The organism is Paenibacillus glucanolyticus (assembly GCF_037333485.1).
Lineage (GTDB): Bacteria > Bacillota > Bacilli > Paenibacillales > Paenibacillaceae > Paenibacillus_AQ > Paenibacillus_AQ glucanolyticus.
In genome coordinates, this window is the sequence record NZ_CP147845.1 from 1,795,950 (window position 1) to 2,257,322 (window position 461,373).

405 protein-coding genes, 2 tRNA genes, 1 other RNA gene, 5 pseudogenes and 1 riboswitch (2 of these 414 running past the window's edge) are annotated in these 461,373 nt (G+C 49.1%); of the genes and pseudogenes, 312 read left to right on the forward strand and 101 right to left on the reverse strand.

Annotated elements, in window-relative coordinates; all coding sequences use genetic code 11:
* The 11 genes from WDY75_RS08800 to WDY75_RS08850 form a co-directional block, all read left to right on the forward strand.
* A protein-coding gene (locus tag WDY75_RS08800) for an ABC transporter permease (protein WP_006211993.1) crosses the window boundary here: on the forward strand, positions 1–744 show its 3' portion. The gene continues 228 nt to the left of window position 1, outside the view; only the last 744 of its 972 coding nucleotides appear in the window; its start codon lies off the left edge, out of view; its stop codon occupies positions 742–744.
* 15 nt (positions 745–759) lie between these two features.
* The gene (locus WDY75_RS08805) at positions 760–1,695 is read left to right on the forward strand and encodes a carbohydrate ABC transporter permease (protein WP_063480341.1); all 936 of its coding nucleotides are present in this window, start codon (positions 760–762) and stop codon (positions 1,693–1,695) included.
* A gap of 61 nt (positions 1,696–1,756) precedes the next feature.
* Complete coding sequence (locus WDY75_RS08810; protein ID WP_338842111.1) at positions 1,757–3,538, forward strand: sugar-binding domain-containing protein; 1,782 nt, start codon at positions 1,757–1,759, stop codon at positions 3,536–3,538.
* 20 nt (positions 3,539–3,558) lie between these two features.
* Positions 3,559–4,557, forward strand: coding sequence for an aldose 1-epimerase (locus WDY75_RS08815; protein WP_063480339.1), 999 nt, complete (start codon positions 3,559–3,561; stop codon positions 4,555–4,557).
* Between the two features lie 72 nt (positions 4,558–4,629).
* The gene (locus WDY75_RS08820) at positions 4,630–6,372 is read left to right on the forward strand and encodes a glycoside hydrolase family 2 protein (protein WP_063480338.1); all 1,743 of its coding nucleotides are present in this window, start codon (positions 4,630–4,632) and stop codon (positions 6,370–6,372) included.
* Positions 6,373–6,462: 90 nt separating this feature from the next.
* Positions 6,463–7,860, forward strand: a complete 1,398-nt coding sequence (locus tag WDY75_RS08825) for a family 43 glycosylhydrolase (protein ID WP_063480337.1) — start codon at positions 6,463–6,465, stop codon at positions 7,858–7,860.
* Positions 7,861–8,109: 249 nt separating this feature from the next.
* Positions 8,110–9,066: an ArsR/SmtB family transcription factor gene (locus WDY75_RS08830; RefSeq protein WP_063480336.1), complete on the forward strand. Its 957-nt coding sequence runs from the start codon at positions 8,110–8,112 to the stop codon at positions 9,064–9,066.
* A gap of 271 nt (positions 9,067–9,337) precedes the next feature.
* On the forward strand, positions 9,338–10,369 hold the full coding sequence (locus WDY75_RS08835; RefSeq protein WP_063480335.1) for an ATP-binding cassette domain-containing protein: 1,032 nt from the start codon (positions 9,338–9,340) through the stop codon (positions 10,367–10,369).
* A complete protein-coding gene (gene tetB(58), locus WDY75_RS08840) occupies positions 10,366–11,181 on the forward strand; it encodes a tetracycline efflux ABC transporter Tet(58) subunit B (RefSeq protein WP_006211984.1) in 816 nt (271 codons plus the stop codon). Before WDY75_RS08835 ends, tetB(58) begins: the two co-directional genes overlap by 4 nt.
* A 447-nt stretch (positions 11,182–11,628) precedes the next feature.
* Positions 11,629–12,888, forward strand: a complete 1,260-nt coding sequence (gene tyrS, locus WDY75_RS08845; protein WP_036643250.1) for a tyrosine--tRNA ligase — start codon at positions 11,629–11,631, stop codon at positions 12,886–12,888.
* A 106-nt stretch (positions 12,889–12,994) separates the two neighbouring features.
* Positions 12,995–14,107, forward strand: coding sequence for an NAD(P)H-dependent flavin oxidoreductase (locus tag WDY75_RS08850; RefSeq protein WP_063480334.1), 1,113 nt, complete (start codon positions 12,995–12,997; stop codon positions 14,105–14,107).
* A gap of 81 nt (positions 14,108–14,188) precedes the next feature.
* On the opposite strand, the gene WDY75_RS08855 is transcribed toward WDY75_RS08850, so the two are convergent.
* On the reverse strand, positions 14,189–14,437 hold the full coding sequence (locus tag WDY75_RS08855; protein WP_063480333.1) for a hypothetical protein: 249 nt from the start codon (positions 14,435–14,437) through the stop codon (positions 14,189–14,191).
* 513 nt (positions 14,438–14,950) lie between these two features.
* On the opposite strand from WDY75_RS08855, the gene WDY75_RS08860 reads away from it, so the two are divergent.
* The 4 genes from WDY75_RS08860 to WDY75_RS08875 all read left to right on the forward strand — a co-directional run bounded on the left by WDY75_RS08860 (position 14,951) and on the right by WDY75_RS08875 (position 18,250).
* Positions 14,951–15,922, forward strand: coding sequence for a helix-turn-helix transcriptional regulator (locus WDY75_RS08860; protein WP_063480331.1), 972 nt, complete (start codon positions 14,951–14,953; stop codon positions 15,920–15,922).
* 75 nt (positions 15,923–15,997) lie between these two features.
* Positions 15,998–16,609, forward strand: coding sequence for an SRPBCC domain-containing protein (locus tag WDY75_RS08865; protein WP_063480330.1), 612 nt, complete (start codon positions 15,998–16,000; stop codon positions 16,607–16,609).
* On the forward strand, positions 16,606–16,986 hold the full coding sequence (locus WDY75_RS08870) for a VOC family protein (protein WP_063480329.1): 381 nt from the start codon (positions 16,606–16,608) through the stop codon (positions 16,984–16,986). Before WDY75_RS08865 ends, WDY75_RS08870 begins: the two co-directional genes overlap by 4 nt.
* A 907-nt stretch (positions 16,987–17,893) precedes the next feature.
* Positions 17,894–18,250, forward strand: a complete 357-nt coding sequence (locus tag WDY75_RS08875) for a hypothetical protein (protein ID WP_063480328.1) — start codon at positions 17,894–17,896, stop codon at positions 18,248–18,250.
* On the opposite strand, the gene WDY75_RS08880 is transcribed toward WDY75_RS08875, so the two are convergent.
* The 4 genes from WDY75_RS08880 to WDY75_RS08895 form a co-directional block, all read right to left on the reverse strand.
* On the reverse strand, positions 18,251–18,898 hold the full coding sequence (locus WDY75_RS08880; RefSeq protein ID WP_063480327.1) for a hypothetical protein: 648 nt from the start codon (positions 18,896–18,898) through the stop codon (positions 18,251–18,253).
* A gap of 183 nt (positions 18,899–19,081) precedes the next feature.
* On the reverse strand, positions 19,082–19,516 hold the full coding sequence (locus WDY75_RS08885; protein ID WP_063480326.1) for a flavodoxin domain-containing protein: 435 nt from the start codon (positions 19,514–19,516) through the stop codon (positions 19,082–19,084).
* Positions 19,517–19,879: 363 nt separating this feature from the next.
* Positions 19,880–21,622 (reverse strand): sigma 54-interacting transcriptional regulator, encoded by a 1,743-nt coding sequence (locus WDY75_RS08890; RefSeq protein ID WP_063480325.1) that lies wholly within the window; start codon positions 21,620–21,622, stop codon positions 19,880–19,882.
* Between the two features lie 84 nt (positions 21,623–21,706).
* The gene (locus tag WDY75_RS08895; protein WP_063480324.1) at positions 21,707–22,627 is read right to left on the reverse strand and encodes a proline dehydrogenase family protein; all 921 of its coding nucleotides are present in this window, start codon (positions 22,625–22,627) and stop codon (positions 21,707–21,709) included.
* Positions 22,628–22,802: 175 nt separating this feature from the next.
* Between WDY75_RS08895 and pruA the strand changes: the two genes are divergently transcribed.
* Both pruA and rpoN read left to right on the forward strand, forming a co-directional pair.
* Positions 22,803–24,350: an L-glutamate gamma-semialdehyde dehydrogenase gene (pruA, locus tag WDY75_RS08900; RefSeq protein WP_063480323.1), complete on the forward strand. Its 1,548-nt coding sequence runs from the start codon at positions 22,803–22,805 to the stop codon at positions 24,348–24,350.
* An 84-nt stretch (positions 24,351–24,434) separates the two neighbouring features.
* Positions 24,435–25,787, forward strand: coding sequence for an RNA polymerase factor sigma-54 (gene rpoN, locus WDY75_RS08905; protein ID WP_063480322.1), 1,353 nt, complete (start codon positions 24,435–24,437; stop codon positions 25,785–25,787).
* A gap of 215 nt (positions 25,788–26,002) precedes the next feature.
* On the opposite strand, the gene WDY75_RS08910 is transcribed toward rpoN, so the two are convergent.
* A complete protein-coding gene (locus WDY75_RS08910; RefSeq protein ID WP_063480321.1) occupies positions 26,003–27,148 on the reverse strand; it encodes a lyase family protein in 1,146 nt (381 codons plus the stop codon).
* A gap of 386 nt (positions 27,149–27,534) precedes the next feature.
* On the opposite strand from WDY75_RS08910, the gene gap reads away from it, so the two are divergent.
* The 5 genes from gap (at position 27,535) to WDY75_RS08935 (ending at position 32,369) form a co-directional block, all read left to right on the forward strand.
* Positions 27,535–28,545 carry a type I glyceraldehyde-3-phosphate dehydrogenase gene (gene gap / locus WDY75_RS08915; RefSeq protein WP_063480320.1) on the forward strand — a complete coding sequence of 337 codons (1,011 nt, stop codon included), beginning with the start codon at positions 27,535–27,537 and terminating at the stop codon, positions 28,543–28,545.
* A complete protein-coding gene (locus WDY75_RS08920; protein WP_006211966.1) occupies positions 28,542–28,721 on the forward strand; it encodes a GapA-binding peptide SR1P in 180 nt (59 codons plus the stop codon). The genes gap and WDY75_RS08920 overlap by 4 nt, the downstream gene beginning before the upstream one ends.
* 18 nt (positions 28,722–28,739) lie before the next feature.
* Positions 28,740–30,335, forward strand: a complete 1,596-nt coding sequence (pckA, locus tag WDY75_RS08925) for a phosphoenolpyruvate carboxykinase (ATP) (protein WP_082834439.1) — start codon at positions 28,740–28,742, stop codon at positions 30,333–30,335.
* A 175-nt stretch (positions 30,336–30,510) separates the two neighbouring features.
* Positions 30,511–31,230 (forward strand): SDR family oxidoreductase, encoded by a 720-nt coding sequence (locus WDY75_RS08930; RefSeq protein ID WP_006211963.1) that lies wholly within the window; start codon positions 30,511–30,513, stop codon positions 31,228–31,230.
* A gap of 284 nt (positions 31,231–31,514) precedes the next feature.
* Positions 31,515–32,369 carry an NAD-dependent epimerase/dehydratase family protein gene (locus WDY75_RS08935; RefSeq protein WP_063480319.1) on the forward strand — a complete coding sequence of 285 codons (855 nt, stop codon included), beginning with the start codon at positions 31,515–31,517 and terminating at the stop codon, positions 32,367–32,369.
* A gap of 806 nt (positions 32,370–33,175) precedes the next feature.
* Here the strand turns inward: WDY75_RS08935 and WDY75_RS08940 are convergent.
* The gene (locus tag WDY75_RS08940; RefSeq protein ID WP_063480318.1) at positions 33,176–33,826 is read right to left on the reverse strand and encodes a hypothetical protein; all 651 of its coding nucleotides are present in this window, start codon (positions 33,824–33,826) and stop codon (positions 33,176–33,178) included.
* A 716-nt stretch (positions 33,827–34,542) separates the two neighbouring features.
* On the opposite strand from WDY75_RS08940, the gene WDY75_RS08945 reads away from it, so the two are divergent.
* Positions 34,543–35,052, forward strand: coding sequence for a GNAT family N-acetyltransferase (locus tag WDY75_RS08945; protein WP_051449311.1), 510 nt, complete (start codon positions 34,543–34,545; stop codon positions 35,050–35,052).
* Between the two features lie 489 nt (positions 35,053–35,541).
* Here WDY75_RS08945 and WDY75_RS08950 read toward each other — a convergent pair whose 3' ends face one another.
* From WDY75_RS08950 to WDY75_RS08960, 3 genes are all read right to left on the reverse strand, one after another.
* Complete coding sequence (locus tag WDY75_RS08950) at positions 35,542–35,841, reverse strand: DUF559 domain-containing protein (RefSeq protein ID WP_338842112.1); 300 nt, start codon at positions 35,839–35,841, stop codon at positions 35,542–35,544.
* Positions 35,842–36,036: 195 nt separating this feature from the next.
* A complete protein-coding gene (locus tag WDY75_RS08955) occupies positions 36,037–36,702 on the reverse strand; it encodes a YczE/YyaS/YitT family protein (protein WP_063480317.1) in 666 nt (221 codons plus the stop codon).
* A gap of 163 nt (positions 36,703–36,865) precedes the next feature.
* On the reverse strand, positions 36,866–37,849 hold the full coding sequence (locus WDY75_RS08960; protein WP_006211951.1) for a glycoside hydrolase family 43 protein: 984 nt from the start codon (positions 37,847–37,849) through the stop codon (positions 36,866–36,868).
* Positions 37,850–38,129: 280 nt separating this feature from the next.
* Here WDY75_RS08960 and WDY75_RS08965 point away from each other — a divergent pair, with 280 nt between their 5' ends.
* Positions 38,130–39,476 (forward strand): PLP-dependent aminotransferase family protein, encoded by a 1,347-nt coding sequence (locus WDY75_RS08965; RefSeq protein ID WP_063480316.1) that lies wholly within the window; start codon positions 38,130–38,132, stop codon positions 39,474–39,476.
* A gap of 101 nt (positions 39,477–39,577) precedes the next feature.
* On the opposite strand, the gene WDY75_RS08970 is transcribed toward WDY75_RS08965, so the two are convergent.
* Positions 39,578–40,108: a hypothetical protein gene (locus tag WDY75_RS08970; RefSeq protein WP_063480315.1), complete on the reverse strand. Its 531-nt coding sequence runs from the start codon at positions 40,106–40,108 to the stop codon at positions 39,578–39,580.
* Positions 40,109–40,716: 608 nt separating this feature from the next.
* Positions 40,717–42,072 carry a magnesium transporter gene (gene mgtE / locus WDY75_RS08975; RefSeq protein WP_063480314.1) on the reverse strand — a complete coding sequence of 452 codons (1,356 nt, stop codon included), beginning with the start codon at positions 42,070–42,072 and terminating at the stop codon, positions 40,717–40,719.
* Positions 42,073–42,329: 257 nt separating this feature from the next.
* On the opposite strand from mgtE, the gene WDY75_RS08980 reads away from it, so the two are divergent.
* From WDY75_RS08980 to WDY75_RS09025, 10 genes are all read left to right on the forward strand, one after another.
* Positions 42,330–43,247, forward strand: coding sequence for an aldo/keto reductase (locus WDY75_RS08980; RefSeq protein WP_063480313.1), 918 nt, complete (start codon positions 42,330–42,332; stop codon positions 43,245–43,247).
* A gap of 235 nt (positions 43,248–43,482) precedes the next feature.
* Positions 43,483–45,792 (forward strand): helix-turn-helix domain-containing protein, encoded by a 2,310-nt coding sequence (locus WDY75_RS08985; RefSeq protein WP_063480312.1) that lies wholly within the window; start codon positions 43,483–43,485, stop codon positions 45,790–45,792.
* A 277-nt stretch (positions 45,793–46,069) separates the two neighbouring features.
* The gene (locus WDY75_RS08990) at positions 46,070–47,080 is read left to right on the forward strand and encodes an ABC transporter permease (protein WP_063480311.1); all 1,011 of its coding nucleotides are present in this window, start codon (positions 46,070–46,072) and stop codon (positions 47,078–47,080) included.
* The gene (locus WDY75_RS08995; protein WP_063480310.1) at positions 47,080–47,961 is read left to right on the forward strand and encodes a carbohydrate ABC transporter permease; all 882 of its coding nucleotides are present in this window, start codon (positions 47,080–47,082) and stop codon (positions 47,959–47,961) included. The genes WDY75_RS08990 and WDY75_RS08995 overlap by 1 nt, the downstream gene beginning before the upstream one ends.
* A 62-nt stretch (positions 47,962–48,023) precedes the next feature.
* Positions 48,024–49,535: an extracellular solute-binding protein gene (locus WDY75_RS09000; protein WP_063480309.1), complete on the forward strand. Its 1,512-nt coding sequence runs from the start codon at positions 48,024–48,026 to the stop codon at positions 49,533–49,535.
* A gap of 90 nt (positions 49,536–49,625) precedes the next feature.
* A complete protein-coding gene (locus WDY75_RS09005; RefSeq protein ID WP_006211943.1) occupies positions 49,626–51,302 on the forward strand; it encodes a DUF4091 domain-containing protein in 1,677 nt (558 codons plus the stop codon).
* Positions 51,303–51,511: 209 nt separating this feature from the next.
* Positions 51,512–54,373: a polysaccharide lyase family 8 super-sandwich domain-containing protein gene (locus tag WDY75_RS09010; RefSeq protein WP_063480308.1), complete on the forward strand. Its 2,862-nt coding sequence runs from the start codon at positions 51,512–51,514 to the stop codon at positions 54,371–54,373.
* A gap of 141 nt (positions 54,374–54,514) precedes the next feature.
* Positions 54,515–55,636 (forward strand): glycoside hydrolase family 88 protein, encoded by a 1,122-nt coding sequence (locus tag WDY75_RS09015; protein WP_063480307.1) that lies wholly within the window; start codon positions 54,515–54,517, stop codon positions 55,634–55,636.
* Between the two features lie 28 nt (positions 55,637–55,664).
* A complete protein-coding gene (locus WDY75_RS09020) occupies positions 55,665–56,522 on the forward strand; it encodes a DMT family transporter (protein WP_006211940.1) in 858 nt (285 codons plus the stop codon).
* A 149-nt stretch (positions 56,523–56,671) separates the two neighbouring features.
* The gene (locus WDY75_RS09025; RefSeq protein ID WP_063480306.1) at positions 56,672–58,183 is read left to right on the forward strand and encodes a CehA/McbA family metallohydrolase; all 1,512 of its coding nucleotides are present in this window, start codon (positions 56,672–56,674) and stop codon (positions 58,181–58,183) included.
* A 135-nt stretch (positions 58,184–58,318) separates the two neighbouring features.
* On the opposite strand, the gene WDY75_RS09030 is transcribed toward WDY75_RS09025, so the two are convergent.
* Positions 58,319–59,029 carry a MerR family DNA-binding transcriptional regulator gene (locus tag WDY75_RS09030; protein ID WP_063480305.1) on the reverse strand — a complete coding sequence of 237 codons (711 nt, stop codon included), beginning with the start codon at positions 59,027–59,029 and terminating at the stop codon, positions 58,319–58,321.
* Positions 59,030–59,178: 149 nt separating this feature from the next.
* Between WDY75_RS09030 and WDY75_RS09035 the strand changes: the two genes are divergently transcribed.
* The 18 genes and pseudogenes from WDY75_RS09035 to WDY75_RS09120 all read left to right on the forward strand — a co-directional run bounded on the left by WDY75_RS09035 (position 59,179) and on the right by WDY75_RS09120 (position 81,585).
* Positions 59,179–60,057, forward strand: coding sequence for an alpha/beta fold hydrolase (locus WDY75_RS09035; protein WP_063480304.1), 879 nt, complete (start codon positions 59,179–59,181; stop codon positions 60,055–60,057).
* A 143-nt stretch (positions 60,058–60,200) separates the two neighbouring features.
* Positions 60,201–61,157, forward strand: coding sequence for a 3'-5' exoribonuclease YhaM family protein (locus WDY75_RS09040; RefSeq protein WP_063480303.1), 957 nt, complete (start codon positions 60,201–60,203; stop codon positions 61,155–61,157).
* A 144-nt stretch (positions 61,158–61,301) separates the two neighbouring features.
* A complete protein-coding gene (locus WDY75_RS09045; protein WP_063480302.1) occupies positions 61,302–61,703 on the forward strand; it encodes a hypothetical protein in 402 nt (133 codons plus the stop codon).
* A gap of 548 nt (positions 61,704–62,251) precedes the next feature.
* Positions 62,252–63,322: a bifunctional 3-deoxy-7-phosphoheptulonate synthase/chorismate mutase gene (locus WDY75_RS09050; RefSeq protein ID WP_063480301.1), complete on the forward strand. Its 1,071-nt coding sequence runs from the start codon at positions 62,252–62,254 to the stop codon at positions 63,320–63,322.
* A gap of 454 nt (positions 63,323–63,776) precedes the next feature.
* Positions 63,777–64,676 carry an NAD-dependent epimerase/dehydratase family protein gene (locus WDY75_RS09055; RefSeq protein ID WP_063480300.1) on the forward strand — a complete coding sequence of 300 codons (900 nt, stop codon included), beginning with the start codon at positions 63,777–63,779 and terminating at the stop codon, positions 64,674–64,676.
* Between the two features lie 510 nt (positions 64,677–65,186).
* Complete coding sequence (locus WDY75_RS09060) at positions 65,187–65,489, forward strand: helix-turn-helix transcriptional regulator (protein WP_036643228.1); 303 nt, start codon at positions 65,187–65,189, stop codon at positions 65,487–65,489.
* A 141-nt stretch (positions 65,490–65,630) separates the two neighbouring features.
* Positions 65,631–66,815, forward strand: coding sequence for an MFS transporter (locus WDY75_RS09065; RefSeq protein ID WP_063480299.1), 1,185 nt, complete (start codon positions 65,631–65,633; stop codon positions 66,813–66,815).
* Positions 66,816–67,146: 331 nt separating this feature from the next.
* Complete coding sequence (locus tag WDY75_RS09070; RefSeq protein WP_006211929.1) at positions 67,147–68,187, forward strand: LacI family DNA-binding transcriptional regulator; 1,041 nt, start codon at positions 67,147–67,149, stop codon at positions 68,185–68,187.
* Between the two features lie 641 nt (positions 68,188–68,828).
* Entirely contained in the window at positions 68,829–69,788 is a 960-nt protein-coding gene (locus tag WDY75_RS09075) for an ABC transporter permease (RefSeq protein WP_006211928.1), read from the forward strand.
* A 20-nt stretch (positions 69,789–69,808) separates the two neighbouring features.
* Positions 69,809–70,693, forward strand: a complete 885-nt coding sequence (locus tag WDY75_RS09080) for a carbohydrate ABC transporter permease (protein ID WP_063480298.1) — start codon at positions 69,809–69,811, stop codon at positions 70,691–70,693.
* 49 nt (positions 70,694–70,742) lie between these two features.
* Complete coding sequence (locus WDY75_RS09085; protein WP_063480297.1) at positions 70,743–72,362, forward strand: extracellular solute-binding protein; 1,620 nt, start codon at positions 70,743–70,745, stop codon at positions 72,360–72,362.
* A gap of 32 nt (positions 72,363–72,394) precedes the next feature.
* Entirely contained in the window at positions 72,395–73,666 is a 1,272-nt protein-coding gene (locus WDY75_RS09090) for a Gfo/Idh/MocA family protein (protein WP_063480296.1), read from the forward strand.
* Positions 73,667–74,024: 358 nt separating this feature from the next.
* A pseudogene (locus WDY75_RS09095) lies at positions 74,025–74,929 on the forward strand (helix-turn-helix transcriptional regulator).
* Between the two features lie 32 nt (positions 74,930–74,961).
* A pseudogene (locus WDY75_RS09100) lies at positions 74,962–75,780 on the forward strand (NAD(P)H-binding protein).
* A 3-nt stretch (positions 75,781–75,783) separates the two neighbouring features.
* The gene (locus WDY75_RS09105) at positions 75,784–76,725 is read left to right on the forward strand and encodes an ATP-binding cassette domain-containing protein (protein ID WP_063480295.1); all 942 of its coding nucleotides are present in this window, start codon (positions 75,784–75,786) and stop codon (positions 76,723–76,725) included.
* Positions 76,722–77,558: an ABC transporter permease gene (locus WDY75_RS09110; protein WP_063480294.1), complete on the forward strand. Its 837-nt coding sequence runs from the start codon at positions 76,722–76,724 to the stop codon at positions 77,556–77,558. Before WDY75_RS09105 ends, WDY75_RS09110 begins: the two co-directional genes overlap by 4 nt.
* 414 nt (positions 77,559–77,972) lie before the next feature.
* Positions 77,973–79,748, forward strand: a complete 1,776-nt coding sequence (locus tag WDY75_RS09115) for an ABC transporter ATP-binding protein (protein ID WP_063480293.1) — start codon at positions 77,973–77,975, stop codon at positions 79,746–79,748.
* Entirely contained in the window at positions 79,732–81,585 is a 1,854-nt protein-coding gene (locus WDY75_RS09120; RefSeq protein WP_063480292.1) for an ABC transporter ATP-binding protein, read from the forward strand. The genes WDY75_RS09115 and WDY75_RS09120 overlap by 17 nt, the downstream gene beginning before the upstream one ends.
* A gap of 382 nt (positions 81,586–81,967) precedes the next feature.
* On the opposite strand, the gene WDY75_RS09125 is transcribed toward WDY75_RS09120, so the two are convergent.
* Positions 81,968–82,855 carry a LysR family transcriptional regulator gene (locus tag WDY75_RS09125; RefSeq protein ID WP_063480291.1) on the reverse strand — a complete coding sequence of 296 codons (888 nt, stop codon included), beginning with the start codon at positions 82,853–82,855 and terminating at the stop codon, positions 81,968–81,970.
* Between the two features lie 204 nt (positions 82,856–83,059).
* On the opposite strand from WDY75_RS09125, the gene WDY75_RS09130 reads away from it, so the two are divergent.
* Both WDY75_RS09130 and WDY75_RS09135 read left to right on the forward strand, forming a co-directional pair.
* A complete protein-coding gene (locus WDY75_RS09130; RefSeq protein ID WP_006211916.1) occupies positions 83,060–83,653 on the forward strand; it encodes an ankyrin repeat domain-containing protein in 594 nt (197 codons plus the stop codon).
* A gap of 59 nt (positions 83,654–83,712) precedes the next feature.
* Positions 83,713–84,942, forward strand: coding sequence for an amidohydrolase family protein (locus WDY75_RS09135; RefSeq protein WP_063480532.1), 1,230 nt, complete (start codon positions 83,713–83,715; stop codon positions 84,940–84,942).
* A 107-nt stretch (positions 84,943–85,049) separates the two neighbouring features.
* Here the strand turns inward: WDY75_RS09135 and WDY75_RS09140 are convergent, their stop codons facing one another.
* From WDY75_RS09140 to WDY75_RS09150, 3 genes are all read right to left on the reverse strand, one after another.
* A complete protein-coding gene (locus WDY75_RS09140) occupies positions 85,050–85,736 on the reverse strand; it encodes a G1 family glutamic endopeptidase (protein ID WP_063480290.1) in 687 nt (228 codons plus the stop codon).
* A gap of 235 nt (positions 85,737–85,971) precedes the next feature.
* Entirely contained in the window at positions 85,972–86,865 is an 894-nt protein-coding gene (locus WDY75_RS09145) for an RCC1 domain-containing protein (RefSeq protein WP_063480289.1), read from the reverse strand.
* A gap of 47 nt (positions 86,866–86,912) precedes the next feature.
* Complete coding sequence (locus WDY75_RS09150; protein WP_063480288.1) at positions 86,913–87,398, reverse strand: DUF1772 domain-containing protein; 486 nt, start codon at positions 87,396–87,398, stop codon at positions 86,913–86,915.
* Between the two features lie 413 nt (positions 87,399–87,811).
* Here WDY75_RS09150 and WDY75_RS09155 point away from each other — a divergent pair, with 413 nt between their 5' ends.
* From WDY75_RS09155 to WDY75_RS09170, 4 genes are all read left to right on the forward strand, one after another.
* A complete protein-coding gene (locus WDY75_RS09155) occupies positions 87,812–89,212 on the forward strand; it encodes an ABC transporter substrate-binding protein (protein WP_036643183.1) in 1,401 nt (466 codons plus the stop codon).
* A gap of 99 nt (positions 89,213–89,311) precedes the next feature.
* Positions 89,312–90,202, forward strand: a complete 891-nt coding sequence (locus WDY75_RS09160; RefSeq protein ID WP_006211910.1) for a carbohydrate ABC transporter permease — start codon at positions 89,312–89,314, stop codon at positions 90,200–90,202.
* A 16-nt stretch (positions 90,203–90,218) separates the two neighbouring features.
* A complete protein-coding gene (locus tag WDY75_RS09165; RefSeq protein WP_063480287.1) occupies positions 90,219–91,052 on the forward strand; it encodes a carbohydrate ABC transporter permease in 834 nt (277 codons plus the stop codon).
* Positions 91,053–91,365: 313 nt separating this feature from the next.
* On the forward strand, positions 91,366–91,725 hold the full coding sequence (locus WDY75_RS09170) for a VOC family protein (RefSeq protein WP_063480286.1): 360 nt from the start codon (positions 91,366–91,368) through the stop codon (positions 91,723–91,725).
* A gap of 186 nt (positions 91,726–91,911) precedes the next feature.
* Here the strand turns inward: WDY75_RS09170 and WDY75_RS09175 are convergent, their stop codons facing one another.
* Entirely contained in the window at positions 91,912–93,261 is a 1,350-nt protein-coding gene (locus WDY75_RS09175) for an alpha-L-fucosidase (RefSeq protein ID WP_063480285.1), read from the reverse strand.
* A 119-nt stretch (positions 93,262–93,380) separates the two neighbouring features.
* Here WDY75_RS09175 and WDY75_RS09180 point away from each other — a divergent pair, with 119 nt between their 5' ends.
* A complete protein-coding gene (locus tag WDY75_RS09180; protein WP_063480284.1) occupies positions 93,381–94,208 on the forward strand; it encodes an AraC family transcriptional regulator in 828 nt (275 codons plus the stop codon).
* A 56-nt stretch (positions 94,209–94,264) separates the two neighbouring features.
* Here WDY75_RS09180 and WDY75_RS09185 read toward each other — a convergent pair whose 3' ends face one another.
* The 3 genes from WDY75_RS09185 to WDY75_RS09195 form a co-directional block, all read right to left on the reverse strand.
* The gene (locus WDY75_RS09185; protein WP_063480283.1) at positions 94,265–94,567 is read right to left on the reverse strand and encodes a putative quinol monooxygenase; all 303 of its coding nucleotides are present in this window, start codon (positions 94,565–94,567) and stop codon (positions 94,265–94,267) included.
* Between the two features lie 5 nt (positions 94,568–94,572).
* Positions 94,573–95,565, reverse strand: a complete 993-nt coding sequence (locus tag WDY75_RS09190) for a YafY family protein (RefSeq protein ID WP_036643179.1) — start codon at positions 95,563–95,565, stop codon at positions 94,573–94,575.
* Positions 95,566–95,628: 63 nt separating this feature from the next.
* Entirely contained in the window at positions 95,629–96,126 is a 498-nt protein-coding gene (locus tag WDY75_RS09195; protein ID WP_063480282.1) for a DinB family protein, read from the reverse strand.
* Between the two features lie 389 nt (positions 96,127–96,515).
* Between WDY75_RS09195 and WDY75_RS09205 the strand changes: the two genes are divergently transcribed.
* On the forward strand, positions 96,516–96,887 hold the full coding sequence (locus tag WDY75_RS09205) for a VOC family protein (protein ID WP_006211901.1): 372 nt from the start codon (positions 96,516–96,518) through the stop codon (positions 96,885–96,887).
* A 269-nt stretch (positions 96,888–97,156) separates the two neighbouring features.
* Here WDY75_RS09205 and WDY75_RS09210 read toward each other — a convergent pair whose 3' ends face one another.
* The 3 genes from WDY75_RS09210 to WDY75_RS09220 form a co-directional block, all read right to left on the reverse strand.
* Positions 97,157–98,296, reverse strand: coding sequence for a zinc-dependent alcohol dehydrogenase (locus tag WDY75_RS09210; RefSeq protein WP_063480281.1), 1,140 nt, complete (start codon positions 98,294–98,296; stop codon positions 97,157–97,159).
* 2,946 nt (positions 98,297–101,242) lie between these two features.
* Entirely contained in the window at positions 101,243–102,604 is a 1,362-nt protein-coding gene (locus WDY75_RS09215; RefSeq protein ID WP_063480531.1) for a dipeptidase, read from the reverse strand.
* Between the two features lie 99 nt (positions 102,605–102,703).
* Positions 102,704–103,627: a LysR family transcriptional regulator gene (locus WDY75_RS09220; RefSeq protein ID WP_063480280.1), complete on the reverse strand. Its 924-nt coding sequence runs from the start codon at positions 103,625–103,627 to the stop codon at positions 102,704–102,706.
* Between the two features lie 164 nt (positions 103,628–103,791).
* On the opposite strand from WDY75_RS09220, the gene WDY75_RS09225 reads away from it, so the two are divergent.
* Genes WDY75_RS09225 through WDY75_RS09240 form a run of 4 tightly spaced genes read left to right on the forward strand, consistent with a single transcriptional unit; the run spans position 103,792 to position 108,464 of the window.
* Positions 103,792–104,913, forward strand: a complete 1,122-nt coding sequence (locus tag WDY75_RS09225) for an extracellular solute-binding protein (RefSeq protein ID WP_063480279.1) — start codon at positions 103,792–103,794, stop codon at positions 104,911–104,913.
* Positions 104,914–104,922: 9 nt separating this feature from the next.
* The gene (locus WDY75_RS09230; protein WP_063480278.1) at positions 104,923–106,635 is read left to right on the forward strand and encodes an ABC transporter permease; all 1,713 of its coding nucleotides are present in this window, start codon (positions 104,923–104,925) and stop codon (positions 106,633–106,635) included.
* Positions 106,636–106,689: 54 nt separating this feature from the next.
* A complete protein-coding gene (locus tag WDY75_RS09235; RefSeq protein ID WP_063480277.1) occupies positions 106,690–107,769 on the forward strand; it encodes an ABC transporter ATP-binding protein in 1,080 nt (359 codons plus the stop codon).
* Positions 107,766–108,464: a metallophosphoesterase gene (locus WDY75_RS09240; protein WP_006211893.1), complete on the forward strand. Its 699-nt coding sequence runs from the start codon at positions 107,766–107,768 to the stop codon at positions 108,462–108,464. Before WDY75_RS09235 ends, WDY75_RS09240 begins: the two co-directional genes overlap by 4 nt.
* Before the next feature lie 46 nt (positions 108,465–108,510).
* On the opposite strand, the gene WDY75_RS09245 is transcribed toward WDY75_RS09240, so the two are convergent.
* Both WDY75_RS09245 and WDY75_RS09250 read right to left on the reverse strand, forming a co-directional pair.
* Positions 108,511–109,395, reverse strand: coding sequence for a cupin domain-containing protein (locus WDY75_RS09245; protein WP_063480276.1), 885 nt, complete (start codon positions 109,393–109,395; stop codon positions 108,511–108,513).
* A gap of 161 nt (positions 109,396–109,556) precedes the next feature.
* Positions 109,557–110,726: an MFS transporter gene (locus tag WDY75_RS09250; RefSeq protein ID WP_063480275.1), complete on the reverse strand. Its 1,170-nt coding sequence runs from the start codon at positions 110,724–110,726 to the stop codon at positions 109,557–109,559.
* Positions 110,727–110,924: 198 nt separating this feature from the next.
* Between WDY75_RS09250 and WDY75_RS09255 the strand changes: the two genes are divergently transcribed.
* The 14 genes and pseudogenes from WDY75_RS09255 (at position 110,925) to WDY75_RS09320 (ending at position 130,264) form a co-directional block, all read left to right on the forward strand.
* Positions 110,925–111,269 (forward strand): winged helix-turn-helix transcriptional regulator, encoded by a 345-nt coding sequence (locus tag WDY75_RS09255; protein ID WP_006211889.1) that lies wholly within the window; start codon positions 110,925–110,927, stop codon positions 111,267–111,269.
* Between the two features lie 146 nt (positions 111,270–111,415).
* On the forward strand, positions 111,416–113,689 hold the full coding sequence (locus WDY75_RS09260; protein ID WP_063480274.1) for a helix-turn-helix domain-containing protein: 2,274 nt from the start codon (positions 111,416–111,418) through the stop codon (positions 113,687–113,689).
* Between the two features lie 338 nt (positions 113,690–114,027).
* On the forward strand, positions 114,028–115,644 hold the full coding sequence (locus tag WDY75_RS09265) for an ABC transporter substrate-binding protein (protein WP_063480273.1): 1,617 nt from the start codon (positions 114,028–114,030) through the stop codon (positions 115,642–115,644).
* A 10-nt stretch (positions 115,645–115,654) separates the two neighbouring features.
* Positions 115,655–116,566 (forward strand): ABC transporter permease, encoded by a 912-nt coding sequence (locus WDY75_RS09270; protein ID WP_006211888.1) that lies wholly within the window; start codon positions 115,655–115,657, stop codon positions 116,564–116,566.
* Entirely contained in the window at positions 116,566–117,495 is a 930-nt protein-coding gene (locus tag WDY75_RS09275) for a carbohydrate ABC transporter permease (protein ID WP_036641450.1), read from the forward strand. Before WDY75_RS09270 ends, WDY75_RS09275 begins: the two co-directional genes overlap by 1 nt.
* Before the next feature lie 302 nt (positions 117,496–117,797).
* Positions 117,798–118,750 (forward strand): annotated as a pseudogene (locus WDY75_RS09280) (autoinducer 2 ABC transporter substrate-binding protein).
* Entirely contained in the window at positions 118,740–120,560 is a 1,821-nt protein-coding gene (locus WDY75_RS09285; protein WP_063480272.1) for a sensor histidine kinase, read from the forward strand. Before WDY75_RS09280 ends, WDY75_RS09285 begins: the two are co-directional and overlap by 11 nt.
* 18 nt (positions 120,561–120,578) lie before the next feature.
* Positions 120,579–122,207 (forward strand): helix-turn-helix domain-containing protein, encoded by a 1,629-nt coding sequence (locus WDY75_RS09290; RefSeq protein ID WP_063480271.1) that lies wholly within the window; start codon positions 120,579–120,581, stop codon positions 122,205–122,207.
* Between the two features lie 230 nt (positions 122,208–122,437).
* Positions 122,438–123,196, forward strand: a complete 759-nt coding sequence (locus WDY75_RS09295; protein WP_063480270.1) for a DUF899 domain-containing protein — start codon at positions 122,438–122,440, stop codon at positions 123,194–123,196.
* A 318-nt stretch (positions 123,197–123,514) separates the two neighbouring features.
* Positions 123,515–125,029 (forward strand): sugar ABC transporter ATP-binding protein, encoded by a 1,515-nt coding sequence (locus tag WDY75_RS09300; RefSeq protein ID WP_063480269.1) that lies wholly within the window; start codon positions 123,515–123,517, stop codon positions 125,027–125,029.
* 17 nt (positions 125,030–125,046) lie between these two features.
* Positions 125,047–126,099, forward strand: a complete 1,053-nt coding sequence (locus tag WDY75_RS09305) for an ABC transporter permease (protein ID WP_172963920.1) — start codon at positions 125,047–125,049, stop codon at positions 126,097–126,099.
* 4 nt (positions 126,100–126,103) lie between these two features.
* Positions 126,104–127,093, forward strand: a complete 990-nt coding sequence (locus WDY75_RS09310; protein ID WP_006211879.1) for an ABC transporter permease — start codon at positions 126,104–126,106, stop codon at positions 127,091–127,093.
* An 85-nt stretch (positions 127,094–127,178) separates the two neighbouring features.
* A complete protein-coding gene (gene rhaS / locus WDY75_RS09315; RefSeq protein WP_006211878.1) occupies positions 127,179–128,228 on the forward strand; it encodes a rhamnose ABC transporter substrate-binding protein in 1,050 nt (349 codons plus the stop codon).
* Positions 128,229–129,010: 782 nt separating this feature from the next.
* A complete protein-coding gene (locus tag WDY75_RS09320) occupies positions 129,011–130,264 on the forward strand; it encodes a right-handed parallel beta-helix repeat-containing protein (protein ID WP_063480268.1) in 1,254 nt (417 codons plus the stop codon).
* A gap of 393 nt (positions 130,265–130,657) precedes the next feature.
* Here the strand turns inward: WDY75_RS09320 and WDY75_RS09325 are convergent, their stop codons facing one another.
* Positions 130,658–131,545, reverse strand: a complete 888-nt coding sequence (locus WDY75_RS09325) for a LysR family transcriptional regulator (RefSeq protein WP_063480267.1) — start codon at positions 131,543–131,545, stop codon at positions 130,658–130,660.
* Between the two features lie 132 nt (positions 131,546–131,677).
* Between WDY75_RS09325 and WDY75_RS09330 the strand changes: the two genes are divergently transcribed.
* Complete coding sequence (locus WDY75_RS09330; protein WP_156515092.1) at positions 131,678–132,352, forward strand: O-methyltransferase; 675 nt, start codon at positions 131,678–131,680, stop codon at positions 132,350–132,352.
* Positions 132,353–132,624: 272 nt separating this feature from the next.
* Here WDY75_RS09330 and WDY75_RS09335 read toward each other — a convergent pair whose 3' ends face one another.
* The 3 genes from WDY75_RS09335 to WDY75_RS09345 form a co-directional block, all read right to left on the reverse strand.
* A complete protein-coding gene (locus tag WDY75_RS09335) occupies positions 132,625–135,792 on the reverse strand; it encodes an MMPL family transporter (RefSeq protein ID WP_063480266.1) in 3,168 nt (1,055 codons plus the stop codon).
* Complete coding sequence (locus WDY75_RS09340) at positions 135,789–136,241, reverse strand: MarR family winged helix-turn-helix transcriptional regulator (RefSeq protein ID WP_036641467.1); 453 nt, start codon at positions 136,239–136,241, stop codon at positions 135,789–135,791. The genes WDY75_RS09335 and WDY75_RS09340 overlap by 4 nt, the downstream gene beginning before the upstream one ends.
* Positions 136,242–136,424: 183 nt before the next feature.
* Positions 136,425–137,618, reverse strand: a complete 1,194-nt coding sequence (locus WDY75_RS09345; protein ID WP_063480265.1) for an oxalate decarboxylase family bicupin — start codon at positions 137,616–137,618, stop codon at positions 136,425–136,427.
* 243 nt (positions 137,619–137,861) lie between these two features.
* On the opposite strand from WDY75_RS09345, the gene WDY75_RS09350 reads away from it, so the two are divergent.
* From WDY75_RS09350 to WDY75_RS09380, 7 genes are all read left to right on the forward strand, one after another.
* Positions 137,862–139,253, forward strand: coding sequence for a four-carbon acid sugar kinase family protein (locus tag WDY75_RS09350; protein WP_063480264.1), 1,392 nt, complete (start codon positions 137,862–137,864; stop codon positions 139,251–139,253).
* Positions 139,254–139,275: 22 nt separating this feature from the next.
* A complete protein-coding gene (locus tag WDY75_RS09355; protein ID WP_006211869.1) occupies positions 139,276–139,932 on the forward strand; it encodes a GntR family transcriptional regulator in 657 nt (218 codons plus the stop codon).
* A 55-nt stretch (positions 139,933–139,987) separates the two neighbouring features.
* Entirely contained in the window at positions 139,988–141,013 is a 1,026-nt protein-coding gene (locus WDY75_RS09360) for a zinc-dependent alcohol dehydrogenase (RefSeq protein WP_063480263.1), read from the forward strand.
* A gap of 76 nt (positions 141,014–141,089) precedes the next feature.
* The gene (locus tag WDY75_RS09365; protein ID WP_006211867.1) at positions 141,090–142,076 is read left to right on the forward strand and encodes a TRAP transporter substrate-binding protein; all 987 of its coding nucleotides are present in this window, start codon (positions 141,090–141,092) and stop codon (positions 142,074–142,076) included.
* Positions 142,077–142,105: 29 nt separating this feature from the next.
* The gene (locus WDY75_RS09370; protein ID WP_006211866.1) at positions 142,106–142,606 is read left to right on the forward strand and encodes a TRAP transporter small permease; all 501 of its coding nucleotides are present in this window, start codon (positions 142,106–142,108) and stop codon (positions 142,604–142,606) included.
* On the forward strand, positions 142,606–143,886 hold the full coding sequence (locus WDY75_RS09375; RefSeq protein ID WP_006211865.1) for a TRAP transporter large permease: 1,281 nt from the start codon (positions 142,606–142,608) through the stop codon (positions 143,884–143,886). Before WDY75_RS09370 ends, WDY75_RS09375 begins: the two co-directional genes overlap by 1 nt.
* A gap of 104 nt (positions 143,887–143,990) precedes the next feature.
* Positions 143,991–144,650 carry a class II aldolase/adducin family protein gene (locus tag WDY75_RS09380; RefSeq protein WP_063480262.1) on the forward strand — a complete coding sequence of 220 codons (660 nt, stop codon included), beginning with the start codon at positions 143,991–143,993 and terminating at the stop codon, positions 144,648–144,650.
* Between the two features lie 236 nt (positions 144,651–144,886).
* Here the strand turns inward: WDY75_RS09380 and WDY75_RS09385 are convergent, their stop codons facing one another.
* Entirely contained in the window at positions 144,887–145,075 is a 189-nt protein-coding gene (locus tag WDY75_RS09385; RefSeq protein ID WP_006211863.1) for an HXXEE domain-containing protein, read from the reverse strand.
* A gap of 305 nt (positions 145,076–145,380) precedes the next feature.
* On the opposite strand from WDY75_RS09385, the gene WDY75_RS09390 reads away from it, so the two are divergent.
* The 4 genes from WDY75_RS09390 to WDY75_RS09405 all read left to right on the forward strand — a co-directional run bounded on the left by WDY75_RS09390 (position 145,381) and on the right by WDY75_RS09405 (position 149,585).
* Entirely contained in the window at positions 145,381–146,307 is a 927-nt protein-coding gene (locus WDY75_RS09390) for a carbohydrate ABC transporter permease (RefSeq protein WP_063480261.1), read from the forward strand.
* Positions 146,304–147,128, forward strand: a complete 825-nt coding sequence (locus WDY75_RS09395) for a carbohydrate ABC transporter permease (RefSeq protein ID WP_006211861.1) — start codon at positions 146,304–146,306, stop codon at positions 147,126–147,128. The genes WDY75_RS09390 and WDY75_RS09395 overlap by 4 nt, the downstream gene beginning before the upstream one ends.
* Before the next feature lie 94 nt (positions 147,129–147,222).
* Positions 147,223–148,566, forward strand: a complete 1,344-nt coding sequence (locus WDY75_RS09400) for an ABC transporter substrate-binding protein (protein ID WP_063480260.1) — start codon at positions 147,223–147,225, stop codon at positions 148,564–148,566.
* A 125-nt stretch (positions 148,567–148,691) separates the two neighbouring features.
* Positions 148,692–149,585 carry a DUF4097 family beta strand repeat-containing protein gene (locus WDY75_RS09405; protein ID WP_063480259.1) on the forward strand — a complete coding sequence of 298 codons (894 nt, stop codon included), beginning with the start codon at positions 148,692–148,694 and terminating at the stop codon, positions 149,583–149,585.
* Positions 149,586–149,710: 125 nt separating this feature from the next.
* Here WDY75_RS09405 and WDY75_RS09410 read toward each other — a convergent pair whose 3' ends face one another.
* On the reverse strand, positions 149,711–150,412 hold the full coding sequence (locus tag WDY75_RS09410) for a MerR family transcriptional regulator (protein ID WP_063480258.1): 702 nt from the start codon (positions 150,410–150,412) through the stop codon (positions 149,711–149,713).
* A gap of 303 nt (positions 150,413–150,715) precedes the next feature.
* Between WDY75_RS09410 and uvrA the strand changes: the two genes are divergently transcribed.
* The 15 genes from uvrA (at position 150,716) to WDY75_RS09485 (ending at position 172,814) form a co-directional block, all read left to right on the forward strand.
* On the forward strand, positions 150,716–153,217 hold the full coding sequence (uvrA, locus tag WDY75_RS09415) for an excinuclease ABC subunit UvrA (protein WP_063480257.1): 2,502 nt from the start codon (positions 150,716–150,718) through the stop codon (positions 153,215–153,217).
* Between the two features lie 30 nt (positions 153,218–153,247).
* Positions 153,248–155,014, forward strand: coding sequence for an ABC transporter ATP-binding protein (locus tag WDY75_RS09420; RefSeq protein WP_036641494.1), 1,767 nt, complete (start codon positions 153,248–153,250; stop codon positions 155,012–155,014).
* Between the two features lie 164 nt (positions 155,015–155,178).
* Positions 155,179–155,568 (forward strand): tautomerase family protein, encoded by a 390-nt coding sequence (locus WDY75_RS09425; protein WP_036641508.1) that lies wholly within the window; start codon positions 155,179–155,181, stop codon positions 155,566–155,568.
* A 423-nt stretch (positions 155,569–155,991) separates the two neighbouring features.
* A complete protein-coding gene (locus tag WDY75_RS09430) occupies positions 155,992–156,894 on the forward strand; it encodes a LysR family transcriptional regulator (protein ID WP_063480256.1) in 903 nt (300 codons plus the stop codon).
* Between the two features lie 373 nt (positions 156,895–157,267).
* Positions 157,268–158,458, forward strand: coding sequence for a glycine C-acetyltransferase (locus tag WDY75_RS09435; RefSeq protein WP_063480255.1), 1,191 nt, complete (start codon positions 157,268–157,270; stop codon positions 158,456–158,458).
* 18 nt (positions 158,459–158,476) lie between these two features.
* Complete coding sequence (locus tag WDY75_RS09440; protein ID WP_063480254.1) at positions 158,477–159,445, forward strand: NAD-dependent epimerase/dehydratase family protein; 969 nt, start codon at positions 158,477–158,479, stop codon at positions 159,443–159,445.
* A 33-nt stretch (positions 159,446–159,478) separates the two neighbouring features.
* Positions 159,479–160,048 carry a helix-turn-helix domain-containing protein gene (locus WDY75_RS09445; protein WP_006211849.1) on the forward strand — a complete coding sequence of 190 codons (570 nt, stop codon included), beginning with the start codon at positions 159,479–159,481 and terminating at the stop codon, positions 160,046–160,048.
* 1,983 nt (positions 160,049–162,031) lie between these two features.
* On the forward strand, positions 162,032–162,679 hold the full coding sequence (locus WDY75_RS09450; protein WP_006211778.1) for a TetR/AcrR family transcriptional regulator: 648 nt from the start codon (positions 162,032–162,034) through the stop codon (positions 162,677–162,679).
* A 9-nt stretch (positions 162,680–162,688) separates the two neighbouring features.
* A complete protein-coding gene (locus WDY75_RS09455; RefSeq protein ID WP_036641513.1) occupies positions 162,689–163,207 on the forward strand; it encodes a DUF4188 domain-containing protein in 519 nt (172 codons plus the stop codon).
* 215 nt (positions 163,208–163,422) lie between these two features.
* Positions 163,423–165,681, forward strand: coding sequence for a helix-turn-helix domain-containing protein (locus WDY75_RS09460; RefSeq protein ID WP_063480253.1), 2,259 nt, complete (start codon positions 163,423–163,425; stop codon positions 165,679–165,681).
* 243 nt (positions 165,682–165,924) lie between these two features.
* Positions 165,925–166,893 (forward strand): ABC transporter permease, encoded by a 969-nt coding sequence (locus tag WDY75_RS09465; protein ID WP_006211775.1) that lies wholly within the window; start codon positions 165,925–165,927, stop codon positions 166,891–166,893.
* Positions 166,894–166,903: 10 nt separating this feature from the next.
* Entirely contained in the window at positions 166,904–167,800 is an 897-nt protein-coding gene (locus WDY75_RS09470) for a carbohydrate ABC transporter permease (protein ID WP_063480252.1), read from the forward strand.
* A 146-nt stretch (positions 167,801–167,946) separates the two neighbouring features.
* Positions 167,947–169,575: an ABC transporter substrate-binding protein gene (locus tag WDY75_RS09475; RefSeq protein WP_063480251.1), complete on the forward strand. Its 1,629-nt coding sequence runs from the start codon at positions 167,947–167,949 to the stop codon at positions 169,573–169,575.
* Between the two features lie 22 nt (positions 169,576–169,597).
* The gene (locus tag WDY75_RS09480) at positions 169,598–171,022 is read left to right on the forward strand and encodes an alpha-L-fucosidase (RefSeq protein WP_036641519.1); all 1,425 of its coding nucleotides are present in this window, start codon (positions 169,598–169,600) and stop codon (positions 171,020–171,022) included.
* Positions 171,023–171,149: 127 nt separating this feature from the next.
* Complete coding sequence (locus WDY75_RS09485; protein WP_063480250.1) at positions 171,150–172,814, forward strand: DUF4091 domain-containing protein; 1,665 nt, start codon at positions 171,150–171,152, stop codon at positions 172,812–172,814.
* A gap of 60 nt (positions 172,815–172,874) precedes the next feature.
* Here WDY75_RS09485 and WDY75_RS09490 read toward each other — a convergent pair whose 3' ends face one another.
* Positions 172,875–174,194, reverse strand: a complete 1,320-nt coding sequence (locus tag WDY75_RS09490) for an acyl-CoA thioesterase/bile acid-CoA:amino acid N-acyltransferase family protein (protein ID WP_231888227.1) — start codon at positions 174,192–174,194, stop codon at positions 172,875–172,877.
* A 197-nt stretch (positions 174,195–174,391) separates the two neighbouring features.
* On the opposite strand from WDY75_RS09490, the gene WDY75_RS09495 reads away from it, so the two are divergent.
* Genes WDY75_RS09495 through WDY75_RS09505 form a run of 3 tightly spaced genes read left to right on the forward strand, consistent with a single transcriptional unit; the run spans position 174,392 to position 178,031 of the window.
* The gene (locus WDY75_RS09495) at positions 174,392–175,849 is read left to right on the forward strand and encodes a PLP-dependent aminotransferase family protein (protein ID WP_063480248.1); all 1,458 of its coding nucleotides are present in this window, start codon (positions 174,392–174,394) and stop codon (positions 175,847–175,849) included.
* A 48-nt stretch (positions 175,850–175,897) separates the two neighbouring features.
* The gene (locus tag WDY75_RS09500; protein ID WP_063480247.1) at positions 175,898–176,896 is read left to right on the forward strand and encodes a D-alanine--D-alanine ligase; all 999 of its coding nucleotides are present in this window, start codon (positions 175,898–175,900) and stop codon (positions 176,894–176,896) included.
* Positions 176,823–178,031: an aminotransferase class I/II-fold pyridoxal phosphate-dependent enzyme gene (locus tag WDY75_RS09505; protein ID WP_063480246.1), complete on the forward strand. Its 1,209-nt coding sequence runs from the start codon at positions 176,823–176,825 to the stop codon at positions 178,029–178,031. The genes WDY75_RS09500 and WDY75_RS09505 overlap by 74 nt, the downstream gene beginning before the upstream one ends.
* Here WDY75_RS09505 and WDY75_RS09510 read toward each other — a convergent pair.
* Entirely contained in the window at positions 178,017–178,922 is a 906-nt protein-coding gene (locus WDY75_RS09510) for a helix-turn-helix transcriptional regulator (protein WP_063480245.1), read from the reverse strand. The genes WDY75_RS09505 and WDY75_RS09510 overlap by 15 nt on opposite strands.
* A 258-nt stretch (positions 178,923–179,180) precedes the next feature.
* Between WDY75_RS09510 and WDY75_RS09515 the strand changes: the two genes are divergently transcribed.
* Both WDY75_RS09515 and WDY75_RS09520 read left to right on the forward strand, forming a co-directional pair.
* The gene (locus WDY75_RS09515; protein ID WP_063480244.1) at positions 179,181–180,068 is read left to right on the forward strand and encodes a sugar phosphate isomerase/epimerase family protein; all 888 of its coding nucleotides are present in this window, start codon (positions 179,181–179,183) and stop codon (positions 180,066–180,068) included.
* Positions 180,069–180,092: 24 nt separating this feature from the next.
* Positions 180,093–181,124 (forward strand): Gfo/Idh/MocA family protein, encoded by a 1,032-nt coding sequence (locus tag WDY75_RS09520; protein WP_036641528.1) that lies wholly within the window; start codon positions 180,093–180,095, stop codon positions 181,122–181,124.
* A gap of 147 nt (positions 181,125–181,271) precedes the next feature.
* Here WDY75_RS09520 and WDY75_RS09525 read toward each other — a convergent pair whose 3' ends face one another.
* From WDY75_RS09525 to WDY75_RS09535, 3 genes are read right to left on the reverse strand one after another with little or no spacing between them, the layout of a single operon-like run.
* Positions 181,272–182,168: a sugar phosphate isomerase/epimerase family protein gene (locus tag WDY75_RS09525; RefSeq protein ID WP_006211763.1), complete on the reverse strand. Its 897-nt coding sequence runs from the start codon at positions 182,166–182,168 to the stop codon at positions 181,272–181,274.
* A gap of 38 nt (positions 182,169–182,206) precedes the next feature.
* The gene (locus WDY75_RS09530; RefSeq protein ID WP_006211762.1) at positions 182,207–183,064 is read right to left on the reverse strand and encodes a sugar phosphate isomerase/epimerase family protein; all 858 of its coding nucleotides are present in this window, start codon (positions 183,062–183,064) and stop codon (positions 182,207–182,209) included.
* On the reverse strand, positions 183,061–184,119 hold the full coding sequence (locus WDY75_RS09535) for a Gfo/Idh/MocA family protein (RefSeq protein ID WP_006211761.1): 1,059 nt from the start codon (positions 184,117–184,119) through the stop codon (positions 183,061–183,063). Before WDY75_RS09535 ends, WDY75_RS09530 begins: the two co-directional genes overlap by 4 nt.
* A 126-nt stretch (positions 184,120–184,245) precedes the next feature.
* On the opposite strand from WDY75_RS09535, the gene WDY75_RS09540 reads away from it, so the two are divergent.
* From WDY75_RS09540 to WDY75_RS09560, 5 genes are all read left to right on the forward strand, one after another.
* A complete protein-coding gene (locus WDY75_RS09540; RefSeq protein ID WP_036641530.1) occupies positions 184,246–185,103 on the forward strand; it encodes a helix-turn-helix domain-containing protein in 858 nt (285 codons plus the stop codon).
* 214 nt (positions 185,104–185,317) lie between these two features.
* Positions 185,318–187,081, forward strand: coding sequence for a glycerol-3-phosphate dehydrogenase/oxidase (locus WDY75_RS09545; protein WP_063480243.1), 1,764 nt, complete (start codon positions 185,318–185,320; stop codon positions 187,079–187,081).
* Between the two features lie 335 nt (positions 187,082–187,416).
* Positions 187,417–188,229 carry an HAD-IIA family hydrolase gene (locus WDY75_RS09550; RefSeq protein WP_063480242.1) on the forward strand — a complete coding sequence of 271 codons (813 nt, stop codon included), beginning with the start codon at positions 187,417–187,419 and terminating at the stop codon, positions 188,227–188,229.
* 66 nt (positions 188,230–188,295) lie between these two features.
* A complete protein-coding gene (locus WDY75_RS09555; protein WP_036641597.1) occupies positions 188,296–188,901 on the forward strand; it encodes a glycerol-3-phosphate responsive antiterminator in 606 nt (201 codons plus the stop codon).
* A gap of 42 nt (positions 188,902–188,943) precedes the next feature.
* Positions 188,944–189,657, forward strand: coding sequence for an MgtC/SapB family protein (locus WDY75_RS09560; RefSeq protein WP_006211755.1), 714 nt, complete (start codon positions 188,944–188,946; stop codon positions 189,655–189,657).
* 103 nt (positions 189,658–189,760) lie between these two features.
* Here the strand turns inward: WDY75_RS09560 and WDY75_RS09565 are convergent, their stop codons facing one another.
* Complete coding sequence (locus WDY75_RS09565; RefSeq protein ID WP_063480241.1) at positions 189,761–190,444, reverse strand: lysoplasmalogenase; 684 nt, start codon at positions 190,442–190,444, stop codon at positions 189,761–189,763.
* A 144-nt stretch (positions 190,445–190,588) separates the two neighbouring features.
* Between WDY75_RS09565 and WDY75_RS09570 the strand changes: the two genes are divergently transcribed.
* From WDY75_RS09570 to WDY75_RS09580, 3 genes are read left to right on the forward strand one after another with little or no spacing between them, the layout of a single operon-like run.
* Positions 190,589–192,280 (forward strand): spore germination protein, encoded by a 1,692-nt coding sequence (locus WDY75_RS09570; RefSeq protein WP_063480528.1) that lies wholly within the window; start codon positions 190,589–190,591, stop codon positions 192,278–192,280.
* A gap of 15 nt (positions 192,281–192,295) precedes the next feature.
* Positions 192,296–193,510 (forward strand): Ger(x)C family spore germination protein, encoded by a 1,215-nt coding sequence (locus WDY75_RS09575; RefSeq protein ID WP_063480240.1) that lies wholly within the window; start codon positions 192,296–192,298, stop codon positions 193,508–193,510.
* Positions 193,511–193,527: 17 nt separating this feature from the next.
* Entirely contained in the window at positions 193,528–194,640 is a 1,113-nt protein-coding gene (locus WDY75_RS09580) for a GerAB/ArcD/ProY family transporter (RefSeq protein WP_063480239.1), read from the forward strand.
* A gap of 47 nt (positions 194,641–194,687) precedes the next feature.
* On the opposite strand, the gene WDY75_RS09585 is transcribed toward WDY75_RS09580, so the two are convergent.
* Positions 194,688–194,924, reverse strand: a complete 237-nt coding sequence (locus WDY75_RS09585) for a hypothetical protein (RefSeq protein WP_063480238.1) — start codon at positions 194,922–194,924, stop codon at positions 194,688–194,690.
* Positions 194,925–195,209: 285 nt separating this feature from the next.
* Between WDY75_RS09585 and WDY75_RS09590 the strand changes: the two genes are divergently transcribed.
* Both WDY75_RS09590 and WDY75_RS09595 read left to right on the forward strand, forming a co-directional pair.
* Positions 195,210–195,293, forward strand: a tRNA-Leu gene (locus WDY75_RS09590).
* Between the two features lie 202 nt (positions 195,294–195,495).
* Positions 195,496–196,194, forward strand: a complete 699-nt coding sequence (locus WDY75_RS09595) for a YCF48-related protein (protein WP_063480237.1) — start codon at positions 195,496–195,498, stop codon at positions 196,192–196,194.
* Positions 196,195–196,338: 144 nt separating this feature from the next.
* Here WDY75_RS09595 and WDY75_RS09600 read toward each other — a convergent pair whose 3' ends face one another.
* Positions 196,339–196,530 (reverse strand): hypothetical protein, encoded by a 192-nt coding sequence (locus WDY75_RS09600; RefSeq protein ID WP_036641604.1) that lies wholly within the window; start codon positions 196,528–196,530, stop codon positions 196,339–196,341.
* Positions 196,531–196,700: 170 nt separating this feature from the next.
* Positions 196,701–197,303: a helix-turn-helix domain-containing protein gene (locus WDY75_RS09605; RefSeq protein ID WP_036641533.1), complete on the reverse strand. Its 603-nt coding sequence runs from the start codon at positions 197,301–197,303 to the stop codon at positions 196,701–196,703.
* A 285-nt stretch (positions 197,304–197,588) separates the two neighbouring features.
* A riboswitch (purine riboswitch) is annotated at positions 197,589–197,688 on the forward strand.
* 74 nt (positions 197,689–197,762) lie between these two features.
* Between WDY75_RS09605 and WDY75_RS09610 the strand changes: the two genes are divergently transcribed.
* The 5 genes from WDY75_RS09610 (at position 197,763) to WDY75_RS09630 (ending at position 201,273) form a co-directional block, all read left to right on the forward strand.
* Positions 197,763–199,199 carry an NAD(P)/FAD-dependent oxidoreductase gene (locus WDY75_RS09610; protein ID WP_063480236.1) on the forward strand — a complete coding sequence of 479 codons (1,437 nt, stop codon included), beginning with the start codon at positions 197,763–197,765 and terminating at the stop codon, positions 199,197–199,199.
* Positions 199,200–199,406: 207 nt separating this feature from the next.
* Positions 199,407–199,694, forward strand: coding sequence for a Dabb family protein (locus WDY75_RS09615; RefSeq protein ID WP_063480235.1), 288 nt, complete (start codon positions 199,407–199,409; stop codon positions 199,692–199,694).
* Positions 199,695–199,739: 45 nt separating this feature from the next.
* Positions 199,740–200,162: a DUF86 domain-containing protein gene (locus WDY75_RS09620; RefSeq protein ID WP_063480234.1), complete on the forward strand. Its 423-nt coding sequence runs from the start codon at positions 199,740–199,742 to the stop codon at positions 200,160–200,162.
* 277 nt (positions 200,163–200,439) lie between these two features.
* Entirely contained in the window at positions 200,440–200,892 is a 453-nt protein-coding gene (locus tag WDY75_RS09625; RefSeq protein WP_006211741.1) for a DUF948 domain-containing protein, read from the forward strand.
* A 15-nt stretch (positions 200,893–200,907) separates the two neighbouring features.
* Positions 200,908–201,273 carry a YtxH domain-containing protein gene (locus WDY75_RS09630; protein ID WP_006211740.1) on the forward strand — a complete coding sequence of 122 codons (366 nt, stop codon included), beginning with the start codon at positions 200,908–200,910 and terminating at the stop codon, positions 201,271–201,273.
* A gap of 123 nt (positions 201,274–201,396) precedes the next feature.
* Here the strand turns inward: WDY75_RS09630 and WDY75_RS09635 are convergent, their stop codons facing one another.
* Positions 201,397–202,524: a nitric oxide synthase oxygenase gene (locus tag WDY75_RS09635; RefSeq protein WP_051449252.1), complete on the reverse strand. Its 1,128-nt coding sequence runs from the start codon at positions 202,522–202,524 to the stop codon at positions 201,397–201,399.
* A 199-nt stretch (positions 202,525–202,723) separates the two neighbouring features.
* On the opposite strand from WDY75_RS09635, the gene racE reads away from it, so the two are divergent.
* From racE to WDY75_RS09680, 9 genes are all read left to right on the forward strand, one after another.
* Positions 202,724–203,530 (forward strand): glutamate racemase, encoded by an 807-nt coding sequence (racE, locus tag WDY75_RS09640; RefSeq protein WP_006211738.1) that lies wholly within the window; start codon positions 202,724–202,726, stop codon positions 203,528–203,530.
* 186 nt (positions 203,531–203,716) lie between these two features.
* The gene (locus WDY75_RS09645) at positions 203,717–204,919 is read left to right on the forward strand and encodes a M14 family metallopeptidase (RefSeq protein WP_006211737.1); all 1,203 of its coding nucleotides are present in this window, start codon (positions 203,717–203,719) and stop codon (positions 204,917–204,919) included.
* 201 nt (positions 204,920–205,120) lie between these two features.
* Positions 205,121–205,366: a hypothetical protein gene (locus WDY75_RS09650; RefSeq protein WP_006211736.1), complete on the forward strand. Its 246-nt coding sequence runs from the start codon at positions 205,121–205,123 to the stop codon at positions 205,364–205,366.
* Positions 205,367–205,497: 131 nt separating this feature from the next.
* On the forward strand, positions 205,498–205,800 hold the full coding sequence (locus WDY75_RS09655; RefSeq protein WP_006211735.1) for a hypothetical protein: 303 nt from the start codon (positions 205,498–205,500) through the stop codon (positions 205,798–205,800).
* Positions 205,801–205,830: 30 nt separating this feature from the next.
* Positions 205,831–206,052: a DUF1450 domain-containing protein gene (locus WDY75_RS09660; RefSeq protein ID WP_006211734.1), complete on the forward strand. Its 222-nt coding sequence runs from the start codon at positions 205,831–205,833 to the stop codon at positions 206,050–206,052.
* Between the two features lie 124 nt (positions 206,053–206,176).
* Positions 206,177–206,443 (forward strand): hypothetical protein, encoded by a 267-nt coding sequence (locus WDY75_RS09665; protein WP_006211733.1) that lies wholly within the window; start codon positions 206,177–206,179, stop codon positions 206,441–206,443.
* Positions 206,444–206,573: 130 nt separating this feature from the next.
* On the forward strand, positions 206,574–206,939 hold the full coding sequence (locus WDY75_RS09670) for a PadR family transcriptional regulator (protein WP_051449253.1): 366 nt from the start codon (positions 206,574–206,576) through the stop codon (positions 206,937–206,939).
* Positions 206,936–207,490 carry a hypothetical protein gene (locus tag WDY75_RS09675; RefSeq protein ID WP_006211731.1) on the forward strand — a complete coding sequence of 185 codons (555 nt, stop codon included), beginning with the start codon at positions 206,936–206,938 and terminating at the stop codon, positions 207,488–207,490. The genes WDY75_RS09670 and WDY75_RS09675 overlap by 4 nt, the downstream gene beginning before the upstream one ends.
* Positions 207,487–208,947: a serine hydrolase gene (locus WDY75_RS09680; RefSeq protein ID WP_051449254.1), complete on the forward strand. Its 1,461-nt coding sequence runs from the start codon at positions 207,487–207,489 to the stop codon at positions 208,945–208,947. The genes WDY75_RS09675 and WDY75_RS09680 overlap by 4 nt, the downstream gene beginning before the upstream one ends.
* A 350-nt stretch (positions 208,948–209,297) precedes the next feature.
* On the opposite strand, the gene WDY75_RS09685 is transcribed toward WDY75_RS09680, so the two are convergent.
* Together WDY75_RS09685 and WDY75_RS09690 are read right to left on the reverse strand one after the other, a co-directional pair.
* Positions 209,298–211,283, reverse strand: coding sequence for an LTA synthase family protein (locus WDY75_RS09685; protein WP_063480233.1), 1,986 nt, complete (start codon positions 211,281–211,283; stop codon positions 209,298–209,300).
* A gap of 119 nt (positions 211,284–211,402) precedes the next feature.
* Positions 211,403–212,551: a class I SAM-dependent RNA methyltransferase gene (locus WDY75_RS09690; protein WP_063480232.1), complete on the reverse strand. Its 1,149-nt coding sequence runs from the start codon at positions 212,549–212,551 to the stop codon at positions 211,403–211,405.
* Between the two features lie 162 nt (positions 212,552–212,713).
* Here WDY75_RS09690 and WDY75_RS09695 point away from each other — a divergent pair, with 162 nt between their 5' ends.
* Positions 212,714–213,346 carry an O-methyltransferase gene (locus tag WDY75_RS09695; RefSeq protein WP_063480231.1) on the forward strand — a complete coding sequence of 211 codons (633 nt, stop codon included), beginning with the start codon at positions 212,714–212,716 and terminating at the stop codon, positions 213,344–213,346.
* Between the two features lie 316 nt (positions 213,347–213,662).
* On the opposite strand, the gene WDY75_RS09700 is transcribed toward WDY75_RS09695, so the two are convergent.
* Positions 213,663–214,874: an MFS transporter gene (locus WDY75_RS09700; protein ID WP_006211725.1), complete on the reverse strand. Its 1,212-nt coding sequence runs from the start codon at positions 214,872–214,874 to the stop codon at positions 213,663–213,665.
* A 236-nt stretch (positions 214,875–215,110) separates the two neighbouring features.
* On the opposite strand from WDY75_RS09700, the gene hemE reads away from it, so the two are divergent.
* From hemE to WDY75_RS09735, 7 genes are all read left to right on the forward strand, one after another.
* Complete coding sequence (gene hemE / locus WDY75_RS09705) at positions 215,111–216,169, forward strand: uroporphyrinogen decarboxylase (protein WP_063480230.1); 1,059 nt, start codon at positions 215,111–215,113, stop codon at positions 216,167–216,169.
* Between the two features lie 35 nt (positions 216,170–216,204).
* The gene (gene hemH / locus WDY75_RS09710) at positions 216,205–217,146 is read left to right on the forward strand and encodes a ferrochelatase (RefSeq protein ID WP_063480229.1); all 942 of its coding nucleotides are present in this window, start codon (positions 216,205–216,207) and stop codon (positions 217,144–217,146) included.
* 148 nt (positions 217,147–217,294) lie between these two features.
* Complete coding sequence (locus WDY75_RS09715; RefSeq protein ID WP_006211722.1) at positions 217,295–218,611, forward strand: CapA family protein; 1,317 nt, start codon at positions 217,295–217,297, stop codon at positions 218,609–218,611.
* Positions 218,612–218,649: 38 nt separating this feature from the next.
* Entirely contained in the window at positions 218,650–219,423 is a 774-nt protein-coding gene (locus WDY75_RS09720; RefSeq protein WP_006211721.1) for a glycerophosphodiester phosphodiesterase, read from the forward strand.
* A 3-nt stretch (positions 219,424–219,426) separates the two neighbouring features.
* Positions 219,427–220,050: a fumarylacetoacetate hydrolase family protein gene (locus tag WDY75_RS09725; protein ID WP_006211720.1), complete on the forward strand. Its 624-nt coding sequence runs from the start codon at positions 219,427–219,429 to the stop codon at positions 220,048–220,050.
* A gap of 30 nt (positions 220,051–220,080) precedes the next feature.
* Positions 220,081–220,887, forward strand: coding sequence for a DUF92 domain-containing protein (locus tag WDY75_RS09730; protein WP_063480228.1), 807 nt, complete (start codon positions 220,081–220,083; stop codon positions 220,885–220,887).
* 61 nt (positions 220,888–220,948) lie between these two features.
* Positions 220,949–222,904: an ABC-F family ATP-binding cassette domain-containing protein gene (locus tag WDY75_RS09735; protein WP_063480227.1), complete on the forward strand. Its 1,956-nt coding sequence runs from the start codon at positions 220,949–220,951 to the stop codon at positions 222,902–222,904.
* 81 nt (positions 222,905–222,985) lie between these two features.
* On the opposite strand, the gene WDY75_RS09740 is transcribed toward WDY75_RS09735, so the two are convergent.
* From WDY75_RS09740 to WDY75_RS09760, 5 genes are all read right to left on the reverse strand, one after another.
* Positions 222,986–224,023 (reverse strand): M42 family metallopeptidase, encoded by a 1,038-nt coding sequence (locus WDY75_RS09740; RefSeq protein ID WP_063480226.1) that lies wholly within the window; start codon positions 224,021–224,023, stop codon positions 222,986–222,988.
* A 55-nt stretch (positions 224,024–224,078) separates the two neighbouring features.
* Positions 224,079–224,408 (reverse strand): lipopolysaccharide assembly LapA domain-containing protein, encoded by a 330-nt coding sequence (locus WDY75_RS09745; RefSeq protein WP_006211716.1) that lies wholly within the window; start codon positions 224,406–224,408, stop codon positions 224,079–224,081.
* Positions 224,409–224,514: 106 nt separating this feature from the next.
* Entirely contained in the window at positions 224,515–226,305 is a 1,791-nt protein-coding gene (gene pepF, locus WDY75_RS09750; RefSeq protein WP_063480225.1) for an oligoendopeptidase F, read from the reverse strand.
* Positions 226,306–226,507: 202 nt separating this feature from the next.
* On the reverse strand, positions 226,508–226,690 hold the full coding sequence (locus tag WDY75_RS09755; RefSeq protein ID WP_006211713.1) for a hypothetical protein: 183 nt from the start codon (positions 226,688–226,690) through the stop codon (positions 226,508–226,510).
* 1 nt (position 226,691) lies between these two features.
* Entirely contained in the window at positions 226,692–226,925 is a 234-nt protein-coding gene (locus tag WDY75_RS09760; RefSeq protein ID WP_006211712.1) for a hypothetical protein, read from the reverse strand.
* A gap of 196 nt (positions 226,926–227,121) precedes the next feature.
* On the opposite strand from WDY75_RS09760, the gene WDY75_RS09765 reads away from it, so the two are divergent.
* Positions 227,122–227,319, forward strand: coding sequence for a cold shock domain-containing protein (locus tag WDY75_RS09765; RefSeq protein ID WP_006211711.1), 198 nt, complete (start codon positions 227,122–227,124; stop codon positions 227,317–227,319).
* Between the two features lie 194 nt (positions 227,320–227,513).
* On the opposite strand, the gene WDY75_RS09770 is transcribed toward WDY75_RS09765, so the two are convergent.
* A complete protein-coding gene (locus WDY75_RS09770; RefSeq protein WP_063480224.1) occupies positions 227,514–228,704 on the reverse strand; it encodes an MFS transporter in 1,191 nt (396 codons plus the stop codon).
* 241 nt (positions 228,705–228,945) lie between these two features.
* Here WDY75_RS09770 and WDY75_RS09775 point away from each other — a divergent pair, with 241 nt between their 5' ends.
* On the forward strand, positions 228,946–230,028 hold the full coding sequence (locus WDY75_RS09775; protein ID WP_036641571.1) for a tetraprenyl-beta-curcumene synthase family protein: 1,083 nt from the start codon (positions 228,946–228,948) through the stop codon (positions 230,026–230,028).
* Between the two features lie 22 nt (positions 230,029–230,050).
* Complete coding sequence (gene pfkA / locus WDY75_RS09780; protein WP_006211708.1) at positions 230,051–231,022, forward strand: 6-phosphofructokinase; 972 nt, start codon at positions 230,051–230,053, stop codon at positions 231,020–231,022.
* Between the two features lie 81 nt (positions 231,023–231,103).
* On the opposite strand, the gene WDY75_RS09785 is transcribed toward pfkA, so the two are convergent.
* From WDY75_RS09785 to WDY75_RS09800, 4 genes are all read right to left on the reverse strand, one after another.
* Complete coding sequence (locus WDY75_RS09785; RefSeq protein WP_063480223.1) at positions 231,104–232,483, reverse strand: MATE family efflux transporter; 1,380 nt, start codon at positions 232,481–232,483, stop codon at positions 231,104–231,106.
* Between the two features lie 281 nt (positions 232,484–232,764).
* Positions 232,765–233,949: a putative glycoside hydrolase gene (locus WDY75_RS09790; protein ID WP_063480222.1), complete on the reverse strand. Its 1,185-nt coding sequence runs from the start codon at positions 233,947–233,949 to the stop codon at positions 232,765–232,767.
* Between the two features lie 319 nt (positions 233,950–234,268).
* A complete protein-coding gene (locus tag WDY75_RS09795) occupies positions 234,269–234,463 on the reverse strand; it encodes a hypothetical protein (protein WP_006211704.1) in 195 nt (64 codons plus the stop codon).
* 173 nt (positions 234,464–234,636) lie between these two features.
* Positions 234,637–235,458: a YitT family protein gene (locus WDY75_RS09800; protein ID WP_063480221.1), complete on the reverse strand. Its 822-nt coding sequence runs from the start codon at positions 235,456–235,458 to the stop codon at positions 234,637–234,639.
* Positions 235,459–235,744: 286 nt separating this feature from the next.
* On the opposite strand from WDY75_RS09800, the gene WDY75_RS09805 reads away from it, so the two are divergent.
* Positions 235,745–237,370 carry a DEAD/DEAH box helicase gene (locus tag WDY75_RS09805; RefSeq protein WP_081742797.1) on the forward strand — a complete coding sequence of 542 codons (1,626 nt, stop codon included), beginning with the start codon at positions 235,745–235,747 and terminating at the stop codon, positions 237,368–237,370.
* Positions 237,371–237,563: 193 nt separating this feature from the next.
* Here WDY75_RS09805 and WDY75_RS09810 read toward each other — a convergent pair whose 3' ends face one another.
* Complete coding sequence (locus WDY75_RS09810; RefSeq protein WP_006211701.1) at positions 237,564–237,668, reverse strand: hypothetical protein; 105 nt, start codon at positions 237,666–237,668, stop codon at positions 237,564–237,566.
* A gap of 187 nt (positions 237,669–237,855) precedes the next feature.
* Here WDY75_RS09810 and WDY75_RS09815 point away from each other — a divergent pair, with 187 nt between their 5' ends.
* From WDY75_RS09815 to WDY75_RS09825, 3 genes are all read left to right on the forward strand, one after another.
* Complete coding sequence (locus tag WDY75_RS09815) at positions 237,856–238,656, forward strand: YesL family protein (protein ID WP_036641578.1); 801 nt, start codon at positions 237,856–237,858, stop codon at positions 238,654–238,656.
* A gap of 45 nt (positions 238,657–238,701) precedes the next feature.
* A non-coding RNA gene (gene ssrS / locus WDY75_RS09820) (6S RNA) lies at positions 238,702–238,893 on the forward strand.
* 145 nt (positions 238,894–239,038) lie between these two features.
* A complete protein-coding gene (locus WDY75_RS09825) occupies positions 239,039–239,431 on the forward strand; it encodes a DUF1499 domain-containing protein (RefSeq protein WP_006211699.1) in 393 nt (130 codons plus the stop codon).
* A gap of 74 nt (positions 239,432–239,505) precedes the next feature.
* Here the strand turns inward: WDY75_RS09825 and tpx are convergent, their stop codons facing one another.
* Positions 239,506–240,024 (reverse strand): thiol peroxidase, encoded by a 519-nt coding sequence (gene tpx / locus WDY75_RS09830; protein ID WP_063480220.1) that lies wholly within the window; start codon positions 240,022–240,024, stop codon positions 239,506–239,508.
* A gap of 120 nt (positions 240,025–240,144) precedes the next feature.
* Here tpx and WDY75_RS09835 point away from each other — a divergent pair, with 120 nt between their 5' ends.
* Both WDY75_RS09835 and WDY75_RS09840 read left to right on the forward strand, forming a co-directional pair.
* A complete protein-coding gene (locus tag WDY75_RS09835; protein WP_006211696.1) occupies positions 240,145–240,759 on the forward strand; it encodes a rhomboid family intramembrane serine protease in 615 nt (204 codons plus the stop codon).
* Positions 240,760–240,850: 91 nt separating this feature from the next.
* Positions 240,851–241,786 carry a LysR family transcriptional regulator gene (locus tag WDY75_RS09840; protein ID WP_006211695.1) on the forward strand — a complete coding sequence of 312 codons (936 nt, stop codon included), beginning with the start codon at positions 240,851–240,853 and terminating at the stop codon, positions 241,784–241,786.
* 116 nt (positions 241,787–241,902) lie between these two features.
* Here the strand turns inward: WDY75_RS09840 and WDY75_RS09845 are convergent, their stop codons facing one another.
* Both WDY75_RS09845 and WDY75_RS09850 read right to left on the reverse strand, forming a co-directional pair.
* Positions 241,903–242,583: a zinc metallopeptidase gene (locus tag WDY75_RS09845; RefSeq protein WP_006211694.1), complete on the reverse strand. Its 681-nt coding sequence runs from the start codon at positions 242,581–242,583 to the stop codon at positions 241,903–241,905.
* A 42-nt stretch (positions 242,584–242,625) separates the two neighbouring features.
* Positions 242,626–243,078, reverse strand: coding sequence for a MerR family transcriptional regulator (locus WDY75_RS09850; RefSeq protein ID WP_006211693.1), 453 nt, complete (start codon positions 243,076–243,078; stop codon positions 242,626–242,628).
* A 323-nt stretch (positions 243,079–243,401) separates the two neighbouring features.
* Between WDY75_RS09850 and WDY75_RS09855 the strand changes: the two genes are divergently transcribed.
* Genes WDY75_RS09855 through WDY75_RS09865 form a run of 3 tightly spaced genes read left to right on the forward strand, consistent with a single transcriptional unit; the run spans position 243,402 to position 246,706 of the window.
* Positions 243,402–244,841, forward strand: coding sequence for an ammonium transporter (locus WDY75_RS09855; protein ID WP_063480219.1), 1,440 nt, complete (start codon positions 243,402–243,404; stop codon positions 244,839–244,841).
* Between the two features lie 48 nt (positions 244,842–244,889).
* Positions 244,890–245,969: a DUF294 nucleotidyltransferase-like domain-containing protein gene (locus WDY75_RS09860; protein ID WP_063480218.1), complete on the forward strand. Its 1,080-nt coding sequence runs from the start codon at positions 244,890–244,892 to the stop codon at positions 245,967–245,969.
* On the forward strand, positions 245,966–246,706 hold the full coding sequence (locus WDY75_RS09865) for a 3'-5' exonuclease (RefSeq protein ID WP_006211690.1): 741 nt from the start codon (positions 245,966–245,968) through the stop codon (positions 246,704–246,706). The genes WDY75_RS09860 and WDY75_RS09865 overlap by 4 nt, the downstream gene beginning before the upstream one ends.
* Before the next feature lie 14 nt (positions 246,707–246,720).
* Here the strand turns inward: WDY75_RS09865 and WDY75_RS09870 are convergent, their stop codons facing one another.
* Positions 246,721–247,254, reverse strand: coding sequence for a M67 family metallopeptidase (locus WDY75_RS09870; protein WP_063480217.1), 534 nt, complete (start codon positions 247,252–247,254; stop codon positions 246,721–246,723).
* Between the two features lie 103 nt (positions 247,255–247,357).
* Between WDY75_RS09870 and WDY75_RS09875 the strand changes: the two genes are divergently transcribed.
* Positions 247,358–247,909: a TlpA family protein disulfide reductase gene (locus WDY75_RS09875; protein ID WP_006211688.1), complete on the forward strand. Its 552-nt coding sequence runs from the start codon at positions 247,358–247,360 to the stop codon at positions 247,907–247,909.
* An 80-nt stretch (positions 247,910–247,989) separates the two neighbouring features.
* Here WDY75_RS09875 and cimA read toward each other — a convergent pair whose 3' ends face one another.
* Entirely contained in the window at positions 247,990–249,606 is a 1,617-nt protein-coding gene (gene cimA, locus WDY75_RS09880; RefSeq protein WP_063480216.1) for a citramalate synthase, read from the reverse strand.
* A 237-nt stretch (positions 249,607–249,843) separates the two neighbouring features.
* On the opposite strand from cimA, the gene WDY75_RS09885 reads away from it, so the two are divergent.
* The 4 genes from WDY75_RS09885 to WDY75_RS09900 all read left to right on the forward strand — a co-directional run bounded on the left by WDY75_RS09885 (position 249,844) and on the right by WDY75_RS09900 (position 254,045).
* On the forward strand, positions 249,844–250,686 hold the full coding sequence (locus WDY75_RS09885; RefSeq protein WP_063480215.1) for an MBL fold metallo-hydrolase: 843 nt from the start codon (positions 249,844–249,846) through the stop codon (positions 250,684–250,686).
* A gap of 35 nt (positions 250,687–250,721) precedes the next feature.
* On the forward strand, positions 250,722–252,065 hold the full coding sequence (locus WDY75_RS09890; RefSeq protein WP_082834437.1) for a DNA polymerase IV: 1,344 nt from the start codon (positions 250,722–250,724) through the stop codon (positions 252,063–252,065).
* Positions 252,066–252,238: 173 nt separating this feature from the next.
* A complete protein-coding gene (locus tag WDY75_RS09895; RefSeq protein ID WP_063480214.1) occupies positions 252,239–252,478 on the forward strand; it encodes a ferredoxin in 240 nt (79 codons plus the stop codon).
* Positions 252,479–252,647: 169 nt separating this feature from the next.
* Positions 252,648–254,045 (forward strand): L,D-transpeptidase, encoded by a 1,398-nt coding sequence (locus WDY75_RS09900; protein WP_063480213.1) that lies wholly within the window; start codon positions 252,648–252,650, stop codon positions 254,043–254,045.
* Here WDY75_RS09900 and WDY75_RS09905 read toward each other — a convergent pair.
* A complete protein-coding gene (locus tag WDY75_RS09905) occupies positions 254,042–254,179 on the reverse strand; it encodes a hypothetical protein (protein ID WP_006211682.1) in 138 nt (45 codons plus the stop codon). The genes WDY75_RS09900 and WDY75_RS09905 overlap by 4 nt on opposite strands.
* A gap of 195 nt (positions 254,180–254,374) precedes the next feature.
* Here WDY75_RS09905 and WDY75_RS09910 point away from each other — a divergent pair, with 195 nt between their 5' ends.
* The 3 genes from WDY75_RS09910 to WDY75_RS09920 are packed head-to-tail and all read left to right on the forward strand — an operon-like array spanning position 254,375 to position 256,741.
* Positions 254,375–255,469 (forward strand): quinone-dependent dihydroorotate dehydrogenase, encoded by a 1,095-nt coding sequence (locus tag WDY75_RS09910; RefSeq protein ID WP_172964037.1) that lies wholly within the window; start codon positions 254,375–254,377, stop codon positions 255,467–255,469.
* Positions 255,470–255,495: 26 nt separating this feature from the next.
* Entirely contained in the window at positions 255,496–256,308 is an 813-nt protein-coding gene (locus WDY75_RS09915; RefSeq protein ID WP_006211680.1) for a GTP pyrophosphokinase family protein, read from the forward strand.
* Positions 256,298–256,741: a DUF309 domain-containing protein gene (locus WDY75_RS09920; RefSeq protein WP_006211679.1), complete on the forward strand. Its 444-nt coding sequence runs from the start codon at positions 256,298–256,300 to the stop codon at positions 256,739–256,741. Before WDY75_RS09915 ends, WDY75_RS09920 begins: the two co-directional genes overlap by 11 nt.
* Positions 256,742–256,836: 95 nt before the next feature.
* Here the strand turns inward: WDY75_RS09920 and WDY75_RS09925 are convergent, their stop codons facing one another.
* Complete coding sequence (locus tag WDY75_RS09925; protein ID WP_006211678.1) at positions 256,837–257,292, reverse strand: PCYCGC motif-containing (lipo)protein; 456 nt, start codon at positions 257,290–257,292, stop codon at positions 256,837–256,839.
* Entirely contained in the window at positions 257,289–257,816 is a 528-nt protein-coding gene (locus WDY75_RS09930) for a thioredoxin family protein (protein WP_006211677.1), read from the reverse strand. The genes WDY75_RS09925 and WDY75_RS09930 overlap by 4 nt, the downstream gene beginning before the upstream one ends.
* Positions 257,817–257,975: 159 nt before the next feature.
* Between WDY75_RS09930 and WDY75_RS09935 the strand changes: the two genes are divergently transcribed.
* The 16 genes from WDY75_RS09935 to WDY75_RS10010 all read left to right on the forward strand — a co-directional run bounded on the left by WDY75_RS09935 (position 257,976) and on the right by WDY75_RS10010 (position 281,554).
* Positions 257,976–259,589: an RsmB/NOP family class I SAM-dependent RNA methyltransferase gene (locus WDY75_RS09935; RefSeq protein WP_063480212.1), complete on the forward strand. Its 1,614-nt coding sequence runs from the start codon at positions 257,976–257,978 to the stop codon at positions 259,587–259,589.
* Positions 259,586–260,347, forward strand: coding sequence for a pseudouridine synthase (locus tag WDY75_RS09940; RefSeq protein WP_063480211.1), 762 nt, complete (start codon positions 259,586–259,588; stop codon positions 260,345–260,347). Before WDY75_RS09935 ends, WDY75_RS09940 begins: the two co-directional genes overlap by 4 nt.
* A gap of 31 nt (positions 260,348–260,378) precedes the next feature.
* Positions 260,379–261,179 (forward strand): Cof-type HAD-IIB family hydrolase, encoded by an 801-nt coding sequence (locus tag WDY75_RS09945; RefSeq protein ID WP_006211674.1) that lies wholly within the window; start codon positions 260,379–260,381, stop codon positions 261,177–261,179.
* A gap of 247 nt (positions 261,180–261,426) precedes the next feature.
* On the forward strand, positions 261,427–262,644 hold the full coding sequence (locus WDY75_RS09950) for an AraC family transcriptional regulator (RefSeq protein WP_063480210.1): 1,218 nt from the start codon (positions 261,427–261,429) through the stop codon (positions 262,642–262,644).
* Positions 262,645–262,692: 48 nt separating this feature from the next.
* Positions 262,693–263,757 (forward strand): ABC transporter substrate-binding protein, encoded by a 1,065-nt coding sequence (locus tag WDY75_RS09955; protein WP_063480209.1) that lies wholly within the window; start codon positions 262,693–262,695, stop codon positions 263,755–263,757.
* Between the two features lie 10 nt (positions 263,758–263,767).
* Entirely contained in the window at positions 263,768–264,610 is an 843-nt protein-coding gene (locus WDY75_RS09960; protein WP_063480208.1) for an alpha/beta hydrolase, read from the forward strand.
* Between the two features lie 13 nt (positions 264,611–264,623).
* Positions 264,624–265,409: a 2,3-dihydro-2,3-dihydroxybenzoate dehydrogenase gene (locus WDY75_RS09965; protein ID WP_063480207.1), complete on the forward strand. Its 786-nt coding sequence runs from the start codon at positions 264,624–264,626 to the stop codon at positions 265,407–265,409.
* Positions 265,410–265,479: 70 nt separating this feature from the next.
* Entirely contained in the window at positions 265,480–266,724 is a 1,245-nt protein-coding gene (dhbC, locus tag WDY75_RS09970; protein ID WP_063480206.1) for an isochorismate synthase DhbC, read from the forward strand.
* A gap of 3 nt (positions 266,725–266,727) precedes the next feature.
* The gene (locus tag WDY75_RS09975) at positions 266,728–268,380 is read left to right on the forward strand and encodes a (2,3-dihydroxybenzoyl)adenylate synthase (protein WP_063480205.1); all 1,653 of its coding nucleotides are present in this window, start codon (positions 266,728–266,730) and stop codon (positions 268,378–268,380) included.
* A gap of 20 nt (positions 268,381–268,400) precedes the next feature.
* Entirely contained in the window at positions 268,401–269,378 is a 978-nt protein-coding gene (locus WDY75_RS09980; protein WP_063480204.1) for an isochorismatase family protein, read from the forward strand.
* 15 nt (positions 269,379–269,393) lie between these two features.
* Positions 269,394–276,623, forward strand: a complete 7,230-nt coding sequence (locus WDY75_RS09985) for an amino acid adenylation domain-containing protein (protein WP_063480203.1) — start codon at positions 269,394–269,396, stop codon at positions 276,621–276,623.
* Positions 276,607–276,834, forward strand: coding sequence for an MbtH family protein (locus WDY75_RS09990; protein WP_006211666.1), 228 nt, complete (start codon positions 276,607–276,609; stop codon positions 276,832–276,834). Before WDY75_RS09985 ends, WDY75_RS09990 begins: the two co-directional genes overlap by 17 nt.
* Complete coding sequence (locus WDY75_RS09995; RefSeq protein WP_006211665.1) at positions 276,831–278,282, forward strand: MDR family MFS transporter; 1,452 nt, start codon at positions 276,831–276,833, stop codon at positions 278,280–278,282. Before WDY75_RS09990 ends, WDY75_RS09995 begins: the two co-directional genes overlap by 4 nt.
* A 675-nt stretch (positions 278,283–278,957) precedes the next feature.
* Positions 278,958–279,902, forward strand: coding sequence for a ring-cleaving dioxygenase (locus WDY75_RS10000; RefSeq protein WP_063480202.1), 945 nt, complete (start codon positions 278,958–278,960; stop codon positions 279,900–279,902).
* 15 nt (positions 279,903–279,917) lie between these two features.
* A complete protein-coding gene (locus WDY75_RS10005) occupies positions 279,918–280,991 on the forward strand; it encodes an LLM class flavin-dependent oxidoreductase (protein WP_036641633.1) in 1,074 nt (357 codons plus the stop codon).
* Positions 280,988–281,554, forward strand: coding sequence for an NADPH-dependent FMN reductase (locus WDY75_RS10010; RefSeq protein WP_063480201.1), 567 nt, complete (start codon positions 280,988–280,990; stop codon positions 281,552–281,554). Before WDY75_RS10005 ends, WDY75_RS10010 begins: the two co-directional genes overlap by 4 nt.
* 169 nt (positions 281,555–281,723) lie before the next feature.
* Here WDY75_RS10010 and WDY75_RS10015 read toward each other — a convergent pair whose 3' ends face one another.
* Positions 281,724–283,109, reverse strand: a complete 1,386-nt coding sequence (locus WDY75_RS10015; protein ID WP_063480200.1) for an RsmF rRNA methyltransferase first C-terminal domain-containing protein — start codon at positions 283,107–283,109, stop codon at positions 281,724–281,726.
* A 195-nt stretch (positions 283,110–283,304) separates the two neighbouring features.
* The gene (locus WDY75_RS10020) at positions 283,305–284,468 is read right to left on the reverse strand and encodes a GGDEF domain-containing protein (protein ID WP_040680854.1); all 1,164 of its coding nucleotides are present in this window, start codon (positions 284,466–284,468) and stop codon (positions 283,305–283,307) included.
* 108 nt (positions 284,469–284,576) lie between these two features.
* Between WDY75_RS10020 and WDY75_RS10025 the strand changes: the two genes are divergently transcribed.
* Genes WDY75_RS10025 through WDY75_RS10035 form a run of 3 tightly spaced genes read left to right on the forward strand, consistent with a single transcriptional unit; the run spans position 284,577 to position 290,242 of the window.
* Complete coding sequence (locus tag WDY75_RS10025) at positions 284,577–285,713, forward strand: glycosyltransferase family 4 protein (RefSeq protein WP_040680853.1); 1,137 nt, start codon at positions 284,577–284,579, stop codon at positions 285,711–285,713.
* A gap of 9 nt (positions 285,714–285,722) precedes the next feature.
* Positions 285,723–287,030, forward strand: a complete 1,308-nt coding sequence (locus WDY75_RS10030) for a metallophosphoesterase (RefSeq protein ID WP_063480199.1) — start codon at positions 285,723–285,725, stop codon at positions 287,028–287,030.
* Complete coding sequence (locus tag WDY75_RS10035) at positions 287,027–290,242, forward strand: AAA family ATPase (RefSeq protein WP_063480198.1); 3,216 nt, start codon at positions 287,027–287,029, stop codon at positions 290,240–290,242. Before WDY75_RS10030 ends, WDY75_RS10035 begins: the two co-directional genes overlap by 4 nt.
* Before the next feature lie 73 nt (positions 290,243–290,315).
* On the opposite strand, the gene WDY75_RS10040 is transcribed toward WDY75_RS10035, so the two are convergent.
* Positions 290,316–291,362 (reverse strand): membrane protein, encoded by a 1,047-nt coding sequence (locus WDY75_RS10040; RefSeq protein ID WP_036641641.1) that lies wholly within the window; start codon positions 291,360–291,362, stop codon positions 290,316–290,318.
* Between the two features lie 254 nt (positions 291,363–291,616).
* Here WDY75_RS10040 and WDY75_RS10045 point away from each other — a divergent pair, with 254 nt between their 5' ends.
* The 4 genes from WDY75_RS10045 (at position 291,617) to WDY75_RS10060 (ending at position 293,468) form a co-directional block, all read left to right on the forward strand.
* Positions 291,617–292,186 (forward strand): xanthine phosphoribosyltransferase, encoded by a 570-nt coding sequence (locus WDY75_RS10045; protein ID WP_006211655.1) that lies wholly within the window; start codon positions 291,617–291,619, stop codon positions 292,184–292,186.
* A gap of 210 nt (positions 292,187–292,396) precedes the next feature.
* Positions 292,397–292,726, forward strand: coding sequence for a hypothetical protein (locus WDY75_RS10050; protein ID WP_006211654.1), 330 nt, complete (start codon positions 292,397–292,399; stop codon positions 292,724–292,726).
* Positions 292,727–292,851: 125 nt separating this feature from the next.
* Positions 292,852–293,070, forward strand: a complete 219-nt coding sequence (locus tag WDY75_RS10055; protein ID WP_006211653.1) for a hypothetical protein — start codon at positions 292,852–292,854, stop codon at positions 293,068–293,070.
* A gap of 68 nt (positions 293,071–293,138) precedes the next feature.
* Positions 293,139–293,468 (forward strand): carboxymuconolactone decarboxylase family protein, encoded by a 330-nt coding sequence (locus tag WDY75_RS10060; RefSeq protein ID WP_006211652.1) that lies wholly within the window; start codon positions 293,139–293,141, stop codon positions 293,466–293,468.
* A 79-nt stretch (positions 293,469–293,547) separates the two neighbouring features.
* Here the strand turns inward: WDY75_RS10060 and WDY75_RS10065 are convergent, their stop codons facing one another.
* A complete protein-coding gene (locus WDY75_RS10065) occupies positions 293,548–293,967 on the reverse strand; it encodes a hypothetical protein (protein ID WP_006211651.1) in 420 nt (139 codons plus the stop codon).
* Positions 293,968–294,144: 177 nt separating this feature from the next.
* Here WDY75_RS10065 and WDY75_RS10070 point away from each other — a divergent pair.
* The 3 genes from WDY75_RS10070 to WDY75_RS10080 all read left to right on the forward strand — a co-directional run bounded on the left by WDY75_RS10070 (position 294,145) and on the right by WDY75_RS10080 (position 295,826).
* Positions 294,145–294,228: transfer RNA gene (locus WDY75_RS10070), tRNA-Leu, on the forward strand.
* Positions 294,229–294,377: 149 nt separating this feature from the next.
* Positions 294,378–294,701: a DUF6944 family repetitive protein gene (locus tag WDY75_RS10075; RefSeq protein WP_006211650.1), complete on the forward strand. Its 324-nt coding sequence runs from the start codon at positions 294,378–294,380 to the stop codon at positions 294,699–294,701.
* 237 nt (positions 294,702–294,938) lie between these two features.
* Complete coding sequence (locus WDY75_RS10080) at positions 294,939–295,826, forward strand: divergent polysaccharide deacetylase family protein (RefSeq protein ID WP_063480197.1); 888 nt, start codon at positions 294,939–294,941, stop codon at positions 295,824–295,826.
* A gap of 172 nt (positions 295,827–295,998) precedes the next feature.
* On the opposite strand, the gene WDY75_RS10085 is transcribed toward WDY75_RS10080, so the two are convergent.
* Positions 295,999–298,227 (reverse strand): methyl-accepting chemotaxis protein, encoded by a 2,229-nt coding sequence (locus WDY75_RS10085; RefSeq protein ID WP_063480196.1) that lies wholly within the window; start codon positions 298,225–298,227, stop codon positions 295,999–296,001.
* A gap of 200 nt (positions 298,228–298,427) precedes the next feature.
* Entirely contained in the window at positions 298,428–299,231 is an 804-nt protein-coding gene (locus tag WDY75_RS10090; RefSeq protein WP_006211647.1) for an N-acetylmuramoyl-L-alanine amidase, read from the reverse strand.
* 152 nt (positions 299,232–299,383) lie between these two features.
* Between WDY75_RS10090 and WDY75_RS10095 the strand changes: the two genes are divergently transcribed.
* Entirely contained in the window at positions 299,384–299,575 is a 192-nt protein-coding gene (locus tag WDY75_RS10095; protein WP_006211646.1) for a YqzE family protein, read from the forward strand.
* A gap of 151 nt (positions 299,576–299,726) precedes the next feature.
* On the opposite strand, the gene WDY75_RS10100 is transcribed toward WDY75_RS10095, so the two are convergent.
* The 3 genes from WDY75_RS10100 to WDY75_RS10110 all read right to left on the reverse strand — a co-directional run bounded on the left by WDY75_RS10100 (position 299,727) and on the right by WDY75_RS10110 (position 303,637).
* Complete coding sequence (locus WDY75_RS10100; RefSeq protein WP_063480195.1) at positions 299,727–300,770, reverse strand: hypothetical protein; 1,044 nt, start codon at positions 300,768–300,770, stop codon at positions 299,727–299,729.
* A 145-nt stretch (positions 300,771–300,915) separates the two neighbouring features.
* Positions 300,916–301,878: a YqhG family protein gene (locus WDY75_RS10105; RefSeq protein WP_063480194.1), complete on the reverse strand. Its 963-nt coding sequence runs from the start codon at positions 301,876–301,878 to the stop codon at positions 300,916–300,918.
* A gap of 1 nt (position 301,879) precedes the next feature.
* Positions 301,880–303,637 carry a DEAD/DEAH box helicase gene (locus tag WDY75_RS10110; RefSeq protein WP_006211643.1) on the reverse strand — a complete coding sequence of 586 codons (1,758 nt, stop codon included), beginning with the start codon at positions 303,635–303,637 and terminating at the stop codon, positions 301,880–301,882.
* 51 nt (positions 303,638–303,688) lie between these two features.
* Between WDY75_RS10110 and WDY75_RS10115 the strand changes: the two genes are divergently transcribed.
* The 12 genes from WDY75_RS10115 to WDY75_RS10170 all read left to right on the forward strand — a co-directional run bounded on the left by WDY75_RS10115 (position 303,689) and on the right by WDY75_RS10170 (position 315,949).
* Complete coding sequence (locus WDY75_RS10115) at positions 303,689–303,889, forward strand: hypothetical protein (protein ID WP_063480193.1); 201 nt, start codon at positions 303,689–303,691, stop codon at positions 303,887–303,889.
* 170 nt (positions 303,890–304,059) lie between these two features.
* Positions 304,060–306,705 carry an adenosylcobalamin-dependent ribonucleoside-diphosphate reductase gene (locus WDY75_RS10120; protein ID WP_063480526.1) on the forward strand — a complete coding sequence of 882 codons (2,646 nt, stop codon included), beginning with the start codon at positions 304,060–304,062 and terminating at the stop codon, positions 306,703–306,705.
* 298 nt (positions 306,706–307,003) lie between these two features.
* Positions 307,004–307,357, forward strand: a complete 354-nt coding sequence (locus WDY75_RS10125) for a hypothetical protein (RefSeq protein WP_076150926.1) — start codon at positions 307,004–307,006, stop codon at positions 307,355–307,357.
* 309 nt (positions 307,358–307,666) lie between these two features.
* Positions 307,667–308,209: a hypothetical protein gene (locus tag WDY75_RS10130; protein WP_063480192.1), complete on the forward strand. Its 543-nt coding sequence runs from the start codon at positions 307,667–307,669 to the stop codon at positions 308,207–308,209.
* A gap of 254 nt (positions 308,210–308,463) precedes the next feature.
* Positions 308,464–308,907, forward strand: coding sequence for a hypothetical protein (locus WDY75_RS10135; RefSeq protein ID WP_063480191.1), 444 nt, complete (start codon positions 308,464–308,466; stop codon positions 308,905–308,907).
* A 472-nt stretch (positions 308,908–309,379) separates the two neighbouring features.
* Entirely contained in the window at positions 309,380–310,384 is a 1,005-nt protein-coding gene (locus WDY75_RS10140) for an aminoglycoside phosphotransferase family protein (RefSeq protein ID WP_063480190.1), read from the forward strand.
* Between the two features lie 255 nt (positions 310,385–310,639).
* Positions 310,640–311,386: a class I SAM-dependent methyltransferase gene (locus WDY75_RS10145; RefSeq protein ID WP_006211639.1), complete on the forward strand. Its 747-nt coding sequence runs from the start codon at positions 310,640–310,642 to the stop codon at positions 311,384–311,386.
* Positions 311,387–311,426: 40 nt separating this feature from the next.
* Entirely contained in the window at positions 311,427–311,852 is a 426-nt protein-coding gene (locus WDY75_RS10150; protein WP_063480188.1) for an NUDIX hydrolase, read from the forward strand.
* 516 nt (positions 311,853–312,368) lie between these two features.
* Positions 312,369–312,986, forward strand: coding sequence for an alpha/beta hydrolase (locus tag WDY75_RS10155; protein ID WP_063480187.1), 618 nt, complete (start codon positions 312,369–312,371; stop codon positions 312,984–312,986).
* Positions 312,987–313,026: 40 nt separating this feature from the next.
* A complete protein-coding gene (locus WDY75_RS10160; protein ID WP_063480186.1) occupies positions 313,027–314,118 on the forward strand; it encodes a glycoside hydrolase family 32 protein in 1,092 nt (363 codons plus the stop codon).
* 498 nt (positions 314,119–314,616) lie between these two features.
* Positions 314,617–315,459 (forward strand): alpha/beta fold hydrolase, encoded by an 843-nt coding sequence (locus WDY75_RS10165; RefSeq protein ID WP_063480185.1) that lies wholly within the window; start codon positions 314,617–314,619, stop codon positions 315,457–315,459.
* A 49-nt stretch (positions 315,460–315,508) separates the two neighbouring features.
* A complete protein-coding gene (locus WDY75_RS10170) occupies positions 315,509–315,949 on the forward strand; it encodes a hypothetical protein (RefSeq protein ID WP_036641661.1) in 441 nt (146 codons plus the stop codon).
* Positions 315,950–316,121: 172 nt separating this feature from the next.
* Here WDY75_RS10170 and WDY75_RS10175 read toward each other — a convergent pair whose 3' ends face one another.
* A complete protein-coding gene (locus tag WDY75_RS10175; RefSeq protein WP_006211632.1) occupies positions 316,122–316,940 on the reverse strand; it encodes a hypothetical protein in 819 nt (272 codons plus the stop codon).
* 404 nt (positions 316,941–317,344) lie between these two features.
* Here WDY75_RS10175 and WDY75_RS10180 point away from each other — a divergent pair, with 404 nt between their 5' ends.
* The 5 genes from WDY75_RS10180 (at position 317,345) to WDY75_RS10200 (ending at position 321,836) form a co-directional block, all read left to right on the forward strand.
* Complete coding sequence (locus WDY75_RS10180; RefSeq protein ID WP_063480184.1) at positions 317,345–317,707, forward strand: hypothetical protein; 363 nt, start codon at positions 317,345–317,347, stop codon at positions 317,705–317,707.
* Between the two features lie 722 nt (positions 317,708–318,429).
* Positions 318,430–319,611, forward strand: coding sequence for an alanyl-tRNA editing protein (locus WDY75_RS10185; RefSeq protein WP_006211628.1), 1,182 nt, complete (start codon positions 318,430–318,432; stop codon positions 319,609–319,611).
* 281 nt (positions 319,612–319,892) lie between these two features.
* Positions 319,893–320,411, forward strand: a complete 519-nt coding sequence (locus WDY75_RS10190; protein WP_006211627.1) for a DinB family protein — start codon at positions 319,893–319,895, stop codon at positions 320,409–320,411.
* 81 nt (positions 320,412–320,492) lie between these two features.
* Positions 320,493–321,245 carry a GNAT family N-acetyltransferase gene (locus WDY75_RS10195; RefSeq protein WP_063480182.1) on the forward strand — a complete coding sequence of 251 codons (753 nt, stop codon included), beginning with the start codon at positions 320,493–320,495 and terminating at the stop codon, positions 321,243–321,245.
* 129 nt (positions 321,246–321,374) lie between these two features.
* Positions 321,375–321,836 (forward strand): hypothetical protein, encoded by a 462-nt coding sequence (locus WDY75_RS10200; protein WP_006211625.1) that lies wholly within the window; start codon positions 321,375–321,377, stop codon positions 321,834–321,836.
* Between the two features lie 74 nt (positions 321,837–321,910).
* Here the strand turns inward: WDY75_RS10200 and WDY75_RS10205 are convergent, their stop codons facing one another.
* The gene (locus WDY75_RS10205; RefSeq protein ID WP_063480181.1) at positions 321,911–322,513 is read right to left on the reverse strand and encodes a TetR/AcrR family transcriptional regulator; all 603 of its coding nucleotides are present in this window, start codon (positions 322,511–322,513) and stop codon (positions 321,911–321,913) included.
* Positions 322,514–322,715: 202 nt separating this feature from the next.
* Between WDY75_RS10205 and WDY75_RS10210 the strand changes: the two genes are divergently transcribed.
* The 8 genes from WDY75_RS10210 (at position 322,716) to WDY75_RS10245 (ending at position 331,238) form a co-directional block, all read left to right on the forward strand.
* On the forward strand, positions 322,716–323,453 hold the full coding sequence (locus WDY75_RS10210; RefSeq protein WP_036641676.1) for an SDR family NAD(P)-dependent oxidoreductase: 738 nt from the start codon (positions 322,716–322,718) through the stop codon (positions 323,451–323,453).
* 55 nt (positions 323,454–323,508) lie between these two features.
* Positions 323,509–324,282, forward strand: coding sequence for an SDR family NAD(P)-dependent oxidoreductase (locus WDY75_RS10215; protein WP_036641677.1), 774 nt, complete (start codon positions 323,509–323,511; stop codon positions 324,280–324,282).
* 413 nt (positions 324,283–324,695) lie between these two features.
* The gene (locus tag WDY75_RS10220; RefSeq protein WP_063480180.1) at positions 324,696–325,343 is read left to right on the forward strand and encodes a FusB/FusC family EF-G-binding protein; all 648 of its coding nucleotides are present in this window, start codon (positions 324,696–324,698) and stop codon (positions 325,341–325,343) included.
* A 263-nt stretch (positions 325,344–325,606) separates the two neighbouring features.
* On the forward strand, positions 325,607–326,254 hold the full coding sequence (locus WDY75_RS10225) for a TetR/AcrR family transcriptional regulator (RefSeq protein ID WP_063480179.1): 648 nt from the start codon (positions 325,607–325,609) through the stop codon (positions 326,252–326,254).
* Positions 326,235–327,545, forward strand: a complete 1,311-nt coding sequence (locus tag WDY75_RS10230) for an MFS transporter (RefSeq protein WP_063480178.1) — start codon at positions 326,235–326,237, stop codon at positions 327,543–327,545. Before WDY75_RS10225 ends, WDY75_RS10230 begins: the two co-directional genes overlap by 20 nt.
* Positions 327,530–329,851 (forward strand): ABC transporter permease, encoded by a 2,322-nt coding sequence (locus WDY75_RS10235; protein ID WP_063480177.1) that lies wholly within the window; start codon positions 327,530–327,532, stop codon positions 329,849–329,851. The genes WDY75_RS10230 and WDY75_RS10235 overlap by 16 nt, the downstream gene beginning before the upstream one ends.
* A gap of 4 nt (positions 329,852–329,855) precedes the next feature.
* The gene (locus WDY75_RS10240; RefSeq protein ID WP_063480176.1) at positions 329,856–330,614 is read left to right on the forward strand and encodes an ABC transporter ATP-binding protein; all 759 of its coding nucleotides are present in this window, start codon (positions 329,856–329,858) and stop codon (positions 330,612–330,614) included.
* Positions 330,615–330,731: 117 nt separating this feature from the next.
* A complete protein-coding gene (locus WDY75_RS10245) occupies positions 330,732–331,238 on the forward strand; it encodes a DinB family protein (RefSeq protein ID WP_063480175.1) in 507 nt (168 codons plus the stop codon).
* Positions 331,239–331,314: 76 nt separating this feature from the next.
* Here WDY75_RS10245 and WDY75_RS10250 read toward each other — a convergent pair whose 3' ends face one another.
* The 4 genes from WDY75_RS10250 to WDY75_RS10265 form a co-directional block, all read right to left on the reverse strand.
* On the reverse strand, positions 331,315–332,040 hold the full coding sequence (locus tag WDY75_RS10250; protein WP_063480174.1) for a hypothetical protein: 726 nt from the start codon (positions 332,038–332,040) through the stop codon (positions 331,315–331,317).
* Entirely contained in the window at positions 332,027–332,572 is a 546-nt protein-coding gene (locus WDY75_RS10255; RefSeq protein WP_063480173.1) for an RNA polymerase sigma factor, read from the reverse strand. Before WDY75_RS10255 ends, WDY75_RS10250 begins: the two co-directional genes overlap by 14 nt.
* Positions 332,573–332,862: 290 nt before the next feature.
* Positions 332,863–333,741 carry a carbohydrate ABC transporter permease gene (locus WDY75_RS10260; RefSeq protein ID WP_006211614.1) on the reverse strand — a complete coding sequence of 293 codons (879 nt, stop codon included), beginning with the start codon at positions 333,739–333,741 and terminating at the stop codon, positions 332,863–332,865.
* Positions 333,742–333,777: 36 nt separating this feature from the next.
* Positions 333,778–334,704, reverse strand: coding sequence for an ABC transporter permease (locus tag WDY75_RS10265; protein WP_006211613.1), 927 nt, complete (start codon positions 334,702–334,704; stop codon positions 333,778–333,780).
* A gap of 478 nt (positions 334,705–335,182) precedes the next feature.
* On the opposite strand from WDY75_RS10265, the gene WDY75_RS10270 reads away from it, so the two are divergent.
* The 8 genes from WDY75_RS10270 (at position 335,183) to WDY75_RS10305 (ending at position 346,291) form a co-directional block, all read left to right on the forward strand.
* Complete coding sequence (locus WDY75_RS10270; protein ID WP_063480172.1) at positions 335,183–337,459, forward strand: helix-turn-helix domain-containing protein; 2,277 nt, start codon at positions 335,183–335,185, stop codon at positions 337,457–337,459.
* Positions 337,460–337,693: 234 nt separating this feature from the next.
* Positions 337,694–339,211: a DUF3502 domain-containing protein gene (locus WDY75_RS10275; protein ID WP_063480171.1), complete on the forward strand. Its 1,518-nt coding sequence runs from the start codon at positions 337,694–337,696 to the stop codon at positions 339,209–339,211.
* A 360-nt stretch (positions 339,212–339,571) separates the two neighbouring features.
* Entirely contained in the window at positions 339,572–340,945 is a 1,374-nt protein-coding gene (locus tag WDY75_RS10280; RefSeq protein WP_063480170.1) for an alpha-L-fucosidase, read from the forward strand.
* Between the two features lie 3 nt (positions 340,946–340,948).
* Positions 340,949–344,071, forward strand: coding sequence for a beta-galactosidase (locus tag WDY75_RS10285; RefSeq protein ID WP_063480169.1), 3,123 nt, complete (start codon positions 340,949–340,951; stop codon positions 344,069–344,071).
* A 391-nt stretch (positions 344,072–344,462) separates the two neighbouring features.
* Positions 344,463–344,930, forward strand: a complete 468-nt coding sequence (locus tag WDY75_RS10290) for a DinB family protein (protein WP_036641700.1) — start codon at positions 344,463–344,465, stop codon at positions 344,928–344,930.
* Positions 344,931–345,060: 130 nt separating this feature from the next.
* Positions 345,061–345,483 carry a VOC family protein gene (locus WDY75_RS10295; RefSeq protein ID WP_063480168.1) on the forward strand — a complete coding sequence of 141 codons (423 nt, stop codon included), beginning with the start codon at positions 345,061–345,063 and terminating at the stop codon, positions 345,481–345,483.
* Between the two features lie 53 nt (positions 345,484–345,536).
* Positions 345,537–345,893 (forward strand): PIG-L deacetylase family protein, encoded by a 357-nt coding sequence (locus WDY75_RS10300; protein ID WP_231888221.1) that lies wholly within the window; start codon positions 345,537–345,539, stop codon positions 345,891–345,893.
* Positions 345,860–346,291 (forward strand): hypothetical protein, encoded by a 432-nt coding sequence (locus tag WDY75_RS10305; RefSeq protein ID WP_231888219.1) that lies wholly within the window; start codon positions 345,860–345,862, stop codon positions 346,289–346,291. The genes WDY75_RS10300 and WDY75_RS10305 overlap by 34 nt, the downstream gene beginning before the upstream one ends.
* 103 nt (positions 346,292–346,394) lie before the next feature.
* Here the strand turns inward: WDY75_RS10305 and WDY75_RS10310 are convergent, their stop codons facing one another.
* Positions 346,395–347,201: a lipase family protein gene (locus tag WDY75_RS10310; RefSeq protein WP_063480167.1), complete on the reverse strand. Its 807-nt coding sequence runs from the start codon at positions 347,199–347,201 to the stop codon at positions 346,395–346,397.
* A gap of 247 nt (positions 347,202–347,448) precedes the next feature.
* Here WDY75_RS10310 and WDY75_RS10315 point away from each other — a divergent pair, with 247 nt between their 5' ends.
* From WDY75_RS10315 to WDY75_RS10400, 18 genes are all read left to right on the forward strand, one after another.
* Positions 347,449–348,999 (forward strand): SAM-dependent methyltransferase, encoded by a 1,551-nt coding sequence (locus WDY75_RS10315; RefSeq protein ID WP_063480166.1) that lies wholly within the window; start codon positions 347,449–347,451, stop codon positions 348,997–348,999.
* Positions 349,000–349,214: 215 nt separating this feature from the next.
* Positions 349,215–350,018: a glutamate racemase gene (gene murI / locus WDY75_RS10320; RefSeq protein WP_063480165.1), complete on the forward strand. Its 804-nt coding sequence runs from the start codon at positions 349,215–349,217 to the stop codon at positions 350,016–350,018.
* Positions 350,019–350,326: 308 nt separating this feature from the next.
* Positions 350,327–350,482, forward strand: a complete 156-nt coding sequence (locus WDY75_RS10325; protein ID WP_197477168.1) for a hypothetical protein — start codon at positions 350,327–350,329, stop codon at positions 350,480–350,482.
* A 120-nt stretch (positions 350,483–350,602) separates the two neighbouring features.
* On the forward strand, positions 350,603–351,157 hold the full coding sequence (locus WDY75_RS10330) for an NUDIX hydrolase (protein ID WP_063480164.1): 555 nt from the start codon (positions 350,603–350,605) through the stop codon (positions 351,155–351,157).
* 413 nt (positions 351,158–351,570) lie between these two features.
* Positions 351,571–352,344 carry a Nif3-like dinuclear metal center hexameric protein gene (locus WDY75_RS10335; protein WP_338842124.1) on the forward strand — a complete coding sequence of 258 codons (774 nt, stop codon included), beginning with the start codon at positions 351,571–351,573 and terminating at the stop codon, positions 352,342–352,344.
* 61 nt (positions 352,345–352,405) lie between these two features.
* Complete coding sequence (locus WDY75_RS10340) at positions 352,406–353,236, forward strand: class I SAM-dependent methyltransferase (RefSeq protein WP_006211597.1); 831 nt, start codon at positions 352,406–352,408, stop codon at positions 353,234–353,236.
* A 185-nt stretch (positions 353,237–353,421) separates the two neighbouring features.
* Positions 353,422–353,865, forward strand: coding sequence for a GNAT family N-acetyltransferase (locus WDY75_RS10345; RefSeq protein WP_063480161.1), 444 nt, complete (start codon positions 353,422–353,424; stop codon positions 353,863–353,865).
* A gap of 235 nt (positions 353,866–354,100) precedes the next feature.
* Positions 354,101–354,841, forward strand: coding sequence for an SDR family NAD(P)-dependent oxidoreductase (locus WDY75_RS10350; protein WP_082834432.1), 741 nt, complete (start codon positions 354,101–354,103; stop codon positions 354,839–354,841).
* Between the two features lie 174 nt (positions 354,842–355,015).
* The gene (locus WDY75_RS10355) at positions 355,016–355,318 is read left to right on the forward strand and encodes a DUF6886 family protein (protein WP_338842209.1); all 303 of its coding nucleotides are present in this window, start codon (positions 355,016–355,018) and stop codon (positions 355,316–355,318) included.
* A 72-nt stretch (positions 355,319–355,390) separates the two neighbouring features.
* Positions 355,391–355,816: a GNAT family N-acetyltransferase gene (locus tag WDY75_RS10360; RefSeq protein ID WP_063480158.1), complete on the forward strand. Its 426-nt coding sequence runs from the start codon at positions 355,391–355,393 to the stop codon at positions 355,814–355,816.
* A gap of 36 nt (positions 355,817–355,852) precedes the next feature.
* The gene (locus tag WDY75_RS10365; RefSeq protein WP_063480157.1) at positions 355,853–356,374 is read left to right on the forward strand and encodes a GrpB family protein; all 522 of its coding nucleotides are present in this window, start codon (positions 355,853–355,855) and stop codon (positions 356,372–356,374) included.
* 47 nt (positions 356,375–356,421) lie between these two features.
* Positions 356,422–357,312, forward strand: a complete 891-nt coding sequence (locus WDY75_RS10370; RefSeq protein WP_063480156.1) for a class I SAM-dependent methyltransferase — start codon at positions 356,422–356,424, stop codon at positions 357,310–357,312.
* A 226-nt stretch (positions 357,313–357,538) separates the two neighbouring features.
* Entirely contained in the window at positions 357,539–358,234 is a 696-nt protein-coding gene (locus WDY75_RS10375; protein ID WP_063480155.1) for a response regulator transcription factor, read from the forward strand.
* Positions 358,231–359,769 carry a sensor histidine kinase gene (locus tag WDY75_RS10380; RefSeq protein ID WP_063480154.1) on the forward strand — a complete coding sequence of 513 codons (1,539 nt, stop codon included), beginning with the start codon at positions 358,231–358,233 and terminating at the stop codon, positions 359,767–359,769. The genes WDY75_RS10375 and WDY75_RS10380 overlap by 4 nt, the downstream gene beginning before the upstream one ends.
* A 176-nt stretch (positions 359,770–359,945) precedes the next feature.
* Entirely contained in the window at positions 359,946–361,154 is a 1,209-nt protein-coding gene (locus WDY75_RS10385) for a hypothetical protein (protein ID WP_063480153.1), read from the forward strand.
* 91 nt (positions 361,155–361,245) lie between these two features.
* Positions 361,246–361,935: a stalk domain-containing protein gene (locus tag WDY75_RS10390; protein ID WP_063480152.1), complete on the forward strand. Its 690-nt coding sequence runs from the start codon at positions 361,246–361,248 to the stop codon at positions 361,933–361,935.
* A 231-nt stretch (positions 361,936–362,166) separates the two neighbouring features.
* Positions 362,167–362,400: a hypothetical protein gene (locus WDY75_RS10395; protein ID WP_006211589.1), complete on the forward strand. Its 234-nt coding sequence runs from the start codon at positions 362,167–362,169 to the stop codon at positions 362,398–362,400.
* A 214-nt stretch (positions 362,401–362,614) separates the two neighbouring features.
* Positions 362,615–363,058, forward strand: coding sequence for a GNAT family N-acetyltransferase (locus tag WDY75_RS10400; protein WP_063480151.1), 444 nt, complete (start codon positions 362,615–362,617; stop codon positions 363,056–363,058).
* A gap of 141 nt (positions 363,059–363,199) precedes the next feature.
* On the opposite strand, the gene WDY75_RS10405 is transcribed toward WDY75_RS10400, so the two are convergent.
* Positions 363,200–364,384, reverse strand: a complete 1,185-nt coding sequence (locus WDY75_RS10405) for an S-layer homology domain-containing protein (protein ID WP_063480150.1) — start codon at positions 364,382–364,384, stop codon at positions 363,200–363,202.
* A gap of 256 nt (positions 364,385–364,640) precedes the next feature.
* Between WDY75_RS10405 and WDY75_RS10410 the strand changes: the two genes are divergently transcribed.
* Both WDY75_RS10410 and WDY75_RS10415 read left to right on the forward strand, forming a co-directional pair.
* On the forward strand, positions 364,641–365,318 hold the full coding sequence (locus tag WDY75_RS10410) for a class I SAM-dependent methyltransferase (RefSeq protein ID WP_063480149.1): 678 nt from the start codon (positions 364,641–364,643) through the stop codon (positions 365,316–365,318).
* A gap of 41 nt (positions 365,319–365,359) precedes the next feature.
* On the forward strand, positions 365,360–365,833 hold the full coding sequence (locus WDY75_RS10415) for a DinB family protein (RefSeq protein WP_006211583.1): 474 nt from the start codon (positions 365,360–365,362) through the stop codon (positions 365,831–365,833).
* An 88-nt stretch (positions 365,834–365,921) separates the two neighbouring features.
* On the opposite strand, the gene WDY75_RS10420 is transcribed toward WDY75_RS10415, so the two are convergent.
* Positions 365,922–367,490, reverse strand: a complete 1,569-nt coding sequence (locus tag WDY75_RS10420) for an acetamidase/formamidase family protein (protein WP_063480148.1) — start codon at positions 367,488–367,490, stop codon at positions 365,922–365,924.
* A 215-nt stretch (positions 367,491–367,705) separates the two neighbouring features.
* Positions 367,706–369,190: an endonuclease/exonuclease/phosphatase family protein gene (locus WDY75_RS10425; RefSeq protein WP_063480147.1), complete on the reverse strand. Its 1,485-nt coding sequence runs from the start codon at positions 369,188–369,190 to the stop codon at positions 367,706–367,708.
* Between the two features lie 212 nt (positions 369,191–369,402).
* Between WDY75_RS10425 and WDY75_RS10430 the strand changes: the two genes are divergently transcribed.
* From WDY75_RS10430 to WDY75_RS10465, 8 genes and pseudogenes are all read left to right on the forward strand, one after another.
* The gene (locus WDY75_RS10430; RefSeq protein WP_063480146.1) at positions 369,403–369,765 is read left to right on the forward strand and encodes a hypothetical protein; all 363 of its coding nucleotides are present in this window, start codon (positions 369,403–369,405) and stop codon (positions 369,763–369,765) included.
* A 170-nt stretch (positions 369,766–369,935) separates the two neighbouring features.
* Positions 369,936–371,198, forward strand: a complete 1,263-nt coding sequence (locus tag WDY75_RS10435; RefSeq protein ID WP_063480145.1) for a LamG-like jellyroll fold domain-containing protein — start codon at positions 369,936–369,938, stop codon at positions 371,196–371,198.
* Between the two features lie 47 nt (positions 371,199–371,245).
* Positions 371,246–371,530: pseudogene (locus WDY75_RS10440) on the forward strand (NUDIX hydrolase); the annotation flags it as partial.
* 116 nt (positions 371,531–371,646) lie between these two features.
* Entirely contained in the window at positions 371,647–372,195 is a 549-nt protein-coding gene (locus WDY75_RS10445) for a YfiT family bacillithiol transferase (protein WP_006211576.1), read from the forward strand.
* Between the two features lie 171 nt (positions 372,196–372,366).
* The gene (locus WDY75_RS10450) at positions 372,367–372,873 is read left to right on the forward strand and encodes a hypothetical protein (protein WP_063480144.1); all 507 of its coding nucleotides are present in this window, start codon (positions 372,367–372,369) and stop codon (positions 372,871–372,873) included.
* A gap of 17 nt (positions 372,874–372,890) precedes the next feature.
* Positions 372,891–373,586 (forward strand): HAD family hydrolase, encoded by a 696-nt coding sequence (locus WDY75_RS10455; RefSeq protein ID WP_063480143.1) that lies wholly within the window; start codon positions 372,891–372,893, stop codon positions 373,584–373,586.
* A gap of 45 nt (positions 373,587–373,631) precedes the next feature.
* Entirely contained in the window at positions 373,632–374,537 is a 906-nt protein-coding gene (locus WDY75_RS10460) for an alpha/beta fold hydrolase (protein WP_063480142.1), read from the forward strand.
* A gap of 63 nt (positions 374,538–374,600) precedes the next feature.
* Positions 374,601–375,287, forward strand: a complete 687-nt coding sequence (locus WDY75_RS10465) for a class I SAM-dependent methyltransferase (protein ID WP_063480141.1) — start codon at positions 374,601–374,603, stop codon at positions 375,285–375,287.
* Positions 375,288–375,367: 80 nt separating this feature from the next.
* On the opposite strand, the gene WDY75_RS10470 is transcribed toward WDY75_RS10465, so the two are convergent.
* The 4 genes from WDY75_RS10470 to WDY75_RS10485 are packed head-to-tail and all read right to left on the reverse strand — an operon-like array spanning position 375,368 to position 379,341.
* Positions 375,368–376,183, reverse strand: coding sequence for an ABC transporter ATP-binding protein (locus tag WDY75_RS10470; protein ID WP_036641744.1), 816 nt, complete (start codon positions 376,181–376,183; stop codon positions 375,368–375,370).
* Positions 376,183–377,214, reverse strand: coding sequence for a FecCD family ABC transporter permease (locus tag WDY75_RS10475; RefSeq protein ID WP_063480140.1), 1,032 nt, complete (start codon positions 377,212–377,214; stop codon positions 376,183–376,185). The genes WDY75_RS10470 and WDY75_RS10475 overlap by 1 nt, the downstream gene beginning before the upstream one ends.
* Positions 377,211–378,251 (reverse strand): FecCD family ABC transporter permease, encoded by a 1,041-nt coding sequence (locus WDY75_RS10480; RefSeq protein WP_063480139.1) that lies wholly within the window; start codon positions 378,249–378,251, stop codon positions 377,211–377,213. Before WDY75_RS10480 ends, WDY75_RS10475 begins: the two co-directional genes overlap by 4 nt.
* Entirely contained in the window at positions 378,244–379,341 is a 1,098-nt protein-coding gene (locus tag WDY75_RS10485; RefSeq protein WP_063480138.1) for an iron-siderophore ABC transporter substrate-binding protein, read from the reverse strand. Before WDY75_RS10485 ends, WDY75_RS10480 begins: the two co-directional genes overlap by 8 nt.
* A gap of 643 nt (positions 379,342–379,984) precedes the next feature.
* Here WDY75_RS10485 and WDY75_RS10490 point away from each other — a divergent pair.
* The 6 genes and pseudogenes from WDY75_RS10490 to WDY75_RS10515 all read left to right on the forward strand — a co-directional run bounded on the left by WDY75_RS10490 (position 379,985) and on the right by WDY75_RS10515 (position 387,133).
* Positions 379,985–382,024, forward strand: coding sequence for an alpha-galactosidase (locus WDY75_RS10490; RefSeq protein WP_409348330.1), 2,040 nt, complete (start codon positions 379,985–379,987; stop codon positions 382,022–382,024).
* A gap of 22 nt (positions 382,025–382,046) precedes the next feature.
* Positions 382,047–384,662: a carbohydrate-binding protein gene (locus WDY75_RS10495; protein WP_063480136.1), complete on the forward strand. Its 2,616-nt coding sequence runs from the start codon at positions 382,047–382,049 to the stop codon at positions 384,660–384,662.
* 141 nt (positions 384,663–384,803) lie between these two features.
* The gene (locus WDY75_RS10500; RefSeq protein ID WP_231888215.1) at positions 384,804–386,447 is read left to right on the forward strand and encodes a glycosyl hydrolase family 95 catalytic domain-containing protein; all 1,644 of its coding nucleotides are present in this window, start codon (positions 384,804–384,806) and stop codon (positions 386,445–386,447) included.
* Positions 386,416–386,745, forward strand: a complete 330-nt coding sequence (locus WDY75_RS10505) for a glycosyl hydrolase family 95 catalytic domain-containing protein (protein ID WP_231888213.1) — start codon at positions 386,416–386,418, stop codon at positions 386,743–386,745. Before WDY75_RS10500 ends, WDY75_RS10505 begins: the two co-directional genes overlap by 32 nt.
* Positions 386,732–386,836: pseudogene (locus tag WDY75_RS30735) on the forward strand (hypothetical protein); the annotation flags it as partial. The gene WDY75_RS10505 and the pseudogene WDY75_RS30735, both read left to right, overlap by 14 nt.
* 90 nt (positions 386,837–386,926) lie before the next feature.
* Complete coding sequence (locus WDY75_RS10515) at positions 386,927–387,133, forward strand: glycoside hydrolase family 95-like protein (protein ID WP_338842127.1); 207 nt, start codon at positions 386,927–386,929, stop codon at positions 387,131–387,133.
* Positions 387,134–387,419: 286 nt separating this feature from the next.
* Here the strand turns inward: WDY75_RS10515 and WDY75_RS10520 are convergent, their stop codons facing one another.
* A complete protein-coding gene (locus tag WDY75_RS10520) occupies positions 387,420–387,656 on the reverse strand; it encodes a helix-turn-helix domain-containing protein (protein WP_063480135.1) in 237 nt (78 codons plus the stop codon).
* Positions 387,657–388,294: 638 nt separating this feature from the next.
* Here WDY75_RS10520 and WDY75_RS10525 point away from each other — a divergent pair.
* From WDY75_RS10525 to avs4, 3 genes are all read left to right on the forward strand, one after another.
* Positions 388,295–388,927, forward strand: coding sequence for a hypothetical protein (locus WDY75_RS10525; protein ID WP_063480134.1), 633 nt, complete (start codon positions 388,295–388,297; stop codon positions 388,925–388,927).
* Positions 388,928–389,710: 783 nt separating this feature from the next.
* Complete coding sequence (locus tag WDY75_RS10530) at positions 389,711–389,863, forward strand: hypothetical protein (RefSeq protein WP_156515088.1); 153 nt, start codon at positions 389,711–389,713, stop codon at positions 389,861–389,863.
* Positions 389,864–390,413: 550 nt separating this feature from the next.
* Entirely contained in the window at positions 390,414–395,165 is a 4,752-nt protein-coding gene (avs4, locus tag WDY75_RS10535) for an AVAST type 4 anti-phage nuclease Avs4 (protein WP_063480133.1), read from the forward strand.
* A 436-nt stretch (positions 395,166–395,601) separates the two neighbouring features.
* Here avs4 and WDY75_RS10540 read toward each other — a convergent pair whose 3' ends face one another.
* The gene (locus tag WDY75_RS10540; protein ID WP_063480132.1) at positions 395,602–396,474 is read right to left on the reverse strand and encodes a hypothetical protein; all 873 of its coding nucleotides are present in this window, start codon (positions 396,472–396,474) and stop codon (positions 395,602–395,604) included.
* A gap of 790 nt (positions 396,475–397,264) precedes the next feature.
* On the opposite strand from WDY75_RS10540, the gene WDY75_RS10545 reads away from it, so the two are divergent.
* A complete protein-coding gene (locus WDY75_RS10545) occupies positions 397,265–397,777 on the forward strand; it encodes a DUF4365 domain-containing protein (RefSeq protein WP_063480131.1) in 513 nt (170 codons plus the stop codon).
* The gene (locus WDY75_RS10550; RefSeq protein ID WP_063480130.1) at positions 397,774–398,904 is read left to right on the forward strand and encodes a hypothetical protein; all 1,131 of its coding nucleotides are present in this window, start codon (positions 397,774–397,776) and stop codon (positions 398,902–398,904) included. Before WDY75_RS10545 ends, WDY75_RS10550 begins: the two co-directional genes overlap by 4 nt.
* Before the next feature lie 383 nt (positions 398,905–399,287).
* Here the strand turns inward: WDY75_RS10550 and WDY75_RS10555 are convergent, their stop codons facing one another.
* The gene (locus WDY75_RS10555; RefSeq protein ID WP_063480129.1) at positions 399,288–400,181 is read right to left on the reverse strand and encodes a carbohydrate ABC transporter permease; all 894 of its coding nucleotides are present in this window, start codon (positions 400,179–400,181) and stop codon (positions 399,288–399,290) included.
* An 18-nt stretch (positions 400,182–400,199) separates the two neighbouring features.
* Positions 400,200–401,177: an ABC transporter permease gene (locus WDY75_RS10560; RefSeq protein WP_063480128.1), complete on the reverse strand. Its 978-nt coding sequence runs from the start codon at positions 401,175–401,177 to the stop codon at positions 400,200–400,202.
* A 173-nt stretch (positions 401,178–401,350) separates the two neighbouring features.
* On the opposite strand from WDY75_RS10560, the gene WDY75_RS10565 reads away from it, so the two are divergent.
* The 4 genes from WDY75_RS10565 to WDY75_RS10580 all read left to right on the forward strand — a co-directional run bounded on the left by WDY75_RS10565 (position 401,351) and on the right by WDY75_RS10580 (position 408,643).
* Entirely contained in the window at positions 401,351–402,892 is a 1,542-nt protein-coding gene (locus WDY75_RS10565) for a response regulator (RefSeq protein ID WP_063480127.1), read from the forward strand.
* Positions 402,870–404,708, forward strand: coding sequence for a sensor histidine kinase (locus WDY75_RS10570; RefSeq protein WP_063480126.1), 1,839 nt, complete (start codon positions 402,870–402,872; stop codon positions 404,706–404,708). Before WDY75_RS10565 ends, WDY75_RS10570 begins: the two co-directional genes overlap by 23 nt.
* A 118-nt stretch (positions 404,709–404,826) precedes the next feature.
* Complete coding sequence (locus WDY75_RS10575) at positions 404,827–406,440, forward strand: ABC transporter substrate-binding protein (protein ID WP_063480125.1); 1,614 nt, start codon at positions 404,827–404,829, stop codon at positions 406,438–406,440.
* Positions 406,441–406,531: 91 nt separating this feature from the next.
* Complete coding sequence (locus tag WDY75_RS10580; RefSeq protein ID WP_063480124.1) at positions 406,532–408,643, forward strand: alpha-galactosidase; 2,112 nt, start codon at positions 406,532–406,534, stop codon at positions 408,641–408,643.
* A gap of 96 nt (positions 408,644–408,739) precedes the next feature.
* On the opposite strand, the gene WDY75_RS10585 is transcribed toward WDY75_RS10580, so the two are convergent.
* Positions 408,740–409,225, reverse strand: coding sequence for a DUF3221 domain-containing protein (locus WDY75_RS10585; protein ID WP_063480123.1), 486 nt, complete (start codon positions 409,223–409,225; stop codon positions 408,740–408,742).
* Positions 409,226–409,293: 68 nt separating this feature from the next.
* Positions 409,294–410,187: an AraC family transcriptional regulator gene (locus tag WDY75_RS10590; protein ID WP_006211551.1), complete on the reverse strand. Its 894-nt coding sequence runs from the start codon at positions 410,185–410,187 to the stop codon at positions 409,294–409,296.
* A 165-nt stretch (positions 410,188–410,352) separates the two neighbouring features.
* Between WDY75_RS10590 and WDY75_RS10595 the strand changes: the two genes are divergently transcribed.
* Positions 410,353–413,691 (forward strand): DUF5107 domain-containing protein, encoded by a 3,339-nt coding sequence (locus WDY75_RS10595; RefSeq protein WP_063480122.1) that lies wholly within the window; start codon positions 410,353–410,355, stop codon positions 413,689–413,691.
* A 161-nt stretch (positions 413,692–413,852) separates the two neighbouring features.
* Entirely contained in the window at positions 413,853–414,791 is a 939-nt protein-coding gene (locus WDY75_RS10600) for a hypothetical protein (protein WP_063480121.1), read from the forward strand.
* Between the two features lie 51 nt (positions 414,792–414,842).
* On the opposite strand, the gene WDY75_RS10605 is transcribed toward WDY75_RS10600, so the two are convergent.
* Positions 414,843–415,592 (reverse strand): MBL fold metallo-hydrolase, encoded by a 750-nt coding sequence (locus WDY75_RS10605; RefSeq protein WP_063480120.1) that lies wholly within the window; start codon positions 415,590–415,592, stop codon positions 414,843–414,845.
* A gap of 184 nt (positions 415,593–415,776) precedes the next feature.
* Between WDY75_RS10605 and WDY75_RS10610 the strand changes: the two genes are divergently transcribed.
* The 14 genes from WDY75_RS10610 (at position 415,777) to WDY75_RS10675 (ending at position 425,371) form a co-directional block, all read left to right on the forward strand.
* Positions 415,777–416,244, forward strand: coding sequence for a hypothetical protein (locus WDY75_RS10610; protein ID WP_036641781.1), 468 nt, complete (start codon positions 415,777–415,779; stop codon positions 416,242–416,244).
* Positions 416,245–416,391: 147 nt separating this feature from the next.
* On the forward strand, positions 416,392–417,180 hold the full coding sequence (locus WDY75_RS10615) for an ABC transporter ATP-binding protein (RefSeq protein ID WP_006211546.1): 789 nt from the start codon (positions 416,392–416,394) through the stop codon (positions 417,178–417,180).
* A 49-nt stretch (positions 417,181–417,229) separates the two neighbouring features.
* Entirely contained in the window at positions 417,230–418,321 is a 1,092-nt protein-coding gene (locus WDY75_RS10620; protein WP_063480119.1) for a winged helix DNA-binding domain-containing protein, read from the forward strand.
* Between the two features lie 40 nt (positions 418,322–418,361).
* Positions 418,362–418,805, forward strand: coding sequence for a DinB family protein (locus WDY75_RS10625; RefSeq protein ID WP_006211544.1), 444 nt, complete (start codon positions 418,362–418,364; stop codon positions 418,803–418,805).
* Positions 418,806–419,189: 384 nt separating this feature from the next.
* Positions 419,190–420,104, forward strand: coding sequence for a Gfo/Idh/MocA family protein (locus WDY75_RS10630; RefSeq protein WP_063480117.1), 915 nt, complete (start codon positions 419,190–419,192; stop codon positions 420,102–420,104).
* A 132-nt stretch (positions 420,105–420,236) separates the two neighbouring features.
* Positions 420,237–420,713: an NUDIX domain-containing protein gene (locus WDY75_RS10635; protein ID WP_006211541.1), complete on the forward strand. Its 477-nt coding sequence runs from the start codon at positions 420,237–420,239 to the stop codon at positions 420,711–420,713.
* Between the two features lie 24 nt (positions 420,714–420,737).
* Positions 420,738–421,151: a VanZ family protein gene (locus WDY75_RS10640; RefSeq protein ID WP_036641793.1), complete on the forward strand. Its 414-nt coding sequence runs from the start codon at positions 420,738–420,740 to the stop codon at positions 421,149–421,151.
* Positions 421,152–421,418: 267 nt separating this feature from the next.
* Positions 421,419–421,730, forward strand: coding sequence for a hypothetical protein (locus WDY75_RS10645; protein WP_063480116.1), 312 nt, complete (start codon positions 421,419–421,421; stop codon positions 421,728–421,730).
* A gap of 37 nt (positions 421,731–421,767) precedes the next feature.
* Positions 421,768–422,172 (forward strand): RDD family protein, encoded by a 405-nt coding sequence (locus WDY75_RS10650; protein WP_006211537.1) that lies wholly within the window; start codon positions 421,768–421,770, stop codon positions 422,170–422,172.
* A gap of 22 nt (positions 422,173–422,194) precedes the next feature.
* A complete protein-coding gene (locus WDY75_RS10655; protein ID WP_063480115.1) occupies positions 422,195–422,752 on the forward strand; it encodes a hypothetical protein in 558 nt (185 codons plus the stop codon).
* A gap of 8 nt (positions 422,753–422,760) precedes the next feature.
* A complete protein-coding gene (locus tag WDY75_RS10660; RefSeq protein WP_231888208.1) occupies positions 422,761–423,420 on the forward strand; it encodes an HAD family hydrolase in 660 nt (219 codons plus the stop codon).
* Positions 423,421–423,471: 51 nt separating this feature from the next.
* On the forward strand, positions 423,472–423,753 hold the full coding sequence (locus WDY75_RS10665; RefSeq protein ID WP_036641799.1) for a hypothetical protein: 282 nt from the start codon (positions 423,472–423,474) through the stop codon (positions 423,751–423,753).
* Positions 423,754–423,816: 63 nt separating this feature from the next.
* A complete protein-coding gene (locus tag WDY75_RS10670; RefSeq protein ID WP_006211533.1) occupies positions 423,817–424,677 on the forward strand; it encodes a Cof-type HAD-IIB family hydrolase in 861 nt (286 codons plus the stop codon).
* 139 nt (positions 424,678–424,816) lie between these two features.
* Positions 424,817–425,371, forward strand: coding sequence for a GNAT family N-acetyltransferase (locus WDY75_RS10675; RefSeq protein ID WP_006211532.1), 555 nt, complete (start codon positions 424,817–424,819; stop codon positions 425,369–425,371).
* On the opposite strand, the gene WDY75_RS10680 is transcribed toward WDY75_RS10675, so the two are convergent.
* Positions 425,366–426,232: a LysR family transcriptional regulator gene (locus WDY75_RS10680; protein WP_063480114.1), complete on the reverse strand. Its 867-nt coding sequence runs from the start codon at positions 426,230–426,232 to the stop codon at positions 425,366–425,368. The genes WDY75_RS10675 and WDY75_RS10680 overlap by 6 nt on opposite strands.
* A 151-nt stretch (positions 426,233–426,383) precedes the next feature.
* Here WDY75_RS10680 and WDY75_RS10685 point away from each other — a divergent pair, with 151 nt between their 5' ends.
* The 12 genes from WDY75_RS10685 (at position 426,384) to WDY75_RS10740 (ending at position 434,986) form a co-directional block, all read left to right on the forward strand.
* Positions 426,384–426,731, forward strand: coding sequence for a DMT family transporter (locus WDY75_RS10685; RefSeq protein WP_006211530.1), 348 nt, complete (start codon positions 426,384–426,386; stop codon positions 426,729–426,731).
* Positions 426,731–427,045: a multidrug efflux SMR transporter gene (locus WDY75_RS10690; RefSeq protein WP_036641804.1), complete on the forward strand. Its 315-nt coding sequence runs from the start codon at positions 426,731–426,733 to the stop codon at positions 427,043–427,045. Before WDY75_RS10685 ends, WDY75_RS10690 begins: the two co-directional genes overlap by 1 nt.
* 141 nt (positions 427,046–427,186) lie before the next feature.
* Positions 427,187–428,881 carry a M3 family oligoendopeptidase gene (locus tag WDY75_RS10695; RefSeq protein WP_006211528.1) on the forward strand — a complete coding sequence of 565 codons (1,695 nt, stop codon included), beginning with the start codon at positions 427,187–427,189 and terminating at the stop codon, positions 428,879–428,881.
* Between the two features lie 147 nt (positions 428,882–429,028).
* The gene (locus tag WDY75_RS10700) at positions 429,029–429,910 is read left to right on the forward strand and encodes a GNAT family N-acetyltransferase (RefSeq protein WP_063480113.1); all 882 of its coding nucleotides are present in this window, start codon (positions 429,029–429,031) and stop codon (positions 429,908–429,910) included.
* A 41-nt stretch (positions 429,911–429,951) separates the two neighbouring features.
* Positions 429,952–430,500, forward strand: coding sequence for an NUDIX hydrolase (locus WDY75_RS10705; protein ID WP_063480112.1), 549 nt, complete (start codon positions 429,952–429,954; stop codon positions 430,498–430,500).
* A gap of 164 nt (positions 430,501–430,664) precedes the next feature.
* On the forward strand, positions 430,665–431,672 hold the full coding sequence (locus tag WDY75_RS10710; RefSeq protein WP_063480111.1) for a phosphotransferase enzyme family protein: 1,008 nt from the start codon (positions 430,665–430,667) through the stop codon (positions 431,670–431,672).
* Positions 431,673–431,703: 31 nt separating this feature from the next.
* A complete protein-coding gene (locus WDY75_RS10715; RefSeq protein ID WP_148246853.1) occupies positions 431,704–431,913 on the forward strand; it encodes a hypothetical protein in 210 nt (69 codons plus the stop codon).
* A gap of 11 nt (positions 431,914–431,924) precedes the next feature.
* Positions 431,925–432,617, forward strand: coding sequence for a cyanophycinase (locus WDY75_RS10720; protein WP_231888206.1), 693 nt, complete (start codon positions 431,925–431,927; stop codon positions 432,615–432,617).
* 50 nt (positions 432,618–432,667) lie between these two features.
* The gene (locus tag WDY75_RS10725; RefSeq protein ID WP_006211523.1) at positions 432,668–433,021 is read left to right on the forward strand and encodes a DUF952 domain-containing protein; all 354 of its coding nucleotides are present in this window, start codon (positions 432,668–432,670) and stop codon (positions 433,019–433,021) included.
* Between the two features lie 45 nt (positions 433,022–433,066).
* The gene (locus WDY75_RS10730) at positions 433,067–433,354 is read left to right on the forward strand and encodes an antibiotic biosynthesis monooxygenase (protein WP_036641820.1); all 288 of its coding nucleotides are present in this window, start codon (positions 433,067–433,069) and stop codon (positions 433,352–433,354) included.
* Between the two features lie 170 nt (positions 433,355–433,524).
* Positions 433,525–434,052: a DinB family protein gene (locus WDY75_RS10735; RefSeq protein ID WP_006211521.1), complete on the forward strand. Its 528-nt coding sequence runs from the start codon at positions 433,525–433,527 to the stop codon at positions 434,050–434,052.
* Positions 434,053–434,074: 22 nt separating this feature from the next.
* On the forward strand, positions 434,075–434,986 hold the full coding sequence (locus WDY75_RS10740) for a phosphotransferase family protein (protein WP_063480109.1): 912 nt from the start codon (positions 434,075–434,077) through the stop codon (positions 434,984–434,986).
* 34 nt (positions 434,987–435,020) lie between these two features.
* Here the strand turns inward: WDY75_RS10740 and WDY75_RS10745 are convergent, their stop codons facing one another.
* Positions 435,021–435,233, reverse strand: coding sequence for a hypothetical protein (locus WDY75_RS10745; protein ID WP_006211519.1), 213 nt, complete (start codon positions 435,231–435,233; stop codon positions 435,021–435,023).
* 75 nt (positions 435,234–435,308) lie between these two features.
* A complete protein-coding gene (clpP, locus tag WDY75_RS10750; protein ID WP_006211518.1) occupies positions 435,309–435,890 on the reverse strand; it encodes an ATP-dependent Clp endopeptidase proteolytic subunit ClpP in 582 nt (193 codons plus the stop codon).
* A gap of 177 nt (positions 435,891–436,067) precedes the next feature.
* Here clpP and WDY75_RS10755 point away from each other — a divergent pair, with 177 nt between their 5' ends.
* From WDY75_RS10755 to WDY75_RS10805, 11 genes are all read left to right on the forward strand, one after another.
* Positions 436,068–436,811, forward strand: a complete 744-nt coding sequence (locus WDY75_RS10755; RefSeq protein WP_036641845.1) for an RNA polymerase sigma factor — start codon at positions 436,068–436,070, stop codon at positions 436,809–436,811.
* A 326-nt stretch (positions 436,812–437,137) separates the two neighbouring features.
* The gene (locus tag WDY75_RS10760; RefSeq protein ID WP_063480108.1) at positions 437,138–437,899 is read left to right on the forward strand and encodes an IclR family transcriptional regulator; all 762 of its coding nucleotides are present in this window, start codon (positions 437,138–437,140) and stop codon (positions 437,897–437,899) included.
* A 22-nt stretch (positions 437,900–437,921) separates the two neighbouring features.
* Positions 437,922–438,908, forward strand: a complete 987-nt coding sequence (locus WDY75_RS10765) for a tripartite tricarboxylate transporter substrate binding protein (RefSeq protein WP_063480107.1) — start codon at positions 437,922–437,924, stop codon at positions 438,906–438,908.
* Between the two features lie 72 nt (positions 438,909–438,980).
* Positions 438,981–439,427, forward strand: coding sequence for a tripartite tricarboxylate transporter TctB family protein (locus WDY75_RS10770; protein ID WP_006211514.1), 447 nt, complete (start codon positions 438,981–438,983; stop codon positions 439,425–439,427).
* 15 nt (positions 439,428–439,442) lie between these two features.
* Complete coding sequence (locus tag WDY75_RS10775; RefSeq protein WP_036641832.1) at positions 439,443–440,945, forward strand: tripartite tricarboxylate transporter permease; 1,503 nt, start codon at positions 439,443–439,445, stop codon at positions 440,943–440,945.
* A gap of 149 nt (positions 440,946–441,094) precedes the next feature.
* The gene (locus WDY75_RS10780; protein ID WP_231888202.1) at positions 441,095–442,054 is read left to right on the forward strand and encodes a sugar kinase; all 960 of its coding nucleotides are present in this window, start codon (positions 441,095–441,097) and stop codon (positions 442,052–442,054) included.
* A gap of 11 nt (positions 442,055–442,065) precedes the next feature.
* Positions 442,066–442,719 (forward strand): bifunctional 4-hydroxy-2-oxoglutarate aldolase/2-dehydro-3-deoxy-phosphogluconate aldolase, encoded by a 654-nt coding sequence (locus tag WDY75_RS10785; protein WP_063480106.1) that lies wholly within the window; start codon positions 442,066–442,068, stop codon positions 442,717–442,719.
* Between the two features lie 173 nt (positions 442,720–442,892).
* A complete protein-coding gene (locus tag WDY75_RS10790; protein ID WP_063480105.1) occupies positions 442,893–443,405 on the forward strand; it encodes an 8-oxo-dGTP diphosphatase in 513 nt (170 codons plus the stop codon).
* A 147-nt stretch (positions 443,406–443,552) separates the two neighbouring features.
* Positions 443,553–443,978 carry a metallothiol transferase FosB gene (gene fosB, locus WDY75_RS10795; protein ID WP_063480104.1) on the forward strand — a complete coding sequence of 142 codons (426 nt, stop codon included), beginning with the start codon at positions 443,553–443,555 and terminating at the stop codon, positions 443,976–443,978.
* Between the two features lie 42 nt (positions 443,979–444,020).
* Positions 444,021–444,605, forward strand: a complete 585-nt coding sequence (gene pgsA / locus WDY75_RS10800) for a CDP-diacylglycerol--glycerol-3-phosphate 3-phosphatidyltransferase (protein ID WP_063480103.1) — start codon at positions 444,021–444,023, stop codon at positions 444,603–444,605.
* 136 nt (positions 444,606–444,741) lie between these two features.
* Entirely contained in the window at positions 444,742–446,877 is a 2,136-nt protein-coding gene (locus WDY75_RS10805; protein ID WP_063480102.1) for a hypothetical protein, read from the forward strand.
* 112 nt (positions 446,878–446,989) lie between these two features.
* On the opposite strand, the gene WDY75_RS10810 is transcribed toward WDY75_RS10805, so the two are convergent.
* Genes WDY75_RS10810 through WDY75_RS10825 form a run of 4 tightly spaced genes read right to left on the reverse strand, consistent with a single transcriptional unit; the run spans position 446,990 to position 452,034 of the window.
* On the reverse strand, positions 446,990–448,435 hold the full coding sequence (locus WDY75_RS10810; RefSeq protein WP_063480101.1) for a methyltransferase domain-containing protein: 1,446 nt from the start codon (positions 448,433–448,435) through the stop codon (positions 446,990–446,992).
* Positions 448,436–448,440: 5 nt separating this feature from the next.
* Positions 448,441–449,298 (reverse strand): hypothetical protein, encoded by an 858-nt coding sequence (locus tag WDY75_RS10815; protein ID WP_063480100.1) that lies wholly within the window; start codon positions 449,296–449,298, stop codon positions 448,441–448,443.
* A 28-nt stretch (positions 449,299–449,326) separates the two neighbouring features.
* On the reverse strand, positions 449,327–450,925 hold the full coding sequence (locus tag WDY75_RS10820; protein ID WP_063480099.1) for a glycosyltransferase family 2 protein: 1,599 nt from the start codon (positions 450,923–450,925) through the stop codon (positions 449,327–449,329).
* On the reverse strand, positions 450,925–452,034 hold the full coding sequence (locus WDY75_RS10825; protein WP_063480098.1) for a glycosyltransferase family 2 protein: 1,110 nt from the start codon (positions 452,032–452,034) through the stop codon (positions 450,925–450,927). Before WDY75_RS10825 ends, WDY75_RS10820 begins: the two co-directional genes overlap by 1 nt.
* A 227-nt stretch (positions 452,035–452,261) precedes the next feature.
* Here WDY75_RS10825 and WDY75_RS10830 point away from each other — a divergent pair, with 227 nt between their 5' ends.
* The 8 genes from WDY75_RS10830 to WDY75_RS10865 form a co-directional block, all read left to right on the forward strand.
* Positions 452,262–452,588 carry a hypothetical protein gene (locus tag WDY75_RS10830; RefSeq protein WP_063480097.1) on the forward strand — a complete coding sequence of 109 codons (327 nt, stop codon included), beginning with the start codon at positions 452,262–452,264 and terminating at the stop codon, positions 452,586–452,588.
* 476 nt (positions 452,589–453,064) lie between these two features.
* Positions 453,065–453,397, forward strand: coding sequence for a hypothetical protein (locus tag WDY75_RS10835; RefSeq protein WP_063480095.1), 333 nt, complete (start codon positions 453,065–453,067; stop codon positions 453,395–453,397).
* Between the two features lie 36 nt (positions 453,398–453,433).
* Complete coding sequence (locus WDY75_RS10840) at positions 453,434–456,481, forward strand: beta strand repeat-containing protein (RefSeq protein ID WP_082834429.1); 3,048 nt, start codon at positions 453,434–453,436, stop codon at positions 456,479–456,481.
* 210 nt (positions 456,482–456,691) lie between these two features.
* A complete protein-coding gene (locus WDY75_RS10845) occupies positions 456,692–457,339 on the forward strand; it encodes a TrkA C-terminal domain-containing protein (protein ID WP_006211501.1) in 648 nt (215 codons plus the stop codon).
* Positions 457,340–457,605: 266 nt separating this feature from the next.
* Positions 457,606–458,739, forward strand: coding sequence for an ABC transporter ATP-binding protein (locus WDY75_RS10850; RefSeq protein ID WP_036641876.1), 1,134 nt, complete (start codon positions 457,606–457,608; stop codon positions 458,737–458,739).
* Positions 458,736–459,392 (forward strand): ABC transporter permease, encoded by a 657-nt coding sequence (locus WDY75_RS10855; RefSeq protein ID WP_006211499.1) that lies wholly within the window; start codon positions 458,736–458,738, stop codon positions 459,390–459,392. Before WDY75_RS10850 ends, WDY75_RS10855 begins: the two co-directional genes overlap by 4 nt.
* A gap of 64 nt (positions 459,393–459,456) precedes the next feature.
* Positions 459,457–460,374 (forward strand): glycine betaine ABC transporter substrate-binding protein, encoded by a 918-nt coding sequence (locus WDY75_RS10860; RefSeq protein WP_063480094.1) that lies wholly within the window; start codon positions 459,457–459,459, stop codon positions 460,372–460,374.
* 195 nt (positions 460,375–460,569) lie between these two features.
* Positions 460,570–461,373, forward strand: the 5' portion of a protein-coding gene (locus WDY75_RS10865; RefSeq protein WP_063480093.1) for a PhzF family phenazine biosynthesis isomerase. The gene runs 90 nt beyond the window's last position; the window shows 804 of its 894 coding nt (coding positions 1–804); it begins with the start codon at positions 460,570–460,572; the stop codon falls past the right edge of the window.

Below are 461,373 nucleotides of genomic sequence, written 5' to 3' on the forward strand. Positions count from 1 at the left end.
GTCGGTTTCAAGCATTTCATCGACTTTTTCACAGGGCCTTATTTCTGGAGAGTGGTCAAGAATACGCTGCTTCTGAACGTGTGGGGCATCGCATTCGGATTCACCGCTCCAATCATACTTGCCTTGCTATTGAATGAGGTTCGTTCGTCCAAGTTCAAGCGGACCGTGCAGACCATTACGTACATGCCGCATTTTATCTCATTGGTTGTGGTGTGCGGCATCATACACATATTCACGGCGAACGAAGGGGTCGTAACCCAGCTGCTGTCGTTCATCACAGGCAAAGATTACTCGTCGCTTCTGGGATACTCCAATTTGTTCCGGCCGATCTACACCTTCTCGGGAATATGGCAGAGTATCGGATGGGACAGCATTATCTATCTGGCCGCGATGAGCGGCATTGACCCTTCGTTATATGAAGCAGCCGATATCGACGGCGTGGGTCGGGTGAAAAAAATGTGGTATATCACGCTGCCGCAAATCAGTCCGGTCATCATCATCCTGTTTATTTTTGCGATTGGCGGCTTGATGTCGTCTGGTTACGAGAAAATCATCCTGCTGTATAATCCGCTCATCTACGATACGGCGGATGTCATCGCATCGTATGTTTACCGAAGGGGCTTAAGGGAAGCGAGCCTCAGCTACTCCACGGCTGTGGGACTTGTCAGCTCCATCGTCAATTTCGGGCTGTTATGGATGACAAATACGATAGCGAAGCGTAGATCCGAATCCAGCCTATGGTAAGAAAGAGGGACGGTTATGAAAGATATCATGCAACCCAAAGCGAAACGAAGCAGAAAGCACAAGTCCATCGGGGACCGCGTGTTCGATTGGACCAACTATACGGTACTTACCGCATTGACCTTGGTGTGCTTTTATCCGATTCTGCATATCCTGTTCGCCTCCGTCAGTGATCCGGGCGCTTTAATGGCACATAAAGGGGTGCTGTTGAAGCCCTTGGGATTCACACTGGATGGCTACAAGCTGGTGTTCAAAGATAACAGTCTCTTGAACGGGTACAAGAACACGATCCTTTACGTGGGACTCGGTACGCTGGTCAATATGGTCATGACGATATTAGGTGCATACGTATTATCCAGGCGGGACTTGTATTTCAAGAATTTCATCATGATTGTCATTACCATTACGATGTTTTTCGGCGGGGGGCTGATTCCATGGTTCCTGTTGATGAAGGATATCGGCCTGTACAACAATCTGTGGGCCATGATCCTGCCAACGGCGTTAAGCACATGGAATATCATCATCCTGCGGACCGGTTTCCAGTCCATCCCGAAGGAACTGGAGGAAGCGGCAGTAATCGATGGCGCCAGCCAGTTCAGCATCCTGGTAACCGTGATTCTCCCGCTATCGAAAGCGACGCTGGCTGTCATATTCCTGTACTATCTGGTTGGCAATTGGAACTCCTGGTTTAATGCCATGGTGCTGCTGAAGGATCGGGAGCTGTTCCCGCTGCAGCTGCTCATGAAGGAAATTCTTGTTGCCAATGACGCTACGGCGACAACGATCGGCAGCGCCGGCGGTGTTGTCATCAATAGCGCTCAGAGCTCCACTGCGTTCCGGGAACTCGTGAAGTATTGCGCAATCGTGGTTTCCACGGTTCCGATCTTGCTGGTGTACCCGTTCCTGCAGAAGTATTTTGTGAAGGGCGTTTATGTAGGCTCGATCAAAGGATAGACGGTGAACTTGTACTTGGATGAATTAGATAGAGATGAATCGAACAGGAGTGAGTCACATCTTGACGACAGCAGTTAGCGAGACACAAACAGGTTTGCGCAGCGAATATCCAAGACCCCAGTTTCAACGCAAGGAATGGCTGAGCCTTAATGGAGAATGGGATTTCGGATTTGATGATCTTGGCATCGGTGAGGATGAGCAATGGTTTCTGGGGAATGCCAAACAATCTTTTACACGAAAAATAACGGTCCCGTTTACGTTTCAAAGCAAGCTGAGCGGCATCGACGATCCGGCTTTTCACGATGTCGTGTGGTACCGTAGAACGTTCGAGATTCCGCCGGATTGGCATGGTAAACGGATCGTGCTTCATTTTGGCGCCGTGGATTATGCGGCCAAAGTATGGGTGAACGGGCATATGGTGGCGGTGCATGAGGGCGGTCATACGCCGTTCCAGGCAGACATTACGGCTGCGCTGGCGGCAGGAAGCAACACCGTCATCGTTCGAGCCGAGGATTTCAGCCGGGATGTCACCTTGCCGCGCGGCAAGCAGTATTGGCTTGAGCATTCCGCAAGCATATTCTACACCCGCACGACCGGCATCTGGCAAAGTGTATGGATCGAGCCGGTATCCCCTGTACATCTGAGCAAGACGATGATGACACCTGATATTGATCGAAATGAAATCCGCATCCGGACGTTTATAGAGGGAGTTAAGTCTGTGGAGGAGATCAAGCTGCAGATTACCGTAAGGTTTCAGGGAGAGCTTGTCGCGGAGGATCAATATGCGATTCAAAATGCGGAGCAGCTTCGGACCATCGGTCTGAGCGATTTCACAGATCATGGATTGGGGCGGCTGTGGAGCCCGGAGCATCCGAACCTGTATGATATCGAGTTTCGCCTCCTTCAAGCCGAAGCCGTGGTGGATCAGGTATCGAGTTATTTTGGCATGCGCAAGGTATCCATCGAGGATGGCAAACTGTGCCTGAATAATCGCCCTTACTTTCAGAGGCTGGTGCTGGACCAGGGATATTTTCCAGAGGGCATCCTGACGGCGCCGTCGGATGAGGCGTTAAAACGCGATGTGGAACTGGCGAAGGAAATGGGCTTTAACGGCGTGCGAAAACATCAGAAGAGTGAGGACCCCCGCTTCCTGTACTGGTGTGATCGACTCGGCCTGCTGTTATGGAGTGAGGCAGCTAACGCGTATGAATACTCCGAAGCGTATGTCCGCCGGTTCACGGCGGAGTGGCAGGAGATTATGGAGCGGGATTACAATCATCCGTGCATCATCACGTGGGTTCCGCTGAACGAGAGCTGGGGCATTCCGAATGTCCAGATGGATCGGCGCCAGCAGCAGCACGGACTGGCGATGTACCATTTGACTAAATCGCTGGATGATAGCAGACCCGTCGTTTATAACGACGGATGGGAGCATATGACCACCGATCTGGTCACGATCCATGACTATGAGAGCCGTCAGGAGGTGCTGGAGGAGCGGTATGCAACAGCCGCGTCTGCGGTGCAGGCAATGCCGGCTAACCGGAGGATCTTTGTCGGCGGAGCCAGCTATCAAGGACAGCCGATATTCGTATCGGAGTTCGGCGGCATTGCCTTCAAGAAGAGTGAGTGGGATGGCTGGGGTTATTCCGGCGCAGAGAATGAAGAGGATTTCTTGGCCCGGCTGAAGGCGGTGGTTGATCCAATGTTCTCGTCACCTGTGGTTCAGGGATATTGCTACACACAGCTAACGGATGTTGAGCAGGAGATCAATGGACTGCTGACGTATGACCGCAAGCCGAAAGCACCGCTTGAGACCATCCGTAAGATTATGATGGGAACCTAATCGGGGGAGATGAAGAAGAAATGGACCGAACGAATGCCTATGAGGGTGTATACCATGACGAGAGCGCGGTTTATTTAAGGGCAGGAGCTTATGAAGCAGTCATGCTTCCGGGAATCGGGGGGAATCTGATTTCGTTCCGGGACCTGGAGAAGGGGTGCCGGTTTCTGCATGAACCGGCACCGGAGGAAATGGCGGCATTCAGGGAAAGACCGATGATTCACGGCATACCGGTGCTGTTTCCCCCGAACCGCTATGAGCAAGGCAATTTCCGGTGGAACGGCAAGATCCATCACCTTCCCGTCAACGAGGAGGCAACCGGTCATCATCTTCATGGCTTCTTGTACAATATTCCATGGGAGCTTGATGACTACGGGCACTCCAAGCAGGAGGCTTATGTGACGGTATCTGTCCATGTGGATGAACGGCATCCGGTATACGAAGCCTTTCCGTTCCCGTTTCATATTCAGCTGCGGTACAGCTTAAGCGATCAAGGGTTATCCCAGCGCGTCACGATAACCAATACGGGGACAGCATCCATGCCGTGCCTGCTTGCATTTCATACGTCCATTAATGCGCCTTTCGTGGAGGGAGGCGATGCCCGGGATTACCGGATGAAGCTGACCCTTGGTAAGCGGTGGGAGCTCGGTGAATCCATGCTGCCCACCGGCGCCCATCAGCCATTGTCCGCGAGTGAGGAAGCGATGCAAGGCGACGGCGTCTATCCGTTCTTCGAGCGTATGGACAATCACTATACCGCCGCCGCCCAGAATGGAAGGAACCGAATGGAGCTTACTGATGAGGTTGCCCAATTGACGTTGGTGTACGACGTGGGTACCTCTTACAAGCAGTGGATGATCTGGAATAATGAAGCGACGGAGGGTTTCTTCTGCCCTGAACCGCAGATTAATCTGGTCAATGCGCCCAATATGGACATGCCAGGGGAGGAAGTCGGGTGTTTCAGTCTGGATCCACATGAGATATGGGAGGAGACCAGCAGGCTGTACGTTAGGAAAAGCTGAGGCATTGCCCACCTTCAGCCCCATGGCAATAGATACTATACAGACAAATTTAACGTTAAAAGGAGTTCAACCATGACCCACACTACAGTTCCGCGTCCCGAATACCCGAGACCCCAATGGGTAAGACCCGATTGGATCAACCTGAACGGTCCATGGCAATTCGAAATCGATCATGGCCGGAGTGGAAAAGAACGCGGTTACCAAGAAATCGGACACGAGCTCTCCGGAACGATCACGGTCCCTTTTTGCCCGGAGAGCAAGCTGTCTGGCGTTGAATATAAGGATTTTATGGCTGGCGTCTGGTATAAACGGGAGTTTACCGTGCCTGAGAGCTGGAAGGGCAGAACACTGCTTCATTTCGGGGCGGTCGATTATGAAACGGAAGTATGGGTGAACGGTGTATCCATAGGTACCCATCGCGGAGGATATACCCCGTTCAGCTTTGATATCAGCCCTCAGATGACACCGGGCGCGAATGTGATTACCGTATATGCGGAGGACGATGTCCGTTCCGGACGTCAGCCGCGAGGCAAGCAGAGCGAGCGCTACGACTCCCATGGCTGTGATTACACGCGCACCACAGGCATCTGGCAGACGGTATGGCTGGAGCATGTGCCGGAAGCCTATTTGTCTGACATGAAAGTGGTGGCAGACCCTGATAATGCTTGCGTACACCTTGAAGTGACGGTGGTCGGAAAGGCATTGGGGGGCAAACTCACTGCTGCCGCTCTCTATGACGGTAAGGCTGTAGGGGATGCCAGCGCTTTGGTATCCGGACCGTCCGTCAAGCTCACCCTTCCGTTGGAGGAAGTTCACTTATGGGAGGTTGGTCAGGGCAGATTGTACGATCTGGAGTTATCCCTGCAGGAGCAAGGTAAAACAGGTGATACGGTGCAAACTTATTTCGGACTCAGAAGCGTTAGGCTGGACGGCATGGCGTTTCGGATCAACGGCAGATCCATATTTCAGCGTCTGGTGCTGGATCAGGGCTTTTACCCGGACGGCATCTATACGGCTCCAAGCGACGAGGCTCTTCGCAACGACATCGAAATATCGATGGGCCTTGGCTTTAACGGCGCGAGGCTGCATGAGAAGATATTCGAACCGCGCTTCTTGTATTGGGCCGACCGGTTAGGTTATCTGGTATGGGGAGAGCATGCAAATTGGGGACTGGACATCACAACAACCGAGGGGCTGTCCCATTTCCTGCCGGAATGGCTCGAAGGGATGGAGCGTGATTTCAATCATCCTGCCCTTATCGGCTGGTGTCCTTTTAACGAAACTTGGGATCGGGACGGTGCCAAACAAAATAACGAAGTGCTGCGCATTGTATACGAGGTATCCAAAAAAATCGATCCGACGCGTCCGGTCATTGATACGAGTGGCAACTTCCATGTCGTGACGGATATATTCGACATTCATGATTATGATCAGAACCCGCAGACATTTAAGGAGAGATATGAGCCGATGAAGGATGGCGGTGAGGTGTACAACAGCTTTCCGAACCGGCAGCAGTATGAGGGGCAGCCTTATTTCATCAGTGAATATGGCGGCATCTGGTGGAATCCGGAGCAGCAAGATGAGAAGTCCTGGGGATACGGGAATCGTCCGACATCTGAAGAAGATTTTCTTACGCGTTATGCGGGTTTGACTAATGTCTTGCTCGATCATCCGCGGATGTTCGGATTTTGTTACACCCAGCTATACGATGTCGAGCAGGAAGTGAACGGGCTGTATACCTACGACAGGAAGCCGAAATTCGATCCTGATCTGATACGAAGCATAAATTTGCGTAAGGCCGCCATTGAAGATTGAAGCCGCTGTCCCATGACTGCTCTGTACAGGCCGGAATCTTGGATGCCCAAGTGCATGTTGTTACATTATCCAAAAAGGACGTGACCGGTAATGAAGGTAGACATTCGGAATAAATGGCTGCTCGCAGTGTGCGCACTTCTTATTTTTCCTATGGGGCAGGTGACCCATGCCGTCTCAAGCCAAAACAACTTCTACAACGTTGTCATGCAGGATGGAGCGGATCCTTGGGTTTATAAACATACCGACGGTTACTACTATTTTACGAAAACGACCGGCGGTGACGTTACGATCTGGAAGTCAGCCCAGCTGACGGCGATGGATGCAGCTCCCACTACGGTTGTAAACACAGGCTGCTGCGGGATATGGGCTCCCGAGCTGCATTACATCAACGGCGCTTGGTACATCTACTACGCGAAGGACGACGGGGACAATGTCAATCACCGTATGTATGTGATGGAGAATACATCGGCAGATCCGACACAGGGAACCTGGCAGTATAAAGGTCAGATTACGGACCACACCAACAAGTGGGCCATTGACGGCACGGTGCTGCAAGCAGGCGGTCAGCTGTACTTTATCTGGTCCGGCTGGGAAGGGGACACCAATGTGCGGCAGAATCTGTATATCGCACGCATGAGTAATCCGTGGACCATCAGCTCGGATCGGGTGGAGATTGCAAGGCCTACTTATCAGTGGGAGACGAATCACTCCCCGCACGTAAACGAAGGTCCCCAGGTGATTATCCAAAATGGCGTCATTAGCCTGGTGTACTCGGCCAGCGGGAGCTGGACCAATGACTATTGTCTAGGATTGATCACAGCCAGCACGACCAGCGATTTGTTGAACCCGGCATCCTGGAACAAACGCAGCCAACCGATATTCAAGTCGGGTAACGGGCTGTACGGACCGGGCCACCATTCATTCACGAAGTCGCCGGATGGCACGGAGGATTGGATGCTCTACCACGTCGCTAAATATCATAATGCCGGGTGGAATCGTGAGGTTCGAATGCAGAAATTCACATGGCATGCGGACAATACCCCGAATCTTGGTGTTCCGGCGAATCCGAATGCGCCGATAACCTTGCCTTCAGGCGAAGCCGCTCACACCCGTTACGAAGGGGAAGTGGGAGCGTTCGGCGGTGTCGCCTATGCATCCGGAAGCCCCAACGGCTCGGGAGGACTTAAGGCGGGACATATCGACACGCCGGAGAGTTATGTGGAATTTTCCGTTCATGCCGCATCGGCTGGCGAATATATTCTGCTCGCCCGGACAGCAAACGGCACAGCCGGGGGGAACTGGTCCAATCTTCTGTTAAGCGTAAATTCAGGCGTGCCGAGCAGGTTTCACATCACGAATAAAGGCTGGGAGAACTGGGGATTGTCCACGGCGCGAGTTCAGCTTAAGGCCGGCGTGAACCAGATCCGTTTTTCTAAAGGCGAAGGCTACGGAGAAATCGATTTTTTTGACATCAAGCCAGCGAATTAGCACACTGTGCATGACAGATGGAACCGAAAAAATAGTGGTGTTCGCTTGACCATGGATGGCTTCCGGTTCTCCCGGAGGCCTTTTCTGGCTAAGCAAGGAGGCGTTCTCCCCTACTCCTTCGAAGAGCTAACGAACGGCAAAATGATGATAGATCAACGATGTAAGCCTTTGCAAGTTTGATTGTTTTTCGTCACGTTAAGAAGTAAGATAATTGTAATGAATATGTTTAGTTTAAAGGAGAGCAGATTTGTGCTGGAACTTGGCTTTAACGACCCGGAAAGACTCGTCACGGTATCCCATGCCTTGTCAACGCGTTCACGGGTTGATATTCTAAGGCTCCTGAATTCCAAAAATTTAAATATTATCGAGATTGCCGAGAAGCTTAAACTTCCGGTCTCTACAGTAGCCAGCAACATCAAAGTGCTGGAAGCCGCTGAGTTAATCAATACTGAACTGCTGCCGGCTTCCCGCGGGGCCATGAAGGTCTGCAGCCGGAATTACGACGATATTCACATTGCCCTGAACTTGAAGAATTCGGTGCCCAAGGGAGTAACGCATGTTTATGAAGTCGAGATGCCGATCGGTCATTACAGCGATTGCGAGGTATCTCCCACCTGCGGAATGGCTAATGCGGACGGTTATATCATTAAGGAAGACGAGCCTGCGAGCTTTTACCACCCCAAGCATGTGAACGCCCAGATCATCTGGCTGCGCAAGGGGTATCTGGAGTATTTACTGCCGATGGATATTCCGGCCGGAGCTCGCATTGAATCGCTTGGACTGTCCATGGAAATGTGTTCCGAAGCGCCGAATTATGATCATAATTGGCCGTCCAATATTTCGGTATGGGTAAACGGCGTGGAGATTGGAATGTGGACAAGTCCAGGTGATTTCGGGGACCGCCGCGGCAAACTGAATCCGAATTGGTGGTATGATTGGGCTACGCAATACGGCTTTCTCAAAACATGGCGAGTGGACCACGAAAAGACGACCCTTGATATGGATAAAGTGTCCGATGTTACATTAGATCATCTTAGGATTAACGAGAGCCCCAAAATGCGCCTGCGTATCGGCATCAAACCCGATGCCGTAAATCAAGGCGGACTGAATTTGTTCGGCCGTCAGTTTGGCGATCATGAACAAAATATTATGATGCAGATTAAATATACGATGGATCAGGATGAGGAAGATCCGGTTGTCTCCTAGAGCAGTTCGCTCGCTTGACGAAGACCTCACCTCATCAAAATAACAAAAGAACCGTTTCTTTCGTAAATGGGCAGGACGTGCCTCCATTTAACCAAGAAACGGTTTTTTGCTTATGTCTGACGTTTGCCTTTGCACAGCACAGCATAGCGGCGGAGAGGAACGGTTCGTGTGCGGCGCGTAAAAGAGCCCATTTTATTTTACGGTTTACATTCCGTTTAAATACGGGTGTTACGATCCCCATATCATCAATAATGGATTGGAGGAAATAGAAGTGGAGCATGTATACAGAAAGAGAATGGAACCGAACAATGGAGACCTCGCTGTTGAAGCACATGGACTTGTCAAAACCTTTGGCAGCAATCGTGCAGTAGACGGTGTGAATTTGCAGGTGCGCGCAGGCACGATTTACGGCGTGCTTGGACCGAATGGTGCAGGCAAGACAACCACCATTCGGATGCTGGCGACCCTGCTGCGGCCGGATGCAGGTTCCGCCCGAATCTTCGGGCACGATGTGCTTGCGGAATCCCAGATCGTTCGTCAATTAATCGGGGTGACCGGCCAATACGCATCGGTTGACGAGTCGCTCAGCGCCACCGAGAATCTGATCATCTTCTCACGCTTGCTGGGACTGGGCCGTACAGAGGCACGGCGCAAGTCCGAAGAATTGCTGGAGGAATTCGGATTGACGGAGGCGGCGAAGCGGCCGCTCAAAAATTTCTCCGGCGGCATGCGCCGCAGGCTGGACCTGGCGGCAAGCCTCATTGCCCAGCCGCCGCTCATTTTTCTGGATGAACCGACAACGGGGCTGGACCCGCGCACGCGTTCACAGATGTGGGATACGATCCGCAGGCTGGTGAATACCGGATCAACTGTACTGCTCACGACGCAGTATCTGGAGGAGGCTGATCAGCTGGCTGACCGAATCGCCGTCATCGATTACGGCCGGGTGGTGGCCGAAGGTACGGGAGATGAGCTGAAAATGTCAGTGGGGACTTCGTCGCTGCATCTGACGGTCCAAAACCCGCTGGACATTGACAGGGCTCGTCATACCGTGGAACGGGTGCTGAAAGTCCATGTCAATGTGTCACCGGAAGCTGGAAAGATTACGGCGCCGATGGAGAGTGCGGACCTTGTTGCAGACCTGTTGATCGAGCTTCGCTCGGCGGGAATTGGCTTGTCCGAGATGAGTGTGCAGAAGCCGACCCTGGATGAGGTATTCCTGACGATTACCGGTCATGGCGTGCAAGAGGAGACGTCTCAAGCGTCCCGTGAATCCAATAAAACAGAGGTGACAACCGTATGAGCAGCACAATGATTAAGCCAGCTAAGGAGCGGCAGCTGAAAAACCACACAAGTCTCGGTCAGACGCTGCGAAACTCATTGACGATGGCCTACCGGGGGCTGCTGAAGATTCGGCGCACGCCCGAGCAATTGTTCGACGTAACGCTCCAGCCTATTATTTTCACCTTGATGTTTACCTATATTTTTGGCGGTGCGATCTCTGGCGACGTATTGAGTTATTTGCCTGTCATCATTCCGGGGATCCTCGTTCAGACCGTGATTACGACCTCCGTTGTGACCGGGGTTCAACTGCGCGAGGATATGGATAAAGGGGTGTTCGACCGATTCAAGTCGCTGCCTATTGCGCGGATTGCTCCGCTTGCCGGAGCCCTGCTGGCAGATACCGTCAGGTACACCATAGCAACGGTGCTTACCTTTAGCATGGGATATGTTATGGGGTACCGTCCCGAAGGGGGCCTTGGCTACGTTGCTCTCGCGGCGCTGCTGGTAATTTTGTGTTCATGGGCAATCAGTTGGATATTTGCTTTCTTCGGTGTCATTGCGCGTACGGCCTCAAGCGTACAGGGCATATCCATGATTGTGCTGTTCCCGCTCACGTTTCTCTCCAATGCGTTCGTTCCGGTAGATACCATGCCGGGCTGGCTGCAGTGGTTTGTGAACATCAATCCGATCTCGCATCTGGTTACGGCTGTGCGGGATCTGACCAACTCCGGGATTGTCGGATGGGATCTCGCGATTTCGCTGATCGGCGCTGCCGTCATTGTAGCTATCTTTGCTCCGATTACGGTACGTGCATATATGCGCCGCACGTAAGAGCAGCAGTTGAACAACCGGACCTTCATTTAGGTTTGCCGCCTGTATAAGACTACCTATGCGAACGTTGGTTGACATCGATTTATTATTTCACTATACTGTCTGTAATCTTATAAACGACATGCGTTGAAAGAGCCCAGTAGCAGCTTGGTCCCTGTTCTAGAAAGCCGGGGGTTGATGGAACCCGGTACACACCAAGCTGGCGAATTACACTCTGGAGTATCTCGGGTAATGCCGAGCGGAAATGGCGAACGATATCTCGCCTGATGAGCGGCATGAACGGCGCGCAGCAGCAGCAGCTGGCGGTCCAATTGTGCAATCTGGGTGGTAACACGGTTATTAATCGTCCCTATGTCTATAACAGACAAGGGGCGATTTTTTGTTTTTTTCAACGAGGATGGACGTTTCGTAATAAGGATATTAATGAATTGAAGGGGTGTTAATGCTGTGAATATTATCGATGAACTTGAATGGCGCGATGCCATCAACCAACAGACGGATGCCGAAGGCCTCCGGGAGCTTACGAATGAGAAATCAATCTCGCTATACTGCGGCGTAGACCCAACGGGCGACAGCATGCATATCGGCCATCTGATTCCCTTTATTATGCTGAAGCGTTTCCAGCTTGCCGGTCATCGCCCGGTCATTCTGATCGGTGGCGCAACCGGCACTATCGGGGATCCAAGCGGACGTCAAACCGAGCGCTCGCTGCAAACGCTGGAGCAGGTTCAGGCCAACGTGGATGCACTGACCGGGCAAATGAAAAAGCTCTTTGTGACGGAAGGCGATAATCAAATTCGCATGGTCAACAACTACGACTGGACGCATAAGATTAGCATTATCGAATTTTTACGAGATTTCGGCAAAAACTTCAGCATCAACTCCATGCTGGCGAAGGACGTTGTGGCGAGCCGCCTCGACAGCGGCATTTCCTTCACGGAATTCACTTATCAGATTCTGCAGTCCGTGGACTACCTGCATCTGTTCCAGCATGAAGACGTGCAGCTGCAAATCGGCGGCTCGGACCAATGGGGCAACATTACAAGCGGTCTTGATCTGATCCGGAAAAAAGAAGGCTCCGAGGCGAAAGCATTCGGTCTCACGATTCCGCTGATGCTGAAAGCCGACGGCACGAAATTCGGCAAAACCGCCGGTGGCGCGATATGGCTGGATCCGAACAAAACCACGCCATTTGAGTTCTACCAATTCTGGGCGAACACCGATGACCGTGACGTCGTGAAATATTTGAAGTACTTTACGTTCTTGAGTAAAGAGCAAATCGACGAGTTGGCCGAGAAGGTTCAGAGCGAGCCGCATAAACGCGAAGCACAAAAAATGCTGGCAGAGGAAATGACGAAATTCGTGCACGGCGAGGAAATGCTGGAGCAAGCCAAGCGCATTACCGCAGCCCTGTTTACGGGTGATATCCAATCGCTTACGGCCGAAGAGATCGAGCAGGGCTTCAAGGAGATGCCAACATTTGAAGCGACGCAGGAGCCGAAGAATATCGTTGACTGGCTCGTGGATCTGGGCATCGAGCCTTCCAAGCGGCAAGCCCGCGAGGACATCACGAAAGGCGCAATCTCCATGAACGGCGAGCGCGTCAGCGACCTGGAACATGAGGTTACGGCTGATCAAGCGATCGGCGGGCGTTTCATCATCATCCGCAAAGGAAAGAAAAACTACAGCTTGGTGAAAATGTCCTAAACTTGAAAAAACCGCTCAACACAGATCATTGTGTTCAGCGGTTTTTTTACGATGGAAGTTGTTGTGTCTTCATAGGATAATAGCTGTAACAACGAAGGAGGGAATCATGAATATGCAGCTATACACGGAGTTATGCCAACGGTTCGGAATCCGCTACCCGGTCTTTCTGGCTGGAATGGCCGGAGGGCCGTCAACGGCTGATCTGGTTGCCGCCGTATCGGATGCAGGCGGGCTTGGAACGCTGGGCGCAGCCTATATGGAGCCGGCCGCCATTCGTCAAAGCATTCAGGATATCCGCAAGCTGACGGATAAGCCCTTTGCCGTGAATCTCTTTGCTTCTACTGCCACTCAGGCTTCGGATAACTTGGATCGAATCGGAGAAGTCCAGCATGAGCTGAACCGGATGCGGGAAACGCTGGGCATTCCTCAAGCGGGTGCGGATCAAGTGGCAGCTGCCGATTGGTTTGAGAAGCAATTCACGGTTCTGCTTGAAGAGAAGGTGCCTGTCATCAGCACTGCATTCGGCATTCTGCCTGAACCTCTCATGCGGCAGGCAAAAGCGGCAAACCTGCTGGTGGTTACGATGGTAACGACGGTAAACGAAGCGTTGATGGCGGAGCAAGCGGGCTGTGATGCCATTGTTGCCCAAGGCAGCGATGCAGGTGGACATCGAGGAACGTTTGATCTGACAGAGCACCCGATGGGTGCGAATATCGGGACATTTTCCCTGGTACCGCAAATTGTGGATCAGGTGAAGATACCGGTTATTGCTGCGGGAGGCGTTATGGATGGACGCGGGCTTGTTGCCTCGCTTGTTCTTGGAGCGCAAGGCGTCCAGATGGGGACGCGATTTTTGACGGCACTGGAATCGGGGGCGCATGAGGTTTACAAGCAGGCTCTGCTGGAGAGCACGGAAGAGAGCACAGTCATTACCCAAGCGTTCTCGGGACGGCCAGCCAGAGGAATACGCAATGCCTTTATCAGGCGTTGGGATGCCACTGCTTTAGAGCCGCTTCCGTTTCCCGTGCAGAATACGGTGACCCGCGATATTAGAAACGCCGCCAACCGCCAAAATAATCCGGACTATATGTCATTATGGGCAGGGCAAGGGACAAGAAGGCTGACCTCCGGACAGAGGGCCAAGGCTATCGTATACGAGACCATTCAGGAAGCGCTCTCCCTATGCGGGTCAAGCGAAATCACCGATCCGCATGAATGAGGATGACCGCTGCCGGGTTGTTAAGTTAGTCTAACGACAGGCCACCTGAGGACGAATCCCCGGGGGGCCTGCCAATTCTTTTTAGAATCCGTAAGTATCTCCGCCTTCACCGTTCCACGTCATCTCAACAAAGGAGGATGGACTGGCAGCAGATGCGGTTTTGGAGCCGGAAGCATATAGACCTCCAGCCACGCCGGACATGGTGTAGTCGGAATATAATGTGTAGGTGGTATGGTTCGTATAAATCATCGCACCCGCGATGTTGGAAGCAGTGACGTTCTTCAGCTCCAGCTTGTTTCCACGCCATGGAATCGCGTTGTGAATTTTCATATCATGCCTCCTGCAAGAATGATTCGTCCATCGTCAACGGCAGGACCATCCAATCTCTTTCATCATCACCCTTTACGAGTTTTTGGTTTTTTAGGTATAATCCTATCCAATATTTTTTCAGATATCAAGGACAAGAGATACATAATATGTAAAAAGGTTATAAAAATGCCAAGTGGGATGATGAAGGGCGTATGAAGAGGAGCGTTGTCATCAAGGCGGAGCATGATAACGGCGGAGGTCGTTAGGTTTAATTACCGTAGGCAGCTTATTAGATTAGAGACAAAGAGGCTAATTCTAGCGATCTGCGTTCACATGGATAAAACGAAGTCGTGTTTAAGGAATAAGAACGAAGAGCTGCTCCAGCAGAGGGTCGGCTTTTCTCTCGGCTGGCAGGGAATGAGTAGGCACATCAACAGCAGATGCAGCATGGGAGATATTTCTGAACCTGTGTTTTTTGTGATTTATAATGGAAGTGAAATGAATGAATCCTGAAGGGGAGGAGTACTGAATACGATGTCTAAGGCTGATAATATGCTGGCGATTCTATGGCTCTTAAAGGCACGAAGAAGAATGACGGCCAAACAGCTGGCGGAGGAACTTGACGTACATATTCGAACGATATACCGGAATATCGATGCCCTCTGTATTTCCGGCGTGCCGATCGTTTCCGAAATCGGACGCGATGGGGGTTACTTCATCCCTGATCCTATCAAGCTTGCGCCCCTGTTTTTTGATGCCGATGAACAGAAGGCACTTCTTCACGCCTCTGCATTCGCACGGGAAGCGGGTTATCCTTCCGAAGCTCCACTCAGTCGAGCTCTTTCCAAAATCAAGCGGCATACGAATCCGGAGCAGCTGGAGCGTCTAACGCGCCGTGAAAATAGTATCGAGGTCATCCAACCGCCTACAGCTCCCGTGCTTATGTCCATGCTTGCCGCGATTGAAGCTGGCATCGACCATCAATGCCGTCTCCAGATCAACTATAAGACAGGGTATGATGGTACCATACATACACGTATCCTGGATCCATATGGGCTTGTCCATTGGAAGAGCAAATGGTATACGGTGGGCTATTGCCACCTGCGGGGTGAAATACGCAGCTTTCGCGTCGATCGTATGAGCGATATCCGTTGTACCGTTGACTCCTTTGTCCGTCCGGAGCCGTTCTCCGCCCGTGAGTTTTTGTTGGAGGGATTGCTGGCAGAGCAGGGTTCTGATAACAACCCGCATGGGGTCTCCGTGCACATACAAGGTGTCCCCCAAGCTATTGACGATTTATGTCAGCATTGGCTGCTCGGTCATGCACTGCAGGAGCGGACAGCAGATCATGCGGTATTCAGGCTGGACGAGCTTACGCTATACACCCAGGTAGCCTATTATCTCCTATCATTTGGGGGGAGGATTCGAATCATGGAGCCCGAAGAATTGAAACTAGGCATGATCGACATTACGGAATCCTTGTTGAAATATTATCAATCCCAATGATAAAAGACTGACCTTCTATGTCATTGTTTGCGTTATATAATGAATTCCATAAGGCAGCGTTAGGAGGAGATTAGGGTGGCAGGGGCTATTTTTAGACAAGATGTGTTACAGGCAACGGGACGCTCGTGGGAAGACTGGGTCGCCAAACTTGGGCAGGAAGTGGACCAGCTATGGTCTCATGAACAGATCCGAAATCATATCTGCGCGTTGGATCAGGTGTCAGAGGAGTGGGGTGAATGGATCACCGTCATGTACGAACAGCTCATGGGCCGGATTCCTGTTGGATTTTCCAAAGACGCAGGCGTGCAGATCGGCGTTAGAAAAACGATGGCCATGACGAAGGAGCAAGCTTGGGACTTCCTCACATCGCCGGAAGGTCTGGCGCTATGGATAGGGGATGTACCTTCGATAGAGTTTCGGGTAGGGCATGAATATGAGTCGAAGGAAGGCGTGTCCGGCAAGATTACGGTGGTCATCCCCTATCATAAACTGCGTTTGACATGGAAGTGCAAGGCGTGGGATAACCCGTCCCGGCTGCAAATCTACGTACTATCTACGAATAGCGGTAAAACCACCATCGCGATTCATCAGGAAATGCTGGAAGACGTCTATATGCGAGAGGTGATGAGGCGTTACTGGGACGAGGTACTGACAACGATTCAACAACATAGGGAGGTGGCAGGATGAATCGATTCAGTCATATGGACCTGCGAGTGAATTCGTGGGAACAAGTTAGTCTGTTTTATGACAAGCTGCTGCATGAACTGGGTTTCACCATCACCTATCATTCCGAGCAATGGAACGTATTTGCGGCACAAGGGGAGCTTCCAAGTGTTCCTTATTTTGCGATAACGGAGGATCCCGAACATCAACCGAATGACAATCTGATCGGGTTCTGGGGAAAAGATCCGGCTGAAGTTGATCATATCGCAGAAGTTGTGAAGCAGCATGGGGGAACCATTAACAGCGGGCCAGGGTTCTTCCCGATCAGTCCGACCTATTATGCCGTTTATTTTGAAGATCCCTGCGGCAACAAGTATGAAATGGTTCATAGGTTGAATTAATTTGGCTGCGGGCAAGGGCAAGGGCATGAACACAAGCGCGATGATGACGGTGGTAATGGGTTAACGCTAATGCTAACGGGCAAAGACCACAGTTAACAGTAAGCTGCCAACGGCAAAGAGTAAGCAGTAGCAGTGAGCAGTCAGAAGTAAACAGTAGACAGTAAGCAGTAGCAGTGAGCAGTAACAGTAGCAGTAGCAGTAGCAGTAGCAGTAAGCAGTATGTGTAGTAGCAGTAAGCAAGTAACAGTAAGCGTGAATAGCCAATAGTAACTGTAGCAGTAACTCTAGAGTCAAAAGTAAGCATTAACAGCAAACAGTAACAACAAGCAAAAACCGTAAACAAGCCAATAGCATGAAGTAAAAGTCAACAGTACAGTAACGGTAACAGTGACAGTAACAGTAACAGTAAACAGTAGAGCTACTAAACAATAAGTAAAGGCGGAGACAAGGATGCGATAAGGCGAGCGTTGAATTCGACCGGCATGGTCAAGGTGCTGGAGCAATGAACGCGACGAAGACAGCGGTGAACGACTAACAATCACGCCCAACCGCTAACGCACAGACCAAAGACTACAGAACACAGAAACCTTTGCTAACTGTCACTCGTCAACCCCAACCGCCAAATGGCAAATGCGAGAGCTGCCCAGTTAAATGTGAGGACAGAGGTTCCGCTATTTCGTCCCATGTAGTTGTATATGGTCAGTTTGAGGACACCAGATCCGTTATTACTTAAAAAATGGCGATATTTAGTGATGTTTTAAGCAAATAACGGATCCTGAGTCCGGAAATTCTCAAAAACAGGTCAGTTTTCTCATAATAACGGATTCTGTGTCCAGTTTAGTATAGGCTCATCCAGAGTCGTGAGGCAACGCAGGTGCAATGCGAAACGAGAAGCCGCACAAGAGGCATGAAAGAAGCGCTGCTGACGAGGAGCGAAGTCCTCGACATGTCAGAAGTGCTTGAAGCAGCAAGCGCCCTCAATGCCCTCAATGAAGGAAATGCCGCAATGCCCAAAATGCCAGAAATCCTTAAAGCCCCCGAAAAAATGCCCGAAGTACCCGGAATGCTCGAAACGCTCAAAATCCTCGAAACGCTCGAAATTCTCGGATTGTCCGAACCCTCGAGATCCCCCAGATACCAGAGGTTCATGGTGGTTTCGATTACTAGGATTACTGGGAGCAACACACACCCTGCCTGGCAACCAACCAACAGGTGGCGCTACTGGATGTGGCTGCCCGCAAAGTACTGCTGCATAACCCCTTAATCATAAACGGAGTTTATAGGTGCGAGCTCGTCGTTCCCCGCTTGCAACGTCTAGTATTTGGAGCTCGACCAGCCTATGCAACAGGCGCCTTGTGTGTCTGTCGCTGACCCTAAGGTGATCAGCGAGTTCCAACGGGGTGATCGGACGCAGAAGCCTTCGCGTAAACCGGACAGCTTCCGCCTCAAGCCAAGTCAAGGTCGCAGGGACATCCGATGCAATAAATCGACCGACAAAAGACAATACGAGCTGCTGGCATTGTTTTGGCTCGTCGACGATGGAGGGGTAGGCGATCGGAAGAAAGGTCCAGCCATCCAAGGCCAATAAGCAGTGACGTCGGCATAAATCCTTGAACCTTCTGACGTCAAGATCGCGGGCATGCGGTCCATATCCTTGGATTTCGATTCCTCCTCTTGCCCCGCCAGGCATATAAGCCAAGTCCAAATAACGATAACCATTACTGAAATCACGTACTTCCCACTCTGGATACAAATCATTGAAATTACCGATCGCCGGAAACCATATCGAGCGCAGGAATTCGATTGTTCCATGACCTAATCCTTTATGAAGGATTTCGAGTCTGCGCGGATTTTTTTCATTTAGGGTATTTGTTTGCATCCAAGACTCATATTGCTTATCAAAACGTGACATGAATCGGTCTACCCCCTTTGGGTTGTTTAATAAAAACAAACATTAAAAAGCCGCCCCATACCCATGCAGCCCGATCACTTCATTCGGGTTACATCGTATGGAAGCGGCGTGTTCTTCACGTCCTCAGTAGGTATAGTATAACTCGCGGTTTTTGGGTTTAGCAACGGGTTCAGATTAAGATTCTCAGATCATGAACTTCTCTGCAAAGGTTCTAATCTTGTCCACGAAAATCCCCTTTAACGGATCCTCATTCTCTTTAGGCGCCGCATAAGCCTTATATCCGCCAAACGACTCCATACAAACGGCTGCTTTCTTGAGATCATTCGGAATATTCTCGTCCAGGATTTCCTCGGTTTTCCTAGGCTTCTCGTTACAAATAAAGTAGCCTATCTTCTTGTTTAGCAGCTCGCTATGATTCTTCTTAATAAAGTCGCGAAGCGGCTTATATATCTTTCCGTCTCTGACGCCCGCCCCCACAATAATGCTGTCGAATTCATCGATTGTCGGCTTCTCCGAGCCAATATCACAAATTCTACAATAGGGAAGCTGCTCCGATAAAAGCCTGGCACACTGCTCGGATGCTCCTGATTTGGTTGCGTACACAACGAGTATTGACAAGGTTCATCACTCACTTTGATTTGGAAGATTTATATAACTGGTGATTGGCATATCAAAAAAAGAGATGTTAGAAATAAAGTGCCTTATTCATCTAATATCTTGACTATCAAGATAAATTCATTGTAAATGTGAGGATAACGTTTGTCAACAAAACGGGATGTTAACAGATTCAAGATATGGATTATCAGCGGCAAAAAATAAAGCCGCAATCATAACGGAGCAATAACCCTACAAGAAATGAAGAAAGCCGATCCTATATCAGGGTCGGCTTTTTTGTGGATACATTTATATGTAGTTAAGGGTGTATAACTATTTATACAGTGCGATGGAAGAGTGTCCAATTAATTAGAATTCAGTGCATCATCAAAGATTCAGCCGTTTCAGCTTGTTATACAATGTAGCTCTTGAAATGCCAAGTTGTTTAGCCATGCTCAGCTTGTTACCGTTAACGGCTGCTAATGCCTGGGATAACAATTTCCGTTCGTAATCGTCGAGCGCGGCTTGAAACGCCTCTCCGGTGATGGGGGGAGTGTTCATATTGTTGGAATCATCGGCTGGGACGGGCAGCTGTTTGTCGCCAGAGTAAATGTTGTCAGGCAAATATTCGCGCCGGATCTCACCATCGGTGGAGAATATCACCAGTCGCTCTATGGTGTTGCGCAATTCTCTGATATTGCCCGGCCAGTCGTACCGCAGCAGATCTTCTAACACATCGGGAGCAATAGACTGGATGTGCCGGCCGTAAATAAGCGAGAATTCATGTAAAAAGGATTGCGTCAATTCGTAAATATCTTCTTTGCGTTCACGCAAGGAAGGAATCTCGATAGACACTACGTTCAGTCGATAGTACAGGTCCTCACGAAAGCTGCCTTCGGCAATCATCTGTTCCAGATTACGGTTGGTTGCTGCGATGATACGGCAGTCGGTCCGCTTCAGCTGTGTGCCGCCAACAGGAAAATAACTGCGCTCTTGCAGCACACGAAGCAGCTTGACCTGCATTTCCAGCGGCATTTCCCCGATTTCATCGAGGAACAATGTACCGCCGCTCGCGAGTTCTATTTTTCCTTTTTTGCCTTTGGGATCCGCTCCCGAGAACGCTCCCCGCTCATAGCCAAACAACTCACTCTCGAACAAGGCAGCCGGAATGGCTCCGCAGTTGATGGCGATATACGGAGCGCTGCTCCCTTCACGGGAATCGTGGATGGCTTTGGCGAAGAGCTCTTTCCCGGTGCCGCTTTTTCCTTGAATGAGAACCGTCGCTTTGGTTGTACTGATCTTACGGATGGTATCGATGCTATTCTTGATGGTTCGGCTAGTTCCTTTGATATGCTGGAAAGGGTCGCTGGAAGGGCTGAGCATGGCGACTTCCTTCTGTAAATGATGGACTTTGGTTGTCATCTGGATCAGTTCCTGATGGAGTCTCATTTGTGTAGTCAGATCGGATTCTGCCGCTACAGCGCCAATGATCTGATCATCTAAGGTGATGGGGTTGGAATTAATGAGGACAAACATATCCTGGCGAGGCCGATGCTGCATTTTATGCGCCGATTCGCCGGTTTTGAGCGTTCGGAGCGACTGCAAACGGTCCGCTTGGAAAAAATCCGAAGCAGGCTTCCCGATAATCTCGTCCCTGCGAATGGAGAAGATGTGCTCCGCGCCGGATGTCCAGACAGCCACATGGCCTTCCTCGTTGATGAGTGTAATTGCGACATCGGGATTAAGCGTTTCCAAAGTGGTGGAGAAATAGGCCTCCAGATGGCGAAACGCTTGCAGCGCAGCTTCGATCACATCGCTTGATGAGATGTAGCCAACGGGTGTGCCGTCACGTTCCACAATCGCCAGAGGGGCCGCTCGGAATGCTTGCGCAATACTTTGTATAGACTCATCTATATTTACAGCAGCAACATCCATTACACAGGGCTGATCAAGAATTTCGGCATCGGCTTCGAATTGTAGCAAACCATAACGGCCCTGACCGTCTTCCAAGAAGACAGGAACTCCGGCCGCCTCGTGTTGACCGTTCTCAAGCTCTGACAGGCTGGACAGATGAATCATGCTGTAATCCGTACGGATAAGGCATTCCAGACTAGGCAAAACATGTTTCATTCCGGTGCCCCCTATATATGAATACATTTTATCTTGTTTGTATTAATAGGGCCATTATACCCAGCCTGATTTTCAGTGTAAATATTATTTGAACATATTGCTGAGAACCATCCACAGATTGGCCGGTTTCTCGGCCAGTCGCCGGGTGTAGTAGGGGTACCACATCGTGCCATAAGGCATATAACAGCGGATGCGGTAGCCCTCTTTGGCTAATTCCGCCTGATCCGTCATCCGCAAGCCGTAGAGCATTTGGAACTCAAACGCATCGGCGGTGATGCCATTTTCCTTGGCGTAGGCTTTGACCCAATTTATGATTCTATCATCATGTGAGGCAATCGCTGTATATACGCCTCTGTCCAAATGCATCTGGATGATCCGTTTGTAATTGTCAATGACCTCATTCATTTGCTGATAGGCAATCGATGCCGGTTCATTATAGGCTCCCTTTACAAGCCGAAGATTGACTTTAGCATCAATCAATTGATTAACATCTTCCACTGTGCGATGCAGATATGCCTGGATGACGGTGCCGACATTGTTCAGACCCTCTGCATGCAGCCGGAGCACAATATCAATCGTGGCTTGGGTAAAAGGAGAATCTTCCATATCAATTCGGATGAAATTATTGTGTTGTTTAGCTTGGCGTACGATCGAGCGGATGTTATCGTAACAGACTTGCGGGTCGAGGGCCAATCCCATCTGCGTCGGCTTCAGCGATACATTGGAGCTGACTTTCCTCTCAGCGATGCCCTCCACAAGCCTGATATATTCTTCCCGGTATGCTGCAGCTTCGTTTAGGTGCGATATACCTTCTCCCAAATGATCCAGCGTCACCATGATTCCCTTGCCATTCAGGTGCTCAATTTCGTCCAGTGCCTCAGCGAGTGTGTCGCCTGCAATAAATTTACCTGCCAATTTCCGCCCGTATTTAATGGCAAGTTTCTCGACCAAACGGTTGCCGGATACCGACAACAGTGTTTTGCGATAAAGTTCAATGCGATCCAAAGGTTACTCCTCCTTACAAGAGCTTGATTAGTGTAATAAAAATACGGAATCGACATATTCTTAAGCAAAAAATGTGCCAAATATCATGGAGTTTGAACTTGGCACGATAATTGCTTGTAATCTTTGAATGAGAAAGCGATATCTAAAACAAATGGTGAGAGGATGGTTGTTCGATATGAGAACCGAGTTTAAGAATGAGGCATTTGTGAATTTTAAGGAAGAAAGAAACCACGAATTATATGAGCAGGCACTAAAAAAAGCAGAGGCTGAACTAGGCAAAGAGTACCCGCTCATCATTGGCGGCGAGAGAATTACAACGGACCGTACAGCCCTTTCCATAAATCCGGCCAATCATTCGCAGGTGATTGGCATTGTCTCGCAAGCGGATGCCCAGCTTGCAGAGAAAGCGATCCAAGTCGCGGCAGCGACATTCGAGACATGGAAGCGCACCGATCCGAATGAACGCGCAAGGTATCTGTACCGGGCAGCAGCCATTCTGCGCCGGCGCAAGCATGAATTCTCGGCCATCATGACCTTCGAGGCCGGAAAGACCAGAGTAGAGGCTGATGTGGAAACGGCGGAAGCCATTGATTTCCTGGAATTTTATGCACGGGAGATGCAGCGGCTCAGTCTGCCTCAGCCGTTAACGGCAAGTGCCGAGGAAGAGAATGAGCTGTATTATATCCCGCTTGGAGTTGGTGTCGTTATTCCGCCTTGGAATTTTCCGCTGGCCATAATGGCAGGTATGACTACAGCAGCTCTTGTTACCGGCAATACCGTTGTCCTAAAGCCGGCAAGCACTACGCCGGTGATTGCAGCGAAATTTATGGCCTTGCTGGAAGAGGTGGGTCTTCCACCCGGTGTTGTCAATTACCTCCCGGGTCCCGGCGGTGAAGTAGGGGACTACCTGGTCGACCATCCGCTTACAAGATTCATCAGCTTTACTGGTTCCCGGGATGTCGGTCTCCGAATTAATGAACGAGCTGCCAAGGCTAATCCGGGACAAAAGTGGATCAAGCGGGTCGTGGCCGAGATGGGCGGCAAAGATGCCATCGTTGTGGATTCCGAAGCTGATCTGGATCTGGCAGCGGATATGATAACAATGTCCGCATTCGGGTTCTCCGGGCAAAAGTGCTCTGCTTGTTCACGCTCCATCATCCATGAAGACGTATACGACACGGTACTGGAACGGGTAGTGGAGCGTGCGAGTCAGTTGAAGATGACAAACCCGGCACATGCAGATGCCAATCTGGGGCCGGTTATAGATGAGAAAGCATATAATAAAATCCTGGAATATATTGAAATTGGCAAGCAGGAAGGGCGTTTGGTGCTCGGCGGCAGTACGGGTGACTCGAACGGCTATTTTATCGAGCCTACCATCTTCGCAGATGTGGCTGCGGATGCCCGAATTTCACAGGAAGAGATCTTTGGACCAGTCGTAGCGTTCACAAAAGCGGCGTCGTTTGACGAAGCCATACAAATTGCAAACGGAACCGATTATGGTTTAACAGGGGCTGTCATCTCGCGCAATGGCGCTAACCTGGAGAAAGCCAGACGTGAGTACCACGTCGGGAATTTATATTTCAACCGCAAGTGCACAGGGGCTTTGGTTGGAACTCATCCGTTCGGCGGATTCAATATGTCGGGTACGGATTCCAAGGCAGGGGGCCGGGATTATCTGCTGCTGTTTACTCAAGGCAAGCTGGTTTCCGACCGGTTTTAATGAGACTTTCTGTAACATTCAACTTTCAATATTCAATGTTCATTGCAAACCAAATTAAGTATAGTAGAGGAAAAAGATCGTAGGATGCAGTTTGAGCTGACCCTGGAGGAAGGGGGAGATGAGTTGTTAAACTATTCATTGGTGCAGGATCAACGTACGACTCTGACTGTAACACCTGAATTGAAGCAGTCGATTCATATTTTGTCATTGTCAGGTTATGAGCTTTTGCAATATTTGCAGGAACAGGCGATGGAGAACCCGGTCCTTGAGATTGAAGCTGGACGTGATGGGTATCTATATCGCAAGAAACGCGGAGCAAGCAGCGGCAGCATTGCGTATGATCAAGATCCGTTGTGGAATGTGAAGTCGGCGCAAGAATCCATGGAGACAAGGCTGCAGAATCAGCTCCGTCTCCTCTCCCTTCCAACCGATGTGTACCGGGTTGCTGCCTTTTTGGCGGGGAATCTTAATGATGACGGGTATCTGGATGCGGAGTTGTCAGACCTCGGAGGAGTGTTGAAGGTTTCTGATGATCTTCTGGAGGCAGCGCTTCATCAGCTGCAATCTCTGGAGCCAGCAGGAATAGGCTCCAGGAGTTTGCAGGAATGCCTGCTGCTGCAAATCGCGCGGGACCCGGAACCTGTTCCGTATGCGGAAGAAATCGTGGATGGGTATTTACCGCAGCTGGCCGATGGAAGTTTCGATCAGATCGGCTTTTCTTTACGAATCAGCAAGGAGCAGGTGAGCAGGGCATCACAGTATATCCGCAGCCTGAATCCGCGTCCGGGGTTATCGATGAGCATTCCAGAACGACATTATATTGTTCCTGATGCTGTAGTCCGCTGTGTAGGGGATGGTTGGACGGTTGCAATGCATCCGTATGCCCACCCCAGGCTTTCCGTGAATAAGGAATGCCGGGAGTGGATCAAAATCAGGCAAACGGCCGAAGCGGACTCCTATTTAAACCATTGTTTTAATTCGGCGCGTTGGATTGAACGCTGTATCGAGATGCGGAAGCTGACCCTGATGAGGGTAGTAACGGCGATGATGGAGGAACAACAGGAATTTCTGGCGAGAGGTGTGAGAGGTCTTCGGCCGATGAATTTGCTTACCATCTCCAGCATGTTGGATATGCATGAATCCACAGTCAGCCGGGCAATTCACGACAAGTTCGTGCTTACTCCGCAAGGAGTGTTTCCTTTGAAATTTTTTTTCGCACCAAGCATAGCCACAGCGGACGGAAGCGGGGCATCCTCGCGCAGTGTAAAGCTGAGGATCAGGGAACTTGTCGATGCCGAGAACAAGAGCAAGCCGCACTCCGATCAGACCATCGTTGAGCTATTATTTGCAGAAGGAATACAGTTATCGCGCAGAACGGTGACCAAGTACCGTGAAGAATTGAAAATCTTATCCTCAACCTATCGGAGGCGGAGATGATAAAGGGTGTTTAGCATGTTGGCCCCGAGCCTTTGGAACAGAACTGAAGGGGCTCCCGAAAGGGATGCTGGGCAATGGAGCACGATTTTCTTCCGTGGTTCTAGTCTCTGTGGAACACTGCGCTATGATTCATCTTTAAAAAAAGCGGCGCAGGGAGTATTCCTGCGCCGCTATTTCATTTCAATTGCCCTGTAGTTACCCCTATCAGGGAATATTTAGCGGAAGACTGGGCTGGAAGAATTCGAGCTTCCCCTGGCACCCAGCGTGAAGGATTGGATTCCGTTGATAAGCAAGCTCAAGGACTCCATCACATTGTAGATGATAATGGGCGGGATAGCGTTTCGATCCGGCATGCCGATTTCAGCTGCGAGGCTGATGCTGTGATCGAGTCCCATGACCTGAAAGGCAGATTGGCTTAGGGATATGGCCTTTTCGTGTACGATGCCGTTGGCCGGATGGATATCGATCTGCTCCAACGAAGCACCGAGGCGAATGTCGCTGCATAACTTGGACAGGTTAACAGCCAGGCCTTTTAGTGCGGAAGAGAGCTCAACAACAACATGATAAGATGGTTCCCCGCTCTTGGAAGGAAACAGCTCGATTTGGGTTAGCTCTTGTAAATGGGAGGTAGCTCTCTCGTTAAATCCGGAATGATGATCAGGCTGTCTGCCCATGGCTGCCGAATTCAAGCAGATGATATTCATCTGCGAGACGGCTTTGTCCAGTCGTGTCATATCGCTTTGAATGCACTCGCCATAATCCTCGAATTGGCGGCTGAACCATAGCGGAGCACCGGAATGATACATAGAAATTTCTGGCGTGTGGAGCTGGTCGAGGGGTTCCTTTTTGTACAATAATTCGGTTATCAAATCCTGCAAGGACTTGATTAAATCCTGTGTGAGCCGATAAGCTGCGATCTGAAGAGAAGCCGACATGACCCCGTTTGACGTCTGACCTAAATTCGCGTGCAGCTCAGGATTGACAACACTATAGTTTCCTTTATCTTCAAGCAGGAATTCCAGGGCGCGGTTGGCCAGTACTTCATTCATATTGGTGTTCAGAATATCCCCGGATGCGCTTTGCGAATAATCGGCGATGAAGTGCTTCGAATGTTTACCCCTCAATATCTCCTCTGCTGCCTGTACAATGAGGTTGCCGATTCGTTGAGGCAGCGCACCGATTTCCAGATTTGCTTTTGCAGCCGCGATTTTAACATTAGCCATGGCTGCGATAAACGCTCGGTGAACGGGCGTTCCGGCAGTCGGATAAACTTCGGCGGCTCGCAGTGTTTGAATCCCATAGTAAGCATAGGCAGGTACCTCTACAGCCCCTAATTCGTCTCGTTCGATTCTTATCATCATGATCATGATCCCTCCGCAAGTTTGGTGATAACCTTGACTTGAACTTATGAAGATTAAACAAGCAATTTCTGTACCAACAATCACGGATGTAATTAAAAAAATTAACTTAAGTCCGGTTAGGTGATGGAATCGTATAACAAAAGCGGATTGCTCGGATCTTGTGTGTGCTCATTGAGGACAAACGGTGTACTATGGGGCGATTTGGCGGCACCAGGCAGTAACCGCCTCTCTGTGAATACAGAGGGTGGTTTTTGTAATTATTTTAATATGACGTCATAAATAATAATTTTACAACAAATATGCTATTATATATTGCGCGTTATTTATTTATATTGTACATTAATTGCGTAAGAAGGATATATAAAGCGTATAATTGGAGGGATGAAATGAATCCGGGAATCGGTATAAGCGGAATGGGGAGAATCGGCCGGTTATTGATCAGGAGGCTGATGGCTGAGCATTCAACTCAACTGAAGGCGATTAACAGCATGCATCCCATTGAGACCATCGCCCATTTGTTGAAATACGATTCGATTCATGGGACGTGGGATGCTGCGATATGGGGAAAGGACGATGCCCTTATCATTAATGGGCATTCCATACAGGTGATATATGAGCCTGATCCATCGCGCATACCATGGCAAGCCCTTGGCGTGGAGATCGTCATTGATGCAACTGGAAAGTTCAACAACCGTGAGAGTGCAGAGCAGCATAAGGCGGGAGGCGCATTAACGGTGATCATCTCCGCACCGGGAGACCGAATGGATCTGACGGTTGTCATGGGGGTCAACGACCATCAGTATCATCCCCGGAAGCACACTCTGCTGTCGGCGGCATCCTGTACAACGAACTGCTTGTCTCCCGTATTGTTTATTTTGGATCAGGCGTACGGTGTGGAGCGGGGATGGATGACCACCATTCATTCCTTCACCTCGGACCAGAGGCATCTCGATAATCCCCACAAGGATTTGCGAAGGGCCAGGGGCTGTACGCAATCCATTGTTCCGACTTCGACAGGTGTTGGCAAATCGCTGATCGATGTGCTTCCCCATCTGTCCGGCTGCGTTGAGGGAACCTCCATCCGAGTTCCAACGCAGGACGTATCCCTGATTGATCTGACCCTGCGGGTCTCAAAAGAAATGACAACGGAGGATGTACAGGGCGTGCTGCGCGAAGCGGCAAGAGGTGCTTTTTCGGCATATGTGGATTATACGGAGGAACCGCTTGTATCTGCCGATTTTATAGGAAACGACAAGTCAGCGGTCATAGATGGCTTAACGGTAAGCGCATCTGATGGATTTATTAAATTAATGGCTTGGTATGACAATGAGTGGGGATATGCAAGCAGAGTTATAGACTTAACCCATCTGGTACAAGAGAGGATGAGTGAAGCATGAACGATTCCGTTAAACAAATGAATATGGGTGTCATCTTATGCAGACATTGCAACGCTCAAGTCGATACAGTGGATACGGATCGGATTGCCACCTTCTATGGTGTATGCGATCAGCCGGAGTGCCGGGAGCTGCACAGCCGTTTGGATGTACCGGGAGTTGTCATGGACGAAGAATAACGATATGAAGAGGCTGAAATGGGAGGAATTACGGTGAACGCAAATCGTAAAATGAACACACGGATGGCCAGCCTGCATGTGGAGACATCTCGAAGAAACCTGCCGGTTGTCAAACTTGTGGAGGCAGCTCTTTCTCAAGGAGAGGGGAAGCTTAGCTCCGCAGGCGCTCTGCAAGTTTTGACTGGAAAGTATACTGGACGTTCACCGAAGGATAAATTTATTGTTAGAGAAAGCGAAACGGAAGACCATATTGCTTGGGGCGGAGTCAACCAGGCACTGACTCCGGAACAATTCGATTCGCTATATGAGAAGATGATGAATTACATGGAGTATCGCAGGTTATTCGTTTTTGACGGATATGCCGGGGCAGACCCCGATTATCGATTGCCAATTCGAATCGTTAACGAGCACGCATGGCAGAGCCTGTTTGTCCGCCAATTATTCATACGGCCCTCGGCGGCAGAATTACAGTCCCACGAACCCGAATTTACTGTTTTGGCGATGCCTGGTTTGAAAGCGGATCCCTTTGTGGATGGTACGAATTCCGAGACCTTCATTGCGATATCCTTCGCAAGAAGGACGGTGCTCATCGGGGGAACCCACTATGCAGGTGAGATGAAGAAATCCATCTTCAGTGTGCTGAACTATCTGCTGCCATTCCGCGGCGTCATGCCGATGCACTGCTCGGCCAATATCGGGGAGGCGGGAGACACGGCTTTGTTCTTCGGGTTATCGGGGACAGGCAAAACGACGTTGTCTGCTGATCCGAACCGCAGATTGATCGGAGATGACGAGCATGGCTGGTCCGACAAAGGCGTATTTAATTTTGAAGGCGGATGTTATGCCAAATGCATTGGGCTGACGCAGACGAATGAGCCCCAGATCTGGAATGCGATTCGATTCGGCTCTGTTCTGGAGAACGTGGCCATTGATGCTGTATCAGGCGAAGCCGATTACAACGATAAGGCATTGACGGAGAATACGCGGGCGGCGTATCCGATTGATTATATCCAAGGGGCGGTGATACCGGGAGTGGCCGGTCATCCCAAGGTCATTATCTTTTTAACCGCAGATGCCTCCGGTGTGCTTCCTCCCGTATCGAAGCTTACGAAGGAGCAGGCCATGTATCATTTCCTGTCGGGATACACCTCCAAGCTGGCAGGTACGGAGCGCGGCGTCACGGAGCCTGAAGCCACGTTCTCGGCATGCTTTGGCGCCCCGTTCCTCCCCCTTCAGCCGAATGTGTATGCAGAAATGCTCGGGAACAACATCACGAAGCACGATACCCGCGTCTATCTCGTCAACACAGGGTGGAGCGGCGGTCCGTACGGGATCGGCCAACGGATGAACCTGTCATACACAAGAGCTATGATTACAGCTATTATAAATGGAAGTATCGAGAACACCTCGTTCATTCCCCAGCCAGTGTTTGGCGTATGGATTCCAGCCGCTATTTCCGGAGTTCCGGATGAGCTGCTAGACCCGAGGAACGTATGGACAGATAAGGACGCGTATGACCGTGGAGCGAGAGAGCTTGGGAGGTTATTTGCTCAAAATTTCGAGAAATTTCGTGACATACCAGACGCCATCAAGCTAGCCGGACCGCGGCTATAGCGGTAGCTCGGCAAGTTAAACCCGGAAAACGTCACCACATGAAGTGGTGCGTTTTTTGGTTATGTGGAACATGCTGCAGACCGCCCATTTCGATCTGAGCGACAAGTCCATGTATAATGAAATGAGGTAGGTACAAGAGCAGCCGAATTCATTATTTTATCAAGGAGACCTAAGAATGAAGAATTATATTATATTTGGCGCAAGCAAAGGGCTGGGAGACGCCTTTGTCAAAGGCCTTCCCCAAGCGGGAGATCGGGTTTGGGTGGTATCCCGAAGCAGACCGGGCAGTTTGGATATGGAGGATGGGGTCCAGCGAAAATGGGTCCAAGCCGATCTCTCACAGCCGAAGGCCGTTCAAGAAGTGGCAAATTCCTTACAGCATGAGAAACTGGATGTGTTGATATATAACGTTGGGATATGGGAAAAAGAGGGTTTCGAGGATCACTATAATTTTGATGAGGATGACCCTGCGGAGATTGCTAACATCATACATGTGAACATCACCTCTACGATAACCTGCATGCAAGCGCTGCTGCCGAATCTGCGTAAATCCGAAGCAGGCAAAATCATTATGATTGGCTCCACTGCCGGCTTGGATCATACGAACAATGCCCAAGTCTCTTTTGTGGCATCCAAATTCAGTTTGCGCGGCATTACCCATGCTCTGCGGGAGCATGTCCGTAAAGACGGCATAGCGGTTACTTGCATTAATCCGGGCGAGCTTGCAGCCGAGATCCCCTATGAAGATGGGGCGGAGAAGGCCATATCCGAATACGGGGGCACCCGAATCCCGGTTCAAGATATCGTCTCGCTTGTCCGGTGCGTAGTCGGTTTATCGAAGGCGGCATGTGTCAAAGAAATTAATGTGCCGGCGATAACGGATTTAAACGCATAGAATGATTGTAAGGGATTTTACAGAATAATTTTACATGCTACATATTTGAAGCACGCCGAATAGGCGTGTTTTTTCATGTGAAAAGCGATACCGCGAGCGGTCTATTCGATTGTTGAGGGAACCGTCTTCATCGAAAGAATTGGTATTGGTATAGTCCGTTCCATGGAAAGTGGCACTTAATAGGTCTATCCCCATCATGCTAAGATGGAAACTACCCCTACACTGAAGTTCGGTCTGACAACGTTGGGTTCATTCCTATTTGTATTCGATTGGAGGTCGTTAAGTTGAACATATTTGTTGCCGGCTCCACAGGAGTCATTGGGCAATTACTGCTTCCCAAGCTCGTTCAGGCAGGTCACGAGGTTGTAGGAATGACACACAACCCTCAGCGTAAGGAGTTCATTGAATCCTGGGGAGCCAGGGGCGTTGTCGCAGATGCCTTTGATCGGGAAGGGATGATAGCTGTAATCGAGGACATACGCCCGGATGTGGTCATTCATCAGCTCACTTCATTAAGCGAATGGAACCTCGAGGATAATGCGAGGATTCGCATGGAGGGAACACGCCATTTGGTGGAAGCTGCTCAGGCTGCAGGTGTTAAGCGAATGATTGCTCAAAGCATTTCGTGGGCCTATGAGCCCGGGGATTACCCCGCCACCGAAGAGGTATCCCTGGACATTCATGCACCTGCGCCGCGCAAGTCTACGATCGACGGCATCGTTTCGTTGGAACATGCTGTCGCACAACTGCCAAATCACGTCATTCTACGGTATGGCATGCTGTATGGCCCTAACACATGGTACGATGCCAAGGGGAGTGTGGCGGAAAAGGTAGTGCATCGAGCGCTCCCGTCAACGGACGGGGTTACGTCATTTCTTCATGTTGAGGATGCGGCGAATGCTGCCCTGCTGGCACTGGATTGGCCGATAGGTCCGGTAAACATTGTTGATGACGAGCCTGCGGCTGGAAGGTTGTGGCTGCCGGTGTATGCGGATGCGCTGCAAGCACCTACTCCTGAATATCAAGCGGGGAGCCGTCGTGGCGAACGTGGTGCTTCGAATGCCAAAGCTCGGAAGGAGTACGGCTGGGAGCCGCTCTATCCAACGTGGCGATCAGGTTTTGCGCATGCGCTGGAGTGAGGGCTTAGCGCCTCTCGTGCTGGCGTTACGCATATCGACATAGCCAAGGTAACATGGGGTGTTCTGAGAAGAAGTGAGGTACCATGGAATGCTCAGAACGAGATCAACAAGGCACCGTGGGGTGTTCTGAACGAGACCAAACCAGATCTAACGGACATCACAGCCGTTATTCCTGCTGAAAAGGCCGCAATTCTAATGTAACGGACAGCAGAAGCGCTATATTGACTATTGAGGGCATTGGAGCTGTCCTTTTCCTTGAATAACGACGCCTGAGTCCGTTACCCATTGCAAATTGCAAATTTGCCTCGAATAACGCTTACTCGGTCCGTTATCCATCTCGAAATGCAATGTTCCCCTAATAAAATCTACTGACTCCGTAAGTAACGCCTACTCGGTCCGTAAGCGATACCTACGATATCTCTAGCTTCCGACGGGTACCTACATGATCTCCAAATCCACGAGTTTACGAGGGTTTGACTGGCATGTCTTTCCGTATATTGCAGAAGCTCCGTCAACACTGCAGAAGCTCCGCTGAGTCTAAAAGAGAGTTCTAAACCAAACCAGATCTAACGGACATCACAGCCGTTATTCCTGCTGAAAAGGCCGCAATTCTAATGTAACGGACAGCAGAAGCGCTATATTGACTATTGTGGGCATTGGAGCTGTCCTTTTCCTTGAATAACGACGCCTGAGTCCGTTACCCATTGTAAATTGCAAATTTACCTCGAATAACGCCTACTCGGTCCGTTATCCATCTCGAAATGCAATGTTCCCCTAATAAAGTCTACTGACTCCGTAAGTAACGCCTACTCGGTCCGTAAACGATACCTACGGTACCTCATATTACCGCTAGACACGTACATGATCTCCAAATCCACGAGTTTATGCAGAATTCGACGGGCATGCCTGTCTGTAATGCGCAGATGATCCGCCAACTCTAAAGGCGTGAATGGTCTCAGCAGCCGCCTGGCAAAACGTACCGTCTCGGCTTCAAAAGAAGTTAATGCATGCGGAGTATCAAGAGAAGTGAATTTGCCGATGAAGGATAGAACAAGCTGCTGGCATCGTCGAGGCTCATCTTGAATCGATAGGTAAGGGATGGGGAGGAATATCCAATCATCCAGCGCTAATAAGCAATGCCGCCAGCATAAATCCTTGAATCGTCTTACATCAAGATCTCTGGCGTGAGGGCCGTAGCCTTGAATCTCAATTCCTCCTTTGACACCGCCAGGCGTATAAGCCAAATCCACGTAACGAAATCCATTGTTGAAATCGCGTACTTCCCACTCGGGATACAGGTGGTCAAAATGCTGTATCGTTGGGAACCAAATGGTGCGTAAAAATTCGACGGTGCCGTGACCTAGTCCCTTCTCAAGCAATTCGCGCCGCCTGGGGTTTTCCTCCTGCTCAATATTGAGCTGCATCCACTCTTCATATTTTTGAACAAATCTTGACACGCGGATTCTCTCCTCTGTTAAAAGGTAAATGCAAAAAGCCGCCCCGATACAACGTATCGAAGCGGCGTGTACTTCACGACCGAATTTATCTACTAGACAAGTGTATCTTGAAAGTTAGATATCAGCAAGCATGTTTTTGCGATCTTATAGGGACTTGGTTTACGTTAGTGCATGATGCCTTTCCTTTACTGTGGACGATGAACGGGCGAGAGGTTAATTTTTATGAGAAATCTACTATTCCGAAGACAAACTGTACGTATCATACACAAGAGCATCAAAAACACTTGGCGTCACAATGAAGCCAAACGCAAATCTCAGGATAAATTGCATGTGCCTTAAGTGCGGATTACCAAAGGAGGTTCAGTTTAAGTTATCCATAAAGAGTGATGAAGCAGACGGCAGAGTTGATGGAATTGGTGTTCCATTGCGAGTTGAGTTTCAGTAACGTTGCTCTAAGCAAGAAGAGTTTTAGCTGCGGATACCAACCGAGTTGAGTTTCAGCTACGGAGCTCAAGCAAGGAAAGTTTCAGTATCGGTCTTCCGAGCGAGAAAGGTTTTAGCTAGGGTGCTCTAAGCAAGAAGAGTTTCAACTATGGTGCTCTAAGTGAGGTGAGTTTCAACTACAGTGCTCCAAGCGAAGGCTAGTTTCAGCTACCGGTGTTGTTGCAGCCGTCCAATCATAGTAAACTGATCTAAAAACAATAGTAGGTGCAGCGATGAATATTGAAATTCGGACAGGACGCAGTGAGGATATTCAAGAAATCATGGGTTTGATTGCCCGCTGCGTTCAGGTGATGCAGGCTGGAGGCAGCGATCAATGGGATGAGTTCTATCCGAACCGGGATGTGATCGGGGAGGATTTGCGGAACGGAACGCTCTTTGTAGCTGAGGGAGAAGGCCGTATCTTAGGGATTGTTGTCCTTGATGAATCACAGGACGAGCAGTATCAGACGATTAACTGGAAGCAGGCAGAGGGTCCGCATTTAATGATGCACCGCCTTGCCGTCGATCCGAAAGCGCAGGGGAAGGGCATTGCACGCAAGCTTGTTGCCTTCTCCGAAGAATACGGCATACGCGGAGGTTATAGCAGCCTCCGGCTGGATACTTACTCCAAGAATGCGTCAGCGCTCAAGTTGTATCAAGGTTTGGGTTATGATCTGCGAGGTGAAGTGAACTTCCCTGGCAGGGTTGCAAGTTTCCCTGTATTTGAGAAGGTTTTCCAATAAGGAAGCAACTTAAGAAGTCTGCTGAGACCCGTACTGATGCGGGTTGACAGCAGACTTTTTCAGATTATAAGAAGGTCATACCGCAGCTGTCGTGTCGGTGTCGGTGTCGGTTCGCTATCACCCGGTATGGCTCTTGCGTGGTAACACTGGACCATCAATTAACGCGAAAGGCTTTGGCTGTATTTATCTACGAGCAGATAGCGGAGGAACATTTCATCCATAAAACCCGGGCGATCAGCAGTTAGCATGCTGCCGATCGCCACAGAAGATGTGAAGATCAAGCCTTCAGTTATAAACACTGTGCCGCATGAGGATGCAGCTCGTATTTCACTACATGTTTGCCTTGCGATCCGGTGACGGGCAAAAGCAACCCCTTATCGCAGAGGAAATGAAGAAAGCGTTAGAGCCGTTCGATGGTTTAAGCGCAGATGTGTCTTGACATCAATCGGGCGAAGCGGACGGGCAAGCATGCACCCAAAACGGATAATTTCACGCTCCGTAACCCGTGGGCACACCCACAGAGGAAGTAGCGGCATGATAACGGCTGATCACTATCCTGAGGAGCATTATGCAGATCTCGGGACGGTTAGCCATATCATCGTAAGCAAAAGAAATAACCTGATAACCCATAGCTGATAAAAACGTTTCCCGATTTAACTCGTTGCAAAAGGTTTGCCTGTCCATGCCGCTTGCATAAGTATCCAGCCCTTTAATCTCTATGATGAGTTTCAAGTGTGACGTGATGAAGGCGAAGTCGCAGAAATAAGATACTCCCCGCCAGTCCAGCACCTCGAACTGCGGATGCAAATCGCGGAAATGGCCGTGCAGCCTATCAAAATAAAAAAGAACGCCCCGACATACTCCAGGAAAAGGAGTGAATCAGGACGTTCTTCGTCTCTAACAGCCCATTATAATCAAAATGAAGCCAATTAACCATATACTCTTATAAGTTATGACCATAACCCGATTGGACGCGCCCCAGAATTATTGGCCTTGCTCAATGACTGCTTTGGCAGTTCTTTTGCTGCTCAAACGAAATGCGATCCGGCGCAGCAGCTTGATGAAATAACCGACCAGAAAAGCCGAAATGACCGTACCCTCGCGTACGCCTTCAATCGAACCGAACGCAAACAGTGATATGACAATCCCGATGGATACCAGTGTCCAGTCGAATATGATTTTGATATTGCCGAATTCGGCTCCAAGCTTCTCGGAAATGACCTTCACGATGCCTTCACCCGGGTTCAGAATGGCATTGGCGATAATTTGAAGATAGATGCCCACCGCCAGGATGATGCAGCCAGTCAGCAAAGCCAGCATGTTCATGAAATACATCGTAAAGTTAATCGAACTTACCATATACGCTCCCAAATCAAGAAAAAGGCCGAACAGCACCCCGACAAACACTTGAAGATATTGAATCTTGGGAAACTGCTTGCCGAGCAGGAGGGCCTGAAGCACCACAAATAGCACACAGATTCCTATAGTCATCACTCCCATGGAGATGGGGAACTTTAAACTAAGCACATAGGGAACACTAGCGATAGGGGATGTACCGATATTGGCTTTGGTTACGAGAGCAGTGCCGACCCCCATCAATAAAAGACCTGCAATCAGGATCATGTATCGTTGGACAAGCTGTTTTGCCATTCACGCATTCCTTCTTTCTTATGATATTTCTAGCTCCGCTACCTCAAAATCTCGAACAAATAATACCGACTATAATGGTATCACTAAACAGCGGCAGAAATGCATGGATAAACATGAAAAAGCTGAGCTCCATATGCCATGGAACCCAGCTGGTCTGATTACTTTATTTACTGTAAGGGTCAATCGTCTGAATAGTGCCATCCGCATTGTATTTCAACTCGGTGAATTTCACGCTGCGTTTGTTATCCGCTCCTCCAGAGAGGGAGCTGTCATGATAGAAGAGATACCACTTATCCTGGAACTGCACGATGGAGTGGTGGGTTGTCCAGCCGATAACCGGCGTGAGAATCGTCCCCTTGAATTCAAATGGACCTGTCGGGCTCTGGCTGGTGCCATACACGATTTGGTGTGTCGAACCGGTGGAGTAAGAGAGGTAGTAGGTGCCGTTGTATTTATGAACCCACGGACCTTCAAAATATCTTCTCTCTTCATCTCCGGCAGTTATCGGACTGCCATTCTCATCAATGATGGATATTTCTTGCGGTGTATCCTTGAACGTGAGCATGTCGTCACTCAGTTCGGCAACCCGCGGTCCGATGGCAGGTGCATCTGCGGCAGGTCCCTCCCCATCCGGAATGTGGGAGCCGGTCTGCCATTGCTCCAGCTGTCCACCCCAGAGGCCGCCAAAATAAATGTACGCCCGGTTATCGTCATCCACGAATACGGCAGGGTCAATGCTGTAGCTGCCCGGGATGTAGTCGGGCTCCGGCGTGAAAGGTCCGGAAGGGGACGAACTGGTAGCTACGCCAAGACGGAATATGTCGTTATGATCTCGGGCAGGGAAGTACAAGTAATAGGTGTCGTTTTTATAAGCAGCATCCGGTGCCCACATCTGTTTCTTGGCCCACGGAACATCCTTTACATGCAGGGCTTGACCATGGTCAACGCACGGAGCGTTCACATCTTCCATCGATAAAACGTGGTAGTCTTCCATATCGTACTGATCGCCATTATCATTGGACGTGTTCTCATGATCAAGGTCATGGGATGGATAAATATAAATCTTTCCCTCAAATACATGGGCAGAAGGGTCTGCGGTGTAAATGTGGGTTACGATGGGTTCATTAGGTTGTGCCGGTTTGCTCATGATATATCCTCCTTGGTTTATTGCGTTTGTAAGCGTTATATTTTTTATTCTATCAAACGTCCATCTCGCATTAAACCTAATAAAATTAGGTATTATACCTAAAAATTTTAGATCTTTGCTCCTTTTAGTCTTTTGTTGTGTTTTTTTAACATGAAATAACGCTGAAATGATGGGAGAGGGAGTAAACGGATACGGCGATCATTCACCTCAAAACTTAACCAAGCCCTCGATACCGTCAGGGTGGTGGGTTATAATCTAAGCATAAGAGGGGGCGCAGCGGATGAAAAAATACATGTCCATTCTGGTTGATATGGAATCGAAGATTCAGGAAGGACAATACCGTCCCGGTCAGAAGCTGCCCTCCGTCCGAAGCGCTGCACAACAATACGGATGCAGCATCAGCACGGTCATTCGCGCCTATGCTGAGCTGGAGGAGCGGCATGCCATATATTCGGTTTCGCAAAGCGGCTATTATGTAGTTCAGAAGGAGAGCGATCCCGATAACAGGGACGAAAGCCTGATTGATTTTGCCTCGGCTTCTCCCGACGTGAACGTGTTCCCTTATCTGGACTTTCAGCACTGTTTGAACAAGGCCATCGATACCTACAAATACCATCTCTTCACGTATGGTGACGGGAAAGGAATGGATAAACTCCGCCATACGCTGGTTTCCCATTTTGCAGACAGCCAGGTGTTTACCCGCCCAGAGCGGATTATGGTGACGTCCGGTGCCCAGCAGGCGATGGAAATACTGGCGAAGATGCCGTTTCCTAACGGAAAATCGGTGATTCTGGTGGAGCAGCCCAGCTACAATAACTTTTTGCATTTTCTGGAGTCGGAGAATGTTCCGGTTGTGGGCATTCCTCGTTCTATAGCGGGGATCGATATCGGGTTGTTGGAGGAGAAGTTTAAGACCGGACATATTAAGTTTTTTTATACGATGCCAAGATACCACAATCCGCTTGGAACCTCGCTTCGAGTCGAGGAGCGGAAAGCGATCGCCGCATTGGCGAGCCAATATGATGTATTTGTGGTGGAAGATGATTACATGGCCGATCTGGGGGATGAGCGAGGATTCGATCCGGTTTATGCGTATAACCAAACTTCACACATCATCTATTTGAAAAGCTTTTCGAAGATTATCTTTCCAGGTTTGCGTCTCGGGGCAGTTGTTCTGCCGGAAAGCCTGCTGGAGGAATTTTACGCCTATAAAAAATACGGGGATGCTTCACTGCTGTCCCAAGCTGCGCTCGAAATTTATATCAGCAACGGCATGTATGAACGGCATAAACAGAAAATCTACAGGCAGTATGAGACCCGAATGGTGGCTTTGGATTCCGCTGTGCAGTTATATGGAGGAACTGGACTTATTGAAGTCGTACCCGGCAACGGTGGAATATATAAAATATTCAAGCTGCCGCATAACGTAAATTTGGAGCGTTTGATCAAGCGGCTGGAGGAGCGGAGCATCTTAGTGGTATCAGGCAAGCCGTTCTACCTGTCCCAGTATCTGGAGCGCGACAAATTCATACGCATCAGTATTTCCAGAGTGAGCCAGGCGCAGATTGAGGCAGGGGTTCAGACGATTGTGGAGGAAGTGAAGCGGGAACTGGGGAACCGGTGGTGATGATCGGAAGGATGGTGTAGTGCAGGCTGATCGGCCGATAGGGTTCCGCTGAAGAAAAAGACGTGCTGTCTGCAAGCCCCTCAAGGGGACATGCAGACGATTCACGTCAGAAAGAATCGGACCAGACCCAGCACAGCAAAAGCGAATAATACCACCCCGGAACCTATCCCTGTGATTGCGCTGTTTGCTACCCGCAGTTTAGGGGACACAAACAGGGAAATAATCGAAACGGCCACCAGTAGAGCTGCCAGAACGTAAAGACTTGGATCGTCAAATACACGGGAAAGCCCGATGAAATGAATGCCGACGATGAAGGCGATCCATGGCGCTACATAATCTTTGCGTTTTTTTCGGATGAGGAGAAAAGCTCCAAGCCCTGCCAGGAAAAATTCAACATAAACGGAGATGAGGTAATTCTTGAAGTTCGTTTGATCCGTTAGCGCAGAAGGTGCACCCCAGTTTGTTATACTTAAATAAACCCCCAGCAAACACACCAGGAGCGCAGCACCCGATGCGATGCCCAGGTATTTGCGCCAGCTTGCCCGCGGATTTTCCTGTGCCCAACCAAACCAGCTCATGCTGAACATACCGAAGATCGATGCGTACATGGCGTAATCCCGTATGTATTCCATTCAACCCCTCCATGATTAAGGAAAAATTTACATGACATTCGCGTTAATACTATATCATGGAACGGAGGGTTCCGTGATAGGTTCCGGGTAAAAAAATTCAAACGTCATTATCATCCTGAAGGGTGAGATTGGCCTCAACTGCTCGTTGCATGATTATGAAGAAGAAAATAGATGGAATTCGCTGCCCTGGTTCATCAAGGCGGCTTATTGATGTTCTCGAGCAAACATGCTTCTTCACAGATTTAGCTTGGTAGGATACACGTTCCAATCCGCCTAATCATAGTATGGGGAAAATACAATCACGTTACAAAATATGGTGAATGCCATCTATTTAACGGACTGCTGACAGCATCCTTGTCAGGCTTGGATACAGATTGAGCAGTTTGCTGTTGAGGGGGAGATTATCCCCTTATTGGAATGGATACGTAATCGAATCGAGGGAACCGTGTTGGCATTTCATGCTGCAGTCTCTGGGAACATCAGTCGATTGCATCCATTGGCCGCGATTGACATCCCTCCACGGGCAGAGCCCCAAAAGACTTCCGGTTCATTAACCGGAAGTCTTTTTTTGAAAGGATATGTATCCGTCCCAGATAGCGCGTGCTCGGCTAAATGTAAGAAAGAAACAAGGTGGCGATGCCGAAGTAAATGACAAGCGAGAGAATATCGTTGATGGTTGTAATTAACGGCCCGGAAGCCACAGCCGGATCAATCTTGAATTTAAATAGAATGAGAGGAATGATGGTACCCGCCATGGTTCCGACGATGAGGGTTGCAACCAGCGAGCTTCCAACCACAAACCCCAGGTAGAGATTGCCCTGCCAGAAATAGGCGATTAAGGAGATCAGAAAGCCGCATGTCACACCGATCATCAAACCGACCTTCAGCTCTCTTGCTAACAACCGGTATACCAGCGATTTGCTCATTTCCTTTGTTGTCAGACCACGAACAATGACCGCAAGGGACTGTGTACCGGTATTTCCGGTCATACCTGCAATCATGGGCATGAAGAAGGCGAGGGCCACAACCTGTGCTAGCGTTTCTTCAAATCGGGAAATGATTGTTCCCGAGATCAGACCGATGAATAAGAGCAGAATCAGCCAAGGCAATCTTCGGTAGGCCGCTACCGTGGCCTTGGTGTTAAAATCAATGGATTTTCCGCCAGTGGCGTTCATTTTCCGGATGTCCTCATCTGCTTCACTGATGACCACATCGAGAATATCGTCAACGGTAATGATCCCCACCAACCGGTTGTCCTGTTCAACGACCGGAATCGCGACCAAATCATACTTTTGGATAAGCAGCGCGACCTCCTCCTGATCCGCATCCACAGGCACGGACAGAACTCGGCTATGCATGATATCCACGATATATTCATCCGGCTCGGCCAAGATGAGCCCGCGGTAGGAAACCACGCCCATGAGTTTCTTGTCATGATCGATAACGTACAGATAGTTGATCGTTTCCGAAATAGAAACATAGGTTTTCAGCTTCTGCACCACCTCCGACACGGTGTAATGCTGAGGAATCCAGACATAGCGGTTGGTCATGATCCGGCCGGCCGTTTCCGGCGGATATTTCATGATGTTCCGTACAAATTGGGATTCTTCGTCCCGCATTCCTCTAATGAGCTCGTCTTTCTGTTCGGGAGACAGCTCGTCCAGCAGAATGGCCAAGTCGTCATTATCCATCAAGTCCAGGATGATGGCGGTTTTTTCTTTACCCAGCCTGGTCAACACTTCAATTTGATTGGGATGCTCCATTTCCTGGATCATATCGGCAATCTGGTCTTCATTCAGAAATTTCAGAAGCTGAGCCTGCTCCGTACTACTTAGATGGCTATGTACTCTTGCCAGATCATAAGGCAGAAATTCATGGATGATGTGCTGAAAGTCTGTCGAATTCTTCGCTTGCAGACTCTCCTTAATGTCCGGCATTAATTGCTCGAGTGTTCGAGAATTCACGCTGAAATCCCCCTTTCTTATTCCATAACAGGATAACGGAATGCATTATTATAGGGTTCACCATAACAACTTATTATTAAACAGTCTACATATGGGGGATGTGTGAAAATAAAATTTTTGAATGGAACAAGAGAAAGCCCTAATGTGCGAGCTGCCATCCGTATATAATCAAGCTGTCAAATTCATTTCGATTGTTGCAAACGGTTGCAATATCACATAAGATATAGGCGCACAAATCTGCGGGAAGAGGTGAGCGTATGAAATACAGACGATTAGGCAAAACCGATCTGAAGGTATCTGTAGTCGGTGTGGGAACATGGCAGTTTGGCGGTGATTGGGGGAAGGATTTCGACCAAAGGGAAGTTGACGAAATCTTGACCCGCGCGAAGGAACTGGGCATTAATTTGTTAGATACAGCCGAGTGTTACGGGCCTCATCATATGTCTGAGAATTTCATCGGGGATTTCTTGTCGCGTGACCGCCGCGAGGATTGGGTTATTGCCTCCAAGTTTGGTCATCAGTGGCATGAGCAATGGGAGAATGCCTGGGACGCGAAGCAGATTCGAATCCAGCTGGAGGAATCTCTTAAAGCGCTGCGTACGGATTATATCGACCTATATCAATTCCATTCCGGCTCGGATGAAGTGTTCAATAATGATGAGATGTGGACGATGCTGGACAAGCAGGTTCAGGCGGGAACGATCCGCAATCTCGGGATATCGATCGGAAGCAACAGGAATATCTATCAAACCGACAAGGCTGCGGAGCTGAATGCCAAGGCGATTCAGGTTGTGTATAACCGTCTGGATCAGGCACCGGAGGAAGAGGTTCTCCCTTCATGCCTGAAGCAGGATCTTGGTGTATTGGCACGGGTTCCACTGGCAAGCGGGTACTTGAGCGGGAAATACAAGCCGGGGACGGTGTTCAGCGATAAAGTGCGCAGGAACCGTGACCAGGACGAGATTAATGCCAAGCTGAAGCTTGTGGAAGAGATCAGACAGAAGGAAGTGCCCGAAGGCGTGAATATGGCGGAATGGGCGCTGGCCTGGTGTCTGAAGCATCCGGCGGTCAGCTGTGTCATTCCGGGCTGCAAAAGCGTGGATCAGGTAGAGATGAACGCAAAGGCCGTGGAGCAGGATCTGGTGAACGAAGAACACCCGGGTGCTTGGAAATAATCAAGCAGCGGTCGTAACTGACGCAGGCTGTTACGGGATGAGCGGGTTAGATAGTAGAATGTTTAAGCATCTCAAGGTCTTTCGTAGATCCTTGAGATGCTTTTTTCATGGTGGCTATCCAAGTGAATCTCTTAAATCTTCTGAACGATTAACAGTGACTCATTGCCATAATAGATCGTAATGGAATAGTATAAAGTAGTAATCATCGAGAGCTATAGTATGGGGAGCCTTGGACATGAAGATACGAGATCATAATCGAATGACCTGGACTAGATGGTTTATGAACAAGCCATCGTTTTACCGAAAAATGGTGTGGATCGCTTTATTATCGTCGATTGTTCCGATTATGATCTTGGGCATATCCAGCTACGCCATGACAACCAAAATGGTCAAGCAGGATGCAAGTCAGGACGTCTCGCAGATTTTGAATTATGCCTCACAGACGATTGATACAGGGATGGATCGAATACAGAATAATTTGATTCAGATGTTAATGGGGTCATTTTTCACCTCCGATTTTGCAGAGCAGAAACGTAACAATTATGCCGGGTTTTATTCCAATGTGTATCAGAATCTGGCAGCCTTTAAGAATGGAAATCCTCAGATCGAGGATATTTCCTTATATACGTTGGATGAGAATTACTTCATATCGGCTACATATGGCGGGCACAAGGCTGAATCTGAAGACGAAATCAGAGCAGCCCATCAATTGCTGAACGACAAACAGCAGCTTTATTGGAAGGCAGGCTATTCTCTCAATGGCAGAGAGGACGACAATGGCATTTCTATCATAAGCGCACTCCCCCTGCATGCCCAGGACCCGATAGGCTTTATTGGGATCACGATGGACAATCGAATGTTCGAATCGTTAGCCAGGCCCTTCATCAAATATGAGAATGAACGAATGTATGTCCTTGACGATACAGGCCAATTGGTATTCCATCTCAATGGCACCTCGGTTCCTCCGGAATTGTATGAAATGATAACGGTTACAAATAAAATTGGACATGAATTTGTATACCATTGGGATGGCAAGGAATACCTTGTTACCTCCAAGCTTTCGCCTATGTACAATCTGCTGTACATCGACATGATTCCAACAAAAGAGTTATACAGCAGCTCGCAGTGGATAGCGGGCATGACCTTGCTTATGGTTGTGATTGTTCTTGTCACCGGCTTCACATTGGCATGGGTTGGCGCGAAAAGAGCCTATCGGCCGATCAAAAAGCTGATGTTCCAAGTCAGCGGCAGTCAGACGGGCGATATGGGAATGGATGAGATCAGTTATGTCAATAAGCGCTGGACGGAGATGAACAGCAAGGCGCTTGAACTGGAAGGACAATTGAATGAACAGCTGCCGCTGATCCGTGAGATTTTTGCCCTCCGGCTGATGGAGGGACAGTTCACGCATGATCGCCAGGAGCATCTGGCGGCTCTTCTTGGCAGGTACAGAATACCGGAACAGCAATCAGCGGTCGTTTTTATCATTGCTTATGATCAATTTGTGGAAGAGGCCAAGTTTCAAGAGTCCGATAAGGACCTGATCCTGTTTATTATGAAAAATATTGCGTCGGAGCTCTTGGAGCAGAGCGGTCTCCAGGGAATTGTGATCAATGCCTTGAATGATCAAGTGATCGTGTGGCTCTGGACGGAGCAAGAAGAGGCCAGGGCATGGGAGCTTACGCTTAAGCCGGTTGTGGAGCAGGTCCGTCAGCAGATTGCCCATTATCTATGTTCGCCGGTGACAATTGGTTTAAGCAGAACGACAGACCAGGTGGAGTTGTTACCCGACTTGTACCGGGAAGCGCAGCTTGCCATTCATTCGCGCATGATTAACGGCGGCAACCAGATCGTTGAGAGCAAAGGCCTCATCAACTCCATGAATTATCGATACCCGACGGAGCTGGAAACTCATTTCACCGCGTCGCTTCAAGTAGGCAACTTCGCGGAGGCTGAGCGTATGCTGCATGCATTCTCTGATAAAGTGCAGACGGCCGTACATAATCCCGAGCTTATTCTGATGTCCTATGATCAGCTGTTATCTACGACACTTCGAACCGCGTATCTGATGGATATCGACTATGACCATTTATTTGGTCGTTCTACCTTCGAGTTATATACGGAAATGAGAGAGTGTGCGACGATTCAGGACTTGAATGAGTGGTTTAAGCGCGAATTGTTAGAACCGATTTTGCTGTCGCTCAGCAACAAAAAGAATCAAGAATACGAGCACCTTATTCATAAAGTTACGCTGTATATTGCTGAGCATTATCATCTGGATATTTCGCTGGATCAATGTGCGCAAATTTGTGGTATAAGCCCTCCTTACCTGAGCAAACTCTTCAAGAAAGTGAAGGATATTTCTTTTATCGAATATTTGACCCAGGTTCGCGTAACCAGAGCGATTGACTTGTTGGTTACAACGGATTTGCTGGTGAATGAAATTGCCGAGCAGGTAGGATACAACCCCAAGAATTTTATAAGGGTGTTCAAAAAACAGACCGGATTGCCGCCAGGGCAGTACCGTGAAACGCATAGAACGTAATCTTCCTTATTCGACTGACTTGCAATCGACGAGAAGTTAAGGACACTTCTCGTTTTTGCAAGTTTTTTTGTGCCGCGAAGAGGGTCTCATTTTTTAGTCCCGGGCCCGGTCAGGCTGTTGATTTATGAGTCATACCCAACGGGAGAATCCAGTCGTACCAAGGGATTCGCAATTTTTGCAGCGTCAGGCTCATCGGATGAAGAATTGGTCATTGCCCAGTGAATCGCCTGCTTGTAAGATGCAGACATGAAACACTTTGGTAAGCAAGTGGAACTTCATGATCATGCAGGAGGTGGTGGTTACCTTGTCGCAATCCAATACGGAGCACGCGATTTTGGCATCTGGTAGTGAAAGGGAACGAGGCGGGAAAAAAAGATCCAGGCTGGAACGAATGAAGGTGATAATCGCCCGGGAGAAATATTTATATGTGCTTGCGCTTCCGGGACTGTTGTTTTTCCTCATATTTAAGTACTTCCCCATCTGGGGTCTTGCTTTAGCCTTTCAGAATTACTCTCCGTATTTAGGCTTCTGGGGGAGTGAATGGGTTGGTCTTAAGTATTTTTATGATTTTTTTACGAACCCGGATTTTCTGCTTCTATTCCGAAATACGATGGCAATCAGTCTGCTCAACATTATGTTTTTCTTCCCGGTACCGATTGTTCTGTCACTGCTTATTAACGAAGTACGGAGCATGAAGTTCAAGAAGACGATTCAGACGATTATCTATTTGCCCCACTTTTTATCATGGGTCATCATCGCAGGCATTTGTTTCATTATTCTCGGTCAGAGCGACGGCATTATCAATAAAATTATCGTTGAGCTCGGCGGACAACCGATTGGCTTCTTAACGGAGCCTAATTATTTCTGGGGGCTTCTCACGGCACAGAGCATCTGGAAGGAAGCGGGTTGGGGAACGATCATATTTCTGGCGGCACTTGCCGGCATCAATCAAGACTTGTACGAAGCGGCACAGATTGATGGCGCAAACCGCTGGAAGCAGATGTTGAACGTGACACTGCCGGGCATTAAAAGCACAATCATCGTACTGCTCATACTGAGACTCGGACAGGTAATGGAAGTCGGATTCGAGCAAGTCTACCTGATGATGAGTTCTCCGGTTTCGCATGTAGCCGATGTATTCGACACGTATGTCTATCGGACAGGCATTCAGAACGGCCGATTCAGTTACGCGACGGTTGTCGGGATCTTTAAATCGGTTGTCGGTCTGCTCCTGGTTGTTATGGCCAATCGCTTGGCCAAAAAATTCGGTGAGGAGGGTCTTTACTGATGAAGCACTCCTTCGGTTATAAATTCACGAATGGAATGATTTATGCGGTGCTGTCCCTGATCGGACTGGTAACCCTGCTGCCGTTCCTGTACGTAATCATCATCTCGTTTACAGATCCAAGTGAATATCTGACCAAGTCTCTCATCCTGATTCCGGAAAAATGGAGCTTCAGCTCCTACCGATACATCCTGTCTACCGAGATGTTCATCCGTTCCTTGGGAGTCAGCGCTTTTCTCGCCATAGTCGGTTCCATTATCAGCATCATGATCACAAGCGCTCTGTCATATTCGCTTTCCCGGAGGCAATTCTTCGGCAAGAAATTCTTCTTGCTTGCCATTCTGATGACGATGCTGTTCAATCCCGGCATGATTCCAAACTTCTTGCTGGTGGAGAGCATGGGATTGATGGATACGATATGGTCGTTGATTCTTCCGGCTGTTACGAGTGCCTGGTATGTGTTCTTAATGAGAAATTTTTATCAGGAATTACCGGAGGAACTGGAGGAAGCAGCCAAAATTGACGGCTCCAACGATATCGGCGTGTTCTTCAAAATCATGCTCCCCATCTCGCTGCCTGCCATAGCCGCTTTCGGATTATTTTTTGCCGTAGGGTTCTGGAACACCTACTTTAACGGAGTGTTGTACATTAATTCGGAAGAACTGCGGCCGATGCAGGTCGTTCTTCAGATGATGCTGATACAGGCATCGACTAATGTGGCAGATCCATCCGTTGCCGCCATGCTGCAAAGCGAGCAGATGCTGCCTCCAGAGACCATCAAGATGGCAGCTGTGGTTGTCGCATCCCTGCCTATCATTCTGGTCTATCCTTTCTTGCAGAAGTACTTTGTCAAAGGTATGCTGGTGGGTTCCATTAAAGGTTAATAGCGCGGACATCACCATTACATATTGATTCTTAATGATGATACAAAGGGAGGGTCTTACACATGAAAAAAAGTAATTGGGTCACCATGCTATTCGCTCTGACACTCGCCGTATCCTTAGTGGGATGCGCCAAAGGGGAGAGCAAATCTGCCGAAGGCGAAGCTGCTGACGGTGAGCAAAAACCGGTTGAGATCAGTATTGGTACGATGACGTACGGGGAATCTCCGAGCAGTGATCTGGACAGCATCACACAGTTGAACGAGGAATTGAACGTCAAGCTGGATATCGATTTCTATCCAATCAACAGCTACAAAGAGAAAGTCAATGCGCTGCTGGCCTCCAAGAGTTTGCCTGATGTTATTTTGATAGAGGACATTCAGGATCCCGCATTCTCAACGGCTACCGAACAAGGAGCATTCTGGGATTTGACGCCTTACATCAAGGATTATCCAAATCTTGCAGCCTACCCGGAGAACGCGTATGAAAATACGAAGTTTCTGGGCAAGACATTCGGCATCCCGCGCGTTCGTCCACTGGACGGCCATGAATCCCTAATGATCCGCCAGGATTGGCTGGACCAGGTTGGCCTTAAAGCTCCTGCCACGATGGACGAGCTCTATCAAGTTTTAGAAGCTTTCACCAAGAACGACCCGGATCAGAACGGCAAGAACGATACCTATGGTATGGCACAGGCCAGCGTAAGCGGTTATTTGATGTCGATGTTTGGCGCGGGTACAACGTGGAAAGAGCAGGCGGATGGGACACTCCTTCCTTATTGGATGACAGATGAAGCCAAGACAGCGCTGGAATTCTGGAGCAAGGCCTATGCCGATGGCCTGATTACACCGGATTTGCCGGTCATGAAGTCAAGCCAGGTGAAGGAAATGATCATCCAAGGCAAAGCCGGGGTGGCTATTGCCAACGTTAATGAAGCCTTTATGTTTGGGCAAGAGCTGAAGAAAATCCATCCGGAAGCAGAGCTGAAAGCCTTTGAGATCCCTGCTGCTCCGGACTGCAAGAAATACCATGAGCAAGCTTACGGGTCCTACGGCGTATTTCTTGTGAATAAATTAACGGTAGACGAGGCGAAGCTGAAGAAAATTCTAGAGGTCTATAACGCCACAGCGGACGAGGAAGGCTACAATCTGATCACGTATGGCTTGAAGGATGTAGATTATACCGTTTCGGAAGATGGTTCCATCGTTCAGACCGATGAGGGCAAAAAGAAAGCGTATGGTACCGCTACGACAGCACAATGGATTTCCGGTTATTTTAACAAGTATCAGCGTGCAGAAGCGCCCGACATGCCGGCGGAAGTGAAGGAATATAACTACAAACTAATCGACGCCATTACAAACTCCTCGGTGGTTAACCCGGCTGCCGGTTTGCCAGTGACGGAAGCCTGGATGGAAAGAGGCGGCGACTGGCAGAAGAAGTTCGTTGACATGTATACCAATGTGCTTATCGGCAAATCGAGTTTGGCGGATTGGGATGCCTTTATTGCCGGACTGCAGGCCGATGCCAACTTCCAGCAGCATTTGAAGGATACGGCGGACAGTTACCAATCGAAGTAAACAAGGGATGGATGGTTCCCGGCACATTCGAAAATTTCGCTCGAGTTTGCCGGGTTCATTGTCTACACCCATCATAAGGGGGAGGAAAACGTGGATTCATTGTTAAAGGTGGAATCATTCGAAACCCGGTGTGTCAGTTCCTTGGTTAAGGTGTTTGCGGATGAAGAGCTTAACGCACCCGTACATCCTTGCGGTTCCGCACTGCGCGGCGAAACCTACTCTTATCAGATTGCATACCGTTCGAAAGTTCATATGAGATCTCTGCAGGTGGAAGTGGAGTCCGAACTGCGATCCAACCTATTTGTACGTAAGGTGGATCTGGTGCCCGCTAACTTTATTCATTATCATGATGCGGACGACCATGTTCTGAGGACGACACCGGGACTGTATCCTGATGCCCTTCTTCCGCTCGATGAGTTCGGCCTGACCGGGTATCCCGATCAATGGCGGTCCCTGTGGATTACAGTGGAGATACCGCGGGATGCGGAAGCGGGAATGTTCGATATCCAGTTCAGGATTATGGATGAGAAGGGTCAACAGCTGAGTCAGGAGTCATTTATGCTGGAGGTCATCGCTGAGACACTGCCTGACCAAACGCTTATTCACACCGAGTGGTTTCACGTGGATTGCTTGGCTACCCATTATCAGACAGAGGTATTTAGTGAGCGGCACTGGCGGCTGATCGGTGAATATGTAAACACTGCGGTTAAACATGGAATGAATATGATTCTGACGCCTTTGTTTACACCGCCGCTGGATACGGAAATCGGGGGAGATCGTCCGACGGTTCAACTTGTGAAGGTGGAGCGGACAGGTGGCAGCTATCATTTTTCCTTTGATCTGTTACAGCGCTGGGTAGAACTGTGTAATGCCAGCGGCGTGAAATATTTTGAATTCTCTCATCTGTTCACACAGTGGGGGGCAAAGTCTGCACCGAAAGTAATGGCTACCGTAGATGGACAATACAAGCCATTATTCGGCTGGGAGACTGCCTCCAATGATTCGGAGTATACGGTTTTCCTCACAGCGTTTCTAAACAAGCTTGTTCAATTTGTGAGGTGGAACGGGCTGGAGAAGCGTGTTTACTTTCACCTGTCCGACGAACCCAAGCTTGACGACCTGGAAACGTATCGTGCGGCGAGTGAGCTTGTGCGACCTATACTGAAAGACTTTCCGATCATCGATGCTTTATCGGATTATGAATTTTATAAGAGCGGGCTGATTGAACATCCGATTCCTGCCAGCAATGATATTCAGCCGTTTCTCGATCACGGTTTGGAAGGGTTGTGGACGTATTACTGCTGCGCCCAGTACAAACAAGTGTCCAACCGCTTTTTTCATATGCCGTCATCCCGCAATCGCGTGTTGGGGATTCAGCTCTATACATTGAAATTAAGGGGCTTCCTGCACTGGGGCTATAACTTTTGGTACGCACAGTTCTCCAAATACGCGATCAATCCATATCAGGTTACGGATGCCGGAGGGGGCTTTCCAGCAGGTGATGCCTTCCTGGTTTACCCTGGCGAAGAAGGACCGGTTGAATCGATCAGGCTGGAAGTATTGACAGAGGCGCTGCAAGATTTGCGTGCACTTGAGCTGCTGGAGCAGAAGGTGGGGCGTGAACAAGTAATGGCAATGCTGCAGGACGGGCTGGAGGAAGAAATATCGTTAACGGTCTATCCGCGTGAAGAAGAGTGGTACATTCGAAAGAGGGAACAAGTGAACCGTCTGATTAGAAGCAGCGCGGATCAGCGTGAGAATGCTTAGGGTGAAGCTGCGTCTGTATGGCCCACAGCCATCCAAGGATGCTTCGACCCTACACCGTGCGAACTGGGAGCAGTACACATAGGGAGCAGTGAGTGCGCGATATACACCATTTTGCGTCAGGGCGAAACGAAGAAATCCCGCGCTTGCGCTTGTGGATCAGCGGAATGAGGTAGAACGACTAAGGCTTCAGGCGGAAGGAGCACTTATATATGGATCTCGGATCAAGGCGGTTATCGATGGCAGTTGTTTTCTGTATGATATTTCAGGTTATCTGTGCAGGATTGCTCGGATCGAATCATCAAGTCCATGCCAGCGCTGTGGAGGGGAATCAAAGCCCTAATCTGATTCCGAATGGCGGGTTCGAGGAGGGTACACTGCTTCAACACCAGGACTGGGTCGGAGGCAAACCCGATGGTTGGAGCGCGTGGCTTCCAACGAGAAACGGACAGCAGGTTTCAGTGGTGAACAACCAGAGTCATCTTGGCAGCCGTTCAGTAGAAATTAAACATCAGGCTGCAGCCCGGACGGCCGTTGCCCCTCAGCCCATTACACCTGTATTGCCTGGCTTGGCTTATACCGTACAGGCTTGGTTGAAGACGCAGGATGTAAAACCTGCCGATGCCGGCAAGGGAGTATATATCCGTACTCAATTCTGTGCTGAGAACGGGAGCAAGCTCATGGACGGTCCTGCGATTCCTTTCGTGAAAGCGACCACCGAGTGGACGCTGCATGAAATGAAGATCGAGGTTCCAAAGGACCCCCGGATAACAAGATTGAAGGTAGAGATATTGCTTGAAACGGGCACGGGAACCGTCTGGATTGACGATGTTTCCCTGACTGAGACCGGTCCGGATATACCCGCACAGGCGTTTGATACGATCCGCCAGCGCTGGGCTTCGAAGCTGGTCGGCGGCGAAGGTGTTCAGATGAACGATCCGGATGCGGCTGCTAACGTGTCTGCGCTTGTTGAGCGGATGACAAACGGGGATAAGACGGGAAGATGGGATACGCTCAATAAAGGAGATCATCCTGATTCTTTATGGGACGGGGTGATCAGCAAGACGCAGAATGATTCATGGCGTATCTCCTGGGCCTACGGGATTATCCGCGACCTTGCCTTGGCTTATTCCATCGAGGGCTCGCCTCTCTATGGGAATGAAGCGTTGAAGAACGATATTGTACGGGCCATGAAATGGATGTACGAATATCAATACAATCCAGGCAAGAAGATCACGGGAAACTGGTGGGATTGGGAGATCGGAACTCCCCAGGAAGTTATGAATATTTTTGTGCTCATGCATGATGTGATGCCTCAGGAGCTTCTTAACCAATACCTCGCTGCCATCGATAAGTTTGTTCCCGATCCGAAGAAGCGTGTAGCGAACCCGGCAGCGGTCGAAACAGGGGCAAACCTGCTGGATAAGGCGCTTGTTGTTACTTTGCGAGGCATCGTGGGCAAGCAAGCGTCCAAAATCGAACAGGGCAGAGACTCCATTACGAATGAATTCCTATACGTCAAGCAAGGAGACGGCGTGTATGAAGACGGCTCCCTGGTCCAGCACAAAAATATTGCCTACACAGGAAGTTACGGCAGCGTATTGCTTGGCCGCATGGCCGATCTCTTCTTATTGTTCGCTGATTCGCCATGGGCCATCACAGATCCGAATGCCCACCATGTCTATGACTGGGTAGGTCGTTCCTTTGAACCGCTTATATATAAAGGCGCAATGATGGATTCGGTAAAAGGGCGCAGCATATCGCGTGCTGCGGATTCGGACCATCTTGCAGGACGCTCGGTTTCGATGACGATTCTGCGTCTGGCCCAGTCGGCTCCGCCTGCTCAAGCAGTAGAAATGAAGAGCATGGTCAAGGAGTGGGTGCTGAAGGACACGACATTTGACAACTATTATGCGGGTTTGCCGTTGTATGAGCTGAACCTGCTGAAACAGCTGATGCAGGATGACAGCGTCATGCCGCGCGGCGAACTTGTTCATACGCAGGTGTTTGCCGGTATGGACCGGGCCGTTCAGCTCCGGGAGCATTTCGGCTTGGGCATCAGCATGTTCTCTGACCGGATTTCCGCATTCGAGTACGGCAACGGCGAGAATGCGAAGGGCTGGTATACCGGGATGGGAATGACAAGTCTCTACAATCAGGATCTGAAGCAATTCAGCGATCAGTACTGGCCAACCGTTGACAGTTACAGGCTGCCGGGAACAACAACGGATCGTTCGTCCAAGGCTCCGGCAGAGTGGGGCTATTACATGAACAGCAGAGATTGGGTCGGCGGATCGGTAATGGATGGCGATTACGGTGCTGTCGGCATGGAGTTTGCTCTGGATCAAAGCACAGGCAGCTCTTTATCCGGTAAAAAATCCTGGTTCCTGTTTGATGATGAGATGGTTGCTTTAGGCTCGGATATCAAGAATCTATCCGGCAATCCGACCGAGACCATCGTTGAGAACCGGCAGCTGACGCAGGCAGGTGACAACAAACTCATCGTAAACGGTCGCGAGCTGCCGACAAGTCTCGGCTGGGAGGAAAAGGTTAGTAATGTCAGTTGGGCTCATCTGGAAGGCAATGTCACCGGGGCGGATATCGGATACGTATTTCCTTCCGGAGAAGAGGTGGCTGGTAAACGCGAAGTCCGTGCGGGCTCATGGAGTGAGATCAATAAGAGCGGTCCTGCTGATCCGATCAGCCGCAATTATTTGAGTCTGGCTATTGAGCACGGAACCGCTGTGAGTTCCGGGAGTTATGAATATGTATTGCTGCCGGGCAAAACGTCCGAACAGACTGCTGCGTATGCAGCGAGCCCGGATATTCAGGTGCTGGCTGCAACGGGACGTGTTCATGCCGTCAAGGAAAGCAAACACGGCGTAACTGGCATTAATTTCTGGGATGCAGGCTCTTTCCAGCAGGTGACGACCGATCACCCCATCTCTTACATCATGAAGGAGAACGGCGATATGCTGACGATTGCAGTGGCTGAGCCGACGCAGAAGCAAACGAGGGTGGTCGTTGATGTGGATAAGAGCGGACTGCAGTGCTGGCTCAAGATCCAACCGTGACTGTGCTTCAGATGTCACCCTCTATCCGGCTCGCTATGGATACACAGGGATCTGCGGGCAAGAGTCATACAATTACGCTGAGGCTTGATCCGACTTAAATGAATGTAAGCAGGATCTAGTTCATGGGGAGGGGGCAGGACCATGTGGAAAGCCGCAATTGAGGATGCTTTGGTTAAAATCAAAGACAATACGAAGAGATTCGGAGATCATTTTCCGCACGTCAGCTTCAATGGCAAATACGATCTGAATCCGAATGAGGATTGGACCAACGGATTCTGGAGTGGAATGTTATGGCTTGGCTATGAGTATTCCGGCGATGAAGCTTACCGTGAGACGGCTCGCCGCACCGTCCAAAGCTTTAAGCGGCGAATGGAGTCCCATCGCGTTCTGGATCACCATGATATCGGTTTCCTGTATACCTTATCCTCACAGGCACAGTGGATGGTGGAACGCGATGAAGAAGCCAGGGAATTGACACTGCAAGCGGCGGATGTACTCATGCGCCGCTGGCGTCCTAACGGACAGTATCTTCAGGCATGGGGATTGCCTGAAGATCCTCAGCACGGCGGACGAATGATCATCGATTGCCTTATGAATCTGCCGCTGTTGTTCTGGGCTTCCCAACAAACAGGGGATGAACGCTACCGCGAGGCTGCCATCAAGCAGGCGAATCAGAGCCGTCGTTATCTGGTGCGCGGAGACGATAGCTCGTATCATACATTTGTGTTTGATGTAGAGACGGGAGAAGCGATGGGTGGAGCGACACATCAGGGCTATACGAACGGATCGACCTGGTCCCGCGGTCAAGCGTGGGGCGTGTACGGGTTCGCACTGGCATACCGCTATACGGGGAACCCGCTCTACCTGGATACGGCAAAGCGCATGGCGACTTATTTCATTCGGCACCTTCCAGAGGATCATGTGGCGTACTGGGATTTTGACGTTCCCATGGAGAAGGATACGTACCGTGACAGCTCGGCTTCTGCCATCTTTGCGGCGGGAATGGTTGAACTGATCAGTCATCTGGATGCTGGAGACCAGGACCGTGCGGAATTCGAGGAGAAGCTGAGGCTGACGCTGGAATCACTTGTGTGCCATTATTCAACGATTGGCGAACAAGACGCCGAAGGATTACTGAAGCATGGAGCCTATTATGTGAGAGGAAATACAGCGCCGGACGATTTCATGATATGGGGCGACTATTTCTATCTGGAGGTCTTGATGCGCATGGATCGAGGCATCAAGGGATACTGGTACGAATAGGTGGATGTAACGAAATGATGAGGTAAACATGACAACATTAGCATTGTTATTAGTAATAGCGTCGGGCTTCACGCATTCCATATGGAACTTGTTTGCGAAGCGAAGCATCAATAAAGACGTGTTTCTGTGGTTAATCAACATCCCTTGTTTCATTCTGCTGACCCCCGTCGTTGTGGATTGGTTTATGAACCATACCATCCCTTTACGGGGCTATATTCTCATCTTACTATCGATTTTACTTCAGAGCGGATATTTCCTGCTGTTGTCCAAAGCGTACCAGCACGGAGAAATTTCACAGGTGTATCCGATTATGCGCGGTACCGGAGCGCTCCTGGTTCCTCTTCTCAGTGTCATGATCTACAATGAAGAGCTCTCCGTTTACGGCTGGGCAGGACTTGGACTTATCATTTTCGGTTTGATCCGGATCGGCGGGTTTAAGCTGAATCGAGCGCTGCTGAAGGACAGCCAGTACGTAAAGGGGCTTATGTTCGCCTTTGGAGTCGGCTTGTGCATTACAGGCTACACCCTTACAGACAAACTCATTCTGGAATATATTTCGCCGCTTGCTCTGCTGGGATTATGTAACATCGGTTACATGCTGGTGCTGACAGCCCCGGCACTCCGTTCGAAGAAGATCAGGGAAGAATGGAGAAGCAATGCCGTGGCACTGGTGGTGGGATCCATCTTGTCACCTGGGTCTTACCTGTTGTTCTTATATGCTATGAATCTGGGGCCGCTGTCCCATCTTTCACCCATTCGCGAAATCGGAACCGTGTTCGGGACATTGCTGGGCATTCTGATTCTGAAGGAACAGCAAGGCAGATTACGGATCGTCATGTCGATTGCGATAACAGCAGGCATTATTATGATTGGAACGCTTGGATAGCACGAAAGTGATCGTCCTTCCTAATAACGTGAGTGACATGCAGCGAAGGATGATGCATCCTGTCGTAACTCGGTTAACGAAGAGACTTGAGGTTACGAGGATCAGATCTTTATGTTATAGATATTTTGGGGCCGGAAGGTGAATGAGAAATGAGCAGGGGACGCTTATCTGTTACGATGGAGAGTTTAACGGAGTTTTTTTCGATTGAAGTAGAAGAGGGCCAGCAGTGGCTTGCATTGCGTTTGCATTTTGAAGTGGAGCAGTCTTGGGCAAGGGCATACTTGTGGGATGCCGAGCATTCATTACGCTTCTGTTTTCTCGATGGCGGGAACGAACGTCTGATTATAGTACATGAACAGCCCGAATCTACCAGTCCGATCGCCATACCAGGATCGATTATGCCGGGAACATGGAGACTGGAGCTCAGCGCGAACCCAGGTAAACAGGTGGAGGCAGAGTGGGACACAGGCAGCGGTCCTCTGCCAGAGCCATATCAGTCGGAACAACTGCAAGGGGACCGGGAATATTGGAGTTCGGGAGGAGAACATGCCGGCTTTGTGCTGGATCGTTACGACTGGAAGAAGGTATGGCAGGAAGGGAGCCGTTGGTACAAGGGGGATTTCCATACGCATACGGTGCTGTCCGACGGTAAGATGACCCAGAGAATGAACCGGGAACAAGCAGTCAAGCAAGGGTTGGATTTCTTCACGGCCACGGATCATAACGTGCTCTCGACTTCCTGGCCGATTGGAGATGTGCTGGTTATTCCAGGCGTGGAAATCACGGCGGGAGATGGTCACTGGAACGCGCTTGGTCTGCGGCAGTGGATGGATTGGCGTTCTTCCGCAGGGGACGGTGGGTTGACTACACAGCAGGGTATGGACCGGCTGATGAAGGAAGCAGCGGAACAGGGAGCTGTATGCTCCATCAATCATCCCATGCTGGCTCCATGGGCGTGGCAATACGGGGAAACCTCATTAAGCGCTGTTCACTCGATTGAAATATGGAACGATCCAACCTATTCGCCGAATCCGGTTGCAGCGGAGAAAGCGTTGGAATTGTGGAGCGTTTGCTGGAATGCAGGGCATAAGCTGACGGGGATTGGCGGGTCTGACTCTCATATGCTTCCTACGGAACGTTATGAGGACTGCGATATGCCTTCCTTGATCGGTGACCCGGCAACCTATGTCTGGTGTGAGCACCTATCGGCGGAGTCTGTTCTGGAGGGGGTGCGCCGTGGTCACGTATACGTATCACGGGGGCCCGTCCTTGAGGCTGCGATTCGGGCAGGCCGTGATGAATATCGGTTTGGCAGTGACATGTCCGCTGCCTTTGCAGGCAAGGATGCAGCAGAGGATAACCGTATGATTTACTGTACGCTGCGTATAACAAGCGAGGCGAATGTTCAAGTCGCGCTGGTTCATAACGGCAGGATTGATTCTTCCCAAGCAGCTGTGTCAGCTCAAGAGGAAGGTCAGCCTATTATACTGGAATGGGCGATCCCATGGGAATCGGAAGGTTACCATTGGTACCGGTTCGATATCCGTGATGAAGCGGGGCAGCTTCTTGCGTTCACGAACCCGGTCTATCACGGCTCTAAACAGCCACAGCCCATGACCTGGAGTGAACTTATAACACGCGCCGACCTGTCCGAAATCTGAAACCCTTAACAGGGTGATTATAGGTCTAACAATAGTATAACTAGAGGGTGTCCCAAAAGATCTTAAATCTTGCGAGATGCCCTCTTTGCACGAATTTGTTCTGAATCGAGTTATACAAAGTGAATTAGAGCTTACTTATGGGACAGCCCCTGTGAAAAAATGTATATATTTCATCAGTTCTGCTATTCCTTTCAATTGCAATAATAGTTGATTGTTCAGATTTTCCAAAGCCAACTGAAAGGAACGTTTGATGTTACCATAGTTTTGTGTGTCTAAATCATTTAATAACTTCTTCATATTTTCTATATAATAAACGGTTTTTCTCAAACTGCTTATGACCAGTATTTTACGCAGTTCAGGGATGGAGAACATTCTGTAACCGTTTTCTTTGTTTCTCTCTGAATGGACTAACCCTTCATATTCCCAATGACGGATAGCTGATGTATTTACTCCCGATATTTTTGCAGCCTCTCCAATACTCATCCATTCATTTAATTTCACATTTTTATATTTAGTAAAATCAGTGTTTTGAATCATGCCCAGTATTTCTTCCACTCGCTGTTTCTCCACTTGTATATGGAATTGCTGTTCATTCACTAACCAAAGGGCTTCTTCAAACCTTCCGTGTTTAATCATTCTCATGACTTCGTAAACCATGGGGATGTCATATCCTTTTAACAAGGCTCTAATGGCAGTAAAAGCTTGGAAGTGCATCGATTTATAGTAACGGTGATTACTTTTTGTTCTCGGTACAACAGGAATGAGGTCTTGTTCTTCGTATCTTCTCAGAGTTGTTGTACTAACATTTAAGATATTTGCAATTTGTTTAGGGGTATATGATTCCATTTATTAACTCCCTTTTTAAAGTAGAACCTTCAAGTGCTACAATAACATATTTTTCATAAAGTCCTAATACAGGAAGGGGAAAAACTGAAAAACTGAAAGATTGCATGAATGTTATATGATATTCGTATAACAATTAAGGAGTGATCGAAATGGAGAAGATCATAAAGCTGATAGATGAATCCGAATTGAAGGTTGGTTTAGTTGGAAATCCCAACTCTGCAACAATCATGCTCCCGGTTGCCAAAGAATCCGTTTATGGACAAGAAGCCGAAAACTTAAAGTTGTGGGGAGTAGACCCTGAATTAGGAAAACATTTTATCGAGGGACTCGCAGACAAGTTTCAGATTTTATATTTTGACTATGAAGGACATCGTATGCAGCATCCGGTTCCAGAGAATCTCACACCTGAAAATATAGTAAAAGATCTGTTGACTATTGTTGATGAAATGAACGTTAAGAGGTTTAGTTATTATGGTTATTCTTGGTTAGCTTTAGTTGGATTACAATTAGCCATTCGGACGGATAGACTAGAAAGCTTAATCATGGGTGGTTTTCCGGCAATAGACGGTCCCTATAAAGAGATGATGGTGGTGACAAATAAAACATACGAACAAGCTTTGAATAATCAAAATTCTCCTGTTATTGATGAACAAGACCAGAGTAGTCCAGAAAAGATTGATTGGGATCACATCCAGGTAAAGATCAACCCTGATCAAACGAAACAGTTTGTTACAATGTACGAAAATTTGATGGAATTTGATGATCGAGAAATTCAACATAAATTGGTTATTCCGAGATTGGCGTTTGCTGGGGAAAAAGACACCATTGTCTATGGAGAAAACTTTGGCAGTGTTACAGTTGATATTATCGGTATCCTTCAAAAAAATAAACAAGAGTTAGAACACCTTGGATGGGATGTAGAAATCTTAAAAGGAAATGATATGGATCACACCAAAGCTATGCAGCCTAACACGGTTCTTCCATTGGTAATGCCCTGGTTGATAAGAAAGTTGAATATAACTCGTTAAACTTAGCGATTCGATACCCTAATTCCGATAGAGTGCACCGTAAGAGGATAGACAACTAGAAAGCGAAGAATCCCGTGTGATGGACGCCTTGCACGGGACTTTGTTATAGTTAACCTAATGGGATTTTTTCGGGGAGGGAACAGATGAAGCCTATTAATAAACTTAGCATACAAGACGATTTCGTCGGCTTTTACTTGTTAAAAGAGTTGAATATGAGACAGACCAGCGGCACGCCCCCAAAAGATTATTTTGATATTGTGCTCTCGGATGCCAGTGGTCAAATATCCGCCAAGTACTGGGATGTGACCATTCAGGATAAAGAAACGTTCTTGCCCATGCAATTAGTTAAGATTCAGGGAACCGTTCTGAGCTACCGGGATCAGCCTCAAGTCAAGATCAGCCGAATCCGGAAGGCATCCGAGGAGGATGGTGTTTCGTTGACTGACTTTGTGAGGGCTGCACCGATACGCCCCGTTGATCTGTTACATACGATTAAACTGACGATGAATGAGATTACGGAGCCGCAGATAAGAACAATCGTGCAGTATTGCGTGGCGAAGGTGGAGGAGAAGCTGATGCATTATCCTGCTGCGAAAACCTATCATCATGCCTACTTTGCCGGACTTGCCTATCATATAGTGCGCATGCTGGAGATAGGCGATTTCATCTGCAAGCAGCGGCCATTTCTGAAGCCTGACTTCATCAAGGCGGGCATTATTCTTCATGATATCGCAAAGCCGGAAGAGATGATTGCACAGATGGGCATCGTAACGGATTACAGCAACCAGGGCAAGCTGATCGGACATATCGCCCTCGCCTCCAACTGGATTGTGGAGGCTGCGCTTCAGAACGAGATCCCGCTTGAATCCGAAGTGGTCCTGGGCTTGCAGCATCTGGTGCTGTCTCATCATAATCTGGGAGAGTGGGGGAGTCCGGTTCAGCCGCAAACGGCAGAAGCCGTTGCGCTGCATCACATCGACCTGCTGGACGCCAAGCTGCAGATGGTAGAGGATGCCCTGGATACAACGATTGAGACGGAGCCGTGGACACCGATGATCCGTGGACTCGACAATAAGGCGATTTACCGTTTGAAGGCATGATGATGGCTGGAGAACACTAGTAATCTGAGCCATCAGATTGGTCGTAAATGCACTCAACAACTAATGTGAACGCAATTCAGTCAAGTAACATATGGTATATGGTCATTTGACTAATTGAGAACATGTTGCGGAGGGAACAAATTGATGCATTACAACGACCGTCTAGTGATGCCACACCCCATTCTTCTAGAGGCCAGGCAAGTGGCTCCTAATCAGATTGTAATGATGTATGATAAGCGGACTGATTTAGCATCAGCGACTACTATTTCCAATTACTGGATTAGAAGTAATATGGAGAGTCCAACGGGTATAGCAAGCGTAGGAATGGGCGATGCACTTACAACGGCAAATTCAATACGCCCTGAAATGGGAATGATAACACCTGCTGACCATACAGGTATGAGGTTTGTTATGACATTTAGAGGGAATGCAGTGCCAGGTATCCTATACGTAGTGCTTCCTTGTTTTGTTAATTTGGAGGGAATGGCAGGTTATATGGGGGCTAACTGGGGACCCTCTAGCAGAAATGCATTTATCGGAATGTAGGTTCTCGTGCTTGGACAATAACCAACTATTCGCTTCAATCGGATCCCTTGCGGCTTGATTAGGATACGGCTTGCAAATCCTGTGTATCAAGGGCAGAAGGTGAATGTTCGTTCCTGACAGGAGGGACCGGCCATTTAAATCTTTGCTGCATCAAAGCAACTGAGCGTTAAATAAAACTCTTGCATATCCGTACTGACTGTAATACAATGCATCTAAATTAACTAACACGATATGTTAAAACAAGCGATGATGGAAAGAGTAAGCGAAATAACGTTCCTGACAGGAAAGGGCTGCCACCGACTGAGAGCGCCCGGGCGAAGGTTTTTGGCTGAAGTTCATTCCGGAGCTGGTATTCTGATCGTTTGCAATGCAGTGTGTGCAGGCTGTAGGATTACCCGTAACCCTTGCGTTAAGAGGTTCAAGTGAGATGTGTTTGTCTTTTTTTTCAGCATATCTAATAAGGGTGGTACCACGACTCCTCGTCCCTTTCCGGGCGGGGGGTCTTTTTGTTTTTTATATATCAGATAAATGAGAGGGAGAGATTCTGTATGAGTCAAGGACGTTTGGAACAATTAAGATCGGAGCTCGATTCCGTAAACCTACAACTGCTGGAGCTGCTGTCTGAACGGGCGCGGATTGCCCAGGAGATCGGTCAGGAGAAAGAGAAGCAGGGAGTGCCCGATTTTGATCCGGTACGCGAGAAAAAAATGTTGGATACTCTGGTTGAGTTTAACCAAGGTCCTTTTGATAATGAGACGGTGCGTCATTTGTTCAAACAGATATTCCAGGCATCATTAAAGCTGCAGCAGGTCGATCACAAGAAACATCTGCTGGTCAGCCGGAAGAAGAAACAGGAAGATACACTCATTCAGCTGGGGAACACGATCATCGGCAGCGGCACGCCAGTGATGATTGCAGGGCCATGCTCGGTCGAGAGTTATGAGCAGGTGCGCCAGGTAGCGGCTGCCCTGAAGGAGGCGGGCATTACCGTGATGCGCGGGGGCGCGTTCAAGCCGAGAACATCGCCTTACGATTTTCAGGGATTGGGTGTAGAAGGCTTGAAAATTCTGAAGGAAGTGGCCTCCGAGTTCGGGTTGAAAACGATCAGTGAAATCGTGGATCCTACTCACATCGAGCTTGCGTGCGAATATATTGATGTCATTCAGATCGGCGCCCGGAACATGCAGAACTTTGAACTGTTAAAAGCAGCCGGAGACGTCCAAACCCCGGTTCTGCTAAAACGCGGTCTTGCAGCTACGATCGACGAGTTCGTGCATGCTGCGGAATACATCGTATCCCGCGGCAATACGCAGGTGATGCTGATTGAACGCGGCATCCGGACGTATGAGAAGGCGACCAGAAACACGCTGGACATTTCGGCAGTGCCGATCCTGAAACAAGAGACGCATCTTCCGGTGCTGGTGGATGTGACACATTCCACGGGCCGTAAGGACATCCTGGCTCCATGTGCCAGAGCCGCGCTAGCAGCAGGTGCAGACGGAGTCATGGTTGAGGTTCATCCCGATCCGGCTACGGCATTGTCCGATGCGGCGCAGCAGCTGAATATTCCGGAGTTCCATGATTTCCTGGCTAATGTGAAGAAGTCGGGACTGTTGTAATTAAAGCGCACGCTTGCAGGTCCATGGAAGAAGATTAAGGGTTGAAAGAAACGAAATGAACCTCGTCACTTCTTACAGGGCGAGGTTCATTTCTGTTTCGATGGCGTGTGATTACATTTCAGACATAGGGTGCGGGGACTGCTCAGGGGGAGAATAGCGTGATACGGAAGAATAAATGGGGAATATTGGATGACAGGAGGCGATGATCGTGATTGATTTTGAATGGTATAGAAGCTTTTGCAGCATATACAAGTTTAATATCCAACAAACTGTACTTGGCATATCAAACCAAACATAAACATCTGCCCCAGCTTCATGCAACGATGTCTCGAATAAGGGATCATATATAAATATTTTTATGTATAATGCGTTATTTCATAATTTGTTTTATATATTGGACTGCCATTAGAATGAGGATAACTTGTTAAAGCTTATTCGTAGGAGGCGTTCATATATGAAGGTATTTGTTACAGGTGCTACAGGATATATCGGCGGATCGGTCGCGAAGGTACTGATCGACGCAGGACATACGGTTTACGGTTTGGTACGCAATCCGGATAAAATAGACGCACTAAAGGAACTGGGCATCGATTCGGTCCTGGGTACCTTGGATGATACGGAAGTTCTCGCCCGTTATGCTGAGCAGAGCGATGCGGTCATTCATACGGCGGATTCGGACCATCGTCTCGCTGTGGAGACCTTTATATTGGCTTTGCGCGGCAGCGGTAAACCCTTTTTGCATACGTCCGGGTCCAGTGTGATCGGCGATGATGCCAGGGGAGATGCTGTCACTGAGCAAATTTATGATGAAGAGACACCTTTCACGCCGATGGATACCCGGGAAGATCGCGTAGCAATCAACAACCAGGTGCGCAGAGCCGGAAGAGACGAAGCGGTCCGAAGTGTCGTAATCGTTCCTTCCATGATATATGGAGAGGCGCTTGGATTGCCGACAGACAGTGACCAGCTGCCTCAAATCATTCGGAAATCCCGTGAGGTAGGGGCAGGCGTTCATGTCGGAAAAGGCGTCAACCGCTGGTCCAACGTCCATATTCGGGATTTGGCGCAGCTATATCTGCTGGCGCTTACGAAAGCTCCGTCTGCGTCTTATTTCTTCGCTGAAAACGGAGAGGAATCCTACGGGGATATCGCCATAGCTGTCAGTAAAGCGCTCGGGTTCGGCGGAAAAACAGTCTCTTGGTCCGCTGAGGATGCGATCGCTGAGCTAGGGGATTGGGCGCGGTTCGCTATCGCTTCCAACAGTCGTGTGCGTGCGGTTCACGCACGGAATTTACTCGGCTGGAAGCCCGCAGAGGAATCATTGCTGGACTGGATAGAGATTCATTTAAAATAAGCTTTTTTAACCCAAACGGCAGAAATGCCGTTTTTTTTGCGTTTTGGCTCAGGTGATGTAACGCTAGCTTAGGAAAACACATGCGATCAGAAGAAGAAAGTACATGTTAATGGACGGGATATAGAGAGTTATAAAAACGCTTTAAAAATTCGGTGGATCCGACCCTGGGGTTAGGGCACTCGATTGTTATGAAGGAGATGGGCAAGCAGCATAAATCCGAGGGATTCATTTAGAAGAGCATCATGGCAAGTATTCTGCGAGAAATAGGGAAGGAAGCGATGTCGATGAGAAAAAATGGGGTTTGGTAATGAGGAGTGCGCTGATCGCCGTTGCGGCGGTCGGCTGTAATGGGACAAAGGCGGAGATGGCGTGGAATCAGGCGTTGCGGCTGATGGCAAGCTGTAGGGCCGGAACATGTTGGGGCCATCCTGCTGTACTCAATACGATATGGCATCAAGTCGTTCCGAAATAACATTTGACATATCGATGATTCTCGATATAATGATACGTATGAAACCAATAGAAGTTTTTAAAGCGTTGTCGAATGAATCGAGGCTCGAGATATTGCAGTGGCTCAAGGAACCGGAACAATATTTTACGCCCCACGAAGGGATTGATATGAGAGAAATCGGGGTATGTGTAAGCCAGGTGACTGAGAAGCTGAATATGACGCAGTCCACCGCATCGCAATATTTATCCATTCTGCATCGGGCGGGCCTGATCAAGACGGAGCGGTTAGGGAAATTTACGTATTATAAGCGGGACGAAGAAGTCATTCGTGAAATCGGTGAGTATTTGAAGCAGGAAATATAGCACAAGAACTGAATGCTTCCTTAAGAAATAAGGAATATTCAGTCTTGTTTTGCATTACATATCTACATATTACGATATGTATTTTTATTAGTTAAAACATCGATAATTTGCGATATATAAATATATTAAAGAGGTGGAATCATGACTGGTGTTTGGAAAGTTTATTTTTTGGCTATCGTCAGCTTTTTAGTAGGAACGTCGGAATATATTATATCTGGAATTTTGGATAAAATCGCGGATTCATTAGGGATTACGATTACCGCCGCAGGCCAGCTGATCACGATATTTTCAATGGTTTACGCCATTCTGACCCCTATTCTTATGGCACTGACAGCCAAGGTGGAGAGAAGAAAGCTGTTGGTTTATTCATTAGGCATCTTTGTGATTGCCAATGTGTTGTCCTATGCACTTCCGGGGTATATTCCGTTTGTTTTTGCGCGCGTTCTTATGGCGATGGGTGCAGGCATGGTCGTTGTCACCGCGCTCGGAATTGCTGCCCAAATCGCGGCTCCTGGCAAACAGGCTAGTGCGATCGCGACGGTAATTATGGGGTTCACAGCTTCTCTCATCATCGGCGTCCCTCTGGGACGTGTGGTCGCTGCCGCTTTTGGTTGGAAGTCGGTGTTCGGGTTTATTGCCATCCTGGGTGTGATCTCGATGTTTGTTCTATACAAGGCAATCCCAATAACCAAAGGAGATGCACCGGTCCCGTTACTCAAGCAGTTCGCGCTGCTCAAGAAGCCTAAAGTGGCCCTCGGGTTGGCGATCACGTTCTTTTGGCTGGGGGGATATTCCGTTGCCTATACGTACTTGTCTCCCTATCTGCTTATGGTCAGCGGTTTGAATGAAAGCTGGATTAGTGCAGCGCTATTCGCTTTTGGCTTAGCCAGCCTCATGGGTTCCCAATTTGGGGGATTCAGCACGGACCGGTGGGGAGTTTCTTCCACATTAACCGGAGGTATGATGCTGCATATTCTTGCCTTAATCGCTCTTACTTTTACCCATGCAGCTTCATCAGTCATTCCCGTGTTAGTCATCCTTGTTGTCTGGTCGTTAGCCGCTTGGTCCAGCGGTCCGGCGCAGCAGTTTAACCTGGTCCAGCTGGAGCCGAACTCCTCCGGTGTCATGCTTGGGTTGAACCAATCGATGATGCAGCTGTCCATGGCTGCCGGTGCAGGAATCGGGGGAGTTGCCGTAGAGCAGATCTCCTTATCGTCCATCACCTGGATCGGGGCAGTTGGTGTTGCTGTTGCCATGGCAGCGTCATTTGTATTGTTCCGGTTAGGCAAGGAGAAAAGCCCTGATCATGCTGCGCTTGAGACTTAAATGATATCCCTGTCAGCTTCCCTTCCAGATTACCGATCCTGACATATACAGCAGCGGCATTGACGCTGCTCCGGAATACAGGAATACAGGAATCCGGGAGACGCCGACGCCAACGCCAACATTCCTCCTCTTGCCAGTTCAATGATGGAGTGGGGGTCACCATTCCAGAGATGGTCGACAGCCATCCAAGCATGCCCCGGACCACGCACCATGAGTCTAGCTTGTCATCAGTGGAACAGTGTCAATTTGACGCCCCCAACCGGCAAAGTTTATGCTATGATCATGGATGGAGAAAAATTTGGTTCCAAATTTTGTGGAGGAGGAAGTGCGATTGGCTAAGCTTAAAGATATCGCCGAGCGGGTCGGGGTATCCATATCTACGGTATCGCGGGCAATCAGCAATGATGCCAGCCGTCCGGTCAGCGAAGAAACCAAGCAGAAAATCCGGGAAGCGGCACTTGAACTTGGTTACAAACTACATGAACCGTCCAGACACGCTAATGAGAACAACGGCACAGCGGCCAAGCGGATTGCATGTATCGTTCCCCAGCACCTGATGGATGATCACCCTTATTTCTCAACGGTATTAGCCGGTTTTCATAAAAAAATGGAGGAGCTCGGGCAGCCTCCAGCTATCGTTCGCACATGCGAGGAAGTGGGCGATGCGGAAAAAATACGGCTGATGCTGAGGGAGACAGGAGCCGAGGGGATTGTTGCCATCAGCTGGTACGACGAAGAACTGTTTGAACTGATACAGCAGAATGGTGTTGCGATCATGGGCGTAAGCCTGAACGATGAAAGGCTGACCGTGCCTGTTGTTGACTGTGACCGCATTCTATCGGCAAGGGCCGCAGTACGTCACTTGATTGATCAAGGACATACGCGGATTGCTTATATCGGAGGGCCCGCCTATTCCAAACAGATGGAGAGCGAAGAACGGTTTGTTGGATATAAATTTGCCATGCTTGAAGCGAACCTGCAGCTGCAGGGGGAGTGGCTGATGAATACAGGATGGAATGTGGATCGAAGCTTCAGCAAGATGTCCGAGCTTCTGGAACGGCTTCCGAAGGCGGAATGGCCCACTGCTGTTTTTTGTGCCAGTGACATGCTGGCTATACCTGCGATGCGTGCCGTTGTTGAGAATCATGGCAGCATACCGGAGGATATTGCGATTGTGGGGATGGACAATATCGATGTAGCCCAGTACACTACACCGCCGTTAACCTCCGTTTCCGTGCCCAAATACGAAATCGGCAGAGTAGCTGCCAAATCCATCGTGGATTATTTAGACGGACATTTTCCGATGGCGACCAAAATATTGCTGCCGGGTTCTCTAGTCGTTCGAGAATCCTCTCACTTCACCAGAAATTAATTTTCACATTAAAAGTTAGATTCATTAACGTTATAGGATAGTTATATACTCATTAAGCAGCGGCCAATAGGAAAATTGGCTGCTGCTTTTTTACTTTTTCTCACCAAAACGAGAAAAAGTTTGCGCCAAAACAATCCAAAAAATGTTTGACAATACAAAATCTCTATATTATTATGAGTGAAATTGCTGAGATATTTGGAGTGTTTCCTCTATTTGGAATCGAAGTGGAATAATCTTCGTATCGCTATACTGGATTTTTGATTGCGTTTTCATTCCTTTTTATATAAGGATATATAAAAATTGATCCAATTTCCTTCCGTTGATATTACATGTTCTTTATTGCAAGGGAACATGTCTCCTATATGCCAATTTGTCTCCAAATAAAATCCAAAACAAAGAGCTTAATAATCCAAAATTTATACAGTTTATATGTTGCAACATCCGTTTATTCGGATTTTATTTATAGATCTATCCCACGTTAATATATATGACATATATTCGCCCGAATAACCGCATCCATCCATCGGTGGCCACAGGCGGTAGCTTCGCAGCATGGCTGATTACAGAAAGATAAGGGGGAATCCATCAACGATTATTACGCTACAAGAAATTGACTAATACATACCCGAGGTGACGCTAAATTGGCTAAAACAACCGTACAGCCCGCAGTACAAGCGGTAACCGAAACGAAACGCAGCCCCTTCAAGTGGAATCGCATCTTGCGGAATTGGCAGCTTTATATTCTGATTTCTCCGGTCATCGCCTATTACATCCTGTTCCAGTACGTTCCGATGTACGGTATCCAAATCGCCTTCAAGGATTTCATAGCAACGCAAGGGATTTGGGGCAGTCCATGGGTTGGATTCGAGCACTTTGACCGGTTCTTCAACAGCTATTATTTCTGGCGACTGATCAAAAACACGCTAGGCATCGGTTTATACAGCCTTGCCCTCGGTTTCCCGATCCCTATCATTCTGGCTTTGCTCATGAACGAGGTCCGGGCTGAACGATTCAAGAAATTCGTGCAGACAATTACGTACGCTCCCCATTTTCTGTCTACCGTGGTCGTAGTCGGAATGATGATGATTTTTCTGTCGCCCCGTTACGGTATCATCAATCATTTCATTGAAATGTTTGGCGGCCAGCCGATCAATTTCATGACAGAACCTTCCTGGTTCAAGTCGCTATACGTTCTGTCGGATGTATGGCAGACCATGGGCTGGAGCTCCATCATTTATTTGGCCGCCCTCGCCGGCATTGACAACCAGCTGCATGAAGCTGCGCGGGTTGATGGCGCCACGCGGCTGCAGCGCATATGGCATATTAACATCCCCGGCATCATGCCGACGATTATTATTCTTCTCATTCTGAACATGGGCAGCATCATGGGCATCGGTTTCGAGAAGGTGCTCCTGATGCAAAACAATCTGAATATGGAGAGCTCCGACATTATTGCCACCTATGTTTACCGAATGGGGATCCAGAATGCCGAGTACAGCTTCTCTGCAGCTATCGGTTTGTTCAACTCCATCATCAACTTTGTCTTGCTGGTTGTTGTGAACTTTATTTCGAGGCGTGTGAGCGAAACAAGTCTTTGGTAAAGAGGGGAGCTTAATGAACCATGCAAATTGAATCCAGAGGGGACCGAATTTTCAATATCATCAACTATACGATTCTGACCTTGGTCACCATCATCGTCATGTACCCGCTGGTGTTTGTGCTCAGCGCATCGTTCAGCGATCCACAGACGGTGCTCCGGGGCGAGATGCTGCTGTGGCCAAAGGGAGTCAACCTGAACTCTTACGTAAAAATATTTCAGAACAAGGATATTATCAGCGGTTTTACCAACACGCTGGTATACACGTCGCTCGGGACGCTCATTAACCTTACGATGACCATACTTGCGGCCTATCCGCTGTCCCGGAAGGATTTTGTAGGCCGGAATGCCATTATGGCCTTGCTTGTCTTTACCATGTTTTTCAGCGGTGGTCTGATTCCGACGTACTTGCTGATCAAGAACCTCGGCATGCTTAATACGCTGTGGGTCATGATTATCCCGAATGCGGTGTCCATCTGGAACATTATCATTATGCGGACCTTCTTCCAGCAGTCCATACCGGGCGAGCTGCAGGAGGCCGCGACCATCGATGGATGCTCGAACATCAAAATTCTGACCCGGATCATTCTGCCGCTGTCCATGCCGATTATCGCAGTAACCATTCTGTTCTATGCGGTCGGTCACTGGAATGCTTTTTTCAATGCGCTGCTGTATCTGTCGGACAAGGATAAATTTCCGCTGCAGCTCATTCTGCGCGAAATTTTGATTCAGGGGCAAACGAATGACATGGTCAAAATGTCAACCGAATCCGCGATCAAGCAGCAAAGAGAGGTGGAAGGGATCAAATACGCGGTGCTGGTCGTGGCCAATATTCCGGTGCTGGCGCTTTATCCGTTCCTGCAGCGGTATTTTGTCAAAGGCGTTATGATTGGGGCCATCAAAGGATAATTCCTTGAATGGATAATGAGGAAGGAACATGAAAAGGGGAGGATCAGGGATGAAGCTGAAGCAATGGGGAAGTCTTCTGTTAACTTGCATGTTGTCGGTATCGCTGGTGGTGGGCTGCAGCTCGAAGGGTTCGGGGGGAGCGTCAGAATCGGATTCGGCGGAAGGTGGAGCGAAGGTTAATGAGACGGGATTTCCAATTGTCAATGACAAGATCACGGTGACCGGTTTTGCCGGAAAGTTCTTTGCCAACGCCGACTGGAACAGCATCAAGCTCTGGCAGGAATATGAGAAAACGACGAATATCCAGGTAAAGTGGGACACGGTGCAAAAGGATAATTTGGCAGAGAAGCGCAACCTGCTGCTTGCCGGTGGTGATTACCCGGAAATGTTCTACGCCTCTGCCTTCCCGAGGGCTGACTTGCTGAAATACGGCAAGCAGGGTGCTTTTATCCCGCTGAATGATCTGATCGATCAATATGCCCCGAACTTCAAGGCGCTGATGGAGAAGTATCCGGTTATCGAGAAGGGAATCACGATGCCGGACGGCCATATTTATGGGCTGCCGACGCTGTATGATCCGGAATTCCGTTCCGTGCTGTACGGAACGCCATGGGTGAATTCGGAGTGGCTGACCAAGCTTGGGCTGGACGAACCGCAAACGCTGGATGATTTTTACGATATGTTAAAAGCATTCAAAGAGAAGGACCCGAACGGAAACGGCCAGAAGGATGAATATGCCTGGGGTGGAGTCAAGACCACTGGTATTGTGAATTATTTGCGCGGGTCGTTCGGTCTCAATTATAACGGAACCTCCAATATTAACGTGGATACCGATCCGGAGAGCGGTAAGGTTCGGTTCATCCCGTCTGATCCGCGTTACAAAGAACTGCTTCAGTATGTGAACAAGCTGTATAAGGATGGCCTGCTGGAGCAGGATATCATGTCCGTTCAAAGCACGGAGGTGGATGCAAAGGGAACGGAGGGGCTGCTGGGCGTAGTCGATAACGTGGATCCGGTCGCCATTTACAACCAGAAGGGCTATGTGGGGCTTCCGGTACTGAAGGGTCCGCACGGCGATCAGATGTTCAGTGCTACAGGCTCACCGCTGGGCAATATCGGAATGTTTGTCCTGACAGACAAAGCGAAGAGTCCGGAGGCGCTGGTCCGTTGGATGGATTATTTCTACAGCGATGAAGGGATCCGCATGTTCTTCATGGGCTGGAAAGACGAGACGTACACGGAGGATGCAGACGGCAATGTGGAATACGTGGACGATATTAAGAATAACCCGGACGGACTTAATCTGGACCAGGCGGTAGGGCAGTATCTGATTTGGCCTGGGGGATACTATCCAGGTTTTGTGGCGCAGAAGTATTTTAAAGGAGCGGAGGGCTTGCCGACATCTGTAGAGAACGCCAAAAAAGCGGAGCCCTATGTCATACCTCAAGACAAGGTTTGGCCGCCGTTTAACTTTACAGCCGATGAACAGTCCGAGCTTACCAGCATTCAGACCGACATTAATACGTACGTGGATGAGATGAGGGATAAATTCATTGCCGGCAATGAGTCTTTTGATAACTGGGACCAATATGTAGCTACCCTGCAAAAAATGGGATTGGACCGCTATCTGGCCATCTACCAGTCCGCGGCGGATCGATACACCGAGTGAACGAGTACCTAACATAAAAGGAGCGACACGATATGACACAAATCAAAGCCATATTGATCGGGGCAGGCGCGCGCGGCGCCGGGGGCTATGCACCCTATGCCCTCGATTACCCGCATGAGCTGACCTTCGTGGCAGTAGCCGAAGCTGATCCGGCACGGAGAACCCGTTTTGCCGAGAACTACGGAATTCCGCCTGAACGTTGTTACGAATCATGGGAGCCGCTGCTCGCCGAGCCGCAGCTTGCCGAAATTGCCGTCATCTGCACTCAGGACCGTATGCATTTTGGCCCGACGATGCAGGCGCTGGATAAACAGTACCATGTACTGTTGGAGAAGCCGATGTCTCCGGAACCGAAGGAATGTCTTATGATGGAGCAGGCGGCTGTTCGGAACAACAGGCTGCTGACCATATGCCATGTTCTGAGGTATACCCCTTTTTGGAGTGCCATCAAGCGCGTAATTCAGGAGGGAACGATCGGTGAGGTCGCTTCGATCCAACTGAATGAGAACGTAGGATATTGGCATATTGCGCACAGCTTTGTACGGGGAAACTGGAATAACTCCGATAAGGCCAGCCCGATGATTCTGGCTAAGTCCTGCCATGACATGGACGTGCTGTCCTGGTTGATGGACCGGCCGTGCACGCAGGTCACTTCTTTTGGCTCATTAATGCATTTTCGCGAGGAGCAGGCACCGGAAGGATCGGCTGACCGCTGCTTGGACTGCCAGGTGGAAGCCACCTGCCCATACTCGGCTCCGAGGTTTTATCTGAGCCAGGAGTATAAGGGCTGGGCCGGGCATTTTACCCAGGAGCTGACCAAGCCGAACATTATTCAGGGGCTTCGCGAAACGGACTATGGCCGCTGCGTGTACAGGAGCGACAACAATGTGGTCGACCATCAGGTCGTCAATATGGAATTTGAGGGCGGTGCCACCGCAATGTTCAGCATGTGCGGGTTTACGTATGAACAGGAGCGCAGAATCCAGATCATGGGGACACGAGGCGAGCTTCGGGGAGAGGAAGACAAAATTACGGTCTTTGATTTTCTGACAGGCCAGAAAACGGAGATAACGATCCCTTCGCAGTCCAGCGGCCATGGCGGTGGCGACAGCGGAATTGTGGCCAGTTTCCTGAACGAGGTCCGCAGCTATAACGGGCAGGAGAGTCTAACGTCGGCCAGTGCCTCCGTGAGGAGCCATCTCATTGCGTTCGCAGCCGAGAAATCGAGGCTGAATCAAGGCGAGTCCATTAATCTGAATGACTATGCACAGGAATTGATGGCAGAAGGAAATGCGGTGAAATAAGTTCATGTCCGTCATAGGGTCAACCGTCATCCAAGCATGCCTCCGACTCTGCACGGTACGTTGCGCAATAATTGAAATTATATTAAAAATACATCATATGAAAAATTCATAATAGATGAAATATAAAAGAAGAAGCCTTGATCTGACGATCTATGGCTTCTTCTTTTATTTGACCTGATCAATGGACAGGCTTACTTTATAATTCCCGATCGCGCCATGCAAGTCCCAAAAAGGGACTTGCATGCAGCAATAAAATATATTCAATGCCATTGAATCCTGACATACTAGATGTCAGGATTCATAATTTATCATTCAATCCAGAAGTCCAAAAAGTGTGCAAGCGCGAGGAGTGTTATCGATGAAACTTGACCGGTTGCTTGGCATTACGATGGAATTATTGACAAAAAAAAAGAGTGACGGCAACCGCGCTTGCTGCCCGGTATGAGGTCTCGGTTCGTACGATCTACCGCGATGTGGACCTCATTAACCAAGCCGGCATTCCGGTTGCTTCCTTTACGGGTGCGGATGGCGGGTTTGAATTAATGAGCGGTTTCTATCTGACGAGACAGCACTTCTCCGTTGATGACTTTTTGGCTATCTATAATCTCTTAAAGGGCATAGAAGGAACTGCTAAGGGAAAGTACACCACCATCATGAACAAACTCGGAACCCTGCAGCCTGCCTTGTTGAACGGAGGATGTCATGAACAAATCATATTTGACATGAGCACATCGGAGCGTGAGAGAACGTGGGTTCAATCGATACTGCATGCCATGGACCGATCCAACCTTATTAAATTTACTTACACCAGCGCATCCGGCAGCTGCTCCGAACGGCAGGTAGAGCCGCTCCATCTTTACTGGGAGCAGGGCGTGTGGTATTTGGAGGCTTACTGCTTGTTCAAACAAGCGAAGCGAATCTTCAGAGTATCGCGTATATCCGCTCTTGAAGCATCCAGCGAGACCTTCCTTCCACGTGAGAACCTGGAGGAAGGCCGGGAAGAGAAGAAGGCACCGGGGATTCAAGCGCATCTCCGCTTCGATTCATCCATTGGACCTCGTGTGACCGAGCAATTCCCGGAAGCTTTCATCTCCGTTGAGGGATATGTTGACGTCCACACTATCTTTTATACCACAGCTTATGCCATCTCGGTCATCCTTCAGTTATGGCTCGAAGGTGGAGATCCTATCGCCGCCCGAACTGAAGGATGACCTTCTGCAAGAGTTAGAGAACATACGAAATCGCTACGAAATCAAATCATGAACAGTAACCTATTTCCAAGGAGGATATTCAAAATGACTATTTTAGTGACAGGCGCTACGGGGACCGTGGGAAGGCACATTGTGAAACAACTTGTACAGCAGGGGAAGGAAGTTAGAGCGATATCGCGCAATCCACAACAAGCGAAATTACCGGCTGGCGTTCAGGTGCTTGCCGGAGATCTGAACGAGCCGGACAGCCTGGTGCCTGCCCTGCAAGGAGTCACTGCACTTCATGTGATCACATCGAGCGATGAGGCTTATGGAACCCTTCAGACCGATCCGCGGATCATTGAACTGGCAGAGCAGGCAGGCGTTAAACGGGTGACGGTACTGGTGGGTTTTGAAGAAGGGCCTGTTGAAGCAGCGCTTAGAGCGAGTGGAATGGAATGGACTTTGCTGAAGCCAGGCGAATTTATGGCGAATATCCTGGTGGATTGGAGGGAGTCGATTCGAACGGAGGAGGTTGTCCGGGAGCCGTTCGGTCATGCCTTGAGCGCTAGAATACATGAGGCCGACATCGCACGTGTTGCCGTAACGGCACTGGTTGAAGAAGGACACCATGGGCAGGAGTATTTTCTGACAGGGCCGGAAGCCCTCTCCCGTAGGGAAGCGGTTCGGATCATAAGCGAAGTGACCGGCAAAAATATTCGCTTTGAAGAGCTGACGGAGGAACAAGCGAGAGATCAATGGAGAGTGTAGGGCTACGATGAGGAATCGATAGAGTTTTTTGTGCAAATGGGGAAAAATCCGCCAGAGATCGGTTATACGGTATTGCCAACGGTGGAGCAGGTCACGGGGCGGCCGGCAGCCACGCTTGCAGATTGGGTCTCTGATCATAAGGAGGAGCTGTGAAACTTGCCATATGCCATTGAAGCCAGGAAGCTTCGCAAATCATATAACGGTATCGAGGTCGTTCAAGGCATTGATCTGCGATTGAAGCAAGGAGAGCTGCTGGCCTTGCTGGGCCCGAACGGTGCCGGAAAAACAACCACCATCCATATGCTATCAACGCTCCTGAAGCCGGATGCCGGTTCTGCGCAAGTTGCCGGATTTGATATCGTAAAAGATGCTCGAAACGTCCGGAAGAAGATTAGCCTGACAGGCCAGTTTGCAGCACTGGACGAAGGGTTGTCCGGACTTCAAAATCTAATGCTGATTTCAAGACTTTACGGGTATTCTGCGAAAACCGCCCGTTCCATAAGCGAGGAACTGATGGAATCCTTCGGGCTTGGTGAGGCGAAGGACCGCACAGTGCAGCAATATTCTGGAGGCATGCGGAGACGACTCGACATTGCGGCAAGTATCGTGACCAAGCCGGATGTTATTTTTCTGGATGAGCCGACGACGGGCCTTGACCCACAAAGTCGGATGCAGGTGTGGGACATTGTGAAGACGCTCTTGCAGCAGGGAACCACCGTGCTGTTGACAACACAATACCTGGAGGAGGCGGACCGAATGGCGGACCGGATCGCTGTCATTGATAAAGGCAGGATTATTGCGGAAGGGACTCCACAGCAGTTGAAGGCGTCCATCGGTGGCCGGACGTTGTCGATCACATTAACGGAGCAGGGAGATTGGCATAAGATCAGAGCTTTGCTGAACGATGAGCATGGGCTAAGGGTATGGCAGGGCGATCACCTGCGGTTATACAAGATTCCGGTGTTGGAAGCGAGCCTGGCCAATCAGGCCATTCATACATTGATGGAGAACGGGATTGCGATTGAAGATTTTTCCCTGAGCGAACCGAGTCTGGATGAGGTATTCCTGGCCTTGACCAGGAAAGGGGGGACTCCATGAGTTTAAGCCATCACACAAGTAATCCGGTCGGCAGCATGCTTCCTCCGCCCCACCCAGTCTCCGGCCCTCCCCATGCATTCACGGCTATCCGTATCTTCATGTGGAGAACTTGGCAGCATACGAAGAATAACGGATTTAGTCTTGTGATGGATGCGATTCTGTCACCGATTCTGCTGCTGCTCATATTTAATTATTTGTTTGGCGGAGCCATTGCCGGATCGACCGGGGTCTATATTCAATTCCTCTTGCCTGGCATCCTGATCTTAACGGTCGTTCCCATGACGGTTTACAGCGGAACTACGATCTGTTCGGATATTACCAAAGGGGTATACAACCGTTTTCGAACACTGCCCTTTTGGCAGCCAGCATCCGTCATCGGTTCGATCCTTACGGACGGTCTGCGTTATGCGGTGGGCGTTATCGTTGCCCTTGGAACGGGGCTTGCGCTGGGCTTCCGTCCGGAAGGCAGCTTGATCCAAGTGATGTGCGCTGTTGTCTTCATCCTGTTGTTTGCATTTAGCGTCAGCTGGATTTTTGCGATGATTGGCGTTATAGCTAAACGTCCAGAGACGGTTTCAGGGTCCAGCATGATTGCGATATACCCGCTATTGTTCGCCAGCAACATTCTGGTGGATACGGCGACGATGCCGGGATGGATCGGGATTCTCATTGAATTGAATCCGATCAGCATAGCAGCAGCCACCGTCAGGGGGCTGATGAGCGGCATAGCAAGCATGACGGAGATTATGGCCGGTATCGGTGTTAGTGTGCTGTTTATCGCTATTTTTGCCCCGACCACGTTGTATTTATATCAGACGAAAAACCAGCGTTAAGGACGCAAAAAAACCAGGTATGCATGTAATTGCAGCCTGGTTTTTGTCTATGTGAGGTTCCATCTCATTCTATTGCTTGCACCAGGGCGATGCATAGGCTTTCGTTGACCTATTCGGGTCGGGTGAAGTTGAAGTTAGCCCTTGGTTGAAATCCACATGATGCATCTAACAACTACTTAACTAATACGGTACGTTTGAGATTGAACTCTTAATGTTCCCGAATGGGATGTGATATGTGTTCTGTTTCATGAACTGGCATATGAAGGGTTTTATATATGTGGATGTGCGAATGAGGAAGGAGGACTGATTTTTTTCTAGAAACTATTAATATGGGAATTTCACAGCAACGTACGGAAGGGGGAACGAATGAGGCTTATAAAAAACCAACTATCGGACAGGAAGTGATATGGGACATTGGACTCTCATCGAATACTTGGAGACTTTTTCAGGAAGACGTGGCTTTTCTACGTATTGTCGATTTGCTGCCATTTGGTTGCTAATATCATTCATGTAAATTTCCCTAGAGTGCTGGGCAATTTCACGGATGAATTGAAGGATGGTTTATTGTCAGGTGACGGCATTGTGCAGTATAGCTGGACGCTGCTTGGCATTGGTGTTGGTTTTGCTGTTATTGGAGGTATAGGACAATATTTGGTCATGTATACGGGGCGTTACTTCGAATTTATGAACAGGCGCCGGCTGTTTGTCCACTTTACGGGACTCAGCGAACAATTCTATTCCAAGAACGGCGTTGGTAAGCTGCTTAGTTATTTTATGAATGACGTGACTACGGTGAGGGAAGCAATCTCCATGGGGGTTAACCAGACGGCGAATGCCTCCATCCTGCTGGTGTCCACGATTGCAATGCTGCTGATTACGAATGTCCCGCTATATCTGGTGGCCGCAAGCATGGTTCCTCTGCTACTGATACCGGTAATCGTGGTTTGGCTTGGGCCGATGATTCGAAGAAGATCGCTTCAGGTACAGGAAGCGCTTGGCGTGATGACGGAATCGGCTGAGGAGCAGTTCGGCGGGATGCGTGTCACCAAGAAATTCGCGGTAGAAGATACGATGAAGCAGCGGTTTGGGACCACAGTGGACAACATCCGCAATAAACAGCTGAGGCTGGTGCGCGTATCCTCCCTGTTTCAATCGATCATTCCGTTTCTCGGCGCCTCCTCACTCATTATTGCGCTCTCATTCGGCGGGTACTTGACGATTACGGGACGGATTACGGTCGGTAACTTTGTTGCATTGACGCTGTACATCCGCATGCTCATGAACCCGCTGCAGCAGATCGGCAATGTTATTAATGTTGTACAGCGAGCGAGGGCTTCGCTTGACCGGCTGAATGATCTGCTTGGCAAGCAGGCCGACATTAAGGAACTGCCAGGTGCCAAGGAGCTGGATTTGGAACATGCCGGAATCGAAGTGCGGGACTTATCCTTTTCTTACGATAGAGTAAACGGTCATGAAGATGGAGCGAGACAAGTGCTGCGGGGCATTCGATTGGAGGTTCCGCCCGGTGCGACATTAGGCATCATTGGGCGAACCGGCAGCGGGAAGACCACGCTGATGAAGCTGCTGCTGCGTACCTATGACCCGCCTCCTGGCACAGTGCAGATTGGGGGCGAGGATATTCGAAAGCTTACATTAAAGAGCCTGCGCGAAGGAATCGCCTATGTGCCACAGGATGGCTTCCTGTTCAGCTCGACCATTCGGGAGAACATTGCTTTCTATAAACGGGATACCGAGCCGACCGTTGTTGAGGAAGCAGCACACAAAGCCCGGGTATATGACAATATTGCTGAATTTCCTGACAAGTTCGAGACCCGTCTCGGTGAGCGGGGCATTACGCTTTCCGGGGGACAGCGGCAGCGGACAAGTCTTGCACGGGGGATTATCAAGAATGCGCCCATACTCATTCTGGACGATAGTGTGAGCGCCGTGGATGCGGTGACCGAGACAGAGATCATGGAGACGATTCGTGATATCCGCGAAGGCAAGACCACAATTATTATCGCCCACCGAATCAGTGCACTGAAGTTTGCCGATGAGATCATCGTCCTGGATCAAGGAGAGATTGTTCAGCGCGGTACACATGAAACCTTGCTGTCTGAGGACGGATTGTACCGGACGCTGCACGATATTCAGGAGGAGGGGATGAGACATCATGGCACAGGCCATTAACAATTGGCAGATGGATCAGAAGGCTGATCTGAATGCACCTCAGGCCAAGCCCAAGTATATATCCACATTCCGTGCTTTATCGGGTTATATGAAGGAACACCGGCTAACCTTTGCGGGATTTATCGGCTGCACCTTGATTGCCATATCGGCCGAGCTGCTGCAGCCGTATCTGATGAAAATCGCGATCGATGATAATCTGATGGTCGGAAAAAACGATTATCATGGCCTGATGATCATATGCGGCATTTATTTTTCGTTGTCGCTGCTAAGCATGTTGTTCACCTATCTGCAAAATAATTTGCTGCAAAAGGCAGGGCAGAGTATAGTGGCAAGCATTCGCAAACGGCTGTTTGCGCATATATCCAAGCTGTCGATGTCTTATTTTGATAAGGTGCCTAGCGGAAGTCTGATCACGCATGTATCCAGTGATACGGAAGCGATCAACCAGTTTTTTAACCAGGTGCTGCTCAGCCTGTTTCGGGACGGGTTTACCCTGGTCTTCATTCTGGTGATGATGTTCCAGCTGGATGTTACATTGACCCTGTACTGTCTGATCCTGCTGCCGATCATTGCGGGGATCGCGATAGCATTCCGGCGGTACATGCGCCATACCTATCAGATGGCCAGAACCCGTTTGTCCCGGCTGGTGGCTTTTGTAGCGGAGAACCTGTCGGGCATGAATCTGATTCAAGTGTTTCATCAGCAGAAGGAGCAGGAGAAGCAGTTCGAGGAGCGGAACAACTCGTATTTCAAGGCTAACATCCGGGAAATCCGGACAAATGTGCTGTTCAACCGATCCTATGAGATTTTGAACAATTTGGCAATCGCATTTGTGACATGGCTGGGCGGACAAGCTGTGCTTGGGACAACGATTGAGTTCGGCGTACTCTATGCATTTATTACGTATATCCGTTTATTCTTTCAGCCGATTAATACGATTACCCAGCAGTGGAATACGCTGCAGTCGGCGACGGTGGCGATCAACCGGGTATGGGGCCTCCTGGCGATTCAACCGGAAGTTACGGATAAACCCAAGCCGGCGAAGATTGACAAGGCCGAGATTCAGGGACGCATCGATTTTAACCGAATTACGTTCGGATACGAAGGCGGGGCTCCAGTCATCCAGGATCTCGATCTTCATGTCAAGCCGGGAGAAATGATCGGAATCGTCGGGACCACCGGAGCGGGCAAAAGCTCGCTGATTAGCCTGCTGTGCCGTTTCTATGATGTAAATGAAGGAAGTATTCTGATTGATGGACTTGACATAAGAGAGCTCGCTCAATCGGATTTGCACCGGATTGTAGGCCTTGTACAGCAGGAGCCTTATCTCTATTCCGGTACGGTGCTGGACAATGTACGGCTGTTCGATGAGACCATTTCAAGGGAAAGCGTGATCGAGGCCTGCCGCTTTATCGGTGCGGACTCAATTATCATGCGGATGAAGGAAGGCTATGACACCCGGTTGTCTGAGCGTGGCAGCGGACTGTCCGCGGGAGAGCGCCAACTGATCTCCTTCGCCAGAATCATCGTGTTCCAGGCAAAGATTCTCATCCTGGACGAAGCCACGGCTAATTTGGATTCGCACACGGAGCAGCTGATTCAGAACGCGCTGTATCTCGTTGCCGAGGGGCGGACGACCCTTGTGATTGCTCACCGCCTATCCACCATCATGGGGGCGGACCGGATTCTGGTCATGAGCAGGGGCCGGATTGTGGAGCAGGGCACCCATCAGGAGCTGCTCGATGCCCATGGATATTACGAAGAATTATATCTTCATTCCCAGGGCCAGAAGCAGGAGCGGGAGGACGTTGCCGGAACATGGCATCGAACGAGGTAACCGTGATGGAACGAAAATAAGCTGTTTATCGAAGAGGCTGTCCCAAAAGGAGTTAAATACGAGCAAGGGATAATCAATTCACCAACAGCAAAACAGAGGTGAAAACAAGTCTGGAGAATGTCTTTCATGCACTCGGAACGAACGATTTCTTTTTGTGTTTTTTTATATGAAGACGCACGAAAGCAGCGGAGAGAACGAAGCCATTTCCGGAAAAGCGGTAGCGATCGCCTTTGTCCCCGATATATCTTCCTTTAAGATGAATTCAGGATAATTGGGGGCAACAGCGATTGGAGGAATGCTTCGTTCCGCAGCGTCCTTATAACAGACAAAGGGGCTGCCCTCAGGTCAAGTGACTTTTGGGCAGCCTCTTTTTTGCTGAAACTTACATATGTCTCGCTTTGGCGGCAGTCAGCAAATCGATAAAGTTCAGGGCCATTCTGGAAATGTGATAATCCTTCAGCCAGATTAGGGCGGTAGAAGCGGTAGCCGGGGTACCTGTGATTCTAAAGGCGTGAATGTGATCTGGCAAGTGCCGTTTAACCAGCGTCTCCGGTACGATCGCAACTCCAAAATCGGAGGCCACTAAACGCAGCAACAGGGAAATATCCGAGCATTCGGCGACAACGTTGGGCTGCAGGTTCTGCTCGGAGAAAGCCATCTGAATCGTATAATACACGCCTAATCCTTCGGTGCTGGGCAGAATAAGGGGATACTGCACGATTTGGGAGAGGGGCATTTCCTGTTCCAGGGATGTCTGCTGATCGGAGGCGAGTAAATAAAAGGGCTCCGTATGCAAATGAAGCACCGAGAAATCATCCAGTTCCAGCGGGAGGCGGACGATGGCTAATTCAAGTGCCCTGTTTCGAACAAGCTCACAGAGTTGATACGACTCATTTTGCTGGATTTTATACGAGACTTGGGGAAACTTTGCTCTGAATTCATGGAGCCAAGCAGGCAATTCTACCGAAGACAGGGTATTAATGCCAAGACGGAGCGTTCCCTTATCTCCGTTACCGACCTCTTGAACCTCGGCTTTGGCCTCCTCCATGAGCTGGGTCATCTGCAGAGCATACTTGTACAGAGCTTTACCGGATTCCGTGATTTCAAGCCGCTTTCCCCGGCGGTATACCAAGATTGATCCGAGTTCTTCCTCCATCGCTTTCAGCTGCTGACTGAGAGGAGGCTGTGAGATATGCAGTCGATTGGCGGCGTGCGAGATGGTTCCTTCTTCCACAATGGCGATAAAATACCGGAGCTGTCGTATATCCATATAAACAAGCAAACCTCCTTGTATATGAAAAACCTTTGGAAAATCAATTTTTTATGTATTTTTCATATGTTTCAGTCTCATGTTAGCATACGAATATACACGATAGAAAGAGGGGCGGTTCAAGTGTTTCGTTTAACTTCGATTTTACTGATACTTTTCCTGTCGGCCTGTCAACCCCATTCCGATAAAAAAGAGGTGCAGAATATGGATCGTCAACTCATCGAATACGCTGAGCAAGGGAATACGGAGCAAGTGAAACGACTGCTTCAATCTGGAGCAAATATCAATGCGACGAACGAGGAAGGAAGAACGGCGGTCCTGGCAGCAACCTACCATAATCAAGTGGAGACGGTAGAAATCCTGATTCAGGCAGGCGCAGATATTAACATTCGCGATCATAATCGTAATAATGTATTCCTGTATGCCGGTGCGGAAGGGCTGCGCGATATTCTGAAGTTAGCAATCGATGCAGGCGCAGACGTGACAATAACCAATCGTTATGGCGGTACGGCTCTCATCCCTGCCGCGGATCGCGGGCATGTGGAGATTGTGCGGGAGCTGCTGACCCGGACGGATGTCGATATCGATCATATCAATAATCTGAACTGGACCGCGCTGCTTGAAGCGATCATTCTCGGTGACGGCGGTGAGAACCATCAGCAAATCGTGCAGCTGTTATTGGATCATGGTGCGGACGTTCATCTTGCCGACGGAGAAGGTGTAACTCCGCTGCAGCATGCGCAGGAGCGTGGATATCTGGAAATCGAACGTATTTTGTTGAATGCCATTAATGGGTAGCATGATCATATAAACAACGAAAGACAGTTACAAAGCAAATGCGGGAAGGGATGATCATGATGAATGAACAGAGTACCTCATATTGGCTGCTCCATGTCCGACTGGAAACGGGTTACCGCTACAAGGATGGGATCGTGACCGGAACGGAGACGGGATTATTTCATATGAAAATAGAGAATGGGGCATTCTCCGAGATTCGTCCTGCGGATGCTGTGCCTGAAACGGCATTGCCTGTGCGGGATGTAAAGGGTGGGCTAATGCTCCCGTCATTTCGAGATATGCATATCCATCTGGACAAAACTTATTATGGAGGCCCCTGGAAGGCACCGACCCGTCCCGCAAACGGCGTCTTTAGCCGGATTGAGGAGGAGCAGAGGCTGCTCCCCGAACTTCTTCCTACGGCCAAGGAAAGGGCGGAGGGGCTGCTGGATCTGTTAATAGGCTACGGATCGACACATATTCGTTCCCATTGCAACGTCGATCCCGTGGTTGGATTGCGAAATCTGGAGGCAACGCTGCAGGCTGTGGATGGCTACCGGGAGAAAGCCTTTGTGGAGATTGTAGCGTTCCCTCAGCATGGCCTGCTCCGCAGCCAGTCCGTATCACTGGTCAGGGAAGCGCTCCGGAATGGGGCAGCCCTCGTAGGCGGACTGGATCCCGCAACGGTGGACGATGATATGGAAAAATCATTGAATGCCATGATGGAACTGGCGGTTGAGGCGAATGCCGGCATTGATATGCATTTGCATGAGCCGTCCCATATCGGGCTGAATACCTTTAAAGTATTGGCCGATCTTGTGGAAGATGCAGGCTGGAACGGGAGGGTCACGCTCAGTCATGCCCTTGCATTGGCAGATGTCTCATCAAGCGAAGTGGATGAAGTGGCGGCTCGGCTGGCGAACCTGGGGATTTCCATCACCTCTTCAGTACCACTCGGCCGAACCATTCCGATTCCTCAGCTGCACCGCCAAGGTGTAGGCGTTTCGCTTGGACAAGACAGTATTATGGATCACTGGTCCCCATTCGGCAAGGGAGACAATCTGGATAAGGCGGGCACGCTGGCCGAACGGTTCCATCTGATGGATGAGCGTTCGCTCGGACAGACACTTGGCTTCATTACGGGAGGGGTTACTCCGTTAGACCGGGACGGGCAGTATGCATGGCCGAAAGTCGGGGATGCTGCCCATGCGGTCATTGTAGAAGCCAGCTGCTCTGCAGAGGCGGTTGCCAGAAGATCGCAACGGCGGGCCGTATTGTATAAGGGAATACCGGTTCACGGAACATTATAAAAAGACAGCCGCTGCACCCCGGAAATCAGAGGGGATGCAGCGGCTGTTTTTAGAGCTTCTTATAAGACGAGAGGATTTTCCCTGACGCTTCGGTAAGGTCCGTTTCTTTATGAATGATCGCTTTTGACAACAAACCGGTCTCCAGCCCTGTTCGGGTTAGAAGGTATGGAGGTAATCTTCAAATCTTGAATCATAATGCCTCCATCCACTGAAATAAGTCGAGGACTTCTGCCGTTGGCCCGGCAGCAGGAGAAGATAACAGGAGATAGTCGTGCCATCTGGGCGAGTTCTCCATTCACTTGCGGAGCCTCAACGATCCATTCGGCAGAAGTCTGCGGACCGGTGTAGCGCTGCGACGTTCGAAAGGTCCAGTTGCGGGTTGAGTTGCGAAGGCAGATCAGCCAGATTGATCCGCTGCGCTTGATGATGGTGGCATGCATGCGGTCCCCCGGCTGGACAGGCAATGGAATGAGCGTAACCGAGGCCGGTAGAATCTCCCACCAAGCATAATAATAAGCCTTGCCGTCTATGAAATCATGACCGGTTCCGGTCTGAATCAGACTGTTGTTGCCATACCCGTCGATGCCGATCCATGCGGAGGAATAAGAAGCCCCCTGGCTTGGACGAAGAAACGGCACATTCCATTTGGCGGATACCCGCTTGAAGGTCCCCTTTTTTCCTGTAATGCTGTACCCGCTCCAATTACTTGACACCCATCCGATGTTACGATGCGGTTTGGCTGAAGTTTCAAGCTTGCATGTATGATTCCACTTATCAATCTTGAGAATCCCCATATCTCCACCGCCTTTACTAGATTGATAGTATATCTAATGAAGATTCGGTAGTGAAGGTATGGGTTTTCCGTTAGAAAGTTTGGACACACCTAGATCAGAGGAAACCACCCATGCCGAGGACAAAGGACAGCAGGCAAAAGTATCTCAGAGCAAACATTTGAATATTAATGCAAACAAATAAACCATGCGAGGGAAATCGGCGCATGGCTTATTGTATGTATTATTAATATTGAAACTAATTGCCGGGCAGTAGGATGCCATGCCAGCTGCTTACATCGCATTGGCCATATTTATTATCCCCCACGGCCACCACCGTGCCATCCGATTTAAGGCCAAGAGTATGCGCGCAGCCCGCTGCTACCGCCACTATATCACGCCAGCCGCTTACATCGCATTGGCCATGCTCATTCTTGCCTGCAGCCGCACACCTTCCGTCCGATTGAAGGCCAACGGTATGATAACTACCGGCCGCTATTGCCACCATACCGCGCCAGCCGCTTACATCGCATGCGTCAAACTTATTCAAGCCCACAGCGACCACCGTGCCGTCCGATTGAAGGCCAACGGTATGAAGGTAACCCGCTGCTATAGCCACGATGTTGCGCCAGTCGCTTACATTGCATTGGCTATATCGATTATTACCCGCAGCCACCACGGTGCCGTTCGATGTAAGCCCGATGGTATGCCAGTCACCTGCCGCAACCGCCACGATGTTGTGCCAGTCGCCTACATTGCATTGTCCTTCATTATTTCGACCTGCAGCGACCACCGTGCCGTCTGATGTAAGCCCGACGGTCCGACGCCAACCCGCTGCAACCGCCACTATATTTCGCCAGTCGTTTACATTGCATTGGTCATGTTTATTCCAACCCACAGCCGTCACTGTACCGTCAGATGTAAGACCAATGGTATGGGCATTACCCGTGTTGGTCGCCATATGAACATTACCAGCCGCAACCGCCACCATATCGCGCCAGCCACTTACATCACATTGGCCATATTTATTATCACCCACAGCAGTCACTGTGCCGTCTGATTGAAGACCAACGGTATGACGAGGGCCCGCCGCTATGGCATGATGTTTGGGAGATGCCCATTCCTTACAGAACCCGAGATTAGCCTGTTCCATTATGTTCTCCCTCCTTGTTTTTTTCTTTCCACTTGGATCATACAACATTAGCTTAAGCTGCGTAACGCCAAAACAAACATGACCAGCGCCCCGAGGGAAGTCACGGTTCTTACATGGTTCCACGGCGTCCAGCTTCGGAGATAGGTGTTCCACACCTCTGTACCGGTGCTGCTTCCGGGGTCAACGGCAGCTAACGCATCATTTAGCGGGACGTTGAATGCTATCGTTACGATAAATCCCGCCAAATACAGCAGGCTGGCCCCAAGCAGGTGCAACGAGCCGGGTTCCCCCCAGTGTATGATTGACACGATGGCAAGCGCAATGCTGGTGAGCGCCGTTCCCATAAATAATGTGCTGAATGTGGGATTTAGAATGGATACATTGATGGATTGCATCGCGTTGATCCCCTGTTCATTGGGAATTCGGGACAACGCGGTCATCATGAAGGAAGAGAACGCGAAGAACAGCCCGGCGATCAGCCCTGAGCCTACTACTGAGAATAAAGTCAGCAGGAAAATAAAACGGTCACTCATAGAATGGAAACCTCCAGTTTTATAAGGGGATTTTTTCGGCATCAATTCGATGACGAAGAATACGGTGAATTTATGATATATATTATATTGTTTGTACATACAAATATAATGGGATTTCCATCCAAAGTAAAGACCCAAATGCGAAATGGCTTATCATAAAGGTCATTAAATTAATATTTTCTATATATGGTAAATATAAGAATATTTATTCGTGAATGCTCATATGATGGATAAGGAAAAAAAACGCATAAAGAACGGTAAAGGCCGCTTGCACCAAGCGGTCTCTTTGTCATGAAAAAAAGTTCAGAATATCCTCACTATTTTGAAAATAGAGATGAATATACGCTTTCGTAAGCGTATACAAAATTTGGATAGTAAATCGATTTTTGCTGCAGCCAAAAGGAGGGATACGTATGAAGTCAGGCAAGAGGGGATTTTGGCTAGTCACGACAGCGGTATTGAGTGTTTCTTTGTTATTCGGTTGCACCGGTGGCAAGGGAACGCCGAGTGAAGCCGGCAATCCGGAGCCAGGAAAGGGTGGAGAGACAGCCAAGAAAACCATTACCGTTACGTTTCGGGATGACGGGATCGGCGAGAACGGAGCGTTCTATAAATGGCTCAAGGAAGTATCGGCAAGTTACCCTGACAAGAGCGTAGAGATCAAGCCGACACCGATTCAGGCATCGGAAGGCGATTATTTTGCCAAGGTAGCGTTGGCACTGAAGTCTAAAGATACGGCGCCGGATATCGTGACAGAGGATACCTTTATCTTGAACTCCGATGCGAGCGCGGGCTATCTGGAACCGCTTGACGAGAAATTGGCGGCATGGGAGGACTGGGGCAACGGTTCTTTTATTGAAGCGATGAAGAAGGGAGTTACCGCCAGCGATGGCAAGGTATACGGAGTGCCGTACAATACGGATTCCAGGGGACTCTGGTATAACAAGGACATTTTTAAACAAGCGGGTCTTCCCGAGGACTGGCAGCCGAAGACTTGGGAGGACGTCTTAAGTGCCGCGCGAACCATCAAGGAGAAAACGCCTGATGTGGTGCCAATTTGGATGAATATGGGCAAGGCAACAGGCGAAGCCACTTCCATGCAAACCTATGAAATGCTCCTCTACGGTACAGGTGAAAGACTGTATGACGATGCTGGCAGCAAATGGATTACCAAAAGCCAGGGCATTCTCGATGCGCTGACCTTTGTGGAGACGGTCAATAAAGAGAAGCTTGGACCGCCACTGTCCAAAGTATTGAATGGTCAGGCAGGCAATACAGCTTCCCGTGAATACTTGCCGCAAGGCAAGCTGGCGATTTCCCTTGACGGCTCATGGATCACAGGCAACTATATGGAATCCGGCGCAGCCCCATGGCCTGAATACAAGGATGTGTTAGGCTTCGCGCCAATGCCGACCAGCCAAGGGCAGGACCCTGGCTCGATCACGCTGGCCGGAGGATGGGCATTATCGATTCCAAGCCATTCGAAGAATATAGACGAGGCTTGGGCCTTCATCCAATATGCACTGAATAAGGAAAACACCCAGAAGCTCGTGATGGCGTCCGGTAATATCACGGTACGTGCCGATGTAGCCAAGGATCCGGAATATACAAAAATGCCATTTAACGAAATTGCGACGGAGTACCTCAAGAACGCAGAGTTCAGACCAGCACAAGAGAAATATCCGGAAGTGTCAACACAGATTCAGACGATGGTGGAGTCGGTGGCAACGGGAACCTCGCCTGCGGACGCAATGAATAAATATGCGCAGGATGTCACCCGCATTGTCGGGGCGGATCATGTGGTGGAGAAATAGTTCGATATAGCCACGCAATGCTTGCTCAAGTCCTCCCTTATTACACGGAGGCTTGGGCAAGCGGTTTTTCAGATGATCAGCATGGAAGGAGAACTATACATGAGCAGTCTGTCCGTGGATGTTTACCCTAAACGAAAAAAATCGTATACCTGGCTCTTCTTTTTGCTTCCTTCAATCGCGATTATGCTCGTGTTTTTTGTATATCCGATCCTGCTAACGTTCTTCTATTCCTTCACGAATTTGGCGTTAACAGGCGAAGCGGCGAGGGAGCTTAAATTTATCGGCTTCGATAACTATGCCCGGATGTTCCAAGATCCTACGGTCAGGATCAGTATCTGGAATACGCTTATTTTCCTTATCGGATCGGCGGTCATCGGGCAGCAGGTGCTGGGATTTCTCATCGCACTCCTGATGAAGCAGAGGAATAAAACCTTTCGGCGGGTGATCGGAACGATTGTGCTGGCCGGCTGGGTAACGCCTGAAATTGTATGTGCCCTGTGCTTGTACAGCTTCTTCGGAGATGAAGGCACGCTGAATGCAATCATTACCTTTTTCGGATTTTCGGAGGTGACCTGGTTATTTACGGTTCCGATGCTAACCATCATTCTTGCGAACATTTGGCATGGCACCGCCTTCTCCATGCTGGTGTTCCAAGCTGCATTGGATGATGTGCCCAACGAGATCGAGGAGGCGGCGGTGGTGGACGGTGCGTCCAAGTGGAAGATCTTCACGCGCATTATTGTCCCTTATATTAAAGGAACCATTACAACCAATATGATGCTGGTTACATTACAGACGCTGGGCGTATTTGGGCTCATCTACGCGATGACCGGCGGCGGTCCGGGGAATTCGACCACAACGCTGCCCATCTTCATGTACAATCAGGCGTTTGTGAACTATCAGTTAGGTTATGGAACCGCGATATCCTTGCTGCTGCTGCTGATCGGAATTGTGTTAAGTCTGCTGTATATCAGGTCGATGAAAGAGTAACCAGAGGTGAGATCATATGAATGCCAAACAACGTAAATTAGTCTATCGAATCCTGCCCTATGCCATTCTTGCGGGGATCGGAATCTGTTTTGTGCTGCCGCTGCTCTGGGTGCTTGTGGCCTCAGTCGACCCCAACGCGATGCAATCCTTGAAGGTACCCAGCAAAATTACCGGTGCCAACTATGTAGAAGTCATTACTAGCAGCGAGAATCAGCGTGCTTATCTCATTGGCCTGGTGATGTCGCTTGGCCAAGCCATCCTTGTTGTCCTGTTGGCCCTGCTCGCAGCCTATCCGTTGTCCCGATATCAGATGAAATACAAGAAACCCTTCATGCTGACCATTCTGTTCATGACATCCCTGCCGATTACGGCCGTTATGGTGCCTGTATACCAATTGTTCCTTGGATTGAAGCTGTATGACAATATCTTTGGCGTTATTCTGTTCTATGTAGCGTCATCGATACCATACGGGATATGGATGATGAAGAATTTCATGGATTCCGTGCCGAATGATCTGGAGGAAGCCGCCTGGGTGGACGGAGCTTCCGTGTTTACGGGAATGCGTAAGGTGGTTGCACCGCTGATGGTGCCGGGGATTTGCACCGTGGCGATCTTTACCTTCTCCGGCAGCTGGGGCAATTTCTTTGTTCCGTATATCCTGCTGCAATCGCCTGAAAAATTCCCTGCCTCCCTGAAGCTGTATCAGTTCTTCGGGCAGTACGGCATGGTGGATTACGGCAGCTTGGCCGCTTTCTCGGTGCTGTATGCTATTCCGGCGATCATCATGTACATTCTCTCCCAGCAGTTTATGTCCAAGGGCTTCGGGCTGCAGGGCGGAACGAAGGGGTAGGTTGCAGGGCAGGCAGACACTCCTGCTCAACATTCGAAAACGGCAGAAATGCCGTTTTTTTGTGTTTTTTTGTTCTGTGTTCTGTGTTTTGTGTTTTGTGTTTTTTGTTCTGTATTCCGTGCTCTGTGTTTCGGAGAACCTGTCATCATGGGCGCGTTTGTCGACTGATCTTGGAGCCCCATGGTATGGGGAGCAAGGAGGGAAGTCTGTTTTTATTGGGAGTATTTGTTATACTTTAGGCAGAATATCACGGATGAAGAGGATTCCGTCGTTTCGATGGGGTACTCAACACTGAGAAATTGGGGGGGAGAACATGAGAGTCAAACGAATCGTCGCTAATATTGGCACAAAGGAGATCGCAGCCGCAAAGACGTTTTATCAAGATGTGTTAGGTCTGGATGTATTAATGGATCATGGCTGGATTGCAACCTATGGCTCGCAGGATATGATGACCATTCAGCTCAGCTTTGCTTCGGAAGGAGGCGGCGGCACGTCTGTGCCGGATCTGTCAATCGAAGTGGATGATATAGAGACTGTGCTGAAGGACATGAAGGGAGCAGGCTTTCGCATTGAGTATGGTCCTGTTGACGAGCCATGGGGAGTCCGGCGATTTTTCGTCCGGGATCCGTACGGCAAGTTAGTCAATATACTGGCTCATCTATCGCATGATTGAGGATCATTTGTGGCCAGATTCAATCAGGCCCGTGGGCTGCTGAAATAGGGTTTGCGCTACTGACTCGCGGCTGGATGCGGGAGGATGTGGGTATGTAGAACATGAAAAAAGAGCCAGACGTGATGTCGAAACATCACGTCTGGCTTTTCTGGCAAAATATACGGTTCGGATGATGCAATCGTATCGTTACGAACGATCCGGTTCGTCAATCAGCTCCAGTTCAATCACGGTATTGCGTTTGTCCGGAAGCGGATAAGTAAAGTGCTCCGGCCGGGCGAAATTCACAAACGCATCCTCGGTGAATTCCGCTGCGCTCCAGGGGCGGCTGAGGAACAATTCGTATCCGTCTGCCAGCAGGCGGGCTTTCTTCACTTTGTCGGCCATGCCGATGAGATTGATCGGTCCAATGGACTCCTCGAAGACATGGGCGTACAGTTTGTTGCCTTTTTGCGTGTAGCGTCCCCATTCCGGCTTAGGATAATCGGCAGCAGCGCAGCCGTAGATGCTGTCGCTGTTCTTGCTCATCCAGTCACCGATTTCCTCCAGCACGTCGAGGCTTTCCTTGGGAATGACACCTTTGGCGTCAGGTCCAACGTTCAGCAGCATGTTGCCATTCTTGCTTACGCATTCCACCAGCTTGCGGATTATGGTCGTTGAGGACTTGTAATTGCGGTCAGCTGCTGCATAACCCCAGTTATTGTTCAGCGTAATGCAGGCTTCCCATGGAATCGGGGCGCCTGTCTCATCTACGACACCATGCGGTGGAATGATCTGTTCGGGCGAAGCAAAATCACCGCTGTAAATGGAAGGATCGCTGGTATAGATGCTGCCGCCGCTCTCGCCGCTGCCCTCCAGCCGATTATCGATGAGAATGTGCGGTTGCAGCTCGCGAATCATTTTCATGAGCTCGGTAGCGCGCCATACCTCGCCGCGCATCGTATCATACGAGAAGTCAAACCACATTATATCGAGCTTGCCATAGCCTGTCAGCAGCTCGTGTACCTGGCCATGCATGTAATCCAGGTAACGGTCGAAGTTTTTCGGATCGCGCTTGAAGGATTCGTTGCCCCGCATCGGATGAATGCGGTCTCCATAAGCAGGATAGTCTTCATGATGCCAGTCGATGAGGGAGAAGTAGAGGCCGACTTTCAGACCTTCCTCGCGGAAAGCTTCCAGAAACTCCTGCACGAGGTCCCGGCCGGCTTTGGTATTCGTTGATTTATAGTTAGTCAGCTTGCTGTCGAACAAACAGAATCCATCATGATGCTTGGCCGTAAGCACCGCGTATTTCATGCCAGCTTTCTTGGCGGCCTTGGCCCATTCCCGGGGGTTATAGTCTACGGGGTCAAATTCATCAAAATACGTCTGATAGTCTTCGATACTCATCTGTTCCGAACTTCGAAGCCATTCGCCTCTTGCCGGAATCGAGTAGAGACCCCAGTGGATAAACATGCCGAAACGGTCGTTCTGGAACCATTGCACACGCTGGTTTCGATCTTGAATGACTTGATTGCTGGGAGTGGTAGTCGTTGTCATGGAATCAAACCTCCGATTCTTGGAATTGTCGAGTTTGATTTTAACAAGAATGTGTTAGTATGAATAGATAATTACTTAACTCTGACGGGTATTATAATAACTTTAGAGGACAATCGAAGATGAAGAATGAACGAAATGAACATGAAGCTATCCAGCAAATGCTCCTGAATATGAAGGTCCAGATCTGGGAGGCAGAGAGAACGCAGTGCTGGCCGGAGTGGAAGGAATTCGACTATACCGTGTCCTACAACAAGCTCTATTTTATTCTGGATGGTGAAGGATGGGTAAAGATCGGCGATGAGGAACTGTATCCTGTCCCGGGTCAATTGATTCTGATGCCGGCAAGGACCAAGCAGTCCTATTCTGTTATCAGCGGCCGTCCCTATCTGAAATATTGGTCGCACTTCTCGGCGACTGTGGGCGATTCGGATGTATTTTCTTGGCTGAACGTTCCCTACAGCTATGACTTAACGGACAATGCGGAGATGCCCCTGTTATTCCAGCAGCTGGTCGATGCGCATCGCACCCGTTCCATCGCCGCTCGCTTGAAGGAGAAGTCGGTGATGCTGGATATTCTCTCCAGGGTGTTCGATCAACAGCAGCCTCAGATTCATGCGGACAAAATGGAGGATATGAGCAGGCTTCACACCGTGCAGCAGTTTATCAAAAACCACCTGCACGAAGAGATCACGCTGGAGCAGATGGCGGGGACATTGCATTTGCATCCGAATTATTTTATTAAGTACTTCAAACGGCATTTCGGAATCACGCCGCAGAAATACTTGAGCCTCAAGCGAATGGAGCAGGCTAAACTTATGCTTAGAACAACGCCTCTGAGCATAAAGGAGATTGCGGACGCAACCGGCTTTGAGTCAGCCAATTATTTCTCGAAAACATTCCGCAAAGAAGTAGGTTACAGTCCTTCGGAATATCGTAACAATATATAACGGAAGAGGCTGTCCCCCAAGTTTCAATCGGGGACAGCCTCTTTGCTTGTATAAACCTAGAATCCTTTACCTCCAAGCGGCTTCAGCTTAAGCGGTTCAGCGCCGGCAATCAGCAGGCGTCCGCGCTTCAGCAGCTCGGAAGTGTCGGCTCCCTCCAGTGATGCTGCATGTGCGTCTTGGCTGCTCCACAATTCCGTGACCCATACAGCATTCGGATCGCTGTCCGAGACATTGACGATATAAAGCTCACAATCTTTGTTATCACGAAGTAACGCTGCTGCTTCGAGCAGGATCTTCGCAAGTTCATCACGCTTGCCCGGATGGGCAATCAGCTTGCCGTACATCGCAAATTTTTCCATCGTTATCACCCTTCATTATTGGTCATCGCCGTTATCATTTGTTCATAATGGTGCGCCATGTCCGTTGTTATCTCTGACAGTTTCAAGACGAGAGAGGCAGGCTCAAGGATGTGTAAAGATTTGCCGTAGGGGAGAAGGAAATAGGGAACGTAGGCTGTCAGTGAGGACGAGCCTAATTGGAAATGGGCTTCTCCAGGCAGACGTTTGACAAGGGCATGTCCGAATAACCAGTGTTGACTTAATTCATTCAGAACATGCTCATGCCCCTGAATGACGACCGTAACGAGAGGTTCATGGTTGCCGGGATCGGGCAGCAGAGCGCCAAGCAATGCATCCCTGGCCGAAAAATCAGCGGGCCGCTCGAAATGTTGGTCCGTCATCTCCAGTCCGATGATTCGATCCACACGGAAATTGCGTATTTCTTGACGCAAGCGGCAGTATCCGGCGGCATACCATTGCCCTTTCCAATGGATGATGCTGTAAGGGTCAAAGTCACGGGAGACGGTGCCGCCCTCACGGCCGTTTGAATAGATCATCTTCAAGGTTTGACCGTGTGCGGAGGAAGTCTCCAGCATTTGAAGCAGCGATCGCTGCTCTTCATGTACGGGGGGCTGCAATACCGAGAGGCCGCTGCTGTGCCGCTCCATTTGATGAAGCTGCTTCTCATTCGTATAACGCTTCAACTTGTCGATGGCCCGCTGCAGCACATCGGTGAATGGATAGCCGGTTTCTTTGGCAAAAATCGAAGCGTGAACCAATGCCTTCTGTTCTTCGGCATCAAACAGCAGCGGGGATTCCGCAAAATGACCCAGAATCCGGAATCCGCCGTTCGGTCCTGAATCGGCGATGATCGGCGCACCGCTGGCGCATAAGGAATCGATACAACGGTATACCGTTCGAACATGGATTTCCAGCTCATCAGCGATTTGATGTGCGGTCACCTTTCTACCTGAGCGAAGCATCCACAGGATTGACAGCATATTGTCTGCTTTGGACATCAGGGGGCGCCCCTTTCAGTTGAAGATGGTCTGGAGTATGCGTTCGAGTAGATTGTATCCTTTTTACACTAAAGGGTCCATGCCTCTATCGATCCAGGAATCGTAGGTCGGACCGTAAAGTTCGGGAATGCGCAGGCCGGCTTGTCTCATCAGCACCGTCATTTGTCCACGGTGATGGGTTTGATGCATGAGGGTGAAGTGCAGGAATCCCGCGTTAGTCCAAAGCTCTCCATCGAATTCTCGTGTTTCTTGAAGATCTTCCTCACTCCACTGCGACTTAACGGCATCCAGAAGGGCATGTCGGATGCGGCGATAACTAGCCTGAATCTCGGCAGCGGAATCCGGGATTTCTTGCTCGCGAGACGGGCCTTCAAATTGTAGTCCGAGCATGTTCATAAACTGAATCGACATCACCAAATGCCAAGCCAGCTGACCAAGGGTGCGGTGCTGATCCGTAATCGCCGTTTTTAGGGAGTCGTCGGTCAAAGCGTCCATGACTTGTTCCGTTATGCGGGCTTCTTTTAACCATTCTGCATTAAAATCCTCGATACTCATGTTCATGTGTAACCCTCGCTTTGCATTAGATTGATTGTGCTGCTGCAAGTCGAGTATATCTAATAATTCCTGACAGTTATGGTCAGTGATGAAGCGTTCAATAGAATATAATTCCGGAGTGATTGTGATGACACTTTATATTGCCAGCAATCAGATTTTCTCCATTCACTGGGCGACTCCATTCGGAGAGCAGGAGGTCGAGATTATGCTAAAATCGCGCTCAAGAAGTATTGGATTGGTATGATGGATTTCGGACATATGTGCCAAAGCTTGGTATAAACCTATTTCAGGTTCATGAAATTGTCGAGAGAATTCAGTAATTCAGCAATCCGGAAGAATTTTGCTGCAGTCTGTCTGATACACTGTCTCTAAACAACGAAATGGAGGTTGGTATCATGTCATTAGCGGATATTCGGTTTCTCGGCGGTAATAATATCGCACTCAAAATTCCAAAATTCAAGTATGACGAAACCGTGCATTTTTACAAGGAAATATTGAAGCTGCCGTATTTGGGTTATAAGGATAATGCTCATGCCTTTCAGCACGGCCCTAACACCTTGTGGCTGGATTGCATGATCAATTATGCCCAGCAGGATGTGTGGCTGGAGGTGGGTGCCAACGATTTGGATGAGGCAGCTGAGTATCTGCAGGAGCATGGGGTGAGCCGCAGAGACGAGGTGGAGGTCCATGAGAATTCGAAAGGCTACTGGATATCCGACCCTTGCGGGACAATTATTCGTGTGAATGCGAGAAAAGCAAGTGAATAAGATAGCCGATAGGCGTTATTATTTCAACATATGAAAAATTCACAATAGATAGGTAAGAGGTATCTATTTCTTGCATGCTAGTATTGGTATCTCTGTAAGGATGGTAGGCGTTATTCCGTTTGTATCCAGCGGAAGCCGAGCTTGCTTACATAGAGCGATTTGAATATGGAGACAGCTCAAAAACGAAAAACCAAGCAGAGTTTCACAGCCTATGGCCGTGAGGGACTGCTTGGTTTTGGTTCACTGGAACTCATCGGAAATGATGGAGCTTAGGGCTTTAAAACCACCTTGGTGCATTCATCTTCGTGCTCATAGAATATCCGGTAGGCTTCACTTGCTTGTTCCAGTGGAATCCGGTGAGATACAATTTCGGTTGGATCGAATTCACCGGCCGTGATTTTCTTGAACAGCTCCGGCATGTAATGGATCACGGGGGCCTGTCCCATGGTCAGGGTAATGTTTCTCTCAAAGATATGCCCCAGCGGGAACATGTTATATAAAGAGCCATATACGCCCGTTATCTGAACGGTACCGAATTTACGGACAGCCTCGATCGCGATATCGATTGCACTCAACGTACCGCCCTGGATCTTCAGCTTCTGACCGATGGCTTCCAAAGGGGATTTCTTGCCGTCCATACCCACGCAATCTATGACGATATCCGATCCACCCTTGGTAATTTCGCGGATGTATGCGCCCATATCATCATAATCTTCAAAATTGTAGATCTCCACGTTGTTCATCTGCTTTGCCTTTTGTAATCGGTAAGGGAGACGGTCAACGGCGATGACCCGTTTAGCCCCTTTCATCCACGCGAATTTCTGCGCCATCAGACCGATGGGCCCGCATCCAAGCACCGTTACGATATCGCCCGGCTTCACACCGGCATTCTCCACACTCCAATATGCTGTGGGCAGGACGTCGGACAAGAAGAGAAGGGCCTCATCCTCCAGCTCGCACGACTCCGGAATGACCAGCGGCATAAAGTTTCCGTACGGAACTCTCAAAAATTCTGCTTGGCCGCCCGGGTAGTTTCCGTAGCGTTCGGTGAAACCCAAATAACCGCCTGTATGGATATCGTGGTTTCCGTTGGAGTTGTCGCATTGGCTCTCCATATCGTGGTTGCAATAGTAGCAATGGCCGCATGACACATTGAACGGGAGCACGACGCGATCGCCCTTTTTCACGCGCGTCACGTTTGCCCCGACTTCTTCCACAATCCCCATCGGCTCATGACCGATGACATAATCCTTTGCCGCAGGCAGAGCTCCTTGGTAGATATGAAGATCGGAACCGCAAATGGCCGTCGATGTAATGCGGACGATCATATCGTCCTGGGTCTGAATGGTAGGATCCTCAACTTGTTTGACCTGAATGTCTTTTGCACCTTGATATGTGACTGCTCTCATACGTACCCTCCTTATGCGATGAATCTCCCCTTTTTTCTTACCCATTTTTACATATTTGCGAACATAGATATGGATATTCATGCAAGCATGGATTGTACAGATTGCAAAATCACGTTCACTCTGAACAGTATGAAAAACATAAAAAAGCAAGCAACCCTCGAATGCCTAGCGGCTAAGCAATATGAATGGGGTAACGCACTCTACTACACCTAGTGGATAGCATGACCAAGTTCCTTAATGATCATGCAGTCCTGTGCAGGAGGTTAATCCTAAATATGAGATCCTCACGGCATCGTTCGTTCTCATTGATTTTAATGAGTCGATCCCTAATCCTAACGAGGTTGTTTCTATCGTGTGTTTGGTTATGAACAGGGGTTGCGGACGGCTGCTTAGTCTTTGTTACTCGGCGCGTGGCCGATAATTAATCGCGTGTGCTTGCCAAACAATTTTTGACAGTACTCGCGTGAGCTGGGTGTAGTCTGTTTGCTGAACATTTCTTGGTGGTGCTCGCGTGAGCTGGGAATGGCTTGTTTGCTGAGCATATTCTGTTGGTGCTCGCGTGAGCTGGGTATGGTCTGTTTGCTGGACATTTCCTGCAGTAACGGACCTGAGAGCCGCTATTTTAGATAAAATAGCCTGATTTTGAGACTAACGGACCGAGAGGCCGTTAATTGTCTAAAAAACGGGCGAAGATACCTCTAAATCTGGAAATAGCGTTCCTCAGGTCCATTAGAATTGTGAATTGGACCTTTCTAAGCCAATAAGGTCCTGTCGGTCCGTTAACCAAGCGCGTGACCTCGGCATGGTCTGTTTGCTGAAGATTTCCTGGGAGTAACGGACCTGAGAGCCGCTATTTTAGATAAAATAGCCTGATTTTGAGACTAACGGACCGAGAGGCCGTTAATTGTCTAAAAAACGGGCGAAGATACCTCTAAATCTGGAAATAGCGTTCCTCAGGTCCATTAGAATTGTGAAGTGGACCTTTCTAAGCCAATAAGGTCCTGTCGGTCCGTTAACCAAGCGCGTGACCTCGGCATGGTCTGTTTGCTGAAGATTTCCTGGGAGTAACGGACCTGAGAGCCGCTATTTTAGATAAAATAGCCTGATTTTGAAACTAAGGGACAGGAAGGCCGTTATTTGTCTGAAAAACGGGCGAAGTTACCTCTAAATCTGCGAATAGCGGTCCAAATGTCCCTTAGATTTTTGAAGTGGACCTTTTTAAGCTAATAAGGTCCTGTCGGTCCGTTAACCAAGGGAGTGACCTTGGCATGGCCTGCTTTCCCAGTAATTCTTTGGCAGTCCTCATGTGAACTCGGTATAGTCTGTTGGCTGGACATTTTTGGAAGTGCTCGCATGAGTTCGATATGGTCTGTTTGCTGGTCATTTCCTGGCAGTAACGGACTTTAGAGCCGCTATTATAGATAAAACAGCCTGATTTTGAGACTAACGGACCGAGAGGCCGTTAATTGTCTAAAAAACGGGCGAAGTTACCTCTAAATCTGGGAATAGCGATCCTCAGGTCCATTAGAATTGTGAATTGGACCTTTCTAAGCCAATAAAGTCCTGTCGGTCCGTTAACCTAGCGTGTGACTCCGCATGGCCTGCTTTCGCAGTAATTCTTGGCAATCCTCATGTGACCTCGGTATAGTCTGCTGAACATTTCCTGGTGTGCTCATGTGACCTCGGTATAGTCTGCTGAACATTTTCTGGTATGCTCATGTGACCTCGGTATAGTCTGTTTTTTTGGAAGTGCTTGCATGAGTTCGATATGGTCTGTTTGCTGGTCATTTCCTGGCAGTAACGGACTTGAGAGCCGCTATTTTAGTTAAAATAGCCTGATTTTGAGACTAACGGACCGAGAGGCCGTTATATGTCTAAAAAACGGGTGAAGTTACCTCTAAATCTGGGAATAGCGGTCTTCAGGTCCATTAGAGTTGTGAAGTGGACCTTTCTAAGCCAATAAGGTCCTGTCGGTCCGTTAACCAAGCGCGTGATCTCGGCATGGCCTGCTTTCCCAGTAATTCTTGGCAATCCTCATGTGAACTCGGTATAGTCTGTTTTCTGGACATTTTTGGAAGTGATCGCATGATTTCGATATGGTCTGTTTGCTGGTCATTTCCTGGAAGTAACGGACCTGAGAGCCGCTATTTTAGTTAAAATAGCCTGATTTTGAGACTAACGGACCGAGAGGCCGTTATATGTCTAAAAAACGGGTGAAGTTACCTCTAAATCTGGGAATAGCGTTCCTCAGGTCCATTAGAATTGTGAATTGGACCTTTCTAAGCCAATAAGGTCCTGTCGGTCCGTTAACCAAATAGAGGAGGAGGGGAGGTAGAGAGTAGAGGTAGAGAGTAGAGGTAGAGGTAGAGAGTAGAGGTAGAGAGTAGAGGTAGAGAGTAGAGGTAGAGAGTAGAGTGTAGAGAGTAGAGTGTAGAGAGTAGAGGTAGAGAGTAGAGGTAGAGAGTAGAGGTAGAGAGTAGAGGTAGAGAGTAGAGTGTAGAGAGTAGAGGTAGAGTGTAGAGTGTAGAGAGTAGAGAGTAGAGAGTAGAGAGCAGAGTGTAGAGGTAGAGAGTAGAGAGTAGTGAGCAGGGAGTAGGGAAGCGGAGGCAACGAACGGATGGTTCAACACAAAAAGAGGCTAATAGGCCCACGGCGCACAGCCCATCCCCAAACGTTAGCGAGTGCACCCCCCCACAGCCCAGCCCTCCAACGATAGCGTGTGCAGATCGCAGCACTGCGCCCTACTGCCCCACCGCCCACGCTGCGAGTGCAGAATCACAGCACTCGCAGCGTTTTCCATGCAAAAACAAAGCAAGAGGGCTGAAGTGTACACCTCAGCCCTCTTGCCTGTGCAAACGATGGAGTCTCCCGAAGGGAGACAAAATCTTAGTTGGCTCTTTCAGTCATGAACCCCCGACGGGCGGTAACTGTACTGCAGAAGCCTTCTTATACCAGCTTTAAATACTCCACTGCTGTCAGCAGCCCTTTATCGAAATTCTCCAGATTAAAATGCTCATTCGGAGCATGCAGATTCTCATCCGGCAAGCCGTAGCCCATCATGACCGCAGGGGCGTTCAATGTGCTGGACAGCTTCTCCACGATTGGAATGGAGCCGCCGTCCTTCGTGAACAGGGCACGTGTGCCGTACACATTCTCGAAGGCATCCGCCGCTTTTTGCAGCATCGGATGGGATGGATCGATGTTGAAGGCAAACGCTTTTTCCTTCGGTTTGAACGTAAGCTTCGAACCGACCGGAGTTTGAGCATGCAAGTGTGCTTCAATTGCGTCAAGAACTGCTTGCGGATCCTGGTTCGCCACCAGGCGGCACGTGATTTTGGCGTGGGCTTCCTTCGGAATGACGGTCTTGCTGCCCTCGCCCTGGAATCCGCCGTACACCCCGTTCAGCTCTAACGTAGGACGTGCACCTACCCGTTCCACGAAGGAGAAGCCTTCTTCACCATACAGGGAATCGAGGCCGAGATCCCGCTTCAGCTTCTCCTCGTCAAATTCCTGCTTGGCAAATTCCTCGCGCATTTCCGGGGACAGCTCAAGTACGCCGTCATAGAAGCCTTTGACAGCGACACGGCCTTGCTCATCATGGAGCGAGGAAAGCAGGGAGACGAGGGCATGCAGCGCGTTAGGCACCCCGCCGCCATATGTACCGGAATGCAGGTCGGTATTGGCTGTTTCGAGTGACAGCTCCAGGGAGCATAATCCGCGGAGGCCCGTAGAAATAGCCGGTTTACCAGGTGCGAGCAGGGACGTATCCGAGATCACAATGGCATCCGCCGCAAGCTTGTCCTTATTGTTGTCGAGATAGAGCGGCAGGTTTGGACTGGATACCTCTTCCTCGCCTTCGATACAAAACTTGATGTTGACCGGAAGCTCCTTCTCCTGTTTCAAAATAGCTTCGACAGCTTTGACATGCAGGAAGAGCTGTCCTTTGTCGTCCGTAGCGCCGCGCGCGTACAGCTTGCCGTTGCGAATATCCGGCTCAAACGGCGGAGTTTCCCACAGATGCAGCGGGTCTACCGGCTGCACATCGTAATGGCCGTATACGAGTAGGGTCGGCTTGCCTGCCGCATGCAGATGGTCCGCCGTAATAATAGGGTGTCCTGCCGTCTGATGAACCTCGACATGCTCAAGCCCAGCCTCTCTAAGCTTGCCAGCAAGCCATTCTGCTGCCTTGGCAACGTCGCCTTTGTGCTCGGACAGGGCGGAAATGCTCGGAATGGACAACCATTCCTTCAATTCGTTCAGATGGGTTTCGCGGTGTTCAGCGAAATACGCTTTATAATCAACACTCATCATTTAGGATCCTCCTTGGATTAACATTGGCATACCAGAATGCCGCACCTTACTATTCTACCCCTTTTTAGAAGAATACGAAATATAGCGGAATGAAACTTAAAACTGATCGCGAACATGATTCGTCTGTTGAGATGAAAAATTGTCCATGAGATTTCTCCAGAACATTCGCAGTGCCGGACTAATCAGTTTATTGCGGTGCCGAACGGCATAGATCTGGCGTTCAGGCAGCCAGGACGGGATGGGCCGCGAACGAAGTTTGCCCTCTGCCAGGTCCTCCTGGATGGCGGCTTCTGCAATCATGCCATACCCGAGACGGTGCCGCACCGCTGATTTCAGTGCCTCGGTACCCGAGATCTCCATCGAAACCTGAAGCTGCAACCGATGTTTGTCCGCCCAGCGGTCAATAAGCTGCCGGCTAATGGAGCCCGGTTCATGGGATACGAAGGGATGTCCGGCCAGATCCTCCGGAAACAAATCTTCTGAACTCCCGAAGGGATGGTCCGGCGCGAATATAAGCACGAGATCATCATGAATCAGCGGCTGGGCGATGAATTCAGGGTCCTCCACTTGCGTGTTCGAGATGATGCCGACATCGAGCTCATATTTTTTGATTTTTTCGAGGATATAGGCTGCCGGACGGACATCCAGCATGATGGACAGCCCTGGATAATTGAGCTTCAGCTGCTGCAAGAGCGGCGGCAACAGATAGGTGGCTGGCGTATGGGTGCTGCCAATGGCGAGAACCCCCGCGGCCGTTCCCCGGTATATGTCCATTGTCGATTCAGCTTGCTCGGACAGGGAATGGATCTGTGATGCGTAATGATAGAAGGCGTGGCCGGCTTCCGTAAGCTTGATGACATGATAGGACTTGGTATGAAACAGAGCGATGCCAAGCTCTTCCTGCAGCTTGTTCAGATGGAAGGTGACGGTTGGCTGGGTGATGCCAAGCTCTTGAGCTACAAGGTACAGCTTCTTCAGCTCCACGGTGAGCACAAACACTTTTAATTGCTGTAAGTTCATGGATTACATCCTTTCTTCCAGTTTCATCATCGATACTATTAATCTTATCCTTTATTTGATAGATATTATTTAACTCTTTGTTAACGCAGCGATAATTTTTAATTGAATCTGGGGCGTTATGCTGAAATGGAATCAAGAAGGCCAATTCGAAACAGGAGGGTGACATGAATAAAAAGACAGGTTTCAAATATGGGATGTTGTTTGCATTAACCGCACTCATGTGGCTATTGTCGGCATGCGCGCAATCCGATGGACAGCAAACGGTCCGATCGGGAGAAACCACCGTACCCATCGCCAGCGGAAGTGGGGCTTCGGGGCAATCGGAGGTGTCCTCAGGTAACGACAAGGTTGAAGACACCGGGGAAACGATCTATTTATACGGAAATGATTTTGTGGATTTCATTGCTCCGAAGTTTATGGAAGAGACAGGCTTCAAGATTGAAGCCGTGCATTATGGCGGGGGAGAAGCATTGGCCAAAATAGAGGCCGAGCAGGGGAACCCGCAGTGGGACGTGCTGATGATGGACGGTCACGGATCGGTGCGAAATTTAGTTGACCGCGATTTTCTGATGACAGGCTGGCAGCCCCAGAATCTGGGGAATCTGTCCGAGAACGGGAAGGCTTATGTGCCGGAGGATTTCGCCTATTTCCCGGTCGGCATTCATGCAGCTGGCGTGATTGCTTATAACACGGATCGGGTATCGCCAGAGAAGGCTCCGACCACATGGGAACAATTTTTTGACTATGACGGTCCAGTCGGTCATGCAGATCCTACTGTAGCAGCGCCTGCCTATCCACTCGTATCTGCGTTTTTTGAACAGTGGGGCGTAGCGGAGGCGGAGCAGAAATATGCGCAGCGTTTTGAGAAGGGACTCCATGTTTATCCCAAGAACGGCCCGGTAGGCAAAGCCTTGTTAAGCGGAGAGATCGAGGTTGCGGCACTTCAAGAGCACAATGCTTATGAACTGAAACTTGCAGGTGAGCCCATTGAGGTGATTTGGCCGGAGGGGGGGGCACCCGGGAGCCTTCGTGTGGTAGCGATCAGCAAACAGGCCAAGAATCCGGCTGCGGCCAAGGCGTTTGTTGAATATATGCTGAAACCCGAGACACAGCAGATGTTAACGTCGCTGGATTCAACGGACAGCTTCTTCACGCCGCTGGTTGAAGGTGTGCCGGCACGAAGTGAACGTGAACCAAACGGTGCCTTTATGCTGCCTTCTGCAAAGTGGGCCTCCGAGCATGAAGTTGAGATCAAAACCTGGTTTGCGGATCAGAACGTAAGGTAGGCAGATTACATGAATACTTCGGAAGCTCGCTATGGAGGCGGGGTAACCCTCCTCCTGTTTGTTTTTATTTTTTTGCCGCTGCTCGCCGTTCTGATCAACGTGATATTTCCCGGACTCTTTTTCGGGCAGATTCAGTCCAGCAGCCTGGGTTTGATCGGAGAAATATTTCATCGTCCGCTGTGGAAACAATCCCTCCTGAATTCAGTCACATTAGCGCTGGGAACGGCCACGTTTGGTACGATCATCGGAGGCGTTCTGGCTACTATACGGGCAAGATGGAATTTTGCCGCAGCGAGGTTGCTGGATATGACAGCTTGGGTGCTGCTGATCGCTCCCTCCTTCATGATTGCACAGGGCTGGGTATTGTTTGCGAGTGCGGATGGACTGGTTCATCAGTGGCTGGGTCTGACGTGGGTTACCTCGTTCATTTTTCAACCGGCCGGACTAGTGTTTGTCATGTCGCTTAGTAAGTTTCCGCTGGCTTATCTGGCTATCATGGCCGCATCGGAATGGAATATCCGGCAGTTTGGTTACGCGGCCAGACTGAACGGCGCCAAGCCGTTCACCGTGTGGAGAACCGTCGAGCTGCCATTGGCGCTGCCTTCATATGCAGCGGGCTGGACCTTGGTTTTTATGGATTCAATCGGCGATTTCGGGCTGCCTGCCGCATTGGCAACGGTGTATAAATTCCCCACGCTGACCTACTCCATTTACTCGGCTATTTACCAGTCGCCTGTACGTTTTGATATGGCGGGAGTGCTGGCCTTTTACCTGGTCTTGATCCTGGCACTGGCGATGACTCTGCTTATGGTGACCCTTCGCAAATCCAGATTTGACTTTCTGAATGCGAGAGCCGTCAAGCTGGAGAAGGTGAAGCCGCGTTTTGCGTGGATTTACAATCTGTCGATTACGGTTTTTCTTGTTGTGAGCCTCGGGATTCCGATTGGGACGAGTGCTGCGGTATCTCTGCTGAAACAGGCAGGCGGCGGCCTGAATGCGGGTAATTTTACGCTCGATCATTATCGTGAATTATTTGCAGGGCAGGCTGGGGACCACCGGCTGCTGGGTTATCTGGAAGGAATGTATCATTCACTTGCCATTGCTGCCGCTGCCGCATTGTTTAGCATGCTGATCGGGTTTGTTGTTGCCTATATGCTGACCTTCACGGAGTCGAGGCTAAAACCGCTGCTTCAGCTGTTCTCTATCGTTTCATTGGCAGTGCCCGGTGTTGTTCTGGGAATTGGCTATATCTTTATATGGAATCAAAAATGGCTGGAACCGCTCGGTTTGCACTTGTACGGAAAGCCTTCGCTGCTCGTGATTGCGGGCATAGCCGGTGCCATCCCCTACGCGGTCAGGGTCCAGCTTGGAGCGTTCGGCAATTTGTCCAGCACAATGCTGAAGGCAGCCGCTATCCAAGGGGCAAGTGTATTCGAGCGGATGCGGGATATCGTACTGCCCATGGTGCGTCAGTCGTTGCTTATTGCAATTCTGGCTTCGTTTGGAACCAGCGTGTTTGATTTGGCCCTGGCCTCGATGCTGAAACCGGCTAATTATTCGTTGATGCCGCTGGTTATCGATAGAGCTTTTGAATTCTCGCGCTATGGCTATGCTACGGCTGCTACCGTGGTAAGCTGCGGTACCGTGGTGCTGATCATCGTATTGCTTCAAGCAGTGGGGCGTCTTGTATTTCGATGGCTGGATGGCAAGAAATCGCGGTAGATGGAATTGATTGTCGATAGAGTGTGATCAGACTTGGAAGGGATGGAGAGCGGAATGATCTTAAGGGTAAAAGGCGTATCGAAATCATTCGGCTCACAGCAAGTATTGGAGCCGATCACGTTTGAAGTGGGGGAAGGAGAACGCATCTGCATTCTCGGTCCATCGGGCTGCGGGAAATCGACGCTGCTGCAGATGGTTGCCGGACTTCAGCGCATAGATTCAGGCGAGGTGGAGATGGCGGGTGTCACCGTGGAACGGGGAAGGCACTATGTTCCCCCGGAGAATCGGCCTATCAATATGGTGTTTCAGGATTATGCCCTATGGCCGCATATGACGGTGAAACAGAATATGGAGTACGGGATGAAGCGCCGGAAGCTGGACACTAAAGACAGGGCGGATAAATTGGAACGACTCCAGTCGCTTCTGAAGCTGGAGGGCTTATTGGACCGCCTTCCCGCCCAGCTGTCGGGTGGACAGCAGCAGCGCGTCGGCATCGCAAGGGCCCTGGCAACAGAGCCCAAGCTGCTGTTGATGGACGAACCGTTGTCTAATCTGGACGTTAAGCTTAGAACGGACATGCGCGGTGAACTGGCGAGACTGCTGGGGGAGTTATCCATCGCTTCCTTGTATGTGACGCATGATCGTATGGAGGCATTCACGGTGGCGGATCGGATTCTGATTTTGCGGGATGGACGAATTGATCAATTCGGGGAGCCGAGGGTGTTGTTTGAGAGACCGGCAAGCCCTTGGGTTGCGCAGCTCATGGGATATCACAACCGGCTGGAAGCCGAGCTGGCCCGGAATGGGCAGCCTGAAGCCATACTTGCCGGGCGTCCCATTGCCGGACTTCGCTCAGGCGGGGATATGGGAGACGGCAGAGCCGTGATAATGATCCATCCCGAATCCATCCGGATATGCAGCGAAGAAACTTCGGCAGCAGGAAGCCTGCTGAAGGTGACGGTGGTACAGACGGTGTACGAAGGGACAAGATGGAGAGTCATTGTGGAAACGGCAGATCGGCAGCCCATTCATTTATTCCATGATTGCACGGTGGATGCCGGAAGCGAATTGTGGATACGACTGTCTCCGGATCAAACCATGATGTATGCAGACAGCAGCATGCTAGCCCCATGAGCCAGGTGTACGCAGTTTCGGATGTTCATGGTTACGGTCATCTGCTGCAAGCTCTTCTGCTGCATGTGCATTATGATCCGAAGGTGGACCGCTTGTTCCTGCTTGGGGATTATGTAAACAAGGGACCGGATTCAGCAGGGACACTGGATTATGTGAAGGAGCTGTGTGATTCCGGTGCCGTTGCGCTTCAGGGAAACAACGAACGCAAATGGCTGCATCAACGGCCGGAACAAGCTGGGCTTGCGGCTTCCCGTTTCATGAAGTATCAGCAGTTCATTGGAACCATGCCGTTATGGACCGAGTATAAACAATATGTGTTTGTGCATGCAGGGATTCGGCCGGGCATTCCGCTTCATGCACAGAGCCCGGTAGAATTAACGGAGATTCGTGAGCCGTTTCTTCTGTCCCCCCGATGCATGGACAAAGTTATTGTGTTTGGTCATACTTCTACGTTTCGTTTGGGTGTACCGCCAGAGGAGCTCTGGCATGGAGACGGTAAGCTGGGAATCGATACAGGTGCAGGCCACGGATACTATTTAAGCCTGGTGAATCTGACCTCTGGCTTACAGTGGTCCATATCGGTTAAACAACCTGGGAGCATTACGTGCCGGAAGATGAAAATAACGGGAGCATTCGGCCTTCCTGAATATATTACTCCATTTCAAGAAGAAAAACGCAGCATCACGGACGAATAGTGATGCTGCGTTTGGCAATGGAGGACCTAGATCACTGCAGCATGGATCAGAATTGATCCCAGCCGTTTCCGATCAGTTGACGCTGCAAGAAGGGCAGCTGCTGCTGCTGTTGGATGAATTGCTGCCGCTCCTGTTCTCGTAATTGCTGCTGCGAGCGAAGCTGCTCTTGCTCTTGAGCCTGCGTTCGCTGTGGATCAGCAGCATACGCTCCATGCTGCGGTTGTTCCTGTGCCTGAAATTGCTGCTGGAACAACTGCTGCTGTTGCTGCTGTTGATATTGCTGCTGTTGCTGCAGCAGCTCATAGTCACGGTTCACAGGGCTTCCTTGATGGTAGTAGTGCTGGTTGTGATGTGACGGCTGCTGCTGCATCGTCTGGCCCTGCACCTGCCCTTGGTGCATGCAGTTCTTAGGCGGCCCGATTACAACCGTATCGGTAATAGGAGCGAAGGCCTCTTTCACTTTGGCTTCATCCAGGCAATACGTATGGGCGAAGACATTGGCCGGGGTTAATCTGAAGAGGTCGGAGCCAGGAATGAATTCAGGCACAGGCGTATCAAAGATGGCTATCAGATGGGTATTGTCAGCCGTCGCCATTTCATAATGCCACCAGCCTTGAGGCACAAGCGCGACCTGACCCGGCATGACCGGGAAGTTCAGCAGCTCCTTGGTGAACGGATTAATGATGGAGACGATGGCCGCTCCGGAAATGACATACACCAACTCGGATGCATTCTGATGAGTATGCGGTTCGACCACATTTCCGGTGCTGAGATGAATATCCAGCAGAGAAGCGTTGCCGAGCGTGTTCAATTCTTTTACCGAGAGTGAATTAATATAGTTTTGATTGTCTTTTTTGAAAATTTGGTTATTGTTCAGATCATAAGTATAACGAACAGATGGAGAGGTGAAATCCATGTAAGAGACTGCCACGGTGATTCCTGCCCTTCATAATGTAGTAGGCGTTGACCCATAGGATACGTTATTCGGATGGGCAAACATCCGTGAGCCCATTTTCGACAAGGCGGCAGCAAGCCACCCGTTAGCCGGGTGGCTTGCAATAATGTAATAGGAAGGGGGAAGCACCTTACCTGTCAGGTCGATTGTGGCAGCAGCGCTCTTTTACCGGCAGCGAAACTGATAAGTCCGGCTGCGAGACCAAGAGCGAGCACAACTCCTCCGAGCCATGGATGGTATTGAAGCGTGGATGTCGTGTTTAACATGAAGCCCCCTGCACCCGCTCCTGCAGCTAACCCGAAGTGAACAACGGAGGTGTTCAGGCTGAGAATCAGATTGGAAGAGCCCGGTGCCCGCTGGATAAAATAACTCTGGACAGCGGGACCTGCCGCAAACATGGACAGTACCATGATGCTTATCAGCATGAGTCCAATGAGCGACTTGCCCGAGAGCAGCGGGAGAAGAGCAAATACCCCAATATGAATGAGTGTACTGAGGGTGATCACTCTGGGTGGCCCAAACCGGTCGATAGCATACCCACCCAGCTTGGAGCCAATAGCCCCAAAGAGACCGAATACCAGCATCATGAGACTGATGCTTGAAGGCTTGATATGAAAAATATCCTGGATAAACGGGGTAATGTACGTGAACAGCACCGAATTGCCGGATTCCCGGAAGAAGGTGAGAAACAGGGCGCTCAGGATCACTACACTTCCCAGCACTTTGAACTGCTGATGAAAGGGAACGGCCGCGTCCCCTTCGACATCCGGCAGGAGCTTGGCAAGGACAAAGGCAACCAACAGAGTGAGCAGAGCCAGCAGCAGGAAGATGGATTGCCAGTTCAGCATATTGGTTATCGTGATGCCAATCGGAACTCCAAGCACCATGGCGCTGCTGAACCCGAGAACGATGGTACCGATCGCACGGCCCAATTTATCCGGGGGTACCAATTTGGCGGCGGTTCCCATTGCAGCAACGAGATACACCCCTGAGCTTATCCCCAGGATGATGCGGGAACCCATAAGCAGCCATACATGGCTGCTGGCATAGGATGCGAGACTGCCGACAATGAACAACAGAAGCGAGCCGAGCAGCACCTTTTTACGGTTGATTCGCGATGTGAGCGAAACCAGAAACGGTGTCCCGATGGCGAAGGCAAGTGAATACGCGGTGATTAACTGACCGGCAAGCGCCAGTGAAATATGGAGATCGTCTGCGATTGCATACAGGATACCCGAAACGATCAGTTCAGAGGTGGCGGTAAGAAAGACACCAAGCGCTAATAAATATATCGTGAATGGTTTCATGTAAATTCATCCCTTCGTTATGGCATCCGGTCTTGCGAATCATGGCTAGCACATGCTGCAGCCGGTTTAGGAAATGCTCGAGATCTCGTTGTGTTTGTATTATAAGCAGAGCACATTTATTATGTAAGAAGGCAAAGCAATTGGACATTATCCAAACATTTTGATTAACTTACTATTCGTAAGCGGTGGGGTGAGGCTGTGGAACCCGTTAGGGAAGAGTTTCAGGAAAAGCCAGCGTTCAATCATATCTGTTCGGTGCTGCAAATTCTTGGTGCCAAATGGGCGTTTCTTGTCATCGCGCAGTTATCCCAAGGACCGAAACGCTTTAACCAGCTTCATCGGGATGCAGCTATCATCAAGACACAATCCTTAACGGATGTGCTTCGACATTTGGAAGGCAGCGGTATCGTAAGGCGCGAGGTTTTCCCTACGGTGCCCGTGTCCGTGGAGTATTCCTTGACGGAGAAGGGGATGGATTTTCTGGACTCTTTGAAGGAAATGGAGAAGTGGGCGGAAAAATGGGGTGTGGAGCAATCCTCATAAGGTTGATAAGTGAAACGATACGGAGTTTAAAAACTCATTTCTTGTTGTTGATGACAGGAAATGAGTTTTCTTTTTTTTGAGAATTTCGTATTCTTATAGATAACATTTTCAGATCTGGAATGAAGTGATGGGGAGGGGGCTGCCGCTTGCGAATCCATAAGATAAACCTGCTGACCAAGCTGTTGATTTCCTATTTGCTTGTCCTGATGTTTCCCGTGATCGTCATCCTGTGTTATTACTATCCCTATTCGGCAGACGTAGTGAAAGAGAAGGAGATGGACTGGAATGCGCATATTACGGAACAGTTCATGACATCAATGGATACCTTTACCCGGTATGTGTACAATCTGCCGTTTGAGCTGGTACAGAATCGGGAGTTCAAGATGTACAAAGCGGAGGAAAGCGACTACCAGCGGGTCATCATCGCCAATGAGATGAAAAAATACAATGCAACCGATGCGTTTATTTACAACACCTTGCTGTATGTGAAGAACATCGGTTATTTGTTTTCCAAAACTGGAAGCGCATACAGTACGGAGGATCTCTCCATTCCTGGGGTCGGCTATTATTATGAAAACTGGGAGCACCAAGATATGATACAGACCCTGAATGATCTCAAAGCCCCTGTCGTCCGGCCGGTAGAGAATGTGGTTGTGCCTGGCAACAATCGTGTCAGAATGCTGACCTTTGTGCAGCCGCTTCCGGTAGGAGGCACCCATTCGCCCGGAGCCGTTATGATTATGGTAAAGGAAGATACGATTGTCCGCATGATGAAGTCTGTTTCAGAGATTTATAGCGGCGATTTCTTTGTATTTGACGGCCAGGGAAGGAGATTGGTCTCTTCCAATGAGACGTCCTACCAGTCTTCCGATGATTTTCGGTCGCTTGTGCAGGGCATAGGGGAGGAACGTTCTCCCACCTCCGGCATCTACGCGATCAGTGGATCGGACTATCTGGTATCCCACTCGGTTTCAGACAAGAACGGCTGGAAATATGTCAGTCTGCTGCCTGTATCCCAATCTCTGAAGGGCATTCGAACGATACAGCTGAACACGGTTGTTCTTGTCGGACTGATTCTGCTGCTCGAAGTGTTCATCATCTATGTATCCATCCGTAAAAATTATCAGCCGATTCGGCGTCTGGTTGACCTCGCTGTTCATGTCTTCGAGCCGCAGGAGCGAAGGCCGATGAATGAAATTGATACGATCAAGTACACGCTGGAGGAGCTTTCACAAGCGAATAGCAAGCTGGACGAGCATGTGAAGGGATCCTTGCCGATCATGCGGGACAACCTGCTGTTCGAGCTGGTGAGCGGGCAATATGCAGACTGGGAGGAATGGGAACAGGAAGCCGGAAGGATAGGCATTAGGTTTAAATATGAACACTTTACGGTTGCCGTGGTATGCTGTGAATCGGATGCCGGAGCAACCGAGAAGATCTTGGCGTGCTGCCGCAAATACGAAGAGCTGCTGCCGGACGGGGTGCAGACCTTCTTCTTCAAGAGCATCTATCAGCATGAGCTGATTCTGGCAAGCTCCCATGAGAGTGATTTCCCCCTCGAATCCTGTCTTGAAAGCATGCAAGAGTCATTGTTGAAGCACAATGGACTGCGAACGGTGATTGGCATCGGCAAACCTGTACGAGCACGATCACCGGTGGATATTCATGTGTCGTACCTGCAGGCGCTTCGGACGGCGGAGTTTCTGCGGATACGCAAAACCGGTTCGGTGCTGATATTTGATGACATGGAAATTCCCCAATCTGGCGCCGTATCCTATTTTGCCGAATTTCTGCAGTCGCTTGAGCTCTCGATTCTGAAGAATGATGCCGCGATGCTGGCTTCCTTGTCGGAGCGTATGATCGGGTATTTAAGCAATGACAGTTTACCGCCGCATATGATCCGAAGTGTATACCTGAACACGGTTACCGTTATCTTCAACGGGCTCCAGCGGTTCCGTCATGATGATCAGAGCCTCTTGCGGCTGACCGATGCCGCGTTCAAACATCGCTATACGCTGGAGCAGATGATCGGAATCATCCGGGAAAGCTGTACCAAGCTGTGCGATATGATCAGCGAGACGCTGCCGCTTGCCCGTCCGGCTACCCAAGAGGCGATTCTATCCATCATTGCGGAAAAAGGAATGGATCCGAACTGCTCGCTGCAGATGATGGCCGATTATTTTGATATGTCGGTCTCCAACTTCAGCCATCATTTCAAGAAAACGATGGGGCAAAATTTTAAAGAGTACATTGATCAGCTTCGGATTCAAAAATCCATTCAGCTTCTGCGGGACAGCGAAGAGACTCTTGAAGCTATATCTCAACAGGTGGGGTACACCAGCACCTCGAGTTTTATCCGCTCCTTCAAGAAGATGGTGGGTACAACGCCCGGACAATATCGGAATACACATAAAGCCTGAACGAAAGACCGTTGATGCCGAGATCCACGGCAGCCTCCAAGCGGTCTTTTTGTAAACTTATGCCCTTATATTCCGCCTCGCACGATTTCTTTTCGAAGATGAAAGAGCTTCAATTTTTGAATATATGCAATATTTGAATCCTTCTGGCCGACAGGCAACGGGTGCGGTTGTTGATCCGATAAATATAAGCGCTTTCAAAAAATGAAGATCCTTAAAAAACTGTGCGTTTACGCAGCTCGTCACCTCCAATTAGAGTGAAATGTGTCCGCAGGCAAGGCGAAATTCAAGGCTGCAATCCCTATGGATCAGACCCACAAACCAAACCAGGAGGTAATGAAATGAAGAAAAAGGTAAACGTTTTCATCTCTTTTATCGTCATCACTGCACTGCTGTTAACGGGATGCAGCGGAGCCGGAGACGACCATAACGAATCGGCGGAATCGCCCGGAGACGCATCAGGCAAGAAAGTGAAGTTGACAGCTCTTATTACCAAGCATCCCCTTACGAAACCTCTTGCTGAAATGGAATGGCTGCAGAAGGTTGAGGAAGCGGCAGGCGTGGAGATCGAATGGCAGGAAATCACGGCCGACTGGGGACAGAAAAAAGGAACGATGCTTGCCAGCGGCGATACCCCCGATCTGTTCATCGGGCCGAACGTCATTACAGATGCCGATTTCGCCCAGTTCCAGGGACTGTTCCAGGATCTGTCCAGTATGCTGGATCAGGCACCCAACGTACAGACTATGTTTAATGAAAAACCGGATACCAAAGTGATTGCAACGCAGTCTGACGGCAAAATATACGGTCTCCCGAAATATCAGCGGTTCTGGCCGGCCTCGGCCAGCAGGCAATTCATTAACCAGCAGTGGCTGGATAACCTCGGACTTGGCATGCCGACAACGTGGGATGAATTGTATGAAGTGCTCGTGGCATTCAAAGAGAAGGATGCCAACGGCAATGGCAACCCGAATGACGAGATCCCGATGGATTGGCCGGGAGGCATCGGCGGATACTTTAATCCTGCTGTTCTTCTCGGAAGCATGGGCATCACGCTGACGGACGGCAGCGGGCAGGGCTATTTTGTGGAAGATGGGCAAGTGAAGAATTTTCTGACCGATGATCGGTACAAAACGATGGTTTTGTTCCTGAACAAGCTGTACAAGGCGGGGCTGATTAATCCGGAAGTGTTCACCCATGATTATACAAAATATCAATCTATCGCCCGCGGTGAAGGAGACACGGCCAAGGTCGGCTTCACCTGGGGATGGGTTGCCTCCGACCGTTTCGGTGAGCAGCTGGCACCGCAGTATGCTTCCATGCCGCAGCTCAAAGCATCCGCGGATTACAACGGGAAGCTGTCATGGAGCTATGACTATTACTCCCTGAATTATGGGCCGAACCATATCGTCATGTCCGCCAAGACCAAGAACAAGGAAGCGGCCATGAGATTCATCAATGAGTTATATGCGCCTGAGGTGGGAATGCAGGTGCTGTTTGGCTCCATCGGTCCGAATATTAAAGATAACGGTGACGGTACATATGCCGTTCTGCCTCCAGCTGATGCCAAGATGGACCCGGGTACATGGAAGTGGACCTCGACGATGGCGGATAACGGCGCTTTCTATATACCGGATTCCTTAAAGCTGACACTCGGGACCGATATGCAGGAGGTGCTGGGACAATCGGAGCCACTGGAGCCTGCATTAGAGGTTGACCCTGACAAGGATGTATTCCCCGGCATGTTCATCAAATATTCCACCATCGACAACAACACCATGAGCCTGAACAACACCAACGTGATGAACCTGGCGGAATCCAGCTTTGCGAAATGGGTAACCAAGGGCGGCGTGGAAGCGGAGTGGGATTCGTATATCAAGGAGAGCCAGAAGGCTGGCCTGAAGCAGAATCTTGAGATTATGCAGAAATATTATGATGATTACATGAATCAAAACTAGGAGGGAGGATATGGAATCCCGAAAAAGACGGAACACCTTCAGACGTGATTATCAGCTGTGGATCATGATTTTTCCGGCTATCATCGTCATCCTGCTGTTCAATTATATTCCCATGTACGGAATCCAGCTTGCATTCCGAGATTATGACTTCAGCCAAGGCTTGACCGGAGGCGAGTGGAGGGGGTTTGCCTATTTTCAGCAATTCATCGACAGCTACTTGTTCACGGATCTGATGCGAAATACGTTTCTAATCAGTCTGGCAACGATCGTGCTTGGTTTTCCGGCACCGATCCTGCTGGCCTTGATCCTTAATCAGATTCGCAGAAAAAGAATGAAACAGCTGATGCAGACAACAGTCTATTTGCCCCATTTCATATCCATCATCGTGCTGGTCGGCATGCTGAATGTGCTGTTATCCTCTGAGACCGGGGTTGTCGGCCATTTCATGAAGGCGCTGGGACTCGGTCATATTAATCTGCTGGCCTCCACCTCGACCTTTATCCCGGTGTATGTGCTCTCCGACATATGGCAGCACTGCGGATGGAACAGCATTATCTATCTCGCAGCCCTGTCCACCGTGGACCCCCAGCTGTATGATGCCGCCAAAATCGATGGAGCCAGCCGGTGGCAGACGATCCGGTATGTCGACATACCTGCGCTCATACCAACCATCATCATCCTGTTTATTCTCAGCATGGGGAATATCCTCGGCACCGGCTTCGAGAAAATATTCCTGATGCAGAATCCGCTGAACCTTCCTGTCTCTGAGGTCATTGCAACATACGTTTATAAAATTGGAATCATATCGAATCAATTCAGTTTGGCCTCGGCCATCGGCTTGTTTAATACACTCATCAATTTTGTATTCCTGTATGCGATGAACACCATCTCGAAGAGAATGTCCGAAACGAGCCTATTCTAATGCTTGGGAAAGGAGAAACGGTTGTGGAACATGAATATACCAGAAAGCGCGTCAATGGCAAGGAATTGATGTTCAGAATAACATTGGCATTTCTGTGTGCCTTTATTTTTCTTCTGGTCGCGTACCCGCTCTATTTTATCGTGATTGCTTCCTTCAGCGATTCCACGCTGGTGTCGACGGGGAAGGTCATGTTTATCCCCAAAAACATAAGTTTTTTCGGTTATCAGGAAATCTTCAAGGATATGCGGATCTGGACCGGCTATCGAAATACGTTGTTTTATACGGTCTTCGGCACCCTGATTAATATGCTGTTTACGCTTCCGGCAGCGTATGTGCTGTCCAGAAAAGAGTTTCGTGCAAGGCGGATTATCATGTTGATTTTTGTCATTACGATGTTTTTCAACGGAGGGCTGATCCCCACATACCTGCTGATGAAGGGGCTTGGTCTGACCAATACGATATGGGTGTTTATTCTCCCGTTTTCCGTGAATGTGTTCTATTTGATCATTGCCCGGACGTTTTTTGAGAACTCGCTGCCGCAGGAGCTGCACGAAGCGGCCGTCATGGACGGCTGCTCGCACTTCACCTTTTTTTTCAAAGTGGCGTTGCCGCTGTCCAAAGCCTTGGTATCCGTCATCGGGCTCTATTATTTGGTTGGGCACTGGAATGATTTCTTCACGGCCCTGATCTACATTCGGGATACGAAACTGCAGCCGCTGCAAATTGTTCTGCGGGACATTCTGCTATCGAATCAAGTATTCTCGAGCGGTGCGGGAACAGGGGGAGATGCAGGAGGATACGCTCAAAGATATGCTGACCAGATTAAGTATGGCGTCATTATTGTATCCACGCTTCCGATCCTGCTTATATATCCGTTTATGCAAAAATACTTCGAGAAAGGCGTTATGATCGGCTCTATCAAAGGGTAACTGGTTACGAATACTTGCAGCTGCTGATAAGGACAGAGATCCCCTTCGGGGGATCTTTGTCGTTCATGAGAATCACGGAAATTGCGAACAAGGGACGTACAGGTAACGATTAGCACCCTCGATATAACAAATGTCACCTTCAAAACAGCAGAAACATTTGTTACAATCTATCCAAATTGATGACGCGATAAGGAGTGGGAAGTTTGACCCGCAAAACGATGACGATGGTGCTGATGTTTTTACTCTTTTTTGTAAGCGCTTGCCACAATCAAAAGCAGGACCGTTATGATGTCATCTATCGAATGGAACCGGTAAAAGCGAGCTCATCTTCTTCCATTGAGGATAAAGAGCCCCGTCCCTTTACGATCGGCATCGTTCCCAAGGTGACGGGCATTCCTTACTTTAACGTGGTGGAAGACGGTGCTGTGGAAGCGGCCAAGGATTTGAACGTGAACGTAATCTACGATGGTCCGCTGATTGCCGATGCCGAGCAGCAGATCAAAGTTATCGAAGACATGATCAAGCGAAAGGTCGATCTGCTTGCGATATCGGCTAATGATCCTAAGCGGCTTTGCCCGTGCTGACCCAGGCCAAGGAACAGGGAATCCGGGTTATCACCTGGGATGCCGATACCCTGCCTGAGGCCAGGGAGCTGTTCGTGAATATGGTGGATCCCGAGACACTCGGCCGCCATCTGCTGGATACGCTCGCCTGGACGATGGGAGAAGAAGGGGAATATGCCATCATGACCGGCGCTCTTTCCGCTTCAAACCTGAACGAATGGATCAAATGGATTCGTTATCAGCAGACGCATTATTATCCTGGCATGGAGCTGGTGGAGATTGCGGCAACGGATGATAATCCGCAACAAGCATACGAGGTCGCCCGGGAGCTGCTTAACAAGCATCCTGATCTGAAGGGGATCATCGGCAATTCCTCGGTAGGACCGCCGGCGGCCGCACAGGTGGTCAGCGAGACGGGCAAGAAGGGCGATATCAAGGTGGTTGGCCTGTCGACACCCAATCTGATGAAATCCTATCTTCAGGACGGCTCCGCCCAGATGGCGACACTATGGAGTCCGAAGAAACTGGGGTATCTGACGGTAGTAATTGCCAAGAATTTGCTGGAAGGCAATCTCCCTGTCCATGGCCAGGAAATCGAGAATGTAGGCAGCATCCGGTTCAACGGGGATGTAGTCATTATGGGCGAGCCGCTTGATTTCACAAGAGAGAACGTGAGCCAATATGACTTCTGAGAGACGGCGGCGGTTAAGGTTTAACCATTACAGGCTGAGCACGAAGCTGATTCTGACCTATATCGTGTTAACCGTGATTCCGATGGCTGTGCTCGGAATCTTCTCCTTTATCCAATATAAGGAATCCATCGAGGAACAGATCGGGGAATACATGCCGCGATTTCTGAGACAGGCGAACGCCAATATCGACAATCATATTGCGGATGTGATGGCGATGCCCAAGCTGCTGCTGAATTCGGAGAATACACTGGCGATCCTGCGCAAGGATTCCTACCAGAGCCAGGCGGATCAGAACAAAGACCAGTATGCGGTGAATAATTATTTGACGCGGACGTACCTGAACGGGAGCAATAGCGACATTCTAGGCGTATTTGTATTATCCAGGAACCGGCTGTTCCACACCTCAAGGATCCCGTTTACCGGTCTGGATTGGGAGAGCATGCTTACGCCGTATGGTCAGGACATGGATTTGAGAGGGAAGGAAAAAATCATTCTTCCCAGCGAGATCAAACTCCGGTTTGACGGGGATATCCCTTATGTCATGATCATGAAGCAGATTCAGGACACGGACAACCGCAAGGACCTGGGTACCATGTTTATAGCGGTGCAGCTCACATTCATCGATCGGATCCTGCTGGACTTCGAGCAGAATGAGGATGCCGAGATTGCCATGGTCAGTCTCAAAGGCGAGGTCATCTACCACACCCGTCATGAGCTTATCGGATCGATGGATATGGCGGTTCATGAGTATCCGATCTGGAACGGGAGCTTCAGGGAAAGCCGGAGCGAGAAGCTGATCAGTGTAACGGAATCGCAGACATTTGACGGAATTCTGGTTCACAGCATTCCCCTTGAGGATCTGACAGCCCGAACGGATTGGACAAGAACACTCAGCATTATGATTTTTAGCGGATTTGTGATCGTGACGACCTGTTTGACGGTTGTGTTTGTGCTGCGTGTGATGAGCCCGATCAAGAAGCTGATTCATCTGATGAAGGAGGTCGAGCGCGGGAAATTCCAGGTTGGCTTGAACATGCAGCGACAGGATGAGGTAGGCATTCTGGTCCGCAGCTTTAATTCGATGATTGCGACCATTCGGGAGCTGATTGAGAAGAACTATGATATCAAAATCCGGCAGAAAGAGGCAGAGCTGTATGCGCTGCAATCGCAGATTGATCCCCACTTTATGTACAACACGCTGGAGACGATCAGCATGGCCGCAGAGGAGGGAGAGAAGGAAGCCGTTGTGGGCATGGTGACACAGCTTGGACGAATGCTGCGGTTCTCGGTAGGCAACAAATCGAGGTTTGTCCCTGTTCGGGAGGAGCTGCAGCATGTCATGGACTATTTGACGATCCAGAAGTTTCGTTTTGAACAGCGGCTGTCGTTTGATATCCGGGAGCCTCACGATTTGGAGTTGTATTATACGCCGAAATTCATCGTGCAGCCGATTGTGGAGAATGCCGTCAAGTATGGACTCGAGTCCCGTGACAAGCTGATTGTCGAAATCCTTGTAAGCAGGGAGCTTGGTCTGCGAAGCGGTATGGAGGATATCGTGATCAAGGTCAGGGATAACGGGCCCGGGATTCCCTCCAGGCGGCTGTTGGAGGTGGAAGAGTCGCTCAGGCAGCAGACCCTTACAGGCAAAGATTCAGAGTTCGGACTGGGGAACGTCAACACCCGGATTGTGATGATGCATGGGCCTCATTATGGCATGCAGCTGCACAGCGTTGAAGGGAAGGGGACCGAGGTCACCCTTCGAATTCCAATGATCCGTTTAGAGGATGTATCTGATCTTGAACAAGATTGAGCAGGGAGGGACAAGGGGATGGAAGCCATACGCACGATCATCGTAGATGATGAGGCACGGATCCGCAGAGGCATTGGACGGTTATTGTCTACTTGCGAAGGAAATTGGGAAGTCGTTGCTGTGCTCTCAAGCGGCTTGGAGGCGCTGGAGTATATGGATCAAAGCCATGGCGACATCGATCTGTTGATTACAGATATCAGAATGCCGGATATGGACGGGCTGACTCTCGTGAAGGAGGCGAAGCGCCGATACACCTTCTACCCGGTTATGATCAGCGGGTACAACGATTTTGAATATATGCAGACCGCCATCCGTGAAGGAGCGGTGGATTATATTATGAAGCCGGTTGACCGGGAGCAGTTCCGGCGACGGATGAAGGAGATCAGTGCGATCATTCTCCAGAACAAGCGAAACCGCCTGCATCTCCATAAGATGGAGCGGGAATTGAAATTAACGCGGCAAACGCAAATGCTGAGTTACGTCACTTCCGCGGGACTGGATATGGGAAGGCTCGGTTACTGGGTGGAGGATTTTCCGAAGGGCTTGTATGTGCTGTTATATATAAGTCTTGATCCGGTACCGGTCAAGTCCAGAAGTTATACCTCCAAGGATTGGGAGGCCTTTGATTATGCGATGGAAAATATCATCATCGAGGTAGCGGACCGTATGCAGGAGCAATACGAGGGGCGGATGGAAAAATGGTGCTGGAAGGGCGGCGATTCCGACTACTGGGTGATGCTTCACAGTAATGGAAACCCGGAAGCCACTGAAATCGAGCAATCGGCCAGTGATTTATCTGCAAGCATTCGTACAGCCATCGCGCTGCATACGCCATTTAGTGTGTCGGTGTCCTACGGCAATCGAATGGAGGATCTGTATATGCTTCCAGAGGCGCGGCAGCGATCCCTGTCGCTGATGAATTACCGCTTGCTCTACGGCAGTAACCGGACCTTTCACGATGATATGGCCGATTGGGCGGTGGAGCGGATGGATAGTGAGCTTGCCCATTTCGCCCACCGGCTGCGGGCGGTGGCGGAGCAAGCCAATACGGAGGAAGCCGCTGCCTTGTCGCAGCAATTCTTCCGGCGGCTCAGTCAGATCAGCTCCCCGATGACGATTCAATATGCGGTACAGAACGCCTATATTCAAATCCATTCCGTAGGCATTGAATATGTCAGCGGTGATACCGTACCGGTATCGCTCGAGAAGGGGATTCAGTCGTTATCCCGGGCGGCACATTTACATGTGTTGAAAAAGGAGCTGGACACGCTGATTCTTGATGTCATATCCCTGGTGCGCGACTCCCGCCAGAGCGGCAGCCTTAAGCCGGTGGAGCAGGCGAAAGCCTGGATCATTGCCCATTTGGGGAGCGATCTTAGCATAAAATCCATTGCCGATCGAGTGTACATGAATCCTTCCTATTTCAGCAGAACCTTCAAGATGCAAACCGGTGTCACGGTGCTGGATTACATTACAAATCTGCGTATGGAGAGGGCCAAAGAGCTGCTGACTGACGCTAAACATAAGGTTTCGGATGTATGCAGTTTAGTCGGATATCAGGATGTGAAGTACTTCAGCCGGCAGTTTAAGCAGCGGTACGGGGAGACGCCTTCGAAGTACAGGGAGCGGCTGGAAGGAGCAGATTAAGAATGAATATCGTGCAGAAGCGAGACGGCCCCTGTCATTTGTGATGGAGGCTGTTGTAGTACCGACATGTGTGGTGCGCTTGTCGATTAAAATATTCATGAAGTGGATACCGGCATAATAGCAATTGATAAGAAATGACGACATGTTGTAATTGGTAGACTAAGGTTAGTCTAATCTCATTCTCATCCATTAAAGGAAAATACTTTATTCACTTAGGAAGGGGAATCATTATGAACAGGATCAAAGGAGAATTACCGAAAATCGTGACACGAGACGAGTGGCTAGCGGCCCGCAAAGAGCTGCTGACCAAGGAGAAGGAAGCTACCCGCGCGCGGGATGCACTGAACGCCGAACGCCGCCGACTGCCGATGGTCGAGATTGACAAGGAATACGTTTTTGAGGGGCCGGACGGCAAGGCAAGTTTGCGCGACCTGTTTGACGGCCGAAGTCAGCTTATTGTCGGCCATTTCATGTTCGCTCCTGACTGGGAGCAGGGATGCTCGAGCTGCTCGGCCGGAGCTGATGAAATGTCAAGCGGCCACCTCCGGCATCTGCACGCCCGTGATACGTCTTTTGTGTATGTCTCCCTTGCCCCGCTAGCGAAGATTGAACGGTACAAAGAACGCAAGGGATGGACGTTCCCTTGGTATTCCTCGTACGGCAGCGATTTCAACTACGATTTCCATGTCACGCTGGACGAATCCGTCACTCCGCTCGTGTACAATTACCGCAGCAAGATCGAACACGCTCAGGTCGGCGAATCCATATTTGAGGGTAAGCAGCCGATGGAAATGCCCGGTCGCAGCTGCTTCCTGCGGGACGGTGACAGAATCTTTCACACCTACTCGGTCTACGCCCGCGGACTCGAGCAAGCTGGCGGCTCGTACTATTTTCTCGATGAGACGGCGCTGGGTCGGCAAGAGTTTTGGGAGGAGCCCAAGGGCCGTACGGTCGCCCCAAGGGGCGCAGTCCCTAACTTCTTGGATTGACTTGCGGCGTGGTTATTCCCAATTAGCAAGCCTCGGTGCTGAAAACCGGCCTTTTTGAACACGCACTGATTATTCAATGCTCCAGTTATGTTCGATCCAAAAAAGCTCCCCGTCAATGATGAATTGATGAGGGGCTTTTTTTTATGGGGAGTGAATGCAAATAACGCAAAAGAGAATGAAGAAAACGCAAATGTAGTCAGAAATGACCCCCTTCATAACCGGATTGTCTACTACAAGGAAAGCGCTTTAATTAGTAACCTAGGATCAGTACAGTAAACTGCGAAACAGCCAACAAAACAGGATTCGGAGGGGTGAGCGATGGCTGGGTACATTTTGGAATTGAAAGGAATCACCAAAATTTTTCCCGGCATCAAGGCGCTGGATAACGTTTATTTCAAGCTCAAGCCAGGCGAGATTCACGCATTGATGGGAGAGAACGGCGCGGGTAAATCCACCTTCATTAAAGTCATTACCGGCGTATATCAGCCTGACGAAGGCGAGGTTTTGTTGAATGGAGAGCATGTAGAGTTTAAGACACCCAATGCTGCCAAGGATCAGGGCATCGCTGCCATATATCAACACGTTACCTGTTATCCGGATCTGTCGGTGACGGAGAATATCTTTATGGGGCATGAAAAAGTAAAGCGGGGAACGAAGCGGATTCTCTGGCAAGAGATGCATGAGGAGGCGCAGCGGCTGCTATCCGAGCTCGGGGCAACCTTCAGTGCCAAGACGCTGATGGGGGCGCTCAGCATTGCAGAACAGCAGATCGTAGAGATTGCCAAGGCGCTGTCCTCCAATGCCAAGATCATCATCATGGATGAGCCGACCGCAGCGCTGACCAACCGCGAAAGCGAGGAGTTGTACCGGATAACCGAACAACTGCGGGATAAGGGAGCTGCCATCATCTTCATTTCCCACCGGTTTGAGGACATGTACCGGCTTGCCAGCAAAGTTACCGTGTTCCGCGACTCCAAATATATCGGAACCTGGAATGTGAATGAGATCTCCAATTCGGATCTGATTGTAGCAATGGTTGGACGGGAGATTACCCAGCTATTCCCCAAAAAAGAAGCAGCCCTAGGGGAAGAATTGCTGCGGGTAGAAGGGCTGTCGAAGACGGGGTATTTTGCGGACATCAGCTTTATGCTCCATCGGGGCGAAATATTAGGCTTGACCGGTCTCGTAGGAGCGGGAAGGACGGAGGTATGCCAGGCGTTGTTTGGAATCGAACCCTATGATGAGGGCAGCGTTTTCTTCAAAGGGCAGCCTGTTCGAATTCGGAGTCCGCTTGATGCGATGCGCAAGGGAATCGGATACCTGCCGGAGGATCGGCAGAAGCAAGGGCTGGTGCTGGACTGGAGCATTGCCCGCAATATTACCTTGTCCTCGCTGGAGCATGTGAGCAAGCGGGGGACGATCGATACGGCCGCGGAAGCGGATATAGCCAAGCGAATTGCCGAGAAGGTCGGTGTGAAAGCCAAGAGTATATTCGATCTGGCAAGCTCGCTCTCCGGCGGCAATCAGCAGAAGGTGGTATTCGCCAAGCTGCTCACCAGTGAGCTGGACGTCATCATTCTGGATGAACCGACCAAGGGGGTCGATGTCGGCGCCAAATCATCTATCTATGAGATGATCAGCGATCTGGCTGCGCAAGGTTACGGCATTATCATGGTTTCTTCTGAAATGCCGGAGATTATTGGCATGTGCGACAGAGTTGCTGTCATGCGCGAGGGACGAATCACGGCATTTCTGGATCGTCCTTCAATTTCGCAAGAGGCGATTTTACAACATGCGATGGCGGATGAAGCTCCCCTGAATAAACGAGCATAGAAGGTGGGAGAGAACCTATGGAAGACAAGGGCACAGGTGCAACAATCGCAGCTTCACAGCCCGCTACGGGAGGGACAGTCAAGACACGATCTTTTGCATCGAATATTTCGAAGTTCAGGGAAGTGGGGTTGCTCGGTTTCATCGTGCTGTTATCGATTGCGGTGCAGATCAGGAACCCGAGCTTTCTGACCCTTGAGAACATCAGCGATATGGCAACCAATACGGCTATATTAAGCATTTTGGCAGTAGGGATGATGCTGGTTATTGTCACTCGGGGCATTGATCTGTCCATTGGTGCCATTTTAGCGCTGTCCGGTATGACTGCAGCACTCACAGTCGGGGCATTCCCGGACCTGCACCCGGCACTGGTCATTATGCTGGGAACGGCGGTAGGTTGGATCAGCGGGTTGGTCGTAGGTTTCCTGGTGGCGAAGGTGGGCATTCTGCCGATTATTGCGACACTCGGGATGATGAATGTGTTCCGAGGGTTGACATATATGATCAGCGGGGGAAAATGGGTCAGCGCCCATCAAATGCCGAGCAGCTTCAAAGGTATTGCCACCGGCAGCTTCCTCGGCGTGAACAACCTGATTCTCATTGCCATTGTTATTTATCTGGTTGCGTATTATTTCATTCAGCATACTCGTACAGGTCGACAAATTTATGCGGTGGGCAGTAACCCCGATTCCGCCCGGATCAGCGGGATCAAGTCGGACCGCATTATCTGGCTGGTCTATGCCATTATGGGCTCCTTGGCCGGTCTGGCAGGGGTGCTGTGGGTATCCAAATTCGCGTCCGCCCAAGGGGACACGGCATCCGGGTACGAACTAAGCGTGATCGCAGCCTGCGTGCTTGGCGGTGTCAGCATCGCTGGCGGCTCGGGCAAAATATCCGGCATTCTCTTAGGCTCCATCCTGTTTGGCATCTTGAATAATGCTCTGCCGCTAATCAACGTATCGCCATTCTGGCAGATGGGCATTCAGGGAGGCGTCATTCTGATTGCCATTTTGGTGAATGCGTTTGTGAAGCGCGGGGTAGACCGAAGTCATTTGATGAGGAGGAGAATTTAAGACGATGGAAACAAGAGTGCTCATCCATAAACAGGATTTTTCCTGGAAACGCTTCTTTCTCCAATGGGAATGGATGCTGGTTCTTCTGTTTATCGCAATCCATGTCATGAACATGAATTTGTCCGAGTATTACTGGGATTCGGCAAATCTGCGTGATGCCACCATGGGGTTTTTGGATAAAGCGTTCATTGTACTCCCGATGGTGTTCATCATGATTCTGGGGGATATCGATATTTCGGTAGCTTCGATCATCGCTCTGTCATCGACGGTGATGGCTGATCTGTATAACCATGGTGTGCCCATGAGTTTTGCCATGCTGGTCTGTCTTGGTGTCGGTATCCTCTGCGGCTTCATTAACGGTCTGCTGATCGTGAAGTTTAAAGAGCTGTCAGCGGTCATTGTGACCTTGTCCACCATGATCATTTATCGGGGTATTGCTTACATTATGCTGGAGGATCAGGCTGCAGGCTCGTTCCCGGAATGGTTCAGCTTCCTCGGCTGGGGTTACGTGGGCCCGATTCCCTTCATTCTGATTGTATTTGCTATCTTTGCCGCAGGGTTCGGCTGGCTGCTCCACAAAACGAAGTTCGGGCGCAGCGTGTATGCGATGGGCAGCAATTCGACGGCAAGCCGTTTCTCCGGTATTCAGGTGAATAAGATCAAGATGATGGTGTTTACCTTGACCGGGCTCATGTCGGCAATTGCGGCCTTGTTCCTTGCCTCCAGAATGGGCAGCACCAGACCGAATGTAGCGACAGGCTACGAGTTGGACGTCATTGCCATGGTAGTACTTGGCGGTATCAGTACAGCAGGCGGGAAGGGGCGCATGATCGGTGCGATTTTGGCGATATTCCTGATTGGCTTCCTTCGCTACGGACTCGGACTTGTTAACGTACAGGCCCAGGTGCTGCTCGTTATTATCGGACTGCTGCTTATCGTTGCCGTAGCTGTTCCCAAGCTGAAATTTGGCAAAGGGTTATCACGTAAGGGCTAGTACGGATTTACATGTTGGTAGCTGCTGGCGTGTCAAGCGTCGGTGATACGCATAGAACATGATATATAAAAGGGAGGAACGACGGATGAAGAAGTGGGTATCCACCATACTGACAGCGGTTATGGTCATGAGCTTGCTGGCGGCATGCAGCACGAAAGCGCCTGGAGAGAGCAGTGCTTCTGCGGGAGATGGCAACAAGGACGGTAAGAAGAAACACGCCATTATTTTCAAAAACACAGGAAATCCATACGGTGAGAAAATGATGGAGGGTTTCAAGAATGCGGTGGAGGAGCAAGGGAATGAAGCTATTCTGAAGGCTCCGGATCAACCGACAGCTGAAGCGCAGATTCAGATGATCGAAGAGCTGATCTCACAAAAAGTCGACAGCATCTCCGTGGCTGCCAACGACGAGGATGCCTTGCAGCCAGCGCTGAAAAAAGCGATGAACGCGGGAATTCAAGTGCTGTCTCTGGATTCGGCACTGAATCCGGCCAGCCGCAAGGTCCATGTCAACCAAGCCGACCCTGAGCGTATCGGTCGTACCTTGATTCAAGGGGTAGCCGAAATGATTGGCAATGAGGGACAGATTGCCATTCTGAGTGCGACATCCCAAGCATCAAACCAGAACATCTGGATCGAATGGATGAAGAAGGAACTGGAAGATCCGAAATACAGCAGCATCGAGCTTGTCAAAGTGGCTTACGGGGATGACCTGCGTGATAAGAGTGTGTCCGAGACGGAGGCTCTGTTGAAATCGTATCCGGATCTCAAGGGGATCATCGCTCCCACCACCGTCGGTATCGCTGCGGCAGGCAAAGTGCTGACTGATAAAGGCCTGAAAGGCAAGGTGCAGCTGACCGGTCTGGGGCTTCCAAGCGAGATGGCCGAGTACATTCAGAGTGGTGTCAGCCAGTGGATGTATTTATGGAACCCGATTGATGTTGGTTATATGACGGGTTACACGGCGGATGCTTTGGTCAAAGGCGATATTACCGGGGCCGTAGGCAACAAGTTTACGGCCGGCGAATTGGGTGAGAAGGAGATTGTCGCCGACGGTGAGGGTACGCAGATCATGCTGGGCGACCCGTTCAAATTCGACGCCTCGAATATTGCCGAGTGGAAAGACGTGTACTAATAGAACGCCGCGTAAAGCTGATAAGTTAAGGCGCTCTGTGCATTGGCGCAGCTTGAGCATGTAAAGTAGAGAGCAAGTAAAGTAGTGAACAAGTAAAGTAGTAAACAAGTAAAGTAGTGAACAAGTAAAGTAATAAGTAAGTGAAGTAGTGAGCAAGAAAAGTGATGAGCGAGTAAAGTAGTGAGCAAGTAAAATGATGAGCAAGTAAGTAATGAGCGAGGAAGCCGATCCAGCCGGATCGGCTTTTTAAAGTTGAACAGATCGTCAGGCTGTATGAAGCGCCGATTGATCGGATTTCAGAATGTATTCACCGGCGAGGACATGGAGTGATTTCTAACGGACACAGCAGGCGTATTATCGAAAAGCTCCTATCACAATTGTAACGGACAGTAGGAGTTGTTAGAACCTCTCATTCGAAAGCAACGGACACAGTAGGCGTTATAGTCGTGAGAACCTCTTTTGCAAATATAACGGACACAAGAGGCGTTATTTTCGTGAATAAGCCTCTTTTCCAAATGTAACGGACACAGCAGGCGTTATGAAGTCGTTTCATCGCTTGTTTGCCCCTTTTTTGTGTAAATAACGCTCTTCAGGTCCGTTATCTTTTTCAAATGGAGCATTTCTTTCGAATAGCGCCTTATCAGTCCGCTAGGGATTCAGATATGAATCATTATATTTGTTTCGACATCCATAGAATATTTTGGTTCTCGATCTCATTAATATGATAATGTCGCTGATCGGTTACGATGGCGAACGAATTCATAAAGGGGATGATGAGATTTATGAAGAAGGCACGCTCACGTTCGCGCAGGCTGAAGAAAACGACCATGGCTGGCATGGCACTGCTGCTGTTGCTGGGCACGTTTGTTACATGGGGCACCGCGAGCGCCGAACCGCAAACCTCGCCCGGTGAGGCGTTAGCCGGTGAAGTTGCGGTGCTTGCCGAGTGTGCGGCCGTACCATGGAGTACAGGAAGCGCCTATAGCAGCGGGGCCGAGGTATCACATGCAGGCAAGCTATGGAGGGCCAAGTGGTGGACGACAGGCGAGGAGCCAGGTACAACCGGACAATGGGGAGTATGGGAAGACAAGGGGCCATGCGGACCGGGTGAAGGGGATGGCGGAGGAAGCGCTCCGCCGGAGGTGCCTTCTGATGCGATTGCATGTTCCACAACATCCTGTCTACAGAGTGCATTGAAGAATGTGGTTCCTGGTAAACGCATCGTTCTGGCGCCGGGTACATACTCAGGGAGCTTCTCGTCCACGGTTAAAGGGACTGCACAGCAACCGGTTGTCATTGAGAGCCAGGATCCGGCGAATCCGGCCATTATTTCTGGTTACTCTACGGGCTCGGGGTATAGCCTACGGGTTCAAGGCGACTATTGGATCATCCGAAACTTGAAGTTTACCAATGCACAGAAGGGCATTCTGCTGGATAATTCCAATTACAGCCGCATAACGAGTGTGGAGGTTTACAATATCGGTTATGAAGCTGTGCATTTTCGGGACGGCACCTCGTACAGCACGATTGAGAATTCCCGTATTCATAATACCGGCAAGACAGGCGCGGGCTTCGGAGAAGGCGTATACGTAGGTTCCGCGGAGGGAGCGAGCTACAACCAGAACACCCACTACAATACGATTCGTAATGTCACTTTCGGTCCAAATATTACGGCAGAGCACATCGATATCAAGGAGAGATCCATCGGGACATTGGTGGAGAATTGCACCTTCCATGGCGAGGGAATTAGCGGCGCCAATTATGCCGACAGCTTCATCGATGTGAAGGGGAATAACGCGATTATTCGGAATAATGCGGCTTATCAGAATGGCAACAGTGTCATTGTAGATGCGTTTCAGCTGCATGAGATCGTTCCAGGATGGGGGATCAATAATACCTTTACGGGCAATACCGTTTACTTGAGCGATCCAGCTGTGTACGTAATCGGTGCGTATAATAATACCTCTGCTACGGCCTCTCAGAATACGAGAAGTCCGGCAGGGAACATGTACAAAGGGAACGTAACAGTCCAATAGCCGTGGAGGAAGCACCCGAGTAACGACAAAAACAATGGTCTGTATCTGTGTAGCGGCATACGCAGAGTTTAGTAGCCGTGGAGGAAGCACCCGAGGTAACGACAAAAACAATGGTCTGTATCTGTGTAGCGGCATACGCAGAGTTTAGTAGCCGTTGGAGGAAGCACCCGAGTAACGACAAAAACAATGGTCTGTATCTGTGAAACGGCATACGCAGAGTCTAGTAAACTGGGGAGGAAGCACCCGAGGTAACGACAACAATGACAGACCCGTATGCCATGAATCGGCATGCGGGTCTATCGTTGCCGTAACATACTGGTTACCATCGCAGATGAATTTCGTGGGTAATTTAGCAGGCTGAGAGGCAACCAGACCATTCTCGCGCATCAGGCGTCAGGACTGATCCCGAATCATATACACGAAGTTCATGGCTGCGGCGGATAAAGGCTCTTGTTTGCGGGTGCAGACCGCGATGATATTTTGCAGCTGGATTCCTTCGACATACACCCGGCTAAGCTCTCCGCGCTCCACGTATTCGCGCACAACAAGCGAAGATACGAAGTTGGCACCGTATCCGGCAATGACGGCGGTGATCGCTTCATGCAGACCATTGAATTGCAGCGCGATGCGCGGCGAAGGGGCGCTATGGGTACGGCATAGGGCCAGTAACCGTTCACGGGTTGAGCTTCCCTCCTCCCGCATTACAAAAGGCTCCCTCATCATCTCATCAAGCGAGATATGCAGATTGGCAAAACGGTGATCCGGTGATACCACGAACCACAGCTCATCCCGAAACAATTCTTCGGTCTGAATCTCATCTGGAGATTCTTCAGGCAGCCCTCCATAGATGGCAATGTCGACTTCCATATTCAGCAGCTGCTGAAGCGCATCGCTGGAGTTGGTCGTTGTGATACTCATCTCCACGCCTTCATACTGCTGTTTATATCTCGCTAACCAGGCCGGCAGCAGGAAGTGGGAAGGGAGATAAGTGGCGGCCAACCGGATATGTCCTCTCGAACCGCTTCGAAAATCCTGACAGAACTGCTCGATCTGCAACTCAACGGAGAAGAGTCTTTTGGCAAGCGGGACAAGCTCCTTTCCGGCTTCCGTCAGAGCGATGCCTCTACCTTGCGGTTGAAGCAGGGTAAGGGAAAGTTCTCTCTCAAATTTCTTGACTTGGGCGGTAATGGCGGGCTGGCTTATATTTAACAGTTCGGCAGCGCGGGTAACACTGCCTGTCGTTGCTATGACATGGAATAATCTTAGCGCGTGTAAGTTCATGTGAAGTGCTCTCCCTCCATTTATATATTTAAGTTATATAAACTAATAAAAGATATATTATATCTATAATAATAAATCACATACAATGAATTTGTAAGAACCATGATTAATGAACAAGAGGAGGAAATCAAAATGATAACGAATGATGTCACGACGTGGGGAAAAGTGGACGATTACGTTACGGAGCGCTTGATCCCTTACGATGAGGTGCTGGAGCAGGTGCTGCTTGCAAACCAGGAGGCTGGCTTGCCCGAAATCGACGTATCCCCGGCTCAGGGAAAGCTGTTGAATGTCATCGCCCGTATCAAGGGAGCAAAGCGCATTCTGGAGATCGGAACGCTTGGCGGATACAGTACGATCTGGATGGCAAGAGCGATCGGACCGGAGGGAAAACTGATTTCACTGGAGCTCGATCCGTTTCATGCTCAGGTTGCCAAATCCAATGTGGCATTGGCAGGGCTTGAGGATAGAGTCGAAATCCGGGTAGGTGATGCGTTGGTGCAGTTGGAGCAGTTGGCCAAGGAGAAGGCAGAGCCGTTCGATCTGGTCTTCATTGACGCCGATAAACCGAGCAATCCGAATTATATGAAATGGGCGTTACAGTTCTCGCGTCCGGGTACCGTTGTCATAAGCGATAATGTCATTCGGGATGGAGAAGTGATCGACCATCACAGCACGGATCCTCGGGTGCAGGGCATCCGCAAGTTCATGGATATGCTCTCCGGCGAGCCGGCCATCTCCGGGACCGCGATTCAAACCGTGGGAAGCAAAGGGTATGACGGATTCTACATTGGTATTGTACAGTAGGCAGCAATATGAGATCGCACTAAGCCCTTAAACGGAATGAGACATACGCTGAAAAGGCAAACCAGGAGAAGCCATGTATCGGAACGCAGGAAAAAAAGAGCTGCACCCAAGGTAAGTTATACCCTGGTGCAGCTCTTTGTTGTGTTTAACCAGCATGCACGGTCCGTGTGAAGCACCGGATAAGCCTGGAGAAAGAGAACCTGCCGCTCACATGCAAGGCGCTTCTTTTTCATAAAAGAAGGCAGATCAGCATGCATGTTCGTGCGCTTGAATTACATCTTCAGATCATGTCCTTTACCAGAGGATTCGCTCCGCTCTTTGGGAGTGAAGGGCCACCAGTTGGCCCGGCCGAAGATGCGTACCATGACCGGTACGAAGAATGGCAGGAATACCAGTGCATAGAGCACAAGGCCAACCAGAACCACCGTTGCGATCTGCATCATCGACAGTACGCCGGATGGATACATTGCTGCAAATGTACCGCCAAGGATGACCATGGCAGACAGGATCACCGTACCCATATTGCGCATGGCATGAAGAATGGCGTCCTGAACATCCCAGCTCTTATTCTCGTTGAAGCGTGCCATCAGGAAGATGCTGTAGTCCACCCCGAGCGCGATCAGCATGACAAAGCTGAAGAACGGCGTGGCCCAGGTGATGCCGGAATATCCGAAGCCGTGGACAAAGATCATCTCCGTAACACCGACTGCGGTAAAGTACGTAATGACCAATGAAACAATCAGATAGATCGGCATCACGATGGAGCGCAGCAGCACGACCAGAATGATGAAGATCCCGCTCAGCATGAGAATCACGGTCCGCGTGTAGTCTTCATTCGAAATATTCTGCAGGTCGTTGTTGGTGCTGGTGATGCCGCTGATGGCAACTTCGGCGTTCTCCAGCTTCGTATCCTTCACGGCACGATCGACTGCGGTTTGGATCTGCTCGACGCTGCCTAGCGCTTCTTCGCTGTATGGATTGGTAGCCAAGACAACATCCAGCGTCATCACTTTGCGGTTATCGGTCAAGTAGGTATCAAATACGGTCTGAAATTCTTCATTCTCAAGCGCTTCCTGCGGAATGAAGAATCCGCTGAGCTCTTCATCCTGAACATCCTGAATCTGCTGCAGATAATCCTGGGCGGAATGCAGTCCGTCCGAGATTTGTTTCAGCCCGTCGGCACTGGAATTCAGGCCTTCGGTCAGCTCTCCGATCTGCCCGGTCAGATCGCCAAATCCGTCGGCAAGCTGCTTCTGACCGCCCTGAAGCTGATCCAGCCCACCTGTAATGGAAGGGATTTGACCTATGATCTGGCCTTGCCCGCTAGCTGCCTGGGAGAGGCCGGATTGAAGCTCACCGATACCGGACACCAGCTGCTGGAGTCCGTCGGCAAGCGCCTTTTGCCCGGAGGCCGCTTTAGCGTATCCGGTGTTCGCTTCCGATAAGCCGGCGGATGCGCCCTTGAGCTGCTGGGAGATCTGTCCAAGACCCGCAGCCAACTCGGCAGTACCTGCTGCTGTTTGTGTTACGGTTCCCTTAATGGTTTGGTAGTCGGTATCTTGAATTAGCTCCGGATAGTTGCTCTCAAGGCCTGTGAAGGAACCGTCAAGTCCGCCCAGTGCAGCAGCTACGCCACCCAGCTGCTCCTGAAGTCCGGCAACGCCGCCGTCAAGAGCTGTTAATCCGGTATCAAGCTGTTTATAGCCCTGGAGCAGCTGGGCATTTGCGGCAGCTAACTCTTTAGCGCTCTGCGCAGCTTGCGCAAGTCCGGATTTAAGTTCGCCGGCGCCCGCACTTCCGCTCTGAATACCTTTTTGAATGGCGCTGAGACCTTGACCAAGTTCGGTAATGCCGTCCTTAAGATCGGCGGTTCCCTTGGTCAGTTCTTTGGCCCCCGCTGCGGCTTCATTCAGTTTAGGCGTATTTTCGCTGAGCTGTTTGCCCGCTTCGGATAATCCATTCTGAATTTGAGTCAGTCCGTCTTTGGACTCTTCCAACCCTTCATTTAACGTTTTGACCTGCGTTGGGATGAGGAAATCATTAATTTGCTCGCCGGTTGGACGGGAGAGACTGCGGACGCTGGATACCCCATCAACCTTTTCCACCTCACGGCTGATTTTCTCCGCGAGTCCCATATATTCCGCCGTATCCATTCGATCATCATTCTTGATTACGATCGTGGAGGGCAGCGATTGCCCTGGACCGAAGCTGTCCGAGATAATGTTAAAGCCCTTGACCGAAGCGTAACTTGGACCGATCTCCTCCAGACTGTTAAACGACAGCTTGCCGCTGTACGTAACAAGGAAAGGGGCTACGATGACAGCCACGACCAGCAGTGCAGCCCAAGGACGCTTGAGAGAGAAGGAGCCTGCTGCTCCCCATAGTTTGTTCTCGCTGTGCTCAAGCTTGCCGCGTGACGGCCAGAACAGTTTCTTGCCAAGCACCGCCATGAAGAACGGTACGACCGTAACCAATGCTAGAAGCATAACCGCGATGCCGATCGCAACCGCAACCGCTGATTTGTAGAGAATGAATTTCGATAAACCGATGGCGGCAAAACCGACAAATACGGCAAGCCCGGAATAAAGCACGGTCCCTCCGGCTTTCCGATAGGTCTCGATGATAGCCGATTGCGTATCTTCTGATGCCGTCAGTTCTTCCTTGAACCGACTGATCAGCAGGATGCAGTAGTCGGTTCCGATCCCGAACATGACGGCGACCATGAAGATCTGGGTGAAGCTCGATATCGGGAAGTTAAACTGGTCCACGAGAAAAGATACAACCGATTGTGACACAATGTAACTGAGTCCTACGGTCAACAGTGGAACGAATGGCGCTACAAAGGAACGGAATACCACGAATAGAATGAGGAGAATAAAGACAACCGTAATATATTCCGTTTTCTTCAGGCCTTCTTCGGAGCTGACGATGGTATCTTCATTAATGAGGCCTTCACTTGTCAGGTAATGATCGGCTTGAACGCCCTCCAGCACCTCATTGACCTTATCGGGAAGTGCCTTTACAGCCTCTTGGCCCCCGCTGACCTGCAGTGCGACCATGATGGTCTTGCCGTCCTTTGCAATCAGGGTGTCTTCCAGCTCCGTCTGCGTGAACGGTTCATTGATGGAATCGATGTGGAGGCTTTCTTTATTGTCGTTTAAGGCTTGAACGCCTTGCCGGATACTATCCTTGTCCGCGGTGCTTAGCCCGTCGGGCTTGTTGAAGACAAGTGCAACCTGATGCAGGGTTTCTCCGCCTTCTCCGCCTGATGCTTCCTTGAGAATTTCTGTGGCCCGCGACGAGCTGTATCCGTCAGGTACGGATAGCTGACCCTTCTCCCGAACCAGGTCTGACATGGAAGGCGCGAGCATAAACAGCACAACAGCTGCTGCCAGCCATAGAACGATGATTGCCCATCTTGCTTTCAGTATGGCTTTCAATTTTTTCTCCCTCCTGATTCAAACATCAACTGCCCCAGCTTCTCGAACATCGAGATGAACATTTCAATATCTTTTTCTTCAAAATGCTGCAAGTAAGGGGAGATGATCTCCCGCACCTGCTCCTGGGCTGACTCAAAAATGGAATTGCCGTATTCCGTTAACGACAAATACACCAGCCTTCGGTCCGCTTCGTCCCGGGTTCGGTCAATAATGCCTGCATCCACCAGACGATTGACGATGGCGGTGATCGAGCTCTTACCAACGGCAAGCGTCTCAGCCAAATGGGATGAAGTACAGTGATCGATGCTGTTGATCAAACGCACAACCTGAAACTGGTCATGGGTCAGATCCTCTCCGAGATGCTCCCGAATCTGGGCGTTGATCCGGCGGGTTACCAGCAGGTAGACGTCCACATACCGGTCGATCCATTGCTTTGCCTTATCGTTCAAGAATAGTTCTCCTTTCGAATAGTTCACGTATGAAATAGTTTCATTAATGAACTATATGGCAGAAGGAAAGAAAAGTCAAATGTCAGAATGGGAGCAAACAGACCGCCATGAAGGAGTCTCCTTGGCAGGTCTGTATTATGTAACTGTTGAAGAACCGACCCCGTTCAAACAGGAGTTAGAACTTTACCTTGGGTAATACGAGAATCCCGGATATTTTACAACAGGCCATTTTTCTTTACGTAAAGCATCGGTTACATCGGGTCCGACTCTCAGGTTATCCTGGACCAGGTCCCGAGGAGTCAATGCCATCCATTGATTCAAGGATACATCCTCGAACCGGTCGCTTCTGAACATTTCCAGAAACCATAGCGATTCCGTCCCCGTGTTCTGGATGTAGTGGCCAAAAGCAAATGGAACATATCCCACATCACCGGCTCTGTAATCAAAGGTCCGTGCCGTGCCGTGGCCCGCGAATACGGTCATGCGTCCCTGTCCGGACAGGTAATACTGCCATTCATCCTGATTCGGGTGCCAATGGAGCTCCCGCATGGCGCCTGGTTTAATCTCGACGAGGGCGGCAGCAATGGTTTTGGAGATCGGGAAATTACTGGAGTCCACGATTCTTACACTTCCGCCAGGGGTTACGATCGGTTCTTGCGCCAGCAGGCGGTGCTTGAAGCTGAGCGGCACGTTCCCGTAAGGCGACTGGACCTCCTGGCTTTCAAGCGAGCCCGGAACCTGATCCTGAAAAATGTAGACCTGTTTGTCCGGGATATGGTCAAATGCGTTCTCCGGTACGCCGAAGTTGGCAGACAACACATCCTTGGGGGTATGGGCAAACCAATCGGAAATCGACAAGGTATTGAGATCCGAGAAGTGGCCGTTGTCAAACACAAGCAGGAATTCACAGCCCTCCTCCAGTCCCTGGATGGAGTGGGGGAGACCGGCGGGAAAATACCACAGATCGCCTGGACCCACGTCTGCGATGAAATTTCTTCCGTTTTGATCCACGGACGTAATTCTGGCGCTGCCCCAGATCATGTAGGCCCATTCCGCCTGCTGATGCCAATGCAGCTCCCGCACGCCGCCGGGCGTAAGGCTCATATTGACGCCCGCAAGTGTGGTGGCAATCGGCAGGTCCCGCACCGTAATTTCCCGCGACCAGCCACCATGATTGAGCTGCATATGCGTGTCGGAGAAGGACATTTTCAGATTGGGCATTAAGCCCGCATCCGTAGCTGGAGGCACAAGCAAGTCGGGATTCTCGATATCCCTCATCACGTCCCGCGGGCCATAGTCAGGCCCGCCGGCTCCGTCACTGCGTATTGGCTGAGGCACATAATGCTGATTCTTTTGGTTATGGCTCTGATTCCCCATGAATTTTGTTTCTCCCTCCACGTGTTCATTTATCTACGAACATCCGATTAAAACTGCTATCTTTTATGATTATGAGGGGGTGCTTGACTAATATGAGGGTTAAATGCGGCACACGATGAACCCCTATGCCATGATGTTTATCACTTGCAAACGAAAAGATTGTTGACTTTTGAAAGCGCTGCACATACAATAGGTCTCAAATAGATCTATGATAGATCTATCATAGATTCAGGAGGGACAAGCATGAACAACAATGAGCTGCTGCTTGCTTTCTATGGCGATGACTTCACCGGTTCGACGGATGCGATGGAGGCACTGGCCCGAAGCGGTTTCCGCACGGTATTGTTTCTGGAAGCACCTTCGCTTGAGCGGCTGAGGAAGTTTGAAGGCATTCGCTGTGTAGGTGTAGCAGGTACAAGCAGAGCCAAATCTCCAGAGGATATGGAGGCCGAGCTTCGGCCTGTATTCGAGAAGCTGTCCATGAGCGGCGCACCGCTCGTCCACTATAAGACATGTTCAACCTTCGATTCTTCTCCAGAGGTTGGCAGCATAGGCCATGCGATTAGGGTGGCAAGAGACTATTTTCCTGACCAGGTTACGGTTCCGCTGCTGGTCGGCGCGCCCCGTCTCGGACGTTATACGCTGTTTGGCCAGCATTTTGCGAAAATGCATGATACGGTGTACCGTTTGGATCGGCACCCCGTGATGTCGCAGCATCCTTCCACTCCGATGCATGAGGCGGATTTGCGTTTTCACCTTGCCGAGCAGACCTCGGAAGTGATCGCTTTGATGGATATCGTAGAGCTTGACGGAGACCAGGATACGGTTCATCACCGATATCATGATAAACTGGTAGAGAAACCGGGAATTCTGTTATTTGATGCTCTGGATGAAGACAGGCTCAAGCGATGTGGGGAGCTCATTCAGGATAAGCCGGAAGGGGCGGGAACGTTCGTTGTCGGTTCCTCTGGCGTTGAATATGCTCTTGCTGCTCATTGGGATGAGCTTGGACTTAGCTCGCACTCATCGGAGAACAACGGACCTGATGCCCGTATTCAGCCAACCGATACAATTCTGGTTATGTCAGGGAGTGCATCGCCCGTCACTCAGCTTCAGATTGAGCGGGCGATAGCCAAAGGTTTTCATGGAATACGCATAACGCCGGACATGATGCAGAATACGGATGAAACGACCCTGTCGGAATGGATCCATCAAGCAGCGGACAAGCTCGCTGAAGGACAGAGCGTGGTGCTGTACACTGCACTTGGTCCTGAGGATGAAGCCATCGGAGAGACACGCAGCAGGTTGAATTCGCTTGGGCTGTCCGGAGCGGAAACCGGTGAGTTTATCGGGAGACGGCTTGGTAAGCTGACCAAACGGATTATGGATCAGAACCCGGGCCTTCGCCGTGTTGTCATTGCTGGAGGAGATACCTCCGGTTTTGTCACCAGTGAAATGGGTGTATACGGGCTGGAGATGATATGGGATGTTTCACCGGGCGCTCCACTGTGCAGGGTATATTCAGACGATGCCAGACTTGCCGGTCTGGAACTGGCGCTTAAGGGTGGGCAGCTGGGATCACCGGATTATTTTATTAACGTGCGGGATGCCGGTTCGCTTGAACCGGATGAATAGCCCAAGATAGGAGAATACACGAATGACGATGGATAAAAGCAAAGGGGCAGCATCTTCTCTTCTGTTAAAGGATGTGGCCTACAATGAAATCAAGGAAAGCATTCTGAATGAGAAATTTGAGCCGGGCCGATTTTTGTCCGAGAGGGAATTGATTGAGCTGCTAGGGATGAGCAAGACGCCGATTAAAGCGGCACTGACACGGCTGGAGACCGAGGGGTTTGTCACCGTTTCCTCGAAGCAGGGCATCATCATTAATGATCTGTCCGTGAACCGGATTGTGGATATATATGATTTGCGGATTGCGCTTGAGACGTTCAACTGCCAGCAGATCGAAACCAGACTCACGCCTGAACAGGAGAAGGAGCTGGAAGGCAATCTGGAAGAAACGGCAGAAATCGTCAGCCGACTTGATGTGAAGAATTTTGCCCAGGCCGACCATGACTTCCACCTGATTATCTGCGAATGCACGGGCAATCAGGAGATTCACCGGGTGCTGCTGAACTACCATGATCATCTGCAGCGGATCACGCGCCGACATTTGCGGAAGGATCCGCATCGGATGGAGAAGTTCCTGGAGGATCATTGGAAGATTTACGAAGCGCTGAAGACCGGCAAGGAGAGCAGTGCGGACGTGATGCGCCGTCATTTGCAGGAATCAAAGCAAGCGCTTTTTATATAACAGAGAGATACGAAATCATTCCGTGAAGCTTGAATTACAACAAGGGGGAGAGACAATGAAGGCTGTATATGTGGAGGATGCATACAAAGTTGTCGTTAAAGACGTGGATATACCGGAGATCGGGACGGGGGAAGTATTGATACAGGTAAAAGCCGCCGGTATTTGCGGTTCGGATATTCATACTTATAAGGGATTGCATCTGTTTCGGAAGCCGCCGGTCATTATCGGACATGAATTGTCCGGTGAAGTCGTGAAGGTCGGCAAGGACGTCACCTCCTTCAAGCCGGGGGACCGGGTAACCGTTGAGCCGCAGGTGGGCTGCGGCAAATGCGATTACTGCCTTACCGGCAGAACGAATTATTGCGCGGAGCGGGGAGCGCCTGGCCTGAAGGGCTGGTATGGCTCGATGGCTGAATATTTTGCCGCCCCGGAGACGTGTGTGTTCAAACTGCCGGATCATCTGGACCATGAGCTGGGTGTGCTCGTTGAACCGTTTGCGGTAGGGGTTCATGCGGTAAGGAAAGCCGGAATTGAAATTGGAGACAAAGTTGCCATTCTTGGAGCCGGTCCGATCGGGCTGCTCGCCATGACGGCAGCCAAGGCGGCAGGGGCTACAACGCTGATGGTTACCGATGTGATGGATTACGCGCTTGAATCCGCTAAGGAGATGGGAGCGACTCACACCTTAAATATTCACGGCAAGGATCATTGGACAGAGGATGCCAAGGCAGACATTGCAGGCGAATTTGATAAGGTGCTGATTGCGGCCGGCGTTCCGGGAATCGTGGATGATGCCCTTTCCTTGCTTCGCAAAGGCGGCCGCTGTGTAACGATTGCGATGTTCCATGGCACGCAAACCTTCGATATCGTAAATTTGCAGCAAACAGAGAAAGAAATTGTGGGCTGCATGACCTATACGCGTGAAGATACCATTTCGGCCATTGATTTGTTGTCCAGCGGGGCGGTGAATGTCAAATCAGTCATTTCCCATCGTCTGCCTTATGAAGAGGCGGCGGAAGGCTTCCGTCTAGTGGACAAGAAAGAAGATTCATCTCTGAAAGTCATTGTCACCTTTGAATAATCAGCATATTCCCCGCGGCTTCTGCTTCTAGGGACGGAAGCCGCAGGAACTTCATATCAGATTGGGGGAACGGCAAATGTGGAAAAGAATCACAGTTGTCATGGTGGTTGCACTGCTCATTGTAAGCGCTTTATTTATAACCAAGCCCAATACGAGCGATGGTCCGATCAAGCTGAGACTCGGCCATATTACGGGCGAATCCGATCCATGGCATCTCGGTGCGCTTAAATTTGCGGAACTGGTCAAGGAGAAAACGAACGGAGAGATTGAGGTCGAAGTTTATGCCAGCTCCATGCTTGGGAATGACCGAGACCTGATCGAAGGCATGCAGATAGGGTCGGTGGATTTTGCACTGCCGGCCGGCGTATTATCCAATTTCTATAGTCCTTATGCAATTCTGGAGCTGCCATATTTGTTCCGCGACAAGCAGCATCTGGAGAATGTGCTCTATGGCGATGTCGGAGACGAACTGAAGCAGAGCTTGCTTGATAATGCCGAGGTCCGTGGCTTGGAGTTCTGGATGAGAACCCCGCGCGAGTTGACCGCGAACAAGAAAATTGAAACGCCAAGCGATCTGCGCGGTTTGAAAATCCGCGTGCCCGAGATTCCGGCTTCCATTGCAGCTTGGGAAGCGATGGGCGCTACGCCGACGCCAATGGCCTTCGGAGAAGTGTACTCCTCGCTTCAAACCGGAGTCATCGATGCACAGGAGAATCCGGTTGCTTTTACGGCAAGCTCCAAAATTCAGGAAGTCCAGAAATATATGATGATGACGGATCATGTATACGGCTACGTGATGCTTGCTATGAGTGAAGTGACGTACCAACGCTTGAATGAGTTCCAGCGGCAAGCGGTTGAAGAGGCTGCCAAGGAAGCCACCGAATATGAGAATCAGTTGGTGTTTGAACAGGAAGAGCAGATCATCAATCAACTGAAGGAGTTTGGAACCGAGTTCGTTGAGGTTGAAAAAGGTCCATTCGAGGCCGCTGCCAAATCCGTGCATGAACGCTTTGCCAACATGTACGGAAGAGAGCTTTACGACAAAATTATTAATACGCCATAACCATTTTTTCTCAATAGGGGGGATAAGCCATGCGGCAGACATTAAAAGCGATCGACGCGCTCAACAAACTCGTGGGCATCGCAGTGGCCATGATCCTGGGTGTAATGTCCATCCTGATTATCATGCAGATTATTTACCGGATTATCGGTTATCCACTTCACTGGTCCGAGGAACTTGCGAGATATTTGATGGTTTACCTCGTATTCCTGGGTTCCTCGCTTGCACTGCGGCATCACCGTTTGGTTGCGATCGAGCTGCTGCCGGAGCTGGTGAGTGAAGTAAACAAGAAGGTTATCCGCATTACCGTGATGGTGATATGCATTGTGTTCTTTGTTCTTTTGCTGGTCCAGGGCATTGATATTCTGAATCGGGTATCCGTGCAGTCGTCGGCAGCCATGGGACTCAGCATGTCGATCCCTTATGCGGCGATTCCTGTCGGGGCGATGCTGCTCATTATCAATGCGGTAGCGGTCATTCTGGAAACGATTGTTTCCGAGAAACTACCGCCAGCGAAGGAGGAAGGATTATAATGCCTATCATACTATTCGGATGTCTGATCCTTTTCTTCGCTATCAGCGTACCGATAGCCGTCTCAATGGGAATGGCTTCGGCGGTGGCGATCTGGTGGGAAGGCGGCACGCCGCTGCTTGTTCTGGTTCAGCGTTCATTCACGTCAACGGATTCATTCCCCTTAATGGCGATTCCATTCTTCGTATTTGCAGGGACATTAATGGAATTTGGCGGAATTTCAAGAAGGCTCGTGAATCTGGCCAATGCACTGACAGGTCATTTACCCGGCGGACTTGGACTTGTAACGATTGTAACGTCGATGTTCTTTGCTGCGATATCAGGCTCTTCCGCTGCTGCAACGGCAGCACTTGGCAGCATTCTGATTCCTGCGATGATCTCCCGAGGATATCATAAGAACTTCACGGGGGCCCTTCAGGCAACATCGGGTGAGCTGGGGGTTATCATTCCGCCAAGTATTCCATTGATTCTATATGGGGTAGCGGCGGAAACTTCAATCGGTGATCTGTTTATGGCGGGACTTATTCCGGGACTGATGATTGGATTGTCGCTGATGATAGCCGTTTACATGATTGCTAAGCGCAAAGGCTACGCACGGGAAAAAAGAAAGACGCGCGCAGAGGTATGGCAGGCTTTCAAGGAGTCGTTCTGGGCAGTTCTTATGCCAATCATTATCCTTGGCGGAATCTATGGCGGTATCTTCACGCCAACGGAGGCCGCAGGCGTTGCTGTAGCCTATGCCTTCATCGTTGGCGTATTCGTTTACAAAGAGATTAAATTCTCCAAGCTGATTAACATTCTGACGCAATCTACGATTACGACCTCTGTCATTATGTTCATCATTGCAAGCGCCGGATTGTTCAGCTGGATTATGACGCGCGAAGGAATTCCACAGGCAGTTGCTGGCTTCTTCGTGAACATATCCGATAATCCAATCGTATTCCTGCTGTTGGTTAACGTATTCCTGCTCATCGTAGGAATGTTCATGGAGTCCAATGCATCGATTATTATTTTAGCGCCGCTGCTGGCTCCAGTAGCTGCCGAGTTCGGTATTGATCCAACCCATTTTGGGATTATCATGATCGTCAACCTGGCGATTGGGATGTGTACGCCGCCGCTTGGCATCAACCTGTTTATATCCGCGCAGATTGCAAAAATCCGGCTGGATCAGATCAGCAAAGGCATGGTGCCGTTCTATATTGTGCTGATTATAGACTTACTGTTGATTACGTTTCTTCCGCAATTGTCGATGTTCCTACCAAACTTGTTGGGCGGTAAATAAGGGACTCACGAAGTCAACGTGTAGAAGTCAACGTGTAGAAGTCAACGTGTACTAGTAAGGGAATCTCAAGTGAAAAATATAAACTGATTCAGGAGGTCGATCTCATGGCTAACGTGGAGACGATTAGAAAAGAACTGCAGCATACCGGTAAATATATGATGCAATACGATCTGGCTTGGGGAAATGCAGGCAACATCTCTGCCAGGAGCGAAGGTGATCGTTACGTGGTCACGGCCAGCGGTACCTTCCTCGGAGAACTGGAGGAGGCGGACTTGATCGAATGCGATCTGTCCGGGAATGTGTATGGAGCTGAGGGACGTAAACCGTCCAAAGAAACCCCCATGCATCGAGCGATTTACGAAAGCCGTCCGGAGATCGGAGCCGTGCTTCATGCATCCCCGTTCTATACGACGCTTATTGCGTGTTCAGATCTGGAAATTCCTTCGAACATGTTCGTTGAGACGATGTATTACCTGGAGCGAATAGAACGAGTGCCGTATTGCCATCCAGGAAGTGATGCGCTGGGTGAAGGCGTCCGGAAAAAGGCCAAGCTTGCCAATGTGCTGCTGCTTGAGAACCATGGCGTGGTTGTTTATGATACCACCATCCGCGAAGCCCGGATGGCACTGCAGACGCTGGAGGTTGCCAGCCGTATGTTGATTACTTCGATGAGCGCGAAGGTGGGCATCCAGGGACTTGGCCCGGAGACGGAGCTGGAATTCCTGGAGAAAGCCGGATACAAGCCTAGACGTAACTGGAGATAAACACAGAGCTTTGGATACATGATGAATAAGTAATGTAATGCTGCCGGATGATGAGATCCGGCGGCATTTTTTTTAAAAAAACACCAGTAGGCATCAACTTCGAACGTTTAACAATCTCTGCGAATGGGCGCAATCTGCTTCCGGAAGCGTTAGACCAAACCATACCAAACAAAGTACGACGGGTAAGGAAATCATAGTTCCAATTGGGAGTGCAGCAGGTTCAACGAAATCTTCGTTCAGGAAGCGATAAAGGTATAAATGCCATATGGGATTTCCAGAAGCGCTGCCGTAATGACACCGGGCGTATACGCTTTAAGCGCGATAGAAGCTCCTACCTGCTTCACTCCGTCCAGCAGGAATACTGCAACAAAGCCGGTAAACAGGGCATTTAGGCCGCTGTCGGGTTCAAAGTGCAAGGCAGTCACGAAGGTAATACTGGTGAGTCAGAGCCGATCAGAAGTACAGCCCATGTAAATTGCAGGGTGATGTTCTTGTCCCACCGAAAATTACAATACATGGGATTATATGCATATGTGAATATTCGTTGACAATATTTGAGAGCCGATTGTAATATAGGAGCAGCTACATATGTGATGGAGAACAGGAGAATCACATCATTGCTTGTCTGTTTAGGCATGCAGTTTTGTGACTTTTTTTGTTCTCTTTTTTTGCGGAATTTTGCTTTCCATTTCGGTTTGAGGGGAATATCCCAAAGAAAGGGGAATGGCAATTGCCTAATTATGAAAGCGTTTTAAATGACAGAAAATCTAAGGAGGTAAGAAAAAGAGTTTGGAAAGAGCATGCTTTAGCCTATGGATTTTTGGCACCCTCCGTCATCGTATTTATGATGTTTCTGTTCTATCCGATGTTGAAATCAGTTTATCTTAGCATGACCATTACCGATCCCCGAGGTCAAGTGGTCGAATTTGTGTGGCTGGAGAACTTTATCCGGCTCTTATCGACAGGACAATTTTATAAAAATTTGGGTGTCACCTTGATGTTTATACTGTTCACGGTCCCTACCTCCTTAATCTGGTCGCTATTCCTGGCTGCCATTACCCACAACAAGCTGCGCGGCATGAAGGTGTTTCAGTTTATCTTCTCCTTGCCCATCGTGATTTCGGTCGGAACCGGCTCGATTATTTGGTTTCTGTTGTTTCATCCTACGGCAGGGATGCTGAATTATTTTCTAAGTCTCGTTCATGTCGGGCCGATTCCCTGGTTAACCGATCCTTCGTGGGCGCTTATCTCCATTTCCATCATGACCATCTGGATGAACATGGGATTCCTGTATATTCTGCTGTCAAGCGGATTACAAGGGGTGCCGGAAGAGATTTACGAAAGCGCTAGAATGGACGGCTCCGGGCCGATTCGGACATTTCTGCAAATCGTGCTGCCACTGCTGTCACCGACCATCTTCTTCGCCTTGATCGTTTCGGTTATCAGTGCATTTCAGGCGTTTGGGCAAATTCACATTTTGACGAAGGGCGGTCCGATCAATTCCACCAATGTGATGGTTTACTCCATCTATCAGGATGCGTTCGTTAATTTCCGATTTGGCATTGGCAGCGCGCAGGCTTTGATTCTGTTTGCGATTATTCTGCTCTTGACTCTGCTGCAGTTCAAAGTACTGGAGAAGAAGGTGCATTATCAATGATCCTGCGAAGAGCTGCGTCCGCATTCACGTATCTGCTGCTTTTGCTCTTGTCTTTGGTCGTGTTGTATCCGCTTATCTTTACCGTGTTCTCTTCCTTTATGACGGAGAAGGAGGTAGCTAATTTTCCGCCGCCGTTGTTCCCGTCGAGCTTCTACCTGGGCAATTTCGCGGAAGCCATTTCAGGGTTTCCCATCGTCCGCTTTATTCTGAACAGCTTTATTGTTTCTACCGCTATCATGCTCTGTCAAGTTATTACTTCGAGTCTGGCGGCTTACGCATTCGCATTTTTGAATTTTAAGGGGAAGGCCGTGCTGTTCGGACTCTTCCTGTCCACGATGATGATTCCATGGGAAGTGACGATTATTCCTAACTATCTGACAATTAAGGATTGGGGATGGATGGACAGCTACCAAGGGTTGATCGTACCTTTCATGGCGGGTGCTTTTGGGGTGTTTCTGCTCCGTCAGTTCTTCCTGCAGCTTCCGCGCGAGCTGTTTGACGCGGCCAAGATCGACGGATGCGGTCATATTCGTTGTTATTTCTCCATGGTGCTCCCGTTGTCCCGGTCGTCCATTGCCACGCTGGCAGTGTATACATTCCTTACCCATTGGAATCACTTCCTGTGGCCGCTGCTCATTACGAACAAGGCGTCGATGCGCACGGTGCAGATCGGGGTCGCCATGCTCCAGCATGCCGAAGTGATGTCATGGAATCTGATTTTGGCGGGCGTGACGATTGTGCTGATCCCGTCGTTTGTGCTGCTCGCTTTTGGAGTAAAACAACTGGTTCGCGGAATTACGGCAGGTGCGTTGAAGGGCTAATGAAGTGGTGCGCTTGCACTTATGCAGGCTTATCATAGGTTGTTATTTTGAATAGAAAAGGGAGGGCATTGGTGTGAGGAAGAGAAGAATCAGGATGATTGGTGTGGTGCTGGCTGCGGTCATGGTGCTGCTGAGTGCATGCAACGTTAATATGGGGGAGGAGCCGGCGAAGGGGACGGATACTGGCAGCAAGACAGAAGCTGGCGTGCAAAAGGTTGTGTTCTGGCATGCGATGGGTGGAGCGACAACCAAGGTGGTTGACCAGCTTGTCGCCAACTTTAACGAGTCCCAGGATAAGGTACAGGTTGAAGCGGTGTATCAGGGGACTTATGATGATTTGTTAAGCAAATTAAAGGCGTCGATGGGTACAAACGAGGGGCCGTCCGTTGTGCAGATGTACGAGATTGGCAGCCGTTTTATGATTGATTCCAAACTGATTACCCCCATGCAGGACTTCATTGATGCGGACCAATGGGATGCGGCTCAACTTGAACCGAATATCAGCGGCTATTATACATTCGAGAACAAACTGTACTCGATGCCGTTCAACTCATCCAATCCTATATTGTATTATAACAAGGACTTGTTCAAGGATGCCGGACTAGACCCGGAGAATCCTCCGAAGACGTTTGAAGAGTTGACGATTGCGGCCGAAACGATATCGAAAAAGGGGAAAGCCGTGGGCGCTAATTTCGCGATTTACGGCTGGTTCATGGAGCAGCTATTCGCGAGCCAAGGTGCTGAATACGTGAATCATGGGAATGGCCGTGATGATCTGGCAACGGAATCACTAGTAAACACGGAACCTGGAGTAAAGGTGTTAACCTGGTGGAAGAATTTGATTGATTCGAAGGCTGCCAACAATCTGGGACGCAAGACCGACGATTCCAAAAAGGCTTTCTCGGCGGGCCAAGTTGCCATGATTCTGGATTCGACTGCGGCATTGAAAGGACTGGTTGACAGTGCGGAGGGGAAATTCGAGGTGGGAACGGGGTTCCTTCCCAAGCCGGCAGGCTCGGCTGAAGGAGGAGTAATCGTTGGCGGAGCAAGCTTGTGGATGATGAACAGTCGTCCTGACACAGAGCAAGAGGCCGCATGGGAATTCATTAAATTTCTGACTTCTCCATCTCAGCAAGCGTACTGGCATATCAATACCGGGTATTTTCCGATCACAATGAAGGCGTATGAGGAGGACAGCGTGAAGGAAAATCTGGAGAAATTCCCGCAGTTCCAAACCGCGATTGATCAGCTGCATCAGACGAAGCTGGTCAAGGCGACACAAGGTGCGGTGATGGGGGTTTTTCCGGAAGCGAGGCAGATCGTGGAAGGCGCAATCGAAGAAGTGCTTAACAACAAAAAGTCTCCGCAGCAGGCACTAGATGATGCCGCCAAAGAAATCACGGCTAAAATTCAGGACTATAATCGAACCGTGAAGTAGCACTTTCAATCATTTGCCCCCGACTAAAGTCCAGGAAGCAACCAGTCCAGGGAAGCGTGTTAAATCCTGCCATCCAGTTATAATGGATTTATACATAAACAGGAATGGACTGGGAGGATCATAACATGAAAAAGCAAAGAACGATGGCGGTTAAAATCGCATCGCTAATGGTTTTTGCCGTGCTGGTCGGGTGTGATGCAGCCAACAACGCAGATGAAGCCGTCATTCAGGAGCTTGATAAATTAGCACAGGTTGGGAATATTGCAGGAGATTCCGCGGTGGCAATCAGCGATCATGTCAAGCGGGAGGGGAAAGAGTTCGAATTGACGGCGGCCCAGGAAATCGGCACAGCCGAGGGATTAGTTGTTGACCATGCCGTGGGCAATATCGAGCTCATCGCAGCATCCGGCAGCGAGATCAAAGTAAAAACAACCGTGTGGTTTAACGAAGCTTTCTTTAAGAACGATAACATCCGTACCCAGGTTACAGAGCAGGCGGCCAGCTCCTTTACACTCAAGGACGGCATGCTGCAATTAAGAACCCATCCTAAAGAGGACTCAAGCACGAGTCTGTGGGATTGGTCGCAGAAGCAGTTTGGCGACTCCGGGTTCATGATTGATTATGTGATCGAAGTGCCGGAAGCCCTTCAAGAGGTTCGCATGAATAATGATGTCGGAAAGGTCCTTGTGAACGATTTGAAGGGGGCTTTTGATCTTCGATTAGGGACCGGGGAGATTCAGCTCAACAAAACGGAAATTACGGGGAATTCCAAAATCGTAACCGAAGCCGGCAGCGTCAAGATGTTGCTTGAGGAGATCGATAAGGACAGCACCCTGGCGGTTAACACGTCGGCAGGGAGCATCACGACCACGTTTGCGCCGCAGATGAAGTATACGCTGGATACCCAAACCGAGCTTGGGCAGATTACAGGCGCAAGCCGGGGGCAGAGCGACGTGAACGGTGGCGGAGCTGCGATATCCCTATCGACCTCGGTGGGCTCCATTAAGGTTAATCCATAGAAATCGTGTGCATACGGTCACAGGAATCATAAGGTCATAGAATGCAAGAAACAAACCAGCACGGATGTGTTCCATCCGTGCTGGTTTGTTGTATGTGTACACCACAATATGAAAGGGAACTGGAATTACATTAATTTCAATACTCGGCATAACTGGTATAGGTAGTGTACGCCGCGCATTTGGTTGTGGTTGCGGTAATTCAGATACACCAGCGTGTCCTTCAGTACCCGCCTGGCGTTATGGACATGATGGTGCTCGAGTTCTTGCAATACATCCTTGATGACCTCCAGCGGGTAATTGGCCGAGCGGAGAATACGAATGATCATAATCTGCCGGATCTGAGCATCATCGAATTTCCGGTAACCGTTGTCCTGATCTCGAGGCAGGTTAAGAATGCCTTCCTTCTCCCAGTGGCGGATGGCCGAGGTGGGAACGCCGGTTTCAGCGGCAACATCACCGATCGTCAGCTCTTTTTTCCGGCCACGGGCATCTACAATATCAAGCTGCTCGGTATCCAGAATGCGGATCGTCCGCTCTGCAAGGATTTTATCCTGTTGAAGGCGGGCTTGTACCTCGCTTACGATCCAAAGCGCTTCATCCACTTCTTGTTCCTGCAGTTTGACCATCACTTTCTTAGTAACATCTACACCGAAACCGGGAAACATGGCCCTTATGCATTCAAAATAAGCGGCATGCTCCTCGGTATATACCCGGTATCCGTTCGGGGCACGTTCAGCAGGAGGGACGATTCCCCATTTCTCATAGTGCTTGAGTGCACTTGTGGTAATCCCCAGCTTTTTTGCTATATCAATCGGTCTGATGCCCATAATGGTCCCCCTTGCCTTACGCGGATCTGCCATAATCCTTTTTTCTGGGGGATTGTATCATGAAGTAAGGGTCAAAGAAAAGAAGCCTGATGGGAAAATAACGAAACGAACTATTTATAGCCCATTATCTAGTCCGTGCGATGGTACACGGATAAACCGCCAACAAACATTATACATAAACCTTAAAGTGATGTGACGGATTCCGCCTTTGAAAACGGTGATGGATCAACCTTTTTAATTGTGGAATTTTAGACTTGCATCAATGTTGTAAGATGGGTTTGTAAATCGAAGGAGGTTGGAATTATGAATGGAACGATTAAGATTCGCGGTGCGCGGGAGAACAATCTGAAGAATGTCTCGCTTGAAATCCCGAAGTACAAACTGGTTGTCATGACGGGCCCCTCAGGATCGGGTAAGTCCACACTCGCAATGGACACTCTTCAGCGTGAATGCCAGCGGCAGTATATGGAATCCATGGGCATGGTGTCGGACTCGGTCAGCAAGCCGAAGGTGGATTCGATTGAAGGTCTCTCCCCGTCGATCAGCGTGGGTCAGCACATTACGAACCGGAACCCGAGGTCGACCATCGGAACGGTGACGGATATCTACACGCTGCTGCGGATTTTATTTGCCAAGCTTGGTGAGCGTACCTGTCCTTCCTGCGGGGACACGGTCACGCCGAATGTGGAGGGGGAAACGTATCACGGTCCGTCGGACGCGGAAGAGATCAGCGACTCCCACGAGACGGTTCATTGTAGGCGATGCGGTCACAGTCTTGATAAGTTAACGATGTCGCATTTTTCCTTTAACAAGCCGGAAGGCGCCTGCGAAACCTGCAGCGGACTCGGCCAAACGGTCAGCCTGAATATGGATGCCGTGTTCAATCAGGAACTGAGTATAAGAGACGGTGCGGTCAAGCCATGGTTCAACGCTTTAGTTGAGTATCACACGAGTACGATGAAAGTAGCCGCTCAACATTATGACTTCACGTTCGATGATCATTTGCCGCTGCGGGACTATAACGAAGTTCAGCGTGATCTTCTGTATTACGGCGTTGAGAGTGAGCAGTTCATTCGGCATTTTCCGGAAGTGAAGCCGCCGAAGTCCGTAGGGCAAGGCAAATACGAAGGTGTTGTAACCGGAATATGGAGAAGGTACCGGGAGAAGGGGAGCGAATCCGGTGAGGCGGTTCTGTTTCAGGAGCAGCAATGTCCGGATTGTCATGGAACGAAACTGAAAGAAGGCAGCCGCCGGGTCCTTGTTGCCGGGGCGGCTATCCATGAGGTCAATGCCTGGTCGATTGGGGATGCACTCGCTTGGATGGAAGCATTACTCGGAAAGCTATCCTCGGATCAGTTAATGATCGTGGAACCACTCATCTATGATTCCGTAGTGAGACTGAAACGCATTATGGATGTCGGCCTTGGCTATATGTCCATGGATAGACAAGTAGTGACGATGTCAGGCGGAGAAGCCCAGAGGCTTAGACTGGCATCGATTCTGGGATCGGGGCTTACGGGGGTCCTGTATATTTTGGACGAACCGACGACCGGGCTTCATCCCAAAGATACTCGTGGACTCATTCAGGTTCTGAAACAACTGAGGGATCTGGGCAACACGGTGCTTGTGATCGAACATGACGAAGAAGTCATGCGTGCCGCAGATCATATCATCGACATCGGACCGGGTGCGGGAACGATGGGCGGTACGGTGGTGGGTCAGGGAACACTGGAGGAATTAATCCACAGCTCCGACTCCGTTACCGGATCGTATTTCCGCGAGAATGGAATGCTTGCGGCACCGAGCCGGCGCAGGACAGGGAACGGCAGCCTGCTTACGATCGAGGAGGCGCATTTAAGGAATTTGAAGAACATAACCGCATCGTTCCCGCTCGGCTGTCTCATATCGGTGACAGGCGTGTCGGGATCAGGCAAATCCACGCTCTTGTTTGACCTTCTGGCGGAATCCGGAAGCGATCAATCAACTCCAACCGGCTGCAAAGCGATTACGGGCTGGGATTCCGTGGGACAACTCATTACGGTTGACCAATCTCCGGTATCCCGCATGCAGCGCTCCAACATTGCCACTTACACGGATGTGTATACCCATATTAGAAACTGGTATGCCGCTATGCCGGAAGCCAAACAAAGCCAGCTGACAGCGAAGCATTTTTCATTCAATACACCAGGTGGCCGATGTGAGACCTGCCAAGGTCTTGGCGTGGTCTCGGTGCATATGCATTTTCTGCCGGAGCTGGAAGTGCGCTGCCCGGATTGCAGAGGGAGGCGCTTCAAGGAAGAGGTTCTGCGCGTGACTTACAACGGTTATACGATCTCCGATATTCTGGATATGACAATTGAAGAGAGCCTGACGCTGCTGGAGGAGCGGCCGAAAATCATGGAGTTGACCAAGCTGCTCTGCGATGTCGGACTTGGTTATTTGAAGTGGGGTCAATCGGTTCGAACGTTGTCCGGCGGCGAGGGTCAGCGGATTAAGCTGGCGAAGGAACTGAGCAAGAAGACGAGGAACCACACGCTATATTTGCTGGATGAACCTTCAACCGGCTTGCACCCAGGAGATGTGTTGCAATTGCTGCTTCTGTTGAACCGCTTGGTGGATGCGGGGAACACCGTCATTCTGGTTGAACACAATCTGGACCTGATCTGGAACTCCGACTGGATTCTTGATATTGGTCCTGGCGGGGGAGCCTCCGGCGGATCGGTGGTTGCAGCGGGAACGCCTGAGGAAGTGGCGGCAGTGGAAGCATCGTTTACCGGCCGTTTCATCCAAGAAATCTATATGTGATCATAGCGAAAGAGATAGGAGGGATTCGATATGGAGCAAACCGTAGAAGAAGAGAAAGGCAAGGTAACGAAGACCACGATTCGCTATTTTATCCAACTGCTGCGTTCCGCGGGTATTCCGAAGCTGGTGCTCTTTCTTGCCATTCTGCTAAGTATGGTCGGGGCGGTGACCGGACTGGTCGTCCCGCTCATCACCGGCCAATTGATCGATAATTTTGCAGCGGATTCGTTTAATGTCCGCACGGTCGGATTTCTGGCGATTCTGTTCCTGCTGGAAGCAGTAGCAAGCGGACTCTCGTATTATATGCTTGCCTTTGTCGGAAACCAGACGGTGAACAAGATTCGCAAACGGCTCTGGAGCAAAGTGCTGGCGTTGCCGGTTCCGTTCTTTGACAAGCATCGCTCGGCGGATACGATGAGCCGGGTGGCCAACGATACGAATGAAGTGAAGACGCTGATCACGGATCATCTGATCGCTTTTTGTTCGAATCTGTTGACCGTGATCGGTGCCGTTGCGATCCTGTTTTATCTGGATTGGCGGATGACCCTCATTATCCTCATCGCAGTCCCGGTAGGGTTCGGAATCTTAATGCCCATCGGCGGTAAAATGTACAAAATCTCCATCAGCATGTATGGACAGCTTGCCCAGTTGTCGGCCATGCTGACCCAGGTGATCGGCGAGATCCGACTGGTGAAGGCATCCAATGCCGAGCGGAAGGAGGAGAAAAGCGGCTACGACGACATGGACAGCCTGTATCGCTTCGGTATGAAGGAAGCCAAAATCAACTCGGTCCTGATTCCGTTGATGTCCATGGTCATGGTCGTGCTGCTGGTCGTTATTATCGGGTACGGCGGTGTTCGCGTCTCTTCCGGTGCGCTCAGCGCAGGTGAACTGGTGTCGTTTATCCTGCTGCTGTTCCAGATCATGTTTCCGTTCAGCCAATTCGCTACGTTCTATTCCCAGCTGCAGAAGGTAATGGCAGCTACCGAGAGATTGCGGCTTATTCTCGAATTCAAGCCGGAAACCGATGATCGAGCCATACGTCTTGCACCGCAAGGGCATCGGAACATTGAATTTAAAAAGGTTGGGTTTGCCTATCATGAAGGGGAGACGATCCTGTCCGACGTATCGTTCGCGATACCTGCCAAGAAGGTAACCGCCCTGGTTGGGCCGAGCGGCAGCGGAAAAACGACGGTTTTTTCCCTGATTGAACGTTTTTATACGCCTTCCGGCGGGGAGATTTGGTTTGGTTCGGACGAGATTCGCGATTATACGCTGGACTCCTGGCGGCGAAAACTCGGGTATGTCTCCCAGGACAGCCCGCTGATGACCGGAACGATTCGGGACAATATCGTTTATGGAAGGGAGGAGCCAGTCTCCGAGGAAGAAATAGCTGAGGCGGCAAGACTGGCTTATGCCGAGGGATTTATCGAAGCTTTGCCAAGAGGGTATGACACGGAGGTTGGCGAGAGAGGCATCCAGTTGTCGGGAGGCCAGCGTCAACGGATTGCAATTGCCAGGGCGCTCTTGCGGAAGCCGGATATTCTGCTTCTGGACGAGGCAACGGCAAGTCTGGACAGTGATTCCGAGCATGAAGTGCAGAAGGCCTTGAATAATCTGATGGTGGAGCGCACGACCGTGGTCATCGCCCACCGGTTATCTACCGTTGTTGAGGCCGATCAGATTATCGTCCTTGAGAAGGGTCATATTACGGGGAGCGGTACGCACGAGGAATTAATCGAGAGCCACCCATCCTATGTGGAATGGGCGAAGAAGCAGTTCCAGACCGGTGAATAGAGGTAGTAATAGAAATCGGGGAACAACCGGATTGGGGAGAATGATCCGTATACCGTATTCAACATATTCACCGATATAAGAAGGGCTTTCGGACAGCCCGAACGAATAGAAATAATAGGTAACATAGCTTGAGCTTAGATGAGAACAGAGGAGATGAGTTGAGCGTGGCACAGATTAAGATTTATGGCGTCAGGGAGCGCCTGAACCCTGTGAAGGAAGAATTATCGGAAGTGATCCATTCGTGTGTGGTTGAAGCGTTTGGACTTCCCGTTGATAAAAAATTCCATCGCTTTTTCCCCATGAACCGGGAGGATTTCTACTTTCCTGAGGGGAGAACGGATCGTTACACCGTGATCGAGATTAGCATATTTGAAGGCCGGACCGTGGAAGCCAAGAAACAGTTGATTCGACTGTTGTTCGAACGAATTCAACACCAGCTGCACATCTCTCCCCAGGATGTGGAGATTACGATATTCGAAACGCCGCAGCACAATTGGGGAATCCGTGGCCTTCCCGGCGATGAACTGACATTAGGGTATCAGGTGAATATTTAACAGTGCAGCTATTTCTGATACGCAAGAATGGAAGACGTGTGAGTGTTTTTAAGACACGGAATAGCATGGAATACATGGATTAAACGGAATAAATGGAAGATAGGTAAGACACGTAAGACAAGTAAGGCATGGAAGACACGGAAGACACATAAGGCATAGAAAACACGGAAGACACGGAAGACACTTAAAGGTCAGTCAATACGGCTGTCCTTTTTTTGTGTACAGTTCTATGTTAATTGGGAGACAGGAGCAGCTTGAAATTTGAGTAATCTGATCTTGGCTTGTCCCTAATGGGCTTGTATAAGGTGAGCGATTCAGGTAATGAATCAGATTCCTTCATGCTGTAGACTGTATAATAGAGATATAGAAACATGAACGACCAGCTTCATAGAGAAGCATGAAGTTTTGATGAGGGGGATCACATTGACCTTACAACAATTAAAATATGCCATCGAGGTAGCCAACCGTGGTTCCATGAATGAGGCGGCCAAACGATTATTTATTTCCCAGCCCAGCCTGTCCAATGCGATAAAGGATCTGGAAGAGGAACTGCGCATCACGATCTTCGAGCGAACCAATAAAGGCATCTCACTGTCCAAAGAGGGAGCCGAGTTTCTGAGTTATGCACGGCAAGTAGTAGAACAGGCGGAGCTTCTGGAAGGGCGTTACCTGAACGCCAAGCCGTCCCCGCAGCATTTTTCCGTATCGACCCAGCACTATGCATTCGCGGTGAACGCCTTTGTAAACCTCGTTCAGGAATACGGTCAGGATGAATACGAATTGGCTCTGCGGGAGACGAAGACCTACGAAATCATTCAGGACGTCAAAACGCTGCGCAGTGAAATCGGCATTCTCTATCTCAATGAATTCAACGCGAAGGTAATCAATAAGCTTCTGAAGGATGCGGGCTTGCAGTTCACCAGCTTGTTTACCGCGAAGCCGCATATTTTTATCAGCATCAACAATCCGCTCGCCAAGCAGTCCATCGTCACGATTGATGAGCTGCAGAATTATCCGTATTTGTCCTTCGAGCAGGGGGAGTATAATTCGTTTCATTTCTCCGAGGAGATCCTCAGCACACTGTCGCACAAAAAGAGCATCCGGGTCAATGACCGCGCGACGCTGTTCAATCTGCTGATCGGGCTGAACGGTTATACCATCTCCACCGGGGTGCTAAGTGCAGACCTGAACGGGAATGAGATTATTCCGGTTCCGCTCGATTGTGATGAGACGATCAAGGTGGGCTGGATCAGCCATAGAAATGCATCGCTGTCCAAGCTGGCAACAGCTTATGTGGAGGCGCTCCATCAAGCGATAACAACTTGATTTTGCACGATATAGCTTCTTACTATAACTGGCTATAGTTTATTGGATTTACTATAGAGCAGCATCCATATGGTATACCTATCTTAACAGAGAGATTATTTTCGGGTGAGGTAGAGAAACCATAGAGGCAGAAAAAACTGAGTTTTAATTAAAGAAATAGCAGACCAGATCTGAAAATCGTAATGATTTATTGCCCCTTCAAGTTAATCATAGGCAGATGTTTTCCTATGAATGCTGAAGGGATTTTTTTTACCGAAAAATCTAATATAGCATATTTATGTGCGGGATATTGCATAGGTGTGACTTTTTGCATACAATGGAATGGTAAATGTTATGTACGTTTCAGAACTTCGGATCCACGGGAGGAATTTATATGGCCAGCAACTCGTTAAGCGCTTTCTTACAGGATAATCTAACAGAACTCAAGCAGCAAGGACTTTATAATACCATCCAGCCTCTTGAAAGTCCGAATGGTCCGATTATTACTATTCAGGGCCGTGAATTTGTGAATTTATCTTCCAATAACTATCTTGGTCTAGCAAATGATGAGCGACTGAAGGAAGCTGCAATTCAGGCAACAACCGATTTCGGAACTGGAAGCGGGGCAGTTCGCTCCATCAACGGAACACTTGCGCTTCATATTGAACTTGAAGAGAAGCTTGCTCAATTCAAAGGAACGGAAGCGGTGCTTACGTATCAATCCGGTTTCAATTGTAATATGGCGGCGATCTCAGCGGTGATGGGAGCAGGAGATGCTATCCTGTCGGATGAATTGAACCATGCCTCCATCATTGACGGCTGTCGCTTGACCAAGGCGAAGGTGATTCGTTTTAACCACTCGGATATGGACGATTTGCGTTCAAAAGCAAAAGAAGCGAGAGAGTCCGGGTTATACAGCAAAATTATGGTTATTACGGATGGTGTATTCTCGATGGATGGCGACATTGCAAAGCTTCCTGAAATCGTGGAAATCGCCGAAAGCTATGATCTGATCACTTATGTGGATGATGCGCACGGCTCGGGTGTTCTTGGCGGCGGTGCCGGTACAGTGAAGCATTTTGGGTTGTCGGATAGAGTGGATTTTCAGATTGGAACCTTGTCCAAGGCAGTTGGTGTTGTCGGAGGGTATGTTGCAGGATCCCGTGATTTGGTGGATTGGCTCAAGGTCCGCAGTCGGCCGTTCCTGTTTTCAACAGCGCTGCCCCCAGGCAGCATAGCGGCCTGCATTACGGCCATCGACATCCTGCAGAACAGCAAAGAGCTTCAAATGAAGCTTTGGGAGAATACCCGGTATCTGCAAGAAGGACTCAAGGATCTTGGCTACTCTGTCGGACGGACGGAAACCCCAATTACACCGTGCATCATTGGAGATGAAGCAACGACACAGAAATTCAGCACAAGATTGTACGAAGAAGGCGTGTATGCCAAAGCGATTGTATTCCCGACGGTGCCAAAGGGCACGGGAAGAGTTCGCAACATGCCGACCGCTATCCATACACAGGAGATGCTGGATCGTGCACTTTCGGCATATGAAACCATCGGACGCGAACTGGGTCTGATCTAACTTAAGGGGGCACGAACAATGAAACGAATTATGGTAACGGGTGCACTCGGTCAGATTGGTTCAGACCTGGTAGCAACATTGCGGCAGATTTACGGCGAAGAGGCGGTTCTTGCAACAGACATACGACAGATCCAGCATGAAACGTTACAGTCAGGACCTTTCCGAATACTGGATGTGACCGATCATCATGCATTTCACGAGGCGGCTCAAGCGCATCGGGCTGATACGATCATTCATCTCGCAGCCCTGTTGTCGGCTAAAGCCGAATCCAATCCGGCGCTTGCCTGGAACTTGAACATGGGCGGACTGTTAAGTGCCCTGGAGACGGCTCGCGCATTATCTTGCCAATTCTTTACGCCTAGCTCTATCGCGGCATTCGGGGCAGATACCCCAAAAAGCGCAACACCGCAAGACACCCTGCAGCGTCCGCACACGATGTATGGAGTCAGCAAGGTGTCAGGTGAACTACTGTGTGACTACTATTATCACAAATATGGAGTGGACACCCGGGGGTTGCGTTTTCCGGGACTGATCTCCCACTCAGCGCCTCCGGGAGGAGGTACCACGGATTATGCGGTTGAGATGTTTGGTGCCGCCATCCATAAAGGCAGCTATATCTCCTACATTAATCAAGGGACGTACCTTGATATGATGTATATGCCGGATGCGATTCGGGCTGTCATTGCATTAATGGAGGCCGATCCGGCAAAATTAAAGCACCGCAATGCCTTCAACGTAACGGCGATGAGTGTCGATCCTGAAGGTATTGCGGCCAGTATCCGCCGTCATATACCGAATTTTAGCCTTGGCTATGAGGTGGATCCTGTCCGCCAAGCGATTGCAAACGAGTGGCCGGATTCAATCGATGCAACTGCAGCACGCGAAGAATGGGGTTTTGATGTACAATATGATTTGAACCATATGACCGATGATATGGTGTCAAAGCTTATGGAGAAGTCGCAGGCTGATCAGAGCAAGATCAGTTAACGGCTTAGCATCAGAAGGAGGATATTGTTACACTTGGAACCCATTCATAAAAAGGTAGGGAGAAATCTGCAAGCCATTCGTAAATCCCGAGGCCTCAGCCTCGATAACGTAGCCGAGTTGACCGGCGTAAGCAAAGCCATGCTGGGACAGATCGAGCGCGGTGATTCCAACCCAACGATCTCCGTGCTGTGGCGTATCGTTAGCGGTCTTGGCATTTCATTCACCACACTCATTGAAGAGACGGAAACCGAGGTGACCGTGGTATCTCCGGATGACCTGGAGCCTTTTCACGAGGCAGAGGGCGCGTACCGGGTGTACCCGCTGTTCTCTTACAACCTGCGCACTAAATTCGAGTCGTATATGGTTATGATGGATCCGGGCTGCGACCATGGATCTGAAGCACATAATGAAGGCGTGGAGGAGTATATTTTTGTCCACCAGGGAGAGTTGGAACTCTGGCGCGAAGACGAGAGCTATACCGTTCCTGCCGGAAGTTCCGTTCACTTCTCTGCCAACCGGCCGCATCGTTACGTCAATCCAGGCAAAGAGACAACGAAGTTCTACACCATTATTTTCTACGCGGACGCCGCAGCCCGGGGGTGATCACCACGTGCTGCTTGGGGTAGCCGTTCCTTCGGGGGCGGTGAATGACCAAGCGGACCCGAAGGGTGCTGTTCAACCTTTTGGTGGCTCAACTGGTAGGCGAGTATCCGGGCATGTTGCTGGGTCAGGATAGTGGACGAGTGTCCGGGTAGCGGGATGGGTCAGAAGGTAGGCAATTGTCCGAGCAGTGCGCGGGGTCAGAAGGTAATTGAGTGTTGAAGTAGCGTGCTGGGATCAGAAGATAGACGAGTGTTGAAGTAGCGTGCTGGGTTAGAAGATAGACTAGCGTTCAAGCAGTGTGTTGGGTTAGAAGGCAATCGAGTGTCCTAGCAGTGCGTGGGGTCAGAAGGTAATTGAGTGACTCCGGCAGTTTAACGGACCCAGGACACCCTATTTCCTGGAAAAAGGGGTTTCGGCGGATCTAATGGACATGAGAGCCGTTATTCTCTATAACAGACGACTTTTTGGCCGTTTTCAAGCTGAATAGCGGCTGTGGAGTCCGTTAGATAGTCGGATGGGCATAAATCGGGTGAATAACGTACCTGAGGTCCGTTAAGCCTCGGTGGTATGTTCATCCACCGTCGTCAAGGTGACTACCGTGGCAGCAACGGTTGCCAACAGTGGCTGGAACCGCCGAATCTTGAGAATTTTCGAGAATTATAAAGGCACCTGTTTGTGCCATACCAAAAATGTACTGAGGTAAGTACAGGAATATGTCCTGAACTTGCCTTTTTGTTTGTTCTTAAGCATTCCCATTCAACGTGTTTCCCGCCTTCACCAAGCGAGTGGTCCAAGCAGCGTGCGGGTTCAGAAGGTAATCGAGTGTTGAAGTAGCGTGCGGGGTTAGAAGGTAATCGAGTGTTGAAGTAGCGTGCTGGGTTCAGAAGATAGACGAGCGTTCAAGCAGTGTGCTGGATCAGATAAGGTAATCGAGTGTCCGAGCAGTGCGCGGGGGCAGCAGGTAATCGGATGACTCCAGCAGTTTAGCGGACTGAGAATACCCTATTTCCTGAAAAAAGGGGTTTTGGCGAATCTAATGGACACGAGAGCCGTTATTCTCTATAACAGACGTCATTTTGGCCGTTTTCAAGCTGAATTGCGACTGTCGAGTCCGTTAGAAAGTCGGATGGACATAAATCGGGTGAATAACGTACCTGAGGTCCGTTAAGCCTCGGTGGTATGTGCATCCACCGTCGTCAAGGTGACTACCGTGGGCAGCAACGGTTGCCAACAGTGGCTGGAACCGCCGAATCTTGAGAATTTTCGAGAATTATAAAGGCACCTGTTTGTGCCATATCAAAAATGTACCGAGGTAAGTACAGGAATATGTCCTGAACTTGCCTTTTTGTTTGTTTTAAGCATTCCCATTCAACGCGTTTCCCGCTTCACCAAGGGAGTGGTCTAAGCAGCGTGCGGGTTCAGAAGGTAATCGAGTGTTGAAGTAGCGTGCTGGGTTAGAAGGTAATCGAGCGTTCAAGCAGTGTGTTGGGTTAGAAGGCAAGCGAGTGGTCCAAGCAGCGTGCGGGTTCAGAAGGTAATTAAGTGACGGAGCAGCGTGCTGGGATCAGAAGGTAATCAAGTGTCGGAGCAGTGTGCTGGATCAGATAAGGTAATTGAGTGTCCGAGCAGTGCGCGGGGGCAGCAGGTAATCGGATGACTCCAGCAGTTTAGCGGACTGAGGACACCCTATTTCCTGGAAAAAGGGGTTTCGGCGAATCTATCGGACATGAGAGCCGTTATTCTCTATAACAGACGACTTTTTGGTCGCTTTCAAGCTGAATAGCGGCTGTGGAGTCCGTTAGAAAGTGTGATGGGCATAAATCGGGTGAATAACGTACCTGAGGTCCGTTAAGCCCCGGTGGTATGAACATCGACACGTCTGCTGGCACATTAAGCAAATAGCCCCTCTCACTTTACTTTGACAAAATAAATTAACTTATGTTAATTTATTTACATAGGTTAATCTAAAAGGTGGTGCGAGCATTGACAACACATTCAGATATCCCATTAAGAGAATTAAAAAAAGCCAAAAACAAAATCACGCTGTATGAAGCGGGATTGTCCCTGATGCAGGGTCGGATGTTCAGCCAAGTCATGCTGGAGGACATCTGCCGGAGGGCAGAGCTATCAAAGGTTACCTTTTTCAAGTTCTACCAGCGCAAAGAGGATATCCTGGTTTATTTCATGCGGATATGGCTGACCGAGCGGATCATTGAGATTGAGACGGAAGGTAAAAAGGGATTTCAGGCATTTCGCCATCTGTTGTCCCAGGTGGCGAAGGAACATCAGGTGAGGCCGGGGATGATGCCGAGCCTGATCTCCTTTCTGGCCGAGCAGAACATGCAGCCCAGCATGCCTGAGCTTAGCCCGGCGGAGGTGACGCTGCTCTTTCCCGGCCAAGAGGAAGCCGGTAGCTTATCGCCCAATATGTACGAATTGTTCCAGCAATTCATGAAGGAAGAAGCCCAGGCCGGTAACCTCAATAAAGCCTTGACCTTGGAGCAGGCCGTGCAGATAGGTTTCACGGTTTTTTACGGCGCATTTCTAACGGCACAGCTGTACAATTCAACAGACATAGAACGTTTTTACGAGACCCATCTGGGCCTGCTGGAAACGAAAAAAGAGGAGTGATACACACGTATGAGCAAGGTAATCCCAGGGCGTTATACCGCACACATAGATGGACCCTTCGTTGTATTTGTGATCGGGATGCGGATTAATAAATGGTGGTCGGTGCATAAATGGCTGCCTGTGGTGAACGCCATGTCCCCCATGATTCAGGAGCTGTACCGGAACAAAGAGGAGCTTGGATTTTTGGATGGCACTTTTCATTTGTCGTGGCGGGGAGTTACCCTCATTCAATATTGGAGAAGTTTCGAACACCTGGAGCATTATGCCCGTCATGGAGCCAAACATCTGACCGCCTGGAGGGACTTCAACCGCAAGGTTGGAACGGGTGGGGACGTTGGTATTTTTCACGAATCCTATCTCATCGATCAAGGTCAATACGAATGTGTATATAACAATATGCCGAGGTTCGGTCTGGCGAAAGCCGGAGCCCATGTTCCAGCAACGGGACGCAGGGAAACGGCAAGCCGGCGGCTGGGCCGCGAGGGGGAACCCGCTGTGCCCACTCCTCCCAATCCTCCCAATCCGTAGTCTCCGAATATCGGCGGTGGGCGGATCCTCTGAATTACCACACAGCTAAGGGTAAGGATAAATACCATAGGATTAAGATCCAGTCCATGCTAATTTAGACGTGTTTTTCATGACTTGTCCAAAAAAGTGTTGGTAAACCCCGGGCGTTCTTCTATGATGAAATTACTTCCAATCGATGAATCGGATTAGGAATTCTATCACTCAGGGGGATGCCTATGGGAAGAAAAGCGTGGTTTTACCGACAGCTTTTATCGTATATGCCGGTCTTCTTTATCGTGATTTCCTTTGTGTTTTTTGTATTTTTCCAAATGCTCGGCGAACAGTCGCGGCAAGGCGCGATTCAGGCCAATGAGATGATGATTCAGCAGGCGATGCGCTCGGTGGATAATTCGCTGAAAGCGATTGACCAGATGCTGGTGCAGGAACTGTTATTCAACCCGGATATGTCCGAGTTTTTCAATCATGAGGATCAGGATAATGTTTATTTAAACATGCAGGCGCTGAAGGCGATGAAGCAGTTCAAGGTCTCCAACCCGCTCGTGGATTCTATGGTGCTTGTTCGGGCACAGGACGAGTTTGTCTTAAGTACTTCATCTACCTTCAAATTACAGGATTATGCTGATTATAGCTTTCTCAGGCCCTATTTAAGTCAGGCCAACAGCGAAGCCAAGTGGAGTGGCGTCAGGGATTTTCATGAATTCAGCTTTCATAACGCATCGAAGGTGCTGACCCTTGTACGTGAAGCGCCCTTCGTTACGCATGGCAAAGGCATCATAACGATTAATATCAAGGCAGATGCCATACATCAAATGATACGCAGCATGGTTAATCCCGAGGTGAGTTTTATTCATGTGTTGGATGCGGCAGGTCATGCCATGAATGCAAGCACCTCCGCCTCGGAGGATGGGGAAATGGTCTCCCGTGCGGTGTCTCCGTATACCAATTGGGTTTATGAGGGCGGATTAACCCGGGGCAAGATGGCGGATTTCGTCAGCCAACTATACAATGTATGGTTTATGGTCGGCCTACTCATGTGCGCAGCCGGTATCGTCTGGATTATATGGGTGACCCGTAGAAATTATAAACCCATTGAGGCCATCGTGTCCCGGATTCAGAAATATTCGCAGTCCAAGGCAAGCTCCTTGCTCCATGGCAGTAAACAGGATGAATTTGCTTTTATCGAATCTGCGCTGGAGAGCATTCTGGAGCAGTCGAACAGCTTCCAACAGCAGCATCGGGAGGATTTGCATCTGCGAAAAGCGTATTTGTTTCAGCAGTTGATGGAAGGGCAGTACCTGTCCAGCCTGGAGCAATGGAACGTGCAGCACGATGTCATGGGATTGCCTGACTTGTCCAAACCGCTAACGGTTCAAGTGATTGAGATCGACAAATACACACTGTTCTGCGATCAATACCTGCAGCAGGACCAATATTTGATGAAGTTTGCCCTGAAAAGCGCAGTCCAGGAAATTGCTGCAGGACAGGGAGCGGTCATATGGACAGAATGGATATCTGCCTCCAAGCTGGGCGTCATAACGGAGGCACGGGAGCAGAACGCTGAACAGCAGGTGGTTGCGCTGTTTGAGCATGCCCGCCTGTGGACGGAAGAGTATCTTAAACTGACCATTACAATTGGCATTGGGGAGATAGCGGAGCGGTACACGGACATCACGGAGTCCTACGAGCAGGCACTTACCGCATTGAAATACAAAATGATCCTCGGCGAGAACCGAATCATTCATTATACACAAGTAACCGGCGAGGAGCGGGGCCATGCCTTTGATTTTCTGAACCTGATCCGGTCCATGGCTCAATCTTTCCGGCTTGTTAACGGGGACTGGCAGGCGAAATACGATACCCTCATCCATAACATTGAACAGAATATGCTGGACCGGGACGGCGTGGTGAGTTTGGCCGATTACATGATGTATTCGCTGGGCCGGGAAATGTCGTGCATGGCCAAAGAGTTTCAGGATTTGTGGATACAGGAGGGACAGCCGGCCTTAAGGAGGGCTCTTCAATCTTCCGAGACGCTGGAGCAGCTGGAGCATAGCTATGGGGAAGCTTTATCCAGCCTGTTCAAGAGGATGTCAGCCCTGATGCAAGGGCGCAATCATGCGGATGCGATTTTGAAAATACGCTTGTTTATGGAGCAGAACTCGAGCAACCCGGACCTATCACTCCATTATTTGAGCGAACGCTTCGATATAAACTGGAAGACGCTGAGCAAGCTGTTTCGCGAGGAGACTGGACAGAAATTTGTGGATTATTTAATCGAGCTGCGGATGAATCATGCCCGGAAACTGCTTCAAGAGACATTGCTTCCCGTGCAGGATATAGCCACCGAAGTCGGATATTCGAATGCCATCTCGTTTGGGCGGATGTTCAAAAAAATGACGGGAATGTCGCCGGGTGACTACCGGGAGCAAGCGGCTTCAGACACTCGGACTACGGGTGCCGACCGTTCGATCTAACCCTTCTAATACATGACCTTGCCATATAGAAAGTCCTGCGGATTTTGCGTCCTGCCGGGCTTTTTTGCTATAACGCGAGATTGGTTTAGTGGAGAAAAAGGTTTATCGCTCGACGTTACATGTATGGATTGTGCTGCGTCTCTTTTAGCGGAAATACGTTGATCCGGAGAATCTTGTTTATTGAACGGGGCGAGGCGTTCCCCCTAAACTTGAGGTCATCACGAAGCGAAGGAGGGTGACCTGATGGCTCGTATGAGCAAAGTCATGACATTACCTGCAGGTGCATCTGCACCACCGAACAAGCCCGTAAACCGAACGAAGAAGAAGCTGATGAGGCACTGGCAGTTTTACCTGCTGATATTCTTCCCGCTGCTCTATATCATCCTCTTCAAATACGTTCCGATGTTCGGCGTCTTGATTGCGTTTAAGGAATACAACGTGGTGCAAGGCATATTCGGCAGCCCCTGGATCGGTTTCGATTATTTCAGTCAGCTGTTTGAGGCACCGTTCTTCTGGCAGTATGTCCGCAACACGCTGGAAATCTCCCTGTACGGTCTCCTAGTCGGTTTCCCTGCCCCCATTCTGTTGGCGCTGGCGCTGAATGAGATCAGGAACGGCCGATTCAAGAAAACCGTCCAGATGGTTACCTACGCCCCATACTTCATATCAACAGTTGTGATCGTCTCTATTCTGATTGTGAACCTCTCGCCAAATACCGGGCTGATGAGCAATCTATACCGGGCGTTGGGGCTTGAGACTGTGGATTTCCTGGGCATTCCAGGGCTGTTCAAATCGATTTATGTCTGGTCTGATGTATGGCAGTTCACCGGATATGGCGCCATCATCTATATTGCGGCCTTGGCTGGAGTTAACCCCGATTTGTATGAGGCAGCAAGGGTGGATGGTGCAACCCGCCTCCAAAAAATCATCCATATCGATATTCCCAGCTTGGTTCCCGTCATCGTCATCCTGTTGATTCTGAATCTTGGCAATCTGATGAGCCTCGGCTTTGAGAAGATTTATCTCATGCAAAATCCGCTCAATCAGAATACGTCCGAGGTCATCTCCACTTATGTATACAAGGTCGGATTGCTTGGAGCAAACTTCAGTTTCTCGGCCGCAATCGGCTTGTTCAACTCGTTGATCAATTTTATTTTGCTGGTTATTGTCAATTACGTATCCCGAAGAGTCTCATCCACAAGTCTATGGTAGGAGGAATCGCATGAGCAGAACCACAGTACGGGAGTCCGCTGCAGACCGGATATTTCTTGGCATCGTATATTTGTTCTTATCCATCATTCTGATCGTTATTCTGTTTCCGCTGCTGCATATTGTAAGCGCATCCTTCAGTTCTCCTTCGGCAGTATCCTCTGGCAAGGTGTGGCTGTGGCCCGTGGATATTACGCTAATGGGGTATAAAGCTGTATTTCAGAATTCCAACATTCTGATCGGGTTTGGCAACTCCTTGTTCTATGCTGTCGTCGGCACAGTGGTTAATGTTGCGTTCACGGTGATGCTTGCTTATCCGCTGGCCCGAAAGACGTTTTACATTCGAAATATGGTGATGATGCTGCTGGTGTTCACGATGTTTTTCGACGGGGGATTGATTCCTAACTATTTGCTCGTGAAGTCGCTGGGCATGCTCGATACGCGCTGGGCCATGATTATACCGGGCGCGCTCGCCGTATTTCAGGTCATCATTGCCAGAACCTTTTTTCAGACCACCATTCCGGAGGAACTGGCCGAGGCTGCGGAGATGGATGGGAGCAGCGACATTACCTTTTTTATTAAAATCGTCCTGCCGCTTTCCAAGCCGATCCTGGCTGTGCTCGCACTTATGTATGCGGTCGGTCATTGGAATTCTTATTTCAACGCCTTGATTTATCTCAAGGACAGCAGCCTGTTTCCGCTTCAGATATTCCTGAGGGACATTTTGATTCTGAATTCCGTCAGCTCGGAGATGGTGACCAATGTGAATGAGCTTCTGGCCCGTGAGGGACTGAAGGACTTGCTGAAATATTCGCTGATTGTGGTTGCAAGCGCGCCGGTGTTGATCATCTATCCGTTTGTACAGAAGTATTTTGTCAAGGGTGTCATGATCGGCTCCCTGAAAGGATGAACCTTAGTTAACCGGATGTTATGGAGGGGGTGAGGCCGACATTGCAGAATAGGGTATTTCTGATGTTCAGACAAACTGGGGGTCGTTGCTAAAGCGGTTTCATACAAGATCAATGGGCGGGTATTCCATATTAAGGAGGAATTGATTTGAGAAGATTCACTGGATTATGTTTAAGTCTGATTCTGGCCGTTGTACTGGTACTATCAGCTTGCGGTAAGGCGAGTGAAACAGGAACTGAAGGTTCGGCAAGTTCCCCGGGGTCAGGCGCACCCGTTGAATTATCGGTGTTTGCTCCTCAGACAGCGGGGATTGAAAGTCTGGATGTCAATCCGTTCTCTAAGCATATTGAAGATAAGCTGGGCATTACATTTAAATGGAATACAACGCCCGACGCGGTATTCAACGATAAGAAACTGTTGATGCTGGCAAGCGGGGATTATCCGGCCCTCATCATGAATGCCGGCATATCCAAGGCGGATCAGATCAAATATGGCATGCAGGGGGCTTTCATTCCGTTAAATGACTTAATTGACCAGCACGCACCCAACATCAAAAAAGCGCTGGAGGAAGTTTCCTATTTAAAGCCGGCCATAACTGCGCCGGACGGGAATATTTATGCACTTCCGAAGGTGAATGAGTGCCTGCACTGCACATATGGTCAGCGGATGTGGGTCAATACGACCTGGCTCGATAAGTTGGGGCTGGAGATGCCCACAACAACCGATGAGTTCTATGAAGTGCTGAAAGCCTTCAAGGAGCAGGATCCGAATGGCAATGGCAAAGCGGATGAAATTCCGATGACAACCTCCCTTGATGTGTGGGGTGGAGGTGTAGATGCTTTTTTGATGAATGCCTTCATCTACAATAACGGCACAACCTATTTAAGTGTCAAGGATGGCAGGGTGATCTTGTCCGCGGCTGAGCCCGAATGGAAGGAAGGGATGAAGTATCTCCGCAAGCTGTACAGCGAAGGACTGATCGACAAGGGAGCCTTTACGCAAAATGGGGATGCCGTGAAGCAGCTCGGGAACAAAACGGACAATGTAGTCGGTACCGTTGGGTACGCACTGATCAGCAGTGTGCTGGAACCGACGGAAGCGAAGCCGCGTCATAAGGAATACGATGTCGTGCCTCCGCTGAGAGGTCCGGGCGGGGTACAGCTTGCAGGGTACAGCGTAGGTGCTGGAGACGGATCGTTTGTCATTACAAACAAAGCGACAGAGGAGCAGCGGGTGGCAGCGATTAAGCTGGCGGATTACCTGTTCTCCGAGGAAGGCACTGTGATGACCTCGTGGGGTTTTGAAGGAGACGGCTGGCGGAAGGCGGAGTCCGGGGCTCTGGATTACAATGGCAAGCCAGCCGTATACGAAGCGCTGAAACGGGATGTGCCCGATGGATCGCTTGACGTGACCTGGTGGCAGCTCGGCACGATGCTGATGGTGAACTCGCTTCGGGAATCCTTTGTGGCACCGGCGGATCCGCTCGGCAACGGAGCCTATGAATATCGCCTATGGCTTGCCGCGAAGAAATACGAGCCATTTGCGAAGCCGGATGCGGTCTACCCAACGGACGTATTTATCGACCCCGCCGATGCAACCTTTATCGCTCAGATTCAGAAGACTATTCAAGATTACGTGAAATCGAACCTGGCCCAATTCGTGACCGGCAGTAAGGATATTGAGAAGGATTGGGATGCATATGTTAGCGGGTTTAAAGGACTGCAGCTGGATAAGTATCTGGAAATTCACCAGAAGGCATTAGACAACCAAGGATAGATAGGAATGGGAGGTTTATCGCGTGCACAATTTCATTGAATACGCTGCCAACATTAAGCCCTCGGAGCGCCAACTGGCCGTACAGGAGATGGAGTTTTATGCTTTCTTTCATTTTACAATCAATACGTTCACGGATATGGAATGGGGCACCGGAAAAGAGGATCCCGCATGGTTTAATCCCGAGCAGCTGGATGCTGACCAGTGGGTTGAAGCCTGTATCAGTGCCGGCATGCGCGGCTTGATCCTCACATGCAAGCATCATGACGGGTTCTGTCTCTGGCCAAGCCGCTATACGGAGCATACCGTGAGGAACAGCCCTTGGCGAAGCGGGCTCGGCGATGTGGTGAAGGAGGTTGCCGATGCTTGCAGAAGAGGCGGAATCAAATTCGGGATTTACCTGTCCCCTTGGGATCGGCATGAACCGTCATATGGAGATTCAGCGCGATACAATCAATTCTTCCTGAATCAATTACGAGAGCTGCTGACCGGCTATGGCGATCTATTCTGCGTCTGGTTTGACGGTGCCTGCGGTGAAGGACCGAACGGCAAGCGTCAGGAATACGACTGGGAGGCGTATTACTCGCTGATTCGCGAGCTGCAGCCGAACGCCGCCATCTCGGTATGCGGGCCGGATATCCGCTGGTGCGGGAATGAGGCGGGACACTGCAGAGAATCCGAATGGAGCGTAGTTCCTTCGTCATTGCGCCAGAATGAAGCCATCCAGGAAAAATCGCAGCAAGCCGACGATCGGGAGTTTGCGCGCCGTTATGAGTCGGATGAAGAGGATCTGGGCAGCCGTGATGTCATTCAGGGCGAGCAGGAGCTGGTGTGGTATCCGGCTGAAGTCAACACGTCCATCCGTCCGGGGTGGTTCTACCATGCTTCCGAGGACGGTAAGGTTAGATCTCTGAAGGAACTGCTCCATATCTATTACGGATCGGTTGGCGGCAACGCGACTTTTCTGCTCAATATTCCGCCGGATACCCGGGGACTGGTTCATGAGCATGACATGCAGCGGCTGCGGGAGCTTGGAGATGCCATTCGCAATACGTTCAGGACCAATCTCGCAGCGGATGCGCATATAACGGCATCGGAAAGCAAGCAGGGATGGGACGCGCGTCATATGCTGGATGGCAGCAGAGATACGTATTGGAGTCCGGAGGACGGTACCGAGTATGCCGTGATTGAGCTGGACTTCGGACGTGAGATCGATTTCGATCATATTGTACTGGCTGAATACCGGTATGGACAACGAATCGAGAGGTTTGAGCTTGAATATATCGCAAATGGAACCTGGCATCCGATTCAATCCGGCACCGTTGTTGGTCACAAGCGCATCTGTCGATTTTCTGCCGTGCGTTCTCAGTATATTCGGCTGACCATTATGGAATCGAGATGGTGCCCGCGCCTGTCCAGCTTTGAAGTGTACAGGGGCGCTGGGGATTGATAGGCTGATTACGAAACCGAATCATATTTTTCCAAAAAAAGATTCGTTCACCTTCCGCTCCCTCCAGATTAGTGTAAGATGTATGTGAGACCAGACCTTACTCCACAGTAGAGAGGATGTATCGCGCATGAGCCAATCCGTAACGTTCCAGACCCGGCTTCTGAGCTCCTTGTCCAAAGTGTTTGCCGATGAAGAACTGTTGCAAGGTTCGTATAACAACGGGTCCGCATTTTGTAATGAGACGTTTTCGTTTCAGGTCGCTTACCGTTCCAATCGCTTGTTGAAAAACATCCGTGTCATGCTTCAGTCGGAGATAAGCCCGCACATTATCGTCCGTTCCGTTGGTCTGGTTCCATCAGAGCTGCCAGCGTACCATGATCATGACGAATTTGTCTTAAGATCCACGTCGGGCCTGTATCCGGACCCGCTGCTGCCCTTGACCGCAGAATCTGTTGTGACAGGATACCCGAACCAGTGGAGAAGTCTATGGATTACGGTGCAGCCTGAGGATGAGGTAAAGGGCGGTACATATGAAATAGGAATCCGCTTTGAAGCCGATTCGGGGGAGTCGCTTGGTGAAGAGGTCTTCACACTGGAAGTCATTCCGGCATCATTACCTGCCCAAACGCTGATTCATACAGAATGGTTTCATGCCGATTGTCTGGCTGCCTATTACGGTGTCGAGATTTTTAGTGAGCGTCACTGGGTCTTGATGGGACAATTTATGGGGACAGCTGCCCGGCATGGGATCAATATGATCCTTACGCCTTTGTTTACGCCTCCGCTGGATACAGAAGTGGGCGGGGAGCGCCCCACGGTACAACTGGTTGATGTGGCTGTTAGCGAAGATGGAACGTATGCGTTTGCATTCGATAAACTCGACCGCTGGGCGGACTTATGCGATGCTCATGGGATTCAATACCTGGAGTTCTCGCATCTCTTCACGCAATGGGGAGCCCGGCATGCGCCGAAGATTATGGGCAACGTGAACGGCAAGAGCGAGAAGCTGTTCGGGTGGGATACGGATGCGATGGGATCTTCGTACCATGCCTTCATCAGACAATTCATTCCGGCGCTGACCGGCTGGATCGAAAGCAGGGGACTGAAACAGCGCTGCTATTTCCATGTATCCGACGAGCCGTCTGTCTCCCATCTGGAGGCATATGGTCATGCGAGCCGATTGATGAATGAACTGCTGCCGGATTATCCAATTATTGATGCCTTATCCGATATTTCGTTCTATGAGCAAGGACTGGTGAAGCGACCGATTCCAGGCAGCAACCACATCGAGCCTTTTCTGGACCAACAAGTAACGCCATTGTGGACCTATTATTGCTGTTCCCAGTACAAAGAGGTATCGAACCGCTTCTTCAATCTGCCGTCGGCAAGAAACCGGATTCTCGGCATTCAGCTGTATAAGTACAACATCGAGGGGTTCCTGCACTGGGGATACAACTTTTGGAACTCGCAATACTCGCGCCGCGCCATTGATCCATTCCAGGTGACGGATGCGGACGGCGGTTTTCCTTCCGGGGATGCTTTTGTGGTATACCCTGGCGAAGAAGGGCCTATCGAATCCATTCGGCTGAAGGTATTTCAGGAGGCACTGCAGGATTTGAGAGCGCTTCAGCTGCTCGAGACGCTGATCGGTCGAGAAGCCGTCATGCAGTCGCTGGAGGAAGGGCTGGAGGAGCCGATCACCTTTAAGTGCTACCCCAGGGATATGGAATGGCTGCTGTCGAAGCGGCAGTGGATGAATGAGGAGATCAAGGCGAATATGGTTGTGAAGTAAACGGGAGGGCAAGTGCAGCTCCATCCAAACCCGTGTGAATATATTGAAAATGCCCCACATTCACCGTTTAACGGTGAATGTGGGGCATTCGTTTTTTGTACATAACCTCTGCTTAAAGAATTCGATTGTTTTTTTCCACGAGTCCACACTGGCTTCCGCAAGTTGCTGCTTGGTTCCCGGATCGGGGGAAATCGCACGCAAGTAAGGTATGCCGATGTAATGGCCTGCCCCATCATAGATTAGATGCTTGGATATCGCTGCTGGATCGTTTTGTGTTTTTCTCCGTAATCCTTGCTCCGATAGAGCAGCAGAATCCCAGCTTTCATCGGCTGATCCCGATATCATTAAGACTTCGCCGTTTATTTTTTCTAAAGGGATGGTTGCCCTCTCCAGCCATTCGATGTTAGCGGACAACCCGTCGTGCCATTTACGGAAAGGATTTCCCTTTTGGCTAATCCACATTTCTTTGCATTCATTCGCCAATTGGACTGGATTATCTGGCTGCAGATAGGGGAGCGGCTGGCCTTGGTAGGTCCATGCAGGTGGAAGCGTTGGATCATTACTCCATGGGACAATTCCGCTGAACGATACGGCTGATCCGTTCAAGGAGACAACGGCTGTGATTTCAGGAAACAAGGCGGCTGACCACAGAGCAAGTTCACTGCCCCTTGACGTACCGTGAATTCCGAATCCTCCTGCCCGAACTTCAGATCGCTTCTGCAGCCATTTTATGGCCGATTCAACGTATTCAAGTGGTATATCCCTTAGCTGCTTTTGGAGATTCTCCACGCCGAAATAGGCAAGCGCGAATACCGAGAATCCGTGCGAGGCCAGAAGGGCAGCAGTTTTCTCGTTCATTCCTCCCTCGGATCCGCCCACAACGATAATGCCGGGTCTGGGTTTCAAATCCTTGTTATAAAAAAAGTTCCCAATCAGACCTGCTTCCCGCACGGTTTGCTTCACAGTATCATTGCTTGTCCAATGGCGGGTTACAGCTTGATGTGCCACAATCTCATCATGAGTTTCCAACAGCATTAGCGAGGTTTGTGGCGACAGTTCATCACGAGTGTCGGGTTGATTATATTTTTCGTCCAGAACATGCGTCAGTGCATTCTTTACGGTAGGCTCCATGGACCAAAACAAGGCCATTCCATCCACGCCGCAGTATGTGCCATGGATGGGTGCTTGATGGTCCAGCTCTACTTTACCTTCAGGGTCTGCAACAAAACTCGCCTGTGAGGCTAAATATCGTTCCTCATTTATTTTTTTGATCAGATGGAATGTTACGGTTTCTTGCGGCTGCATCCCAACGGCAGATATCTTTATAGAAGCATCTACCATGGAATGAGGATCACTGATTATAATTTTAGATCGGTTCACAAGCAACAATCGCCTCCTTATTCGAGTGAAGATGATATAGTTCTGCTTATCAACGTAAAAGTCCTTTTTTAACCCATAGAGGTGGTTGAGGGATTCATGGGCGATTAAGGCCAACCACGCCTTCGGCGAAAGAGGTCTGCTGTGGTTCTAGTGGTGCAGCTGAATTTATGCCATCATAGAGGCAAGGGGGTAATACGATGTATTTGGATTTCAAGTTTGCGGATGACCGTCCGGCGTATATTCAAGTCAAGGATTACATGAAGCGCTTGATGACAACCGGTGCGCTGCAAGCGGATCAGAAGCTTCCCTCCACGCGAGAGCTGAGTGTTTTACTTCGGGTTAGCCGTAATACGGTGCTCAGCGCTTACTCGGATTTGGAGGACGAAGGTTATATCTACGCGGTCAAAGGGCAGGGACATTTCGTTGTCCCGTCGGTAAGTGGGGTATCTGTACAGCGAGAAGGCAAGCGGCTGGATTGGGCTCCGCATCTGAATGATTACGCCCGGCTCGCGGAAGAGAATGATCTGATGAAGCATGGCATCCGCGCCGAGAAGGGCGCCATATCTTTTACAAGCATCGCTCCCGATGAGAAGCTGTTTGATCTGCAAAATGTAAAGCGTGCATTTCTGGACCGGATGTCGCTTGAAGGGGAGGTTCTCCTTAACTACGGTTATGCCAAGGGTTATAAACCGCTCATCGATTATCTTCTCCGTTATATGGAGAACAAGGGCGTGAATATCCAGGGCAAGGATCTGCTTATCACAAGCGGTTTTACAGAAGCGCTGAGCCTGGTCTTATCGACCTTGAACCAGGGGCATGGACGCATTCTGTGTGAGAATCCAACCCACCATACAGCCATAAAAAATTTTAAAATGCACGGGTACGACATCACCGGCGTCGAGATGGAGCCGGACGGCATCAGCCTGACAGGGCTTGCACGCGAGCTGTCGAAGCGCCCTTACGATCTGGCGTACCTTGTGCCTTCCTATCATAATCCTACAGGAATTGTTATGTCTCACCAGAAGAGGCTTGAAGCTCTGCGATTGCTGAATGAGTATCAGATTCCCGTTATTGAAGATGGTTTCAATGAGGAGCTGCGTTATTCGGGCTCGCATATTGCCCCTCTCGTTGCATGTGCAGGCGGGGAGAACAACAGCGTGATCTATTTGGGCAGTTTCTCGAAAATTTTGTTCCCTGGCCTGCGCGTCGGTTGGGTGCTTGCCGACAAGACGCTGATTCATTATCTCGAAAGCGTGAAGCGTGCCCGCAGCATCCATACGTCGACGCTGGATCAATCCCTGCTCTATCAATATCTGTACAACGGCAACTTCGAGAAATATTTAAAAAGGGCCAAGGCGGAGTATAAGCGAAAATATGAGCTTGCGATCCGCTGCTGTGAGGAATGGATTCCGATGGAGCGCTTGTCAGGAGACGGTGGACTTCATCTGTTTGTTGAATTTGGTCCGGATTTCCGGACGCGGGAGCTGCTTGCTGCCTGCTCCGCCCAGGGCGTCGTATTCACGCCGGGTGATATTTTCCATACCGATGGCGGAGGTCATCACACGATGCGCCTCGGCTTCTCCCGCGTCTCGGACGAGAACATCGAGAAGGGGATCCGCATTATCGGTGAAACGGCGAGGAAGCTGCTCAACTAGCAGGGCAAAAAAGAGATCGGAAGAATAACAGTTTAGGAGGACAGCATCATGAAGGTTGGTGTCATCATGGGAGGCGTATCATCAGAAAGGGAGGTTTCGCTGGCTACCGGCAGGGAGATGCTCTCCCATCTGGATAAAAACCGCTACGAGGTTTGCCCGATCGAGATTGATGACAAACGCGAGCTGATCAGCAAAACCGAAGGCATCGACATCGCCCTGCTCGCGCTGCACGGCAAATACGGGGAGGACGGCACGGTGCAAGGCACGCTGGACTCTCTCGGGATACCGTACACCGGCAGCGATGTCCTGTCCAGCAGTGTCTGCATGGATAAAGATCTGAGCAAGAAGCTGCTGCGCTGCGAAGGTTTGTTTACCGCAGACTGGGTCGTGGTGGGCAGTATGCAGGAGCTGGCCGCCGCGGATGTGGAAGGGCTGGGCTTCCCCGTTGTTGTGAAGCCGAATGCAGGCGGGTCCAGCATTGGCACCCGGATTGTCCGTATCCAAGATGAGCTGGCATCCGCTGTCGAGGAGGCGCTCCAATGGGATCGCGCCGTGATGATTGAACAATTCATCGATGGAGAGGAGATCACTTGCCCGATCCTGAACGGGGAAATGCTTCCGATTGTGTCGATTAAACCGAACTCCGAATTTTTTGACTACACGTCCAAATATGTGGAAGGCGAAGCGGATGAGCAGGTGATCGAGCTGCCCCCCGAACTTCGGAAGGCAGTGAATGCGGCGGCGATTCAATGTTACAAGGCACTGAAGTGCAGTGTGTATGCCAGAATCGATATCATCCTGAAGGATAATATTCCTTATATTTTGGAGGTTAACACCCTCCCGGGTTTAACGCGGACCAGTCTGCTGCCAAGAAGCGCGGAAGCAGCGGGATATTCGTTCAGCAGTTTGCTCGATGCCATTATTGAATTCTCATTAACGGAACGAAAAAGCGAAAAACAAGGAGTAGAAGGATATGAATACAACGAGCAGCTTTATATCGCCGACTGTGCAAGATATGCCCCCATCCGGAATTCGACAGTTTTTTAATGCGGCCGAAGCGGACGATGATGTCATTTCTCTGGGCGTAGGTGAGCCGGATTTTGTGACACCTCAGTGTGCGATAGAAGCCTGCAAGCGCGCTTTGGAGCATGGGCGTACGATGTATACGCCAAACGAGGGTCTTCTGGAGTTAAGAGAAGCAATCGCGGAATACCTGCACAAGGGCTTTCAGCTGGAATATGAACCGTCACGAGAGGTTCTGGTCACCGTTGGCGGCAGTGAAGCGATTGATCTTGCCCTGCGGGCGCTCATCTCGCCGGGAGACGAAATCATCATTCCGGTACCCGGGTACATTGCCTATGCTCCGCTTGTTCAGCTGAATGGGGGGAATGTGGTAGAACTGGAGCTATCGGCAGAGGAGGGCTTCAAATTAACCGCGGATGAACTTCAGAAGGTAATTACACCCCGGACCAAAGCGATCGTTGTTAATTTTCCGACCAATCCGACAGGTGCCGTCATGACTTATGAGGATTGGCTCCCGATTGCCCGCCTGGCCGTTTCGCACAATTTGGTGGTCATCTCCGACGAGATGTACGCGGATCTTACCTATGGCCGCACACATACCAGCATCGCTTCACTGCCTGGAATGCGGGAACGCACCATTGTCATCAGCGGCTTCTCCAAAGCGTTTGCGATGACGGGCTGGCGTGTCGGCTACCTCTGCGGAGATCGGGACTTGGTGAGCGCCATGGTCAAGATTCATCAGTACACTGCACTATGCGCACCCATCATGGGACAGATTGCCGCTATCGAATGTCTGCGGAACGGACTCGGGGATCGGGATGCCATGAAGCTGGCTTATGATGAACGCAGAAGGATGTTTGTGCAGGGTCTGAGCGATATCGGCCTGACCTGCCGCGATCCGCAAGGTGCTTTCTATGCCTTTCCCAGCATTGCAGAAACCGGCCTTGGATCGCAGCAGTTCGCAGAGCGGCTGCTTCGGGAAGCGAAAGTCGCTGTTGTACCGGGTCATGTGTTCGGCGCTGGCGGCGAAGGTTTTATCCGCTGCTCGTACGCCGCTTCCTCCGCTCGGCTGACAGAAGCGCTTGATCGAATAGATCTTTGGCTTAGGGCACACTCATCCCGTGCAGCCCAGGACCTGCACATCCTACAGAATTCTTGAGAGTTTACGGTAATCCGTAGCGGTGATCCCCTCTAACCTGCGGAAAATCCGGCTGAAATAATGAATATCCGGGTATCCGACGCCTTCGCCAACCGCCTCGATCGAAATATCGGATTCCCGGAGGAGCCGCCTTGCTTCCCGGTGACGAACGGATTGCACAAATTCACTGGGTGGCATTCCGGCAAATCGTTTGAATAATTTCGCGGTATGATCGGCACTTAACATTAAATGCTCGGCTATTATTTTATTGCTCCAGTCTTTGGCTGGAGTTTCTTCGATTTGGCTCATCAGATCAATCAGTTTGGCATCATGCGGTGACGTTTCCGTCAGGGCCTGGAAAGGATGCGTCCGACACAATTGAACCAGCACGTCCAGCATCAGTCCTTTGCAGGCGAGTTCATATCCGGCAGGACGGTAGGTGAACTCTTCAACGATGCGTTCCATCATCTGAACACAAGGCAATGGAGGCGTGTAGATGGTCCGTGAGGACAGCGGAAGGAAAGCGGATGAAACCGCTTCTTGAGCAAATTTATCCGGAGCCAGCACGGATTCGTTCACAATCATGTCCGCTTCGGTCTGAATGTCCAGTTCATCAAAGAAATCAAAATGAATTCCCAAAAATCGCGCATCAGGCTCAGATATCACCTCATTCTGATGGTAAACACCGGAGGGCAGGAAAATGAGCTGCCCGGCTTCGATGACATACCGATTCCCGTTCATCGTTGTGGCGGCTGCGCCATGGCATACGTAGAGCAGCTCGAAATCGTACAATCTTCGCCTCGGGAGAGCCCCCGTCGCCATGCGTTGGAATTGAGCATAATGAATGCTGGGCGACCATTCCCGGAAGGACGCTTCACGCTTTATCGGGTAATCCGAGTTTGTATCGTTCATAGATAAATCACTCCAGAAAGGGATGAAATAAAATTTTTGAAGAGAACGGAATTGTCCAAATAATCACTTTTCTATCTAAATCATTTGATGGAATATTTATTTATTATATAAGTATTATTACATCCTGATGGTTTATTTACAACTTGACGGAAAAAGTCAAATGTTGCGTTACATGAATCTTTCAATTTATTTTTAAAGACTTCCATGTGAAAGCGGAAGCTGCATCAATCAACCTATTGATTTGAGGAGGGATTCGTCATGAAGAAAGGGATTAACATTTGGTCATTCCAAGGGGATGCGGCCATCTCCGACTGCATCCGATTGGCAAAAGAAGCTGGGTTTGACGGAATCGAATTGTCATTAAACCAAACGGGCGAGCTTGGGCTCCAAGCCGGTGATAAGGAAGTGCAGAACATCGCTGCACAGCTGAAAGACGCGGACCTGGAAATTGCAGGACTGGCAACAGGCCTTTATTGGGATTATCCAATGACAAGCGAAGACCCGGCTGTCCGTGAAAAAGCGATGGATGTTTGCAAGAAGCAGCTGGAACTGGCTGCCGCATTCGGTGTGGACGCCATTTTGGTTATCCCCGGCGCGGTCGGCGTCGATTTCATCCCTGGCTCCTCCGTGATTGATTACGAATATGCATACGATCGCGCTCAAGAATCCATTCGTAAGCTGGTGCCGTTTGCAGAGAGTGCCGGTGTTGCCATCGCGCTTGAGAATGTGTGGAACAAATTTCTGCTGTCGCCGCTGGAATTGCGGAATTTCATTGACGAGATCGGTTCCGATTATGTCGGCTCCTATTTTGACGTAGGGAATGTTGTTCATATCGGTTATCCCGAGCAGTGGATTCGGATTCTGGGTCAGCGGATCAAAAAAGTCCATTTCAAGGACTACCGCAGGCAAGCTGGCGGGCTGCACGGCTTTGTTGATTTGCTGGCAGGAGACGTTGATTACCCGGCCGTGGTGGAAGCGCTGCGTTTAATCGGCTATGACAACTATGTTACGGCAGAGATGATCCCGGCCTATACCCACTATTCGGAGCAGATCATTTTTAATACATCCAATGCAATGGATGCAATTCTCGGACGTACACCGTCATTGCGCCAGCCTGACGCGCGCCAGCGTCAAGGCCAATCATAATAAGGGATACGGAGGGAATATAGGATGCTGAAAATCGGAATATTGGGTTTTGGTTTCATGGGACGCATGCATTTCGACAATTATGTCCGTCTCATGGAAGAAGGTGCCGACATTAAGCTGGTTGCCATCTGCGATCTGCGTATCGATGAGCTGAAAGACAGCAAAGCCAATGGCAATATGGCCACTGAGCGTGATGTATATGATCTGGAGCCCTATCATCTCTACGATCATGTAGACAGCATGCTGGAGAATGAAGAGCTTGATATCGTGGACGTATGTCTGCCGACTTATTTACATGCGGATATGACCTGCATGCTGCTGGAGAAGGGGATTCACGTCATGTGTGAGAAGCCGATGGCAGGCAGTGCAGAAGAAGCCTGGCGCATGGTGAAAACAGCAGAGCGTACAGGCAAAACGTTGATGATCGGACAATGCCTGCGTTTCTGGCCCGCTTATGAATATTTAAAAGCCTGCGTGGAGGACGGACGATACGGAAGCATCGTAGCAGGGGAGTTCTTCCGCGGCTCCGAACCGCCGAAGGGCTGGTTTCTGGAAGGGGACAAAAGCGGAGGCTGCATCACCGACATGCATGTCCATGACGTGGATATGATCCACTGGCTGATGGGCAAGCCGGAACGGGTATCCACATTCGCCAAAACCATCATTGAAGGCAGCCTGTACGATATCGTGTCCACTCATTACAGCTATCCGGATGGTAAGGTGATTAACGCCCATGCGGACTGGACACTGAGCGGTGAACACGGATTCCATATGGGATACCGGGTGAATCTGGAGCAGGCTACGCTTGTGTTCCAGAATAATGAATTGAAGGTTTATCCTGAAGATGCTCCGGGCTTTACGGCTGAGCTGTCCGGTGATTCCGGTTACTATCGCGAACTCCAGTATTTCCTTGAGCATGTTGCACAAGGGACACCCGTAACGGTATGCACACCGGAAAGCGCTGCCGGATCACTGGAAATTATCGAGGCCGAGATCCGTTCCGCGAATGCGAACGGCTCCTTGGAGACATTGCCTGGGAAGCAGACCGTATCTTAACTAAGTTCATCAACATGGCATGAATAAAAAAAGCAGGCAGATCGGGAAATATCCTTGATCTGCCTGCTTTTCATATGGAGCCCGCTGCGTGAGGCTCTTATTAGGCCCAGACCCGTTGCAGCGAGACTCTGTATGGTAATGAATCGGTTAGGCTCTGAACGTCTTCAGAAAATCTACGGCGAGTTTGATGTCAGCCTCCGGATTTGCTTTCACTTCGCGTTCGATCGTCAGATATCCGGTGTAGCCAATGTCTTTGAGGGCTTGCAGATATGCCGACCAGTTCACGCCGCCTTCACCGAGCGGAACCTCACGGAACTTCTCGCCGGATTCTGCCATATCGGCGATTAAGTCATGGTCCAGCGGCGGCGCCTCGTATCCGAAATCGCCGTATACATCGCGAGGATCGATATAGTCGGCAAGCTTGATTCCGTCCTTCGCATGCGTATGGACGATATAATCCTTCAGGTTGTACACGCCCTGTACCGGATCATCCCCTGTAACCATGACCATATTTGCCGGGTCGAAGTTAACCGATACGCCGTTGGAACCCAAACCGTCGAGGAATGCCTTCAAGTGGGCGGAAGGCTCGGGGCCCGTCTCGATGGCAAAGAATGCGTTCATGGAATTTGCGAAGGTGCTGAGCTCCACGCAGGCATTGTGCATCGTTTCGTATACGCGGCCGTTGTGGTCCTGCGGAACGATACCGATATGGGTTGTGATAATATTCGTTCCAAGCTCCAAACCAAGCTCCATGATCCGTTTGGATTTTTCGATCTTGGCCGCATTTTCAGCAGGGTCCTGGAAGCCGTGTCCGCCAAGGTCACCCACGAGTGCGGAGATTTCAAGTCCGAGTGATTCGATATAATCCTTCAATTCTTTGCGAGCGGAAGCAGACAGGTTGGCTGGGTCCATTTCGCCATGAACGGCATAAATCTGAACACCATCGGCACCAACATCCCGAGCCTTGATAAGACCTTCTCTTACGCCAACACGAAAGCTGTCCACAATAACGCCAATTTTGTTAGGCATGATAGGCTTCGACATCGTTATATCCTCCTTATATCATCTATCGTCCGTCTGAATTAAACTTCATTCCATGCTTTGCGGACATATTCCAATCCAAATTTGGCTCCCGTACGGCAATCTTCCAATCCTTCGAATTCGATCGAGATGTAGCCGTCATAACCGGATTCTTTCACGATGCGAACGACTTCCGGCATATCGATATCGCCTTGGCCGACAATCGCGCCCCGGAGCCAATTGCCGCTCGAGGTGTTGAACCAGCCGGATCCAGGCACACGCTTGGCCGGGCGATAATAGAAGTCCTTGAAGTGAACCATCGAGGCCAAGCCGATATTGTTGGCTACAGCCACGGTGGATACCTCATCCGCACAGAGGAAATTCCCGATATCCAGGGTTGTTTTAAAGTTTGGATGATTTACGGTTTGGACAAGTGTTTTTACACGGTCGCTCTGCTGTATGAAATATCCGTGGTTCTCCACGCTGGTGGTGATGCCGCGTTCTGCCGCGTAATCGGCAATGATACGGCAAGCATTGGCCAGACGCGGGAGTTCCTCCAGAAAATGAGTAATGGACAAGTCCTTGGAAGAAGCAACGTCATGGCGCATCAGCTTAACGCCAAGGGCCGCCGCTATGTCCACTTCGCCTTTAACTCTTTCAATTTCCGCTTCATAGGCAGCGTCATCCAATTCCGCAAAATTGGCGCCGATGGCATAATTGGAAATCTCAAGTCCCTTGGATGCAGCATGGGATTTGATCGTATCGATCAGCTCCGGCGTTTCCTTCAGGTTAAAGCCGAGCGGAACGATCTCGATATGCTCTCCGCCGATCTCTGCAACGTAGTCGATGACATCGGTAATGGTCATCTCGCCTTTGTTCATGGCCTGATACAGGCTGTATGAGCTCACTCCAAGTTTCATAGCAGAACTTCAGCTCCTTTCTCAGCGGATTCATAGATACCGCACAGAATCTTCATGATCTCAACGCCGTCTTCAACCGGGCTGAGCGGTGTCGTGCCGTTCTCGATACAGGAAATGAAGTGATTGACTTCGCTTTGGAAAGCGGCATCGAAGTCGAATCCTTTGTTGTCTGTTTGCGGCTGGATATTGATGATGGTATCGTGTTTCTCGGTTACGATGGAAACCTCAGGATCAATCTCGAATCCGCCCTTGTCTCCATACAACTTAACGGATTGCAGGTTTTCCTTGGAGTGCAGGGTGAAGCTCACGTCCACCAGCAAAGAGGCACCGTTTTCAAAACGGATCATCGCATTTGCCATATCTTCAACCGTATTCTTCTCCGCGTCGTAATCAGCTGCCTTGTAGAAGGACAGGTTGCGAACATTGGAGCGGTTGCCCAGTTTCCGGTATGTATTTGCGCTGACGGCAACTGGCTTTGGACGTCCCATCATATACCAGCACAGGTCAATGACATGCACGCCGATATCGATAAGGGGGCCGCCGCCGGAACGTTCGATGTCGGAGAACCAGCCGCCCGGATTACCGAGACGACGGATGGAGGACGCCTTCGCGAAGTAAATATCCCCGAATTCCCCCTTGTCTGCAAACTCACGCAGCATCTGGGCGTTAGGGTCGTAACGTCTTACGAATCCGACCTGAAGCAGCTTGCCCGAGGATTTCACGGCTTCCTGTACTTGAAGCGCTTCCTCAACCGTACGGCAGAGAGGTTTCTCAACCAGAACGTGTTTGCCGGCATTCAGTGCCGCGATGCTGATTTCGGCATGGGTATTGTTCCAGGTACAGATGCTGACCGCATCGATATCGGGATCAGCCAGAAGTTCGTTATAGTCTGTATAGACTTTGGTAGCGCCGTATTTTTCAGCTGCACGCTGTGCTCTTTCTTCATTTAAATCACACACGGCGAGCAAATTCGCGTTCGCATGTTTTTGATAGGATTGCAAATGCATAGCAGAGATCGATCCAGTGCCAATGACGCCAACATTAATAGATTTCATGATTTCACTCCTCTGAATTTACTGCATTACACTTTCGTATTATAATCCTTTTAGAGGAAGACACCATGATAAACCGTGCTGTTTGTTTGTACAATTGTGCTGTCTTACGGGAAGGAGATCAGAGCATTGGACAAAACACTGCGAGAACCGATGACGATGCCGGATCCTCAGTTTCCAATCAAGGTTCATCGTTGCGAGTTTGATGGCCGGGGACAGGTTTTATTTAACCATCATTGGCATGAGCATCTTGAAATTCTGTATTTTGTTTCGGGGGAAGCGACGCTGGAATGCGGATCGTCCACCTTCACCGCCAAGGAAGGCGATATGATCGTCATTAACCGGAATGAACTGCATTACGGGCTCAGCCAGTCGGAACATTTGTTTTATTATGCGTTAATCGCTGATTTCTCGCTGCTGCAGAGCCATTCCCTGGATGCGCCCGAGATGAAATTCATCACACCGATCACCCAGAACCGTCTGATCTTCGAGAACCGAATCAACGGGGATGATGCGCTGGCACCCATGCTATCCATTATCAAGGAGCTGGAACGGCAGGAATTCGGCTATGAGCTGGCCATCAAATCGGAGCTGTACCGGCTGCTTACGCTGCTGCTGCGAGGTTATGTCGCCACGGTTCTCACACAGGACGAATACGTGGAGCGAATGAAAAATGTGGAGCGGTTTGCGCCGATATTCAAATACATTGAAGAGCATTACCGGGACGATCTGTCCGTGGAGCTGTTATCCGGCATGGCCGGTCTCAGCCGATTTCATTTCAGCCGATTGTTCAAGGAGATCAGCGGCCGGACCGTGACGGAGTACGTGAATGAAACCAGGCTTAACCGGGCGGATTACCTGCTCCGCGAAAGTCCGCTTACGGTATCGGAAATTGCGGCTGCTACCGGATTCAACGATATTTATTATTTCAGCCGGACCTTCAAGAAATATAAGCGAATGGCTCCATCGGCTTTACGAAAAAAATGACATTAGACCTGCAAAGTTCTAATAACAGGTTCTATGTAGACATAAGCATAAAAGCAACATATAATGAATAATCATATTTATTGCATAAACGGGCAGAGATCATGGAGAACCCTTTTGCTTCAATGCGTACTGTATTTCAGTATGCATTCAGCAGATGCGGTTCTTTTTTAGATTTATACGTTTTTCTTAATAGATTCAGGGAGGGGAATGTCAGGTGGGCACAAGCTTATCCGCTAGGATGCGGACCCAATATTTGCAGGACATGTCGGCTAGCAAGCTGGATGTGCTGGTGATTGGCGGCGGTATCACGGGTGCGGGAATTGCTTGGGACGCCAGCTGCAGGGGGATGGCCGTCGGCTTGGTCGAGATGGGCGATTTGGCTTCGGGAACAAGCAGCAGATCGACGAAGCTGATCCATGCCGGTCTCCGGTATTTGCGGCAGGGAGAGCTTGGCTTGGTACGTGAAGCAGGCTACGAGCGGGCGCTGCTTCACCGGAGCGCTCCGCATCTTGTGGAGCCGATTCCGATGCTAATGCCTATTTATAAGAAAGGCACCTACGGTTATTTGGCCAGAGCCATCGGATTGTATCTGCATGACTGGCTGGCGGGGGTCAAGGGCAGTGAGCGGGTGACCATGTTCCGACGCGAGGGAACCCTAGCGCTGGAGCCGCTCCTTCGTAAGGAGGGGTTACGAGGCTGCGGTTATTATTACGAATATCGCACCGATGATGCACGGCTAACGGTTGAAGTGATGAAGTCTGCACGGGCCAGGGGAGCGCTGATCGCGAATTACGCTAAAGTATGCGCATTTATTTATCGCGGGGGAAGAGTGGTAGGTGCTCACGTGGAGGATCAATGGAGCGGGGAAACCTATGAGGTATTCGCAAAAAAAATCGTGAATGCAGCCGGTCTATGGGCAGATCAGGTCAGGCAGAAGGACAATTCGCTGAAAGGCAGGTCATTATTATTCACCAAGGGCGTTCACCTGGTGGTGGATCATGCGAAGCTCCCGATACGACAAGCTGCTTATTTTGATGTGCCCGGTGGCCGAATGATATTCGTTATTCCCAGGGAGGGCAAGACCTACATCGGAACAACCGATACCGTATACGAAGGTGCAACGGAGACGCCGGGCGTTACCGCTGAAGATCGGCGGTATCTCCTTGATGCGGTTCGTCATGCTTTCCCGGATGTCCATTTGAAGATAAGCGATATCGAAGCGGGCTGGTCTGGACTTCGTCCTCTCGTGCGCGAGGAAGGGAAGGGGCCCTCGGAGATATCCGGAAAGGACGAAATGGTTGTATCCGATTCTGGATTGATTACCATTGCAGGCGGAAAGCTGACCGGATTTCGGAAAATGGCCGAGAAGGTTGTGAACCTGGCTGCCAGACAGCTTCAAGAGGCAGATGGCACCATCTATCCTCCTTGTACAACAGACCGGGTACCGATAAGCGGCGGAGAGCTGAATGGTCTTACTTATGAGGAATTGCGAGAAATGCTGGTTAAGCAGGGGAAATCGCTTGGCATCCCGTCGGAGCTCATGCTGGGCTTGATGACCCGATACGGCTCTAATACAAAAGAGCTGCTTCATCGGATTCATGCTGCTTCGCAGGCGTCGGAATCGATGGAAATTAGAGTGCTGCGAGCAGAAATCCAGTACTCCATAGAACATGAGATGACAATAACCGCTGTTGATTTTCTGCTAAGAAGAACGGGCTGGGTGCTGTTTGACCGGCCAAGGGCCGAGAGGTTAATCGCTCCTGTAATCGAGATAATGAAGGATTATTTAGAATGGAGTCAAGAGGAAGTTGACAGACAACTGGAGCTGCTGCAGGATCAATTGCAGTTGGCATGGGGGGCTCCTGCAGGCGACAGGACGGAGCTGTTTCCGTATCCTTTGGGTAGGGAACATGTAGAAATGGTGGACACCCAAGAGAAAGAGGAGGATTCTCCCACCATCTCAGCCATGATTCGATAATTCTGAATTATTATCATCTTGTCAAATGTAAAAGCTGGATGTAGTATAACCATATGAAGTTATAGAGCTGGGCAGAGATGATGAGAAGCCCTTTGCATAACGAACCTTTCATTTGTCATGGATGAAAGCGTTTTTAATGCGAAGTGTTTCTCTTTTTTTTGTATCCGTATGATCGCTTGTCCAAGGACTAAAGGGAATGGTGCTGTCATATGTATACATACGGATGGGGGCTGTGATTGCATAACAGAACTGATCTAACCAGAACATGTCCCATTTACGTCCCATTTACGTTTGCAGGCGGAAGTTACAGATTGAACATGCAGAGGAGAACGACAATGGATCATTTTTCAGGTTATATTTTTGATTTGGATGGTACGATCTATCTGGGGGCCGAGGCGATTGATGGGGCTGTTGAGACCATTCACTATTTGCAGGGGCTGGATAAGAAGCTGTTGTTTTTAACTAACAAAACGATTGATTCCAGAGAAAATTATCTGAAGAAATTAGCGAAGCTTGGCATTGAGGTAGAACTGAAGCATATATTGAACCCTGCACTCGTTACGATCCATTATCTTCAGAAGCATCATCCGGGTGCACAGGTCTACGTGATCGGTGAGGACATATTGAAGAATGAACTGCTGGATAACGGAATTTCATTCGCATCTACGCCGGAGGAAACCGATGTTGTGGTCGTTTCGTGGGATCGGGAGTTTCACTATCGGCATCTGGATTTCGCATATCAGGCAATTAAACACGGCGCCGATGTTATTGCAACCCATCCGGATCGAACATGTCCCATGCCCGGCGGGGATATTCCCGATTGTGGCGGCATGATTGGTGCCATCGAAGGTACAGCGGGCATCCGAATTACGACTGTCATGGGCAAGCCCTCCGTCTTGACGGCATTGACGGCACTTGATATTTTGGGAGTGAAAGCGGAAGCATGCCTGATGTCAGGGGATCGGCTTGAGACGGATATTCGGATGGGAAACGAGGCGGGAATGAGTACGGCATTGGTGCTGACTGGCGTGTCGGGCAGGGATGACCTGATCGGCAGCAGCGTTACGCCTACCTACGTCCTGAATTCGGTCCACGATATTTATCTCGCAGGTCATGCCTTGGAGCAGGCAGATGAAGCAAAGTCATGATGGATATAAAAATATGCCGGGGCAACGGGAGAATTGGAGATGCTGCTGCGGCAACGAGGTGAAGACATGAGAACCAGTGTAGAAGGTGCACAACGAATTTCGTATTGTTTGAAGCGAAGGCCCATTATCACATCATTAATGCATGCCGAAGAACTGCCCGCCGTGCTGGCAACCGAATCGAATATCGTTTTTATTCTCAAGACCGATATCTTTATGATTGAATCGATTGTCGAGCAGATTTCTGAGGCTGGCAAGCTCTCATTTGTTCATTTTGATCTCATTGAAGGAATCGGCAAAGACAAGACGGGAGTCAGGTATTTAGCCGAGAAGGCAGGTATTGACGGAATCGTTACAACAAAAAACACAGCGATCGTGGAAGCAAAAAAATTGGGCTTGTTGACAGTTCAGCGTCTATTTGTATTTGACTCCGTCTCACTGGATAACGGAATCAAGATGATTAAGGCCTCCAATCCGGACGCAATCGAAGTTCTGCCGGGCATGGTATGTCAGCGTATTATGGACCGTATTCGTGCCGAGGTGGACGTGCCTGTCATCGCGGGAGGACTCATGATCGATTTGGAGGATTTTGATACAGCTCTGAAGAGCGGTGTAATCGGCATATCCACCTCCAGCAAAGAGTTATGGCGCTGGCAGGATGAACATATGGCATAACGAAGAGCCGCCTTAAATGACAAGGATGGGTGGAGATTAGGAATGGATGTGTTTCAACTGGATACAGGGACCATGCTGATGCGGCTGTTATTTGCAGCGCTGCTTGGCGGTTTAATCGGTTGGGAGCGCGAACGCAGAAACAAGCAGGCCGGTCTAAAAACGCATCTCTTGGTAGCCGTCGGATCAACGCTGATTATGCTGACTTCCATTTACGGGTTTGATTCAGCCCTGATCAATCATCCCAATGCGAGGTTTGATCCTGCCCGGCTGGCCGCACAAGTTGTAAGCGGTATCGGTTTTCTTGGAGCCGGGGCTATCCTGCGGCGTTCGAATCATATCATTTCAGGTCTCACCACGGCGGCAACCTTATGGGTAGCGGCGGCTATTGGTTTAAGTGTTGGTTCCGGGTTTTATTGGCCAGCGATCATAACAACGGCGATTGTTCTGGTCAGCACGCTGGTGCTGAATAAACTGGAATCGAGGTTTCTCTTTATTAAGAAATCCGGCAGCCTAAAAATCATGATTGAGACCGGGGACCGTCCGGTTCATGTCAGCACCATTACCGATTTGCTGCAAAGGGCGAACATGACCGTTGAGGGCATGATCGTCAACAACGATACATTGGAAGATGATTCAACCAAGGTGACGATGGAATTTCGGGTCTATTCGTTTAACAGCAAGGGAATTAACGGATTGTTCGAGCAGCTGTGGCAGGTTGAGGGAATTAAGCAGGTACGCATGAATTGGCGGGATTAAAGAGGGGCCGGTACCAGTTAGGTCCTTAATAGGATAAAGCAATGAATGATAACAGGGCTGAGCCCGGGTGCAAGATGGACCCGGGCTCAGCTTGTTTTGTGTTCTATTTAAAAACCGATGTGTTAAGGGCTGCGCTGCTTGCGGATTGCATGTGAGGACTATCGAAGGCTGCAATGCTGCGTGCAATGAGAAATTGGGCGGCGTAATAGGTTGTCATGATCCACACGCCGGAGTAGCGAATATCTGAAACAAACATGTTCCAGGACAGGATCGAATCCGAGATGACAAACAGCAGGCTCCCGAGCATCGCCCACCGGTTCCCGGTCATAATGGCCGACCAGAGCATAAGTGAAATGACCGTGATATAAGCGATAACCGGAATAATCAAGCCGTGATCTCCATTGGCCTTAATCGAAGACACCAATTCGCTGCCCATGAATAACGAGTAGATTGCGATTGGAACGATGCTGAGGAAACGGAGGAGCGAGTAGCGCCATTGTGTGAGGAAGCCGGCCGCATAGAACAGATGTCCAATCAGAAAGGCGGTGAGACCGACCACGAACCAGATCAGTGTTCCATCACCAATCATACAGAAGAACAGCCCTATCACCAGAAGATAATGAACCTTTGATTTATATGGCGGGAATTGCCAATAAGCAAAGAGTATGATGAGCCACATCGGAATCAGCTTGAACAGCAGTTTGACCGCTAATGGCTCAGATGGAATCAAGAAAATGTAAATGACGCTCATGATCAGGATGACCAATGGCAACCCGTAACGCTTCAAAATAGTATCCTCCCTGTGAATATAGTCTTCATGCATAGACAATTCTTCGCTCCGTATCTGAATTCCTCTTTGCTCTCCGCATGAAATAGGAATGTAAAGCAAATAATGGAGATAACTTGAGTTTTGAAGGATGAGGATACCAACATGATAGGCTACCGATCTCGTAACCGCCGTAAAGCTCCAAAGAAGGATTCAGAGGAACTGGAGCTATCCTCGAAGACGAGGCCATCCGTAATTTCGGGCAATATGGAAGAACAACTGGCTCGTATACGAACTGAATCCGGAGACAGCCCGGATATCGTTATCCGCCGTTTGAAACTGGGCGGTCAGCCTGAGGATAATTGCGCCATCGTTTATCTGAACGGGCTTAGTGATCCCCAAATGGTCAACCATTTTGTGATGGAATCCCTGCTGCATGTAAATCCTGACCTATTGAATAAAGAAGACCCTGAAGCCATGCTGAAGCGGATCATGGAGGATGGGCTCGCGATGGGTGAATCCAGGACCATGACCGAGTGGAATGATATTATGCTTGCCATACTGTCTGGCGATACCGCCATCCTGATCGAAGGGTCGGAAAAAGCCATCGTAGCTGGTACGCAGGGTGGCGAGTGGCGGTCTGTGACGGAGCCGACTTCACAGCTTGTTGTCCGGGGCCCGAAAGACAGCTTTGTAGAGTCCATTGCCACGAATATATCCTTGATCCGGCGGCGGATGAAATCTCCTGATCTGTGGCTGGAGACGATGAAGATCGGGTCGGTAACCCATACGCATGTGGCGATTATGTACGTTAAGGGGAAGGCAGATCCTGAGATTGTGAAAGAAATCAAAGAACGGATACACGGAATCAAAATTGAAGGGATTCTGGAGTCCGCATACATTGAAGAATTTATTCAGGACAAAACGGTGACGCCGTTTCCGACGATCTATAATACGGAGCGTCCCGATGACGCAGCTGGCAAATTGCTGGAGGGACGCATTATCGTTTTGGTTGACGGAACGCCATTTGTCCTGGTGCTCCCAACGGTATTCGTTCATTTCTTTCAGTCGCCGGAAGACTATGCACAGCGATTTGATATTGCCATTGTGATGCGGATTGTCCGTTATCTTTGCTTCATTATTTTGATCTTGGGCCCGTCGGTGTACATTGCACTCACTACGTTTCACTATGAGATGGTACCAACCTTATTGCTGATTAGTTTGGTGGCTCAGCGGGAAGGTGTGCCTTTCCCTGCTTTTGTTGAAGCAATGCTCATGGAGATTGTTTTTGAAATACTGCGGGAAGCCGGCGTGAGGATGCCGAGAGCCATCGGGCAAACCGTTTCGGTTGTGGGTGCTTTGATCCTGGGACAGGCAGTGGTAGAGGCTGGACTGATTACGCCTGCGATGGTCATCGTTGTCGCCCTGACCGGTATCGCAAGCTTTGCGATACCGGCGTACAACTTGTCCATTGCAGGCCGATTGATCCGGTTTGGATTTATGGTGCTCTCAGGCATGTTTGGCTTTTATGGGCTCACCTTGGGATTAATCGTGCTTGTTGCGCATATGAACAGTCTCCGTTCCTTCGGTGAACCTTACCTGGCGCCCATAAGCCCGTTTCGGTACAAGAGCCAGAAGGATGCCGTCCTGCGGATGCCCTTTAAAACGCTTCAGTCTGCTACTCTCACCGCTTCGGCTTCCGGATCTGGCAAGCAGGGAAACCGTTCATCGACACAGCAAGGCATCGGGGCCGGTTCGGGCACTGCAGAACAGAACAACGGCAGCGAGAGAGGGGGCGGGGGCAGCAATCAGCATGCCGTCGCTCCCAGTGCCGAGGGGAATCGTAACTCAGGTTAGGAGCGATCATGAGATATGTTGAAACACAGATGGTTTGCCTTCCTTGTGCTTGGCTGCTGCCTTGCCATGATGACCGGCTGCTGGGATGCGGTGGAGTTAAACCGGCGGGCGATCGTATCCGGGATCGGTATCGATTGGATGGAGAGCAAGAGTCAGTACTTGATCTCTTTTCAAACAGTGGTTGCCGATGAGATCTCCGGAAAAGCAGGAAGAGGGGCCACACCGACATCAGTCTACCAAGCATCCGGTAAAACCGTTATTGAAGCGATGCGCAATACATCCCGCAAAGTACCGCGAATTATATCGCTGGCGCATACGGGCTTAATTGTCATATCCGATGATGTCGCGAGGAACGGCATCGTCGATTTATTTGATTATCTGGATCGGGATTCCGATATCAGGTTGACAGCTGAAATTCTGGTTGCCGGGAAGGGGCAGCGGGCCGAGGAGGTTGTCGCTGTATTGACTCCTATCGGGAAGATTACAGCCTTCGCTTTGGCACAGAAGATCGATTTGACCTCCAGACAGTTAAGCGAGAACTTTCGGGTTGAAGTGGATGATGTTATCCGGGGGATGCTTACGCCTGGAGGTGGACCGATTATTAATGGTGTTATTATCGAAGGGAGCAAAGAGGGGGCAGCTAAGAAATCGAATTTGGAGAGTGCGAAGAGCGACGGGTTAGCCGTCATCTCCAATCTGGCTGTTTTCAAAGGCGGAAAACTCAAGGGCTGGATGACGAAGGAAGAGAGCCGCGGGACCGTGTGGATCAGGGATAAAATGCAAAAAACGCCATTGCATATCAAACTTGAAAATGGACAAGGTGAAGTCGCTTTCGATGTCATGCGCTCCAAGACCCGAATTGAAGCCGAACTTCAGGATCCGCTGCAGCCAATCATTCGAATTTTTGTTGAGCCGAACCTCTCGATCCGGGAAGTGAACAGCAGTATTGATCTGAGGGACCCTCATACGATGAAGATTCTTGAAGAGGCTGTCAACAAAGAGGTTGTGCGAATTTTGAAAAAAGCAGTAGAAAAAAGCAAGAAATTGGATAGTGACATTTTGGGATTCAGTCATGTAATCGAACGGACCAAACCGGCGGTCTGGCGGGAATTGAAAGACCGCTGGGATGTGATTTATCCGCGAATTCAGGTTGAATACCAAGTAAACTCGGTCGTGCGAAATTCACAGATGAGAGATCGTTCCTTTAAACACGACATCCACATCGAGTAACGAAAAGGAGGAGCCGTATGGAGAAGGTGAGAATTAGTCCGCTCCAATTCTTCTCACTGTTGGTCCTGTTTCAATTTGGAACCACGCTTGTCGTGAATCTTGGATTGCAAGCCGGTAAGGATTCATGGATCGCGATGCTGATCGGCATGATCATGGGTCTGCTGCTTTTCTCAATGAACGCTTTTCTCTACTCCCTGTTTCCCGATAAACTTCCGACTGTATATTACCGAATATTGCTTGGGAAATATTTAGGTGGATTTGTCGGATTGTCGTACGGTGTGTTCTACTTGCATACGGCTTCCAGAGATGTTGTTGACGGAGGACTTCTGGTGATGGCATCGGCAGCGCTGAAGGAAACTCCCCTGCTTATCGTAAATCTTATCATGGTGATGACGGTTGCGTATGTGCTGGGCAAAGGGATTGAGGTGCTCGCCCGTACTGCGCTGATCTTCTTAGCCGTCGTATTGATTATCGGAGGGTTTAGCTTGTTGGTCATCCTGTTTGCCGGGATTGTGGACCTGCAGCGTTTGCTGCCTGTGATGGGAGAAGGCACGGGGCCGATCTTGGAATCCGTAGTGGAGAAAAACATTCACTTTCCATTCGCGGAGCTTATTGTTGCTACAGTCTTAATGCCTGCCTTGAATCAGAAGAAAACAGGGATTAAGGCCGGTTATTTGGCGATATTATTTTGCGGCGTCATGCTGGCGCAGACCTCAGCCATTACCATTTCAGTGCTGGGAACGAATATTACCGAGCGTTCGGTATTTCCGCTGCTTACCATGGTCGGCAAGGCCAATATTTCCGAGTTTATCGAGCGAACAGAAATACTCGTGGTGATGGTATTAATCATTGGCGTGTTTTTCAAAATAAGTTTGTATTATTATGCGGCGCTGATGTGCACATCGGAGCTGTTTAAGATTCCGTACAAAAAACTAATCTATCCCTATGCTGTAATCATACTGGGGAATTCGATGGTTCTGTCGCGCTCCTATAGCGAACATCTTATGAAAGGGAGCAAGTATCTGTATACCGTGCTCCCTGTATTCACGATTGTCATTCCTGCTGTCTTGGTTGATCCGCATCCTGGTACGGAGGATGAAATCCAAATCCAGATCCAAATCCGAACCTAATTCCAATTCAAGTCCCGCTTCGTGAGCCACATCCTATTATAAGAGGATTAGGATTGGCTTGCATGTCGGGACTTTTTCTTTTTGAAGAATTGATATACATCCGGAACGAACAATAAGATCAGCAGCAGGATAACAGTCCATTTTTCTACAATGGAGAACAGCGTGAATTTCCAATTGATGATAAAGTTAGTCCATGGGAAACCGAACAGGATGTCGGTGATTGCGGTGAAGGCAAGACAGAGTGAGCCCATCAGGAAGGTGATTCCATATTTCTTCATATACATCGTTATGTCCTCGCGCTTCGTAAAGTATATATTACAGGTTCCAGAGCTTGGTTGTTTTAGTATGAGGGGTTTCTCGAATAAACATACCCTGTGGAGGATGAGTAAACGAGGGTATTCTCCAGAATCATTCTTGACCAATGGACGATCTGGCGTCGGGTTGAAATGTTGAAATTATGCGGAATATCCGGTTTCGACATTTTCTTAAAAAATAATGCTTGCTTTTTAACTTCTGGCGTAATATACTCTTAATTACGGTGATCAACACAACACCGGCTTACATAATACGCGGTCGTGGCGGAATTGGCAGACGCGCACGGTTCAGGTCCGTGTGGGCTAACCCCCGTGGAGGTTCGAGTCCTCTCGACCGCATCCAAGAACTTAAGCTGTTTTTCAAGTGAATTTCTACTTGAAGAGCAGCTTTTTTCGTTCCTATTCAGAGAGAAATCGCGTTATACTAAAGATGAGAGTGTGTTCTTCATTTGGGTGAAATTGATGGAGTTGGATATATAGTATAGAGGACCCGTTAACCGTTGTAGCCGATTAATACTTTGAATGTAAGGGGTGTGATCATATGATAAAACCTCGAATTGGGTTTGGCTTTATTTTACTGCTGCTTATCGTTGTGGGCCTGGTTGCAGGCTGCCAGCCATCGGATGGAGGGGATGGGGCCCAAGCTCCGGTGCCGGAGCAATCCCCGAATGCTCCGAACAGAGCTAACCCTGAGGGAGAATCTCCTGCCAATTCGAATCATGCTGCGGGTGAAGCTGATGACGCCGGAGATCATAGTGCCGATGCAGAACAGAATCATACGAATGACCAGAAAGCTTCGGCCTTACAGCCCGATGTGGATTTAGCGGATGTGACGGCAGTCAGGCTGGTTAATCATAAAACGGGATGGATAGGCGGAGAAGGCTGGATTGCATATAGTGATAACGGTGGTACGGAATGGGAGGTTCAAGCTCAGCTGAAGGGAACCGTGCGTCAAATCTTTGCACTGAACGGCAAGCAGGCTTGGGCCGTTATGGAGAATAACGATCTCTACCGCACAACCAATGGCGGGCAGACATGGGACCGGATTGGAAGCACGCCGAATGGGGATTTTCTCCATTTTATATCACCAGAAAGTGGATTCAGTGGTCAGGCCATAACAGAGGATGGAGGCAAGACCTGGAGCGAAAAGGATATACCGGATACAACCTTGGGCGAGGATTATTTTCATGAGTATTCAACGGGCTATGCAGGGGAGCCGATGGATGATAAATCGCTTTGAATTGTGAAAAACCGCCGATGAGGGTTTTCTCAAAATGAGAAAAAGCAGATGGGGAAGCGAATGGTTTCCTTGTCTGCTTTTTTGCTGCACTGCATCTTGGGCAGGGGGTTGTAGAATGTGGAGCTTGGCAATTGATTTTTACGTTTACGGAAACTCTTTGAATACAATGCGGGAGCCAGCCCACCGCCCGGCTGTAATTCCGAATAAACCGAAGAAGGCAACCAGAACTATCAGATCGTAAGAGTGCCAGCCTATCAGAAATCCGATGCCGCTGCCCATCGTAGTTCCGGCCAATAATCCCAATGCCCCGCCAATTTCCTTATGGCGCAACTTCATGCGTGAGTCACCTCCATTCTGGATGCCGCGATTCTCGATGTTACTTGTATTCCCTGATCTCTTCCAAATATGCCATAACAAAAAATAAGCCCAGCCAAGCCGGATCAAATCCGGCCTGCTGGGCGTTTGGTTCGTCATCTTAAGTATGGTTATTAAAAATCATGATAACTTCATTTAGGAGAATCTTGCTTCAATGCGCAATCTGCGAACAGAACAGATTTAGGGATACGGAAGAACTGTTCCGCTTTTTCCTGAAATGCCGCGGATGGTACGGTGCCTTGATGCAGCCATTTGCGAAACGTGCCGGGATGGACGCCGATCCAGCGGCTGACATCGCTTACCGACAAATCATGAACCATGCACAGGCCTGTCAGAATTCGATTGCTGACCGGAGAACGTGTCAGGGTGCGTTTCATGAAGCGGGAAGGTGCAGGCTGACAGATCAATGGTGATTTCTCCAGCAGTTCTTCTCTGAAGAGGATATGACGGGGATAACCCAAGTAGCTGCAGGCTTTCTCCAGGTTGTTTTTTCCGGGAACGCGTCCCTCATACACCCAGGCACTGACACTACGGGAGGATACTCCCAGTTCTTCGGCCAATTGTGACAGCTTGATGTCGTTGGCCATAAGTATGGCTAGCAGGACGCGGTTACGAATTTGGCAGCGGGTCGGCCGGCGAAAGCGCTTGACTCGCACACCTTTCCCCAAATATTTACGATTGATCAGGGACCACGCCTCTATGGAGTGTTTTTCTTGCTGCAGTTGTGTAGGCATAATTCCTCCGATTTTTTTAACACAATACTACAATATTCGACACTCACTTTTCAATAGCCAATCGTTAAACATTTGTTTCCATTTCGTTGTTACGTGATTTGTAAGGGCAGTGTAATAGTCTGAAAGTCCTGGTTTAACAATTTGTTTACAGATGTTATTGTTCGTCTTTTAGTCATTATATTATTTTATATCAGAATTTATTATTTGTTTATGCTTAAAACACGAACGATAAATATGATTATGTTTGACATATTCGTAATTAGAGTTTATATTAACTGTGGTTGTTGAAGTTGAATGATGCTTATTCGTATATCCCTGATAATAAGGTTCAGGGGTTTCTACAAGGGACCTTAAATTCCTGACTACGAGTAGGATGCGCAAGCATACCTATTCGTAGCAGGATTTTTTTGTGCCTGGAGTCGGTGTGCAAGAGTACAGTCAAACACACAGGGGGATATGATGAGCAAATATGATGTTATCGTGGTTGGCGCCGGACCGGCGGGAATATTCGCGTGTTATGAACTGACATTGAAATCACCGGGCAGCAAGGTGCTGCTGGTGGACAAGGGGCATGATATTTACCGGAGAAGCTGCCCGATTCTGGAGGAGAAAATCAAGCTCTGTCCGCCAGCCATAGGGCGCAAAGAATTTGCCGGATGTCTGCCGGCTTGCTCGATTACGGCTGGTTTTGGCGGGGCTGGGGCATACAGTGACGGCAAATTCAACATAACGACAGAGTTTGGCGGCTGGATGACTGATTATTTGCCTGGCTCCAAGGTAATGGAACTTATTCAATACGTGGATGCCATTAATCTGGAGCATGGAGCGACACCGGCGATTACGGATCCAACCACGAATGCGATTCGGGATATTGAGCAGCGAGGATATGCGGCCGGACTTAAGCTGCTTCGCGCTCAGGTAAGACATCTTGGAACCGAACAAAATTTGGAGATTCTGAAATCGATCTACGAATATTTGAAGACCAGGGTCGATATGGCCTTCCGGGCAGAGGTAGAGGATCTGGTTACCGTCAAAGAAGACGGAACGTACCGCGTTACCGGCATTGCAATGAAGGGCGGAGAGGTTCATGAGGCGAATTTGGTTATGGTTGCCCCGGGACGAGACGGCTCTGCCTGGTTGACCAGCATATTAAAAAAACGCAGATTGAAAATGCATAACAACCAAGTGGATGTGGGCGTGCGTGTTGAAACCTCCGACGTAGTCATGAGAGAAATTAACGAGCACTTGTATGAAGGCAAATTCATCTTTAATACCTCGGTTGGAACCCGCGTGAGAACGTTCTGCAGCAACCCTTCGGGTCATGTTGTCGTTGAGAACCACAGCGGTGTGATGGCAGCCAACGGCCATTCCTATAAAGATCCGGCATTGGGCTCGGCCAATACGAACTTTGCGCTGCTGGTGTCCCATAAGTTCACGGAGCCGTTTGACAAGCCTAACGAATACGCGCGGGAAATCTGCAAGCGGGCTAACGATTTATCCAGCGGCGGTGTTATTGTACAGAAATACGGAGACGTGCTGCGCGGCCGAAGATCAACCGAAGGCAGAATCCGCGAAGGTTTTCTGGAGCCGACTCTTCAGGAAGCAGTCCCCGGAGATCTGGGCTTGGTTCTGCCCTACAACACGATGAAGAGCCTGATTGAGATGGTTGAAGCGCTGGATAAAGTCACACCGGGCATTGCATCCGAGCACACACTGTTCTACGGGGTAGAGGCGAAGTTCTACTCTGCTCGGCCGAAGCTGACGGAGTCCTTCGAGACGGAGATCAAGGGTCTATTCTGTGGTGGCGATGGAGCCGGAATTACGAGGGGACTTGCTCAAGCCGGGGCGGCGGGCATATGGATTGCCCAGAACATGCTAAACCGTTTAAGTTCATGATATCAATGACAATTATCAAGAACAGGATGTTCTATCAGGAGCGCGTTCCGGCAGCAGCCGAACGATGCTCCTGTTTTGTTTTCTCGGGCTCCGTATCGGGACGGTTTACCGGCCTGCATGTAAGTGAGAGCGATTTCTTTTTTTGGACGAACGGGTTATGATAGATACGGGAGAATTACATAAACGCGAGAGATGGAGGAACGGGCGATGATTAAACATATTGTGTTTTTTAAATTGAAGGAGCCGACGGCTGAGAATATTGAGAAAACAGTTCAGGTGCTGCGCGACATGGATGGGAAGATCCCGATGCTCAGATCCATAGAAGCGGGGGCTGATCTTATTCGCTCCGAGCGCTCTTATGATTTGGCTTTGATAGTTGAAGTGGATAACCTTGAAGATCTGCAGGCTTATGCCGTTCATCCTGTTCATCAGGAAGTCATCCGTTACATTAATACGGTGAAAGATCATACGCTTAGCGTCGATTTTGAAGTGTAGGCGGTTTACAATAGACATACAACAACAGGCTGGAGGAGATTTGCCGTGTATTATGTGAATCAAGAGCAAATTGAACGGCGGCTGAAAGCGATCCCTGAAATAGCTGAAGGATTGCGAACTGCAGCGCAATCATGGGATGGGGGCCTGGTGCTTGGCTTGGTACAGGAGCGCGGGCTTCATCTGGCGATTGAGGTCGTTACGGATGTCGGAAGTTATCTGATTGATGGGTTTATTATGCGGGATGCCAGCAGCTATGAGGATATTATGGACATCAACCATGAGGAAAAGGTGTTCCCTCAAGAGGTTCATACCGTGCTGCTGGAGCTGGTCAGACTGCGTAAACCGCTCGTTCAGGACTACTATGAATGGGACAGGCATACACTTCATCCTTTAACTGCCGCTCTGCCTGATGTGCTGGAGCAGTTTGCTGAGAACGTACGCCATTATCTGCAAAATGAAATGTATTAACTGTTTGCTGTATCTCTTTAGAAGCAGTTCCCATGTTAGTTAATATAGGCTCGACTCTATAACTATTCGCAGCAGACCGCCAAGAATCCCTTGAGCGGTCTGTTTCTATGTGGGGATCCATCCATAAACACACGTTGTCCGAAGCCCTGCCGATTCCGGTTTTGTTCCTTGCCGGAAATAAAAAAACTTGTGATGTTGTGTCAATACAAGCCCATCCTGCTTATAATGCATCAAGCGACTAGGCATTCGCCCGGTCGGACGAAAGGAGGAGTTCCCTATGACAGAGTGGAGTGCGCTGGTGGCTGGCGTCGGCATCGTTCTGATTGCGGTAGCAGCGATCATCGTGATGCTGTCGATGAAGAAACTGCTGAACCGGACCGAGGCCATGCTGAGCAAGCTTGAGGAAGACAGTACTCAATTAGCAAAGGAGGCCTCGCAGGTGCTCCGGCAAACGTCTGTCTCTTTAGAGATGATTCAGCGTCAGCTGGCAGCTGGCGAGGCTTTTGCCGCTTCCATGACTGATGCTGCATCGGCGGTAGCCAAGACGGCAGATGCCGTTCACGCCGTAGGGAAAAAAGCCTCTATCACCGCCATCGAGCATTTGGAACGTGCACGCCTCGATAATGAACGTCAAATCGGGGAGATGTTCCGATGGGTGGATGCCGGGATGACACTCTGGCATTCATGGAGCAGGTACACCTCCAAGTCCGGCGAAGGGCAGGCCAAATAGAAGGAGAGATGGGATATGAAAGAGAAGGGCAAAGGACTCCTCTGGGGAGTATTAATCGGCAGTGTTGCAGGTTCCGTTACAGCGCTTCTTCTGGCTCCGAAATCCGGCAAAGAGCTTCGAGGGGATATTGCTGACGGCGCCCGGGGTATCGGCAGCAAGGTTCAGGAGGTAGCGGAGAAAGTAGGAGAGCAAGGCGTTAATCTGATTGGGATCATGACCGATCGGGCAGAGAACGTAATCTCCGACATTCAGTCATGGCGTAACCGGCAAGAGAGCTGGCTGGCTGAAGAAGAAGTTGCGCAGGTCTCTTCATTTGATGACGAGGATTTTGAAGAAGAGCCGTTTGCGTCCTATACTTCGGATGTGAAGGTCAACGATTAACAAGAGTTTAGCATTCGGTATCTAGCCATCATTCATGAGGATAAGCAATATGCCAAAATACATGAAAGCCGGTGTCTCATTTGAGACCCCGGCTTTGCTGTGAATTGGAGATGAGAGATGATATTAATGCCCCTTGTTCCTGTAATGAAAATACGGCGAACGGATTTCGTTATTATAGGATTTATGAAAAATATGCGTTGTCGCTGGTGAGACTGGAGGGATCAACCAGCTCCAATCCCCGGTAAGCTCACGCTTCGCCTGCTCTTCCCGTCGTTCAAACAAGCCGAACTGGGTTGCCGCCGTATGGTGATCTACGATGCTGACGCCTGCTTTTTTGAAGGAATAGAGCACGGCATAATTCAGTTCAACCAGTGCGCGATCCCGCCACAAGGTGGATTCGCTGGACGTATCCTGCCCCATAAGCTCGGCAATAAGCGGAAGTTTGTTGTAACGTTCCTTATCTGCCAAGTTGCGGGCTCCAATCTCGGTTCCCATATACCAGCCATTAAACGGGGCGGCCGTATACATAATTCCGCCGATCTCCAGCAGCATATCCGATATGATGGGCACCCCGTACCATTTTAACCCCTGGTCGATAAGGTCCGGCAGTTCCGGATGCTCCAAGGAAACCTCCAGTACAGAGGAGTGTGGAATCGACAGCCATTCCGGCGGTTCGTTGCCTTGCTGAACAACGAGCGGCAGGACATCATGATGGGTCAAATCACCTTGCCACCCAAGCTCCATGCATTCCTTCGTGAAGGATATGGAAGCCGGGTCACCTACTGTACCGTCAGGCGTTTCGTAGCCCGCATATCGTATTAATTGATGGTTTTTGATCGTGAGCGGGGGTTCACCTGGACGGGATGGTCGGAAAATCGTAATGGTCGGTACGATCTTTCCGCCATTGGTGGCATTCTCGATATGCCGGATAAGCTCCGAAAAGATGTCAGAAGTCTTGCTCAAGTGTCTGGCATCGGTTACTTTGAGCCGATCCCAGAATAATCTGCCGATGCAGCGGTTGCTGTTTCGCCAGGCCATTTTGGCTCCGTGCGTCAGCTCCTCTGACGTATGCTCATATGTACCTGTGAGCTCGATCTGTGAGCGGATGTCCATGAGCCGGGATTCCGCTTCTTCCTGAGTCCGGTTTAGTTCTGCATAACAGAGCCCGATAAATTGTTCCGCCGACTTCATAAGTTCGGATGGATGTATGTTGTCATTCACGTGATATTCTCCTTTACTATGCGCACTCATTATAGTATAAACTACCCACGTTTGACGAATAGCACAAGAGTCCTACAATTGCATGAACAAAGTAAGAGGAGGGCTCTACAGCGGCGTCCTCATTGAAGACAAAGGTAAATTGGGGTAAGATTTAAGGTACATTTCGATCCGAAATGACATATGGTATCACTGTAAACCATGAATTTGATAAGAAGGAAGCGGTGGGTTCGTGCAGCAAGCAATCGCAATACTAGACTCGGGTGTGGGCGGGCTGACTGTCGCTAAAGAAGTGATGAGACAGCTCCCGAGAGAGAAGATTATTTATTTCGGAGATACAGCCCGCGCACCCTACGGACCCCGTACGCCGGAAGAAGTCCGATTATTTACGGAGCAAATTGTAGATTATTTAATTCAATATGATCCCAAAATGATTGTTATCGCCTGTAATACAGCAACGGCGGCGGCGCTCGATTATATTTCGTCTAAAGTGTCTGTTCCGGTAATCGGTGTTATTCACCCCGGTGCCAGAGCCGCAATCAGTGCAACCAAGACCGGTAATGTCGGCGTGATCGGCACAACGGGTACCATTGGCAGTGGAGCGTATACAGCGGCTCTGAAACAGCTGTCACCTTATGTCGAGGTGCAGAGCCAAGCCTGCCCTAAGCTGGTGCCGCTCGTCGAACATGGATTATTTCGCTCTAAGGAATCCTTGCAGGTTGTGCAAGAATCCCTGAGAGGCATCAAGGACACGTCCATAGATTGCCTTATCCTGGGCTGCACACATTATCCGTTTCTCAGGAATACCATTCAGACCGTCATGGGTCCGGCTGTCAAGCTGATCAGCTCCGCCGATGAGACAGCACGTGAAGTCAGTACCATTCTGTACGATAAAGGCCAACTCGCAAGCAGTGAGGAAAGCCCGGTGCATCAATTCTTCTGTACAGGAGATCCGGTGATTTTCCAGAGCATCGCTACGGAATGGCTCGGGGATCATATCAAGCGGACGCCGGTTGTTTGGCAAATTACGAAGCTATAATCTATGGTTCATTTCCTTGGGCTTATCAGGAACGATGAAGGTCATCAACATAAGCAGGCCGGACAAGGGATATCACCTTAGCGGTCTGCTTATTCAATTTCACAGCATACATGTTGGACAACCAGCTGCTCATATACATGGAATGGACGCTAATCGAAGCGGCCTTGCCGCGGAAAGGAATCCATTATGCAGCAATATGTCGTACAGAAAGGCGATACGCTTAGACGCGTGGCGGCCAGATACAGTCTGGCGTTTGAACAGCTGATTACGGCGAATCCATGGGCGGCGCAGCAGCCGTACCTCCAGCAGGGACAAATGTTATATCTTCCTACTTCATTGCGGCGACGGTATGTTATTCAGGAACATGATACCTTTGATAGTATTGCCGGGACCTTTCGTTTTCGGAAGGAAGCTCTGGAAGAACTGAACCCCGGGTTATCGGCGAACCATCTGCCACAGGGAAAAACGATTGTCCTTCCGGCAACAACGCATAAACATTGGATACGATTATCCGGCGAATATGGACCGCGGGATTTGGAGCGGGATATACAAGTGATGCAGCTGCATTATCCTGCAATCGAGTGGAGTATCATCGGCAGGAGTGTTATGGGCAAACCGATTTATGCAGCTAAAATCGGTAGGGGCCCTAAAAACCTTCACATCAATGCCGCTTTGCATGCCAATGAATGGATGACGAGCCCCTGCCTGATGCGGTTTCTGGAGGAATACGCCCAAGCCTTGACGGAAGGTTCATCGGTCTATTCTTATGAGCCGGATGAGTGGTACCGAAACTATACATTATGGATTGTGCCGATGGCGAATCCGGACGGCGTAGAGCTTGTACAAGAAGGGGTTACGCCTTCTCATCCATATTACGAGCGTCTTATTGAATGGAATAGCGGGCGTGAGGATTTTCGCCGCTGGAAAGCCAATATTAACGGTGTAGATCTGGGAGACCAATTCCCTGCCCACTGGGATGAGGAAGTGGCGCGTAGGGGGAAGGTCAGGCCTTCGCCGCAGGATTATGCGGGAAGCGCACCGTTATGCGAGGCGGAAGCCATCGTGTTGTATCAGCATACCCTGGACATCTCACCGGATCGTGCGATCTCGCTTCATAGTCAGGGGAAAGAGATCTATTGGAATTATCGGGATTACGAGCCGCCGGAAAGCGAGGGTATGGCCAGAACATTGGGTCAGGCAAGCGGTTATCGTTCGGTTAAGCTGCAGGGCAGTGATGCGGGTTACAAAGATTGGTTTATTCAGCATTTTCGGAAGCCGGGTTTCACCGTGGAGATTGGTTATGGCATTAATCCGCTGCCGCTCGAAGATTTCGAAGATCTGTGTGTAGAGGTGGGATCCGTCCTGGCTGCGTTCATGTCTTTGAGATAGGCTGTTTTGAAACGAAAAAGGCACTGCAACGTATAGCATATACAGAGAAAGACGGCCGCTGCTATAATGGATCATGGCAGTGGTCTCTTTTCGCCTATACCGAATGTAAGGGTCTCGAATACCGTGATGCTAAGGTTTTCTTAGAGATTCGTGAATTGGGTAATGATATATAGACATGCAGTTGAAATGGAGGGAAACACCATGAAGTGGAGAAGATTATGGTCGCTTCGGCGCTGGTCGCACGTATTCCAGCGGATATTCGGTTACTTGACCTCTTCCCAGGTTGCGCTAGGGGACAAGCTGTTATTCCTGATTCCGGTTGCGCTGTACTGGGTGCTGCCGGACTTGATGCCTCTGCTGCCGATTGATGATATCGGATTTACGATGCTGCTGATGAACTGGTTTGTATCCCGTGTCGAGCGCAAATACCCGAGTCTGCCCAGCTAGATAACAAGGTACCTGCAAGCGTGCCCGATAGGCGGAATTCAGGCTCCGGAATAGACAGGGCCCTTGCGAAAAAGTCGGCTGGGGTCTACAATAACATATTGAATGAACCATCCGTGAGGAGATGAATATACGTGAAATGTAAAATTACCCGCAATGCGGCCAAGGTTATAAAGCGAGAGCTGGACAAGGAAGAGAACACGGGCAAGAAACTTCGCGTCGTGGTTACCCACGCGCATGGAGATCATGCCCATTACGGGCTCGACATGGATACACCTAAGGAAACGGATGTCGTTGTCTCCACAGATAAAGAGATCGACGTCATCTTGGAGGCTGGACAACCCTTCCTGGACGGTGTCAAAATCGACTATCTTTATTTCCCTGAGGAAGGTTTTGTGATTACAAATCCGACCCAAGGCAATCACGGCGACCACTAGGTCACTTCAGAATGAAGAAGGTAATATTCCATGGCTAACGATATCCGCGTTTGCGAGAAATGCAGACACACAAGGTTGAAAACAATGATCCCGAAGATTCAGAAATTGGTCCCGGATGCCGATATTAAGATCGGCTGTAAATCCTATTGCGGTCCATGCGGCAAACGCGCGTTTATTTATATTAACGGCCGCTATGTCAGCGCACCAACAGAGGATGAGGTGCTGGCGAAGGCGTTAGCGTTTGTCAAATAATGATCCATATGCATTCAAGTTGAAGTATTCACGGAAATTCCCATCCTGCGGGTATAGTTCCTGACTCAGCCATCCATGCTAAGAGGGCAACAGGAACCAACAACTATTGAAGGGAGTTTCCGTCATGAACAGTCACGATTCCAGTCTTCATTCCAACAGTCCCAGCAACAGTGCGCTTGATTCCGTGGAGAAGCTGCACCGTGCCGTATCTTCGGCATTGTCGCATCCGACGGACCAGTTAATTCAGCAAGCGGAGAATTCGTTGTCCCACACAGAACGCGCGGTCGATCAGGTGATCGAACAAGGGAATCCGAACGCCGTTGAATTGGCGGAAGAGTTGTTAGGTGAGGAGCAGGAGCGTCTGTCCAAGCTTCGTTCAGCTAAAAAGTAGTTATAAATCCTGTGCAGCCCGTTTAAGAGCCTGTAAGCTCTTGAACGGGTTTTTTAAATTTTTATGAATCAAATATATATCTTAGAAATATATACTTGATTCCGATATATATTTCTGTTAAATTCATGTCATGGATAGAACAAGTCTAATTAAAGGACATTTGGAGATGTGTGTGTTGGCCATTCTGAGCAATGGCAAGAGTTACGGTTACGAGATTATGAAGGAGCTTGAGAAACATCAACTGAAATTGAAGGGAGTAGGCAGCATTTATCCGATCTTGTCGAAGCTGAAAGACCAGAGGTGGGTCACGGATACAAGAGAATTTAGTGATAGTGGTAAGGCCAGAGTGTATTATGAAATAACGCCAAATGGAAGGGTATTTCTGGACAACAAGATTCAGGAATGGCAGGAGCTGCAACAGGATATTCGGTCACTGTTATCAGCGAATGTGCAGCTATATGCAAACGGCGAGGAACGGGAGAGCGGGAGATCATGACACTATCCTATGAAGAAGAACAATTTATAACCATAGTCCGTCAAGAATTGAAAAACTACGATATTACGCCTCATCAGATGGAAGAAATGGTAGCCCAAATTCAGGAACACTTGGAGGCATGCAGGGAGCACGGAGAGATGGGACTTCAAGATTTGGACTCTCCCATTATTTATGTCAGAGACTATGCAGAGGTACAAGGCTTTTCAAGAGTAAGTGACCCCAGTCAATCCACCCCTGCTCCGAAAGACTCCGGAGAGCGAACCAGCACAGGAAGGTTGTGGGGATTTCTGAAGTATCCGCTTATTTTTGCTGCGGTATACGTCATTTGCCAGTTGGCATTTTCCTTCTCATTAACAACGGCATGGGTAAATGGGTATGAGATTACGGGCTTCCATTTACTATATCGGATATCTGATCAGACGTGGTGGAATATGCTTCTGATATTATTCAGCCTTTTGATATCTTCTGTTATTACGCTGGTGGCCTATGTTTATGACAAAAGAAAACATCGACGTCCTTTCCCGGAAACGGAAGCTGGGAGCGTAACATGAGAAAGAAGTGGATGTTTACGATCTTGTCCGTACTGGTATTCCTGTTTCCAACATTCGATCATGCAGTTGAAGCGGAAGATGCACGATTTGGAAAGATTGATCTGTATATGAAAGAGATGATGGAGGAATACAAGATTCCTGGTCTTTCTGTTGCAGTCGTGCAGGATGAGGATATTGTGTTTACGAACAGCTATGGTGTAACTGGGGAGGGCAACGCTGTCAGTTCCAAGACCCCGTTCTTACTCGGATCAATTTCTAAATCCATGACGGCTTTGGGGATTGTTCAACTTTTGGAGTCCGGTCAGGTGGATCTGGATGGGTCTGTTGGAGATTATCTTCCGTGGTTTACGGAGGAAACTTCTCCCGAGGTATCATCGATAACGATAAGACAATTGCTGGCACAAACGAGCGGCTACAGTACATTTACGGGCTTGGAGTATTCCGATGTGGCTGCCAAGGAGGCTTCTACCTTGAAAGAGAATGTTCGTAATCTCTCCAGGGAGAAGCTTAGCAAGGCGCCTGGGGAAGAGCATCAATACAGTAATGCCAATTATATGATTCTGGGTGCTATTCTGGAGGAAGTGTCCGGGCAATCCTATGCTGATTACATGGAGAAGCATGTGTTTGGACCGCTGGGTATGAGCATGGCTGCGGCGGATGAGAAGCGGGCTGCCCAGACCGGATTTGAGAAGGGGTTTCAATCCTGGTTTGGTTATCCTAGAGTAAGCAGTATACCGTATGATAACAGCGGTGCTTCATATGGTTACATCACAGCCAGCATTGACGATATGGCGCGTTATCTCCAGTTTCTGCTTCAGGAGAACGAAGGCTTGATCCGCCGTGAATACAAGGAGCTGTTCCTGTCACCACTGGTCCAGTATAGGACTGATCGTGCCTATGGATTAGGCTGGAGAATAAGTGAGACAGACCAAGGGGAGGCCATGTTATGGCATTCAGGATCAACACCTGAGGCTCGCGCGGAGATCTTTTTTATCCCGGATCGGGGTATGGGTGCCGTCATTCTGAGCAACAAGGACCATATTCTTGAGGAAGCCAGACTAATACAGGTATCAAAAGATCTGAGGAGCATAATTGATGGGCAAGACCCGAAGCCGCTTTCCGTGGGGACCCATCCATTGATTTGGCTGTTAGCAGGAATATGGATCATCTTGATGATCATCGTTGTATGGATGCTTATCATAACGAATAAACGTAGCTTTAAGCTACACCTTGCTCTTCCGTTTAGCTTGATTCTCTTTGTTATTTCAGGTGGTATCATTCCACTGTTTACGAGTTTGTCAAGTTCGCCGTGGAACTCCATCCGTCTTTTTGCACCCGACATTGCCTACTTGACGCTGGGGATCGTTGCCTGCGTTGCAATCATGGGACTCTTGCTCTTGTACGGAGCGCTTGTCAGCTGGAGAAGACGTCAGAAGTCAATATCCCATCGGGCTTGAATTGTGAGCTGTATGGAGCAGCTAGAATAAATGACTTTATGCGCGTGATCAGTTGCTGCAGCATAATAAAAATACCGGCAAAAGTAATACAATTCAAATAAACCATAGCGGTGCTCAGGATGTTACTCACGCCGTTATGGTTTATTTTTTATTGTGGACGCTTGATAAAAGATATGGGCGAGCGAAATCGTTCTGGCTTCCGGGCTTTCTTGCGATCAACCAGCAGGAACGATTCGTACATGGAGCGGCTTCAAACGCAAAAAGGGCTTCCCGCAAGATCTAAGATCTTTTGAGAAACCCTCGTTTTTGCAAAGAGAACAAAGGTAAGGATGCCTGGTCTGGCTGCCTTGTTACTTCGTTTCTGCTCCGCCCTGTGTTTTGAATTGCTTCAGCAAATCATACGTTATGACTTGATCCGATATCTTAAGCTGCTTTTGCGTCTCATCATATCCATCACGACATGCCTGGATGTCGGTTGGCTGACGCGTCACCAGATCATAACAGGTTCCACCTTCAAGCCCGGCCGTTTCGGAAGGCAGGTAGAACACCTTTTCATCGGAAAAAGCGCCGCTGCGAAGCGGAATCAGACGCGGCTCCTCATCAAACAAATGACTTCCGATCCAGTAATACGGCTCGCTAGACACACCCAGCAGATGCAGGATGCTCGGCGTCACGTTCATCATGCCGGCGGCATCTGAATATACTCCCGCATTTTCGCCGTCCGGCAAGCGGATCAGCAGGGGAACCTGGTTCATGATTTGTTCCATGTCGAGAGCGTTCAGCTCCCGTCCGAGGAACTTCTCGTAGTCCGCTTTGTCCTTGATCGAATTGTCGTGGTCGCCGTAGATGATCAGCATGGTGTTATCCCATAATCCTTGCTCTTTCATCTGGTCCACGAACTGGCCGAAAGCTTCGTCAACATAATGGATCGACTGTAAATAATCCCCGAACATCGTGCCTTCAAAAGCACCTGTATCCAGCTTGCGGGCATCCTTCGGCACATAATACGGATGATGGCTCGTTAACGTGATCAGGAAGGAGTAGAAGGGCTGCTTGATGCTGTCCATCTCATTCAGCGATTGCTCCAAAAACGCTTTGTCACTGAGTGACCATCCCAGCACATCGGTCATATCAAAATCTTTTTTGCTGTAAAACCGATCATACTTCATTTCCCGATACATCGTCGTCCGGTTCCAGAAGCTGCTGTCATAGGCGTGGAAAACATTTGCGGCATAGCTCTGTTCCTTCAGAATCTCCGGAAGGGTATCGTATTCACGATCGGCATACCGCGTAAACACGGAACCCGTGGGCAGCGGCAGCAGGGAACTGTGTGTGACAAAGTCCGCATCGGACGTTCTTCCCTGCCCGGTTTGATGATAAAAATTGCTGAAATACATGCTCTCTTTCATCAATCGGTTGAAGTTCGGCGTGATTTCCTGACCCTCGATGGACTGGCCAACGACAAAATTCATGAAGGCTTCCGTCTGAATCGTAATAACATTACTGTTTTTATACTTGCCAAACCAAGCGTCAGAACCGGATGGCTTCATACGTTTGGCATCAAACCAGGCCTTGACCTGATTGACCTCCTCCTCAGCCAGCTTGGGCTGGCCAATCAGGTGATCCCGGCCATATCGGTAAATATCATATCCGTGGAAGCCGATCAGCCCTGTCACGTTATAAAGCGTGATATTCCACCAATTGCCCTCAAACAAGCCTACCGCCCATGTATCCGAAGCTCTTTTGATAGGAACAAAAGTCATGACAAGACCAAGGATGAGAACGAACGTACCTGTTACCAAACGGCGATTGATCCGCTTGTGACGCTGCTGGCGTTGTTCACCAGGGAACAGGTAACCATTCGTGATCGATCTCCGTTTGCGGAATACCATGACTGCCGTAAACGGAACGATGATCAGCCAATCCAGGAAAAAGAACAGGTCATACCCGTGAATAAGAGAACGGATGCTGTCTCCGAGGGAGCCGACTTGCCCGGCCTGCAGGAGCACCGGTACCGTGATGAAATCATCGAAGTAACGGTAGTAGATCAAATCGGCGTACAGGATGCCTGTCCACAGCAGATTCAGTAAAGTTAGCGATACAAGCCTGCCTCTTGGCGGAAGCCAAAAGGTCCAGAAGGAGATCAGCAGAAGCGAGCCCACGGCTATGATATAGTCTGCTTGATCGAGCTTCATATTGGAAATATGGAGATGATGATCCAGCAGGATGAGCTTGTACATCATAAGGACAAGGAATAATAAATATCCGGTATATCGGTAATGGAGCCCTTTGGAGGCCCGTCTTCGGATATCAATCCATGAATGGGATGAGAGCAATGGCATATCCTCCTTCACCAGCATTATTCTTTAGATTATAGTTTGGGCCGGCATGAATTCAAACGGAGCCCTCGCAAAAAAAGCCGCCCGTGGGCGGCGATGGCAGTAGGATCATTATATTATTCTGCCGGTTTATTACGCGGCGGCAGGGGACCCAGATATTGATAGTACTGGCATTCAATCCGGCCATTGAACAGCTTGCGGCGCTTGTCTGCCTTGCGGCCGAAGTAATGCTCGAACTGTTTGGTCGGGCTCAGTGCGAAGAAGGACCAGGTCGGAAGCGAGTGCGTCACAGATCCGAGCTGGCGGATCAGACGTTCAACCTCCTCTTTCTCGCTCAATCGTTCCCCATAGGGCGGATTGGTTATGATACATCCGAATTCACCTTCAGGAATGGCCTTGGCTGCAGGAAGAACGTTGAACTCGATTTCTCTGGCGAGACCGGCACTCTTGGCAGACGCCCTGGCGACTTCGATGGCTTTCGGATCGATATCGCTCCCAGCAATCTGCAGCGGAATATCGTCCTTCACAGCGTCAAATGCTTCCTCGCGCGCATCTTCCCAGAGGTCGTTCCCGATGATATCCCAATGCTCGGACGGGAACGAGCGGCGCATGCCGGGAGCGATGTTCCAGGCCAGCATAGCGGCTTCAATCAGAATGGTGCCTGAACCGCAGCACGGGTCATACAGCGGGCGATGCGGTCCCCAGCGGCTCAGCTGCAGCAGAGCGGAAGCCATAGTTTCCTTCAGTGGAGCTTCCGTTACCAGCTTGCGGTAACCGCGTTTATGAAGGGCAGGTCCCGTCGTATCGAGCGTCAGTATGGCGCGATCCTTCAGCAAGGACACTTCAACTACATAACGGGGACCGTCCTCGGGGAACCATTCCGTACGATGCGAGAGCTTCAGCTTCTCCACGATCGCTTTTTTCACGATACCTTGGCAAGCAGGAACGCTGCTAAGCTGCGATTTATGGGATCGGCCTTCCACAGGGAACTCGCCATCCGCCGGAATCCATTCTTCCCATGGAAGGGCCTTCGTTCCTTCAAACAGCTCATCGAAGGTGAAAGCCTTGAACTCACCCATTTTGACGAGGATACGATCTGACGTACGGAGCCACAGATTACAGCGGCAAATATCAATCAGGTCACCCGTAAAGGTAACTCTACCATTCTCTACTTCCATGTCCGTGTACCCGAGCTCTTTCAGCTCGCGGGCAACAACGGCTTCAAGCCCCATCGGGGCTGTCGCGATCAATTGTAATCGAGGCATTAACGATGTCAACTCCATTTAACATGTGTACGGCGATAGTCGCCGCCGGTTCAATCTATATAGTATAGGCGATTGCATTGACTAAGACAATTATCATATGATAGATCTCGTTAGGTTTAACGGGAAATAAGGTATGCTACTAAGAAAAAGGAGGCAGCTTCATTGCTTACGACCCCTGATGATTATGTTAACCAATTATATCCTGAAGATGAAGAGCTTCAGCTTGTGATAGAGGCCATTCGCGAACATGGCATGCCCGAGGTTTCGGTGGCACCGGCTTACGGCCGGCTGCTGACCCTGCTCGTACAGACAGCCGGCGCACGGAATATTCTTGAGATCGGTGCGCTTGGCGGATACAGCGGAATCTGTCTGTGCCGCGGGCTTCCTGCTGACGGTAAACTCACTTCACTGGAATTGAAGGAGGAGTACGCGGCGCTTGCGGGCATTCATCTGGAGAAGGCCGGCTTCAAGGATCGGGTGGAATACCGGATCGGTCCGGCTGCGGATAGCCTGGCAGCTCTGAAGCGGGAAGGGCGGACATTTGATTTTTTCTTTATTGATGCGGATAAGGAGAATTATCCTCTATACTTGGAATATGCGTTGGAGCTTGCAAATCCGGGTGCCCTGATCGCCGGGGATAACTGCTTTTTGCGGGGAAGAACGTTGAATTCGGAGAAAAACGGACCTTCGGTTCAGGCGGTACGCCGTTTTAATGAAATCATTGCCACCGACGAGAGGCTGGTTAGCACGCTGCTGCCTGCCTATGACGGGTTGATCCTTGCACGCGTTAAATGATTAAACACACCATGATGTTGTGTACTGAACGATAAGATGACCATGGGAAGGAGTGCAGCCATTGGACTGTCGACTGGAAGTCAGATTTGGGCCAGTGTATGAATTCTTTAACAGTATCCACACCTTTATGTGTCCGTATGCCGTGGATATATGCAAACAGCAGATCCTGATTTCAGGGAGGTTTCCACAGGTCATTTTGCTGCTTGCCATCTGATCTGATTCATAACAAAGGGGCTGTCCTCGGGTCGATTGTGACCACGGACAGCCCCTTGCAATTTGGAGCGATATTGGAGCGGTGCCATCAGGAATTGTATATCTAACGGTACTTGGGCGAGGGTTTGTCTGAGAACAGCTTCCGCCTCACCCAGATCATGTTGATGATCAGCAGGCAGCCTGAAGTAATAAACAGCCCCTCAATTCCGATGAATCCGGACAAGAACCCGCCGATCACTGCTCCGAGCATGTTGCCAAGCGCAAGTGAGCTTGTGTTGAAGCCGAAGGAGCGGCTTTCCATGCCGTCCGGGGTATAGGAGCGAATCAGCGCGTTGACACTCGGCAATAATCCGCCCATAAAGACCCCCATCATAAACCGTACGATGATGAGCTGCCATACGGACTGCACAAAAGCCTGCGGGATCAGCGTAAGTCCCGTTCCGATCAAGGCATACGTCAAGATCCGGTGTGCCCCGACCTTGTCGCTGAGCTTGCCGAGAATCGGCGAGGCGATCATGTTCGAGAGCCCTGTCACCGCTACAACGAACCCGGCCCATATGGCGATATCAACCGCCGACCCATGCAGCTTCTGAACATACAGCGGAAGCAGCGCCATCGGACTGATCATGGCGAATTGAAGCAGGAACGTTACCGCGAACAAGGACGGCAGCTGCGGAATGTGGCTCAGCTCCTTCAGTCCGGCGATAACCGAAGTCTGAGGTGCCCGGGCCGCCTGCTCACGGTTGAAATTCTCTTTGACGAGGAACAAAGCGAGCAGCGAAGCTGCAAATATCAGTCCGCCCGTAATATAGAAGATTGGCCGGAACCCGACCCAACTGGCCATGAGTCCGCCAATTAATGGACCGAGTATCGTGCCGGCAACTTGTCCGGACTGCATGATGCCCATGGCAAATCCCATCCGGTTCTTTGGCGTGGTCCCCGATACGAGGGAGATAGCCGCCGGGTTAAATCCCGATATGGTACCGTTCAGAAGACGGAGAACGAGCAAATGCCACGGATGGGTGGCAAAGCCCATACACGCAATGACAAGCGCCATGCCGAATCCGGAACGCAGCAGCATCAGTTTACGACCGTACTTGTCCGCGACTTTTCCCCAGATCGGCTGAAAAATGAATGAGGTCAGGAAGTTGGCTGCGAATATCAATCCTGCCCATAGTCCTATTTCCCGGTCCCCTACAACATTCAGGTCCTGCGCCAAATACAATGTCAGGAACGGGGTGATCATCGTCATCCCGGAGTTGACCAAAAACTGTCCGAACCAAAGCACAATGAGATTGATTTTCCAATTGGTCAATGTGCCCGTCACTTCCTTTCTAAGCTGTCGAGCCCGGAATGAACCGGACGAATGGAGTCTTACCCTAAAATTGCCGTTCTTCCAGTATAACATATTTGAAAAATGCCAAAAGCTAACAATGTCATAAGATTGTCATGCGATTTTCATAGGATGTCCATGTAAGACGGTTGTTACTTACTTTTAAAAAGGGCATAATGTTCTATAGGAAACTTTATACACTGATGGGGGCCGTAATCATGACCTATAACGATCAATTTATCCGCGCTTGCCGTAAGCAGGAAGTAAGCCATGTTCCTGTGTGGTACATGCGACAAGCGGGACGCTATGACCCGGAGTATCGAAAGATCAAAGAAAAGTACTCCCTTCTGGAAATATGCAGTCAACCGGAGCTGGCGGCTGAAGTAACCTTGATGCCGGTACGGAAGCTCGGTGTGGACGCAGCTATTTTATATTCCGATATTATGAATCCCGTTGCATCGATCGGGGTAGACTTCGATATTGTGAAAAATATCGGGCCTGTGATCGACAATCCGATCCGATCTGCAGCGGACGTAGAGAAGCTTCGCCCTATTGATGTGGAAGGCGATCTTGGACATGTGCTGGAAACAATCCGCATCTTGGACAAGGAGCTTGAAGTGCCGCTGATTACATTTGCCGGTGCTCCGTTTACAATTGCCAGCTATCTGATCGAAGGAAGACCATCCAAGAACTATCTGCGTACGAAAGAGCTCATGTACAGCGAGCCGAAGGTATGGTTCTCCCTGATGGATAAACTCGGAGACATGGTGATTGCTTATTTGCGCGCCCACGTAGCGAACGGAGGGAAAGCGTTTCAATTGTTCGACAGCTGGGTGGGGGCCTTGTCCCCGCAGGATTTCCAAACCTTCGTGCTTCCTACCATCAAGCGTATTTTTGCAGAACTTCAGGATCTGCACGTTCCGAAAATTTATTTTCCTGGCGTAAGCTCAGGAGAGCTGCTGCCTACGCTAACGGATCTCAGCGTTGATGTGATCGGCCTGGATTGGAGAGTGTCCATTGCGGAAGGACGCCGCCGTTTAGAGCATAAATATGCTGTTCAGGGTAACCTGGACCCGACCGTGCTGACCGGACCGATGCCGGTCATTCAGCAGTATGCGAAGGAGATCATCGATCAAGGGATTCAGGAGCCGGGCTTTGTGTTTAATCTAGGGCACGGTTTATTTCCGGAGGCTTCCCTGGAGAAGCTGCGTGAGCTGACATCCTACATCCATGAGTATTCGGCACAGGCACTACAGGCAGGTGTACAACGTTCTTAAAAGATGAATATTTTATTAGTCAGAGGTGAGATGGTATGAAGAACAAGATTGGTGTATTGGTTATGTCCTACGGCACACCTGAGAACATGGAAGGAATCGAGAGTTATTATACCCATATCCGTCGCGGAAACAAGCCGACGGAGGAGCAGCTTAAGGAGCTGACCGACCGCTATGAGGCGATTGTGGGAGGTGTGTTTCCGCTCCGTGAGAACACAGATCGTCAGGTTCGGACGCTGCAGGATACGTTAAATGTAGATCCGCGCAGTGCCGACCTTGAATTTGTATGCTATCAGGGATTGAAGCACGCTGCCCCGTACATTGAAGACGGTGTTGAGCAAATGGTGCAGGACGGCATTAAGGAAGCTGTCGGCATCGTGCTTGCTCCCCATTATTCCACGATGAGTGTGGGTTCCTATGTGAAGCGTGCTCAAGCCAAAGCGGATGAGCTGGGACTTCAGATTTCGTTCGTGGAGAGTTATCACATGCACCCGAAACTGATCGAGGCTTTTGCAGACCGCGTGTCTGCCAAGCTGAATCAGTTCGAAGAGGCAGGCGCTGATCGGGACAGCGTGAGAGTGCTGTTTAGCGCGCACAGTCTTCCTGAGCGTATCTTGTCCGTAGGAGATCCTTATCAGGAGCAGCTGCTTGAGACTTCTAAAGCCGTAGCCGAAAGAGCTGGCGTGAAGAAATGGCAGTTTACTTGGCAAAGTGCGGGCCGGACAGCCGAGCCTTGGCTTGGCCCGGATATTCTGGACACACTGCAAACTCTGAATAAAGAGGAGCAGGTTGAGGATGTGCTGGTTGCACCGGTCGGATTCGTATCAGACCATCTTGAGGTATTGTATGATCTGGATATCGAAGCCAAAAGCATTGCCAAGGAAATGGATATGCGGCTTGAGCGTATCGATTCGCTGAACAGCGATCCGCTCTATATGGAAGCGCTCAGTGATTCCGTGATCACGCTGATTGGACTGTAAAGCCGTTATTCGCAAAATTTGAATTTAAACATGGATATAGAACTCCCCGGTGTCGGGGGGTTCTATTCTTTGCCGGGAAGCTGGTATAATGGGGGGAGCGACTTATTGCGCTATTGCGCGATCTCATAAGTGAATAAAGGAGTGACCTATGCAACTGTCACGATCAGAGAAGAGCAAGGCCGAGAAGAAGGCCCGTAAGCAGCGAACCGGACAGGTTTGGATCATACTCAACCTATGTCTGATTTTGATGATTGCTGCTTTGCTTGTCTATCATTTTAAATTTAGAGAAGATCCTGTTCAGCAAACGGCACATCTGCCTGGTATGCCGGAATTTGGCGTGGAAGGGAACGATCCGGATCAGCCGGGTTCCGGGCAGCAGTCCGGCGGCGAGGGAACGGATTCGGCCCACCCGAATACGGATGAGCCCGATGAACAATGGGATCCCGATACATCCGAACCTGCAGACAGTGGAGCCGATGAACCAGCTGGCACCAATGACAACCAACGGGTGATCATGCATTTTGCCGGGGATACCTTATTCTCTGGCAAAGTGGAGGATGCGCTGAAGAGACATGGGTATGACTATCCATACAAGCACTTGGGCACCGCATTCCTGGAGGATGATTTGACCGTTCTCAATCTGGAGACCCCGGTCACGACCGGGGGAGTTGGCGCGGCCAATAAGAAATTTGTATTCAAGTCCTCGCCTGAGGTTTTGCCTTCCCTTCGAGAAGCAGGGATAGAAGCTGTTAATCTGGCTAACAATCACATTCTGGACCAAGGTCAGGAAGGACTTCTGGATACCTTGAAACATCTGAAGGACCATGATATCCGCTATGTTGGAGCAGGCCGTAATGAAGAAGAAGCCTTTGCGGCACAGTATTTCGAGCTGCAGGGCATGACGGTTGCACTGCTTGGATTCAGCCGTGTCCTCCCGGAGACGTCCTGGTATGCCCTGGAGAACAGGCCGGGCGTAGCGGGGGCCTATGATCACGTTCTGCCGAAGGCGGTTGAAGCGATTCAGGACGCGCGTTCCAAAGCCGATCTGGTCGTTGTGATCGCCCATTGGGGAGAAGAGCTTCACAAGACGCCAAATTCATACCAGATCAATCTGTCGCGTGCGTTCATTGACGGTGGAGCGGATCTGATTATCGGAGGGCATCCGCATGTGCTGCAGGGCTTGGAGCAATATAAAGGCAAATGGATCGCGTACAGCACCGGCAATTTTATATTTACCAAATCGGGGAATGCCGATACGTGGAGCACTGCCGTATTCCAAGCCTCGTGCAGCCGTCAAGGAGACTGTGACCTGAAGCTGACGCCATACCGAACGGAGATCGGACAGGTCATTCCGCTGGAAGGCGAAGAAGCTCAAGCTTTGCTCCAGGAGGTACAGAAGCGATCCATCGGCGGTGTCAAAATAGCACCGGATGGTGAAGTTATAACAGGTAAAACAGTGGAATAATGTTAATTCGTTAACAGTTACACCAAGGAGGTCCCACCATGAACAATTTATGTGTGGCTCACCGGGGATTTTCCGGTATCGCACCTGAAAATACGCGCGCAGCCATTCAGATGGCGATGGATGAGCCTTTTGTGCACTGGATGGAAATCGATGTGCAGCTGACTCAGGATGGAGTCCCTGTAGTCATACATGATTTCAGCGTAGATCGTACGACAACAGGCCGGGGCAAGGTGAAGGATCTAACTTGGCAGGAAATCCGGAGAATGGACGCTGGAGAATGGAAGGGACGTCAATTCAGGGGGGAGCAGGTTCCTTCACTGGATGAAGTCTTGCAGCTTGTCAAAGGACGATTGAAACTTAATATCGAGCTCAAGACGAGCGGAGATATGTATCCCGGTCTGGAAGAGGCTGTGCTGGAGCGGGTCCATGCTCACCGGATGCTCCCGGATGTGGTGCTCACCTCCTTCGAGCCGAAAGCCTTGATTAAAGCGAAGGAACTGGATCCCGAAGTGAATACAGGACTTATTATCGATGCTCATCCCCGTAATTTGTTATCACGCTTGAAGCAAATGAAATGCTCTTTTTTATCGATCGGTTATTCTCATCTGGATGCAGCCTTTGCGTCGGATTTGGTGAAGAATGGCATCACTCCCATGGCGTGGACGGTGGATGATGCGAAGAGTATGAGATCACTGGCAAGAATGAATCCGGCCATCATGATCTGCACGAACCGGCCCGATACTTGGGGTCAGATTTTTATTCATAAAATTGCACCGAAAGTTCCATTCTGGCGAAGAAAATGGAGGTTTTAATGTATGTGTGCCCTAGTCAATAACGTATATTGCGTTGGTCGTAATTATCAATTGCATGCCGCCGAGCTCGGCAATGCCGTGCCGGAAGAACCGATGATCTTTCTCAAGCCTTCCCATGCGGTCGTCCCGCTGGACGGAAGCGTGCTGCAGCTGCCCCTGGATCGCGGCAGTCTTCACTTTGAAGGGGAGCTTGTCATTCAGCTCGCGGAGGATTATTCTCCAGGGATGACGGTTGATGAGCTTGTAAAAACAATGGCCCTTGGCATTGATTTCACACTGCGTGACGTTCAGACGGTGATTAAGGAGAAGGGGCATCCATGGACCGCGGCGAAAGCCTTCAAATCTTCTGCGCCCCTTACCCCATCCATAACATTCCCGGGAACCGCAAAGCTGGCGGCTACGGATTTCACCGTATTGAAGAATGGCGATGAGGTGCAGCGGGGGAACGTGAAGGATATGATCTTCTCCCTTCAGCGCATTATTGATTATATTGGCGAATTTTATGGTCTTGGTAAAGGGGATTTAATCTTCACGGGAACGCCGGCAGGTGTCGGTCCAACTGAATCGGGGGATGTATTCGAGTTATTCTGGGGAGACATCCGTCTGGGCCGCTGCGAAATCGGGTAATCTGGCAAGCTATCATGGGAGGGATTGCAGATGGATTGGCTGATTGGAGCCGCAGGCGCCATCATTGTTGCGGGAGCGGCCTACCGGAAACGATCGCTATCGGAATCCGGAGCCGCCGCCGCTATTCTGATGGGCACCATATATTATGGAGCAGGGAACGTGTTTTGGTTCGGGACCCTGCTTCTTTTTTTCATTACTTCTACGCTGCTCTCCCGATATGGAAAGAAACGCAAGGCTGATCTGGAGAAATCTTATGCCAAGACCGGCCGGAGGGATGCAGGACAAGTATTCGCCAACGGCGGTATCGGCATGGTGCTGTGTCTGTTAAACGCATGGGCTCCGTCCGAGTTGTGGGTGCTGCTGTTTATAGGGGTCATGGCTACGGTGACGGCAGATACCTGGGCGACGGAGTTAGGAAGCCTCAGCCGGCGGCCGCCGCGTTCTGTCCTTAACGGAAAGGTGCTGACTGCCGGAGAATCGGGAGGCGTATCCTGGGCGGGCTCCATAGCGGCAGCGGCAGGGAGTGTACTGATCGGAGCCGGGGGATGGCTGCTGGCTGAATGGAGCGGTATGAACTCGGAGTTACTCTCATATGTTCTGGCGGCCCTTGCCGGGGGATTGGTCGGTGCATTTGCTGACTCATATCTCGGGGCGGCTGTACAGGTGATGTATCGCTGCCCGGCGTGCGGTAAAACTGTCGAGGTGGCGCAGCACTGCGGACAGGAGACCGAACGTATGCGAGGGTATTCGTGGATGTCCAATGATGCCGTCAATCTGCTCAGCTCACTTCTTGGCGGGGCAGCAGCATATGGGACTGCAGTGCTGGTTGCGTTATAATGCAGTTCATTCATCGATTAACGATTAACGAAATCTATAGATGTAAGTAGGGATCAGACCAATGAATATCTTGACCGTAGAACAGGTAAACAAAAGTTATGGAGATAAAATACTGTTTCAAGATGCATCCTTCGGCATGGAGGATCAGGACAAGATTGGCATCATCGGCGTAAACGGTACAGGAAAATCTACGTTTCTGCGCGTTGTCGCAGGACTTGAGCCGCCTGACTCCGGTAAAATATCGATGGGCAATCGCATCCGGGTGCGCTATCTTGCTCAGAATCCCGAGTTTGATCCGGATAAAACCGTTCTGCAGCAGGTGTTTGAAGGGGATCTCCCCGAGATGAAGGCCGTCCGGGAATATACCGAAACAATGGAGCTGCTGGAGCTCCATCCGGGCCATGAAGAGCTGCAGCAGAAATTGCTGAAGCTCAATCAGACGCTGGATTCGCTGCAGGCATGGCAGCTGGAGAGTGATGCAAAGACCATTCTGTCCAAGCTCGGAATACGCCATTATGAGGCGAGAATGGGGACACTCTCGGGTGGACAGCGCAAGCGGGTGGCTTTAGCCGCTGCCTTGATCCAACCGTCGGATTTACTCATATTGGACGAGCCGACCAACCATATCGACAACGAATCTGTAGCCTGGCTTGAGCAGTATTTGCAGAAGCGCCGCGGCGCCCTGCTTATGATTACGCATGATCGGTATTTTCTGGACCGGGTGGCCAATGTCATGCTGGAGTTGGATCATGGGCGGCTGTTCCGATATGAGGCGAATTACAGCCGTTTCCTGGAGCTGAAGGCAGAGCGCGAGGAGCGGGAAGCCGCATCCGAACAAAAGCGCCAGAATCTGCTGCGGAACGAGCTTGCCTGGATTCGCAGAGGAGCAAAGGCCCGTACGACCAAGCAGAAGGCGAGAATCGACCGTTTCGAGAAACTGAAGGATCAGGAGATCATACAGGGCTCCGGTGATCTGGACGTCTCGGTTGCTTCCACCCGTCTCGGCCGCAAAATTCTAGAGATTGAAGGTCTTCGTAAGACGGTCGGCGACAACATATTGATTGAGGATCTATCTTACATCGCCGTGCCCGAGGATCGGATCGGTATCGTGGGTCCGAACGGGAGCGGTAAATCCACGCTGCTGAATCTCATTGCCGGAAGGCTTCAACCGGATGCCGGCGAAGTCGTGCTTGGGCCAACAGTTAAACTGGGTTATTTCACCCAAGAGCATCAGGAGATGGATGGCAGTCAGCGCGTGATCGAGTATATCAAGGATGAGGCAGAGGTTGTTCGTACGGCGGACGGCTCTGCCATTACCGCGGCCCAGATGCTGGAACGCTTCCTGTTCCCGCCTGCGCTGCAGTGGACGCCGATAGCGAAATTGTCCGGAGGCGAGAAGCGCCGGTTGTACCTGCTGCGAGTGCTGATGAGTGCACCGAACGTGCTGCTGCTGGATGAACCGACAAATGATCTGGACATACCGACATTGTCCGTTCTGGAGCAGTATCTGGATGAGTTTCCGGGTGTTGTCATCGTGGTATCCCATGACCGGTTTTTCCTGGATCGAACCATGGATAAAGTCATGGCGTTTGAGGGCATGGGGCAGATTCGTGTCCATGTTGGCTCTTACAGCGAGTACGCAGAGTGGATGCAGCGTCATGGCAGCGAGGCTGCCGGAAGCAAGACGGATGCAGCCGGTAGCAGTGGCGCTAAATCAGCTTCGGGAAGCAACACGGTGCCGGGCGGCAGTTCAGGTAAAGATACACCGCGCGAACGTCTGAAATTCAGTTATAAAGAGCAGCGGGAATTTGAGCAGATTGATGGTCTGATCGAAGCTGCCGAGAACAAGCTTGTATCCGTTCAATCGGAGATGGAAACCGCCGGTAGCGACGCAGCCAGGCTTCAGGAGCTGATGCGGGCTCAGGAGGAAACGGAGCGTGAACTGGAGCATCTGATGGAGCGCTGGACCTATCTAAACGAGCTTGCCGAGAAGATTGAGCAGAGCAAGAAATCCTGATGCGTCAGGCAGGTTCAAAGAGAAAATAAGGGGCGTCCCCAGGCCTTGTGCCTTGGGGACGCCCCTTACCTATAGAACGGTTTATTTCACGTAGGCTGCCAGCAGTTTGACGGTGTTAAGAACCGCCTGTTTGTGCGTTCTTTCCATCGCGTGGGATGCATGGACGCCGGGACCGATCAACGCAGCTTTGATGTTGCTGCCTGCGGAGAGCGCCGCCGAAGCATCGGAGCCGTAATGAGGATAAATATCAACGGCATATGCAATGCCTTCGCTCTCGGCCAGTTCAATCAAACGACTGGTCATGTCGTAGTCATAAGGGCCGGACGAGTCCTTGGCACAGATGGACACGTCGGTTTCCTTGCAGCTCAAATCATCGCCGATACAGCCCATATCCACCGCAATCATTTCATTGATGTCGGCAGGAATGTAGGCTGCGCCGTGTCCAACCTCTTCGTAGTTGGAGATAAGGAGTTTTACATTATATTTGGGCTTCCAGTTATCGCGCTTCATGCTTTCGAGCAAGCCGAAGAGTGCAGCGACGCTGGCTTTGTCATCCAGATGACGTGATTTGATGTAACCGCTGGGAGTAATGACCGCACGGGCATCAAAGGAGACGAAGTCTCCAACGCCGATGCCGAGTTTTTTTACATCATCGGCTGATTCAACTAATTCGTCGATCCGAACCTCCATATTGGCTTCCTGGCGCTTTAAATCACGGGCGTCACTGTATACGTGAACCGAAGGATGGGTGGAGAGGATGGTTCCGGTATATGTCTTGCCGCTGCGTGTATGGATGATGCAGTATTCATTCTCAATGCTGTTCATCATGTATCCGCCAACGGAGGTAAGCCGGAGCGTACCTTCCGATTTCACGGCACGAACCATCGCACCAAGGGTGTCGACGTGAGCGCTCAGCCCGATCGTACGGCTGCTGTCTTGTCCAGCGATGGACAGGATGGCGCCGCCTTTTTCGTTCCATGTAAGAGGAACATCAAGGGAAGCGGCTTCCTGTTCAATCCGCTTCATAATGGTGTGGGTATAGCCGGTAGGACTCGGTGTATCGAGCAATGCCTTAAGCAGGTCCAATACGTATGTTTCATTCGGTTGTATAGCAGACATTAGATGTCAGGCCTCCTTGTTTCTTTCATTCATATTGATTCATCATCCGGGGACATCAGGGTTCAGCAGGAGTGTCCTTCGGATCTTTTTTCATTTCCTCGTCCGCAGCTTGCATTTCAGGAGTGTATCCCGTTACTTCACGGATATGTATAAGTTGTTCCGCTAACGAACGGATTTCCTTCTGCATTTGATATTGACGGTAAATGCCGAATGTACCGACAATCAGTCCCCCGATCAGAGAGCATCCGATAATGAGTAGAATCAGCGGTACGTTGACTGTACCGAACAACAGGTTTACTGCAACGGGATTGACATTGATCACGGCAAATACGGCTGTAATAAGGGCAAACAATAAAGCTGCGATTAGTGACCATTGAATTTTCATAGGGAACACCTCCTTCCTCAAACAGTATAAAATCCCTTGCCTGTAAAGGGCAAGGGATTTTATTCCACTGGTCAATTGAGAATGATGCATCTCGCTCAAGCGTTGATTATTTTGTCAACTGCTCCATTTGGCTGATGATGTCTTCGAACACACTCATGGCCTCGCGGATAGGCTCCGGAGACGACATATCCACGCCAGCCTTCTTGAGGATGTTAATGGAGTAGTCGCTGCCGCCGCTCTTCAGGAATCCGAGATAGCGGTCCACCGCAGGCTGGCCTTCCTCCAGAATCTGCTTCGAGAAGCTGGTTGCAGCCGAGAAGCCGGTTGCGTATTTGTACACATAGAAGCTGTTGTAGAAATGAGGAATCCGTGCCCATTCCATTCCGATTTCTTTATCCACTTGCATCCCTTTGCCGTGATATTTCACGTTCAATTCATAGTAGATGTCGGAAAGATCCTGAGGTGTCAGGGATTCGCCGCTCTCAGCGCGCTCATGAACGATTTTCTCGAACTCGGCAAACATCGTTTGACGGAAGACCGTTGTACGGAACTGATCGGCATAGTAAGTAAGCAGGTACATTTTTTGTTTGGGATCCTTGGCGTTTTTCAGCAGGTAATCCATCAGCAGGGCTTCGTTGGTGGTTGATGCCACTTCAGCTAGGAAAATGGTGTACTGCGCATCCCGATATTTCAGGGCGTTGTCTGAATAGTAGGAGTGAAGGGCATGCCCCATCTCATGAGCCAGGGTAAACATGCTGTTCAGGTTGTCTTTATGGTTCAATAATACGTAAGGATGGGTACCGTATGCACCCCAGCTGTATGCGCCGGTTCGTTTGTTCTCGTTCTCGTATACATCGATCCAGCCGTTGTCATAACCTGCTTGCAGGCTGCTCAGGTAATCCTCGCCAAGCGGCGCAAGGCCTTCCTTGGTCATTTGTTTTGCTTCTTCGTAAGTGATGTCCCATTTGTACTCTTCCACGAGGGGAGCGAACAAATCGTACATTTGAAGCTCATCCACGCCCATCAGCTTCTTACGGAGCTCCATGTAGCGGTGCAGGAGCGGCAGACTCTCATGAATGGTGTCGATCAGGTTTGTGTAAACTTCCTTCTGGATGTTATCGCCATACAGGGCCATTTCCAGTACAGAAGGGTATTTGCGGACACGGGAATAGAAAATATTTTTGTTTACGTTGGCATTCAGCGTAGCAGCAAGGGTGTTTTTCTGCCTGCCATAGGTGTCGTAAACCGCTTTGAAAGCACGCTCGCGCACTTCGCGATTCGGGCTTTCCAGGAATTGAATATAGTTGCCGTGTGTGAGTTCAACTTCCTTGCCTTCTTCGTTCTTGATTTTCGGGAATTTCATGTCCGCATTGTTGAGCATGCCAAAAATCGTTTGCGGTGCAGAGGAGAGGTTGCCGACTTGAGCCAGCAGCGCTTCTTCCGTCTTGGAGAGAACATGTGCTTTCTCCCGTTTCATCTCCGTCAGCGTGAACTTGAATTCCTTGAGGGCAGGGTCCTCGATCAATTTGTCCAGCTCCGCTTCAGACAGGGACAGTATTTCAGGCGTGATGAAGGAGAGTGCTTCTCCAGCTTCGACATTCAGTTTTTTGGCTTTGGCGGATAGCGATTGATATGTAGGGTTTGCTGTATCTTCATCATGATGCATGTGAGCATACACGTATAGACGCTCGGCATGATAAGAAATTTCGTCTTCGAGCTCGAAGCATTCTTTGATGGATGCCGCGTTGTTTAATTTGCCTTGATACTCGTCTGTGCGTTTAAGAAGATTCTTCAATTCCGCAAAGCTTGCATCCCATGCTTTCTGGTCGGCGAACATATCCTCGAGTTTCCATTGATGCTCTTTAGGGACATCCGCGCGTTTCAACAATTGTTCCATAGAGATCCTCCTTGAATGATGTGTATTATTTGGAGTCCGGGTTCCTTCAGATAAGGCTTGGGAGCGGGCAGTAGAAACAGCGATCAGGCTGATAGCAAGTGTAATGCACATCACCTTGGCGCCTCTCATGGCATAACCTCCTCGGATTAAGCTATCCGAGCGATAGTATGCCGCGTACCCGCTACTTTCATCCTAATAAAATTTACGAGGAACCCAGATTAAAGAAACTGTATACAATAAGGTAAAAGGCAAACAGGATGAAGGCGACCGCAGTCACGGCCATCCCTCTTCTCAGTTTTGTTGGAATCCGATCCCGGTTCATGATCATAATGGCACCCAAACTGAAGGCAAGAATAATGAAGATGACAATATTCGTATAATCCATGTTACACCTGCTTAAAGGCAGCCATCATTTGTCGCCATTCATCTTCCCGGCCTTCAAAATCATCCTTGGGGAAGCGGTTTTGAGCCCAGTGCATCAAAGCTGGCCGGCTCATAAACGTATGTGTCTCCTCACCCCATTGGTCAGAAATTTCTCGGAGAACGATGTATCGGCCCTGTACTTCAACCGTCATCATGTTCCATTTGTCTTTTTTGTATATTTCATGTTTTTTGATCATATTCAGTCTCCGTTTGCTACTTAGGCTTTTGGGTAAATGATAACGCACTCGCGGTCTTAAAAGCAAATAATCTTTACATTAAAATAGCGGCCCAAAAAAGCATTGCAGGGTGATTTGACGGATTGCATTGTCATAAAACATGGGATATAATATGGATATTCGCCATAGATGGCGGTATTTTTAGGAGGTTGTTCATTTGAAAGGTACAGTTAAATGGTTCAATGCAGAAAAAGGTTACGGCTTCATTTCCGTTGAAGGTGGCGAGGATGTATTCGTACACTTCTCCGCAATTCAAGAAGAAGGCTTCAAGAGTTTGGAAGAAGGTCAAGCGGTTGAATTCGACATTACTGAAGGTAACCGTGGTCCTCAAGCAGCCAACGTAACAAAACTGTAAGCTAACTCCTGATACGGAGATCTTATAGAATTACCAAGGCATGAAGCGCAGTTCTCCCCCGAGAACTGTGCTTTTTTGTATTGTAATGGGACAAGCCCATACTTGTGAAAAAAAGGGGAAGCCCGGATTGCCAATCGCCATGGGGTCCGGACTTGCCCTTTTTGAGGTTAAGGCGCAAATGAATCTGCGCTGCATTATGCGCTTATTCCACTGATATTCATATCCTCCGGTTTGGCAAAAAGGTGCCGGTAGAGAAACCCGACAAAGGCCACGAAGGCTAGAAAGGCGGCAAGCAGGTAAAAGGCCGTTCTTCCCGCAGCTTCAAACAGCAATCCGCCGAAGGCTCCGCTGAGAAGTCCCGAGGCGCTCGACCAGAAGATGATGAAGAGCGCCATGCCTGTCGCCCGGTACTGCCAGGGAATGATCCTTGTAATATAACGGACGGCGGTTACATAGAACACGCCAAAGGTAATGCTGTGAAGCGACTGAACTGCAAGTACGGACAGCGGGTCGGATGCCAGCGACATGAGCAGAAATCGGAGTGCAAACATCAAGCTTGCAAAGCCAAGGAGCGGCAGCTCCTTCATCTTGTCACCATATTTGCTGAGCAGAAAGAAAATGGGGATTTCACTTGCAGCCGAAATCATTAAGGACCAGCCGATGAGACCCTCGCCGGCACCCAATCCGGATAAGGTGAGGGTAAGAAATGCTTCATTCATGCGGTGTGCGATGGCAAGGCAGAACGAGCAGCCGAAGAACCACAATATCTCTTTGGAGCGCAGAATTTTGAGGAGGGCGGACAGCTCCACCGGCTCGGATTTGGTTGCAACTCCGTCGCGGAGAAGAAAGGAACAGAGCAGCGTAAACACACCGATCCCGATGCCGATAGCCAGTGTCGCTGAAGCGCCGGCAGCTCCGACAGCATAGCCAATCGCCAGCGCGAAGAAGGCATACCCGAGAGAGCCGAATACCCTGATGACCGTAAAGCTGCGGCCGTATCGCTGAGCCGTTTGGATGGCCATGGTATCCGCCAAGGGATAAACCGGATAGTAGAAAAAATAAAACAGGCTGATCGTGATCAGCACAACGCCAAAACTGGAAACCTGCCACAAGACGAGCATCGTCACAAGCTGTCCGATAATCAGAATGTTCATGATGCGCTTGATGGTCCGGTACTTGTCGCTTGTGTAGCTCCATATCATATTGGAGAACATGGATATAAGCGGACCGACCGCATACAAATAACCGATTTGCGCGCTGCTGAAGCCGATCTCTTTGTAATATAACGGAAAATAAGATATGACAAGGGCTGTTGTACCAAATATCGTAAACATAAAGGCGCGCAGCCAGTTCTGATCCGGTCTGGACGAAGCGGGAAGTTGCATGATGGGATCTCCGATCTCTAATGAACCCGCTTGTACAGCGGCATTCACGAGGTAAGTGGTCTGTTATTTAGCTCCGATTAGTATATAACATACCACGAAATGGAGATAGTTGGACTAAAGCTGACAATAAACGACATACAGGCGTCAATGATATGTGTTATTTGTGCAAAATGAACGATCATATTATAATAGGTTTGATTTGGATAGGTATAAAAAGACAACCATGTGGAGGCAGAGTTCATTGAATAATCAAGAGCTAAGCCGTAAAGTTCCGCGCAGTCCGGTTGGGCTGATGAGCCGGGTGTACAAATTTATACTTCCGGAAGTGCGGATCGAGTTGGAGAAGTGGCGCCGGGAGGCTGAGCAAATTCCGGATGAGGAGCTACGAAAGCAGGCACTGGCCAGTTTAGATACCAAAAAATTTCACTGCCAGGGCGGTGCAGTTTATGCCGCAGCCAATCTGCCGGAGAGGCATATTCTCATTCCATTGATTGTAGCTTACCAAACAATTAGCGATTATCTCGATAATTTATGTGACCGCAGTACTTCGCTGGACCCAGCGGACTTCAGACAGCTCCATCAGTCGATGCTGGATGCCGTTACACCTGATACGGAACCTGTTGATTATTACGCTCTTCGGACCGAGAGGGAGGACGGAGGGTATCTTCTTCGTCTTGTGCAGAAATGCCGGAATTGCATCGGCGAATTATCAGGATATGAAGCGGCAAAGCCCTACATAAGGGATTTGGCTGGGCTGTACACCGATCTTCAGGTGTATAAGCACATCCATCCGGATAAGAGAGAAACGGCATTATTGGAGTGGTGGTCCCGGCATGCCCACCGTTCACCGCATCTGCGGTGGAATGAGTTCGCGGCTGCAACGGGATCGACCTTGGGCGTGTTCATGCTATTCTTGGCTGCAACTGATCCGTTTTTGGATGACGAGGATGCTTCGTCCATTCATGCGTCTTATTTTCCGAATGTATGCAGTCTCCACATTATGCTGGATTATCTTATTGATCAAGACGAAGACAGGCTGGGTGGCGATCTGAATTTTTGTAATTATTACGAAGATGCCGATACGATGCTGAACCGTATAGCTGCCATTGTGGAGTGGGCCCGGAAGGATGTCAGAACAATTCCCTCGACCCCTTTTCATCGTATGATCATTGAGGGGTTACTGGCGTTATATTTATCCGATCCAAAAGTCAGCGAGCAGCACTTGGTTCGCAACGTATCCAAACGTTTGATGAAGAAGAGTCCGATGACCCGGATCTTTTTCTACGTCAACAGCCGATGGATTCGCAAGCATAAGCATGAGTGACATTGAAGGAGGAATAAGAAACATGGCAGAGGTTAAAAAGATTGCAGTTCTTACAAGTGGTGGCGATTCCCAAGGGATGAACGCGGCGCTGCGAGCGGTTGTACGCAGCGGTCTGTATTATGGTCTGGAGGTATACGGGATTCAGCGCGGATACCAGGGGCTGCTGGAAAACGACATTACACAAATGGACCTGCGCAGTGTCGGAGACATTATTCAGCGTGGCGGTACCATCCTGCGCTCAGCGCGCTGTGAAGAGTTTAAGACACCCGAAGGGCAGCAGAAGGGTGCCGACATTCTGAATCAGCACGGCATTGACGGTCTGGTCGTTATCGGAGGAGACGGTTCTTACCATGGGGCGAACAAGCTCAGCAAGCTTGGAATCAAAACGATGGGTCTTCCAGGAACGATTGATAACGACATTTCCTTCACCGATTACACCATCGGCTTTGATACGGCTGTAAGCGTCGTTGTGGACGCTGTAAATAAATTGCGCGACACCATGTCCTCTCATGCCCGTTCGTCTGTTGTAGAGGTTATGGGGCGCCACTGCGGCGACATTGCTCTTCATGCCGGCCTTGCTTCGGGTGCAGAGACGATTCTGGTGCCGGAAGTGGAGTACAACCTGGATGAAGTGGCTGCCCGTTTGCGTGAGAATTTTGCAAAAGGCAAACGCCACAGTATTATCATCGTAGCTGAGGGCGTTGGACGCGGCGAGGATATCGTATGCGACCTTAAAGAGTGCCATGCATCAATCGATGCGCGTGTAACGGTGCTCGGTCATATCCAGCGCGGGGGAGCTCCAACACCGTTTGACCGCAACCTCGCAAGCCGCCTTGGCGATTTTGCGGTTCGCAGTCTGATTAATGGGGAGTCCGATAAAGGATGCGGCATCATCAAGGGTGAACTGGTTCTCACGGATATTGACAAGGTCGTTAACACAAAGAAGGAATTTGACCGCGACTTGTACGATTTGGCACTGCGTTTGTCTCAATAAGCAGGGTCCGGCGTATAACGGAGCAACCCCTAAAAAAACCGTCTCCAATGGCAGAATGATTTCTGCATGGAGACGGTTTTTTTATGATGGTGCGGATACGGTCGAAGAGGCTGCCTGGCGTGCAAACTTTCCCTGCACCTTGACCAGGCGGAGGAGCATCAGGACTGCACCGACGGCAAGTCCCGTTATTAAACCGATCCAATAACCGAAGGCCTGCCAATCGGTGTAATTGGCGAGCACATATCCGACAGGCAAGCCGATTACCCAAAATGACAGGAAAGCGAGCATGAAGGCCACGTTGACGTCTTTGTAACCCCGCAGCGCGCCTTGGGTCGGTGTGGCGATGGCATCCGAGATCTGGAAGAAAATCGCGAACAGCAGAAAGTGCTGGATCAACGCTACAACGGCAGGTTCATTAGAGTACAGTCCGGCAACCTGGTGACCGGCCACAAACAGAATGACAGCCGTTATCAGCGAGAGGACAACGGCTGTACTTATCCCGAGCTTCGCGTACTTCCAGGCGTCCTTCATTCGTCCCGAGCCGGCTTCATAACCAACAAGAATGGTCAGGCTCATACATATGCTTAACGGCAGCATATACAGTGTCGTAGCAAAATTCAGGGCTGCTTGATGGGCGGCAATGGTCGCCGTATCAAAGTTGCTCATAAGCAGTGTTACGGCTGCAAACACGGCGGTCTCGAGAAAGATGGAGAAGCCGATGGGGACGCCAATCTTCAGCAAACCTTTCCAGGCGCTCAAGGAAACTCCCCGCAGCTGCCTGAAGACAGCAAACGAAGAGAACGGGTGTTGTCTGTGAATCGTAATGATCGCGATCACCAAGACCGTCCAATACGTAATAGCAGAAGCAAGACCAGCACCTACACCTCCCATTCTTGGGAAGCCCCACAAGCCATAAATGAGCAGGGCATTCAAGCTCACATTCACGGGAAGGGAGATCAGCGTGATCACCATGGAAATCCTGGTTTGCCCCAGCGCATCGATAAAGCTGCGGAGCACCGTATAAGCGAACAGCGGGATGATGCCTAACGATATGGCGGCGAGGAACTGCGAGGCGATACGCCGCACCTCAGGCTCCAGGCTCATCGCACCGAGTATGCCGGGTACTGCGGCATACCCGATAGCGAGTACGACAATGGCGAGTAAAATGGACAGCCAGAGTGCCTGATTGACCTGGTAAGCGACCTTGTTTTCCTGGCGTCCGCCAACGAGCTGCGAAACGATGGGGGTAATCCCCATTAAGATACCGCTAAGGCCGGTCTGAACTGGAATCCAGATGCTTGTAGCTATCGCTACGCCTGCCAAATCGACTGAACTGAACTTTCCTGACATATTGGTGTCAAAAAAAGTAATGGCAGATAAAGAAAGTTGTGTAACCAGGATGGGAATCAGAATGATCGCGAATTGCTTCAGTTTTTCCCAGGTTGTTGTTGTCGGCTGCATGTGTGATTTTGCCCTTCTTTTTTCAAGGTGATTTTATGATATTGCTCTCATAATTCTAGGTGGATCCTATGATGTGTACAATAACCTGTTCATTGAGCGGTGAGAAAGAACTCAACCAGCGGTTGAACGGGAAGTATCAACAAGAGTTCTCAGGGAACTTGTCAGGTCCCAACCACCATCATAGCACCTGCTGTCAAGGGGAATGCGGCCTTCAAAGATACGATAATGATCAAAGGGCCAGCCGTTGGATGGCTGACCCTTTGTTCTGATGATCGATGAATTTATTTATGTGTAACACCTTCGGTGTACCGGTTGGAAGCATTCCAGAGCAAATATTCATCGACATTCGTATCCTTGAGGGCACGAATCTGCTCCTCAATTTCTTTTTTACCGTACTTGGCATAATTTCCGCTTCCGAGCCAGCTGGCGGTAAAGTCCTGAATCCAAGGTCTGATGATCGGTTTCTTCTCTCCCAACTCGTCAAGCTTTTTGTGGGTATCCTCCATGGAGCCTTTAATGGTCTGGTAAGGAGCTTTATCCGGAACGGGGGAGCCGAACCAGCCTGCCGTGTAATGGCTCGGGTACACCATCGGACTGATGATATCCACGTTTTTGGAAATCTTGACAAAGTCCTGGCCAATGCCTTCTGCGGCCGGGACCGAAGCTGCATATCCGAAAATATCTACGGATACGCGGATGCCAAGCGGTGCCAGTTGTTCACGGGTATACTGCACGAAGTCGGATACCACGTCCACGCGGGATTGATCCGTCTTGGTATATTTGAGGGAATCGGCGCGTTTCTCGAAGCCCTCTGGAAAACGAACATAATCAAACTGGATTTCCTTGAATCCGAGTTTTGCTGCTTCTTTGGCAATTTCGATGTTATAATCCCAGACCTCTTTGCTGTACGGGTTGACGAAGCTGTCGCCGCCGCCATTGGTCCATACGCTGCCATCTCCTTTACGGAAGGAGAGCTCCGGGTTTTTCTTGGCGAGAATGGTATCCTTGAACACAACGACCCGGGCAATAGGATAAATATCGTGTTTCTCCAGACGCTTCATCAATTGGTTGATGTCTTTGATAAAAGGCTGGGATTTACCGAGCTCCTTCAGTTTCGGATTATCGGTCTTGTACGTTATGTATCCCTCATCATCCTTGATGTCGATGACCATGGCATTGAGTTCGGTCTTGTCCATCAGATCGACAAGCTGATTCATTCTGGAGCCGCCTGCGCTATAAGCTGTTACATAAATGCCTTTGACTTTAGGTGCATCAGCCTGCGGGTCGATCTCGGTGGTGTTTGGCTTGAGGCCGCTCTGGCCTTGAGTTTGATTGTTTTGATGCATGCCTTGAATCATGGCGGTATTTAATGATGCCTGAAGTTTGGCGGTAAGCGTGCTGTCCTGTGGACTGGAACCGCCGAAGCCCGCTGACGCCAAGATGAATAAAGCCAAGATGATATTCATAATTACTCTCTCCCTTGTGTACATTCACATCATGATTATAAAGGAACGTATGCCTTCAAAAAGAACAGGTTTGTTACAATCGACAATAAACTTAGAAGCGGCGGTAAGCATACCTTGTCTACATTAAACGGTTGAAGGGCGTTTTAAACGATAAAAGGGACTTTTGCTGTAGAAGACCGTGAACAACATGTGAACATGGGGGAGTAACCGTTATAGTAACGACGCGAGAGTTGCGGATAAAAAATGCCGTTATTCACCGGTCGATATATCCCCGGAGAAGAACGGCATTCGTCGTGCAATTTTCACGTATTGCTTAAAATTAATGCAGCGGAGTTTGGTTCTGATGCTCGCAAATGCTGAACTGAATGATTTCAAGAGCGTCCTCCTGCTCCAGAATACTCAGCCCGTCCCGCAAAACGATCATGGAGTTCAGTTCGTTCTGTCTAAAGAACGGTATCATTTCCGGGAACCACTTCATGACGATTTGTGACAATTTTACCGTTTCCATTTCCATAAAAATCACCCTTTCCTTCCAAGTTGGTTAGGTAGGACGTCTTCAGTAAAACGGAAAAACAATTAAAATTGGGCCAGGAGAGATGCCCGGGAAACAGATCTCATGAATTATTGTAGGAACCGCGCACAAATATTATACCACAAATTTGCCGTACCCTCACACGCGGCAAATATTTAGTTTTTGCGGAATTGTCCCATTACGGCTGTGGTTTCCACGATATTAACAAAAGCATGCGGGTCCGTTTCTGTAATAATTTGCTTCAGCTCGGCGAGCTCATATCGTGTGGTGACGGTCATAAGCATATCCTTCTCTTTATGACTGAAGGCTCCCTGGGTTTTGATCTTGGTAATACCGCGGGGGCGTTTGAGCAGCTTCTCAAGCAGGGCTTCCGTCTGGTTTGTCACAATGAACACGGTAACCTTGATATGGCTGACATGGAGCATATCCACCATTTTTCCGGCAACATAGATGGATGCCATGGAGGCGAGTGCCAGATTCCAGTCGTTTTCGAGATAAGCAACTGCCATGATGACGATAGCGTTCAAAGTGACAAGCACGCTGCCAACAGGAAAGTCCCGATATTTGGTCACAAGGGAGCCGATGATATCAAAGCCACCTGTCGATCCGCCAACCCGAAAGGAAAGGCCGGTACCGAAGCCGACAAGCACTCCACCGAATACGGAGGACAGCAGCATTTCGGTGGCAACCACCTTAACCGGGATGATCTCGAGGAACAGGGTTGTGACAACAACTGACAGTATACTGAGCCCGACGAATCGTTTTCCCAGCTTGAACCAACCCGTAAGGAGAATGGGAATATTGAGCACAAAATACATGATACTGATATTAAGCGGCGTAAAATAGCCGATAATTAAGGCGAGACCGGAAACACCCCCGCTTAGTAAATGATGGGGAATCAGGAACAGGTTGAATCCGCTCGCAATAATAATGCCGCCGAATACAATCGAGAAATAGGTCCATAGACGCTTCAACATAGGAATCACCTCCCGGTTATTATGACTTCTTTAAGCTTGCTGGTATTCCAGAATTGTTTTGTGATATAATGTATTGGATATTCTTGAGTAGTCCGTTACATTGATAACTTTGCAAGCTTATCAGGATGATTATACATTAACCAGTCCATACACTGGTGATAAGAGAAATATACCGGTTCACCTCGTGCAGAAAATCCTGCTGGCCGGGAAAGCCTATAAACGTTACCACTACTTAAGAATACAGATAAGAAAGTGGATGTCCACAGATAGAAGGAGTATGAACCTATTGAAAAATTTCGCAGATTTTGGCTTGGAGCCGCGCGTGCTGCAAGCAATTACTGAGCTTGGCTTTGAGGAAGCCACACCGATTCAATCCCAATCGATTCCGATTGCTCTTACCGGAAGAGATATGATTGGACAAGCACAAACTGGTACAGGTAAGACAGCAGCATTCGGCCTACCTCTTATCCACAAAATCGCTAAGGAAGAAGAGCGTATCGTCTCTCTCATCATGACGCCTACCCGTGAGCTTGCCATTCAGGTTGCAGAAGAAATTGGCAAGTTGTCCCGCTTCAAAGGAATTCGTTCCTTGGCTATTTACGGCGGACAAGATATCGGGCGCCAGATCCGCGCTTTGAAAAAGAAGCCTCAAATTATTATCGGTACACCAGGTCGATTACTTGACCACATCAACAGAAAAACAATCCGACTTGACGATGTACAAACCGTTGTACTGGATGAAGCGGATGAAATGCTGGACATGGGCTTCATGGAAGACATTCAGTCGATCCTTAAGCTTGTTCCTGAAGAACGTCAAACCTTGCTGTTCTCCGCAACTATGCCGGCTAACATTCAGAAGCTCGCTTCCCAGTTCCTGAAAGATCCTGAGCATGTATCCGTTATTCCTAAGCACGTAAGTGCACCTCTGATTGATCAAGCATATATCGAAGTTCCTGAGCGTCAAAAATTCGAAGCGTTGAGCCGACTTCTGGATATGGAGTCTCCTGAGCTTGCGATTGTATTCGGACGTACCAAGCGCCGCGTAGACGAGCTGGCAGAAGCTCTGCAAAAACGCGGATATTCCGCAGACGGCCTTCATGGCGACCTGTCCCAGCATCAACGTGATACCGTTATGCGTAAATTCCGCGATGGAAGCATCGATGTCCTGGTGGCAACAGATGTGGCAGCACGTGGTCTCGACGTATCGGGCGTTACCCACGTTGTGAACTTTGATTTGCCTCAAGATCCGGAGAGCTATGTACACCGTATCGGTCGTACAGGCCGTGCGGGTAAAGAAGGTACGGCATGGTCTTTCGTAACTCCTCGTGAGATGGATCACCTCTATTTCATCGAGCGCGTTACACGTCATCGTATCCCTCGTAAGCCTTTGCCAACGATTGCTGAAGCGATTGAAGGCAAACAGCGCATCATCGCGGAGCGTGTGCTTGAGATCATCGAGCAAGGCGAATTGACGGAATACAAAGGTCTGGCTATTCAATTGCTGGAGCAGTATGACTCCGTACAATTGCTGGCAGCAGCGATGAAAATCCTGACTGGCGACAAGAAGGAAGCATCAGATATTCATCTGACACCAGAAGATCCGATTCGTGCGAAGCGCCGGAAGCCGGATATCCGCAGTGGCCGCAAACCAAGCGGTGGCTATGGTGGCCGCAACAACAGCGGTGGCGGCGGATATCGCCGTGAAGGTGGCAGCGGCAGTAGCGGCAGCGGCAGCAGCGGTAACCGTGGCGGCTACTCCAAAGGCGGATATAACCGTGATGGCGGCAGCAGCTATGGCGGCAATCGCGACGGTGGTGGTTACAACCGTGACCGCAACAACAGCGGTGACCGTAAGCCGCGCTCTTACAGCGGAGGCGGCGAGCGTCGTCCTAACCGGAGCGGAGACGAATAATGGGTTCTGACGGTTAATTCTTTTGACCGAAATAACTGAATTCAAGACGAAGCAGCTCCCCGTCTAAGGTGGAGCTGTGCTTCGTCTTTTTTTCATGGTTAAAGAAGGTACACCACCAAGGGTGTACCTTCTTTTTAACCGCGCAGTTTTACGCATAACAGCGGATCTGATTCATTACATCATTCGGGAGACATTAGATATAGAATGTGCTCAGAATAATTACAAGCAGAATGAACAGAACCAGGACAATACCAACATTATTTCCGTAGCCATAACCGCCTACACCTTCACAAGACATACATAATCCCTCCTCTTAATTTTAAAAATTGAATCTTGTTAAATGGATTACGTGATATCCTATGGAGAAACAGCGGCATTGGATTGGATATACACCTAACGCTCTTCAAATTAGGCTCTGGCAATGCATGTGCAAAATAAGGTATATTAATAGATACATGCATGATTTGAGTGAGGAGGAAACGGATTTGGAAATGAAAGGAGCCATGGGTGGCTTATATAAGCTCACCGAGTGGATTACCCGTATTGCTTTTTCTAACATCTTGTGGGTTATTTGTACATCGCCTTTCCTGTTTATCGTACTAACCAAATTCCTGATGGCCGTTCAGACACCGGATGCGCATAATGAGCAGCTGTTGTCGAACTGGATGCTGGGAATCTTGTCACCGTTTGTGTTGTTCCCGGCTACAGCAGCTTTATTCAACGTTGTACGCAAATGGGTTATGGGTAATTCGGATGTATCCGTATTCAAAACATTCTTCAGGGGTTATAAGGAAAACTACAAACAGAGCATGATCGGCGGCATATTTTATACGCTGCTATTCGTGATTATGTATGTGGATTACACGGTTTATATGACGCAGCTCGATGGCTTCCAGCTTGTCGGCATTGTCATGCTGGTGCTGCTTATTGTGTTGTTTGTCTCCTTGTTCAATTTCTTTTCCATGACGGTTCATTATGAGATGAAGACCCTGCAATTGCTGAAAAACGCAGTGCTGTTGACCTTGATTCGTCCGTTTCGTGTATTTTCGACGTTGATCGGAAGCGCTGTCTTGGTGTATATCGGTACACAGATGCCGGTGCTCTTCGTGTTCTTCCTGTTCTGCCTGATGGCATTGTTTGCATTCTTCAACTTCTATGCGACCTTTACGAAGATGCAGGAACAGCAGGAGAAGATGAAGAAGGCCGAGGAGGAGTCGGAAACGGAACAGGCGCTTCTGGAAAGCATGGATTCCGTCAAAAAGGAAGAGAACGGGTCGAAGCCTTAAATAACGAGAGGTTTACTTTTCCGGCAAAACCTCCTATAATAAGACTACATCCTGCGATGTTCGTTTCGGTTTTCCGTTGTTTTGAACCAATGACGATGTCTAGGGAGATCAATACGTAATCGTGGCTGGAATGCCCTGTCTATATGACAAGGGGAATTCATAAGCGATTCTGCGGTCACCCACCTGCTAATGCAGGTTCGAAGACAATGTTTACCGGACGGCATAGGCGGGTTTCGTTAAACCAATGAATAGGCATCTCTTCTATTTCGAATTCGAAGTGAAAGAGGTGCCTTTTTGCTGTATATAAAGGTTTGCTGAAAGCATAAACAATGTTAAACTAGAGTATGGAAAGGAACGGTCATTTATAAAGGAGGAACGGTCTTTGTCATTAAAACGAGTTCTAATTGGTATCGTGCGCAGCTATGACGGCACAAGCGACCGTGCTAAAGATCCCAAGCTGAAGACGCGTTATTACAATCTTTCAAAAGAAAAGTGTTTTGAAGAGGTTTCCTCGACACTGAAAAAAATTCCGGGCTACAAAGTTCTGCATGAGGTTAAGTCCGTTGGAGAAATCACACTCGAGAAAAGAACCTCATTCGGACGTACACTGGACATTACCGTATCCGTGCTCGGCATCAGTCCGGTTCGCAGTGCAGTTGATATGTATTCGGCGTCTCGCGGTTCCCTAGGGGATCTGGGGGCGAATTACCGGGTCATCCTGAACCTGTACGCCGTACTTGACAAAAAACTGAGCAAGTATAAAGTGGATGCTTAGTAGAATAAGAAAAAAGCGGGAGAGCTGCTCTCCCGCTTTTTAAAAGTGTACAGTGTATGTAGCCTTTGGCGGTGTTATCTAAGAGATTTAACCGCTTCTACGGCAGCCTCGTAATTCGGGTGCTCTGTCATTTCGCCAAGGTATTCTACATAGGCGATTTTATCGTTGGCATCCACTACGAAGATCGAACGCATGTCGAGTTGGAATTCCTTGATGAGCACGCCATATGCTTCGCCAAAAGAGCGAGATTTATAATCGGACAGCGTGACGACACGGTCAACACCTGCTGCTCCGCACCAACGGGCTTGGGCAAACGGAAGGTCGGCACTGACGGTGAGAACAACAACGTCATCGCCCAGTCCAGCGGCTTCTTCATTGAAACGGCGTGTCTGCGCGTCGCATACCCCGGTGTCGAGGGAAGGGACTACACTGATCAGCTTGATTTTACCTGCAAAATCTTTAAGAGATGCGTCTTCCAGCAGGTTTTTGCTCACTGTAAAATCTGGAGCGTTGTCACCAGCCTTGAGCTGTGGACCGATGAGTGTAATAGGATTGCCTTTAAAAGTGGCAGCTCCTGAACGTTCTTGAGCCATGAAAAATCTCCTCCTTGGATATCAAAGTTTGGTGATCAGGTTCATGGTACATTATAATCTTTTTAAAAAGGGAATGTCCACTAAGGGCGCCCTTGGCCTGGTTAGGATGAGGAGGATGCTATGATTTTCGTACGTTATGAAAACTGGAAGAGTTATTTGCGTTATTATCCTGTGACATCGCTGCTGCTTGTGATCAACCTTGTAATGTTTGTGATTACAGCGTTTGACGGGGGATCCAGAAATCCGGTTACGCTGCTGAAATACGGCGCTTTGTCGGATTTGCCGGAATTCGTAGATCAGGCATGGAGATATGTCACGGCGATGTTCTTGCATAACGGCTTTGATCATCTATTGTTCAACAGCTTTGCACTGCTGGTATTTGTTCCTCCGCTGGAGAGAATCATGGGAAGCTGGAAGTTTGCTATTCTGTATCTGCTCAGCGGTGTTCTCGGTAATGTAATCGGATTGGCTTATTATGAGCGCATGGAACACTACACATTCCTTGTAGGCGCATCAGGAGCCATCTACGGAGCTTATGGCGCTTATCTGTACATCGCCCTGTTCCAGCGGCATGTCATTGATGAGTCGTCCCGCAAGACGCTGTATACCCTGCTTATTCTGGGGATTCTGTTCTCGTTCACCCCTGGGGTCAGTCTTGTAGCCCATGTCGGCGGATTGGTAGGCGGATTTTTCCTCTACGGCCTCATGATTCGATTATTTAAACGTCGGACATAATCGGACCTTAGAGGGTCTGTTATAATAGAATTGGATGATTTGGATAAAGTCTTCAAGTCTTCTAGGGAATAAGAATGGAGCGATAAAAGGCGTGGAATTACGACAGTTGCAATACTTTGTAAAGGTTGCGCAAAAGGAACACGTTACCCAAGCGGCAGAAGAGCTTCATGTGGCTCAGTCAGCCGTCAGCCGTCAAATTCATCAGCTGGAAGAAGAGCTTGGTGTTAATTTGTTCATGCAAAAAGGCCGGAATCTGCAGTTAACTCCGGTAGGTCAGCTTTTTTGCAAACGGGTGGAGAGCATCATGAAGGATTTGGACCGCGCGGTCGTCGAGATACATGAATTTCTGGATCCGGAGCAGGGAGAGATTCGCATCGGTTTCCCTCACAGCCTGGGCATTCATCTGATTCCGTCCATTGTGGCTGAGTTCCGCAAGAAATACCCGAACGTGAAGTTCCGCTTCAAACAGGGGATGTTCCCGACATTGATCCGGGACGTGGTCGGGGCCGAGGTGGATTTGGCCTTTGTATCCCCTTTTCCGGATCGACATGATCAAGTGGATGGGGATATCGTGCTGACAGAGGAGCTGTTTGCGATCCTGCCGCCGAATCATCCGCTTGCCGGAGAGCAGTCCATTAAGCTGGAACAATTGAAAGAGGAGCGCTTTGTGCTGTTCAGCAAAGGATATTCCCTGCGTCCGATTGTGTGGCACGCATGCCTGGAAGCTGGATTTACGCCGAAGATTGCCTTTGAAGGCGAGGAGACGGATACGATTCGCGGACTGGTTGCTGCCGGCATGGGGGTCAGTCTGCTTCCTGAAATGGCGCTCTTCCAGACGAACCCGCTCCAACCGGCTCGCGTTCGGATTTCCGAGCCGAAGGTAACGCGTTCGATCGGTCTGATTCACCGTGCCGATGAGAAGCTCCCGCCGGTTGCTCAGGCTTTCCGCGCGTTCTTGCTTCAATACTTTGGTATTGACCCGTCACCAAAAAAGGAAGGGAAAGCGGACACCGCTTCAGCTCCCTAGGTTGGCTTCATTAAATTACGAGAAAAACATCATCAAATATAAAAAGAGGGCTTTCCTCTCCACCGATCAATGGTGAGAGGAAAGCCCTCTTTGTTTGTTCTTATACCGATGTTATGTTAATCGCGGTTGCTTGTAAAGATCATAATATAACGAATCAGCTCCAGCAAGGAGATCAATGCAGCAGCGACATAAGTCAATGCAGCAGCGTTCAATACCTTAGCAACTCCACGTTCTTCGTCATTGGCAATGTAACCTTCCTGTACCATGAGCTGGCGAGCACGGTTGCTCGCGTTAAACTCGACCGGCAGGGTGACAAGCTGGAAGGCAACGGCACAAGAGAAGAAGATGATGCCGAGACCGACAAGGTTCATGGCCTGGAACAGGAAACCGGCAATCAAGAGAAACGGCGCGATACCGGATGCAATGTTAACGACTGGGAACATCTTGTGACGGGCAACGAGCATCGGATAATGCTCGGCATGCTGGATGGCATGGCCGACCTCATGACAAGCAACAGAGACAGCTGAGATGGAACGCTCGTAATATACAGGCTCTGACAGACGGACAACGCGCTTGGTCGGATCGTAGTGGTCAGACAGCGCGCCTGGCACCGGTTCAATGGGAACATCGTGAAGACCGTTGGCATCCAGCATACGCCGGGCTGCATCGTAGCCGGTCATGCCTGTGCTGTTCTCAACCTTGGCCCACTTATTAAATGTGCCTTTAACACGGAATTGAGCCCATAGTGAGAAAATAAACGCGATTATAATGAGAATAAACATCCAGTCAGAATACATTTATCATACCCCCATACTAAGTTGTAATTTGGCGCGGCATTGTTACATCGAAGTGAACTGATTCAGCAAAATTTGAAGTGACTCGATACAAGCAGCTCCTTTGGGAAGAATATTAGCAAGTACCTCCTTGGCTTGACTGGGCTTTAGTTCGCTCAGGAGTGGATTGAGTTCCTTAACATCCCGTTCCAGCTGTTTCATCTGTATTTCGAGCTTGGTCAGCTTTTCCGTCATTTCGGAATCATCGGCAACTGACTTCCACCGATCCAGTCTTTCCTTAATCTCATCGAGAGTATATTTCTCTTGCTTTAACTGATTAATACGTTCGAGAGTGCTTAAGGTTTCAGAACTGTACAACCGGTAGTTTTTTAACGTCCGTTTTTCAGGGGAGATCAAACCCAGCTTAGTATAGTAGTCAATGGTTCTTTCGCTGATTCCGGCAGCCTTGGCCAGTTCGCCTATCCGGAAAAGGTTTCCGCTCATGATCCCCATAATCATCACCTCACAAGCCTTCATTGAATTGGACATTAATGAATGCATTTATATTTTCATTTTAATAGAAATATGATACATGATCAGGAACCATACAGTCAAACGTCATAGTTGTGACGAAAAAACCTTGCAGTTAAGCCTTTTTTTAACTACATATGATGTAAGGTCATTTGCACTGTATGCGCTTAATGTTATATTACATTACATAAAAGACGTATTTTGGACTTTTTTTTGAAAAAAACCGTTGCGAATTTTCAAGCATCCCCCTATAATGACAATATGAATTCAAGGATATGTTATATTAGTTAACACAAAGGGGAGTGTAAAACATGAAAAAAAGATGGCTAGGTTTAATGGCGGGAGTAATCGCACTACTCGCATTCCCGGCGAGCGCGTTCGCCGCTGATGGGGGAGCCACAAACGTTGAATTAACGGCTGGTTTGAATTCCGTGTTCGTATTCTTGGCAGCTTTGCTCGTATTCTTCATGCAAGCAGGATTCGCTCTGCTGGAGGCCGGATCGGTTCGTATGAAAAATGCGGGGCACGTTGCAGGTAAAACATTCCTGACTTTCGGTATTTCGATCGTAGCATTCTGGGCGCTAGGATTTGGTCTAGCATTCGGTAACGGGAACAGTTTTTTCGGATTTGAAGGTTTCTTCTTAAGTGGTGACAATGCATCGGGTTCATTCGATTCATTATCGGCTTATGATGTGCCTACCACGATAATGTTCTTGTTCCACTTATCCTTTGCGGCCGTATCCCTGGCTATCGCTTGCGGCGGTATGGCTGAACGTGCAAAACTGAGCGTTTATATCGTGTTCGGCTTACTGTTCACCATCGTGATTTACCCGATTGTTGCTCACTGGGTATGGGGCGGTGGATGGCTTGGGGCTCTGGGCATGCAGGACTTTGCCGGATCGACCGTTGTTCACTTGACTGGTGCTACGGCAGCTTTGGTGGCTACCATTCTTCTGAAACCTCGTCTGGGCAAATATAATAAAGACGGGAAGCCTAACAGCATCCCGGGCCACAACCAGGTCCTATCTGTCCTCGGCGTATTCATCATCTGGATCGGCTGGTTCGGATTTAACCCAGGCAGCACCATCTCCGCACTTACGGACGGATTCTTCGGTTTCGTGGCATTGAATACAAACATCGCCGCTGCGGCAGGTGCACTTGCAGCGCTGCTGATCTCGTGGGCGGTTCTTGGCAAAGCAGACATTCCTAGCATGCTGAACGGTATCCTTGCTGCATTTGTTGCGATTACAGGCGCTTGCGCATTCGTAGAGCCGTGGGCGGCCGTTGTTATCGGTGCGGTTGCGGGTACGATTACTTTCTTTACCGCTCAGTGGTTTGATCGCAAAGGCATTGATGATCCGGTATATGCATTTTCCGTACATGGTATTGCGGGTATGTGGGGCGCAGTGTCCACCGGCTTGTTCGCAGCACCAAGACTTGTTGAAATTACGGGTGTAGGTAAGGCAGGGCTGTTCTACGGCGGCGGCTTCGGACAGCTTGGGGTTCAGCTTCTGGGTCTGATCGGTACGTTTGCATTCGTTCTTGTGATCTCATTCATTATTCTGTACATCATGAAAGTTACGATGGGTATCCGTGTAACGGAAGAAGAAGAATTGATGGGTCTAGATATTAGTGAGCATGGTACTTATGGATATCCGGAGCAAATGAAACTCCTGGTGGAATCGGAAGGCAAATCTCCCGAGTTTCGTTCCGGAAGCAAAACAACTCCTGGAAGCGATGCGTCATTATAAGTCCTAACCATGAATTGCTTATGAAGCATGTAATAAGGAGGCCGCGGCATGAAACCTCTGAAATCCGTAAATCTGTTTCCGGTATTCTCGGAAATTCAGAAAGCAGTATCAGCCCAGCAATTACGAGATGAACGGATCGCTTGTCAGAATCATCTCCTTGAGAAGCGTAGTGACATGGAGCTTAGAGAATGGATCGCTTCTGTGAATCGGATGCACGATCTGATTGGGCAGCGTGCCGCGGCTATCTGTGAGCAGGACATGTGGGAGGCTGGCTACGGCCGGCCTCCTGCACGTTATGCGTTTGTTGCTTTTGGCAGCAGCGGAAGGCAGGAAGCTACGTTGTGGAGCGATCAGGATAACGGTCTGATCCTTGGCGATGAGCTGGGTGAGGAAGACCTTCCATTTTTTTGGGAATTTGGACTTCGTCTATCGGATCTGTTGGAGTATACAGGCTACCCTAAATGTTCGGGAAAGGTGATGTGTTCCGAACCGTTGTGGAGTAAACGCCTAGAGGATTGGAAGAATCAGATTAGTGATTGGTGCAGCGACCAGCAGTGGGAGCCGATTCGCAATTTCATCATCGCTGCGGACCTGCGCCACATCTCGGGTGCTGGCGAGCTTACGGAAGCCTGGACGGAGCATTTCCGCAGTTCCGTTGAACAGCATCCGGACATCGGCAATGCCGTGCTTCGGAACACTGTCAAGCACAAAGCAACGCTTAATGTGATGGGAAGGATTGTCACGGAACGGTTTGGTGAGCATGCCGGAGATTTTGATGTGAAGTATGGCGTGTATATCCCTCTTGTAAACAGCATTCGAACGATGGCATTACAGCGAGGCATCATCGAAACCTCCACGCTGAAGCGAATGGAGAGGGTCATGCTGCTGGAAGGAGGCAACCTGCTTCTGGAGAGTGTCCAGCGTGCCTTCCTGACGGCGCTTCGTTTAAGAAACGACACACCGTATCGGATCGAGAATGGACTGATCACAAGCAGCGGTTATATCCCGCAGGAGCAGCTTAAGAGCAAAACCATGCAGTATGAGCTTCGCGATACACTTGGTGTTGTCAGGCGGATACACCGGTCATTGCAGCGCGAGCACCGTTTTGCGGAAAGGAGGAACCCATGACGGAACCGGTACAATCAAACGGCGGCTTCTGGAGATCGCTGCGCTCAGGTAACATTAATTCCGCAATCGCCTCCATGCGCGGGGCACAGACAGCGCAGCAGCTCGCCTTCATCCGGTCCCAGATGAAGGATAACCGGAGACCGGAGGTCCTTGGAACTCCACTGGACGAGCTTGAGGTTGTTGTATTCGATCTGGAGACAACAGGGTTCAATCACCAGCATGGCGACGAGATTTTATCATTTGGTGCAGTCCGGGTCATCGGGGAACAGGTTATCGAGCAGGAGTCCTTTCATATGATCGTGAACAGTGGTTCCCCTGTCCCTCCATTTATAACCGAGCTGACAGGCATCACGCAGCATATGGTTGATGCAGCCCCGCCTTTAATGGAGGGGCTGCATGATTTCATGGCTTTTGTAGGGGGCAGGGTTCTGGTCGCCCATGCAGCTGCGCATGATCGGGGATTTCTGAATGCAGCTCTGTGGAAAACTTCAAAGGTTCGCTTGACCCACAGGCTGCTCGATACGATGATGCTGGCGCAGAGGCTATATCCGGAACAGACGGATTACAGCCTGGATGAACTGCTGCGAAACTGCAGCATTCCGGTGGAGGGCAGACATCACGCACTCTCGGACGCGCGCATGACCGCCAGGCTGTGGGCGGACTATATAAAAGAGATTCAGGCGCGCGGGGATGCAACTACACTGGGAGATATGTACGTTTATTTAAGCGAGGCATAACAGCGGGGAGCCCGTTATCCTTCATGGATATCAAAAGGAATCGGGGCAAGGGCGTACGACTCCGCATTGTGCTGTGCCAATGTGTTTACTTTACAAGGGGCAGGGGATTCCATGTGTGTTTTTCCTCTGGTGATCTTGTAAGTATGAAGCTGCAGGGAATGGTTGCCAGAGGCAACTGAAACTGTCGGTCTTGCGATGGCATACACCTGAAGCAATCCACCGAAGGATGGAAGCTGAAGCATATCCTCTCGGGATGGCTCGGGCGAAGTGTGCGGGTGGCTGTGAAACAAGCCGACGAGTCCTTTTTCGGTTAAAGCCAGACGGGTCCAATGAACCGGATCCAGATGAAATGAATGCAGCGGAGACTCCGCTGTATTTTTCACGGGAATAAATTGTGTAACGGTCAACGTCCGGCTTGCCGCCCGTGAATGCCCGATAAGGACCCCACAAGCTTCCTGCGGCAGGCAACCGTACATATGCTCCGTTATATGTTCAATAACCTCTGCGTGCAGCAGGAGCTGCTCCAGGGGCGCGTCGCATGGTGTCATCTTTTTTCCTCCAGACAAAATTCAGGTCGTGGTGTGTTTGAAAGATTAGGGTTTCAGGGTACAATAGGGACTATAACTAAGATAAGCAAAGGAACCTATGCCTATGAAACGTAACCTGATCATTATCGCTCTGCTCATCGTCGCAGCAGGTGCGGTTATCTATAATCAAGCCGGTGATCAAATTCAAGCCGTATTCATGCAGGAAAAACCGCTCCCGACAGAGACCGGGGCCCGGGCAGGGCTTCTGGCTCCTGCATTTACCCTGAAGGGGATGGACGACAAGTCTTATGCCGGCGGCGGAGCGCGCGATAAAGCCATGATCATCAACTTCTGGGCATCCTGGTGCGAACCTTGCAAGCAGGAAGCTCCAGAGCTTGACAAGCTGGCAGAGAAATATGCAGATGAGCTTGAAATCTATGGCGTGAACGTGTCCAAGTACGACAATGAGAAGAAAGCTCGTCAATTCGTCAAGGATTTTAAACTTCGATATCCGATCCTGCTTGATCCGAAAGGAGAGGTGTTCGAGAATTTGTATAAAGGGCAAGTGTTCCCGACCAATGTCCTTATCGATCGAAATGGCGTGATCCAAGAAATTATTCTTGGCGCTCCTGCTCCCGAGGATCTTCACAAGAAGGTTGCCAAGCTGGTGAAGTAATCGTCAGATGGAGGTAAGACATCAAAAAGCGCGTTCCCTATGTTCATAGCGGATACGCGCTTTTATTTATATTTCAGAAATCAATGATTAATCAAGCCTTGCCTTACGGCGGATTCATGTGTCTGCTCCGGTGAAATCTGGCCTAGCAGCGCATAGCGCATACTATCCACAAGCGCTTCCCAGCTCGCCTCAATGACGTTGCTGGATACGCCAACCGTGTTCCAGGCATTCTCGAAGTTCTTGGATTCGATCAGAACCCTTACTTTAGCAGCGGTTGCGTCCTTGTCATCCAGCACACGGACCTTATAATCAGCTAGATGCATTTCCTTGAGTGTCGGGAAGTATTGGACCAGTGCTTTACGCAGTGCATTATCGAGCGCGTTGACAGGACCGTTGCCTTCCGCTGCGGTATAGATGCTCTCGCCGGCCACGTTGACTTTGACGAAGGCTTCGGAAACGACCGGCTGCCCGGCTGACTTCTCCACCAGCATTTTGAAGGATTCAAACGTGAACAGCTCCTGAAGCTCTCCGTTTGCTTCCCGAAGAAGCAGCTCCAGCGAAGCATCCGCGCCTTCGAATTGATACCCTTCGTGCTCAAGCTCCTTGATCTTGCCAATAATATGCTTGGATTGCTCGCTGGCCGGATCAAAGGCCAGACCCATGTCCTGCGCTTTGGATACGATATTGCTCTGTCCTGCCAGCTCAGACACCAGCACACGCTGCTTGTTTCCGACTTTCTCCGGCTCGATATGCTCGTACGTTCTGGAATCGCGCAGAATCGCAGAGACATGGATGCCTCCCTTATGGGCAAAGGCAGCGTTGCCAACATACGGCTGATTAACCGGCATATTCACGTTGGCGATTTCGCTGATATAACGTGCGGTATTTGTCAGGGTGCGGAGTTTATCGTCCCCGATGCAATCATAACCCAGCTTCAGCTGGAGATTCGGAATGATGGAGCACAGATTTGCATTGCCGCATCGCTCTCCGTATCCATTCATGGTGCCTTGGACATGCTGGACACCAGCCTGTACAGCGCTCAGGGTATTGGCAACGGCAAGCTCGCAATCATTGTGTGTATGAATGCCGAGTGGAGCGCCAGGGAGCTGCCCGGTTAAAGAAGTGACGATGTCCGAGATTTCATGCGGCAGACTCCCTCCGTTTGTGTCGCACATAACGAGCCAGTCAGCACCTGCATCCCGTGCCTTGGACAAGACGGCAACGGCATATTCCGGATTGTTCTTAAAGCCGTCAAAAAAGTGCTCGGCATCAAAAATCACTTCCAGGCCTCTCTGTTTAAGGAAGGCGATGGAGTCATAGATCATGGCCAGATTCTCTTCAAGTGTCGTCTGAAGTGCGGTGTGAACGTGGAAATCCCAAGACTTCCCGACCAGGGTAGCCGCTGAGACTCCGGATTCCAGTATTCGAAGCAGATTGGCATCCTGATCAGCAATGGAACCTTTGCGGCGGGTGCTGCCAAAAGCGGTTACTTTTGAAGTCAGGCCGAGATCCTGGACTCTTTTGAAAAATTCGATGTCCTTGCTGTTGCTTCCCGGGATACCGCCTTCAATATAATGAACACCAAGTGCATCGAGTTTCTTGGCGATTTTGACCTTGTCGTCCGCTGACAAGCTGATTCCTTCGCCTTGGGTTCCGTCGCGAAGTGTCGTATCAAAGATGGAAATGGACTTAGACATGATGTCCTCCTTTGGGTGTCCGGGATTGGACCGCATTGTTTATAATTTTGTATTATAGCATTTCTTTGCGGGAAAGTAACAGAGTAAAAAACTTTTCACAAAGCGTCTCCATTGTTGACCATCGTCAGGCGTGAGCGTTATGCTGAAGGCATTGGTACCGTATTCTTTGATTCCTGATGAAATATAACATAGACACTCCGATGTCTAAACCAAATATAATGGAATGGAGTTCTTGCCATGATTCAATATTCTGATGATCAGGTGACGGTTTTTCAAAGTGCGTTATTTCAGACCACTTCAACGGTCATCCAGCTTGATGAGAGCATCATTATCATCGATCCGAACTGGCTGCCGCACGAAATCGATGAAATCCGTGAACATGTTAACGGGGTTCGGGGAGGCAGGGATTGTTATCTCATCTTCACGCATGGAGACTATGACCATATAATTGGATATAAAGCTTTTCCGGATGCCAAGACGATTGGAAGTGCCGGACTCCGAGATCACCCGGACAAAGAGCGTAAACTGAAATTAATTCGTGATTTTGATGCTTCCTATTATATTACTCGCAACTATCCCATAGAATTCCCTGTGCTTGATGTCGTTATCGAGGAAGATGGACAGCAGCTCGCACTAGGTTCCACGACACTTACGTTCTATAAAGCGCCGGGACATACGGCTGACGGTCTGTTCACCGTGATTGACTCCGTGGGCGTATGCGTATTTGCATCCGGTGACTATTTATCCGATTTTGAGCTCCCGTTTATCTACCACAGTGCATGGGACTATGAGGAGACGATTCGCCAAGCTGCAAGGATACTGAAAGAGCATCCGGTAACTCTGCTCATCCCGGGGCATGGCCAGCATACGACAAGCCAATCGGAGATGGATCGAAGAGTGGAGATCGCCCGGAGCTATCTGGAGCGGCTGCGTCAGGCTGTGGTTGATGGCGATGATATGGCCCTTGATCAGCTGCAGGAGGAGCACGGATTTGTCTCCGAATTTACGGCGGAGTGTCACAAGGAAAATGTGAGAATTATTCAAAATGAGTTTCAAGCTGAGGGCAGTCATCAGAGTTAAGTAGAACCGAACCGAAAGAAAGAAGGAATCCGTCCGTGGGACATATCGACCATTATTATCCGGCCAGCGGCCGCGTTATTCTTCATGTGGATATGAATGCTTTTTACTGTTCCGTGCATGAGGCGGAGGAGCCGGAGATCTATCGGGGCAAGCCTACGGCTGTTGCAGGCAGCATCGAGCTGCGAAAAGGCGTCATTGTGACATGCTCCTACGCCGCACGGTCACTCGGCATACGCACCGGAATGAATGTGAGACAGGCCCTGCGGATCCACCCTGACTTGATGATTATCCAGCCTGATTTTCATCTCTACCGCAAGTATTCCAATGCGTTTATGAATATAGCTTATGCGTATACCCCGTTATTGGAAGCGACTTCGATTGATGAATGTTATCTGGATATTACGGGCTCGAAGCAGTTCGGCACGCCGCTGGATATCGCCCGGGAAATCCAGGAACGCATTCGCGAGGAGCTGTCACTGCCATGCTCCGTCGGCATTGCTCCCAACAAACTGCTTGCCAAGATGGCCTCGGATATGAAAAAGCCTAACGGGCTGTCCGTCCTGCGGATTCGGGATGTGCCGCAGGTGCTGTGGAACAAGCCATGTGCGGAATTGTTCGGCATCGGCAGCAAGACCGCTGAGAAGCTGCGGAAGCTGAATATTCAGACCATCGGCCAGCTCGCCGCTGCTGAAGAAAGCCTGCTAACCGCCACGTTCGGTGTCATGGGATCGTGGATGAAACGCGCGGCCAGCGGCATAGACCATGCGCCGGTGGTCGCAGAACGGGAGCAGAGCAAATCGATCGGGCATACGACCACGCTCCCGCAGGACGTTACCTCGGCAGATGAGGCGAGAAGGGTGCTGCTCAATCTGAGCGATCAGGTGGCACGCCGGCTTCGCAGGCAGGGGCTGATGACCAGCGGTATACAGATCACGCTCCGTACACCGGATATGAAGACCATTACCAGATCCAGACATCTCGCTATCCCGACGGAAACGACGGAGGATATCTACCGCGAGGCGTGTAAGCTGTATGATCGGCACTGGAAGCAGGACAAGCCGCTCCGTCTTCTCGGCGTAACGCTGCAGCAGCTGATCGCCAAGGAGGAATCTGCGATTCAGCTGGACTTGTTCGATTATGAGAAACAGCCGAAGAAGGAGTCGCTGACCCGGGTCATGGACGAACTGCGCAATAAATTCGGCGAGAGTGCGGTGCTTACCGCGGGAATGCTTGGCGATGATCCATCGTCACTCATCCGCAATCATAAACGGCGAGGGACTTCCTTGCAGATGGATTTTGTAAGGGATCTTGAGCAGGGTAACAAAAAGACCGAGCGACCCTCCTCCGAGGAGGCAGATCGCAAATCATTTGACAACTAGTTAAAGTTGTTGATTTCCTTAGGTGCAGAGCCGATTTTTGTCGGAAAATCTTAGGAAATATATTTGTATTCCTAAAAAAATTGTATTAATATATGTAGATGGTGACGGGTGACCCGTCATATTATACTATGTCTTATAGAGATGTTTATAGATATACAGGAGGAAGAGAGACTATGGCGAAGTTTACTTGGGTAGATAAAGATACCTGCATCGCTTGCGGCGCATGCGGCGCAACGGCACCCGATATTTATGATTACGACGACGAAGGCCTGGCAGAAGTTATTTTCAACGGAGACAACAACCGCGGGGTAACCGAAATTCCGGAAGATATGCATGACGATATGCTGGATGCTTGCGACGGCTGCCCGACGGATTCAATTCGGATTGCAGACGAGCCGTTTGAAGCAGAATAAGAACACCGCTCGATCCCTGATATTCCATCTTAATTGAACTTATACCGACGTCCTCTGCTCCTCAACGGCAGGGGGCGTTTTTTCGTATATAGGCATTCATACATATTTGGTGTCATTATACCGATATACAGGATAATAGAGGTAAAAATGTCATATAGGAGGCTCTCGAATGAACAATTCGCTGTACCTCAAAAGGTATGTGGAGACGCATCCTGATAATAAAATGGCCTGGTATTTGCTGGGCAAGGAATATGAGCAAGCCGGTGAACAGGGGAAGGCCAACTATTGCTACAATAAGGCGGAGGGAGTCTACGAAGCCTTTGAGCTCAGTCAGGTTCCGTCTGATATATGGAAAAATTATGAGCAGCGTTTATTGGAGATGGAAAGGGATAAGGACCTCAAACGGAAACGCATCCGGCGTTTGCTTGCAGCGCTGGTGTTATTGCTATTGGTATTCATTCCGCCAGCCCAGGCGCCAGGCTATTCTTCAGCGGAAGTTGCAGAAGGCAGATTCCCGCCGGATGAGCCGGTTTCAGCTTCTTCCGCCAATAAAGGGAAGAATCATTCCCGTAACGAACCCCTATACATAGCCGTTGCATCCGGTCAGGCGAATAATTCCTCCAGCATGCTGCCCTCACTCCTCCAGCAGCCTCGGCAGCTGCCTGCCTGGTCTGTTGCGCTTGGAATGAAGCGCTCGGGCAAATGGCTGCTATGGAGCAAGGATATGGAGCGATTATACGGATTGCACCGCAATGATCAAGGGGCTATCGCCATTCAGCCTTATGAAGGAGCAGCAGGAGAATGTAATTGTGAACCCGCGAGCAGCTCGGCGCTTAAGCGGGGGGCGGAACGATGGGCGAACTTGCAGGTCGAAACGGCGGTTCTGCAGGAGGCGGCCAACAGGTATAAGGCCAGGCATGACCAGCTGCCGAAGAGCTTGAATGATCTGACACAACCGTATCCTGACAATTGGCTGTCGGGACGCTCCAAGGCGATGGAGGACATGTTCGGGGCTCTGATGAAGCAGCAGTCGCAGGGAGCAGGCGGACAAGGGAATCAACAAGGGCACATGACAGAAGAGCCGGGGTACTGGGGAACTTCACCGAAAGGCGATCCTTTTTTTGAGCAGCCGCTTCAGGTTATCATTGATCGCAAGCATCATCGTCTTGCCGTTGTAAGCGGCTCTGTCCTGCTGCGTAATTATGCTGTCGGGCTAGGCGGAGCGAAGACGCCGCTGGGCGATTTTCATATCAGTGATAAGGTTGTGAATCCGAACGGGACCACGAAGGGTCCCTATGGCACGCGGGGAATGCAGCTTTCCGATACGTTATACGCTATACACGGCACTGAAGATGTGGACAGCATTGGAGCGAATGAATCCGAGGGGTGTATTCGAATGCTCAAGCAAGATGTGGAAGAGCTGTTTGACATGATTCCGATGGGGACAGCCGTGAAAATCCAGGAAGGGGTCCTTCCTGAAGAACTGTGGACGCCGAAAGAGCGCTTTAAGCTCAAGCATTCCCAGGGTCAGACTAACCCCGGCAAGGTGTACCACTGGCTGGATTAAGGCTGGGCAATAACAATCAGAACGATAATCAGGATAATAAGAAGAGCGATGCCGGAGCCGATCCATACGAGGGCCTTCTTATTAACCTCTTCTTTTTTCTGCTGCAAAGTTGGAGGTTTACGTTTGGCTGACATGGTCTTTCCCCTCTTTCTCTTATAATCGCGAAAATATTTATACAACCTTCTATTATTGTATAAGGTTTGTCCTAAAATTACCATATCACTTCCTCATTAGTCGATAGCCTGGTTTATGCTGAAGAACTTTCTTTTTGAGACAGAAACGGATAAACTGAAGGATAGAGAAATAACTGGATGAGAGGAAGAGTGGATGTGCTGTACCGCAACATAGGCAAACCTATATTTTTTAAACTGGATCCCGAAAAGGCTCACCACCTTGTCGTTGGCGGGCTTGGACGTGCCTCCGGCGTGGTCGGCGCAGACGCTGTCATGCGGGGGATGTACGGTGTTAGCGAAACACCGGATTTGGCTGTGGACCTGTTCGGGCTTCATTTCCCGACACCGGTCGGACTTGCCGCCGGGTTGGATAAAAATGCACAGGCCGTCAAAGGATTCTCCTCCATCGGCTTCGGATTTATGGAAGTAGGCACGGTGACCCCGAAGGGACAACCGGGCAATGAACAGCCGCGATTGTTCCGGCTTCCTCCGGATGAGGCGCTCATCAATCGGATGGGCTTCAACAACGAAGGTGCAGAGGCGATGGCAAAGAGGCTGTCAGCACTCAAGGAACGCCGTATTCCGGTTGCCGTGAATATCGGGAAGAACAAAGCGACTCCGAACGAGAAAGCCAACGGTGATTACGAAGCTTGCATCCAAGCTTTATTTCCGTATGGTGACTTTTTTGTTGTCAATATCAGCTCACCCAATACGCCGGACTTGCGCAGCCTTCAGCATGGAAGCGAATTGGCATCTTTGCTGGAAGCCGTTAAGAACGAAATGTCACGGCAAGCCCAAATCCATGGAGGCGATAAGGCCGTTCTGGTGAAGATTGCGCCGGATGTAAGTGATGCCGAACTGGAGTTCATGGTGGATACGATTAGCACAAGCGGCGTTTCGGGTATTATCGCAACAAATACAACGCTTTCCCGGGAGGGTCTGACTCACGGTCATGCCAAGGAAACCGGCGGCCTTAGCGGGAAGCCGCTGCGTGAGCGCTCTACAGAGATTGTATCCCGCATTTATAAGCAGACGGGCGGTTCGCTTCCGATTATCGGGTCTGGCGGGATTTTTACGGCGAGAGATGCATATGACAAAATACGCGCAGGCGCAAGCCTGGTGGAGATTTATACAGCACTTATCTATGAAGGGCCTGAGGTGAACCGCAAGCTGCATTCCGGTCTTCGGGATCTGCTTGCACGGGATGGATTCAACCATATTTCCGAAGCCGTCGGGGCTAATCATCGGTAAAGGGGTTAAAGACAGGAGGCAAGGCGATGGACGTTAGAGACTGGGGGACATTTTTGCTTCCGTATGAGCAGACCGTTGAGGAATTGAAGGTCAAATTCAAGACGATGCGCTCCGAGCTGAAGAAGCGGGAGGAATACGCACCTATCGAATTCGTAACGGGTCGGGTCAAACGGATCTCGAGCATACTGGACAAGGCGAAGCGCCTCAATGTGCCGATGGACGAGTTGGAAACCGGGATTGAGGATATCGCAGGCATTCGAATCATGTGTCAGTTCGTGGAGGATATCCGGCGGGTTGCCGAATACATCCGGGCACGGAAGGACTTGACCGTATTATTTGAGAAAGATTATATTACCAACTTCAAAGAAAGCGGCTATCGTAGCTTTCATATGATTATCGAGTACCCGGTGCAAACTGCCCTGGGACAAAAGAAAGTTCTTGCCGAAATCCAGGTCCGCACATTGGCCATGAACTTCTGGGCGACGATTGAGCATTCGCTCAGCTACAAGTACCGGGAAAGCCTTCCGGATGATATCCGGGCACGGCTGAAGAAGGCCGGAGAAGCAGCCAACACGCTGGATACGGAGATGTCGAGCATCCGCGAGGATATTTTGGAGGCACAGCGCAAGTTCGAGGATGACTCGAATATTACGACGCAGGTGCTGAATGCGATTCACAAGCTGTATTTCTTTCATCTGGTTAATGAGGCGATTGCATTTCAGAGCCGGTTTAACGTGATTTGGCAAAATCACGACATGGATGCGATGAAGGTACTGCTCGACGAGGTCAAAGAGCTGCTCTCCGAAGCGAAGAAGAAAGTAAACGAACATGAGTTATGAACCGTTATACGTAGCTTACCTGGTATATTTCAACCGCGATCAGGATTATTTCGAATGTCATGAGGTGCTTGAGGAGCTGTGGCTTGAGCAGGACCGCGATCCAAGATATAAGGGACTGCTGCAAGTGGCTGTGGGGCTCTTTCATTTTCGGAACAACAATGTAAGAGGAGCGTACAAGATGTTCACCAGCGCCGTATCCTGGCTTGAGGTGTATCCTGAGGATGAACTGGGAATCTCCCTTGGGAAGCTGGTGAGTGAGGTGCGCCGTTATGCCAAGCAGCTGTCATCCTATGACGCTCATCCTTTTCCCTATAGGGATCTGACCATAGAAATTGGGGATACTGAGCTTAGGCAGGCGGTTGAGATGGCTTCGGAGAATATAAAACCCAACATTCCGCAGCGGCGAAAGCCGGAACGGTCACATTCCCATTGAATGGGAAGTGCCAAGGGGAAACAAGGTGAAAAAAAGAGCTGCCCGTCTGTAGAGTGATCTACTCCGGGCAGCTCTTTTATGCGGAAATGCAGCGATCAGGATTCGGTGCCTTTGTATTTGTTATCGATGAACTCTTTGATCTCCTCGACGGATTTTCCTTCATCATGAAGCCGCTTGGCATCCTGCAGCTCGGTCAGACAGATGCCGCATTGGGCGCCATGGTCCGTCCATTTGACTTCGCCGTCCTTGCTCTCGGCGATGAAGCAGCGGTGGAGGGAATCGTGATAGCCGGTTTCCTCATCCATACAGCCGCAATAACATTTGATATCCTTGATGATGTCCTCTAATTCGGCGACCGTGGCATAGGTTGCTTGCGTATTGTCGGTATAACTCGACAGGAATTCCGGCATGACCGTCAGGCTCGCAGTTGTCTCGTATCGTTCAGAATCGGCGCCGTGCTGATGCCCCACAGCGGATTCTTTGCCGCCGCAAGCGGTAAGCAGCATGCCTGAAATGACGAAGGTAAAGAGTATAGCGCGAGTGCGGTTCATGGCGTCACGCTCCCCTTGTATTTATCAAGGAATTGCTTGAAGTCATCCACCGAGTAGCCTTCACTGGAGCCTTCCGGCTTCAATCCGCCAATCATGCGTTCTTTCTCCACACCGTTCTCATAGTAGACAAGCGTTGGGGTGAACTCAATGTTGTATTCCCTCCAGCCTTCCTGGTACTCACGGAGGTTATACTGGTGCATCGTAATGCCGGCATCATCTGCTAAAGGCATCAATTCCGGGGTTGTCGCCCGGCAGTGCGGACAGTCGGAAGCAAAGAAGTATACGAAAAAGTTCTCTTTGTTGTCTACCTTGCTCTTCAGCTGATCCGGCAAAATAATTTGCTGGTAGTTCGGATCATTAAGGAGTTCCTGCGTGGCTGGGTTCAGGCTGGAGACCTTCTTACCGCCATACAATTCGCTTGCTTCTCCTTGACCGTTCAGGAAAAAGAGTGCAGCGACCAATACAATGAAGACTCCGCCAAAGGCGTATAACGCGGTGTATTTATTCTTTTTTTTGCGGTTCATGGATCCACCCCCTAATGATTAATAATAACAAGGACTTGTCCTTTTTAATGTAGTTTATTATACAATATTAAAAGTCGGAGCGGAACATGCGAAAGTCCGCTTCGGTAATGCGAAAATATCATTTAAACCGATACGATACAGAACAGGTAGGTACTTAGTATGGCATTACGTCTGCCTTCGCCGTTTCTGGCGAAGATGAAATCGCTGCTTGGCGAAAACTATGACAATTTTATGAAGTCGTATGAACAGCTTCCGTATGCAGGCATTCGGGTCAATACGCTGAAGATCAGCAGAGAGGAATTCCTGAAGGTATCGCCCTTTGAGCTGGAGCCCATTCCCTGGTGTTCTACCGGTTTTTATATTCGGGATGGGGAACGCCCGGGACGGCACCCTTACTATCATGCAGGGCTTTATTATATACAGGAGCCCAGCGCCATGGCGCCGGTTGAATTGCTGGGCGTTGCCCCTGGGGATATCGTGCTGGATCTGTGCGCAGCCCCTGGCGGCAAATCCACGCAAATTGCGGCCAAGCTGAAAGGGGAGGGAGTACTGGTCAGCAATGATCTTCATCCCGACCGGACGAAGGCGCTGGCCAAAAACCTGGAAATGTACGGCGTCCGGAACGCCGTCGTTCTTAATGAGGACCCGGAGCGGATTGCCGGGGCTTTCCCCCGATTTTTCACGAAAATATTAATTGATGCTCCCTGCTCCGGCGAAGGAATGTTCCGTAAAGACGAATCCATGCTGAAGTATTGGGAAGAATCGTCTCCCCTTAAATTTGCAGAGATGCAGCGGGAAATCTTGACGTCGGCTGCAAAAATGCTTACGCCTGGAGGTCGGCTCGTGTATTCCACCTGCACCTTCTCACCGGAGGAGAATGAGGGGATGATTGCGGAGTTTCTGAACAACCATCAGGATTTTCGCTTAGTCCCAGTGGAGCATTCGGACTATTTCTCCCCGGGTGAAACCAAGTGGCTGACAGGACAAGGGCACGTGGGGGACGACGTACTGATACAGCTGACCGGAACGGCCAGGTTGTGGCCGCATAAGGTGAAGGGTGAAGGGCATTTTATGGCTGTGCTTCAGCGGGAGCGCGAGCTGACTTCAGGGGATGACGAATCGAAACGGGCTGCCTTGATGCTGCAGGACCATTCGAACGACGGGACGCTTGCCGTCTCCTCCCGAACTGATAAACCGCGCGAGCGCAAAGGGAAACTGTCACTCCGGGAAGAAAAGATGGGGCAATCCGGGAAAAACAGCAAAAGCGGTAAAAGTGCTGCTCGTCAGCAGACATCACGCCGGGGCAGTGGGGATCGTCAGGCGGATTACATCTCAATCGATCCGTTTTATGACTTTATCCGCGAGCAGCTGCATGGAAGTCTGTCAGGATACCCTGTGTTGTATGGAAACCACGTGTATATATCTTCGCTGCCGGAAGATCGGCTGAAGCAACTGAAGGTGATCCGTCCTGGATGGTATATGGGACAACTGAAGAATGAACGGTTCGTGCCCGGTCATCCCCTGGCGACGGCGCTTCATCCGGAGGAGGCTGCAAGATATGTGAGTCTGTCCTCCGAGGACGGGGAAGCGGTACGTTATTTGAAAGGCGAAACCCTGTCGATCTCTGAGGAGCGCGTGGTATGCCGTCAGGGTGCTGAAGCTAAGGGTTATGTGTTAGTCTGTATAGACGGGTACTCAGCGGGATGGGGCAAATGGCAGGCAGGCATGCTGAAGAATGAGTATCCGGCAGGTTGGAGGTGGACATCGGTATGAGTACAAAGGGAAGAACAACGCAAAGATTGGACAAGGTGCTCTCTAATCTGGGTTTCGGCTCACGTGCCGAGCTGAAGAAAATGGCCAAACAAGGAAGCATTGTTGTTAATGGCACGGTGATGAAAGATCCCGGCAAACATGTTGATCCTTATACGGACATCATTGAGTTTGAGGGTGAGACCATTCAATACCGGGAATACGTGTATATAATGCTGCACAAACCTCCGGGTGTCGTTTCGGCAACAGAAGACCTTCGGGATCGAACGGTGCTGGATCTTCTGGACAAGGATTATCTTGTCTTCGAGCCGTTCCCGGTGGGCAGACTGGATAAGGATACGGAAGGACTGCTGCTGCTGACAAACGACGGTAAATTGGCCCATGAACTACTGTCACCGCGAAAGCATATCCCCAAAACCTATGAAGCGATTGTAGAAGGCCGCGTCGGGGAAGAAGATGCCCGGCTGTTTGCTGCGGGGGTCACCCTGGATGACGGGTATGCTACCATGCCAGCGGAGCTGGTGATCCATTCCTATGAGGAACGGGATGACGGAGTCATTCTGTCGCGCATCTCGCTGACGATTCATGAGGGAAAATTTCATCAGGTAAAGCGGATGTTCGAGGCGGTCGGCAAAAAGGTCGTGTATCTCAAAAGAGTCAGCATGGGTGAGCTTCGACTGGATAAAAGTCTCGAGATCGGGACATATCGGGAGCTGACCGAAGAAGAGCTGGCTTTGATTGGAAGAACAGCGTCATTATAGAGAAATAGATATTTAAAAGGATGGATGGAGAATGGCATACAAGTTGGTGGCACTGGATGTTGACGGAACGCTGCTGAACGATGATCATGAAATTACGGAAAAAACCAGAAACACCGTCATGGAAGCTGCAAAACAAGGGGTAGAAATTGTACTGTGCACAGGAAGAGGTCCGCTGAATTCGATTCCTTTTATGAAAAGTATGGGTCTTGGCGGTTATGTTATCAGTCATAACGGCGCGGCAACGGTCGAAGTGGAGACCCAGAAGATTGTGCATCAGTTCGGCATGGATCCCCTTCAGCTCGAGCCCTTCATGAAATACTGCCGTGAGCATGGCGTGCATTTTGACGTGAATACTGCATTTGAGATGTATGTGGACCAAGTGGAGGAGCTTGCTGGCCCTGTTCGGTTTATGTATGAAAACTACTTGATGCTGCCAAGCAACCTCCCGGCATGGGAGGAGCTGTCGGGCCCGGTGGTGAAACTTACGGCTTTCGGCGAGTCGGCCGATATGGACCGGGTTTACGGGGATTGGAGCAAGTGGAACCTCCCACTCAACATGCTGCGAAGCGGGGAGTTCTTTATCGATCTCATGCATCGTGATGCATCCAAAGGAAATGCGCTGAAGCAGCTGGCAGCCAATAGAGGTTATCAACAGGAAGAGGTGCTTGCCATCGGCAATTACTTTAATGATATCACGATGCTGACTTTTGCCGGGATGGGTATTGCGATGGATAATTCTCCTGTGGAAGTAAAGGCTGCTGCCAATGCGGTGACGACTTCAAATAACGAGGATGGCGTACACGAAGCGCTGGTAAAATACTGCTTGTCATAAATCGAATAGGCTAAACAATGAACCCCGCCACAGACACTTGAATCAAGTGCCTGTGGCGGGGTTTTTGTGTGGAATGGGTCTCTTCACAGAGTCCATTCGGAACCGAATGTCATGCATATCCTTCCAAATTTGGATTGACACCCTAATGTTGGCATGCTATTTTTATAAATGAAAATGATAATCATTATCAATTATTTCGAGATGGAGAATACATCTGTTCATCGATTTGATCCAAGGGAGGCTGCTCATGCGTACAGAAGAAGAGCTGAAAATAGAAGATTACATGTTGGATTCGGACCGGAATGGAAAAACCAGCCTGGTTGAGATTAAGGAATATATAGATCGTCATTATAACGAAGCGTTATCCATTTCCCAATTGGCGCAGATGGCTAATATTTGTCCTAAATATTTTGTGGATCTGTTCAAGAAGACCTTTGGTCAGACGACCATTGATTACTTGACCGATGTGCGTATTAATCACGCGAAGCGCCATTTGGTTGAATCCGACGATCGGCTAAGAGATATTGCGCTGAAGGTCGGTTATAAGGATGAATTCTACTTCAGTCGTAAATTCAAGAAGAAGGTGGGCATGTCCCCGACGGAGTATGTCAGAAGTTCAAGACAGCTGATTGCGGCCTGCTCTTCATCCATCATTGGGCAGCTGGTGGCACTGAATATCATACCCGCGGCCGCGCCTCTTGACGCCAAGTGGACCCCGTACTACTACAATGCCTACAACTCGGAGATCAAGTCCCGGCTGAAACTTACGTCCCCCTACCCGGATAGCCGATTCGAAGAGAATATCGAGCAGTTATTTCGCGCAAAGCCTGATGTCATTATCGGTATGGATCATCTTGGTCCAGACAATATCAGCAAGCTGAAGCATATTGCTCCTACCTTGATCGTTTCATCCCGTGCAGGATGGAGGGATCAGCTTAGGACAATCGCCGCTTTTTTGAGCAAAGAAGAACAGGGGGCATTATGGATCGAGCAGTATGAACAGAGAGTCCGGTATGCACGCTCGCAAATGCGGCAAGTGGTTGGAAAAGAGAAAGTCATCGCGCTGCGGATATACGGCTCGAATCTCTATATATATGGTAACCGGGGGCTTGGGGAAGTGCTGTATCAGGATTTGCAGCTGATTGCTCCCTGCGCTTTGGATGCCAACCATAATCAGCCGATTTCGCTGGATGATCTGCTGGAGTGCAATCCTGACCGGATCCTGATTGCGGTATGCCCTGAAGCCGCCTCTCGCCGCAGTTGGCTTGCGCTTCAGTATTCTGCCAAATGGCACAAACTCAGAGCCGTCGCTCAAGGTGGTGTATATATGATCTCGTCCGATCCCTGGTTTGAATATTCTGCGCTTGCGGTTACGAGAATGCTGGACGAGGCTCTGCTGCTGTTTACAGGAGATAGTCCAAATGGAGTTCTGGATAAAAGCCATGGTGAATCTTTTGCCACATAATATATACTCGACTTAATTGAGAATCATTATCACAGGAGGAGATTGATTGTGGCAAAACGTGTGAACCGTGTAGAGGGTAGTTGGAGAATCAAAATATCAGCACTTGTGTGCTGTGTACTCGTCATAGGCTTGCTGTCAGGCTGTGGGGGCGATTCCGGGACAGCGGATGGTGATCAGCAGGCAACAAAGAATGCAGCGACTGAAGTCTCTAATGCAGGAGAAGGCGGCGACAAATCGACAGAGGAAACGCAGACGCCTGATGAGGTGGCAGCTGCAGGGGAGGAACGGACGGTTACGGATGAACTTGGGCATGAAGTTAAAATTCCGGCCGACGTGAGTAAAGTATTCGCACCTAATATGGAGGATTCATTGTTGAAGCTGGGTGTGAAGCCTGTTGCACAGTGGGCTAACGGCAAGATCGGACATGCCTATTTGCTGGAGGAGCTGAATGGCATCCCTCTGATTGATTTTTCAGGAGGCTTGCCTTCACCGGAAGCGTTAATGTCCTATGAGCCGGATCTTATCGTACTGCATACAGAAACTTACGCAGCGGATGGAACTTATGAGAAATATGCCAAAATCGCGCCGACGTATGTGTTTAAGAATGCCTCCGGCAATGTTGAGAAGTCTCTGGCAACGCTGGGGGATCTGCTGGGGAAAGCTCCAGAGGCTGACGAAGCCCTGGCCAACTATAGGCAAAAAGCAAGCGAAGCGAAAGATAAGCTCAGTCAGGTGATTGGGGACAAGAAGGTTGCCATTATTCGTTTTGCACCTAGAGGTGTTAGTCTGATGGGCGGAAATTATCTGTGCGGGTTCGTTATCCATCAGGATCTGGGGCTTGGCAAGTCCAAGCTTGTCGAGAACGAAAATGCGGCTAACATCTCATTAGAGATCCTTCCTCAGCTGGATGCGGACTATGTTTTTGTAATTAACGCTTATGATCAAGGAACCGAGCGCATGAAGGAAATGACGGAAAGCCAGATCTGGAAGAGCATGCCTGCTGTCAAGAATGGGCAGGTGTATGAAGCAAATAACGCTTACTGGCTTGGAAGTGGCCTCATTGCATACGAGAAAATCGTAGACGATGTCGTTCGCTCCATTACGGGTCAATAGGGAGGGCATCATGAGCAATCCTATACTCCATCTGGATATGATGCGTCGCAGTGTCGAGCTGCCAAATGCAGAGCATTGGGTAAAACAGTCGAGTGCAGGGCATCGCCGCTATCGGATCATGGCCGCACAGCCGATGGGGCAGGCTCCTCCGGCAGGGTATCCAGTTATTTATTTGTTAGACGGTAACAGCGTGTTCCATACGATGGTCGAAACCCTGCGTCTACAGTGTCATCGGCCGGATAAAACGGGGATTCTGCCTGCTGTCATCGTCGGTATCGGTTATGACACGGAGGGGCAGTACGCTCCGGACCGGTTCTATGATTACACGCCTTTTCCCAATACGAAATTCAGGAACAAGTTTGATAGCAACTCGGTACCGGAACAGGGGGGAGCGGCTGAATTCCTGCAATTTATGGAGGAGGACGTGAAGCCGCAGATCGAAAGCGAGTTTAACATTGACCGTAATCGCCAGGCGATATTCGGCCATTCACTTGGCGGATTGTTCACGCTGTATGCCATGTTCAGCAAACCGCAGGCATTCAGATATTACATTGCAGGGAGTCCTTCCATTCATTGGAATCAGGAGTATCTGCGTGAGATGGAACAGTGCTTTACCGAGCGTGTGAAGGAAGATCCGCTCCAGGTGCGGCTGATGCTTGGCGCGGGGGAACTGGAGAGGTCTCATGTGACTGGCAATTGCATAAGCGCTTGTCAGCTCGCAGAACGCTTGGCTCTTCTGTCAGGATACGGCATCCATGCTGAATTTAAGGAGTTTGAGAGCGAAGGGCATCTCTCCGTGCTGCCGGTCCTCATAAGCAGAGCCTTGAGGTTTGCGCTCAATCCGGATGACTAAGGAGTTGAATGATATGGAGTATGCAGGTATCCGAGGAAAAGTGGCACTCGTGACCGGGGCTGCCCAAGGTATTGGGGAAGCGGTGGCAAGAGCTCTCGCTCAGCAAGGAGCCATTGTGGCGGCTTGCGATCAGAAGGAGGCTGAGCTGATCAGCCTCGCCGCTGATTTAAGCCAATCGGATGCGCTAGCAGCCGCTTATCAAGTCGATGTCGGTCACAGCGCCGATGTCGAAGCCGCTGTTGAGCGAATCGAGAGCGAGCTTGGTCCGATTGATATTCTCGTTAATGTCGCGGGTGTGCTGCGAATCGGCGGGATTGATTCACTGGATGACGAGGATTGGCAGACGCATTTTAACGTCAATACAAACGGCGTGTTCTACACGTCGCGTTCCGTTGTGCGGCGTATGGCGAGACGCAATAGAGGGGCTATCATAACGGTCGGATCGAATGCGTCCAAAGTTCCGCGTGCACAGATGTCTGCCTATGCTTCCTCCAAGGCAGCATCGACCATGTTCACGAAATGTCTGGCACTCGAATATGCCCGTCATCACATCCGATGCAATGTCGTTTCTCCCGGCTCTGCCGATACAGAGATGCAGCGTTTGTTATGGAGGGGCGGTCAAGGGGCAGAGTCTGTCATTGAGGGTTCGCTTGAATCCTTTCGTGTCGGCATACCGCTGGGCAAAATCGCACTTCCTTCCGATATTGCGGATGCTATTCTGTTTCTGGTATCCGATCAGGCAGGACATATTACGATGCAGGATTTGTGCGTAGATGGCGGTGCGATTTTGGGCTGCTGAGGATTCTCGGAATGTACGAGATTCCAAATAAAAAAATATGGGTAGGCTCATAAGCAGAGAGGAGACTGTAATGTTACGCTATGATGCTCCAACAGCAGCCGAGGCTGCGAAACTTATGGAACTATATCGGTCGGGTTCGTCTTTCTTCTTCTCATCGCCGCGCAAGACGTTATTAACGCATGGAGAGTATTCGAGGCTGTCGATCCCCTCGGGAAACGACAACAGGTCGCTGCCGGAACGTGTAGCGGAGCTGCTGGGAGCAGCGAAGCAAGCGGGACGAACGGAAGCCGTGGTTGTAGGTGCCATCCCTTTTAACACATTGCAACCGGCAAACCTGTTTATCCCCCTTACAGCACAGTGGTATGACTCACTTCAATTCACAACGGGAGAAGCGCCCGAAAGACCGCAAATTTCCGGTTATGAAGTACAGCCTGTTCCGGGACCCACGCAATTCAAGCAAGGCGTGGACCGTGTGCTGGAGCTGATCCGGCAAGATGTACTCCAGAAAGCCGTGCTTTCCCGAACATTATACATCCATCTTCCCCAGGCCTTGCAAATTCCTCAAATCTTGTATCACTTAGCATATTATCACGCTCATGGTTATACCTTTGCGGTTCCATTGCTGCCGGAATTATCGCTCTCCACCAGTCCTGATGCCATTGCATCGACACGAACGCTATTCGGTGCAAGTCCCGAGCTGCTCGTTACGAAGAAGGGGCTCCGGATTCAAGCTAATCCATTGGCCGGCTCTGCAGCGCGCAGTGAGGATCCGGTTGAAGATGAGCGGCGGGCGGCGGCGCTGCTGTCCTCCGCGAAGGACAGATACGAACATGCGGTTGTCATTGATGCGGTGGCAGCTGCTTTACAGCCTTATTGCAGCAAGCTGGACGTTCCCCCAGGCCCTTCGCTTATACAGACGAAGGCCATGTGGCATCTGTCTACTGAAATCAACGGCGTGCTGAAGGATGATGCGGTGACGTCACTGGATCTTGCCCTGGCAATGCATCCGACACCAGCGATATGCGGTACGCCCAGCGATGCGGCCCGGAATGTCATTCAAGAGATCGAGCCGTTTGATCGCGGCTTCTATTCGGGAGCCGTGGGCTGGTTGGATGCAAACGGGGACGGAGAGTGGGCTGTCACGATTCGCTGTGCGGAAACGGAAGGGCAATTCATGCGGGTATTTGCGGGGGCCGGCATTGTGACAGGCTCAGATGCAGATGCAGAGCTGGCCGAGACGTCAGCTAAATTCCGCACGATCCTGGCTGCTATGGGCTTGAACGAACAACAACCGATGACTCTGAAGGAGGAATAAGCCATGTTGGCAGGATGGAGGGCTTGGCCTGAGGAATTTGCGAACCGTTATCGCGCGGAAGGATGCTGGCAGGGAGAAACCTTCGGACAGCTGCTGCGGAAGCGGGCCGCAGCAGACGGGGAACGGATCGCAGTCGTGAGCGGTGATCAGCGGATCAGTTATGCGGAGCTGGACCATCGAGTGGACCGTTTGGCTGCCGGTTTTCTTAAACTCGGAATTAAGGCCGAGGATCGAATTATCGTTCAGCTCCCGAATATAGCGCAATTTTTCGATACGATATTCGCGCTGTTCCGGATCGGGGCGCTGCCCGTCTTTGCTTTGCCTGTTCATCGCAGGAGCGAAATCGTCTATTTATGCGGGTTCAGCGAGGCGGCTGCCTATATCATTACAGACAAGGACTCGGGATTTGATTACCGGGAATTAGCGTCTCAAGTCCAAGCATCGGTCCCATCGCTTCGTCATGTCATCGTGGCAGGCGACCCGGGTTCGGGGGCATTTACCTCCCTGGACGATTTGTATATAGATGCCGTGAACGAAGTGTACGACCGGTTAGACGCGCAGGGTCCTGATTCTGGCGACGTTGCATTCTTGCAGCTGTCGGGAGGAACGACCGGGCTTCCAAAGCTCATTCCGCGCACGCATGACGATTATATATACAGCCTGCGCGTTAGTGCGGAAGTATGTGCTCTCCATAAGGAGAGCGTCTACTTGGCCGTACTTCCGGCCGCCCATAATTTTCCGCTCAGCTCGCCGGGCGTGCTGGGGACATTGTATGCGGGAGGTTGCGTGGTGCTTGCCCGTTCAGCCAGTCCCGATGTCGCATTTCCTCTAATAAGATCAGAGGCAGTGACGATTACGGCTGTCGTTCCGCCACTGGCCTTGATCTGGCTTGAGGCGGCTCAATCCCGTCATTATGATCTGTCTCATCTGCAGGTGCTGCAGGTTGGCGGGGCCAAATTCAGTGCCGAGGCAGCCAAGCGGGTGAAAAGGGTCCTGGGCTGCACGTTACAGCAAGTATACGGAATGGCGGAAGGCTTGGTGAATTATACCAGGCTGGATGATCCTGAAGAAATCACGGTGAATACACAGGGGCGACCGATGTCGCCGTTCGATGAAGTGCGGTTGGTCGATGAGGATGATGTTGAGGTACCTCCAGGTGAGGTAGGGGAGCTGCTGACACGAGGACCCTATACCATTCGCGGTTATTATAAAGCGGATAAACATAATGAGAGGGCATTTACGTCAGACGGCTTTTATCGCACGGGCGATCTTGCAAGCATGACGCCTTCCGGTTACTTGGTGATTGAAGGCCGTTCGAAGGATCAAATTAACCGTGGAGGCGATAAAGTAGCGGCAGAGGAGGTTGAGAATCATCTGCTTGCCCATCCGAACGTGCACGACGCAGCTGTGGTAGCCATGCCGGACGAGTTTCTTGGCGAGCGGACCTGTGCTTTTGTGATCGTGCATGATCCTGCCATCAGCGGCAATGAGCTGAAGGCTTTTCTTAGAAAAAGAGGGCTGGCTGCATATAAAATCCCCGATCGGGTGGAGTTTATGGAATCCTTCCCCCACACCGGGGTAGGCAAAGTGAGCAAAAAGAGTCTGCGTGAACTTGCGGCACAACAGCAGGATGAACGGGTGAATGTTTCAAAATAAACGAGAAAAGAGGAGATAGGATGGCACTTCCTAAGATATTACCTTATCCAATGCCTGTGGAGACAGATTTACCCAAGAACAAGGTGACGTGGACGGTGGACCCGAGTCGTGCCGTGCTGCTCATCCACGATATGCAGCAATATTTCGTTGATGCATTTACACCTGATCAATCTCCTGTTGTGGAGTTGATCGCCAATATTCAGAAGCTGCGTCTTTACTGTACAGAGCTGGAGATTCCGGTTATCTATTCCGCACAGCCTGGCGGCCAGGCACCCGAGCAGCGCGGCCTGCTGCAGGATTTCTGGGGGTCCGGCATCGATGACGGACCCTATCAGAAAAAGTTCGTTGATGCGGTTGCGCCTGCTGAACAAGATATGCTCCTAACCAAATGGAGATACAGCGCATTCCAAAAAACGAATTTGCTGGAGATTTTGCGCGAGCAAGGGAGAGACCAGTTGATGATATGCGGCATCTATGCGCATATTGGCTGCTTGTTGACTGCCAGCGAGGCCTTCATGAAGGATATTCAGCCCTTCTTCATTGCGGATGCGCTTGCGGATTTCTCGGAAGAGAAGCATCATCTGGCGCTTACCTACGCTGCAGAACGATGCGCTGTAACACTGACGACGGAACACCTTGTCACCTCGCTGACCCAAGCATACAGGCCCGAGCCTGAGGGGGTTGGATCGTTCGGCGGAGGAATGGATGAAAGGGCTGCTGTGGAAGAACAACCCCCGCTGACACTGCAAAGACTTCGAGATGAAGTAGCAGCCCTATTACAGGAGCAGTCGGCTAATCTGGGCGAAACCGACAATCTGATCGAATACTGGGGACTGGATTCCATTCGAATTATGAGTTTGACCGAGCGTTTGCGTCGCGACGGCATCGATATCAGCTTTGTGGAATTAGCTGAACATCCCACACTGGCCGATTGGCGGAAGCTGCTCTCAATCAAGATGAGTGTGTCGCCGCCTAATTATGATTACTATACGGTATAGAGGGAGGGGATTTATATGCTTGAGGAGAAGAGGGGGCGCTGTTCTCTGTCCGGAGCTCAGCTGGGTATTTGGTTTGCGCAGCAGCTTGATCCAGACAACCCGATATTCAACACAGCGGAATGCATTGAGATACGCGGACCTGTAGATCAGACTCTATTCGAAACGGCTGTACGACAAGCGGTGGGGGAGGCGGAAGCCTTACACGTTCGCTTCGGTGAAGATGCGGACGGTCCTTGGCAGTATATCGTTCCTTCCCCGGAGTGGCAGCTTCAGGTTATCGATGTCAGCGGGCAGGATGACCCGGTTCATGCTGCCCAATGTTGGATGGAGCACGATCTTGCCCAGGTTGTAGATCTGAGCCGAGGGCCGTTGTTCACGGAGGCACTGCTCAAGCTGGCATCCGATCGCTACTATTGGTATCAGCGCATTCATCATATCGTGATCGACGGTTTCGGCGTATCGCTGCTGTTAAAAAAAGTTGCCCAGGTTTATACGGCATTAGCAGGCGGTGGTTATTCTGAACCAGCTGCTTTTGGCCCATTTCGTACGATCCTGGAAGAAGATACGGCTTATCGCATGTCCCAACAGGTCGAGGCGGATCGTCAGTTCTGGCTGAAGCGCTTTGCTGATGAACCGGAGGTTGTCAGTTTAGGCGGCCACGCCCAGCGGTCTGCACGGAGCTTCCTGCGCCGATCTGCGCAGCTTCCCGAATCTGCGCTGCATCGCTGGCAGTCAACCGCCCAAGCAACAGGGACAAGCTGGCCGGACGTCGTTGCAGCTGCAGCGGCTCTGTACGTACATCGTATAACAGGGGCAAATGAGGTTGTGCTTGGCTTGCCGGTCATGTGTCGACTAGGCTCAGCCTCGATCCGTGTTCCAGGCATGATGATGAATTTGCTGCCGCTTCGCGTGTTTGTACGGCCCGATATGAGTCTGATGGAGCTGCTGCAGCAGGTCGCAGCAGAGATTCGCGACATCAAGCGTCATCAACGCTACAGGCATCAGGACATTCGACGTGATCTTAAGCTGCTGGCGGATAACCGCAGGCTGTTCGGGCCGATGGTGAATGTGATGCCCTTTGTAGAGGAATTAAATTTTGGAGGATACGGCGGCAGCGTCCGCAATCTTGGCTCCGGTCCCGTGGATGATCTGTCATTGAACGTGTATGGTAGCATGGATGGGAACGGGCTGAGGATGGATATGGATGCCAATCCGTCCATTTACAGCGAAGAGGAGTTAGAGTCCCATTTACACCGCTATTTGTATCTGCTTGATAGTCTTGCAGACGCTGAACCGGCTGATCCTGTCGGAGGCTTGTCGATTATCCTGCCAGAAGAACGGGACAGAGTGCTCCTGGAGTGGAATACAGCGCGTCCATTACCGAGGCTAAGTGTACCGGAATTGTTCGAAATGCAGGCCGCACGCACTCCGAAGGCGGAGGCGGTCGTATGTGAAGCGTTAACGCTTCGTTACGAGGAGCTGAACAGGGACGCTAATCGCCTGGCTCATATGCTTATTGCTCGCGGTGTAGGTCCTGACCGAATCGTTGCCCTATCGCTGCCGCGTTCTCTGGATATGGTTGTTGCGATTCTGGCTGTGCATAAGGCCGGAGCGGCCTATTTGCCGATAGATCCGGATTATCCGTCCGAACGGATCGCTTACATGCTTGAAGATGCGAAGCCGATGTGTCTGATTACGGCACAGGAGCTGGCTGAGGATTTTGGCAAAATGATAAGAACAGAAGCTATTGTAGAGCTGGATGCACCGGCCACCCTCCATGATCTGGAGCGGCAGGCCGTTCATAATCCCGGAGATGACGACCGCATTAGCTCGCTGTTGCCGCTTCACCCTTCCTACGTCATCTACACCTCCGGTTCGACAGGGCGCCCGAAAGGGGTGATGCTCACTTTTGAAGGACTTGCCAATCTACTTCTGGATATGCAGGAGCGCATTGAGATCGGTGAACAGGATCGCCTCCTGTCGGTTACTACCATTTCCTTCGATATCTCGGTGATGGAGGTGCTCCTGCCGCTGACATGCGGCTCGACACTCGACATTGTCATGAGGGATACCATTCTCGACGCACCGGCTCTTATTCGCAGAATCCATGAGACGGGCGCTACCATTATGCAGGCTACTCCGACGTTATGGCAGTCGATTGTTGCTTGCCGTCCCGGGAAGTTTAAGGGGCTGAAAGTCATTACAGGCGGCGAAGCTCTGCCGGTTGGACTTAAGCTTGCGCTTCAGGAACTGAACTGCGAAGTGAATAATCAGTATGGCCCGACCGAAACGACGATTTATTCAACGGCTGCCAAGCTTGACCATGAACGCGAGAAGCCATCCATAGGGGGGGCGATCTGGAACACGAGGTTATATGTGCTCGATACGTCACTCTCTCCGGCACCTCCTGGCGTAGCTGGCGAGCTGTATATTGCAGGTTCCGGACTGGGCCGGGGCTACCTGGGCCGACCCGACCTGACCGCAGAACGGTTTGTGGCCGATCCCTTCGGTCCACCCGGATCCCGAATGTATAGAACAGGCGACCTCGCCAGATGGCTGCCGAACGGCTGGATTGATTATTTGGGGCGTGCCGATCATCAGATCAAGCTGCGCGGATTCCGTATCGAGACCGGAGAGATTGAGTCTGTGCTTGTCACTCATCCGGATGTGGAGCAGGCTGCCGTCATCGTTCGCGAGGATCGTGCAGGTGATCGCCGGCTTGTCGCTTACATCGTACCGGCATTATCAGCTTCATCTGGTTTGATAGATACGGCAGAACTGCGGCGCTACGCCTCCCTGAAACTGGCCGAATATATGGTGCCGTCTGTCATCGTAAGACTTGAGACCATGCCGTTAACTCCGAATAAGAAGGTGGATCGTAAAGCGCTGCCTGTGCCCGATCATCATGCGGCGATTGGCCGTATGCCGCGAACTCCGCAAGAGGAAATGCTCTGCAGAATTTTTGCTGAGGTGCTTGGCTTGCCCCGGGTAACGATAGATGATGATTTCTTCGCGCTTGGCGGTCACTCCTTGCTTGCCGGTAGGGTGATGGTTCGTGTCCGCGAGGCTTTCGGCGTAGAGCTGAGCATCGGAAGTTTGTTTGAAGCTTCAACAGCAGCGAGTCTGGTGAAGCGGTTTGACCATGCACAAGAGGCAAGACATGCGGTTCGCCCGGCTGAGCGGTCAGAGCGTCTCCCGCTGTCGTTTGCCCAGCAGCGATTATGGTTCCTGTATCGACTGGAGGGGCCAAGCCCAACCTATAATATTCCGCTTGTGGCTCGCCTGTCGGGTACGCTGGATCTGGATGCATTGAAGTCGGCACTGGGGGATGTAGCCGCTCGGCATGAATCGCTGCGTACGATATACCCGGATGATCTGGGTGCTTCATATCAGTTTATCTTAGCCTTTGAGGAGGCAAGGCCTGAGCTGATTGTATCCGAAATAAGCGAAGCAGACCTGCCTGAGCGGTTAGCTGAGGCTGTCCGATACCGTTTCGAGTTAGCAAGCGAGATTTCCTTGCGCGTAGAGTTATTCAAGCTGGGTGATGATGAATATGTGCTTCTGCTGCTGCTGCATCATATTGCAGGAGATGGCTGGTCGTTAACCCCGTTAACACGGGATCTGTCCCACGCCTATGCGGCACGGTGCCAGAGGAGTACCCCTGGGTTGCCTCCGCTTCCAGTTCAATATGCAGACTATGCGATCTGGCAGGAAGAGCTGCTTGGCAGCTCGGGAGACGAGAGCAGTCTGATCAATCGCCAGCTGGATTATTGGAGAGGTGCACTTCGCGGCTTGCCGGAGCAATTGGATCTGCCAACCGATTATCCAAGACCGGCAGTGGCCAGTTATCAAGGAGGAAGCGTGTCGTTTCCGATTACGCGCGAGCTGCATCAACAGTTAAATGCGCTGGGGCAGAACAACAGGGCTACTTTATTTATGATATTTCAGTCTGCCATGGCGGCACTGTTCACCAACCTCGGCGCGGGAACGGACATCCCGATTGGCAGTCCCGTCTCGGGCCGGAACGACGACAATTTGGACAACCTGATCGGCTTCTTCATTAATACGCTTGTGTTTCGTGTCGATACCTCAGATGATCCGTCATTCACTGAACTGCTGCAACGCGTACGGGAGATGAGCCTGGCTGCGTTCGAGCATCAGGACGTGCCGTTCGAACGCCTAGTAGAGGCACTGAACCCACCGCGTTCCCGGGCGCGGCACCCGCTCTTCCAGGTGATGCTGGTTCTGCAGAATACACCAGAAGCCTCGCTTGATCTGCCTGGAATTACGTCCAGCTTGCAGCTGCAAAGCGTGGGTACGGCGAAGTTTGACTTAACGTTCGAGTTGACCGAGCGCCGGGATGCAAACGGCGAGCCTGACGGATTGGACGGATGGATCGAATTCAGCACAGACTTGTTCAAACATAGTTCTGTGGAAGCGATGGCGGAACGGTTTGTGCGTGTGTTGGAGAGTGCTGTCATTGAACCAAGTAAATCAATCAGCAAACTTGATATTTTGACTGGACAAGAACGTGAGGAAATGAGACAGCAGTGGAGCACTCCGCTGCCTGTCTCGAAGCAGGCTACCATACCCCAGCAGTTTGAAGCACAGGTAGGCCGCTCGCCTCTTTCGACAGCCATCGTCTGTGATGGCGAATCGCTGAGTTATGAGGAGCTGAACGAGCGTGCGAACCAGCTTGCTCATATGTTAATCGCGTCAGGTGTCGGTACGGAACAGATTGTGGCTCTGGCACTCCCGCGTTCTATCGAAATGGTGATTGGTATTCTGGCTGCACTCAAGGCGGGAGCCGCATATCTGCCGCTGGATCCGGAATATCCGGCGGATCGACTGGCTTATATGATGGAGCATGCTTCTCCAGTATGTCTCCTGGCAAGTGTTCAGGTGATGGATCAGCTCCCGAATTCAGCAAGTGTGCAGCGTATCGTAATCGATGAGCCTGAGCAGGCTCTGCGACTGCAGCGCTATTCCAAGCAGAATCCAAGCGATCTTGAGCGACACCGGCCGCTTATGCCGCAAAGTGCGGCCTACATCATCTATACATCCGGATCTACGGGCAAGCCCAAGGGTGTGCTTGTACCGCATCAGAATGTCATCCGGTTATTTACGTCTACTGAGCATTGGTTTCATTTTGATGAGACGGATGTGTGGACTTTGTTCCACTCCTATGCCTTTGATTTCTCGGTATGGGAAATATGGGGACCGTTGTTGTACGGCGGGCGACTTGTAGTTGTTCCCCATACGATCAGCAGGTCGCCGGATGAAATGCTAAGCTTGCTGTCCCAAGAAGGCGTAACGGTGCTGAACCAGACTCCATCGGCGTTCTATCAATTGATACAGGCGGATCGGGAGCAACCGGAGACGGGAAGGAATTTGGCGCTAAGGTACGTTGTATTCGGCGGCGAGGCTTTGGAGCTTGGGCGGCTGGACGACTGGTACCAGCTTCATGCTGATGATGCCCCGCGCCTTGTTAATATGTACGGCATAACGGAGACGACCGTTCATGTCAGCTATTTGGAGCTGAACCGATATAGCGCGATGCCGGGAGCTAGCAGCCTCATCGGAGAATCCATCCCGGATCTTCGGGTATATGTGCTGGATTCCAAACTCCAGCCCGTTCCGTATGGCGTAACCGGCGAGATGTACGTCGCGGGGGCGGGGCTGGCACGTGGTTATTGGGGGCGTCCCGACTTGACAGCCGATCGGTTTGTTGCAGATCCTTATGGTCCCCCAGGTACGAGAATGTATCGGACCGGAGATTTGGCGAAGCGATTTGCCGATGGCACACTGGATTACTTGGGACGTTCTGATCATCAGGTCAAAATACGCGGCTTCCGCATTGAGTTAGGGGAAATTGAATCGGTTCTGATACGCCATGCTGACGTCGCCCAGGTTGCCGTTATCGTGCGTGAAGATCAGCCCGGAGATAAACGGCTTGTCGCCTATGTCGTCAGCCATTCCAATGAGACGTCCTCGGGTGCAGAGCTGCGCCGTTATGCCGCTTCCCTGCTACCTGACTATATGGTTCCGTGGGCGATCCTATTTATGGACAAGCTGCCGCTTACGCCCAACGGCAAGCTGGATCGCAAGGGGCTGCCAGCCCCGGATATAACGTCTGATGCAGACGGTCGTAATCCGAGAACTCCGCAGGAAGAAGTGTTATGCGAGTTGTTTGCCGAAATATTGGGTGCCAAGAGGGTTGGCATTGACGACAGCTTCTTTGAGCTCGGCGGCCATTCCTTGCTGGCCGTTCGATTGATCAGCCGCGTTCGTGAAGCGCTGGGGAAAGAATTAAGCATTGCAGCTTTGTTCGAAGCGCCCACGGTTGCGGGTCTTGTTGACAAGCTCGAGATGGGTGGCGGGAACAGCGCGCTGCAGGTCGTTCTTCCGCTTCGGACACACGGTAATCAAATCCCGCTGTTCTGTGTGCATCCGGCCGGGGGATTGAGCTGGTGTTACGCCGGCTTGATGAAGCATCTTGGCATGAACTATCCGATTTACGGCTTGCAGGCAAGGGGGATCGCCCAAGCGGAGGAGCTGCCGCAATCTTTGGAAGAGATGACGGCAGATTATATCCGCCACATACGTTCCATTCAACCAACGGGACCTTACCGGCTGCTTGGCTGGTCCTTAGGCGGTAACGTCGCTCAGTCCATTGCGGTACAGCTGCAGGAAGCGGGCGAAGACATCGAGTTACTCGCCATACTGGACGCTTATCCCAGTCATTATTTGCCGATCAAGGATGATCCCGATGAAGACGAGGCTTTGACCGCGCTGCTCGCTCTTGGCGGTTTTGACAGGGAAAGTATTGAGGAGGGGCTCGGCGACACGCCATTAACCATTGCGACGGCGCTTGAATTATTGCGTAACGAGAGCAGTGCACTGGCATCCCTTGAAGAAGAAACGATGATGAATCTGAAAACGACCTATGAGAATTCGGTTCAATTGTTGAAGGCCTACGTTCCGAAGCGATTCGAGGGGGATATGTTATTCTTCCATTCCACCATCATTCCCGATTGGTTCGATCCCATTGATCCGGAGATGTGGAACCCTTATGTGGGCGGAGTGATCGAGCGGCATGATATCGAATGCCGGCATAAGGATTTATGCCAGCCGGGTCCGCTTGATTATATCGGCAAGTGTATTCTAGGCAAGCTGGAGGCAGCTGCACATCAAAAGCAGACAACTGATGACGGGAGGGAGCTAATTTATGACAAATCCTTTTGAACAAGCCGATGGCAAATATGTCGTATTGATGAATCATGAGGGACAATATTCGCTTTGGCCGGCTTTTGCTGCTATTCCGGATGGCTGGACTCAAGCGCTGGGGCTTAGCACACGAGAAGAGTGCATGACCTACATCAACGAAAACTGGGTCGATTTACGGCCGCGGAGTTTATATGCGAATGCCGGATCGGCACCGGAAAACAGGCCATGAGCCGTTGGATGAATCCGAAAAAGGTATTATGCATCGTCTATGTGGCAGCGATGTTTGTTGTTGCTATGGACGCTACCGTACTGAACGTTGCACTTCAGACGATCAGTCAGGAGCTTGATGTACCGCCAGCGGCTTCGGGTATTCTGAACGTCGGTTACTTGGTCAGCCTCGCCATCGTTCTGCCGATGGCGGGCTGGCTTGGCGACAAGTGGGGGACGAAGCGGACGTTTCTGCTGGCGCTGGCCATATTTACCGGAGCGTCCGCATTATGCAGTTTTGCCGACAGCTTAACGTCCCTGACGTTATTCAGGGTAATTCAAGGCATCGGCGGAGGTTTACTGACACCGGTCGGCATGGCGATGCTGTTCCGTACATTTCCTCCGCAGGAGCGTGCAAAAGTCTCCCGTTCACTCATTCTGCCGATTGCAATAGCACCAGCTATCGGACCGATTGTGAGCGGTTTGATGGTTGAGCATTTTACTTGGCGGTGGATCTTCTATGTGAACTTGCCAATTGGAATTCCAGCGCTATTGTTCGGGCTGTTCTGGTTGAAGGAACATAAAGAACCGAATGCGGGCAGATTGGACGTACCCGGTTTTCTTCTGTCCGCGCCGGGTCTTGCGCTGCTTATGTACGCGCTCAGCCAGGGACCGCTTCATGGATGGAATGCCCCGCGGGTATGGATCGCAGGACTGGCAGGCATGATATTGCTTGCTGCATTGGTCAAGGTAGAACTGAGCGTCAAGCAGCCGCTGCTGGATCTGCGACTGCTTGGCAACCGCTTGTTCCGAACGACGGGCTTCATTGCGATGTGCGCTTCCGCAGGGCTGCTGGGCATGCTGTATGTATTCCCTTTAATGTATCAGAACGCATTGCATGTCTCAGCGCTGGAAACGGGGCTGACCACGTTCCCTGAAGCCATCGGTCTCATGATTGCCTCACAGCTCGTGCCCTGGACGTATCCCAGGCTTGGTCCGAGACGCGTCATTATCATGGGACTCTTGGCAACGTCGCTTATCCTCATCCTGCTCAGCATGGTGGACGCAAACACAAATCCGTGGTTTATCCGCTGCTTGCTGTTTGGCGTGGGCATTTTCCTGGGCCAAACCGTCGGATCTGTACAGATTGCTGCCTTCGCTACCATTCCGCCAACCTCAATGGGGCGGGCTTCGACTTGGTTCACCGTGCAGAACAGGCTGGGCCCTGCAATCGGCTTGGCTGTGCTGTCTGGCATCCTGGCGGCTGTCGGTACGGGAAGTGTGAACGCAGCAGGGGACATGGAGCCGAATCTGATGGCTTACCGGGCGGCATTGCTTGGAGCAGCAGGATTCCTGCTCATCGGTGTCGGTTTTGCGTGCTGGATTCGGGATTCGGATGCCGCGGCTACGATTCGCAAGCCCGTTGCTTCGAAGCCGGTGAAAGAACAGGCATCTCCGGTTGAAAGTTAAAACAAGATAAAAGTATTTTAGGGTTAGTGATGTTAAGCTCGAGCAGATCGTGTGCAAATGTTAATGATGAGAGCGGCCTTGGTAAGTTGGACAAGGTGGCTTTTTATCATTTATTGTACATCGTATGGACTTCTCCTCATCCGCACGATGCGTGGTTTTGGGGCATGCTTGGATGGCTGTCGACCATTGTTACTCTTTCGATTCAAGAGATAAGATCAGCAAGCTATATGCATAAAATCTTTAATTAAAGATTCTCTGACTTGACTTATAATCAGTTAACTGATAAATTGATAATAAGATAAAGCAACAGCAGCATGGAGGAGGGATGGGATGATATGGCGATGAACTTGATGACTCGGGGAAATCGGTTACGATTTTTTCTATCCGCCCAGAACGCAGCTAAAGCTTGCAGAAGCGGTAATCCATGCCCAAGGTAGGCATGAGCTGGATTAGAAATTGCATATCCCTTAACCTCATGAAAGCTCGGATACTGACTAAAGAATAAACCGTATACAAACAGTGGAATACGAAAATCATATGTTATCAATGTGAAAATTAAATCGTCCTAATATGCGCCATGACGCCGTGGCGGGGCGTTATAGATCGGTATTGTAATGAATATATATTTTTTTACAAGATCACTTAATTAGTTAATTGAAAGAGGTGGGAATTGTTATGCATCACATTCCAGGGCATCATCATATATCCATGCTCACGAAGAACGCTCCGTTAAATCATGAGTTTTATCATAAGAAATTGGGTTTGCGCAGAGTAAAGAAGACTGTCAATCAGGACAATCCTTCCATGTACCATTTGTTTTATGGGGATTTAACGGGAAGTGCCGGGACCGAGCTATCTTTCTTCGAAATGCCTGCTGCAGGCAGAACGGTCCGCGGCACCAATGCGATTACGCAAATCGGGCTGCTTGTTCCCTCCTCAGATAGTCTGAAGTATTGGAAACAGCGGTTTGAACAATATGAAGTTACCCATGGTGACATGACCGAGTACGCAGGCAGAGAAGCACTTCCATTCGAGGATCCGGAAGGACTTCGCCTCATTCTTATTAACCATGACGGTGCCGAGGTACCGGCTGGTTGGGCGGCCTGGAAAGATTCCACGGTTGAACAGGAGCACCGCATTCTGGGAATGGGTCCGGTTGAGATGACCGTACGCAATCTCGGAAAAATGGCGGCAACACTCACGGAAGTTCTTGGATATACCGAAGTTTCACGTTCGGAACATGAAGCGATATACCAGTCCGTTGAAGGGCAGGCGCTTGGTGAGATTGTAGTTAAGCAGCAGGATGGGCCAAGCGAAAGACCAGGACGGGGCAGCGTACACCATCTGGCGATCCGTGTAAACAACGAGGAGGAGCTCGCTTATTGGAATGAGGCTGTCATAGAACGGGGGTTCCAGTCGACGGGAATCATCGACCGCTTTTATTTCAAGAGTCTGTATTTTCGCGAAGCGAACGGCATCTTATTTGAAATCGCGACGGACGGACCGGGCTTCACAGCAGATTCCAGCGTAGAAGAGCTGGGCAAGCGGCTGGACCTGCCGCCATTCTTAGAGGGCAAACGTGCTGAAATTGAAGCAAAACTGACACCATTAGATTCATAAAGGAGGCACCACATCATGAAAGAATATCGTATTGATCCGGATAAAGGACTCGAAATCGGCATTTATTCCATCGGTGAGCATATGATCAATCCGCTGACCGGAACCCGCATTAGCGCTGAACAACGTATACATGAACTCATCGAGGCAGCGAAGCTGGCGGATGAAGCTGGATTGGACGTAGTTGCGGTAGGGGAAAGCCATCAGACTTATTTCACCACGCAAGCACATACGGTCATACTGGGCGCGATTGCCCAGGCAACAAAGAATATAAAAATCGCAAGCTCGGCCACGGTGCTGAGCACATCGGATCCGGTGCGTGTGTACGAGGATTTTGCTACGCTTGACCTGATCTCGAAGGGTCGTGCCGAAATTGTAGCCGGCCGCGGTTCACGCGTCGGGGCTTACAGCCTGCTAGGTTATGACGTGCGTGATTACGAGGAATTGTTTGAGGAAAAGATGGAGCTTCTGCTCAAAATCAATGCGGAAGAAACCGTAACCTGGGAGGGGCAGTTCCGTGCGCCGCTGAACCATGCGGCTATACTTCCGCAGCCTCAATCCGGAAGATTGCCGATCTGGCGCGCCGTCGGAGGACCGCCCGCGAGTGCAATCAAAGCAGGTTATGCCGGGGTTCCGATGATGCTGACCACGCTGGGCGGCCCGGCCAGGAACTTTAAGCTTGCGGTTGATGCGTACCGTGAAGCGCTGCAGCGCAGCGGATATGACCCTGCTCTGCTTCCGATAGCAACCACCGGCTTGTTATATACGGCAGAGAACTCGCAGGATGCGCTTCGTGAATACTATCCGCATATTAATTCCGGCATGATGGCGCTCAAAGGCGGCGGTTATCCGAAGCAGCAATTCGCCCAGTCAACGGATCACCGCGATGCGCTGATGATCGGGAGTCCGCAGCAGATCATTGAGAAAATGCTCTATCAACATGAGCTGTACGGACAACAGCGCTTCTTGGCGCAGATCGACTTTGGCGGACTGCCATTTGATAAAATCGCCAAAAACATTGAGCTTATTGCTACGGTCATAGCACCGGCGATCCGAAAGCATACGGCTAAAACAAAGGAGAATATCGGATGAAAATCGTAGGAATCGCCGGCTCGAACGTCGGCACCAAAACCAAAACGGCGATGGACTATACTTTGAATGCAGCCCGCGCTCAATATCCGAATGCCGAGATTACTTTGCTGGATTTGGAGGAATACACCATCGTGTTTGGGGATGGAAGGGATTATCGCGAGTATGATGGAGATACGAAATATGTGGCCGAAACGATTATGGAGGCAGACGCAATCATCATCGGAACGCCTACTTTCCAAGCTTCGATTCCGGCAACGCTTAAAAATATCTTTGACTTATTGCCAGTGAACGCATTTCGCGGCAAGGTGGTCAGCATGCTGGCGACAGCAGGATCAGCCCGGCATTTTCTGATGATAGAACAGCAGTTAAAGCCAATTCTGTCTTATATGAAGGCACATATCGTACCAACCTACGTGTTTATCGAGGAAAAGGATTTTCACCGCAATGAGATCGTAAATGACGATATTCTCTTTCGGATTGATCGGCTGGTGGAAGATACGGTAATGCATCTGAACGTGCTGACAGCCATTCAGGAAGCCAAAGATGCAGCCTATGATTTTTGATAAGATGAAGACACACAATAGATAAGGTAAGATGAACAAGGGGTTATCCTCTGCGTAATTGCAGAAAGGATAACCCCTTTGTTGGTGTTCCGTTGGACTTAAGATATCGGGAGATAATCATTCAGGCTCAGCGAACCGTGTCATTCTTGCAGTTCGTTGAATCAGAATATCACTTCGGATTCCGCAGGCCTTTAGGCAGATGATTCTTAAGCTGACCGCCGCTGGATTTGCCCCAGCCGATGGGGAGTCCATCTGTAGTCACTAAAGTCCACCCCCGGTATTCGGAAGGAATCGAAAGCACCTCTCCCCGCAGATAGGCGGCTACATCCGCCGAATCTGAGGCCAGATCCCAGCTTCTCGCAGCTTGGTCGCGTTTCAAGGACATAGCAAGGGCATGTGCGGGCTCGATCCGGTTCTTCTTCAGATGCGCCAGGTGAAGTCCTGCACGGGGCATCTTCAGTCCCTTAAGCTGCTGGTCATTCCAATCCCAGCCTTCGCTGACCGGGAGCCAGTACAGCTCCTCGCCAAACAAGATCGGTCTGCCGCCGCTAAGCTCAAAGCCGGGGATGTCCTGCTTCGCCCAGTCCAGAAACGCGTCCAACGCGGACTGCGCAGGGGGTTGATTGCCGCTCTGTCTTGATTTAGCCGGAAGTTTGCTGTTTGTTGACAACGACTCCATGTTCTGACTTACAACTCCGGCAGCCGATTTGGTCAAGACGGCAACAAAATGCCCCTCGCCGCGTTCCAGATGCGGCCATAAACGCTTCATTTCTCTCAGTTCCATGTCGGGATACTGCTTGAGAATACGCCCGACCATTTCCTCGTTCTCGGCCTTATTGAATGTACAGGTGGAATAAGCCAGCGTTCCTCCGGGTTTGAGCATGTGGTAGGCCTCCTGGACAATGTCCCACTGCCGGGAAGCACACAGTTCCACATGATCGTGGGACCATTCGGCAATGGCTGCGGCGTCCTTTCGAAACATGCCTTCACCGGAGCATGGAGCATCAAGCATGATCCGGTCAAAGCAGGCAACGAAACGGCGGGATAGCTGGTCCGGGGCCGCACTCGTAACAACAGTATTCTTAATGCCCATACGCTCCACGTTCTCGGCCAGGATCCGTGCCCGTTCGGGGTGGATTTCGTTAGAAACGAGCAGCCCTTGCCCCATCATCTTGGACGCAATATGGCTTGTCTTACCGCCGGGAGCCGCTGCAAGATCCAGGATGGTCTCCCCGGGCTGAGGATCCAGCAGTTCTACTGCGGACATTGCAGAGGGCTCCTGAATATAATATAGTCCGGCGGCATGGTAGGGGTGCTTGCCTGGACGCTCGTTATCATCATAATAATATCCGCTGTCACACCAAGGCACCGCTGTCAGGTGGAATTGGCGAATCAGGTTCTTTAGGTTGTCTGCGTCATGAACCGCTTTCAGCCGGTTTAGGCGCAGTCCATGGGTGCGGGGCGAATCGTAGCTGTCCCAGAAGTCATATGAAGCATCTCCGAGTATTTCATTCATACTGGTAACATAGCCTACAGGCAATAGTTCCTTTCTCATTCGTTAAATAGCTCCTTCTATAGAATAAATAGCATCTTGAAGTGTAAAGGCAAAAAAACTCCTGTTCAGAGTTGATCGTTCTCTGGCTTTAAGGAATCGGTCATTAGTTTATCACGTTGTTGCGGTACTAGTAAAGAAATGTCAAGCTAAAAAAGGGCTGCCCTCTATACGAAGAGGGCAGCCCTGCCGCCTGTGTTATCCGGCAGATTCCTTCGGTTCTGCTGACGCGGTTTTCATGGACCGGTAATCGGACACCTTGTTCTTGCCGTTTGTCTTCGAATGATACATCGCTTTGTCTGCCTGTTTCATAAGCTCGTCACCACGAACGCCTTTGCGCAGCACGCTGTACCCGATACTGAGGGTTACGATGGTTTCGCTTGCCACCCTGGCCCGAATATTCTCGGCAACCTGAGCGGGCTTGACCTTGCGGTCAACCACCAAGGCGACCAGTTCCTCGCCGCCATACCGGCCTGTAATCCCGATTCCTTCAAGCTCTTCCTCCATAATGGCGGCGACTTGCTTCAGCACTTCATCGGCTCTGGCATGGCCCTGCGTATCGTTGAGTTTCTTGAAATTATCGATGTCACAGAAAATGGCGGATATTTTCAGTTCCTGCGACGTGTAATGATCAAGATACTTCATAAAATGCCTTCGATTGTATAGCCCTGTCAATCCGTCTGTGATGGCAGAGCGGTATATGGATTGCATCAGCTCGACGATGCGTCTGAATAAAATGAAAAATACAATGCTGTAGAACAGCACCGGCAGCGCGAGCGCAAACCCTTGAAGTACAGAAGCCAGGGTGCCTGAATAGGTATGTATGGATTGCAAAATACCCCAAACGGTGTACACGGCAAGCCCCATCGCATATTTAACCGGTTGTCCGATACGAGGGGTTACCTTGACAAAAGCCAGGTAGAGGGCAACGAATTGAAAACAATCAAAATATATGCTCTGCCATATCGGATCTAGGGTGAAAGGAAGGAAAGAAGGAAGAATGAGCGGAAGCACAAGCAGTGCGGCTGACAGCAATGGAAGCCAGTAATGCATGGTCTTGATTTTACGGTACAGCATGACAACCGAGACGTTCAGCAGGACAAACGAAAAAAGCTGGATAAAACGTAAAATGTCCGATTCCGGTGAAAAAACAGGCATTCCCGTCAATGCTGAATGGATGTTCAGACCCTCGTATGTCATAATAAAGAGGAAAGCTGCCGCCATATAAAGGTAAGCATTCTTGCGCTGCTTGCTGTACATAAACAGACACATGATCAGCATCATGAGGGCGATATACGCTCCGCATACAGCAAATATGGTGGGTAGTGGAGAAGTGGACCAGTAGCTCAATTCATAGGACAAATCGATTCACTCCTGAAAAGGGATAGGTTTCCTTTGCATGAAACATATGTTCTAATATATCATATCGAAAAAGAATCTGAAAAGAGATTTAGAGAAAGGGGGATCCCCATGAAACTTCTTCAGGCATTATTTTTTCCTCCAGAACAACCAGGTGGCGTCTCGTCCATGATTCCTTATTTGCAGGAGCGTTTTCATTCTTCCCGTTGGGAGATGGAGATGTTCTGGCTGCCCAAGCGGATCCGCAACAAAGGCCATGAGGATCCAATATTCCATACCTTTGATTGGAGAGAATACGAAGAAAGTCCGATAGTTGCAAAATACCTTCAAACGTACCGGGACTATCTGTGGTGGACGCGTCTGCGCATTCAAAAGCCTTATGATCTCATTCATAGTCATCATCCCATTGCAGGCATGGCCATGAAAGCCGTATTCCCCGAGGTTCCGCTGATTCAAACCGTGCATTCCAGTTACGAGCGTGAGCTCATTCTGAACGGAAGGATCAAGGAGGGGGGGCTTGAGCACCGATTCCTGGTTTCTTTGTACAGGGAGCTCGAATATATCAGTGACCGCCTGCTGACGGTATCAAATTCCTTCAAGGCTTACATGTCGCCCTATGTGAACACCCCTGAATCGATCGGGGTTATCCATAACGGATTTGACGATAAGCGATTTAAGCCGGTTCCTCATGAAAATGCGGTGCCACAGCTTATTACGGTATGCCGTCTGGTGCCTGCCAAAGGATTGGATACTCTGCTTCAAGCCTGCGCGGAGCTGAAACGGAAGGGATACGATTACGTCCTTCATATTATCGGCGACGGACCTTCCCGTCAGGAGCTTGAGGAGATGGCGAAGGAGCTCGACATTTATCAGGAGACGATTTTTTATGGATATACGCTGCATCCTGAGGAATTTATGCCGTTCTTTGACATCTTTGTCCTGCCTTCAAGAGCGGAAGCGTTCGGCTCGGTGTTTGCAGAGGCTGCGTTAAGCTCGCTGGCCCTGGTCGGCACTGACGTTGGCGGTATTGCCGAGCAGATTGAGGACGGGGTGAACGGCTTGCTTGTACCGGCGGAAGACCCGATGGCATTGAGTGTTGCACTCGAGAAGGTCATCAGTGATCCGTTGTATCGTTATGAGCTTGCCCGAACCGCTTCGGATAAGGCGAAGAACCAGTACTCCCTGGCCAGGTCGGTGAATGAACTGAAGAAAATGTATTTGAAATTTCAACCCCAGATAGAGAGTTAGGGATCGGCTATGGCATCTTTTCGATTTATTCATACCGCAGATTTACACCTGGACAGTCCGTTTATCGGCATAAGCGGACTTGATGACAGCTTGCGGTCTTTCGTTCAAGATTCGACTTTTCGCGCGCTGGATCAGCTCGTTCGGCTCGCCATGGATCAGCAGGTTGATTTTATCGTGATCAGCGGGGATATCTATGACAGCTCCAACATCTCGCTTCGGGCACAGCTCCGATTCATGGAGGCCCTTGAGCGTTTGGGTAAGGAAGGGATTGCGGTATATGCGATTCATGGCAACCATGATCCGCTGGACAGTACCAAGCTCTCGATGACGCTGCCCTCCCATGTCCATGTGTTTGGGGGCGAGCCTGCCAGCGTAACGGCGGTTCGTCGTTCAGACCGTGAAGAGGTGGCGGTCATTACCGGGATGTCGTATCCAACCTCGAAGGTAACGGATAATATTGCGATACGATATCCAGCCCCAACCAGCGGGTTGTATCAGATTGGACTGCTGCATGCCAATGTGGATGGAGACCCGCAGCACGAAACCTATGGGCCCTGCTCAAAAAAGGATTTGATCCACGCCGGATTTCATTACTGGGCGCTCGGACATATTCATTCCCGTCGTACCTTGCAGGAATCTCCTTACATTGTCTATCCCGGCAATATCCAGGGACGCCACGTTCGGGAGACCGGCCCCAAGGGTTGTTATGTCGTCGATGTTGATGAAGATTTCAACACGAAGCTCTGTTTCCACGAGCTGGATTCCATGCGCTGGAACGTTGTAGAAGCTCCTATCGATTCTACCCAGGACGTCGATGCGTGGAGGCTGTCGCTGGAGCGGATTCTTACGCACACGGCCCGGGAGAACCCGGAGCAGCTGAGCATGATCCGGGTTCGGATCACGGGTCGAAGCCCGGTTCATCGCCAGCTTGAAGGCGGATATGTGCTGGATGAGCTGCTGGCCGATCTGCGTAGAAGAGAGGCTGCGAAGGGACGGATGTCCGGTTATCGCGGCTGCGTCTGGATTGAGAGCTTCACGCTTCAATCGGGGGACGCAATCGATACAGAGCGGCTGCTGCAGGAGGACAGCTTTGCGGGGGATTTGCTTCGGCTCGCCAGGCAGGAACAGGGAAGGCTTCATGAGCCGGATGGAGTTGCTGCCAGGAGTGTGGAGCCTTTGCTCGAGCACGCCGAAATCCGGTCTCTGCTCGATGACACAAGCCCGGAAGAGATGCTGGATTGGCTTCGCAGGGCAGAGGAACTGACGCTGGGGTTACTGCTGCGTGACCGTTCGCAGGGGGAAGGTGCCGGAGCATGAGACTTGAGCGGATGAACATCCAGGGCTTTGGAGCAGTGCGTGACAAAAGCCTGACGATTGAAGCACCGGTAACCGTGCTTTACGGACCGAATGAAGCGGGAAAAAGTACCGTGCTGTATTTTATCAGAGCCATGCTCTACGGTTTTCCCGGCAAAGGCTCACCGGCGGAGCGCGGCGCGCCTGCTGATGAAGGAATTCATGGGGGTGAGCTGCGCTTTTTGGATGAAGAGGGTGTGCCATGGGTCATCAAGCGCTACAGCCGGTCCAGGGAGACCGGCTCGGCGGGCTCGGCGGCTGGCAAGGGTGACCGTTTACATATTCATAAACAAATAGCAAACGGTATGGTCATGGAGCTTGGACAGCAGGAGCTGGAGCAGTATGCTCTAGGCGGCGTATCCAGGGATATGTTTCGTCAGCTGTTTGCCATATCGTTAAGCGAGCTGCAGGAAATCCGCAGCCTTCAATCCGCGGAGATGAGCAGCTATCTGTTTCATGCCGGAATTGGCGGCGGCGTCAATATACTGGATGCTGAGCGCAAGCTGTCTACGGAGATGGACAAGCTGTATAAACCTCGCGGGAAAGTGCAGCAGACGGCCAAGCTCCTGCAGTCCATAGAGCAATTGAGGGCACAGGTTAGGGAGAGCCAGGCCTATGTTCCCCGCTATAACGAGGTTGCTGCTTCCATCCAGGAGGCTGAGGAACGGCTGGATTTGCTGGAGCAGGAGCGCGCCAGGAATGCTGGAGATTTGGCATTGCTTCGAAAAGCGGTGGAGATCCGTTCTGTTTGGCTGGAATGGCGTGAGGCCAGGCTGGAATTAAAGGATCTGATGGACAGTGATGCCTTTCCTGCTGATGGAATAACCCGATACGAAAAAATGCAGGAGGAAGAGCGTCTTCTTCTTGCTCAGTCCCTTCGTGCCGAACGGGTGATAGAGGAAATAGAGGATAAGCTGAAGGCATTTGCCTCGAACGCTTTTATGGAACAGTATGGCGAAGCGATTGAGGATCTGTGGTCGAGGCGTAATATTTATGAAGCAGCGAATCGGGAACTCGCAGAGCTCACAGCCGAATATAAGTCGCAAGAGATCAGGCTGGAGCAGCTGCTTCGGGATATAGATCCGGCATGGACTCAGCAGGAGCTGCTGGCCTTATCGATATCCGCCGCTGAGCGTGACGAGGTGCGGAGAATCAGCGCCGCTTTCAGTGGATATGACCGCCGGATGGAGGCGTTGTTCATTGAACAGCGAGGCGCCGAGCGTTCGGCGGCAGCAGCTGAATCGGCGCTCCGGGAAACCCGGCGGCAGCTGCGTGAGGAGGTGGAGCGGGGGGAAGAGACGTTTGCCATAATAAAGCCGGCAGCGCCGAAGGAAACCGCTGCGCTATGGAATCAGCTTCAGCTGGAGATCGAGCGTTGGCGTGAAGCAAGATTGAGCCGGACTCAGCCTGAAGCGGCTTCCTCTAGCAGGCCGGTGAACAGCCGATTACCGCGAATGCATTCGGTGCTGCTTGCGGGTATGGCGGTCATGACACTGCTGCTGGCAGCGGTTTTGTTCTGGACGGCGACCCCGGAAGCCGCAGTAATCTCCAGCATTATGATGCTGCTCGGTATGGGGTATGTATACTGGAGCGGTCGCCGCGGGCTGGCCGTTGATGGAGTACCGCCTCAGGAAATATCCGCTCATGACAGGTACGGAACAGAAGAGATCAACCATCTATATTCCATGCTGATCGCTGCCCCCTATGCCGCTGCGAGCTCGAATCTGGGCAGCCGAAGGGACAAAACCGCAGCGATGGCACATGATCCCTTAACGGTAGAGGCACAGATGCGCGAGCTTCGGTCTGTGATGGAGGGATGGCAGGCCTGGCGGCAGCGGCTGGATCGATTAAGCTCGGACTGTGCGGCGGCCGAGGAGAAAGCCGCACTTCAAGCTGCTGAACTCAAAACGGTTCTTCAAACGATTCAGCAGGAGGAGCAGCGATACTTCGAGTTGGAGCGGAAGTGGGAGTCTTGGCTGATGTCCAGGGCTCTTCCACAGAAGCTTTCTCCGGATGTGATGCTGGATGTGTTCGTTCAAGTGGAGCAAGGGCAGGAGCTGATCCGCCAGAAGAGATCGCTTGGACTGAAAATGGATGTCCTGTTAAGAGAGACGGAGGATTACGTGTTCCGATGCCATGAGATATTTGCGGTTGATTCGGAAGGTGACCTTAACGATAGCAAGAGCCTGACAGTGGCTGAGCTTGGGAATCTCCATTCCAGATGGAAGCAATACCAAGAGGATACGCGGCAGCGTAAGGTGCTGGCAGAACGGATTGCCGAGCTGCGCAAGGAAGTTGCAGCGATCAATGAAGAGACAGATGAACTGCAGCAGCGCAAAGCGGGCCTGCTTGCGCAATCCCAGTCGCCTGATGAAGAATCGTTTCTCCGAATGGGGGCGGCTTCCAAGCGGCGGGAAGAGCTGATTCGCATCATCCGTCATCATGAAATTACGATGTTCAGCGGCTGGAACGATGCAGGCCGCGGGCAGCTGGAACACCTGCTGGAGCTGACGGATGCTGCGGAGCTGGAAGCTCTGTGCAACCAGAAGGAAGAGTCTGCTTCAACTGAGGCCCGTCTTCGGGATGAGCTTCAGGAGCGGCGCGGGCGGCTGCTTCAGGAGCGGGAGTCACTGGAATCCTTGGGCAATCAGGATTCGGCCCTGCAGCAGCTCGAGGAATTGCGATCCGCACTAAGGGAGTTAGTCTCCCAGTATGCGGTTCGTTCGATGGCCTCCGAATTCATAAAGCGCACACGTCGTTTATATGAAGAGGAGAAACAGCCTCAGGTGTTACAGCTGGCTTCCCGCTATTTCTCGATCCTTACCGGCGGCCTGTACAGCCGGATTGTGATGCGGATGGGAGACCAGAGTCTGCTGGCAGAACGTCCGGAAGGCGAGCTGATTGAAAGCAGCAGATTAAGCCGAGGCACGGCGGAGCAGTTGTATCTGGCCATGCGTCTTGGGCTGATCCAGTCGATGCCTCATGCAAAAGGCCTGCCGCTGCTGCTGGACGATTTGTTTGTCAATTTCGACGGTGAACGGCTGGGGCATGCACTGCGGCTGATTTCGGAGTTATCGCGTACCCGGCAGGTTGTGATGATGACCTGTCACCGGCATGTGGCTGAACAAACGCAGGCACAGATACCCGGTGCGCAGCTGATTTCATTGCAGTCATAAAGAATGGGGTTGTCCCAAGGCACTTGATGACGTGCTTTTGGGACAGCCCCATTTATTTTTATTTATTTGCTCCTTATTTGTCCCTCACCTGAGGTGTTCCGAACAGAGTCAGACGGAGCACCCACAGCAGGCACAGTCCTCCGAACGTGGGGTAGAGCAAGGAGAGCAGGGAGCTGAAACCGAACTGGCTGAAGAAATAACAGAACACCATGATACCCAGGGTAATCACTCTTGGCGAGAGGGAGGTGCGCTGCTGCACCTGCAGCGTGATCCCGTAGATGTTGGCAACAAACGTGCTGAATATTTCAAGGAAGATCAGAATGAGATAGATGATCTGAACAAGCCAGCCCAGCTGATTGGCGATGCTGCCCATCGGAATTTCATATTGGGAAATGCCGGGCATATGGGCGGACATCGCAAAATGGGCTGCCATCAGCATAAATCCTACGCCTGTACCTCCGATGATGCCGCCCCATTTTACGGTGCGAGCGCTCTCCGTTTGACTGCCCAGCGGGACCAGCACCGGCATCGCCATCACCAGGTTAAAGGCCGTGTAGAGCAGCGGCGCAAGCCAAACCGAAGGGAGACTGTGGTCGGTCGTCAATGTTAAGAACCGGGTGGCTCCCGGTGTGTGAATCGTTTGAGAGACAATAGCAACCGATAGGGTCAGCATCATGGGAACGACGAGACTGTTCATCGTCATGATGGACTGAATGCCTTTTCTAAGAATAAAATAAGTTCCGATCATCGTTACAAACAATCCGGTCTGATAATTTAAATTCAGATGCTCCACAAAAACGGATCCGGCACCGGCAAGCATAATGCTGTTCACACCAAGCAGGATGATAAACATAAAGAGGCTGATCCAGCTCCCGGCTTTCTCCCCAAACAGAAACTTGTTCAGGTCTTCGAAGGATTGGGCGCCGATCCGTTTGGATATCGTCATGATTTTGGTGCCGAGCCAGATAAATAATCCGGTAGTCAGCAGAATGGTAAGTGTTGCCCAGTGCCCATACTGGGTAAAAAATTGAAGGATTTCCCGACCGGTAGCAAAGCCAGCGCCCACAATCGTTCCAATATATGTAAAGGCGATCTGTAAAACACGCATATAATTACGCAAGCGCCGCGGCCCCCTTGAAAGTTATTAATTCTGCATAGTACAAGGTATGCCTCACACAGCTGGGACATGACTCCAACCTGTCCGAGCGTACGCTTAATAAGGGGGTTATGTCATTGGTTGGTCTGGTTATGGAGCTCGATGTTAGGATTTATGACGGAAACCGTACACTTAAATGACGGAGTGATCGTTTGTACTTGCCGTACAGGGAGGAATATGTTACTTTTACGACAAAGGAATCGTGGGAGGTCTTTTTGATGGAATGGTTGAAAGAGCGGATCATTAAAGAAGGTGTCGTGTTGTCGGAGCAGGTGCTGAAACTGGATGCGCTGCTGACACATCAGGTTGACCCGGCTTTAATTATGGAGATGGGCCGAGAGTTTGCGGCAAGATTTAAAGAAAGCGGTGTGACCAAGGTGGTTACGCTGGAATCCTCCGGCATTTCAGTGGCATTTGCTGCGGCTTTTGAACTGGGAGTTCCTATGGTATTCGCCCGACGCAAGAAAACACTGCTGGCTGACCCCGATGCCTTGTGTGAGCGCGTCCCGTCTTTCACCAAAGGAATTGTTACGGATATTATGGTGTCACGCCAGTTTATAGGGGAACATGATAAGGTGCTCTTCATTGATGACATTATTGCCAACGGGGATGCAGCAAGAGGTCTGATCAAAATCATTGACCGGGCAGGCGCTGAATTAATCGGGCTTGGTGTTGTGATCGAAAAGAGTTTCCAGGCTGGGGCAAGAACCCTGCGTGAGCAAAATGTTCATGTGGAGTCGCTAGTTACGATTTCCTCACTTGAAGATGGTAAAATTTCGTTCAGCTAAATCGTTAGAATCGGCATAGGCGACTCAACGTGCAAGCGAAGAGGGCTAGGCCTTAGGTCATGAACGTTTGTACCTGTGCCATGAGATATGAAATATGGAAATTCGTAGTTGATTTTAGATGGATTTCCGCCTAAAATCGCAACAAATTCTTTTCGCCTCCGTGATTTTCGCTTATAATAAAGAGGTAGGCAAGAGAGAGGAGGCAGCACCATGGGGAAACAACCTGTAACCGAGCCGTTTTTGATTGATAAGCTGAATGAAGCAAAGGTACATTTTGAACGTGCTTTGGATTGTAAACATACGGAGTTTGATGATCTATATCCCTATATGATTGAACATCCTCAGTTTTTCTGGTACAAACGCTATGTTGCCTGGTCAGAACTGCTGACGATTGCCGGATTGTGTGAGGAGGTTTCCTTCGAGTGGAAGGAACAGTTCACACCTCAGCAAGTGGAATATATCGAGAAGCGTGTGATGTCTTCAACCGTTCTGGACTTCTGGTACGAGAAGAATGACAGCATAGAGCCGGCACAGCGTTAATGGGTATATAGAACATCCCTTAATCAGGATGTTTATCGATAGCGTATGGCATCGCATTCAAAAGACCTAAATGATATTCATTTAGGTCTTTTTTTGCAGAGTAAGATGATGAAGGAGGCATGGCGATGATTAGTGATGAAAGACTTGATGAATTAAGGGTTTCCGGTGAGCTGGTTCGGGTTGTGCGGGACGGCTTGGAGAGCAATGATATTATCGGCTTTGTTGTCGCCTGGGACCCGGAGCAGGTTATCATCCGCCGCCGAAACCGGCGTGTAGTCAAGCTGGATCGCAGGTACAGCTATCAGTTGAAAAAAGAGCCGAGAGTAAGCCCAATTGAAGAGTAGGCATAGATTTGGAACTCGTCGGACAACTTAACCTCTAGAATATTTTATTTAGAAGAGGTGTTCAGATGATGGAAATGTCCAACGATAAGATCTCGGCATATAAAAATGAAATCCTGAATTTAAAGCAGAGCATGCCCGAGATGGCAGAGGCGTATCATCAGTTTACCGGCGTCTGTTTTTCGGATGGCGAGCTGGATGAGAGAACGAAACAGCTGATTGCGCTCGGGATTGGGCTGTTCGCCAATAATGAGCTGTGTACCTTCTATCATATGGAAGAGGCCCGTGCCAAGGGAGCCTCGGATGCTCAAATTATGGAGGCCGTAGCAGTAGCGTCTGCCGCTAGTGCTGGACATGCTCTCTCGCAGGGATTGACCCGTGTGCAGCATAACCTTCACTAAGGCACGATCAAATTAAACCGTCTTATCCGGCGTATTGTGCAGCCGGATAAGACGGTTATTCTCTGTTGAACGGCCGCAATTAGCGGGCGAATGCAGCGGCAGGAGCAACCGGATGCTCAGTCGTCTCGGTCTCAGGCGGAACCAGCCCGAGATAGGCGCGCATGCGGTCCATCATCTCCTCGCGGAAGGATGGCCATAGAATATTCATCGATCCGATGTAACCCCGGCATGCATACCGTGCCTGAATTCCGTCCTGGCTCTGTACGATGTCATAAACCTTGATCGTTCGCTTGGCGAACTCCTGCTTCACTTCACGAAGAAGGACAGCTGCCCGTTTGGCACCGTTACCTACCATTTCCACATACAATTGAGGGGTCTTGAAGACACCGCTCTCCTGGATGATCCGGCAATCCCGCTCAAACACTTTATGGATGAACCTCAGAAGCAGATAACTCTTGATCAACGCTCGCTCTTCCGTCGTAACAGCCGGTATGGCCATCAACTTCACCGCCTTTATATAGTAAATGGTTATTTAATGAGAACTTATGTTCTTATTTTAACCGAAAATCAGGTTTTTAATCAAGCTGAAAAAAAGTGTTGACTCCATTCATTCAGCGTGATATTATATATCTTGTCGCCGCTGATTAGAGATTGACTCGAGGCAGACAGGCAATATGCGGTCGTGGCGGAATTGGCAGACGCGCACGGTTCAGGTCCGTGTGGGCTAACCCCCGTGGAGGTTCGAGTCCTCTCGACCGCATCCTAAAGAAAAAAACTCGTAAACTGCTTTGCAGTTTACGAGTTTTTTTGCGTGGAGATTCTATGGGACAGGGTTAATGACTTATACCAAAGAGATGGAATGCACGTATTATATTAGATAGTGATATAGATATAGGTAGTTGAGAGTAGGTGATTGCCTTGTCAGCCAAGGATTTGAGTCTCCAAGAGCAGCTTGCGGCTTATGCTTGGCTGCAAGCGTTGGGAACGAATATTGCTGCTCTGGGTCAAACCAAAAAGTTGTCCAAACGAAAGAAATTGCAGGCTGAAGGCCGAAGACTCTCTGTTCTTGGAAATGCGATGCAGTCGATAGCCAATGCGGCTCAGGCAGAGATTAGCACAAAAATGAGGGGCACAGCCATGAATAAGAAAGCTAACGATCTTACGGCTGCCGGCAATCTTCTGCAATCCGTCGGAAATGCGCTGCAGGTTATTGCGGGAGAGGAGCATCCTTGAATGACAACACTTTTAACACTTCTGAAGGAAAACTGAACATACTCAAAAAAAGAAACAAGGCGTTTACCTGTGACGGGAGGTGTCTTGTTTTTATTTTCTTGAACGGAGAGGTTTCTTGTGCCTGGTGTCCTAATGAATGTTAACATTCAGCTGCAGTGTTACATATTTGAATAACTTTTCTCAAATAATACGGTTAGGTCTGGTAAGTATGATGGTGAAAGGAAAGGGGCGTGAACAATGCGGAAGGTATTTAGAAATTCGGTTGTCTTCTTGCTGTGTATGATATGTGGGATCGCAAACGGAACACAGGGGGGCGGATATTTTGCAGGGACGGCCAACGCCGCTGAGCCTCCTGTTCAAGTAACCAGGCAGTTACGTGAGGAGCCTCTGAACAACCAGTCTGGCAAAGGGCAGAAAATAAGTAAATTATCGGTCATCATTGATGACTTTGGCAATGGTCAGAAGGGCACTCAGGAGATGCTGAGTCTGCCTGTCAAGATTACGGTTGCCGTGATGCCTTTTTTGCCAACAAGCAAAAAGGATGCAGAGTCCGCGCATAAGATGGGACATGATGTTATTATCCATATGCCCATGGAGCCTAAACAGGGACGAGCTTCCTGGCTTGGACCTGGCGCCATTCTGAGCTCGCTTACCGATGAGGAGATTCGTAAACGAATGGAAGAGGCGATCGATTCCGTACCGTATGCGATTGGGATTAACAATCATATGGGCTCCAAGGTTACAGGTGATGAACGGATCATGTCGATTGTGCTTGATGTGTGCAAGGAAAGAGGATTGTTCTTTATCGATAGTAAAACCAATTACCGCAGCGTGGTCGGCAAGCTGGCGGCAGAGAAGGGGATGCCAGCGATTGCCAATGATATTTTCCTGGACGATGTTCATACGGTACAGCATGTAAGCAAGCAGCTCGTGACGGCGGCACAGCATGCGGAAGAAAGAACATCCTGCATTGCCATTGGGCATGTTGGCGTATTCGGCACCCGAACGGCAGAAGCACTGAAAGTTTCCATTCCGGAGCTGCAAAAAAAGGTTGAGTTTGTTGGTATTAGCGATTTGGTTAGAGAGCGTTCAAGCTGGAGGCCTAATCCGCTGCCGACGTATTAATGCGTCCCGTTTAATTGCTGGATTAGTCAAAATCGGTACGAAGATGAGGGAGGTTCGGGCTTAGATGCCCGAGCCTCCCTCATTGTTATAAACATACAGCCTTCCAACAAGACACAGGCTATTACCGACTTGATTGAAGCATGAAGGCCTGTTTAATTTGGTGAAACTGCAATTAACGGATGCGGGAATCGTTGAGCTTGAATTGTCCCACCAGCTGCTGCATGGAATTTGCAATGACTTCTACATTGCCGGAGGTGTGTCTTACGCTTTCGATTTCCCGGGAAAGCTCCTGAACCCTGCTCTCCACGTCCTTGGAGATCTTGCGGTTCTCCTTGCTGACCGAAGCAATCTTCTCCATCAGCTGAACCACTTCATCAACAGCCTGATGCTTCCGAAGATCATCCTCGGCCGCCGCCGTTAACAGCTCGGAGGCTGCGGAAACCAGGAGATTGCCTTCCTGCACCACCTTGGTCCCTTCCTCCATGGATTGAAACGCAAACTCGGCATCTTTGTAGATATGACTGATAATGCCATGGACTTCCTCTGTGGACTGTCTCGTCAGGTCGGACAGCTTACGGATCTCGGATGCAACAACGGCAAAGCCTTGGCCATGCTCTCCGACTCTTGCGGCTTCAATCGATGCATTCAGGGCGAGAAGATGTGTTTGTGATGAGATTTGCTCGATGACATGCAGCACACCTTTTATCTCCCGAACGGTTTGCATGAAGATGCGGATGGTATGGTTTGTTTCCTCGACTTTGGAAGAGATGTGTGACATCTTGTCCCCGATGCGGACCACCTCGTTCTTGGCCACATCGATCTGTTCATTGGCCTGCTGTTCAAGCTGGCGCAGCGTCTCCCGCATGTGCTCCGCGCGCTCCTTGACGGCATCAATATCCAGAAGCTGGCTGCGCATGCTGCGGATCATCTCGCTGATGTTGCTGCTGACCCGCTGTGCGGACGTCACAGTAACTGCGGTTGTGTCATTCATGATCTGTTGACTGGAGGAAACATCGCCTGCGGTCAATTTCACCTGCATCATGATACTCTCCAGCGAATCGATCATATTGTTGATCCATTTGGCTAACTCGCGGGTTTCGTCATGATCGAAGTGACGGGTATCCAGCCGCTGGGTAAGGTCGCCTGTGCCTTCGGCATTAATGCGGATGAATCGGCTTAGACGGCGAAGGCGATCCGCCACCCGTTCAATTTCCTTGCGCCCCACCAGAGCAGAAGTGAGGAGACCGGTAATCAGACATGCGGCCAAGCCAATAATGGCGGCAGCTAGCGGAGATAAATGGGAGGCGGCAGCATATACAATCGCAGCAGTCAGTACGCTGGAGAGAAGCGTGGACGCGCTGTGCAGCCTGGAATGTCTCCATCTTATGCTGCGAATCCGGTAGACCTCCTCCAAATCGCCTTCACACATCATCCCCCAGTCATCCGGACAATGGGGCAAGCGAAAAGTCACGCCCTTGCCAATCACCGGTATATGGCGGTAATCGGAGTAACCGGGAAAGGCAACAAACAGATTGTCGCCGTTGCGGATGGTGCTGGCCACCCCTGGATGGAGTTGACCTGTTGCCGGATCGGTGAACATAAGCTCAAGTTCAGTATGCTCTTTGACTGATACCGTACCCCAGTCGGTGGTAACGCCATCCTTCAAATTCTCGCCGTGGGTAAAGGTGCGATCTTCAAATCGGCTTCTTGAAAGGGCCGTCCCCGGAGCGATGTGAAGATTCAACTCAGGCTTCGCCATAAAAATATAGTTGTCACCGGAGTCAGGGTATATGTGTCCGGATTCCCGCTGAATTAAATCCCCAATGACGTCATTAGGCACTCGCCCGCACAGAATACCTGCAAAAGCTCCGTCTGTATGGAGCGCATTCATGAATAAAAGTGTCATTTTGTCGTGAAAAGTGGAGGTTCGAGGACCGATGGTTAATGTGATGGGGTCGCCGTAAGGTCCGAAGAGTAATTTGCCGGTTCCAAGACCGGTGAGATGATGGATAGCACGGCCCAACTGACTCCCGTCATCATAGGTTGTACCAATATGTGAAGCGTATGTAGAATACGTGACCTCACCGGAGGGGTTCAACACAAACAATTCAGTGAAGTCGGAAGCGCGCGAGTAAAGGGCAGAGAACAGCTGCTCTTGATTCATTCGAGAGTCTGAAGACAAGGAATGCGCGCTGCAATCTCCTGAAGCATGAAGCTTGTCCAGCTGCTCCTTGAGGCGGTCCAGATGCCCCCAATATTCATGACTCCACGAGAACAGCAGCTCTTTGCGTGTCTCGGCAATGCCTTCAAATATCTCTTCAACATCTTCCTTCAACTTACGATTCAGACGCCATGAAATCCAAAGCGGAAGTCCCTGGCGATAGCCAAGCCAGTCAAACATAGCGATCTCCCCCAATCCCTATTTGAGTAATGTATCTTTATACATGTTAGTTATACTACCACAGTTTCTTGAAATTTCTATAAGGAATTTTGAAAAAAATGATACTTTTTTCATATTGATGTTAGATTTATTAACGTATGATCGGGTTTTAGGTCCTAGACCGTTAGAAGCTCCCCTGTCTAAACAAAAACAGCTCTGAACTACAGAGCTGTTAAATAACTTATGATCCCGTCGGCAATGGCCTCGGCAATCTTCATTTGGCCGTTGCGGCTGGTCAACAACGTCCGATCCTCCACATTGCTCAGAAAACCGGTCTCTACAATAACCGCAGGCACCTTGGTTTGATTCAGCAGATAATAGGGCTTGCCCAGCATGATGTGATTGCTGTTGTTATACACCAGATTCAACTGTTCCTGGATAGTATCGGCAAGCAAAGTGCTCCGGCCTTCGGATTGATGGAGCACGATCCCGCCTCGTTTGGAGGAATTCTTCCCCCAATTCACATGAACGCTGACCACGAGCTTGGTCGGAATTTCGCTGCTGAGCTGCTTGCGCTGCGACAGATCGCGGCGGTGTCTGGAGGAGGTTCGATGCCAGCGGTTGTCATCGCTAAGTGCATAATCGGCATCGCGATTCAGCACGGCATGATAGCCTTCTTGGCGAAGCAGCATGAACAGTCGGCGTGAGATGGCCAGATTGATATCTTTTTCTAGAATGTCGCCATATGACGTACCGCCATCGATTCCGCCGTGACCTACATCAATCAGAACGACATCATAAGGAAAAGGGTGCAGATGCCGAAGCTGGGTGCGGTCGGTTTCTTTACCGGAGGATTGGGTGGATTCCGGCGTTTCTGACAGAAGCTGGGTTGACTGTATTGAACTTTGATAAACGGATTGAGCGGGGGGCGCCATGGCTTGTTCTTTTGCTTGGCAAGCCTCCGCGACAGAACTCGGAATTGCCAGTGCAAGGAGGAGCATGCATACCCCTGCTGCCTTAACCATGATGGATTCCTTCTTTCACGTAAAAAATTTCGGCTTGATTAGAATGTGCATTTTGCGGAAAATTCATGCCGATCATATTCCAGAGTCTAGAATCCATTGAAACGGAGCAAACTGATAATGGGATGTGGATAAACCATAAGGAGTGAATTCATATGGCTAGCGGCGATGAATTAATTAAGTACATTACGGAGCGCGTAGTTCATTATATAGATACACCTAAGGATATCCGGCGCAAGGCAAGGGTCAAGGAATCCTGGACCACCCGTTGGTTCGGTATGATTCCGTTCTCTATGTCGTTATGGAAAGAAGACGTAACCTCCAAACGTAAAAAAAGGCAAAAGTAGCTGCAGCTTCATGTTCACAAAATTCCGAATTTACATCTTATACAAGGACGCTGCCCTTCAGAGGGCAGCGTCCTGTTTAGTCTGTATGTTTATAACGATGAGGGCAGATGGTTGAAGTACATTTCAGAAGGAGTGCTTAGATTGAAACCCTCTATTCCGGCTGTGCATAGAATTGGCCTTGCCCGATCAGATGAGATGCTGGCAAAAAGCGAAGGGTGTCGCTATCCCGCAGCGGAACCGATACATAAATCGCAGCCGGATTCTGCTGATTCCCAGAAGACCAGCGATGCCAGCCGGTTAAGCTGAAAGGGGATCCGAAGGCGGCATTGCTTTTTTTGGATTTGAATATCAGAGCAGAGTGCTCCTGTAGTAGATTCCGGAGATCGGCACTACTGCCAGCGTTTAGATGGGCTGACGTCAGCCAGAGCAGATTATCGTAAGGATCCTCGGAGGCTGCGGCTGATAGATTGGGTGTCTCGGCAAGCCAAGCATTCGAAGATGTCGAAGTGACGATCCCTTTTGTCGCTGCTGACAGAGGTGTTGGTAATGCCTTGATTCTGCTCGACTGAGGTTCATCCGGTAATGCCTCACTGTTCAGCGCGCTAAAATAAACAGGCTTCTTGCCCGGAAGCTGAACCTGCCACACAGGTGATACATCATACAGTTTGCGGACGACACTTCCTTGGGGTAATACCCCCCCGCCTGTCTTCAGAAGACCTTCTGCTGCGAGGCGCTCATTCAGCGGCGCCTGGCTGAAGGGAAGGGTGGAGCCGATCCCGTACTCGCTTAGGATGTAACTACCATCGTCTGCTGCACTAATAATCATATATCCTTGCGGAATACCCTCGCTCGAAATCGTGATCAGCCAGCCGTGTGTGCCCGGACCGAGAGGGGTGAATTCCATCTCTGCTTCGTCCCAAGCGGTAAACGGTGCATGTACCGATAAATGATCCACGGTCTCCTCGGCAAAATCAACCAAACTGCCCGGTATCTGAGCCAGAATGGGGCTGCTTGACGTTGGCGTACCATGGATACCTCCATTACTGGCTGCAGCCGTGCTGGTCAGTGGATTTACCGCACCCAACCACAGAATGGCCGTTATCATGACAGAGGCTGACAACAATTTATAACGGAGAGACCGGTAGTTGCAGGGTGAATCCGATTTGCTGAAGATTCTTACGTTCCAAAGCTTCAAATCATCAACCGCCTTTCCTTGGCTCTACGCGCCGTGGATGTGATAACAATGATCATATCGGACAAGCTCTGCAAAGGCTGTTGCAAGCTGTCGCGGCAGGGGAAGGGGGACAGGTTCTTTTTTTGCCTGCTTTTGTAGAGGGGCGTCATGAAGAGGCATCCACGGGCGAACAGAGGTGAAACAAGCCGCAGGTTATGACGGACAAGCTCACTTTTGGCTCGTACTGCCACTGCATTTCGGACCTTCTGTTCCGGTATTGCTCCTCAATGAGTACCTTTTTTTCTTCGTCCTGCTCCTTGAGCAAGTCCTCGTAATAGCCATCGATCACCAGAAACTCATCCTTCAGACGTTCTCTTGCCTTCTCAGCCCAGTCGTAATCCAGCTTGCTCAATTTGTCGATCAGATGGTTCTCCAGCGTGGATACGGCCTGCTGAAGGGTAAGCACGGCAGGGCGTACATGAACGCTCTCCGGTAATCGGGGCGTAAGGTCGCGGCCCTTCAGGATAGCCGGGAAATCTTGAGCAATCGTTCGGCTGGATAGTGAGATTCCTAGAAAGAACAACTCCTCACGCTTCAGATCGCAGCTGAACTCTACCTTAAAGCAGACGCTAAGCCACTGCTCATAAGGGGTCGAGCGCCCTCGGGGGCGAGGCTCGGTACCGCGCTGCTGGAACAGATAAACGCATTTTCCTTCCTCGCGGGCTGCATTCCAGATTTGGGCGAGCCGGCTGCTGCCATAACCGATATTTTCCCGTTGAATCCGGCCAGGTCCAAGGACAGGGAGTACCGGCGCATTTCCGTAATAGCGGGCCAGCAGCGGATCCTGCGCTGGTGCCGCGAGCTGAGCTTTGACTTCCGCCTCTTTTGTCTTCGCGAGCCGTTCATCGTATTTATCCGGATCAAAGACGAAGTTGAACGACAACGTTTCGGCTGGAGCGCCGGTACGTTCCACAAAGCCCCAGTAGTACGGGCGGTTGGTGAGCATTTTATCGGCCTGCGGGGACAGTTTCACCGTGACATGCTCAGGTGATTTTTCAATGACGGTGCATTCGGTGGCTTCCAAATAGGCCATGAAGTGCTGCTGCACCTGCTGCGGCGTCATGGTCATATTAGGCCTCTTCCTCTCTAAGGGTTTCTTCTTCGCTGCTTTCGAGCTCGATATCCTGTTTGATATGGTGTATCGTTTCGCCCAGTGTGCTGATGCGCTGCCGGATTTCATCGTCGTTGCCGGATTCCAGCATGATTTTGTACAGGCTCTTCTCAATGGATTCCTTCTTCTCAAACCGCTCCAGAATGACATCCAGTCCGCCGATGACCATCTCGAACATGTTGATCTTCTCATGCAGCAGGTTCAGGATATGTTCTTCAATCGTTCCGGAGGTGGATAAATTGAAGATTTGCACATCGTTGGTTTGACCGAGACGGTGCACGCGTCCGATCCGCTGCTCCACCCGCATGGGATTCCACGGCAGGTCAAAGTTGACCATATGGTGGCAGAATTGCAGATTAATGCCTTCTCCGCCCGCTTCCGTAGCAATCATAACCTGTGCTTTACCGCGAAAGAGATCCATCATCCAGTCCTTCTTGCCTCGGTTCATCCCACCGCGGTAAGGTACGGAAACGAGACCGTGATCACGAAAATAATTAAGCAGATATTCCTGCGTTGCCCGGTATTCCGTGAATACAATAACCTTCTCATTCATTTGTTGAATGAGCTCAATGGTTTTCTCGGCCTTGGTGTTCGCTTTTATGGCCTTGATCAGATAGACCAGCTCCCAGATTTTATCGCGGAGGGGGGAGTCCTCCGGGAGCTTCTTGGACAAATTAACAAGCGTAACGAACACCGCATCCCGGCTGCTGCACACCTCCCGCTGCAGCGTAACGAGGGACAGCATACTGCTTAAATTTCCCCCGGCTGCCTGATACTGATCTTTGACGAAGGATGTGACCCCGTCGTATAATGACTGTTCTTCTGGCGAAAGGCTGAGCCCTACATTGCGGACGGACCGCTTCGTGAATTTCACTTCGCCTTCGCCGCGGCGGTTGCGGATCATGACCTTGGACAGCTCGTCCTTGAGCTGGTCCTGATTCTTGGGTCTCCGTTTATCGACAACGAAATTCGCGGCAAACTGTCCTTGGCCGCCAAGCTGGCCCGGTTTCAGCAGCGTGATGAGATTGAAGAGCTCACTCAAGTCATTCTGCACGGGCGTGGCCGTCAGCAGCAGGCAGTATTTTTTGCGCAGCTTTTGAATGAATTGATAATTGGACGTTTTCTTGTTCTTGAGTTTATGCGCTTCATCGATGATGAGCATATCGTATTCTTCGTTTAGCAGAATTTCCTGATGAGGATCGCGTTTGGCCGTATCCATGGAGGCGACAACGATATCGTTGCCCCAGGAGTAGGCTTTTTTCTGTGCGACCGCAGGTATGCCGAACTTGGAGTTCAGCTCACGGACCCATTGCAGCACAAGGGAAGCGGGAACCAGTATCAGAACTTTGGATACGAGTCCGCGCACGAGGTATTCTTTTAAAATAAGACCGGCTTCAATTGTCTTCCCAAGTCCCACCTCATCGGCCAGAATCGCTCTGCCCGACATCTCGAACAAAACGCGTCTTGCAGTATCCGTCTGGTGGGGAAGCGGGGATAAGGTGCCAAGATGCTTGAGGCATTGCAGCTCTTCGAAGCTTGTAACGAGGCGGGATTTCTCGCCTTCTACGGCAAGCTGGGCCAGTCGATAGTCACCCCAAGGTCCGCCTTTGTCTAGGCGTCCGGCGAGATCGTCAAACCAGGAACGGTCGATCTGCAAGGGAACGGGAATGCGCGGGTCGATGATCATGCCTGAATCGGCAGATGGCTGATGGTTCATGTCGATCTCCTCCTGTTGTGAAATATTCCGGGCCAGCGGTGTATATGTAGTATGGACGAAAAAAGAAGTCTTCATAACCTTGCTTGGATTTGGGAGAAGCGAAAATCCCCTGAGGGTGCGCGGCTGCTGGAATTGGATATTTTCATCCTTTTTTTCATAGGGAAGAGTGAAAAAGAGAGCGAGAGGAAGAAAGCAGAAGCTTGCGAGCGGGAGCTTGGAACAGTCGGCTTAATTTTCACATTATCGGCATAGTTAACCTATATATAGTGTAGTATAATGAATAAATAGCACTATATATAGTGTATATAGTGGTTTCGGATGTTTGACCGGCTACATAACAGGTTATGTTGTTGGTGAGCGCATATACTTGGGAATCTTTTTGATTTTATAACTTATATAGGAGGTAGTTGCTCTTGACTACGATGCAGAATCAGCGGCTGGAAGGTTTAAGCGAGAAGATCTTTTTGGACCGGTATGCCTGGAAGGATGCGGACACCAACAACGCGAAGGTCGGCGATGTGGTGCTTGTTCTGACGAAGGATGATCCTAAATTTCCGACTAAGGAAGTTGGCGAAATCGTGAAGCGCGAAGGCCGCAAGGTCACGGTGAAGACACGGAAGGGCGAGCTTGTGGAATCGGATGTGGAGAAGCTGACGTTAACCATCGAGAAAACGCCGGAAGAAATGTGGGATCGACTCGCAGCTGCTATGTCATCGGTGGAAGCAACGCCGGAACTGCAGGAGGAGTGGCGCGGGAAATTCCGCGAGATTCTGGATGATTGGAAGCTGGTGCCGGGCGGTCGGATTGCGGCTGGTGCGGGTGCAAGCGATGAATTGACGCTGTTCAACTGTTACGTGATTCCTTCGCCGAAGGACAGTCGGGGCGGGATTATGGAAACTCTGTCCGAAATGACCGAGATTATGGCGCGCGGCGGCGGTGTCGGCATCAACTTGTCCTCCCTGCGTCCTCGGCGGGCGATTGTGAGAGGTGTGAACGGTTCCTCCAGCGGTGCGGTATCGTGGGGCGGATTGTTCAGTTATACGACAGGCCTGATCGAGCAGGGCGGAAGCCGCCGGGGCGCTCTCATGCTAATGATTAACGATTGGCACCCGGACGTGGAGGATTTCATTACGGTGAAGCAGACGATGGGACAAGTTACAAATGCAAACCTGTCAGTATGCGTCAGCAATGATTTCATGAAAGCCGTGAAGGAGGATCTGGACTGGGAGCTCGTGTTCCCGGATACCACCGATCCCGATTATGATGAGTTGTGGGACGGCGACCTGGAGAAATGGAAGAAAGCCGGACATAGCGTTATTCCATATAAAACGGTAAGGGCACGCGAGGTATGGCATACGATTATCGAATCTGCATGGAAATCTGCGGAGCCGGGTGTTGTCTTCATGGAATACTACAACCAGATGTCCAACAGCTGGTATTTCAACCCGATTATCTGCACGAACCCTTGCGGTGAGCAGGGACTTCCTGGCTGGGGCGTATGCAACCTGTCGGCGATGAACCTGTCGAAGTTCTATGATGAGGCGAATCATGACGTCGCTTGGGAAGAGCTGGCTACCACGACGCGTTACTCCGTGCGCTTCCTGGATAATGTCATTGACCGGACGCCGTACCATTTTGAAGAGAATGAATTGAACCAGAAAAAAGAGCGCCGCGTGGGCCTTGGAACGATGGGTCTGGCCGAGCTGATGATCAAGCTGAACATCCGTTACGGCAGCCCGGAATCACTGGAATTCCTGGATAAGCTGTACGGCTTCATCGCACGCGAGGCGTATCTGGCTTCCGCCGATATTGCCGAAGAGAAGGGTTCGTTCCAAGCATTCGATGCCGAGCTGTACCTGCAAAGCGGCTTCATGAAAAATATGGCGGAAGTGTATCCAGAAGTGGCGGATGCGGTGCGTGAAAAGGGCGCGCGCAACGTGACCGTGATTACCCAAGCGCCGACGGGCAGCACGGGTACGATGGTTGGAACGTCGACGGGCATCGAGCCGTACTTTGCCTTCAAATACTTCCGTCAAAGCCGTCTTGGCTTCGACGAGCAGTTCGTGCCGATTGCCCAGGACTGGCTGGACAGTCATCCGGGCGAGGAGCTGCCGGATTATTACGTCACGGCGATGACACTCTCCGCCGAGGACCATATCCGCGTGCAGGCGGCGATTCAGCGCTGGGTGGACAGCTCGATCTCGAAGACGGCGAACTGTCCGGCTGACTTCACGGTTGAAGATACGAAGCGCCTGTATGAGCTGGCATTCGATCTGGGATGCAAAGGCGTAACGATCTACCGTGACGGCAGCCGCGATGTGCAGGTGCTGCAGACGGAGAAAAAAGAAGAGAAAGCAGCCGAAGCAGTGACCGCCCCTTCGGCGGAAACGGCCTTGGAGCAAAGCGCGGCAGGGCAAGCGGCAGAGGATGCGGCGAGCGTGGAGCCAGCGGGTGCAAGCGTGGCAGTGACAGCATCCGCAAGCAAGAGCGGGCTGGATAAACAATACAAGAAGCGCCCGCAGGTGCTGCGCGGAGCTACCTATAAGATGAATACGCCTTTTGGCATGGCGTACATTACGATCAATGATCTGGACGGCATTCCCAGCGAAATCTTCCTGAATGTCGGCAAGGCCGGCTCGGATGTATTCGCGATGGCGGAAGCCTTGGGCCGGGTCTGCTCCTTGTTCCTCCGGTATGGGGACCACGGCAATAAGGTGGAGCTGCTGATCAAGCACCTTAAGGGCATCGGCGGCACCGGCGCGATCGGCTTCGGTGCGAACCGCGTGGAATCCATTGCCGACGCCGTGGCGAAGGCGCTGGAAACGCACGTGGCGAACAACGCGGAGGCGGATCATGACCATGATCCGGCACCGGTCGCAGCCACGATGGCGCCTGCTGATGCAGACGAGTCCGGTGCACCGGCAGCCGCAGGGTATGGCGGCCACGGCTCGCACGCAGGCGGCGGCTCCATGTCGCTGGATCTGTGCCCATCCTGCGGCGGGGCATCCCTGATTAACATTGAGGGATGCAAGACGTGCGGTAACTGCGGGTACAGTAAGTGTTCTTGAGGGATTGCCAAGACTTAAAATCATTTTGAAGACTACGGTAGAATAGAATCTGCACCCGAATCGAATATTTAAAAGCTGGAAGCACCAGTTCCTCTGCCATGCAGATGGAATTGGTGTTTTTTTTGCAATAGATTAACCGTACCATTAACACCCAACATTTATTATTCGGAAAATTTAATATATATGCATAAAATCTTTATTTTGATATAATAGTTAAAATATTACTTATAATATGACCATTACATAATTTCTCTTACTGACATTCTAAATCAAGAAGGAAAGAAGGGGGGTGAAATGAGTGAAAAAAGTAGTATTGATCTTGCTAATAGCATGTTTCTCTTTCTCTACTAGCGCATTTGCTGCGTATACTGCAACATCGCATGATTTGACAGTTTACCAACCAGCTCAACATAAATTAAGTGTTGGCCTATGGAGCTCTACGAATGAAACCGTTGAGCTAACGCTTTATTCCAAAGGACCAGCCGGTCAACTTAGCACCGTCTTCACGACAACCGTGAATATCGGACCAACTTCACCAAGTCCTGTCGAGTATTCAGTAGGTTATCTTAGTCCCGGAACTTATGTACTCAAAGGACAGTTCCAAGGGTCTTATGGTAGTCTGGGACCTGTTAGTTTAAACCAAGTCTATTAATAATAAATTCATAGAGATCCAAACGGCCAAGCCCCATCGATTGGCCGTTTTATTTTTTAAATTGAAAAAGGATCGGTTCCTAAACGGAGTTTGAGCGAGCCCAACAAAAGGTCACGCTTCGGGTGGCATTCGTCGCCCCCCGGTCCACCAGAGTTTTTTTAAGGAAGTGGAATCAGCCGGACATACCTGCGTGGCTAAGTCCTGTCTGACCTGGTCGCAACGCGACCTTAAGACTCTCGGCGCCGTGAATCGGGAATATTACAAGGTCTGTAATGAATGGGGATTGACTTAAAGGAATGGGGAGTTTCGATGAAGCATGCTTTAGTTATAGGCGGTTCAGGGATTCTTGCCAACACTTCACTTTGGTTAGCGGATGAGGGCTTTACGGTGTCTGTTATTGGTAGGGATAATCATAAGTTGAGTAAATTAACCGGTATGAGTAAGAACATAATACCTATCTCGGTTGATTACTATAATGAAAGACTTTTTAGTTCCGAAATTCATAATTCAATTACTACAAATGGTCCGTATGATTTAGTCGTTCGCTGGATTCATAATAACGATAAGCAGATTATTGATACTATCAGCAGTGAAATTAGAAAGGTTACTAACGAAGGATGGAATCTATTTCATATTCTGGGTAGTAACTCGAACCTTGAAGATATACGGAGTAAAATGGATTACATCGAGAATTGTGATTACCACCAGATTCAACTTGGTTTTATTATGGAGAACGATAAATCGAGATGGTTAACACATGATGAGATATCAAATGGCGTAATAAACGGTATTAAATCAAATTCAAAAAAATATCTTGTGGGAACCTTAACGCCATGGAGTAAAAAACCGTAAATATTACTCTGAGAACATCATCCAATGATGAGGATAATAACATTATAGGAAACCAGTTAAACGAAATAAAACACGGAGATAAGCATGAATAAATCATTTCTTCCGATTCTTATGAAATGTTTCTGTTAGCAAGTTTGTTCCATCATCCCATGAAAAGTGATGATGTCATCTATTTAGAAACCGGTGGTGGGACGTTCGTGAACACACGAGCGTTAAATGAAAGATGTTCAAATTCCTTTTTTAGGAGCTGTTCGATGAAGAAGAAAAGTACTTATATCATCATTCTATTAACGTTATCCTTCGCTATACTTCTAATTAAATTTATCGAATCTCAAAGTCAGAAGAGAGTGCTTGAAAACTCAATAGATACTGCGTATAAAGTTCAACTCAGTAATGTGCTTGGAAGTTTCAGTTTGCAAGTAAATGATTATACTTACAGATCAATGATTTCGAGTGTATATAGTGTGGCAGTGATGTCAAAACTAACTTCTTTCGAAGAGGTAAATGATGATTTAGATATTAGTTTATATAACCTCTATATTTCATTAAGAGAGGAGAAATCAAAAGACAAAGTTTTAGCACGAGTTGAAGAATTACATGAGATATTTTCTAAGATGCTACAAGATCCTGCAAGTAAAGAAGCAACCAATAAATTGATTCAAATTTCAAATGAAACATTTTTTAGTGTTGAAGAATAATTTTATTAAGTCATATTGGAGATTTACAAATTGCATTGATAAAGTACTAACATGATCGTAATCTAAAGATGACCGACGGCATCACATAACATTATATTCACGCATCGGGGTTTATCCGCTCCTTGGTCCACGAGAAGCCATCAGCAGGGATGCACTTACAGCGGACACATCCGCACCGACTAATCACCTCACGGCCGGCTGTTGGCGCAGCCTTAAGTCGGTTGGCCCTCGTGAATATACGAACGTTATGCGAGATTACCGAAAACAAAATTGGAAGGAACGTTCATTCTTGCTCTTTTAACAACAACAAGAGAAAGTAAAAACCCACCCCAAGTCTGACGCCAAAAGTGGGTTTCCATTTTAGAAAAAATGTACCATAGCAAATTAGAATGGAGAGCCATCGTGACCTAAAAAACTTGTTGGTGCTCCAATGCTATTATTGAAAATTCATGGTAGTAAGGAGAGGGTCTGATTGACAACAGAAATCTTTTTTTCTGCGAATATGATCGGTGTATTAACCAATAAACAATTACAGAGAATGTTAAATCGCTTTAACTTAGGTAACCTGATATCATATCAAGAAACTTCTAAAGGTGTAGGTAAGCAGACCCTGTTTGTCAGTACTACTTCAGGAGATTATGTATTAAAAGGAAACCCGTTATATGAAGGACAATTTAAAGAAGAAAAATTCTATGTAGACAACTTGAATAAACTCACAAATTTGCCTGTTCCATATCCCTATATAGTAGATGAACAAGAAGATATATTTGGATGGACCTATGCTATAATGCCACGGCTTCCAGGAATGCATTTTACAGATCAAAATAAAAAAGAAAAATTGAACAAAGAAGAGAAAAAGAGGATTGTTGAACTGCTAGTCAACTGCTTGTGTGAGATGCATCAGTGGAAGGTAGAGCAATATGGAGAATTTGATTCAAAAAATCAACGAATCCGTCCGTTTGAAAGTACATATAAAACTTGGCTTTACAATCGAATCAGGTATTGGTTAAAAGATGCCGAGAAGTACTCTGTGATTACATCTAAAGATATTGAATGGGTTGAAGATTTATTGTTATCTTGTGAGGAAGCGTTTGACGTTTTAAATTCACCAACCTTTGTAATGGGTGATTTCAAAGCAGATAATGTGCTGGTTCAACGCTTAACTGAAGACTGGAAATTAAGTGGCATATTTGATTTTACAACTGGTTATTTTGGTGATGGAATAGCTGACTTGCCGCGGATCGTTTCCATGTATATTGAAGATGGGGAAGAGGAACTAGCCAAGCATTTTATCACAGCATATTTTCATCGTATAGAAAGCAAGGAAGCGTTTAAAGAAAGATTTAAAGTGCATATGCTTCATCAAAGAGTGTTGGATTGGGGATGTGCTAAAGCAATCGATAACGTAACTTGGGATCACAATTTATCCTTTTCAGAGTGGGCACAAAGATACACAGATTTTGTAACCTCTATATGATACAACAATTTCTGAAAGATACAGGCTTGAAATTTGATATTCCATGATATCATAAGTGCAAATGAGCCAGATCTCCTTAAAGGAGATTCTGGCTCATATTTTATTATTAGGAGATGAGAGTCAAATGAAAACTATGGTTATTGCAGTAAGCGGTTACTCGGGAGCAGGCAAAAGCACCGTAGTGTGCTTTGATGGTATAATCAGGAAAAAGGGTAGTTCAGGTAACCAAATTTGTATAAGAGGGGGGTCATCAGCATGAACATTCATAGTGTTTATGAAACAAACAGCTCTTATTGGAATACCAAAGGAAATGACCACTTAAGAGCAATTGTGCTTCCTTTTTATGGAGCATTCATCACGGAAGAAAAATGCCAACTTTTTGGCGATGTCTCAGGGAAAAAGATGTTAGAAATAGGCTGTGGAAATGGACAATCCTTGCAATATCAAGGGGAGCGTCATGCATCTGAACTATGGGGGATCGACATATCAGAAAAACAAATTGAAAAGGCAAAACAGCACTTGACGGCGTGCGGGCTTTCAGCAAAATGGATCTGTTCTCCGATGGAAGAAGAATGTAGCATCCCTGTGGATTATTTTGACTATGTTTATTCGATTTACGCCATAGGATGGACAACCGACCTTGAAGGTACTTTTCGCCGGATCGCTTCTTATTTAAAAAAAGACGGCATATTTATTTTCAGTTGGTCTCATCCGATACACAAATGTGTTGTTGAAGAAAACAATACATTTTCGTTTAACAAAAGTTATTTCGATGAATCTTGGTATTCGGTATCTCCTGATTTTTGTCAAGGCGTGCTAACTTTATCAGATCGCAAACTATCAACCTATATAAATGCGTTGGCAAAATCAGGGTTTGTTATTGAACAAATGGTTGAAGAAACCGAGAATGAAATCACACAACTACACGATGAAAATAACGATTTTGTCAAAAGAGCCAAGATGTTTCCTGTAACCTTCGTTATTAAAGCGAGAAAACTTTAAAACTTCGCCCGTCGTGTGAATAGGGGAAAGGAGAATACAGATGAGCCCTCCGAAACATATTGTTTCTGCAGCAGCAATTGTAATAAATGATAACAATGAGATATTACTTATTAAGGGACCAAGAAGAGGTTGGGAGATGCCTGGGGGTCAAGTTGAAGAGGGAGAATCATTGAGTAAAGCCGCAATCCGAGAAACCAAAGAAGAGTCAGGAATTGATATTGAGATCATCAGATTTTGTGGGATATTTCAGAACGTTGGAAATTCAATTTGCAATACCCTATTTCTCGCAAAACCAATAGGCGGAGAATTGACACCATCATCTGAAAGCTTGGAAACGGGATTTTTTCCGATTGAAGAAGCGTTAGCGATGATTACATGGAAAGATTTCAAGAAGAGAATTGAGTATTGTCTAAGAGCAGAGGTACAGCCTTTTTGCATCGAGTTTAACGACAAGATGAATATTTGAAAGGATCACAGGAAGTGTCACTAAATATAGAGTCCCGACTGACTTGTTACAAGTTCAGCAGCCCCTTGCGCAGTTTAAATCAGGGGGCTTTTCTAAACCTATGGAAATCAACGAACAGCTGTGTAACATAAAGGAGTTAGTTATGAAAATTAAAATCAGTGCCTTAAGCACATATATGATCACTCTAAATTTTATAATATTTCTTAATCTTTTGAATATGACTTACAACTTTGTTCGTAATATTACGAGCGATTTTAAACTTATACAATACGAGGGTTTTGTTATTAATGATGTTGAATTTAATAATTTATCTTTTAGGATACATACAGATTCCGAGGTGTTCAGTCATTTTTGTCACCCAATGCTACTAATCCTTTTTGGAATAACATTAAATATTGCTTATTACATAATCAAAGTAATAGTCGAAGGCAAAAAAGCAAATTCTGATAAACCATTCAGCGTAATCAAATAGTGTATCGAAATCCAAATCACCTGAAGCGGAAAGGATGGAAGGCAATGAAATTTGAGATTTTAACGATACCCTCGTTCTGGAAAACGGACATGAAACAAAAGTATTATCAGCTATATGAGGAAAACAATAAACTCGTTGTTCTGTTTCCCGGAAAAAACTATCCTTGTGATAAGCCATGTCTGCATTTTGCTGGAACTTCCTCAATCCAAAGTGGTTTCGATTTATTGGTACTTGAATATGGATATCAAGCAGCGAGAACGGATTTGGATATGAATGAGCTGCAAAGAGTCATAGAAGATAGCTATGAATCGGTTCAACGAATCATTAGCAAGTATAATCAAGTTGTTTTTATCAGTAAGAGCATTGGAACAATAGTTGCTGGGGAAGTGCATGAACAACTTGAAATCCCAGTAAAACATCTGTTCTTGACACCAATTAAAGACACCATTCACTATGTTAACAAGTTTAATGGCCTTGTGGTCTATGGAACAAAGGATGAAGTGTTCAATCATGAGCTTGCCAACCAAATTAACATAGACAAAGCCAGAGAGGTAATTGAAATTCCGAATGCAAATCATTCTTTAGAGGCCCCTAGTGTTGAGGAAAGTATTGAGATTCTAGGTAAACTTGTAAAGATATATATGAATTTTCTAAATAAGTAATCCCATTAGTAAGGCAATATCAATAAGGAGCTGATATAAATTGCCAGAACGTCTTAAATATCATTTCGAGCCGAAAACCGGTTGGATCAACGACCCCAATGGTCTAGTCTTCTTTAAAGGGCGATACCACGCTTTCTTTCAGCATTATCCATTTGTTCCCCGTTGGGGTCAGATGCACTGGGGGCACGCTGTTAGCGATGACCTGGTTCATTGGGAAGAATTATCGATAGCTCTCTACCCTGACCAGGAATACGAAGACAGTGAGCAGGGTGGGTGCTTCTCCGGCTGTGCTGTCGTCAAGGACGACATCCTTTATCTCATCTATACCTCGGTATCAGATGTGCACGGTCAGACACAATCGGTTGCAATTAGCCATGACGGAATACACTTTGAGAAGTACAGTGGTAATCCTGTTATCAGGGAGTTTCCTCCAGAGGCGAGTGCTGATTTCCGTGATCCCAAGGTCACCTTCATGGACGGAGTTTACTATATGGTAATCGCGTCAGGCAAGGAGGACATTGGTAAAATACTTCTTTATCAATCACAAAATCTGCTGGATTGGGACTATGTAGGAGTCTTGTTTGAAGGCTCTGAATATGGAGGCGTCTTGGAATGCCCTGACTTCTTCCCTTTTGAAGGAAAGTATCTGCTGATGTTCTCACAAATAAACCGTGACACCCGTGCGACGATGTTTGCTTATGGTAATTTTGACGGAAAGCAGTTGACTGATTTTTCATTGCATGCGCCTCATATTGGGCCGCACTATTATGCACCACAGACTTTTCTGGATCCTAAAGGCCGCAGGATCATTATCGGCTGGTTATTCAACAAGGATGAGAAACTAAACGGGGGAGCCGATTATGCTGGGGCATTGACGATTCCATGCGAGCTAAGCATGAAGGACGGTAAATTGCTCGCCTACCCTGTAGCCGAAGCACAAGAGTTGCTAAACAATTCTGATGAACTGGTTGTTATCGAGAACGATAAAGTTTGGATCAAAGCAAACAATACTACCTTCCCTGTAGAATACGGCGGTGCAATAAACTCTATCAAGGTGCTGCGTGACACAAAAACCATTGAGGTGTTTGTTAACAAAGGAGAGGCCGTGTTTACCTACTGGTATGCAAAATAAATAAGCCGAGGAAAATGTGTGATAAGCACTTTATCTAACAATCTATATAAACTGAGGGCTTACCTTTTATGTTAGCTTGAACAAAATCCCCAAGTATTGACATGGAAATTTATCGTATGTTAGCATTGCTGTATCTGGTACGAACGGAGGGGTTACGTGTGGCAAACTAAATTCTCGATATTCTTCGCACAATGAATTGGATAGTGGTTTAAGGCTATTTTGTGTGCAAAGTAATCGAAGAATGGTTTGCCTTCACGGTAACCTAATTTAGTTATATGCGATTAGAGACGGGGGATTTTACTCTCCTATCGCGTTGACTGGACTTGAAGAAAATGTAATGAACCCTTTAAGGATCTATCTGGTGACTTGACTGCGAGTCTATCATAGGGTGATTATCTTATTTGTTCATTTTCAAATTCTTTTTCGATTACAGTATGCATAGGCCGATATAGCCTGTGTTTTTTTATTTCGTATAACATATTGGAGGTAGGAATTCACATGAACGAACGATTCATAAATGCAGATGGAATTAATATATGTATAGACAGTTTTGGAGATCCCGTTAACCCGGCCATTTTGCTGATTATGGGTGCCCAATCCTCCATGATTTGGTGGGAAGAAGAATTCTGCCAGCGTCTAGCTGATACAGGGCGTTTTATCATTCGTTATGATAACCGCGATGTTGGACGCACAACAACTTACGAACCTGGTCAACCCGATTATACATTCGAAGACATGGCAGATGATGCTATTCGTGTGTTGGATGCTTATAAAATGGAGCAAGCGCATATCTTAGGCATGTCGATGGGCGGCATGTTGACTCAAATGATAGCTCTGCGTCATCCGGAGAGAGTTCTAACGATTACCCTCCTATCCACGTCCAATTTTGCTCCACATCTTCCCCCGATGGAGGAAAAGATAATGGACTTTTTCTCGAAAATGGGGGTTATCGATTGGTCCAACGAACATTCGGTAACGGAATTTGCTGTGGAGAGATCGAGAATTCTAGCAGGTTCAAAGCATCTTTTCGATGAGAATAAAGTTGGCATTTTGGCTAAACGAGAATTTGCAAGAAGTAATAATATCGCGAGCATGAGTAATCATGGCTTAATAGCAGGTGGCGAATCGTACTTGGCTAGGACGAGTGCAATAAATGTACCCACTCTGGTTATACACGGTACGGAAGATCCCATAATTCCTTATGAACATGGTGAAAATCTTGCTAACGAGATTCCGGGTGCGGTTTTACTAACATTGGTGGGGACAGGACATGAGCTTCATTATGATGACTGGGGTTTAGTCATCGATTCGATCTCAAAGCACACTTCAATTTCTGAATAGTTCAACTGACGGGTACGATAGCAACCATTGAGCGGAAGGGAGCCTATATATGAAAGAATTACTTGAAGAGCCAAAAGGGACAACATACAAAGACCTGTTAGAGGTAGCGTTTAGCACATGTGACGAGTTTCTGTTAGTTAAAAGGGACCAACTTGATTTAAACAAAAACGCTAAACAATGGATTGAAGAGATAAAGCCGCACATAAAAGAAATAAGAAGGCAGGATGCATGGCCAGGGACAACTTTACTTGGACACTATGCGGATGTTTATTATTTTAATTGCAATCAAGAATTGAAAGAAGTGCTGATAAGGAAAACTGAACGCTTATATCAATGGCTCCAGCCAGAATTGCTTGAAGACATATGCTTTTTTAAGAACGGGAAAGAATGGTTGGCTACTGTAGCACATGAACAAATAGGTGTTATTATGACTGAAGATGAAAATGAAATTGAGAAAATTAGAGGAATAAAAGGAATTAAAATGTCATGAAAAATTAAAATGATTCAGTATTTTATAACAAGTCTTATACGCATATAAAACAAAGGTGATATATAACAATAGTCAACAAGAGGAAGTAAGAAACCCACCCAAAGGTCGAGGCCAGAGGTGGGTTTTTTCACAGAAGAAAGTACTTATGTAAATTGTGAAGCATAGTTTTTTTCTAAACGCGAATGTCAATACCCATATTACGTTGTTCTTGCAGGTTATTATTCTTGTTCTTGTCAGTATCCTGATTCTGCCCTAGCCTATCGGCAGTGTGTACAGGTTGATTAGATACCGGTAGATCCTCCTGGTTATCAACCTCTCCGGTGACGATTTTCTTATCATCGTTCTGAATATCCTCTCTAGTGTCTTCGATCTTTTCACTGATTTTACGATCCAATTCAGTAATTTTCCTCTCGATGTTTAATGCGTCTTCGGTTTTGGATTTATTAACTGTCAATTCCAAGTTCATTCTCATTTCCGATTTGCCTGGGTCGCCGGGTTCATTCTCACCTCCAAGAAGCTCTCTTCCCTTTCTTACTTCCTGCCTAAGGGTGTCAGATTCCACTTTCAGTGATCTACGCACACTTGCCATTTTGGTCAATTGGTCATGTAAATTGCTGGCTTGTAAAAACTTTTCCATCGGTATGCCGGATAGATCTTGTTTACCTGTATCCGTTTCGGTTTTTTTAATTGAATCTTCCTTTTGAGAAGAAGCACTGTTTTTATTTTTAGTATCCTCAGTCTTCTCCATTCTTTTCTGCATAATTTGAGATTCAAGTAATTGCATGTCCACGGTTAACAGTTTAATTCTTTCATCTTTTTGTTTAGAGTCCAGTTTTTCGTCGGATCTAACACTAGCGATTTTTTCATTAATCATTCCTTTTTGATTGATTAGCTGCTCAATCTCCCGGTCAATGGGTGACATGATATTTGCTCTGGATTTTACAGGCGGTGTAGATTGTGATCTGCTTGAAATACTTGAGATTTGAGCCATGTAAACACTTCCTCTATAATGTAATGGTAAATATTTCTTTACAACTATTATCGGCTGTTCATCATATAAATATTATGAAAAATATGGATAACCGTACACGTTTTCATTCTTGCTTTTATTCTGGCGGATGGGTTTGGTACTTTAATGGGATTTCGGTAATCTAAGAGGGGAGCAATTGAAGATGACAATTTTTCTAAAGAAGTTTTCATTTTTTCAGAAAATGATGATAAAAACATGAAAACTAAAATTTTAATAGCAATTGTAATAGCTCTAGGAATATTCTTAATTTGGTACCTCACACCTAGACAATATACAGCTACTTTAGATGGCGTTTATTATCAATTAGACAAAGAAGAGGTGATCGAGAATGTGAAATTGCATTTCGAGGGGAAGCTGCAAAACGTATGAATGGTAAAAAAAACTTTAACGGTGTAATTAACTTTGAGGGAATGAAAATTCCTCATCTCCCGCAATATCGAACTGAACTGATATTACAGTATCAGGGTGATAATTTTAGCACCATATTTTCCGGATTTCGTGTCATAGATGAGAAAGGTAGAGTAGTGCCTGATATTTATACTTATGGCGGGATATATATAAATGATGACTTCACTCAATTTACGATAACTGTTTTTATAGATGGAGATTCTCAAACCTGGTCTTCATCTGACGGACTTATGATAACGGCACCTGCAAAAGACAGAGTAGAAGCATCGAATTTATCTAGAAAATTAATGAGCAGGTTGGGAATTACTTTAAACAATTGAGCTGACGAAGAACGCTAACTCATTTCAAAGATGGTATAAACATCAGATAACAATGTGTAAATACTATGTTGCAAGGCTATAGAAATGAAATGTTTTTTCGAAAATACATTAGACTTGTAGCAGCGCTTTCGCTCCCTTCCTTAGGAAGGGAGGTTCTCAGACATAAAAACGTAAACTGCAATGGGTCATTAAGGGTGAATTGAAATGATACGACTATACATAAGATTAATACGTCCTCCATTTTTTAGTGTTATAGGGATAATAATATTTATACTAGCCGTAATAATGAAATTATGTTTTATTTATGCGACCGATATAGGTGTGAAAATATTAACCTCCACATTATTTGCGGTTTTATTATGGTGCAGTACTTTTTGGGGGATTTTTGGATTCTATGAATTTTTTATTTTGATGAAGGCATGTATACATTTGAGATTGAGATATACCAATGGGGAAATCGATGGAACAATTTATCATGACAAATTAAGGGCCTCAACATCAAATTACATAATCAATACGATTTATATGATAATTGTAGTTCTTTCATCTGTTTACGTTGTATTTAATTGGGAAGAGATCAATATCTAAAGAAAGCACAAATGGAATTAAAATTACATTTATGCTGGATTAGATAAGTATCAGGAGGCTTGGCGCTTGGGGACCGTTTTATAGTAAGCTTATACTTAGTGATTTTTAAACTTGGGAACTGTGAGGAAATGAAGATGACGAAGAAGCTGTATTACGAGTCCGCTTATGTTAGGGAGTGGGAAACAAGAATCACGCAGAAGTTGGAACGGGAGGACGGCATCTATCTGGTATTGGAGGAGACCGCCTTTTATCCCCATGGCGGGGGGCAGCCCTGCGACCTGGGGTGGATCGATAAAATTCCGGTTCTTGATGTCGTTCTAGAAGAGGGAGCGATTCTGCATAAAGTCGAGTTTTTTCCGGAAAAGGAAGAGGTTGGCTGCCATTTGGACTGGGACCGAAGGTTCGACCATATGCAGCATCACAGCGGCCAGCATCTGCTGTCAGCCATGTGCCTGGAGGCATTCCAAGCCGAGACGCTCAGCTTCCATCTGGGTCAGGATTACGCGACTATTGATGTCGCGCGATCGGGTCTGTCTCAGGCTGAGCTGATGATGCTGGAGCTGGAGATCAATGATCAGATTTACCTGAATCGAAAGGTATCGAATTATTTTGTGAGCCGGGAGCAGGCTGCTGTTCTGCCACTGGTGAAGCAGCCGAAGGTAACCGATGATATCCGGATCGTTGAAATCGAAGGTATCGAATATAACGCTTGCGGCGGCACACATGTCTCCGCAACGGGTGAGATCGGAATGATCAAGCTGCTTAGAGCGGAGAAGCAGAAGGGGCACGTGCGTATTTATTTTAAGTGTGGATATCGAGCGTTAAAGGAATTTAATATTGGAATGGAGATTCTCGGCAGCTTGTCGGCCAGGTTCAATACCGCCAAGGAAGAGATTCCGGACCGGATAGCGAAGTGGGATCTGGAACAGAAGCAGCTCCAGGCTGAATTGAGTGCAGTGAAGGCTGAGAATGATGTTTATTTGGCTGAAAAGCTATTGGCTGATCGTCAGGGCAGGCTGATCCAGCACGTTTTTGCGGACAAGCCGCTGAAGGATATGCAGAACCTGACGGCCAAGCTCACCGAACAAGCTGACGTTATCGCACTCTTCGTGTCCAAAACAGACCATAAGGTAGTTCTCGCCCAAGGAGAGAGGGGACCTGCTTGCGGAGCTTTTTTCAAGTTGCATCTGGCCGATTATGGCGGTAAAGGCGGAGGCAGCGATAAGATGGCACAGGCCGGTTTTGCCACTGCGGAGGATGCCATGTCGTTCTATCATTTTACGTCGGAGTCATTAATGGCGCTTGAAGAGGAGTAAGCGGCTTTGGTTGAAAGCTTCATCTGAGGGCATGCTCGAAACCAGGGTTGGCTGTGTTCACGGTTTATTAATTAATATAGTGCAGAGTTATCGCGGATGACCTGCAGCGATGTCATGGAGATGACCTGCTGCGGGTCTTTTTTTCGATATATGATACGGAGATATTCCGGTTAATCGTAATATACACGGGTATTTACGAACTGCAAGAACAGGGATATTATGGAAGTGTCTAAAGAAGAGGATAGGGATGCCAAGTATTTTTAAAGGAAGGATGTGTTAGGATGCTTCACGATTTACAGGGCGAAGAGAATATGTCAACGATTGTGGGGATGTTATATGGCGCGGTAAAAGAGAATAGTCAACGACTAAAGTCCATATCGGAAGGCATGCTGCAAGAAGAAGTAGATTACAAGGGGCCAAGCAACCATTATAATAGCACCGCTCAGTTAATCCAACATCTCCTGTACGTTGATCTGAATTGGGTTTATAGAATAAAGGGACAGCCGCTTCCACAGTCATTAAAGGACAAATATGGGCCCATGATCGATGATATTAACAGGCTTCCGATGGTCAAAGGAATACCTCTGGAGACACTTATGTCTAATTACGAAGATGTACTAAATAGGTTGAAGGAAACATGCACGCAATTAACGGATGCTGATCTGGATAACATCGTCACATTTGGTCATGAAAATGAAAAGCAAGCAACCATCCGCTGGGGATTATGGCATATCGCAGATCATAACCGCTATCATCAAGCCCATATCAACCAGCTTAGAAAGTGGTACAGTGAAAAGTGAAATCGATTTTTCATACACTAATGGACAGGTATTGAACAACCCTGTTAGGGATAATTAACCCCGAGGAAAGGACATATCCCCATGATGACACAAACAGAAATGCTACATATCGTGCAAACACAGCTCGCTATCGATTTGAACTGTACCGTTGACGAACTGAACGGAGAAAAAGACAGCGTTATTTTTGTTGACGCCAAAGAAAATCCCGGACGCAGGCCGTATCCGAGGAAAGAGCGTTATTTTGAAATTTTGTCCATGGGTAAGTCCATTGTGGTATCGGCTACGCCGGAACGACTGGAGATTGCCAAAGCGCATATGCATGGCAAAGATAGAGACGCTATTTTTTCCTCACCGTTCATTAGAGGTCTCTACCTACACTTTCTCCCTGGTTTGGAGAGAATCAAGCCGGTGTCGCCACCAGCCGGTTTTTCATATGAAGTGGCCGAGAAGAATGAGATTGCGAATTTCATGGGGATTAAGGGACTGGAAAATGCTATTATATCTGATGCGAATCTGCCCATACAGACGGTGTTGGTTGTAGTTGCCAAGCAAAATGGGAAGGTCGTTGGTTTGGCAGGGGCGTGTAATGCATGTGCCAAGATGTGGCAGATTGGAATCGAGGTGCTTCCAGAGTACCGCCATTTGGGATTGGCCTCTTATCTTGTAAGCAGCTTAACTTTTGAAATATTAAATCGGGGCTGCGTACCAACATATGATGTCATCTCAAGCCATATTGCCTCACAACGAGTGGCTTACCGGGTAGGATATTATCCGGCATTCGTGACGGATTGGCGAGTTGACTTCAAGGATTTTGAAACTGGGGCAAACAGATAACGAAGAATTCGATACATAGTAAATGAAGTTAGCTGTCAATCTGAAGATAAAAAGAATACTTGGTTCGGGTATGCATTAGTTAGCCCCATTGAATCAATGAGGCTTCGGTCTATGCGGAGGTTGCGTTTAATGAAAAAGGTACGCCTTCTTGTGTTTAGTGTAGCTGTATTATTAATTGGAATTGGACTAGTTTGGTATTATGTTTATCCCATTAAGATTCAAGAGGTTATGAGACATACAAACAAGATTGAAAAGATGGATTTTGTATCGATTTCAGAGGGTGAATCCAATCATTATTCTATAGCATTTCATGAGCAAGACAATACGAATGAGTTGATCGACATCCTAGATGCTGTAACGTATAGCCGAGAATTGAACCATTATAAAGGAAGTACGGACAGGGTAATTATGATGATTATCTTTTATCGGAACAGGGATGGAGAAATAAGTAACTATTCCTTCGATATCAATGAATCCGGAATCATTATTAGTCATCATAAACAATATCAGATGAATGGGGATACACGAAGGGTTTTTGACCGTCTTTCTGGATGGATCGAGAATAAAGGTACATACATTCGAGTGCAATAGAGGCTCGTTCCATCAACCAACAACCCGGAGGGATATTCCCTGCCGGGATTTTGGGATTTTATACGCCCCCGGCCCTACTCCCTCACATACTCCACCGAGTAAATATGCGTCCTTGTTAAATCAATGACCTCTTTAATAAAATCCTCCCGGGATTCCCTGAAACCGTTTCGGATCCAGCTCAGAACCAGTCCGTGGAAGCCGTAGGCCGTATACTGTTTAAAATAATCCATGTTAACCGGGATGTTGTTAATCGTTTCGAATATGAATCGTTCCTTGTAGATTTTTAGAATCGTTTGAGGAAATTCGGTGTGCAGACCCGGTAAGGTATCCTCGTAGGTAATCAGTTCAAAAAAATCACGATTCTCGTAAATGTAGGCAACGATATTGAAGGAGGGTGTACCCAGATTTGCCGTATATACTTTGTGTCCAGGTATATAAAGTTTGCCCACCGATTCTTCCAGACCCCGGAGCATGGAAGCCCGTAAATCCTCGGCCAATTCGATTTTATCCTGGTAATGCACATAAAAGGTGCTGCGATTATATGCGGCCTTATCCACGATGTCCTTCACCGTTACGGCATGATATCCCTTTTCTTTTACAAGTTTGATAAAGGCCGATTTTAGATGTTCCTTTGTACGATTTTTTCGCTCCGATGTTCCGGTTTGTTCATGATTCACGAGATGCGTGCCCCCTAAAAAAAGACAGTTTTGTTGTAAGTGTTGACTAGATAGACACTTCATAACATCTTACTGATTGTTAAATGTGAACAGAATAGTACAATTAAATTGTAGACAAAATAGTACTAAATTTAAAATCTTAAATTGATTCCATTTGAAGTGAGTTAGTACTATTTTAATAAATTTTACGGAGGTATCCAAGATGGGCAAATTACAAAACAAGGTTGCTGTAATTACTGGTGGTGCATCCGGCATCGGTGCAGCGACTGCACGCCTCTTCGCTGAAGAAGGTGCCAAAGTGGTGCTGGTTGATCTGAATGAGGAAAAAGGCAAGGCGTTTGAAGCTGAATTGAAAGCGCTGCATTATGAGGCGCTGTTCGTGAAAGCGAATATTACGAGTGAAGAAGAAGTAGCGAACATCTTCAAACAAGGTATTGAAGCCTTCGGCAAAGTGGACGTTGTATTTAACAATGCAGGCATCGGGCGCGTTCATTCTTCGCATGATCTGGCGTACTCCGAGTGGCGCAACACCGTAAACGTGGACTTGGACGGCGTATTCTTGGTTGCACGCGAAGCAATCCGCGAAATGTTAAAAGCAGGAGGAGGCACAATCGTTAATACGGCATCGATGTACGGTTGGGTCGGCTCTCCAGGTTCCGCGGCTTATAATGCCGCTAAAGGCGGTGTCATCAATTTGACACGGTCCCTGGCGCTGGAGTATGCCGAGCATAATATCCGAATCAACGCGCTATGCCCCGGGTTCATCGATACACCGATCATTCCGGAGGAGAGCAAACAAGCCTTGGCTGCGGTCACGCCGATGAAGCGTCTGGGACAAGCCGAGGAAATGGCGAAGGCCGTTCTCTTTATGGCTTCGGATGACTCTTCTTTCATGACGGGAAATACCCTGACGGTTGACGGTGGATATACAGCCAAATAAGGATAGGGACCAAGACATCTAGAGAAGTATAAATCAATCCGGGAGGTCTATACAAATGAGCAAATTTGATGGAAAAGTGATTGTCATTACGGGTGCAGCAGGTGGGATCGGTGCGGCAGCAGCGAAGAAGCTGGCGGAGCAGGGTGCCAGCCTTGCGCTTGTTGACTTGAACCTGGAAGCCGTTCAACGAGTCATCTCCGATCTGGGTATTGACGATTCCAGAGCGATTGCGTTGCAAGCCAATGTGGCCAAAGAGGAAGAAGTCAAAGCTTATGTGGATGCCACGATTGAAAAGTTCGGAAAAATTGACGGCTTTTTCAATAATGCGGGGATCGAAGGCATCACTGCCAATGTAGAGGATTATCCGACCGAAACGTTTGAAATGGTCTTTAATGTCAATGTTAAGGGTGCCTTCCTTGGGCTGAAATACATCGTTCCCGTCATGAAAAAACAAGGGTACGGCAGTATTGTGAACACCTCATCCGGTGCAGGTCTGATCGGTTCGCCCGGATTTGTCGGTTATAATAGCTCCAAGCATGCCGTAATGGGCATGACGAAAGTGGTTGCCTTAGAAGCTGCTCCGTTCGGTGTGAGAGTAAATGCGGTTGCGCCTGGGGTGATCAATACCCGCATGATGCGCCAAATCGAGAAAAATACAGTTCCTGAGGATGCGGAAGGAGCAAAAGAAGCATTCGGTGCCGCTGTACCGCTGGGAAGATACGGAGAAGCGGAAGAGGTAGCGAGCGTAGCTGTCTTCTTGTTATCCGACGATGCCTCCTATGTAACGCAATCCATCTATACGGTGGATGGCGGTCAAATCAATCAGTAAAACAGATTGGATTCAGAAGGTCTTGGTCAGGTGTTGTATACCTGACTGAGGCTTTTTTGTTTAGCCTGCGTGTGGCTCAGGGGGGGCTGTGAGGTTGGCATTCACCTGAATAGTCAGGTACAGCTCTAAGCTGATTATAAGTGTGAAATTATGTAATTCCATCCAGACAGATGAATTGCAGCTTGTGGGATTTTTTGCTATACTTTTTTGGATAAAATATGATTGGGGGTTATATAGATGGCAAAATTGAATTGCTCATTAGCTAGGGAGTCCTCACGCAAAGCCTAATCTGGGGCGATACTTTGTGTGAGGTGCGATAGGATGAATTCGGTCGCCCAAACGAACTTTATCGTTTCTAATAACGGGCTTTGCACCTTATGGATTTTTCATAAAAAATAAGGGGCTGAAGACCTATGAGTACAGCATTTATTAGAAACTATCAATTCAACATCATTAAAAAACAAGCGGAATTCCTTCTGAAAACATTGCGAACCGTGGCGGATCGGAAGGTTATAGAGACCGTAAGATATCGTTCTGCCGTAAACGTGATAGAGGCGTTCCCTTACCTTGAAGGGGATCAGCAGCAGATGCTGGAACAAATTTCGGCTCTCGAGACGGCATATGATTTCCAGAGATATCTTGAGTCATTAGAACCGTATCTGGATCCATTTCCGCCGATTACGGTGAAGCAGATTGAGAAGCTATTCCCTAAAAATAAAAAATTGAAAGTGCCTGATCTTCAATCCATTGATTTTCGATATGTGACGTATCTAAGCTGGGTTGATATTGCCACGAATAGACTATTCATTGTGTATCCGTTCGAAGGACGGTTTATCGGTATTGAGGGAAGAATCACGCCGACAAACAAGAAAGGGTACTGCCTGTTCTGCAATCGTCATCAGGAGCTTGCTTTCTTCTCGGTCAAGACCAAGCCTGCGAACGCATCACCAGATAATTACGCTGCGATTGGTCATTACGTATGTATGGATAACCATGGATGTAATCAGGTGATTACGGATACAGGATCACTGGAGAAGTTCATTCTCTCCGTACGTAAATAACGCTATAACCCCAAATACGGCTGCCCTGAAAGGCAGCCTGTTTTATTTTATAAACAAAGGATGATTTCGGTAGCTGAGCGTGGCAGCGTATAACTACGCATAACAACATGCTTTGGCATGCTGCGAGGGATGAAGTCATAAAAATTCTTCATATAAATGAGTTCACCATCAGTTCACTTCATGTAACAATATCTTGACAACTCAAAGCAGCATGTTATCATATTACCGACAGGCAGTCGGTCTATGCAAAAGGAGGTGTAGCCATGAGGGTCGTAAAAAAATCGGAGGATCGCAAGAACGAAATCCTTGACGCGGTGGATGAGCTTTTTGGACATAAGGGCTTTGACGGAACAAGTACCAACGATATTCTTGAAAAGGTCGGCATTGCCCGCGGAACCTTGTATCATCACTTCAAGTCGAAGGAGGATATTATGGATGCATTGATCGATCGGTATGCGGTCCGATTGATAGATGGGGCACAGGAAGTTGCCGCAGACAAGAGCATACCAATCGTCGAGCGCATCATCCGCGTTGTAATGGCACTGAACCTAAGCGGGGGAAGCAGCGAGCAAATTATGGAGCATATTCATAAACCCCAGAACGCACTGATGCATCAAAAAATACAAAAGGTGATCATCAACGGCGTTCCCCCGATCCTGACAGAGATCATCCGCGAAGGCATCCAGCAGGGCCTGTTCAGCACACCCTTCCCGTACGAATGCATGGAGATGGTTGTGATTTATGCGAGTACCGTTTTTGATGATGATCTGGTCGTTATGACAGAGAAGGAGCGCAGCTCGCGAATTGTGGCCTTTGTTTGCAACGTGGAGAGGCTGCTCGGAGCAGAAAGCGGAAGCCTTATGGACGTTATGGGGATGTTTGGAGAGGGAGATGAAAACAGCCGTGATTAAACCAGGGAAGTCTTTCAAGAAATTTCTCCTCTTATGGTCGGGACAGCTGGTTTCAACAATAGGAAACGGTCTGACTTCGTTCGGGCTTGGGATCTATGTTTTTCAGCAGACGGGAAAGGCATCGGCTATGGCGCTGGTAACCTTGCTTGCGTTTATGCCGTCGCTCTTTTTGAGCGCTTTTGCCGGAGTGCTCGCGGACCGGTATGACCGCAGGCTTTTAATGATATTAGGGGATAGCCTTTCCGCGATAGGGCTTGTATTCATCCTCGTTTGCTTGCTTCGCGGAGAAGCGCAGCTATGGCAGATATGCGTCGGGGTTGCCATGAGCTCCGTGTTTTCATCACTGCTTGATCCTGCATATAAAGCTACGGTTACGGATTTGCTTACCAAGGAGCAGTACACACAGGCAAGCGGTCTTGTCCAGCTGGCGGGCTCGGCCAAATTTCTGATTTCTCCGATCCTTGCGGGTTTTTTGCTCACGATTGCAGACATAAAGCTGCTGCTTGTTATCGACATTTGCACTTTTTTTGTTACCGTGGGTACTACGCTCGCTGTCCGCAGCGGCATTGCTTCCAAGACCGGTCATCAGGTTACATCGTTTATTCGCGAATTTATAGACGGGTGGAATGCGGTTTCCAGAAACAAGGGTGTGTTTGTTCTGGTGATCATGACATCGGTGCTGACATTTTACCTTGGGGTGATGGAGACGCTAACGATACCGATGCTGCTTACCTTTACGAACAGCTCGATGATCGGAACGATTGAAACTATTGTGGCTTCAGGAATGCTCGTGTCCAGTATGATGTTAGGATTTCTTCCGATAAAAAAAGATTATGTGAAAATCCTTTCGATTTCGCTGTTTTGCGTAGGCGCGTGTATGGCAGCTTTTGGAGCTCGTGAAAATATCGTCTGGATATGTATTTCGGGATTCCTGTTTTTTGCCATGCTTCCGTTTGCCAACATGAGTCTGGATTTTTTGGTTCGCACCAACATGGATAATGCGGTTCAAGGCAGAGCGTGGGCGTTTATCGGAATCCTGTCCCAGCTTGGATTTGTTGCCGCTTATACGCTATCGGGTGTTATGGCAGATTATGTGTTCACTCCATTATTGGTTGAAGGCGGAGCGCTTGCTGGGAGTGTGGGGAAAGTCATCGGCATCGGCCTTGGCAGAGGAATGGGATTTCTCATCATCATCGCCGGGGTGCTGTTATGCGTAACTTCGGCCGTTCTGTATAAGCTGCGATCGGTCAGAATGCTAGAAGACAGAGGTGGCTTATGTATTCCAGAATAATTCGCAATGATATATCCAAAAGCAAATTAATCACGTTGACAACCATGATATTTGTTGCAGCAGCAGCGATGCTCGTTTCGCTGGCCGTGATACTCGTTGTCAATCTTTCCGGTGCGATAGATACACTTATGAAACGGGCGGAAACGCCGCATTTTATGCAGATGCATTCGGGTGAGATCAATACGGATCGACTCACAGCTTTTGCGGAGCAGCATGGGAATGTTGATGAATTTCAGGTGCTTGAATTTGTCAACATGGACGGCGCACGCATCATATTAGGCGACAACTCGCTTACCCATAATGTTCAGGATAACGGGTTCAGCATGCAGAGCGACAAGTTCGATTATCTTCTAGATCTTGACGGAAACGTCATCCATGTATCCGACGGCGAGTTATATGTTCCCATCCATTATATGAGGGACAACACCACGAAGGTCGGTGACAAGGCACGAATAAGTGGAAAGGAATTTACCGTTGCGGGATTTCTCCGCGATTCGCAGATGAATTCCACACTCTCCTCCTCCAAGAGATTTCTTGTAAGCAGCCATGATTACGCGGTAATTCAAAACCTCGGGACCACAGAGTATCTGATTGAGTTCAGATTAAAGGATCTATCGGCGCTTGGCGCATTCGAAACCGATTATGCCTCCGCAGGTCTTGAAGCGAACGGACCCGTGATTACATATCCCCTGTTCAAAACAATCAACGCCATTTCCGACGGGATGATGATTGGGGTGATCCTTCTGGTGAGCGTGCTGGTCGTTGCTATCGCTTTGATGTGCATACGCTTTACGCTGCTTGCCAAAATCGAAGACGATTACCGCCAAATTGGCGTTATGAAGGCAATGGGGATGCGTATCTCCGACATGAAGAGGATGTACCTTGCCAAATACGCTGTGATTGCGGCTGCGGGCAGTATTCTCGGGTTCGCACTTTCATTGGTGTTCAAAGGCATGCTTCTTGAGAATATCCGGCTTTACATGGGGGAAAGCGAACATTCTTCTTCAGCATTGTTGTACGGAATCATCGGCATACTGCTGGTATTCCTTGCAATGATGGCTTATATAAATGGAGTGCTGAGGCGCTTTCGAAAAATATCAGCCGCGGAAGCCATACGTTTTGGCAATTCACAGGGGCATACCGCCGCAGGTGCTAAGCATCTGAGATTAAGCAGGAACAGGCTGCTTAACACGAATGTTGTTCTCGGTATCCAGGACGTTCTCGCAAGGAAAAGACTTTACGCCACCATGTTAACGGTGCTGGTCATTTCGGCATTTATCATGATTGTTCCTCATAACCTGTACAGCACGATTTCATCGAAAGGCTTCATTCAATATATGGGTATCGGAAACTACGATATGCGTATGGACATTCAGCAGACTGACAATATATCCGAAAAAGCCGCAGAAGTACTAGAAAAGATGACAAGCGACAGTGCCATTTCACAGTATGCCGTGCTTGCAACAAAATCGTTCAAAGTGAAGACATTTGAAGGCACGGAAGAAAATATAAAAATTGAGCTCGGCGACCATTCGATATTCCCCATTGCGTATTCCCAAGGCAAAGCACCCGCCGCAGAAGATGAAATTGCGCTTTCTTCTCTGAACGCCGATGAACTGGGCATAGGGGTCGGAGAAACCATGACTGTAGTTGTTGAGGGGAAGGAGAAAATTCTCACGGTTAGCGGCATCTATTCCGACATCACCAATGGAGGCAAAACCGCAAAGGCTGTTTTCCCTGACCAATCGGCGGATACGATGTGGTACGTGATCTGTGCGGAGCTTTCCGATCCATCTCTCATCAATAGCATGGTTTCGGAATATGCGAGCAAATTTAATTATGCAAAGGTTTCGGACATTGACAAATATATTGCACAGACATTCGGCTCGACGATAAGCGCCGTCCATAAGGCCTCCTATGCCGCCATTCTTGTCGCGATAATGATAACGGTACTGGTTACTCTGTTGTTTATGAAAATGCTTGTTGCAAAGGACAGATACTCCATCGGCGTTATGAAGGTGTTAGGCTTTACAAGCGCAGATATTAGGGCGCAGTATGTCACGCGTTCGGTATTCGTTCTGCTACTCGGAATGGTGCTTGGTATACTTCTGGCGAACACCCTCGGAGAGATGCTGGCGGGTGTGGTTATCTCCATGTTTGGAGCGTCGACGTTTCATTTTGCGGTCAATCCGCTTTCGGCGTATCTGCTTAGCCCGCTGATGATGATCGGCTCGGTACTTATTGCAACCATAATCGGCACATCGGGCATGGGTCACATTAAAATTTCTGAAAACATAAAGGGGTAGGCATATGAAAAAGGTGATGATCGGTGAACATATCGTAAAATCTTTTGGCGAGGGTGATGAGAAGCACCATGTTCTGGACGGAGTGTCCGCCTATATCAATGAGGGCGAATTCGTTGCGGTTATGGGACCTTCTGGCTCGGGAAAATCAACGCTGTTGTTTGCGCTGAGCGGAACGGATGTCGTTGATGACGGTAAGGTTGTGTTTGACGGCAGGGATTTAACGACGGCTTCGGAGAATGAGCTGGCTGATATACGCAGAACCCAAATGGGGTTTGTGTTTCAACAGCCGACGATGCTGAACAACCTGAATATCCTCGACAACATCATTCTCCCGTCTCTGCGGGACAACCGAAAAAACGTTGCAAACATAACGGCAAAAGCAAGAACGCTAATGAAAAGGGTAGGTATCGCGGAGCTTGAAAAGCGCGACATTACCCAGGTATCGGGAGGCCAGCTCCAGCGTGCCGGAATATGCCGCGCGCTGATGAACAATCCGAGAATCATCTTCGGCGATGAGCCTACGGGCGCGCTCAACTCAACGTCCGCGCAGGAAATGATGGACTTGTTTTCCGAGATCAACGCGGAAGGTACGGCGGTTATGCTTGTCACTCATGACGCCAACGTGGCTGCCCGAACGGAGCGAATTATGTTTATGCGCGACGGCAGCATTGTCAGTGAGCTCCAACTTCCCAAGTATGACGGAACGGATATGGAGGGCAGGATTGAACACGTTACAGTGAAAATGCGTGAAATCGGAATATGACACGATCTCATCGATAGGGTCAATATGAACTTTTGAATGCATTCAAGGCGCAGCCCTAGCGTCCTTTGTTCAACGGATGTATAATCATGGAAAATGCTCGAAAAGGGAGTGTTTTCCATGGAGCTTCAAGAAATCAATCGAGAATTAAAAGAGACAAGGAACGAGTTACTTGGCATCCTTAAGGGCTTGGATGGAGATCAACTAAACAGACGGCACGACTCCAACAGCTGGAGCATCAGTCAGATATGTCAACACTTATGTAAAACAGAAGAATTATATGTTGCAGCAATAAAAAGAGGACTAAAGAGCACGGATGATTCAATCTTAGAGAATAAACCTTTGGAATTTCTGCTGGACAGAAGTAAAAAGCTAGTGGCTCCCGACATTGCCAGACCAACGGATGAGATTATGGAACACAAGGAAATGGTGGAGAAGCTCCATCAGTCAAGAGCAAAGTTAACGGAACTTCTAAATTCATTAGAAGATCCGTCCATCCTAAGCAGAAGACATTTTGTCCATCCCGTCTTTAAAGAGATGTTATTGATTGAATGGGTTAGGTCGCTGTACCTGCATGAACAAAGGCATCTTCAACAAATAAATGAAATTATCGAAGGATTTAAGTGATGCTTTGAAAATTCCCACAAGGATTGGAACATCTATTGAATTCATACATGACAGCCCTTGTTCAAGTTTGGTTTTTTTATTTAATTGATCCTGCTAATTCTATGATTTCTTGTTCGCTCATAACATCATCTTCTGTATAATCAGTCACCGTGACTACTATTTTCCAATCTCCTTTTTCAAAATAAAGGTGTGGAACATGCATGAACTCTGGACTAGTAATCAATGTAGCCGTGACGTCTTGAATTGAAATTTCCTTCACTAGCGCTGTACCAGTAGTTTGTGCGTAAAACTCAGGCTGTCTATTGTTTTTATAATTAGCTATGACTTCATAGTAGCGGTCATTCGTACGTATGGTATAGTCATACCCAAGAGGTGAATCATCCTCTTTTCTAGTTCTAATTTCTCTTTGCCCAGACATCCCATCTAATGGATCAGGCCATGGAATAGAGATTCCAAGCGACTTCTCTGCCTCCTCCTTGTTTAAAACTAGAGATCGGGCATCACCTGCAGTATTCGCCCATGAATAACCGATTTCAGCATTTTTTACGTTTTTAATCCATTTAACCTCTATAAACTGCTCAATGAACGCCCGAACTGGGGATTGAGATAGGGTAAGAAAGCATAGTGAGCCAAGAATAGATAAAACAATGATTCGTTTTCGATAAATACGACGATTTGGATGACCGCCTGATTTTCTGTTTGAATATTTTTCCCATATATTCTCGAATACAACAGATGCGTGTTTAGAGTCAATATGGGTATGTAATGCATCCTTAATATCCGACCGGTTAATTTGTTTCATGGTAAGCTCTCCTTTTGCGAAATTCAAAAGCTTCATTTTCCAGCATCTGTTTACGAAGCGTAGTTAAAGCTGCATTGAGTCTTGATTTGCAAGTACCTAATGGTATACCTAAGGCTTCAGAAACTTCACTCAGCTTCAACTCAGCATAATAATGAAGTACGATGATTTCTTTGCTTTTCAATGATAGCTGGTTAATTTCTTTCCAAAGTTGCAGAGATTCTTCATTTTGTATGATCTTGTTTTCAATTAAATCCTCATCAGCCGTTTCTGGTGTGAACCCGATGAATTTCAACCATTTTTGCTTGCGAAGCATGTTACGCATCGTATTTATCGTTATTTTATAAATCCAAGGCTGTATCGACTTAGTGGAATCGTATGTATTAAATTTTCTGAACACTCGGATAAAAGTCTCTTGCGTAATGTCATCAGCAAGTGCTTCCGATCTTGTTATCAGCAATGCGGTTTGATAAACATACATAGAATATTCGGTAAATAACTGTTTGGCTTCATCCTCCGTTATTTCAGGTAACATCAAATCACCCCCTTTTTGTTTGTTTTTCACCTTATATACACACTCAGACAAGATTTGGTTCGGTAGATTTTGAGTTTTATTGAATCCTATCAACATGTACTCTTGAGTTTATAGGGATCGGTCGCATATTTCGATGGTCAATTTCGTTAACGTTGAGGAGATGTATCAACCATTGTTCATCAAAAAAAGGCTAACCGCACGCGGTTAAGCCTTTTTGGTTTGCATACAGCTCGATTCCCGGCTATGTGCCATGAAACCTTGAATACGAAGTAGTTGTTAAATCGCAGCTCTTACTCCTTCACAGAGCCAATCAGCAGGCCTTTAATAAAATACCGCTGCAGGAACGGATAGAACAGCACCACCGGGCCAATCGTCAGAATGGCGGTGGCCATCTTCACCGATTCCTGAGGGAGCGTCTGGCTGCCGAGGATGGCTCCGCTGCTCTGCATCTGCTGGATCATGCTGATTTCGGAGTTCAGCTTAAACAGCAGGTATTGCAGGGGATACAGCTTCTCGTTGTCCACCAGCATGATGGCGTTAAACCAGTTGTTCCAGTAGGCGATGCCGTAGAACAGCGTGATGGTGGCAAGGACGGGCATGCACAGCGGGAAGAAGATCCGAAACGCGATATAGAAATCGCTGGCTCCATCGATTTTGGCTGCCTCCGTGAGGGACGGCGGAATCTGGGACATGTAGTTGCGCACGAGGAACAGATTGAACGGGTTGAATACCAAGGACGGAATGATCAGGGCCCAGATCGTGTTGTTCATACCGAGATTGAGGTTGATCAGATACCAGGGCACCAAACCCGTATTAAACACCATTGTAATGAAAAAGAACAGTCCAAGTCCGTTGCGGTAACGGATATGCTTGGCGGCCAGCGTATATCCGGCCATGGACGTAATCGTGACGGCAAGGATTGTGCCAATCACCGTCACGAAGATCGAGATCATGTAACTCTGGTACAGCGGCGTGCTGCCGAACAGGAGCAGCTTGTACGCATCCAGTGACAGCTCACTCGGAAACAGCTGGTACCCGAATTGTTTAATGCTGGCTTCATCCGTGAAGGAGACCATAAGCACGAGCAGCATGGGCAGGATGCAGAGGATGGAGATGATACCGATCAGGGCGGCGTTTACGGCGTCGAAAAATTTAGGTCTGGACGTCATCTAAGTTTTGCTCCTTTCCGAATGGTTCCGGCACATCTAGAACAAAGCATGATCCGGATTTACCTTCTTCACGATTTTGTTGCTGCCCCATACGAGAATAAAGCCGACCACGGATTGATACAGTCCGACGGCCATCGCTTGAGCCGGATTTCCGATGGTGCGGAGAGAACGGAACACATACGTGTCAATGACGTCGACGGTGGGATACAGCAGCCCGTTGTCCTTCACGATGGCATAGATCATGTCGAAGCTGCCGTACATGATTTTGCCCAAGGCCAGCAGGGTCAGGATGGTTATGGTCGGCAGCATGAGCGGTATGGTGATATGACGGATAAGCTGCCAGCGGCTCGCCCCGTCGATCCGGCCAGCCTCGTAATAACTGTCGTCAATTCCCGTAATGGCTGCCAGATAGATGACGAGGTTCATTCCGATGTCCTTCCACACCGCCGCGGTCGTAAGAATCCACGTCCAGTATTGCGGAGAGGCGTACCAGTTGACGGGATCGACATGGAAGAACGCCAAGATGCGGTTCAGGATGCCGTAGTCGGTAGACAGCAAGCTGTAGACAATGTAGCTGACGATGACCCAGGACAAAAAATGCGGAAACAATATCGTGGATTGGGTCACCCTTGAGAACCAGCGGCTGCGGAGCTCATTGAACAGAATGGCCAGTGCCATGGCTGCGAGCGTGCCAACCATGATGAATAAAAAATTGAGCTTCAGGGTGTTGAACGTAACCTCAAGCGCCCTGGGAGACGAGAAGAAAAACTTGAAATTGTCAAAGCCGACCCAGGCGGAATTAAAGAGACCTGTCTTGAAGTTGAATTTTTGGAACGCAATGAGCATGTACGGAAGCGTGAAATAACCGAAGACCAGTGTATAGATGGCAGCCGGTACGACGAGCAGGTAGGCGGATCCATTCGAGCGGATTTCGCGCAGGAAGCCGGAGCGGTTTTTTTTCACAGGTAGCACGTCCTTTCGTTTGTGATGGGGGCTGCAAGCTTCAGCGTTTCTGATTCGAGTGTAAAGAGAGTTGCCGTGTGCAGTAAACTATGAAAATGGAGTTTGGGCGGATTGAAGGGAGATAAGGCTGCTTTAAAAAACGGCAAAAACTTCAAATTTGAGTGTTCAGCACAGCGTCGTCCGGATTGAATAATCCCGAAAACCCCTTATACTGTAAGGGTTCTGGCTAATGATGCTCCTAAAGAATAGCCTGGGGATCAAAATAAAGAATGCGTTTTCATATTGATGAATGTCCTAAGCAAATGTAAGATGAGAGTAAACCAATAATCCGGTCCACGTATTCGAATTGCTAGAAAACATGATTAAATTAACATATAGACTACATATAATGTTAGTAATGTTCATGGATGATGGGAAATTTTGTAACTCCGAGAATTTCATTTTAACTTATAACAACCAGATGGCAAGGAGGGAGAAAATGATCCGGCAGCGATTATTCCGTTATGCAGTCTACCGAAATATGTTTCTCAGCTTTATTTTGCTTACGGCAGCCATGATTGCCCTCGTAACCGTTGTCCTGTTCATGATGTTCTCCTGGAGCACCGCGAAGGAGGTAGGAAAAATATCCGAGTCGATGCTGAAGCAGAACAGCGCCGTATCGAGCGTAATCCGTGATCAGGTTTATAACGTAGGCAATCTTCTGCTCAGCGACAAGGAGATCGTGGGCGTCCTGTTGGACAAAGAGACCGATCCGGTGAAGCAGTATGGGGTGTTTGGCACCCTTAACCGAATTCAGTCCACGTATCCGTTCATCCATTCAATCGGAATTTATAATGGCTCGAATAACACATATCTGAATACAAAAGGGATTACCAAGGATCAGGAGAAGGCATTGCTGGAGGAGATCAACCGCAAGAACACATCCTATTTCCACCTGTTCCCGCGCAGGATCTCTTCCGCTACTTCGGCGAACCGGAGCGAAGATGTCCTTACCTTCGTCCTCCTGCCGAGCTATTATTCGCCGCTAAGCTCCAAAGGCGCAATCGTGATCAACATGAGTACCGACACTATTCAGGATCTTATCGGGGGTTATCGCAACGAAGCGGTGGATTCACTGCACGTCATCGATGACAAGGGGACCATCATTACCCATTCGGATCGATCCCGGTTCATGGAGGATATTTCGCAGGAATCCTACGTCCAGTCGATTCTGGCATCGGACAAGGAGAGCGGTTATTTCACCCGCTCCATTGACGGACGCAAGAGTCTCGTCACTTACGTCAAGTCCAAGGATATGAACTGGACGTTTATCAGCGTAAGCCAGTATCAAAATCTGCTGTTCAACATGCAGGCCCTGCGGACGTCAGCGCTGGTTCTTGCTCTGGCATGCTTCGCCGTCAGCATGTTCCTCTCGATTTGGCTTACGCATCATGCTTACAACCCGATCCGCCACCTGCTGGAGAAGATGAGCGCCATTCCGAAAGTGAAGGATCGGCGGCAGATCAACGAATTCGCCATATTGGACATGACTTACGCCGAGATGACCGAGAAAATGCGATCGATGGAGTCCGAGGCTTCGGTCGCGCGTCAGGCCCATGTGCTGCAGCTGCTAAAGGGCGGCGACGAGACGGCATTCCGCCGTCTGGCCGGAGAAGGCAAGGGGCCTTACTTTCTGGCAGTAGCTCTTCTACTCGATAGCGAGGACGGATCGCCCGGCGGTGAGGACGAGGAGCTGCAATCGTATGCATGCGCAGCTGTAGCCCGGGCAGCCCAGCACATGCTGGAGCTGGAGGGAGCCAGCGTGGCGGCCGTGGGGGATGGGACGGTAGCGATCCTTCTCCCTATGAAGCAGAGCCGTCCCCCGCTTCATGTATTAGGCATGTTGGAGGAGCTCCAGGGTGAGATTCTCCGCACGCTCCGCGTGTCCGTTACCGTCGGTATCGGAACCGCTGCGCAGACGTACGAGGAGCTGCGTGAATCGTTCGATTGTGCGCAGTCCTGCTTCCGGCAGCGCTTCTTCGAAGGCAAGGGCAGGCTGTTCCAGGCCGATCCGGTCATTATCGCCGTGACCGAGCCTTCCGAAGCGCAGTATCCGGACAAGCGTGAGAAACGTATCATCGATGCCATCAAACTGCAGCAGAGCGATAAACTGGAGAAGGAAATCGATCAGTGGATCAAGGAGATTCGCGATTACAACTACCATGAAGTTATGTTTTTCATCAATCAATTCATTGGGGGCCTGTACAAGCAGCTCAATGTACACACGGTGAAAAATAGGGAAAGCGCAGACCTCTTCCTCGGTTTCACGCGTCGGATTACGCGTTTCCAGACGCTTCAGGAAACCGCGGATGCCTTGAAGGAACTCGCTCTGCAGCTCTGCAGCCTCTCCGAGGAATCGGGTGCGGTTCGGCATGCGGAGGTGGTGGATTTTATCCAGATGTACGTACGCAAGCATTACGCGAGGCCGGATATGTCGCTCGAGCAGGTTGCGGGCGAGGTGAAGCTGTCCCGGAGCTATGTCGGCAAGCTGTTTAAGGCGCATTGCGAGCTGTCGTTTAACGATTACCTGAATGCCGTCCGACTGGAGAAGGCGAGGGAGCTGCTCGCCAGCACCGAGGATTCGGTTCAATCGATCAGCGAACAGGTAGGCATTCTGAATACAACCTATTTCTATACGCTGTTTAAGAAGCACTATCAGATCTCGCCGGCACAGTTCCGAAGCCAGCATGCAATCGAGACGAAAAAGGCGCAGTGAGGGGCAGCTAAGATGCGGGTTCAACAATTCGGATTTTGTTCGACGCCGAGATTACTTCCTGATCTGATTCGTGATCAAAGAAGGCTTCCTGACAGCCGTTTAAAGCGTTTTAAAATGGCGAAAACCATGATTTTGAAGTATACGCCATCCCTGATGTCTCCTTAAGATAGGAATCGTACAGCATGATAGGAATTACAGCATGACAAAACCAAATGAAGTCAGGGGGAGACACGCATGAAAAAAAAGAAAGCGCTAGCACTATGGTTGGCCGCAATATTTATGGTTTCTGTGATCGCGGGCTGTTCCGGTGGAGGCGATTCCGGCGGCGAGAGCGGATCGGCGAGCGGAGAGAACGGCGGCGGGGATAAGCTCCCGGTCCGGTATTTGCTTCCGGGCTCCGCGCCGCAGGGCTTGGAAGCAGCGGTCCAAGCGATTAACGAGAAGCTTGAGGCCGATGGCCTGAACCTCACGTATGAACCGACATACATCGCGTGGGACGTATGGGATCAGAAGACCAATCTTATGATGTCGACGGGCGAGGAATTTGAGCTGATCGCGATCATGCATGATACAAAAGGACCGACGGTTCTTGCCGGCAGCGGCGGGATCATTCCGATCGACGATCTGCTGGATCAATACGGCAGCGAGCTGAAAGCTTCCATGCCGGACTGGATCTGGGAATCGTCCAAAATAAACGGCAAGATTACTTACGTGCCGAACTTCTGGGCGGATACCGCTTATAATGACGGCATGTTCACGATTCGGACCGATCTGCTCGAAGCGAATGGTTTGCAGGCTCCAACATCCCCGGAGGAGCTGCTGGATGCGGCGGAGACGCTGCAGAAGAACTGGCCGCAGGACAACAAGAACGTGTATATCAAAATGCTGGAGGAGCCTGCCTACTTCCTGCATACAACGTACGACACGTATCCTTTTACGGTGGCGGACAACATGATCTACATCGATCAGCAGGGGAATGTGAAGTCCTGGTTTGAGACCGAGGAATTCAAAAAAGACGTGCAGTTCATGAATGAGGCGTACCAGCGTGGACTGATCATGAGCGATCTGCTCACGACACCATCGGAGGTTATTAACCAGGAGGAGCTGGTCGGACGTTATCTGTATCGTCCGGGAGACGTTGGCGTGAGCGACACGATCCGTCAGTCGTTTCCGGAAGCCAAGCTGGATATTTATTATTTGGCTGAACAGCCGAAATTCAGATCCTACGCGATCCGCAATTCCAACGGAATCTCGGCTACGTCTCCGCACCCGGAGGCCGGTGTTCAATTCTTGAATTGGGTGTACAGCAGCCAGGAGAACATGGACCTTGTCCAAAGTGGTGTGAAGGATGTGCATTGGAAGGATACCGGAAAGAATACGAAGGATTATCTTGCGAAGAACGAGAACGGTTCCCCAGCTTATGAGCTTCCGTACTGGCTACTCGGTCATGTGGAGATGAATCGTTATCCAACAAATACGGATCCTGCACGACTGGAGCGGCGGACATCGATTTCCGACGATGCCGTAAATAGCATCACGATCGGTTTCACCTTCGACCCGACAAACGTCGCTTCCCAGTACGCGAATTGTATTGCCGAGTTGAAGACCAGCGTCTATCCTGTGATGCACGGGGTCGTGAAATACGAGGATGCCTACGATAAAATGCTGGCTGCGATGAAGTCAGCCGGTCTCAATGAGGTCGTGGCGGAATATAAACGGCAATTCGATGAGTGGAGAGCCGGTCAATCGTAAATACAGTCGCAATAGGCGCAGTGTAACATCATATAACCGGGCAATCCCTGCCCCGGCCTTAGTGCCGGAGAGGGATTGCTTTTTTTGTGCATAAACTAATCATAAAGCAGGCTGCGAGGGGAGGCTTGGCGGGAGCAGGTGTTCAGACGTTACCCGCAGCCCCGCCCCATAGCTTCAATTTCCCGATATTGGCCAATTTCAAAGTTTTCTCTCAAAAGTAAAGTGTTCAAGACAGGAATTCCCGAGCTAGAGTAAAGGTCAGACGAAGCCTGGAGGCTTCTCGCAGGACAAATAGACGACAATTACGATCGGGGCTGTCCGCATAACAAGAGCTGGGGCAGCATAAGGAGGACGTTGTTCATGACCAAGCAAGCACAAGCCATCCGGAAGGGTTGGCAATGGTTTACGGAAAGCCGGTACGGCATGTTTATTCATTTCGGACCTTATGCCCAATATGGGCGAGGCGAGCAGGTTCTGTTCCGGGAGCATTTGGACCAGGCCGAATACGCAAGGAAAGCCTGCGAGTGGAATCCGGAATTTTTTGACGCCGAGCTGTGGGCGTACACGGCACGCAAGGCGGGTATGAAATATGCCTGCTTGACGACTCGTCACCATGACGGATACTGCTTGTGGGACACGGAGACGACGGATTATTCGAGCGCGAAGCAGGCGCCGGGCAGGGATCTGGTCCGCGAATTCACCGATGCATTCCGTGCCCAGGGACTTCGGGTCGGCTTGTATTATTCCTGGATCGATTGGCGCATCCCGGCTTACTTCGACGGACCGGAGAAGGATCCGGAGGGCTGGGAAACGATGAAGCGGTATTTGCATGCCCAGGTAGAGGAGCTGGTCACGAAATACGGGCGCATCGATCATTTCTTTTTTGACGGGGTCTGGCCGCGAACGGCGGAGGACCTTGAGAGCATCAAGCTGGTCGAGCGGATGAAGTCGATTCAGCCGGATATTCTGGTCAACAACCGCCTCGGTCTGTCCGAGGAGGAGAAGCTGCATGCGGACGGTGGCGGCGGATCGGGTGATTCGGAGGTGCTGGGCGACTTCGGCTCCCCGGAGCATGTCATCGTCCCGGATCAGAAGCGGCTGTGGGAATCCAACCAGGTGACAACGTGGCGACTGTGGGGTTACACGAACGGCGAACGATGGCGTCCTGCCGATGTCCTGCTCGACATGCTGTGCGAATGCGCGGAGAAAGGCGGAGCTGCTGGAGGGAATTTGCTGCTTAATGTTGGGCCGCAGCCTGACGGACAGCTTCCTCCGGCATTCGTTGAGCGTGCGCTGAAGATCGGCGAATGGCTGGACGTTCACGGGGAGGCCATCTACGGCTCCGACGGCGGGAACCTTACAGAGTTCATTTCCTACGGGCGGCAGACGCTGAAAGGCAACCAGCTGTTTCTCATTATTCGTTTCTGGGACGGCCGTCCGATGCTGAGGCTGGCGGATTTGGTGACACCGGTATCCCGGGTTACGCTGCTGACGACGGGACAGGAGTTGTCGTTCCGGCAGGAGGACGATGTGCTGTATATCGAAGGGCTGCCGCGGGAACGTCCGACCGAGTTGTTCCCGGTTATCCGTATCGAATGCGAGAGCCGGCCGCAGACCAATCAATGGGGCTTGGAGCGCCTCTGGACCGGCGATCCTTCCCGAATCGCCGACTGGGCCAGGACGCGAGGGACATCCGTTTATGTCGATGATCAGCCTAGAGCGAGAAAGGAGTAGTCCATGAGAACGCTGGTATTTTACGATGAACATTTTCCTTATGAAGGCGAGCGCCCGTCCGAGAAGGCGCTGGAACAATTGCGAGGATGGGGGGAGGTTGCTGATGCTGCGGCTGTAGGAGAGCGGCTGGCGGAAGGCGGCTGGGACGTACTCCTGCATCTGCATGGACCGTACTTTCCGAAAGCGGCATGGACGACCATCGAGGCATATCTGAAGACCGGTGGAGGTTTAGTGCATGCGGGTGGTGTGCCTTTCCGCAGACCTGTTCGAGAGCTGGACGGAGCCTGGCATATCGAACGCGAACAGTTGGCTTATCATCAGCGAATGGATATCCACGATGTGCTGAAGGTCGATGTGTCGCGCGTCCAGGGGCTGAAGACCTCCGCCGAGTATCCAATCCTGCAGGGGCGCGGGGATCTGTTCGGCATCGAGCCGACCTGGGGCTTGACGCTGCATCCGACCAAAGCAAGTGATATTCCGTCCGAGATGGGGGCAGGCGGTCCGATGGACGCCGTTATCTCACCGCTGCTGACAGGTGTGGATCGAGATCAGCGCGAGCGGTCTGCTCCGATTGTCATGTTAGAGCAGCATAAAGGTGATTTCGCAGGCGGGCGCTGGATTCTGATCAACCAGCAGCTGCGGGCTTCGTTCTGGGAGACGGAAGGGCTTGACGTTCTGAAAGATTTGGCCGAATACGCTGGAATGGGCGTTACGGAGCTGTGGCTGAAGCCGAATTATGCTTCCTACGAGCCGGGCGAGGAGATGCGATTGACGGTTCAGCTTCAGGCTCTGTCCAGAACGTCCGTCCCGGCATCACGCTGGCATTTTGCGGTTTGCGTCATGAAGAAAGACAACGGAGAGATTGTCTGGACCGGGCACGCGAGGTCGGAAGCCGGTATGGAGCAGCGGGATCTGCAGCAGCTTCACTTGTCTGTGCCGGTAAGGCTGGAAGCGGGCCTGTACCGGATCGTGTGCGAAGCCGAGTCCGAGTCCGGGGAGCGTCGCTGCCTGACCCAAGCGGTCTGGGGTGTTGACCGTCCTCTGCTGCAAGCTGGGGAAAGGCTGGAATGCGGGCGCGATTACTTCCGCCGCGGAGGCCGATCTGTTCCGATCGTTGGGATGACATATATGACCTCCGACGTCGCGCGGAAATTTCTCCATCTGCCAAACGTTCAGCGGTGGGATGCGGATATGGCGGAGATGAAGAGGGCAGGGATCAATCTGATCCGGACAGGCATTTGGACAGGATACCGAATGATCATGTTTGCCGACGGCCATGCGACTGAGGACGTGATGCGGGCGATCGATGCCTTTATTCTGACCGCCAAGCGACATGAGCTGGAAGTGACATTTACCTTCTTCTCCTTCGCTCCAGAGGCTTGGGAAGGCGTGAATCCGTATCTGGATCCGCGATCGGTGGAAGCACAGAAACGCTTCATTGCTTCTATCGTAGGGCGTCACAGGGGAACGACCAACGTGCATTGGGACTTGATCAATGAGCCTTCGCTGTTCGATCCGAAGCGGATCTTCGAGGGGCCGGTATCGATAGGGGACCGATTCGAACGACAAGCCTGGTCCGAGTGGCTGCGGCAGCGCCATGGGAATGATCTCTCGCTGCTTCAGGAGCGCTGGAACATGACGCCGGGTGAACTACCGTCATTCGACTCCGCACCGACGCCGAGTCCTGACGATAAGCTGTTCAACAGCGTGCTGCAGCCGAAGAAGTGGGGGCCGTGGCTTGACTTCACGCTGTTTACCATGGATATGCACAACCGGTGGGCATCTGAGCTCATCGGCACTATTCGCCGCTCCGATCCCCGTCAGCTGGTGACGGTCGGGCAGGATGAAGGCATCTGCTCCCAGCGCCCGTCGCCGTCGTTCTACGGCCCTGTCGTTGATTACACTACGGTCCACTCCTGGTGGCAGAACGATCACCTGGCGTGGGACGGCATCTTTACCAAGACGCCGGACAAGCCAAATCTGGTCCAGGAGACCGGCATCATGCACGTGCAGCGTCCGGACGGCATCGCCAAGCGGACGGAGGAGGAGCTGCGCAGCATCCTGGAACGCAAGTATGCCTATGCGTTTTCGACCGGAGGCGCGGGGGCCGTGCAGTGGATATGGAATATTAATTACTTCATGGATAACGCCAATGAATCCAATATCGGGGCGCTTCGGGCGGATGGAACGCAGAAGCCCGAGGCCGATGTGTCCTATGACTTCGGCAGCTTCATGAAGGAAGCATCCGTCCTGTTTGACGATGAGCGGCAGCTTGAAGATCTCGTCGTCGTTTACCCGTACTCGAATGATTTTTCCAGCAGGAAGCTGGCATACGAAGCGACAACGAGGGCCATGCGCACGCTAACGTTCGGGATGAATGTCCATCCACGCGGTATCGGCGAATACCAGTTGGAGGACCTGAAGCGCTATCCGGCCAAGCTCATCATCGTGCCAAGCGCGCACAACTTCGACGATGAAGCGTTTGCCATGCTCCTTGAGCTGGCAAGGGAGGGCAGTACCGTCTTGTGGACCGGACCGCTGCGCACCGATGCTTATTGGGGGGAGGCACTGCACCGCCTGCAGGCAGAGATCGGCGAGACCGTCCAGGCCAACGTGCTTCGGGAAGAAATGCTGGAGCTGGCGGGCGAGCGGTTTGCCGTTTCATATGGTGAGCGGAAGATCAATGCGCTGGCAGTGGATCGTCCGCTGAGTCGGTTGGATGGAGCGCTGGAGCCCTTCACGGTAACCTTGGGCAAGGGACGATTTATCTGGTGTGCGCTCCCGGTTGAAATGAATGAGCGCTGGGAACCGATCCAGGCTCTGTATGCGGAAGCCCTTCGCTCCGCGGCCATTTTGCCCGAGCTGGAATGGCTGAAGGGGGGCGAACTCCCGGGGATATATGGCCGCAAGCTGGCATTCGGACAAGGAAGCCTCTATGTCTTTGTATCCGAGCACGCGGCAAGCGCAGAAATCGAAGTAAGAGACCCGGTTTCCGGGACGGGTTACGCCTTTGTGTTGGAACGGGAGCGAACGGTCATGTTCATGACCGATGCGGAGGGACAGGTGCGAACGGTATACCGGCCGGAGGAGGTTCATATTTGGCAGAGCCCATCGTCCAGACCTTGAGTCGTACGCCCTTCCTAAACAGGCAGGAAGAGGGCTCGATGGAATTCGACTTAGGTACTGCGCGGTGATGCAGCTTTACTGAAGGACACGTTGAGGGAGGTTTTCTCGGCTGATGAATCAGATCGAGAAGCCTCTTTTTTCGTATCGGGGAACATATCATAGGGCAACCCCCACTGTGGTTTTGCGGGTGACGGTGGAAGGGAAATCGGTCAGCTGAAGTGCTGAACGATCACAAAAAGGATTACCGGAACCCATGGAGAATACGCTTATACGGGCGGTTCCATGCTCATATCGAAGGGAAATTCGGGTTTATTAGACGGAATCGAGTGTTGTTATCTGCATCGTAAATTGCTGAGCGGTCGATATCAAGAATAAGCGAGGAGTGATATGAATGAACGAACAATTCCTTCAATTATACGACTATAACGTTTGGGCGAATGATAGAGTATTGGAACATCTTCAATCATTGCCGGACGACGTGTTCTTTCAAGAAGTGAATGTAGGCTTCAAATCCATTGCGGAAGTTGTCGGCCATCTTGCAGCCGCGGATGAAGTTTGGTTTGCCCGGATCAAGGAAGAAGTTTCTCCTGCCCTAGTCTCGAAATCATTTGCTAGCATTGAGGCAGCTCGTCATTATATGAGCCAGACCCAGACACAGAACCGCGAATACTTGGCATCGGTTCACGATATGGGAAAGCACGTGACGTATAACAAGCATCAGAATTCGATTTCGGAGATTGTTCAACAGGTCGTAAACCATGGAACCTACCATAGAGGCAATATCACCACGATTCTTCGGCATTTGGGACATAAGGGGATATTAACGGATTACATTGCCTTTTTATGGGCGAGGGCGTAATTCCATTATTGCAGTCTAAATAAAGGGACTCCCTGTTACATGACAGACTTTTATGTGGCTGGCGTTCAAGCAGGACCTGAATGTTATGTTAATATAGTTGAAGTATGATGGAATTGAAAGGATGGTTAACATGATTCAATCGATTGTCCATATCGCATTGGTCGTGAAGGATTATGATGAGGCCATAGCCTTTTACACCGGGAAGCTGAACTTTACCTTGGTTGAAGATACCTATCAGCCTGAACAAGACAAACGCTGGGTGGTCGTAGCTCCTCCTGGGTCAGTTGGCACTACGATATTGCTTGCCAAAGCGTCCAAGCCTGAACAAGAGCCTTTTATCGGAAATCAGTCTGGAGGCAGAGTATTCCTGTTCTTGAATACGGATGATTTTTGGAGAGATTATCATGAAATGGTATCGAGAGGTATCGAGTTTGTGAGAGAACCCAAAGAGCAGGATTACGGCATGGTGGCTGTGTTCAAGGATTTATACGGGAATCTGTGGGATTTGCTGGAGCTGAAAGAGAATCATCCATTGATGAAACGGATGAAGTAAGCCAAAATACATAGATTGTATGTCTAAGAAACGTACAGGAGGGGACTCACAGCATGTCCAACATTCTGAATGTGATTGTCATTGCAGCTCACCCGGATGAGCCTGAAATTTACGCGGGGGCCATTTCGGCTTTATATGCAGAAATGGGCCACAGGGTGAAGTTTGTTACGTTAACGGATGGATGCTGCGGTCATCATGAGATGTGCGGAGAAGAACTAATCGCTCGCCGCAAACAAGAAGCGGATGAAGCGGCGAAGCATCTTGGCGTCCTGGAATATGTCGTACTGCCCATTCCGGATGGGGAGTTGATGCCGACACCGGAAGTACGCAAGGAAGTGATTCGTCAAATTCGGGGCTGGGAGGCGGATATCGTAAGGTGCCCAATGCGGTACCGGAAGTGCCGTCCTTGAAGAAATCCCCGATATTCTTGCTGATGCCGGACTATGCGGCAAGGGCAGCCTATTCACCGGATATCGTCATTGATGCGGGAAGCGTGATCGAGAAGAAATTGCGGGCCTGTGACGCGCATGCTTCCCAATTCTATGAATTTGCGCCATGGCAAGGCGATTTCTTGCATGAAGTACCAGATAATTGGGAAGAGAAGCGGACGTTCATTCTGAAGTATTGGGATCGTTTCCTGCGTGTGTCCGATGAAGTGCTGCCAACGCTTTCGAAGCTGTATGGTCAAGATTACGCAGCAAGCGTTCGATATGCAGAGCCGTTCGAAATTGCGAATTATGGCAGAAGACCGAATGAAGATGAAATGAAGACCTTGTTTCCTATGTTAACAACGAGTGCACGCATGTGATCTAATTCAAGATAGGCAGGAATACAAAGAGCGGATTCCTCTCAAAGGAAATCCGCTTTCTTTTATGATCGAGCAATCCAACATATGCATTTGGCCATCTCTACTAGACTTTTTCTATAGGTGTTTCTACAGCAGGACAAAACCCGGGGTTCGTCGAACATAAGAGCTCGGCAAATTGCGGTTGGAGTTTGGTTAGTTCAGCAAAATAACTTCCAATTACATGATTGGCGCTAACCGAACCATTCTGGAAGTTGAGCGGGTTGTGGGTGTGGACATGACTGTAATAATATTTTTTTTCCCGTTTTGGCACCTTGTAGATATGCGGGGGTGCATGTGTCACAACGTCGAACAGGTTGGCGATGCGGAAGCTGCTCCGAACGTACTTCGTATAGGCCATAGCAAAATCGGGATCGCCTACACGGGGTGACCCATATGTAAACACATGGGGGGTAGTGTGGTCCGTGTTGGCGGCAATATCTACAGCACACAGCGTCGCAAGTGCTCCGCCAAGACTGTGGCCTGTGATATACAAGGTCTTGTCATGAGGCAGCCTGTTAAGCGCGGACATAATCTGGCCTCGGGTGGAGGCGTAGATGTTGGTGAAGCCGCGATGCGTGAGAGAGGGCTCTTTAATATATTTGAAGTTTTTTTGGGAAGCGATGGCATCTGAGATCCAATCTGTTGTGGAGAGAGTCCCCCGAAAGGCAATAATAATCTCATCCGGAGATTCAAGGATAAACCCGAAGCGTTCCGCCACGCCGATTAAGGAGTTCGCTTCAATGGTGTCGTGGAGCGAGTAACGCAGCGGCAGGACAAATGAGCCATCCGTATTGGTGAATTGTGTATAGGTCTGTCCACAGATGGCTGCCAGGAAAATGGCCCACTGTTCTTGTTCCATGCTTGTACCCATGCATATCCCGCCCTTCTGTTCTCCTACACTATATTAGGGAGCGGAGGGAATGGTGCCTAGATGCTCCAAAATGGCGAGTTACACCTCGATCCAAAGGGAATTTGCCGGATTTATTACTCAGAAGGTTTTGGAACAGGCAACTTATATGGTACGATTCAAGAGACATTCATAGGACGACCGATGTATAAGCATATGTGCGCCTTCAGATTGTACTTAATGATCACTAGAGAGAGCAGGGTTATATAGAATGACAGACAATACTCAACAACGCTTCCGTTTCAGCGAAGCGCCCATCTGGGATTTACAACGGACTTATTATGAAGAGCTGGGGATGAAAGCCTGGAATAATGACCAGGTCCCGCAGTATATTACGAGCAACCCCATGATTGCAACGGCTTACGCCGAAGTTATATTCGGATTCCTTCGGGACCGGGCCAATCAAGGGGATATGACCGAGCCCGTTACCATTTTGGAGCTAGGGGCCGGAGCGGGGCGGCTCGGATACCATATCCTGCATAAGCTGTGCGAGCTGAGAGATTATGCAGGAATTGCACTGCCCCCTTTTCGCTATGTCATGACCGATCTGCCGCAGAAAAATGTCTCCGCTTGGAACCAACATCCTGCGATGCAGACTTATATCGAGCAGGGACTGCTGGATTTCGCAAGGTTTGATGCCGTGCATGACAAGGAATTGAATTTGGTGGTATCGAAGACAACGATCCGACCCGGGGACCTGAAGCAGCCGCTGCTGATTATTGCTAACTATTTCTTTGACGGCATTCCGCAAGAGCTGATTTACGTGGGGGAAGGGAAGATTTTTGAGAGCGATGTTGTCATCGACTTTCCGGAGCAGTATGAGAAGCTTAAGCCGTCTGAAGCGCTGGAGCGAATGAAGCTGGCTTTCGAGCACCGGCGGGCACCCAAATATGAAGAGGAAACCTATCCGTATCGCGATGTGATTGCCCATTACCAGCAAGAGCTGGAGGATTCCCATATCCTGTTTCCGGAGGTGGGGTTGAACTGCCTGGAGCGACTGAATCAGTTGTCAACGTCAGGGTTTCTGCTCCTTACGGCAGATAAGGGAGATCATCGCCTCGAGAACTGGAAATTTGCAGAACCGCCGCAATTGATTTACCATGGCAGCTTCTCGTTAACAACGAACTATCATGCCTTGCAGCATGTGTTCGAGCAAAGAGGCGCGGAGGCGATATTCCCCACCCAGCATTATAAAAATATTAACATCGGCTGCATACTCATGCTGGAAGAGCCAACGACATATGCTAATACTCGGCTGGCTTACCGCCAGTTTATCGAACGCTTCGGACCTGATGAGTTCTTCCTCTTGAAGGAATGGATCGATCGGAATATTGAAAGCATGGGGATTCAGCAGATTTTGTCCTTTTGGCGTTTGGGTGGTTATGACGCAGAGTTCTTCATCCAGAGCGCCAAGCGCATCTCGAATCTGCTGCCGGAAGCCAATGATGAAGAAATGCTGGATATCCGTAAGGGCATATACATCATGTGGTCATCGTACTACGTGATGGAGCAGCGTTATGACCTGGCTCTGGATGCGGGGCTGGTGCTCTTTGAGATGGATATGTACGAGGATGCGATGTTCTTCCTGAAAGAATCCGTTGAAACGGATGAAGATGAACCTGTGCCCACGGTTTTATATTGTCTCGCAATCTGCTGTTACGAGCTTGAACTCGACGAAGAGGCACTGGAATACACGCGCCAGGCGCTCGTTCTGGAGCCGGATCATGAAGAGGCATTAGCTTTGTTGAAATGCTTTGAGTAAATTCAGGAAAAGAATAGAAATAGCACACTCGACCCGGCCCAGAGAATTTCGCAGCCGGGTTGTGCTGCGTAAACCAGTCTGCGCTGGGAGATCAATTAGTACAGATAGCATCTACGAAGATAGAAGTAGTGGAGTATAATGAATAAGGCATGGATAACAAAATGATGCTGACAGAAATAATATTCACAGAAATAATACAATGATAGGTGAAAACAATGAGAATAGCTTTTTTTGATTCAGGGTTAGGCGGATTAACCGTGTTGTCAGCGGCGATGAGGGAGCTGCCGCAGGAGGACTTTTTATTTTTTGCCGATACCCTGCACGTTCCTTACGGTACCAAAGCCAAGGAGGACGTCAAATCCTACATACATGATGCCATGAAAACCATTATGCAGGAAGAAGTCAAGGCCATTGTGATTGCGTGCAACACGGCTACAAGCATGGCGATATCCGAGCTTAGGAGGACTTATCCTATTCCGATTATTGGTATGGAGCCTGCCGTAAAACCAGCTGTAGAAATCAATCGGTCCAGCGGCAAGCGAATCCTGGTGTTTGCCACCCCATTAACACTAAGGGAATCGAAGTATCGGGATCTGGTCAGACGAGTTGATAGCATGCATATCGTGGATTCCTTGCCTCTGCCAGAGCTGGTGGAATACTGCGAAGCTTTGAATTTTGACCAAAAAATCATGAATGCTTACTTTACCGAGAAGCTTGACGGCTTCGATCTGAATGAGTATGGGACCGTAGTGCTGGGCTGCACCCACTACCCTTTTTACAAGAAGATCTTATCGGATCTGTTGCCTGAACACATCCAAATTATAGACGGCAGTACAGGAACCGTGAACAGGCTGATCCAAGTCTTGCGTGCGAATGATCTGCTCAGCTCCAGCGGTACGCAGGATGTCAGGCTATTAAATTCGAGCCAATCGATGGAGTACGCAGAGAAGATGGAGAAAGCACTGAGCATATACAGGGAAATAGAGAATAGGCAACAGGGATATCCAGAGAGGAATTGAACCCGCTCGGAGCGTCCTCAGTGGCTATTGATCAAAACAACGAATAAAATATGACTGACTACCCATGACCCGACCTAGGATAAGCTTTATTCTTAAGGCCGGGTTGTGTCGTATGGAGGGAGTTATGCAGGTATTCGCTATTGATCATATGAAGGAGGTTTCATCCAAAGCGATATGAGTCCTATTCTCCATCGCGAGGAGCTTGGGAGCAATCTGTCTCCGTAAACAAGTACATCGACCATGGGAAAAATATTGTCTGACAACAGGCAGGATTAGTTCACTCTAGCATGGAAAGGATGCAGTTACACATGATCGAATTCATCGTTATTATCCTGATTGTGGGTTTGGCCGGGATAATTAGCAATCAATATTCTGCACTGAGAAGAATGGATCGTATGCAGCGTTCACTGGATGAGCTAAACGTCCGATTGCAAGAGATGAAGGATAATGAGCACAGACGATGACCCGAACAACCGGATATTCGTTTTCTTGAGGCGGCAGATGAAGACGAACAGAAGCAGAGCGAGAGAAGAACAGAAGTTTAAGATGCATTTGCAGCATATTAGAACGGGAGACAGCAATCTATGATAAAATATAATATTTGTTTTGTTCGACGTGGTCATGAGATTTTACTATTAAATCGGGATTACGCGCCATGGATGGGGTGCTGGAATGGAGTAGGGGGCAAGCTGGAGGGCAATGAAACGCCCAGGGAATCGATGATTCGTGAGCTGTATGAGGAGACTCAGATTCAGGAATGCAGCTTAACATTCAAAGGTCTTATCACTTGGACAGCAGATGGCAAAAATCCGGGTGGGATGTACCTTTATGTCGCGGACATACCTGAGGATTACAGCTATGTTACTCCGATTAAAACAGACGAGGGGATATTGGATTGGAAGTCCACGGAATGGATTTTGTCCAAAGGGAATGTTGGAATCGCTGCCAATATTCCGGCATCACTCGAAACGATCTTGCATGATCCGAATTGTTACGAACATCATTGCATATATAAAGATGGTAAATTATGGAAATATGTACCGACTGTGATTAGTGAATTGGTTGAAACGAATGAGAAACAGCGAGCCTCGTTATTTGAGAAGTACCTACATACATCACACGATCCGATTTATCGGTAAGAGGACCATCTAGCTGAAGCTGAACAAATCATGGGCTCGAATAATTAGTTGGTGATGTGACAAGGCCGATTAAATTGAATCTGGATCGAAAATAAATTCATGGAGATATAAACATGAGGTATACATTACTGAAAAACAGTTTCGTTCCCGTATCATTTGGATTGCTGCTTGCGGCGATCTGGGTGCCGATTGGTATCATAACGTACATGAACACGTTGGCTGCAAGCATGACTCTAAAATACATCGTACATTTTTTACTTGGATTGCCTCTGATTGTGGTCATATTTGGGCTTATTCTACTTAGAAAAAAATCCGCATATCACATATTTTCGATTTCATATTTGATCTTAACCTTCTTGATTACGGTGCTTATTCCCATAATTGCAGAGTCTCAAGTTTGAATGAGGGAGGGAATGCAGTTGGACACATTGCTTTTCAAGTCTTATATTCAGGAGATTTTTGGATCGTTACTGGATGATTTTGAAGAAGATGACGAGTATGGCTTTCATCAATTTTCATCGGGTTCCTATAAAAGAATCGGCTATGCAACAAACATAACGCCAGAGATCGTCCAACAAGCCGCTGTACATAAGGTTGATCTGATCATCACGCATCATGATGCGTGGAGTTTTATGTATGGAATGAAAGAACGCTGCCTGGAGTTACTGAGGGAACATGGCATCGCCCATTTTTATGTTCACCTCCCTCTGGACTATGCTGAGTTTGGAACCTGCAATTCGTTACTGCTTGAGCTTGGGGTAGAGCGTATTGTTCAACCATCCCGTCATGTGGAGGGTGACAGTTCGGTAGGCATTGGGCAGCTCAAGTCCCCGACCACGATGGAAAAGCTCGTAGAAACCATGTCCTCTGTGCTAGGTGAGAACGTGTTCTATCAGAAGAACAGCGAAAAAGCGATTCAGAGAATCGGCATGGTAACGGGGGCAGGCAACGGCACCAATCAATTGAGAGAGGCTTTGAGCCATAACTGTGACGTTTACATTACCGGTGAAAAAACGCTCTATACCGTTCAATACGCCAGGTTTATCGGATTGAATATCATCGTGGGCAGTCATACCTTCACCGAAATTTTCGGTGTGCGTTCATTGGCGCAGAAACTTCAGGAAAGGTTCCGGGACATTGAAGTTATACAGCTTACCGAGGAGCATATTGAGGTTGTACATACTTAAAATGATGTCTATTAAACACGTTCCATCCAGTGGCTGAATGGAAAATAGGAGATGATGATCGTTGAACAAAGTAATCGATTATTATAATACGTTTGATGAATGGGGACGGTTGGATAGGGAGCCTGTTGAATTTATCGTTAATCTGCACCATATTTTGGCTATGTTACCTAAGAAAGGCCATGTGCTGGATAATGGAGCTGGTCCTGGGAAATATTCGATGGAGCTGGCGAAGAATGGTTTCGATGTTACCTTAACGGATCTTACGCCAAGACTGGTAGACATTTCGGTTGCAAAGGCAAAGGAATTGAATTTAGAAAAACAGTTTAAAGGCTTTCACAGTGCAGATGCCAAGGATTTGAGTATATTTCATGACGAATTATTCGATGCCTCGTTAATGATGGGACCGTTGTATCATTTGCAGTCGAGGGAAGATAGGGATACGGCAGTACAGGAATTGTACAGGGTTACTCGATCCGGCGGTTACGTATTCGTGGCTTTCATGACGAGAATCCGGCATTTAATGACTTCGTTAATGTACCCTGAACATTGGAAGCCTCATGATCATGTAAGCAGCATTAAGGAGTTTATGAAGACGGGAGTCTTTAATCATAGCGATGAAGGAAGGTTTACCGGAGCGTATTATTACAATATCGAGGATATCAAGCCGTTCATGGAATCGCATGGATTCGAAAGCATCAAGTTGATTGCGTCATCAAGCATAGCGGGGGCGCTCAAGCCGGAGCAGTTTGATTATTGGCGTTCTCGTGGGGAAGACGAATTCCATGAGGTTATGAAGATGATATACCAAGAAGCTGAGAATCCAAGCATCCTGGGGGTTTCATCTCATTTGTTGTATATTGGGCGGAAAAGAACAGAGCATCCGAGCATATAGAGGTTCTTGAATGAGAGAACTTTAGGAGGAATATGAAGATACGGATCCGAAGACTTTTTTTAAGTTACTAGGAGATATTAGAGATCATGTCTGTTGATCGGGTGAGGAAATAAGTGGATTTCAATGTACCGGTTTCGTGGGATACCTACATGATCATACATTGAGAAGGGGAGAACCATGAAAACATGACAAACCTAATCGTACACGAAGTGGCTGACCTGAATGCAGCAGACCTTACCGAGATTTTGAGGGAAAGTACGGAGGAAGGACATAGACACATCAATCGTTTACTCCGAGAATACATAACAGGAACGAACAGGTTTGATCAAGAGTCTGAGGCGTTGTTCGCATGTCGAATGGATCATAGATTGATCGGGATATGCGGATTGAACAGAGATCCTTATGCTGAGGCGAACATTGGCAGGGTTCGAAGGCTCTATGTGTTGAAGGAATTCCGTGGACATGGCGTAGGGCGAAGACTGGTTGAAGCTGTCATTCATATGGCAAGCAGCCATTATAGTAAACTTGTATTAAAAACAGATAATCCCCAAGCGAGTGAATTCTATAAGCGTTTAGGTTTTCGAGAGATTAGCAATAATGGCTTGGTCACACATGAACTCCAGTTTTGATCTAGTCTGTGAGATAAGCCACCTAACATTAGAAAGATGGAATTGTTGGTATCCCAACAGAAGCGTAACGGTTGGTGATTCTTTAGGAACAAAAAAGAAGGTACTGACATCTTAAGTCGCCATAATGGCGACTTTTTCATCATCTGGGATGAAGACAGGGGATTTGCCAATATTCGCGGCGAAGAAGTAGAAGAATATATTCTGAAGCAATCATTTTAGGATCATGGAGGTTCACATGAGCGGAAGTCAGTTCATCATCACAGGGACATCGAAAGGAATAGGCGAGCAACTGGCCTGTATGCTTGTCGAGAACGGGAATGTCGTGTATGGCATAGCGAGGGGAACATCGGATCGGCTAAGCAGCTCTGCCAATTATAGACACATTGCATACGATCTGAATGATACTTTGGGTCTTGAGAATGTAATGGACAGGCTATTTGAGTTGATTGACCCAGCCCATGCGGATATGATATGTCTCATTAATAATGCGTCGATGCTCGAACCGTTGAAGAGCATTGACTTGTGCGAACCGAAGGATATTCAGATGAACCTGCAGATCAGTCTGATCGCGCCAATGATCTTAACTTCCTCGTTTATCAAGAAAACGGAGGGGCTTTCCATTAGGAAGAAAATCATCAATATCTCGTCAGGATCAGGTGTTTATCCAGCACCCACCATGAGTGTGTATTGTACGGCGAAAGCCGGTATGAATATGTTTACGCAGAGTGTTGGAGCCGAGCAACGGAACCGACAGCACCCGGTAGAGATAATTGCGGTTAATCCCGGAATGGTGGAAACCGATATGCAGAGATTGGCCAGAAGCAAAAATGAGTCCGAATTTGACATGGCCCATGTTTTCGCGCAAGCGCACGAGTCTGGACAGCTGTTGTCTACGGAGGAAATCGGGTTGCATCTGCTGCATATCATCGACAAAGAGTTTGAACCTGGCCAGATTGTGAATTATAACGAGGTTTAAGGCGAAGGTGAAACAGTATATATAGGGTTTCTCGAATAGAGAAACTAGTCATTCATAGGAGGGATATACTCGTGCTCTATCATTTTAGCCAGGATTCGGATATTCAGAGATTTGAGCCCATGTGTGGAGGCTGGTGAGAAGACGAGTGAATCGGATATAGAGATGTTCTTCGGGATGTCAGGAACCCGCAGGATGTTTGCGATCGAAGCGGGGTGGTACGAAAGGGTTAGAAGAGGATACATTTGCCGTTATAGCTTTGATCCCGCTGATTTTGAATTATTTGATGCCAATGCAGGATATTATGTTGCCACGAACACAGTTGTCCCCATACATGTTGAACGGATGGATGATCTGGTGGCTTCAATATTGCAGGAAGGGATTGAGTTACGGGTTACCCCATCTCTCCAATTGCTGAAAGAGCGCATACTGTCTTCAACTGTGAATTTTTCGATGATTCGGATGAGGAATGCTGTTTAAGATTTTACAGTGGAAGAATGGAAGATGGTATATGTATGCCGCTGGATGGATGATTTGCTCTGACCAAGATGAATGATGATTAAACTGCCTAATTTGCTGCAATTGTACAGACATTTGCATGAACAAGATCCCGAATTGGAGCATAATGAACATTTGGCTGGATTATGGGATGAAATGATGCAGGATGATTATATTAACATTCTTGTGGTTGAGCTGGACGGGGAGCTGGTAGCAACGCGTGTACTGAATATATTGAAGAATTTAACTCGTAATGCAAGGCCGTATGCCTTGATTGAGAATGTGGTCACACATAAGGATTATAGAAGGCGAGGGCTTGGACGGAAGCTTCTGAATAAAGCCATTGAGATCTCACAGCAAAGAAATTGCTACAAAATGATGCTGCTGACAGGGCAGCCAGGGGAAGAAGTTCATCAGTTCTATCAAAGCCTAGGCTTTAGAAAAGATGTGAAGACAGGATATAATTTAAAACACGATTGAAGTAGATGATATATCAATTATCGGAGGAATAGGAGCATGGAAGAGGTCGTTGTCGCAGCGTACGATCCGGTATGGAGTCAAGCGTATGAACGGGAAAAATTAAAAATCATGTCTGCTCTGGAAGGACTCGATGTTCACATCGAACATATTGGGAGCACGTCCATCGAGGGCTTGGGATCAAAGCCGACCATCGATATGATGGCCGGTGTTTTTGAATTATCGCAGGTAAACGATCACTATATAAAGCGTCTGGCCGAGAGCGGATATGAATATGTTTTCAAACCGGAGTTCCCGGAGCGCTTGTTCTTTCGAAGAGGTCCATGGAGAGCGGGTACACATCATTTACATATCTACAAGTATCAAGGCTCGCAGTGGCACGATCAGATTCTGTTCAGGGAGTACCTGAAGAAACATTCGAAGACAAGGGATCAATACTATATGCTGAAAAAAAATCTCGAAATGCAATTCCGGCACGATCGGGTGGCCTACACCAACGGTAAGGCAGATTTCATCCGTGGCGTGATCGAACAGGCTCGAAGGGATATGGAGCTGTTTTAGCTTGTAGAAGATGAGGGGCATGTGAGTTTAAAAAGGGAGTGAGAGAGTTGGCCGAATATGAGTGGGATTCGAGGATTGAATACCTCAGAAATACGAGAGGGTTATATTACAATGATGACTACCTCGAGTTTCTTGTTACGACGGTGTGGAAGATAAACCGCGCCGTGAATATCGTTGATTACGGATGTGGTTATGGATATCTTGGACTTAAACTGCTGCCACTGTTACCTGCAGGCTCAACTTACACGGGCATCGATAAAGGTAATGATTTGCTGGAGGAAGCCAGAGATGTTTTTGGGAAGCTTCCTTATTCGACTGCATTCATTCAAGGAGATATTGAGCACATCGTAGCAGAGCGTGAATATGACATCGCACTCTGTCATGCTTTTCTGCTGCATATGAATCGTCCACAGACCATCCTTCAAAAGATGATCGACAGCGTACAAGACGGTGGCCTTGTTGTTTGTTTTGAACCACATTGGATCGCCAATGCAGCTAATTATGGCTTCGATGAATTACAGCATTCGGAGGTTGTACGTCTAGGGATATTGCAGAAGCTGTACGAAGCGGGTGCAAACGACAGTGGTAAAGACGGAAACATCGGCATCAAACTCCCGATACTTCTGAGCCAGCTCGGGCTGCGAAACGTCGAGTGCAGAGTGAGCGATAAAGTGAATTTTTTACATCGAAACATGGACGTTTCCGCCAAAGAACAGCTATTCCAATCGCTAAGAGAAGAGGGGATCGGACAAGAACCGGATGATCCCGCAACCATTGTGAAGCAGTTGATGCGGAGAGGTTTAACCGAGGAGGAAGCACAGGCGCAATACGCGGCAGAGCTCAGATTATTTCAGGAGTTTGATGAGAATTCGTATTTAACTTATGCACCGAATATGAAGATTTCTTTTGGCATGGTTAGAACAAATTCAACTTCTTAAGGAGTCCTATGCGTATTGGAGTAGCACGACATTTTAGAGTCAACCATAACCCGCAGCAAACTTGGATGACATCAAGCCAGTTCTAGGACAAAATGATTCCAAAAATAATTCATGGTTACAATTGTAATGAAACGGCTGCCCGCTTGTTGAAATATGATGCCGGATACGTTACCATCATTGAACTAACAATTGTCGTAATCGGCTAGGTAAAGGAGTCGTGAATGCGATGACCAAGGTACTTGTAGTAGATGATGAAGTCAGTATATCAAGCGCTGTGGCTTATGCGCTGCGAAGAGAAGGATACACGGTTGAGACGGCAGGGGATGGGCAAGAAGCGCTTGAACGAGTGGAATCGTTCCATCCCGACGTGATGGTGCTGGATGTGATGATGCCAAGGCTTAGCGGATATGATGTTTGCCGAAAGCTTGAGAACCGGCAGCGTCCGGCCATCCTGTTATTGACCGTAAAGGACGATATCGTTGATAAAGTGCTGGGATTGGAGCTCGGCGCGGACGATTATATGACCAAACCCTTTGATATGCGGGAGATCATTGCCCGAGTGAAGGCGTTGTCACGAAGAAGCCGAACAGTTGAGAGTATTCAGCAGCCAGCCTCGCCACAGAATGAAATCCGAATTTCGGGGCTTGTCATTAACCTGTTAAACCGTACCGTGCATGCCGAAGGCAAGTTGCTGGAGCTGACTCCGAAGGAGTTTGATCTTATAGCTCTCCTGGCACGAAACCCGGAGCGGGTATACTCCAGGGAGGCTTTGCTGGAGCAGGTATGGGATATGGACTTTGCAGGCGGGACACGTACGGTAGATATCCACGTTCAGAGACTGCGTAAGAAACTCGGAGATCTGCATGACGTGATTCAGACCGTGTATGGCATCGGATACAAAAGCACGGAGAGTCCAGCATGAGTCTAAGAAAGGTGCGTTTCGGCTTGAAGTGGAAGGTCGCACTGCTTCTTGCCTTGCTGCTGATCTCAGTGCTCGTTGTTCTGAGCACATTGGTTCTTGCGGGCATACGAGAGGACCAGCGCGTCCGCCTGGAGCAATCCTTCGCTCATGAAGCAGAAGCGGCCAATCTTCGGGTTCATCAGGAGTTTCTGACGAATACGAATAATGAAATGCAGCCGGATGCCTTTATGGAAAGCGTGGGTCAACGGCTTGCAGTGGATCTTGGATCGCAGAGCGGCATGGCTGTCACCTTGTATAAGCTGGATGGTACATTCACGGGGACCTCGCTTCCATTTCAGCCCAAAATGGATGTGAAGGATGCGCTTGCCCACACGGAAGAAGGACGTTCGGCTTATATTACCGAGGGTGATCAACTGCTCTACCTTGCTCCGCTTCGCAATATGGACGAGCAGATCGGAACCATTCAATTCCATGCTTCGCTTGCGGAGCAGCATGCTTTCTATGAGCGAATCCGCAAGCTGTTTCTCGTAACCGGCATGTCAGTACTGGCTGCCGGCTTCCTGATCGGTTATCTGTATGTCTGGCGCCAGGTTCATGTCATCAGCAGATTGAATTTGGCTGCACAGCAAATCGGCGAGGGAGCCTATCTTAGCGAGCCGACGGTCAAGCGGCAGGATGAGCTTGGTGAGCTGGGGCAAGGTATTTTTGAGATGAGCGGGAGAATATCCTCCTCTGTGAGCCAGCTCACAGAGGAGAAGTTGAAGCTGCTTGATGCGATTGAACGGCTGCAAGAGCTGGAACAACAGCAGAAGCAGTTTATCGGGAATATCAGCCATGAATTGAAGACGCCGCTCACTTCGATCCTTGCTTATGCAGATTTGCTTGATTTATATCGTGACGATCCTGAGCTTCTGGAAGAAGCGAGAACTCGGATTCGCAAGGAGGCCCAGCGTTTATACGGCCTGGTGGAGAAGGCGCTTCAGCTATCGTCCATGGATATTTATGAATTCGAAACCCATGCGGAATCCATAGAGCTGAAGCCGATCCTGGAGGAGGCGACAGCTCGTCTTCAGGCTAAGGCAGAGCAGAATAACATTACGATTCAATCCAATCTAACGGATGGCAAGGTATGGGCGGATGCGGATAATCTGATGCATATGATGTTGAACCTGCTGGATAACGGAATTAAATATAACAAGCCCGGTGGAACCGTTACGTTGACAAACGAGGTGCAGGATCAACAAGGCGTTGATCGTATGGTGATTCGTGTCAGCGATACAGGAATCGGAATTCCGGATCATGCCAGAGAACGGCTCTTCGATCCGTTTTATACAGTGAGCAGTGACCGATCCAGAGTTTATGGGGGGACTGGCCTGGGGTTATCGCTGGTACGCAGCCTGGCCGAGAAACAGCACGGCTCTGTACATTTAACGGAGACGGGATCGGGCGGCTCTACCTTTATAATTACCTTGCCGATGGATCGGCCGCGTCCAGAGGAGATTAGATCAGCAGAAGAAAGTCCAGACTTGGAATAAGGGTCTGGGCCTTTTTTTGTATAGCAGCACATATGTTTACAAGTTCGTTACAAGCCCGATATGTTATCGATATATTCGCACTCTATACTGAGATCAACAGGGAAACATGAGGCATGCTAAGACATGGTGCTGCTGCCGAAGCTCCCTTTAGGGACCATTTGTAGGAGGAACCTGTTATGAAAAATGTAGTAGGAAAGCATTGTGCCCGATTATTGCCGGTTGTTGTTCTCGCCGCTGCGCTGTCTGCCTGCCAGTCCCAGGATCGGTTAACGATTGTGGAACCGGGCGGCAGCCCTAATATTCAACCACCTGTCTCAAACGCTGGCAGCAATGCTTCGGAGGAGCGCAAGCTCACGGTAGTGGAAGGATCAAGAGGGGGGACGAGTCGGGAATTGGTTGTGAATCAGACCCATCGAATCCCATCATCGAACATTGAGGCGTGGTTGTCCGAGAATGAAGTACGGGTTACCACCACCAAAATGGTGAAGGAAGCAACCGAAACGGAAGAACCGAAGTATGCTTATACCACGGAAGCCGTGAATGTAAGCACAGGCGAGCGCCGCGAGATCAAGAATCATGAAGAACAGCATCCAGGTGAACATTACGTCAAGGAAGATGCATCACCGGACGGTAAATACAGTTTCATTCAGAAGTGGAGGGATAAGTACACGGCGGACAATTATATGAAGGATTTGAGCACAGGCAAAAGTGTACTGGTGAAGGGTAACAATTATATGGAGGTGGGGGGTTGGCTCAATTCCGATACCTATGTCCTTGCAGCAGGCTCCATGAGCGGCAAAGGGGAGATTCGTCTTATTTCCACGGACGGTTCATATGAGACCATTTCAATCGAAGATGAGGATGTTGAATCGTATAACCAATTTGGGGCTAGTAAAGGCCGGATATATTATACGGATGTGAACCAAGTGCTTAAGGTTGTTGAACCGGGACAGTCGAAGCCTGTGAGACTCATTGAAAACGTATGGAGCTTTGAGATATCGCCGGACAGCGAATACATCGCCGTCTCTACCGCCACGAAAACGGACGGAGAACAAGGCAGCGAGCTGTTAATTTATGACGCGGCTGGTCGTCTGCAAGGCACGCTTATCGGAAAAGGCGATATGATCTCTTATTTATCCTGGTCGCCGGACTCCTCCAAATTAGCCTTCGACGTCTATTCTGAGAATGAGAGCGGAATGAACGGTGTGTATGTTTTTAATACGGCTTCCGGGAAGGTAAGCTGGATGGCGCCCTATTATTCCTCGGTTCATCCTGCCGCCCATCCTCAATATCCTCTGAATTGGAGTCCGACAGGAAAAAGACTGGGAATTACGATTGAGGATAAGGAAGCTTTAATTGCGACTCACGTCATCGATTTTAAATAAAAATATCGCATATAACCATTTTATGGATGAACGATCAACCATTTACTCATCGGCTTGAAATGTCGGTGAGACTACGAGAGGAATGAAGAGAATGAAACAGCTGAGAAAATCAATGGTGGCAGTTGCCGTATTAGGTATGACATTAACGGGAGCAGTCGGCGTATATGCAGGAGCGAACCTGGAGAAAATCTCGGCTTACCTGAATCATAGCATTGGCATCAAAGTCGAAGGTACAGCCTATAACACAGGTGGGAAGCTGACCCCTATCACCTATAAAAACACTACGTATCTCCCTGTTCGCGCGATTGCGGACGTGCTGAATGTTCCTGTTCAGTACGATGCGAAGAATAACCAGGTGCTGATCGGAAGCCATTCTGGAAACGGACAGACGTCCGAGCTCACCACAGTGAAATACAGCGACGCCCAGTTAAAAGAAATCAAAAGCGCATTCGCTAAATTCGATGGTTTCACAACACCCTATGCTCCTAATCAGATGATCCAAGGGGATGTGTACCAAAAGACAGGGACATCGGAAGATGGAGTCAATATGGTATTTAAACATATGACGGTCTATATCTCCCCAAGAGACTACTCTCACGGGTATGACAGCACACCCGTAACACTGTCCAACGGAACCAAAGCTAAATGGTATACGCCGGATGATACGGCTATGCTGGGATTCCAATTCCATGATCGCTACGTAACGATCAGCTCACCGGATCATTCCTTAAGCAAAGCACAGCTGGAAAAGGTGGCTGTAAGTGTCGCTCAAGTGAAGTAATATATAGAGACTATAGAAGAGATATGAATGAGAGATTGAAAAAGGTTGAACAGCGGTTCATACAAAGAAGCAAGCAGGATCCTGTACAGGATCCTGCTTGCTTTTTCATTGTACTAGAATAAGTCCTCAGAGATATTTCCTGGGCAATCTATTCTGGTAAACGATGGGATTTCATGGAGCGAATAGTTCAAATAGAGTTTTCAAACACGTTGCAATAACAGGTATCCGCTAATGTTGGATGTTCTTTTGCGGAATACGATTTTGAATCCTACATCATTATCCAGCAAGCAGGCCAAGGCTGTGCTTAATAATGCATTCGGTGTCAAATCTGCTCTGCAAGGTGAAGAGCTGCCGATTACGCGCGCAGCAAGAATTCTGCGAGGAGAGCCAACAACGAGAGGGTTTCTTGACCAGTTGATTAATACAAGATCCGGCTGGGGAACAGCATTGACAGAAGCCATATGAATCACCTCTTCACTATAGTAGAATCACTATAGTAAATGATAAAGTGTTCCGATATGTGCTAAATAAAAGGCGGAGCGGTTTATATAACCTGCCGTTTGGGACGGGAAGACTTTATCTAAATCCGTTTAATCCCACATAAACTTGGGATCTGTATGGTATTATTTGGATGGGTGTGTTATGGAAGGAATTTGTGGGTGAGTGAAAGGAGTATGACATGATTAGACTGCAACCTGTTAACCAGGAGAATTGGACGGAATGCATTAAACTGAAAGCGAAACCGGAGCAGGAAAGCTTTATTGCTTCCAATCTGTATTCGATTGCCCAGTTCCAATTCCTTGAGAATTTTGAGGCGATGGCTATTTACAATGATCAGACGATGGTCGGTTTTGCAATGTACGGCTTGGATTCGGATGACGGAAACTACTGGATTTATCGATACATGATAGATGGGCATCATCAAGGGAAGGGGTACGGCAAAGAGGCTTTGCGGTTCATAATTGAAGAAATCCGCAACAAACCTGATCGGACGAATGTCCTCATGCTGAGTTTTGACCCGAAGAACCAACAGGCAAGACAGCTGTACGTGAAAGCAGGTTTTGAGGAGATCGGGGTTATGCCGTGGTCTGCAGGAGAATCTGTAGCCAAACTTAATTTATAATTCGAGAGGTAACCTGAGGGAGACTGATGTACCAGGATGCAAACAACGAATCGCTGCAGCTGTTTTCTAATAGGAAAGGGAGTGTTAGCTGTATACAACAGCTGCACTCCCTTTGTATTGAGCTAATGATAGATTGGGCTCTTATTCCAATAATTTGGTGAAGTCCTGTAAGGTATCGGCATAATAATACTGAACTTCAATGCTATTATTATCGTTGGTGGCTTTTTGACCCTTGCTCCGAATGATTGGAAAGAATTCTGCATAGTGTGCGCCATTCAGGGATATTCGAACAGGCTGTTTAGGATTGCTCAATTGTTCGTAAGTGTAATAGGAAGGCTCCCCGTTTATGTTGATCTGCAAGTCGAGTTTCTCTGAAGCGTTCATGGCGAGATAGAACTCCGAGGCGCCATCGGGATTCATCAGAGCAAAATCAGAAACCGGACTTACTCCGTGTCCCGATCGCGATCCTGCATACATGTAGACTTTTGTTCCGTTCGGAATGAGATCGTCCTGCGACGGTGCCTTAATATAGCTGGCGCCTTCATAGTAGTTGTATATGCGATGCAGAATGACCGAGGTTTCGGCTAAGGTCACCTTTTGATCTGGACGAAAATATCCTTTTGCGTCGGGCTTCATGATGCCAGCCTCGACAAAACCGAGCAGGGCATAGGCTTTGACGTAATCAAGGTCCGAAGCTAGCGAAGGCCCCCATTTTTTGTCTTGCAGCAACCCAATTTCAGGCGCTAACGGCTGATAAGCATACTTCCATTTTTCATATTGGTTGTAGGAATTGAAATATCTCTTGGGGATATCCTTAAACGAACGAAGTCTGGCAATATCTTCACCCTCCGGTAGTACCAGTGCGTAACCGATATCTTTAAAGAGCGCATTCAGCGTAATCAACAGGTCCCAGCGTGTTAACACTTTCTCCGGCTGGTAAGTGAATGTTTCATTGTGATAATTTATTTTGTCGGCTGCTTCAATTAGCCCGCTAGAGATGCTGCCGTAAACATCCTTGAAAATGGGATAGGACGAGTGTCCATTGGGCACGCCCGGAATGTTGACTTTCTTGTCGCTGGGAACCCGGAACTCGGGAAACAGCCGATGAACCATAAGTGTAAGATCGGTCTTGGTCACCATCTTGCCTAATGTTTGGGTTCGATACTCCATATTCTCAAATACCCCTTGAGACCTAAGAAAATCAACGGATTTCTCGGCCCAGGCATATTTGGATGTGCTGGGTTCCGCTGCACTTGCCATAGACGTCATGCATAGTGATAGAATAAGAGTTAAAGCGAATAATCGGCGCCACCTTTTTAACAACATGATTGCCTCCTGTATGTCTCTATGTATTGGTTTTATATTCCACTATTGTAGACGACAAATTATGACAATATCAATTGTTTTTTATTACGAAAGACCTATTTAGGGGTTTTTAATAGAAGAGTGGCCGTTGACTTTATCATTCAAAATGGTAATATTTTAACTCATTAGATCAAGTGAGTATTTCTGCTTATTCATATAACAACAGGATTCTGCTATCTTTAAATAGGATTGCATCTGATGACGGAGGAGGGAACGCATGGGAATAGATTGGTACGACATGATCGCACGCCGGAACGGTGGATACCAAGGAAGAGCGAAATACACGGTGGTCGGAAGGTCGGCTGAGGACGTGTACGAGGAGCGATTGGTAGAGATGCTGCCAACATTTCGTTCGGTGCTGGATGCAGGCTGCGGACATGGTGAATTCACGCTCAAAATGTCCAGACATGCAGAGCAAATCACAGGTTTTGACAACTCCGCTGAGATGATTCGAATATCCCAATCCCTACTGGAATCCAGCGGAATCGGTAATGTTGAATTTGTGTATGCCACCACGAAGGCGGAGCTGCCTTTTCATGATGGCCAGTTTGATTTCATCTATGATCGGCGGGGTCCAACCTCCATCCTGGAGCATCCGCGAATTCTGTGTTCTGGCGGAACCATCTTCGGCATACATACTGATGTGACTGACGTGAGAAGACGATTGTCCGAGAATGGCTACGTTGATGTAACGATCGAAGAATTTAATGAAGCGGTAACTTACTTCCCGAGTGGGGTTGAATTTGCATTAAATTTGTCGGATACGCCTGGTAATCCCGATTTCACCTTGCCGGAACGAAAGGGTGAGCTTGAAGCCAAGATACGGGAGAATCAGATCGATGGGCGGCTGGGGGTCCGTGAGCTCAAATATATATGGAAGGCAACGAAGGCATGAAACAAAGATCTTTTATCATACCTGATAAGGAGTGATTGGATATGGATCATGATTTCAACCGACAATGGCTGATTACGAAGTTCGACAACATCCGCAGCCGTACGCTCAAAGTGCTGGTGCAGTTGAACGATGAGCAAGTCAATTGGAGGCCAAGACCTTCAAGTTTAAGCATATCTACGCTGATCAGGCATATCGATGGCAATATGAAGGAGCGAGTAACGAAGGGGATTCTGCATCAAGACGTTATGCGGAACCGGGAGGAAGAATTGACCCAGACGTTTGTAAGCCGGGATGATTTGATCCAAATCGTGAAGAACCGGTTCCAGTTCCTTATAGACACAGTCAGCTCCATGTCGAATGACGATTTTGAACAGGTTCAATCGGTAAGGGGGACGGAGAGAACGAATCTGGATATTCTGCATCAATGTGCGACGCATTATTCGGAGCATATGGGTCAAATTTTTTATATCGCCAAACAGTGTTTAGAGGTCCAATATAAATCCACATCGATTTAACATGAAAGTCCCCCTTAGCTGGTGTGTATGTCCAGCTGTTTAGGGGGACTTTTTGAATTGAGAAATATTCAATTAAGAAAAAATGAGATCAATCCAGCGGAGGGGTTACGCTGGCCTTCAGCTCATTCCCGCTGGTGGTCCAGTTCACATGGGCTCCAAATAGAACGGGAATACTCCGGATCGGAATCAGGGTGACGCCGTCCTTCATCATTGCGGCATCGCTGTTGTAGACCGCCTTGCCATCCATTTCAAAGATAGCCTGCCCGATCGGGATCGTCACAGTCTTGCCGTCGGCTGAAGCAAGGGCGGCATATTTCTTAGGGTCCCACTTCACTTCATATCCCAAACCCTCAGCCACCGAGCGAAGGGGAACGTAGAACTCGTCATTAATGATGGAGGAAGGCAGGGTGGAGCCATGGATGGCGATGGAGAGCTTGAGATTGTTGATGAAATGCCTCTTATGGATGAGGGCATGTATTCCCTTCGTTTTGTCCACAACCTGGGAGACTTCGTAGTCCGTGGCGGCACTCATGTAAGCATAGGCGGTTGCGCGATCCATTCCAAGCTTCTCATTCAGGAAACCAAGCGCTTCACGTACCGCTTCCTTCATGGCCTCATCCAGATCTGCGTCAAGACCGACGGGAATCCAGTAATCCTCGGTTTCGGCAAAAGGCTGCTTGAGCTCGGCTCGCGGAAGGGAGGGATCTCCCGGCTTTAGCACAGTTAATCGGAAGGTACCGCGAAGGGAGGCCTCCATCGCAGTCAATGCGACTTCGCCGTCTCCTTGTGCAAAGTGAGGGTCTCCGGTATAGAAGAGTCCGCCTTTAACCTGGATCGGCAGATACAGGGTCGAGCCGACACCGAGCTCGTTGATATCGATATTCCCTCCCGTTTCGATCGGCGGGACACTGCTTACTTTTTCGCTGGTATCTGGCGCCACGCCCATAAGGCCCATGAAAGGTTTAAGGGGAAAGCGAACCTGGCCGCCCTTTTCAATGGGAAGCACGCCATAGAGCTTGCCGTTGATTTCTTCTACCGGTGTAAATTTGGATATATTTTGATATAACTCGGGATTCGCCGCGTTTGCTCCTTCCTTGCGCCCCTCATTCTCTGGATATTCACCGGGAAGTGCGCCCTTGTAATGCCGATTGGAAATGACGCCATAGGGAACTCGGGGAGTAAGAGACAGCACTTCAACCTTCAATACGTCACCAGGCTCAGCCCCTTGAATGTCGATGGGCCCCGTTACCACATGCGGACCATCTGCGTCAAAATCATGCGGAAGATCAGATGCGGCAATCGCTTTAGCATCATTAAGCACCTGATCCGGCTGGATACCGAACGAAGCAAAATACTTCTCCGGATCCCGTCCTTGGTCTTCGAGAATTCCCTCATGGGATAATGTATCAAAAGTGATGGTGCTGCCGGAGGAGACAGTCAGGATGGATTTGCTGTCCCGATTCGGCAGAAACCCCCAGCTGATGTTCTCCAGGGAACTGGGAACGTAATAATCCGCTTTGATCTGATCTTTGCTAACGGATTGCAGGATAGGAAACGACGTATTCCCTGCGGCATGTGCGGGTACAGCTGTCAACAAAGAGAGGCTGCATAAAGCAACAGTTAGTGATCTACGCGTTGTTGTTCTCATTAATGGCATATTATCTCCCCTAACTCGTATGTATAATATCAATCTAGCAGCATTATACATCGGAATTATGAGAATTAACAATATTTATGTAATATATTATAACATAAATAGGATGAATTAATTACATAGAACTAAATGGTATAAGTTGAATTACCTAAAAAACCTTCCATACCCCTTGTAATACGGAAGGTTCATGGAAGGTTTGAGTGATCTTCATAATCATTTTAAGGCTGACCAGGCGAAGGGGCTTGGTGAGTCTCCTTTTTCTGCATGATGCTGGTAAGCGGCAGAGGCTCCAGGTAGGTGATCGATTCGTTGACGCCGGCATCCAGCTGCCCGTTATTGAATTGCACTCCGACGAGATGCGTACCCGAAGGGGATGAAATACCTAACGAGCGTCCACTGGTGGAGGTGCCGTTCAATCCCTGATTGTTGCCCGGCGTGAAGACGGCAAGCAGCTGAGAAGGCGAGAGGTCGTTCTCATTCGCGTTATAGTCGGCAAGGAACTGCTCCCTGCTCAGGTCATAACAGCAAGGCTGCTTCTTGATCCAGATGACCTTGGTTTCGTTGGGACGAATGATGGTGTCCGTGCTGTATCGGTCCTTTGCAATCGTCCAGCGGTTGGACTTCGATTTGTCGAATGGAAGAGCAGGGTCGTAATAATAGTAGATTTGGTACCCTTCCAGATCGATCTCCCGGTCATGGGGATTGTAAATCTCCACATAATTATAATTGCCTTGATCGCTGGAGTTAGCCACGACTTCCGTGATGTGCAGGGCGGTGGTCAAAGGGAGCTTGGGTACTGTTTCCTCCGTGGTTTTGTTGGTCTTCTGCAGCGTGCCCGTGATCATGATCGGATAATGGTCGCTTGGGTATTGCCCCTCCTCATTGTAATTAATAATCTCGCTGTGCAGGACATTCCATCCCGTGCTATGCAGAATCCAGTCAATCCGGTTACCGCTGCCGCCACCCGTAGGGTCCTTGTAATTATGGAAGGTCCCCAGGTCATCGTTAGTATGCTTCTTGGCGGTGATGTGTCCATCCGACAGCCCATTGCTTGTAAAAATAGAATACGTATCGCTTCCCGGAACGGTATTGAAATCGCCCGTCATAACCACGGGGATATCTGGTGCAAAGCCCTTCATTTTATCGATAATGAGCGCTGCGCTCTTCTGCCGGGAAACCTCGGATTGATGATCCAGATGCGTGTTTACCATATAAAAGGTTTTGCCGTTCCTCAGGTCCTGGAAGCGGACCCAGGTTACCATGCGCGGGATCTGATTTCCCCAGCTTGCAGAGCTGATGATCTGCGGGGTGTCCGACAGCCAAAAGTGCGACTGCTCCAAAGGCTTAAGCCGATCCATTTTATAAAAAACAGCCATATATTCTCCTAACTCCCCGCCTTCGCGGCCAACTCCGATTCGGCCATATCCCGGGAGGTCGTTCTCCAAATCAACGATTTGGCGGTGAAGGCCTTCCTGAGTTCCGATGACATCCGGTTGATTCTCTAATATCAAGTTCCTCATCACCGGTCGCCGGTTCTCCCATGGCTGATCATCATTCGCAGCATAGCGCAGGTTAAAACTCATGATCCGCAGTGGACCTGATGAAGTTTCAGCTGTGCCTGCCGGCGCACTGGCAGCGGAGAGAGACGTTGTTGTCAGAAATGTAAGCATCATGAACAGGCTGGTGATTTTGGGGATTCTCATAAGGGTTCCTCCTTTGTCATGTGCGAGACTCGTAAATCTTCTAAAAATTAGATGTATCCTGCTGTCCTCCTTTCCTGATTTGCCCATATCATAACCTATTTCTGGCAGGCAGCGTATTTACAATATTTTAGGTTTTTGCTTTGGTTTTGGATGTTCGTGGAGGAAATGGGTGAGCGTATACGGAATATATGGATGAATCGAGGTGATAAATTTTGAAGCCATTGAATTACAGCGCATTGATCAGTTCTTTGATTATCGGAATATCCATCGTTGCCGCCAGTTTCATCCTTCAGGGTGCTGAGGATTCAAAGTATGTGCCTGCCGTTACAGAAGGAGCTGATTCTGTGCAAACCGATCCTCCGTTAATGACTCTTGAACAAACAGCGGAGTTCTTGAACCTTACCGAGTATCAGGTGAAGAGCATCATTTCATCCGACAATGCGCTAAGAGAGCAGGGAGCATCAGAAGGTATGCCTTTTCCTTATATAGTAGTACAAAACGAAATGTACGTTAGCAAGCTGGGACTTATCTCATGGCTTGATGAGGCAACGCGGAACAGACGAAGATTTGAATAGAATCTTGCAAGTGCCTGAGGTCAATAAACTAAAGTTAAGCCGAGAGTAATAATCGACTCAACCGGAGGTTGAATATCAGGAACCGGCGTTCTACTGCTGCGTTATACTTTTTGGTTAAAGATTGGTTTATATTAGATGCATCTCATGGAGAACGAGGTGATCTTGGATTCATGAATCAGGCAAACAACGTGATGGGCAACAATATCGTCAGGCTGCGAAAACAGCTTGGTATGACACAGGAGCAATTGGCTAATGGGCTGGGTGTCAGTTATCAAGCGGTAAGTAAATGGGAGAATGGGCAAACTTGCCCGGACATTATCCATATACCACTGCTGGCAGATGTATTTGGAACCACGATTGACGAGATATTTGGCAGATCCTTACATCCTATCGATTTACGAAGCGGCCTTGTTCTGGAATATTTGTTCGACGGTGATGTGCAGGATACCAGCGGGGAGGGGCGTCATGGACGGCTGGAGGGCGGGGAGTATGGTCCCGACCGCTTCGGCAGGAAGGGTGGAGCTTTAACGCTGAACGGCAGAAGTGACTATGTTCAAATGGATAAACCGCCGATGCTATCGAAGAATGCTTTCTCTATATCAGTATGGTGTTATTATGACGCACATCAGGTGCTGCGGGGGTGGCATAGCGCGATTGTCTCTCAGGACGGTCACCATCAGAACCGGGCGTTACAGCTCAGCACGAAGGATGAATACATTACGTTCCATGGTTTCCTGCGGGAGCCGGACCTGATGATGAATGCCAGGATTGTGAAGGAACACTGGTATCATGTGGTCCTGATCTATGAGGACTCCCGTTACCGAATGTATGTGAATGGCCAACACACAGCCGAACGATCAGGCAGCTTCACACCTTATCCTGACGAACCCATGTATGTGGGCAGAAAATCTACCGATGAACCTTACTTCTTTTTTCAGGGGCGCTTGGACGATCTGCGGATCTATAATCGTGCCATCGGGGAGCGTGAGGTTGAAGCACTCTATGTTGAGAATGGTTATAAACCTGTTCCTTTACATCATAATGAAACGTCGACCGACCCAATTCCTGTGCTGGATCGTCTGGATGACATCCGTATGATCTTCACGAAGGATACCATCGGGCTGGCGGCGGATTGGTACACTCGGTATTTAGGCTTCAAGATATTAATGCAGGATGAGGGCTTCTATATGTTGACGCTCTACAACAGTCCCAATCTGTTATTAGAGAGCGTGGACGAAACAAGAGAATTGGAATTAACGACGGCGGCTTCATTTATATTCAGAACCAATCGGGATATCGAAGAGCTGCATTCCTATCTGTCCACGGCCGGAGCAAGAATGGAACAGATTCGGGACGAGGGTTTTGCGTGGTTTTTGGATTTTAGGGACCCCTTTGGACGCGAATGGATGATTATGAGGGAGAAGAGTGGATAACGTCAGGGTGGGGCTTTATTTTAGAACATGTGTAAAGGTAGGGGACTATGACGAAGAAGGGTATCGTACTTGTGGTAAGCATTACTCTTTTTCAAGAAGATCAGGTGTTGATCATCCAGGAGAACAAACCCGTGGTACAGGATAAATGGAGCTTTCCGGGAGGGCGGATCGAGCCAGGGGAAGATATTGTTGAGGCAGCTATAAGAGAAGCGAAGGAAGAGACAGGTTATGATGTCAAATTGACAAGTACGACAGGCGTGTATCATTTTCTCAGCAGTTTGAATCATTATGTGGTTATGTTTCATTTTACAGGAGAAGTGGCGGGGGGCACTCGCTTGCCCTGTTTAACACGCCTTTGATTCTAACTTCCGGGTAAGTGCATATTCATATGTCTTAACTTGTTGCGTTGGTCAATGTTGTTCAGAAAACGTTGGGAGGATGTATAAAAGTGGATGCCATCCGTTATCCGATTGGTTCGTTTACACCTCACGAAGAACCCACTAAGGAAGAAAGGCAGCAGTTCATTGGGCAGATTCCTGCTATCGTACCGACCCTTCGGCAAATTATTATGAACCTGACTCCGTCCGAACTGGATGCCTCTTATCGGGAGGGCGGGTGGAGCATTCGGCAGATTATTCACCATTTGGCGGATAATGATATGAACGCTTATTTGCGTTTTAAACGCGCACTGACCGAGGATGAACCCATGGCGAGTTCATACCGGGAGGATTTATGGGCGGAGCTGAGTGATTACAGCGAGGTTCCCATTGAGAACTCGCTTACGCTGCTGGAAACACTTCATTTCCGTTTTTTAATTTTGCTCAAGGAATTAAAGCCTGAGGATTTCCAAAGAACCATGAGAACCCAAGTGCTTGGTAGCATTACCCTTGATATCGCGCTGCAGCGATTCGTATGGCATAACCGCCATCACATCGCCCAGATTACATCTATATCGAAGCGTGAAATGCGTAGTTTGTTAGAGGAGCGACGGCCATGAGCTGGAGGTCGGAGTATGCATATGGTGGAATTGTGTTTGATCTGGATAATAAAGTCCGTAAGAATTCGGGTTAATACATAGCTTGGAGGTGCACAACGTATCGCAGATCATAGAAATTACGTCTGGAATTCGCATGCCGCCGTTCTAGGGTTGGTCGTAGGAATATATGTTGTGATTTACGCCGCAGTTGTTATCCGGTTAATCTATCATTATCATATTGCGTTATCTTTTGTATCGGTATCGTGGGTGTCCTTACCCGTACTGCTGCTGTTGTTCATTCTGTATCGGATATCCAGAACAACATGGAGCATGTTACTGAAGCAGCATTATGCGTCTACCATCATAATCGGTGTACTGCTCCTATTTTTCTCAATCTACGCCTTAAGTTACAACCTGTCGTTGCAGCGTTTTGATTACAATCGATGGGTGGGTTATCCTGAGCAGCGTGCGCTGATGGTGAACGATTTTCTACAGGAGCATAACCTCGTGGGCTTAACCCCGGCGGAAGTGATGGATCTCCTCGGTGCCAGCGATAGTGCCAATCGGGCTGTCGATGATGATGATACAGTGGTGTATGATCTTGGCGCATTGCGTAGGATGGATTACAAGAGTGAGAAGCTCTTCATCTATTTGAATGAACGTGGTTATGTAAAGAGTTACGAGATCGTAACGAGGTAGGGGAAAGCGGGGTGTCTATGACAATAAAAGCGATAGTCTTCGATCTGGATGAAACGTTGACGGACCGAAGGGCTGCCATTGACTTGTTCATTCAGCGATTGATTACTCCATACTTTCCTGATTCTGATGAAGTGACCAAGCTTATGATAACCGAGCGCTTTAAGGAAGCGGATCAAAACGGTTACCGGGATAAACGGGAAGTCCACCAGATGCTGGTGCAGCATCTGCCATGGATGAAGCCGCCAACGGTAGATGAATACCTAACCTTTTTCAGAAATGAGATCCCCCAGTGTATTAAAGCAATGGATCAGCTGATTTCGGTCTTGGATTTTCTCAGATCCCAAGGCGTACGTCTCGGAATGATCACCAACGGTACCGTTAAAGTCCAGGAGGAGAAGATTCGCCATTTAGGCATTCGATCTTACTTCCATACGATTGTGATATCGGAAGAGGTGGGCATGAAGAAACCGGATCCCGAGATTTACAGAATCGCGCTTCAGCGTCTTCATACTCTGCCCTCAGAGACTTGGTATGTCGGAGATCATCCACGCAATGATATTGTCGGAGCATCACGGAGCGGCTTGCAAGCCATATGGTGTTCAAGAGATAGGGAACCATGGGATGACACTCTTGAAGCCAAGCCATATAAGACGATACATAAGCTGGAGGAATTGATCAGCATCTACACCCATCACCATGAACAACAAGAATAGCGATAAATCGTTAGTTAAGTTCAATTTCATGGAGGTGGACAGGGATTGCGACCGCGTTATAAAACCGAGAATGGACAACGGCTCATCTATGAATCCTATGATCGATTATTGGCAGGCTTGTCGGTTCCCCTAGAACAACAGAACATTCCTACGACATACGGCATCACTCACATTATAACGGCAGGCTCATCGGAGAATCCTCCCCTGCTGCTCTTGCATGGGACGGGAGATAACGCAGCCATGATGTGGGTCTATAACATGGAAGAGCTGTCCCAAGCCTTCTATGTCATTGCAATTGACAACATCGGCGGTTCAGGGAAAAGCGAACCGAATGACAATTACAGTCAGCCATTTGATCAGGCGAAATGGTTGGACGAAATCCTTGAGGCATTGCGGATCAACTCCGTATATATTGCAGGAGTATCCTATGGAGCTTATCTCGCTTATCATTATGCCCTTATGCGACCGGATCGTGTTGAAAAAATCGTATGCATGGCCGGCAGCATTGCCGGGAGCCAGCTAGAGGTTATGAGCAAAATGATGAAAGCTTTTCTACCGGAGGCCTTATTTCCTTCAGAACGAAATGCGCGGAAATTGCTGCGAAAGCTGTGCGGACCGCAGATCGCTCCATTCGAGGAACATCCCGAGCTTATGCAGCACTGGATCTATCTGCTCAAGTTCTTCAACAATGCATCCATGAGGCATCATAAGATTACGATTTTTCCTGCGGAAGACTTTCGTGTGATCCGGCATAAGGCCCTATTTCTCATTGGCGACCAAGACATGCTGAGCAACTATCCCAAGGCCATCCACCGATTGATTGATTATGGCATGATTTATCGGATCGTGAAGGATGCGGGACATGCCATCAATCATGAGCAGCCGGAGATTATTCATCGAGCAATCCAACAATTCTGTCTGGGTAACAACGATACACAAAACACCATGTAGGAGAGAGAAGAGGGACAATAATTTAACAGGACTAGCACTATTCTGACAGGAGTTGAGCACGCTATGGCGATTGATGATATATACAACAAACAGGCCGAAGCTTATGAGACCATGGTTAGCAGACAGCCTGATGTATCTGGTGTGATCCATGGAATCAGATCATATGAGGGATTGGACGTGCTGGATCTGGGAGCAGGCTCAGGACGATTGTCCATACCGCTTGCTTCTGACGTCAGCTCCTTGATTTGCACTGACATCTCACAGCCGATGCTGGATATTTTGGATGACAAGTTAGCTCACCTTCACCATACGCGCAATTGGACTACGGTGGTTGCCGATCATCGCAGCTTGCCGCTTGTTTCATCGAGCGTGGACCTGGTGGTGTCGGGCTGGACCATTAGTTATCTGGCTCATTCAAACCAAGAGAACTGCCGTCAGAATCTGGAGCAGGTGATGGCTGAGCTGCAGCGTGTCTTGAGGCCGGGCGGGACGATAATCATTCTGGAGACGATGGGAACCGGCACAGATACGCCGAACCCTCCTGACTTCCTAGTGGATTATTATGCACAATTAGAGCGTACATATGGATTTAACCATCGGTGGATCCGAATGGACTATGTGTTTGATACGGTGGAAGAGGCGCAGCAGTGCACAGGGTTCTTTTTCGGAGAGGAGTTATCAGATAAAATCCAGGCAAACCAATGGTCAACCGTGCCGGAGTGTGCGGGGGTATGGTGGAAGCATGTTTAAGGTTTGGAGACATGAGTTTGCATTCTTTAACTTCATCGCGAGAATTGGAAGCAGCCCCCGAGGGGGGGCTTGTTCCTTATTTAAGAAGGATGTGGATCACTCACATGATATCGTCCTTTGGGTACTACCAGAGGCGATCCCGAGACGGGGTCCGAGATCACTGTGCAATTAAGCCCGAAAATGTCTTTGACCAGCGTGCTAGTAATAACCTCGGTTGGCGTACCTTCAGCGACAAGCTTTCCTGTATCCAGCGCAAAAATATGGTCTGCATAACGCGCGGACAAGTTGATATCATGAAGCACCATGACAATTGTTGTTCCGTGTTTTCGGTTTAGATCGGTGAGCAGGTCCAGAATCTCGACTTGATACGTGATATCCAAAAAGGTTGTCGGTTCATCGAGAAACAAGATATCGGTTTGCTGCGCCAGAGCCATGGCAATCCAGACGCGCTGTCGTTGACCGCCAGAAAGCTCGTCAATATTATGGTTGGCAAACTCGGTTATATTCATAATGGTCATCGCTTCGGCAACAGCCTCGTGATCCTTCTTGGTCCATCCGCTCAGCAGCGATTGGTGCGGAAACCTTCCTCGTCCAACCAAATCCGCTACAGAGATCCCTTCCGGAACAATGGGGGACTGCGGCAGCAATCCTACCACTCGCGCCAATTGTTTGGCCGGGATTTTGCTGATGGGCTTGCCGTCCAGAGTAACGCTCCCCGATATGGGCTTGATAAGCCTGGCCAATGTTTTAAGCAGCGTAGACTTCCCGCAGCCATTGGATCCAATAATAACGCTTATTTTGTTGCTCGGGATAAGCAGGTCTACACCGTGAATAACTGCTTTATTATCATAGCCCGCTACGATTTGCTCACCTTGAAAAATAGGTGTCGGTTTCATTATAATTCCCCCTTTCGATTCATTCGGATTAACAGGAAGATCAGATAAGGCGCTCCGAGTAATCCGGTAATGATGCCTACGGGGAATCTGTACTCAAAAGCAAACTGTCCGATTAGATCTGCCGCCAGGACTAGATTAACGCCAACAAGGCCTGCCGGAAGGGCGTTCGAGGAGCCGGCGCCAACGAGTCTTTTGGCGATTGGTCCCGCCAGAAAGGAGACAAAGGCGATCGGACCGGTCGTAGCGGTAGCAATGGCAACCATGCAGACGGAACTCACAATAAGCGCAATTCGGGTCTTGTCCGTGTCCACGCCGAGAGAGGAAGCCGTTTGTTCTCCAAGCTCCAATATGATTAGATGTTTGCTCAGCATTATGACGATTGGCGAACAGATGATCACCGTAATAACCAGAGGCGGCAGCTCTTGCAATTGGGAGCCGTTGAGGCTGCCCGTGAGCCATCGGAGCGCTGAGGGAACATCTTTCTCGGAACTAACCAATAGAAGGTAAGAGATGACAGCGTCAAGCATAGCCTGAATGCCGATTCCGATCAGGATTAACCGTCCGATGGAGAATACCTTGCCTCTGGAGAGTACATAAATGAATAATACTGTGGCCAGGCCCGCAATGACCGCAGCCAGGGAAACGACAGCTCCGTTTGCATGAAGGATTACGATGCAAAAAACAGCTGCAGCGCTTGAGCCTGACGTAATCCCGATGACATTGGGGTTCGCCAGGGGATTTCGCAGCATGGTCTGGAACGTGAACCCGGCAACGCCGAAGGCAAACCCGGCAAAAAGACCCGCCAGCATTCTCGGTAGACGTATGGTACTTACGGCAAAAGAAACACCTTTGATTTGTTCTCCCGAAAGCGCTCGGATTACATCTTGAATCGGATAGATGGTGTTCCCGAGTAATAACATGGCACAGCACAGCAAACATGCAAGCACAGCAAGGAGACTGGTAACAAGGATCCAGCGGCGGCGTCTTTGACGTCGGCCCGCCATAATAAATTCCATAGAATGATTTGTCATAATGAACGCACTTTCGATCGCATCGCTAGTATGATTAAGATGGGAGCTCCTATAAACGCTGTAACTACACCCACTTCAAGTTCTCCCGGGTTGCCCATGAGCCGGCCGCCGACGTCGGATACCGTTAGAATGATGGCTCCGGCGATGGCTGACATCGGTATAACAAAACGTAAATCAGGTCCAAGAATAAGGCGTACGACGTGAGTGGATAACAAGCCGATAAAACCGATAGGTCCAGCCAGAGCGGTAGCGGCTCCGCACAACAGAACGCCAGCAAGCGCTGCAATAAAACGCAGGGTTCCTGTTCGTACGCCGAGTCCTGTCGCAACATCGTCTCCCAGTGCCAGCGCGTTTAATGCCGGGGCGGTCATAAATGCGATAATTACACCCACAATCAGAAACGGGATGAAGGTGCCAATCGCACTCCAGGTTGCCGAGCCAACGCTTCCCACTTGCCAGAACCTGAACTGGTCCATGACGTAAGAGCGTGGAATCATGATGGCTGTAACCAGGGAAGATAGAGCAGCGCTTACGGCGGCACCGGCCAGCACAAGCTTAATGGGCGTGGCTCCGCCACGCCCCATCGAGCCGATTCCGAATACAAACACTGCAGTAATCGCAGCCCCGGCTAAAGCCAGCCATATATATTGACTCGCGCTGGTGATGTTCAAGAACGCGATGCCGCACACCACAAACAGGGATGCACCTGTATTTACGCCCAATATACTGGGGTCGGCAAGTGGGTTGCGGGTGACGGCCTGCATAAGGGCTCCGGAAACGCCCAGAGCCGCCCCGCAAAACAAACTGAAAACGGTTCGGGAAACCCGTTTGCGGACAATGTTTGCCCCGAAGGAATCCACGTCCGGGCGAAATAAGCCGTCAATCAGCTCATCAAATCTCACGGGCCGAGAGCCAAACGCCAGTGAGGCTACCACGCTTGCACCCAGCAGGATAACACACATGACCAGAACCCATGTAAAATGCTTCGGGGTATTTGAGCGCAGCGTATTGTTGTTCGGAATCGATGAACTATTCATTTATCTGGTCAATAGCTCCGCCGATTAATTTCAGGTAATCATCGATGGTATAAGAGATCGACAGCGGATTTGGCGTTCCAGCCGCTACCAATGGTGTGTCGCTCTCAATAAACGCAACAGAACCTCTCTTGATTGCAGGGATTTTACCAAGCAGCGGATCGGCCTGAATGGCTTTCAACAGCTCGTCATTGCCATATCCAACGATTAGATCTGCATCTTTAAGGGCCTCAGCATTCTCTCCGCTTAAATTCAAGGAGTAGCTGTTCGGGTCCGTAATCTGTTTCGTGATGCTCTCAGGATAAACCATCCCGAGCTCATGCAGGAAAGATACGCGAGAATCCACGGGTGTGTATATATGTAGTTTAGACATATCTTCAGCGGAGAAGTTAACCCATACGACTTTTTTGTCTTTAATCTGAGGATAGGCGCTTAGTTTTTCTTTAATCATGTCCTCGGTGTCCTTAATGAGCTGTTCGCCTTCGGCTTCCATACCCATACCCATTGCGTTATAAGTGACTTGCTCACGCCATGTGGTTGCCCAAGGAGCGGTTGGATAAGCTACAACCGGAGCGATTTTGCTAAGAAGATCGTATTCTTCCTGGGTTATGCCGGAGTAAGCGGCAAGAATAACATCGGGGTTGGAGTCCGAAATAGCTTCAAAATCAAGACCGTCCGTATCCTGGAATACATTCGGGTCCTTGACGCCGAGCTCTTCGAGCTTCTTCGCAGTCCAAGGCAGAAGTCCGCTGTCATCCTGAACGCCGAAGTTCGCTGCCGAGAAACCTACAGGAACAACGCCAAGAGCGAGAACAACGTCGTGATTGGCCCATTGAACGGTAGTGATGCGTTCAGGCTTGCTCTCAATCACCGTTTCTCCAAGAGCATGTTTGATGGTGAGTGGATATTGAGTCTCTGTATCTGAGGAAGCGGGTGTTTCCGTACTTGGTGTTTCGGTGCTTGCTGAATTCGTCGCGGCCGAATCAGTTGCAGGTGTTGAGCTGGATTCCGGGCTGGAACAGCCCACTAATGCTACTGTAAGCACGAGCAGAAGTATTAGTGTTTGTAGTAAAAATTTACGGTTTGCCATCATTGAAATAACCCTTCCTTATTATGATCTGAGTTTGTAAATCGTCTATCTTGGAAAAGATGTATTCGCTTTCTGCTCCGGAGATCAAAATCGTAACTTTCGGGCCCTTGACAGTCATGATAATGATTATCATTTTCATCTTAATATATAGTCTCTTTTAGAGGTTGTCAATGAAAAAATTTGTCGTTTTATCACAAATCATAGGGGTTGTGATGGGATAAAAGATGGTTATGACGTTAGTGTTTTCACCATGATATCCTGTACATATGAAGTGAATATCATTTAGCGCATCTGCGCACGTTCCTTAGATGGAGTGTGCGTTTTTTTACGTTTGGAGGAGGAACTTCAATGATGGGTAACCAAACCACAGGTCGGCTGGGTTGGGTGGACTTAAAGACCCCCAGTGACACGACCAGAACGTTTTACGGATTCGTTAGCGGAAAGGGCCATATTGCATTTCAACAACGGCATCGTTCAAGAAACGTTACATCCCGATATGGATCGGAAGATCGTTGTATAGTAAGCGCTTTACCCACGCTTCTATAATGGTAGCAAGCTGCGAAAGGCGTGTTCACCAAACGGCTTCAATGCAGCACAGATGCAAGTGTAAAAAGGAGGCAATCTACAAGTGATAACGAATCGCGATATGGCCGTGAAGGTGGGGGTGAATGCCGATACTCACGTTCGGGTAACAAACGGCTTGATGGCCCTTGAAGTGGATCTGGTAAAAGGCGAGTACGCTTATGCAGGCAGCAAGGGATTTACACTGCAAGCCGTGCGCAGCGGCTTCCGGTGGCACGGCCGGGAATACCATACGGGGAATTATGACCGCCACGTTATGGCAGGTCAGCCCGAGAAGATTGAGGATGGATTCGGAACAGGCGTGCATGCCGTAATTCAGCATGAATCCGACCTGCTTCCTGGACTGGAGCAGCATTTTTACGTTTACGAGGGAGCTTCGTTCTTCATTTCCCGGGTCGTCGTCGTGGGGCAGGAGGAAATCAAGGTCAACCGCATCGCGGTTGTGAGCACCCAAGCGGTATCGAGCGGGAATGAGACGGTTCCGGATGAAGCGCTGCATGTGCTTCGCGTTCCTTATGATAATGACAAATGGGGGCGTTATCTGACAGAGACGGCTCCGCTGGAAACCGAGAGTTATGAAGTGACGGCCTTGTTCCAGCCGGATAGCCGGAGCGGGCTGATTCTCGGCTCGATCAGTCATGATGTGTGGAAGACCGGGATTCGCGTGAAGGGAGAGACGCCGAAAAGACTGAATGAACTTGAAGTGTACGCAGGCGCAGCGGACATCATGACCCGCGATTCGCAGCCCCATGGTCATGTGAGAGGTACGCGCATCGAATCTCCGCTGGTTTTTGTAGGGGATTATGACGATTACCGGTTAGGGCTCGAAGCGTATGGGGAAGCAAACACGAAGGTTGCGCCAGCGCTGACATGGGAAGGCGGCGTCCCGATGGGTTGGAACAGCTGGTCGGCGGCGATGAGCACGCTGGATTACGAGCTGTATACGGCGACCAGCGATTTTCTGAAACGGGAGGTCCAGCCGCAGGGTTTTCACAATGAGAACACGCTGTACATTAATTTCGATGCCTTCTGGGATCGGCTTACACCAGCCGAGATGGAGGACGCCTTGCGAAGGGTCCGCGAGAATGGGCACTTGCCCGGTACATACTGGACGCCGTTTGCGTTCTGGGGAAGTCCGGCTCAGTTTAGCCAAACCGTGGAAGGGACGGACGGCAAGTATACGTATGCGGATATTTTGCTGCGTGACCATCATGGGGAAATCTTGCCGGATATTGCAGGCGGACTTGCGATTGATCCTACGCATCCCGGGAATCTGGCCCGAATTGATTGGTACATGGATAAATTCGTAGCCGAGGGCTTTGAGTACATCAAGCTGGACTTCATGGCGCACGGGGCTCTGGAAGGCAAGCATTATAACCCGGATATTACGACGGGGATCGCTGCATACAATTACGGTCTATCATATCTGACGGATAAGCTCTCTCCTAAGCGTATCGGCAGACCGTTCTTCATCAACCTGTCGATCGCGCCGCTGTTCCCTTATTCCTATGCGCACAGCCGCAGAATCTCCTGCGATGTGTTCGGGACGATCCAGGACTCGGAATATTTGCTGAACTCGCTGACGCACGGGTGGTGGATGAACGATACGCTGTACCGTTTTAACGATCCGGATCATGCCGTGATCTATAAAAGCTTCAATCAGGACTCGACGACCCGTCACGAAGGGCGAAGCCGCCTGACCGCGTCCGTGATCTCGGGCACGGTGCTGCTGCTGGGCGATGATTTCCGTCATGAGGAAGCCGCATGGCGCGCCAAGAACTGGCTGGGGAATGAGGGGATCATCGAGATTGCCAGACTGGGCAGAACCTTTGTCCCTGTCGAGGGGAATCTGGGCAAACATGCTGCGGATACGTTTGTGTTGACACATCCAAGCGAAGCGGGAACGGCTTATATTGCGGTATTCAACTTCGATGGGGCCCAGTCCGCACAGAAGACCGTATCCTTGGCGCGCTGTGGGCTGGATGCTCACGCTTCTTACAAGGTGCTGGACGTGTGGGAAGATACGGTCGCTGAGGCCAATGAAACACTCGTGGTTGAGCTGGCGCCAGCCGAGTCGAAAATCCTGAAGCTAAGTCCAAATTAAGAAGATGAGGAGGAGAGGTTCAGTGAATATCCCAATACACAGGTTCTTCCGAAGGTCATTCATGCTGTTCTTATCGATTCTGCTTGCAGGTGCTGCGCTTGGAGGCTCACTGGCTGCGGCGGAGCAGCAGGAGACGGCGAGTACGACGGCGGGAAGCGTCCTATCTTACGAGGCGGAGTCCACTCCGAACACGTTGACCGGGAATGCGGGCGTTGTCGATTGCGGCTTTTGTTCAGGCGGGCAAAAGGTCGGCAATCTGTATGGCGGCTCCTCGCTGAAATTTAATCAAATTCAGGTCGATAAAGCCGGTGTCTACGATATGAATATGTTCTACATCTCCGGGGATTCCCGCGCGGCTTCGATCTCGGTGAACGGGGCGGAGAAGGAGAACTTCAGTTTTCCGAAAACAGCGGATTGGGACACGATGGGCACCTATAAGATTCAAATTGTCTTGCATCAGGGCAGCAACACGATTCTGTTCGATGACGCAGGCGGTTACTCTCCGGATCTCGACAAGATTGAGCTGAGCTATCATTCTGCGGGCGATGACGGATCAGGCAGCGATGAGAACATTGGCGATCTGGGCCGGCAAAAACAAGTCACTCCCTACGGCGGCTCCATCACCCTAACCGAGTATGCCAAGGGCTTCAAGGTATCCAATCCGACGTATGAGCTGATGTACAACACCTCAACCGGGTTGTCGCAGTTCAATTGGAACGGCCAAGCGGTCGCCAAGGGGTTATACAGCGAGATTGAACTCGACCAGATGGTGGCGAGCACCGATTACAAACATCACAAGTTTAACAAAAATCAAATTATCCCGTTTCAGGATGCAACCGGCGAGGGCATCAAGGTAACAGTCGTGAATGAGCACGGCGGATTGCCATCGCTTAGTCAAATCTATTACATCTATAATGACGGACCGTATTTACTTACGGAAACGGCAGCCTCACACAAAACGGAGCTATCTACGGCGAATATAGCACCCATTGCGATGGAAGCGAGGGGCGGCATCGATATCGGCAGCTATGACGATAACCGGGTTCTCGTCGTCCCGTTCGATAATGATGCGTGGTCCAGATATCAGGCGAAGACGATGAATACGGGTCTCAACAACGATCTGTACATCAGCTCGGAGCTTACAGCCATCTATGACAATACGAGCCGGAACGGCCTGGTCATCGGTTCGGTAACGCATGACACGTGGAAGACCGGCATCTATTGGAGCGGCTCGAATGATAAATTGAATACATTGCGTGTATATGGCGGATTTACGTCATCCACCTCCACGTGGGACACGATCCCGCATGGAAAAGTAACGGGCAAGCAGGTTGCTTCGCCTAAGATCATGGTCGGCTTTTTCGAGGATTATCGGACCGGTCTTGAGGCGTTTGGTCATGTGAATGCAGCCATCGAGCCTCCGTTAGCCTTTGGCGAGGATATTCCTCAAGGCGTTCCGGTCGGCTGGAACAGTTGGGGAGCGTATGACAGTGGTCTGAGTTACGACAAGACGGTTTCCGTCTCGAATTATTTCAGGGATCATATTCAGGATGAGTCTTTTAACAATGAAGGTCATATCTATATCAATCTCGATTCCTACTGGGATAATATGACCGATCAGCAGCTGAGCGATCTGGTTCAGGTGATTCACGGCAATGGACAGAAGGCGGGCATCTATTATTCGCCGTTTGTGTATTGGGGCAACAACATGGAGCAGGAAGTGGAAGGGACGAATGGTCAGTACAAGTACGGTGACATTGTGCTTCGTGATCCGGAAGGCAATGTGCTGCCAACGCTGGACGGTGCATACGCCGTCGATCCGACGCATCCCGGCGTGAAGCAGCGGATCGATTATTATATGAACAATTTTAAGCGCAAGGGCTTCGAATATATCAAAATCGATTTTCTAAGCCACGGGGCAATGGAAGGCAAGCATTATGATCCGAAGGTTCAAACCGGCATACAGGCCTATAACCAAGGGATGGCTTATCTGAATGAGGTGCTGGATGGCTCGATGTTCATCAGCGCTTCCATCGCGCCGCTGTTCCCTAGCCAATATGCGCACAGCCGCCGCATCTCCTGCGATATCGATGGCAGCCTTGGCAGCACGGAATACCAATTGAACAATCTGACGTACGGCTGGTGGCAGAACGGAACGATCTATCATTATACCGATCCGGACTACATGCACTTGACCAAGGGCGGATCGATAGAAGGAGCGCGTTCGCGCGTGAATGCGGCTGCCATCTCCGGCACGGTTTTCCTGAATTCGGATGATGTAACCGATACAACGGCCCGGCAGTACATGGAGACGCTGCTGACGAATCCGGAATTGAATAAGCTTGCGATGAAGGGCAAGGCGTTCCGGCCGGTAGAAGGCAATACGGGCACGCAGGCCGCGAACGTATTCGTGCTGGACGATCAGGGAACCCACTATGTAGCCGTGTTTAACTATACGCAAGTCTCGGCACAGCGCACCGTGGATCTCGTCCGGGCAGGTATTACGTCCGGAGGGTCGGCGTCCTATACGGTGACGGACCTGTGGAGCGGTGAATCCCGGACGGTAACGGGCACTTCGCTGGATGTGGCGCTGCAAGCGGCTGAATCCAAGCTTTATAAAATCGTCCCTAATCCATAACAAGTCGTCATCGATTCATTATGTACATCTACAAGTTCATCGCGGTTCTCGGCTCCATCCGGGGATCGCGATTTCTTGCTTTTGCTGTAAGGATAGTGCTTGTCTCCATACTGGAAAATCAAATGAAGAGGAGAAAACAACATGACAGATATGAAACTATGGTACACGAAACCGGCTCAGAGCTGGACGCAAGGACTGCCGATCGGCAACGGCCGAATGGGGAATGTGGTTCTGTCGTCCCCGCATCGGGAAGTCTGGAATATTACCGAAACCACCTACTGGTCCGGGCAGCCCGAGCCGGTCCAGGGCCGAAGCAACAGCCAAGCGGATTTGGAGCGGATGCGGCAGCATTTTTTCCAGGGTGATTATCGCGGAGGTGATCGACTGGCTAAGGAGTATCTGCAGCCGGAGAAGCTTAATTTTGGCACGAATCTGGGACTATGCCAGGTTATTCTGGATTTTGAGCAGAACACGAAGCCAGAGCCAGCCTTGGATTCTAGTGGAGAGGCGGAACCGCTGTTCCACCGGGAGCTGGATCTGGATGAGGCGGTTGTGCGTTCGGCTTGCGAGGTGGAAGGGATGGAGATGGCGCGGGAGGTATTTGCTACCCATGCGGATCAGGTGATGGTATCCCGGATACGGAGCCATGGTTCGTTAGGCGTGACATGCAGCATCTCGATTCAGGGGGACAACGGTCCTTTTCAAACCACGGTTACAGGGAAGGACACAATCGAATTCCAGGGGAAGGCATGGGAAAACATTCACAGCAACGGCGAGTGCGGCGTGTCCTGCCAAGGCTTGCTGCGCGTAGTGGCAGAGGGGGGGCAGTTGAGCGGCTCTGCTGGTACCCTTACGGTCGCGGGCGCGGCTGAGGTGTCGATTTATTTTGCGGTGAATACGGATTACCGTCAGGAGGGTGAGAACTGGCGAGCGAAAAGCGCGTTGCAGCTGGATCAGGCCATGCAGAAGGGATATGAGGCGCTGCGGACAGATCATCTTGCGGATTATCAGCCGCTGTATACACGCGTAAGTATGGATCTTGGAAGTTCGGTGCACTCCGGTCTGCCAACGGATGAGCGGATCGCCAGGTTCAAGGGGGGGCAGTTGGATGACCCGGCGTTGTTTGCACTTTTTTTTCAATATGGGCGGTTTTTGACAATCAGCGGTTCCCGCGAAGATTCTGTCCTGCCGATGCATCTGCAGGGGATATGGAATGACGGTGAGGCCAACAAGATGGCCTGGAGCTGCGATTATCACCTGGACATGAACACCCAGATGAATTATTTTCCGACAGAGACCGTGAACCTAAGTGAGAGCCATCGGCCGCTCATGCAGTATATTCGGGAATTATCCGAGGCTGGTCGCTCGGCAGCCCGACATTATTACGATGCTGATGGCTGGGTGGCGCATGTATTCTCCAACGCGTGGGGATTCGCGTCACCGGGGTGGGAAACTTCCTGGGGCTTGAACGTGACGGGCGGGCTGTGGATCGCCACGCATATGATGGAGCACTACGCGTACAGCCGCGACGAGACGTTCTTGGAGGAGCTGGCTTATCCGGTCCTGAAGGAAGCGGCGGCTTTTTTTATGGAATACATGACCGTAGATCCGAAGTATGGCTGGCTGGTGACCGGACCGTCGAACTCGCCGGAGAACAGCTTTTATACGGACAATCGGGAAGAAGGGAACCAGCAGTTATCCATGGGTCCGACCATGGATCAAGGTATTGGTCCGGGATTTGCTGGAGTTCTGCATGAAAGCCGCACAGACACTGGGCAGGGATGAGGAGCTTCAGCAGAAGTGGCAGACGGCGCTGGATCAACTGCCTCCGCTGAGGATCGGCAAGCAGGGGCAGCTGCAGGAATGGCTGGAGGACTACGAGGAAGCGCAGCCGGAGCACCGCCATCTGGCGCATCTATTTGCCTTGTATCCAGGTAGCCAGATCACGCCGCACCATACCCCGGAACTAGCTGCGGCCGCCCGAGTGACCTTGGAGAACCGGAACAGCCCGGGCCGACCTGGAGGATATCGAGTTTACCGCCGCCCTATTCGGTCTCTTCTACGCCCGACTGCACGATGGTAACCAGGCCGTCCAGCACATCGCCCACCTGATCGGGGAGCTAAGCTTCGACAACCTGCTCACCTACTCCAAATCCGGCGTAGCCGGAGCCGAGGCCAACATCTTTGTCATCGACGGCAATTTCGGCGGCACCGCCGCCATTGCGGAAATGCTGCTGCAGAGCCACGAAGGCGAAATTCATCTCTTGCCAGCACTCCCGGCCATGTGGCCGACGGGAAGTGTAAAAGGGCTGAAGGCGAAAGGGAACATTGAGGTGGATATGAGCTGGGAAGATGGGAAGTTGGTTGAGGCGAGGGTGAAGGGAAATGAGAGTGGGAGTGTGAAGGTGTTTTACGGGGGGAGGGAGATGGGGGTAGGTCTTGAGGCAGGGGGGACTATATTGCAGCCATAAAACTGGAAATAAAGTGTTTAGGTAGAATGAGGTGGTCGGTCAGTTTTAGGGAGTTGTAAAGCGCTGCGATGAAAGAGAAGACAAGGCGAAACTTTACACCCATTTAGATGTAATTCAAGTTTGTTGAATACGGTAGTTTAATTACACAAAAATGAGTGCTTTTTGAGGTAGTGAACTCGCTATGTTTCAAAATGTTATTCGGTTACTTAGGTTATGTTTGAATATTTACACACTGAACTGAAACAAGCTGATTTCCCTTGTATGAAGGGATATCAGTTTGTTTTTATTAATTTTGATAGCTTTCCATCTCATTTTCAACTAGCCCTACCAACTCAGCAGCCTTCATATCCAGCGCCGCAGCAATGGCAAGCAATGAATTTAAAGTTGGTTGGTGAATTCCTCGTTCCAGCATGGATATGTATGTTCGATCAAGATTACTGCGGAACGCCAGTTCTTCTTGGCTTACCTTCTGCTCCTTGCGAATGTTCTTTAATACTTGTCCAAAAATTGCTTCTAAGTTCAAGGCAATACCTCTTTTTGTAATCATTATCATTGTGTTTGCAATTATAATTCCACGGAGTATACTCTACAAAAAGATGTAAATATCTATTTTTTTATGATATGATCTGACTGGAAGTAGCAACATATACCAATCGAAGAGGAGAACGAATGAAATGAAGAATTGTCCGAATTGTGGAGAATAAAAGGAACAGCTGGATTCCTTGACAACTGCAAGAATTGATTTAAGGTATATTGTCTCCGTTATTTGCAGATGCCATTCAGCGAAAAGGTTAATATGAGAGTTGCATTTTTATAACCAGAAGTGAAGAGGAACGGGGCAAACGATGTGCGTCGTTGGATTTGGCTCTAGTGAACGGGCAAAGATCAAATTTAACGACATCTACTGAGTTTGAGTCCAGAACAAATCATTCGGATAGAGATAACCATAGAACAGTTTATGCCGGAGCAGACTCTAACCTGGATAAGGGAGAACCCTTGGGCAATCGGTAGGGATTGGGGATAACTGTCGTAATGCATTCAGTATAATTTCATTTTAATCAACTTGTTTCATGAGCTTGTAGTGTAGAAGACTTATAAATGAAGATACATAGCAAAATAGTTAACTATTTTAGCGGAAGAAATAGTGTATGAGGGTCAAGCATGTTGATAAGAACGACTCAAGAAAAATACCGTTTTATGGGAGGTGTAGCGATGGCAAATAAGTTTAGGTTTTCAGGCATAAACAGCCTTGGAAGTAATCAGGTTAGACTGGAAGGTGAACAATCGATGCCAGAACATCCTCAAAGTGAAAATGAGCAGATAAGTATTGAGTATCAGGCAGAAGAAGTTCAAGTTCACAAGGAGACAGGGCGAGAACAAACTCAACAAGAAAAGCAAGTCTCGGTTATGGAAGAATCAACTCCAACTGAGGCAGCTAATGAGAATTCAAATGAAAAGCCGATTATCCAAGAAAAGCAGGAAATCGTTCCTGAACAAGGGGATAGTAAACATCAGCAAGAAGATTCGTCACAGCAGGATGCAAATGCACAAGAGTTGAAGCAAGAACTAAATGATGGGAATGAAGAGAGGCTACTTGCCATTGAAGATATTGTAAAGCCGGGAAAATTCGGAGTAACGAACAACCAAATGATTCCGGCTATTAAGCAAGTGATTGCAGAAGGCTCAGTCGAAAAGCTGAGAATGCTTCGTTCCATTTACCTGTATTCCTTCGAGAATTCACTAAGGTATCTGAAGAAGTCGGAGAGGGAATTCATTCAAAAAAGCTTGAAATAGAACAAGCCGGAGCATGGATTGGTCATGCGTCCCGGCTTGTTTTTAATTCGTTAAGTTTTTTGTTTGTCTTGCGTAGAATGATGCACTTTGGGCAGAGGTATGTCTATCTCGGCGACATGCTCATGAAATCGCCGCGACGCTTTGTCGGATGGCTGATTCCTTTCCTTGATTGCATATTCATATTTTTTCATTGGTATACGCCTCCAAAATCATACAGTTGACATATTCGATGATGTGTCATCAAAATTCTTAACATTCTATTTGGAAGGCGGCAAAATATTAACACGTTTGGAGTAGAGCAACTTATGGACAGTAAAAAAATTAAACATGTTATTTAGGGGAATTACGGGATAATGGTGAATTTGAAGACGTTCTCTCGAACATAGGGATACTCTTCTGACCTTGGTCGAAAATCGAAACTCGTTCCAAACGTGGACAGGTGGAATTGGTTCCCGAAGAAGAGCGGATTAAAGTCATGGGAACTCATGAAAAGTTGAAACGCCGGAAGAACATGAAGCGATTATGGAGCGGCTGCTTAAGAATCGCATGTTGAACCCAAATTCAAGGCGTAGCATTTTCTTTTGTCAGGTTTGCTGTATTGTGAGAAATGCGGTTCTCGGATGAGTTTCGGGTAGGGAGAACAAGAAACAGGGGCAGCAATGAAGCGCATTATACTATGACCAGTACAAAGACGGCAGCAAATGTGAGCAGCGTGGTAAGTTAATAGATGCTGATTTTTTCAAAGCTCTGTATGATCGGAATATCCATGTTGATCCAAACATTTTGGAGGAGATTGAGTTCAATGGGAGCCGTTACAATGATACGCAAACGATCATCGAGGTTAAAGAGCAGGAGTTGAAGAGGCAGAAGCGAGCATTTGACAAACTGCATGAGTCTTCTGAAGAGGATATGATCACGAAGCAGGTATTTATATAGAGCGTAAAGCAGTTCGCTCAAGGCAGATTCAAAAGCTAGGGGAAGAGCTGAAGGATTTTGCGGAAAGTGGTAGTAGATGAGGGGAATTATCCGACTATGGAACAGATATAAGAGCGGATAGGTGAGTTTGGGAAGTTATGGAGCGCTTCGGTGACAAGTGAAGAGAAGAATCGGGCGTTGAAGAAGCTAGTGGAGCGGATATATATAATCGGGAAGGGAATCGGATGAAGTTGACGTTTTGTTATAAGTAGAAGCTAATACGGTTGTTGTCCTTTCCACCGAGTGAACACATGCAGAGTGATGAATGTTGTTGGTGAGTGAGTGAGGGAGTGGTACTTGAGCTACATTTACCTAATTACTCATATTAATCAGGCATCTATTGTTTCTATTTCTAAAAACAATTAGGTGCCTTTTATTATTTAGAATGGGGTTTATTTAACATTGTCATGTTCCAAAAGCAGGAAATATGTCGTTTGAACTCGAATTAAAAATTTGGTATCTATGATTAAAGTATAACAGCAGTTGACCTTTTCTAAGAGGGGGTATTAGTTTGTATCAAAACGTTAGCATCAATTGGGATGTTTTTAATTATAAATTTTCAGGAAATACCCGAAACGCATTTGAACAATTGGCATATATTTTGTTTTGTCATGAATTTGGTAGACCATTCGGTATTTTTAGATATTTTAATCAAACTGGTATTGAAACAGAAGTGATTCAAGTGGATGAAGATATTATTGGGTTTCAAGCAAAATACTATGATGCCAATATTACTTTGTCCAATAGAAAAGCTGACCTTATAGCTGCGATAGATAAATCAAGACAGAGTTATCCTAATATTACGCGAATGCTTTTCTATGTAAACAAGGAACTAGCTTTAAGTAAAAAGAAAGGACAGCACAAACCTCAGTATCAAATTGAAATCGAAAATCATGGAAAGCAATTTGGTATCAACATTGAGTGGCGAGTTAAAAGCAACTTCGAAGTAAGTCTTTTCAGTCCTGAAATGACCCATGTAAGGGATTTTTTCTTTAATCCAAATGAAGGTATTAAAGGATACTTAGATCATATACAAAGGCATACTAAAACTATTGTAGGTAATATAAATTCCACAATTCAAAATAATGGTGTGTTGACTAAAATTGAACACGATGATTTTGACTTAGACTCATTTATTGGAGATGAAAACAGTAAGTACCTAATAATTTTTGGAAATGGTGGATCTGGAAAATCTGGATTAATTAAAGACAGTTATACTAATGTTCCAAATGAAATCCCGTTTTTTGTATTTAAAGCTACAGATTTTGAAGCTGTAAATATTTCAGAATTCTCCAGGAAATTTGGAGACTATACTTTTGAAGACTTTCTCAGCATGTTTAACGATGACGACAAAAAAATATTTGTTATTGACTCAGTAGAGAAAGTTTTTACAATGAACAACAAGGATGTTTTAAAAGATATTATACGGTTGCTTGTGAACCACGGGTGGAAAATCATTTTTACTATTAGAACGGTCTATAAAGATAATTTCATAAATTACGTTTTACGTTTATCAGAGTATCAAGAATATGAAGTAAAAGACATTACAATCAGCCAATTGGAACATATCTTTACTCGACATACTATTTCGTTGCCCTTTGATATTAAAATAAAAATACTGTTGTGTAATCTATTCTATTTGCAGGTATATATGAATACCACGCATTCTCAAGGTGAGCTTAATGAAACAATTGAAGATTTTAAAGAACGGATATGGAATGAAAAAATCAAAAATATTGTGAATGCAAAAAACAATATTCATTTAAGACGTGAAACTGCCATTTGTAAAATGGTTTTTGTTAATGCGAACAATGGAACGTCATATTATATTCTTTCGAAAGACGAAGACCATGAAGCGATTAGTGCACTTGAAAATGATGAGATCATTGCCTTTGATAGTATCTTTGACGGATACTATTTAACTCATGATGTTTATGAGGAATGGGTATTAAAACGCGTAATTCAGAGTGCTTTCACCAAAAATCACAGATTAATAGATTTCTTTTGTAGTATTGGAAACAGCTTGATAATGCGAAAAATGTTTCGGTTATGGATACATGACCAGATCGATATGGATGCTGTTAGGCTATCTACTTTTTTAAACGAGGCATTAGAAAACGATAATTTGGATTCAATCTGGAAGGATGAGATATTGATCTCATTAATGAACGATGAAAGACAATTAAATACTTTGTATTTGGTGGAAAGCATGTTCAATAACGATCAATTTTCTTTGTTATTGCGCGCAGTTTTCTTACTAAATACAGCATGTAAAGTTATAGATGTACAGGTTTTAAATACGTTACTCACTCAAGAGGAGCAAAAAACTTTTAATGTTTATAGATATACAAAACCATCTGGAACAGGCTGGGCTTTTATATTTAAATTTATTAATGATAACTTTGATCGCATTTCATGGGATGCGAAAAACATTATGACTGTAACAGATTCTTTATCAACATGGGTAAATAACCATAAAACTGGTATTGAAACAAAACATGCTGGTCTTATTGCATTGAATTTTTACGATATCATTAAGTCATCTAACCACCTGGGCTATACCCTTCGAGATAGAAAATTGAAGTCTATTATAAGTGTTATACTTGGAAGTGCACTGGAAACCCACGTAGAGTTAACACATATTCTTCAAGAGGTCATAGACAACGAAGAAAATGATCATAGATCGAAATATTATGACTTGAGTACACAATTGTTGGAAGGTGTTGTGGATAGTTACGCGTTATGCGAAGCGAATCCAGATATAGTTATAGGACTGGCGAATTGTTTTTGGAAAAGAAACGATAAGGAATCTGAATTTCCAAGGTATTATCGCCGTGATAGTATAGAAGATGCTTTTGATGTGAATTCCGATACACAACATGATTTTTATCCTACAAGTGCTCACCACACTCCGATATTTCAGTTACTAAGGGTGTCACCTCAAAAAGCAATCGAATTTATAATAGATTTTTTTAATCATGTTACAAAAAGTTATTCCAATTCGTTTCTTGAAAAAGAGTACAACGAATGCAGCACCATATATATCAATTTGCCCAATGGGAAAGTTATTGAGCAGACTGCAAGTAGCAGGCTTTGGCTTATGCACCGAGGTACATCAACGGCCCCTAATTTACTTGAGTCTATGCTTATGGCGTTAGAGAGATGGCTTCTATTTTTCGTGAAACAAGCAGACAGAAATCAAGCTGAAGGTGCATGTTACGAATTATTGTCAAAATCACATTCTGCCGCGATTACGTCTGTCGTAGTCAGTGCAGTAATATCATATCCCGAAAAATTATTTGAGATTGCCTGTATACTGCTGAAAACTAAAGAAGTATTTGATTTCGATGTTGAAAGATCCGTACAAGAAAATCATGCAAATCTTTTTCGAGGACTGCCATCTAATAAACTATATGATGACGAAAGGATAGCTTCAAACAATCTAGACTTTAGAAAGAAAAAATTCGAAGATATCATTTTGGAGTACCAGTTTCAGAGGCACGATCTTGCTGAATTAGAGTTCTCTGAAAGAGTAAAGACCCTTTATCAAACTATCGATATTGCTTTTTCTGATATACCTGATGAAGATACTTTATCTCGATTTGTTTTGCATCGGATCGATTTAAGAAAAATGAACTTTGATACAGATGCAGCTATCGAGAAGAATGGGACGACGTACATTCCTCTGGTTTCTGATTTGCCAGATGATCTTAAGGAGATTAGCAGGATAACAAAAGAGCAAACGGATACTTTATATAAGCATACACCAATGGCAATTTGGGCAAAAGCAAGGTTTGAGAATGATGTTCAAAGTTACAATAAATATAGTAACTTTGAAGAGAATCCCTTGATAGCGCTTGAAGAAATGAAAGAGATTTTATCTGAAAAAAATACATCAGATTACAATTATCTGACTAGAAGCGCTCCCGTATATGTGTCTGCTGTATTAGTAAGAGACTTTCCTTATGTTCTTACAGAAGATCAACGGAAAGATTGTGAACAATTTTTAACTTTGTACTCAAAATTTACGATACAGCAACAACGGAATTATCAAATTGGTGATGGATCTGAAGCCGCCATTGCATCACTTCCCATAATAATTAACGGTTATAAACAATCCGTTCAAGGGACATTGGATGAACCAGCAGTTATTTTGCTCGCTCTTCTTATGGATGTGGGTGATTTAAACAAAGCGGCAGTAAAAAGCTTTTCTTCTAAAGCCTGGGAAATATGTCGGTCTCATGCTGAGCAATTGTTTGTGGCATATATTAGACTAAAACCTGAGTATGATTTAAATGTATTAGTATATAACGGTATTTCACCAATCAAGTTTTTAAAAAAGAAGAGGAAAGTTATCAAAAAACTTATGAACTCTACACCTAATATTAATGATCTAGATTTCTCTAAATTGGGTGAAAATGCACTTCTAACCGCGAGCATGCTGTTATCTCCTTCAATTGAATCAACACATGCTATTTTAAAACAGGTGGGGCCAATAACATGGCAATATCTTTTTCAAGAGGATCATTTAAGGGATCGTAATGTTCATCGATCTTACAAACTGGAAAGTGCCTATATAGACTGGTTGGCAAAGTATATCTTTAATTTACCAAATGCTCATTTACGTCAGAGTTTAATCAGAGATTTTATCCCATATATAACATCTTCTGATTATATGGAACAACTTCTTTGTGAAATAACGGTTCTACAAGACAACGTTAAACAGGACGAAGTTTTTTGGGATATATGGGATAAACTGTATGTACCGATAGTGAACCTATGCGAAAAACAAATGGAGAATGATAAAAATATTAATCGAGAACGTTATTATGGACGAGGTTTAGATGAAATTGTTACTACGTATGCTCTTGCATTTCCTTGGTGGAATAAGGATATGAGATCTTGGCATACATTAAAACCAAACAATACTATTTTTTTCAAGCGTTTGGCAACAGATATAGGATATAATCCAGTTATCTTATATGCTGTTTCGAGAGTTCTCAATACCATTGGCTATAATTATATTGAGGAAGGCCTGAATTGGCTGTTTATAATCATAAAAAATAATCCTCATCTAAAGCAGATAGTTCTACAAGTAAACACCGAATATTATATTGAAGAGTTTATGCGTAGATATACCATGCAATTTGAAGCTGATATTAAAAAATACCCTGAAATACGGGAGAAAGTCATATGTATCCTTAGTTTTCTAGTCGATAGAGGATCAACAAGTGGTTTTATGTTGAGGGAGAGTATTGCGTAAAAGTATCTACTTGTTTACTGTTTGAAGTTATCGTGAAGGGTTTCAAAGATAATCGTGAAGATTGAAAAGGTGTTAAGTTGGTTTCAGAAAAGCAAAAGTGAAATGCTGAAAATTCTTTGAGTGATCTTGAAACAAAAAATGCAATTTGATATTAATGATATATGACCATATTAAGATCTCTGGAATTTTTTCCGGAGGTCTGTTTGACTTTATGGAGAAATTTAGTTCTTTTTGGAAGGGGGAGAGAACTATGTCGAATATCTGATAAAAGAGTCTCATAGTATGATATTTTCTAGTATACAAATTATGACGGAAGTATTATTAATTGTATAGGTGGCCGCGGTGATACATTCTAATCTGATACTAGTAGGGTCCAATCATGGACTATAAGCAAAATCTCGAGTTCCGTGGCTCAATACAATTCTAAACTCCTACATTAGCTTTCTGAATTAAATATCTGTTTGTACTTCTCGATGAACTTAGGTTTATTTGAAAATCCGATACAAATCAGGACACCAGAGTATATGTATGCTTGAATAACCCAGCCGACCTTTGGATAAATGTTTAAAAACCAATCGTGTACAGTTACTTCATAAGTTTTAATTTTAGCTCCCATTCGTTTCTTATACTCAATTATCCCTTTGCTTGGAACATACCGAATATTGAGATGGGAATCTGCATTACGGATATCTCGATTGAGAACATCTGTAATAGCTTTGTATTTATTGCTTGAAGCTTCGTTGAATAGTTTAACCTTTTCGTATAGTGGACTTTTCATGACTCTGATAGTATCAACTTGCTCTCCATTTATTATATGTACTAGCTGAATACATGGAACAAGTATCTGTCCAATATATTCTACAGATTTCGAATAAGCAGTGAGAAAGGATGCCATTGCATGCTTTTGCTCGCTCAGTTTCCGTTCGCTTTTCCCTTCTAGTTCAGTGATAATCCGTTTAGCTTCGTGATGATAGCGAACTGTTTCGGTGTAACCTGAAATCCCTTCCGATTCAGGATTGTCTTTCGTGCCTCTCCAGTAAGCTGCCAACACTTCAATAGTTTCCTCGGGATTTATTTCAAAGGCTTCAATGTATAGCTTGATGAACAACATCATGATTCGCTTTACAATTGGTTTTCCATACTGATTCGTTTCCGAAAGCCATTCATCAAGGATCGTCACAAAATAGTCTGTTTGGCTAACTAGTTCGCGTTGTTCCACAAGTTTGCGAGTGACTTCCCCAAATATACCTTCAAGAGAAAGTTCGTCCAGTTCATTTGCTGCTTCTATAAAGTTTGGGTATTGGTTCATGTTTATCGACCTCTTCCAAATAATGTTCTATTAATAGAATACTGCAAGTTGTTAGGCCGTGTTTAACGAGCTTGAGCCGCAACCTTACGCCCAGTGATCTTTTTTTCTAATATGAACATCTCCAATTGCGATGATACCATGTTATATTGCAGTCAGCACTAATTAATTCTATAACAAACAGTCGGTGGTTAAACTACTTGTATTATATATAGTTAATGATTTTTGTGCCTATTGCGAAATCAAGAATGACATAATGTACTGTCTATAATTTTTCCTCTAAATACTCCGAAATTATAGTCATATCATGGGTTCGGACTTTTTGATCTTTTGTATGAGTATAGTTTATAAAATGTAAAAATAATATTCCAAAATTACTTCATAAAAATCTTACAAAGCCCCGGATTAAATGGTAATGAAGATAATGTAAGAGTCCTTCTTCAGAATGGTATAAAAATTTGCTCCTTCCTTATCTATGAGCCCTTCCATTTATCGGATCAAAAAGAGTGACAAATGGAACTTGAATTGCTTGGTAATCTGCTAAATAAAGCGTTTAGAGCACTAAGTGAATTCAGTAATGACCAGAATTAATCAAAAATGAATTTCAAGACCTAGACGATGATTACACAATAATAGGCTGTATTACTTAGAAAAGGACTTTTTCTTTATTCATTTGCAGGAAGAAGGTCACGAGTTGTCGAAAAGTAGCAGATAAAGAGGTTGATTGGTTTTAGATAACAATGGGAGTCGGTTGTAAGTTTTGTACGACTATTCATCTGAGTGGGGGAGGAAAATGGCAGTCAGTGTTCAAAATATAGAAGAATCATTGTCAGTATCTTATGTCAGTGCTGTTGTCGCAAAGGCAGGAGCTTCATTTGATATAGTTTCACGTGATTACGGAGTTGATGTATGTGTGAGGCGTATTGATAAGTTTAATGGCATGTTAATGGATATGGGAGTCTCGTTTGACTTCCAGTTAAAGTCCACCACTAATTGGGAGGTGGACGGTTCGTTTATCGTGTATGATATCGAGGCTGATGCATACAACAAGTTAATTTACAGGCATAACGCCAGTGCAACTCCATGTTTATTAGTTTTATTGTGTCTCCCAAAGGATTCTAACGAGTGGATATGCTTATCTGAAGATGAGTTAAAGCTAAGGAAGTGTGGATACTTCTTCTATGTACGAGGAGAAATGACTCCAAACAAGAGAAGTACCAGGATTAGAATACCAAGGGATAACGTTCTTACGCCTGAGGCCATCAAAAAATTGATCAATGAAGTAGGATCGGGTGTTCTAAGATGAAAATTCAGATACCTACTAAATTACCTTTGTTAGATTTAATTCGATATCTAAAAGATATTGGATGGTCGATTGCGGAACATCCAAATGACAAGTTAATTGTATTTCGAGGGCCTCTTAATGATTTTGGCAAACCTTTAGAAATCGCTATCCCTAAGAATGATGAGTATCAGGACTACAATAGCAGGGTTCAAGACGCCCTTAGAATTATTGGGATATTGAATGGTAAAGGCATTCAGGAAATAGTGAATGAAATACTGCTGACAAGCCATGATGTTTTTAAGGTAAGAATTCTCGATACTGGTGATTATACCAATAGCATACCTTTACCATATGCAACTAATTCTTTGAGAAATATAAAGGATCTTTTTGTATACGGAGCGTGTTCTGAGCAAGTGAGCCTTCCTTATTTTGATAAGCCGTTGCAGGTAGGAATAAATCATGCACATCTTTGCCGTTTCGGTCATACATTTGAAGGAAGTTTTGGTTTAGCCATCCGTTCTCCTATCATAAATGACTATATACAAATAGAGATGTTTGAAGAACGAGCTGCACTTCCATTCGAACGCAAGGTCATGGAACGAATTATTCGAGGAATAGAACTATTGAATCAATCTGTAAAAGCAGACAACGGGGACATATTGGTCAACAGCTACGATGTTGCTTTCAATTCAAGAATGTGTGAATCACTTTTAGAACTATCTGCTAATAAATTAATAAGGATAGGATTGGATATAGAGTGGAGTCCCAAATTCGAAGTTTCTGACGACATAAAAGGTAAGAATGGCTGGATATTGTCAGAAGCATCATACAAAGTGTTGGAATATGCTGCCGAGGAATTAAATAAAATTGAACCTTATAATGAGACAGTTGTGGGTAATATTGTTACACTGCACTCAAATAAAAATCCAATGAGTGATGAGGATTTCTTACGACAGGCAACAATTAAACATGAAATTGATGGTAAGAAGGTTCTTATTAAACTTGATTTAGATAAAAAAAACTATGCTATTGCATACGAAGCACATGGCAAGGGAGTTCCTATCAAAGCATCAGGAATTCTCTTTAAAAAAGGAAACACTTGGAGAATGATTGATGTAACGGGTGTTTCAATACTTAAAAATGAATAGAGAAGTAGGCAGTAAAGATGATTATTGAGTGTCCATATGTTCCCATGAATGTTGATACCAAGAATGTGGGGAACATACATGAAGCGGAAAAACAGATATTCCTTATTTACTAAGGGTTTATGCTGGCGAGAAAACAAAAAGACTGGACGATTGAAGAGGTAGTAGACAGGATCTTTTCGATTAACGAAGACAATGAGAACTTTTGGTCTACATCTCATGGGTGGGCACGGTATCTGGCGGACCTCTTGAACATTTCAAGATTAGATTAGCAGTCATCATTATCGCATACTTTGATGTTATGGATAGACATTTCTTAGTCCAACGATGAGAAGAAGAAAGCCCTTACCCCTCTCGGGTAAGGGCTCTCTTCACTTCCCCTCAATTTAACTCTTGATAGCCCCCATCATAATCCCCTTCACAAAATACCTTTGCACAAAAGGATACACCATAATGATCGGCAGCGTGGCGACCATGGTCACCGCCATGCGGATGCTTTCGCTGGACACCGGGATCCGCTTGGAGCCCTGGGCCAACTGCTGGGCGTCGGATATCATGCCGGCGGTTTGGAACTGGTTGAGGATTTTGACCAGCACAGCTTGCAGGGTCTTGAGCTCCGGCTTGTAGGTATAGACATAGGAGTCATACCAGGAGTTCCAGTGGCCGATGGCCAGGAACAGGCCGATTGTGGCGAGCACCGGCACGCACAGCGGTAGGATGATGCGGAAGAACGTCTGCAGGTCGTTGGCACCGTCGATTTTGGAGGATTCCTCGATCTCGCCGGGGATCTGCTCCATGAAGGTACGCACGAGAATCATCAGGAAGACGCCGATCAGGCCGGGGAAGATGTAGACCCAGAAGGAGTCGATCAGTCCCAGGGATTTGATAATCATATAGGTTGGAATGAGGCCGCCGCCAAAATACATCGTGAACACAAAGAAGAAGGAGAAGTATTTCCAGCCGAGCAGGCTGCGCTTGCTGAGCGGATAGGCGAGCAGCGTGATGAAGAAGATGGAGGCCGCCGTTCCGACAACGGTCCGGAGTACGGTCACCTGAATGGCGTTCCATATCTCCGGATTCCGGAAGATGGTCACGTAACTCTCGATGGTAGGCACTCTTGGCCAGAAGTACAGATTGCCCCGCATCGTATCGGTGGCATCGTTCAGGGAGATGACCAGGATGTTCCAGAAGGGATAGAAGGTCACGAGAAAGATGCCGGCCAGGAATACATATAAAGAGGCATCAAAGATGCGTTCGGGCATGGTTTTTTTGCTGATCATGGGTGAACCTCCTTATGTTTAGAATAGGGACTGGCCGTTAAGCTTCTTCGCCGTATAGTTGACGATGACCACAATGATGAAGGCCACAACAGAGCTGAACATGCCGACGGCTGCTGCATAGGAGAACATACCGTTCTGGATACCGTAACGGAACGAATAGGTGGACAGCACGTCGGAGTAATCCCGCGTCAAGTCGTTGCCCAGCAGGAAATGCTGGTCGAAGCCCGCATTCAGAATGCCGCCGAGTGCCAGGATTAGCAGAATGACTATTGTTGGTTTCAAGTGAGGCAGGGTAATGAACCGGATCTGCTTGAATCGGTTGGCGCCATCCACCTTGGCAGCCTCGTACAGCTCCGGGTTGATGGACGATATCGCTGCCAGATACATAATCGAGCTGTAGCCCATATCCTTCCACGTATTGCCGAGCGCGACGATCCACCAGAAGTATTTTCCGTTCTGCAGGAATAAAACGCTTTCATTGGTGATATGGAAGAACTTCAATATGCCGTTTATTGCACCATCTGAAGACAGCAGGGTGACGATGATATTTGCCGCAATTACCCAGGAAATGAAATACGGAAGATAAGAGGCGGTTTGCACCGTCTTTTTGAATTTCACGTTCTTGATTTCGTTAATCGCGATGGCGATCAGAATCGGCATCGGGAAGGAGAACAGAAGCGTGATCAGCGTGGAAGCCAGCGTATTGCGCATAACGATCCAGAAGTCGCCGTTGTTGAAGAAGTAGCGGAACCATTCGAAGCCGACGAACTCGCTTGTGAACAGGGTCGACCAGAAGCCGCCCAGGGTAGGCTGGTAATTGACAAACGACATGTATAAACCAACCATGGGCGTGTAGGCAAATACAATGGCCCAGATCAGACCTGGCAGCATCATCAGGAATAAATATTTCTGCTGCTTCAGAATGGCCCATCGTCTTTTTCCGGGAGGATTTATGTTGATGTCACTCCGCGTCTGTAGTGTTGTAGCAGGTTTCATATGGGGCACCTCGCATCTCAAGTTATCTAAAATTATAAGACTCCCAAAAAAAGAGTGTCGATATGACAATGTAACGAATGATGCTTGAAAATAACTTACATTGTTTGTTCCCATAGTTAAAATGGCGAAATCGCTATAATATTAAGGGATAAGCTGACACAGGGGGTATGAACATGTATAGCATTTTTCTCGTAGATGACGAAGAGCTGGAGCTAGAGATGATCCGAGATTATATTCGTTGGGAAGAGATGGGGATATATGTAGCCGGAACAGCCCTGAATGGCAGGGATGCTGCTGAGAAGATTGAAGTGATCCAGCCTGATATCGTGCTGACGGACGTCCAGATGCCTGTGATGAACGGACTTGATTTGGCTAAGCAGGTGAATGAGCAGTTTGACTGGATTCAGTTCGTATTCCTGACCGGACATGATGAATTCAATTATGTGAAGTCAGCTTTGAATGTGGGAGCGGTCGGCTATTTATTGAAGCCGCTGGACTTAAGTGAAATTGTAAGCGTTATCGATAAAGTGAAACAGCGCTGCGAGGAAGTACGGATGAAGAACCGTTCGATTCGCGTGACCAAATCCAATATTGTTAGAGAAATGATTTTTGAGAAGAACGAGGAACGCTTATTGAACCTGGCTGGCAGCTACCATAAGCTGTCCCGTGATTCGGAGCCGAAGACGCATACCCTTGCTCTGCTGAGTATCGATAGTCAAAGCGTCACACCATCGGGACTGTCTATGGAGGATGGCCTGGCACGACTTCAGACTTATATGGAGGAATGGCTCGCGGACAAAAAGCTGCAGGCTGACTTTGTTGTCTGCCGGGAAGGGGAGCTTGGCATCCTGATGGATGCTGCTTACCATTTGAGCTGGTTTACTTGGGAAGATGTGCTGAAGGAGATGCAGGGTACGCTCGGCTTTACGATGACGGCGGCTGTAAATGAAGAACCCGAGGAGCTGTCCCGCGTCCAGGATTTATACCGGGAGACGCGTTTCATGCTGGAGGAGATGTTCTACGTCGGGAACGGGAGAGTCATCTATGCCAAGGATGTGCAGCGGCAGCTGGGGAGCCGCCAAATTCCTCCTTTTCAAGAGGCCGCTTATTTCGAGGATATTCATCAGCTGGCATTGGAAGAGGCCGCGCAGAAGCTGCGGGAGTTCTTCAGTCGGCTGGTTAAACTTCGGATTACGAAATCGGAGGTGTGCGACTTTGCGATTGGCGTGGTGGAGCGCCTGCTGGAGCAGATCCATGAACCGATGACAGAGAGCCACAGGCGGGCAGAGCTCTACCAATCCATCTATCAATGTCGGACGATTATGGAAATCGAAGCGATTGTCTTGGAGTTTGCCAGGCATGCAATCGATACGCTGGAACACCGGTTCATGGACAAAAATGCGAGACTGGTGCATCAGGTGAGAACGACCATCGATCAGACCTTTCATCAGGCCATTACCATCAACAGTTTGTCCGATCAGGTATATCTGTCTCCCAACTACTTGCGTTCCATCTTCAAAGAGAAAACCGGGATGACGATCCATGATTATTTAACGAGAATTCGCTTGAGCAAAGCCAAGGAGCTGCTGGCTGACGATTCCCTGAAAGTCCAGGATGTCGCTCAAAGGGTCGGTTACGAGAGCACGTCCTACTTCATTTCCTTATTCCTCAAGAGCCAAGGAGTCACGCCTAATGAATACCGAAAAAGCATATAGCCCACTCGGAAGGCTGGGCCGTATCGCGAGGTCCTTCCCACTCGGCCAGAAGCGCGCGTATTCCAATTGGCGGCTTCGGCACAAGTTCTTTTTTATCTTCCTGATCGTGATCATCCTGCCGTTCTCGCTATTGATCTATTACTCGTATTCCTCGACCCGCAGCACCATTACGGAGCATACCTATACCGCGCTGAACGGATCGCTGGCACAGATAAACACGAATGTGGAGAAGCGGCTGGAGTATTACAATCAACTGTCGAACATTCTCTACATGGATGCCCAGCTCCGTAATTACCTGTCTACCGATTATGAGCAGGCTTATTATTATCTGGATGCATTCCAATATATCAACCGCACGCTGCCGTCCCTGATGACGCTGAATGCCAACATTCTGGGCATTACGATTTATACGGGCAACCATACCCTCTATTCCGACGGTCAATATGTCAAATATACGGAGGAGCTAGCCCCATCGTTAGAAGAACAGGTGCTGGAGGCCGCGGGAAACACGGTGTATTTCCATTCCGAGGACTTCCGGGCCGAAGAGGCGTCAATCACCATTGCGCGTTCATTGAGTTATTTCAGCCTGCAGCATCCGTACGGCATTCTGACCATCGACATTAACGATAATGAATTTTACTCCCTGATCAAGATGGAGAACTATAACAAGAGCGTCTATATCATTGACCAAAATGGCAGCGTGATCAGCACGGGAGATCAGGAGCTGAAGTCGAACCAGTTGTTTGACGTATTTCCCATTCAGGAGAAACTGACGGAGGACGACGGTTATTTCGATATTCGAATACACGGGCAGGAACGCTTTTTTACATATAAAAAGCTGAGTAACGGCTGGGCCACGGTCATTACCGTGCCATATGACGAGCTGCTCGCCAATACAAACAAGGCGACCAGGAATATCATCTGGTATTCTGCCGTAGCGATTGGCATCGCGGTCCTGCTGCTCTATTTTACGACCAAGTTCATGACCAAGCGCATCGAGGTGCTGCTGCAGCAGATTCGGAAGGTGGAGCGCGGGGATTTCCGGCTGTCGATCAAACCAATGGGGCATGACGAGATCGGCCAGGTGTCCTTTGCATTCAATAAGATGGCCTCTACCATTCAGACCTTGATCCATGACGGGTACGTGAAGGAGATAGCAAGGAAAGAGTCGGAACTGAACACCCTGCAGGCGCAGATCAATCCCCATTTTCTGTACAACACCCTGTCCTCGATATCTTCCCTGGCGTTGAAGGAAGGGGCGATGCAGGTGTATCAGATGGTTAATTACTTGGCCAAGTATTACAGGGTATCGCTGAATAAGGGGAAGCGCATCATTCTGCTGGAACAGGAAATCAATCTGGTGAAGAACTATGTGGCGATTCAGAAAATACGGTTTCGGGACAAGCTGCATATGCATTATGACCTGGATAAGCAGCTGTTCGGGACCACGACCATCAAGCTCATTCTGCAGCCGTTCATTGAGAACTGCATCAATCATGCCATATGGGATGAGTCGGGGATCAACATCATTGTGAAGGTGAGGCGTGAGGGTGACGGCATTGTACTTCAGGTTATTGATGATGGCATCGGGATGACGCCGGAGCAGCTGGATCAAGCCCTGAATAAATCCGGCAATCTGTCCGGGTATGGCGTGAAAAATGTGGATGACCGGATCAAGCTCACCTATGGGGAGGAATATGGCGTCAGCATCTTCAGCCGACTCGGCATCGGAACGGCGGTCACCATTCGGATACCTGTAATCTCCGATAGGCATCCCGAATATCAACTGGACAGGCAGCAGGCCTTGTTGGAATGACAGACGTTTTGCATTATGAATTGTAAGATTGCGTTATAGAACAATGAACTCCCTGTTTTTACAATGATAGATATATTCGATCACATGAATATGACGACCTTAGAAAGGGGTTCAGGGTATGAAGAAACTAAAATTGATTCTGGCAGCAGCCCTTGTTATGACAACGCTTTCGGCATGCGGCGGCAACCAGAAGGCGGCATCGGGCGGAGACAGCGGTACGGAAGGGGACAGCAGCGCACCCATTACGTTAACCTGGTTTGACCAAAACACGGGGGATGCCTTCACCAATCCGGTTGCGCAAGTGATTACGGAAAAGACGGGGGTCACGGTTGAAATCCAGCAGCCTACGGGCAATCCGGTAGAGAAGCTGAACCTGATGCTGGCCAGCGGCGATCTTCCCGATGTTATTTTGATGAGTCGTGGAAGCGATATCATGAACAAATATATTACCTCCGGTGCGGTCATTCCGCTGAATGATCTGATCGAAGAACATGGACCTAATATTCAGAAAATGTACGGCGATACGCTGACCAAAACGAGAAGCGAGGACGGCAACAATTATTATTTCTCCAATTGGTACGGCCTGGAGCAGTACCCGGTGTTCGGATTCATGATGCGCAAGGACATCATGAAGGAGCTCGGCGTCGGCGATAAGATGGACAATGGGGAGCCGTTCACGGCGGAAGAATTCGAGGCATTGCTGGTAAAATTCAAAGAGAAATATCCGACCATCGACGGCAAAGAGAGCATTCCGATGTCACTTAATGGCGAGAATATCGGGAGCGTCAGCGGCAGCTTCAAAGGGATGTACGGCATCATGCCGTATTACGAAACGAACGGTGAGCTGAAGAAGGACATTCGCGATCCCCGCTACCTTGAAATGGTTAAATTCCTGAATTCCCTGTATCACAAGGGGCTGCTCGATAAGGAATGGGCCACGATGAAGACCAAGCAGTACGAGCAGAAGCTGGGCAACGGCAACGTATTTGCCACGGCGGAAGCGCTGTGGAATGTGGGCAATGCGAATGCGCTGCTCAAAACCGAAGCCGCCGATAAGGCCACCGAGGACGAGCGCCAATTCTATCAATATAAAGTGCTGGCCCCGGGCGTGAAGCCCGAAGAGACAACCTACGGACCGAAGAGCTCTCTGGGCTGGGACGGGGTCACGATCAGCCGCTCCAACAAGGATCCGGTCAGAACGATGAAGCTGCTGGATTTCCTCGCCAGCGAGGAAGGCCAGTACCTGCTGATGTGGGGGGTTGAGGGCGAGCATTGGGATATGAAGGACGGCAAGCATGTGCCAAGACAGGAAGTGCTGGATGCTTTCAAGAAGAACTGGGACGAGGCCTCTCGTACAACAGGCATCCGCAAGTGGACCTGGATGATCAAGAACGGTCCCGGCGAGGACGGTACCCCGTATGACCTGATGGGCCGTTACCAAACCGATCCGGTCACGGATCTGGCGATTAAGAATCTGGCGGACACGTCCTTTGATACGGCACCTTATGACAATTTGGGACCTGCAGGCGGAACGCCGGAGGCCATCATGGAGACGAAGGTGAATGATACGATCAATAAATATTTTCTGAAGATGGCCCTGTCGCCTTCCGAGGATCAAGTGGTGGAGTCTTATAACCAGATGATGGCAGAGGTTGAGGCAGCTGGACTTGCCAAGCTGGAAAAGATCTATACGGACAACTACAACCAACGTCAACAATTATGGGATAAATAATCGTGCTGAGGGGAGTCAGAAGATGCTTCGTCTTTTGGCTCCCCTTTGCTCTATGATCCAACATCAATGCGCAGCGGAAGGATGATATTCAGTGACCATTCAATATCAAGAGCAGCATCGGGTCTTTGCCATTCAGACCCATCACAGCACTTATCTATTCGGGATTAACGACCAAGGCAGCTTGCAGCATCTGTATTGGGGACAGCCTGTCGGGGTGGAAGATGCGGCACGGCTGCTTCAGCCGAGATCACATAGCTCGTTCGACGCGGAAGTGCATTCGGAGGTAGAGGAATACAGCTTCTGGGGCGGAGTCAAATACAGCGAGCCCAGCCTGAAGGTCCGCATGTCTGACGGCGTGCGCGACCTGTCGGTTCGTTATGCCGGGCATGAAACGGTGGAGCGGGATGGCAGGCAAGCCCTGGTCATCACGACGAAGGACGACGTGTATCCGTTTGAGGTCCAGCTGGAATACCGGGTAATCCCTGAACATGACCTCATCGAGCGGACAGCCCGGATCATGAACCGCGGCGAGACGGATATCGTTCTGGAAAACGTGCAGTCTGCCGCTTGGGTTATGCCGTATCTGGCGGATTACCGACTCACGCATGTGACGGGAAAATGGTCCGGGGAGTTCCAGCTTCGGAACACCTTCCTCAGTGAAGGGAAGAAGGTGCTGGAATCTCGCAGAGGCTTTACGGATAGCCATGCCAACCCGTGGTTTGCGATGGATAACGGACAGGCGACGGAATCGGAGGGGCAGGTCTGGTTCGGCGCGCTGGCCTGGAGCGGGAACTGGAGAATCACGGCGGAGCGGACGGTGTTCGATCATGTTCGTGTGACCGGAGGCATTCATGATTTTGACAGCGAGTGGGTACTCGGAGCAGGTGAAACCTTTGATACCCCTTGCTTCGTTGGGGGGTACAGCAGCGGTGGCTTCGGCGGGATGAGCCGACAGCTGCACCGGTACCAGTATTCGGACGTGCTGCCGAGTGGTGAAACCAGGCCTGTGCTGTATAACTCCTGGGAAGCGACGTATTTCGATGTGAACGCCACCGATCAGATGGCCCTCGCCGAGCGAGCGGCACACATGGGCGTTGAGCTGTTTGTTGTGGATGACGGCTGGTTCGGGCAGAGGAATCACGACCGAGCGGGGCTGGGCGATTGGTACGTGAACCGGGAGAAATTCCCGAACGGCCTGAGCGAGCTGATCGACAAGGTACATGAGCTCGGAATGGAATTCGGGATCTGGGTGGAGCCCGAGGCCGTCAATCCGGACAGCGATCTGTACCGTGAGCACCCGGATTGGGTGTACCATTTCGCAACACGGGAGCGGTCCGAGCTTCGCAATCAGCTGCTGCTGAACATGTCCAAGCCGGAGGTTAAGGCGTACATTCTGCAGTTTATGACCGACCTGCTGGAGAAGCATGACATCAAGTTCATTAAATGGGATATGAACCGGACGGTGACGGAGCCCGGAATGAAGGATCATCCGCTGCACCGCCAGAAGGAGATTTGGATTCGCCACGTACAGAGTCTGTACGAGATCTGGGCGGAGCTGCGGCGCAAATTCCCGCATGTGGCGTTTGAGACCTGTGCCGGAGGCGGAGCGCGCATTGATCTTGGCATCTTCCGTTATGCGGACCAGGCTTGGCCGAGCGATAACACCGATGCTTTTGACCGTCTCAGCATTCAAGAAGGCTTCTCGTATTCGTATGCGCCGCGGATGATGACCTGCTGGGTAACCGAGTCGCCGACCGGCATGAACAAGAGAGAAGTATCTCTTAAGTACCGCTTTCACAGCGCCATGATGGGGACACTCGGTATCGGCGCAAACCTCAATGAATGGAGCGATGAGCTGATGGAGCAGTCGGCCGCGTATGTCTCGCAGTATAAATCGATTCGTCATTTGGTCCAATTCGGCAGCCAGTATCGGTTGTCCTCGCTACAGCATAAAGGCGTAACGGCCGTACAATATGGCAGCGAAGACGGAAGCGACAATGTGCTGTTTGCGTTCCTGCACAGCCAGAAGCTGGGCGAACCGCTGCCAAGATTGCGGCTTACAGGGCTGCAAGCCGATCAGCCGTATGCTATTGAGGGAGTGGAGGGCGAGTGGAGCGGCAGGGCTCTGATGAACATCGGAATTGAGCTGCCCTTGCGCGGGGATTTTGACAGCTTGGTTTATCGGATACAGATTCAAGAATAGATGCTGTCTACCGGAACGGAAACGTCGTGTTGTCTTATAGACGATACGGCGTTTTTTTTGCCGTTGACTTCTACGCTTACGTCAATATTATCGTTGCTAGCCCTCTATTGTAAATTCCATATCCTCCACTACATCGGATTGGCCGTCAAGCATGACAACGGTCCAAACATTCTTCGCCTCGGAATAATGTATCGATTTAACAAACGGCAATCCGATCGTGTTAAAGTGGTCCAATGTCCTGATAATGACTTCTTGCTGAGTGAGTCGGGATGTTTCAGGCTGTTCGGTTTTGATGATATCTATGTTCTTAGCTGAAGCTTGGGCAGGATAGGAGGTTTCGATGCCGCCATCGAGTTCAATGGAAACTTTTTGACCTAACGCTATATTTTTCTTGGTTCTTATCCAAATCGCGTCAATAAATTCGGATTGTTCATCGTAATGGGTTACCAAGATCCTGTTCTCTTCTTGTTGAACGACATACCCGATATACTCAGGCTCAGGTTGATCCGCGCTATCACTGTTATTACTGCAACCACAGATAAGGATAGCCAATATCATGAAGACAAGCAGAGATTTGTTCATCGCTTTTTCCTCCTGAAAATAGTAAGGGCTAGTAGACGTGGTAAAGATCGAATCGGGCGGCGACGAGACTACCCCTTCCGGGTATCCCGATAATCGGAAGGGGACTTTCCCATGATTTTTTTGAACAGCCGCGAGAAGTAGTACGGGTCCTGGAACCCGAGCCGGTGGCTGATCTCCTTGATGCTCTGGCCGGTCAGGTCCAGATGCTGGCAAGCGAGCTGGATCTTGAGGCGCAGGTAGTAATCGATCGGGGAATAACCCGTCGCTTCCTTGAATCGGAAGGTGAAGTGAGGGACGGACAGATTGGCATAAGCCGCAAGCTCCTTCAGGCTCACATTGCGCTCCAGATGCTCTGTCATGAAGCGCAGCGTCTCGTCCAGATCGTGCTTGTGCGGCGGTTGAAGGCCATGCTGGGGCTGAAGCCGGGCAAGCCGGATGATAGCCGCCAGGTGGCCCGCCAATTGCGAGACATGGATAATATGGTTCAGCGTATATCCCTTTTGCAGCAGATCATAACTCTCCTGGAACAGCTCCACCATTCGCCGCGATTGATCGACCGGAATGACCGCCGGTTCCGCGGCGTCGCTGAAGCCTTCGTAATAATCGCCCGCAGATTGCCCTTTCATATGCCACCAGTAAATACTCCAGGGCTGCTGCTCCGACGAAGCATACGCATGCGGAGTACCCGGCGGAATGACAACCACCTGGCCCTTGAGAAGCCGGAACGCTTTATGGCCGTTCATCCGGCACCAGCCTTCTCCATCCACGCAATACATAACGATGTAAGCCGCGCTGCCTTCCGGACGCTCCCGATAGTGATGAAGCGCACGCGGGAAATATCCAATGTCCGTCACATGCAGAGGCTGAACAAGCGGATGCCGGGCAGCTTCTTGCATAATATGATCCGGCAGGACGATAATTTTCTGGGATTGAAATCCGTCTGATTTTCGTAAATTATCCATAGTTATACTATGATTCGGGGGCTGGTGTTTGTCAACCGTGTGGAATATGAAAAATCAGAATATAATCCATCATGAACATGAGATCGTCAATGGCTCTTGTGAACTCGGACTACTAAGATAGAAACAGAAGCAGCCGAGTTTACGAAATCGAAAGGGATGATGATCATGACACAGCCATCGCAAGTAAGGGTATGGGAGCAGACGGTGGAAATCCCCACGTATGAGGTGGGCAAGCCGGACCGCAACCCCATGTTTCTGGAGAAACGGGTATATCAGGGGAGCTCGGGGAGAGTATATCCGCTACCTGTCATTGATAAAATTCACAATGAGAAGGTGTCCAAGCCTTACCGAATTATTTTCCTGGAAAATGATTATGTCCAGATTCAAATCATGCCCGAGATTGGCGGGCGGATTTACCGGGCTATCGACAAAACCAACAACTATGATTTTGTGTACTACAATCAAGTGATCAAACCGGCTTTAGTTGGACTTGCCGGCCCCTGGATTTCCGGGGGGATCGAATTCAACTGGCCTCAGCATCACCGTCCGAACACCTATGGGGAAGTGAATTGGAGGCTGGAAGGGAATCCAGACGGCAGCCAAACGGTATGGGTCGGCGAGATCGATCGAATGTACGGAACGAAGGTGTCCACCGGGTTCACGCTCTATCCGGGGAAGGCTTATCTGGAAATTCATGCGCAGATGTATAATCGCACCTCGGAGCCGCAGACCTTTCTCTGGTGGGCGAATCCGGCCGTGGCCGTCAACGATCACACCCAGTCCGTATTCCCGCCGGATGTTCATGCGGTGTTCGACCATGGGAAACGGGATGTGTCGAAGTTCCCGATTGCGACGGGCACCTACTATAAGCAGGACTATTCCGCAGGCGTGGACATTTCCAAGTACCGCAACATCCCGGTACCTACTTCCTATATGGCCTATCATTCGGATTACAATTTCGTGGGCGGGTATGATCATAGCTTGGATGCGGGAATTCTGCATGTCGCCAATAAACATATCTCCCCCGGCAAAAAACAGTGGACGTGGGGTCACGGCGAGTTCGGCCAAGCCTGGGACCGCAATCTGACCGACGAAGACGGTCCGTACATCGAGCTTATGACCGGCGTGTACACCGACAACCAGCCGGATTTCACCTGGCTCGCGCCTTACGAGGAGAAGAGCTTCAAGCAGTACTTCATGTCGTATAAAAACATCGGCATGGTGAAGAATGCTTCTATCGATGCGGCTGTTAACCTGGAAGTCCAGGGCAAGCAGGCGGTTGTACATGCTTATGCCACCTCGGTCAGGGAAGAGGCTCGCATTCTATTGACGGGAGGGGGACAGACGTATTTGGACCGTAAGGTCAAGCTGTCCCCTGCCGATACCTTCAAGAGCGTGATCGAGCTGGATCACGATGTGAATGAAGAGAATTTGAGGCTTGCGGTTATTGCTGCGGACGGCAGCGAATTGGTGTCCTACCGACCGAAGCCGCGCGGATTGGAGCGAACTCCGGACCCGGCCCAAGCGATTAGTGCGCCGGAGGAATTGAAGAATACCGAGGCCCTTTACTTGGCAGGGCAGCATCTGGAACAGTACCGGCACGCCACTTATGAACCGGAAGCCTACTATACAGAAGGACTTCGGCGCGATGCGGGGGATGTGAGGCTGAACAACGCCTACGGATTGCTGCTGCTGCGCAGGGGCTGCCTGGAGCAGGGTGAAGCCTATTTCAAAAAAGCCATCGAGACCCTGACTCGCCATAACGCACGTCCGTATGACAGCGAGCCGTTCTACCATTTGGGTAAAGCCCTGAAATGGCAGGGGCGTCTTGATGAAGCATACGCTTATTTCTACAAGTCTGTCTGGTCGGGAGCCTGGCAGGGTGCGGGTTATCTGGCATTGGCGCAGATTGCCTGCGAGAAGCAGGAGTATGAGGAGGCGTTCGAGCTGATCGAACGATCCCTGGCTGCCCAGTACCGGAATTACACGGCGCGCCATCTCAAGAGCATCATCCTAAGAAGGCTGGGACGCTTGAGCGAAGCGGAATTGTGGCTTCAGGAAACCATCAAGCTGGATCCGATGGATGCGGGTGCGAGAAATGAGCTGGTGAATGTATATCGAGAACAGAAGCAAGAGGATACCAGTCAGCGTACTTTGGAGTCGCTCTTCCAGCTTATGCGTGACGATCCGCACCACTATATCGCCCTTGCCCAGGATTATGCGGATGCGGGGCAGTACGGCGATGCCTTGGACATCCTGCAGTTTATCGAACGTCGTACTAATCCTGCGGTATATCCGATGGTTCATTATTATCAGGGCAGCTACCACATGAAAATGAACCAAGAGGAAGAGGCATCCGCCTCTTATCGAATGGCCTCGAAGGCCGATCCGTCCTACTGCTTCCCGAATTCCCTATATGACTATGTAACATTGAAGCAAGCGCTCAAGGTTCATCCCCATGATGCCAAGGCGTTGTATTACCTAGGGAATCTGCTGTATGACAAGAAGCGCTACGAGGAAGCCGTAAGCAGTTGGGAAGCGTCAGTCGATCTGGATGACAGCTTCCCAACACCGCAGCGGAATCTGTCGCTGGCTTACTATAACAAAAGGCAGGACCACGCCCAGGCGCTGGCATCCTTGCAAACCGCGTTCTCGCTGAACCCGGCGGATGCCAGAGTCTTCTACGAGCTGGACCAGCTGTATAAGAAGTTAGGGCATGCCCCGGCTGATCGCTTGAAGGCGATGGAGGAGCACATGGAGCTGGTAGAGCTGCGCGACGATTTATATCTGGAGTACATTACGCTGCACAACACGTTGAATCGTTACGAGGAGGCATTGGCATTGATTCTGAAACGTCACTTCCATCCATGGGAGGGCGGTGAGGGTAAGGTGCCGACGCAGTACGTACTGGCTCGGGTAGAGCTCGCGAAGGGTCTGTTGATGGAGCATCGATATGAGGAAGCCGTGACGCATTTGCTTGCAGCCAAGCAGTATCCGCTCAACATCAATGAAGGCAAACTCACGGGCGCGCAAGAGAATAACATCGACTATTATTTAGGCTGTGCGTACGAAGGTATTGGCCGACCGGAAGAGGCGAAGATATACTTCCAGCGAGCATCCGAAGGGCTGGATGAACCGACAAGTGCGATGTATTATAACGATCAGCCGCCGCACATGATTTTTTATCAAGGGGCTGCGCTAAGACAGCTGGGCAGAGAGCTTGAGGCGCGGAGTCGCTTCAACAAGCTGATTGATTACGGGGAGAAGCATATATTCGAGCCGCAGAGCATCGATTATTTTGCGGTATCGCTGCCGGATTTCCTCGTGTTTGACGAGGATCTGAACAGAAGAAACGAGATTCACTGCCATTATATGATGGGCCTTGGCTATCTCGGCCTAAATAAACGGCAGGATGCTGAGAAGCACTTGGGGCAGGCGCTCAAGCTGGAGCCTCATCATCAAGGAGCGGCGCAACACTTGGCGCTGTGCTCGGCTTCCATCTAATTGTGTTCGGACGCCCTCCAGGTGTGCCCGTGCTACTCGCCATGTGTGCGAAGGGACAATACGCAAAGATGTACAAAATCAAGGACCGTATGGTATACGGTCCTTGAGCATTTGTGTTGTGTTTTTCAAAGGTTATATGGAAGGAACGAAGGAGGATGACCATGTTGATCTGGAGCCAAGGGAAGCTGGATGGATATGAGGTATGGACGGGAAGCACTGGGGTTATGGAACTGGTTATGGTGCCTGAACTGGGAAGCAGGGTAATCTCGCTCCGCAATTGCAGAACCGGACGGGAGTGGTTGACGCAGCCAGCCGGAAAGCTGGAAGCGAACGAATATGCAAGCTCCTTCGGAGATCGGGACGGCAGCGGCTGGGATGAGATGTTTCCGACGATCAATACATGCCGGTACCCTGCATTCCCATGGAAGGGAACTGAGCTCCCGGATCACGGCGAGGTCTGGTCCATCCCGTGGGCGGTTCACTGCGAGCAAGAGCAGCTTCATTGCAGCGTACAGGGGATCCGAATGCCTTACCAACTGCGCAAAAGATATTCCTTCGCCCGCGAGGACTGCCTGCGGATCGATTATGAAGTCTGCAATCCGAGCCAATTTCCGTTCTCTTTCTTATGGGCGGCCCATCCGCTATTTCAGATTGAAGAGGGGATGGAGATGATGGTTCCCGAAGAGCTGACCGAGATGATTGTATCGTATTCCGCCCAAGGCCGATTGGGCATAACCGGCGATGTCCTGAAATGGCCGCAGCCACTGGAGGAGAGAGTGGATATCCGCTTGGATCGAACCTGCAGCCGGCATGAGCAATCAGCAGAGAAATATTATTTTGCGGGAGAGCTGCCCGAGGGCAAGGTTTCACTCTATGATCCCCGGACTGAAGAAGGCATCCGCTTGATGTTCCCTCCAGAGAAGGTGCCGTACTTATCGGTGTGGGCGAACTATGGCGGTTACCAAGGGCAGTATCATCTGGCGATTGAGCCTGCTACGGGGCTGCTTGACGACCTTTCGTATGCGATGGGTCATCAGGCGGCAGCGGAGGTACCGGCGGGCGGCACGTATACGTGGTATCTTGAGATTTGCTGGATATGATGGCTGAAGAAATAGGATATCTTGCTCTTGGGTGAGGATGCTTTCACGATTTCATTCGTAAGCTAATTCACGGATTCGTTGATTGGGGTTATCGGTATATAAGCCGCCATGATAACAGATCACGTTATGAATATCATAGTGAGTGAGCTTCTGTAAGGAAAGCTTGGCTAACGCCAAGTCAGAACTGGCTGCCGGGTCCGGTCCCAGCAGCTGACCGTCTCTAACGTTCATTGCGTCTGCGGCAATCAAGGTTTTGCTCGGTCGGTGATACAAGCTGGTATGACCTGGGGTGTGACCCGGAGTGTGAATAACTATGATGCCGCCACCTAGCGGAAGTTCCTCGCCATCGCGCAGGATACTGTTCACTTCCGCTTTGGGAGGGTTCTCAAGAGTATGCCTAAAAGCGTTCTTCCACTCCGGCGGAACGGCGGCAGGAAGCGAAGCTAGCGCTTGTGTTATGGACTCAGGAGATAATTTGACAAGTCTCTTGTCCCCTTCGATGTAAGGCTTCTCTATTTCGCTGGCGAACACTTCAGGTGTGCGATTGCTGTTACGGATTACATCCGGCAAACTGCCGATATGATCCAGATCCTGGTGTGATATAATGATTTTGGTTATATCCTGAACGGATACTCCGCAGCTCGATAGCTGCTCCTGAATAAGCGCGAACTGTCCGGGATAGCCGGTATCGATGAGAACCAGATTCTGATGATCCCATATCAATGTCGGATGGATCGTTTCGATTCTTCCCATCATCGCGGCGGAAATTTCCAGCATTTTGATGCCTTGATTGATTAGCATATCTACATACCTCCACTATTAAGGGATATCACCTATCCCTATTTCATCTTCCAGAGAAGTTTAAGCAGAAGTAGAATATCAAATCAATATAATTGTGTAAATAGTAAATATTTTATCATAACATATATAAATTAATTTGTCAATATTTATTTCGTGATTGCTTTCAGAATGGGGAGTTTGTTGGATGCTTGTTTCCATATTTAAATTACTAGTAATAACTTCGCCTATTTTAATATCGGGGATAATAGAATACGCGATGTCCAAAGAAAGTGAGAAACGAATGTTAAGTTTTATCATAAAGGCGTACGTGGATGGCTTGAAAATACTTGGTAAACCGCTAGTGTACGTTTTACAAAAAACAGAACTGCTGCTCAATCGGAAGGAAATGATCCGTTTTTCTCTTGTTGTGCTTGCAATCTTATTCTTTATCGGCGTGTTCAGAGTTGTAGAGGGGTTAAACTCAGGAATTGACCTTACCATATTAGCTGAAGGTCTGACGATTTGTTCGGCCGCGATCAGCTTTATGCTCGTTTTGGATAGCGCTAAACGAAATAAGGAAACGAAGAAACAAAATGAAGACTTGATGCTTCGAAATACGGAGCTTCTAGAGGAAATCCAACAAATGCTAAAGGATCGTAACCATGCTGGGTAGCGCAATAAGGCTGTATCAGTCATTTATCACCCCCATTGCGTCACTTAACCTAACATCATTTAACTATTGAGGAATATGTAATTGCTGGTATAATCCTTGAAAAGAGAAACGCGGCGACCAAGCGAATAAAAAGGGGGAGGAACAGCAATGAACACGACGATTGAACTGAATAATGTAACCTGGAGACGGGAACAGAAGACCGTTCTTACAGGCGTGGATTGGACGGTACAGCAAGGAGAGCATTGGGCGGTTCTTGGGCTGAATGGCTCCGGCAAGACAACGATTTTGAATATGATTAACGGGTACATCTGGCCGACTAGCGGGACTGTTTCGGTGCTCGGGAATCTTTTTGGCAGAGTGGATTTAAGAGAATTGCGTAAATCGATAGGCTGGGTTAGCTCCTCTCTGCAAGAAAGAATCCGGCCCAGCGAGTCTACGCTCGATGTCGTGATTAGCGGTAAACATGCATCGATCGGTTTATACCAGAAGGTTGATGAAGCGGACCGGGAACAAGCGGAGCAGCTGATGAAGGATTTTAATTGCATCCATTTGCTGGGCCGTACCTATGAAACCTGTTCGCAAGGGGAGAAGCAGAAGCTGCTGATCGCCCGTGCGCTTATGGCATCCCCAAGACTGCTGATTCTGGACGAGGCCTGCAACGGACTTGATTTTCTGTCGAGGGAAGCGCTGCTGTCGAGCATCACTGCACTGGCATCAAAACCCGATGCACCGACTTTGCTGTTCGTTACGCATCATATTGAAGAGATTCTGCCGATTTTCTCGCACTCCTTGCTCATTCGCCGGGGCAGTGTATTTGGCAAGGGGCCTTCCAAGGATATGCTGACAAGCGACAATCTGACTTCGTTCTTCGAGACACCGGTAGAGGTGAGCTGGCAGAATGATCGTGCCTGGATGTCCATTCCGGATTTAAAATAAAGAGGTGTTGAGCACGCTGCGATATTCATGACCAGGGGGAGTGGATGGGGTGCCAAGTCAAATCATATCGGATCCAAGGCTGTTCAATCATCGGATAACAGGCACGAAGTATGAGAGTCCGGAGGCAGCAGTCAGAGGACTCGGGGCTGTGCAGGCACAGGATTATCATCAGGCAGTGTGGGGGATCGGGCTGCGTACGCAATCTACGAGGCTGTATGATGTGGAGCAGGCGGTGCTGGATCGCAAGATTGTGCTGACCTGGCCGATGCGCGGGACGATATTCTTCGTACCGGCTGAGGATGCTAAATGGATGGTGAAGCTGACAGAATCGCGCCTGTATTCCAACGACCAGAAAAAACAAACGGAGCTTGATCTGGATGCAGCCACCATGAATCAATGTAAAAATGTCCTGTATGAAGCCATGAAGGACTGCACGCCCGTCTCCCGTCCCAGATTGATGGAGCTGCTGGAGGAAGCGGGAATCAGCACAAAGAATGGTCGCGGCTATTATATTCTTGGGTATTTGGGTCGGAGTGGCATGATCTGCTTCGGCCCGCTTGAAGGCAAACAGCAAACCTTCGTGCTGCTGGACGAATGGGTACGCAATTCCAGAGAGCTTACATACGAAGAAGCATTGACGGAGCTTGCGCTTCGATATTTTACTGGTCATGGGCCTGCAACGATTCAGGATTTTGCATGGTGGAGCGGTCTGACGCTGACAGAAGCTAGACGGGGCCTGGATATGATTAAACCCGAGCTTCGATCTGTCCATGTGTATGGTACGGAATACTGGGTTTCAGCCTCTGGTCCGCCGGTGTCTGGGGATACCCATTCGGTTGTTCTGCTTCCGGGATTCGATGAATATTACTTGGGTTACAAAGACCGCAGCGCAATCATAGAGACCGAGCACGATCCCAAGATCGCCCCCCATCGCAACGGGGTTTTTCAACCGTTGATGGTCATAGGCGGGGAAATCGTCGGCGTGTGGAAGCGGGAGATCAAACGCAGCGGCATCGAAATCACATTAAACCCGTTCGCATCAATAGGCGATCTGGAAGGGAAGTTCATGGAAGCCGCCAAGGATTATAGCGATTTTATGGGACTGCCGCTTACAAGAACAGAACTGAATCAATCTCTCTAAGCTTGTTGGCTGAGAGGAGTTTTTAAGGAGGAAGAGAAACATGGAATCGATATTGAAGCTGGACGAATTAATTGCTGACATGACGGAGATTGTAACGGCCACGAGCGAGATGGAATTTAATTTGAAACTCTCGCCTGATAAATGGTCCAAAAAGGAGATCCTGGGCCATTTATGCGACTCGGCAGTTCATAACCATGTTCGGTTCGTGAAAATTTTGCTGTCCGAGTATCCCATTGCCATTCAGGGGTACGCGCAGAACGACTGGGTTCAGGTGCACGATTACCAGAATCAGTATGATCCATCGGAAGTTTTGTCGCTGTGGCAGCACCTTAACCGGATGATTCTGCGAGTGATGCGAGCAGCCGAGACCTCCGATTTTCAAAAAAAGTGCGTGCTCCCGGACAAAACGGAGGTTACGCTGGAGTGGTTGTTTAACGATTATGTGGATCATCTGATTCATCATCTGGAACAAATCGAGGCATAACCGCAGCCGCGGGGTTAACGTGCACATGATAAATGGAAGGTATCTTGTAAGTTCAGGCGCTGAATTTGCAGCCTTAGGATCTGTTGTTGTTAAGGTTTTGGATTTAGGCATGGAGCGATTGCCCGTTGTTCAATTGCACAAAGCATTTATAGCTCGACCTAAGAAGGCTGTCAACGTCTGTAATCGGACGAGGGCAGTCTGTTTCTATTGGATGCAAGCCTGGATTAAAAGACGAATTAAAGTTGCGTCCGTTAGACAACAGGGGTGATATGATGGAGTGAATGCCTAGGCATATGCTCCAGCGCTGCTGGATCTCGTCCCGTAACACGGGCAATGGCAAGGCTTGCGCATCATATTCAACCTGAAGGTGAGGGAGATAAACTCATGACAGTAAAGATCGGTATGATTGGTTTGGACACATCGCATGTCTCCATTTTCTCGAAAATGCTGTTTGACACAGACCATCCATATTACGTTCCCGGCGCACGGATAACGGCAGCTTTTCCCGGTGGGTCGCCGGACTTTGAGCTTAGCATGAGCCGGGTGGAGGGATATACGAAGGAACTCGCTGCATGGGGAACCGAGATATTGGATCGTCCGGAAGACGTGGCAAAACAAGTCGACGCCGTGATGCTGGTAGCGGTTGACGGAAGGACGCATTTATCCTTGTTTCGTGCGATTGCTCCGTATTGCCGACGGGTGTTTATTGACAAACCGTTTGCGGTGACAAGTAAGGATGCCAAGGAAATGATCGAACTGGCCGAGCGGTTTCAGGTGACGGTGATGAGCAGCTCGTCCCTTCGGTATGCCCAAGGGCTTCAGGATGAACTGGCCCGTTGCGGGGAAGGGGATATCATCGGGGTAGATTGCGCGGGACCGCTTCCCCTTCAGCCCACACAGCCGGGATTGTTCTGGTATGGCATTCACGCGGCTGAGATGCTGTACAGAGTTCTCGGTACAGGGTGTGAAAGTGTACATACTGCTGCAACGGAGTTCCATGACGTATTAACAGCAGTTTGGAAAGATGGGAGAATCGGGACGATTCGTGGCAATCGTGCAGGCAATGATCGCTTCGGGATCACCATTCATCGTACAGAGGGCAGCAGTTTTGTGGACATCATGGAGCATCCCAAACCGTATTACGCGAGTCTGTTGGACCAGATCATGCAGATGTTCACGACAGGTGTATCGGACGTTCCCTTATCTGAAACTCTGGAGATCATTCGTTTTCTGGAGGCGGCGAATGTCTCCCGCGAAACCGGAGAAACGGTGAGGCTGGATGGTTATAACATGGCGTAACATAGGCATGACATATGTCGATGTCCGTTCGTGTACTTTCCAGTAGAACCTATTCCTATTCGGTACCGCTAAATGTATGATGGACAGACCAAGGGCGTTTGCCCCAAGTTTTTAGCAGAGAGAGGTGGATACGTGACATATCATATCCGGGTGAGACCGACGGCCCTGGTCTTTCAGGACGAGCAGATTCTATTGGTTGAATATGATGACGAGAACGGAGTCCATTATAATTTGCCCGGGGGAGGAGCTGAGCCGGGAGAGTCGATTGTGGAAGGCGCCTTGAGAGAATTGTACGAGGAAACCATGTTGGAAGCTGAGGCAGGACCTGTCGCGTTTGTGTATGAAAATGCCCCGCATAAGCAAGTACGCCATAACATATCGGATATTCATACGTTGTATATCGTTTTTGAATGTTATCCGCTAGAGGGGGCGTTCCCTAAACTTCCACCTACGCCGGATCCGAATCAATCCGATGTGAAATGGATACCGCTTAGCCAGCTTGACGGCATTATTTTATATCCTAATATCAGGAATCACATCAAGCAGTACGCTCAGGAGCGTAGAAATATCGAGATCATTGAGGATTATATGTTGGATAAATATGTATGAGCCAGACGAACCGGGAGAACGTAAATGAAATCACCTTATAAAATGATCGCCTTGATCCTTCTAATCGGATACACCATTTTGCTGGGTTATTGGATGCTCTGGGGCTTCGGCCGGACCGTACGTCATGAATACAGCTATAATCTGGTTCCGTTCTCGACGATGGTCACCTATTTTCCTGTTCGCTCGACGAGCTCGATCATTAATATTATGGGGAATATCGCTGTGTTTGTGCCTTTTGGCGTGCTGCTCCCGCTCCTGTTTCGGCTTCGTTATCTGAAGATGCTGGGTGTCTTTGTAATCGGGTTGTTCCTGCTCGAAATGGCACAGCTGATCACACGGAGAGGGAGCTTCGATGTCGATGATTTTATCTTGAATTCGCTAGGGGCTACGATTGGTTACGGGCTGCTGCGTATCAGTATGAAATGGAGAGCCAGGTAGTGGCATATTTTAGATAGAAAACCCGATCGTTTATGATAAGGAGCAGAACGGCTTCACTACGGTGATTGTTCGATGAGAAGCTGGAGTTTACAATGATATCAGGGATTGGGAAAATATGTGCGGGAAGGTAAGGCATCCGTGAGAGATTCTGTGTTCAGCAAGCTGACTGAGGCATAAAGTGTACATAGGACTTAAAGGATGGTGTAGAGAGCTTTTTTATTAAGCATGGAGAGCAGGCCAGTGATCATAAGGAAGGACTGAACACCTATGAATCATAAAACGATGGGCATGATATTTATCTGCATATCGGCCTTTCTGTATGGAACCCGGTATATCGCAGCTGCCATATTCGGATCGAATGTCTCGTCATGGAACAAAGAGGTGTATGAGGCGATGTTAAGTTATGTAGGAAGAGGACCGTTGATATTGAGTATAATTAGCCTGACCATCGGTATTTTGTGTTTCATGGGGCCTATGATTCGTCGATGGCACGAGCAGGATCTCAGAAAAATCAAGAGCAACTGGAGAGAATTTGATCAGCCTAATGATAAACGAAGGGTGCAAAAAATAAAGCGTTGAGTTGTTTGAGGTTCTTCAACGTTGAGGGGGGAATGGGATGAACGACAACCAAGTGGCTGGCTTTTGGATCCGACTTGGCGCAAATATTCTGGATGGATTGATTATTGGACTTCCTTTATCCATCATTGCAGGCATAATCACAGGGGATTATGAGAATGAGCCGATCAGTAATTTGATTTATGCTCTATACGGCCTTCTAGTGCCGGTGTATTGGAATGGTTATACCATTGGGAAGCGCATATGCCGCATTCGCATTCGAAAGTTCGATTTTCTTGAGCCGCCGGGCATTGGAACGATGCTGCTCCGAAACCTCGTAGCAGGAATCGTGTATGCGTTAACGCTTGGCATCGGAATCATTGTGAGCATTTTCATGGTGGCATTGCGTGAGGATAAGCGTTCCCTTCATGATTTTATTGCGGGTACGGAAGTTGTACACGACTAGGGAAACAGGGAGATTATGAACCATGCGAGTAGGGATTAACAGCAGGTTGATGTTTGCGCTGCTTGTAGCCATGACGTTGTCTTCGGGATGTTATGATCAGAGGTCGGGCGAGTCATTTTATACAGAAAGCGTGAGCGAAGAAGAACGTCCGGGACAAGAAGCAGATTATCGGGAAGTTCCGTACTCTCAGCTCTTATACTCCAAAACCGCCCCAGACTTTACGTGGGAGTATCGCACAGAAGAGCACCTTGATCCGGAAATTGAGAAGCTTTACGAGGATGGAATTCATCTGGCTCCCGGAGGATGGGTACTCAAGGAAACGGATGAGGAATTCTATATGTTGATTAGCGGGGGATTCCTTCCGACGTCCAAAGGGTTTCGGATTACGTCGATTCAGATGGCTGGCGAACAGAAAGGGAACGATAAGAATCACCTTTATATCACTTTGGAACCTCATCAGGGCGATGGCACGAAGGATTACCCCGGCGAAGCCAGCATTACGTCTCTGATCAGCATCCCCAAATCAGGACTGCCCGCAGGGGCTGCGATTGATGGAGTTTCCATGAATGGGGTTGAGTAGATATCGAAATGATGATCAAAGGCATTGTGTTTGATATGGATAATACGCTGCTGCATTCAAACATTGATTTTGGAGCCATGAAACGTGAGATCTATACATTTTTATGCGACCACCGATTGTTGCCCGCAGGTCTTAGCTTGGACCTCCACACAACCTCTACCGTCATTGCAGAAGCCATGAACACGGGTTTGCTGTCGGAAGAGCTGAGTAGCGAGATGTGGGATATTGCGAAAAAACATGAAATCCAAGGGATGATCGGAGCCCATCTTGAGGAAGGGTCCATGGAACTCATCCAGCATCTGCACGGGCAGCTGCATCTGGCCATTGTGACCAATAACGCTTTAGAAGCGGCGATGGCGGCACTGAACGAGAACGGGATCGCTCATTATTTCGATCTTATTATCGGCAGAGAAGCCATGGGCTCATTGAAGCCTGCACCGGACGGTTATCTGCAGGTACTAAAGCATTTTTCGCATACGTCGCCTAAGGAATGGCTGTCTGTGGGAGATGCATGGGTTGACGGCAAGGCCTCCGAGAGTGCTGGAATGCCGTTCATTGCTTATCGTGGAGACGGAGCGAAAATGAACAGCATGGATGTTGCTCCGTTTGCGCAAATTCAGGATATACGGGAAGTTCTCGGTTTTCTTCAGCCGCTAGGAAAGGATTGAGGTCATTCGCAGGGCAGGCATTCTGTCAGGTATGTTGACCGAGGTTACGTGATGAGAAGATATGTATCCCACTTGTCTCTTGTTTTATTTGTCTGCATTACGCTGTTCACGTTGTACAGCTTCCTGTTTCCGTTTGTGGCGGGCAGTCCGTTTCAGGGACTATGGTTCGCTGCGATTCTTCTGTTGTCGCCCGTAGGTATCCTGCTGGCGCTTGTAAGCAAATATCGCGGCAGTCTCTCGCGAATCGGTATCACAGCCATTGCTGGACATTCGATGTTATTGTTATTTCTGGTTCTTTATATGACACTGGGTTATCTGATTCTTGGGGTCTAAATCATATTAATATGAAGCAATTTATCTGTACCCAACAGTACGGGAAGGAGGCAGGGCTTCTACATGAAGAACAAAGTTTATATTACCGATCTGGACGGAACGCTGCTGCGATCGGATCAGAGACTCTCGTCCTACACAACGGAGGTTATCTCCAGTGCGCTGGAGCAGGATATGGTCGTTACGTTTGCGACAGCTCGCGGATATATTAGCGCTTTAAGCGTTGTCTCGGACATCACTTGGAGATACCCCTCGATTCTGTATAACGGTGCATTGATATACGACGGCTTGACCCGTTCCGTTATAGATGGATACTGGCTGGAGCGGGATATCTCGAATGAGATTATCGACGTTGGGAGGAAGTATGGCATTACTCCTTACTATTTTTCATTGGATGTGGACCATCAGGAGCGTGTTCTGCATGAGTCGCTGCAAAGAGAGGGAGAGAAGGCCTTTTTCCATAGTCGTCCCCATGATCCGAGGTTCATGGAAGTGAAGTTCTTGATTTGCCCCTCGGATTACCGCACATTAGCTCTTACATACATCGGATTACATGAGGAATTGGAGCCGATCAGGCACGAGGTCACGGAATTATTCGGGGATGTGATTCACGCGCATATGATGCCCGATTACTATATCCCGAACCATTATTTTCTGGAATTCAGCCATGCCAAAGCGAACAAAAGAGACGGGCTTCAGTTATGGTCCTCCCATATGGGCATCGATCTGGAGAACACGGTGGTGTTCGGCGACCACATCAATGATGTAGGGCTGTTCGAAGCCGGAGGCACCCGGATTGCGGTGCGGAATGCGCATGAGAGCATTCAGCGGCTGGCCGACCATATCATCGACTCGAATGAGCTTGATGGCGTGGCGCGTTATATCCAGCAGCAGATGGAGATGTCGATTACAGAGACCATTCTCTAAAGAACACATGCAACCATCGGATAATGGGTCAGATACAGATGGCCGAAGTATTCAGAACAGGGTTAGAATATGAACTTTCTGGGGGCGAATAATGAGAATGAATCTAGCAGAAGAAATCTATTGATCTGGAGGTGGGCTTATGAAAAAGATTGAAGATGTTTTTGATCCATTCCCTATTCTGGAGACGGCAAGAACCTTGTTAAGACCCATCACCCAAAGGGACCTGATGGATATTTACAGATACTGCTCCGTGCCTGAGGTATCCAGACATACCTTATGGAATACGCATCAATCGACAGATGACACTCAGCGGTTCTTGGAGTTTGTGCAGCAGCGATATACCTTGCAGAAGGTCGGGCCGTGGGGGATTGAACACAAGGGGACCGGCGTTATCATCGGAACCTGCAGTTTCATTGAATGGGATAATGATCATCGCAAGGCGGAGCTCGGGTATGTATTGTCCAATCAATTCTGGAACCAGGGCATCATGACGGAAGTGATCGAGCGGGTCATTACATTCGGGTTTGACCAATTGCAGCTGGTTCGTATTGAGGCCAAATGCCACCCGGATAATACAGGTTCCTATAGGGTGATGGAGAAGACCGGGATGAAGCTGGAAGGGAGGCTCCGCCATTATCTCAAGGTGAAGGGGCGCTATGAGGATATTCTGGTTTACTCCATTATTCGGTTATAAATGCTCCTTTATTTCAAAATTGACCTTGACCAGCTCGGCAAAAGCGGAAAAAGCCTTGTTCCTGAACCGGTCGTTCCGCCGAATCAGGCTTGTTGTGCTATGACGATAGGCCTCTGGTATGGAATAGCTGCCCATATCCGCACATTCTCCGCTCAGTACGGAGCTTGGCAGCAATGTAGCGGCAAGACCTGAACGCACGATACCGAGCTGAGTTTCGAGCGACGACACTTCGATCATCCTGGTAAGCGGAATGCCTTCACTTAACAGCCATTTTTCAAGGGTGCTTCGAAACGGACATCCCGACGGGGCGACGGCCCATTTTGTTGTGGCAAGATCGGGAAATGGCTGCTCCTTCGATTTCGTTAACAGCTTGACCTCGTCCTGATCCACATATTCGGCAACGACTTTCGGCGGCAGACTTCCTGTTACAAAGGCCCCGTCCAGCTGGTAGTTCAGCACTTGAGAGATTAGCTCGGCTGAGCTTCCCGTCAATAACGAAAGCGAGACGTCCGGGTACATATTTTGATAGTCCGACAAGGATTGTATGAAGTACCCGCAATGAACCGTATCCACAACGCCAATGGTTAAGCAGCCGCTGGGATACGGTGTTTCCTGTACCGATCGAATGGCTTCCTCCGACAAATTGAGAATGGAGCACGCATAATCCCTGAGCGTGGCCCCCTTCTCGGTCAACGTCACGCCGTTGGAGTGCCGGTTGAACAAGGGGACACCCAGTTCATTCTCAAGCTTTTTGATCCGGGCCGTCACATTGGACTGCACATATCCGAGCTGCTCAGCAGCACGGGTGATGTTCCCCTCCTCGGCAATCCTTAGAAAAACCTTCAAATCCGTAAGCTCCATACAGCTGCCGCCTCTCCATCCTTCGGACATCACTAATAATGATGACAACATTATTAATTATCATTATACGGTATGTCGATTTTAGATTACAATCACAACTGCGAATCAATAAGGTTCACGATTATAAGAGCAGAAAGGAAGTGGTTGCAGGATGAAGAAGGAATGGTGGCTTTTATTGTTGGCGGGGGCGCTGGAAGTGGTATGGGTATCCGGCTTGAAGCATTCCGATGTCTGGTGGCAGTGGCTCATTACCATTGTCTCGATTTTATTCAGCTTTAAAGTTTTTTTGGATTCTGCGGCGAAGCTGCCCATTGGCACGGTGTACGTTATATTCACGGGTCTTGGGACGGCCGGAACGGTGCTGGTGGAGATTCTGGTTTTTGGAGAGCAGGCAAACCCGGTCAAACTTCTGCTGATTGGCATGTTGGCTGCGGGTGTGCTCGGGCTTAAACTCGTTACGAAGGAAACGGATAGTCAGGCGAAGGAGAGTGGTTTGTGATGGAATGGATCGCTCTGATCGCCGCCGGGTTGTGCGAAGTGCTGGGTGTCATTGCATTGAGACGTGTGGCCTTGTTTCGCAGCTTCGGCTCCTATTTGTTTCTGACCTGTTCGCTTGGATCGAGTTTCTTGCTGCTGACGTATGCGATGAATTTTATTTCCATGGGAACCGCCTACGCCATCTGGACAGGAATGGGAACGGCAGGAAGCACACTGCTGGGGATGTTCGCGTTTGGAGAACCGAAGGAATGGCGGCGCGTATTCTTCATTAGTTTAATTCTGGCTTCAGTCATCGGTCTTAAGATGATAACGTGACGTCGCAATCGAACAGAAATTCAAAAGCTTGTGAAGGATATTGAGATTCGCATATAGAATTTACATAGAGTTTGGTGTTATGAAATCATTCCATCTGACGCCACGATGCATTTTTTATCATTGAAAGGACAGGTGTATCCTATGAAATTCAGCGAATATCGCTATGAACGTCCCGATGTAAAAGCTTTTGAGCAAAAGTTTAAAGAACAACTCAACGCCTTTACTTCAGCAAGCACGTATGAAGAGCAGGATCAGGCGATGACCCGCATCAATAAACTCCGCAGTGAGATGGATACACTCGGTCAGCTTGTGAGTATTCGTCACTCGATTGATACAAACGATGAGTTCTATAAGGCTGAACAGGATTTCTTTGACGAGAACGGACCGGTGATTCAGGAATACATAACGGATTATTACCGCGCCCTCGTGGATTCGAAATTCAGAACCGAGCTTGAGGATAAATGGGGCCGGCAGCTGTTCCAGCTTGCAGAGCTATCACTCAAAACCTTCAGTCCCGAGATTATTGAGGATTTGCAGCAGGAGAATAAACTGACCACCGAATACTCGAAGCTGATCGCTTCTGCCAAAATCCAATTTGAAGGCGAGGAGCGTACGCTACCGCAATTGACGCCTTTCCAGCAATCCAAGGACCGCGATATGCGCAAACGCGCCATGGAGGCTTCCAGCGGCTTTATGGCCGAGAATGAAGCAACTTTCGACCGCATTTATGATGATCTGGTAAAAGTGAGAACCAAGATGGCCAAGAAGCTGGGTTTCAACAATTATGTTGAGCTTGGTTATGCGCGCATGGCACGCACGGATTACAACGCAGAGATGGTTGCTAATTTCCGCAGCCAGGTGCTGGAGCATATCGTTCCGGTTGCATCCAAGCTGAAGGAACGTCAGCAGAATCGTATCGATGTGGACCAGTTGCTGTATTATGATGAGAACTTTGCATTCAAATCGGGGAACGCAACACCGAAGGGTGATCCAGACTGGATCGTGAGCAACGGAGCGAAGATGTATGAGGAGTTGTCACCGGAAACCCATGAGTTCTTCACCTTCATGCAGGAGAACGGCCTGATGGATCTGGTAGCCAAAAAAGGCAAGCAGGGCGGCGGTTACTGTACCTATATCAGCGAGTACGGCGCACCTTTTATTTTCTCCAACTTCAACGGTACGTCCGGTGATATTGATGTGTTGACACACGAAGCTGGCCATGCCTTCCAAGTATACGAGAGCAGAGGTTTCGAGGTTCCGGAGTATGGATTCCCAACGTATGAAGCATGCGAAATTCATTCCATGAGCATGGAGTTCTTCACATGGCCTTGGATGGACCGTTTCTTCGAAGATGAAGCGGACAAATACCGTTTCGACCATCTCGCAAGTGGGCTGATCTTCATTCCTTACGGAGTAACGGTTGATGAATTCCAGCATTTCGTTTATGAGAATCCGGATGCAACGCCGGCTGAGCGGAAACAGGCATGGCGTGAGATTGAGCGGAAGTATTTGCCGCACCGGAACTACGATGACAACACGTACCTGGAGCAAGGCGGTTTCTGGCATAAACAGGGTCATATTTTTAGTTCGCCGTTTTATTATATCGATTACACGCTGGCTCAAATCTGCGCTTTCCAATTCTGGAAGAAGATGCACGAAGATCGATCGGCCGCATGGGCAGATTATCTGCACCTCTGCCGTCAAGGCGGAAGCAAGTCCTTCGTCGAATTGGTGAAGGTAGCCGGCTTGATCTCGCCGTTCGAGGATGGCTGCGTCACTTCCGTCATTGGCAGCATTAATGCGTGGCTTGACAGCGTAGACGATGCAGCTCTTTAAATCGTAAATAAGCAGTGACAACGCATGCAGGGGGACACTATTGAGTTACAGCTCAGGTGCTCTTCCTGCATGTTTTTAAATGGAATGAAATTTTGCGTCTGAACCGTTTCGCATTATCCATGCCTATGGAGCAGGAGGAAATAAACCATGATTACCTATAAACCCCTTAGCGAGCTTCCGATTCGGGATGCCTCGGAGCTATGGAACCAATCGTTTGAAGGATACATCGTGAATGCCTCGATGCCGCTGGAGCGTTTCATTGCTCGAATCGGAAATGATGGCTTAAGTTTGGAGGAATCTCTTGCTTGTTATGTGGATGGGGCTGCGGCAGGCATCGTCATGAACAGCTTCCGGGAGTATGATGGCGTTAAGCTTGCACGTAACAGCGGTACCGCCATCGCTCCGGATTTTCGGGGCAAAGGGCTCGGCAAATCCATGATGGAGAAAAACTCGGAGCTTTACGAGAAGCAAGGCGTACATCGTGCCTATCTAGAGGCTATCAGCACGAATACAGCAGCGATCCGACTCTATCAAAGTGTCGGATATGTAATCATTGACCGGCTGCTTATCATGTCGAATGAGCAGTCGCTTGAGGAGCTTAATGTTCAGAATGCAGCTTCAACATATACTTTGGTCAGAGGCCAGGCCGCTGAGGTCGCCTCCGCCGCCTTCTATCTGCCCGGCGAAGTCTGGCAGACAGACGCCTCCAATATTAGGGATGGTGAGTGTGTTTTTGTATATAAGGAAGAAAAGCTCGCGGGTTACGGATTGTTTAAGCGAGTGTTTGACGCTGCCGGAAGTTTGACTGCAATCACACTATTTCGCTGTGAGGCAGCTCCCGGACATCCTGACGCAAAAGGGGTCCTTAAGAGGGCAGTGCTTGAGATCATGCAGCCTGGACATGCCTGCAAGCGATCTGCGTTCAATATCCGGGCCTCCCATAAGGAACTGGTGGAAGTTCTGACGGAGCTTGGATTTAACGCTGGAATGGAGCAAGTGCTCATGGTTCGCGAGTATAACGTGGAGTAAAGCAAGCATGAATTTTGGCATAGAGCGAAAGGGAACAGCGCATGAGAATAAATACGGATTTAAGCTCCTATCGGGCGTTATCGAATGATATCCATTGGGGTGTTGTGAAGGCCAGGTTTGATTTAGACGAAGATATTGATGAGTCGAAGGTGAGCAATGTCACGATTCTTCCGTTTACCGGAAATCGCTGCGTTGTCTTTCTAGTGGCGGATGGAAGCTGGGAGCTTCCAGGAGGTACGCTGGAGCCCGGGGAGCGATATTTGGACGCGCTGCGACGGGAGGTGAGGGAGGAGCTTGGTGCAGAACTGGAGTCGTACCGAGTCTTCGGCCAGTTTCGTTGTGAATCCAGTTGCAAGACTCCGTACCGTCCGCATATCCCTCACCCGCGCTTTGTCAGATTGGTTGGCTACGGGGATGTATGCATCATCGGGGAGCCGCTGAATCCTGAAGACGGCGAGCAGGTGATCGCTGTGGAGGCGGTCGAATTGGATGTGGCGGTTCAAAGATTTGAAGAAACGGGCAGGCAGGATATTGCGGACCTGTATAAGCTGGCTTATGCCATAAGACAACAAGACCTCTCGGGTAGATAAACCTATAATATCTTGAGCATGGGAATGGGAGGAACGAAGTAAGGCCATGTGTCGGATAACAATCAGGCATACCAGGATTATTGCAGAGTGAAGCCATGAATGAAGACGGGGTTTATGAGATTGATCCTAAAGGCCATGTTCTGGACAATAAAGAGGTGTAGACAATGGAGCACTTATTTCAAGAGCTGCTGCAGCATTATTTTAATGAGCCTGTGCATTCTATGGGCAATGTGCCATTTGGCATGACGAATGACTCCAGAATTGTTGTACTGAACCAAAGCAAATATGTTGCAAGAATATATAATCGTCATACTAAAAATGAAGAAAGATTACAGTTTGAGGTGGAATTAACAGCTTATTTGGAACATTGCTCTTTATCGTTTGGTGTTCCTGGGTTCCTCTCGAGCAAGGATGGCTCGAAGTATGTTATTCTGTCGGATGGTTCTTTAGGCTCCATAACCCGGTTTATTGAGGGTGAGGTTCCAGATTTATTAAGAAATTCGGATGTGCTTAGTTATGGACAGACGGTTGGAGAAATTTCGTATGCCCTTCAGCAATTCTCATCGGTACCCGTTGATTCGGTTCGTCCTACTATCGCATTTCATGACCCTTACAGCCTTCATCCGCTGTCGTATCAGAAGAGCATCCATGAATTTCTGTCCAGTCCTCCCTTTGCAATTGATGCCGATCAGATTGCTATTATCCAGGCGTATTACCAGAATATTTACAGGCACGCGCCTGAACTCAATCTTCTGCCTAAACAAATTGTCCACCATGATATTCTCATCTTTAATCTCTTGATCGAGCCTCAATTCAGGAAGATCAGCGGGGTATTGGATTTTGATTTTGCCGCTAACGATATTCGTATTTGGGAACTAACGATCTGTTTAAATCATCTCTTTCAATTTGAAGACCAAACTTTTGAGAAGATAGAGCTGTTTTTGGATGAATATCGAAAATATATGACATTAACCCCTGCGGAGATTCAGTGGATTCCGTATGTTATGCAGATATATTACGTATCACTATTAAGCATCTATATTGGACAACATTATGCCGGCCGGAGCATCGCCCCTTATTTTCGGTTGATGTTGAAGCAGCTTTTGAAGAGAAGAGAGTGGCTGGAATATAACCAGCATGCCTTTTCCGATTTGTTGCACTCGAAATTCTAATGTCCCAATCAACTTCTAGGATGTGAATGCTGTGAGATTACCTTATAAAATAGGATATGCCGTCACGATGGTATGGCTGGTTTGGATTGTGTACGGTTATATGAATTACGATAGTATAACTAACCGCGATCTGCTTCCCATAGTATTATGGAGTGCTGTGTTAGGCATCATCATCCTACCGATTTATTTTATCTCGGTGCTGCTGTACTATGTTTACAAGCGAGCACAGAAAAAGGAATAGAGAGGGGTGTTATGATGAGAGAACGATATGTATATCTGCTCGGAGGGAACTCCTTCCAAGCAGAGGCGAACAGACAGTTCATAGAGCAAGCGGGAGGTTCCGACGCCACGATTGCCTTATGCATCATGAACAGACCGGGCTGGGAGGAATATGTTCCACTGTTTCAACAGATGTGGAGGGAGTCGGGTGCTCACGATGTACAGGTGATCGTTCCTGATGCGGAAGGGCATTTGGATATGGAGCACGCGGAGCAGGTCCTTTCTCGCGCCACGGGAATTTTTATCGCTGGGGGAAATACGGAGAAATACCATCACTACTATGCGACAGGTGCCTTCAAAGACCTGTTGATCGACCGTTATAAAAACGGGGTTCCGATTGCAGGGAATTCGGCAGGCGCCTTAATTCTTCCCGAGATTTGCCTCATTTCCCCACTTGATAATGAGCAGAGCGTAATGCTGTTTAAACAGGGCGTAGGCCTGCTCTCCGATGTATTGATCAGCGTTCATTATACGGAGTGGGGCGATCAGACTAATCTGCTAGAGGGTATGAAGGCGAAAAAAGTACAGCGTGGTCTCGGCATTGATGAGCAAGCATGCGCTGTGTTCATTAACGAGCGGCTGGCATCCTCATTGGGCGAATCCGTCCATATGGTAACCATCCAGGATGTTGAGCAGGATGAATATATAGCGAAGGAAACATCGTGAATGATGATGTGTTAAGATATACGAAAATATGGACAGGGGGACTGGATGGAGTGATCTATCATATTATTTCGATGGAAGCATGGACGGAAGCACAGCAGCAAGGAGTATACGAGCCGCACAGTTTACATACAGATCAATTTATTCATTGCTCAACAGAGGAGCAAGTCAGCGGAGTAGCCAACACGCTCTATAAGGGAACAGCGGGTCTATTCGTTCTGGGCATTCAAGAAGATGATGTGGATGCTGAGATTGTATACGAGGACTTGTATGGACTGCATCAGTTGTTCCCGCATATCTATGGAAGGCTGAACCTGAACGCAGTTCATAAGGTATATCGTTTGGAAGCTGACGAGAATGGGGTATTTGCGTTTCAAGCTTCTGCTGATTTCGAATATCAGGGATAAGGCAACTAGAAACCAGCTAACCCATTATGACCAAGGAGGAATTCTATGATACTTGAAGTGGCGATACTGCAGGTGAGAACAGGGCTAACGGATGATTTTGAACGTAATTTCGAGTTGGCGTCAGGGATCATCTCTAAGATGAAGGGTTATCTCCATCATGACTTGAAACGGTGTCTGGAAGATGATCATAAGTATATTCTATTGGTAAAATGGGAGACGCTGGAGGACCATACGACAGGTTTCAGAGGATCGGCTGAATATCAGGAATGGAAAAATCTCCTGCATCACTTCTACGATCCGTTCCCTGTTGTTGAACATTATGTGGATCTTTAAAATCCTTATATAGTACATACCTGCTACATGATGAAGCGATCATTCATAAATTCCTTCACTTGTTTAGCTGTATTCGGTGCTTCTTGGAATATTCTCGGGACAAGTGATGCAGCGGCAGCGCTCTGTGTTTATATAGAGGGATAGTGAATGAGTTGGAGGAGATATTGATAGTGAATTTTCAGGATATTGTACCTTTTATGGATCAGGTTCGGCAGAAATTAATGATGGTGCTGGGGTCTTTCGGAGCGGATGAGAAGGAGCTACGTGAAGTTCCGGACGGTTGGAGCGTAACCGAGGTGGTGGAGCATTTGGGCAAGCTTGAAGGAATGATTCAGTATCAGCTTCGGCAGATGCTGGAGAAGGAGCCTGCCCTGCCCTCGGAGCCATGGGATGAGAAGCTGACGGATGTAAGCGAAGTGCTGCAAAACAGCGGCATCATCGGCAAAAAGATAGAAGCGCCTAAAGCAGCCGTGCCTAGCGGTACATTGTCCTATGAAGAAGCGATGGATAAGCTGAATCAGGTCCGGGACACAACGAAGGAGATCATTGCGAGACTGGCCGAGCGGAATACCAATGACCTGCGTTACCCGCATCCCTTCGGTTTCGAGATGAACGCGAATCAGTGGGCCCATTTTATCGCAATCCATGAAACTCTTCACATCAGACAACTGGGACGGATTCGGGAAGCGAACAAGTAACCCATCGAGGCAGGTGTTTGAGATGAATTTGGAAGAGCTTATGGCGAAGCTTTATGGCCGCCGACCGTTAAGAATGAAACTCATGTCATTCGGTCACACCAACCAGGTGTACAGCGTGACTTTTCCACACGAACAAATTATGCTTAGAACCAATCACAAGCCCGGAATTCTGGAGTTTACAGCGAAGAATATGGAGATTCTCTCCTCTTTGGGCTTACCGGTACCGAAAGTCATTCATCATGATGTCTCTCTTGAGAAGGTGCCGTACGCCTATATGATACTGGAACGCTTTCCCGGTCAGGATCTGCGCTATGAGCTGGAGGGAATGACACATGAACAATTGGCCGTTCTCGCAGGCCAAATCATTTCATATGAGCGCAAGGTAGCCGAGCTTCCCAAGGGCAAGGGATTTGGATGGGTTCCCATCGGTGAGCAGGGTCCATTTTCATCATGGGCACAGATCATTGAGCGCAATCTTGAGAGTCATTTGGGGAATATAACCGATGATGTGTCATCAGAGGCCGTTAACCAACTCCAGGTAATAAAACAGCATTACGAGCCTTATCTCAACCAGGTGGAGCCGGTCTGTTTTCTGGATGATCTCACGATTAAGAACGTGATCGTACATGAGGGCAAACTGCAGGGCATCGTGGATTTCGATTGGGTATGTTACGGAGATCCGCTGTACATGATTGCTCTCACGCAAACAGCGGTTGTCTCTGACATTGGAGATCAGGGTATGCCTTATGTGGAGGAGCTGTGCAGGCAGTGGGGAGCGGATCAGGAGTTGCGGGAGCTGATTGATTTCTATTCCGTCATACATGCCCTGCAATTTATCGGTTTCCATAAGAGGGAGAAGAATGATGTCTGTATGCAGCGAGTGTTGTCATTCATAATTGATAAAATAAACAGCCATACGAACAGAACCGCATGAGCGTGAAGAAGCCCATGCGGTTCTTGTATTCCCATCAGGAAGATGGCGTAAATCCAACTCGTGGTTTGTCTCTTTCCTTCGTATTCACCGATACGTAGCGGATGGCAGTTAACGGTACATACAGCATGTCATATTCATCCTTGTATCGGATGAACTGTTCTCCCACCTCTTCAAGCGTGCCGCTCCGCACATAACTTCCATCCGTAAAATAAAGGGTCACTTGTTGATTCAGCAAACTTTTCAGCATACCTGATTTCACTCCTTGTGAATAGAATATATAACGGGTGCTTCGCAGAACCTGTTCATGCCTTTCGTTCCATCGTCACAGGTTGGTGACGATATCATCGATGATCCCGTAATCCTTCGCTTCTTGTGCGGACATAAAGTAATCCCGCTCCATATCCATTTCGACACGCTCCACGGACTGACCTGTTCGCTCCGATATAATATGTGCCAGCTTCTCGCGGGTTTTTATGATGCGTTTGGCTGTAATGGCAATATCGGTTGCCTGCCCTTGCACTCCACCATGCGGCTGATGGATCATAATCTCGCTGTTAGGCAGTGCGAGTCGCTTGCCTGTGGCTCCAGCCAGCAGAAGGATTGCACCGTAAGAAGCGGCAAATCCCGTACAGATGGTGCTCACTTGAGGTTTAATAATCTGCATGGTATCGTAGATGCCAAAGCCCGCGGACACGGAGCCGCCTGGACTGTTGATATACATATGGATATCCTTCTCCGGATCTTCAGCTGCCAGGAACAGCAATTGTGCAATAATGCTGTTAGCGATTGCATCATCAATGGCTGCACCGACAAACACAATCCGATCCTTCAGCAATCTGGAATAAATATCGTAGGATCGTTCGCCCCGATTGGTCTGCTCAACAACATAAGGAACAATATTCATGGTTTCCATCCTCCATATTCGTTAGGTTTTCTTGATTCAGCAAGTAAACGAAGAGGCAGCTGCAAAAGATACGGAGGAAGCAAGAAATAAATGATGGATATGAGAGTAACGAAAGGCAGACCTCATTCGTTTACATATAAGATATCTTACCGAGAGAAGGAAGGGAGTTGGCTTCTGATGACGATCTATCGACCGAGTGTCACCTCGCCGGGGGATCAGGACTTGGCGGAGCTGAACGCGATGCTGCACAGGTACTGTCTGTCCCTCACAAACTCCTCATGGGATACGGATGATCTGGTGCAGGACACATGGATCAAAGCACTCGAGCATTTGAAGCAGCGGAACCATGTCAATCCTGAGGCCCTGCTGCTCCGGATTGCCAAGAATACATGGATTGACCGGATACGCCGGGATCTGACCTACAGACGAATTCTTGATGAGAAGCTGGAGCATATCTTACCGAGAGAAGAACCATCGAATGAGGACAGCAAACTGAACATCGAGTTCGCTTTTCAATGGCTGATGGAGCATTTGTCCCCACTGCAGCGAACGGTGGTGGTGCTTCGTGATGTGTATGAATATTCCGTTTCGGAAACGGCAAACATGCTGCAAACGACAGATGGGGCAGTGAAAGCGGCTCTTCATCGTGCACATAAAGTGCTGCAATCCTTGGACATAGAAGAAGAGGAACACGGATTAACCATGCCGGAAGAGGAAGAGACCAGCTTGAATCTACAGGCATTGGCCGAGGCATATCAATCAGGTGATATTGAAGCTGTCGTAAGACTGATCCAGTGGAATAACAGTGAAGTTTCGGCCATTGGCAGCATGGAGCCGTTGCAGGTTCAGGGGGGCCAATCATCGAGCGCAGGTTATATGCTGTATAGCGGATATCAGCCAGAGATGAGAATGGCCGCGTAAAGCGGAAGTTTTTTCTTGCGAGATCAGGAGGTAAGCTTCTAAAGTTTATACTTTCTTATCTCTTCAAAAAGACCAAAGCAGAAGATGCTATGGTCTTTTTCTATATTGTGAAATTTCTGGAAACCTTTTCTTTGGAAAAGAGAGCGAGAATCCAACACGCAGCGGTTGGTTGATACACGAAGTCGAAGGCTTTTGTAACATAATAGAACAAGGTTTTTTAGATCAAAACTATTGACAGCGCTTTCAGTTTATTCTTATAATTAAACAAAACCACATTAAGGAATGATGTTCCGTATTAAGGAACGAGATAAAAAGGGGGCCATGAATTGATTCAGTCAGTAACTAGGGCGCTGGATATACTGGAGTTTCTGAAATTGAATCCCGGAGGTTTAGGTGTTACAGAAATCGCCCAAAAGCTGGACGTAGCAAAGAGTACGGCACATCGGTTGTTAGCTTCGCTTGAAGAGCAGGATTATGTTCAGAAGACGGGAAAGGATAGCATCTACAGCCTAGGATTGAAGTTTATTGAAATGGCTGAGGTCGTTACCGAGAATCTAAAGATTGTGGATATCGCCAGACCATTGATCGAAAAATTAAGTAGAGATACGGGCGAAATTGTCCACCTTGTCATGCTTGACGGGAATGAAGTGTTATACATCGATAAGGTTGAAAACGCTTCAACTATCCGGATTTACTCACAAATCGGTCGCAGAGGCCCATTGTATTGCACAGGGGTTGGTAAAGCGATTTTGGCTTATTTACCGGAGGATGAGGTGGATCAGCTTCTAGCAGGAATTACGATGCAGCCATTTACCGAGTATACCTTGACCACACCGGAAGAGCTAAAGCAAGAGTTCCAAACCATTCGGGCCAACGCATTTGCGTACGATAATGAAGAGCATGAGAGAGGGATACGCTGTGTTGCGGCACCTATCTTCGACCATACGCAAAAATCCCGTTATGCCATCAGTATTACGGGTCCCATCACCAGAATGTCGGATGATATTCTACGTGAATACATTCCGTGGACTAAAGAAACAGCCCAGGCGATTTCGAGAAAAATGGGTTTCAATCCAACTAAATCATAAAAACAATAAAAGGGGAGTTCTTATGAAAAAGTACAAATTTAGTTTGATTTTACTGGCGATGTTCGTTGTTTTAACCGCATGCGGCGGGAATGATTCAGCACAATCCGGCTCGAGTGAAACCGGCAAGGACAGCAACTTTCCGAGTAAACCTGTAGAACTCATTGTACCTTATGCCGCAGGAGGAGGAACGGATACCGTGGCTCGTTCCTTTGCAGATATGGCTAAGAATGACCTGGGTCAGTCCATTGCCGTTGTGAATATGGAAGGTGGCGGTGGAGCGGTTGGTATGCAGAACGGTGCCAAGGCAAAAGCAGATGGCTATAAGGTATCCATGGTAACCGTTGAATTGCTTACATTACCGCACTCCGGTTTGGCTCAATTTTCTCATACGGATTTCAAACCGATTGCGCTATTAAATGAAGATTCAGGCGCTATCACAGTAAAAGCAGATGCACCATGGAATACGTTAGAAGAATTTATCGCAGCTACAAAAGAAAAAAAATTAAAGGTCGGGAACTCGGGAACGGGTGCGATCTGGCATTTGGCCGCCGCTGCTTTTGAGAAAGAAACGGGTGCCCAATTTAATCACATCCCATTTGAAGGAGCTGCTCCTGCAGTAACGGCCCTGCTGGGAGGACATGTGGATGCAGTTTCTGTAAGCCCTGCAGAAGTTGTTACACAAGTACAAGCAGGTGAGCTTAAAGTATTGGGTGTGATGGCTGAAGAACGTGTCGAGTCTCTCCCAGATGTACCTACACTAAAAGAAAGCGGAATTGATCTTTCGATCGGCACATGGCGTGGACTGGCTGTTCCTAAGGATACGCCGGACGATGTTGTGAAAATTCTTGAGGAGTCATTCGGCAAGACAGCTCAAAGCGACGAATTTAAAGAGCAGATCAAAAAGATGAACCTGGGTTACCGTTACGAGAATGGAGAAGGATTCACGAAACTGCTGGAAGAACAAGATCAGTTATTTGCAAATTTGATTCCGTCTTTGAAATTGAATTAACCTTCAACAAATGAATTGGATAGAAGAGGCTAGTGATGACTAGCCCCTTCTATCACAAGAGGAGGTGCAGCCATGACCATGGCCAACCGAGTGATTGGATTTGGGCTATTGATCTTGTCTGTGTATGCATGGTTAACAGCAAATGCGTTTCCATCATCCAACGGTCTGGGACCTGGACCCGACTATTTTCCCAAAATAGCTGCCAGCGCATTAGGTGTATTATCGATTCTGCTCATAGGCCGGAAAGAGAAACAAGATGGAGCGGTTTATGCTGTTTCAGGGAAGCCAGCGGTTTTATTGTTTGTAACCGGAATCATCGTCATGATGGTTTATGTCCTGTTCGTGCAGTGGTTGGGGTTCACGGTTTCATCAGCTTTAGTCACATTGGCTTGGATGATATTGATGGGCATCCGGAAGTGGACAACATTGATTGTGGCGTCCGTTCTGATCAGCGCCGGAATTAGCTACGTGTTTGAATTCTTGCTGAGCGTTCCGATTCCGCACGGTATTTTGTATTAAAGGAGGGCTTGGTGTATGGATTTACTGCTTCAAGGATTGGGGAATGTCTTTCAGCCGGAAGTGATTCTTCTATTAATTGGTGGAGTTATTATCGGAATCATCATCGGCGCCCTTCCAGGACTTACGGCCACAATGGGGGTTGCGTTGTTTCTTCCGGTCACATTTGGGATGGATGCTGTAACCGGGGTTCTACTGTTGATCGGAGTATACTTCGGCTCCATTTATGGGGGCTCCATTGCAGCTATTCTATTGAATACACCTGGCACGCCGGCGTCAGCCGCGACCGCGCTTGATGGACATGCCATGACGAAACAAGGTAAAGCAGGTAAGGCTCTGGGGTATGCAGCCATTGCTTCAGGTGTGGGTGGGTTAATTAGTGTTCTCATGCTGATTCTGATAGCTCCTCAACTTGCCGGCGTAGCATTAAATTTCAGTGCTCCTGAAATGTTTGGGCTTGCCTTGTTTGGACTCAGCATTATTTCCAGTGTATCGGGAGGTTCTGTTCTAAAAGGGTTGATCGCAGGGGTGTTTGGTATCCTGATTTCTACGATTGGGATGGATCCGATGACGAGTTATCCTCGTTTCACGTACGACCAGCTTTCTCTGTTAAACGGATTCTCCTTTATTCCCGTTATGATTGGACTTTTTGCCGTTTCCGAAGCTTTGGTCATTATGGAAGGTGAGATTGGCGGGGGAGACAAGATCAAGAAGATTATTGCCAATTATGTCCTTCCTAAATGGAATGAATTGAAAAGGCTTTGGTTCTCGATGATTCGATCCGGGTTTATTGGAACAATAATCGGGATTATACCTGGCGCAGGGGCCGATATCGCCGCATTTGTTTCTTATAATGAAGGAAAGCGTTTTTTGAAAAAAGAAGAGAAAGAGACTTATGGTAAGGGGAATCCTAAAGGGATTGTCTCAGCTGAGGCCGCTAACAATGGTGTTACGGGTGGTGCCATGATTCCTTTATTGACACTGGGAATTCCGGGGGATGCGGTTGCGGCAATTCTGCTTGGAGCACTTGTAGTTCAAGGTATCCAGCCAGGGCCACAGTTATTTGCCACCAGTGGTGAGCTAGTGTATACGTTGTTTGCCGGAATGATTATTGCGAATATTCTTATGGTGATATTTGGGATTAGCGGTATCCGGTTATTTGTCAAAATTCTATTGGTTCCGAAGAAAATGCTTGCACCTTTAATTTTGATTCTTTCCACAATCGGCGCTTATGCGATCAGTAACAATATTTTTGACGTGTTTACGATGCTTGTTGCCGGTATTATCGGATATTTTATGAAAAAGTACGGCTTTCCTGCATCGCCAATCGTGTTGGCCTTGATTCTGGGGCCTATGGCGGAAAGCGAATTCAGACGTTCGCTTGTTATGTCAGAAGGCAGTTACAGTATCTTTCTTGAAAGACCCATTGCACTCGGATTTATTATTATTGCCGTCTTGTCGCTCATTCTGCCTCTCGTATGGGGCAAGCTGAAGAAAAATAAAAAGGTGAACGCAGCATAAGAAAACCTTTAACGAGGCCATTCAAGGATGAGCGACCGCGATTCAATGGTAGGTTTTCTTGCGATTATAGAATTGTTCAGTGTAGCAAGAAAGCTTATAAATTCTATAATCTTAAAAAAAAATGATCACCTGGAGTGGAGGTCTATATTGTGTATCCTGAACTTGTAACTATTGGTGAAACCATGGTCGTATTTGAGGCAGCCGTCGATGGCCCTTTAAGATATGCTTCCCAGTTTAACAAGCGCCATGGAGGGGCTGAGTCCAACGTAGCGATTGGAGTAGCCAGATTAGGGAGATCTGCCGGATGGATAAGCCAGGTAGGGGATGACGAGCTTGGAAAATATCTGGTATCTTCGATACGCGGTGAAGGTGTGGATACCTCATGCGTTCGATATGATCGTCACTATCCAACCGGACTTTACATCAAAGAAAAGATTCGTGAAGGCTCCACGCAGGTCTACTATTATCGCAGCGGATCTGCTGCCAGCCGCATGAAGAAAGAGGATATCGATTGGAATTACGTAAGGCAGGCAAAAATGATCCACCTGACGGGGATCACTCCATTTCTGAGCGAAAGCTGTCTGGATATCGTTTTTGAAGCGATTCGTATGGCTAAAGAGAACGGAATCCAACTCTCATTCGATCCGAATCTTCGCTTTAAATTAATGAAGCATGTACCGAATGCGAAGGAAATCGTGCTGGATATTGCCAGACAGGCTGATATTTTCATGCCGGGTGTAGATGAAGCGGAGTTTTTAATTGGAACAAGTGATTATAAGCAAATCGCCGACTATTTTTTACAAGCAGGAGTGTCCAAGATGGTCATCAAGAATGGAAGCTCCGGCACTTATTACGAATCAGTGGATGAGGGAGCGGGATTCTGCCCGAGCCACAAGGTAGAACGGGTGACGGACCCGGTCGGTGCAGGTGACGGTTTTGCTGCGGGCTTGTTGGTCGGCCTGCTTGAGCAGAAGCCTCTTAAGGAAGCGGTTGAGCTTGGGGCCATTATTGGCGCCATGGTAGTAACGGTAAAAGGTGATGTGGAAGGGCTTCCGGACCGTGCCTCTATTGAAAGCTTCAGCATGAATCAGCGTGATATTTTGAGATAGGGAGTGACAGGATGGGACAGGATCAACTCAAGAAGCTTTTACATTCCGGCATAATTGCGGTTGTACGGCGTGTGGACGAGGATAAAGTAATGCATGTTATTTCCTCGCTTGTAGAAGGCGGGGTTACCGGAATTGAAATGACGATGGACTCTCCAAATGTTTTGCAAGTTATACGAGATGCCAAGAAGAAATATGGGGATCAGGCTGTAATAGGAGCCGGAACCGTATTGGACGCAGAAGCAGCGGGATCGGCGATTCAGGCCGGAGCCGAATTCATTTTTGCTCCAACCTTAAACGAAGGGACCATCAAGGCAGCCAAGCGCTACGGTAAAATTGCGATTCCGGGCGTCTTTACTCCAACGGAGATGCTGCAAGCACAGGAATGGGGTGCAGATGTTGTCAAATTATTCCCAGCATCCGTACTAGGTCCTAAATTTATTAAAGATGTTAGCGGACCGTTAGGCCATATTAAAATGATGCCGACAGGCGGGGTCGATCTGGATAACATTGAGGATTACATCCGGGCCGGCGCCGTTGCAGCCGGTATCGGCGGATCACTGATGAAACCGGCACTCATCGAAAATGAGTCTTGGGATGAATTAACTGCGCTTGCACGGCAATTCACATCCAGTGTGACAAGAGCGAGAATGCAAATGATTAGGTAGTGGCTATCATGAAATCATATGAACGAGCAGATGTGCGAAGCTGCTCGTTTTTTTGGTGCTTGATTTCCCATTTCGTGTGGATTTCTGCTGGAAGATATAAATGAAGAATTTCAATGAACAGCTTCCGGTTGTATACTATAACCACGTAGAACCGTACGAATGAGGAATGAGGGATGAGGTTGCAGACCGAAGTGAAGTTGTACACCATGTGCATGATACAAGACGGAAGCAGAATCCTGCTGATGAATAGACCGGATGCCAAGGGATTTCCCGGTTATATTGCGCCCGGCGGCAAAGTGGATTTTCCGGAAAGCATTGTGAACGGAGCGATTCGGGAGGTTCGGGAAGAAACCGGTTTGATTGTGAAGGACATCATCTATAAGGGCCTCGAGGAATCGTGTGAACCCAATACAGGTCTGCGGTACATGGTGTTTAATTATTTAGCCACTTCCTTTGAAGGGGAATTGCTGGAGAATCCTCCCGAAGGGGAGCTGGTATGGGTGGACCTGGAAGAGGCATTGAAATTGCCCATGCAGAATTGGTTTAAGCGTCGGTTTCCCTTGTTTTTTGAAAAAGGCACATTTGAATTAAGCGAGATATGGGATGAGAAGACGGGGATTGTTCTGGAAGAGACGGTTAAGCAGTATCCGGCCAGATTGCCTCAATTGGCAGGTTTCGCAGATTAGCGAAGGACAAACAAAGCCGGCCTTAGGCCGTATCATGCTTACTGGTTTAATCGGCATATTGAGACTGAGTACGAGAAGATACGTCAACCGCTTCATCTACTGGATGGATATTATAGAATCTTCTATCTGAAATGGGGTCGCATAACCATGAACCTGCAAGTCATTAACCATCTGTGCTTTTCTGTTTCGGAATTGGAACGGTCCATCGCTTTTTACAGGGACGTGTTTGAGGCCAAACTTCTGGTTAAGGGAAGGAAGCTTGCCTATTTCGATTTGAACGGATTGTGGATTGCTTTAAATGAAGAAGATGTCGACAGAAGCACCGCGAATAGAACGTATACCCATATTGCTTTTTCGATGGAAGAACATGATTATGAACCGACACTTCTCCGGCTTGAGGCGCTCCAGGTGGAGATTCTGCCGGGTAGGTCAAGGGATGAGAAGGACAAGAAGTCGATTTATTTTCTGGATCCGGATGGTCATATGTTTGAGTTCCATACAGGCGGTTTGCAAGACAGACTGGATTATTACAGGGCGGATAAGGATCACATGACCTTTTACGAAACCGAATAAACGCGAAGGAAGAATCCAATTGCGGATGAAGGAGATGAGCCGGTGAATCTTGCGAACAAAATAACGATAGCCAGGATATTGTTGATTCCGTTATTTATTCTTTTTTTTACGGAGTACCCACTATGGTTGACAGAGAACCATCGTTTTTTCGGATTTATACAAGAGGATGGACGTTACATAGCATTAGCTGTATTTATTCTTGCTTCGGCTACAGACAAGCTGGATGGTTACATCGCCAGGAAATACAATCAAATCACGAATTTGGGGAAGCTGCTGGACCCGCTCGCAGATAAGCTGCTCATATCGGTTGCCTTAATCATGATGGTTCAATCCGGTATGGTTGCGACGTGGATAGCCGTTGTCATCATCGCGCGGGAATTTGTTATTACGGGGCTCAGGATGGTAGCTTCGGAGCAGGGCATTGCCTTATCGGCTGACAAGCTTGGTAAATTAAAAATGGTGCTTCAGGTTGTTGCCATCGCAGCTGTATTGCTCGATAACTATCCGTTCCAATTCGTAACCCTGATCCAGGTTGATGAATGGTTAATGCTTGCTGCTGCTGGCTTGACGATCTATTCCGGCATCCATTATTTGCTGAACAATTACAGACTCATCAAATTGAACTGAATCTTAGACACTGGTATATATCCTACTTTGTGCCCAATTTATTTCTGGAAGGTAACGATTTAAACCGGGACTGTCGATATAACAGATAGATTGGTAAAAATACCTGCGAGACAGAAGGTACAAAGGAGAGAAATAAATGAGCTTAAACAGAAAGACAACGAAGATCTTTCTAGTCGTTGTGATGATGTTGGCGATGGTTTTTCCAACCAGCGTATTCGCCGCCTCCGGGGACGTAACGTCGATTGAATTTGATACGAACGAGAGCAAGATTTACTTAACCGTTAATGAAACAACGGAGCAACTTCGAGTATTGGCCAACATTGAAGGTTCAACTACGAAGAAGGATGTAACCAATGAATCGACATGGACTTCGTCCAACACAAGGATCGTAAAGGTTGATGGTGGACTCATTCTTCCACTGGAGAAAGGTACGGCAAGAATTACGGCAAAATATAAAGGCGCTATCAAGACGATTGATGTTGACGTCAAATTTGCCATTGATGATCTGAAGCTGGATCAGCCGGACAAAGTAGAGCATAAGCTTGGAACGGAAGGTTTAACCGTTAAAGCGTTGGCTGACGGAACGAACGATGTAACCACGGAAGCAAAGTGGACGACATCCGATGATAGTGTAGTAAAAGTAAGCAAAGGCGAGCTGACGCTTGTAGGTCTGGGCAGCGTAACCATTACTGCGGAATACAAAGGGCTTAAAGCTTCGTATTCGATCAAGGTTGTTGCACCTTACCAAAAGCTTGCTATCGTACCAGGTGAGGATCAGGAGCTGTTAGTTGGCGATGCACCTGTAGAGCTTAAAGTTTTAGCTAAACAATCGGAGACCGATGCCGGTACGGATGTAACGGACAAGGTAGAACTGAAATCCTCCAACACTTCTGTAGCTACAATAGAAGATGGCAAGCTTAAACCCGTAGCGTTGGGTAAATCTACAATCAGTGTAGGCTACCTGGGCTCAACAGCTAAATTGGATGTGTATGTGCGCAATCCATACGAGGCTTTGATCCTAGATCAAACGGATTTTGTGAAGAATCCGGTCCTGTTTATGAATGATTCCATTACGGTTAAGGCAAAGGTTAGAAACGCTGCCTCGCAATCCGTTGATGTCACGGGTGAATGGACATCTTCGAATCCGCTTGCCGTATCCGTTAACGGAGGCGTAATTACAGCCAGATCTTCAGGAACCTCCACCATTAAGGTAAGTCATCTTGGAATCAGTAAAGAATTTACGGTGAAAGTGTATCCAACGGTTACGAAGTTTGAAGTAGCCGATTCGAAGGTAGAAGTGCTGAAAGACGAATCCAAATCCTTCCCTAAGGTGACAGGAACGCTTCTGGACGATGAGGAACAGGATTTCAGCAGCGCAGTAACCTGGACCTCCAGTGATGAGAAGGTCGTAACCACCGAAGATGGCAAAATCAAAGCCATCGAAGCCGGTACAGCAACAATCACCGGTAAGATTGGGTCCAGAGAAGTAGCATCAGTGCCTGTTACCGTTAATGAGAAAGTGCTGGTTCTGCTGTCTGATGTAGAAGAATATCAACTGGTTATGGGTAGAAGCAATACACTTCCGAAGGTCAATGCTGTGCTTGAGGATGGCGAAGAGAAGGATGTGACGTCCTTGGTTGAATGGTCACTGACTGGCTCCGCAGCTGTCATCAAGGATGGTACGCTTAAGGGACTTACCAAAGGTTCGACAACGCTGAAGGGAACGTATCTGAATAAAGAGGTAAAAATTCCCGTCATCGTTGAACAGGAAGTTGTAAAAATCGTGGTGGAGCCTGAGAATATCGAGCTTAATATCAAGAAATCCAAATCGATTAAAGTCACAGGTTACTACAGCAATGGTAAGGCGGTTTCCCTATCATCCAAGATGAATTGGAGTACTTCGGACACCGCTCTTGTGACGGTATCGAAAACTTCCGTTAAAGCCGTTGCCGAAGGCACAGCTACAATTACGGGCTCCTACCAGGGCAAAGAAGTTAAGGTGAAAGTCAACGTTGTGCCGAAGTTGACCAAATTGACCGCAAGTGACAAGAGGCTGGATCTGAAGCCGGGAGATGTCAAAACCGTTACGGTGACAGCAGAATTTGATACTGGAGCCAAGACAAGTGTGGGTGACAGCGCGGTTTGGACGACCAGTAAATCTAGCGTTGCCAAAGTGACAAACGGACGGATTGAAGCGGTCTCCAAAGGAACTGCGCGGATTAAAGGGCAGTACAATTCCAAATCCGTAACCATTACCGTGTCTGTTAAATAGAGAGATTGATAGCAGCAGCCCGGCTCTACCCAGAGCCGGGCTGCTGTTTGTCCAAAAGAGAATCAATTGTTTTTTGAGTTGATTGGAATCAGAAGCTTCATACAGTAAAGCGTTATTTGTTTACAAACCAGGCGAGCAGATGTCCGTTGTATACTTCGAATGATTTCACTTGAAACGCTGTGTTCTCTGCTAGGGCATACATTTCATCGATCGTATAATATTTAATCTCCGCATCTATGAATCCGTCACCAGGCTGATAGTACGGCATATCCAGAAGATCCGGATCGTACTGATTGGGAGCAAAGTGACGTTTCCACGGCGTAGAGATGAGCAGGCTTCCGCCGGGAGTGAGTCTGTCCTTTATTTTACGCAGGACTGGAAGGGGATTGTAATTCATATGTTCAAGAATCTCGGTGAACAGAATAACATCGAATTGTTCTTTTCCCGGGATCTCCTCAGCTTCAATATTGCATAGATTCCATCGTACACCATAATCCTGTTCCAACTCTTCGGACCAGTAATCCGGAATCATATCCAGACCGTATGCCTTGGCTCCCGACAGGACGCTGTACATCAAGAGTGTACCGTAAGCTGCGCCAATGTCCAGTACCTTGGTACCTCGTGCCACTAACAATGAATCAAGTATCGCAAGCAGAGGGAACCAGTAGGTGGATTCTTCTTCCTTGTAGGCGGATAGATAGTGGCTTTTCTCCCGTTTGGCATGATAGGAGGAGATAATGGTCTGAGCACGGGAAAGTTTATCCTCTGGCGATAATTGGGTTTCAGGCGAAGGGTGTAATGAAGACATGGCTTTACCTGGCACGGTTCCCACCACTCCAACGCTTACGAGGAGGTACCCCGGCACATTGCACTTTTCTTCCTTCGTCAAGCCATGATACCACTTCGTGAGCCAATGCTTAACGGTTTGAGAATCCTGGATGAAATCAAGAAAATCCAGACTGTTTAAAAAGCCGATGCTGCTCTCTTCAATCAGCGCTATTCCGCTCCGCTCAAATGAATCCTTCAGTGAGAAGATAGGATACTCTGTTCCATACATCCAGGTGCCGAGCTGCTCTGCGGCTTCTTTACCGGCGCGGTAGGGCAAGCATTCTGCAAATGGAGTAATGACAAGAACGGTCCCTCCCGGCTTGGTGACCCGTATCATCTCCCGTAGAATCGTTACTTGCTCATCTTCATCAAAATGTTCAAGCACGCCAGCGTTCCAGGTCAGATCAAATTGGTGGTCGGGAAGCTGCATTTCTCTAATATCGGAGAGGATGAAGGTGCCCGGTACTTTGGCTCTATAGAAGGCGCTGCGGCTGTTATAAAGTGCATTCTTCGAATAATCGACCAGGGTAACCTCTGCTTCCTCAGCGGCCAGACGAAGCGAGATTTTCCCAGAGCCGGAGCCAGCCTCTACCATGCGTTTTCCTTGAATGCCCCCGGAAATGTCGATAATCTTGTCGTATATCGTTTGGCTTAATGAATCCCAGTGGTATGACACTTCACGAGACCATAACTGATCCCAAACCAGCTTCTGCGGCTCATCCCTTAACATGTTATTCAATCCCCCCTTTTACGGCTAGGTGTATATTTATGAAACAGTTGGAGGAAGCCTTGCGAGTCCCTGTGGATTTCAGCCAATTCCCGTAACCCATATGCTCCATACTGATGAAACAAGCCTTCTTCGTTGATGGAGAAATCAATATGTTTGTCCTGAAGTGACATGCGCTGTGCCATCGTTGCATGGTATACCCACGATTCCAAGCAGCATTTGGGCCTCCACTCCGAACGAATGCCCATATAATAGCGCATCCCCAGAAGCAGACTGTCATCCTCGTATCCCTGCTTTCCGGGTAGAAAACGGGTATCATAACCGCCGATTCGGCGCAGGATCTCCGCATTATGAACGACCGGATGCACGAATCCATATGCCGTCCCTTCTCTTGAGAGCTGCTGGAGCGCAGTCATCAGGTGTTCCGGTGTCTCTGGTAGTTGAATGAACTCCTTCAGCGGCTGCAGTTCTCCGCTTGATGTCACGATACCGGGAGAAACCATGGGCTCTCCCGTATATGCCAGGTAACGGAGAAGCGGTTCGTACCAGCCGGTAGGGAGAATCATATCAACATGAATCTCGGAGATGTACTCCGTTTCAGGAAAGTGCTCCCATATGAACTCAAAACATGCTTGTCTAGCGGCTGCGATCCCTATATTGACTCCCTCTCCCTGAATGACGCACGATATGCCTTGAGTTAGCAGCCAGTCCTGAAGCTCTTCGTTTGTAAGACACCCTTGGTTGAACAGTACCGTATTATGGTCTTTGGAGTTTTGCAGACTGCTTAATGCCAAGCCAGCCATATGCAAATCTTCCTCCCGTGAATCTTCCCGAATGAATAATGGCAGTGTATGAATTATTCTCATTACCTTCGCTTCCTCACATTAGTTAGTTTTATTCCTCCCATTCAACCAGAGAAGGTGAATCATCCAGAATGGATTCGTACTGTTCCCTCCAGCCGAATTGCGCTTCAGGATCAAGCTGTGAGTAGCGCTTATATTTCTCTAGCCTGTGTTCCGGTTTGGCCCATCCATAATGCTTCAGTCGGATAGATGACAGGTGATGCGGGAGATCGAATACATTGACCGGGAACCTGCCACAATGCTGTGCGGATTCCTTCCAGAAGTAGATCATATCAGGCTGGTAACGAAGGAGAAAAGGACGATAATACTTATGCGAGCTCCAGTATTCATCATCCCTGTAATGGGTCTCGCTCCAGAAGTCATATAGCCTGAAGCAATATAAGTCGACTTCCTTCTGTTGAAGCATGGAGGGAAGCTCATCGGCAAAGGAAGATTCAAACCACTCGTCTGCATCCAGATTCAGAATCCACTCGGGGTGGATATTCAGGGTTTCACGCCATTGCTGCTTTCGAAGTTCGATTTCATTATGAAACAGGGATTCCGTATTGCTGATCAGCCGTATCGGAACCCCTTTCAGTGCCTTCAAACATAAATCGATGGTATGGTCAGTACTGCCATCATCGATGATAACAGCTTGATCGATATAACTGCGATGTCTTTCGAGTGCTTGGCGTAAATAGCGATTGGCTTCATTTTTAAGCACCATCGTCAGGGTGAGGGACGGGCGTGCTGAGCGGTTTACTTGGGTAACCCGACCTAGACTCTCTTCATCATGTTTTTCTAATTGGCTTAGTGTAACCTCGGGGATGGAGGAATTGGCATCCGTTGCTTGCAGAAACAGCTGGGCATTATGAAGGTCACTGTCGCGGTATATATGATAGGCCGGGTAATGAGTGTCCACATACAGGGTAAAGCCAAGTGCGGCTGCACGAATGCTGAAATGCCGGTCTTCCCCCCAGAAGGATAAGTTGTAGATCGGCTTGAAGTTCGCACCGCGGATAAGAGCCCGACGGCTGATTAAGGTGCAGGCTCCGAGCCCGCCGACTTCATATATCCCCGGTTCAATCAATTGGCTGACAAATCGCTGATAACGCTCTTCTTTTTGAGCTTCATCCAGGATTTCACCTCTGGCCTGTTCCCACTGCGTATATTCATCTTTAAGCCACACTTGGGGATGAGGCCTTGATTCGGGCTGCCAGCGTGTCCAGAAGATTTCCGAGATGATATCTTTATCGGCCGCAATGAGATGGTTTAATGTGTGAGGGTCCAGCAGCAGATCCGAATCAACGAGGAATAAATAGTCGTATTGTAAATCGATAGCGTATTGAATGATCTTGTTCTTATAGTCGGCTACTTTCCATATCAACTGCTCATTCCAATAATGAGTTGTCTCGTTGCGGATATAGTCGTCCTGTCTATGAATGTTGTGGATTATGACATGGTTAGCTTTTCGGATAAATTCGCTCAATAGGACGCTGGATTGCTCCTCCTGATTGTCATCGATAAAAAAGTAGGTTATCTCCATAGGGTCCTGCTCCAATCGAAGCAGCGAAGTTAGAAATCGGTCCAGTATTTCCGGTTTCTGCCGTATGGGACTGCCAATCAGAACACGAATGCGCTCCTTGGTCATCAGACACCCTGCCTTTCACCTTCATCCTGAAGTTCTTTTAACTTGGTGCGGAAGTATGCCTGGTTTGCCAGCATCGTTTCATCGCCGGGACGATAAGTAAGTGCGGTTTCATTATGCTGATTGGCCAGCACATGTTCCCCGATCCGGTCATAACAAACCGCCAATTGCAGATGAGGCAGCCACGTGGAGAAGGAAGGATTGTGAAACCCCATATAATCCGCGGGCAATTTAAGCTCAGTCGCTAGTTTATACCAGTAGATTGCTGTATTGTAGTTGTTTAATTCCAAGAAACGATAACCAATCCGGCAGCAGAATTCTGCCCGGGGTGCCGCAAACTGAAGGGATCTGATAGAGGATTCAAATGCGGCTTGCTCATTTCCTAACTCGTGATAGCAATCGGCCAGCCTGCTGCACGCCGTAAGAATATCTTCTATCCATCCTTTTCCGGTATGTAAAAACTGTTCATAGTAATTAATGGATTTCTCGAACTGGCGGTGATCCTTTAATTCATTGGCATAATAAAATAAATCCCGTGGCGGGAACGATTCACCGGCAGCTTCACGTTTCTCGTAAATTTTTAAATTCCGGCCGCTATCGGGATCATGATTCAGGCTTAAGTGTGTAACCGCAACGTCGCTGTTTATAACATTTCCATAGACTTCCAGATATTCATGGACAGGCCCGATCCACCGGAAGGACTTGCTTCGTTTGACCAAGCGGTTGCGACGCAGGCTGAAAGTGACATTACCATATTCATCGGAGCTTAAATGATAGAGCATGGTGACAGAGTCGGTGTCGGGGGAAAGTGTTTCCTTGAGAGCTCTTAGTTTATGCTGGTCTTGTTCCAGCAGTACATCGTCTGCATCCAGCCACAGGATATAGTCTTTGGAAGCTTTGCTAAATGCATAATTTCGTGCCGCGGAGAAATCATCGATCCATTCAAAATCATAGACAGACTCAGTGTAAGATTGAACGATGGCCTTTGTACGATCCGTAGAGCCAGTATCTACGATGATTATCTCATCCACAATGTCGGCAACACAGGACAGACAACGGTTAATGACAAGCTCTTCGTTTTTTACGATCATGCATAAACTGATTGAGATCAATGAGATTACCTCCACATAGAATGGATTCAAACCAAATATGATAGATATATATTCAAGTCAGCTTATGAAATGAACCGTGTTTTATTTACATAATTCAAGTTGACTATACAGAAATGATGAATATCGATCCTTGAAGCTCAATATTCTAAGTGATATATGGGAATGAATGATATCCTAGCATCCATTTCACTTCAGGCGCAGCAATCATTCCACAAGGAGGGCTTGGCATGAGTATGCCGAAGATTCCCGAAGAGAATTTTCGACCAACCAAAGATGAAGTAGTTATTGATCTGTTAAAGTCTATTGCGATGGAGGAAAATGCAATTGCACACTTGCTTCATGCAGAAGCAGAGAAAATTCAGGCTTTTGCAGGGCATCATCACAGCATCTCAGGCGAACCTAGCCATGCGGACATCATCAAATTGAGCAGTCAGGTATCTAAGCTGCTGGATGTAATTGTGATGAAGGAATGGCTGTTGCTGCGCAAATTGGAGAATGTCATGGAACTGCATGACTCGGGACATGACTGCGATTATTGTGATGGTGAGGAGTAGTAGCCAGATGAAGCATACCTTGGAGAATGAGATAAGTCGCACATTTGCGGAGACAATGATACCGTCGCTGTTGGAACTGAATCAGTCATTTCAACAATACATGGACTCACTGAATGACCTTCAATTTTTGATGTTAAAAAGGGGCTTAGCCAGCTCGGATTCAGCTACTGGTATTCATTTTGTTTCTCAATTCCTATATATCTATCACCAAAAAATTAATATAAGTTTGTCTTGGATGAATAAAAAAGATCGGGTCACATGGATTCCAATCACAATACATATGGTGCGGCTCACCGAACAATTAAGAGACAAGATGGGGCACCTGGTTTTGCAATCCAGACTGTCATCGAGATCGACGGTTTTTTATGCTGAAGAAATTAAGCGGACTACTTCGCCTTCGCCTCCTCTTTTGGCGAAAACCATGTACTCACCCGATAAATCCAAGACGAAGCCATAAAGATGAAAGAGGTGAGAAGATGATTCAAGCACATTCTTCTTCCAATATGTCCTTTGATATGACGGAATTAAGTCAAAGTATAACGCTGCTGCTCTCTTCAATCGCTGTAGAGGAAATGGCGCTCGCTCATATCGTAAACGGAGAAGCCGAGAAGATTCAGTATGTGCTTGGTACTTTACAGCCATCGCTGTTCCAGCCGGAAGATGTTTCAGTTGATAATTTGCTTGCTATTAATGATTCTGTTCAAAGAATTATGGAGGATGTGCTGCTGAGGGAAGTTATGCTGCAGATGAAGTTTAGTCATATCATGATGGCGCTGGAGGTAAACAGTATGCGTACGCATCGTACCTAATACTCATGCATGCATACGAGTGACGGGAGGTACGGAATGCCCAATGATAATCTATCTAAAGTCACTCCAGATCTATTGCTGAAAAGAGATCAAGCGATAAATCTTTTACTCACCTCCATTGCGATGGAGGAATTGGGACTAAGTCATATCATTAATGCGGAAGGGGAAAAGCTGCAGTATGTACTGGGTACAATCCCTGGATTAACGGGTCCTCCTGCTACGGTTAATGATCTATTAAATGTGAATGAAAGCGTAAGACAGACGATACAGGTGTTAACAAAAAAGCAGTGGCTCCTGCTCAATAAGTTAGACAGTGTACTATTCTCCTTGGTCGCTCCTACAGGTTCCCATGGTGGGGCGACCGGTACAACAGGCGCAACTGGAGCAACTGGGGCAACAGGTGCTGCGGGACCAACCGGCGCTACAGGTCCGACAGGGCAGTCTGGGGGAACGGGCTCTACCGGAGCCATGGGTGCGACAGGCCCGACGGGTTCTACAGGACCAACCGGTGCAACCGGGTTCACGGGTGATCCGGGGGTAACGGGTCCGGCAGGAGCAACGGGAATCACGGGTGCGACTGGACCTGCCGGAGCTACCGGAGTAACAGGAGTGACGGGACCAACGGGAGCCCAAGGTGGAGTAACGGGAGTGACGGGAGCAACGGGTGTCACTGGAGTGACAGGGGGAACCGGGGCAACTGGTGTAACGGGAGTGACGGGAGTAAGAGGCCCGACAGGAGCAACTGGAGCAACAGGTGCAGCAGGTTTGATGGGACTTACAGGAGCGACGGGGGCTACAGGCGTAACGGGAGTAACAGGTGCAGCTGGAGTGACGGGAGTAACAGGAGTAACGGGAGTAACAGGTGCAACTGGAGTGACAGGTTGGACTGGAGTAACAGGTGCGACAGGAGCAACGGGAGCTACTGGTGTAACGGGAGTGACAGGATCAACCGGAGTAACCGGAGCAACTGGTGTAACGGGAGTTACTGGAGTGACAGGAGCGACAGGAGTTACTGGACCAACCGGAGTAATGGGTCCAACCGGTGCTACTGGAGTAACCGGCGCTACTGGAGTAACAGGCCCAACGGGGGTAACGGGAGCAACCGGTGTCACGGGAGAAACAGGTCCGACAGGGTTGACAGGAGCAACAGGAGCCGCGGGGTTAACAGGAGCTACTGGAGTTACTGGATTAACGGGAGTTACTGGACCAACCGGAGCAACAGGTACAACAGGGATAACTGGAGCAACGGGGGTCACAGGAGCAACCGGGGCCACTGGAGTAACAGGCCCAACGGGGGTAACGGGAGCAACGGGTGTTACAGGAGTGACAGGATCAACCGGAGTGACGGGCTCAACGGGGGTAACGGGAGCAACAGGGTCCACGGGAGTTACTGGACCAACCGGAGCAACAGGTCCAACAGGGATAACTGGAGCAACTGGGGTCACAGGAGTAACAGGCCCAGCGGGTGTTACAGGAGCAACGGGTGTTACAGGAGTGACAGGATCAACCGGAATGACGGGCTCAACAGGGGTAACGGGAGCAACAGGTCCAACAGGGATAACTGGAGCAACGGGGGTCACAGGAGCAACCGGGGCCACTGGAGTAACGGGCCCAGCGGGGGGAACGGGAGCAACGGGTGTTACAGGAGTGACAGGATCAACCGGAATGACGGGCTCAACGGGGGTAACGGGAGCAACCGGGTCCACAGGAGTTACTGGACCAACCGGAGCAACAGGTCCAACAGGGATAACTGGAGCAACTGGGGTCACAGGAGCAACCGGGGCCACTGGAGTAACGGGCCCAACCGGTGTTACTGGTGTAACCGGGTCCACTGGAGTAACAGGCCCAACGGGGGGAACGGGAGCAACGGGTGTTACAGGAGCAACCGGGTCCACAGGAGTTACTGGACCAACCGGAGCAACAGGTCCAACAGGGATAACTGGGGCAACTGGGGTCACAGGAGCAACCGGGTCCACTGGAGTAACGGGCCCAACCGGTGTTACTGGTGTAACCGGGTCCACTGGAGTAACAGGCCCAACGGGGGGAACGGGAGCAACGGGTGTTACAGGAGCAACCGGGTCCACTGGAGTAACGGGCCCAACCGGAGCAACAGGTCCAACAGGGATAACTGGAGCAACTGGGATCACAGGAGCATCCGGGTCCACTGGAGTAACGGGCCCAACCGGTGTTACTGGTGTAACCGGGGCCACTGGAGTAACAGGCCCAACGGGGGGAACGGGAGCAACGGGTGTTACAGGAGCAACCGGGTCCACAGGAGTTACTGGACCAACCGGAGCAACAGGTCCAACAGGGATAACTGGGGCAACTGGGGTCACAGGAGCATCCGGGTCCACTGGAGTAACGGGCCCAACCGGTGTTACTGGTGTAACCGGGGCCACTGGAGTAACAGGCCCAACAGGGCTAACGGGAGCAACCGGGTCCACAGGAGTTACTGGACCAACCGGAGCAACAGGTCCAACAGGGATAACTGGGGCAACTGGGGTCACAGGAGCATCCGGGTCCACTGGAGTAACGGGCCCAACAGGGCTAACGGGAGCAACCGGGGTCACAGGAGTTACTGGAGCAACAGGCCCTAACTTTGCAACGACAGGGTTCTCTGCTTTTCAAACAGCTTTAAGTGTAAGTACATCTGCTCAGTTAGTTAACTGGACTGTAACAGCACCTTATTACACGGATCCAAATTTCAACCCAACGACCGGGAATTTTACGATTCCGGCGACAGGAAGATATGCGATTAAGGCTACAATCAACTATTCTACTTCAGCTGCCGTGTCGATTTCTCTTGGGGCTGGAATTAATCCGGCATTTACCGTTCGAAGAACCTCACCGACAACAACGGATTTAATTAGCGGATTATTCCCGCTGTTAAATGTTAACGTGGCCTTGGTTTTGACCTTGAGAGCAGTGTTAGGCAACGGTGCAGTGACGTTGGCAGGCGACGTTCAACTGAATGCAGGTGATGTGGTGGGCTTGTTTTACGATGCCAACGGCCTTACCATTTCGCTCAATCTCGGAGGAGCGACCTCATCAGGGATTGTATGGTCAATATTCAGGCTGTCTTAACATGAAATCCGTAAACGCCGATCATCTTTTGAGTGGCAGTATATCCGCTGGTAACGGCTGATATACTGCTTCTTTTTTACTCAAAAGGACTATGCAAGCCTTGCTTGAATAATCCGATTTATTTTGAATGGACGATGAGGTATACTGGATTTGGGATTTTTCATAATCCTTGACATAGTATGTGAGCGAACATGAAGGAGCGAGTTTAACTTGCAGGAGAAAGCCGGATATAAATCGATTGCGCTTGATATTGCCCAGCGTATTGTCAGTGGGGAATTTCCCGTCGCCAGTAAAATTTCTGGACGTTCTTTATTAGCCGGTCAATACCAGGTATCACCAGAAACAATTCGCAAGGCGATTGGCTTGCTGAAGGAAGAGAATATTGTTTCTGTATCCCAGGGTAAGGAAATTATTATTGTCTCGGATCGTAATGCATTAGAGTATACGACCCGGAACAATTATTTGAAATCGGCGTATTCCTTAAAACAGGATTTACAACAGCTTCTTCAGGAGAAGAAAGAGATGGACCGTAAATTTGCCGAGCTGTTCACTCAGATCATTGAGGCATCGGATCGGCTTCAAAATTTAAAGCCCTACCATCCCGTTGAGATCAAAATCAGCGATTTATCGCATGTTATCGGTCGTACGATTGGAAATCTGCTGTTTTGGCAAAATACAGGCGCCACCATCATTGCCCTTCGCAGAGGGACGGAAGTGACCATATCTCCGGGTCCCCATGTTATCTTAAGAGAAGGGGATATCATTGTTGCCGTCGGAGATGAACGCATGTATGAACGAACGGAGCAGTTTATCAACCGTCCGCTGGATGAGGAAATTCAAGCAACGGATCCATCATAATTTCATATCATGAACGGCAAATAAAAGCTGCACAGAACCCTGATTCTGGCGGCTTTTTTGCTATGAGAAATGGATCCTACCATATTTAAACAAACAATCTATTAGTTCATGATAAGTTGTCAGTAGGTCTAAGGTCTGGTATAGTATTAGTTGTACTTACAAATGAATGCTAAATGAGTTGGTTTGTTTGGAGAGCTTGGTCAGTGGGTAAAAGAATTAGCGAGTAAGCTAATTTTTGTTGCATCACAAAAAAAAGGGGGGTATATATGCTGAAATTTGAACATGTCGGCAAGAAATACGCCAATGGTTTTGAAGCAGTGAAAGATATTAATTTTGAAGTGGAATCAGGAGAAATCCTGGTGCTGATCGGACCGAGCGGATGCGGGAAGACCACCACGATGAAGATGATTAACCGCCTAATACCGAACACATCCGGAAAGATTTACATCCACGGTAAAGATATCTCGAAGGAAAACCCCGATACCCTGCGAAAGAACATCGGTTATGTTATCCAGCAGATCGGTTTGTTCCCGCATTATACGATTGAGGAGAATGTCGGACTTATTCCTCAGCTTAAAGGATGGGACGCAGGCAAGAAGAAAGAGCGCGTTCTCGAGATGCTCCGTCTGGTGGGATTAGACCCTGATGTGTTTGCCAAAAGATATCCGAAGCAGCTATCAGGTGGGCAGCAGCAAAGAGTAGGCGTGGCGAGAGCTCTTGCAGGCGATCCCGAAGTTGTCCTGATGGATGAGCCCTTTGGAGCGCTCGATCCCATTACCAGAGAGCAATTGCAGGATGAGTTATTGAAATTGCAAAAAGAAGTAAAGAAAACCATCGTATTTGTAACGCATGATATGGAAGAGGCACTGAAGCTCGGCGATAAAATCGCCATTCTCAAAGACGGAGAATTGGTGCAATTCGATTCACCTGAACAAATTCTTAGCCAGCCGGCGAATGAATTCGTGGAAGGCTTTATCGGTAAAAATCGAATTTATCAAAACCCCGAATACATTCCGGTCACCGATGTGATGCGGGATAATCCTTCTACATCATATCCGGACAGGACTCCGGGCAAAGCACTTGCCTTTATGCGACAGCGGAAAACGGATACCCTGCTCGTTGGCGATGAATCAAACCACTTACTTGGGATTGTATCTGCCTATGATCTCGCCGCCAAAATGGAGGGAATCCGTACGATCGAGGAAATCATGACATGGCCTACGATTGTACTTCAGGATACGGCTACAGCAAGGGACGCATTGTCCTTGATTACACAAGCGCCACATGGCGTCATTCCCGTAACTACAGCAGACGGCACCATTGCCGGAATCGTTACGAGAAGCAGTCTCTTGACCGCTTTTGCCGCTAAATGGGTGGGAGAAGAGGAGGAGACATTATGAGAGATCGATCTTTATGGGAACAAATGAAACAGCAGCTGGAGAGCCGTGGGGATGACTTGATTCAGTCATTGGGTGTTCATATCCAGCTCGTCCTGATATCCATGCTTCTGGCAGTCATTATAGGTATTGCTTTCGGAATATTAATATCACGGATTAAGGCATTAAAGGGAATTACGCTGGGTACTGCAGGCATCTTGCAAACCATTCCGAGTCTGGCGATGCTTGGGTTTATGATTCCGTTGTTTGGCATCGGGATGAAAACGGCCATTGCGGCATTGTTTTTATATTCTCTGCTGCCAATCATCCGCAACACCTATGCAGGCATTACGGAGGTTGATAAATCGGTGGTTGAGGCAGCAAGAGGGATGGGCATGAAGAGTGGACAGATTTTGTTCAAAGTGCAATTGCCTCTGGCGATGAGTGTCATCATGGCGGGCATTCGAACAGCTGCGGTTATCAATGTAGGTACAGCGACACTTGCTGCCTTTATTGGAGCGGGTGGATTAGGTGAATTCATCTTCCTTGGGATTCAGCGCAACATTGAAGCGTTAACCTTAATGGGCGCGATCCCGGCAGCTCTTCTGGCACTTGTCATCGATTATTTGCTGGGATTGCTTGAAAAGGCAACGACCCCAAAAGGACTAAAGGTGTAATTGTAATAGGATAGACCCAACAGGATGTTCTCATAAAAATAATAAGGTAGCACAGGAGGTACGAATGAAGATAAAAAAGATTATGGTTGTATTGGGAATGCTGGCATCGATTGGTATGGTTCTAGCTGCTTGCGGTGGAAATTCGGATGGGGATCAAGCCGCCGAGGGCAATAAACAAATAACCGTCAGCTCCAAGAACTTCACGGAAAACGTTATTCTGGCGCATATGATGGCTGAGCTGATCGAAGCCAAAACGGATATTAAAGTGACAAGAACCGTGAATCTTGGCGGCTCCAACGTAGTATGGAACGCGCTGAAGAATAACGAGGTTCAGCTGTTCCCCGATTATACGGGCACCATTGTAGCCAATTATTATCAAGAAGAGACAGGGACATCGGAAGAATCTCTCAGCAAGACAAGAGAGCTGCTTAAGGCGGATAATCTTGCCTTCCTGGAGCCATTCGGTATGAACAATACGTATACTTTGGCTGTTACCAAGGAAACGGCAGATCAATACAATCTTAAAACCTTCAGTGATCTTGCCAAGGTTTCGGATGAAATGACACTCGGCGTAGAGTTCGAATTTCTGGATCGGGATGACGGCTATCCGGGAATCCAGAAGCTGTATGACATGAATTTCAAAGATTCCAAGGGGATGGACCACGGAATCATGTACCAGGCCATTGAGAAAGGTGAGACGGATGTAACGAACGCGTATGCCACGGATGCACAGATTATCGTGCATAACCTGGTGATTTTGGAGGATGACAAACAATTTTTCCCTCCATATGATGGCGGTCCCGTCATTCGTCAGGATACGCTTGACCAATATCCGGAGCTTGAGAACGTGCTGAACCTGCTCAAGGGACAGATTACGGATGCTGAAATGCAGGAGTTGAACGCTCAGGTGGATATGGAAGGATTGAAGGAAGATGATGTAGCTCGAGACTTCCTGGTGAAAAAAGGCTTGATCGAAGGATAATGCAGCACAGCAAAACCGGTCTTTTTAGACCGGTTTTTTTGTGTGCATTTAGTTTTCTCGCATACAAAGGAGATGGGGGGCCCTCAGGGCAGGGCAGAGGTCAAATTTGTTCTGGATTTTAAGCAATGTCTAATGGTAAAATCCTCTTAAATTTCCAACACATTTCATAGATGATAGAGGAAGGAGGATTAGTAGATGAAAATGGTGCCCGTTCTTCATTATGATGCATTCTCCGTTCAGCCCAATAAGGGGAACCCTGCCGGCGTTGTCTTGCATGCAGATACGCTGACCGAGGAAGAAATGTTAGCCATCGCCCGCAAGGTCGGCTTCAATGAAACCACGTTTATTTTAAAGTCTGAGAAGGCAGATATCCGCTTGAGGTATTACACTCCGGGTCACGAAATGAACTTGTGCGGTCACGCAACCATGGCATCTATGTATGCATTGCGAACCAAGGGGCTGCTGCCAGAGAAAGAAACCGTGTGGATTGAAACCAACGTGGGTGTGCTGCCGATAGAATTCCTTCATGAACAAGATCGGTTAACGATGAAGATGAAGCAGGATCATCCTCAATTCATTCCCTTTGAAGGTGATGTTGATCAACTGGCCGCCTCTATCAATCTAAAACGCGAGGATTTGGATCTATCGATGCCCATCGTATACGGAAGCACGGGAATATGGACATTACTGGTGCCGGTGAAAGGGTTAAGCGGATTTGATCGGATGGTCCCGAACAATGCGTTATTTCCGGACATTTTAACCGAAAATCCAAAGGCCTCGCTGCATCCGTTCTGTATGGAGACGATGGACGATTCTTCCTTCATGCATGCGAGACATTTCTCTTCACCCTATTCAGGCACAGTCGAGGACCCGGTGACAGGGACCGCATCCGGCGTAATGGGAGCATATTATTTAACTTATCTGAACACCGAGCTGCCCTCCGCGCAATTTATCGTTGAACAAGGCCAAGAGATGGGTAAAGACGGCAGAGTCCATGTT

Bases quoted from the DNA above. Each gene is read 5' to 3' on its own strand.
- fosB (WP_063480104.1), top strand. From the start codon at position 443,553: ATGAACCTGCAAGTCATTAACCATCTGTGCTTTTCTGTTTCGGAATTG.
- WDY75_RS09270 (WP_006211888.1), top strand. From the start codon at position 115,655: ATGGAATCCCGAAAAAGACGGAACACCTTCAGACGTGATTATCAGCTG.
- WDY75_RS10195 (WP_063480182.1), top strand. From the start codon at position 320,493: ATGATGACACAAACAGAAATGCTACATATCGTGCAAACACAGCTCGCT.
- WDY75_RS09345 (WP_063480265.1), bottom strand. From the start codon at position 137,618: ATGGGGAATCAGAGCCATAACCAAAAGAATCAGCATTATGTGCCTCAG.
- WDY75_RS09725 (WP_006211720.1), top strand. From the start codon at position 219,427: ATGTGTGCCCTAGTCAATAACGTATATTGCGTTGGTCGTAATTATCAA.
- WDY75_RS10670 (WP_006211533.1), top strand. From the start codon at position 423,817: ATGAAGAACAAAGTTTATATTACCGATCTGGACGGAACGCTGCTGCGA.
- WDY75_RS10035 (WP_063480198.1), top strand. From the start codon at position 287,027: ATGAGACTTGAGCGGATGAACATCCAGGGCTTTGGAGCAGTGCGTGAC.
- WDY75_RS10550 (WP_063480130.1), top strand. From the start codon at position 397,774: ATGAAAATTCAGATACCTACTAAATTACCTTTGTTAGATTTAATTCGA.
- WDY75_RS10085 (WP_063480196.1), bottom strand. From the start codon at position 298,227: ATGTTTGACTGGCTTGGCTATCGCCAGGGACTTCCGCTTTGGATTTCA.
- WDY75_RS10660 (WP_231888208.1), top strand. From the start codon at position 422,761: ATGATGATCAAAGGCATTGTGTTTGATATGGATAATACGCTGCTGCAT.
- WDY75_RS10765 (WP_063480107.1), top strand. From the start codon at position 437,922: ATGAAAAAGTACAAATTTAGTTTGATTTTACTGGCGATGTTCGTTGTT.
- WDY75_RS09180 (WP_063480284.1), top strand. From the start codon at position 93,381: ATGAAGAATGAACGAAATGAACATGAAGCTATCCAGCAAATGCTCCTG.
- WDY75_RS09440 (WP_063480254.1), top strand. From the start codon at position 158,477: ATGAAACGAATTATGGTAACGGGTGCACTCGGTCAGATTGGTTCAGAC.
- WDY75_RS10565 (WP_063480127.1), top strand. From the start codon at position 401,351: ATGTATAGCATTTTTCTCGTAGATGACGAAGAGCTGGAGCTAGAGATG.
- WDY75_RS10145 (WP_006211639.1), top strand. From the start codon at position 310,640: ATGAACATTCATAGTGTTTATGAAACAAACAGCTCTTATTGGAATACC.
- WDY75_RS09755 (WP_006211713.1), bottom strand. From the start codon at position 226,690: ATGGATTATACGAATATTGTCATCTTCATTATTCTTGCCTTCAGTTTG.
- WDY75_RS09375 (WP_006211865.1), top strand. From the start codon at position 142,606: ATGCCTATCATACTATTCGGATGTCTGATCCTTTTCTTCGCTATCAGC.
- WDY75_RS09810 (WP_006211701.1), bottom strand. From the start codon at position 237,668: ATGTCTTGTGAAGGTGTAGGCGGTTATGGCTACGGAAATAATGTTGGT.
- WDY75_RS08875 (WP_063480328.1), top strand. From the start codon at position 17,894: ATGAAAGAAGCGCTGCTGACGAGGAGCGAAGTCCTCGACATGTCAGAA.
- WDY75_RS08820 (WP_063480338.1), top strand. From the start codon at position 4,630: ATGACCCACACTACAGTTCCGCGTCCCGAATACCCGAGACCCCAATGG.
- WDY75_RS10545 (WP_063480131.1), top strand. From the start codon at position 397,265: ATGGCAGTCAGTGTTCAAAATATAGAAGAATCATTGTCAGTATCTTAT.
- WDY75_RS10030 (WP_063480199.1), top strand. From the start codon at position 285,723: ATGGCATCTTTTCGATTTATTCATACCGCAGATTTACACCTGGACAGT.
- WDY75_RS10590 (WP_006211551.1), bottom strand. From the start codon at position 410,187: ATGGATAATTTACGAAAATCAGACGGATTTCAATCCCAGAAAATTATC.
- WDY75_RS09000 (WP_063480309.1), top strand. From the start codon at position 48,024: ATGAAAAAAAGTAATTGGGTCACCATGCTATTCGCTCTGACACTCGCC.
- WDY75_RS10525 (WP_063480134.1), top strand. From the start codon at position 388,295: ATGTTGATAAGAACGACTCAAGAAAAATACCGTTTTATGGGAGGTGTA.
- WDY75_RS09500 (WP_063480247.1), top strand. From the start codon at position 175,898: ATGAAGGTTGGTGTCATCATGGGAGGCGTATCATCAGAAAGGGAGGTT.
- WDY75_RS10015 (WP_063480200.1), bottom strand. From the start codon at position 283,109: ATGAGAAAGGAACTATTGCCTGTAGGCTATGTTACCAGTATGAATGAA.
- WDY75_RS09555 (WP_036641597.1), top strand. From the start codon at position 188,296: ATGAGAACCAGTGTAGAAGGTGCACAACGAATTTCGTATTGTTTGAAG.
- WDY75_RS10560 (WP_063480128.1), bottom strand. From the start codon at position 401,177: ATGAAACCTGCTACAACACTACAGACGCGGAGTGACATCAACATAAAT.
- WDY75_RS09735 (WP_063480227.1), top strand. From the start codon at position 220,949: ATGAATATCTTGACCGTAGAACAGGTAAACAAAAGTTATGGAGATAAA.
- rpoN (WP_063480322.1), top strand. From the start codon at position 24,435: ATGCAGTTTGAGCTGACCCTGGAGGAAGGGGGAGATGAGTTGTTAAAC.
- WDY75_RS09790 (WP_063480222.1), bottom strand. From the start codon at position 233,949: ATGAATATCATCTTGGCTTTATTCATCTTGGCGTCAGCGGGCTTCGGC.
- WDY75_RS10690 (WP_036641804.1), top strand. From the start codon at position 426,731: ATGGAATGGATCGCTCTGATCGCCGCCGGGTTGTGCGAAGTGCTGGGT.
- WDY75_RS10230 (WP_063480178.1), top strand. From the start codon at position 326,235: ATGAAAACAGCCGTGATTAAACCAGGGAAGTCTTTCAAGAAATTTCTC.
- WDY75_RS09610 (WP_063480236.1), top strand. From the start codon at position 197,763: ATGAGCAAATATGATGTTATCGTGGTTGGCGCCGGACCGGCGGGAATA.
- WDY75_RS09460 (WP_063480253.1), top strand. From the start codon at position 163,423: ATGGGAAGAAAAGCGTGGTTTTACCGACAGCTTTTATCGTATATGCCG.
- WDY75_RS10045 (WP_006211655.1), top strand. From the start codon at position 291,617: ATGGAATGGTTGAAAGAGCGGATCATTAAAGAAGGTGTCGTGTTGTCG.
- hemE (WP_063480230.1), top strand. From the start codon at position 215,111: ATGACCTATAACGATCAATTTATCCGCGCTTGCCGTAAGCAGGAAGTA.
- WDY75_RS09140 (WP_063480290.1), bottom strand. From the start codon at position 85,736: ATGGGGATTCTCAAGATTGATAAGTGGAATCATACATGCAAGCTTGAA.
- WDY75_RS09185 (WP_063480283.1), bottom strand. From the start codon at position 94,567: ATGGAAAAATTTGCGATGTACGGCAAGCTGATTGCCCATCCGGGCAAG.
- WDY75_RS09030 (WP_063480305.1), bottom strand. From the start codon at position 59,029: ATGGAATCATATACCCCTAAACAAATTGCAAATATCTTAAATGTTAGT.
- WDY75_RS09585 (WP_063480238.1), bottom strand. From the start codon at position 194,924: ATGTATATGAAGAAATATGGAATCACCTTCCTGATGGGCTCACTCTGT.
- WDY75_RS09630 (WP_006211740.1), top strand. From the start codon at position 200,908: ATGAAAGAGAAGGGCAAAGGACTCCTCTGGGGAGTATTAATCGGCAGT.
- WDY75_RS09160 (WP_006211910.1), top strand. From the start codon at position 89,312: ATGAGCAGTCTGTCCGTGGATGTTTACCCTAAACGAAAAAAATCGTAT.
- WDY75_RS10485 (WP_063480138.1), bottom strand. From the start codon at position 379,341: ATGATGGCAAACCGTAAATTTTTACTACAAACACTAATACTTCTGCTC.
- WDY75_RS10135 (WP_063480191.1), top strand. From the start codon at position 308,464: ATGAAGAAGAAAAGTACTTATATCATCATTCTATTAACGTTATCCTTC.
- cimA (WP_063480216.1), bottom strand. From the start codon at position 249,606: ATGTCTAAGTCCATTTCCATCTTTGATACGACACTTCGCGACGGAACC.
- WDY75_RS10555 (WP_063480129.1), bottom strand. From the start codon at position 400,181: ATGATCAGCAAAAAAACCATGCCCGAACGCATCTTTGATGCCTCTTTA.
- WDY75_RS09990 (WP_006211666.1), top strand. From the start codon at position 276,607: ATGACAAATCCTTTTGAACAAGCCGATGGCAAATATGTCGTATTGATG.
- WDY75_RS10050 (WP_006211654.1), top strand. From the start codon at position 292,397: ATGGGGAAACAACCTGTAACCGAGCCGTTTTTGATTGATAAGCTGAAT.
- WDY75_RS09015 (WP_063480307.1), top strand. From the start codon at position 54,515: ATGTGGAAAGCCGCAATTGAGGATGCTTTGGTTAAAATCAAAGACAAT.
- WDY75_RS09350 (WP_063480264.1), top strand. From the start codon at position 137,862: ATGAACAACAATGAGCTGCTGCTTGCTTTCTATGGCGATGACTTCACC.
- WDY75_RS09085 (WP_063480297.1), top strand. From the start codon at position 70,743: ATGAAGCTGAAGCAATGGGGAAGTCTTCTGTTAACTTGCATGTTGTCG.
- WDY75_RS09770 (WP_063480224.1), bottom strand. From the start codon at position 228,704: ATGCAACTTCCCGCTTCGTCCAGACCGGATCAGAACTGGCTGCGCGCC.
- WDY75_RS09050 (WP_063480301.1), top strand. From the start codon at position 62,252: ATGAGTCAAGGACGTTTGGAACAATTAAGATCGGAGCTCGATTCCGTA.
- WDY75_RS08965 (WP_063480316.1), top strand. From the start codon at position 38,130: ATGAAAAAATACATGTCCATTCTGGTTGATATGGAATCGAAGATTCAG.
- WDY75_RS10455 (WP_063480143.1), top strand. From the start codon at position 372,891: ATGACAATAAAAGCGATAGTCTTCGATCTGGATGAAACGTTGACGGAC.
- WDY75_RS10600 (WP_063480121.1), top strand. From the start codon at position 413,853: ATGTTGATCTGGAGCCAAGGGAAGCTGGATGGATATGAGGTATGGACG.
- WDY75_RS08980 (WP_063480313.1), top strand. From the start codon at position 42,330: ATGAAATACAGACGATTAGGCAAAACCGATCTGAAGGTATCTGTAGTC.
- WDY75_RS10490 (WP_409348330.1), top strand. From the start codon at position 379,985: ATGGCCGTGAAGGTGGGGGTGAATGCCGATACTCACGTTCGGGTAACA.
- WDY75_RS10390 (WP_063480152.1), top strand. From the start codon at position 361,246: ATGAAACAGCTGAGAAAATCAATGGTGGCAGTTGCCGTATTAGGTATG.
- WDY75_RS10675 (WP_006211532.1), top strand. From the start codon at position 424,817: ATGAAAAAGATTGAAGATGTTTTTGATCCATTCCCTATTCTGGAGACG.
- WDY75_RS09220 (WP_063480280.1), bottom strand. From the start codon at position 103,627: ATGAACTTACAGCAATTAAAAGTGTTTGTGCTCACCGTGGAGCTGAAG.
- WDY75_RS09715 (WP_006211722.1), top strand. From the start codon at position 217,295: ATGCAACTGTCACGATCAGAGAAGAGCAAGGCCGAGAAGAAGGCCCGT.
- WDY75_RS10325 (WP_197477168.1), top strand. From the start codon at position 350,327: ATGATCGAATTCATCGTTATTATCCTGATTGTGGGTTTGGCCGGGATA.
- WDY75_RS09950 (WP_063480210.1), top strand. From the start codon at position 261,427: ATGCGTACAGAAGAAGAGCTGAAAATAGAAGATTACATGTTGGATTCG.
- WDY75_RS10475 (WP_063480140.1), bottom strand. From the start codon at position 377,214: ATGACAAATCATTCTATGGAATTTATTATGGCGGGCCGACGTCAAAGA.
- WDY75_RS10775 (WP_036641832.1), top strand. From the start codon at position 439,443: ATGGATTTACTGCTTCAAGGATTGGGGAATGTCTTTCAGCCGGAAGTG.
- WDY75_RS10170 (WP_036641661.1), top strand. From the start codon at position 315,509: ATGAAAGAATTACTTGAAGAGCCAAAAGGGACAACATACAAAGACCTG.
- WDY75_RS10745 (WP_006211519.1), bottom strand. From the start codon at position 435,233: ATGCTGAAAAGTTTGCTGAATCAACAAGTGACCCTTTATTTTACGGAT.
- WDY75_RS09845 (WP_006211694.1), bottom strand. From the start codon at position 242,583: ATGTATTCTGACTGGATGTTTATTCTCATTATAATCGCGTTTATTTTC.
- WDY75_RS10225 (WP_063480179.1), top strand. From the start codon at position 325,607: ATGAGGGTCGTAAAAAAATCGGAGGATCGCAAGAACGAAATCCTTGAC.
- WDY75_RS10500 (WP_231888215.1), top strand. From the start codon at position 384,804: ATGACAGATATGAAACTATGGTACACGAAACCGGCTCAGAGCTGGACG.
- WDY75_RS09165 (WP_063480287.1), top strand. From the start codon at position 90,219: ATGAATGCCAAACAACGTAAATTAGTCTATCGAATCCTGCCCTATGCC.
- WDY75_RS09520 (WP_036641528.1), top strand. From the start codon at position 180,093: ATGCTGAAAATCGGAATATTGGGTTTTGGTTTCATGGGACGCATGCAT.
- WDY75_RS10645 (WP_063480116.1), top strand. From the start codon at position 421,419: ATGAATCATAAAACGATGGGCATGATATTTATCTGCATATCGGCCTTT.
- WDY75_RS10595 (WP_063480122.1), top strand. From the start codon at position 410,353: ATGACACAGCCATCGCAAGTAAGGGTATGGGAGCAGACGGTGGAAATC.
- WDY75_RS09515 (WP_063480244.1), top strand. From the start codon at position 179,181: ATGAAGAAAGGGATTAACATTTGGTCATTCCAAGGGGATGCGGCCATC.
- WDY75_RS10270 (WP_063480172.1), top strand. From the start codon at position 335,183: ATGATCCGGCAGCGATTATTCCGTTATGCAGTCTACCGAAATATGTTT.
- WDY75_RS09170 (WP_063480286.1), top strand. From the start codon at position 91,366: ATGAGAGTCAAACGAATCGTCGCTAATATTGGCACAAAGGAGATCGCA.
- WDY75_RS10720 (WP_231888206.1), top strand. From the start codon at position 431,925: ATGATGAGAGAACGATATGTATATCTGCTCGGAGGGAACTCCTTCCAA.
- WDY75_RS10740 (WP_063480109.1), top strand. From the start codon at position 434,075: ATGAATTTGGAAGAGCTTATGGCGAAGCTTTATGGCCGCCGACCGTTA.
- rhaS (WP_006211878.1), top strand. From the start codon at position 127,179: ATGAAGAAGTGGGTATCCACCATACTGACAGCGGTTATGGTCATGAGC.
- WDY75_RS10185 (WP_006211628.1), top strand. From the start codon at position 318,430: ATGACGAAGAAGCTGTATTACGAGTCCGCTTATGTTAGGGAGTGGGAA.
- WDY75_RS09505 (WP_063480246.1), top strand. From the start codon at position 176,823: ATGAATACAACGAGCAGCTTTATATCGCCGACTGTGCAAGATATGCCC.
- WDY75_RS10360 (WP_063480158.1), top strand. From the start codon at position 355,391: ATGATGATTAAACTGCCTAATTTGCTGCAATTGTACAGACATTTGCAT.
- WDY75_RS09065 (WP_063480299.1), top strand. From the start codon at position 65,631: ATGACTGGTGTTTGGAAAGTTTATTTTTTGGCTATCGTCAGCTTTTTA.
- WDY75_RS09130 (WP_006211916.1), top strand. From the start codon at position 83,060: ATGGATCGTCAACTCATCGAATACGCTGAGCAAGGGAATACGGAGCAA.
- WDY75_RS10655 (WP_063480115.1), top strand. From the start codon at position 422,195: ATGCGAGTAGGGATTAACAGCAGGTTGATGTTTGCGCTGCTTGTAGCC.
- WDY75_RS10575 (WP_063480125.1), top strand. From the start codon at position 404,827: ATGAAGAAACTAAAATTGATTCTGGCAGCAGCCCTTGTTATGACAACG.
- WDY75_RS10255 (WP_063480173.1), bottom strand. From the start codon at position 332,572: ATGTTACCTGAAATAACGGAGGATGAAGCCAAACAGTTATTTACCGAA.
- WDY75_RS10025 (WP_040680853.1), top strand. From the start codon at position 284,577: ATGAAACTTCTTCAGGCATTATTTTTTCCTCCAGAACAACCAGGTGGC.
- WDY75_RS09320 (WP_063480268.1), top strand. From the start codon at position 129,011: ATGAAGAAGGCACGCTCACGTTCGCGCAGGCTGAAGAAAACGACCATG.
- WDY75_RS08910 (WP_063480321.1), bottom strand. From the start codon at position 27,148: ATGATGATAAGAATCGAACGAGACGAATTAGGGGCTGTAGAGGTACCT.
- WDY75_RS10470 (WP_036641744.1), bottom strand. From the start codon at position 376,183: ATGAAACCGACACCTATTTTTCAAGGTGAGCAAATCGTAGCGGGCTAT.
- WDY75_RS09125 (WP_063480291.1), bottom strand. From the start codon at position 82,855: ATGGATATACGACAGCTCCGGTATTTTATCGCCATTGTGGAAGAAGGA.
- WDY75_RS09365 (WP_006211867.1), top strand. From the start codon at position 141,090: ATGTGGAAAAGAATCACAGTTGTCATGGTGGTTGCACTGCTCATTGTA.
- WDY75_RS10385 (WP_063480153.1), top strand. From the start codon at position 359,946: ATGAAAAATGTAGTAGGAAAGCATTGTGCCCGATTATTGCCGGTTGTT.
- WDY75_RS09025 (WP_063480306.1), top strand. From the start codon at position 56,672: ATGAGCAGGGGACGCTTATCTGTTACGATGGAGAGTTTAACGGAGTTT.
- WDY75_RS09605 (WP_036641533.1), bottom strand. From the start codon at position 197,303: ATGCCTACACAACTGCAGCAAGAAAAACACTCCATAGAGGCGTGGTCC.
- WDY75_RS09570 (WP_063480528.1), top strand. From the start codon at position 190,589: ATGATAGGCTACCGATCTCGTAACCGCCGTAAAGCTCCAAAGAAGGAT.
- WDY75_RS10625 (WP_006211544.1), top strand. From the start codon at position 418,362: ATGGAATCGATATTGAAGCTGGACGAATTAATTGCTGACATGACGGAG.
- WDY75_RS09150 (WP_063480288.1), bottom strand. From the start codon at position 87,398: ATGAGTGACCGTTTTATTTTCCTGCTGACTTTATTCTCAGTAGTAGGC.
- WDY75_RS10605 (WP_063480120.1), bottom strand. From the start codon at position 415,592: ATGCTAATCAATCAAGGCATCAAAATGCTGGAAATTTCCGCCGCGATG.
- WDY75_RS10335 (WP_338842124.1), top strand. From the start codon at position 351,571: ATGCAGTTGGACACATTGCTTTTCAAGTCTTATATTCAGGAGATTTTT.
- WDY75_RS10280 (WP_063480170.1), top strand. From the start codon at position 339,572: ATGACCAAGCAAGCACAAGCCATCCGGAAGGGTTGGCAATGGTTTACG.
- WDY75_RS09510 (WP_063480245.1), bottom strand. From the start codon at position 178,922: ATGAACGATACAAACTCGGATTACCCGATAAAGCGTGAAGCGTCCTTC.
- WDY75_RS09330 (WP_156515092.1), top strand. From the start codon at position 131,678: ATGATAACGAATGATGTCACGACGTGGGGAAAAGTGGACGATTACGTT.
- WDY75_RS09985 (WP_063480203.1), top strand. From the start codon at position 269,394: ATGCTTGAGGAGAAGAGGGGGCGCTGTTCTCTGTCCGGAGCTCAGCTG.
- WDY75_RS10190 (WP_006211627.1), top strand. From the start codon at position 319,893: ATGCTTCACGATTTACAGGGCGAAGAGAATATGTCAACGATTGTGGGG.
- WDY75_RS10150 (WP_063480188.1), top strand. From the start codon at position 311,427: ATGAGCCCTCCGAAACATATTGTTTCTGCAGCAGCAATTGTAATAAAT.
- WDY75_RS09405 (WP_063480259.1), top strand. From the start codon at position 148,692: ATGAAAAAGCAAAGAACGATGGCGGTTAAAATCGCATCGCTAATGGTT.
- clpP (WP_006211518.1), bottom strand. From the start codon at position 435,890: ATGAATATTGTTCCTTATGTTGTTGAGCAGACCAATCGGGGCGAACGA.
- WDY75_RS10730 (WP_036641820.1), top strand. From the start codon at position 433,067: ATGATACTTGAAGTGGCGATACTGCAGGTGAGAACAGGGCTAACGGAT.
- WDY75_RS09745 (WP_006211716.1), bottom strand. From the start codon at position 224,408: ATGAAAATTCAATGGTCACTAATCGCAGCTTTATTGTTTGCCCTTATT.
- WDY75_RS09940 (WP_063480211.1), top strand. From the start codon at position 259,586: ATGAGTACAAAGGGAAGAACAACGCAAAGATTGGACAAGGTGCTCTCT.
- WDY75_RS08920 (WP_006211966.1), top strand. From the start codon at position 28,542: ATGAACGATTCCGTTAAACAAATGAATATGGGTGTCATCTTATGCAGA.
- WDY75_RS10480 (WP_063480139.1), bottom strand. From the start codon at position 378,251: ATGAATAGTTCATCGATTCCGAACAACAATACGCTGCGCTCAAATACC.
- WDY75_RS09920 (WP_006211679.1), top strand. From the start codon at position 256,298: ATGAGTTATGAACCGTTATACGTAGCTTACCTGGTATATTTCAACCGC.
- WDY75_RS08860 (WP_063480331.1), top strand. From the start codon at position 14,951: ATGTCTAAGGCTGATAATATGCTGGCGATTCTATGGCTCTTAAAGGCA.
- WDY75_RS09195 (WP_063480282.1), bottom strand. From the start codon at position 96,126: ATGAACATGAGTATCGAGGATTTTAATGCAGAATGGTTAAAAGAAGCC.
- WDY75_RS09785 (WP_063480223.1), bottom strand. From the start codon at position 232,483: ATGCAGCCGACAACAACAACCTGGGAAAAACTGAAGCAATTCGCGATC.
- WDY75_RS10820 (WP_063480099.1), bottom strand. From the start codon at position 450,925: ATGACCAAGGAGCGCATTCGTGTTCTGATTGGCAGTCCCATACGGCAG.
- WDY75_RS09740 (WP_063480226.1), bottom strand. From the start codon at position 224,023: ATGTCTGCTATACAACCGAATGAAACATACGTATTGGACCTGCTTAAG.
- WDY75_RS10435 (WP_063480145.1), top strand. From the start codon at position 369,936: ATGAATCAGGCAAACAACGTGATGGGCAACAATATCGTCAGGCTGCGA.
- WDY75_RS09380 (WP_063480262.1), top strand. From the start codon at position 143,991: ATGGCTAACGTGGAGACGATTAGAAAAGAACTGCAGCATACCGGTAAA.
- WDY75_RS10805 (WP_063480102.1), top strand. From the start codon at position 444,742: ATGAGCTTAAACAGAAAGACAACGAAGATCTTTCTAGTCGTTGTGATG.
- WDY75_RS09885 (WP_063480215.1), top strand. From the start codon at position 249,844: ATGATTCAATATTCTGATGATCAGGTGACGGTTTTTCAAAGTGCGTTA.
- WDY75_RS10700 (WP_063480113.1), top strand. From the start codon at position 429,029: ATGATTACCTATAAACCCCTTAGCGAGCTTCCGATTCGGGATGCCTCG.
- WDY75_RS10000 (WP_063480202.1), top strand. From the start codon at position 278,958: ATGCATCACATTCCAGGGCATCATCATATATCCATGCTCACGAAGAAC.
- WDY75_RS09975 (WP_063480205.1), top strand. From the start codon at position 266,728: ATGTTGGCAGGATGGAGGGCTTGGCCTGAGGAATTTGCGAACCGTTAT.
- WDY75_RS09400 (WP_063480260.1), top strand. From the start codon at position 147,223: ATGATTGGTGTGGTGCTGGCTGCGGTCATGGTGCTGCTGAGTGCATGC.
- WDY75_RS10065 (WP_006211651.1), bottom strand. From the start codon at position 293,967: ATGGCCATACCGGCTGTTACGACGGAAGAGCGAGCGTTGATCAAGAGT.
- WDY75_RS09275 (WP_036641450.1), top strand. From the start codon at position 116,566: ATGCTTGGGAAAGGAGAAACGGTTGTGGAACATGAATATACCAGAAAG.
- WDY75_RS10465 (WP_063480141.1), top strand. From the start codon at position 374,601: ATGGCGATTGATGATATATACAACAAACAGGCCGAAGCTTATGAGACC.
- WDY75_RS09465 (WP_006211775.1), top strand. From the start codon at position 165,925: ATGGCTCGTATGAGCAAAGTCATGACATTACCTGCAGGTGCATCTGCA.
- WDY75_RS09535 (WP_006211761.1), bottom strand. From the start codon at position 184,119: ATGAAATCTATTAATGTTGGCGTCATTGGCACTGGATCGATCTCTGCT.
- WDY75_RS09205 (WP_006211901.1), top strand. From the start codon at position 96,516: ATGTCATTAGCGGATATTCGGTTTCTCGGCGGTAATAATATCGCACTC.
- pckA (WP_082834439.1), top strand. From the start codon at position 28,740: ATGGGAGGAATTACGGTGAACGCAAATCGTAAAATGAACACACGGATG.
- WDY75_RS09760 (WP_006211712.1), bottom strand. From the start codon at position 226,925: ATGATCAAAAAACATGAAATATACAAAAAAGACAAATGGAACATGATG.
- WDY75_RS09090 (WP_063480296.1), top strand. From the start codon at position 72,395: ATGACACAAATCAAAGCCATATTGATCGGGGCAGGCGCGCGCGGCGCC.
- WDY75_RS10630 (WP_063480117.1), top strand. From the start codon at position 419,190: ATGACAGTAAAGATCGGTATGATTGGTTTGGACACATCGCATGTCTCC.
- WDY75_RS09720 (WP_006211721.1), top strand. From the start codon at position 218,650: ATGAACAATTTATGTGTGGCTCACCGGGGATTTTCCGGTATCGCACCT.
- WDY75_RS09325 (WP_063480267.1), bottom strand. From the start codon at position 131,545: ATGAACTTACACGCGCTAAGATTATTCCATGTCATAGCAACGACAGGC.
- WDY75_RS09835 (WP_006211696.1), top strand. From the start codon at position 240,145: ATGATTTTCGTACGTTATGAAAACTGGAAGAGTTATTTGCGTTATTAT.
- WDY75_RS08970 (WP_063480315.1), bottom strand. From the start codon at position 40,108: ATGGAATACATACGGGATTACGCCATGTACGCATCGATCTTCGGTATG.
- pepF (WP_063480225.1), bottom strand. From the start codon at position 226,305: ATGGAACAATTGTTGAAACGCGCGGATGTCCCTAAAGAGCATCAATGG.
- WDY75_RS09690 (WP_063480232.1), bottom strand. From the start codon at position 212,551: ATGCCTCGATTACAATTGATCGCGACAGCCCCGATGGGGCTTGAAGCC.
- WDY75_RS09915 (WP_006211680.1), top strand. From the start codon at position 255,496: ATGGACGTTAGAGACTGGGGGACATTTTTGCTTCCGTATGAGCAGACC.
- WDY75_RS09010 (WP_063480308.1), top strand. From the start codon at position 51,512: ATGGATCTCGGATCAAGGCGGTTATCGATGGCAGTTGTTTTCTGTATG.
- hemH (WP_063480229.1), top strand. From the start codon at position 216,205: ATGAAGAACAAGATTGGTGTATTGGTTATGTCCTACGGCACACCTGAG.
- WDY75_RS09420 (WP_036641494.1), top strand. From the start codon at position 153,248: ATGGAGCAAACCGTAGAAGAAGAGAAAGGCAAGGTAACGAAGACCACG.
- WDY75_RS10835 (WP_063480095.1), top strand. From the start codon at position 453,065: ATGATTCAAGCACATTCTTCTTCCAATATGTCCTTTGATATGACGGAA.
- WDY75_RS08960 (WP_006211951.1), bottom strand. From the start codon at position 37,849: ATGAGCAAACCGGCACAACCTAATGAACCCATCGTAACCCACATTTAC.
- WDY75_RS10415 (WP_006211583.1), top strand. From the start codon at position 365,360: ATGGATCATGATTTCAACCGACAATGGCTGATTACGAAGTTCGACAAC.
- WDY75_RS09670 (WP_051449253.1), top strand. From the start codon at position 206,574: ATGGATAGAACAAGTCTAATTAAAGGACATTTGGAGATGTGTGTGTTG.
- WDY75_RS10425 (WP_063480147.1), bottom strand. From the start codon at position 369,190: ATGAGAATCCCCAAAATCACCAGCCTGTTCATGATGCTTACATTTCTG.
- WDY75_RS10770 (WP_006211514.1), top strand. From the start codon at position 438,981: ATGACCATGGCCAACCGAGTGATTGGATTTGGGCTATTGATCTTGTCT.
- WDY75_RS09235 (WP_063480277.1), top strand. From the start codon at position 106,690: ATGATCTTAAGGGTAAAAGGCGTATCGAAATCATTCGGCTCACAGCAA.
- WDY75_RS09625 (WP_006211741.1), top strand. From the start codon at position 200,440: ATGACAGAGTGGAGTGCGCTGGTGGCTGGCGTCGGCATCGTTCTGATT.
- WDY75_RS10090 (WP_006211647.1), bottom strand. From the start codon at position 299,231: ATGGTTAAGGCAGCAGGGGTATGCATGCTCCTCCTTGCACTGGCAATT.
- WDY75_RS09795 (WP_006211704.1), bottom strand. From the start codon at position 234,463: ATGGAAATGGAAACGGTAAAATTGTCACAAATCGTCATGAAGTGGTTC.
- WDY75_RS09290 (WP_063480271.1), top strand. From the start codon at position 120,579: ATGGAAGCCATACGCACGATCATCGTAGATGATGAGGCACGGATCCGC.
- WDY75_RS08825 (WP_063480337.1), top strand. From the start codon at position 6,463: ATGAAGGTAGACATTCGGAATAAATGGCTGCTCGCAGTGTGCGCACTT.
- WDY75_RS10155 (WP_063480187.1), top strand. From the start codon at position 312,369: ATGAAATTTGAGATTTTAACGATACCCTCGTTCTGGAAAACGGACATG.
- WDY75_RS09600 (WP_036641604.1), bottom strand. From the start codon at position 196,530: ATGAAGTTGCGCCATAAGGAAATTGGCGGGGCATTGGGATTATTGGCC.
- WDY75_RS10220 (WP_063480180.1), top strand. From the start codon at position 324,696: ATGAGTACAGCATTTATTAGAAACTATCAATTCAACATCATTAAAAAA.
- WDY75_RS10695 (WP_006211528.1), top strand. From the start codon at position 427,187: ATGAAATTCAGCGAATATCGCTATGAACGTCCCGATGTAAAAGCTTTT.
- WDY75_RS09225 (WP_063480279.1), top strand. From the start codon at position 103,792: ATGAATAAAAAGACAGGTTTCAAATATGGGATGTTGTTTGCATTAACC.
- WDY75_RS09580 (WP_063480239.1), top strand. From the start codon at position 193,528: ATGGAGAAGGTGAGAATTAGTCCGCTCCAATTCTTCTCACTGTTGGTC.
- WDY75_RS09060 (WP_036643228.1), top strand. From the start codon at position 65,187: ATGAAACCAATAGAAGTTTTTAAAGCGTTGTCGAATGAATCGAGGCTC.
- WDY75_RS10375 (WP_063480155.1), top strand. From the start codon at position 357,539: ATGACCAAGGTACTTGTAGTAGATGATGAAGTCAGTATATCAAGCGCT.
- WDY75_RS09865 (WP_006211690.1), top strand. From the start codon at position 245,966: ATGACGGAACCGGTACAATCAAACGGCGGCTTCTGGAGATCGCTGCGC.
- WDY75_RS10855 (WP_006211499.1), top strand. From the start codon at position 458,736: ATGAGAGATCGATCTTTATGGGAACAAATGAAACAGCAGCTGGAGAGC.
- WDY75_RS10260 (WP_006211614.1), bottom strand. From the start codon at position 333,741: ATGACGTCCAGACCTAAATTTTTCGACGCCGTAAACGCCGCCCTGATC.
- WDY75_RS10665 (WP_036641799.1), top strand. From the start codon at position 423,472: ATGAGAAGATATGTATCCCACTTGTCTCTTGTTTTATTTGTCTGCATT.
- WDY75_RS08815 (WP_063480339.1), top strand. From the start codon at position 3,559: ATGGACCGAACGAATGCCTATGAGGGTGTATACCATGACGAGAGCGCG.
- WDY75_RS09615 (WP_063480235.1), top strand. From the start codon at position 199,407: ATGATTAAACATATTGTGTTTTTTAAATTGAAGGAGCCGACGGCTGAG.
- WDY75_RS10175 (WP_006211632.1), bottom strand. From the start codon at position 316,940: ATGGCTCAAATCTCAAGTATTTCAAGCAGATCACAATCTACACCGCCT.
- WDY75_RS10130 (WP_063480192.1), top strand. From the start codon at position 307,667: ATGAAGCATGCTTTAGTTATAGGCGGTTCAGGGATTCTTGCCAACACT.
- WDY75_RS09960 (WP_063480208.1), top strand. From the start codon at position 263,768: ATGAGCAATCCTATACTCCATCTGGATATGATGCGTCGCAGTGTCGAG.
- WDY75_RS10080 (WP_063480197.1), top strand. From the start codon at position 294,939: ATGCGGAAGGTATTTAGAAATTCGGTTGTCTTCTTGCTGTGTATGATA.
- WDY75_RS09675 (WP_006211731.1), top strand. From the start codon at position 206,936: ATGACACTATCCTATGAAGAAGAACAATTTATAACCATAGTCCGTCAA.
- WDY75_RS09215 (WP_063480531.1), bottom strand. From the start codon at position 102,604: ATGAGTGTTGATTATAAAGCGTATTTCGCTGAACACCGCGAAACCCAT.
- WDY75_RS09945 (WP_006211674.1), top strand. From the start codon at position 260,379: ATGGCATACAAGTTGGTGGCACTGGATGTTGACGGAACGCTGCTGAAC.
- WDY75_RS09860 (WP_063480218.1), top strand. From the start codon at position 244,890: ATGAAACCTCTGAAATCCGTAAATCTGTTTCCGGTATTCTCGGAAATT.
- WDY75_RS09680 (WP_051449254.1), top strand. From the start codon at position 207,487: ATGAGAAAGAAGTGGATGTTTACGATCTTGTCCGTACTGGTATTCCTG.
- WDY75_RS09870 (WP_063480217.1), bottom strand. From the start codon at position 247,254: ATGACACCATGCGACGCGCCCCTGGAGCAGCTCCTGCTGCACGCAGAG.
- WDY75_RS09935 (WP_063480212.1), top strand. From the start codon at position 257,976: ATGGCATTACGTCTGCCTTCGCCGTTTCTGGCGAAGATGAAATCGCTG.
- WDY75_RS09035 (WP_063480304.1), top strand. From the start codon at position 59,179: ATGGAGAAGATCATAAAGCTGATAGATGAATCCGAATTGAAGGTTGGT.
- WDY75_RS10010 (WP_063480201.1), top strand. From the start codon at position 280,988: ATGAAAATCGTAGGAATCGCCGGCTCGAACGTCGGCACCAAAACCAAA.
- WDY75_RS10275 (WP_063480171.1), top strand. From the start codon at position 337,694: ATGAAAAAAAAGAAAGCGCTAGCACTATGGTTGGCCGCAATATTTATG.
- pfkA (WP_006211708.1), top strand. From the start codon at position 230,051: ATGGCAGAGGTTAAAAAGATTGCAGTTCTTACAAGTGGTGGCGATTCC.
- WDY75_RS10120 (WP_063480526.1), top strand. From the start codon at position 304,060: ATGCAGAATCAGCGGCTGGAAGGTTTAAGCGAGAAGATCTTTTTGGAC.
- WDY75_RS10060 (WP_006211652.1), top strand. From the start codon at position 293,139: ATGGAAATGTCCAACGATAAGATCTCGGCATATAAAAATGAAATCCTG.
- murI (WP_063480165.1), top strand. From the start codon at position 349,215: ATGAGAATAGCTTTTTTTGATTCAGGGTTAGGCGGATTAACCGTGTTG.
- WDY75_RS10285 (WP_063480169.1), top strand. From the start codon at position 340,949: ATGAGAACGCTGGTATTTTACGATGAACATTTTCCTTATGAAGGCGAG.
- WDY75_RS09370 (WP_006211866.1), top strand. From the start codon at position 142,106: ATGCGGCAGACATTAAAAGCGATCGACGCGCTCAACAAACTCGTGGGC.
- WDY75_RS09930 (WP_006211677.1), bottom strand. From the start codon at position 257,816: ATGAACCGCAAAAAAAAGAATAAATACACCGCGTTATACGCCTTTGGC.
- WDY75_RS08930 (WP_006211963.1), top strand. From the start codon at position 30,511: ATGAAGAATTATATTATATTTGGCGCAAGCAAAGGGCTGGGAGACGCC.
- WDY75_RS09980 (WP_063480204.1), top strand. From the start codon at position 268,401: ATGGCACTTCCTAAGATATTACCTTATCCAATGCCTGTGGAGACAGAT.
- WDY75_RS10790 (WP_063480105.1), top strand. From the start codon at position 442,893: ATGAGGTTGCAGACCGAAGTGAAGTTGTACACCATGTGCATGATACAA.
- WDY75_RS10115 (WP_063480193.1), top strand. From the start codon at position 303,689: ATGGACGAAAAAAGAAGTCTTCATAACCTTGCTTGGATTTGGGAGAAG.
- WDY75_RS09965 (WP_063480207.1), top strand. From the start codon at position 264,624: ATGGAGTATGCAGGTATCCGAGGAAAAGTGGCACTCGTGACCGGGGCT.
- WDY75_RS10840 (WP_082834429.1), top strand. From the start codon at position 453,434: ATGCCCAATGATAATCTATCTAAAGTCACTCCAGATCTATTGCTGAAA.
- WDY75_RS10365 (WP_063480157.1), top strand. From the start codon at position 355,853: ATGGAAGAGGTCGTTGTCGCAGCGTACGATCCGGTATGGAGTCAAGCG.
- WDY75_RS10165 (WP_063480185.1), top strand. From the start codon at position 314,617: ATGAACGAACGATTCATAAATGCAGATGGAATTAATATATGTATAGAC.
- WDY75_RS09250 (WP_063480275.1), bottom strand. From the start codon at position 110,726: ATGAAACCATTCACGATATATTTATTAGCGCTTGGTGTCTTTCTTACC.
- WDY75_RS10250 (WP_063480174.1), bottom strand. From the start codon at position 332,040: ATGAAACAAATTAACCGGTCGGATATTAAGGATGCATTACATACCCAT.
- WDY75_RS09120 (WP_063480292.1), top strand. From the start codon at position 79,732: ATGGCACAGGCCATTAACAATTGGCAGATGGATCAGAAGGCTGATCTG.
- WDY75_RS10210 (WP_036641676.1), top strand. From the start codon at position 322,716: ATGGGCAAATTACAAAACAAGGTTGCTGTAATTACTGGTGGTGCATCC.
- WDY75_RS09360 (WP_063480263.1), top strand. From the start codon at position 139,988: ATGAAGGCTGTATATGTGGAGGATGCATACAAAGTTGTCGTTAAAGAC.
- WDY75_RS10200 (WP_006211625.1), top strand. From the start codon at position 321,375: ATGAAAAAGGTACGCCTTCTTGTGTTTAGTGTAGCTGTATTATTAATT.
- WDY75_RS10300 (WP_231888221.1), top strand. From the start codon at position 345,537: ATGTCCAACATTCTGAATGTGATTGTCATTGCAGCTCACCCGGATGAG.
- WDY75_RS09525 (WP_006211763.1), bottom strand. From the start codon at position 182,168: ATGTCGAAGCCTATCATGCCTAACAAAATTGGCGTTATTGTGGACAGC.
- WDY75_RS09550 (WP_063480242.1), top strand. From the start codon at position 187,417: ATGGATCATTTTTCAGGTTATATTTTTGATTTGGATGGTACGATCTAT.
- WDY75_RS10310 (WP_063480167.1), bottom strand. From the start codon at position 347,201: ATGGGTACAAGCATGGAACAAGAACAGTGGGCCATTTTCCTGGCAGCC.
- WDY75_RS10420 (WP_063480148.1), bottom strand. From the start codon at position 367,490: ATGCCATTAATGAGAACAACAACGCGTAGATCACTAACTGTTGCTTTA.
- WDY75_RS10640 (WP_036641793.1), top strand. From the start codon at position 420,738: ATGAAATCACCTTATAAAATGATCGCCTTGATCCTTCTAATCGGATAC.
- WDY75_RS10005 (WP_036641633.1), top strand. From the start codon at position 279,918: ATGAAAGAATATCGTATTGATCCGGATAAAGGACTCGAAATCGGCATT.
- WDY75_RS09645 (WP_006211737.1), top strand. From the start codon at position 203,717: ATGCAGCAATATGTCGTACAGAAAGGCGATACGCTTAGACGCGTGGCG.
- WDY75_RS10315 (WP_063480166.1), top strand. From the start codon at position 347,449: ATGACAGACAATACTCAACAACGCTTCCGTTTCAGCGAAGCGCCCATC.
- WDY75_RS08855 (WP_063480333.1), bottom strand. From the start codon at position 14,437: ATGAAAATTCACAACGCGATTCCATGGCGTGGAAACAAGCTGGAGCTG.
- WDY75_RS09210 (WP_063480281.1), bottom strand. From the start codon at position 98,296: ATGAGAGCAGTCACATATCAAGGTGCAAAAGACATTCAGGTCAAACAA.
- WDY75_RS09850 (WP_006211693.1), bottom strand. From the start codon at position 243,078: ATGATTATGGGGATCATGAGCGGAAACCTTTTCCGGATAGGCGAACTG.
- WDY75_RS10860 (WP_063480094.1), top strand. From the start codon at position 459,457: ATGAAGATAAAAAAGATTATGGTTGTATTGGGAATGCTGGCATCGATT.
- WDY75_RS09560 (WP_006211755.1), top strand. From the start codon at position 188,944: ATGGATGTGTTTCAACTGGATACAGGGACCATGCTGATGCGGCTGTTA.
- WDY75_RS10245 (WP_063480175.1), top strand. From the start codon at position 330,732: ATGGAGCTTCAAGAAATCAATCGAGAATTAAAAGAGACAAGGAACGAG.
- pruA (WP_063480323.1), top strand. From the start codon at position 22,803: ATGAGAACCGAGTTTAAGAATGAGGCATTTGTGAATTTTAAGGAAGAA.
- WDY75_RS10345 (WP_063480161.1), top strand. From the start codon at position 353,422: ATGACAAACCTAATCGTACACGAAGTGGCTGACCTGAATGCAGCAGAC.
- WDY75_RS10235 (WP_063480177.1), top strand. From the start codon at position 327,530: ATGTATTCCAGAATAATTCGCAATGATATATCCAAAAGCAAATTAATC.
- WDY75_RS09595 (WP_063480237.1), top strand. From the start codon at position 195,496: ATGATAAAACCTCGAATTGGGTTTGGCTTTATTTTACTGCTGCTTATC.
- WDY75_RS10380 (WP_063480154.1), top strand. From the start codon at position 358,231: ATGAGTCTAAGAAAGGTGCGTTTCGGCTTGAAGTGGAAGGTCGCACTG.
- WDY75_RS09020 (WP_006211940.1), top strand. From the start codon at position 55,665: ATGACAACATTAGCATTGTTATTAGTAATAGCGTCGGGCTTCACGCAT.
- WDY75_RS08985 (WP_063480312.1), top strand. From the start codon at position 43,483: ATGAAGATACGAGATCATAATCGAATGACCTGGACTAGATGGTTTATG.
- WDY75_RS10585 (WP_063480123.1), bottom strand. From the start codon at position 409,225: ATGAACAAATCTCTGCTTGTCTTCATGATATTGGCTATCCTTATCTGT.
- WDY75_RS09665 (WP_006211733.1), top strand. From the start codon at position 206,177: ATGAACAGTCACGATTCCAGTCTTCATTCCAACAGTCCCAGCAACAGT.
- WDY75_RS10055 (WP_006211653.1), top strand. From the start codon at position 292,852: ATGATTAGTGATGAAAGACTTGATGAATTAAGGGTTTCCGGTGAGCTG.
- WDY75_RS10215 (WP_036641677.1), top strand. From the start codon at position 323,509: ATGAGCAAATTTGATGGAAAAGTGATTGTCATTACGGGTGCAGCAGGT.
- WDY75_RS08995 (WP_063480310.1), top strand. From the start codon at position 47,080: ATGAAGCACTCCTTCGGTTATAAATTCACGAATGGAATGATTTATGCG.
- WDY75_RS09240 (WP_006211893.1), top strand. From the start codon at position 107,766: ATGAGCCAGGTGTACGCAGTTTCGGATGTTCATGGTTACGGTCATCTG.
- WDY75_RS08945 (WP_051449311.1), top strand. From the start codon at position 34,543: ATGAATATTGAAATTCGGACAGGACGCAGTGAGGATATTCAAGAAATC.
- WDY75_RS10680 (WP_063480114.1), bottom strand. From the start codon at position 426,232: ATGGAGCTTACGGATTTGAAGGTTTTTCTAAGGATTGCCGAGGAGGGG.
- WDY75_RS08870 (WP_063480329.1), top strand. From the start codon at position 16,606: ATGAATCGATTCAGTCATATGGACCTGCGAGTGAATTCGTGGGAACAA.
- WDY75_RS09435 (WP_063480255.1), top strand. From the start codon at position 157,268: ATGGCCAGCAACTCGTTAAGCGCTTTCTTACAGGATAATCTAACAGAA.
- WDY75_RS08890 (WP_063480325.1), bottom strand. From the start codon at position 21,622: ATGAAACATGTTTTGCCTAGTCTGGAATGCCTTATCCGTACGGATTAC.
- WDY75_RS09055 (WP_063480300.1), top strand. From the start codon at position 63,777: ATGAAGGTATTTGTTACAGGTGCTACAGGATATATCGGCGGATCGGTC.
- WDY75_RS08880 (WP_063480327.1), bottom strand. From the start codon at position 18,898: ATGTCACGTTTTGATAAGCAATATGAGTCTTGGATGCAAACAAATACC.
- WDY75_RS09660 (WP_006211734.1), top strand. From the start codon at position 205,831: ATGGCTAACGATATCCGCGTTTGCGAGAAATGCAGACACACAAGGTTG.
- WDY75_RS08955 (WP_063480317.1), bottom strand. From the start codon at position 36,702: ATGGCAAAACAGCTTGTCCAACGATACATGATCCTGATTGCAGGTCTT.
- WDY75_RS10240 (WP_063480176.1), top strand. From the start codon at position 329,856: ATGAAAAAGGTGATGATCGGTGAACATATCGTAAAATCTTTTGGCGAG.
- WDY75_RS10505 (WP_231888213.1), top strand. From the start codon at position 386,416: ATGAAAGCCGCACAGACACTGGGCAGGGATGAGGAGCTTCAGCAGAAG.
- WDY75_RS09155 (WP_036643183.1), top strand. From the start codon at position 87,812: ATGAAGTCAGGCAAGAGGGGATTTTGGCTAGTCACGACAGCGGTATTG.
- WDY75_RS10180 (WP_063480184.1), top strand. From the start codon at position 317,345: ATGAATGGTAAAAAAAACTTTAACGGTGTAATTAACTTTGAGGGAATG.
- WDY75_RS09230 (WP_063480278.1), top strand. From the start codon at position 104,923: ATGAATACTTCGGAAGCTCGCTATGGAGGCGGGGTAACCCTCCTCCTG.
- WDY75_RS10710 (WP_063480111.1), top strand. From the start codon at position 430,665: ATGGAGCACTTATTTCAAGAGCTGCTGCAGCATTATTTTAATGAGCCT.
- WDY75_RS08850 (WP_063480334.1), top strand. From the start codon at position 12,995: ATGAATATGCAGCTATACACGGAGTTATGCCAACGGTTCGGAATCCGC.
- WDY75_RS10810 (WP_063480101.1), bottom strand. From the start codon at position 448,435: ATGTTAAGGGATGAGCCGCAGAAGCTGGTTTGGGATCAGTTATGGTCT.
- WDY75_RS09635 (WP_051449252.1), bottom strand. From the start codon at position 202,524: ATGAGTGCGCATAGTAAAGGAGAATATCACGTGAATGACAACATACAT.
- WDY75_RS09040 (WP_063480303.1), top strand. From the start codon at position 60,201: ATGAAGCCTATTAATAAACTTAGCATACAAGACGATTTCGTCGGCTTT.
- WDY75_RS10355 (WP_338842209.1), top strand. From the start codon at position 355,016: ATGTCAGGAACCCGCAGGATGTTTGCGATCGAAGCGGGGTGGTACGAA.
- WDY75_RS09135 (WP_063480532.1), top strand. From the start codon at position 83,713: ATGAATGAACAGAGTACCTCATATTGGCTGCTCCATGTCCGACTGGAA.
- WDY75_RS09650 (WP_006211736.1), top strand. From the start codon at position 205,121: ATGAAGTGGAGAAGATTATGGTCGCTTCGGCGCTGGTCGCACGTATTC.
- WDY75_RS09310 (WP_006211879.1), top strand. From the start codon at position 126,104: ATGGAAACAAGAGTGCTCATCCATAAACAGGATTTTTCCTGGAAACGC.
- WDY75_RS09485 (WP_063480250.1), top strand. From the start codon at position 171,150: ATGAGCCAATCCGTAACGTTCCAGACCCGGCTTCTGAGCTCCTTGTCC.
- WDY75_RS09145 (WP_063480289.1), bottom strand. From the start codon at position 86,865: ATGGAACAGGCTAATCTCGGGTTCTGTAAGGAATGGGCATCTCCCAAA.
- WDY75_RS10395 (WP_006211589.1), top strand. From the start codon at position 362,167: ATGTTGGATGTTCTTTTGCGGAATACGATTTTGAATCCTACATCATTA.
- WDY75_RS10705 (WP_063480112.1), top strand. From the start codon at position 429,952: ATGAGAATAAATACGGATTTAAGCTCCTATCGGGCGTTATCGAATGAT.
- WDY75_RS09110 (WP_063480294.1), top strand. From the start codon at position 76,722: ATGAGTTTAAGCCATCACACAAGTAATCCGGTCGGCAGCATGCTTCCT.
- dhbC (WP_063480206.1), top strand. From the start codon at position 265,480: ATGTTACGCTATGATGCTCCAACAGCAGCCGAGGCTGCGAAACTTATG.
- WDY75_RS10405 (WP_063480150.1), bottom strand. From the start codon at position 364,384: ATGTTGTTAAAAAGGTGGCGCCGATTATTCGCTTTAACTCTTATTCTA.
- WDY75_RS09905 (WP_006211682.1), bottom strand. From the start codon at position 254,179: ATGTCAGCCAAACGTAAACCTCCAACTTTGCAGCAGAAAAAAGAAGAG.
- WDY75_RS10330 (WP_063480164.1), top strand. From the start codon at position 350,603: ATGATAAAATATAATATTTGTTTTGTTCGACGTGGTCATGAGATTTTA.
- WDY75_RS10110 (WP_006211643.1), bottom strand. From the start codon at position 303,637: ATGAACCATCAGCCATCTGCCGATTCAGGCATGATCATCGACCCGCGC.
- WDY75_RS09530 (WP_006211762.1), bottom strand. From the start codon at position 183,064: ATGAAACTTGGAGTGAGCTCATACAGCCTGTATCAGGCCATGAACAAA.
- tpx (WP_063480220.1), bottom strand. From the start codon at position 240,024: ATGGCTCAAGAACGTTCAGGAGCTGCCACTTTTAAAGGCAATCCTATT.
- WDY75_RS10570 (WP_063480126.1), top strand. From the start codon at position 402,870: ATGAATACCGAAAAAGCATATAGCCCACTCGGAAGGCTGGGCCGTATC.
- gap (WP_063480320.1), top strand. From the start codon at position 27,535: ATGAATCCGGGAATCGGTATAAGCGGAATGGGGAGAATCGGCCGGTTA.
- WDY75_RS09265 (WP_063480273.1), top strand. From the start codon at position 114,028: ATGAAGAAAAAGGTAAACGTTTTCATCTCTTTTATCGTCATCACTGCA.
- WDY75_RS10815 (WP_063480100.1), bottom strand. From the start codon at position 449,298: ATGAGAATAATTCATACACTGCCATTATTCATTCGGGAAGATTCACGG.
- WDY75_RS10290 (WP_036641700.1), top strand. From the start codon at position 344,463: ATGAACGAACAATTCCTTCAATTATACGACTATAACGTTTGGGCGAAT.
- WDY75_RS10295 (WP_063480168.1), top strand. From the start codon at position 345,061: ATGATTCAATCGATTGTCCATATCGCATTGGTCGTGAAGGATTATGAT.
- WDY75_RS09875 (WP_006211688.1), top strand. From the start codon at position 247,358: ATGAAACGTAACCTGATCATTATCGCTCTGCTCATCGTCGCAGCAGGT.
- WDY75_RS09190 (WP_036643179.1), bottom strand. From the start codon at position 95,565: ATGTCCAAAGCAGACAATATGCTGTCAATCCTGTGGATGCTTCGCTCA.
- WDY75_RS10685 (WP_006211530.1), top strand. From the start codon at position 426,384: ATGAAGAAGGAATGGTGGCTTTTATTGTTGGCGGGGGCGCTGGAAGTG.
- WDY75_RS09895 (WP_063480214.1), top strand. From the start codon at position 252,239: ATGGCGAAGTTTACTTGGGTAGATAAAGATACCTGCATCGCTTGCGGC.
- WDY75_RS09305 (WP_172963920.1), top strand. From the start codon at position 125,047: ATGGAAGACAAGGGCACAGGTGCAACAATCGCAGCTTCACAGCCCGCT.
- WDY75_RS10410 (WP_063480149.1), top strand. From the start codon at position 364,641: ATGGGAATAGATTGGTACGACATGATCGCACGCCGGAACGGTGGATAC.
- WDY75_RS09800 (WP_063480221.1), bottom strand. From the start codon at position 235,458: ATGTTGAAGCGTCTATGGACCTATTTCTCGATTGTATTCGGCGGCATT.
- WDY75_RS10105 (WP_063480194.1), bottom strand. From the start codon at position 301,878: ATGACCATGACGCCGCAGCAGGTGCAGCAGCACTTCATGGCCTATTTG.
- WDY75_RS09285 (WP_063480272.1), top strand. From the start codon at position 118,740: ATGACTTCTGAGAGACGGCGGCGGTTAAGGTTTAACCATTACAGGCTG.
- WDY75_RS10755 (WP_036641845.1), top strand. From the start codon at position 436,068: ATGACGATCTATCGACCGAGTGTCACCTCGCCGGGGGATCAGGACTTG.
- WDY75_RS10615 (WP_006211546.1), top strand. From the start codon at position 416,392: ATGAACACGACGATTGAACTGAATAATGTAACCTGGAGACGGGAACAG.
- WDY75_RS09175 (WP_063480285.1), bottom strand. From the start codon at position 93,261: ATGACAACGACTACCACTCCCAGCAATCAAGTCATTCAAGATCGAAAC.
- WDY75_RS10785 (WP_063480106.1), top strand. From the start codon at position 442,066: ATGGGACAGGATCAACTCAAGAAGCTTTTACATTCCGGCATAATTGCG.
- WDY75_RS09900 (WP_063480213.1), top strand. From the start codon at position 252,648: ATGAACAATTCGCTGTACCTCAAAAGGTATGTGGAGACGCATCCTGAT.
- uvrA (WP_063480257.1), top strand. From the start codon at position 150,716: ATGAATGGAACGATTAAGATTCGCGGTGCGCGGGAGAACAATCTGAAG.
- WDY75_RS09395 (WP_006211861.1), top strand. From the start codon at position 146,304: ATGATCCTGCGAAGAGCTGCGTCCGCATTCACGTATCTGCTGCTTTTG.
- WDY75_RS08990 (WP_063480311.1), top strand. From the start codon at position 46,070: ATGATCATGCAGGAGGTGGTGGTTACCTTGTCGCAATCCAATACGGAG.
- WDY75_RS10400 (WP_063480151.1), top strand. From the start codon at position 362,615: ATGATTAGACTGCAACCTGTTAACCAGGAGAATTGGACGGAATGCATT.
- WDY75_RS09730 (WP_063480228.1), top strand. From the start codon at position 220,081: ATGGATTGGCTGATTGGAGCCGCAGGCGCCATCATTGTTGCGGGAGCG.
- WDY75_RS09470 (WP_063480252.1), top strand. From the start codon at position 166,904: ATGAGCAGAACCACAGTACGGGAGTCCGCTGCAGACCGGATATTTCTT.
- WDY75_RS09045 (WP_063480302.1), top strand. From the start codon at position 61,302: ATGCATTACAACGACCGTCTAGTGATGCCACACCCCATTCTTCTAGAG.
- WDY75_RS10540 (WP_063480132.1), bottom strand. From the start codon at position 396,474: ATGAACCAATACCCAAACTTTATAGAAGCAGCAAATGAACTGGACGAA.
- WDY75_RS10850 (WP_036641876.1), top strand. From the start codon at position 457,606: ATGCTGAAATTTGAACATGTCGGCAAGAAATACGCCAATGGTTTTGAA.
- WDY75_RS09925 (WP_006211678.1), bottom strand. From the start codon at position 257,292: ATGAACCGCACTCGCGCTATACTCTTTACCTTCGTCATTTCAGGCATG.
- WDY75_RS09575 (WP_063480240.1), top strand. From the start codon at position 192,296: ATGTTGAAACACAGATGGTTTGCCTTCCTTGTGCTTGGCTGCTGCCTT.
- WDY75_RS09295 (WP_063480270.1), top strand. From the start codon at position 122,438: ATGAACAGGATCAAAGGAGAATTACCGAAAATCGTGACACGAGACGAG.
- WDY75_RS09495 (WP_063480248.1), top strand. From the start codon at position 174,392: ATGTATTTGGATTTCAAGTTTGCGGATGACCGTCCGGCGTATATTCAA.
- WDY75_RS10350 (WP_082834432.1), top strand. From the start codon at position 354,101: ATGAGCGGAAGTCAGTTCATCATCACAGGGACATCGAAAGGAATAGGC.
- WDY75_RS08805 (WP_063480341.1), top strand. From the start codon at position 760: ATGAAAGATATCATGCAACCCAAAGCGAAACGAAGCAGAAAGCACAAG.
- WDY75_RS09855 (WP_063480219.1), top strand. From the start codon at position 243,402: ATGAAAAAAAGATGGCTAGGTTTAATGGCGGGAGTAATCGCACTACTC.
- WDY75_RS10095 (WP_006211646.1), top strand. From the start codon at position 299,384: ATGGCTAGCGGCGATGAATTAATTAAGTACATTACGGAGCGCGTAGTT.
- WDY75_RS10830 (WP_063480097.1), top strand. From the start codon at position 452,262: ATGAGTATGCCGAAGATTCCCGAAGAGAATTTTCGACCAACCAAAGAT.
- WDY75_RS09995 (WP_006211665.1), top strand. From the start codon at position 276,831: ATGAGCCGTTGGATGAATCCGAAAAAGGTATTATGCATCGTCTATGTG.
- WDY75_RS10650 (WP_006211537.1), top strand. From the start codon at position 421,768: ATGAACGACAACCAAGTGGCTGGCTTTTGGATCCGACTTGGCGCAAAT.
- WDY75_RS09300 (WP_063480269.1), top strand. From the start codon at position 123,515: ATGGCTGGGTACATTTTGGAATTGAAAGGAATCACCAAAATTTTTCCC.
- WDY75_RS09410 (WP_063480258.1), bottom strand. From the start codon at position 150,412: ATGGGCATCAGACCGATTGATATAGCAAAAAAGCTGGGGATTACCACA.
- WDY75_RS09355 (WP_006211869.1), top strand. From the start codon at position 139,276: ATGACGATGGATAAAAGCAAAGGGGCAGCATCTTCTCTTCTGTTAAAG.
- WDY75_RS09080 (WP_063480298.1), top strand. From the start codon at position 69,809: ATGCAAATTGAATCCAGAGGGGACCGAATTTTCAATATCATCAACTAT.
- WDY75_RS10610 (WP_036641781.1), top strand. From the start codon at position 415,777: ATGCTTGTTTCCATATTTAAATTACTAGTAATAACTTCGCCTATTTTA.
- WDY75_RS09455 (WP_036641513.1), top strand. From the start codon at position 162,689: ATGAGCAAGGTAATCCCAGGGCGTTATACCGCACACATAGATGGACCC.